We start from the raw sequence: 452,161 nt of genomic DNA on the forward strand, positions 1-452,161 counted from the left end.
GTCCCCCGTCGCCCACGCGGCGCAGACCCCGGTCGGGGACCGTCTCTCCGTGACCGTCCGGCACGCCGGTGCCGGGTTCGACGGGACGTTCGAGCTGTACTGCCATCCCGGTGGCGGCAGCCACCCCGACTCCGGCGCCGCCTGCGACCGGCTCGACCGCATCACCCAGTGGGGGCGGGACACCTTCGCGCCCGTTCCCGACGACAGCGTCTGCACCTTGCAGTACGGCGGTCCCGCCACCGCGCACGTCACCGGTACCTGGGCCGGGCGGCCCGTCGACGCCTCGTTCGACCGTCGCGACGGCTGCCACATCGGGCAGTGGGACCGGCTCGTGCCGCTGCTGCCCGATCTGAGCCCCCGTCCCCAGGGCAGCTCCTGACCCGCCGCGGCCGTCTTTCTCAATCCCCCGTGGGCCTGAGCTGGCGGTCACATGTTCTGCGTCACTTCGACGTGCGACCTCCCTCTCATTGAGCGCCCCCGGCGGTACCCGGGGTCGTAGACTCCCTCGCGTGACACGTCGCGGGTCGGTTGGCAAGATGGCCCGAGCGGTCGGCAAGGTGCGGTAACAGGGAGGAAGCGTCTCGTGAGCAGCAGGCCATCCCGAGGCGCTGCTCGCCTCGCAGCGATACTCGACGCACTGCCCGACGCGTTGGTCCTGGTCAACGCCAACGGGACGGTCGTCAACGCGAACACCATCGCCCTTGAGGCCTTCGAGGCTCCGGGCACCGCGCTCGTCGGGCGCGGACTGCTCGATCTGCTGCCGCAGTTCGACTCCAAGCTGATCCCCGGTTCCATGCGCAGGCCCGACCACATGGACCCGCGCGGGCAGACCAAACCGACCCGGATGGTCGCGCGGCGCACCGACGGGACGGAGTTCCCGGTCGAGGTCACCAGCGCCAACCTGGAGAACGGGCAGCAGGCGTACGACAGTTACGGCTACAGCGGCGACGAGCTGCTGATGCTGGTCGTCAGGGACCTGACCGGCACCGTGGACACCGAGGCCGAACTGGCGCGCTCGCAGCGGCAGACCGAGATGATCCTGCGGGCCGCGAGCGAGGGCGTCGTCGGCACGGACACCGACGGGCGGATCGTGCTCGTCAACCCGGCCGCCGCGCAGATCCTCGGCTACCGCGCCAGCGACCTCGGCGGCAAGGAGCTGCACACCCTCGTCCTGCACTCGCGGGCCGACGGCGGGCCGTTCCCGTACGGGGAGTCGCCGCTCGCCGACACCCTGCGCTCCGGGCGCAAGCACCGGGTGCGCGGGCAGGTCGTCTGGTCCAAGTCCGGTGACCAGGTCTCCGTCGACCTGACGACGGCTCCGGTGCGCGACGGCGACCAGCTCGTCGGCGCCGTCATGACCTTCACCGACCGGCGGCCGTACGACGTGCTCGCCGAGGAGAAGGAGGAGGCCGAGCGGCGTCACCACGAGGACCTGGAGCGCCTCGACGAGGAGCACGCCTCCGAACTGACCGCCCTGCGCCAGAAGCACGTCACCGAACTCGAGGAACTGGCCGAGCGGCACGCCGAGGAGCTGGCCGCGGGCGAGGAGCGCATCGCCGCGCTCGGCGAGCGCGAGAAGGACCGCTACGAGGCCCTCGCCGGGCGTCACGAGCAGTTGCTGACGCTGCTCGGACGGTCGTTGCGCGGCCCGCTCGACGAGCTGCGCCGGGAGCTGGCCGCGCTCGCCGCCGACGACGCCGGGCAGTTGTGGCCCGAGGCCAACCAGGTGCTGCACCACCTCTCGGCCGGCTACTCCCGCATCACCACCCTCATCGACAACGTGCTCGGCTACCAGCTCCTCGACACCGGCGGCGAGACGGTCAGCCGCACCAAGGTGATGCTGGACGCCGTCGTCGCCGCCGGTGTGGACGGCGCCGTCGAGCTGATCGGCCCCGGCCGGGTGCAGTTCGCCGTGCACGCCCCGCCCATCGAGGCCGAGGTCGACCCGCAGCGGCTCGCCACCGCCCTCGCGCACCTCATCGCGGACGTCGCGGGCGTCGACGCCACCGGCAACACCCCCGTCTCCGCGGGCGGTTACCTGGACAACACCGTCGTCGTCGCGGCGGCGCAGCGCGGCGAGGTCGTACGGATCGAGGTGCGCGGCCCGTACGCGGGCGGCGACCCGGTGCACGAGCCGATCGTGCGCGGGATCGTGCGCGCCCACGGCGGAGTGCTCCAGACCCACGAGGTCCCGGGCATGAGCGGCAACGCGTTCGTCCTCGAGGTGCCCATCGGCGGTGGCGCGGGCGCCGTCCCGGTCGTGGCGCAGGAGGCGCCGCCCGCCGAGGAGCAGACCTCGGGCGGCGGCAGGCGACGCGCCCGGCGGGCCTCCGTCGACGCCTTCCTGGAGAGCGACGTTCCCGGTGACGGCGGTGAACCGGCCGGCGAGGGCGGTGCGCCCACCGGGCGGCGGCGCAGGCGGGCCGCGGAGGGTGCCCCCGGCGCGGACGCCGTGGCAGGACCCGGGGCCGTGCCTGGTGCAGGCGCTGTGCCTGGCGCGGGGGCCGGTGTCGGGGGCGCGCTTCCCGCGCTTGCCTCCTCCGCCGGGTCAGCCCCTTCGGCCGGGCTGGACGGGGCCGATGAGTTCGACGGGTTCGATGGGTTCGATGGGTTCGACGGGGCCCGTGATTCCGGTGGGGACGGTGGTACCGGGCGGCGGCGTGGGCGGGCCGCCGAGGGTGCCGTGGATCGCGGGGTCGCCGACACGGGGGTGCCCGGGGTTCCCGGGGCTCCGGGCGGGCCGGGGGGTCCGGGGGGTCCGGGGGGTCCGGGGGTCTCCGAAGGTGCCGTCGTCATGGCCGGGGAGCACGCGGCGGGCGCCGCGGCCGTCGGGACGGGGCTGGGTGGCACCGTTCCGCCGCGCGGTGTGCCCGCGCCCGGCGGGGGTCGCCGGGCTCTGAACGAGCACGGTGAGCAGCACGCCCTGCCGCCCGCCCTGCCCGCCGCCTCCGCACCTCAGCCGACGCCCCCGGGACAGCCCGTTCCGGTCGACGACCCGGGTCAGCCGAGCGGGCGGCGCCGGCGTGCCCTGGCCGCGGCCAACGAGCGCGCCGCGGCTCAGGAAGCCGCCCCGCGCCCGGTGTTCGCCCTGCCCCCGGCGGAGGCGGACCGCACCCCCGAGACGGCGGCCCGGCAGCACCTCCCGCACCAGGCGCAGCCTCAAGCACCAGCACAGGCCCAGCCGCAGCCGCCGGCACCTCGTCAGGCGCAGCCGATGCCGGGTGCGGTCGCGCCCGCGCCCGTTCAGATGCCGGGGCAGGCGCAGGCGCCGGGGCTCGCGCCCGTGCAGGGCAGGGGTCAGGCCCAGGGGCCGGTGCCCGCGCAGGGCCAGCCACCGCGGCTCGCGCCGGTCCAGGCGCAGGGGCCCGTTCCGGCGCAGGGCCTCGGGCCGGTCCCCGCGCAGGCGCCCGCGCTCGGCCAGCCGCAGCCGGGACCCGCCCAGCCGCAGGCCCCGGTGCCCGGCCAGGCGCCGGGTCAGCTGCCCGGTCAGGCGCACGGTCCGGTACCCGCCCAGGCGCAGGCCCCCCGGCCCCAGAACGCCGGTCAGCCCCAGCTCCAGCCGCCTCCCGGCCTGCCGCAGGCGACCGGCCAGCCCCAGGTCCCCGGTCAGCCGCAGGCAACCGGCCTGCCGCCGACGACCAGCCAGCCCCAGGTTTCCGGTCAGCCGCAGCCCGTCGCGCGGCCGCAGCTTCCCGGGCAGAGCGGGCAGGACGCCTCCGGTGACGCCCTGATCGACGACGGTCGGCACGACGCCGTTCCGCTCGACCAGGACGACGACCACACCCCGCCGCAGCCCCACCCCACCGCCGCGCCCACCGGACGCCGTCGCCGTGCCGTCGCGCAGCCGGGCGGCCCGGCCGGGACGCCCGCGCAGGGGACCGCCGTCGGGTCCGAGCAGGCGCAGCCGGTCGCCGCGCAGCCGCTGCCGCCCGCGTCCGCCGCGCCCGGTGGCCCCGCCCAGAACACCTCGGGGCAGCCGCTGCCGCTGCCCGCCGAGGCGACCGCGGCCCCGCTGCCTCCTGAGGCCCCGGCGCAACCCCGGCCCCAGCCGCTGCCCGCGGAGGCCGCCGCGCCGCCCGCGCCGCTCGACCCCAACTCCACCCAGGGGCGGTCGATCAGCGTCCGGACGCTCGGGCAGGGGGTGCCCTTCACGCGGCAGGCCGCCCAGGTGCAGTTGCCGACGGCGACGCCCCCGCCGCACCAGCCGAACGGCGGCGGCAGGCGCCGCAAGCTCGGTACGCCGCCCGACCCCGCCGCGGGCCGCCCGCACCCGACGGGCGAGCAGCCCGCCGCGCAGGCCCAGCCGCAGGCGCAGCCGTCCTCGCAGGCCGGGCAGTCGCGGCTCGCGCAGGGGACCGAGGGCAGCGGACGGTCGTACGCGATAGGCGCCCCCGACGTGAACGCCGATGAGGGGCCCGAGCCGTTGGACGGTCCCGGCGGCGCCGTCGAGGTCGCGGATCCGCCGCGTGCGCAGCCGTTGGACGACGAACTGCCGCCCGAGCCGCTCGACAACCCGCGTCGGCTGCTGGTCTGGCCCGCCCCTGATGTGACGACCCAGCAGGCGTTGAGCGACCGCGGCTACCGGCCGGTGATCGTGCACTCGCGCGAGGAGGTCGACGCGCAGATAGCGGCGTTCCCGGCCGCGCTGTTCGTGGACCCGCTGACCGGGCCGATCACCAGGACCGCGCTCCAGTCGCTGCGGCAGGCCGCGGTGGCCGCCGAGGTGCCCGTGATGGTGACGGCCGGGCTCGGGCAGGCGACCCGCGAGGCCGCGTACGGCGCCGACCCCGCCGTGCTGCTGAAGGCGCTCGCGCCCCGGGACAGCGAGCAGCATCCGCCGCGGGTGCTGCTGATCGAGGAGCACGCGGAGATCGCGCTCGCGCTGACGTCGACGCTGGAGCGGCGCGGGATGCAGGTCGCGCGGGCGGCGAGTGACGCCGACGCGGTGGCGCTGGCCGGGCAGTTGCGGCCGAACCTGGTCGTGATGGACCTGATGCAGGTGCACAGGCGGCAGTCGGGGTTCGCCGGGATCATCGACTGGCTGCGGGCGAACGGCCAGCTCAACAGGACCCCGTTGGTCGTCTACACGGCCGCCGTCGACCAGGCCGACCTGCCCAGGCTGGCCTCGGGCGAGACGGTCCTGTTCCTCGCCGAACGGTCCACGAGCCCCGAGGCGCAGAGCCGGATCGTCGACCTGCTGGCCCGGATAGGCACCAACTGACCTCCGGGCAACCGGAGTCCGGCCCCGGTCTCGGTCGGGACAGCTCGACCGGCCCGCCGGGTGCTGCTCAGGGCGCCACGATGCGGCGGGCCGCCTCCTTGATCGACGCGCGGAGGCGGTCGCGGTCCGTCGGGTCGGCGCCCGCCAGGATGCGGCTCATCTGCGGGACGACCGTCGCCCAGTTGGCCAGGGCGATCAGCAGAAAGAGCAGGTCGCGGGCCGGGATCGCGTCGCTGATGACACCCCGGTCCTGGCCGTCCTGGACGGCGGCGACCTTGCCGGTGTAGTGCGCCTGGCGCTCGCCCTCGTCGGGGAGTTCGGCGCTGCCGTACTCGATGCCCTCCCAGTAGAGGAGGCGCAGCAGTCCGGGGTGGACGGCGTGGTAGTCCATGAGCCGGTCGAGCCAGCCCTCTATGTCGTCCGGGTCGACCGGGACCGCCGCGGCCAGGTCGACCATGGACCGGCCGAGGACCTGTGAGAACAGCTCCGCCTTGTTGCCGAAGTAGGCGTAGATCAACTGCTTGTTGGCCTTCGCCGCGGACGCGATCCGGTCGATCCGGGCGCCCGCGATGCCGTACCGGGCGAACTCGGTGACCGCCGCCTCGAAGATCCGGGCCTTCGTCGCCTCGGGGTCCCTGCTTGCTGCCATGAGGGCAGGGTACCGCCGCAAGTAACCAACCATTTGGTTGACGGGGAATGCGGGGGCGCCGCAGACTGTTGCCGCCTTCGTTCCAACCAACCGGTTGGTTGCCGTCCCGCCCCGTCCCGCCCCGTCCCTCACACTCGCTCCTCCTCGCACTCGCGCCCTCGGCACACTCACTCCCTCCGCAGCCTCACTCCCTCCGCACCCTCCGTAACCGCCGCACCCTCCGCACCCTCCGTCCCAAGGAGCGCCTCGCCATGCCGTCCGAAGCCACCGCCGCGCGCACGAGTCCTCGGCAGGTCCGACGACCCCCGTCCGCGCTCCGGGACCGGATACTCCTCCCGCTCATCGCCGTCTGCACGGCCGTCACGGCCGCCAACATCTATCTCGCGGCGCCGCTCCTGCCGCTGATCGCGCACGACTTCGGCTCCACGCCGTCCGCCGTGGCCTGGGTCGCCTCGGTCGCGCAGTTCGGCTACGCGGCCGGGCTGTTGTTTTTCGCCCCGCTCGGCGACAGCGTCAGCCGGCGCCGGCTGGTCGCCGTCCTCTCCCTGGTCACCACGGCCGCGCTGGCCGTCGGCGCGCTGGCGCCCGGGATCGCCGCGCTCGCCGCCGCGGTGCTGGTGGCGTCCGCCGCCACCGTCGTCCCGCAACTGCTGGTGCCGCTGGTCGCCGAACGCGCCCCCGTCGACCGGCGGGCCCGTCATGTCGCCGCGGTGATCTCCGGACTGTTCACCGGGGTCGTCGCCGCCCGGGTGCTGGGCGGGCTGGTCGGGCAGGCGTTCGGCTGGCGGGCCGCCTTCGTGGGCGCGGCCGCGCTGACCGCCGTCCTCGGCCTGGCCACCGCCGCCGTCCTGCCGGTCGAGAGGCGACGGCGCGAGGGGCCGGTCTTCGCCGGGCTGGCCGCGATGCCGTCGCTGGTGCGCCGCTCGCCCGACCTGTGGCGGGCGTGCGTGCGGCAGGCCGGGATGTACGGCGCGTGGAGCGCCCTGTGGACGACGCTCGCGCTGCTGCTGACCGAGCGGCCGTACGGCCTCTCCACCGCGACCGCCGGCCTCTTCGGCCTCTTCGGACTCACCGCGAGCGTGGTCGCGCCGCTGGCCGGCGGTCTGGTCGACCGGTTCGGCGCCGCCAAGGTCGTCCGGTACGCGTATCTCCTCGCGGCGGTGTCCGTGCCGCTGTTCTGGCTGGGCGGGCAGGTGATGGCGGCGCTGTTCGTGGCCGCGATCGTGATCCACGCGGCGCTGGTCGCCTCGCACGTCGCCAACCAGACGCTCGCCCTCACCACCACCCGCTCCCCGGCCGCCGCCAACAGCGCCTACGTCGTGGCGGGCTTCGCGGGCGGCGCCACCGCCTCCGCGCTGGCCGGTCTCGCCTTCACCCACTGGGGCTGGGGCGGGGTCTGCGCGGTGGCGGGGACCTGGCTGGTGGCGGGGTGGGGGAGCACGGCTGTAAGGCGGTGACCCCCGGGACCCACGCGGGGAGTGACCACAGTGGACACGGCGGTACGACCGTACGGCCGTGCGACCGTACGGCGGTCCGACGGCGACCCCGTCACCGCTCGCGGGGGACCACCACGGTGATCCCCCGCCCGGCCCGCGTCAGGACCGTCGTCCCGGCGACCGTCTCAGAGTCGCGTCACGTCCAGGTCGCCGTCCGCGTACCGCCTGCGCAGCACCTTCTTGTCGAACTTGCCGACGCTCGTCTTCGGGACCGACTCGATGATCGTCCAGCGCTCCGGGAGCTGCCACTTGGCGATCCCGCCCTCCTCGGCGAGGAAGGCGCGCAGCGTCGTGAAGTCGGCGGTGGCGCCCTCCTTGAGGACGACCGTGGCCAGCGGGCGTTCGCCCCACTTGTCGTCCGGGACGGCGACGACGGCGGCCTCGGCCACGTCGGGGTGGGCCATCAGCGCGTTCTCCAGCTCGACCGAGGAGATCCACTCGCCGCCCGACTTGATGACGTCCTTGGCGCGGTCGGTGAGGGTGAGGTAGCCGTCCGGCGAGATGGTGCCGACGTCGCCGGTCTTCAGCCAGCCGTCCTCGCTGAACTTGTCGGCGGGGCGCAGCGGTTCGGCGTCCGGGCCGTTGTAGTAGGCGCCCGCGATCCAGTTGCCGCGCACCTCCAGCTCGCCCGCCGACTCGCCGTCCCAGGGCAGCCGCTCGCCGTCGGGTCCGGTGAGCCTGGCCTCGACGCCGGCCGGGAAGCGGCCCTGGGTGAGCCGGTACGCGAACTCCTCCGGCGTGCCGATCGCCTGGGCCGGCGGCCTGGCGACCGTGCCGAGCGGTGACGTCTCCGTCATGCCCCAGGCGTGGCAGACCCGCATGCCCAGGCGGTCGAAGGCCTCCATGAGGGCCGGCGGACAGGCCGAGCCGCCGATGGTCACCTGGGTGAGCGAGGTGACGTCGCGCGGGTGGGCGGTCAGCTCGGCGAGCAGGCCCTGCCAGATGGTGGGGACGGCCGCCGCGTGCGTCGGGCGCTCGCGTTCGATCATCTCGGCGAGCGGCACGGGTTGCAGGAAGCGGTCCGGCATCAGCATGTTGACGCCGGTCATGAAGGTGGCGTGGGGCAGTCCCCAGGCGTTCACATGGAACTGCGGGACGACGACCAGGGAGGTGTCCTGGTCGGTGAGGCCCATCGACTGGGCCATGTTGACCTGCATCGAGTGCAGGTAGATCGAACGGTGGCTGTACACCACGCCCTTGGGGTCGCCGGTGGTCCCGGAGGTGTAGCAGAGGGCGGCGGCCTGCCGTTCGTCCAGCTCGGGCCAGTCGTACGAGGTCGGCCGGCCGGCGATCAGGTCCTCGTACTCGTGGACGCGCGCGGTGGCGTCGGCGAGCGGGGCGCGGTCGCCCGGACCGCTCACCACCACGTGCTCGACCGTCTTGAGGTGCGGGAGCAGCGGGGCCAGGAGCGGGATCAGGGAGCCGTTGACGATCACCACGCGGTCGGCGGCGTGGTTGATGATCCAGGCCAGCTGCGCGGCCGGGAGCCTGAGGTTGAGGGTGTGCAGGACCGCGCCCATCGCCGGGATCGCGAAGTACGCCTCGACGTGCTCCGCGTTGTTCCACATCAGGGTCGCGACCCGGTCGTCGTCCGCGACGGCCAGTTCGTCGCGCAGGGCGTGCGCCAGCTGGGCGGCTCGGTCGCCGATCTCGGCGAAGCCGCGCCGGTGCGGCTCTCCTCCGCCGGACGCGCCGTCCGTCCAGGTGGTCACCTGCGATGCCCCGTGGATCGTCGACCCGTGGGTCAGGATCCTGGAGATCAACAGTGGTACGTCCTGCATCGTGCTCTGCACGGCGTCCTCCCGGGGCGACATTGCCGACGGCGGTGGGGTTTGCGCCGATTCTGCGCACGTACCGCGCGGTATGTCACTAGGTGCCGGTGATCGATCACGTCACGTCCGGCGGACATCTGCCCAGGATTGGGCGTATTACCGTACAAGCCCCAGCTCGGTGTCCTCGCGCAGCTTGCCGAGCGCACGCGACACCGCCGACTTCACCGTGCCCACCGAGACACCGAGGACCTCGGCGGTCTGCGCCTCGCTGAGGTCCTCGTAGTACCTGAGAACGACCATCGCCCGCTGCCGGGCCGGAAGTCTCGTGATCGCCCGCCACATCGCGTCGCGCAGCGCCTGCTGCTCGGCCGGGTCGTCGCCGGCCGGCAGCGGCTCGGGCTCGGGCAGCTCCTCGCACGCGAACTCGTCGACCCGGCGCTTGCGCCACTGCGAGGTGCGGGTGTTCAGCAGCGCGCGGCGGACATAGCCGTCCAGCGCGCGGTGGTCCTCGATCCGCTCCCAGGCGACGTACGTCTTGGTCAGCGCCGTCTGCAACAGGTCCTCGGCGTCGCACGGGTTCGCGGTCAGCGACCGGGCGGTCCGCAGCAGCACCGGCTGGCGGGCCCGCACGTAGGACGCGAACGACGGGTACGAGGGGGCCCGCGACGCGGGTTCGGCAGCCGCGGACGCGCTGGTGCAGACGAGTGTGGTCATGGATTCCACGCTAGGAGCGGGGGTGCCTCCGGCGGATCGGCCGCAGGTCCCGAAGCGGGGTCCCCCTCAGGTTGTAGGGGTGGTGCGGGCCCCACCTCCTGAAGGTGGAGGAACGGGTCGGGGGTACTGCGGGATGACCCCCGGCCCGCCCCTGATGACAGACCCCTGGAGGGCGGGAGCGGCACGGGCTCCGGAGGACGGGAGCGGCACGGCTTCTGGAGGGACCGGAGGGAGAGGCACGGCCCCTGGAGGGACCGGAGGGAGGGGCGCGCCCCGCCGCCAGCCGGTCAGCCGTAAGCCACCCGCCGCCCGCCGTCCGCCGCTCAGCCGTCCGCCGCTCAGCCGTCCGCCCGCCGCCCGCCGCCCGCCGCTCAGCCGTCCCCCGTCAGGATCAGCCCCGACGTCGGCACGCCGGTGCCCGCCGTCACCAGGATCCGTTCCGCGTCCGGCACCGGGTTCGCCGCCGTGCCGCGCAGTTGGCGCACGGCCTCCGCGATGCCGTTCATCCCGTGCAGGTACGCCTCCCCCAGCTGCCCGCCGTGCGTGTTGAGCGGCAGCGTCCGCCCGGCGACGAAGTCCGCCGCCTCGCCCTTCCCGCAGAACCCGAACTCCTCCAGCTGCATCAGCACGAACGGCGTGAAGTGGTCGTAGAGGATCGCCACGTCGATGTCGGCGGGGGTGAGCCCGGAGGCGCGCCAGAGCCGGCGGGCGACGACCTCCGTCTCGGGCAGCCCGGTCAGGTCGTCGCGGTAGTAGCTGGTCATCTGCTCCTGGCCGCGCCCGGCGCCCTGGGCCGCCGCCGTGACGACGGCCGGCCGCCGGGCCAGGTCCCTGGCCCGCTCCACCGAGGTGACGACGATCGCCTGGCCGCCGTCGGTCTCCTGGCAGCAGTCGAGCAGCCGCAGCGGTTCGACGATCCAGCGGGAGGCCGCGTGGTCGGCGAGGGTGAGGGGGCGGCCGTAGAAGTAGGCCGCCGGGTTCGTCGCCGCGTACATCCGGTCGACGACGGCGACCTGGCCGAACGCCTCCGGGGTCAGCCCGTAGGCGTGCAGATACCTGCGCGCGGCCATCGCCACCCAGGAGGCGGGGGTGAGCAGCCCGAACGGCAGCGCCCAGCCGAGCGCCGCGCCCTCCGCCGACGGCTCCCGGTGCCGCACCCCCGAACCGAACCGGCGCCCCGAGCGCTCGTTGAACGCCCGGTAGCAGACGACGACTTCGGCGACGCCGGTCGCCACGGCGAGCGCCGCCTGCTGGACCGTCGCGCAGGCCGCGCCGCCGCCGTAGTGGACCCGGGAGAAGAAGGACAGCTCGCCGATCCCGCACGCCTGGGCGACGGTGATCTCCGGGCTGGTGTCCATCGTGAACGTCACCATGCCGTCGACGTCCGCCGCGGTGAGCCCGGCGTCGGCGAGCGCGGCCCGCACCGCCTCCGCCGCCAGCCGCAGCTCGCTGCGCCCCGAGTCCTTGGAGAACTCGGTGGCGCCGATCCCCACGATCGCCGCCCGCCCGCCGAGGCCGTCCCGCCCGCGCGCCCTCACCGACGGCCTCCCGACGACGGGACGACGACGGTGGCGGTGCCGGTGACGTGGTGCCCGAGGCCGTTGACCCCGACCACCCGGACGGTCACGACGTCCCGGGCACCGGTTCCGTCGCCTGACCTGCCGGCTCCCTCAGCGCCGTCGGTGTCGGGCGCGACCTCCTCCACCGTCCCGGTCAACACCAGTGTGTCACCGGGGTGGTTGGGGGCGCCGAGTCTGATCGCCAGCCGGCGCAGGACGGTCTCGGGGCCGAAGCGGTCGGTGAGGTAGCGTCCGACCAGGCCGTTGGTCGTGAGGATGTTCATGAAGATGTCCGGGGAGCCCTTGCTCCTCGCGGCCTCGGCGTCGTGGTGCACGTCCTGGAAGTCCCGGGAGGCCAGGGCCCCGGCGACGATCAGGGTGCGGGTCACGGGTATCTCCAGCGGCGCCAGCGTCTCCCCCGCGCGCACGGTCATACCCCCACCGCCTCTCGGACGCGGAACACGGGGAGCGTCAACTCATCGTCGTAGGAACGGAATTCGACGGCGACGGGCAGGCCGACACGCACCTCGTCGTGCGGCACCCCGACCACGTTGCTGATCATCCGCACGCCCTCCGCCAACTCGATCAGGGCGACCGCGTAGGGCGGTTCGAAGGCCGGGAACGGCGGATGGTGCATGACGACGTACGAGTAGACCGTGCCCGCGCCGCTCGCCTCGACCGGCGTCCACTCCGGGCTGCCGCAGCCACCGCAGCCGGGGAGCCAGGGGAAGCGGAGGGCGGCGCAGGCGGCACAGCGCTGGATGAGGAGGCGGTGGTCGCGGACGCCCTCCCAGAAACCGGCGTTGTCGCGGTTGACGACGGGCCGGGGCCTGCGGGTGTCCGCGCCGCCGCCCCGCTCCGGACTCGCTTCCCGCGGGGCGTACTTGAGGATGCGGAAGCGGTGGGTGCCGACCAGGCGGGGGCCGACCCGGACGTCCATCCGGGTCGTGACGAAGTAGCCGGTGCCCAGCTTGGTCGTCTTGCGCGCGGAGACGGACTCGATGACGGCGTCGAAGCTCACCTCGTCGCCCGGGTGCAGGGGGTGGAGGTACTCCTGCTCGCAGTCGGTGGCGACGACGGAGGCGCAGCCGGCGTCGTCGAGGGCGGCGAGCAGTTCGACGTAGGGCCCGGTGCGGCTGTTGCGGCCGTCGAGGCCGGCCATCGTCCAGGCCTGGAGCATGGTGGGCGGCGCGACGGCGTCCGGTCCCCGGTAGCCGGGGTGGGCGTCGCCCATCGCCTCGCACCAGTGCCTGATCATGGCCGGGTTGACGGGATCGCGCCCGCGCCCCGAGACGGCGGCAGGCTGCCCCTCGTACCGCTTGAGCAGCGCGCCGAACGGGTCGTCGACACTCTCGGTTCCTTCTTCGCTCCTCGCCACGGTTTCTGACTGTCCGTCAGATCTGATGACCTGTCAAGGCATGCCTTTGCGACCGGACATGGGGAGCGCCGCCGCATCTACCGGGGGCGGGGAAGGGGCGACGGCAGGGCAAGGAGAGGAGAGGGCGAGAGGGCGGCGGAAACGCCTGTGCGGCGGCGCCGAAGCACCGCCGCACAGACGTGTCACCACCCCACGAAGGACACCCCGGCCATCAGGGGCGGCTCACCACAGGCGGTTGAAGTGGACGAGCACGTTCTCGTTGCCCTGGTTGACGGCGGTGAAGGCGGAGCCCTTGACCTGGGCGGTGTTGCTCTGGTTCGAGGCCCCGGAGCCGACCGCGTTCTGCTGTGTGGTCGCCAGGTTGCCGGTGTTGTCGTGGCCGACGCCACTGCCGACGATGCTCGCGACACCGGCGTTCGATCCGTCGGCCGCGAAGCCACCGTTGTCCGCCGCCGCGACGCCGGTGAACAGGGCGGCTGCGAGCGGGAGGGCGGAGACGGCGGCGATGACGCGGGCGGTACGGATGCTTGCCATGTTTCTTCCTCCAGAACCCGGCTGTCGCCGGAAGTACGTCAAGTAAGGCTCTTTCCGAGGCAGTTGGCCGACCGTCTCGGTGTGTTGCACGACGTCGCGGAATCAGAGTTGCCCACCGCACCCCGATGAACCACCTCGGAAGAGACGATTCCCCCTCAAGTGCTACGACAAGTCGATAAACCCTTTTCGCTACCTCTTCCACAGAGACAGGACAGAGGCCGCGTTAACGACCCAAGCGGCACATAGGGTGAACCGTTTCGCCAGATCCTGACCGACCCCGGCGGAACCCGGCGCACCGAGACCGCCCCTCTTCCTTTTTTCGAACGTGAGTACGAAAATAAAATCATGGCCACCGACCGGCAGGCCACGAGGCCGGCCCTCGCGCACGCCCTGTCAGCCGCGGACCGCGGACTGGCGGTGATCCCCCTGTCCCGAACGAAGCTCCCGGCACTCCGCTCACCCCACCGGGAGGAGACCGGGGACGGAGGGGGAGGCGAAGGTGGAGACCGGGGCCGGGGCGAAGGTGGGGGTGGGCGCCGAGGCGAAAGTGGGGGCCATGGCCGGGGCGAAGGTGGGGGCCGGGGCGAGGGCGTCGCCCGGCCCGCCCGGCCCTGTCACGGTGAGTGCGGGCGTCCCGGGCACGGGGTGTACGACGCCTCGACCGACCCGGCCCGCATCCGGGCGCTGTTCGCCGCGGCGCCCTGGGCGACCGGCTACGGCATCGCGTGCGGGCTGCCCCCGCACCACCTCATCGGCGTCGACCTGGACACGAAGCCCGGCACGGACGCGTCGGCGAACCTGCGCGCGCTGGCGCGGCGCCACCTGTTCACGATCCCCGAGACGGTGGTCGTCCTGACCCCGAGCGGTGGCCGCCACCTCTGGCTCACCGGCCCAGCGGACGCCGTCGTCCCCAACTCGGCGGGCCGGCTGGCCCCCGGCATCGACATCAGGGGCGCGGGCGGCTACCTGGTGGGCCCAGGCTCCCGTACGGACCACGGCGTCTACAGCACGGCACCGGGCACGGACCGGCTGGCTCCCGCGCCCTGCCCGGTCCCCCTCCTGCGGCTCCTGCTGCCCCCGCCGCGCCCGCTCCACCCGAGGTCGGCACCGGCGGACGGCGGCTACCACGGGCAGGGCCTGGTCCAGTTCGTACGGTCGGCGCGGCCCGGCCAACGCAACACCCGCCTCTTCTGGGCGGCGTGCCGCGCCTACGAGAACGGCATCGGCCCGTCCCTGACCGGCCCCCTCCTGGACGCGGCCCGCGCGACGGGCCTGACCGAGCGGGAGGCCAGGGGGACGATCGCGTCGGCGGCACGGATGACGGGACACCGGGGGTAGGAGATCAGGACAGGGCCGGGGACAGGACTGAAGCCACGGACCCGGGGACAGCCCGGGTGAGGGGCTGTGCCGGAAGGCCGACCAGGCCGCCGCGGCACCTCCCACGGCCGACGGAACGCGCGTCGGCGTGCTCCGGCCGGTCGCCCCGGTCGCCCCCGGTGGTCACCCGGAGGTGCGGCGGAGGACGAGCGTGAGGAAGCCGAAGCTGTCGCGGTAGCCGCGCAGCCACTGGGAGCGGTGGGTGGTGGCGGCGTCGAGGACGTCGGCGCTGTCGGGGTCGTCGGGGTGGTCGAGCGCCCACGTCGCCAGGGAGCCGGTGTGGCACCACTCGAAGTCGTCGAGTTCCTGACGGGTGCTGATGTGCCCGAAGACCGGGGTCCAGCCGTGGGCGACGACGTGGTCCACGGTGGTCGCCAGGTCCTCGTACTCGCCCAGCACCTCGCGTGCCGCGGTGGTGGGTTCGCGCTCCCAGTAGGCGTCGCCGACCAGGACCAGGCCACCGGGGGCGAGATGGCCGCGGGCGGCGTCGAGGGTGGGCAGGAGTCCGCCGAAGGCATGGGCGGCACCGACGCTGAGCACGGCGTCGAAACGCCCGTCGGACGCGAACTCCGCGGCGTCCTGGTGGTGGAGGACGAGCCGCCGCTCGACGCCCAGAGCGGCCGCCTCCTTCCGGGCCTTCGCGAGAGCCTGGGCCGAGTTGTCGACGCCCACGGCGGTCACGTCGGGATGCTCGACCAGAGTCCGCAACAGCCAGGCCGCCTCACCGCAGCCGAGGTCGAGCACGTGTGCGTCGCCCCGGCCGACGGTCCGACGGAGCAGCCGGCGCACCGACTCGTCGTCGAGCGGGCTGTTGACGGGGTGGTCGGCGTGCGCCAGCTGAGAGATCTTGTCCCGGTCCATGGCGCGCAGCCTGACAGCGCCGCCCGCCCGCCGCACCCGCTTTACCCGCCACCGGACGGAGACCGGGCGACGGCACCCTGACCCTGTCCCGCGTGCGAGGCCCGGAGGCGGTGCGGATCGACGCCGGTCAACGTGACCGGGCGGAAGCGCACCGGTGATGACCTGGGGTGCGCACCTTCGAGCTGTCCTGGCTACATGTGCGGGACGTCCCACGACCGAGGTCGCACGTCCGGTGCCCACTCGGGCCGGTAGTCCGGATGGTCCGCGTAGGGCAGTGCGAGCAGTCTCAGCACCGCGTCGTTGCCGAAGGCCCCGTCCGGGCGCTCGTCGATGGCCCGTGCGTGGCGCTCGCAGATGACATCAGGGTCGTACTCATCCCCGTAGGGATCGAAGTGGACGCTGTTGGTGCAGGGGTGGCCCGGATGGGGATCAGTGGCGTCGGGCCGGTACTTGTCGAGGATGCCGAGCTTGGCCCGCACCTCGCGACGGACCCGAGCCGGGTTGTGGCGGGCTATGTGAAGGGCCTCCAGGTGGTCGGGGACGCCGGTGTCGGGGACCACGATCCAGCCGGTCGACTTCTCCTCGATCGGCCCCTCCTGCCCAAGCCGCCCGCGCATCAGCCACTCGCCTCCGCCGTGCGTAGCCACCGCCATCTCGGCGAAGGCGTCGTCCTCATCGAGTCGGGCACGCAGGAAATCGACCAAGTCGTCATTCACGTGCTACTCCCGGGCAGGCGTGCAGCGGCCCGGCAGAGTTTAGCCAGCGAGCCCCGCGGCCGGAGCCCTGTCGACAGGGAAGACGCGAAGGCCCGCCCGCCTGAAAGGCATCAACACCCTGCCCCCTGCCCCTGCCCCACTCAAGATCACGCCAGCCCTGCCGCGATGGCGCGGCGGACGGCGTCGGCGCGGTCCTGGATGCCGGTCTTGGCGAACAGGTTGTTGATGTGGGTCTTGACCGTGGCCTCGCTGATGAAGAGGTTCTCGGCGATGGCCCGGTTGGGCAGGCCCCGGCCGATGAGGGTGAGCACCTCGCGTTCGCGGCGGGTGAGGTCGGGCGGGAGCGGCTGCGCGTCGGCCGTGGGGCGGGTGCGGACGGTGGCCAGGAGGCGGTTCTGCACCTCGTGGTCGAGCACGGACTGTCCCGCTGCGGCGGCCCGGATCGCGCGGACGATGTCCTGACGTCCCGCGTTCTTCGTCAGATAGCCGCGGGCGCCGGCGCTCAGGGCGGCCAGGATCGAGTCGTCGTCGGCGAAGGTGGTCAGCACGACCACGGCCGTACCCGGGTGCTCCTCGCTCAGCCGGCGAGTGGTCTCGATCCCGTCCATCACCGGCATGCGCAGGTCCATCAGGACGACGTCGACCGGCGCGGCGGCCACGGCGGCGAGCACCTCGGTGCCGTCGGCGGCGGCGGCCACGACGTCGATGTCCGCGGTCATGTCGAGCACCGCGGCCAGCGGCTCGCGGACGGCGGCCTGGTCGTCGGCGACGACCACCCTCAGCGTGCGCTCGGCGGGCGGGTCCTGCGGGGCGGGTGGCTCCTGGGCCGGTTCGTTCGTCGTCATCCTCGGATCACTGCCTCCACCTGCCAGCCGCCCCGGTCCTCTCCCTCGGTGAGGGGACCCGCGGTGAGGGTGCCGCCCAGCAGGGCGACGCGTTCGCGCATTCCTATCAGCCCCATGCCGCTGCCGACGCCCGCGCTCGGCTCACCGGTCGGGGGTCCGTTGCGGACGGTGAGGGTCGTCGACGCGGTGTCGAACGTCAACTCCACCGCGATCTCGGCCCCGGGAGCGTGCCGGGCCGCGTTGGTCAGCGCCTCCTGCGCGATGCGCAGCACGTTCTGGGTGACCTGCGCCGGCAGTTCGCGGACGGTCCCGGTGACGGTCAGCGCCTCCCGGTGGCCGGACGACTCGATCATGGCGGTCAGGCTCTCGAGCAGTGGCAGAGAGTCCTCGCGCAACGCGTGCACGGTCCACTGGGCCTGCTTCAGGCTCTCCTTGACGAGGCTCTGCGCCGTGTTGTGCGCGGCGCGGACCTTCTCCAGGTCACCGGTGTCGATCAGGGCGTCCGCCAGCTCCAGGTGCATGTTGATCCCGGCCAGTGAGTGCGCCAGCACATCGTGGACGTCCCGGGCGATGCGGCCGCGTTCGGTGAGCACGGCCGTCCGCGCCTCGGCCCGCGCGGCCCGCTCGGCGGACTCGGCGGCCTGGAGCTTCGCCTCCACCGCCTGCTGCTTGCTGCGGCCCAGGATTCCGGCCACCACCGGGATACCCGTGCTGAGGCCGAAGGTCCACGTCATGACCTGGTGGTCGGGGCCGACGTAGAAGTAGAAGACAGCGCCGCACAGCAGGCTGGAGAGGGCCGCGACCGCCAGGGCCTGCTTGAGGGGGAGCCGGTAGCCGGCGTGGCCGACGAGGAAGTAGGCGAAGAGGTAGCCGGAGCCGGCGTCGCTCACTTCGAGCAGGGCGGCCGACGCCACGACACCGGCGGTCAGCCAGAGGAGCGCGGCCCGGGGCGGGAGGTCGGGCGGCAGATGCCTGGCGAGCAGGGCGGCGGAGTTGACCACCAGCAGGGCGACCACGGCCAGGCCCTGACCGCTGACGCCCACCGGCCGGACGGTGGCGACGGCGATGGCGACGATCAGCAGGGTGACGGCCCACTGGAGACCGGCGTCGTAGCGGAGCACGGCCCGAGGGCCGGGCTCCCGTTCGGAAGCCGGCCCGGGGAGTGAGGGGTTGTCGTAGGCGGACACGGCGCGACGATAACCCGGACTCAGACCGACCGGTCCGCGGCGACCGCGGCGCGCGGTCCGGCCGCGACCGGCTGCCGCTGCTCCCGGGTGGCCATGCGGCCACGGAGGAATATGGTGCCCAGCCGCGTGACCACCTCGGTGAGCGCCATCAGCACGAACGCGGCCACCCACGCGTCCCCCGTGGTGATCTGGTGGGCCAGGCTGAAGCGGGCCACGTCGTCGGCGCCACCGTGGTCGACCCACAGCTGGAACCCCATCCGCGCCCCCATGCCCAGCACCCACAGGGCCGCGGAGACGGCGCCCGCCTTGATGAACAGATGCGTGCCGACCTGGCGTACACGGGTGTACACGCCACCCGCGATGCCGAGGGCCGCCCCGACGGCGACGAGCGCGCCGATCAGCACCAGGTCGTTGCCGGCCGTGGGCACGCTGTCCAGATAACTGTGCGCGACGAACGCCACGATCCCCAGCGGGATCAGATACGTCTTGGCATCCAGCCGGTCCTCCCGCAACTGCCGGAAGACGACGAGGAGAAGGGCGATGTCAGTGATCCAGTCGGTCGTTGTCATGCAACAAGCCTGCTCGCCCGCCCCCGTCCACACCTGGACCCGTGGGTGGAACTACGGGTGGAGTTCGGGGGGGCGCTCGGGTGGACAGCGAGCGGGGGGGCGGGGGGCGGGGGGGCGGGCCGTCGGGGGGCTGATGACGTCGACGTCGTCGGCGGCGAGCGGGGGCGGCCGGGGGACGACCCGGGGGACGGCGGACGTCGATGGTGGCGAGCGGGGCGGGCCGGGGGACGACCCAGGGGGCCGCGGACGGCGTCGGCGGCGACCGGGGGCGGCCGGGGAGAGGGCGGACGTCGTCGCGCCTGCCGGTCGTGCGATGCCGGACGCCCAGAGACGGCGGTACACCTGGTCCGGGAGGCGCAGCGGCTCGGCGGACAGAAGAGTGTCCCCTCGCCCGCGGACGTGGCTGTACGCGGCGGAGGCGGAGATCTGCGCCCGAGCCGGGCTCGCGGACGACTGCGACCAGGCCCTCGATCGGGCGATGCGGCACCTGCCCGCCGGCGAAGACGCCCGCGATCCCGACATGCTGAGCATTTTCCTCAACGAGGGCCACCTCACCAGATGGCGCGGAAGCGCCCTGGCCCTGATCGGCGACGCCGAAGCGGTGAACAGCCTCTACACCGCGCTGGACACGACCGACCCCACGTTCATCAGAGCATCAGCGGGACTGCACTGCGACCTGGCCCAGGCGCACTGGGCCCGCGGCGAGTACGGCGAGGCGCAGAAGCACCTCCGCAAGGCCCGACTGGTGGCGAGCCGCACCGGATCGGTACGGCTCGCCACATCATCAGGACGCGATCCTGGTCGTCGATGACCGCGGCGATGGCCGCGTGGTGGAGCTTCACCACGTGGTGCTCGAAGACCCAAGCTCCGAGCTTCAGCCGGATGTCGGGTGACCCGTTGCTGCCCCGCCGTTCAGCGCGTTGCTGATCTCCGAAAGGCGGGGCGCGGGCAGAGCGAACGCGTTGCTGGGGTTCCGGTGCGAGTGCCCACCGGCATTGATGCGGACGCCGTCTTCCAGCCACCAGTGAGCGGGAGTCCATTGGCCCTGGTGCTCAAGGAGCATCCTCGCCACTTCGGCGGGCTCCTCGATCACGGTGAGAGCAGTGAGCGCGCTGGTGAGGGCGGCGGTTGCGTCGCCGGGAAGATGAGCGTCGCCAAGTGTGGGGAAGAGCAGCAGGAGACGGGCGTCGGGGTCGTCAACGCCCTCGGTCGCCGGCTGTCGAGCAGCAGACAGCAACTCCGACCAGGCCATACCAGGCCCCATGAAGTGACCGTCGTCCACGGCAAGGGTCTCCGCTGTGGACCACGCCGGGTGATGTATCAGGTAGTCCACCCCATGGTCGCCCTCGATGTTGCGGTAGACGACGTGGATGGTGTGCCCGGAGGACAGAGGCACGCTGAACACCGGCCACTCACGCTCGGCGGACAGCACCCGATACAGCTTCATGGCCGCGTCCCAATCCGCACCGAACGCAGCTCGCTGCGCGTCCTCACCGCGCAAACAGGTGCCGAGGTGCACGGGCCAGAAGAACGGATCGGCCAGGTAAGCAGTGCCCTGGACCAGAGGGCCGTCTTCGTATCCGGGGATCTTCAGCACGTGAGGATGATGGCACGAGGGACGGACACCCCCTCGGGGCTGGAGCTTCCGTCCCGTCTCAGTCTCCATCCCATTGCTTCCGGCACGCCGCCGTCTCGTTCTGGATCAGTGGCCTGGTGGACCCGGTGGAAGTCGCGTACCGAGCCGGCCACCGCGTCGCCGTGCTGTACCGCTTCTACGCCAAGATCCTCAAGGGTGCTTCGGCGCACGCCAACAGCCTCATCCAGCAGGGGGTGAAGGCGGAGGAAGCGGAGTGAGTCCGGCCCACGGCTGGCCCACACGCACTGGTCAGAGGCGGTACACCCCCGATCCAGAGTGAGACAGGGTGAGCAGAAAGGGCGCGATCCCCGACGGGGGTTCGCGCCCTCTGACCAGCTACTTCGATGACCTCTGCGCGGAGGCGGTGGGATTTGAACCCACGGTGACATCGCTGCCACGACGGTTTTCAAGACCGTTCCCTTAGGCCGCTCGGGCACGCCTCCCCGCGCCGGCCGGTGATCGGCGGCGCGGGGACAAGAGTAACGGGTCGGTACGCGCGCGTGCCGGTCAGCTGTCGCCGTCTCGGGTGGCCAGCGTGAGTTGCACCGTGTGGGTCTTGCCGCCCCGTTCGTAGGTGATCGTGACCTTGTCGCCGGGCTTGTGGGTCCAGATCTCGCCGATCAGGGTGGGGCCCGAGTCGATGACGTGGTCGTCGAGCTTGGTGATGACGTCGCCCGGCTTCAGTCCCGCCTCGGCCGCGGGGCCGCCCGCCTCGACCGCGTCCGAGCCGCTCGCGCCCTGCTCGGTGATCTTCGCGCCGCCCGCGGAGTCCTCCAGGGACACCGACGCGCCGATCTTCGCGTACACCGGCTTGCCGGTCTTGATCAGCTGCTGGGCCACGTACTTGGCCTGGTTGATCGGGATCGCGAAGCCCAGGCCGATCGAGCCGGACTGGCTGGAGCCGCCGAGGCCGCCGCTGCCGGTGGACTGGATCGCGGAGTTGATGCCGATCACGTTGCCCTGGGCGTCGAGGAGGGGGCCTCCCGAGTTGCCCGGGTTGATCGAGGCGTCCGTCTGGAGGGCGCTCATGTACGACGCGTTGGAGCCGCTGCCGTCGCTGGAGGCGACCGGGCGGTTCTTGGCGCTGATGATGCCCGTGGTGACCGTGTTGGACAGGCCGAACGGCGCGCCGATCGCGATCGTCGAGTCCCCGACGGCGACCTTGTCGGAGTCGCCGAGGGTCAGCGGCTTGAGGTCCGACGGCGCGTTCTTCAGCTTGATGACGGCGACGTCGTAGCCCTGCGCGTGGCCGACCACCTCGGCGTCGTACTTCTTGCCGTCGGGGAAGGTCGCCGACAGCTTGCCGCCGCCCACCGCGTCGGCGACGACGTGGTTGTTGGTGACGATGTGGCCCTGCTTGTCGAAGACGAAACCGGTGCCGGTGCCGCCCTCGCCGCTGCTGGACTCGGCCTCGATGGTGACCGTGCTGGGCAGCGACTTGGCCGCCACGCCCGCGATGGTGCCCGGGTCCCGCTTGACGGCGCCGCCGCTGGTGGACGCGGAGACGGTCGTCGAGCCGCCGCCGTCGTCGTTGTTCTTGGCCAGGGTGTAGCCGACCCCGCCGCCGAGACCGCCGGCCACCAGGGCGGCGATCAGGATCGCGACGGCCAGGCCACCGCGCCCGCGGCCGGACTTGGGGGCGGGCTGCTGGGGATACGCGGCGCCCCACACGTCGGTCCCACCGGTCCCGCCGGCTCCACCGGTACCGCCGGCACCGCCGGACCCGTCGATTCCGCCGGACCCGTCACCCGTGCCGGCCGCGCCCGCGCCCTGGTACGCGTACGCCGGTGTGGCGGGCGGCGGGGGCGGCCAGGACGCGTCGGGCGCCGAAGCGCCGTACGGCGGGCGGTGCGGGTCGCCGTGGGCGGCCTGCGGAGCCGTCGCGCCCTCGGCGCCCGGGTAGCCGGGCGCCGGCGCGGGGGCGCCCTGGGGCACCGGCGGGATCGGGGTCGTGGGGGCGCCGGCGGCCCCGTCGGCGGCCGTGCGCTCCTGGGGTGCGGGGGCAGCGGGAGCGTCCACCGGCACGGGGGGTGCGGACGGGGCCGGTGGTACCGCGGTGCCCTCGTTCTCGGTGCTCACAGCTTCTCTCCTCGATCCACGGCTGTTGTTCTCGGTCGCACTCGGTCACGCTCGTTCTCGTTGGTCGACGGCCCGGCGCGCTTCAGCTGTGCATGTCCTTTTGTATGCCGTCAGCTTTTCCCATGAGCCGTCAGGGCACCATAAGCTGGGCCTGTGGGTGTACGGCTATTCCTTATATAGGTCATGACGGTACAAAAGGCTGCAATTCGGATTCCGCCGATCGCCCACCAGGTCCTTTACGCGGACACACCCGCCACCGCCCCGCCCACGATGGCACCATGACGCGGTGACCCACGCACGGCAGCACCGGATCCAAGTCGTCGCCCACCGCGGAGCCTCCGAAGACGCTCCCGAGCACACCCTGGCCGCGTACAAGAAGGCGATCGAGGACGGTGCGGACGCCCTCGAATGCGATGTGCGGCTGACGGCCGACGGACACCTCGTCTGCGTCCACGACCGCCGCGTCAACCGTACGTCCAACGGCCGCGGCGCGGTCTCCGCGCTGGAGCTGGCCGACCTCGCCGCCCTGGACTTCGGCTCCTGGAAGGCGCGCGACGAGGCGCCCGACTGGGAGTTCGGCGCGGACGACCGCGCCGACACCTCCGTCCTCACCCTCGAGCGGCTGCTCGAACTGGTCGCGGACGCCGGGCGGCGGGTGGAGCTGGCGATCGAGACCAAGCACCCCACGCGCTGGGCGGGGCAGGTGGAGGAGCGGCTGCTGCTGCTCCTGAAGCGGTTCGGCCTCGACGCCCCCGCCTCCGCCGCCGACTCCCCGGTCCGCGTGATGAGCTTCTCGGCCCGCTCGCTGCACCGCGTGCGGGCCGCGTCGCCGACCCTGCCGACGGTCTATCTGACGCAGTTCCTCTCACCCCGGCTGCGGGACGGACGGCTCCCCGCGGGCATCCGGATCGCGGGCCCCTCGCTGCGGATCGTACGCAGCCACCCGGGATATGTGGAGCGGCTCAAAAGGGCCGGCCACCAGGTGCACGTGTGGACCGTCAACGAGCCCGAGGACGTCGACCTCTGCGTCGAACTGGGCATCGACGCCATCATCACCAACCGGCCAGGTCCGGTCCTGCGCCGCCTCGGCCGCTGAGGCGCCGCCGGCCGGAACCCGCCGACCGGTGAAGACCTGACGGCACACCGCGGCCCACGGCCCCCTCCGCCGTCATTCCCCGACCACACCCCAGGGCCCAAATCAGGCCAAACGGCTACAGGGTGTGCACCGGCGCGTTCGGTGCGTGTTCGAACGCGGTGAATGCGTCGTCGGACCCGATGCGGCCGGTTTCCGGCACAGGCGGGTGGGGCATCCACACCGTGGCGTGGGGCGAAGGAGGTGTCGGGGGTGGCGTTGGTGATGGCACAGGAAGTGCCCGCGTCGTCGAGCATGGCCGTTCCCCACGGTCCTGCGGGCGTGGGCGAGGCACGACACCGGATGCGGGAACAACTACGTGTCGGCGGGGTGTCGGACACGGTCATCGACGATGCCGTTCTGATCCTGTCCGAACTGCTGAGCAACGCGTGCAGACACGGCCGCCCGCTGGGCGACGCCCTCGCGGGGGACGGCGACGTCCGGGCCGCCTGGAACGTCGACCTCGGCGGCCGGCTCACCGTGGAGGTGACGGACGGCGGCGGCCCGACCCGCCCGGCTCCGGCCACCCCGTCGGTGACCGCGCACGGCGGCCGCGGCCTGAACATCATCACCGCGCTGGCCGACGACTGGGGCGTCAGGGACGACGCCCGCGGCGAGGTCACCGTCTGGGCGGTGGTCCACAAGGACGTCCACGATCCCGATGCCGGCTACCGCGGGGACGATTTCGCTACGCGCGTCACCGCCCCGTCGCCCCGCCCGCTGGCGACGACCCTGCCCGCGCTGGACTTCGCGGACGCCTTCGACGACCTCGACTGAACGACGTCACCGGCCCGGCGCCCGGAACGGCGCCCGGCACGGCGCCCGGCACGGCGCCCGGCACGACGGCGGCCCGGCACCCGGCACGACGGCCGGCACGACGGGCCGGGCCCTCGCCGCGCACCGGGCCCTCGCCGCAGGCCGGGCCCCCAGCACTGGTCGAGCCATCTCCACGGACCGGCCGGTGTCCACAGGCAGCCCCTGTCCACAGGCGGCCGTGTCCGCGGTCCTGGCGGTGTCCACAGGCAGGCCCCGCCCGCACGCAGGCCCTGTCCACATGCGGCCGGTGTCCACAGGCAAGCCGTGTCCACGGACCGGCCCCTGTCCACAAAGGGAGTGTTGTCCACAGGCTCCCGACGCTTTTGGCTCGAACGGCTAGGCTCCCGCCGTACCAGACGAGCCGTAATCGGGAGACACCCACGATGGCCAAGAAGCAACCCCAGACGAAGGCCAAGCGCCCGCAGCTGAAGGACGCGGAGATCCCGGTGGTCGGCGCGCGCGAGCCCTGCCCCTGCGGCAGCGGCCGGCGCTACAAGGCCTGCCACGGGCGGGCCGCCTCGCACGCCGTCACCGAGCTGGTGCACCGGCCCTTCGAAGGGCTCCCCGGCGAGTGCGACTGGGTGGCGCTGCGCGAGCTGGTCCCCGCCGCCACCGTCGAGCTGCCCCTGAAGGACGGCCTGCCCGAGGGCGTTCCCTCGGTCACCCTCGCCACCGTCCTGCCGATGGCGTGGCCCGCGCTGCGCCGGGAGGACGGCTCGGTCCTGCTCGGCCTCCAGAACGACACGGCGTCCGGCGACATCAGCCGCGACCTCGCCGACACCCTCGTGCGCGCGCTCGACGCTGCGCCCGGCTCGCCGGTGCAGGGCCGCCGGGCCCCCGCCGAGGGTCCCCGGTTGCAGGATCTGCTGGACCCCGCAGGCGCGTTCGAGCCAGTTGTGCACAGCGGCTTCGAGTTCTGGGTCCCGGACGCGGAGAACGCCACGCCGGAGGTCACCGCCTCCCTCGAGCGGGCCAACGCCGCCGCCATCCCCACGGTGCGCCTCGCGGGCGTCGACGCCGCCTACTGGTGCGAGACGCCGGACAAGAACCACCTGCGCTGGGTCATGCCGTACCCGGAGGAGCAGCTTCTGGACGCTCTCGCGCGGCTGCACGCGGCGGGCCGCTCCAGTCTCGGCGAAGGCACCCGTCTGGTGGGCTCCTTCCGCGCTCACGGGCTCACCGTGCCGGTCTGGGACCTGCCGAGCGGGGTCGGCGCGGAGGATGTCGAGAAGCCGGCCGCCGAGTTCGCCGACCGGCTCGCCGAGGCGCTCGCGGCGGACGCGCCGCTGACTGCCGACGAGCGTCGGGCACGTGGCGGACTGACCAACCGGCAGGTCACGCTGAGTTGACGGGCGGTGTCGGGACCGGCCTCGGCTGACTCGCCGGTCAGTCGCGGCCGGTCCCGCCCGATCGGTGACTCCGGTCACAAGTACCCGTCGTCAGCGGCGAATCCGTGACCGGAAAGCCCGGATCGAATTTGCGAACCGGCGATCTCTTGTTACCGTTCCAGTAGCCCGGTTGCTGGTGCATCCCCCGTCGCCAGCAACCGGGTCTTTTCATGCCCGCGTTCTCTTTACGGAACGCCGCCGTCCGTCAACTCCCGTCAGGTGCACCGGAGTTGCTGCCGGACCGCAGCAGCAGAGGCCCACGGCCCGCCCGCGCCGCGAACTCCGTGACGGCCGTGTAGCCGTCGAAGCCGCCCCTGCTGGACTCCCTCGGCGTCTCGCACGTCCTCGGGTCGTCGCCGGCCCCCACGGCGCAGCTCGTCCGCACGGTGCGGTCCTCGGGACCCATCAGGGTGAGGACGGCGTCGAGGGCGTCGCCGGTCGCGTTGCGGTAGTAGGTGCGGGCCCAGGTGTCGCCACCCTGTGTCAGCACGCACGTCTGTGCCTCGATGCCCTCGGGGGAGGTGAGTTCGGGGCCGCAGCGGGCGGCGGTGGCCAGGCCGAGGCCGAGCAGCAGCGGGGTGCGGGAGGGCCGGGCGGCGGGCGCCTTGGCGTCCTGACCGGCCGGACGGGCCTCCCCGAAGGAACCGGGGGAGCCGACGGAGCCGGGGGAGCCGACGGAGCCGGGGGAGCCGACGGAGCCGGGGGAGCCGACGGAGCCGGGGGAGCCGACGGAGCCGGGGGAGCCGACGGAGCCAGAGTGGCCGGAGTAGCCGGAAGGTGCGGGCGGGCCGGACGCGTCGGTGGGGTCCTGCGGTCCGACGAGCCCGGACGATCTCATGGGTCCGGTGGCGCCGGCGGACCCGGATGGGGGGCGCGCGGCGGCGTGGTCCCTGTCGCCGACCGGCCCCGCGGACGCCACGGCCAGCGGCAGCGCGAGCGCGCACACCACGGTGCCGGCGAGGCCCAGCAGACGAAGGTTCATGGGACGGAACATAACTTCCGCGCGCGGGCAGGCCGCCCCGCGCGCGCCGGACACCCCTACAAGTCGGGCGCGCTCACACCCGTACGAGTGAGAGCCTCCACCACGGCGTCCACCACGGCCTCGACGTCGGGCACCCAGGGGGTGGCGGAGCCGGGCAGCGGCGCGCGCTCCCAGCGCAGTTCGCCCTCGCCCGTCTCGGACGGCGGCAGGGCGAGATAGCCGCCCTCGCCGTGGAAGCGGAGCGAGTGCGGCACCCAGTCCTGGGCGTAGAGCAGCTCGCCCAACTGCTCCATGGAGTAGGGCTTGACGAGGATCGCCCACCGGCTGGGCGTGGCGACGACCGGGCCGAGCCGGATGCCCGCCAGGTCGAGCGCGGCGAGGGCCTGCGCGGCGGCGTCCGCCGGCAGGCTGACCGCGCAGGGTGCCCGGCCGCCGGTCGCCAGGATGATCGGCGCGGTGGGCCGGTTCGTCCACCACCAGCGGACCATGCGGGCGTCCGTGGTGGCCGCGAGCACCGCGGGGTCGAAGGGGTGGGCACCGGGAATCGTGCACTCGGGGTCGGGGCAGGCGCAGCGGGAACGACCCTCCGGGTCGGCCGGTACGCCAGGGAGTACGGGCCACTGCCATTCCGCCGCGAAGGTCAGGGCCGCGCTGATCAACTCAGCCCTCCCGTCGCCGCGCTGGGACAGGAGCCTGCGTCGCCTTCCGAGGATCTCGCGCATGAGCGCTCGTTCCTTTCCGTTGCACCGCTGGCAACACCGTGGGCCACATCACACCATGTGTCGATCACTGGACTGTGCGTACCTGTTGGCGCATCACACCCCTGTCCGAGACAGAGGGAACCCCTACGGGCCGGTCATCGGCCTCGTCCGTGGCGGTCGCTGCCGCCGTGCCGTGCGCGCCCTTGCTCTCGCACGAGCAGGGGCAGGGCGTGGGAGTGGCGAAGTCTGGCGTCGTGCCGTCCCGCGTCGGTGCGTGTTTCTCTTCGCCTCCGCCACGGGAGGGTGGGGCACGGTCGTCGGTGGCTAAGACGCTCGGGTCGGTCACCAGGTTCCGGGTGGCGGTCAACCACCCCTGGCCTTCTCCGAGTACGTACCCATCACGACCGGTGTGACGCTCTGTGGAGCAAGGCCAGTCGACCGCAATACCCCGTAACCCGAGGCAGTTTTAAGCCAACTTTGCCTTTCGGTAAGAGTTCGTCGGGAGTCCCGCGGACACCACGAATCCCGGCAGGACAATGCTGGACATCCCCTGACGACTGCGTGTACATGTGGAGACACTGCCAGCGGCGCAGAATGACATGGGGGTTTGCGATGCTTCTGAGCAATACGCACCGGTCGGAAAGCCGGACACCATGAACGCCCCTCACCCTCCGAAAGTGGCTGGAATCGATTCAGCAGTGCCCTCTCCCGCACAGACTGTCGCGCCGTCCCCGGCCTCCCCGATCGCCCCGGTCAGCTCGCCGACCCCGCCCGGCGCCCTGCTCCAGGACCGGCTCGCCGGCTGGGTCTCCGACCTCACCACGCTGCACGAACTCACCGAACGGCTGGCCCGCACCGCCTCGCTCGACGACGCGCTGCGCGAACTCCTGCGCGCCGGAGCCGCCCTGGTGGGCGCCCCGCGCGGGCTCATCGTCCTGGAGCCCGCCGACGGGCTCGGACCCGACACCACCGTGGGCCTCGGCCTGACCCGGGCCGACCTCGGTCATCTGGAGACGGTGCCGCGCGCCGCGACACCGCAGGGCCGCGTCCTCGACGGACTCGCGGACGCGGACGGCGACATCACGCAGCCCGACCTCCTCGCCGAGGCCGGCCTCGACCCCAGGCACCGCGAGGTGGCCGCCCGGCTCGGCTGGGCGGCCAGCTACGCCCTCCCGCTGACCGCGGGCGCGGGGCAGCGCGTCGGCGCCGCCGTCTGGCTGTACGACGAACCCGCCGAACCCTCCGAGCGGCGGCGGCATCTGGCCGGGCTGTACGCGCGCGGCGCGGGCGCCCATCTGGCCCGGCTGGTCGAGGTGGAACGCACCCGCGCGGCCATGGCGACGATCCACGAGGAGCTGCTGCCCTCGCGGCTGCCCCGGGTGGCGGGGGTCCAGTTGGCGGTCAGGCACCGCGGCGGGCCGCGCGGCGGCGGCGACTGGTACGACGCGCTGCCGCTGCCGGACGCGGCGCTCGGTCTCGCCGTCGGCTCGGTGACCGGGTCCGGGCCGAGCGCGGTCGCCGCGATGGGCCGGCTGCGGGCCTCGCTGCGGGCGTACGCCGTCATGGAGGGCGAGGACCCGGTCGCGGTCCTGTCCGACCTGGAGCTGCTGCTGCGGCTGACCGAGCCGGCCCGCTCCGCCACCGCCCTGTTCGCGTACTGCGAGCCCGCGCTGCGCAAGATCACCCTGGCGGGCGCGGGGCACTGCCCGCCGCTGCTGGTCGGCGAGCGGCGCACGGAGTTCGTGGAGACGACCGTCTCCGCGCCGCTCGGCATGCTGTCCTGCTGGGAGGCGCCGAGCGTGGAACTCGAGGTGCGGCCGGGCGAGACGGTGCTGCTGTACACCGACGGCCTGCTGCACCGCACCGGCGAGACCACCGACCAGGCGTTCGCCCGGCTGCACGCGGCGGCGGCGGGCGTGCCGCGGGCGGTGCGCCACGACCCCGACGCGGTCGCCGGGCACGTCCTGCGCACGATGCTGCCCGACGGCCTGGCCGAGGCGGACAGCGCGGAGGACGTGGTCCTGCTGGCGGCCCGCTTCGATCCGGCGGAGTGAGCCAGGGCCGGCCCCGGCCCGGCGGAGTGACCCGCCGGACACTCGGCCTGCCCCGGCCCGGTGGAGTGGGTCACAGGACACTCGTCCTGCCCCGCCCCCGTGGAGTGGGGCACAGGACACATCCGGCGAAAGGTCCGACCGGGTCGGCGGGCCCGACAGGGTCATAACCCCCTCTACCCCCTTACGCGCGACACGTGCGACCGTACGATGTACGGGGTATGGGGGTCCCCCTACCCGGGCGAAGCCGAGAACCCGAGGGCGGGTCCCGCGCCGTATCGAGGAGGATGACCGTGGCCGAGGAGCTCAACCCGGAGAACCCGGACGAGGCCGAGAAGCCGATCAAGCAGCGCAAGAACGGCCTGTACCCGGGCGTTTCCGACGAGCTGGCCGACAGCATGAAGTCCGGCTGGGCCGACACCGAGCTGCGGGACCTGCGGCCGATCGCGCAGGCCGCCGAGACCGCCGCCCGCCGCGCCGCGCTCTCCGCGCGCTTCCCCGGCGAGCGGCTGGTGATCCCCGCGGGCAACCTGAAGACCCGCTCCAACGACACGGAGTACGCCTTCCGCGCCTCCGTCGAGTACGCCTACCTCACCGGCAACCAGACCGAGGACGGCGTCCTCGTCCTGGAGCCCGTCGCGGGCGGCCACCGCGAGACGATCTACCTGCTGCCCCGCTCCGACCGGGAGAACGGCGAGTTCTGGCTCGCCGGGCAGGGCGAGCTGTGGGTCGGCCGCCGCCACTCCCTCACCGAGTCCGAGGCGCTGTACGGCATCCCCGCGTCCGACGTGCGCGAGCTGGCGGACGCGCTGCGCGAGGCCACCGGCCCCGTCCGCGTGGTGCGCGGGTACGACGCGGGCATCGAGGCCGCGCTGACCGACAAGGTCACCGCCGAGCGCGACGCCGAGCTGCGGACCTTCCTCTCCGAGGCGCGGCTCGTCAAGGACGACTTCGAGGTCGGCGAGTTGCAGAAGGCCGTCGACTCGACCGTGCGCGGCTTCGAGGACGTCGTGAAGGTCCTCGACAAGGCCGAGGCGACCAGCGAGCGCTACATCGAGGGAACGTTCTTCCTCCGTGCGCGCGTCGAGGGCAACGACGTCGGCTACGGCACCATCGCCGCCGCCGGGCCGCACGCCTGCACGCTGCACTGGGTGCGCAACGACGGCCCGGTGCGCTCCGGCGACCTGCTGCTGCTCGACGCGGGCGTCGAGACGCACACCTACTACACCGCCGACGTCACGCGGACGCTGCCGGTCAACGGCCGCTTCAGCGAGATCCAGCGGAAGATCTACGACGCGGTGTACGACGCCCAGGAGGCCGGCATCGCCGCCGTCCGCCCCGGCGCCAAGTACCGCGACTTCCACGACGCCGCCCAGCGGGTGCTCGCCGAGCGGCTCGTGACGTGGGGGCTCGTCGAGGGCCCGGTCGAGCGGGTGCTCGAACTCGGTCTCCAGCGCCGCTGGACCCTGCACGGCACCGGCCACATGCTCGGCATGGACGTGCACGACTGCGCCGCCGCGCGCGTCGAGTCGTACGTCGACGGGACGCTGGAGCCGGGCATGGTGCTCACCGTCGAGCCCGGTCTGTACTTCCAGGCCGACGACCTGACCGTGCCGCAGGAGTACCGCGGGATCGGGGTGCGGATCGAGGACGACATCCTCGTCACCGCCGACGGGAACCGGAACCTCTCCGACGGACTGCCCCGGGAGTCGGGCGAGGTCGAGAGCTGGATGGCCGGGCTGCTCAAGGGCTGACGCACGGGTCGACGGCCGGGCACGGGTGCGTGCCCGGCCGTCGTCGTACCCGGCCGTCGTCGTACCCGGCCGTCGTCGTACCCGGTGGTCGTCCTGCCCGGTGGTCGTCCTGCCCGGTGGTCGTCGCGCCCGGTGGTCGTCGTGCGCGGGTCGAGCGGGTCAGGCGGGCCACCGCGGTGCGGCGGGCCGTCCGATCGGCAGGGAGTCGAGGAACAGGGCGCCCGCCAGCAGTCCCGCGCTGCCGCGTGGGCTCCACGCGCGCGCGTGCAGGTCGGCGTCGAGGGCGAGCAGGGCCGCGCGGCCGGCCGGCGTCGCCGTACCGCCCGCCTCCAGGACGCCCCTGGCGCCCGCCTGGACGTGCCGCAGGCCGTGCGGGCCGGCCGTGTGCAGCAACTCGGTGTCCTGGAGCGTCGACATCACGGTGAGCAGGGCGTCGAGGCCCGCCTCGGTCTCGTCCGCGCCGGCCGCGCGGGCCGCCGTCAGCGCCGTCACGGCCCGCCGTACGTGCGGGAAGCCCGCGCGGGCCTCGCCGCGCGCGCCGGCCGCGCCGTACCTGACGGAGATCGTCGAGCCCCTGGACGGGCGGCGCGGGGCGCCCCGGTCGGTGAACGCGGCGAGCCTGCGCGCCGTCGCGGCCACCTCCGGCGCCTTCGCGCCCGGGGTGAGCGCGGCCGCCGCGACCAGGAACCCGAGCGCCCACAGGGCGCCCCGGTGGCCGCCGCCGGTCAGGCCGACCGTGTGTTCGGTCGACCGGCCGATCGCGCCCAGTTCGGCGCGCAGCCCCGCGGTGGGCTCACCGGTGCGGCGGGCGGCGGCGGCCATCGCCGCGAGGCCGGGCGCGAGCGCCTTGGCCGACCAGCGCAGCGCGCGGTGGTCCCGGTGGGTGACGCGGGCGCCGAGGTCGCGCGGGTCGGGCAGCCCCGGCTTGGGTGCCAGGGCGAGCTGCCCGGTGAGCGCGCCGACGGCGGTCTGTGCCAGCTTCTCGTCCTCGGGTCCTGCCATCCGTCAGGAACCCGTCGGGGATGCCGATGACGCGGCCGACGACGTTGCCGACGGCGAGGCGTCGTCGGTGGGCCGGGGGCATCCGGTCACCGCCATCGCGCGGCGCCCGGTGCTGATCGGATCGCTGTGCTTTCTCGTCATGAACATGGAAACTAGGGCGTCCGGCCGTCAGCCGGATGGGGTGAACCCAAGAACCAGCTGTGAATGCCAGGGAAGCCGAAGTCTGTCCGAAAACCCCTCAGCGGGCGGGGCGTCGGGCGCCGGTCAGACCGCCATCAGCGGGGCGTCGTCGCGCCACTTCAGCAGCTTGTCGAAGCTCACCACCGTGCCGCCGCGGCCCGGCTTGTCGCCGATGTGGACGTGGTCGGCCAGTTCGCGGATGAGACACAGGCCCCGGCCGTGCTCGTCGTCGGGGCGGGCCTGGCGGACCGGGACGGCGGCGGTGAACCCCGGGCCGGAGTCCGCGACCTCGATCCGGCACTTCTCGCCGTCGAGGTAGGCGGTCACCCGGTACGCCTCCGACGGAGTGCCCCGGCCGCCGTCACCGCCGTGCTCGACGGCGTTCGCGCACGCCTCGGTGAGGGCGAGCGAGAGGTCGAAGGAGATGTCGGGGTCGACGCCCGCGGTCTCCATGGTGCCGAGCAGCAGACGCCGGGCCAGCGGGACGCTCGCCGCCTCGCGCCTGAGATGGAGTGACCACCAGATGCTCATGTTCCAGCCTCCTGGCCGCGGCTCGACATACCGTTACCTATTGCCGCGCACGGCCATCGGTAAGCGCACAGCGGACGTGATGCCGCCCATACAGCCGATGCGGGGGTCCCGGGAATCGGTGTATGTGCGGGCGGCCGGTGCCAGAACGTGATGTTCCGGGGCGCTGCCGACCTTGTGGACCTGCCGTGTGGGGGTGGTGGGCCCAGTGCGATGATGAGCCCGCCATGACTGCCCCCCGCACCCGCACGGCGCGCTCCGGGAGAGACCTCCGGATACTGAGGGCCGCGGTGTTCGCCGCGGTCTGCGTCGTGCTGGCCGCCGCCGGGCACACCCTGGCCTCCTGCGCCACCGTCCCCGCGTGGACGCTCGGCGCGGGGTTCCTCGGCGTCTTCCTGATCGCCGCGCCGCTCGCCGGACGCGCCCGCTCGCTGCCCGCGGTCGCCGCCCTGCTCGCGGTCGGACAGACCTCGCTGCACACGCTGTTCGGCCTGGGGCAGCACACGGCCGGGCCGACCGGCATGGCCGGGATGCCGGGGATGGCCGCGGCGCCCGCTGGCTCATCGGTGGCGGACACCTCGCTGGTCGCGCACGCCGCGCGGCTGGTGTGCGGGAGCGCCGCCGCGGCGATCAGTCCCGCGCAGGCCCGCAGGATCCTCACCGACGCGCGGCTCGACCCGGACACCCTGACCGCGGGGCACCACACCACGGACGCGCTCTCCGCCGGCGCGTCGGGTCCCGCCGCGCTGCTGCCGTCCCTGCCGATGCTGCTCGGCCACGTCCTCGCGGCGATCGCGGCCGGCTGGCTGCTGCGCCGCGGTGACCTCGCGCTGCTGCGGATCGTCGCCCTGTCGACGGTGTCCGCGCACGCGGTCGCCGAGGGCGCGCTCGTCCGCTCCCTGCGCGCGGCCCTCGCGCTGGTGCGCGCCCTCTGCGCGGGGCTCGTCGCGCTGCCCGAGGCGGGTCCGCGTCCGCCGCGCGCCGACACCGGCGCGTCCCGCACCCCGCGGGAGGCGGCGCTCCAGCACACGGTCGTCAGGCGCGGGCCGCCCGCGTCCCGCGCCCTCCTCACGCTCGCCGCCTGAGCGACGCGACCTCCACCGCCGGTGCGGAAGGGGCCGCCGTCGTGCGGCACACACGCGTGCCCGCGTTCTCGCGTCCCGCGCGCGTATCCCCCTCCAGCATCTGAACCCACTCGAAGTGGAGTGCATCCGTCCATGAAGGCTTCTCGTCGTCTCGCCGCCGCCTGCGCCCTCGCAGGCACCGCCGTCCTGGCCCTCTCCGCCCCCGCGTTCGCGCATGTCAGCGTGGCCGCCGAGGGCACCGCCGCCAAGGGCGGTTACGCGGTCGTCGACTTCAAGGTCCCCAACGAGCGCGACAACGCCTCGACCACCAAGGTCGAGGTCACCTTCCCCACCGACCACCCGCTGGCGTCCGTGATGCCGGAGCGGATCGCCGGGTGGACCGCCGAGGTCACCAAGTCCAAGCTGGCCAAGCCGCTGGAGATGCACGGGCAGAAGATCAGCGAGGCGGTCTCCAAGGTCACCTGGACCGCCGACGCCAAGGGCGGCATCCAGCCCGGCTTCTTCCAGAAGTTCCCCGTCTCCCTCGGCACCCTGCCCGAGGACACCGACGAACTGGTCTTCAAGGCCGTCCAGACGTACGACAACAAGGAGGTCGTGCGCTGGATCGAGGTCCAGGAGGACGGCCAGGAGGAGCCGGAGAACCCCGCCCCGGTCCTCGCCCTGTCCGCCGCGTCCGAGGACGGCCACCACGGTTCCTCCGCCACCGGGAAGACCTCGGACAAGGACGCCGACACCGCCAAGACCACCGAGACCGCGGCCGCCGACACCGGCGGCTCGGGCACCGACACCACTGCGCGCGTGCTGGGCGTCGTGGGCATCGTCGTCGGCGCCCTTGGCGTGGCCTACGGCGTTCTGGCCGGCCGTCGGCGTACCAACGTCTGAGGTCCGATCACCGCCGTTCCGCACCGGGGTCCGCCGGACCCCGGTGCGGGCCGGAGCACTCACATCTGGGACATTTTCCTATGCGCAAGAAGACGTTCGCCGCGGCCGCGCTGCTCGCCGCCGCCACCCTGACCCTCTCCGCCTGCGGCAGCGGCGACGACAGCAACTCGCCCGTCGCCGTGGTCTCCGAGGAGACCACGCAGCAGGCCGCCACCCTCCTCGACCAGCCGTTCGAGAAGCCCGACCTCGTCCTGACCGACACCCAGGGCGAGAAGTACGACCTCCGCAAGGAGACCAAGGGCCGGCCCACCCTCGTCTACTTCGGCTACACCCACTGCCCCGACGTGTGCCCGCTGACGATGAACAACCTCGCGGTCGCCAAGAAGCAGCTCTCCAAGGCCGAACAGGACCAGCTGCGGATCGTGTTCGTCACCACCGACCCCGACCGTGACACCCCGTCCGAACTCGGCACCTGGCTCAAGGGCATCGACCCCCAGATCGTCGGCCTGACCGGCGACTTCGCCACCATCCAGGCCGGCGCCCGCACCCTGGGCATCTCCATCGAGCCGACCCAGAAGGACAAGAAGACCGGCAAGACCGTCTCCATGCACGGCACCCAGGTCATCGCCTTCTCCCCGAAGACGGACGGCGGTTACGTCCTCTACGGCGAGGACGCCACCGTCGACGACTACACCAAGGACCTCCCCAAGATCGTCAAGGGGGAGAACCCGTGAGGCGGCCCGGCCGGTCCAGCGCGGTGCTGGCCTGCGCGCTGGCCGGGGCGTTCGCTCTGACCGCGTGCGGCGGCTCGGGCGACGACAGCAAGGCCGCACTGTCCGTCAGCTCCGCCTACATGCCGCAGCCCGTCTCCGAGATGGCGGCCGGTTTCCTCACCGTCGCCAACAAGGGCGGTACCGCCGACCGGCTGACCTCCGTCACCAGCGACGTCGGCCCGGTCAGCGTGCACGAGACGGTCGGCCAGTCGATGCGCGAGGTCAAGGACCTCGACGTGCCCGCGCACGGCCGGCTCGTCTTCGAGAGCGGCGGCAACCACCTGATGTTCGACAAGCTGAAGCGGACGGTGCGGCAGGGCGACACGATCGACGTCGAACTGCACTTCGCCACGTCCGGTGCCGTGAAGGTCGAGATGCCGGTGAAGCCCGCCACCTACCGGCCGGCGACCGGCCACTGAGGGAGGGACCACCTTGACGCAGACCATCACCCCCCGCGTGCGGACCCTGATGCTGCTGATCCTGGCCGTCACCGGCATGCTCCTCGCCGGTGCCGGACCGGCTTCCGCGCACGCCGCGCTGACCGGCAGCGACCCCGCCCAGGGGGTGGTGGTCGACAAGGCGCCGACCCAGGTCTCGCTCACCTTCTCCGAGCAGGTCGCGCTCTCCGACGCCTCACTGCGGGTCCTCGACCCCAAGGGCGCCCGCGTCGACACCGGGAAGCCCACCAACGTCAGCGGCACCACCTATGCCGTGCCGCTGCACAGCGGGCTCGCCGACGGCACCTACACCGTCACCTACCAGGTGGTGTCCGCCGACAGCCACCCCGTCGCCGGCGCCTACACGTTCTCCGTCGGCGCCCCCTCGCAGACCACCGTCACGGCCGTCGGACAGGAGGTCGGCGGCGGGGTCGTCGGCTGGCTGTACGGCCTCGGACGGTATCTGTCGTACGCCGGCTTCATCGTCCTGGTCGGCGGCGCCACCTTCGTGCTCGCCTGCTGGCAGCGCGGCTCCGGGGCCCGTCCGGTGCAGCGTCTGGTCGTCTCCGGCTGGCTCTCGCTCACCGTCGCCACCCTTCTGCTGCTGCTCCTGCGCGGCTCCTACACCAGCTCGGGCAAGGTCTCCGACGTCTTCGACCTGACCCTGCTCGGCCAGGTGCTCCAGACCAAGACGGGCGCCGCGCTCGTCTCCCGGCTGCTGCTGCTCGCCGCCGCCGCGCTGTTCGTCGCCGTGCTGTTCGGCGCCTACGACAAGCGCGAGGACCAGGAGAAGCGCGACCTGACGTTCGGGCTGGCGATCGGCGGGGCCGTCGTCTCCGCCGGGCTCGCGGCGACCTGGGCGATGGCCGAACACGCCTCGACCGGACTCCAGGCGGGCATCGCCATGCCGGTCGACGTGATCCATCTGCTGGCGGTCGCCGCCTGGCTCGGCGGGCTGTGCGCGCTGCTGGTCGCGCTGTACCGCTCGGACACGCCGATAGAGGCGTCCGCGGTGCACCGCTTCTCGCGGCTCGCGTTCGGCAGCGTCGTCGCGCTCGTCGCGACCGGCGTCTACCAGTCGTGGCGCCAGCTCGGCTCCTGGTCGGCCTTCACCGACACCCGGTACGGGCAGTTGCTGCTCGCCAAGATCGCCCTGGTCGCCGTCCTCGTCGGCATCGCCTTCTTCTCCCGCCGGTGGACGGGACGACTGGCAGAGACGGCCACGGGGGCGAAGGTGACTACGGAATCCGAGGCCGCCGCGTCCAAGGCCACCGCATCCAAGACCGGCGCCTCCAAAGCCACCGCATCCAAGACCGGCGCGCCCAAGACCGGCGCGCCCAAAGTCACCGCCTCCAAGACCACCGCATCCAAAGCCGGTGGCTCCGAGGTCGCCGGGTCGGCGCGGGCCGCTCAGCTCGCCCGGCAGCGGGTCGCCGTGGACACCGCGCGGCAGAAGCGGCAGCGGGACGCCGACCCCGACCGGTTCGGGCTGCGCCGCTCCGTGCTGGCCGAGGCCGCGGTCGCCGTGGTGCTGCTCGCCGTGACGACCGTCCTGACCCAGACCGAGCCGGGACGCACCGAGGAGGACGCGAAGGCGGCCAAGGCGTCGGCATCGTCGTCCCAGTCGTCGTCGGCGTCGGGCTCCGACCCCTCGGCCGGGGCGCTGACCCTGACGATGCCGTTCGACACCGGCGGCAAGGACGGCAAGGGCGTCCTCTCCGTCGACCTCGACCCCGCGCGCGTGGGCGGCAACGAGATGCACGTCTACGTCCAACGGCCCAACGGCCGCGCCTTCGACGTCCCCGAGGTCAAGGTCGCCTTCACCCTCACCGCCAAGAAGATCGGTCCGCTGCCCGTGGTACCCGACCACATCACCACCGGGCACTGGTCCGCCAACGGGGTACAGATCCCGATGGCCGGTGACTGGAAGGTCGCCGTGACCGTGCGGACCTCGGACATCGACCAGGTGACCGTCTCCAAGAACGCGCAGATCGGCTGACACGCACCATGCCCGACCAGTCCCTCCCGCAGACCCGCACCCCTGCGGAGCAGACGACCCCGGCCGAGCCGCCCGCCCCCGGCGGACGGCTCTCCCGGCGCACCCTCCTCGGCACCGCGGGCGCCACCGGGCTCGTGCTCGGCGCGGCCGGCGGGGCCGTGGGGTACGCGGCCAGGCCCGCCGAGGCCACCCCGCTGACCTCGCTCGGCTCAGGGCGCGCGATGTTTCACGGGAAACATCAGCCCGGCATCACCGAGGGCCTCCAGGCCCGCGGCCACCTCGTCGCCTTCGACCTCACGGCGGGCGCGGGCCGCAAGGAGGCCGCCGCGCTGCTGCGCCGCTGGTCGGCGACGGCCGCGCGGCTGATGGCGGGCGAGACGGCGGCCCACGACGACACGGGCGTGGCGCGGGACGCGGGACCGTCCTCGCTGACCGTCACCTTCGGTTTCGGGCACAGCTTCTTCGCCAGGACCGGCCTCCAGAAGCAGCGCCCGGTGGCGCTCGACCCGCTGCCCGACTTCTCCTCCGACCGGCTCGACAGGAAGCGCAGCGACGGCGACCTGTGGGTGCAGATCGGCGCGGACGACGCCCTGGTCGCCTTCCACGCGCTGCGCGCGCTCCAGAAGGACGCCGGGAGCGCGGCCCGGGTGCGGTGGCAGATGAACGGCTTCAACCGCTCGCCCGGCGCCACCGCCCACCCCATGACCGCCAGGAACCTGATGGGCCAGCTCGACGGCACCCGCAACCCGAAGCCGGCCGAGCCCGACTTCGACCAGCGGATCTTCGTGCCGTCGTCCGGCGAACCGTCCTGGATGGCGGACGGCTCCTACGCCGTCGTCCGCCGCATCCGGATGCTCCTGGACGACTGGGAGAAGCTCTCCCTCGCCGCCCAGGAAGGGGTCGTCGGGCGCCGCAAGGCGGACGGGGCCGCGCTGTCGGGCGGGTCGGAGACGACGGCGATGGACCTGGAGAAGACCGACGCCTCGGGCGATCTGGTCGTCCCGATCAACGCCCACGCGCGGATCACCCGGCCCGACCAGAACGGCGGGGCCGCGATGCTGCGCCGGCCGTTCTCCTTCCACGACGGCTTCGACGACGACGGCACCCCGGACGCGGGTCTGCTGTTCATCTGCTGGCAGGCCGACCCGCTGCGCGGTTTCGTCCCCGTGCAGCGCAAGCTCGACCGCGGTGACGCCCTCTCGAAGTACCTCCGCCACGAGGCCAGCGGCCTCTTCGCGGTGCCGGGCGGGGCGGCGCGGGGCGAGTACGTGGGGCAGCGGTTGCTGGAGGGGTAGGGGCCGGAGGGCCAGAAGGTCGGGGGCGGGTGCCGGGGTGCCAGGGGGTGCGCCGGGCGGACGGGACTGCGGCGGGGCGACGGCCTGGGGCGGCCGGGTGGGTTCACTCGGGGGAGGGGCGCTCGTGAGACCGGTGAGCCGTGGGGGCGTGCGCCCATTAGGGTGAGCCCATGCCAGCGAGCTACGCGTATCTCGGCCCCGAGGGCACCTTCACCGAAGTCGCCCTGCGCACGCTTCCCGAAGCGGCCACCCGGGCGCTGGTCCCGTACGTGTCCGTGCAGTCCGCGCTGGACGCGGTCCGCGTCGGGGACGCCGAGGCCGCCTTCGTGCCGATCGAGAACTCCGTCGAGGGCGGCATCACCACCACCCTCGACGAACTGGTCGCGGGCACCCCGCTGATGATCTACCGGGAGGTGCTGCTGTCGATCACCTTCGCGCTGCTGGTGCGGCCCGGCACCGAGCTGTCCGCGATCAAGACGGTCACCGCGCACCCGGCGGCCCAGCCCCAGGTCCGCAACTGGCTGAAGGCCAACCTCCCGGACGCCCTGTGGGAGTCGTCGGCCTCGAACGCGGACGGCGCCCGGCTGGTCCAGGAGGGCCGCTACGACGCCGCCTTCGCGGGCGAGTTCGCCGCCGCCCGGTACGGCCTGACGGCCCTGGAGACCGGCATCCACGACGCCGAGAACGCCCAGACGCGGTTCGTGCTGGTCGGCCGCCCGGCCAGGCCCGCCGCCCCGACCGGCGCCGACAAGACGTCCGTCGTGCTGTGGCAGCGCGACGACCACCCCGGCACCCTGCGCGACCTGCTCGGCGAGTTCGCCACCCGGGGCATCAACCTGATGCTGCTCCAGTCCCGGCCGACCGGCGCCGGCATCGGCAACTACTGCTTCTGCGTCGACGCCGAGGGCCACATCTCCGACCGTCGGGTCGCCGACGCGCTGATGGGGCTGAAGCGGATCTGCCTGGAGGTGCGTTACCTCGGCTCGTACCCGCGCGCGGACATCGGCGTGGACGGCGCGCGGCCGCTGCGCCCGGGGACGTCGGACGCCGAGTTCACCAAGGCGTCGGACTGGGTGGCCCGCTGCCAGGACGGGCGTTTCTAGCTCGTTTCCCGCCGGTCACACCTGTCCTACCTGTAGATTTTCGTTATCCACAGGAGTTATCCACAGGTTGGCTTCTCGACCTGGGGACAAGTCGACAACAAAGTGCCACTCGGTCGACAAATCGGCTCCCGGTGCCCACAGGGCCCCACCTTCACGTCACTCACCCTTCGTCCACTCGTTTCCCCCTCGCCATCCTTTGGGGCGACCCATTTCCACCCGAAAGTGGGGGTGAATCCGGTTTGTGAGGGGAATTACACGGCACGCGACCTCGATTCGGAATGATCAATTCGAGTGTCCACAGATCTTCCACACACCCTGTGGATAACTTTTCCGGAGAGCGGTATCCCTGTGGACAACGAGGAGCCAAGTCCCTTTCTTCACAAGGGATTCGGGTCGATCGCAGTCAACCGGGGGTCCGGTCGGTTACCCGTCCAGGGAGTCGGACGGCTTTTATTGACACGTTGCGCAATTCGCCCAAAACGTAACGTAAGCCATAGTTCGGAATGGCTGTCGTACAGCGTCAGTGCGCACCGGTAGCCTGGACCGTGTGATTGACCTTCGCCTGCTCCGTGAGGACCCCGACCGTGTGCGCGCCTCCCAGCGCGCCCGTGGAGAGGACGTCGCGCTCGTCGACGCCCTCCTCTCCGCCGACGAGCGGCGCAGGTCGTCCGGCGTCCGCTTCGACGAGCTGCGCGCCGAGCAGCGGTCGCTCGGCAAGCTCATCCCCAAGGCCGACGCCGAGGAGAAGGCCGAGCTGCTGAAGCGGGCGAGCCAGCTCGCCGCCGACGTCAAGGCCGCCGACGCCGAGCGCGACGCGGCCGACACCGAGACCCAGCAGCTCCTGCTCCAGCTCGGCAACCTCGTCCACCCGGCCGTCCCGGTCGGCGGCGAGGAGGACTTCGTCACGCTTCAGACGCACGGCACCATCCGCGACTTCGGCGCCGAGGGCTTCGAGCCCAAGGACCACCTGGAGCTGGGCAAGCTGCTCGGCGCGATCGACGTCGAGCGCGGCGCGAAGGTCTCCGGCTCGCGCTTCTACTTCCTCACCGGCGTCGGCGCCCTGCTGGAGCTCGCCCTGGTGAACGCGGCGATCGCGCAGGCGACGGCGGCCGGCTTCACGCCGATGCTGACGCCGGCGCTGGTGCGCCCGCAGTCGATGGCGGGCACCGGCTTCCTCGGCCAGGCCGCGCAGGACGTCTACCACCTCGACAAGGACGACCTCTACCTGGTCGGCACCTCCGAGGTGGCCCTCGCCGCGTACCACATGGACGAGATCATCGACGCGGACCGGCTGCCGCTGCGCTACGCGGGCTTCTCGCCCTGCTTCCGCCGCGAGGCCGGCTCGCACGGCAAGGACACCCGGGGCATCTTCCGCGTCCACCAGTTCGACAAGGTCGAGATGTTCTCCTACGTCTCCCCCGACGACTCCGAGGCCGAGCACCAGCGCCTGCTGGAGTGGGAGAAGCAGTGGCTGACCTCGCTGGAGCTGCCGTTCCGCGTGATCGACGTCGCCAGCGGTGACCTCGGCTCCTCGGCGGCCCGCAAGTTCGACTGCGAGGCGTGGATCCCGACCCAGGGCAAGTACCGCGAGCTGACCTCGACGTCGGACTGCACCGAGTACCAGTCCCGCCGCCTGTCGATCCGGGTCCGCGACGGCAAGCAGACCAAGCCGCTGGCCACGCTGAACGGCACGCTGTGCGCCGTCCCGCGGACGATCGTCGCCCTCCTGGAGAACCACCAGCAGGCCGACGGCTCCGTGCGCGTGCCCGAGGTGCTGCGCCCCTACCTGGGCGGCCGCGAGGTACTGGAGCCGGTGGCCAAGTGAGCACGACCGGGCTCGCCTACCGGCTGATCGCGACGGACCTCGACGGCACGCTGCTGCGCTCCGACGACACGGTCTCCGGGCGCACCCGTGACGCCCTCGCGGCGGCGACCGAGGCCGGCGCGGCGCACATCGTCGTCACCGGCCGCGCCGTCCCGTGGACCCGGCACGTCCTGGACGACCTCGGCTACGAGGGCCTGGCCGTCTGCGGTCAGGGCGCGCAGGTGTACCACGCGGGGGAGCACCGGCTGCTGACGTCGGTGACGCTCGACCGGCAGCTCGCGGGCGTCGCGCTGGCCAAGATCGAGGCCGAGGTCGGCCCGCTGCACCTGGCGGCGAGCCGGGACGGCCTGGACGGCGAGGTCCTGGTCGGCCCCGGATACGCGCTGGTCGGGAAGCTGCCGGTGCGGCCCCTCACCGACGTGGGCGACCTGTGGTCGGCCCCGCTGAACAAGATCTACATACAGCATCCGACGCTCTCCGACGACGAGTTGGCCGAGGCCGCCCGGCAGGCCGCGGGCGGCTTCGTGACCGTCGCGATGGCCGGCGCGGGCGTGGTGGAACTGCTGCCGCTCGGCCTGTCCAAGGCGACCGGCCTCTCCCTCGCGGCCCGCCGCCTGGGCCTGAAGGCCACGGACACCATCGCCTTCGGCGACATGCCCAACGACATCCCGATGTTCGCCTGGGCCGCCCGGGGCGTGGCCATGGCCAACGCCCACGCCGAACTCCGCGCCGTCGCCGACGAGGTGACGACGTCGAACGACGAGGACGGCATCGCGAAGGTACTGGAGCACCTGCTGGCAGAGGCGGGCCGCTAGCCCGCAGGGCCCAGCCCGCAGGGCGAGTGGCCCGCGGGGTGTCCCCCCGTGTCCCTCGTGTCGTCCTGCGTCCCCCGTGTTCGTGCGGGCGGGAGCGTGTCGCGCGGGACGGGGACGCTACCGGCGCCGCCACTTGCGGCGCCGGGCCTTGCTGAAGAACCAGCCCGCGGGCGGCTCGTCCGAGCGCCACGGCTGCGGTTCGGGTTGCTCGGTGCGCCAGCGCGCCGCGAGCATCCGGGCTCGGGCGGACGGCTCGGTCGTCCCGGCGGAGCGTATGAAGTCCTCGTCCAGCACGACATCGTCCGGAGACTCGTCGTCGCGCCGGCCCGCCTCGTCTGCCATCCCCGTCCTCCCAGCCCGTTCTCCGCCGCCGTCCGCCCGTGTCGTCCCCTACGCCCAGTGTGCCCGCGCAGGGGTGAAGAACCCGTCAAGAACGGTCGTCACGGACATCTCACTCCTCGCCCGCCAGTGTCAGCGAGCGCAGCTTGTGGCCGGCGAACCAGGTGGCCAGGACGGTGACGACGACCAGCAGGACCGTTCCCGTGGTGAGTCCGACGTCCGAGGTCACCAGGTTGCCGCCGGCCACCTTGTGGGCGACCGCGAGCGACCACTGCTGGACGCTGAGGGTGCGCGCGCCGGGCACCAGGGAGCCGAACAGCGCCTCCCAGACCAGCGCGTAGACCAGGCCGAAGACGACCGCGTGCCGGGAGACCGTGCCAAGCAGCAGGAACAGCGCCGCGTAGGCGATGGAGGAGACCAGCGCGGCCACCGTGTAGGCGACGGCGATCTGCTGGCCGTTGCCGTTGAGGATGAACCCGGCGATCAGGGTCGGCAGGGCCGAGAAGACCATCGTCACGCCGATCGCCACGATCAGCTTGGTGAAGATGATCGTGGGCCGCTTCAGCGGCTTGGACAGCAGGTAGACGACGGAGCCGTCGTCGATCTCGGGGCCGATCGCGCCGGTGCCCGCGATGACGCCGATGATCGGCACCATCGTGGCGAGCGCGAGCCCGCCGAGGAGGTCGGCGGCGGTCTGGTCGTCGGCCCCGGCGAGGGCGCGCACCACCAGGGAGAGCGCGATGAGCAGCAGGGGCAGGGCGCCCAGGATGAGGGCCCGGCGGCGGCCGAGCAGGGCCCGGTAGGTGAGGCGGGCGACTGTGGGGTCGTACATCGTGGCCTCCTACGCCGTGACCAGGTAAGAGAAGACGGATTCGAGGGACTCGTCGGACGGCGACACCGTGAGCAGCCGGATGCCGTGGTCCTTGGCCACCCGGGGCAGCAGCGCGGTGAAGCGGCCGAAGTCGACGGCCTGGACGCGCAGCGCGCCCTCCGCGAGGTCGACCTCGATGCCGGCCGTCGACGGGTCGGCGATCAGCGCGGCGGCCAGCGCCCGGTCGTCGCTGGAACGCACCAGGTAGCGGTGCGGCCGGTCGGTCATCAGGCGGCGGATCTTGCGGAAGTCGCCGCTGGCCGCGTGCCGTCCGGCGACCATGACCTCGATGTGCCAGGCGAGTTGCTCGACCTCTTCGAGGATGTGCGACGAGAACAGCACGGTGCGGCCCTCGTCGCCCATCCGCCGCAGCAGTTCCATGAGCTGCATGCGCTGGCGCGGGTCCATGCCGTTGAAGGGCTCGTCGAGCAGCAGCAGCGACGGCTCGTGGACCAGGGCGCTGGCCATCTTCACGCGCTGGCGCATGCCCTTGGAGTACGTGGAGATCTTGCGGTCCTGCGCGTGCTCCATCTCGACGGTCGCGAGCGCCCGCTGGGCCTCCTTGTCGCCGAGGCCGTGGAGTTCGGCGTTGGCGACGACGAACTCGCGTCCGGTGAGGAAGTCGTACATCGCCTCGCGTTCGGGGACGACGCCGATGTGCCGGTAGATCTGCTCGTTGCGCCAGACCTGCCGGCCGTCGAGGGTGACGGAGCCGGTGGAGGGGGCGAGGAAGCCGCCCATCATGTTGAGGAGGGTGGACTTCCCGGCGCCGTTGGGGCCGAGCAGTCCGGTGACGCCGGGTCCGACGGTCATGGTGACGTCGTTGACGGCGACCACGTTGCCGAACCAGCGGGAGACGTGGTCGATGGAGAGGGTGGTCACAGTCCGACCTTCCGGTAGCGGCGCATCAGGAGGCCGTAGCAGGCGGCGATGAGGCCCAGCACGGCCAGGACGTAGACGACGCCCTCACCGTGGCTCGGGCCCACCCCGCCGGGGAACGACGAGGTCGCGCCGAGGAAGGCGGACTGGAGGCCGTCGATGAGGGTGACGGGCGAGAAGAGGCCGATCCAGGGCACGGCGCCGGCGGCGTCCTGGCCGTCGGCGATGGCCTGGAGGGTGGAGACGGCGCCGTAGGAGATCGTCATCACGGCGATGACGGCCGCGATGCCGAAGCCGCGGCGCGGTGTCACCGACGCGATGACCAGGCCGATGCCGGCGAACAGGAGGGAGAGCAGTGTCACGGAGACCAGTCCCTGGCCGAGTCCCTTGGTCTGGTCGGCGAAGTCGAGTTTGGCCAGCAGCGCGCCCACGTAGAGGACGAGCAGCGGCATCGCGGTGAGGACGAACAGCGCGGAGGCCAGCGCCGCGTACTTCGCGCGCACGTAGTCCGCGGTCTCGATCGGCCGCGAGAAGTACAGCGGCACGGTCTTGAAGCGCAGGTCGCGGGAGACGGACTGGGGTGCCTGCGAGGCGATGTACAGGCTGATCACGGCCTGGAGGAAGATCGCGTACCGGGTGTAGTCGACCGGCAGCTCCTTCAGCTTGGTGGCGACGGTGACGGCGACCATGATGGCCGCGGGCACGCACATCACCACGAACAGCAGCATCGGCAGCACCTTGGACTTCGCGGAGCGGCCGAGGCCGTAGGCGCCGCGCAGGGACTGCGAGTACAGCGACCGGGTGGCGTAGGCGCGGCCCAGGCGGGGGCCGTCGTAGCTGCGGTAGCCGATGTTGTGGATGCGGGTCTGGTCACCCTGGGCCGGTACCGGTGCGTGCGTGGGCTGCTCAACCGCCATGGCCGACCGCCTCCTTCGACTGCTCGTCGCTGTCCCGGAAGACCTCCGCGATGTGGTGCCTGCGCTGCTCCATGCGCACCAGGCCGAGACCGAGGTCCGCGACGACGTCGCGCACCAGGTCGTACGTCTCCTCGCCCGGCGCGGTGAGCAGCAGGATGTGCCCGGCGCCCGGCAGGCCGCTGTTGTCGTGGGTGTCGACCCCGCGCGCGTGGAGCGCGTCCCGCACCGCCTGGGTGCCGTCCGGGTGGTCGTCGGTGTCGGTGACCTCGATCGCGAGGGTGGTGGTGATCTGCGTGAAGTCCGTGGTGGAGCTGGAGCGCAGGAGTTTCCCGCCGTCGACGACGATGACGTGGTCGCAGGTGCGTTCCAACTCGCCCAGCAGGTGCGAGGTGACCAGCACGGAGATGCCGAAGTCGGTGTGGATGCGGCGGATGAGGCCGAGCATCTCGTCGCGGCCGACCGGGTCGAGGCCGTTGGTCGGCTCGTCGAGGAAGACCAGCTGCGGGTCGTGGACCAGGGCCTGGGCCAGTTTCACGCGCTGCTTCATGCCCGTCGAGTAGCCGCCGATGGGCCGGTAGCGCTCCTCGTAGAGGCCGACATGGCGCAGCGTGTCGGCGGTGCGCTCGCGGGCCGCGGTCGGCGGCAGTCCGGACATCCGGGCCATGTGCACGACGAACTCGGTGGCCGAGACGTCGGGCGGCAGGCAGTCGTGCTCGGGCATGTAGCCGACCCGCTCGCGGATGGCGGCACCCTTGCTGGCGACGTCGAGACCGAGCACTTCGGCGCGGCCCTCCGTGGCGGGGGACAGACCCAGCAGGATCTTGATCAATGTGGACTTGCCGGCTCCGTTGGCTCCGACGAGCCCGGTCACACCGGGTCCGACGTCCACGGAGAGCCGGTCAAGCGCGGTCACCCGGGGGAACCGCTTGCTCAGGCTTTCGGTCGCGATCACAGTCACGTGGTCGACGGTAGTGACGGGCGCCACCCCGGTCGTCCCCCCGGAGGGCCGTCTTCGTCTCACACCTCAGATGTACGGGGACCCCTAGGGACCCCTTCCTGAGAGTTATCCACAGGCCAAAACCGCGCTATTGACGCCACCTCCAACAACTGTCACATTCACCGGTGTCACGTTACTGACACGTAGGGCCGACGACGATCCGCCGCACCCGCGGCGCTGGGCGGAGGAGAAGTGACGGTGCTGAGAGGCGCGCGGGAGCGCTGGGTGCGGACGGGCGGCATCGAGCTGTGCGTGGCGGAGCTGGGCGAGCCGGGGCGTCCCGTGGTCGTGCTGGTGCACGGCTATCCGGACAGCAAGGAGGTCTGGTCGGAGGTGGCCGCGCGGCTGGCCGACCGCTTCCATGTGGTGCTGTACGACGTCCGGGGCCACGGCCGCTCCTCCGCGCCGAAGCCGCTGCGCGGCGGGTTCACCCTGGAGAAGCTGACGGACGACTTCCTGGCGGTGGCCGACGCGGTCAGCCCGGACCGTCCGGTGCACCTGGTGGGGCACGACTGGGGCTCGGTGCAGTCCTGGGAGTTCGTCACCGTCGAGCGCACCCGGGGCCGGATCGCGTCCTTCACCTCGATGTCGGGTCCGTCCCTCGACCACTTCGGGCACTGGATCGACCGGCGGCTGCGCAAGCCGACCCCGCGCCGGGTCGGCCAACTCCTCAACCAGGGCGCCAAGTCCTGGTACGTGTACCTGCTGCACACGCCCACGCTGCCCGAGCTGGCCTGGCGCGGCCCCCTCGGCAAGCGGTGGCCCGGCATCCTGGAGCGCGTCGAGAAGGTGCCCGGCGGCGCCTACCCGACCTCCTCGCTGCCCGAGGACGCGGCGCACGGCGCCTGGCTGTACCGGGACAACGTCCGCGCCCGGCTGCGCAGGCCCCGCGCCGACGCCTACGCGCACGCGCCCGTGCAGCTCATCACGCCCCTGGGGGACGCGTTCCTGTCCGAGCGCCTCTACGACGAACTGGAGCAGTGGGCACCGGGGGTGGTCCGCCGCACCCTGCCGGCCAAGCACTGGGTGCCGCGCACCCGGCCCGACCAGGTGTCCGCGTGGATCGCGGAGTTCGTCACCTCGGTGGACAACGGCCGCCCCGGGACGCGGCCCACCGGGAAGCACGCCGAGCGGTTCGGCGGCCGGCTGGTGCTGGTGACCGGCGCGGGCAGCGGCATCGGGCGGGCCACCGCGGTCGCGTTCGCGGAGGCGGGCGCGCGCGTGGTCGCCGTCGACCGGGACGCTGAGTCCGCCGCCCGCACCGCCGAGCTGTCCCGGCTGGTCGGCGCCGGGGCGGCCTGGGCGGAGACCGTGGACGTCTCCGACGAGCAGGCCATGGAGAAGCTCGCCGAGAAGGTCCGCGCCGAGTACGGCGTGGTGGACGTGCTGGTGAACAACGCGGGGATCGGCCTCTCCGGTTCCTTCCTCGACACCAGCGCGGAGGACTGGCGGAAGGTCCTCGACGTCAATCTGTGGGGCGTCATCCACGGCTGCCGCCTCTTCGGGAGGCAGATGGCCGAGCGCGGGCAGGGCGGCCACATCGTCAACACCGCGTCGGCGGCGGCGTTCCAGCCGTCCAGGCTGCTGCCCGCGTACAGCACCTCCAAGGCGGCGGTCCTGATGCTCAGCGAGTGCCTGCGCGCGGAGCTGGCGGGGCGGGGCATCGGCGTCAGCGCGATCTGCCCGGGTCTGGTCAACACCAACATCACCGCCACCACCCGGTTCGCCGGTGTGGACGCGGCGGAGGAGAAGCGGCGCCAGAAGCGCTCGACGCGGCTGTACGGGCTGCGCAACTACCCGCCGGAGAAGGTCGCCGAGGCGATCATGCGGGCGGTGGTGCGCGACGAGGCGGTCGTGCCGGTGACCCCGGAGGCACGCGTCTCGAAGCTGATGGCGCGCTTCACACCGGGTGTGCTGCGGGCGATCGCGAGGCTGGAACCACCGCTGTGAACAGCCCTCCAGGGGAGCGCGAGTCCGCGACCACCGCCGGGGGCGGCCTTCCAGGGGCACGCGGCACCGGAACCACCGCCGGGAGCGGCCCCGCCGGCGGTCGCGGGAGTGGAACCACCGACGGGAGCGGCGAAGTCGGGCGGCCCGTCGACGCGCCGCTCCGCCCCGGGCCCGTCTACCGGATCGAGGACCTGGCCCGTCTCGGCGGGGCCTCGGTGCGTACCGTCCGCGCCTACCAGGACCGCGGCCTGCTCCCCCGTCCCGAGCGGCGGGGCCGCGCCAACGTCTACACCGACGCGCATCTCGCGCGGCTCGGGCAGATCGGTGATCTGCTCGAACGCGGCTACACCCTGGCGTCCATCAAGGAGTTGCTGGCGGCGTGGGACACCGGCCGGGGGCTCGGCGGGGTGCTGGGCCTGGTGGCCGAGGTCGAAGGACCGTGGAGCGACGAGCGGGCGGGACGGATCTCCCGGGCCGAACTGGTCGAGCGGTTCGGCGGGTCCCCCGACGACGCCGCGGTGGCCGACGCCGTCGAGCTGGGCATCCTGGAGCCGGTCGCCGGCGACCCGGACTCCTTCCTGGTGCCCAGTCCCCAAGAGCTGTCCGTGGCGGTCGAGTTGCACGGCGCGGGGGTGCCGCTGTCCGCGATCACAGGCCATCTGCGGGAGTTGAGAGGGCAGGTCGAGCACATCGCCTCCCGTTTCGTGGAGTTCACCGCCGAGCACGTGTTCGCCCGCTACCTGGCCGGAACGCACCGCCCGACCGACGCCGAGACCGCCGAGGCGGCCTCCCTGGTCCGCCGGCTGCGCCCGCTCGCACAGCACACGGTCGACGCCGAACTGGCGCGGGCGATGCGCCTGTTGGCGGTCAGACAGCTACGTGGGCGGCTCGGCGGCGGGGAGGAGCAGCCGGAGGGTTCCGAGGCCCGTTCGGTGGCGGTGCCCGCCGGGACAATGCGGGCCGTGGAGGCGCTCGTCGGCCGGGAGCAGGCCGCCGAGTTCATCGCGCTCGCCGCCGAACGCGAGGTGCGGGCGCGCGCGTTGGACCGGCTCACCGCAACTCACGCCAGAACAGATGATCTTGACGAAATCCCCTGAATCGACCGGCCAGTTGTCCACAGTTTCGTCAATTCCTCTGTGGATAACCGCACTTGGCTGTGGATCAAACCTCCGAAGCAAAATCGATCGCGTGACGCCCGTCTCTCCCGCCACCCTGGTGGCCATGGACGAGAGACGCACCGTGAAGGTGTCGAAGTACCTGTCGAAGCACCTGCGGCACCAGCCGGAACGGATCGGGCTCACGCTCGACGAGGGCGGCTGGGTCGAGATCGACGCGCTCCTCGCGGCGGCGACGGCACACGGGTTCCACATCACCCGGGACGACCTCGACCACGTCGTCGAGGCGAACGACAAGAAGCGCTTCGCCGTCGAGGGCACCCGCGTCCGCGCCAGCCAGGGCCACAGCGTCGAGGTCGACCTCGGGCTCGCCCCGGCGACCCCGCCGCCGTACCTCTACCACGGCACCGTGGGCCGGCACCTGGACGCGATCCGGGCCGAGGGGCTGCGGCCGATGAACCGGCACGACGTCCACCTCTCACCCGACCGCGAGACGGCGACCCGGGTGGGCGCCCGCCGCGGCCGTCCCGTGGTGCTCCCCGTGGACGCGGGCGCCATGCACCGCGACGACCATGTCTTCCGGGTCAGCGCCAATGGCGTCTGGCTCACCCAGGCCGTTCCCCCGCACTACCTGCGGTTTCCCGCCTCGCACTGACCGTCGTGACCGTCGAGGGGTGGAGGGCGGTGCCGGGGGTAGGGGTCCGGGGCGCGGTGGCTGTTTCACGTGAAACACGTCCGGCCGCATAGTCTCGGACCATGAGCCTGCGTCTGAGCACCGTGATCCTCCCGTACCGCCGCTGGCAGGAGGGATCCCGAGCGGCCTGGCAGCGCGCGGAGCAGCTCGGTTTCCACACCGGCTACACCTACGACCATCTCTCCTGGCGCACCTTCCGGGACGGCCCCTGGTTCGGTGCCGTGCCGACGCTGACCGCCGCCGCGGCCGTCACCGAGCGACTGCGCCTGGGCACGCTGGTGACCTCGCCGAACTTCCGCCACCCGGTGACCCTCGCCAAGGAGCTGATCTCCCTGGACGACATCTCCGGCGGCCGCGTCACCCTCGGCATCGGGGCGGGCGGGACCGGCTTCGACGCCACCGTGCTCGGCCAGGACCCCTGGACCCCGCGGGAGCGGGCCGACCGGTTCGCCGAGTTCGTGCCGCTCCTCGACCGGCTGCTGACCGAGGACTCGGTGACGTACACGGGCGACCACTACGCGGCGGACGAGGCCCGGAACATCCCCGGCTGCGTGCAGCGGCCCCGGCTGCCCTTCGCGGTGGCGGCGACCGGGCCGCGCGGGATGCGGCTCGCCGCCCGGTACGGGCAGGCGTGGGTGACCACCGGGGACCCCAAGCTGTACGAGGACGGCACGCCCGAGGAGTCGGATCAGGCCATTCGCGGGCAGATCGAGAGGCTCGCCGACGCGTGCGCCGAGATCGGGCGGGACGCGGCCGAGCAGGAGCGGATCCTGCTCACCGGGTTCACCCCGGACCGCGCCAGGCCGCTGGAGTCGGTCGACGCGTTCGTGGACTTCGCCGGGCGTCAGCGGGAGCTGGGGATCACCGAGATCGTCGTCCACTGGCCCATCCCCGACTCGGACTTCGCCACCGACGAGAAGGTCTTCGAGCGGATCGCCGAGGAGGCCCCGGCACAGCTCGGCTGAGGCCGGGCGGTGCATGTCACCGGGTCACCGGGTCGCTGACTCCCAGGGCCACCAGGTCGCCGGCGGGCCGGTGCGGTGGCGGGCCAAGGGCTTCGCCGAGGTCGGGAATCACTCACCTGTGCGGGCTCCCGCACGGTCGTGCGGGGATATGCGGGAGAATGACCGGGTGACCTCAGCGACTCGACAGCCCGAGAGCCCCGCCGCCGCCCTGCCGCCGCGGCTGATCGCCACCGATCTGGACGGCACCCTGCTGCGGGACGACAAGTCGGTCTCCCCGCGCACGGTCGCCGCCCTCGCCGCCGCCGAGGAGGCGGGCATCGAGGTCTTCTTCGTCACCGGCCGCCCCGCCCGCTGGATGGACGTCGTCAGCGACCACGTCCACGGGCACGGCCTGGCGATCTGCGGCAACGGCGCCGCCGTCGTCGACCTGCACGGCGGACCCGGCGCCCACCGCTTCGTGAAGGTGCGCGAGCTGGCCAGGGACAACGCCCTGGACGCCGTCCGGCTGCTGCGGGACGCGGCGCCCGGCACCGTCTACGCCGTGGAGCAGACCTACGGCTTCTACCAGGAGCCCGCGTACCCGAAGATGCACCTGGAGGTCCCCGACACCCTCGCCCCGGCCGAGGAGCTGCTCGCGCCGGACGCGCCCGGGGCCGATGAGCCGGTGCTGAAGATCCTCGCCTTCCACCCGACGCTCGACCCGGACGGCTTCCTCGCCCTGGCCCGCCTCGCCATCGGCGACCGCGCCAACGTCACCCGTTCGAGCCCCAGCGCCCTGCTGGAGATCAGCGGCCCCGGCGTCTCCAAGGCCAGCACCCTCGCCCTCAGCTGCGCCGAGCGCGGCATCTCGCACAGCGAGGTCGTCGCCTTCGGGGACATGCCGAACGATGTCGAGATGCTGACCTGGGCCGGCCGTTCGTACGCGATGGGCAACGCCCACCCCGACGTGATCGCCGCCGCCTCGGGCCGGACCGTCGCCAACAACGAGGACGGCGTGGCCGTGGTCATCGAGCGGATGCTCGCCGAACGCGCCTGACGGCGGCTCATCCGCGCTCGGCGCCGGGCTGTCCGAGCGGCACCCCGCGCTCCTCGAGCCACGGCACCGGGTCCACCGCGGAGCCGTACTCAGGGGTGGACCGCACCTCGAAGTGCAGATGCGGTCCCGTGGAGTTGCCGGTGGTGCCCGACTGGCCGATCCACTGCCCGGCGGCGACCCGCTCGCCCTCGTCGACGGTGACGGCGGCGAGGTGCGCGTACTGCGTGCAGGAGCCGCCCTCGTGCCGGACGACGACCTCGATCCCGAAGGCGCCCCCGCAGGACACCCGCACCACCCGGCCCGCGCCGACCGCCCGCACCGGCGTCCCGATCGGCACCGCGAAGTCCTGCCCGGTGTGCCGCCTCGCCCACCGGGCACCGCCGCTGCCGAACCCCGCCGACAGGTCGTAGGACTCCACCGGCGCCACCCACCCGCCCGTGGACCGGGTCCCGGGCTGGTCGAGCCTGACCGCGCCCCGGCAGGCACCGGCCGCCACCGACGCGTCGGCCCTGCTCTGCAACTGGTCGCGGGCCGCGTCGAGTTCGCGGCGGACCGTCTCCTGCCGCCCCCGGTCGTCGTGGCGCGCGGCCACGGCGGACTCCGCGTAGAGCCGGGCCACCCGCGCGCTGACGTCCGAGCCGCCGCCTCCCGCGTCGCCGTCGCCTGGGCGGGCCGCGAGGACCACACACGCGCAGATCAGGACCGGAACGAGCAGCGGGTAACGGCGAGATGAGCGCATGTCAGCGATCCTGACCCGGCCCCGCGCACCGGTCCTGTTCAAGGGGTGCGCCCGGGGGACACGTTGCTGCGGACGGGTCACGGCGGGCCCCTCGACCTCCCGCTCAGTACGGTGCCTGCCACACCACCGTCGTGCCACCGCCGTCGCCCGGCCCGTACCCGCTCTCGCCACCGAGGGACTCCGCGCGCCGGCGAAGGTTCTCCAGGCCGCTGCGCCGGCCGCCCTCCGGGATGCCGACGCCGTCGTCCACGACCGTCAGCCGCACACCGGGGCGCCCGTCGGGCAGCGTCACGCCCGCGTCGACGACGACCTCGGCGCGGGAGGCACCGGCGTGCCGGAAGACGTTGGAGAGGGCCTCGCGCAGCGCGGCGATGAGGTTCTTTCCGGTGAGATCGCCGACGGCGGTGTCGAGCGGCCCGGCGAAACGGTGGCCCGGCGTGAAGCCGAGCGGCACCGCGGCGGTGGTGATCTCCCGAAGCACCCGGTCGCGCAGCCCCGACGGCGCCTCGGCAGGCCCCTGTTGGAGCGCGAAGATCGCGGTGCGGATCTCCTGGATGGTGATGTCCAGCTCCCCGACGGCCCGGCCGACCCCGTCGCGCACCTCGGGCGCCACCGCCCCGCGCTGGGCGCGCTCCAGCATCAGCCCGGTGCCGAACAACCGCTGGATCACCAGGTCGTGCAGGTCACGGGCGATCCGGTCGCGGTCCTCGAACACCGCGAGCCGCTCCCGGTCCCGTTGCGCCTCCGCCATCATCAGCGCCAGCGCCGCCTGCGAGGCGAACTGCGTCCCGAGCGTGCGCTCCGCCGCCGTGAACGGGCGCTGCCCGCGCGCTCTCGGGGTGACGAGACCGCCCAGGACCCGGCCGCCGCTGCACAGCGGCAACAGCATCATCGGACCGTACCCGCGGGCCGGTCCTGTCCTGGTGCGCGGGTCGGCGGCCGGGTCGTCCACGAACACGGCCCGTCCCGCGAGGAGTTCGGAGACGAACCCGTTGTCGGGCGGCACCACGGTGCCCAGGGTGCCCGCGGGCCGCTCGCCCGCCACCGCGACGATCTCCAGGCCGCCCTCGGCCGCGGGCAGCACCACGATCCCGGCCGCGGCCCGGGACAGCCTGCGGGTCTGCTCGGCGACGACCTGGAGCGCCTCGTCCGCGTCCCCGCCGGAGAGCAGGGCGGTGGTGACGGCGACCGAGCCGTCGATCCACCGCTCGCGCTGCTGGGCGGCCTCGTAGAGCCGGGCGTTGCCGACGGCGATCCCGGCCTCGGCGGCGAGCACCCGCACCAGGTCGAGATCGTCGTCGTCGAACGGCTCACCGCCGCGTTTCTCCGCCAGGTACAGGTTGCCGAAGACCTCGCCCTGGACGCGCACGGGCAGGCCGAGGAAGGTGCCCATCGGGGGGTGGTGGGCGGGGAAGCCGCAGGACCGCGGGTCCCCCGCGAGGTCGTCGAGCCGGACCGGCTCCGGGTCCCGGATCAGGGCGCCGAGCAGGCCCCTGCGGCCGTCGGGCAGCCGCCCGATCCGCCGGGCGGTGTCCGGGTCGACGCCGTGGTGGACGAAGTCGCCGAGTCCGTCGCCGTCCTCGTCGACGACGCCGATGGCCGCGTACCGGGCGCCGGTCAGCTGCGCCGCCGTCGCGCAGATCCGCTCCAGCGTGGCGTGCAGTTCGAGCCCGCTGCCGACGGACCGCATCGCGTCCAGCAACCGCGGCAACCGCCCGGCCGCTCCGGCGGCCGACGCCCCGGACGGCGGAACGGGCGACGACCCGGACGGCGGCCCAGCCGGAGGCCCGGACGGCGGCCCGGACGGCGGGGGCGGAGACGGGGGCGGGTCCGGGGACATGACCTGAGCCTAGTAACTCCCCTTTGCCCCGGAAAGTCGGGCGCCTGCCGCTCGCTACCCGGCCGCGACCAGCAGCTCCGTCTCCGCCTCCCGCTCGGCCATCGCCCGCAGCGGCCCCGGTACGGCGGCCAGCTCCCGGTAGGTGCCGCGCTGCGCGACCCGCCCCCGGTCCAGGACGACGACCTCGTCCACCGCGTCGAGTCCGGCCAGCCGGTGGGTGATGAGCAAGGTCGTGCGGCCCTCGGTCGCGGCCAGCAGATCGGCGGTGAGGGCGTCGGCGGTCGGCAGGTCGAGGTGTTCGGCGGGCTCGTCGAGGACCAGCACGGGGAAGTCGGCGAGCAGCGCGCGGGCCAGCGCCAGCCGCTGCCGCTGGCCGCCCGACAGCCGGGCCCCGTGCTCGCCGATCAGCGTGTCGAGGCCGTCGGGCAGCCCGTCGGCCCAGTCGAGCAGCCGGGCCCGGCCGAGCGCGTGACGGAGTTCGTCCTCGGTGGCGTCCTTCCTGGCGAGCAGCAGGTTCTCCCGGACCGAGCTGTCGAAGAGGTGCGCGTCCTGTGCGCACAGCCCCACCAGCCGCCGCACGTCGTCCCCTTCGAGCCCGTACGCGTCGACGCCGGCCAGCGTGTAGGAGCCGGCGCGGGCGTCGAGGAACCGCAGCAGCGTCTGCGCCAGCGTCGTCTTGCCCGAGCCGGACGGCCCGACCACGGCGATCCTGCGGCCCTGCTCCAGGGTGAGGTCGAGGCCCGTGAGGGCGTCCCGGTGCTGCCCGGTGTGGCGGGCGGCGAGGCCCTTGAGGACCAGCGGGAACGGTGTCGCGGGCGCCTGCCTGGGCCGCTGCGGCTCCCGCACCGGGTCGGGCGCGTCCAGAACCTCGTTGACGCGCTCCGCGCTCCTGCGCACCCGCTGCCGGTACTGCACGGCGAGCGGCAGTCCGAGGACGGCCTCGAAGGCGGCCAGCGGGGTGAGGACGACGACGGCCAGGGCGACGCCGTCGAGCCGGCCGGCCGCGACGCCCTGGGCGCCGACGAGGGCGGTGGCGGCGACCGTCAGACCGGAGATCAGGGCGGTGAGCCCGTCGCCGAGGGCGGTGGCGGTGGCGGCGCGTGAGGCGATCCCGGTGAGCGTGCGGTCGGCCCGCCGCGTCTCGGCGGTCCGGGCGGGCAGGACGCCCGCGACGGTCAACTCGGCGGTGCCGGTGAGCAGATCGGTCACCCGGGTGGCCAGGAGACCGCGGGCGGGGGCCAGCCGCCGCTCGGCGCGGCGGGAGACGGCGCCGGTGAGCACCGGCACCCCGGCACCGGCCGCCAGCAGTCCGACGGCGAGGACGGCACCGGCCTCGGGCAGCAGCCAGGCGGTGAAGCCGACGGCGGCGGCGGAGACGGCCACCGCGGCGCCGGCCGGCAGCAGCCAGCGCAGCCAGTAGTCCTGGAGGGCGTCCACGTCGGCGACGAGCCGGGACAGCAGGTCGCCCCTGCGGGTGCGGCGCAGTCCGGCGGGCGCGAGGCGTTCGAGGCGCCGGTAGACGGCGACCCGGGTGTCGGCCAGCATCCGCAGCACCGCGTCGTGGGAGACGAGCCGCTCCGCGTACCGGAAGACGGCCCGCCCGATCCCGAAGGCACGCGTGGCCGTCACGGCGACCATCAGATAGAGCACGGGCGGCTGTTGCGAGGCCCGTGAGATCAGCCACCCGGAGGTGGCCATGAGCCCGACGGCGCTGCCGAGCGCGAGCGCGCCGAGCAGGAGGGCGAGGGCCAGCCGTCCCTTGCGGGGTCCCGACATGGCACGCACCCGGGCGAGGACCCGGCGGGGAGCGGCGCCGGGCGCGACACCGCCGGGACCGCCGGAATCCCCAGAACCCGCAGAACCCCCAGAATCCGCAGCGGGCTCGGCGTCCGCCGCGGGCCCGGAGAACAGCGCCTCGATGTCGTCGCCACACCGCGCGTCGATGTCCCGGCCACCTCGCGCGTCGACGTCACGGCCACCCCGCGTCGCGTCCCTGGCGGCGGCCCGTGTGCTGTCTCCGCGCCCCGCCCGCTCAGCGGGTGCCCGGCTCGCGGCCGTTCCGCGCGTGTCCGTGCCGGGTTCCCGGCTCCCAGCCGTCCCGCGCGCCCCCGTGCCGGTCCCCGGTCCGTCCGGTCCGGGGACCGCGGCCGTGCCTGCCGACCGGGTCACCGCATCGGCCGACGCTTCCGTCCCGGTGACGGCCCGCACCGACGCCGTCGGCCCGGCGAGCGCGTCCACCGGACCGCTCGACCGGATGGCGGACTCCAGCGGCCCTTCCGCCCCGGCAGCCGCCCCCGCCGTTCCGTCATCGTGCGGCTCCGCCAGCCGTACCACCCGGTCCGCCGCGCTCAGCAGCGCGGGGCGGTGGACGACCAGCAGGACGGTCCTGCCCTCGGTCAGCCGCCGCACCGCCGCGACGACCTCCGCCTCGGTGGCGCCGTCGAGCGCCGCCGTCGGCTCGTCGAGCAGCAGGACCGGACGGTCCGCGAGGAACGCCCGTGCCAGCGCCAGCCGTTGCCGCTGCCCGGCGGAGAGTCCCGCGCCGTCCTCACCGAGCACGGTCCGCGCCCCCTCGGGCAGCGCGTCGACGAACTCCACCGCCCCGGCGTCCATGAGCGCCCGTCGCAGGGCGGTGTCGTCGGCGTCGGGGCGGGCCAGCCGGACGTTGTCGGCGATGGACCCGGCGAACAGCTGGGGCCGCTGGGGCACCCAGGCGATCCGGGACCGCCACTGCTCCAGGTCGATGTCGGCGAGGTCGGTGCCGCCCGCGCTGACCCGCCCCTCGGTCGGGCGCACGAAGCCGAGCAGTACGTTGAGCAGCGTCGACTTGCCCACGCCGCTCGGTCCGACCAGCGCGACCGTCTCCCCCGGCGCCACCGTGAAGGACACGTCCGCGACGGCGTCCCTGGCCCGGCCCGGGTAGCGGACCGAGACGCCCTCGAAGGCCAGGGCGCCCGCGGGCACGGGAGCCGTCCCGGACACCGGGACGGGTGTCTCCAGGACGGCGAAGATCTCCTCGGCGGCGGCCAGCCCCTCGGCCGCCGCGTGGTACTGCGCGCCCACCTGGCGCAACGGCAGATACGCCTCGGGCGCGAGGACGAGGACGAGCAGGCCGATGTAGAGATCCATGTCGCCGTGGACGAGCCGCATGCCGATCGTGACGGCGACCAGCGCCACCGAGAGCGTCGCCAGCAGTTCCAGCGCGAAGGACGAGATGAAGGCGATCCGCAGGGTGCGCATCGTGGCCTGCCGGTACTCGCCGGTGATCCGCCGGATCGAGTCGGCCTGCGCCTTGGCCCGGCCGAACACCTTCAGGGTGGGCAGCCCCGCGACGACGTCCAGGAAGTGCCCGGAGAGCCGGGACAGCAGCCGCCACTGACGGTCCATCCGGGACTGGGTGGCCCAGCCGATCAGCACCATGAAGACGGGGATGAGCGGGAGGGTGCCCACGATGATCGCGGCGGAGACCCAGTCCTCGGTGACGATCCTGGCCAGCACCGCCACCGGGACGACCACCGCGAGGCCCAACTGCGGCAGATAGCGGGAGAAGTAGTCGTCGAGGGCGTCGATCCCGCGGGTGGCGAGGGCGACGAGCGATCCGGTGCGCTGGCCGCTCAGCCAGCCGGGACCCAGCTGGACGGCCCGTTCCAGCAGCCGTCCCCGCAGCTCCGACTTGACCTCCGCGCTGGCCCGGTGGGCGGCGAGTTCGGTGAGCCAGGAGACCAGGGCGCGGCCACCGGCGACGGCCGCCAACAGCAGCAGGGGAGTGCGCAGTTCACCGACGGACAGGCCGTGCTGGAAGGCGCCGACCACCACTTCGGCGATGAGCATCGCCTGCGCGATGACCAGCCCGGCTCCGACGGCTCCCAGAGCGACCACGGCCAGCAGGAAGCGGCGGGTCGCACGGGCGTGGCGCAACAGACGCGGATCGATCGGTTTCACGTGAAACATGCCCTTCGGGCCGAGAGGGGTGTTTCACGTGAAACATCGCGTCGCACGCGAAACGCCCCTCTTCCAGACTCAGTGCGCGGCTTCGGCGGCGATGTGCTGCGTGCCGATCCGCTTGCGGAACACCCAGTAGGTCCAGCTCTGGTAGAGCAGCACGATCGGTGTGGCGATCCCCGCGCACCAGGTCATGATCTTCAGGGTGTACGGGCTCGACGAGGCGTTGGTGACCGTGAGGCTCCACTCCGCGTTGAGCGACGACGGCATGACGTCCGGGAAGAGCGTCAGGAACAGCATCGCCACGGCGGCCACGATGGTGACGCCGGACAGTGCGAACGACCAGCCCTCCCGGCCGATCTGGTTGGCCGCCAGCGCGGCGACCAGTGCGGCCACGGCGACCACGAGCGCGACGAGGCTCGCGCCGTCACCGCCGTGGATCTGTGTCCAGACCAGGAAGACCACCGCCAGCAGGGCGGTGACGAGACCGACCTTGAGCGCCAGCTTCCGCGCCCGCTCCCGGATGTCCCCGACCGTTTTGAGGGCCGTGAACACCGTGCCGTGGAAGGTGAACAGCGTCAGGGTCACCAGCCCGCCCAGCAGGGCGTACGGGTTGAGCAGGTCCCAGACGTTGCCGACGTACTCGAAGTTCCGGTCGATCTTCACGCCCCGGACGATGTTGCCGAAGGCCACCCCCCACAGGAACGCGGGGAGCAGGGAGGTCCAGAAGATCGCGGTCTCCCAGTTGCGCTGCCACGTGTCCTCGGGCCGCTTGGCCCGGTACTCGAAGGCGACACCGCGCACGATCAGGCAGACCAGGATGACGAGCAGGGGCAGGTAGAAGCCGGAGAAGAGGGTGGCGTACCACTCGGGGAAGGCGGCGAAGGTCGCGCCGCCCGCGGTGAGCAGCCACACCTCGTTGCCGTCCCAGACGGGCCCGATCGTGTTGATCAGGACCCGCTTCTCCAGCCGGTCGCGGGCCAGCAGCTTGGTGAGGACGCCGACCCCGAAGTCGAACCCCTCCAGGAAGAAGTAGCCGGTCCACAGGACGGCGATGAGAACGAACCAGACATCGTGTAGGTGCATGACGTGATCTCCCTGGGCCTAGTACGAGAAGGCCATCGGCTTGTCGGCGTCCCGGGAGTCGCCGCCGATCTTCGTGGGCGGGTTGAGGTCGGCCTCGGTCAGCTCGGGCGGGCCGGCCTTGATGTACTTCACCAGCAGCTTGACCTCGATGACCGCGAGGACGGCGTAGAGGGCGGTGAAGACGATCATCGAGGTGAGGATCTCGCCCTGGGAGACGCCGGGGGAGACGGCGTGCCGGGTCTCCAGGACGCCGTAGACGACCCAGGGCTGGCGGCCCATCTCGGTGAAGATCCAGCCCCAGGAGTTGGCGATCAGCGGGAAGCCCAGGGTCCAGATGGCGACCAGCCAGTACAGCTTGGAGAGTTTCGGGCTGAGGGCCTTGTTGCGGAACAGCACCAGACGCGGCACCTCGTCCTCGCCGACCCGCAGATGCTGGGGCAGCAGGAACTTCTTGCGGGTCAGCCAGAGTCCGAGCAGGCCGATGGCGAAGGACGCCATGCCGAAGCCGATCATCCAGCGGAACGCCCAGAACGTGACCGGGATGATGGGCCGGTAGTCGCCGGGTCCGTACTTCGCCTGCTCGGCCTTGTTGGTGTCGTTGATGCCGGGCACGTACGAGCTGAAGTCGTCGTTGGCGAGGAACGACAGTATGCCGGGGATGGACAGCTCGACGCTGTTGTGGCCCTTGCTGACGTCGCCGTAGGCGAAGATCGAGAACGGCGCGGCGTCCTGGCCGTCCCACAGGGCCTCGGCGGCGGCCATCTTCATCGGCTGCTGCTTGAACATGACCTTGCCGAGGGTGTCGCCGCTGACCGCGGTGAGCAGTCCAGCGACGACCACGGTCACCAGGCCGAGCCGCAGCGAGGTCTTCATCACCCGGATGTCCTTCTTGCGGAACAGGTGGAAGGCCGCGATGCCGACCATGAACGCCCCGCCGGTCAGGAAGGACGCGGTGAGCGTGTGGAAGGCCTGGGCCAGCGCGGTGTTCTGGGTGAGGACCTGCCAGAAGTCGGTCAGCTCGGCGCGGCCCTTGGCCTCGTTGATCCGGTAGCCGACGGGGTGCTGCATCCAGGAGTTGGCCGCGAGGATGAAGTACGCCGACAGGATCGTGCCGATCGAGACCATCCAGATGCAGGCCAGATGGATCTTCTTGGGCAGCTTGTCCCAGCCGAAGATCCACAGTCCGATGAAGGTGGACTCGAAGAAGAAGGCGATCAGCGCCTCGAAGGCGAGCGGAGCGCCGAAGATGTCGCCGACGAAGCGGGAGTAGTCGGACCAGTTCATGCCGAACTGGAACTCCTGCACGATGCCGGTGACCACGCCCATGGCGATGTTGATCAGGAAGAGCTTCCCCCAGAACTTGGTGGCTCGGAGGTACTTCTCGTTCTCCGTGCGCACCCATGCGGTCTGCAACCCGGCCGTGAGGGCGGCGAGCGAGATCGTCAGGGGGACGAACAGGAAGTGGTAGACGGTGGTGATACCGAACTGCCATCGCGCCAGGGTCTCCGGCGCCAGAGCCATTTCCACGTCGTCAGTCTCCTTACGTCGCCGTGGTCAGCGGCAGTTTGCCCCTCTTGTCACGCACATCACGGGAGCAACCGGGACACGCTTGTGAACGCGTTCACATTCACAAGCCATTATGACCTACCGATTTTCGCCACCGCGCAGGGGGGTCCCACGGGACGGTGCGGAGGCCTGACCGGGGCTTCCCCGGGACCGTGCGGGGGCCTGACCGGGGGTCCCACGGGGGCGCGGGAGCCTGACCGGGGTTCCACGAGGTCGGGCAGGAGCCTCACGGCCGGGGCAGCGTCTCGCGGACACGGCCCCGGAGACACGAAAATCGCGAGGCGGCTCAAGGGCCGCCTCGCGATGTCCGGTACCGCGCCAGAGGTGCCGGCGCCCCAGTGGGCCCGGCAGCCCCGGGCTAGATCTCCTTGCGGAACTCCGCCGCCGCCTTCAGGAAGATGTCGTTCGCCTCGGTCTCCCCGACCGTCACCCGCACGCCCTCCCCGGCGAACGGGCGGACCACCACGCCGTGCCGCTCGCACACCTCCGCGAAGGCGGCCGTGCGCTCCCCCAGCCGCAGCCAGACGAAGTTGGCCTGGGTCTCGGGCACCGTCCAGCCCTGGGCCCGCAGCCCGTCCACCACCCGGGTGCGCTCGCCCACCAGGGAGCCGACCCGGCCGAGGAGCGCGTCCTCGGCGCGCAGCGAGGCGATGGCCGCCTCCTGTGCGATCTGGCTCACACCGAAGGGCACCGCCGTCTTGCGCAGCGCCGCCGCCACCGGCTCATGGGCGATCGCGAAGCCGACCCGCAGCCCGGCGAGCCCGTACGCCTTGGAGAAGGTGCGCAGGACGCAGACGTTGGGCCGGTCCCGGTACAGCTCCACGCCGTCCGGCACCTCGGCGTCCCGGATGAACTCCCGGTACGCCTCGTCGAGGACCACCAGCACATCGCCCGGCACCCGGTCGAGGAATCGTTCCAGCTCGGCCCGGCGCACCACCGTGCCGGTCGGGTTGTTGGGGTTGCAGACGAAGATCAGCCGGGTCCTGTCGGTGATGGCGTCGGCCATCGCGTCCAGGTCGTGCGTCTCGCCCTCGGTCAGCGGCACCCGGACCGACGTCGCGCCGCTGATCTGCGTGATGATCGGGTACGCCTCGAAGGAGCGCCAGGCGTAGACGACCTCGTCGCCCGGTCCCGAGGTCGCCTGGAGCAGCTGCTGGGCGACGCCGACCGAGCCGGTGCCGGTGGCCAGATGGGCGGCGGGGACGCCGAAGCGGTCGGACAGCTCGGCGGTCAGGCCGGCGCAGGCCATGTCCGGGTAGCGGTTGAAGGACGCGGCCGCCGCCGTCACACTCTCCATCACGCCGGGCAGCGGCGGGTAGGGGTTCTCGTTGGAGGACAGCTTGTAGGCCACCGGGCCGCCGGCCGCCGCGGGCCTGCCCGGCCTGTAGGTGGGGATGCCCTCCATCTCGGCGCGCAGCTTGGGGCTCGTCTCGCTCACCGCAGTCCTCCTCGCGACCACCGGCGGACGTCAGTACCGCCGGCTACCAATGCTCCTCACCTTATGAGGATTCGACGCGTCTGCGAACAGCCGGGCACCGACCTGGTCCGTCACACCCGCATCACGGGCATCGCCGTACGAAGAGGCATGAAACGAGGGGCGCAGCCACATATATCTATGCGCCGGTGGCTCGCGCCGTGGCGCGCATCACCCGTGCAGGTGAGTTGAGACCTCTTCGAAACATCGGACAGTTGGCAGGCTCATGCGTGCCGACGAGTCACGTAGCATTATTGAACCGGCCAACTACCTGTGCTTCACAGGCAGTTGACCCAAAATGACCATGCAGAAACGTGCCTGTCAACGCGTGCATATGCGTCCGCCCTACCCGGCCGCATGAGCCCTACTATCGGCTCGCCATGACAGCAGCAGGGAAGCACCAGGTGAGCCGCGCGGAAACCTCACGTCGAGGCAGCCGGCCGGGTCGGGCGGGCATCAGAGACGTCGCCGCCGCCGCCGGAGTCTCCATCACGACCGTCTCCGATGCCCTCAACGGCAAGGGCCGGCTCCCGGACGCCACCCGGCGCCACGTCCGCGAGGTCGCCGACCGGCTGGGCTACCGCCCGTCGGCCGCCGCCCGCACGCTCCGCACGGGCAAGTCGGGACTGATCGGCCTGACCGTGACGACCTACGGGGATGAACCTTTCACCTTCACCGAGTTCGCGTACTTCGCCGAGATGGCGCGCGCCGCGACCTCGGCAGCGCTGGCGCGCGGCTACGCGCTCGTCATCCTGCCCGCGACCTCGCGCCACGACGTCTGGTCGAACGTCGCCCTGGACGGCACGGTCGTCATCGACCCCTCCGACCAGGACCCCGTCGTCAGCGAACTGGTCAGACAGGGCTTACCCGTGGTCTCCGACGGGCGCCCGGCCGGCGCGCTCCCGGTGACCGCCTGGGTCGACAACGACCACGAGGCCGCCGTCCTCGGCATCCTCGACCACCTGGCCGCCGCCGGCGCCCGCCGCATCGGCCTGCTGACCGGGACCACCACGGACACGTACACCCACCTGTCGACCACGGCGTACCTGCGCTGGTGCGAACGTGTCGGCCAGGACCCCGTCTACGAGGCGTACCCGGCACACGACCCGTGCGCGGGCGCGGTGGCCGCCGACCGGCTGCTCGCCCGGCCCGACCGTCCGGACGCCGTCTACGGGCTGTTCGACCCCAACGGCACCGATCTGCTCGCCGCGGCGCGCCGCTACGGCCTGCGGGTACCTGAGGACCTGCTGCTGGTCTGCTGCAGCGAGTCGACCGTGTACGCCGCCACCGAACCGCCCATCACCACGCTCTCCCTCAAGCCGCGCCGCATCGGCACGGCGGTGGTTCAGCTCCTCATCGACGCCATCGAGGGGGTCGAATCGGACCAGCCGGTCGAGCAGGTGATACCGACCGAACTGATCGTGCGCACCTCGTCCCAGCGGCGTCCGCCGCGCACGACCGTCAGCCCGCCGCGTTCGCCCGAGGGCGCGTAGCGACACCCCCACGGGGGCGCGACGTGGGGGCGGGAGGCGGGCGACAGCCGGTCGAAGCCCGCCCCAATCGGGGCGAAAGCCACGCCTCGGTGGACTCTCGCTCCGATTCACCACCCCTGGGTCGTCACATGGCGCGATCGGCATTCCTATGATGGGCGCACGACACCGCGGGCCGCTGCGACCAGGCAGTCCGAAGCGGTGCAGACGCGGCGGGATGGTGGAGGGGTCTGATGACTCAGGGGGCCGGTCAGGGACCCGAGGTGGAGCGGACGGCGACGTTGCGCGACTTCCGGGTGCCTGCGTACGTCCATGAGACCGGTCCGTACGACCAGAGCACGCACCCCGGGGACGTCGTCCCACCGCACGAGCAGGGCTACCCCGACGGGTACACGCCCACCGAGCGGGACCTCCCCGTGATCCAGCGCGGTGACACGCTCCAGGTGTCCCTCGACCCGGACTCGGTGTCGGCGCCGCTCCCCGTCTCGGACGACGGCGCGGGCCCGCTGTACGTCGTCGGCGACGTCCACGGCTATCTCGACGAACTGCTCGCCGCGCTCGCCGAGAAGGGCCTCGTCGACGACGCGGGCCAGTGGTGCGCGGGCACCGCCAGGCTCTGGTTCCTCGGCGACTTCACCGACCGCGGCCCGGACGGCATCGGCGTCATCGACCTGGTGATGCGGCTGTCCGCCGAGGCGGCGGCCGCGGGCGGCTACTGCAAGGCCCTGATGGGCAACCACGAACTGCTGCTGCTCGGCGCCAAGCGGTTCGGCGACACCCCCGTCAACTCCGGTGCGGGCACCGCCACCTTCCAGGCGGGCTGGCTGCTCAACGGCGGCCAGAAGACCGACATGGACCGCCTCCAGGACCACCACCTCCAGTGGATGGCCCGCCTCGACGCCGTCGAGGAGGTCGACGGCTATCTGCTCGTCCACTCCGACACCACCGCCTACCTCGACTACGGCGACTCGATCGAGGCGGTCAACGACACCGTCCGCGAGACCCTCACCCGCAACGACGCCGACGAGTGCTGGGATCTCTTCCGCAAGTTCACCAAGCGCTTCTCCTTCCGTGACGAGGGCGGCGCGGACGCCGTCCGCTCGCTGTTGGATACGTACGGCGGCACCCGCGTCGTTCACGGCCACAGCCCCATTCCGTACCTGCTCGGCGAAGTGGGCTCCGAGGACGGCGAGGACGATTCGGGTCCCGTGGTCGACGGACCGCACGTCTACGCCGAAGGACTGGCCATCGCGATGGACGGTGGCGTGACCATGGCCGGAAAGCTGCTGGTCCAGCAACTGCCTCTGGAAAACTGAGCGTTCACCGGGCAGGCCGACCCGCGCGCTGAGGCCGCGCGGGACGGCGCAGGCCAGGGGCCAATTTCCGCAAACCCCCTGTCACCGTGTGCCGTCCCCGCTCTACCATCGGCTTATCCGTAGCAGGCTCCCCTCCGTTTCTGCCCGACGGCTCGTTGGCATGCGAGCCCCAAGCCCTACGGAGCATCGGGGGATGCACATGAACAGCGTTCCGCAGTACCTGTTGAACGAGGACCGCCAAGACTTCGAGCGGATCCTCGACGAGGCGCTGCGCTCCGCCCCACACCGCCAGGATCAAGCCGCTCTCGGCCACAGGTTCAACCCGGAACAACTGCGCACCAAGGCGCTCAACGCCACCGAATCGATCACGTCGGCCGCCGCCACCGAGTACCAGCACTACGTCAAGGTCCGCGAGGAACAGCGCCGACCCGCTCCGGCCACCGCGTCGGCCGGCCCGTCCTCCGCCCATGACTCCGACCTCTCGGAGCCGGGCGCGACGGGGCTCGCCGCCTCCCTCGACGACCCGGCCGAGACCTCGGGCGCGGGCGCCGTCGCCGTCGTCGCCGTGCTCGCGCCCGTCCTCGCCGGGACCGCCGCGCTGATATTCCTGCTCGTCGGCTACCTCCTCAAGATGGTCAGCCCCGGACTGGGGTTCGCCCGGACGATGATCACCGCGGGCTGGGTCTTCGGCGCCGTGACGGCGGCGGCGATCCTGGGCGCCGCCGTCGGACTGCTGCTCACCGCGCTGCGCAACCAGCCCAAGGTCGAGGCCGGTGCGCCCCACGGATCGAGCGAGGAGGTGGACCGGGCCAGGGACGCCTGGCGGGACGCCCTGCTGGAACGCGGCATCCTGCCGTTCCTGCGGGACACGCTCGCCGACCCCGGCACGCCCGCGCCGACGGCCGTGCGCCCGCCGAGGACGACACCCGCGCCGGCCGGCCGGATGCCGCAACTCGGCTACGGCCGCCCCGGCTTCAGCAGCCGGGACGACGACCAGGACAGCGGCCACCGCCCGCGCTTCTCCAGCCCGGACTACAGCAGCCCGGACTTCGGCGGCCCCGAGAACCAGCCCGACTGACCCCGGGCCCGCGCCCTCCCCGACGGCCGATCGGCCGTGCGGGAGAGCGCCTGCCGCGAGGCCACCGGGCTGGGCGAGCCGCCGCACCAGGGCACCCCACCGCCCGAACTTGCCTCTGGCACAGCAGAGTTGACGACTTCTCAGTCGGCGATCGGCAGATACACCCGACTCCCGCTCGCGGCGAACTCCCGCGACTTCTGAGCCATGCCGTCCTCGATCTCCGCCCGGCTCCCCCCGTGTTCGCGGCGGATGTCGTGGGAGATCTTCATCGGGGACGACTTCCGTCCGGAGTTGGCCTCGCCCGTACGACTGCGAAGACCTGCAGGCGCCGTGAGAACTGTGCGATGTGCCCGGCACAGCCCCGTTGTCAGACCGGGATGGCACAGTGCAGCACCATGAACATAGACCGGTTCTGGCACCTCATCGAATCCGCGCGTTCATCCGCCACCGTCTCCGGATCCCCCTTCGACGAGACACTGGTGGACGTCCTCGCCGAGTGCCCTCGGCGAGAGATCCTTGAATACGCCGAGCGATTCGACGAGGTACACGACGCCCTGTACCGCTGGGACATCTGGGCTGCGGCCTATCTCATCGGCGGTGGCTGTTCCGACGACAGTTTCATGGACTTCCGTGCAGGGGTGATCGCACTGGGCCGGGACTGGTACGAGTGCACGGCTCTGAGCCCGGACAGCCTCGCCGGGCACCCCGCTGTCGTCGAAGCCGCAAGCGCCCACCATGACGAGGCTCTGTTCCACGAGAACGTGAACTACGCAGCCAGTGAGGCTTTTGAACGCCTCACCGGTGACCGGGAAGCCTTCTATAAGGCTCAGGCCGAGCACCGGTCCGCCGGCCGGCAGCACGGCAGCGCGACGGACATGGGTGAAGACTTCGACTTCGACGACGCGGATGAGATGCATCGACGACTGCCCCGCCTGGCGGCGCTCTACCTCTGAGCGTCCGGCCGGCCCACGGCTCCTCCGAGAGACGTGAGCCGACCTATAGGACCAAGGGCTACTCCGCCAGCGGCAGGTACACCCTGTTCCCGCTCGCCGCGAACTCCTTCGACTTCTGGAGCATCCCCTCAGCGACCTCCTCGGCCGACGCCCCCGCAGCCGCCGTACCACCGAACTGCTTTGTGATGGATTGGCTGATCTTCATCGAGCAGAACTTCGGCCCGCACATCGAGCAGAAGTGCGCCGTCTTGGCGGGCTCCGCCGGAAGTGTCTCGTCGTGGAACTCTCGCGCCGTGTCCGGGTCGAGCGCCAGATTGAACTGGTCCTCCCAGCGGAACTCGAACCGGGCGTCGGAGAGCGCGTCGTCCCACTCCTGCGCACCCGGATGCCCCTTGGCGAGGTCGGCGGCATGGGCGGCGATCTTGTAGGTGATGACACCGGTCTTGACGTCGTCCCGGTCGGGCAGGCCCAGGTGCTCCTTGGGGGTGACGTAGCAGAGCATCGCCGTACCCCACCAGGCGATCATCGCGGCACCGATACCGGAGGTGATGTGGTCGTACGCCGGCGCGATGTCCGTGGTCAGCGGGCCGAGCGTATAGAACGGAGCTTCATCGCAGATCTCCTGCTGAAGGTCGATGTTCTCCTTGATCTTGTGCATCGGGACGTGTCCCGGGCCCTCGATCATCGTCTGCACCTGAAAACGCTTGGCGATCGTGTTGAGTTCCCCGAGCGTGCGCAACTCCGCGAACTGCGCCTCGTCGTTGGCGTCCGCGATCGAGCCGGGCCGCAGACCGTCGCCCAGCGAGTAGGTGACGTCGTAGGCGGCGAGGATCTCGCAGAGCTCCTCGAAGTTCTCGTACAGGAACGACTCCCGGTGGTGCGCGAGGCACCAGGCGGCCATGATCGAGCCGCCGCGCGAGACGATGCCCGTCTTGCGGTTCGCGGTGAGCGGCACGTACGGGAGGCGGACGCCCGCGTGCACCGTCATGTAGTCCACGCCCTGCTCGGCCTGTTCGATCACCGTGTCCTTGTAGATCTCCCAGGTCAGCTCCTCGGCCCGGCCGTCGACCTTCTCCAGCGCCTGGTACAGCGGCACCGTGCCGATGGGGACGGGGGAGTTGCGCAGCACCCACTCGCGGGTGGTGTGGATATTGCGCCCGGTGGACAGGTCCATGACCGTGTCGGCGCCCCAGTGCGTCGCCCAGGTCATCTTCTCCACCTCCTCCTCGATGGAGGAAGTCACCGCGGAATTGCCGATGTTGGCGTTCACCTTCACCAGGAACCGCTTGCCGATGATCATCGGCTCGATCTCCGGATGGTTGACGTTGGCCGGCAGGACCGCGCGGCCGGCCGCGATCTCCTCGCGGACCACCTCGGGCGAGACGTTCTCCCGCAACGCCACGTACTCCATCTCCGGAGTGACCTCGCCCCGGCGCGCGTAGGCGAGTTGGGTCACCGCGGTGCCGTCCCTGCCGCGACGCGGCTGACGCGGGCGGCCGGGGAAGACCGCGTCGAGGTTGCGCAGACCGCCCCTCGGTGAGGTGTGCTTGATGCCGTCGTCCTCGGGGCGGACCGGGCGACCCGGGTACTCGGCGGTGTCGCCGCGGGCGATGATCCAGTTCTCCCGCAGCGGCGGCAGCCCCCTGCGGACATCGGTGTCGACGGACGGGTCGGTGTACGGGCCCGAGGTGTCGTACAGCGCGACCGACCGCCCGTTGGTGAGATGCACCTGACGGACCGGCACCCGGAGGTCGGGGCGCGATCCCTCGACGTACCCCTTGTGCCAGCCGATGGACTTCCCGGTCTCCTGCGACGGTTCGCCCGTGGCGGGCTGCTCGTCCTGGCTGGAGGCAGGCGTGCGTGCGTCCTTGATGGTCATGAGACCTACTCCCTACGCCGGCATTACCCGGTAACAGGTTCAGCGGTCGACGCAGCGGCTTCCGTCTGCCGACGCTCCGTGTGGAACATCACTCAACTGGCGTGATGTTCCACGTGAAACATCGCTGGGACGGAGGTCAGCGCCCTCTCAGCCCGGTGCTCCGAGCTCCCGCGTGTACAAAGGTGACTCCACGCTAGCGTCAATTCGGGCGCGGTGAACAGGGGGCCCCTGCCGTTCTTGCGATGATCTGGCGGTGACCACGACACATCAGCCTCCGTACCCCCCGCCCGAGCCGCCGCACGGGAACGACCAGGGCGGACGCGGGGCGGGTCCCGAACCCGGACACGGGGCAACTCCGGGGCCCGGACGCGGCCCAGGAGCGGGACAGGGTGCCGGGCAGGGACAGGGTGCCGGACGGGGGCGAGGTCCCGAACAGGCGCGAGGCCCCCGACAGGGGCAAGGGTCCGTGCAAGCGCCGGACCCCCGACAAGGGCGAGGTCCCGGCCCCGGACCGGGGCAACGGCCCACGCAGGGACAGGGGCAGGGGCTTAGGCAGGGGCAACGGCCCGTGCAGAGGCAGGGTCTCGGCCAGGACCAGGAGTACAGACAAGGGCAAGGTCCCGGGCAGGGGCAACGGCCTGGGCAGGCGCAGCGTCCAGGGCCGGGCTCGAGGCCGGACGCCTGGCCGGGTGCCGGTCCCGGTTCCGCGCCGGGGACCGGCGGGCAGGGGCCGGGGGCGTTCCCCGGGTACGGTCCTGGTCCCGGGCAGGGCGGGCCTGGCGGCGGATACGGCAGCGGACACGGTCCAGGACCGGGCGCCGGTGGCGACGGACCACGCCCTGGCGACGGCGGTGGCGGACCGGGGGGCGGCCAGGGACCCGGCGACGAGCACGGTCACGGCGGCGGGCACAGTCATGGCGGCGGCCATGGGCCGGGAGGCGGACACGGTCACGGCGGCGGTCACGGTCCCGGCGGTGGTCACGGGCACGGGCCCGGTGGCGGGCACGGCCCGGACGGCGGGAGTGGGCACTCGCACGGGCACAGTCACAGCCACGGCCCCGCAGCCCCGGTCTCCAAGCATCTGCGCAAGGTCATCGCCGCCGTCCTCATCCCGTTCGCGGCGGCCGTGGTGGTCGGGCTCGCGGTGCTGTGGCCAGGCGGCGCACCAGCGCACGAGCGCACCGGTGTCGGCTTCGACCGGCAGAGCCAGCAGGCGACGGTCACCAAGGTCGTGAAGCTCAGCTGCACGTCCGTCAACGCCTCGGGCGGGTCACCGACCGGCGAAGCCCCGGCCACCGGGAGCGCCGCGGCCGACGGGTCCGCCGCCAAGGAGGAGGACGGCGACTGCAAGAAGGCGACGATCCGCGTCGACACCGGCCAGGACAAGGGCCGGACGTTCACCGAGATCGTGCAGCCCGACCAGTCGCGGCAGTTGCACGAGGGCGAGAAGGTCGTGGTCGCCTACGAGCCCTCGGCGCCCAGGAACCTCCAGTACTCGGTGACCGACGTCAACCGCCGGATCCCGATGACGGTGCTGGCCGGCATCTTCGCGGTCGTCGTCGTCCTGGTGGGCCGTATCCGGGGCGTGATGGCGCTGGTCGCGCTGGCGATCAGCTTCCTGATCCTCAACTTCTTCATCCTGCCCGCGATCCTCCAGGGTTCGAACCCGCTGATCGTGGCGGTGGTCGGGGCGAGCGCCATCATGCTGATCGCCCTGTACATGTGTCACGGGCTGTCGGCCAGAACCTCGGTCGCGGTGCTCGGCACACTGATCTCGCTGGTGCTGATCGGCATCCTCGGCTCGGTGTTCATCGGGTGGGCGGCGCTCACCGGCAACACGGACGACAACACCGGTCTCATCCACGGTCTGTACCCGCACATCGACATGAGCGGTCTGCTCCTCGCGGGTGTCATCATCGGCTCGCTCGGCGTCCTTGACGACGTGACGGTCACCCAGACCTCGGCGGTCTGGGAGCTGCACGAGGCGAACCCGTCGATGGGCTGGCGCGGGCTGTACCGGGCGGGCATCCGCATCGGACGCGACCACATCGCGTCCGTCGTCAACACCCTCGTCCTCGCGTACGCGGGTGCCGCGCTGCCGCTGCTGCTGCTGTTCTCCATCGCGCAGAGCAGCGTGGGCACGGTCGCCAACAGCGAGTTGGTGGCCGAGGAGATCGTGCGGACGCTGGTGGGCTCGATCGGCCTGGTCGCCTCGGTGCCGGTGACGACGGCGCTGGCGGCCCTGGTGGTCGCGGCGGACCGGCCAGGACAGGACGCGCCCGTGGGGGCGGGCGCGGGCCCCGGCTCCGGGAACGGCTCGGTCGCCGTCGCGACGGCCGGGGCGCAGAGCGGGACGGCGGTGGGGCAGCCGCGCACGGGGCGGGGCCGGCGCCGGAAGCGGTGAGGGGAGCCGCCCGCCGCACGGCCGGAAGCGGTGAGAGCAGCCGCCCGCCGCACGAGCGGACGCGGCGAGAGCAGCCGCCCGCGCCGCACGGGCGAGAGCCCCAGGCGGCTGAGAGAAGCCCCGGGCTCTCGGCCTGGGCAACCGCCCGCCGCTCGGGCCGGGAGCCCCAGACGCTGAGGGAAGCCGCCGAGCGCTCGGGCGACGCGGTTTCCCTCCACACCAGCGCCCCCGTTTCCGGGAGCCTCCGCAGAAGCGTTACTGCACAACTTCTTCACACGGAACAAGCCACTGCGCCCGCCTCCGGCCACCCGCACCGGAACTCGCCGCCGCCCCCGCGCCCGGCCGTCACCCGGCGCTCTGCTCCTCCGCCAGGATCCGGTCGAGGGCCTCGTCGAGGTGGGTGTCGAAGTCGGCGAGGGCACCCTCCTGACCGAGCGGCACCAGTTTGTCGGTGCGGTCGAGGAACGCGATGACCGGCGCCGTCGAGGACCGGAACAACGCCTGGTCGCGGCCGACCTGAAGGCGGATCAGCACCTCGACGAGGGAGTCGCAGTCGGCGGGCTCGACCCGCACATCGCCTTCCCCGCAGGGCCTGCCCACTCCGTCGATCAGCAGTTCACGGCCGAACGTCCAGGTCACCGGGGCGTCGCCCGGCAAGTGGAAGGTCAGCCGCACGGCATAGGGATCGCCGGTCTCGTACCGCAGCTCGACCGGGATGCGGAACGAGAGCTCCTCGGAGACGAGAAAGCTCATCATGACCTCTGCCTGTACGGACTCGCGCATCGCCTACCCCGTCGTATGAAGCCGGTTGGCTGGGAATGATCCCCCCTGACACTCCAGGCATCTTGCTTAACGTGCACGACAGATCACAAGGAGTGATTTTTCAGATACTGATAGAGATCGACAGTGACCCCAGCAAACGCCCCACTTCGGCCTGCAACTGACGTGCCGCGGCGGGCAGCCGGTCGGCCTGGTGAGCGGGCAGAGACAGGGCCACAGCTGCGGCTGTGCTGCCCGCGGTGACGGGAATTGCCGCACAAACCGTGCCGAGCGCATATTCCTGTCGCTCGAGCACCGGATCCATCCGACCCACCCGTTCGAGGCGCCGGAGCAGGCTGTGACCGTCACGCACCGTGTACGGCGTGATGGTGCGGACCGGGTAGCGGGCGAGATGGTCGCGGCGGGAGGCGTCGTCGAGCTGGGAGAGCAGACACTGCCCGATGGCGTGCGCGTGCGCCGTCTCGCGGAAGTCGGCCCACTCGGCGACCGCCGGGGTGGCGGGGGTGTCGGAGACGATCTGGACCTCGACCTCGCCGTCGACGTAGACGGCGTAGTAGATGGGCGCCCCGAGGGCGTCCCGCCAGCGGGCGAGGATGTCGGCGACCGTGCTGCGACGTTTCTGCCGTGCGCCGCCGCTGCTGAGGCGCTCCGCCGCGTCGCCGAGGAAGAACAGGCCGCGGTCCCGGCTGAGATAGCCCTCGTGCACGAGGGTGCGCAGCAGGTGGTAGGCGGTGGGCAGGGCGAGCCCGGTCTCGCGGGCGAGCTGTTTGGCGGGGGCGCCGTGCTGGTGCTCGGCGACCCGCTCCAGCAGCCGCATGGCCCGCTGCACCGACCCGATGAGCGTGCCGGGCGGCGCGGCTTCGGCGTGGTGGGGCTGCGCGGGGGCGGTGGCCGGTGTGGGCCGGGGCCGCGCGGCGGGGGCGTCGGGGGGTGCGGGGTGGGGGTGGGACGAGGGCGGCGGCGGGGGCGGTGCGGGTGTCCGGGGCGCGGAGGTGCCGGCAGGCGTCGCCTGGGTCTGCCGGGCCGCGGGAGCGGCACGAGGCGCCGGGGGTCGGCGGGTCTCGGGGGGTGACGGCGGTGTGGCCGGCACCCGGGACGATGGGGCGCCGGGGAGCGACGGTGGCGTCGCGAGCGCCCGGGACGGCGGGGTGCCGGACCGCGCCGGACGGGGTGGCCCTGCCGCCGGGGCGGGAGGGGGCACCGGGTGGGCCGCCGGGGACGTCCGCGCCGAGGAGTCAGCCGAAGAGGCAGAGGAGGTGGCCGAGGAGGGCGTCCTCCAGGGTGGTCGGTCCGGCGGAGCGGCCGGCGGCGCGGCGGGCGGTGCCGCACGGTCCTGGGTCGACGGACCCGGCTGTTCCGGGGGTCTGGCCGGGCGGGCGGCCACCGGGACGACCGGACGGCGTGAGGTGGGTCCCGGCGGTGCGTGGGGGGTGGTGGATGCGGTGTCTGCCGTCGCCAAGGGTCACTCCCGATGCGCGCGGGGACGGCCCGTGCGGAGCGACACGGGAGGGGGTGTGCCCCTCGCGGGGTGGTCCCCGCGTCGATTTCCGGACTCTAACCGCCCGTCGTCGCCCGTGGACCGCCCGTCAGGAAACTTCCCCCGCGCGAGGGAACCGGTGATTCCCCTTGGCCGCCCGGCCGCCCGCGGGCGTCACCAGTCGCTGCGCGACGACGAGCTGGAGGTGAACTTCCGCACCACGTAGATCAGTCCGGCGACCAGCGCCACGAACACCAGCACCTTGAACAGCACCCAGATGACGAATCCGAGGACGCTCACGATCAGGCTGCCGAACACGACCAGCGCGATCACGGGCACCGCGACCCACTTCACCCACCAGGGAAGTCCCGCGAAGATCTCACCCATTGCTCTCGTCCTTACCTCTCCGCCCGTACTCGCACCGGGTCCCTTTGATGTCTGTGTCCGATGCTAGGACCGGCCGGGGCCCAGCGGGGGCCCCGCACCCCCTGTCCTGCCCTGACTGATCCCCTAGGGAACCCGGAGGCCGCGCCTCAGCTCTCCGGGGGAGAGAACACCACGAGAACCCGGAGATCCTCGCTGATGTGATGGAACTTGTGCGCGACACCGGCCGGCACGTAGACGACGCTGCCGCGCGCGACCTGGGTGGTCTCCATGCCGACGGTGATCGCGGCCCGGCCGCTGACGACGAAGTACACCTCGTCCTGTTGGTGCGGACGCTGCGGGTCCTGGCTCCCGGCGTCGAGCGCGTAGAGGCCCACGGACATGTTCCGCTCACGCAGGAACTGGAGGTAGGCGCCGTCGTTGGCGGCGCGTTCCGCCTCCAGTTCGTCCAGCCGGAAAGCCTTCATCGTCCTGTAGTCCTCGTCCCGATGCTCGTGCCCGATCCCGTCTGCAACGATCAGACACATGAAGAATTTCCTAGTCAAGACGATCGCCAACGCGGGTGCCCTGGCGGTTGCCGTCTGGCTCCTCGACAAGATCACCCTGACCGGTGACAGCACCGGCAAGAAGGCCGGCACGCTGATCGTCGTCGCGCTGCTGTTCGGCCTGGTGAACTTCCTGGTCAAGCCCATTGTGAAGGTCCTGACGTTCCCGCTGTTCATCCTGACGCTCGGGCTGATCACCCTGGTGGTCAACGCGCTGATGCTGCTGCTGACCTCGTGGCTGGCCGACAAGCTCGACCTCAGTTTCCACGTCGACGGATTCTGGACAGCGGTCCTGGGCGGCCTGATCATCTCTGTCGTTTCCTGGGCGCTGAACGTCGTTCTGCCTGACTCGGACTGAGCGCACGATGACCTATCACGTCTGTTTCGTCTGTACGGGCAACATCTGCCGCTCCCCGATGGCCGAGTCCGTCTTCCGGGCCCGCACCGTCGAGGCCGGTCTCGCGGACCTCGTCGAGGTCGACAGCGCCGGCACCGACGGCTGGCACGAGGGCGACGGCGCCGACCCGCGCACCGTCTCCGTCCTGGAGGACCACGGCTACGGGACCGAGCACACCGCACGCAGGTTCGACCGGTCCTGGTTCGACCGTCTCGATCTCGTCATCGCCCTCGACACCGGCCACCTCGCGTCCCTCCGCCGCCTCGCGCCGACCGCGCGGGACGCGGAGAAGGTGCGGCTGCTGCGCTCGTACGACCCGGCGGCGGGCTCGGACCTCGACGTTCCCGACCCTTACTACGGGGGCCTGGACGGCTTCGAGGAGTGCCTTGAGATGGTGGAGGCGGCGAGCGACGGCCTGCTCGCCGCGGTACGCGAGCAAGTGGAGGGACGAGCGGTATGAGTGATTCCGCCAGAGAAACGCCGGTGGACGACGGCAAGGGCGACGGCACGCGCGCGGTGCGGGCGGGGCTGCCCGAGCCGGTCAAGCACGAGCCGACACTGCCGGGACCGGTGTTCGCCGCCCACTTCCACCTGCCGGGGGAGCCGACCGGGGCGTACACCTACGGCCGGGACGAGAACCCCACCTGGACGCTCCTGGAGCGCGCCATCGGCGAGCTGGAGGCGCCCGGCAGGGACGACGTCGAGACGCTCGTGTTCGCCTCAGGGATGGCCGCCATCTCGGCCGTCCTCTTCTCCCAGCTGAGCGCGGGCGACACGGTGGTCCTCCCGAACGACGGCTACCAGGTGCTGCCCCTGGTGCGGGCGCAGCTGGAGGCGTACGGCGTCCAGGTGCGCACCGCGCCGACCGGCGGCGACGCCCAGCTCGACGTGCTGGACGGCGCGAAGCTGCTGTGGATCGAGTCGCCGTCCAACCCCGGGCTCGACGTCTGCGACATCCGCCGGCTGGTCGAGGCGGCGCACGCGCGGGGCGTCCTGGTCGCCGTCGACAACACGCTGGCAACGCCGCTCGGGCAGCGCCCGCTTGAGCTGGGCGCCGACTTCGCCGTGGCCAGCGGAACCAAGCAGCTCACCGGGCACGGGGACGTGCTGCTCGGATACGTCGTCGGCGGCGACGCCGGGGCCATGACCGCCGTCCGCCGCTGGCGCAAGATCGTCGGCGCGATCCCGGGGCCGATGGAGGCGTGGCTCGCCCACCGTTCGGTCGCCACGCTCCAACTGCGCGTGGACCGGCAGTGCGCGAGCGCCCTGCTGGTCGCCCAGGCGCTGCGGGAGCGGCCCGAGGTGACCGGACTGCGCTACCCGGGGCTGCCCGACGACCCGTCGCACGAGGTCGCCTCGCGGCAGATGCGGCGCTACGGGTGCGTGGTGTCGTTCACGCTACCCACGCGCGCGCGTGCCGAGGCGTTCCTGGACGCCCTGCGGCTGGTGGACGACGCGACCAGCTTCGGCGGGGTGCGCTCCACGGCCGAGCGGCGCGGGCGCTGGGGCGGGGACGCGGTCGCTGAGGGTTTCGTCCGGCTGTCGGTCGGCGCCGAGGACCCCGAGGATCTGGTGGCGGATCTGCTCCGGGCGCTGGACGCGTCCGCACGGTGACCGGTTTACGCCCCTCCGCCCGACTGTCCCGGGAGGATGGCGGACGGTCCGAACCTCCCCCCTCGTGGCTCGGACCGTCCTCGGCTCCGCGCACGCGAAGAACCGTGCGTACGAGGCTAGTTGACTCTCTGTCAGTGTCCAATCACAGTAGCGACAGAGACCTATCGACTTATTTATAGTTGGCCCCTGCCCAACGGCTGGAGGACGGGCGGGGAAAGGGAAGGCGCACTATGGATCTGGCCCTGCTGCGCACGTTCGTGACCGTGCACCGGGCTGGTTCCTTCACCCGCGCCGCCGCGCTGCTCGGCCTCTCCCAGCCGGCCGTGACCTCCCAGATAAGGACGCTGGAACGGCAGCTGGGACGCCCCCTGTTCCTGCGCCAGCCGCGGGGTGTGACCCCGACGACCATCGGGGACGAACTCGCGCACAAGGCCGCCCCGCATCTCGACGCGCTGGTGGAGATCACCGAGACCGGCCTCGACGAGGACTCCGCCCTGCGCACCCTGCACCTCGCGGGCCCGCCGGAGTTCACCGCGGAACGGGCGCTGCCCGCGCTCACCGAGCTGACGGGCGAGGACGGCCGGGGCTTCGCGCTGCGCGCCTCCTTCGGGACCGCCGAGGAGACCTTGGAGGGGCTGGGCGCCGGGCACCATGATCTGGCCATCGGAACGGCCCGTCCGCGCGGCTCCCTGTTCACGGCGACCCCGCTCTGCGACGAGGAGCACGTCCTGGTCGCCGCCCCCGGGTACGCCGAGCTGATCGGCCCGGCGGACGGCGGGCGGGACGGCCACCGTCCGGGGGCGGCGGAGCTGGCGGGCGTCCCGGTGATCGAGGTGCACGAGACGCTGCCCTTCGTCTCCCGCTACTGGGCCTCCGTCTTCGACTGCCGGCCGACCGCGCCGGGCACCGTGATCGTGCCGGACCTGCGCGCGGTGCTCGCCTGCGCGGTCGCGGGCGCCGGGCTCGCCGTGCTGCCGCGCTATCTGTGCGCGTCCGCTCTGGAGCGCGGTGCCGTGGTGGCGCTGCACGAGCCTCCGGTGCCGCCCCTGCGCACGTACTTCCTGGTGGTCCGCTCGGGCACGCTGGCCCTTCCGCACATCGCGCGGGCGCACGACTGGCTGCTGAGGGCCGCGGCGGGCTGGACCTGACCGGAGAGCCCCCGGCGGCGACCGAGGGTTCGGCCGATGACGTCCCGCGATGTTTCACGTGGAACCAGCGGGGCCACATTTCTCCCATGACCGTCCGACCCGTGGTCAAGCGCACCGCACGTGCCGTCCTGCTGGACGGCGACGACCTGATCCTGATCAAGCGCACCAAGCCAGGTGTCGATCCCTACTGGGTGACCCCCGGTGGCGGGGTCGAGGCCGAGGACACGACCGTCGTCGACGCCCTGCACCGCGAGGTGCACGAGGAACTCGGCGCCAAGATCATCGACGTGGTCCCCTGCTTCGTCGACACCGTCGAACACATCGGCGCGGACGCCGCGACGACCGGCGTGAAGGTGCAGCACTTCTTCGTCTGCCGCCTGGAGTCCATGGACATCTCGCAGCGCCACGGCCCCGAGATGGACGAGCCGGCCGGGGAGTACGAGATCGTCCGGGTGCCCTTCACCCGCGTCGGGATCGCCTCGGTCCACCTGGTGCCGCTGTCGCTGCGCCACTACCTGGACGGCAACATCGAGGGCGTCCGCGCGATGCACGCCCCCGACCTGGGCTGAGGCGGGGCGACGGATCAGCCGTCGACGGTGAGGAGTTCCTCCACCTCGTCGTGGCGTATGCGCTCCTGCGGGAACCCCGCGCTGCGCAGGACGTGGACTCCGCTGCGGATCATGCCGGGCGGCCCTGAGAGATAGGCGTCGTAGCCGTTCCACGGGCCGAACTCGCGCACGGCGTCGGGAAGTCCGATGTGCCCCTGCTGGTCGATGATCGCGCGGACCGAGAGCCACGAGTGGGCCTGCTGGAGCCTGAGCATGGTGTTGATGTCGTACAGGTCGACGTCGGTGCGGGCGCCGTAGAACACCTCGACCGGCCGCCGCTCGCCGTGTTCGGCGACGTCCTCGACCAGGGCCTTGATCGGCGCTATGCCGGTGCCGCCGCCCAGGCAGAGCAGCCCGCTGTCGCTGGTGTGGTCCACGGTCATCGCGCCGCCCGGCGGACCGAGCCTGATGACGTCGCCGAGCCGGGCGCGGTGCACCAGGGCGTTGGAGACCCAGCCCGCCGGGACGGCCTTCACGTGGAAGGAGAGCAGTCCGTCGGAGCGGGGCGCCGAGGCGAAGGAGTAGTGCCGCCAGACGCGCGGCCACCACGGCGTCTCGACGCTCGTGTACTGCCCGGCGAGGAACGGGTACGGCTGGTCGGGGCGGACCGTGACGACGGCTATGTCAGGCGTCCTGCGGTCGTGCGCGACCACCTCGGCGTGCCACCAGGCGGGCGCCCGCATCTGGTCCACGGCGGCCGCGTCGATCATGACCTGCGAGATCGTCGTGTACGCCCGGACCCAGGCCGCTTCCATGGCCTGGTCCCAGATGTGCGACGCGTACTTGCTCAGCGCGCCGATGAGGCACTCGCCGACGGCCGGGTAGTGCTCGGGGAGGGTGCCGTACTTGCGGTGGCCGCGGCCCAGGTTCTGGAGGTAGGCGACCAGCACCTCGGTGTTGTCGATGTGCTCGGCCGCGGTGAGCAGCGCCTTGAGCAGCCGGTCGCGCTGGGTGTCCATCGCGGCCGGGAACAGCGGCCTGAGTTGCGGGTGGCGGACGAACAGCAGGGCGTAGAAGTACGAGGTGACCTTGTCGGCCACCGGCTCGACCTCCGCCATGGTCCGGCGGATCAGGAGCGCGTCGGGTGACGCCTGTTGGGCCGGGGGCGGCGGCGGGGTGTGGTCCTGGGCTGCCGGGCCGGGCGGGGCGGTCTGGGCGCGCTGCGGGGGGACGCGTGGGCGCTCACCGAACATCCCGATGTTCTCGGCGAGTCGTCGGTCGGCCTGGCCGCCGTCGCTCGGGGGCCGTGCGCCGTTCGGGGTCGTCTCGGGCTGGGGCGGCGTGCCGAACCAGCCGCCTCCGCCGCCCGAAGTGCCGTTGTCGGCCGACGCGGTGGTCGGAGCGTCCATCGTGAGCCTCGCCTCGAACATCTTTCGGTCGGTCTCCGCACTTCCTCGATCGGAAGATGCCCGCTTTCCCCCGTAGACGGCTTTCCTAACCCGTTTCGTTCCCTTGGCCGACGCGGCCTCATTCAACCTTCGTCGACAATACGTACCGGCGGGTAAGGCGAGAGTGTGAGATGTACCGCAGCACGGTCGACCACCACACCCCCGTCGAACCGGAGTCGACCATACCGGTCGTCGCTCCGATCACAAGTCTGTGCTCCCGTCACCTCGGTTTTTCCTCCCGAAAAAGGCGGCGCGAAACGGCAGTTATCCCAACTACCGGACGTCCCGGCCCCCTTCGGGGACTGCCCGCCGATTCGGCGCGGGACGGATTGCGCCCTCCATCCAAGTCGGCCGTTCTGCGTTCGCCCATGTTTCACGTGAAACACCCCCCGGAGAGCCTTGGTTGTGCATCGGATCACGGCATGGCCAAAAGCTCGTGCGTCTCCCCGCAAAGAGGTGGACGACGGGGGTACCCGTCAGACAGCCTGACCTGCGTGCCGACTCCTTCCGTCAACACTCTTTCCATTCGCCGTCTGACGCTCCGGGATCTCACCGCCTGCGCCGACTTGTCCGAGGACCGGGGGTGGCCGCGCGAGGAGCACAAGTGGGGCTTCCTCCTCGCCTCCGGGAAGGCCTACGGCATCGACGACCCCGACGGCGGTCTCGTCAGCGCCTGCGTCCTCACGGAGTACGGACCCCGCGAGCGACCGGACCTGGGCGCCGTCGGCATGGTGCTGGTCGCCGAACGGCACGCCCGCCGGGGCATCGGGCGCCACCTGATGCGCCATGTCGTCGCGACGGCGGGCACCACCCCGCTGACCCTGTACGCGACCCCCGACGGCCGCCCGCTCTACGAGGAACTGGGCTTCAAGGTCACCGGCCGGGCCGAGATGCTGCGCGGGCGCTTCACGCCCGGTGGCTCCGCCCCGACGGTCGCCACCCGCCCGGCCACCGCCGAGGACCTGACCCGGATCGTCCGGCTCGACGAGGAGGTGTTCGGGGTCGACCGCACCCACCTCATCACCCGGCTGCCCGCCTTCGCCGACCGGCTGCGCGTCGCCGAGGAGAGTGGCCGGCTCATCGGGTACGCGGCCGCCTGGCCCAACATGGACACCCACGTCGTCGGCCCGCTGATCGCCCGGGACACGGAGACGGCCAAGGCGTTGATCGGCGCGCTCGCCGAGCAGAGCGACCGCCCGCTGCGCACCGACATCGACGTGCGCCACGAGGCACTGCTGGCCTGGGCCAAGGAGCGCGGGCTGGCGTCCGTCGCCTTCAACTCGGTGATGACGTACGGCATCAACGATCTGCCCGGCGACTGGACCCGGAGGTTCGCTCCCCTGACGGTCGCGGCCGGCTGAGGCGCCGCGGGGGCGGATGCCGAGGGCGGGACGGAGGGGGGAGGGCCGAAGAGGGAGGGCCGGAAGGCAAGGCAGAGCGCGGAGCACGGAACACCTGTCACCGGTCACCTGTCACCGGTCCTGTCACCTGTCACCTGTCACCTGTCACAGGGAACGGAGCGCGGACAGGGTCCGTGAGGAGCGGACAGGGTCCGGTGCGTAGGGTGCGGGCATGGGAGACCTCGACATCCGCCCCGTCACGCCCGACGACGTACCGGCCGTCGTCGCGATGCTCGCCGACGACCCCCTTGGGGCGCGGCGCGAGTCGCCGGACGACCTGACGCCGTATCTGGCAGCCTTGGAGCGCCTCTCGGCCGACCCGAACCAGCACCTGGTCGTCGCCGTCCGGGAGGGCCGTGTCGTGGGCACGCTCCAGCTCACGATCATTCCCGGGCTCTCCCGGCGCGGCGCCGTCCGCTCCATCATCGAGGCCGTCCGCATCCACGCCGACGAGCGTGGCAGCGGTCTGGGCACCCGGCTCATGGAGTGGGCGGTCGACGAATCCCGGCGCCAGGGATGCCAGTTGGTGCAGCTGACCTCTGACGCGTCCCGCACCGACGCCCACCGCTTCTACGAGCGGCTCGGATTCACGGCCTCCCATGTGGGGTTCAAGCTCCAGCTGTGACGGGTGGGGCCAGGCGGGGGCGCCGCCGGGCCCGCCCGGTGAGTGTCGTGTTTCACGTGAAACAGGACACTCACCGCGTATCGATGGCTAGCCGATCCCCCGCCACCCGTCCGGATCGACCCCGCCCGGCACGGAAGCCCCCTCCTCGTACGGCTGGCGCGTGAAAACGAAGGACCCGAGGTCCAGATGGTCCACGGTCCCGTCCGGCCGCCGTACGGCCCGCAGAAGCTCTCCGGCGTAGTAGCCCTCAAGGCCGGTCCAGGTCCCGTCGCCGTTGGCGCGGAAGCGCGAGCGGCGTCCGCCGCCCGTGAGCGGACCCAGCGAGACCATGCCGTCGGCCGTGAGGCGCAGCGCGAAGGCGTTCGTCCCCCAGTACCAGGGCCCCGCCAACTCCAGCACGGAGGGATCCACTGCGGGCAGCGGCCGCCACGGCGCGGGAAGGCGCGGTTCGGCCTCGGCGACGATCCGGACGAGGTCGGCGCCGATGGTGGCGATCGGCGGGCCCGACGTGCAGTTGGCGAGGACGACGGAAGCGAGGTCGTCCTCGACGCTGACGGTGAGGTTCGCCAGGAAGCCCGGCAGCGATCCGGAGTGCCCGATCAGCAGCCGTCCGCCGCGCCGCTGGATCTGCACGCCGAGCCCGTAGGAGGTGCCGTCCGCGACATCCGCGGCCTCGACCACCGTCGCCGGTGTCCGCATCTCACGCACCGACGCGGCGCTCAGCACCCGGTCGTCGCCGTGCGCGAGGAAGACCGCGAAGCGGGCCAGGTCCGTGGTGGTGGACCAGAGCTGGCCCGCCGGGGCCATCAGACCGAGGTCCTCGACGGGTTCGGGCATGAGGGTGTCGGCCCACGGGTGCACGGCCCAGCCGTCCGCGTAGGGGGCCAGCGGCTGGGCGCTCGTGCGGTCAAGGCCCAGGGGTTCGAGCACTTCACGCCGAAGTACCTCCGCCCAGGGGGCACCGCGCAGTTCCTCGACGAGGGCGCCGAGCACGGTGTAGCCGGGGTTGGAGTAGTGGAAGCGCCGGCCGGCCGGGTGGAGCAGCGGCCTCTCGCCCAGGACGTCGGCGAGCCCCGGGCGCAGCGACCCGGGGGTCCGCTCCCACCAGGGCGCCGGTGACTCCGCGGCGAGACCACCCGCGTGGGCGAGCAGCTCACCGACGGTGGCCTCCCCCACGCCGGTGCCCGGCAGGTGCCGCTCCAGCGGGTCGTCGAGTCCGAGGGCGCCTTCGTCGCGCAGCCGCATCACCAGGACGGCGGTGAACGTCTTGGTGAGGGAGCCGATCCGGTACTGCACCCGCTCACCCGGGTCGGGTCCGTGCCCGGCGGTCCTGGACCCGTGCCACACGGCCTGCCCGTCCCGCACGACGGCCGCGACCATCGACGGCGCCCGCCCCTCGGCCTGCCCCACGGCGATCCGGTGCAGCAGCGCACGGCGGGTACCGGGCAGCAACGCCCCCGGCGACTCGTCCTGATGAGGTGTCGTCATGCTCCCAGTCCACCCCGCGGACACCCCGGGAGTCGAACCGGCGGGACGTCCGGGCGCGAGGCCCACACGCGAGCCCGCACCGCGCACCGATGAGTCTCCCGTGCCGCGCCGGTCTGTACGCGTGAGACCGACTCACGGAAGGCTGGCGCCATGCGGAAACTGATCTACGGCATGAACCTGTCCCTGGACGGCTACATCGCCGCGCCCGGCGACGACATCGGCTGGAGCACGCCGAGCGACGAGCTGTTCCAGTTCTGGTCCGACCGGTTGCAGGCGACCGAGCTGTCGCTGTACGGGCGCAAGCTGTGGGAGTCGATGAGCTCCTACTGGCCGACCGGCGACCAGCAGCCCGACGCGACCCCGGCGGAGATCGAGTTCGCGCGCCGTTGGCGGGACATGTCGAAGGTGGTGTTCTCCTCGACGGTCGACGCGGTCGACTGGAACACCCGGCTGGTCACCGGCGACGCGGTCGCCGAGATCACCCGGCTCAAGGCCGAGGACGGCGGCCCGATGGACATCGCCGGCGCGACGCTCGCCGGGGCGGCCATGCGGGCCGGGCTGATCGACGAGTACGTGCTGGCCACCGCGCCGGTCCTGGTGGGCGGCGGCACACCGTTCTTCACCGCGCTGGACAACTGGGTGAACCTGAACCTGGTGGAGACCCGGACGCTTCCCGGCGGCGTGACCCTGACCAGGTACGAGACGAGACGCTGAGGAGCGGCGCCCACGCGCGGCCCGTGCAGGGGAGCCACGAATCTCGGCACTCTTCGTCGCGCTGTGCGGGTGGTTGAGCAGTCTCGTCAGCCGATGGATTGGCGTAGTTGAGCACGTTCACGGTGATGCGACACCCACCGGCTCGCCCGACGGGGCACCGCTATCGTCCGCAGGGTGACTCGCCATGAGGAAGTCCTGGACTCGATCCGTCGGGACTCCGATCTTGCCGAGGTGCTCTGGCGTCTCTGCGAGTTCGATCTCTCGCGCAGCGATCCCGGTGAGCCTGTCCGCCTCTCGTCCGGCGTGGCACTGGAGGGCATCGCAGGCGATTACACCGGCGGGACCTTCTTCCTCTGCGGCAACGGCAAGGTCCGTCCCGTGCTCTATGCGAGCTCCGAAGGACAGGCCGGCCTGATCGGCAACAGCTTGACCGAAGCGTTGGAGATCGTGGTTGGGCTGCCTTCCTGGTGGGACTGCCTGAAGTTCTCCGGGGCGGGTGATCTGGCGGTCATGCGCGCGACCGCTGATCACCTGCGCGATGACGAGCTTCGGGATGAGCCTGGGAAGGACGCGGATCGAGCAACAGTCGCTCAAGCACTGGGCTTGGGATCCGCGCCCGTCTCGACCCTGTTGGGCCGCCTGCATGCTGCGGTTTCCGCCACGGTTCCCGACTTCGTGCTGACCAGCGGGGCAACAGAGTACGAATCCCTGTTCGGCCCCTGGCTGCGGAGCCGAAACCCCTCCTGGCAGTAATCGGCAGGTTCGGAGCCGCTGCTGCCAACGCAGCCTCAGCACCACCGGTTTGAGCAACTCGGGCTCCCAGGTCGCCTGCGGTCGCAGAGCCAGCTCCCGGATCGTCGCCCCTCCGGCTGCCGCACCAAAGAACCTCGTCCAGCACCTCCGCCGCCACGAGCCCGTCGCGGCGCTGGCTCGCCAGGAACGGCACCTTCGCGAGGAAGACCGGGTCCTCGCCCGACCAGAGCTCGTGGGCCCACCCGTGTCCTCGATCAGCTTCGCCGGCCGGGTGAGGGCTTCGGGCAATCTCCGGCTTGGCCAGTTGGGAGGAGGGCTTGACGTTGACGACCGTCACCGACCGGTCAGCCCGCACGAGGAAGTAGTCCGGGACATGCCGCCTGGCCCGGCCAGCAACACTGGCCCGGATCCGGAACGGCTGGGACGCGATCTCCACCACCTGGGGATCGAAGTTACGCCACGGCTTCGCCCGCACCACCTGGCCGAGCGAAGCTGCCTCATCGGCTTCTCGACAGTGCTGTCGTCCATCTCCCGCAGCGAGACCAGCGCACCCCTGGCGCCACCACGCGCCGCCCGCGCGGCTGCGAGGCGGCACACAGTCCGGCCTCATCGTCTGGGTACCCACGACGAACTACCCGACATTGCTGATGTACCGCTGAGACACGGGCTCGACTGCTGAACTAAGTCGACCCCCTCCAACCTTGTAGGTTCTCACTTTCGGTGTCATGCGCCGACGCTATGACCTGGACGTTCCCCTCCAGTCGCACGACGTGTCGGCAGGCGGCTGTCTCAGATCGGTGTCTTTCCGCAGACTGCCCAGCCGGCTGCACCGCATGTCCGCGTCCCGTCTGAGTGCACCACCACGTACGGAGATACCTGCACCGGCAAGCAGTTCATGTCATCGCGCGGGCAGGACGGTGGCAGGGAGGCAAACCCCCAGGATGGCTGCGGTGCCAGCCACGGCTCGGTCCTCGTGCATGGTGATCTGCTGGCCGGGCTGGACGTGCGACCAGTGGGAGGGAGTGAGGGGCACAAGGCGAACCGTGGCTCGCCCGCCGGGCTCCAGCATGGGCATGTTCTCAACCCAGAGCCCAGCGATGCTGACCGCACGTCCGCCGGTGGGTGAGAGGAGACCGATGTCCCACATGGGCCGCAGAACACCCGCGCCGGAGATTGGCGTCGTGCGTCGCGCCTCGGCGGCAGGGCGGAGCGTCAAATCCGCCCTGATCAAGCCGTTGCGGAGCTCGGAGCATCGCCAATGGCACCAAGCCGCACTCCGCTCCAGCTGGAGTTGATCAGCCGCTTCGGCGAGCTTCTCCCAGAAAGCCAGAGGGAGCGAGTGAGCCTCCCCAAACTCCTCCAGCAGACCCAGGGCGATCTCCCACTCGTCGTGAACGAGGTAGTCCCAGACGTCTCCCACCGTGATGTCATTCCCGGTGGCGGTCTCTTCCGGAACCAACAGGAAAGCTGCTTCGAGCAACTCAGGGACGTCCATGCGCTCATTGTCGACCGCATGAACCTGCTGCCCGGTCCGGATGTCAGACCCTGCGCTTGGAGTACGGCGAGATGGGGCCGGTCCGAGGCCGCCAGCACCGGAAACGGCAGCCTCCCTGGCCTGCTCGGGGGTGGTTTCGGCCCAACCAGCGTCCAGGGATCGTTGAGGGCCACGAGTGCAGCCTGTCAGCCCGGCCCCTTCGAGTACCTGATCGGAGTCAGTATCGAGCGACCCGGTGCATCGCGCCCGCCCCGGGTACATTCACCGCGATCGGAGAGCATCGTGAAGAACAGCGCGTTGTGGCGAGTGGTGGACAATCAGAGTGGTACCCAGTCCATCGTCAGCACGCCCTCCGAGGCGGTCGCGTTCGTCAACAGCCGGTTCGACACCGATGACGACGACGAGCCGTTCAGCATCACCGAGGTCGGCCCTCTCCTTCCGAAGCCGCTCGGGGTCATCACCGCATGGGCCGCCGAGAAGGACGGCGAGCGAACCGACGGGCGTACTGCCCCGATCACCATCAGGCCGGTTGTGACGGACAACGCCAGCGAGTGCGATGACGTCGTGCTCTGGGGCGACGTGTACGTCTCCTGGGACCACGACATGTACACCGTCGAGGAGCCGGAGAGCTCCGAGTACAGCGAGGCCTACAGCGCAGCCGAGTTGAGCGCGATCCTCGACGAGTACGCCGACGACTACGAGTACGCGTCTGAAGGGCCTGAAGGGCCCGACAGCCACGGGTGGCCGAAACCGGAAGAGTTGATCACCTACGGCGCCCAGGAGTGTGCCAAGCGGTTCGGGCACCTCGACGACGACGCCCTGCTGTGGCTCGCTGCCACCCGCATCACGCTCGCGGTGTGGCGCAACACACCCGTCGAAAACTGGCATGCCGGGAAGAGTCCGCTCCACGACGGCACAATGATGCGGATCAACACGGCAACCACCCGACTCGTGCGCTCGATGCTGTCGTTCGACCATGTCGACTGGATCGGTCTCGGTCTCGCGATCGTCAACCCGTCCCGGGTTCTACCGACAGGGCAGTCCGTACTCGAGCTCGGGCTGGCCTGCCACAACCCTGACGACCCGGCGCACGAGGTTGATCCGCGAGAAGAACTCGCAGAGATGGCACAGGTCGCGATCTCATGGGGGCGAAGGTACTGCCTTCGCGAGAAGGAGTTCGGCCTGCGAACCCTGATCGAATCCTTCTGTGCGTCCGACAACGGCTGGTTCGGAGCACCGAGTTGGTGGCGCATCGTCGATCGGTTCCTTACGGCTGTCGACGACCGGGAGAACGCGCACTGGCGCGTACACCAGGACAAGCCTTGGTTCGACGAGTGGTTCACCAACCGGCCGGCCGACATCGCGGACACCACGGAATTTCGTCGGCTGCTCCTCGCCGGGCCCGACCTGCTGTCCGAGGAGGCCGCCGAATGGTGCGTGGATGGTGCCATCGGCTACGTCTGCCAGGACGACCACGCGACCGACTGCTGGCGGTGCGGTATCCCACCGGCAACGGAGTCCCCCAACGAGTGAACGTGGGCACCAGCATAGAAAGCATCCTGATTGGCCTCCAGCGGCTCCGCCAGCGCGTACTCGTCACGCGGCTCGGCGTCGGCCGCCAACTCCGGGCTGCCCGACCGGAATCCCATCAGTACCTCCCGCATGTGTCCGGCCCGCTCGGCCGTCGCCTCACGCCCGTCGTCGCCGAGCTGGTCCAGGACCACCGAGGCGAGCTCGTCGGCGGCTGCTCCTGACGGACCAGGACCATCGGGAATCACGCGAGCCCGGTCGGAGAACAGCAGTTCCTTCAGCGACAGTCGCTGGACTCGGCCTCGGACATCCTTCAGGGCGACTTCGTTACCAGCTGTCGTCGCAACCAGCTCGATCACCTCGACGGCCTCGCCGTCGTAGACGAAGCGCGTCCCGACATCGACCCGCGTGCCGGCTCCGCTCACGCCAGCCTCATCCGAAGGAGCTCAGGATCGAGCAACCACTCCCGGCGGAAACCCGCCAGAAAACGGATGTTCTCCAGCTCCGCAGGCGGCGGCTCGCTCCAGACCTCGTAGCGCCACCCGCGCTCCTCCACCGCACGCCTGGTCCAGGCGAAAGTGGAGTCCACCACCGGATCGTCCAACCGCCACCGCGGCTTCACGTCCACGACGATCGGGCCATCCTCGGTCACCAGGAAGCAATCCGGGATGTGCTTGCCGACCTTCCCCTCCACCACCTTCTTCAGGAGGAACGGCTGGGCCACGATGCCGCGTACCGAAGCGTCGAAGTCGGCGAACAACAGCCGGGCGAGCTCCAGTCACGACTCGTAGATCACGAGATCCCCGACCGTCGCCGACCAGTACGTGCCGGAGTAGTGCTGCCCCATGTACCAGCGGAACGTCCGCCGCGGAGGAGCCGACTCGATCGACCGCGCTGTCGTGGACGCCCACGCCCGGTCTTCAGCCGTACCGTCCTGCCGGCTGATGCTGGCCGCAGCCTCCATGCCCCCACCCCCACTCCGGTGCCGTCGACAGCACTGCCGCTTACGCCACACCGGGCGGGATCACCCGCTCAGGACTTCACCCAAACCCAGGACGACATGACCGGCGAGTCTCAAGACGGTGGCACATCCGACTCTGACCCGACATCAGCCATGAGAGTCCGACATGAAATCTGAGACCCTACAAGCCCGAGGTCAGGTCTGTGCCATGTCCACGAAGCGTGAGTAGTGGCCCTGGAACGCCACCGTGATCGTCGCCGTCGGGCCGTTACGGTGCTTGCCGACGATGATGTCCGCCTCGCCCGCGCGCGGGGACTCCTTCTCGTAGGCGTCCTCACGGTGCAGCAGGATCACCATGTCCGCGTCCTGCTCGATGGAGCCGGACTCACGCAGGTCGGAGACCATCGGCTTCTTGTCGGTGCGCTGCTCGGGGCCTCGGTTCAGCTGCGAGAGCGCGATCACCGGGACCTCGAGCTCCTTGGCCAGCAGCTTGAGGTTTCGGGACATGTCCGAGACCTCCTGCTGACGGCTCTCCTGCCGCTTGGAACCACCGGCCTGCATCAGCTGGAGGTAGTCGATGATCACGAGCTTGATGTCGTTGCGCTGCTTCAGCCGGCGGCACTTGGCGCGGATCTCCATCATCGACAGGTTCGGGGAGTCGTCGATGTAGAGCGGCGCGGAGGACACCTCGGGCATCCTGCGCGCCAGCCGCGTCCAGTCCTCGTCCGTCATGGTGCCGGAGCGCATGTGGTGCAGCGCGACCCGCGCCTCGGCGGACAGCAGACGCATCGCGATCTCGTTGCGGCCCATCTCCAGGGAGAAGATGACGCTGGGCAGGTTGTTCTTGATCGACGCGGCGCGGGCGAAGTCCAGCGCGAGGGTGGACTTACCCATGGCGGGGCGGGCCGCGATGACGATCATCTGGCCCGGGTGCAGGCCGTTGGTGAGGGAGTCGAGGTCGGTGAAGCCGGTCGGCACGCCCGTCATCTCGCCGCTGCGTGAGCCGATCGCCTCGATCTCGTCGAGCGCGCCCTCCATGATGTCGCCGAGCGGGAGGTAGTCCTCGCTGGTGCGCTGCTCGGTGACCGCGTAGATCTCGGCCTGGGCGCGGTTGACGATCTCGTCGACGTCGTCGTCGCCGGCGTATCCCATCTGGGTGATGCGGGTGCCGGCCTCGACCAGGCGGCGCAGGACCGCGCGTTCGTGGACGATCTCGGCGTAGTACTCGGCGTTGGCCGCCGTCGGCACCGTCTGGACGAGGGTGTGCAGATACGACGCCCCGCCGACCTTGTTGATCTCGCCGCGCTTGGTGAGTTCGGCGGCGATCGTGATGGGGTCGGCCGGCTCGCCCTTGGCGTAGATGTCGAGGATCGCCTGGAAGATCGTCTCGTGCGCCGGTTTGTAGAAGTCGTGGCCCTTGAGGACCTCGACGACGTCGGCGATGGCGTCCTTCGACAGGAGCATGCCACCGAGGACAGACTGCTCGGCGTCGAGATCCTGGGGAGGCACCCGCTCGAACGCGGTGCCGCCGCTCTCCCACTCGCCGCTCTCCCGGCCGCGGTCGTGCTGGTCGTCACGGCTGCGGCCGCCGCCCTCGCCGCGACGGCGGGAAGCAGGCAGACGATCACTCGGACCGCTGTCGGCCCACGGGTCGTCCAAGGGCTCGGAAATGCTCACCGAGCCACCTCCTCCCGTCCGCCGAGCGGACCTAGGGCCTGTCGTTTGGATCATGCGGCGAGTCGCAGGTCAGGCCACGCACATCTGCCGCGTTGTCGTCACTCGCCGACGTCCCCCAGCCTTCGGCCGGGGGTACCCCCACCGCGTCGACTCCCTCCTCCGCCTTGCAGCTGCACGCGTCCTGACCCGCTCGGGTAGGCCGACGAGGCACCGCACCCCGATGCCGCCTGATCCAAACGACAGACCCTAGCCATGCCCCACATTTCTACGGCACGGCACTGACAAATAAGAGGCCCAACTCCGCTTCGGGCGCGTCGGTTTTGTGACGGTTTCCCGGTCGGCGAAAGGAGTGTGCGCCGGACCACGTTAGGCCCGTGGGCACCGTCAGCCAATCTGGTTATCCACAGGCCATGTGGACGACGGCCCCGATGCTGTGGAGAACTCCGCAAAACCTGTGCACGACCCGGTGGACAGCCCTGTGAACAAGCTCGCTTTGCCTCCCACCTCACCCCTCTGACCAGGCACTTCACCGTCCACCGGCTGTGCAGAAGAAAAACTTTCGCCCTCAGCCCGAGATCGCTTCGAACGCTGCGCGAAACTGTGCCCGACGGGAGCCGATGTAAGGGTCACAAGCGACTTGTATCTCTTACCTGTGGATGATTACATTGCTGCTCATGACCCAGGCTCCCGCGACACCCAAGGCCACCCGGCGGCAGCACGACCGTGAGATCGTCGCGCTGGCCGTGCCGGCCTTCGGCGCGCTCGTCGCCGAGCCACTCTTCGTCATGGCCGACAGCGCCATCGTCGGCCATCTCGGCACCGCCCAGCTCGCCGGGCTCGGCGTCGCCTCGGCCCTTCTCACCACCGCCGTCAGCGTCTTCGTCTTCCTCGCCTACGCCACCACCGCGGCCGTGGCCCGCCGCGTCGGCGCCGGTGATCTCCCGGCCGCGATCCGCCAGGGCATGGACGGCATCTGGCTGGCGCTCCTGATCGGCGCCGCCGTGATCGCCGTCGCCCTGCCCACGGCGCCCTCTCTGGTGGCACTCTTCGGCGCCTCCGACACGGCGGCACCCTACGCGACCACCTATCTGCGCATCTCGGTCCTCGGCATCCCAGCCATGCTCGTCGTGCTCGCCGCGACCGGCGTCCTGCGTGGCCTCCAGAACACCAGGACCCCCCTCTACGTCGCCGGCGCCGGCTTCATCGCCAACGGTCTCCTCAACGTGCTCCTCGTCTACGGCGCCGGTCTCGGCATCGCCGGTTCCGCGTGGGGCACCGTCATCGCCCAGTGCGGCATGGCCGCCGTCTATCTCGTCGTGGTCGTCAGGGGCGCCCGCCGGCACGGCGCCTCCCTCCGTCCCGACCTCGCCGGGATACGCAACTCCGCCCAGGCCGGTGTGCCCCTGCTGATCCGCACCCTGTCGCTGCGGGCGGTCCTGATGATCGCCACGGCCATCGCCGCCCGGCTCGGCGACGCCGACATCGCCGCCCACCAGATCATCCTGTCCCTGTGGAGCCTGCTGGCCTTCGCCCTCGACGCCATCGCCATCGCCGGGCAGGCCATCATCGGGCGCTACCTCGGCGCCGACGATCCCGCGGGCGCCCGTGCCGCCTGCCGCCGCATGGTGCAGTGGGGCACCGCGGTCGGTGTCGTCCTCGGACTGCTGGTGGTGGCGACCCGGCCCGCCTTCCTGGCGATGTTCACCGGCGACCAGATCGTGAAGGACGCCGCGCTCCCCGCACTCGTGATCGTGGCGCTCGCCCAGCCGGTCTGCGGCATCGTCTACGTCCTGGACGGCGTCCTGATGGGCGCGGGCGACGGCCCGTATCTGGCCTGGGCCATGCTGCTCACCCTGGCGGCCTTCACCCCCGTCGCCCTGCTGGTCCCGGCTTTCGGCGGCGGGCTCACCGCGCTCTGGGCGGCCATGACGCTGATGATGACCGTGCGCCTGGTGACCCTCTGGCTGCGCACCCGCTCCGGCCGCTGGATCGTGACCGGCGCGACCCGCTGACCTCAGCGCCCCAGCCCCTCAACCCAGCTCCCAGCCCCCAGCCGCACCGCCGAACCTGCGCGCGAGCCGCCGCAACCCTGCCCGGGTCCGCACGCTCACCCGCGCGCCGTTTCACGTGAAACATCGGCTCCCGCCCCCGTACGCCTCCCGTCCACCCCTCGTCAGAACACGAAGAAGGGCCGCACCCGGTGGGGTGCGGCCCTTCTCTCAGCTGTTCAGCCGAGCACGGCGATCAGGCCGCGACGACCTCGATGGTGACCTTGGCGGCCACCTCGGGGTGCAGACGCACGGACGTCTCGTGCCCGCCCAGGGTCTTGATGGGCGAGCCAAGCTCGATGCGGCGCTTGTCGACCTCGGGGCCGCCGGCAGCCTTGATCGCCGAAGCGACGTCGGCCGGGGTGACGGAACCGAAGAGACGACCGGCGTCGCCGGAGCGGACGGCCAGACGGACCTTCACGCCTTCGAGCTGGGCCTTCACGGAGTTGGCCTGCTCGATGGTCTGGATCTCGTGGATCTTGCGAGCGCGACGGATCTGCTCGACGTCCTTCTCGCCACCCTTGGTCCAGCGGATAGCGAACTTCCGCGGGATCAGGTAGTTGCGAGCGTAACCGTCCTTGACGTCGACGACGTCGCCCGCGGCACCGAGGCCGGAGACCTCGTGGGTGAGGATGATCTTCATTTGTCGGTCACCCTTCCCTTATCGCGCGGTGGAGGTGTAGGGCAGCAGCGCCATCTCACGGCTGTTCTTCACGGCCGTGGCGACGTCACGCTGGTGCTGCGTGCAGTTGCCGGTCACGCGGCGGGCACGGATCTTGCCGCGGTCGGAAATGAACTTCCGCAGCATGTTCGTGTCCTTGTAGTCCACGTACGTGACCTTGTCCTTGCAGAAAGCGCAGACCTTCTTCTTAGGCTTGCGCACAGGCGGCTTCGCCATGGTGTTTCTCCTGTGTGATCAAGAAGTGGGGATGCGAGCCCTAGAAGGGGGGCTCGTCCGAGTAGCCACCGCCGCCGCCGGAGTTTCCACCCCAGCCGCCGCCACCGCCGCCGCCCTGGTTGCCACCGGCGGGAGCACCGCCGGTCGCCCACGGGTCGTCCGCGGGAGCGCCGCCGCCCTGCTGGCCGCCGCCGGAGTTTCCACCCCAGCCGCCGCCACCCTGGCCGCCGCCGCCACCGCTGCCGCTGCCGCCGCCGTAACCACCCTGGCCACCGCGACCGCCACCGGCCGTCTTGGTGACCTTCGCCGTGGCACTGCGGAGGCTGGCGCCGACTTCCTCGACGTCCAGCTCGTAGACCGTGCGCTTGACGCCCTCACGGTCCTCGTAGGACCGCTGCTTCAGCCGGCCCTGCACGATGACGCGCATGCCTCGCTGGAGGGACTCGGCGACGTTCTCAGCCGCCTGACGCCAGACCGAGCAGGTCAGGAACAGGCTCTCGCCGTCCTTCCACTCGTTGGTCTGACGGTCGAAGGTCCGGGGCGTGGACGCGACACGGAACTTCGCGACGGCCGCACCGGAAGGGGTGAAGCGCAGCTCGGGGTCGTCGACAAGATTGCCGACGACCGTGATGACGGTCTCGCCTGCCATGGGGGAACCTCTCGGCGGGTTTGCTGCTGGGCTGCTGGTGCTGCTACTCGAATCCCGAGATCAACTGAGCCGGTGGCTCAGTGCATCTCGGGGCGGAGGACCTTGGTCCGGAGGACCGACTCGTTCAGGTTCATCTGGCGGTCGAGCTCCTTGACGACCGCAGGCTCGGCCTGCAGGTCGATGACCGAGTAGATGCCCTCGGGCTTCTTCTTGATCTCGTACGAGAGACGACGACGGCCCCAGGTGTCGACCTTCTCGACCTTTCCGTTGCCCTCACGGACGACGGAGAGGAAGTTCTCGATCAGCGGGGAGACAGAGCGCTCCTCGAGATCGGGGTCGAGGATGACCATCACCTCGTAGTGACGCATGTGGAACCCACCTCCTTTGGACTCAGCGGCCACGGTCGTTCCGTGGCAGGAGGGTTGTGATGCGTACGCAACGGTATCGGCCGCCACTGACAATCGGGGGTCGACGAGCGACATCCCCGAGCGGCCCGGACGAATCCTGGGCACTGCCTGGGCAGACACCGGTGCAGAGGGTACAGACTACCCGCACGGCGGCTTCCGGTTGAAATCCGGCCCCTCGGGCAGTCAACTTGTACACATCGGGTGTGTATGGCGCTACGATGCGCCGCCTTCCGCAGGAGGTGCCTCATGGCACAGGCAATGCGACCCAACACCGTCGGCGGACTCTTCGCCACGGACGGAAAGTCCCATCCCCTCCAGGACACGCTGCTCGCGGTGACGCTGGTGCTCGGCTTCACGGCGGCCATCACAGCGATCTTCCACAGTCTGCACCTGGTCAGCTCCTGGGCCGGCCTGATCGGCATCTTCACCGGGGCGTACGGCCAGTGGATCTCGGTGACGACGCGCGAGCGGTTCGGGCTCATCCTGGGTCTCGGCGCCTCGGCGATCGGCTTCTTCCTCGGCATGGCCCACGGCGGGCTGTTCGGCGGGATCGTCGGCTAGCGCCCCGGTCCTCCGCTCCGGTCCTCCGACCCCGCGGACGGCCCCCGGCGGGCGGCCGGAACCGGGACCGCCGGTCCGCACCCGGAGACGGGAGTACCCCGCCACCCGCCGGGAAGCCGTACAAAACAGGGTGGAACGCCCCGGCCGCGTGTGGGTCGGGGCGCCGCTTCCGTACGCCCATCCGGGGCGCTCGCACGGCGCAGTAGGCTTCGGCGCGAGAGCCGGAGCCCCTGTACCCATGGGGACACCCCAGCCCGAGGAGCGCCCCGAATGAGCCTGACCCTGAGGACGATCAGCCGCGAGCAGCATCTGGCGTACATCCAGAGCCTGCCGTCGGCGAGCCACATGCAGGTTCCCGCCTGGGCCGACGTCAAGGCGGAGTGGCGCGCGGAGAGCCTCGGCTGGTTCGACGACCGGACCGGTGAACTGGTCGGCGCGGGGCTCGTCCTCTACCGTCAGCTGCCCAAGATCAAGCGCTACCTCGCCTATCTGCCCGAGGGCCCGGTCATCAACTGGTTCGCGCCGAACCTGACCGAGTGGCTCGAGCCGATGCTCGCCCACCTCAAGCACCAGGGCGCCTTCTCGGTGAAGATGGGCCCGCCGGTGATCATCCGGCGCTGGGACGCGAACTCGATCAAGCAGGGCATCCAGAACCCGGACGTGAAGCGGCTGCGGGACATCGAGGCCGACTTCATCGAACCGCGCGCCTTCGAGGTCTCCGACAAGCTGCGCCGGATGGGCTGGCAGCAGGGCGAGGACGGCGGCGCCGGCTTCGGCGACGTGCAGCCGCGCTACGTCTTCCAGGTGCCGCTGGCCAACCGTTCCCTCGAAGAGGTCCACAAGAACTTCAACCAGCTGTGGCGGCGCAACATCAAGAAGGCCGAGAAGGCCGGCGTCGAGGTCGTCCAGGGCGGCTACCAGGACCTGGAGGAGTGGCAGCGGCTGTACGAGATCACGGCCGTGCGCGACCACTTCAGGCCTCGCCCGCTCTCGTACTTCCAGCGCATGTGGACGGCCCTCAACACCGAGGACCCCAACCGGATGCGGCTGTACTTCGCCCGCCACAACGGGGTCAACCTGTCGGCGGCGACGATGCTGATCGTCGGCGGGCACGTCTGGTACTCCTACGGCGCCTCCGACAACATCGGGCGCGAGGTGCGGCCGTCGAACGCGATGCAGTGGCGGATGCTGCGGGACGCCTACGCGCTCGGCGCGACCGCCTACGACCTGCGCGGCATCTCCGACTCGCTGGACGAGACCGACCACCTCTTCGGCCTGATCCAGTTCAAGGTGGGCACCGGCGGCCAGGCCGCGGAGTACCTCGGCGAGTGGGACTTCCCGCTCAACAAGCTGCTCCACAAGGCGCTCGACATCTACATGTCGCGCCGCTGACGTCACGTTCAGTGATTCGATACCTCTGACACACCGCTGCCACGAGAAAGGTCCCAGGTCCGGCCATGGCGCTCACGCTCTACGTCGACACCGCGCGCTGGCGTGCGCACCACAAGCACGTGCAGGAGCAGTTCCCGGGGCTCGTCCCGGTCTGCAAGGGCAACGGCTACGGCTTCGGGCACGAGCGGCTGGCGGAGGAGGCCACCCGGCTCGGCTCGGACGTGCTGGCCGTCGGGACGACGTACGAGGCGGCGCGGATCAAGGACTGGTTCGGCGGTGACCTGCTGGTGCTGACGCCGTACCGGCGCGGCGAGGAGCCGGTCCCGCTGCCCGACCGGGTGATCCGCTCGGTGTCGTCGGTGGACGGGGTGTACGGCCTGGTCGGCGCCCGGGTGGTGATCGAGGTGATGTCCTCGATGAAGCGGCACGGGATCAGTGAGCAGGACCTTCCGCAGTTGCACTCGGCCATAGAGAACATCCGGCTGGAGGGCTTCGCGATCCACCTGCCGCTGGACCGTACCGACGGCTCGGACGCCGTCGAGGAGGTCATCGGCTGGATGGACCGGCTGCGCGCGGCCCGGCTGCCGTTGCACACCATGTTCGTCAGCCACCTCAAGGCCGACGAACTGGCGCGGCTGCGGCAGCAGTTCCCGCAGACCCAGTTCCGCGCCCGGATCGGCACCCGGCTGTGGCTGGGGGACCACGAGGCGACGGAGTACCGCGGCGCGGTCCTGGACGTGACGCGGGTCGCCAAGGGGGACCGGTTCGGCTACCGCCAGCAGAAGGCGGCCTCCGACGGCTATCTGGTGGTCGTGGCGGGCGGTACCTCGCACGGGGTGGGCCTTGAGGCCCCCAAGGCGCTGCACGGCGTCATGCCGCGCGCCAAGGGCGTGGCGCGGGCCGGTCTCGCGACGGTCAACCGGAACCTGGCGCCGTTCGTCTGGGGCGGCAAGCAGCGCTGGTTCGCCGAGCCGCCGCACATGCAGGTGTCGATCCTGTTCGTGCCGTCGGACGCGCCGGAGCCGCAGGTCGGCGAGGAACTGGTGGCCCATCTGCGGCACACCACCACGCAGTTCGACCGCATCATGGACCGCTGACGAGCGCTGCTTCCCGCGTGGGACGCGCGCACGCACGCGTGAAGGGCCGTACCCGAGCTGTTCGGGTACGGCCCTTCGTCGTGCGCCGCGCGCGCGGCCGACCGGAGTCGGCGGTTCCGGTCGCGTTCCGGTCGTGTTCGCTCAGAGCGAACGGTCCGCCGGGGACGGTCCTGGCCCGCCCGCGGCGCCGCTGCCCCAGTCCACCGACGGCCCCTCCACGGGCGCCTCCTGACGCACCGGGCGGGCCGCGGCGCCGAGCACGAAGACGTCCCGGGCCCCGTCGAGCACGCCGCCCGACGGATCGTCGTCGCCCGACCTGCGCACCGGGTCCCGTTCCGGCAGCAGGATGTCGCGCACCACGACGGCGCACAGGTAGAGCGTGCCGAGCAGGTGGGCGGCGATCGCCCAGTGGTAGCCGTCCTGCGGCAGTCCCTTGTGGGCGTCTCCGCTGGTCGTGTAGGCGAGGTACATCCAGATGCCCAGGAAGTACAGGACCTCGCAGGCCTGCCAGATCAGGAAGTCGCGCCACTTGGGCCGGGCCAGGACGGCCAGCGGCACCAGCCACAGCACGTACTGCGGCGAGTAGACCTTGTTGGTGAGGATGAACACCGCGACGACCAGGAAGGCGAGTTGCGCGAACCGCGGCCGGCGCGGCGCCGTCAGCGTGAGGGCGGCGATGCCCGCGCAGCCGAGCAGCACCAGCAGCGTGGCCAGGGTGTTGACGGTGTCGGTGGTCAGCGGGTCGGTCGAGTTCTGGGCCAGGATCAGCCAGAACGAGCCGAAGTCGACGCCCCGGTCGTGGCTGAAGCGGTAGAACTGCGCCCAGCCGTCCCAGGCGAGCACCATCACCGGCAGGTTGACCACGATCCAGGCGACGGCGGTGCCGCCGAGGGCCTTGCCGAACTCCCGCCACCTGCCCGCCCGCCAGCACAGCACGAACAGCGGGCCGAGCAGGAAGAGGGGATAGAGCTTGGCGGCCGTGGCGAGCCCCAGGAGGACGCCGAAGGCGATCGGGCGGCTCCGGGACCACATCAGCATCGCCGCGGCCGTCAGAGCGACCGCCAGCAGGTCCCAGTTGATGGTCGCGGTGAGCGCGAAGGCGGGCGCGAGGGCGACCAGCAGGCCGTCCCAGGGGCGCCTGGCGTGCGTACGGGTCACGCAGACGGCGATGATGGCCGCGCACACCATCAGCATCCCGGCGTTGACCATCCAGTACCACTGCTCCTGGTGCTGGATGGTGCCGCTGCCCGGCGTGAGCCAGCCGGCCACTTCCATGAACACGCCGGTGAGCACCGGGTACTCGAGGTAGGGCATGTCGCCGGGGAGCCTGTCGAAGTACGGCACGAGCCCGTCGGCGAAACCGCGCCCCTGGTACAGGTGCGGGATGTCCGAGTAGCAGGCCTTGGTGTACTGCGAACTGGCGCCGAAGAACCAGGCGCCGTTGTAGCAGGGCGCCTTCTGGACCAGGCCGAGGGCGAACATGCCGATCGCCAGGAGCGCGATGACCCGCACCGGGGTCCACCAGGACGTGCCGGTCAGGGCGAACCGCCCGAGCGGGCCGCCGATCAGCTCGCTGCCTGACCGGGCGACCGGGTCCTCCCTGGTGGGCAGTACCGGCTCGGGCTCGTGCGCGCTCGCTTGCGTCGATTCTGCACTGGGCATGGCGCACATCCTGCCGTATGCGCCTGAGCGCGACGACGGCGGTCGCCGGGCCCGGACCGCCGCCGGGGCAAATCAATGGGGAAGTCCGCCGAAGTCCGGAAGGCGCCATGGAATTCTTTTGTCGGCCTGATCCTCCATAATTACCGACCGCGACGGCGATGGAAACCGGGCAGGCGTGGCGGATTCACGCCAGTTTTTTGTACCGATACACCCCGGAAAGCGCCCATCGTCGATCTTGCCGCGGCCAGATGCGTGACAGTAAAGTGAAGACCAAGTTGGAAATTAAGATCGAAAGCAGATGGCAATTCCGACCAATGGGGGAACGGGAGTGATCGACCGCCTATGCGCCGATAACCTGGATCTGGAAATACTGCGCCTGATGCGCAAAGGCCTACCGGACCAAGCGATCGCCCAGCATCTCGCGCTGGGCCACCGCACCGTCCAACGCAGGGTGAACCGCCTGATGGAGCACCTGCAAGCGCGCGGACGGTTCGCGCTCGGCCTCCGTGTGAGCGAGCTGGGGCTGCTCGACGAAGCCGCCTGAAGCCCGCCCTCCACGCCCCGGGGGAATCTGACGATGGAGGTTCAATGAGAAGAAACATGTCCGTCCGGGTGTCCGCGGTCGTCACGGCGGCCATGGCCGCCGTCCTGATACCGCTGGCCGGCACCTCGTACGCCGCTTCCTGTTCCGGCACCGGCTGCGACAACAAGGGTCCGGTCGGCTACGGATGCGACGCCGACGCCGTGACGAAGAAGACCGTTTCCGACGGGATCAGAAAGGCCGAGCTGCGCTGGTCCGCCAAGTGCGCGGCCGGATGGGTCCGCGGGAGCGACCCGGTCGGCAAGGACGACTACTGGGCGCACTACGCCTACATCGAGAAGCACAGCACGGAGAGCGGCGCCCCGCTGCTCAAGTCGCTCTCGGTGGCGATCCCCGACGGGGGTTCGGACTGGTCCAACATGCTCGGCGGGTCCAACTACTACTACCGCGTCTGCCAGAAGGACGCCGGCACGCTCGAGGTGTGGTGCAGCGGCTACTGGTAGAGCGACCGCGGCACCGGATGTGACGAGGGCCCCGGAGCAGTCGCTCCGGGGCCCTCGTTCTGGTGCCGCGCTATCCGTTGGGGCCTCCGAAGATGCCCCCGTTCTCGGTGCCTCTGGTGGTCCCGCCGGCGCTCTCCGACTCCGAGGTGGTCGGCGACGGCGAGGTGCCGCCGTCCGTGCCGCCGTCGTCGGTGCCGCCGGTGTCCTCGTTGCACTGCCAGCTGAACCGGCAGGACTCGGTCGGCGACGGCGGCGCCGACGGAGTGGTCTCCGTCTTGCTCGGCGTCGGGCTCGGCGTCGGCGACTCCTCCTCGGTCTCGGAGGGGGTCGGGGTCGGCGTCGGCGTCGGGTCGGCGTTGACGACCTCGCCGATCGGCTCCGGGGTGGGGAACTTCTCCACCGGGAGGCCCTTCATCGCCTGTGCCATGTAGTCGTGCCAGATCTCGGACGGGAACGACGCACCGTGGATCTTCGCCTGGTTACCCGTTCCGAACATCTTCAGGAACGTCCGGTTCTTCTGCGACTCGTCGTCGTCGTAGCGGAACATCGTGATCGACGTCGACAGCTGCGGGGTGTAGCCCACGAACCAGGCGGACTTGTTGCCGTCGGTGGTACCGGTCTTGCCGGCCACCTCGCGGCCGGGGAGCTGGGCGTTGCTGCCGGTGCCCTTCTCCACCACGGTCTTCAGCACGTCGGTGACGTTGTCCGCGACCTGCGAGGTGAACGCCTGCGCGGTCTTGACCTTGTGGGTGTAGACCGTGCCGTCCTTGTCGGTCACGCTCTTGACCGAGTACGGGTCGCGCCGCTCGCCGCTGGCGGCGAAGGTGGCGTAGGCGCCCGCCATGCGGATCGCGCTGGGGTCGGAGATGCCGATGGAGAACGACGGGAAGCTGGTGCCCGCCAGGCTGTCCTCCTTGAGGCCGGCGTCGATGGCCGCCTCCTTGACCTTGTCCAGGCCGACGTCCATGCCGAGCTGCACGAACGCGGAGTTCACCGACTCCCGCATCGCCTCACGGAGGTCGATCTTGTAGTCGGGCGGAGTGCCGTAGTCCTTGTTGCCGTCATTGGTCTGGAGCCACTCCTTGCCCTTCTCGTTCTGCCAGACCGTCCCGTCGTACTTCTTGATCTTCAGCTGGTCCTTGCCGCTGAACAGGCTCTTCGGGGAGACCTGGGTGCGCTCGTCCTGCGCCTGCTCCTCGCCGAGGCTCTTGTCGCGCACGCCCCACTTCATCGCGGCGGCGAGCACGAACGGCTTGAACGTCGAGCCGACCTGGGCGCCGGTGACGTCGGCGTTGTTGGTGAAGTGCTTGGTCGCGTCGGTGCCGCCGTAGATGGCGCGGATGGCACCGGTCGCCGGATCCACCGAGGCACCGCCGAACTGCACGTGGGTGTCCGTCTTCGGGCGCAGCTCGGGCTTGATGTTGGCCTTCTGCACCTTCGTGACGGCGGCCTCCAGCTCCTTGACCTTGTTCTTGTCGAAGGTCGTGTGGATCGAGAAGCCGCCCTGCTGAAGGCGTTCGGAGGTGATGTCGGTGTTGTTGACCAGGTAGCCCTTGGCGAGGTCGACGAGGTAGCCGATCTGGCCGCTCAGGGCGAAGTTGGAGCGCGGGTTCTCCAGCTTGGGGAGCTTGGTGTACTTGGCCCGCTCGGCCGCCGGCAGGTGCCCGTACTCGACCATCTTGTCGAGGGTGTCCTGCATCTGCGACAGGGCCCGCCTGGTGTTGGCCTGCCGGGTGGCGTTCACCGAGTCGATCGAGGGGTTGCCCGCCGGGTCGTAGTAGGTGGCGCCCTTGAGGGTCGCCGCCAGGAAGGCGCACTCGCCCGCGTTGAGGTTCTTGGCCTCCTTGTTGAAGTACGCGCGCGACGCGGCCTGGAGGCCGTAGGCGCTGCGGCCGTAGTACGCGGAGTTCAGGTAGCCCGCCATGATCTGGTCCTTGGGCACCTTGGCGCCCACCTTGATCGAGACGAGGATCTCCTTGAACTTCCGGGAGACGGTCTGCGACTGGTCGTTCAGCATCGCGTTCTTCACGTACTGCTGGGTGATCGTGGAACCACCCTGGGTCTGGCCGCCCCGCGCCATGTTGAAGAACGCGCGCGCGATGCCCTTGGGGTCGACGCCGCCGTCGGTCTCGAAGGTCTTGTTCTCCTGGGAGATGACCGCGTACTGCATCTCCTTGGGGATCTGCGAGATGTTGATGTTCTGGCGGTTGACCTCACCGCCGGTGGACACCATCTGCGAGCCGTCGCTCCAGTAGAAGACGTTGTTCTGCGCGCTGGCGGTCTTGTCTATGTCCGGGACGACAACGAAGGCGTAGCCGACGCCCGCGACGGCGATCATGCCGCCGAAGAAGGCGATGAAGGCGCCGGTCACCAGCTTCCACGACGGCAGCCAGCGGCCGGCGCCGTACTTGCCCGCCCGCGGATAGTCGATGAAACGCTTCTTGCCGGGCTCGTCAGGGCGTCCTCTGCCCCGCCCCGGCCCGCTCGGACCGCCCGGTGGTGCGCCTCGGCGCCCCCCACGGGCGGGCTCGGCCGCCCTGCGGCGGCCCCCTCCACTCTTCTGCGACGCGCGCCTCGACTCGGCCCGGCCGCCGTACGACCGCTCCTCGTCCATCGGCTCCTGGCCCAGCCCGTACTCGGACGCGGACCCGGTGGCGCCTCGCGGTGCCGCCCGGCGGCCGGAGGACGGGCCGGACTGACCGCGTCGGGCCGCGGCACGTCCGCCTCCCTGCGGCTGCGGCGGTTTGCGACGGTGCTCGCTCATCGAACGACTACTCCTCGGGCAGGCGCACCCGTGCGCGCCTGGAAACGGCGGCTGGTTTCCGGTCCCCCCGAAGTACGGATGGGGTCGTTTTCTCATTCACCCGTACTGCACCGAGGAGCATGACGCCCCCTCGCGTCACGCGGTTCCCGGTGGTCTGCATGGCGGACAGACTACGCACCGCCAAAACCTCCCGAGGCCATAACTTCAGCCCAAATCAGGCAACTTGCAGGGGATGAACAGGTGATGTGATCCCGTTCACCATCTCACCTCTTGTCGCATCCGCAGCACCGTTCTATCGTCTAGATGTATCGAGTCGATACATCAGCGCGAGATAAAGACGAGGAGGCGAGAGGATGAGCCGACGGTCCGGCATCCTTGAGTTCGCCGTACTCGGCCTGCTCCGCGAGTCCCCGATGCACGGCTACGAGCTGCGCAAGCGGCTCAACACGTCGCTCGGCGTGTTCCGTGCGTTCAGCTACGGGACGCTCTATCCCTGCCTCAAGACGCTGCTCGCCAGCGGCTGGTTGATAGAGGAACCGGGCAACACCTCCGAGGACGCCCTGGCGGCACCGCTCTCCGGGCGACGGGCCAAGATCGTCTACCGCCTGACCGCACAGGGCAAGGAGCACTTCGAGGAGCTGCTCTCGCAGACGGGCCCCGACGCCTACGAGGACGAGACCTTCGCCGCCCGGTTCGCCTTCTTCGGGCAGACCTCGCGCGACGTGCGCATGCGCGTGCTGGAGGGCCGCCGCAGCCGGCTGGAGGAGCGGCTGGAGAAGATGAGCGCCTCGCTGGCCCGCACGCGTGAGCGCCTCGACGACTACACACTCGAGCTCCAGCGCCACGGAATGGAGTCCGTGGAGCGCGAAGTGCGCTGGCTGAACGAGCTCATCGAGAGCGAGCGGGCCGGACGCGACCTCAAGGGGTTCGCGGCCGGCGGGTCCGCTCAGCAGAACACCACATCTGGAGCGTCGGGCGCCCTGCCCCGGCCCGGGGACCTCCCCGGACCGGATGCGTCCGACGACACCGCAACGTGACGGTCCGTTCGGACGTCACTCGTACACAGGGAGCAACCGGAATGGGTTCGATTCGTGTGGCCATCGTCGGCGTGGGCAACTGTGCCGCGTCGCTGGTGCAGGGAGTCGAGTACTACAAGGACGCCGACCCGGCGTCGAAGGTCCCCGGTCTGATGCACGTCCGGTTCGGCGACTACCACGTCGGTGACGTCGAGTTCGTCGCCGCGTTCGACGTCGACGCGAAGAAGGTCGGCCTCGACCTCTCGGACGCGATCGGCGCCAGCGAGAACAACACCATCAAGATCTGCGACGTCCCGAACAAGGGCGTCACGGTCCAGCGCGGGCACACCCTCGACGGGCTCGGCAAGTACTACCGGATGACGATCGAGGAGTCCGAGGAGACCCCGGTCGACGTCGTCCAGGTCCTCAAGGACCAGCGCGTCGACGTCCTCGTCTGCTACCTGCCCGTCGGTTCCGAGGACGCGGCGAAGTTCTACGCCCAGGCCGCCATCGACGCCAAGGTCGCCTTCGTCAACGCCCTCCCGGTCTTCATCGCCGGCACCAAGGAGTGGGCGGACAAGTTCACCGAGGCGGGCGTCCCGATCGTCGGCGACGACATCAAGTCGCAGGTCGGCGCCACCATCACGCACCGCGTGATGGCGAAGCTGTTCGAGGACCGCGGTGTCCGGCTCGAGCGCACCATGCAGCTCAACGTCGGCGGCAACATGGACTTCAAGAACATGCTGGAGCGCGACCGCCTGGAGTCGAAGAAGATCTCCAAGACGCAGGCCGTCACCTCGCAGATCCCCGACCGCGAGCTGGGCGAGAAGAACGTCCACATCGGCCCGTCGGACTACGTCCAGTGGCTCGACGACCGCAAGTGGGCCTACGTCCGCCTCGAGGGCCGCGCCTTCGGCGACGTCCCGCTGAATCTGGAGTACAAGCTCGAGGTCTGGGACTCCCCGAACTCCGCCGGTGTCATCATCGACGCGCTGCGCGCCGCGAAGATCGCCAAGGACCGCGGCATCGGCGGCCCGATCCTCTCGGCCTCCTCGTACTTCATGAAGTCCCCGCCGGTCCAGTACTTCGACGACGAGGCGTACGCGAACGTCGAGAAGTTCATCAAGGGAGAGGTCGAGCGCTGAGCGACGCGCGCTGATCACCGGTTGATCGGCCGCCCACGCTCCACGCTGTCGCAAAATCGCTCCTGCCAGGGCTGTCGAAGGTCCCCGGGTCACTGATCCGGGGACTTTCGGCGTATGTGAGGCTGGGCCGTATGGCTGTCGTCCGTGACCTGCGCGTCCTGCTGCGCCTCGGGGGCTTCCGGCGGCTGCTCGCCGTGCGGCTGCTGTCCCAGGGCGCCGACGGCGTCTACCAGGTCGCGCTCGCCGCGTACGTGGTCTTCTCCCCGGAGAAGCAGACCTCGGCCGCCGCGATCGCCTCCGCGATGGCCGTCCTGCTGCTCCCGTACTCGCTGGTGGGCCCGTTCGCGGGGGTCCTGCTCGACCGCTGGCGCCGCCGCCAGGTCTTCCTGTACGGCAATCTGCTGCGCGCGCTGCTGGCGTGCGCGACGGCCGCCCTGATCGTCGCCCAGGTGCCCGACTGGCTCTTCTACGCCTCCGCGCTCTGCGTCACCGCCGTCAACCGGTTCGTGCTGGCGGGTCTGTCCGCCGCGCTGCCCCGCGTCGTCGACGACGAGCGCCTGGTGATGGCCAACTCCCTCTCCCCGACCGCGGGCACGCTCGCCGCGACCGCGGGCGGCGGCCTCGCCTTCCTGGTCCGGCTGCTGGCCGCCGACTCCGACGCCGCGGTGGTGCTGCTCGGCGCCGCCCTGTACCTGGGCGCGGCGCTCGCCTCCCTGCGTCTCGGCCGCGAGCAACTGGGGCCCGACCGCGCCCTGGTACGCCCCAGCCTCTCGACGGCGCTTTCCGGCACCGCACGCGACCTGGCGGCCGCGGTACGGCACCTGGCGGCGCCCGCGCGCCGGGAGGCCGCCTGGGCGCTGGGCACGATGACGCTGATGCGGTTCTGCTACGGCGCCCTGCTCGTCCTGGTGCTGATGCTGTGCCGGTACGCCCTCTCGGCGACGCCCGAAGCGGGACTCGCCCTGCTGGGGCTCGCGTTGGGGGTCTCGGGCGCCGGCTTCTTCGTGGCGGCCGTGGTGACGCCGTGGGCCGCGGGGCGGTTCGGGGCGGTGCGCTGGATCGCCCTGTGCGCCGCTGCCGCCGCCGTCCTCGAACTCGCCCTCGGCCTCCCGTTCGCGACGGTCCCCCTGCTGGTCGCGGCGTTCGTGCTGGGCCTCACCACGCAGGGCGCGAAGATCGCGACGGACACCATCGTCCAGTCCTCCGTCGACGACGGGTTCCGCGGCCGGGTGTTCTCGCTCTACGACGTGCTGTTCAACCTCGCCTTCGTGGGCGCCGCCGGACTGGCCGCCCTGCTGCTCCCGCCGGACGGCCGCTCGTCGGTGCTGGTGGTGACGGTCGCGTGCGTCTACGGGGCGGTTGCGGTGACTATGGCCCGCTTTGAGCGCTGGTAAGTGTCACATCAATGACACAGAGACCGCTGGGGGCTGGGGCGTTGTCAGTGGCGCCCGTTAACTTACGTGGGTCTTACCCGGGCCTTATGTCCGGCACATACTCATGTTCTAGGGGGAACCCCAAGTGACCACTCCGCCGCCCCAGGGCCAGAACCCGTCCGCGCCGAGCGAGCCGCCCGCCCCGCAGGGCCCGCCAGCTCCCCAGGGCCCGCCCGCCCCCGAAGGCTCGGCGGCCCCTCAGGGCCAGGCGCCCTACCCGCAGCACGCGGGCCAGGCGCCCTACCCGCCCCACCCCGGGTTCCCCCAGCAGGGCGCGCCGGTCCCGCCGCCCCGGGGCCGGCGCGTGAGCAAGACGCTGATACGCGTCGGCGCGTTCGTCGTCCTCGCGATCGTCCTCGCCGTGGTGAAGTTCTACGTCTTCCAGTCCGACGCGGAGACCACCTCGGTGGGCAGCTGCATGCACAACGACGGCAGCCAGACCAAGCCGGACCTCAAGACGGTCGACTGCTCCTCCAGCGAGGCGCAGTTCAAGGTCGTCGAGAAGTTCGACGGCACCAGCGACGACAGCCGGTGCGAGACCGTGCAGGGCGCGACGATCTCCTACTACCAGTCGGGCAACAACCACGACGTGGTGCTCTGCCTCAACGAGGTGAAGTAGGGCGCGCCTCCGTACGGGGGCGCGGGATCGGCGCCGAGGGGCGGTGTTTCACGTGAAACACCGCCCCTCGGCGGATCCGGGACCATCCGGCCGACGACAGCGGGCGGGGTCATGTTTCACGTGAAACATGACCCCGCCCGCTGTCGTTCCGCTCCGCAGGGGACGCGCTCAGCTCTGCTCGGCCCACCACTCCTTGAGCGCGGCCACCGCCGCGTCGCGCTCCATCGGCCCGTTCTCCAGCCGCAGCTCCAGCAGGAACTTGTAGGCGCCGCCGATCGCCGGCCCGGGGCCGATGTCCAGGATCTGCATGATCTCGTTGCCGTCGAGGTCCGGGCGGATCGCGTCCAGCTCCTCCTGCTCCTGGAGCTGCGCGATCCGCTCCTCCAGGCCGTCGTACGCCCGGGAGAGGGTCGTCGCCTTGCGCTTGTTGCGGGTCGTGCAGTCCGAGCGGGTCAGCTGGTGGAGGCGGCCGAGGAGCGGGCCCGCGTCACGGACGTAGCGGCGCACCGCCGAGTCCGTCCACTCGCCGGTGCCGTAGCCGTGGAAGCGCAGATGCAGTTCGACCAGCCGGGAGACGTCCCGCACCAGATCGTTGGAGTACTTCAGCTCCGTCATGCGCTTCTTGGTCATCTTCGCGCCGACCACCTCGTGGTGGTGGAACGAGACCCGCCCGTCCTCCTCGAAGCGCCGGGTGCGGGGCTTGCCGATGTCGTGCAGCAGCGCGGCCAGCCGCAGGACGAGGTCGGGGCCGTTCTCCTCCAGCGCGATCGCCTGCTCCAGGACGATCAGGGTGTGCTCGTAGACGTCCTTGTGCCGGTGGTGCTCGTCGCTCTCCAGCCGCAGGGCGGGCAGCTCGGGCAGGACGTGGTCGGCGATCCCGGAGTCGACGAGCAGCGTCAGGCCCTTGCGGGGGTGCGCGGAGACGATCAGCTTGTTCAGCTCGTCCCGGACCCGCTCGGCCGAGACGATCTCGATCCGGCCGGCCATGTCCTTCATCGCGGCGACGACCTCGGGGGCCACCTCGAAGTCGAGCTGCGCGGCGAAGCGGGCCGCCCGCATCATCCGCAGCGGGTCGTCCGAGAAGGACGCCTCGGGGGTGCCAGGGGTACGCAGCACCCGCGCGGCGAGGTCCTCGCGGCCGCCGTGCGGGTCGATGAACGTCCGCTCGGGCAGCGCCAGGGCCATGGCGTTCACGGTGAAGTCGCGCCGGACGAGGTCCTCGTCGATGGAGTCGCCGTAGGACACCTCGGGCTTGCGCGAGGTGCGGTCGTAGGCCTCCGACCGGTAGGTGGTCACCTCGATCTGGTAGCCGTCCTTCTGCGCGCCGACCGTGCCGAAGGCGATCCCGACCTCCCACACGGCGTCCGCCCAGGGCCGCACGATCGCGAGGACGTCGTCGGGGCGCGCGTCCGTCGTGAAGTCGAGGTCGTTGCCGAGCCGGCCCAGCAGCGCGTCCCGCACCGAACCGCCGACCAGGGCGAGAGAGAACCCGGCCTCCTGGAAGCGGCGGGCGAGGTCGTCGGCGACGGGGGCGACACTCAGTGGCTCGCTCACCGCGTGCTGTCGCTCCTGGCTCGGGACGGCGGGATTTTCTTCGTTGGCGTTCGGCACAACAGAAGAGGGTACGTGGCCCACGGACCACGGGGCGCCTCCATAAATCGTTCACGGACACCTCCCCCGATACCTCCGCAAGGCCCGCCCTTCAGACACAGCACCGCTCTCCTCTTGATACGCGGATATAGGGGACGCGCCTGATCCTCCGGGCGATCTTGTGGAGCAGACCGCGGCACTTCAGCTCAGCTCGCATCGTTACCATGCGTGGACGCACAATCCGACGACCACTGACGACGAGGGACGGGCAGCGCGTGGCCGACGCGGCAGACTTTCCGAGGACGAGTCCCTCACCTGCCCGCCGCTGGCTGCGGCGCACCGGGGCACTGCTCACCGGTGCGCCCCTGCTGGCCGGTCTCCTCCAGCTGCCCTCAGCGCCTCCGGCGCAGGCCGCCGAGCAGTCGTCCGCGCGGGAGGCCGCCGGTTCCGGCGCGGTCTCCGTCGCCCTGGACACGCTCACCCCGGCCGCGCCGACGGACGGGGACACGCTGACCGTGTCGGGCACGGTGACCAACAACGGCAAGCAGGCGGTGACCGACGCGCATGTGGGGCTGCGGGTGGGGTCCGCGCTCAGCACCCGCTCGGCGATCGACGACCTCACCGACGACAGCACGGACGTCCGTACCGCCGCGGGGACGGAGGTCGGCGGCAAGTACGTCGAGAGGTTCGCGAAGCTCACCCCTGGCGTCTCCGAGCACTTCAGCATCCAGGTGCCGGTCGACAAGCTCGACCTCGGCGACGACGGCGTCTACGCGTTCGCCGTCTCGCTCTCCGGCATGACCTCCGCGCAGCCCTGGGACCAGCTCCTGGGCATCCAGCGGACGTTCCTGCCGTACCAGTCGGAGGAGGCCGACCCGACGACGCGGACGACGTATCTGTGGCCGCTGATCTCCACCGTGCACATGACGGCGGAGACCGGCGCCAACGACCAGCAGACGCCGGTCTTCCTCAACGACGACCTGGCCAAGGAGATCGCCCCCGGCGGGCGCCTCGACCAGATGCTGTCGCTGGGCGCCGGTCTGGACGTCACCTGGGTGGTCGACCCCGATCTGCTGGCCTCCGTCGACGCGATGACCCGCGGCTACCGGGTACGCACCGGCGACGGCGGCACCACGGCCGGCACCCACCAGGCGGTCGCCAAGTCGTGGCTGGCGCAGGTCCAGAAGGCGGTGGCCGACAAGGAGGTCGTCGCGCTCCCCTTCGCCGACCCCGACCTGGCCTCGCTCGCGCACAACGGGACGGGCGTCGCGGGCTCGCTGAGCCGCCTCAAGGACGCCACCGACGTCGTCGCCAACACCGTCGAGCCGATCCTGCACGTGAAGCCGGTCACCGACTTCGCGTGGCCGGTGAACGGCGCGGTCGACCCGTCGATCGTCAAGGTCGCCACCTCGGCCGGCGCCGACAAGATCATCACCCGTAGCGACAGCCTCCAGGAGACCGGCGGCCTCACCTACACGCCCTCCGCCGCCCGCCCGATCGGCGGCGGCACCACGGCGGTGGTCGCGGACGCCCGGCTCTCCACGGAGTTCCAGGGCGACCTGACGTCCGCCTCGGCGTCCACGCTCGCGGTGCAGGAGTTCCTCGCCCAGAGCCTGTCGCTGAACGGCCAGACGGACACCGCGCGCAGCGTCGTCGTCGCCCCGCAGCGGATGCCCACGGCGAGCCAGGCGCAGGCGATGGCTCAGGCGCTGACGGCCCTGCAGAGCGGCAACTGGTCCACCTCCCAGGAGCTGACGGCGGCGGCGAAGGCCAAGCCCACCCTCGGCGCCACCACGCGGATCCCGTCGGCGTCCGCCTACCCGGCCGCGCTGCGCAAGCAGCAGCTGCCGCGGTCGGCGTTCCAGCAGATCGCGGCCACCGAGGCGAAGCTCGACAGCTTCCAGGTGATCCTCTCCGACCGGTCCCGGGTGGTGACCCCCTTCGGGCGGGCCATGAACCGCGAGATGTCCGCCTCCTGGCGCGGCAGGCCGGCCGAGGCGGAGAGCTTCCGCAGCGCGGTGGCGGCCCATCTGGAGGAGCTGGCCGACCAGGTCAAGCTGATCGACAAGTCGGACACCAAGCTGTCGGGGCGCAGCGCCACGATCCCGGTGACCGTGCAGAACAACCTGGTGCAGAACGTCGACCACCTGGTGCTGCGGCTCAGCTCGACCAACCCGACCCGCCTCCAGATCGGCGGGCACGACTACTACGAGCAGCCCGTCTCGGTCTCGGGCGGCCACGCGCAGACGGTGAAGTTCACCACCTCGGCCAAGGCGAACGGCCAGGCCACGGTGGTCGCCCAGCTGTACACGCAGGACGGCCAGGCCTACGGCGCGCCCGTCACCTTCGACGTCAAGGTCACCGAGTTCACGGCCACCGTGATGCTGGTGATCGGCGGCGGCTTCCTGCTGCTCGTCCTGGCCGGCTTCCGGATGTACACCCAGCGCAAGCGGGCGGCGGCACGTGACGCGGAGGGCGGCGGCCCCGACGCGGCGGGCGGTCCCGGCGACGGGCCGCGGGGCCCGGAGGAGGGCCCCGGGGACCGGCTCAAGGAGGAGCCCGGCGCCGACGCCCGGGTGGACGACCCGGGGCAGCCGAGTGACCCTGCGCCGGACACCCCAGCGGAAAGCGCGGACCCGTCCGGCGTGGGTGAGAGAGTGGACCGTTGACATGTCGTGGCCGGTGGGCCGGGGACGATGAGGTGGGGTAGCGATGAACGCGCCGTACGACGGTGACCGCGGTCAGGGCGCGGGCGGCTCGGGTCACCCCGAGGGCCCGCCGCCCGCGGACGGCCAGGTTCCGCCGCAGCAGCCCGCCGACATGTACCTCCAGGACGCCTACGCGCCTGATCCGTACCGGGCCCAGGACCTCTCCGCGCAGGACCCGGTCGCCGAGGCGCTCTACGACCGGGCCGCGCACCCGCCGCCGCCCCCGGGCACCCAGCAGCCGCAGCAGCCGCTGTACGGGCGGCCCCCGCAGACCCCGTACGCGCCCGACCCCCGGGTGTGGGCGCAGACGCCGCCGCCCGAGCCGGGCGCGGCCACCCAGTACCTGCCGCACGGCGACGACCCGCGCACGACGCAGTTCGTCGGCGTCGACGACCTCGTCACCCAGGCCGGCGACGAGCGCCCCGGGCAGGACGCCTTCGCCCATCTCTTCCGTGACCAGCAGCAGGGCGGCGGCTACGGCGGCTCCCCGCAGGGCGGCGGTTACGGCGGCCCGCCGCAGGGCTCCGCGCAGCCGTCCTACGGTCGGCCCGGGGTTCCCGGCCCGTCCCCCGCGCCCGCCCAGGCCGCCGCCGGGTACGGCGCCGCGGCACCGGCCGCCGAGGCGCCCGCCCCGGCCCCGGCTCCCGCCGCGCCCGCCAAGAAGGGCGGCAAGGCGGCCGGGCTGCTGAAGTCGAGCGCCGTGATGGCGGCCGGCACGATGGTCTCCCGCCTCACCGGCTTCATCCGCTCCGCGCTGATCGTGTCGGCGCTGGGCATCGGCCTGCTCGGCGACACCTTCCAGGTCGCCTACCAGCTGCCGACCATGATCTACATCCTCACCGTCGGCGGCGGCCTCAACTCGGTGTTCGTGCCGCAGCTCGTCCGCGCCATGAAGGACGACGAGGACGGCGGCGAGGCGTACGCCAACCGGCTGCTGACGCTGGTGATGGTGGCGCTCGGCGCCCTCACCGCGCTCGCCATGTTCGCGGCACCGCTCCTGGTGCGGATGCTGTCGGTGCCGGTCGCCGACGACCCCGCCGCCAACCACGTCGCCGTCACCTTCACCCGCTACTTCCTGCCCTCGATCTTCTTCATGGGCGTCCATGTGGTGATGGGCCAGATCCTCAACGCGCGCGGCAAGTTCGGCGCGATGATGTGGACCCCGGTCCTGAACAACATCGTCATCATCGTGACGCTCGGGACGTTCATCTGGGTCTACGGCAGCGCGGGCAGCTCCGGCATGACGGCCGGCAGCATCCCGCCCGAGGGCCAGCGGCTGCTGGGCGTCGGTGTACTGCTCGGCCTGGTCGTGCAGGCCCTCGCGATGATCCCCTACCTGCGCGAGACCGGGTTCCGGATGCGGCTGCGCTTCGACTGGAAGGGCCACGGCCTCGGCAAGGCCGCGATGCTCGCCAAGTGGACCGTCCTGTTCGTCCTCGCCAACCAGGCGGGCGCCATGGTCGTCACCCAGCTCTCCACCGCCGCCGGCAAGGACTCCCCGGTCGAGGGCACCGGCTTCGCCGCCTACGCCAACGCCCAGCTGATCTGGGGCCTGCCGCAGGCCATCATCACCGTCTCCCTGATGGCCGCCCTGCTGCCGCGCATCTCACGCTCGGCGGCGGAGAACGACGGCGGCGCGGTCCGCGACGACATCTCGCAGGGTCTGCGCACCACGGCCGTCGCGATCGTGCCCATCGCCTTCGGGTTCCTCTCCCTCGGCATCCCGATGTGCACGCTGATCTTCGGATCCTCCGGCACCCGCGAGGCCACCAACATGGGCTTCATGCTGATGGCCTTCGCCCTCGGCCTGATCCCGTACTCGGTCCAGTACGTCGTCCTGCGCGCGTTCTACGCCTACGAGGACACCCGGACGCCGTTCTACAACACGGTCATCGTGGCCGCGGTCAACGCCACCGCCTCCGTGGCCTGCTTCTTCGTCCTGCCGGCCCGCTGGGCCGTGGTCGGCATGGCGGCCTCCTACGGCCTCGCCTACGCGATCGGCGTCGGCATCGCCTGGAGCCGGCTGCGCAAGCGGCTTCAGGGGGACCTGGACGGCGCCCGCGTCCTGCGCACCTATGCTCGGCTCTGTATCGCCTCGGTACCGGCGGCACTGCTCAGCGGCGCCGCCTGCTACGGGATCGGCCACACGCTCGGCCAGGGGGTCCTCGGCTCCTTCGCCGCGCTGCTGGCCGGCGGTGCGGTGCTGCTCGTCGTCTTCTACGTCGCGGCCCGCCGGATGCGCATCGAGGAGCTCAACTCCCTCGTGGGCATGGTGCGCGGGCGTCTGGGGCGTTGATATAGGGGTAGGCGCGCAACCATCGTCCCTCGCTGCGTGTCGTGCATTGCGGCGGACTGTGGGCACAATTGGTTTCGGCGTCGGACGGCCCGCACGGATACCGGTCGGCGCGCGACGAGTGGGGAGGCAGGGACGACGGTGGCGGAACGGAGCACAGCTGCCGTCGACGTGGCAGACAACAGTGGCGACCAGCCGCTGACCGCACAGGCGGACCAGTCCACGGCCGACGGGGTGGCCCAGAACCGGGAGCGGGACACGGAGAGCGACGAGGCACAGGGGAGTGGCGGTACCGGCGGTGCCGGGATGGCCTCGCCGCCCGAGCTGCACAGCGGCCACAAACTCGCCAGGCGGTACCGGCTGGAGGAGTGCGTCACCCGTCTGGACGGGTTCAGCAGCTGGCGTGCGGTGGACGAGAAACTCCGCCGCGCGGTCGGCGTCCACACACTGCCCGCGGACCACGCACGGGCACGGTCCGTCCTGGCCGCGGCCCGCTCGTCGGCGCTGCTCGGCGATCCGCGGTTCGTCCAGGTCCTCGACGCCGTCGAGGAGAACGACCTCGTCTACGTCGTCCACGAATGGCTGCCCGACGCGATCGAGCTGACCGCGCTGCTCGCGACCGGCCCGCTGGAGCCGCACGACGCGTACCAGATGGTCAGTCAGGTCGCCTCGGCGATGGCCGCCGCGCACCGCGAGGGCCTCGCCCACCTCCGGCTCAACCCGAACGCCGTGCTGCGCACTTCAAGCGGCCAGTGGCGCATCCGCGGCCTCGCGGTGAACGCGGCCCTGCGCGGTGTCACCTCGGAGACCCCGCAGCGCGCCGACACCGAGGCGATCGGTGCCCTGCTGTACGCGTCGCTCACCCAGCGCTGGCCGTACGAGGAGGACGCCTACGGCCTCTCCGGGCTACCCAAGGACATCGGTCTCATCGCACCCGACCAGGTGCGGGCCGGGGTCCACCGCGGGCTCTCCGAGCTGTCGATGCGGGCGCTCGCCAACGACGGGGCGACCGCGTCCCGGCACGAGGCGGCCTGCACCACGCCGGAGGAGCTGGTGAAGGCGATCGGCGAGATGCCGCGCATCCGGCCGCCCGAGCCGACGTTCACCGCCCCGCCCGAGTACCAGCGCACGACGTACCAGCAGGGCAACTACGGCCGCCCCGCGCCGCACCCCGGGGTGACCGCGCCGGTGCCGACCCTGCCCGCCCCGCTGCAGAGCCGGACCGGCAAGGCACTGAAGTGGGGCGTCTCCGCCCTCCTCATCGCCGCCCTCGGCCTCGGCAGTTGGCAACTCGCGGACGCCCTGATGGACAGCGGCAACCAGTCCGACGACCAGAACAAGACCCAGACGACGGACGACGGCGACAAGAACAGCGCCGTGCCCAAGCCGACCAAGCCGCTGAAGATCACCGGCGCGCAGGAGTACATCGCCAAGGGGGACCCCCAGCACCCGGCCGATGTCGGCAAGACTTACGACGGCAACAGCTCCACGTACTGGCGCACGTCCAGCTACAAGGACGGCCCGGACATGAACCCCGCGTTCAAGCCAGGCGTCGGCATCGTCTACGACTTCGGGTCGGCCAAGGCGGTCTCGACCGCCTCGATAGGGCTGCTGTTCGGCGGCGACCACACCACGGTGACGCTCTACGCGACCGACTCCATGAGTTCCGCCGTCCCTCTCACCTCCATGAAGAAGCTGGGGTCGGTGACGACGACCGGCACCACGGCGAACGTGAAGGTCACCAAGCCGGTCGAGAGCCGCTACGTGCTGGTGTGGTTCACCGCGCTGCCGTACGCGCCGAGCGACGGCTACAGCGGCACCGGCTACAAGCAGGCGATCACGGACCTGAAGTTCACCGGCTGACCGTCACGTCCCAGGGGAGGGGGTCCGATGGCGGGTGAGACCGCGTACGGCGACACCAGTGATCAGGACCTCCTGGCCCGCCACGTGGACGGCGACCAGGACGCCTTCGGCGAGATAGTCCGACGCCACCGCGACCGGCTCTGGGCGGTGGCCCTGCGGACGCTCGGCGACCGTGAGGAGGCCGCCGACGCCGTCCAGGACGCCCTGGTCTCCGCCTACCGGGCCGCGCACACCTTCCGCGGCCACTCGGCCGTCACGACCTGGCTGCACCGCATCACGGTCAACGCCTGCCTGGACCGGGTCCGCAAGGCGGCCTCCCGCAGGACCTCCCCGGTCGACGACACCGAACGCCTCGAGCAGCTGCTTGAGCCGCACGAGTCGGCCTCGGCGCCTGCCGAGCGCAACGACCTGCACCGCCAGCTCCTGGAAGCCCTCGGCACCCTGCCGCCGGACCAGCGCGCGGCTCTGGTCCTGGTGGACATGCAGGGGTACCCCGTCGCCGAGGCGGCCCGGATGCTCGACGTCCCCACCGGCACGGTCAAGAGCCGCTGCGCCCGGGGCAGAGCGAGACTGCTGCCCCTGCTCACCCATCTGCGCCCCGGGAACTCGGGCGGCGACGACGAACCCGGCACGGGACGGAACCACTCGCGGGGGACATCCGTCCCACCGGCAGCGGGGCCACCGGCCATCGGTTCCCGCGACACCGGGCCGAACGATCAAGCTGCTGTGAAGGGCGGAGGTGGGCGAGCGTGACATTCACGGAGGACATGACCGGGCACCCGGACATCGACGAGCTCTCCGACCTCACCGAGGGCCTGCTCACCCCGTCCAGGACGGCCGAGGTGCGCCGGCACCTGGACGGCTGCGAGCCGTGCGCGGATGTCCGCGCGTCACTGGAGGAGATCAGGTCGCTGCTCGGCACGGTGCAGGAGGAGCCGGTCGCCATGCCCGACGACGTGGCCGACCGCATCGACGCGGCCCTCGCCGCGGAAGCCCTTCTCGACGCGGCAGCCCCCACCGACTCCCCGGCGCCCGGAGTCCCGGACCCGTCCGGACCCGACGGCGGCGGCGCGCATGTTTCACGTGAAACATCGCCGTCGGCGACGGCATCGGCCGCGTCCACACCGGCACCGGCTGCCGCCGCGGCCCGTCCCGCCGGACGCGCCCGTACCTCCACCACCGGACCGGGGCGCAAGGACCGCAGGCCCGGCGGACGCCGTCGGGTCGCCGTGCTCGGCACCGTCTTCACGGTCGCCGCGCTGGGCATCGGCTCCGTCCTGCTGACGAACCTGCACGACGACAAGCCGACCACGCAGAGCCAGGCCCAGGAGACGTCCAAGGACACCTTCTCCCAGGCGAAGCTGGAGAGCCAGGTCTCCGCCCTCCTCCAGGACCGGCCCGCGAGCACCGCCTCCGAGGCCCCGCGCAGCATGGGGATCGAGGGCAGCAGCAACCAGCCCAAGGTCTTCAAGGAGCCCACGGTGCCCGCGTGCGTCCGTGAGGGCATCGGCCGCACCGAACCGGCGCTGGCCGCCCAGACAGGCACCTACCAGGGCACCGGAGCGCTGCTCGTGGTGCTGCCCGACGTCTCCGACGGCACGAAGGTGACGGCGTACCTGGTGGACGCGAGCTGCGTCACCCACCCCTCGTCCACCCGGGCGAAGGTTCTGCTGACGCGGACCTACACCCACCCCTGAGCTGCGGCTGTCCCCCCACCCTCGCCGGGCCTCCGTGTGCCCGGACACAGTGGGAATGCGCGCCCCTTAGTATCCGTTGGGTGGGATGAGAGTTCCGAGAGGTGCTCCCCCCCGGTCCGCGACGCAGTCCAGAGACGAGGAACCAAGCCGTGAGCGACGTCCGAAACGTGATCATCATCGGCTCCGGGCCCGCCGGCTACACGGCGGCGCTCTACACCGCGCGCGCCTCGCTGAAGCCGCTGGTCTTCGAGGGTGCCGTCACCGCGGGCGGCGCGCTCATGAACACCACCGACGTGGAGAACTTCCCCGGCTTCCGCGACGGCATCATGGGCCCCGACCTCATGGACAACATGCGCGGCCAGGCCGAGCGCTTCGGTGCCGAGCTGATCCCGGACGACATCGTCTCCGTCGACCTGTCCGGTGACATCAAGACCGTCACCGACACCGCGGGCACCGTCCACCGGGCCAAGGCCGTCATCGTCACCACCGGCTCCCAGCACCGCAAGCTGGGCCTGCCGAACGAGGACGCGCTCTCCGGGCGCGGAGTCTCCTGGTGCGCCACCTGTGACGGTTTCTTCTTCAAGGACCAGGACATCGCCGTGATCGGCGGCGGTGACACGGCCATGGAGGAGGCGACCTTCCTCTCCCGGTTCGCCAAGTCCGTGACGATCGTCCACCGCCGGGACACCCTGCGCGCCTCCAAGGCGATGCAGGAGCGCGCCTTCGCCGACCCGAAGATCAAGTTCGTCTGGGACAGCGAGGTCGCCGAGATCGAGGGCGACCCGAAGCTGTCCGGCCTCAAGCTGCGCAACCTCAAGACCGGCGAGCTGTCGGACCTGGCGGTCACCGGCCTCTTCATCGCGATCGGCCACGACCCGCGCACCGAGCTGTTCAAGGGCCAGCTGGACCTGGACGAGGAGGGCTACCTGAAGGTCGCCGCGCCCTCGACGCGCACGAACCTCACGGGTGTCTTCGGCGCCGGTGACGTGGTGGACCACACCTACCGCCAGGCCATCACCGCCGCCGGCACCGGCTGCTCGGCCGCCCTCGACGCCGAGCGCTACCTCTCCTTCCTCGCGGACGGCGAGAACGCCGAGCCCGAGAAGACCACTGTCTGACCTCCCGCCCCGCCCCCACCGCACAACCCAGTAGAGGAGCACCCGCCGTGTCCGACCTGAAGAACGTGACCGACGCTTCCTTCGACGAGGACGTCCTCAAGAGCGACAAGCCCGTTCTCGTGGACTTCTGGGCCGCCTGGTGCGGCCCGTGCCGTCAGATCGCCCCGTCCCTCGAGGCGATCGCCAAGGAGCACGGCGACAAGATCGAGATCGTGAAGCTGAACATCGACGAGAACCCGGGTACGGCCGCCAAGTACGGCGTCATGTCGATCCCGACGCTGAACGTCTACCAGGGTGGCGAGGTCGCCAAGACCATCGTCGGCGCGAAGCCGAAGGCCGCGCTCCTGCGCGACCTCGAGGACTTCATCGCCTGATGTTTCACGTGAAACATTGAAGGGGCCGACTCGCCTGAGAGTCGGCCCCTTCCGCGTGCACGGCCTCCGCGTGACGGCCACGGTCCGGGCGGCATCCGCGAACGCCGTGCACCGAGCGGGCCACCTCAGCCCGCCCCACAGCCGCCTCGGTCCACCTCAGCCCGTCCCGCCCCGCCTCACAGCGGTCGCAGCACAGGTTCCTTCTGGACGGCGCCCAGGAGCCGGTCCAACGCCATCTCCACGTCTTCCTTCCAGGAGAGCGTCGTCCGCAGCTCCAGCCGCAGCCGGGGGTGCGTGGGGTGCGGACGGACCGTCTTGAAGCCGACCGCGAGGAGATGGTCGGCGGGCAGCAGACACGCGGGCTCGGTCCACCGGGCGTCCCCGAACGCCTCGATCGCCTTGAAGTTGCGTCGCAGCAGGTCCTTCGCCACCGTCTGCACCATGACCCGGCCCAGCCCCTGCCCCTGGTACTCGGGCAGGATGAACGCGGTGATCAACTGCACGGCGTCCGGTGAGATCGGGCTGGTGGGGAACGCCGTCGAGCGGGGGACGTAGTCCGGCGGGGCGTAGAGCACGAAGCCCACCGGCACGTCGTCGACCTGGACGACACGGCCGCAGGAGCCCCAGTCCAGCAGGACGGCGGAGAGCCAGCCCTCCTTCTCCCCGGCGGACGTGCCCGCCTTCACCGCGGCTTCGCCCCGGACGGGGTCCAACTCCCAGAAGACGCACGACCGGCAGCGCTGGGGGAGGTCTTCGAGGTTGTCCAGCGTGAGTGGTACGAGCCGGCGCCCCATGAAGGCTGTTCCTCGCTTTTCTCGCCCGCTGCGTCGCGGGCGGCTGTCAGAGCGCTCCGTTCCCTGAGCGGGCCGCCGACGAATCCGCCGACCGCGCCGAGTCCCAGGGCCGCCCCCGTCAGTCCGGTGCGGCTCATCGTTCGCAGGGCACCCACTTCCCTCTCCGAGGTGCCGCCAGGTGGATGCGCCATACCGAACGCATCGTATCCACGAAGCGATGGCATCGATACGGAATGAAAGCAAAGAGCGGGCCGTGTCCGGCACACACCGGACACGGCCCGCTCGGACGGCCCACCGGGCGGCGAGACCCGGCCGGCCGACGGCCCGCTACTCCTCGCCGTCCTCGTCGTCACCGTCGAGGAGGCTCCTCTGCAGGACCGGTCCCTCGCCGGGGGCGAGGGAGCCGAGGATGCGCTCCAGGTCCTCCATGGAGGCGAACTCCACGGTGATCTTGCCCTTCTTCTGTCCCAGGTCGACCTTCACCCGCGTCTCGAAGCGGTCCGAGAGCCGGGTCGCGAGGTCGGAGAGCGCCGGGGAGACCAGGGCTCCGGCCCGCGGCCCCTTGGAGCGCTGGACGGCCTGCGGGCGCGATCCCATGAGGGTCACGATCTCCTCGACCGCCCGGACCGAGAGACCCTCCGCGACGATCCGGTGGGCCAGCCGGTCCTGTTCCTCCGAGTCGTCCACGGAGAGCAGCGCCCGCGCGTGACCGGCGGAGAGCACCCCGGCGGCCACCCGGCGCTGGACGGCCGGAGACAGCTTCAGCAGGCGCAGGGTGTTGGAGACCTGCGGCCGTGAACGGCCGATGCGGTCGGCCAGCTGGTCGTGCGTGCAGCTGAAGTCCTTCAGCAACTGGTCGTAGGCGAAGGCCTCTTCCAGCGGGTTCAGCTGCGCGCGGTGCAGGTTCTCCAGCAGGGCGTCGAGAAGGAGCTTCTCGTCGTCCGTGGCCCGCACGATCGCCGGGATCGCCTCAAGGCCGGCCTCACGGCAGGCCCGCCAGCGCCGCTCACCCATGATCAGTTCGTAGCGCCCGGGACCTGCCTGACGCACGACGACCGGCTGGAGGAGACCGACCTCCCTGATGGAGGTGACGAGTTCCTGCAGCGCGTCGTCGTCGAAGACCTCACGCGGCTGGCGCGGGTTCGGCGTGATGGAGTCGAGGGGCAGCTCCGCGAAGTGCGCGCCCACCGGGGACGCGGGCAGCTCCGCACCGCCGCTCGACGGCAGTTCGCCGTCTTCCTCGTAGACGGGCGGCAGCGTGGCCACCTTCGCCGCGGCCACACCGCGGTCGGTCATCAGCACCGGCACCGCCGCCGGGGACGCGGAACCCGCGCCGCCGACCGCGGACTGCGCCGGTGTCCTCTCCGTCGGGGCAGCGGGGATCAGTGCGCCTAGACCACGACCCAGACCCCTCCGTCGCTCGCTCACTGGATACCCTCCACCATGCTCGGGTCACTCTGGGCGCCGATATGGGCGTGCTGCGCGTCGTAACTGACGCCGACACCCCTCAGCGCGATTTCACGTGCCGCCTCAAGATAGGACAGGGCACCGCTCGATCCTGGATCGTAGGTCAGCACCGTCTGTCCGTAGCTCGGTGCCTCGGAGATACGGACCGAGCGGGGAATGCTCGTCCGCAGGACCTCGGCGCCGAAGTGGCTGCGCACCTCGTCCGCGACCTGGGAGGCGAGACGCGTCCGGCCGTCGTACATGGTGAGCAGGATCGTCGAGACGTGCAGGGCGGGGTTGAGGTGCCCCCGCACCAGATCGACGTTGCGCAGGAGTTGGCCCAGGCCCTCCAGCGCGTAGTACTCGCACTGGATGGGGATGAGCACCTCGGCCCCGGCGACCATGGCGTTGACCGTCAGGAGACCGAGGGACGGCGGGCAGTCGATGAGGATGTAGTCCAGCGGCTGCTCATAGGCCTGGATGGCCCGCTGAAGGCGGCTCTCGCGTGCCACCAGGGACACCAACTCGATCTCCGCACCGGCGAGATCGATGGTGGCGGGGGCACAGAAAAGACCTTCGACATCGGGGACCGGCTGAACGACCTCGGACAGTGGTCTGCTGTCGACCAGGACGTCGTAGATGGAAGGGACTTCGGCGTGGTGGTCGATCCCCAGCGCGGTGGACGCGTTGCCCTGGGGGTCGAGGTCGACCACCAGCACCCGTCCGCCGTGCAGGGCCAGGGAGGCGGCAAGGTTGACGGTCGTCGTCGTCTTGCCGACACCGCCCTTCTGGTTGGCGACCACCATGACACGGGTCTGCTCGGGCCGCGGCAGGCCCTCACCGGCACGGCCCAGAGCCTCTACCGCCAGTTGGGCAGCACGACCGATCGGTGTGTCGTCCATGGGGGGCGGTGTTTCACGTGAAACATCCTCCCCCATCGACTCGGTACGGGGACCGGGGACCGGATCGGTCATCGGTCCCGCGATGTTGGCGTCGGACCGCAAGGATTCACTCTCCTCGACTTCAAGCTCGCAATGAACAGAGCCTGCCATGCCTTCGGGGTCATGAACCAGTGAGGCCTGGTGTTCTGTGGAGAAATCCACCTCTGTGGACAACTCCACACCCTCTCTGAGTGAACCAAGGGGCTTTCGGTCACGGGGTTCGGCCGCGGCGCGGCCCCGGCTGATGATGCCGTGCAGCAGTGAGCGACGTTTCACGTGAAACACGATGCGCCCACGCCGAGGCCGAACTGTCGCGACACTCCGGCATGTCGAGCTGTGACAGCTTGGGTGGAGTACGGCCGGTCCGCTCACCGACGCCGGCGAGTCCGCCCTGTCCGGGCCGCCTTCGCGCGCTTGGCGGCGAAGCGGACACCTCCCGGGCTCTCTCCGACCTCGACCCGTACCACCGTCGACAGCGGGTCCACGATGCCCTCGCCGACCTGGAGGACGGACGTCTCCACCGCGCCGAGCTTGCTGAGCGCTGCGCCCGCGGCCTTCAGCTCCTCCTCGGCGGTGTCGCCCTTGAGGGCCAGCATCTCGCCGTAGGGACGCAGCAGCGGGATGCCCCAGGTCGCCAACCGGTCCAGCGGCGCCACGGCCCGTGCCGTCACCACATGGACGGGCGGCAGCTGGCCCATGACCTCCTCGGCCCGGCCGCGCACGACCGTCACATGGTCGAGGCCCAGGAGTTCGACGACCTCGGTGAGGAAGTTCGTCCGGCGCAGCAGCGGCTCCAGGAGCGTGATCTTCAGGTCGTCCCGGACGAGTGCCAGGGGGATGCCGGGCAGTCCGGCGCCCGAGCCGACATCGCAGACGGTCACGCCGTCGGGCACGACCTCGGAGAGCACCGCGCAGTTCAGCAGGTGCCGTTCCCAGAGCCGGGGCACCTCGCGCGGGCCGATCAGGCCGCGCTGCACACCGGCCTCGGCGAGCAGCTCCGCGTACCGCACCGCGTCCGCGTACCGATCGCCGAACACCTCATGTGCCACCTCGGGCACAGGGGGAAGCTCCGCTGCCTCCGTCACGGGGGACCGTCCTTCCGAACCGCGTGGGCGCACCGGGCGCCGGTATCAGAACTATCAGGCTGACAAAGTTCGGCCCCGCCTGCGCTACAGACGGGGCCGGGGGAACGTGGGAACCGATCAGGCGGGCAGTACGACGACGAAGCGCTCGGGCTCCTCGCCCTCGGACTCGCTGCGCAGGCCCGCGGCCTTGACCGCGTCGTGCACGACCTTGCGCTCGAACGGGGTCATCGGGTCCATCTTCACGGGCTCGCCGCTGCTCTTGACCTCGGCCGCGGCCTTGGCGCCCAGCTCGGACAGCTCGGCGCGCTTCTTGGCCCGGTAGCCGCCGATGTCCAGCATCAGCCGGCTGCGGTCGCCGGTCTCCCGGTGCACGGCCAGGCGCGTCAGCTCCTGAAGCGCCTCAAGCACCTCGCCGTCACGGCCGACCAGCTTGTTCAGATCACGGCCGCCGGAGTCGCTGATGATCGACACGGCTGCGCGGTCGGCCTCGACGTCCATGTCGATGTCGCCGTCGAGGTCGGCGATGTCCAGCAGACCCTCGAGGTAGTCCGCCGCGATCTCGCCCTCCTGCTCCAGGCGGGACAGGGTGTCTGCACCCTCGGCAGCGGCGGAGGTGGTGCCTTCCGTCACGGGATGGACTCCTTCTTACTTCTTGGACGGGGACTTGGGGCGCTGCGGGCCCTTGCGCTGACCGGACTGGGCCTTGCTGCGGCCACCGCCGCCCGACTGCGGCTGGGCCTTCTTGGCACCGGCGGCGGGCTTGCCGCCCTGCTCGTCGGACGCCTTGCTCAGCGAGGGGGAGGACGACGAGGAGGAGTCCGCGGCCTCGGTGGACGTGCCGCTCTCACCGGCCGACCTGGGGCCGCCCTGCCGCTGCGACTTGCTCTGCCGCTTGGGCTGCTGGCGCTTGGGGGCGGCGCCGGTGCCCGGCGTGCCGTCCTCGTTCTCCAGGACGGCGGTGTCGCTCTTGAGGACGGTGCCGTCGGTCTGCGCCGCGAGGCCGGCCTTGCTGAGGGAGTTGATGAACTTGCGCTCGAACTCGTTGCGCTCGCGTCCCTTGGCGACGATCGCCTTGACGATGGTCTTCTCGCTGCGCCTGCGGGTCTTGCCGTGGTGCGTGACGTGCTTGGTCAGTCGCTCCAGGTAGGCGGCCTGCGCCTTGGAACCCGGGGTCGGGTTGTTGCGGATGACGTACATCTGCTGGCCCATGGTCCACACGTTGGTGGTCAGCCAGTAGACGAGGACACCGACCGGGAAGTTGATGCCGAAGACGGCGAACATGACCGGGAAGACGTACATCAGCATCTTCTGCTGCTGCATGAACGGCGTCTTCACCGTGGTGTCGACGTTCTTCGTCATCAGCTGGCGCTGCGTGTAGAACTGCGACGCCGACATCATGACGATCATGATCGCGGTGACGACCCGGACGTCCATGAGGGAGGCGCCGAGCGCCTCCACCGTCGACGAGCTGTCGGTGAACTTCGCCGCGAGCGGGGCGCCGACGATGTGTGCCTTACGGGCGCTGGCGAGCAGCGACTCGTTGATGACGCCGATCGTCGAGCCCGTCGCGATGGCGTTGAGCACGTGGTACAGCGCGAAGAAGAACGGGGACTGCGCCAGGATGGGAAGGCACGAGGAGAGCGGGTTGGTGCCCGTCTCCTTGTACAGCTTCATCATCTCTTCGGACTGACGCTGCTTGTCCGTCTTGTAGCGCTCCTGGATCTTCTTCATCTCGGGCTGGAGCGTCTGCATCGCCCGGGTCGCCTTGATCTGCTTCACGAACAGCGGGATCAGGCAGATGCGGATCAGGATCACCAAGGACACGATCGACAGGCCCCAGGCCCACCCGGTGTCCGCGCCGAAGATGGCGCCGTACACCGTGTGGAACTGGACGATGACCCAGGAGACGGGTGTCGTGATGAAGCTGAACAGGCTGGCAATCGTGTCCACTAATCATGCTCCTTGGGCATGGGACGGGCTCTCTGCGGCCGGGCCCGGGGGACGCTGTCCCTCGGTGGCCGGTTCTGCGGCGGAGGTCCCGCCCCTGCGTTTGCGCCACGCGTCACGCAGCATTTCGTGCCACCGCGGACGCTTGCGCGGCGGGACATGGTCCACACCGCCCAGCGACCACGGATTGCAGCGCAGGATGCGCCAGGCGGTCAGTGCCGTGCCCTTGATGGCACCGTGCCGGTCGATGGCCGTGTAGCCGTAGTGGGAGCACGACGGGTAGTACTTGCAGACCGGTCCGAGCAGCGGACTGATCGTCCACTGGTACAGCTTGATCAGAACCAGCAGCGGGTACTTCATCGCGCGCCCCCTCCCAGCAGCCGCTCGAGGGCGGCATCCAGGTCTCGGGCCAGCTGTGCATGGTCGGCGTCGCCCGCTGGGGGCAGCGCTCGTACGACTACCAGGCTACCGGGGGGCAGCAGCGGCACTCGGTCACGCATCAGATGGCGAAGTCTGCGCTTCACCTTGTTGCGGACGACCGCGCCGCCCACGGCCTTGCTGACGACGAAACCCGCACGCGTCGGGGGAGCGCTCTCCCCAGGCGCGTGCGGGTCCGTGGCACCGCTACGAAAGTGGACGACGAGGGACGGGCGGCCGGCCCGGCGCCCTCGTCGTACTGCGGTCGCGAAGTCCTCGCGCCGCCTCAGCCGGTTCTCGGTGGGCAGCACGACGGCATGACCTGACCGGGATCAGGCGGAAAGGCTGGCGCGACCCTTGCTACGGCGGGACGCGAGAATCGCGCGGCCGGCACGGGTACGCATACGCAGCCGGAAGCCGTGGGTCTTGGCGCGACGACGGTTGTTCGGCTGGAAGGTGCGCTTGCTCACTCGGGGGCTCCAGAGATAAATCGGTGGTGGCGGGTGCCGTCCTGGCTGTCACCGTGCGCCCACGAGTAGCTCGCGTCACGCCCGAGTGCACCGCTTCCCGATCACCTTGAGCGATCTGTGCCCATCGGAGGCAGGCGGCAGCAGCCATCGACAACTCGACCTGGTTACGGTACGCGCGGCTGCGCCATCCGGTCAAACCAGAGGCGCGGGGGAGACACTGTCCACAGCCTGGGGACAACAACTTGAACCGTAGCCGTCGCCCTGACTACCTTGGCTGAACTCCGATTCGTTCCCTTGTCCCCGATGCCACCCGATGTAGATCCCGATCCGTCCCGCAACCACACGTTCGTGGGACCCGCGAGAGAGCGTGCCCTGTGGCTGACGTACCTGCCGATCTTGCCGCAGTGTGGCCACGAGTACTGGAGCAGCTCCTCGGGGAGGGCCGCGGTCAGGGCGTCGAGTCCAAGGACGAGCACTGGATCCGGCGCTGCCAGCCGCTCGCGCTGGTCGCGGACACCGCGCTGCTGGCCGTGCCGAACGAGTTCGCGAAGGGCGTGCTCGAGGGCCGGCTCGCCCCCGTCGTCAGCGAGACGCTGAGCCGGGAGTGCGGCCGTCCGATCCGGATCGCGATCACCGTCGACGACTCCGCGGGCGAGCCCGCGCCGCCGCCCGTCCAGCCGTCGCGTCCCCAGCAGCGCTACGAGGAGCCCGAGCTGCCGTCCTACGAGGGCGGCGGCTACGGCCGGCACCGCGCCGACGACCGCCCGCCCGGCCGCGGCGACCAGCTGCCCGGCGACTCGCTGCCCAGCGCGCGGCCCGCCTATCCGTCGGAGTACCAGCGTCCTGAGCCCGGCGCCTGGCCGCGTCCGCAGCAGGACGAGTACAGCTGGCAGCAGCCCCGCCTCGGCTTCCCCGAGCGCGACCCGTACGCCTCGCCGCAGGAGACCTACGGCCAGCAGGACACGTACGGCTCCCCGGGGCAGGACGGCTACGGGCAGAAGAACTCCGGCGGCCAGGACGGCTACGGGCCGCCCGCGCAGGACGGGTACGGGCCCCGCGACTACCGCGTGCAGCCGATGGACCGCTCGCCCTACGACAACCAGCGGCCCGACTACGACCAGGGCCGCTCGGACTACGACCAGGGCCGGGGCGACTACGAGCGGGGGCGCGACGCGCGCCGCGACCGGTCCGAGCCGCCGTCGGGTTCCGGACACGTCCACCGCGGCGGTCCCGTGGGTTCGTCCGCCTCCAGCGGCGCCCCCGGCCCGCTGGCCGCGCAGCCCGCGCCGGCCGCGGGTCCCGGTGAGCCCACCGCGCGGCTGAACCCGAAGTACCTCTTCGACACGTTCGTCATCGGCGCCTCCAACCGGTTCGCGCACGCGGCGGCGGTCGCCGTCGCCGAGGCGCCCGCGAAGGCGTACAACCCCCTGTTCATCTATGGGGAGTCGGGGCTCGGCAAGACCCACCTGCTGCACGCGATCGGGCACTACGCGCGCAGCCTGTACCCCGGCACGCGGGTGCGGTACGTCAGCTCCGAGGAGTTCACCAACGAGTTCATCAACTCCATCCGCGACGGCAAGGGCGACAGCTTCCGCAAGCGCTACCGCGAGATGGACATCCTGCTCGTCGACGACATCCAGTTCCTCGCGGACAAGGAGTCGACGCAGGAGGAGTTCTTCCACACCTTCAACACGCTCCACAACGCGAACAAGCAGATCGTGCTCTCCAGCGACCGGCCGCCCAAGCAGCTGGTGACGCTGGAGGACCGGCTGCGCAACCGCTTCGAGTGGGGTCTGATCACCGACGTCCAGCCGCCCGAGCTGGAGACACGGATCGCGATCCTGCGCAAGAAGGCGGTGCAGGAGCAGCTGAACGCCCCGCCGGAGGTGCTGGAGTTCATCGCGTCCCGGATCTCGCGGAACATCCGGGAGCTGGAGGGCGCGCTGATCCGGGTGACGGCGTTCGCCTCGCTCAACCGGCAGCCGGTGGACCTGGGCCTGACGGAGATCGTCCTCAAGGACCTGATCCCCGGCGGCGACGACTCCGCGCCCGAGATCACCTCGACGGCCATCATGAGCGCCACCGCCGACTACTTCGGGCTGACCGTCGAGGACCTGTGCGGCACCTCGCGCGGGCGGGCCCTGGTGACCGCCCGGCAGATCGCCATGTACCTGTGCCGGGAGCTGACGGACCTCTCGCTGCCGAAGATCGGCGCCCTGTTCGGCGGCCGCGACCACACCACCGTCATGCACGCGGACCGCAAGATCCGCAATCTGATGGCCGAGCGGCGCTCCATCTACAACCAGGTGACGGAGCTGACGAACCGCATCAAGAACGGCTGAGGGCCGCGCGCAGAGGTCCCGTCGAGGGCGCTCCCGGAGAGATCCGGTGGGCGCCCTTCTTCGTTCCCCCGTCCCCAGCTGTTCGATTACCTGTGGGGTTACGGCCGTCCTCCACAGATTGGGCGACTTTCTCGTGTCCACATCCTGGGGACCGCGAAGTTGTCCAGATCGTGTCCACAGGCGCCGCGGGTGAGGGACCATCGGACCAGGTCAGGTGCCTGTGGATTGGTGGACAAAAGATTTCCACAGCCTGTGGACAGAGTTTTGGTCCACAGGCTGTGCACGGAGTTGTCCACCGGTGACCCACAGGTTCGGGCGCGTTGTCCCCAACGATCTCGCGCTTCTCCACAGTCCTGTCCACTGTTCGGCAACGCGACGCGCCTGCTCACCGGGTCGAGTGAAAGGCGTCACACGAAGGTGCCGGGTTGGGCTGTGGGAAAGCCGGGTAAACCTGGGGACGCACCTGGGGAGAACCCGCCCTCGCCTGTGCATGGAGTGTGCAGAACTTTCCGTTCTCCACAGAGAGGCCCGGTTTTCCACCGCCTCCGCCCACAGGACCAGTGGACAAAATTTCCGGTCTGACCTGCGAAAACGCGGTTATCCACCGTTTCCACAGCCCCTACTACTACTCCCAACTAGAGAGAGCTGGGAAGACGTTTCGAAGGGGGTCCTGTGCACAACTCGCTCTCCGGCCGCCGACCGCCCCTCGTCACGACTTGACCCCGAGAGGCACCTACTGTCAGTGCCGTGCGTCAGACTGTTCCCCGGTGTCCTTCCCCCACCAGGGGCCGACGACACCGAGACAGACGACGAAGCCAGGCAGGCCGAGCAGCGCCGGCAACAGCAGGAGGCGGCAACAGTGAAGATCCGGGTGGAACGCGACGTACTCGCGGAGGCAGTCGCCTGGGCGGCGCGCAGCCTCCCGGCCCGTCCGCCGGCGCCGGTCCTCGCGGGCCTGCTGCTGAAGGCCGAGGAGGGCCAGCTGAGCCTCTCCAGCTTCGACTACGAGGTCTCCGCCCGGGTGTCGGTGGAGACCGAGGTCGAGGAGGAGGGCACCGTCCTGGTCTCGGGCCGGCTGCTGGCCGACATCTGCCGCGCCCTGCCCAACCGCCCGGTGGAGATCTCCACCGACGGCGTCCGGGCCACCGTGGTCTGCGGCTCCTCGCGCTTCACCCTCCACACCCTGCCGGTGGAGGAGTACCCGGCCCTGCCCCAGATGCCGAACGCGACCGGCACGGTCCCCGGCGAGGTCTTCGCCTCCGCCGCCGCCCAGGTCGCCATCGCGGCCGGACGTGACGACACGCTGCCGGTGCTGACCGGTGTCCGCATCGAGATCGAGGGCGACACCGTCACCCTCGCCTCCACCGACCGCTACCGCTTCGCGGTCCGCGAGTTCCTGTGGAAGCCGGAGAACCCGGAGGCGTCCGCGGTCGCCCTGGTGCCCGCCAAGACGCTCCTGGACACCGCCAAGGCCCTCACGAGCGGCGACAGCGTGATCCTGGCGCTCTCCGGCTCCGGCTCGGGCGAGGGCCTGATCGGCTTCGAGGGCGCGGGCCGCCGCACCACCACCCGGCTCCTGGAGGGCGACCTCCCGAAGTACCGCACGCTCTTCCCGACGGAGTTCAACAGCGTCGCCGTGATCGAGACCGCCCCCTTCGTGGAGGCCGTCAAGCGCGTGGCCCTGGTCGCCGAGCGCAACACCCCGGTGCGGCTCAGCTTCGAGCAGGGCGTGCTCATCCTGGAGGCCGGCTCCAGCGACGACGCACAGGCTGTGGAGCGCGTCGACGCCCAGCTGGAGGGCGACGACATCTCGATCGCCTTCAACCCGACGTTCCTGCTGGACGGCCTGAGCGCCATCGACTCCCCGGTCGCCCAGCTGTCGTTCACGACGTCCACGAAGCCCGCGCTGCTCAGCGGCAAGCCGGCGCTGGACGCCGAGGCGGACGAGGCCTACAAGTACCTGATCATGCCGGTGCGGCTGAGCGGCTGACCCGCTCGGCACGAACCCCCAGGTGAGGGCGTACGTATGAGCGCGTATGCCCACAGGTGTGCGGGAGCGTCCGGGTCTAGGCTCGGACGCGGGTACGCACGTGCCTCACACGCCACACCGCAACCTAAAGGAACCAACTGATGGAGCTCGGTCTCGTCGGCCTCGGCAAGATGGGCGGCAACATGCGCGAGCGGATCCGCCGCGCGGGCCACACCGTCCACGGATTCGACCGCAACCCTGACCTCGCCGACGTCCACAGCCTGGACGAGCTCGTGGGCAAGCTCGAGAGCCCGCGCGTCGTCTGGGTGATGGTCCCGGCCGGCGGTCCGACCCAGTCCACCATCGACGAGCTGGGCGAGCTCCTGGAGCCCGGCGACGTCGTCGTGGACGGCGGCAACTCCCGCTGGACGGACGACGAGAAGCACGCCGAGGAGCTGGCGGCCAAGGGCATCGGCTTCGTCGACTGCGGCGTATCCGGCGGCGTCTGGGGCCTGGAGAACGGCTACGCGCTCATGTACGGCGGCGACGCGGAGAACGTCGCCAAGGTGCAGCCCGTCTTCGACGCCCTCAAGCCCGAGGGCAAGTACGGCTCGGTGCACGCCGGCAAGGTCGGCGCGGGCCACTTCGCGAAGATGGTCCACAACGGCATCGAGTACGCCATGATGCAGGCCTACGCCGAGGGCTGGGAGCTGCTGGAGAAGGTCGACTCGGTCACCGACGTGCGCGAGGTCTTCCGCTCCTGGCAGGAGGGCACCGTGATCCGCTCCTGGCTGCTCGACCTCGCCGTCAACGCCCTCGACGACGACGAGCACCTGGACCGGCTCAAGGGCTTCGCGCAGGACTCGGGCGAGGGCCGCTGGACCGTCGAGGCGGCCATCGACAACGCCGTGCCGCTGCCCGCGATCACGGCCTCGCTGTTCGCGCGGTTCGCCTCACGCCAGGACGACTCGCCGCAGATGAAGATGATCGCCGCGCTGCGCAACCAGTTCGGCGGGCACGCCGTCGAGGCGAAGTAGTCCACACCCTGGGGATGCCGGGCGGCACCCTCGGGGGTGACCCGGTTGTCCACAGGCCGTGGAAGGACCGGGGACAACCGGAAGCGCAGCGCACCACGTTGGGGGAGGTCGGCGAACGACCATGCACGTCACGCACCTTTCGCTGGCCGACTTCCGCTCGTACGCCCGGGTCGAGGTCCCGCTCGACCCGGGCGTCACCGCTTTCGTCGGACCGAACGGCCAGGGCAAGACCAACCTCGTCGAGGCCGTCGGCTACCTCGCCACCCTCGGCAGCCACCGGGTCGCCTCGGACGCGCCCCTGGTCAGGGTCGGCGCCGACCGCGCGGTGATCCGGGCGCAGGTCCGCCAGGGCGACCGGCAGCAACTCATCGAGCTTGAACTGAACCCGGGCAAGGCCAACCGCGCCCGCATCAACCGGTCCTCGCAGGTCAGACCGCGTGACGTGCTGGGCATCGTACGGACCGTGCTGTTCGCGCCCGAGGATCTCGCGCTGATCAAGGGCGATCCCGGCGAGCGGCGCCGGTTCCTCGACGAACTGGTCACCGCCCGCTCCCCGCGGATGGCCGGCGTCCGCTCCGACTACGAGCGGGTCCTCAAGCAGCGCAACACCCTCCTGAAGTCGGCCGCGCTCGCCCGCAGGCACGGCGGCCGCTCCCTCGACCTGTCGACGCTCGACGTCTGGGACCAGCACCTCGCGCGCGCGGGCGCCGAACTCCTCGCCCGGCGCCTTGACCTCATCGCCGCGCTCCAGCCGCTCGCCGACAAGGCGTACGAACAGCTGGCGCCCGCGGGCGGGCCCGTCGCCCTGGAGTACAAGCCGTCGGCCCCCGGCGACGCGCACACCCGCGAGGACCTCGCCGAGCAGCTCCTCGGGGCGCTCGGCGAGGCGCGCAAGCAGGAGATCGAGCGGGGCGTCACCCTCGTCGGCCCGCACCGCGACGACCTGCTGCTGAAACTCGGCGAGCTGCCCGCCAAGGGCTACGCCTCGCACGGCGAGTCCTGGTCCTACGCGCTGGCGCTGCGGCTGGCCTCCTACGACCTGCTGCGGGCCGAGGGCAACGAGCCGGTGCTGGTCCTCGACGACGTCTTCGCCGAGCTGGACGCCCGCCGCCGCGAACGCCTGGCCGAACTGGTCGCGCCCGGCGAGCAGGTCCTGGTGACGGCCGCGGTCGACGATGACGTGCCCGACGTCCTCGCGGGCACCAGGTACGCGGTCGCGGACGGGACGGTGGAGCGGGTATGAGCGCCCCCGACCACTCCGACCGCTCCGAGCCCTCCCAGGCGGCCGCGAAGGCCGCCGAGCCGTCCGGTGTCGACCTCGCGCGCGTGGCGCTGCGCGCGGCCAAGGAGGCGGCCCGCGCGCGCGGTGACGCGGCGCAGCAGCGCAAGCAGGCCAGGCGCGGTGGACTGCGCTCCGGCGCGCGCGCCGACGGCCGCGATCCGATGGCGTTCGGGGCGGCCATCAACCGCCTGATCAACGAACGTGGTTGGGAGGCGCCGGCCGCGGTCGGCGGGGTCATGGGGCGCTGGCCTGAGATCGTCGGCGAGGACGTGGCCAACCACTGCGATCCTGAGAAGTACGACGAGGAGGAGCGCGTGCTGACCGTGCGCTGCGACTCCACGGCCTGGGCGACCAACCTGCGGCTGCTCGCGCCGACCCTGGTGGCCCGGCTGAACCAGGATCTCGGCCACGGCACGATCACGCTGATCAAGGTGTTGGGGCCGCAGGGTCCCGTGCGCCGCTACGGTCCGCTGCGGGCCCCCGGCAGCACCGGACCCGGTGACACCTACGGGTGACGGACATCACGTCACGAGCGCCCGCGCGTGCGCCGCGCGCCGCTCCTCGCGCGACCCCGCGCGGTCGCGCGTCCCGACCTGACTCCCAAGTAGCCATGGGTTGACAGCCGGAAGCGCTGAGTGCCGCTGTGAGCCTCTTGGAGCCCTGCTCCCCATATGGGGACCCGGAAGAGACCGGTTGAGGGCGGCACATGAGGACTCAGGTACCCGCAAACCCCCATCACTGTCGGCGCTACCGGTAGACTGGAAGCCAATCCCGCCCCACTCGTGGGGATCGTCCGGGACACGCTGAGCAACGCTGAGCAACGCTGATCAAGGCTTACCAACGCAACATGCCGCAGCCGCTCCGGCAACCCGCCGACGAGCCCGGCTCGTGCTGTGCCAGAAAGGGCGCTTCGTGGCCGATTCCGGCAACCCCAACGAGAACATCCCGTCCACCGATGACGCCGGCGCGAGCGCCGCGGTCACCCCGCCGACCGGTGAGGTCACCGCTTCGTACGACGCCAGCGCCATCACCGTCCTCGAAGGGCTGGACGCGGTCCGCAAGCGACCCGGTATGTACATCGGCTCGACCGGCGAGCGCGGTCTGCACCACCTGGTGTACGAGGTCGTGGACAACTCCGTCGACGAGGCGCTTGCCGGGCACGCGGACACCATCGACGTGACGATCCTGCCCGACGGCGGCGTCCGCGTGATCGACAACGGCCGCGGCATCCCGGTGGGCATCGTGCCGTCCGAGGGCAAGCCGGCCCTCGAGGTCGTGCTGACCGTGCTGCACGCGGGCGGCAAGTTCGGGGGCGGCGGCTACGCGGTCTCCGGCGGCCTGCACGGCGTCGGCGTCTCGGTGGTGAACGCCCTGTCCTCCAAGGTCGCCGTCGAGGTACGGACCGACGGCCACCGCTGGACGCAGGAGTACAAGCTGGGCGTCCCGACCGCCCCGCTGGCCAAGCACGAGGCCATCGACCGGACCGGCACCTCGGTGACCTTCTGGGCCGACAGCGACATCTTCGAGACCACCGAGTACTCGTTCGAGACCCTGTCGCGCCGCTTCCAGGAGATGGCGTTCCTCAACAAGGGCCTGACGATCAAGCTCACCGACGAGCGCGACTCGGCGAAGGCCACGACGGGCGCGGACGAGGCGGGCACCGACGTCAAGGACGAGGTCAAGACCGTCACGTACCACTACGAGGGCGGCATCGTCGACTTCGTGAAGTACCTCAACTCCCGCAAGGGCGAGGCGGTACACCCGACGATCATCGACCTGGAGGCCGAGGACAAGGACAAGAGCCTGTCCCTCGAGGTCGCCATGCAGTGGAACAGCGGTTACAGCGAGGGCGTGTACTCCTTCGCCAACATCATCCACACGCATGAGGGCGGCACCCACGAGGAGGGCTTCCGCGCGGCGCTCACCAACCTGATCAACAAGTACGCGCGCGACAAGAAGCTGCTGCGCGAGAAGGACGACAACCTCACGGGCGACGACATCCGCGAGGGTCTGACGGCGATCATCTCGGTGAAGCTGAGCGAACCCCAGTTCGAGGGCCAGACCAAGACCAAGCTGGGCAACACGGAGGCCAAGACCTTCGTCCAGAAGGCGGTCTACGAGCACCTCAACGACTGGCTCGACCGCAACCCGGTCGAGGCCGCCGACATCGTCCGCAAGGGCATCCAGGCGGCCACCGCGCGCGTGGCGGCCCGCAAGGCGCGCGACCTGACCCGCCGCAAGGGCCTCCTGGAGTCGGCCTCGCTGCCGGGCAAGCTCTCCGACTGCCAGTCGAACGACCCCATCAAGTGCGAGATCTTCATCGTCGAGGGCGACTCCGCCGGCGGTTCGGCCAAGTCCGGCCGCAACCCGCAGTACCAGGCGATCCTCCCGATCCGCGGCAAGATCCTCAACGTCGAGAAGGCGAGGATCGACAAGATCCTCCAGAACCAGGAGATCCAGGCGCTGATCTCCGCCTTCGGCACCGGCGTGCACGAGGACTTCGACATCGAGAAGCTCCGCTATCACAAGATCATCCTGATGGCGGACGCCGACGTCGACGGCCAGCACATCAACACGCTGCTGCTGACCTTCCTCTTCCGCTTCATGCGGCCGCTGGTCGAGGCCGGGCACGTGTTCCTGTCCCGCCCCCCGCTGTACAAGATCAAGTGGGGCCGTGACGACGTCGAGTACGCCTACTCGGACCGCGAGCGCGACGCCCTCATCGAGATGGGCCGCCAGCGCGGCAAGCGCATCCGCGAGGACTCGATCCAGCGCTTCAAGGGCCTCGGCGAGATGAACGCGGAGGAGCTGCGCGTGACGACCATGGACCAGGAGCACCGCGTCCTCGGCCAGGTCACCCTCGACGACGCCGCGCAGGCCGACGACCTGTTCTCGGTCCTGATGGGCGAGGACGTCGAGGCCCGCCGCCAGTTCATCCAGCGCAACGCCAAGGACGTCCGTTTCCTCGACATCTGAGTCGGTCTCAGCTGACCGCATCAGGAAGGATCTTCACCAGCAATGGCCGACGAGAACACCCCTGTCACCCCTGAAGAGGGCGGCGACGTCGTGATGCGCATCGAGCCCGTCGGGCTCGAGACGGAGATGCAGCGCTCGTACCTGGACTACGCGATGTCCGTCATCGTGTCCCGCGCGCTGCCCGACGTCAGGGACGGACTCAAGCCCGTCCACCGCCGCGTCCTGTACGCGATGTACGACGGCGGCTACCGCCCCGAGCGCGGCTTCTACAAGTGCGCCCGCGTGGTCGGCGACGTCATGGGCAACTACCACCCGCACGGCGACTCCTCCATCTACGACGCCCTGGTGCGGCTCGCCCAGCCGTGGTCGATGCGGATGCCGCTGGTCGACTCCAACGGCAACTTCGGCTCCCCGGGCAACGACCCGGCCGCCGCCATGCGCTACACCGAGTGCAAGATGGCGCCGCTGTCGATGGAGATGGTCCGCGACATCGACGAGGAGACCGTCGACTTCACGGACAACTACGACGGCCGCTCCCAGGAGCCGACCGTCCTGCCGTCCCGCTTCCCCAACCTGCTGATCAACGGCTCGGCCGGCATCGCGGTCGGCATGGCGACCAACATCCCGCCGCACAACCTCCGCGAGGTCGCGGCCGGCGCCCAGTGGTACCTGGAGAACCCCGAGGCCAGCCCCGAGGACCTGCTCGACGCCCTGATCGAGCGGATCAAGGGCCCCGACTTCCCGACCGGCGCGCTCGTCGTCGGCCGCAAGGGCATCGAGGAGGCCTACCGCACCGGCCGCGGCTCGATCACCATGCGCGCGGTGGTCGAGGTCGAGGAGATCCAGAACCGCCAGTGCCTGGTCGTCACCGAGCTGCCCTACCAGGTCAACCCGGACAACCTCGCGCAGAAGATCGCCGACCTGGTCAAGGACAGCAAGATCGGCGGCATCGCCGACGTCCGCGACGAGACGTCGTCGCGCACCGGCCAGCGCCTCGTCATCGTCCTGAAGCGGGACGCGGTCGCCAAGGTCGTCCTGAACAACCTCTACAAGCACACGGACCTCCAGACGAACTTCGGCGCCAACATGCTGGCGCTCGTCGACGGCGTCCCGCGCACCCTCTCCCTCGACGCGTTCATCCGGCACTGGGTGACGCACCAGATCGAGGTCATCGTCCGCCGGACGAAGTTCCGCCTGCGCAAGGCCGAGGAGCGGGCGCACATCCTGCGCGGCCTGCTGAAGGCCCTGGACGCCATCGACGAGGTCATCGCGCTCATCCGGCGCAGCGACACCGTCGACATCGCCCGCCAGGGCCTGATGGGCCTCCTGGAGATCGACGAGATCCAGGCCAACGCCATCCTGGAGATGCAGCTGCGCCGGCTGGCCGCCCTGGAGCGCCAGAAGATCGTCCAGGAGCACGACGAACTCCAGGCGAAGATCCGCGAGTACAACGCGATCCTCGCCTCGCCCGAGCGCCAGCGGTCCATCGTCAGCGACGAGCTGGCGGCGATCGTCGACAAGTACGGCGACGACCGCAAGACGATGCTGGTGCCCTACGACGGCGACATGTCCATCGAGGACCTGATCGCCGAGGAGGACATCGTCGTCACCGTCTCGCGCGGCGGCTACGTCAAGCGGACCAAGACGGTCGACTACCGCGCCCAGAAGCGCGGCGGCAAGGGCGTGCGCGGGACGAAGCTCAAGGAAGACGACATCGTCGACCACTTCTTCGTCTCCACCACCCACCACTGGCTGCTGTTCTTCACCAACAAGGGCCGCGTCTACCGCGCCAAGGCGTACGAACTGCCGGACGCCGGACGGGACGCGCGCGGCCAGCACGTCGCGAACCTGCTCGCCTTCCAGCCCGACGAGGCCATCGCCGAGATCCTCGCGATCCGCGACTACGAGGCGGCGCCCTACCTGGTGCTCGCCACCAAGGCCGGTCTGGTCAAGAAGACGCCTCTGAAGGATTACGATTCACCGCGCTCGGGCGGCGTCATCGCGATCAACCTGCGCGAGGGCCAGGACGGCTCCGACGACGAACTGATCGGCGCCGAACTCGTCTCCTCCGACGACGATCTGCTCCTGATCAGCAAGAAGGCGCAGTCGATCAGGTTCACCGCCACGGACGACGCGCTGCGCCCCATGGGCCGCGCCACCTCCGGTGTCAAGGGCATGAGTTTCCGCGAGGGCGACGAACTGCTGTCGATGAATGTTGTTCGACCCGGTACGTTCGTGTTCACTGCCACAGACGGCGGGTACGCGAAGCGCACCGGCGTCGACGACTACCGCGTCCAGGGCCGTGGCGGCCTCGGCATCAAGGCCGCCAAGATCGTGGAGGACCGCGGGTCGCTCGTCGGCGCGCTGGTCGTCGAGGAGACCGACGAGATCCTCGCGATCACGCTGTCCGGCGGTGTGATTCGTACGCGAGTCAACGAGGTCAGGGAGACGGGCCGTGACACCATGGGCGTCCAACTGATCAACCTGGGCAAGCGCGACGCCGTCGTCGGCATCGCGCGCAACGCCGAGGCGGGGCGCGAGGCGGAGGAGGTCGACGGTGACATCACCGTCGACGACACCGCCGAGGACGTCATCACAACCGGCACGGACGAGGGTGAGGCACCCTCGGTCGAGTAGCACGAGGAGAGAGTCATCGTGAGCGGAGCCACGGGCGCCGGATCGGCCGGAAGTACCTCCACGGGTACGGGAACGGACGGTGGCGGCCGTGGCTCCGCCGCGCGTCCGGCGGACTCCCACACCACGCAGCTGCGCAAGATCGAGGTAGGCACGACCGATTCGCGCTCGCCCGACACACATGGATCCCAGGGGGGGAACGTGCCGGACACCCGCGGCCAGCAGGCCGCACACAAGGCAGGCGCGGGCAAGGCGGCGGGCGCCAAGGGGGCGGGCGCCAAGGGGGCCGCGTCCGGCGCCCAGGCGTCGCCGCTGCCCGGCGAACGCCAGCCGCAGCAGCCGTCGGGGCCCTACCACCCGCCGCAGGCCTACGAGGCGCAGAGCGGGGCGGCCGCCGGCGCGACGCGCCGGCCGCGGACCGGGGCGCGGACCACGCCCCGCATCCGCAAGGCACGACTGCGGGTGGCGAAGGCCGACCCGTGGTCGGTCATGAAGGTGAGCTTCCTGCTCTCCATCGCGCTCGGCGTCTGCACGATCGTGGCGTCCGCGGTGCTGTGGATGGTCATGGACGCGATGGGCGTGTTCTCGACGGTCGGCGGCACGATCTCGGAGGCCACCGGCTCGAACGAGTCGAACGGCTTCGACCTCCAGTCGTTCCTGTCGCTTCCGCACGTCCTGACGTTCGCGTCGATCATCGCCGTCATCGACGTCGTCCTCGCGACCGCTCTCGCGACCCTCGGGGCGTTCATCTACAACCTCTCCGCGGGCTTCGTGGGCGGCGTCGAGCTGACGCTCGCCGAGGACGAGTGACGTCGCCAGGAACCGATTTTGGGACTGCCCTGGTCGTGCGCTAATCTTCAGGAGTCAGCGCGCGGCACACACCGCAGAGCGCGGCGGGGCTATAGCTCAGTTGGTTAGAGCGCATCCCTGATAAGGATGAGGCCACAGGTTCAAATCCTGTTAGCCCCACCGAGGCGTAACGCCTGATCAGACGGCCGGTAGATCACTACGATCTACCGGCCGTCTACGTTTGATGATCTTGGTATCCCACTACTCTCCCGTAACAACAAGCTGCACCGCGGCCGGGCCTGGGGGCGGAAATGTTGCAACAACCTGCTGTTGCGGGCAGATGCGAAAGATGTGACCGGGCCTCTACTGTGAACGCAGAGACGCCCCCTGCTGATTCAAGCGGCAGGGGGCGTCTCGTCTTTCCAGTCAGGGCCTCCCGAGCACCAGACTGGAAGTCATTGCGGTGGGTGGTCAGCCCCAGCCGATGTCTCCGACCGTCGCCGCCGGCGAGGCGAGTGTCTCGCCCGCCGATGGCTCGATGCCGTCCGCCTCGGGTCCGGTGATGTCCGGTACAGCGGCGCCCCAGCCGATGTCCGCCGATAGGGCCGGCTGGGCGGTGCGATGGGGAACGCTGGCCGCTGCCGGGATTGCCAGGGCGGCCAGCGTAAGCAGGGCGGACGCGGCGGCGAGACGCACTCTAGCTCTGGTCACAGGCCCCCCTTTATCGAACATGCTTGCGAAACATGGTCTGGACCGACAGAGTGACACGTGCCGCCTATGTGGTCCAAGGTGCACGGTGTGCGGAAAACTGCACATGCAGGAATCCGCACACGCAACTGGGGGCGAAAATGGGTGACTTGGACAGATCGAGAGGCGAACCGCCGCTCACCGACGACGACTTCGAGACATACCGTCAGATCGCTACAGGGCCGTCGCCCCCGGACGGCCACGACGTCAGCAGGCTCCTCGCCCTGCGACTGATCGGCCGCGACCCCTATGCCCCCAGCGGCTACATCCCGGCGACCCGCGCATGGCTGTCCAAAGCCTCACCGGGGGTCTCCTGGGCGACCTGGAGGCGATCGTCGCCCGGGTCTCCCAGATCCCTGCCCTGGAGCGCCTGGCCGAGCACTTCGACCCGCAACGCCTCTACGGCGGCCCCGGAAGCGAGTACCTCGCCACCACCGCCCAGATGAACGCCCGCCTCGGCGAGATCAGTGCCGCTGCTCACTCCGACTTCTGCGCCGTCCAACCTGGCGAGCCGGCCGACCGAGACCCCGCAATCCTCCGCCTGGGTGTCGAGCGCACCCGCGCCGCGCTCCAGCGCGGGGTGCAGGTCCGCTCGATCTATCACCGCAGTGCGCACGAGCACTACCAGACCCGCGACTACATCCACGCGATGATCGCCGACGGGGCGAGGTGCGGGCATCCACTCTTCCCGGCCCCAGACTTGTGATCATCGATCGCCAGCACGCCTTCGTCGACAACCACGTCATAAAGGGCGAGGGCAACAGCGGCTGGCACCTCTTCGACCGCGCCGCCGTCGCCTGGGCCCGCAGCATCTTTGAGATGTTCTGGGACCACGCCACCCGGTGGCAGGACATCGGCCCGGCCACGTGCGACCCGCTGAGCGAACGGCAGTGGCGCATCCTTCGCGAGCTGGACGCCGGGTACTCCCAGCAGCAGGTCGGAGGACGGATCGGTCTCAGTCGCCGGGCTGTCGACAAGGAGCTGGCGACGGTCCGCGAAGCGCTGGGCTTCAAGACCATGTACCAGGTAATGAGCTGGTACGGCCGAGCGCAGTGTCCCCCGGTCGGGTGACGGGCCCGCGCTTGCCGTCTACTCGCTGTAGATGGCACGGACCAGTGAGTAAAGTGCAGGCGGGGAGGCGGAGCGGCTCGCTCCACCTGACGCATAACCCCAGACGAGCCCGGCCGGGATGCTCGGGAGGCACCCGGTCGGAAGGGCGTCGTCCCTCTCCGCTTGGATCGGGGAGGGGCGGCGTCAATAGGCGAACCGCCCCGCCCTCCGTACATACGTAGGGCGGGGCGGTCGTGCTCAGGCATGACGCCGAGCACTCGGGCCGGCGGACGCATATCACGCCAGACCCGCTCCGACAGCTACGAGAGCCGCCGAAGTTTGGCGGGCAGCCGCCCCCGACGGGGGGGCAGGGACGGCCGCCGATCCGGTGCCGCCGGAAACTCTCGTCGTCACCGGTAGATGCGCGTCGGCGTCGTCGGCCGCTCCGGCATCGGCCGGCACCCGCGGTCGTGAACCACGACATCGGGCGCCGCTCCGGTCGCGGAGTCCACGGGGAACGTCCTGACCGGCTCGCCGGGGCGATCGGCTGGGAGCAGTGGTCGCAGATCACCCGCCGCCTCCCGCTCGCTGGGCTCGCATCCACGCGCGGCGCAGTTCCCCGGCCGTCTGGCAGGCGACCGCCGTGGCGGTGCGGCATCGTCGGCAGGTGTGGCAGTGGTCGAGCAGCGCCCGGTACTTGGCGTCGGCGTCGCGCGGGTGGACGCTTTCCGGCGTGGCCGTCACCGCCGCCTCTGTGGGCACGCGGTGTGCGTGGTGGCTCCGCCCGCTGCGGACGGTGACTGCGACCGGTGCGTCTCGTACTCCTCGCCTGGTCCGATCTGGCGGGAGCAGGCGCAGCAGTAGCGGACCGGGGTGTGGGCGGCGACGAGGTGGCGCAGTGCGGCGCCGAGGGGGCAGTCGGTGGCGTCCTCGGCGCGGCAGGCCGGGCACATCGGGGCGTGCGCGACGAGGGCCTGGTGCGCGCGCTGCGCCGTGCAGGTGCGGCAGGCGCGCGGGAACCACGTCCGGCCGTCGACGAGTTGGACGCCGAGGTCGACCGCGGTCGGGTTCTCCAGCGGCTCGCCGCCCCAGACGCAGGAACGGCCGGCCGCACGCGCCTCGTCCAGCCTCGCCAGGGCAGGCAGGGCGAGGGCGGCCAGCACCTCCAGTCCGGTCGCCGTCGTTCTGGTCATCGGATCACTCCTGGACGTGGCGGAGCGGTAGCGTGCGGCACGTCGACTCCTCAGCAGTCGGCCATGCCCCGGGGCCGGTCGCGCGGTCGCCGGGGTTTCCTTCCCACCACGGTTTCAGTTGGAGCGGGCGCCGTCACGGGCGCTCATGACCAAATCTGGTGGACATCGCGCACTCCCCTGACCAGGGAAGATGCTGAATTTTGGGCGCGGATTTGGCTGCGACGGTGCCCCAGCTCTTGGGCATGCCAGGTGATGTGGGCCACACCGCGGCTACCGTGAGCACATCGCCACCGCATCGGGAGCCCGTCATGACCGACCGCTCGAAGCCCGGATCGAAAGGTGACCGAGACGGTCTCCGTCACCAGATGCTCGCCGTCGGGTGCACGACTGCCGAGATCGCCACCGAGATGCGCGTCCGGTACCGGATGCGCCCCCGCGAGGCATGGCGGCATGCCCACGGCTGGAGCCTCCAAGTCGCAGCCGACCGCATCACGCAGGCCAGCGCGAGCAGCACTCCCGTTGCCGCTGACGCGAGTCTCACCGCGAAGTGGGAGAAGTGGCCAAGCAACCCATCCGCCCGTCGTCCAAGCGTCCCGGTGATTCTCGCGATCGCCGCCGCGTACGGCTGTGAGCCCGGCGACCTCCTCGACATCGACGACCGGCGCGCCCTACCTGACACGGACCTGCGAGCCCTCACCCGTCCGGCGCCCCCGACAGTCGACCCTCAGCCCGTACCTGCTCAGTCGCCCAGCTTGCCCACGACCGACCTCGTCCACCTGGCCGCCGACGAGTCCGCCACATGGGCCCAGTGGGCAGAGGCTTCCAACGTGGGCGACCTCGGCCTGGAGCAGATGCTCGCCGAAATCCGAACCCTGGCTGGCGACTACCTCGTCTCCGACCCCGTGGTCCTATTCGGCCGCACCCGCCGCCTCCGCGACCGCGTGTTTGGCCTCCTCGAAGGTCATCAATACCCGCGGCATTCGCGCGAGTTGTACGCCGCGTCCGGATACCTCTGCGCCCTCCTCGCCTGGATGTCGTCCGATCTGGGCCAGCTACGCGATGCTGACACTCAGGGCCGCACAGCCTGGCTGTGCGCCGAACTTGCTGATCACGACGACCTACGGGCCTGGGTTCTGTCGACCCGGAGCAAGGTGGCGTTCTGGGACGGCCGCCTGCGAGACGCCGTGGCCTACGCCCGCCGCGGTGCCAGCTGCCGGCCGTCGGGCACGGTGTCCGTCCTCCTCGCCTGCCAGGAGGCTGACGCGTGGTCCGTGATCGGGGCGCATGACGAATCGCTCGCCGCCCTACACCGAGCTGAGGACGCCCGCGCCGCGCTGACGGGCACCGATGAGGTCGGAGGCATCCTGTCCTGCCAGCCGTCTCGGCAGGACAACTACGCGGCCGCCGTACACCTCCGCGGCGGCCGTCCCGCAGACGCCCTGCGCGCCACCACAAGCGCCCTCGCACTCCTCGCCGTTCAGCCAGTACGCGCCTACGGAACAGAGGCCCAGATCCACATCAGCCAGGCATCCGCCCACCTCGCCACCGGCGACGTCGACGGCGCCCGCGAAGCCCTGGCACCGGTCCTGGCAATGCCTCCGGACCACCGCCTCGCACCTGTCGCCCGGCGTCTCTCCGAGCTGTCCGCCGTCATAGATCATCGAGCACCTGGCGCCGGGGTAATCGGGCTGCGCGCGGCCATCACGGACTGGTGCGCGGACTCCGCACCGCGGCATCTTGCCCTCTCGCCAGGTAGCGGGGCCTCCTGATTGGATCTCGGGATGAGCACTCATCCTGAGAGCATGCGGACCCACTGGTGGTGGCGGCCCGGCTGGCGGGAGGGCCGCCGCTTCTACACCTGGCACCTCGTCTTCGACGGCCAGGACGACGTCCACCGCCTGGCCGCCGACTACCGGACCGCACTCGCCCCGCTCGGACCCGACAGCTTCACCCTGATCCCCGACCAGTGGCTCCACCTCACCATGCAGGGCGTTGGTTTCGTGGACGAGACCGACGCGCAGACGGTCGACGCCATCGTCACCACCGCCCGCCACCGGCTGGCGGGGATAGCCGCGTTCGACGTGACCCTCGGGCCCGACGCCGTCGTCGACCAGGAGGCGATCCTCCTGCCCGCACAGCCTGCCGAGCCAGTGCACGCGGTGAGGGACGCGATCCGCGCGGCGATCGGCGACGTGGTGGAGGAGGTTCCCGAGCAGGCCGACGGGTTTCGACCGCACGTGTCGGTCGCGTACAGCGCAGCAGCAGGGCCAGCCGACCCTGTCGTCCACGCCCTCGCGCGAGCCACATTCACCTCCGCTCGGGCCCGCATCACCAGCGCGGAGCTGATCGTCCTCGGCCGTGACGCCCAGATGTACGAGTGGACGTCCTACGCCACGGTGCCTCTCGGGAAGTGACCCAGGGCATGACGAAGGCCCCCTTCCGCCCGAAGGCGGAAGCGGGGCAGTGCCAGCGGGAGTCGCGCGTCCTGCGGATCACCCCCGCGCGTGCGGGGACCAGCCCTGCTACCACGAGCTGCTGGACGAACCGGGAGGATCACCCCCGCGCGTGCGGAGACCAGATCTCCGCGAATCCGGCGGCCAGCTCTCGCTTGGGATCACCCCCGCGCGTGCAAGGACCAGTCTTCCTGACCAGCGACGCTACCGTGCACAGTGCGCGGCTGCGGCAACTTTGCCAGAGACAGAAAAAGCCCCCTCCCGCCCGTAGGCGGAAGGGGGCAAGGGGCAGTTCAGCGCGAGTCACGCGCGGCGACCAGCTCGGGGTCCATCGGTATCAGCGGCAGCCCCGCCGCCCGGAGCTGCTCGTGCTGCGCGCTGATGTGATCGAGCGCCAAGCCGAGCAGTCGGTCCGTTCGGTCCGCGCGCGACCGCGATCTACTACCGGCAGTGGATCAAGGCGATCCAGACGGCAGGCGTCGCGCGCGTCCGGAAGAAGAAGATCAAGGTGGAAGTGACCAACCCGGAGACCGGGCGACCGATGATGCAGGAGAAAGTCAAGAAGCAGTGGTGGCCCGCCTTTCATGATCAGCGGCACACGTACGCCTCTCGGTTGCACGCCAGCGGTGTGCCCGAGGCGGTGGCTCAGGAAGTGCTCGGCCATGAGCGCGCGGGTAAGGTCACCTGGCAGTACACGCACGCGGCGGCCGACTACGCGGGTCAGGTCCTGGCGGCCCTTGAAGATCGCCGGGTAGACGGGCGACGCCTGCGGCTGGTGGCCTGACCTGGGTGCGGGGACTACCCCGTGGCTACCCCGGAACCACCCCAGGAAGCGGTGGAGTTCGACAGGGTTCTGGGGACGTCGCAGGCTGTAGATGGATGTAGACGCCCCCGGGACCTCCCTCGTTCTTGACCTGGGAAGATCGAAAATTGTGAGTCGGGTCCTGATGAGGATGAGGCCACAGGTTCAAATCCTATTAGCCCCACCGAGGCATAACGCCTGATCAGACGGCTGGTAGATCACTACGATCTACCGGCCGTCTACATTTGATGATCTTGGTACCCCAGTACTCCCCCGTAACAACAAGCTGCACCGCGGCCGGGCCGGGGGCGGCAATGCTGCGACCACACAGGACGACGTACACCTCCGTCGGCATGGTCGTGGAGTTCGCCATCGGAGTGCACGCGGCATCGCGCTTCGCCTGGGAATACGAGTTCCAGGTACCCGACTCGGCGAAGGACAAGGAAGACTCGCAGTGATCTCTGCACAGGACTGGGCCGACGCACGGCGCATCTGGAGCTACCACCAGATGGGCCACACTCTCCGACCCTGCTCCGTCGCTGTCGGACTCGGCAGCCACGACCTGGGGGTGGCCGACACGGCGGTAGATCTGTACAAGCGCGGGATGGCACCGCTCCTGGTCTTCACCGGAGCCACGAGCCCCACGACCCGGGATCGGATGCCCCGCGGGGAAGCAGTCCACTACCGGGAGCGGGCACTCGAACTGGGTGTCCCCAGCGCGGCCGTTCTCGTGGAGCCGAGGGCGCGCAACACGGGTGAGAACATCCGCTTCTCGCGGGACGTGCTTGAGGAGGCGGGCGTCGAGGTGTCCTCCGTCCTGCTGATCAGCAAGCCCTACGAGGAGCGGCGGGCGTACGCCACTGCCCGCAAACTGTGGCCCGAGGTGGAGATCGTCAGCGCCTCGACACCGATGACGCTCGATGAGTACGTAGACTCCATCGGGGACGCACGTCTGGTGATCGACATGCTTGTCGGTGCGCTGCAACGACTGATGGTCTACCCGGATCAGGGATTCATGATCAGCCAGCCCGTACCGGCCGACGTGACCGAGGCATACCAGCGACTCCGCCAAGCCGGTTTCACCAGCCGACTCCTGGCGACCGAATCACCCTCTGCCTGACTGGTGGCGAGAGCTGTTACAGGTTTCTCCACCTCATCAAGCCCCGGCTGCGCTCCGCTCCGCCGGGTGCGCTCCCGGCTCCGCTCCGCCGCCGCTCCTGCCTGCGGCCCGCTCCGGCGGGCTGCGCCAACGCGCGCCCAGGTGAGGGCCCGGGGTGATGGGTGATCACCCGTACTCATCCGACGGTCAAGACGATGCCTCCGGCGGGGGATCGGCCGGCACCGGGTGGGAGGGGGCACCGTTGCCGACCGCAGGCCCGTAGGGGTGCGCGTGGGGTGCTCCCATCCCGACCACCGTCGCCCCAGGCAGAGCCGAGCAGACGCGGCCCAGGGGCGTCAAGGTCGTTCGTACAGTGGCGCGCTCCACCTTGACGCCCCTGAACCACGCCCGCTCCACGGTGTGTGGGTCGACGGCGGACGGGATGGGAGCTGGGGAGAGTGGTGGGTTAGGGGCGTTTGAACACCTGCGGGAGTGATGGTCGTGCAACATACGACTATGCACCTTGCCTCCATAGCCACCGTCGCGCCGTTGCTCACGGCCGGCGCCGCGCTCATCGTTGGAGGAGTGACGAGGTGGACCCAACGGGGAGTAGCCCGAGATCGAATCCGTTGGGAAGGCAAGCTAGAGATCGCGAAGTTCGATGCGGCTCGGTTCGAGACGACCCTTCAGCACTTCATGGACGCAGCCGATGCCGGAAACCGGTATATGGCAGCGCTGCCGGACATCGACGCCACGGACTTCAAGCAGCGTGAAGAGTACGTATTCGCGATCTTGGTTCCGATTGGTCGGGCACGAGTCGAAGCCCACGCCCTACCCCAGTTCCTGGGCATCGACGAGGTGAAGGCGTCGATCAAGAGGCTTGAGAAGTTGGTGGCCATCCCCGAGAGCAACGATGCGCTCCTGGAGATCTGGGACGCGAAGGGCATCGGTGATGCCGTCGCTCTCCTTAGCAAGGGGCGGAGCTCGTACATGCGCGAAGTGACGCAGCTTGAAGTCCCGAATTGGCGGCGCTTCGTACCAAGCCGTCGCCACCGGGCGATCCCTGCACAGGAACCGGCTACACCGTCAAGCGGTGCCCTCTTGTCTGACACCAGTGGCTGACACCAACAGGCGCGAACAGGGACGGATGACGCCGAACCTCAGCGAACGACCGGCCCAGGACAGCAGCCGGTTGCGCGATGTCGCCAACCTCTCGTGATCGACCTGATAAGGATGAGGCCACAGGTTCAAATCCTGTTAGCCCCACCAGCTAGAAGGCCCCCAATCCCTTACGGGTTGGGGGCCTTTGCTGTGTCGGGGTGCCGGTGCGGTGTGCTGGGTGAGGCGCGCTGTGTGTGTGGAGGTGCGGTGCCGGGCGTGCCGTGCTGTGTGTGAGGCGCGGTGCCGGCCCTGCGGCGCTGGGCTGGGCCCTGCTGGGCTGGGCGTCACGTGTCGTGCGGTGCGCGAGGTGCCCTGTCGTGCGTGAGGTGCTTGGCGGGTGGGTCGTCTTCTCTCTTCGCCTTCCCATGACGAAGACCCCCGGCCGGGATGGCCAGGGGTCCTCGTGCAGGCGGTTGTGTACGCAAGGTCGCCTTGACGTCGGGAAGGTCTGGTCTGACGTCGGGGTGGAGCGGGGAAGGCCGCTAGTGCGGGCGGAGCGCCTGGTTCAGCGTTGGAGCGGGGCCGGTGCGCAGTCCGGGGGCGGGGGCGTCTGGTCCTGGGTGTCAGGCTCCGTCGGCATCGCGTCGGTGCGCGGGCGCTGGCGGCAGCCGGGGGAGTTGCCGTGGGCCTCGGCCCTGATGCGCTGCTTCATCGTGGGGGGCAGTGACTTCGCCGTGGACCAGGAGGACCAGGGGGGCGGTGCCGGGACCGTCGTCGTGCGGGGAGCGCTGTGGCGCGGCTGCTCGGTGGGCGGTACCGCCGCGGCGGCGGTCGTCGTGATGAGTCCGAGCGTCGTGCACAGCGCGAGGAACGCGGTGACGATGGCGGTCCACAGCTTCATGACCTGGTTCTGGGCCATGGCCCCTCACTTTCGGGTCGGGCGATTTGCGTACTTTCCTCATGATGTGTATGGCGACGCGGAAGCGGTGGACCGACGCTCGTGGCGCGTCGATCTTCTGATGAACACCACCCGTTTAGCGGCAAGAGGTCGGAAAAGTGCCGAAGAGGGGGCAAAGTCACCGTCCGTGGGGGTGTGATCACCCTCCGATCAGAGCGGCGGCTCCCCTCCTACTGCGTTCCGGGGGTGGGGAGTTGAGCGGTCCCGGCAGGTCACTGATCGGTCTCGGTCGGTGTGTATAGTCGGGCGCCATAGGTCCCCTCACGTCAAAGAAAGACGAGGTCGCGCGGTGAAGAAGCTTCTCCTGGTCGCCCTGGCCGCCATCGGCGGGCTCCTCGTGTACCGCCAGATCCAGGCGGATCGCGCCGAGCAGGACCTGTGGACGGAGGCGACCGACTCCGTGCCCACGGGTTCCTGAAGAACGACAACCGATACCGAACAGACCCCGGCCGCCCCGCGGTCGGGGTTTTGTGTTTTCCGGGGGCGCGCGCCGAGTGCCCCGGCGCGTGCCGAGGGCCTGCCGGCCATACGTTTCGGACGCTCCCGCCGATTGCGCGGATGACGTCCCGCCCCGCGGGGCAGGATGGGCCACGGCCTTGCGGACAGCGCGGGACGACGGTATCGGGGGCGTGGGATGGGGCGGGGACGTACGGCACGCGCGCGGGGTGCGGCCGTGAGGGTGGCCGCGGGAGGGGCGGTCGTGCGGGCGGTTGCCGGAGGGGCAGTCGTGCGGGCGGCCGCCGTGCTGGTGGGTGTTGTGGCTCTGGTCGGTGCGGGGCCTGCGGCTGGCGTCGGGAACGCCGTGTCCTCCGTTCGGTCCGGTGAGTCCGGTCAGTCTGTTCAGTTCGCTCAGTCCTATGACTACGCCTTCGCCTCCGACGCGCGGTCCGTCGACGGCGCTTCCGGTACCTCCGACGCGCCGCTCCTCGCGCCCGGCGGGACCTATCGCGGCACCCTCCCCCGCGCCGCCAAGCTCTACTACCGCCTGGATCTCGACGCCTCCTCGAACGCGTACGTCTCCGTCACCGCCGTCCCCCGCGCGGGCAGCGCGCTGACCGTCTCCGAGGGCATCCGGGTGGCGGTGCAGAGCGCCCAAGGCCACTCCTGTTCCTACGAGAACGCCACCTTCGGCGCGGCCCGCAGCCCCCACCCCGTCACGGCGTGGGGCGCCAGGACCACGTCACCGGTCAGCCGCGCCTGCGAGGGCGCCGGCTCCTACTACGTCGTCGTCGAACGGGTCGGGACGGCTGGTGCGTCGGCCGGTGCCTGGGATCTGGAGCTGACCTCCGTCACCGAACCGGCCCTGGAGTCGACCGGGGCGACCAAGGCGCCCGAGGTCTGGGACTCCGCCTCGCCCGCGCCCGCCGCCGGTGAGGCCGTGCGGCGCGCGGGCGGCGCCGGGTTCGCGGGGGCCGCGCCGGTCGGCCAGGGCGTGTGGCGCACCGACATCGCGCCCGGCCAGACCCTCTTCTACAAGGTGCCGGTCGGCTGGGGCCAGCAGCCGCACGCCACCGTCGAGTTGGGCAGTTCGGGCTCCGACTCCGGCTACACGCTCGGCGCGCTCGACCTGACCCTCTACAACCCGGTGCGCGCGGACGTCGAGGACATCGACGTCGGATACAACGGCAGGCAGACGACGGCCGCGCTGCCCGCCGTCCCGCCGGTCGACCACACCAACCGGTACTCCGGCAGCGACCAGGTCAGCGGGATGCGGTTCGCCGGGGCCTACTACCTCGTCGTCCATCTCGCGGCCCGGGTCGCCGACGAGTTCGGGGACGGGCCGTACGGGCTGACCCTGCGAGTGAGCGTCAAGGGCGCGGAGCGGGCCGGGCCCGGGTACGCGGGGCAGCCCGTGCCGCGGGACCTCTTCCAGGTCACGGCCCGGGACCGGCAGACCGCCGCCGACGGGACCGACGCGACGGGCGGCACCGCGATGCGGGCGCTCGCGGTGGGCGGGATCGGCGCCGGGACCGCCGTCCTGGTGGCGCTGGGCGCGTGGACACTGCTGGCGAGGCGGCGGGCCGGAGCGGTGTGACGCCCTCGACGCGGGGAGAGGCCCCGCGTCGGACTCGGGGCCGGACGCGACAAACCCGTCGGACCTATCGGACCCGTCGGACCTATCGGACCCGTCGGACCTATCGGGTCCATCGGACTCATGGGATTCGTCCGGCCCGTCAGATACGTGTCAGGGCCCAGAAGCCGATCGCGTAGCAGGCCAGCGCCAGCAGCAGGAGCGGGACGGCCACCTTGGCGGGCGGTCCCGGGCGGCGGGCCCGGTGACTTCCGCGGCCGACGTCGTGCGCGGGGGGCGTGCGGACCTCGGTGGTGTACGCGGCGGTCGCGGACTCGGCACGCTGGTACGGCGTCGGCGGGACGGGCCGCGCCGGGGGGAGGGGCTGCGCCGGGTGGTGGTGCGCCGGGGCGCGCTGGGAGTCCGGCAGGGGGTGCGTGGGGTCGTGCGGGGAGACGTACGGCGCCGGCGGGGGGAGCGTGGGGTCCTGCCGGGGGATGTACGGCGGTGCGGACGCCACCGGTGCCGCGGGCTGCGGGGGAGGCAGCGGGAAACTGCCCGTGTCCGACACGCCGTCGAACGGCTGCGGGGGGCGCGCGACGGGTGTCTGGCGGGGAGGGTCCGATGTCGGGGCCGGGGTCGAGGTGGAGGCGGGAGTGGGTGTCGGCGACGGGGCCGGGGCCAGGGTGTCCGTCGGGGGGCGTTCCAGGCCCGGTGGTCGCCTGAGGGGGCCCTGTGGGGTGAACCCGGGTGGGAGTGGGCCGAGTTGGTCGAAGATCTCGATCAGCTCGTCGTCGGGGCCCGGTGCCGGGAGCAGCTCCACGGCCGTGGCGAGCGCCTTGCGCGCTCCCGTGGCGGTACGGAACCGTGCCTGCGGATCGGGCTGGAGGAGCGACGCCACGACCTGCCACAGCGGCTCGGGGATGCTCTTGGGGGCGCTCGGTGTGCCGTGCGCCGCGAAGTGCTCCACGAGCGCCTTGGCGTCCGGTTTCGCGCCCTCCAGGAGGTACAGGGCGACGAGGCCGACCGCGAACAGGTCGGCGGGGAAGTCGGGTTCGGCGCCCAGGATCTGTTCGGGCGCGAGGTAACCGGGCGTTCCGACCACGAGATTGGTCTCGGTCAGCCGCGGCTCGCCCATCCGCATGGAGATGCCGAAGTCGGACAGCCGCAGCCGGGGCCGGCCGGTGCCGGTGGCTTCGAGGAGGACGTTGGCGGGTTTGACGTCCCGGTGCACGACACCTTCCGCGTGCACCGCGGACAGGCCCGCGAGGAGCTGGTCGAGGAGCGTGCACACGAAGACGGGCGGCAACGGACCGTAGTCCCCGATCAGATGGACCAGCGAGCCGCCCGCGACCAGGTCCATGGTGAACAGGACCTTGTCGTCGTCGGCGGCCCAGCTGGCGGGCGCGAGCACATGAGGGTGGTCGATGCGCAGCGCCTGTTCGCGGACGAACCGCAGCAGGGAGTGCGCGTCGCGCTGCTGGAGCACCTTGGCCGCCACATAGCGGCGACGGCGGTGGTCCCAGGCACGCCAGACGGCGCCGACCCCGCCGCGTCCGATCGGGTCGACCAGTTCGTACCGGCCGGCGAAGACCTCACCCATGACCCTGTGTCGCTCCTCCCCCTTCGGCTACCCCCTTGCTTCCCCCGTGACGAGCGGTACGACTCCCTTCGTCTCCCCGTGCGCCCCGCGCGTGCGCCGTGCGGCCTCGGATCCCGGGCCGGACGGCAGGTGCGGACCGCTACGTGCTGAGTGGCGGTGTACTGAGTGGCTACGAGCTGAGTGGTGATGCGCTGCGTAGCTGTGTGATGAGTGGCGGTGTGATGAGTGATACGTCCCGGTGGGCGCCCCCGCGCCCGTGCTCGACCGTGGCCCGGCCGCCGAACCCCCTTCGGCGACCGGCCCCCGGACTCAGCTCTGGTGGGACTGGTAGTGCGTGACGGCGTCGGAGGTGCGTCCGGCGCCGTAGACCCGGAGGAACTCTGCCAGTTCCGGGTGGGTCGGGGCGAGGGTGTCGGCCGCGTCGATGATGTCGCCCGCCGCGGCCACCGACCGCAGCAGCGACTGGATCTCGCGGACCACCCTCTTGACCGTCGGAGCACCTGAACTGCTCGTCGTGGTCGTGGTGTTGCTCAGCACCGAGCCTCCTTGCGACTTCTTGATCTCGTCCATGCGCTCGGTTGCCTCGGCCGCGCTGACACTGCCGTCCGCGACCTGCCCCGCCAGGTCCTGGAGCAGCTGCACCCGCTGTACGACGGCCGGATTGCCGATTTTCGCGCGCTGACCGCTCATCAGCTGTGACAGCATCGGAGCGGACAGGCCAAGCACCCCCGCGAGACGAGCCTGGTTGAGGCCAAGATCGTCGATGAGCTTACGGAAGAGCGCCCCCAGTGGCTCTCCGTACCAGTTCCGCTGCAGTTCCCGCGCTCTTGCGGTCGCTTCCTGCTGTGCGGCGTCCATTGCGTCTCCCCATCGCTTCCCCAAGTACTGTGGTTCGCTGCCGCGAACCACGCCGAGCATCTTACGGAGCGTGGTCGTGCGCGGGGACCCCCAATCTTTTTGCGAGATCCCGGGGGTGACCCGGTACTCTGGTCTCCGGTGTTCGTCGGGGGTGATCTCCGGGCGGACGCTTTTTCTCGGGGCCTTAGCTCAGTTGGTAGAGCGCTGTCTTTGCATGGCAGATGTCAGGGGTTCGACTCCCCTAGGCTCCACCCCTTGAACGCCCTCCGAGCTGCGGAAACGCGGTTCCGGAGGGCGTTTTGCGTGCCCGTCGACGGGTGCGGCCGCGTTCCTCGGCGATGAGTGGGTCGCTGTCGTTCGCGGGGTGTTCAGGGGCCGCGCGGGCTGCGGCCTGGCTCGCTCCTCGTCGAGCTCCTGGAAGCGGTGGATTGCGCAGGGTGATGCGCGCTGTTCTGGGCCGCCCTGGTCGGGTTCGCTCGTCGCCGTCACCCCCGTCTCACCCTCATCGGCAGGCCGGGACGGAGTGGCCGGAATCTGGTCCCCTCACCCTGCGTCGCATAACGATGCGGTAACGCACGCCGTGTATGGCCGGTAGGGTTCAGCCCGGGAAACGCCTTCCGTCGCATGTCTTCCGTCGCGCGCTCCATGACCTGACCTGTCCAGGAAGAAGGCGTCGCCCGTGAAGCAGAACGTGTCGTCCGCGAGGAACAGGCACAGGAGACAGAGCGCCGCCCAAGTCTCCGCGAGGTCTCCGACGCATGAACTGACGCCTGGTCGAACGGCCGGCGGACCCTTGAGGTGGCCCACAGCGTCGTCTACGAATCGATCACGACCCTTGCCGAGTCGGTCGCCCGCGCGGCGGAGGAGCTGACCTTCGAGTGGGTCCTGCCCGGCCCCGCCCCACCCGCTCAGGGGAGGCCGGGCCGGACTCGTCTCACATGTTCCAGAGGGGGCCGCGCGGTGGGGGAGCCGTCCGGCGGTTGACCGGGGGAATCCACCTGCCGGTCTCGAAGAACCGCTCCACGGCGGGCAGCCAGGGCCTGAACTCGATGCCCTGCTGATCGAGCCAGGCGTCGTTGTAGTACGTGGTGAGATACCGCTCGCCCGGATCGCAGAGAACGGTGACGACCGTGCCCCTCCGGCCGCTCTCGCGCATGCCGTGCAGGATCTTCAGCGCGCCGTACAGGCCCGTGCCCGTCGAACCGCCGGGCTTGATGCCCAGCCGGTCGGCGGCCACCCGCATGGTGGCGATCGACGCCGCGTCCGGCACCTGGATCATGCGGTTGACGAGGGGGAAAAGGAACGAGGGCTCGACGACGGGCCGGCCGATGCCCTCGATCCGTGAACCCGCCGCCTTCGCGTCGCGGTCGGTGTCACGCCAGCCCGGGAAGTACGCCGAGTTCTCCGGATCGGTCACGCACACTCGCACCTTGTGGTCGGTGTAGCGCGCGTAGCGGGCGAGCGAGGTCGCTGTCCCGCCGGTCCCGGCGCCCATGACGAACCAGTCGGGGTCCACCGCCCCGATGACCTCGCCCGCGATCCCCTGGTCGCTGCGCCAGTCGTAGGCACGCTCCGCGTAGGTGAACTGGTCCATGAAGTGGCCGCTGCGCTGCTGTGCCTCCCACCGGGCCCGCTCGGAGATCTCCGCACCGGAGGTCTCCACGATCTCGCCGCCGAGGTCGCGGACCGCTTGTTTCTTCTCCGCGTCCGTACCGGCGGGCATCACGGCGACGAAGGGCAGCCCCAGCTTCTGGCAGAACCACGCCTCGGAGATGGCGGTCGACCCGCTGGACGCCTCCACCACTGGCCCGCCCTTGCGCAGCCATCCGTTGGCCAACGCGTTCAGAAACAGCGCCTCGGCCAGCCGGTGTTTGTGACTGCCCGACGGATGGACGGACTCGTTCTTGACGTAGAGCCGAAGCCCGCGCAAGGCATTCGGCAGCTCCATCTCCAGCAGGGGTGTCCCGTGCGAGGACATCGCCCTGATCTGCTGGATCCGGTCGTTCACCCAGGCGCGTTCATCGAGGTAGACGTCCGACAGGTCGTCACCGGCGTCAGCCGCCCTCGCCCGTACGGAACCGGCGGCGGGACCTCGTTCCGCGCCTGCGTCGGCCGCGGCACGGCCCGCTGCCAAGGTCGAACCGACCGCCGTCCCCGCCCCTGCCAGCAGGACCGCACGCCGTGACACACCCATCCGACACCCTCCACACGCCTGTCCGTTCGATGTCCCCGCGGACACCGATGGCGTCTGTCTAACAGCCGGAAACCGCGCGAAGCGCTCGTAAGGGGGCGGCCAGCCGCAGATCACCTTGACGGCGCAGCGCGCCACCCTGCCCGCCGCGCGGCCGTCGGTCCTGTCCCGAGGAGGTCGCAGGGGTCCGCCCGGGACGTCGCTTGGTCCGGATGCGTGTCGGTGCCCGTCCTTCGTGGTGAACCTCTGGCGGTGGATGTTTCACGTGAAACATGGCGAAGGGGCGGGAGGCTCAGAGCCTCCCGCCCCTTCGGGTGTGGCCTCTCGGCCGGTGCCGGGTCAGCGGTGGTCGTCGCCGTCCTTCGCCTCGTCCTCGGCCTGCTTGGCCTCGACCTCGGGGTCGAGGGCCGCCGGGCTACCGTCGACCGACGTCAGATGCGTCGGCTCGTGGATCTCCGTCGGGGCGGGCGGCTCGACCAGCCAGTCCGGGTTGGCCTGCTTGTCCCACCACTTCCAGGCGGCGAACGCGCCACCCGCGACGGCGCCGGCGATCAGCACCACCTTGGCCGCGCGGCCCGCCTTGGCCCGGCGCTCGTGCTTGCGGACCAGCTTGCGGATCTCCTTCGCCGTCACCCCGCCGCGCAGGGCGGCGACGGCGGCCGTGGTGCGGGCCGCTGCCTCGTCCTTGACGGGTCCGGCGACGGCCGCGGCCTGTTCGAGGCGCGGCCGGGAGTAGTCGGCGGCCAGCTTGGCCGCCTGCCGGGTGCGGACCGCCGCGTCATGGGCGGCCTGGTCGACCTTCGGTGGCACATGCGTCCTGGCCTGCTTGAGCTGCGGGGCCACGTAGGCGCCGTACTGGACACGGGCCTGGTCTGCGGCCTGCGACACCTTCGGCGCGATGCGCACGCGGGCTTCGTGCGCGTAGAACGCGGCCTTGTCCTTGGCTGTGTCGGCGTAAGGCGCCACCGCTTCCGCGGCGTGCAGCACGCTGTCCTTCGCCGAACCGGTCGCGGCGCGCACGCTGTCGATGCGGGTCACGGGATCCTCCTCCTCGGTGGCGTACGTTATTTCGACTTTCCACCCTTTAACGGATCATGCCTGTCGACGACGCCGGGAGCATGCAGAGGGCGGGCATCCGGGTCATGCGGCTGCATATGGGGCATCAGTCCCCTGTCGTCGACAATGCCACGGATCGTCGCCGGGCGCCCCCGACCCGGGGGCACTCGACCGGTTTTCAGCAACCGACTTCCCCGGATCGCGCCGTGAAACCCGACGACGTGCTGTGACCCTGTCGGGCCGTGCGAGGATCGACGGGTCACGGACGACACACGGATGGAAGGCGGATCGTGGCCGAGCAGCTTTACGCCACCCTCAGAACGAGCCACGGCGACATCGAGATCCGGCTTCTGCCGAACCACGCGCCCCTCACCGTCAGGAACTTCGTCGAACTCGCGACCGGCGAGCGGGAGTGGACCAACCCGGAGTCGGGTGCGAAGTCCAAGGACCGGCTCTACGACGGCACCGTCTTCCACCGGGTGATCAGCGGGTTCATGATCCAGGGCGGAGACCCGCTCGGCAACGGCACCGGCGGCCCCGGCTACCAGTTCAAGGACGAGTTCCACCCCGACCTCGCCTTCACCAAGCCGTATCTGCTGGCCATGGCCAACGCGGGCCCCGGCACCAACGGCTCGCAGTTCTTCGTGACCGTCTCCCCTACGGCCTGGCTGAACCGCAAGCACACCATCTTCGGCGAGGTCGTCGACCCGGCCAGCCAGAAGGTCGTGGACGCCATCGCCGCGCTGCCGACCGCTCCGCACACCGAGCGCCCGCTCACCGACGTGGTCATCGAGACCGTCGTCGTCGAGAAGCGCCAGGGCTGAGACCCCGGGGGAACCAATCGTCCCGCCCGTCCGTAAAGATGGGCGGGGCGGTGTATTTCGCGTACGACGATCTAGGGGATGTCATGGAGCAAGCGGCAGGCGGTACGCCGGACGCCCAGAGCCTGCCGGGCTGCTACCGCCACCCGGACCGCGAGACGGGCATCCGCTGCACCCGCTGCGACCGTCCGATCTGCCCGGAGTGCATGGTCGACGCCTCGGTCGGTTTCCAGTGCCCGCAGTGCGCGCGCGGCGACGCGGGAACCGGCCACACGCCGGCCGCCTCCCGCCCCCGCACCCTGGCGGGCGGCACCGTCGCGGCTGACCCCCGGCTGCTCACCAAGGTGCTGATCGGCCTCAACCTCGCGCTCTTCCTGGTGCAGCAGGCCGTCGGCGACCGGTTCACCGACCGGCTCGACCTGATCGGTCAGGCGTATGTGCCGCTGCTCGGCTCGGTCGAGGGCGTCGCGCAGGGCCAGTGGTACCGGCTGCTGACCGCGATGTTCCTGCACGGCAGCATCCTCCACATCCTGTTCAACATGCTCAGCCTCTGGTGGATCGGCGGCCCGCTGGAGGCGGCGCTCGGCCGGGCCCGCTACCTCGCCCTCTACTTCGTCTCGGGCCTCGCGGGCAGCGCGCTCACCTATCTGATCGCCGCGCCGAACCAGCCGTCGCTGGGCGCGTCCGGCGCGATCTTCGGTCTCTTCGGCGCCACGGCGATCCTGATGCGTCGCCTCAACTACGACCTGCGCCCGGTGATCGCCCTGCTGGTGATCAACCTGATCTTCACCTTCGGCTGGTCGGGCATCGCCTGGGAGGCGCACATCGGCGGGCTCGTCGCCGGTGTCGTCACGGGGTACGCGATGGTGCACGCCCCGCGTCGGCGGCGGGCGCTGGTGCAGTACGGGACCTGCGCGGCGTTCCTGGTGGTCGTGGTCGTCGTCACTCTGATCAGGACCGCACAGCTCAGCTGATACCGAACCGTTGTCCACAGCGTGTGCCGGATCTTGTGCACACGGTGCGGGAACGCCTTCGCCCCCTGGATCCGACCTGTGTTCATGCAGGTCAGGCAGGGGGCGAACGAGTTTTCGGATGCCGGTAGGTCTGTCACACCGGCGTCAACCTCGGAGAGGTTATCCACAGATCGTCTTTCTTTTCCCCATGTGGAAAAGGGCTGTGGATAACTCAGTGGACAGTCCTGGCCAGAGCTGGCGCCCCGGCCCCGCGACCGCTACGGCGACCCCGGTCCGCGACCGCTACGGCAGCCGCGGCCGCCCTGCCGGACGGCCACCGCTCCCGCACCGGGCGAGGGCCGCTACTTCCACTGCGTGGAGACGCCGAACCCGGCGGCGATGAAGCCGAAACCGACGACGATGTTCCAGTTGTCCAGCTTGTCGATGGGCAGCGAACCGTCGGTCACGTAGAACACGACGATCCAGGCCAGCCCGATGAGGAACATGGCCAGCATGACCGGCGCGACCCAGGCCCGGCTGTTCAGCTTGATGGCGGTCGTCTGCTTCGCAGGCGGCGGCGTGTAGTCGGCCTTCTTGCGGATACGTGACTTCGGCACGAGGGTCTCTCCTGTCGATGCGCTGCGTGGCCGCGCAGGTAACTGGATCGGGCTCGGGGCAGCGTACAAGGGGACACTGAGTGCTCCCCCGGGCGTCCGTTAGCGTAGTGCTTCCGCGGCGCCGAAGGAGATAAGGGTACGTTGAGCAATTCTGCCGACTCCCCCGGGACGGAATCCACCCCTCCCCGCGATCGCCGTTTCCGGCCGGTGCGGGTGCTGACGGCCGGGGTCTTCGCGCTCGCCGGGCTCATCTTCTTCACCAGCTTCGACACCGCCAAGGGCACGAACATCCGTACGGACACGTCCCTGCTCAAACTCTCCGACCTGGTCCAGGAGCGCAGCCACAAGAACGGCACGCTGGACGAGTCGAACGCCACCCTGCGCCACGACATCGAGACGCTCGCCGAGCGCGACGACGGCCGCAGCGAGGCGGAGGACAAGAAGCTCGCCGGCCTCGAGGAGAGCGCCGGCACCCAGAAGCTGACCGGCCGCGCCCTCACCGTCACCCTGAACGACGCCCCGCCGAACGCCACCGCCAAGCTGCCCGGCTACCCCGAGCCGCAGCCCGACTACCTGGTCATCCACCAGCAGGACCTGCAGGCCGTGGTGAACGCCCTCTGGGAGGGCGGCGCGAAGGGCATCAAGGTCATGGACCAGCGGCTGATCTCCACCAGCGCGGTGCGCTGCGTCGGCAACACCCTGATCCTCCAGGGCCGCGTCTACTCGCCGCCCTACAAGATCACCGCCGTCGGCGACCCCGAGAAGCTGAACAAGGCGATGTCGGCGTCCAAGGCGATCCAGAACTACATGGTCTACGTGAACGTCTACGGCCTGGGCTGGAAAGTCACCCAGGACGGGACGGTGACTCTGCCCGGCTACTCGGGCACAGTGGATCTGCACTACGCCGAGCCCGTGGGGTGAACTGATCCGTTCAGGAGCTGCCGGTGCGCGTTGTCGTCAGGACCGTCAGCGAACTGTGCCTCACCGTCGGCGCCCTCATCGTCCTCTTCGTCGTCTACGTGCTGTTCTGGACCGGCGTCCGGGCCGACGGCGCGATGGACGACCAGATCGACGTCCTGCACCACGCCTGGGTGCGACAGCCGGCGCCCGCCGCCTCCCCGAGCGCCCCAGCGCGGCCGGCGCCGCCCGCGCCGTACAGGGCCGGACGGCCCTTCGCGATCATGTACATCCCGCGGCTCGGTTTCACGTGGAACAAACCCGTGCTCCAGGGCACCGCCGTGGACACCCTCAAGAAGGGCCTCGGCCACTACGCGGGCACCGCCCGGCTCGGTCAGCGGGGCAACTTCGCGGTCGCCGGGCACCGGCGCACCTACGGCGACCCGTTCAAGGACTTCCCGCGGCTCAGGGCCGGGGACGCGGTGGTGCTGACCGACGGCACGACCTGGTTCACGTATCGGATCGACAAAGGCCCCTACAAAACCGTGCCCTCGGACGTTGAGGTGATCGATCCTGTGCCACGTAAGTCGGGGTATGCGGACACGGGCCGTTATCTCACGCTGACCACGTGCGATCCGGAATGGGGCCACAGCCACCGCCTGATCGTCTGGGCGCACCTCGACTCCACCCAGCCCGTGGAGGCCGGGAAACCAGCGGCCCTGCGCCGTTAGTCTGGTGCGGTACGGCGTGAATCCGGTGCCGTGGTGGAACGGAAGGGACGGCATGTACGGCTGGATCTGGCGGCATCTGCCGGGGAACGCGTGGCTGAAGGCCCTGATCTCACTGGTCCTCGCCCTGGTCGTGGTCTACGTCCTGTTCCAGTACGTGTTCCCGTGGGCCGAACCGCTGCTTCCCTTCAACGATGTGACGGTGGACAACCAGTGAGCGCGCGGATTCTCGTCGTCGACAACTACGACAGCTTCGTCTTCAACCTGGTCCAGTACCTGTACCAGCTCGGCGCCGAGTGCGAGGTGCTGCGCAACGACGAGGTGACGACGGCACACGCCCAGGACGGCTTCGACGGCGTCCTCCTGTCGCCCGGACCCGGCACCCCCGAGGAGGCCGGGGTCTGCGTCGAGATGGTGCGCCACTGCGCCGCCACCGGCGTCCCGGTCTTCGGTGTCTGCCTGGGCATGCAGTCGATGCAGGTCGCCTACGGCGGGGTGGTGGACCGCGCGCCCGAGCTGCTGCACGGCAAGACCTCGCCGGTCGAGCACGGCGGCAAGGGCGTCTTCGCGGGACTGCCCAGCCCCTTCATCGCGACCAGGTACCACTCGCTGGCCGCCGAGCCGGCCACCGTCCCGGCCGAGCTGGAGGTCACCGCGCGCACCCAGGACGGCATCGTCATGGGCCTGCGCCACCGTGAACTGCCGGTCGAGGGCGTCCAGTTCCACCCCGAGTCGGTGCTCACCGAGCACGGCCACCTGATGCTGGCCAACTGGCTCGCGGAGTGCGGCGACACCGGCGCGGTCGCGAGGTCGGCGGGGCTCGCCCCGGTGGTGGGCAGGGCCACGGCGTGACCGCGCTGCGCCCCGAGCGCGAGTCAGGCGCCGCGTACGGGCAGCAGCCGTACGGGGCGTCCGACGCGTTCGAGGAGCACACCCGCGGCCGCGACGGCACCGACGGGCCCGCGACGGTGTTCCTCCCCCCGATCGACGAGGAGACGGTGGCGCTGCGGCTGCCGGATCCGCCGCCCGACGACCCGCTCGGCGCCATGTCCGCCTCTGCCGCCTCCGTGGCCCCATCCGCACCCGGAACCGCCCCGGGCGGCCGGGCGGCCCGCAGAAAGGCCGCCAAGCGCCGTCACGGGCGTCACGGCGGCTCTCCCGCGCCCGCGGCCGGCCCCGAGGGTGTGGACGGCGCGGGCACGGGCGGGTCGGGGGCGCCGCTGTCCCGGGTCGAGGCCCGGCGGCGGGCCCGCGCGCAGAAGGTCAACCCCGCCGTGGTGGTCAGCCGGGTGATCGGCGAGGTGTTCATCACCACCGGGGTGGTGATGCTGCTGTTCGTCTCCTACCAGCTGTGGTGGACGAACGTCCGGGCGCACGCGCAGGCCGACAAGGAGACCAGCAGCCTCCAGGACGACTGGGCGAGCGGGAAACGCGCGCCCGGCGAGTTCGAGCCGGGGCAGGGTTTCGCGATCCTGCACATCCCGAAGCTCGACGTGGTCGTGCCGATCGCCGAGGGCGTCAGCAACAAGAAGGTGCTGGACCGCGGCATGGTCGGGCACTACGGCGAGGGCAAGCTGAAGACGGCCATGCCCGACGCCAAGACCGGCAACTTCTCGCTCGCCGGGCACCGCAACACGCACGGCGAACCGTTCAGGTACATCAACCGGTTGACGGCGGGCGACGACGTCGTCGTCGAGACCCAGAGCGAGTACTTCGTCTACAAGATGACGTCCATGCTGCCGGTGACCCCGCCGAGCAACACCAGCGTGATCGACCCCATCCCCAAGGGCTCGGGGTTCACGACGGCCGGCCGCTACATCACCCTGACGACCTGTACACCCGAGTTCACCAGCAAGTACCGCTTGATCGTCTGGGGCAAGATGGTCGAGGAACGGCCGCGCAGCAAGGGGAAGCCGGATGCGCTCGTCGAGTAGGGGCAAGGGAACGTGGCAGCGACCACCGACGGCACACAGCACGAGGACCAGCACACCACCGCGCCCGGTCCGCCTCCTGGGCGGCGCCGGCCGGGACCGGTCGCCCTGGCGGTCGGATTCCTCGGCGAACTCCTCATCACCGCGGGCCTGGTGCTCGGACTCTTCGTCGTCTACTCGCTGTGGTGGACGAACGTCCTCGCCGACCGCAAGGCGGACCGGGAGGCCGACAAGGTCCGCGACACCTGGAGCCACCAGAACCCCGGCCCCGGCGGACCCGGCGCCCTCGACACCAAGAACGGCATCGGCTTCCTGCACGTCCCGGCCATGAGGAACGGCGAGGTCCTGGTCGAGAAGGGCACCTCGGAGAAGGTCCTCAACGACGGTGTCGCCGGCTACTACACCGACCCGGTGAAGGCGACCCTGCCCACCTCGGACAAGACCGGCAACTTCACCCTCGCCGCCCACCGCGACGGCCACGGCGCGAAGTTCCACAACATCGACAAGCTCCGCGAGGGCGACCCGATCGTCTTCGAGACCAAGGACACGTGGTACGTCTACAAGGTCTACTCGATCCTCCCGGAGACCTCGAAGTACAACGTGCAGGTCCTCACCCCGGTACCGAAGGAGTCCGGCAGGAAGAAGGCCGGCCACTACATCACCCTGACGACCTGCACCCCGGTCTTCACCAGCCGCTACCGGTACGTCGTGTGGGGCGAACTGGTCAGGACCGAGCCGGTGGACAACGGGCGGACACTGCCGAAGGAACTGCGCTGAGCGCGTCCTCCCGGGCCGACGACGGAGCCCCGGCACCCTGGGACAGGGGGCCGGGGCTCCGTCGTTCACGAGGGAGGGCGCACTCAGTCGTCCCCGCGGCCTCCGGTGAGGCCGCCGAAGAAGTTGGTGCCGCCGTTGTTCCCGCCGTTGTTGTTGCCGTTCTTGACGGCGATCAGGTTGACGGCGGTGCCCTTGTCGACGGTGTTGCCCTGGCCCGGGTCCGACGACACCACGATCGCGTCGTCGTCGTTGGAGCCCTGGATGTTGCCGACCTGGAGGCCCGCGTTCTGCAGCGCCTGCTTGACCGTCCCGAGGTTCTGGCCCTGGATGCCGGGCACCTGGACCTTCTCGTTCTCCTTGGCCTTGCCGATCTGGATGGTCACCGTCGAGTTCTTGTCGACCTGGGTGCCCGCCGCCGGATCGGTGCTGATGACCTTGCCGACCTTGGACTGGTCGTCGGTCTCCACCTCGGTGCAGTTGCCGGTCAGGTTGTTGGCCGTCATCTGGCCCTTGGCCGCGTCACAGGACTGGTTGCTGACGTCCGGGACCGTGGACTTCGCCACCGCCTTGGCGACGGTGAGGGTGATCGTGGAGCCCTTCTGGACTTCCTTGCCGAGCGGCGGGTCCTGGTCGAGGACCTTGTTCGGGTCCTCCGTGGACTCCCGGGTCTTCGTCTCGACGACGAACTTGTAGTCGTCGCCCTCCAGGATGTCCTTGGCCTCGTCGAGGCTCTTGCCCAGCACGCTGGGGACCGCGACCTTCGGAGCGCCCGTCGACACGACGAGGTTGACGGTCTCGCCCTTCTTCACCTTGGTGTTCTTGGCCGGGTCCGAGGCGCAGACCGAGCCCTTGGGCTGGTCCTCGCACGGCTTCTTGGTGACGGTGCCGAGGGTCAGATCGCTGTTGGTCAGCTGTTTCGTCGCGTCGCTCAGCGACAGGCTCACCAGGTTCGGGACCGACACCGGGTCACCGGCGGAGTCCTTGCCGGAGAACGCCCACTTGCCGATCAGGATCGCCCCGATCAGCACCAGGACACCCGCCACGACCAGCAGGATCGTCGAAGTGTTCGCCTTCTTCTGGCGGCGGCGGTCGGGGCGGTCGTCGTAGCCGTAGCCGCCGTCGTCCGGGTTCATCGGCGGCAGCATCGACGTGGCGCCGCCGTCCGCGCGCATCGCCGTGGTCGCCTGGTCGTCGCCGTAGCCGCCGTAACCGACCGAGCCCATCGCGGCGGTGGCGCCGACCGGCTGGCCGTCGAGGCACGCCTCGATGTCCTGGCGCATCTCGTCGGCCGACTGGTAGCGGTAGTCCGGGTCCTTGACCAGCGCCTTGAGGACGATCGCGTCCATCTCGGGGGTGATCTCGGTGTCGAAGACGGACGGCGCCTGCGGTTCCTCGCGGACGTGCTGGTAGGCCACGGCCACCGGGGAGTCGCCCACGAACGGCGGCCGGACCGTGAGGAGTTCGTAGAGCAGACAGCCCGTCGAGTAGAGGTCGGACCGGGCGTCCACCTGCTCGCCCTTGGCCTGCTCGGGGGAGAGGTACTGGGCGGTGCCGATGACCGCCGAGGTCTGTGTCATCGTCATGCCGGAGTCGCCCATGGCGCGGGCGATGCCGAAGTCCATCACCTTGACCTGGCCGTTGCGCGTGAGCATCACGTTCGCCGGCTTGATGTCACGGTGCACGATGCCGCTGCGGTGCGCGTACTCCAGGCCCTGGAGGATGCCGATGGTCATCTCCATGGCCCGCTCCGGCAGCAACTTGCGGCCGCTGTGCAGCAGTTCACGGAGTGTGGAGCCGTCGACGTACTCCATCACGATGTACGGGATCGAGACCCCGTCGATGTAGTCCTCGCCCGTGTCGTAGACCGCGACGATCGCGGGATGGTTGAGCGAGGCGGCCGACTGGGCCTCCCGGCGGAACCGGGCCTGGAAGGACGGGTCGCGCGCGAGGTCCGCGCGCAGCGTCTTCACCGCCACGGTGCGGCCGAGGCGGGTGTCATGGGCGAGGTAGACCTCCGCCATGCCACCGCGCCCGAGCACGTGGCCCAGTTCGTACCGGCCGCCGAGGCGACGCGGCTCTTCCATAGCTTCCTACCAGCCCTCTCCGTCGGTCCCGATCCGCACGGGTGTGCGGTCGGAGGCTGCCGTCCGGGCCTACCGTACCCGGCTCGCTCTGTGTGACCTGGCCAAGCCCGTCACCCGATACAGGACCGGTATCGCAACGTGCACCGATGTGAAGGGGACGTGAGCGGTGTCACTTCTTGGAGTCGATGACCGCCTCCATCACGGACTTCGCGATGGGTGCCGCGAGGCCGCCGCCGGAGATGTCGTCACGGCTGGCCTGGTCGTCCTCGACCACCACGGCCACCGCGACCGGCGAGCTGCCGTCGGCGAGCTTGGCGTAGGAGATGAACCAGGCGTACGGGTTCTTGCTGTTGGCGACGCCGTGCTGCGCGGTACCGGTCTTGCCGCCCACCGTGACGCCCGGGATCTGGGCGTTCTTGCCGGTGCCCTCCTTGATGACGGTCTCCATCATCGACTGGAGGATCTGCGCGTTCTTCGCCGACAGCGGCTGGCTCAGCTTCTCCGGGTCGGTCTGCGCGATGGTGTCGACGTTCGACGACTGGAGCTTGTCCACCATGTACGGCTTCATCAGCGAGCCGTTGTTGGCGATCGCCGAGGCGACCATGGCCATCTGCAACGGCGTCGCGGCGGTGTTGAACTGGCCGATGGAGGAGAGCGCGGTCTGCGACACGTTCATGTCGTCGGAGAACACCGAGGCGCTGGAGCGGACCGGCGTGAAGTGCTCGGCGTCGAAGCCGAACTTCTTCGCCTCCTCCAGCATCTTGTCCTTGCCCAGGTCCGCGCCGATCTTGCCGAACACGGTGTTGCAGGAGTACTGGAGCGCGACCCGCATGGTCGCGTTCTTGCACGGGATGTTGCCCTCGTTGGGGAGCGGGGTGGTGGTGCCCGGCATGATCCACGGCAGCGGGGTGTCGGTCTTCTCCTCGGCCGAGGAGTACAGCCCGTTCTCCAGCGCCGCCGCGGCCGTGACGACCTTGAAGGTCGAGCCCGGCGGGTACGTCTCGCGCAGGGCGCGGTTGAGCATCGGGTCGTTCGGGTCGTTCGTCTTCTGGAGCTTGGTCCAGTTCTTGGAGTCGGTGTCCGTGGAGTTCCCGGCGAACGACCCCGGGTCGTACGACGGGTAGGAGGCCAGCGCCAGGATCTTGCCGGTGGACGGGTCGATCGCGGCGACCGCTCCCTTGCCGCGCGCCTTCAGCCCGTTGTACGCGGCCTTCTGCGCGGCGGAGTTGAGGGTGGTGACGACGTTGCCGCCCTGCTTCGGCTTGCCCGTGACCATGTCCAGGGTGTTGCGGAAGAAGAGGCGGTCGTCGTTGCCGGTGAGGATGCCGTCCTCGATCGACTCCAGCTGGTTGGCGCCGAACGCCTGCGACGCGTACCCGGTGACCGGCGCCCACATCGGCCCGTTCTTGTAGGTGCGCTTGTACTCCAGGTCGTTCAGCCCGCTCTTGCTCGTCTTCGTCGAGCCGGTGATCGGGTCGCCGTCGACGATGATGTCGCCGCGTGGGGTGGAGTAGCGGGCGATGGTGACCCGGCGGTTCAGCGTGTCGTCCTTGAGGCTGTCCGCCTTGACGTACTGGAGCCAGTTGTCCCGCAGCAGCAGCGTGAGGACGAGCAGACCGCAGAAGATCGCGATCCGGCGCAGGGGCTTGTTCACGGGCGGACCACCTGGGTCATCTCGGCGTCGGGGTTGCCGGCGGGGGTGGGCGCGGGCCGGCGCGCGGTATCGCTGATGCGGATGAGGATGCCGATCAGCGCCCAGTTGGCCAACACGGACGAACCTCCGTACGCGAGGAACGGCATCGTCATACCGGTCAGCGGGATGAGCCCCATGACACCGCCGGCCACCACGAAGACCTGGAGCGCGAAGGCGCCGGAGAGGCCGATGGCGAGCAGCTTGCCGAACGGGTCGCGGGCGGCCAGCGCGGTGCGCACACCGCGTTCCACGATCAGCCCGTAGAGCAGCAGGATCGCCATCAGGCCGGCCAGGCCGAGCTCCTCGCCGAAGGTGGCGAGGATGAAGTCGGAGTTGGCGGCGAACCTGATGAGGTCGGAGTGGCCCTGGCCGAGACCCGAGCCGAGGGTGCCGCCCGAGCCGAACGCCCACAGCGCCTGCATGGACTGCTCGGAGTGGCCGTAGACGCCCTTCTGGCTGAGCTTGTACTCGGCCAGCGGGTTGAGCCACGCCTGGACGCGCTGCTGGACGTGCGGTTCGAAGCTGGCCACGCCGACCGCGCCGACCGCGGACATCAGCAGACCGAAGACGATCCAGCTGGTCCGCTCGGTGGCGACGTACAGCATGATGACGAACATGCCGAAGAACAGCAGCGACGTTCCGAGGTCGGTCTCGAAGACCAGGATGAGGATCGAGATGCCCCAGACGACGATGATCGGGCCCAGGTCCCGGCCGCGCGGCAGGTAGAGGCCCATCACCCGGCGGCTGGCGAGCGCGAGGGCGTCGCGCTTCACCATCAGGTAGCCGGCGAAGAAGATCGCCAGGATGATCTTCGCGAACTCACCGGGCTGGAGCGAGCCGAGGCCCGGGACGCGGATCCAGATCTTGGCGCCGTAGATGTTCGCGCCGAGGCCGGGCACCAGCGGCAGCAGCAGCAGCACCAGGGCGGCGAACATCGAGATGTACGTGTAGCGCTGGAGGACGCGGTGGTCCTTCAGGAAGATCAGCACCGCCGAGAACATGGCGATGCCGAGCGCGGTGTACAGCAGCTGGCGGGGCGCGGCCTGGACGTAGTTGGGCAGCGACTGGAGCAGCTTCGACTGGTCGAGGCGCCAGATGAGGACGAGCCCGAGGCCGTTGAGGAGGGTGGCGAGGGGCAGCAGCAGCGGGTCCGCGTACGGCGCGAACTTCCGCACCACGAGATGGCCGATGGCGGCCAGCAGACCGAGCCCGCAGCCGTAGCTGAGCAGGCCCGGCGGTACCGAGTCGTTGATGGCCAGGCCCACGTTGGCGTAGGCGAACACCGGAATGACGACGGCGAACACGAGCATCGCCAGTTCGGTGTTGCGTCTGCTCGGGGCGCCGATGGCGCCGATCGTGGACGTGTGGTGCGTCGGCGAGTTGGTAGTACTGCTCATCGTGTGACGGGGCCTCTCACGGCTTGCCTACTGCTTACCGCACAGCGAGACGACCTTCTGCTCCTCCTCCGAGAGGCTGGGGCCGGGGCTCGGGGTCGGGGCGGTCGCGGACGGGGACGGGGTCGGGGAGGTCGAGGGGCTCGGCGATGCCTTTGACGCGAGGGAGGCCGGGGTGGTTCCCGTGGTCCCGCCCGCCTCTCCCGTGCCGGTCTTCGCGCTGTTCCGGCTCTCGACCGCCTGCCGCTCGGACTCCTTCTTGCAGGCGGACGCCTGCACGGAGAGTTCGTCGATCTTCGACTGGGCGTCCTTCAGGCCGCCTTCGGCGATGGTGGCCTTCACCTGCTTCTGCTGGTACGGCGGCAGGTACTTGAGTTCGATCTCGGGGTGGTCCTTCTCGACCTTCGAGAGCGAGACCCAGGCCAGGTCCTGGCTGATGCCCTGGTAGAGGGCGAGGTGCTCGCCGTTGGTGCCGACGTAGTACTGCGTCTGCGTCCAGCGGTAGCCGCCGTACAGACCGCCGCCGATCACGGCCAGCGCCAGCACGGTGTAGAACGATCTCTTCAGCCAGCGCCTGCCCTTGCCGGGCTTGACGAAGTCCTGGTCGTCGTAGTCGCCGAAGGAGCCGGACGGCGCGTAGCCGCCGTCGTCGCCCGAGCCCGGCGGGCCGAACTCGCCGCCCTGGCCGGGGACTTGGCGGCCGAGCCCGGAGGCGCGGCCGGCCGGGGTCTGCATGATCGTGCCGTCGTGCTGCTGGTGCTGGTTCTCGGCGACCGCGCCGACCACCACCGGGGTGTCGGAGAGCTGCCCGGCGAGGGTGTCCCCGGTGTCCAGGTCGAGGACGTCGGCGATGATCACCGTGATGTTGTCGGGGCCGCCGCCGCGCAGCGCGAGCTGGATCAGCTCCTGCACGGTCTCCTGGGGGCCCTGGTAGCTGGCGAGGGTGTCCTCGAGGGTCTGGTGGGACACCACGCCCGAGAGGCCGTCGGAGCAGATCAGGTAGCGGTCGCCGGCCCGGACCTCGCGGATCGACAGGTCGGGCTCGACGTGGTCGCCGCTGCCCAGCGCCCGCATCAGCAGGGAGCGCTGCGGGTGGGTGGTGGCCTCTTCCTCGGTGATGCGGCCCTCGTCGACCAGCCGCTGCACCCAGGTGTGGTCCTGGGTGATCTGGGTCAGCACGCCGTCGCGCAGCAGGTACGCGCGCGAGTCGCCGACGTGCACGAGCCCGAGCCGCTGGCCGGTCCAGAGCAGGGCGGTGAGCGTGGTGCCCATGCCCTCCAGCTGGGGGTCGTCCTCGACCATCGAGCGCAGCTGGTCGTTGGCGCGCTGCACGGCGGCGCCGAGGGAGGTGAGGAGGTCGGAGCCGGGTACGTCGTCGTCGAGGGCGACGATGGTGGAGATCGCCTCGGAGGAGGCGACCTCGCCGGCGGCGGCGCCGCCCATGCCGTCGGCGATGGCAAGCAGGCGGGGTCCGGCGTATCCGGAGTCCTCGTTGCCCTCCCGGATCATGCCTTTGTGCGATCCGGCGGCGAAGCGCAGTGACAGACTCATGCGCACCTCGCCCGTCGGCTCCGGGTACATCCGCACGGTGCCCACCCTCCGGTCGGGAGCGCGCGGGGGACCTGCGTACCGGCCACCGCCGCGTGCTCGCTCCGCTCGCGCTCATTCATGACGTGGTACTACTTCCGCAGCTCGATGACGGTCTTGCCGATGCGGATCGGCGCGCCCAGCGGGATCGGCGTGGGGGTCGTCAGCCGGCTCCGGTCGAGATACGTGCCGTTGGTGGACCCCAGGTCCTCGACGATCCACTGGCCGTCGCGGTCCGGGTAGATCCTGGCATGGCGGCTGGAGGCGTAGTCGTCGTCCAGCACGATGGTGCTGTCGTGCGCCCGGCCAAGGCTGATGGTCTGGCCCTGGAGGGCGACCGTCGTGCCGGTGAGGGTGCCCTCCGACACGACCAGCTTGGTGGGCGCGTTGCGCCGCTGGCGGCCCGCGGCGGGCTGCTGCCGCTGCTGCGGTGGGGCCTGCTGGCGCTGGCTCTGCTGGGCCCGCCCCGCGTCCCGTCGCCCGCCGCGCTGCGTGACGCGCGTTCCGAACAGGTCGCTGCGGATGACCTGCACGGCCACGATCACGAACAGCCACAGTACGGCCAGGAAACCCAGCCGCATGACCGTGAGGGTCAGCTCTGACATTGCCCCCGCTTCACCCTTCGGCTTGCCGGTAAATGATGGTGGTGCTGCCCACGACGATCCGCGAGCCGTCGCGGAGCGTAGCGCGGGTGGTGTGCTGCCCGTCCACCACGATGCCGTTGGTGGACCCGAGATCCTGGATCGTCGAGGGCGTTCCGGTCCGGATCTCACAGTGCCGGCGCGAGACGCCGGGGTCGTCGATCCGTACGTCGGCCTCGGTGCTGCGGCCGAGCACGAGCGTGGGTCCCGAGATCTGGTGGCGGTTGCCGTTGATCTCCACCCAGTAGCGGGTGCGGGAGCCGGGCGCGGACGCGCCGACCGGACCCGAGGGTCCCGTGGGGCGCTGCGCGGGCTGGGCGGGCTGCGGGTAGCCGTAGCCGCCGGGGCGTCCGCCGGGGGGCGGAGCGGCGGGCATCGGCGGGGCGCCGGGGGATCCGGCGGCCGGCGGGTAGCCGTACCCGCCCGCGCCCGGTCCGCGACCGCCCGCGGGCGGGCCCGCCGGGGCCGCGGGGCCCGCGCCCTGCTGGTCGGTGGTGGAGGCGAGGGTGCGGCTGCGGACCCGGTAGAGGCCGGTGTCGAGATCGTCCGCCTTCTCCAGGTTGACCTTGATCGGTCCCATGAAGGTGTACCGCTGCTGCTTCGCGTAGTCCCTGACCATGCCGGCCAGCTCGTCGCTCAGCTGGCCCGAGTACGGGCTGAGCCGCTCGAAGTCGGGGGTGCTCAGCTCGACGATGAAGTCGTTGGGCACGACGATCCGGTCGCGGTTCCAGATCGTCGCGTTGTTGTCGCACTCGCGCTGGAGCGCTCCCGCGATCTCCACGGGCTGGACCTCGGACTTGAAGACTTTGGCGAAGGTGCCGTTGACCAAGCCTTCGAGACGCTGCTCGAACTTCTTCAGGACTCCCATGGGGCACCTCCTCCATAGCTGCTGACGTACTTGTTCTGCCCGCTCCGCGGGCGATGCACTGCTTGATACTGCTTACTGATCGTATCCACGCGCCGGTCGATCGGCTGGTTCCCCCTGTCGGCCCCGTCGTGCTCCCGCGCACTCCGGGTGGTCCGGCGTTCCCGTGGTGCGCTGCTTCTGCCCAGGATCGTAGAGGTGGCCGCAGACCAGTGTCCCGCACCGGACTGTGCGCCCGGACCTGCTCCTGGGGAGACGGCCGGTTCCGGTACGAGGTTGATACGTGAACGGATCCTTGTCCGTTCCGTGTCCCCCGTCGATACGGAGCGGACGACCCGGTGCGTTCGACGGCCGCGCGGGACGGTGCGCGCGACCTCCCTGGTCGCCGGTTGCCCGCCGTCGAGCGATGTGAATCCACCCCTGTCAGCGTGCTAATGTTCTGCGTGTCGGAAGGCGCCGCACCGCAAGGCACGGAGGCCCAGGACACACCCAATGCGCGGGTGGCGGAATAGGCAGACGCGCTGGATTCAGGTTCCAGTGCCCGAAAGGGCGTGGGGGTTCAACTCCCCCCTCGCGCACCAGTCGGAAGCCCCCCGGTCTCAGGACCGGGGGGCTTCCGCGTTCTCCGGGGACGGGTGCGTCGCGCCGGTCACGGGTGCGGGGCCGGGCGTCTCCGCGCCGGCCCCGTGGCCGTGTGATGTCCCTGCGGTGTGAGGTGTCTCACGGAGACCGGCCCGCCCTGGTGCCCCGGGAGCGGGCCGGTGGGAGCGGGTCAGGCCGCCAGGCGGTCCGCCAGGGACTTGGCCTTGGTGGCGGCGTCCTCCAGGGCACGCTCGCGCGACGCCTCGTAGAGCGGGACCAGGTCGGCCATCGCCGGATTGTGCGGGGCCATGGTCAGCTCCGGGACGATGAACTCCAGATCAGCGCCGAGCGCGTCGGCGAAGACCGCGCGCAGGTAGTTCTGGACGTACTCGAAGCCCTCGCGCGGGGTGCCGGGCGCGTAGGAGCCGCCCCGGCTGGCGACCACGGTGACCGGGGTGCCCTTCACCTTGGACTCCTCGGCGCCCGCGGTGCGGCCCATCAGGATCACGTTGTCCAGCCACGCCTTCAGGGTCGACGGGATCGAGAAGTTGTACATCGGGGCGCCGATCAGGACGGCGTCCGCGTTCTCCAGCTCCTCGATCAGCTTCAGGCGTTCGGCGAAGGCCGCGGCCTGCCCCGGGGTGTGCGTGGCCGGGTCCGCGAAGCCTGCGGTGTGCGCGTCGGCGCTGATGTGCGGCACCGGGTGCGCGGACAGGTCGCGGTGGATCACCGTGCCCTCGGGGTGCTGTTCCTGCCACGCCGTGCGGAAGGCGTCGGTGACGTCACGGGACGCGGAGGCGCCGGCCGGGAAGACGGAGGAGTCGATGTGCAGGAGCGTCGGCATGGGGGTCTCCAGGGAGTGGGGATGTCTGTGCGCCGTGCTGAGAATTAGTACTCGACTATGGATAACACAGTCACTTACTTTTTTTCATCCCCGTACGGGCGGGCAGTACCCTGGTCGGCATGACGGTCGAGGAGACACACGACCCCGCGGCGTGCAAGCGGGTCGACGCCGGGATCACCCGGGTCTTCCAGCTGCTCGGCAAGCGCTGGACCGGCCCGATCGTGGCCGTGCTGACCGGCGGTCCCGCGTACTTCGTCGACCTGCGCCGGGCGGTGCCCGGCATCAGCGAGCGGATGCTCTCCGACCGGCTCAGCGAACTGGGCGGCGCCGGGCTGCTGGTGCGGGAGGTCGACGAGGGGCCGCCGCTACGGGTCTCCTACCGGCTCACCGAGGCGGGCGAGGCCCTCGAACCGGCGCTGCGGAAGCTCGGCGAGTGGGCGAGCACGCATCTGCCGGAGGAGCGCGACGGCGGGATCTGCTGAGAGCTGGTGAGAGCGGGCTGCTGGGCGCGAGCTGCTGGGCGCGGCTGCGAGTTGCTGCGATCTGCTGCGAGCTGTTGCGGGCGTCTGCTGCGAGCTGTTGCGGGCTATCGGCTGCGAGCTGCTGGGGTCTGCTGAGGAGTTCGCGCCACGCGTAGGTCGCGTGTGGGCCGCGTGAGCCGGGGCGTGGAGAGCGTTCAGATGGGCGCGCCTTGCCGGACGTGGGTGGCGGCGATGGGTGGCGGCTGTGGGCCACTGGTGGCGGGTGCGCTGGGCCGTTCACGGGCGGTGATCGCGGGAGCCGGTGAGTTGTCCACAGGTCGTCATGGCGGGGTGCGCCGAGTTTTCCACAGGGTCTGACGCGTTTTCGTCACCGGCGGTACCGTCGGCACGAGTTGATGTTCGTGCGGGTACGGGGGAGGCGGTCGTGGTGGCCGGATTGGTGGGGTCGAGCGAAGTCGCCGGCGAGGGCGTCGGTGGGGGCGCGAGTGCGAGTGCGGGCGCGGGCCGGACGGGGCTCCGGAGGCCCTTCCGGGTGCGTGGGCTCGCCACGTTCCCCGCTCCCGCCTCGCCCAAGCGCGAAGGGAAGGCGCTGCGCGCGGTCCTGCCGAGGTCCGCGCACGCCACGCTCGACCTGGACGGCTCACGGCCGGACGCCGTCACCGCCGTCGAGGAGTCCAACCTCGGCCGGATACCGGCCCTCACGCCGATCCGGGCGGGCCGGATGGCGGCCACCCCCTTCGCCTTCCTGCGCGGCTCCGCCGGGCTGATGGCGTACGACCTGGCCCGCACCCCGACCACCCGGATCCGCGCCCAGCTCTGCGGTGACGCCCACGCCGCCAACTTCGGCCTCTACGGGGACGCCCGCGGCGGTCTGGTGATCGACCTGAACGACTTCGACGAGACCGTCGAAGGACCCTGGGAGTGGGACCTGAAGCGGCTCGCCGCCTCCCTGGTGCTCGCGGGCCGCGAGGCCGGTGCCGACGAGGACCAGTGCCGCGAGGCGGCGGGTGACGCGGCCGGCGCCTACCGTCGCACCATGCGGCTGCTGGCCAGGCTCCCGGCGCTGGACGCGTGGAACGCCGTCGCGGACGAGGAGCTGGTCTCGCACGCCGACGCCCACGATCTGCTCGGCACCCTGGAGCGGGTCTCCGAGAAGGCGCGGGCCAACACCAGCGGGCGGTTCGCGGCGAAGTCCACGGAGGCGACCGGGGACGGCGGCCGGCGCTTCGTCGAGGCCCGTCCGGTGCTGCGCCGGATACCGGACGCCGAGGCGGAGGCGGTCGCCGCGTCCCTCGAGTCCTACCTGGAGACGCTCTCCGAGGACCGGCTGCCGCTGCTGGCCCGGCACGCGGTGCACGACGTGGCCTTCCGGGTCGTCGGCACCGGCAGCGTCGGGACCAGGTCCTATGTGGTGCTGCTCCTCGACCACCGGGGCGAGCCGCTCGTCCTCCAGGTGAAGGAGGCGCGCGCCTCGTCGCTGGTGCCGCACCTGGCGACGGCCGGCTTCGAGACGCCCGCCGTCGCCCACGAGGGGCGCCGGGTGGTCCTCGGGCAGAAGCGGATGCAGGTCGTCAGCGACAACCTGCTGGGCTGGACGACGGTCGACGGACGGCCTTTCCAGGTACGGCAGTTCCGCAACCGCAAGGGCAGCGTCGACCCCGCCGCGCTCGCCGCCGACCAGATCGACGACTACGCGCGGATGACCGGCGCGCTGCTGGCCCGCGCCCACGCGCACAGCGCCGACCCGTCCCTGATCGCCGGGTACTGCGGCAAGAACGAGGAGCTCGACGAGGCGCTCGCCGACTTCGCCGTCGCCTACGCCGACCGTACCGAGGCCGACCACGCCGACCTGGTCGCTGCGGTGCGATCGGGGCGGGTCGCGGCCGAGCTGGGGGTGTGACGGGGGGCGGGTGGCCCGGTGGGCGGGCTGCGCGGTGTGCGGGCGGCTCCGTGGGTGGACGGTGGCGGAGGTCGGGCGGCTCGGAGGTCGGGGGTGGTGCGGTGGGGGCGGCGGCTGCGGCGGTCGGTCGGTCGGGGCGGGGGCCCGTGGGGCCGTGGGTCCGTGAGGGGCTCGCGGGGGTCTCCTGGTGACCTCGGTGGGCCGTTGGTGGCCTAGGCTGAGCGGGTGACGAGCTCCGGATCTGATGGTGAGGCGCAGGCGGCGGCCGAAGGCGGTGCGGCGCGGCCCGAGGAGCGGCTCGAACGGGCTGTGCGGGCCGCCGAGCAGGCGCTGATCGAGTACGAGATCGCGGTGGAGACGTTCCGCGTCGAGGTGGAGAACTTCTCCCGCCTGCACCACCAGAAGCTCGGCCCCATGTACACCAGGCTCGACGAGCTGGACGCCCGGATCGCCGAGGTCACCGCCGACCGCACCGGTGACCCGGAGGACCGGCGCAAGGCGGACGAGGCGCGGGCCCGGGTGATGCCGATGCCGGGCGTCGAGGAGCTGTTCAACGGCTGGATGGACGGCGACGGACTGTTCCCCGAGGCCGTCGCGATGCTCACCGACCAGCCGGTGCGGCCCCCTCAGCGGGTCCGCCCGAGCGACGAGGCGCGCAAGCTCTACCGCGACCTCGCCCGCAAGGCCCACCCCGACCTGGCGCCCGACGAGAGCGAACGTCAGCGGCGCGAGGAGTTCATCACCCGCGTCAACGCGGCCTACGCGCGCGGTGACGAGGCGCTGCTGCGCGAGCTGGCCGAGGAGTGGGCCAAGGGCCCCGCCCCCAAGGAGCGCGGCCCGAGCCACAGCGAGGAGCTGTACGCCCGTCTCGAATGGCTGTCCCAGCGCAAGGAGCTGCTCACGCTGGTCGCCAAGGAGATGGAGGAGAGCGCGATCGGCTCGATGCTGCGGCTCGCCCCCGACGACCCCGACCGGCTTCTTGAGGAGATCGCCGAGCAACTGCTCGCGCAGGTCGCCGCGCGCGAGGAGGAGCTGGCCGCGCTGCTCGGGTAGCCGGTGAGCCCGGGGGCCTGGCCCGGTGGCCCGGTGAGCCCAGTGGCCCGGTGGTCGGGTGGACGAGTGGGTCGACGGCTCGATCCGACTGATCCAACTGGTCCGACTGGTCCGGCGCGATGCGGCGCGATCCGGTTCGGGTAGCGTCGGGGCATGCAATTCGGAGCTGGTGTGCCCACGGTCGAGGTCGCGGACCTCAAGGACGGCGACTTCCTGCTGGACGTCCGCGAGGACGACGAGTGGCAGGCGGGCCATGCCGAAGGGGCCCTGCACATCCCCCTCAGCGAGTTCGTGGCCCGCTACGGCGAGCTGACCGAGGCCGCCCCGCAGGACGGCCGGGTCAACGTCATCTGCCGCTCCGGCGGCCGGTCCGCCCAGGTCACCATGTACCTGGCGCAGCAGGGCGTGGACGCCGTGAACGTCGACGGCGGGATGCAGGTGTGGGCCGCGGCGGGCCGCCCCGTCGTGACGGACGCGGGGCAGGACGGGTTCGTCCTCTAGCGGCTGCGGCTGCTGCCGCTGCGGGGCAGGGCGGGCGGAAGGCGTCGGCCTCTGCCCGTAGGGGCTGGTGGGCGCTGCGTGCTCGGGCGGTCAGCTCAGGGGGTGCGCGGCCAGCAGGTCGCCGAGGGCCTCCTCGTGTGCGGCGGCCGGGCCGAGCGACAGCTCCAGCTGCTTGGCCCACGCGTGGTAGCGGTGCAGCGGGTACTCGACGTCCGCCCCGAACCCGCCGTGCAGATGCTGAGCCGTCTGCACGACCCTGCGCACGCCCTCCGCGGCCCAGATCTTCGCCACCGCCACGTCGCCCGCGGCGGGCAGTGCGCCGGGCGCCCTGGTGGCGATCCGCCAGGCTGCCTGCCAGAGGGTGACCTCCATCGCGCGCAGGTCGATGTAGCGGTCGGCGGCCTGCATCGCGACGGCCTGGAAGGTGGCGACCGGGAACCCGAACTGCTCCCGCTTGCCGGTGTATTCGCCGCTCATCCGCAGCACCCGCTCACCGAGGCCGAGCGCCAGCGCGCAGGTCCCGGTGGTCAGCAGGTCCCGCAGCTCCTCCCAGGCGCCGTCGGAGTCGATGACGGACGCCGCCGGTACCCGCGCCGACTCCAGGCGCAGTTCGCCGAGCCGCTCACCGGTGGTGGAGATCTGCTCGGCGATGTCGGTCCCCTCCTGGCCCCGGGGGACGACGGCGAGGAGGGTGCGGCTGTCGCCCGTGGTGCTGCGGGCCGGGACGACGATGTGGTCGGCGGTCTGCGCCCACGGCACCGCCGTCTGGACGCCGTCCAGCAGCCACGCGTCGCCGTCCTGCCGTGCGGTCACGGCGAGTTCGGCCGGGTCGTGGCCGGTGCGGCCGCTCGCGGCGACCGTCAGCACCAGCTCGCCCCGGCCCGCGCGGGCCACCAGCGCCGACCTCGGCTCCGGGCCGCCGTGGGCCTGGATCGTCGCCACCGCCGCGCTGTGTTCGAGCAGCGGCACCCGGGCCAAGACCTTCGCGGACTCGCGCAGCACCAGGCAGAGCGCGATGGCGTCGAGGCCCGCGCCGCCCTCTTCCGGGTCGAGCAGCAGGCTCAGCAGGTCCGCCTCGGCGAGCCTGGCCCACAGGGCGCGGTCGAAGTCGTCGGCGACGGCGCCCACGACCATCGAGGGACTGGGCACCGAGTCGGGCGCGACGTCGGCGAAGACCCCCCGCGCCGCCTCCGCCGCCGCCTGCTGCTCCTCGCTGAAGGTGAAGTCCACGGTCCTGTCCTCCCGGCGGCTCCGCTGATCTGACGGAGCGTCAAGATAGAACAGGTTCTAGAAGAAGGGAACGGGCGGTCACCTCTTCGACCGACGACCGACGACCGACGGCTGACGGGCGACTGGCGACTGGCGGGTGCTGTCTGCCGACGGGCGTCCGGCCGTCTGGCGTTTGCCGTCTGGCGTTTGCCGACTGGCGACGAAGGACAGCGTGCCGCTGACGGCCGGCGGCAGCGCGGCAACAGGTGGGGTGTCGCCGTGAGCCGTTGTCAGCGGTCGAAGTCCACCTCCACCTCCTCCGTCACCGCGTGCGACTGGCAGGCCAGGACGTAGCCCGCCGCCGTCTCCTCCGGTTCCAGGGCGAAGTTGCGGTTCATGCGGACCTCGCCGGAGACCAGGAAGGCCCGGCAGGTGCCGCAGACTCCGCCCTTGCAGGCGTAGGGGGCGTCCGGGCGGTTGCGCAGGACCGTCTCCAGCACGGATTCGCCGTCCTCGACCGGCCAGGTCCCGCCGCGGCCGTCGAGGCGTGCGGTCACCGTGCTGTGCGCGGGGGCCGGGGCGGACGGCGCGGGAGCGGTGGTGTCCACGTGGAAGATCTCCTCGTGGACGAGGGCGCGCGGGACGCCGATCTCGCGCAGCGCCCGCTCGGCGCCCTCCACCAGACCCAGCGGGCCGCACAGGAACCAGCCCGCCACCCGCTCCACCGGGAGCAGCGCGGGCAGCAGCCCGGCCAGCCGCGCGTCGTCGAGCCGCCCGGACGGCAGCCCCGCCTGCTGCTCCTCCCGGGAGAGAACCGTGACCAGCTGGAACCGGCGCGGATACCGGTCCTTCAGGTCGGCGACCTCTTCCAGGAACATCGTGGACGCCGAGGTGCGGTCGCTGCGGATCAGACAGAACCGTGCCCGCGGTTCGCGCGCCAGCAGCGTCGAGGCGATCGACAGCACCGGGGTGATGCCGCTGCCGCCGACGATCGCCGCGTACAGGCCCGGCGCCGGGTCCAGGGTGAAGCGGCCCGCCGGGGTCATCACCTCCAGTTCGTCACCGGTGGTGATCTCCTTCAGGGCGTGTGTCGAGAACGCGCCGCCCTCGACCAGCCGCACCCCGATCCGCAGGGTGAGCGGGCCGCCGCCGTCGGGGTCGGGGGCGGGGGAGCAGATCGAGTAGGTGCGCCTGACCTCGGCGCCGTCGAGCGTGCGCCGGACGGCGAGGTGCTGGCCCGGTGCGTGCCGGTACCGCTCGCGCAGCTCCTCGGGGATGGTGAGGGTGAGGGCGACGGAGTCGTCGGTGAGCCGGTCGACCGCCGCCACCTGGAGCGCGTGGAAGCGGGCCATCACAGCTCCTTGAAGTGGTCGAAGGGTTCACGGCAGGCCAGGCAGCGGCGCAGCGCCTTGCAGGCGGTGGAGGAGAAGCGGCTGAGCAGCTCGGTGTCGGCGGAGCCGCAGTGCGGGCAGCGCACCGGCTCGGGAGCCGCGGTGCGGGTGGCGCCGAGGGTGACGGGGACCGGTCCTGACGCGGCGTGGACGCGCGGCGGCGCGATGCCGAACTCCCGTAGTTTGCGGCGGCCTTCGTCGGTGATGTCGTCGGTCGACCAGGCCGGTGTCAGCACCGTGCGGACGGTGACCTCGGCCATCCCGTGCTCGTGCAGCAGCCGTTCGATGTCCGCCGACATCGCCTCGATCGCCGGGCAGCCGGTGTAGGTCGGGGTCAGCTCGACCTCGGCCGCGCCGGTGCCGTGCAGCCGCACCGCGCGCACCACGCCCAGCTCGGCGAGGGTGAGCACCGGCAACTCCGGGTCGGGGACCGAGCCGGCGAGCGCGAGCAGCTCCGCCTCCAGGGCGGTGGGCGTCACCATGACGCCCCCGGGTGGCTGCGGTGCAGGTGCTGCATCTCGGCGAGCATCCGCCCGAACGACTCGGTGTGCAGGCCCTGCCGTCCGGCGCCCGCCGCCCAGCCGCCGGACGCCGGGCCCTCGGGGAGCGTCAGCGTGGCCCGGCGCAGCACCGCGCCCACCGACGCGTGCCACTGCGAGCGCAGCGCCTCGGTGTCCACGTCGAGCCCGGCCACCGGCTCGAACATCTCGCCGGTGAAGCGCCACAGGGCGTCGCACCCGGCCCGCATCCGCGCGTGGCTGACCTCCGTGCCGTCCCCGAGCCGCAGGGTCCACTGCTCGGCGTGGTCGCGGTGGTAGGCGACCTCCTTGACGGCCTTCGCGGCGAGCCCGGCGAACTCGCCCCCTCCGGCGGCCAGTTGCCCGTACAGCAGGTGCTGGTAGGTGGAGAAGTACAGCTGGCGGGCGATGGTGTGGGCGAAGTCGCCGTTGGGCTGCTCGACCAGCTGGAGGTTGGTGAAGGCGCGTTCCTCGCGCAGATACGCCAGGTCGTCCTCGTCGCCCGCGCTCGACAGCAGCACCCGGGCCTGGCCGAGCAGGTCGAGGGCGATGTTGGCGAGGGCGACCTCCTCCTCCAGGACGGGTGCGTGGCCCGCCCATTCGCCCAGGCGGTGGGAGAGCACCAAGGCGTCGTCCCCGAGGGCGAGGGCGGCCGTCGTCGCGGTGGTGGCGGTCACAGGTGCTTCACCCCGTCCGGGATCTCGTAGAAGGTCGGGTGCCGGTAGGGCTTGTCGGCGGACGGCTCGAAGAACGGGTCCTTCTCGTCGGGCGAGGAGGCGGTGACCGCGGCCGACGGGACGACCCAGATCGAGACGCCCTCGCCGCGCCTGGTGTAGAGGTCGCGCGCGTTGCGCAGGGCGAACGCGGCGTCCGGCGCGTGCAGGCTGCCGGCGTGGGTGTGCGCGAGGCCCCGGCGCGAGCGCACGAAGACCTCCCACAGGGGCCAGTCGGTGTCCGTCATGCCCGCTCTCCTTCTGCCCCGCCGGTCGTCTGCTTGGCCGCGTACGCGGCGGCCGCCTCCCGTACCCAGGCGCCTTCCTCGTGGGCCCGCCTGCGCTGGGTGAGCCGTTGTTCGTTGCAGGGGCCGTTGCCCTTGAGGACCTCGCGGAACTCCGACCAGTCGATCGGGCCGAAGTCGTGCCGGCCCCGCTCCTCGTTCCACCGCAGCTCGGGGTCGGGCAGGGTGAGGCCGAGGGACGCGGCCTGCGGGACGCAGATGTCGACGAAGCGCTGGCGCAGCTCGTCGTTGGAGTGGCGCTTGATCTTCCACGTCATGGACTGCGCGGAGTGCGCCGACTCGTCGTCCGGCGGGCCGAACATCATCAGGGACGGCCACCACCAGCGGTCGACCGCGTCCTGCGCCATCGCGTGCTGCTCGGGGGTGCCCCGGCTGAGGGCGAGGAGCAGCTCGTACCCCTGGCGCTGGTGGAAGGACTCCTCCTTGCAGATCCGCACCATCGCGCGCGCGTACGGGCCGTAGGAGCAGCGGCACAGCGGTACCTGGTTGGTGATCGCGGCGCCGTCCACGAGCCAGCCGATCGCGCCCACGTCGGCCCAGGTCAGCGTCGGGTAGTTGAAGATCGAGGAGTACTTCTGGCGGCCGGAGTGGAGCTTGTCGAGCAGTTCGTCGCGGCCGGTGCCGAGGGTCTCGGCGGCGCTGTACAGGTAGAGGCCGTGGCCCGCCTCGTCCTGGACCTTGGCCATCAGGATGGCCTTACGGCGCAGGGAGGGCGCGCGCGTGATCCAGTTGGCCTCCGGCTGCATGCCGATGATCTCCGAGTGGGCGTGCTGTGCCATCTGCCGCACGAGGGTGGCGCGGTAGGCGTCCGGCATCCAGTCACGCGGTTCGATGCGCTCCTCGGCGGCCACGGCGGCATCGAAAGCGTGTTCGTAGGCGCCGGTGGCGGTGTCCTCCTCGGCGGTCCGTGTCTCGTGCGCCGCTGCTGTCGCCATGCGGTCCCCCTCGACCTGGGCTGGGTCCGGGAGCCTGCTCCCGACCGATCGTTCGGTTCGTGTGATTCCATCGTCGGTCGCGCGCCGTAAGGTGTCAACCGCTGTGGATAACCCGCGGGCGGACCGCGGGGCTGTGAAGCACGGCTCGGCCTGAGTACCGTTCCCGGTGCGCGCGGCGGGCCTCCGGGCACGCGGCCGTGCGGACAAGCGGCCGGACGACGGACCGGGATCGGGAGACGGGGCGGAATGGACGCGTACGACCAGGGGGCGGGGGCGGACCGGACACGCGCCCCCGAACCCGAACCGGCCCCCGAACCCGACGAGCCCATAGACCCCATAGATCCCGCAGATCCCGCAGATTCCGCAGATCGCGCAGATTCCGCAGATCCCATAGATCCCTCAGACGTCACAGACATCACAGACGGCACAGGCCGTGCAGACCGCGCAGACCGTCCCGAAGGCTCCCGAGAAGCAGCCGCCGCACCCGGCGCCGAGCCCTCCGGCTGGCCCCGGCCGTCTCAGCCGTCCCCGTCGTCCCAGCCGCCTCCGTCGCCCCTGCCGTCCCAGTCCCTCTCCCCGTCTCCCTCGCCTCAGGCGTCTCAGTCGTCTCAGCCGTCCCAACCGCCGCTCTCCGGGGTCGCCGCGCTCTCGCTCCGCTATCAGCTGGTCGCCGCGCTCGCGCTCGCCGTCGTCGCCGTCACCGTCTGCACGCATCTCGGGATGGTCTTCCTGCATGTCGCGCCCTCGAACACGCTGAGCAAGCAGCACGGCAAGGCCGTCGACGACTGGGTGTACCCCGAGTTCGAGCAGAACTGGAAGCTCTTCGCGCCCAACCCGCTCCAGCAGAACATCGCCGTCCAGGTCCGCGCCGACATCGGCACGGCGGACGGCGGGGTGCGCACCACCGGCTGGTACGACCTGTCGGCCGAGGACGGCCGGGCCATCGACGGCAATCCGCTGCCCAGCCACACCGACCAGAACGAACTGCGCCGCGCCTGGGACTTCTTCGTCTCGACCCACGACACGGACAACCGTCCGAACGGCCAGCGCGGGGCGCTCTCCCAGACCTATCTGACCCGCATCGTGCTGCTGCGCCTGGCGCGCGAGGGCGCGGCGGGCGACGGCGGCACCGTGCAGCGCGTCCAGCTGCGCTCCCGCACCACCAACGTGCCGCCGCCCCGGTGGAGCGGCGAGAAGGTCTCGGACCAGCCGACGTACCGCGTGCTGCCGTGGTGGCCGGTGCCTGACGCGCGCCCCGCCCGCGACGCGAAGACCGCCGGAGCCGTCCAGTGAACCGATTCGCCCCGGCGGTCTCCGCCGCCCTCGCGCGGCTCACCGGATCCGCGCTCGGCCCCTACCAGAGCGCCGTCATCCGGATCGGATTCAGCGCGACCTGGCTGCTGTTCCTGCTCCGCGAGTTCCCGCACCGGCAGGAGATGTACGGCCCCGACGGGCCCTGGAGCTGGGACCTGGCGCAGCAGCTGATCGCGACCAACCACGCCTTCACCGCGCTGATGTGGTCGGACGGCCAGGGCTGGTTCGAGGCGGTGTACGCGCTCGCCGTGGTCAGCTCCGTCCTGCTGCTGCTCGGCTGGCGCACCCGCACGCTGTCCGTGCTGTTCATGGTCGGTGTGCTGTCGTTGCAGAACCGCAGTGTCTTCATGGGCGACGGCGGCGACAACGTCCTGCACCTGATGGCGATCTACCTGGTGTTCACGCGCTGCGGTCAGGTCTGGTCGCTGGACGCCAGGCGGGCGCGGCTGACGGCCGCGGCACGCGCGCGGGGGGAGCACGTCGTCGACCGGGTCGGTCCCGCGCTGTGGGGTGTCCTCGGGTTCACGCTGGTCGCGGTGACCGCCGGGGGGCGGCTCGACGCCGTCGACCCGACCGCTCCGACGGTCCTGTACGTGGTCTGGGTGGGCGTGGCGGTGCGGTGGGCCGTGGAGCGGTGGGCGCGCGGGCGCGAGCCGCGGGTGCTGCTCGACGTGGTCGCCGCCGTCGCGCACAACGGCGCGCTCTTCGTGATCATGGCGGAGGCGTGTCTGATCTACGCGACGGCCGGCTGGTACAAGATCCAGGGTTCGCGCTGGCAGGACGGCACCGCCGTGCACTACCCGCTGCACCTGGACTACTTCTCACCCTGGCCGGCCCTCGCCGATCTGCTCGCCGCCAGCGGCACCATGGTCATGCTGGTCACCTACGGGACGGTGATCGTGCAGGTCGCCTTCCCCTTCACGCTCTTCAACCGGCGGGTCAAGAACGTCCTGCTCGCGCTGATGATGGTCGAGCACGCGGTGATCGCCGTCGTCCTCGGGCTGCCGTTCTTCTCGCTCGCGATGATCGCCGCCGACGCGGTCTTCCTGCCGACGTCCTTCCTGCGCCGGCTCGGCGGCTGGGCGGCACGCGCGCGGGGCCGCCTCCAGGGCCGCGGCGGCCGGGCGACGGTCCCGGGGCCGCGGGGAGCGGGTGACGACGCGGCGGTCGGTGCCGAGGCCGGCCGCACGTAGGCTGCACGGCATGACCGCCGCCCCCCTGACCGACTGGCACAGGCTCGCCGCCGACGCCGTCCTGCTCGACGGGTTCCACGCCCTCAAGCACGCCGTGCGGTTCGGGGCCGACGTGCCGGTCGCGGTCGCCACCGACCGGGCGGCGGCCCTCGCCCTCGCCGACGACCTCGCCCCCGACGTCCGCGACGCCCTGGCCGCGCTCCTCACCGAGGTGCCGCGGGCGACGTACACGGCGCTCGTGCCGCGCCCGCACCCGACCGGTGTGGCCGCCCTCGCCGTACGCCCCGAGCGGGCCGGGCAGCTCGCGGTGCTGGCCAGGCTGCCGAGGACGGCGCCGGTCGTGGTCCTCGACCAGCCGCGCAACCTCGGCAACGCGGGCGCGGTCATCCGGCTCGCCGCCGGGTTCGGCGCGACCGGCGTCGTCACCACCGGCACCCTCGACCCCTGGCACCCGACCGTCGTGCGGGCCGGGGCCGGGCTGCACTTCGCGACCGCCGTGGAGCGGCTCGAAGCCGCGCAGCTGCCCGCAGGGCCGGTCTTCGCGCTCGACCCGGAGGGCGACGACCTCCGGGACGTGACGCTCCCGGACGACGCCGTCCTCGCCTTCGGCTCCGAGCGCAGCGGCCTCTCCGCGGAGCTGCGCGCGCGGGCCGGCCAACTGCTGTCGCTGCCGATGCGCCCCCAGGTCTCCAGCTACAACCTGGCCACCAGCGTGGCCATGACGCTGTACCACTGGAGCGCGACGGCCCGCTGAGCGGCGGGCCGGCCCGCCGGCCGCTACGCCGGGCGGCGCACCTCCACCGTCCGGAAGCGGTTGGCGACGAACGCGGTGTCCGTGAGGGCCGCGTTGGCCGCCGGGTTGCCGCCCGAGCCGTGGAAGTCCGAGAAGGCGGCCGTCTGGTTGACGTAGACCCCGCCCGTCAGGTTCAGCGAGAGCTGCGCCGACTCCTCCAGGCAGACCTCCTCCACCGACCGCTCCACGTCCTGGTCCGTGGTGTAGGCGCCGACCGTCATCGCGCCCCGTTCGCGGACCGTGCGGCGCAGCAGCTCCACCGCGTGCGCCGCCGAGTCGACCGCGACGGCGAAGGAGACCGGGCCGAAGCACTCGCTGGTCCAGGCGGCCTCGTCGTCCGGCTTGGTGCCGTCCAGCTTCACGATCAGCGGGGTGCGCACGACCGCGCCGGGGAAGTCGGGGTTGACGATCTCCCGTGAGGCGAGGGCGACTTCGCCGAGCCCGGCGGCTGCCTCGAGGCGGGCCTTCACCTCGGGGTTGACGAGGGCGCCCAGCAGCCCGTTGGCGCGCGCGTCGTCACCGAGGAGGCCGTCGACCGCGCGCGCGAGGTCGGCCACCACCTCGTCGAAGGTGCGCGGTCCGGCGTCGGTGCGGATGCCGTCCCGGGGGATCAGCAGGTTCTGCGGGGTGGTGCACATCTGGCCGCTGTAGAGGGAGAGCGAGAACGCGAGGTTGCCGAGCATCCCGCGGTAGTCGTCGGTGGACTCGACGACGACCGTGTTGACGCCCGCCTTCTCCGTGTAGACCTGCGCCTGGCGGGCGTTGGCCTCCAGCCAGTCGCCGAAGGCGGTCGAGCCCGTGTAGTCGACGATCCGGATCTCCGGGCGCGTCGCGAGGGTCTTGGCGATGCCCTCGCCGGGCCGCTCGGCGGCCAGCGCCACCAGGTTGGGGTCGAAGCCCGCGTCGGCGAGCGCCTCGCGCGCGATCCGCACGGTGAGCGCGAGCGGCAGCACCGCGCGCGGGTGGGGCTTCACCAGCACCGCGTTGCCGGTGGCGAGGGAGGCGAACAGGCCGGGGAAGCCGTTCCAGGTGGGGAAGGTGTTGCAGCCGATGACCAGCGCGACGCCGCGCGGGACCGGTGTGAACGTCTTGGTGAGGGCGAGCGGGTCGCGCTTGCCCTGCGGCTTGGTCCACTCGGCGGCGGCGGGGGTGCGGACCTGCTCCGCGTACGCGTACGCCACCGCCTCGAGGCCGCGGTCCTGGGCGTGCGGGCCGCCCGCCTGGAACGCCATCATGAACGCCTGGCCGCTGGTGTGCATGACGGCGTGCGCGAACTCGTGCGTGCGGTCGCTGATCCGCTTGAGGATCTCCAGGCAGACCATCGCGCGCAGTTCGGGGCCGGCGTCCCGCCAGGCCGGCTGTCCGGCCCGCATGGCGGGCAGCAGGACGTCCGGGTCGGCGTGCGGGTAGGTGACACCGAGGGCGATGCCGTACGGCGACTCCTCCGCGCCCGTCCAGTCGTCCGTGCCGGGCTGGCCGAGGTCGAGGCGGGTGCCGAGGAGGGCGTCGAAGGCGGCCTTGCCCGCCGCCGCATCCAGGCTGCCGTTCTCGCCGTAGGCCTTGGGGTGCTCGGGGTGCGGGGAACAGTAGGCGCGGGTGCGGATCGCTTCCAGTGCCTGGTCCAGGGTGGGCCGGTGGGCGGCGATCAGCGCGTGGGCGGACGGTTCGGCGGCCATGCGGGACCAACTCCTCGTCTGGAGAACTCTTCTTCGAGCTCATGACCTGGGCAGAAACAGCCGGACAGAGTTAGAGTAACCGAACGATCGGTCGGGACAAGGGGGACCGCCGCATCTGTGGAAAACCCCGTGCGGGAGGATCGCGCCCATGACAGCACTGGACCTCAGCAGCCCCGTGGCCGTGGTAGGCACCGGAACCATGGGACAGGGCATCGCCCAGGTGGCGCTGGTCGCGGGCCACTCCGTTCGGCTGTACGACTCGGTCGCCGGGCAGGCGGCCAGGGCCGCCGACGCGATCGTCGCCCGGCTCGACCGGCTGGTCGCCAAGGACCGGCTCACCGCCGCCGAACGGGACGCCGCGCGCGAGCGGCTGCTGCCCGCCGCCCACCTGTCCGACCTCGCGGACTGCACGCTGGTCGTCGAGGCCGTCCTGGAGCGGCTCGACGTCAAACAGGAGCTGTTCAGGCAGCTGGAGGACGTGGTCGGCGAGGACTGCCTGCTGGCCACCAACACCTCCTCCCTGTCGGTGACCGCGATCGGCGGCGCGCTGCGCAACCCCGGCCGCTTCGTCGGCCTGCACTTCTTCAACCCCGCCCCGCTGCTGCCGCTGGTGGAGGTCGTCTCCGGGTACGCCAGTGACGTCACGTCCGCCACGCGCGCGTACGAGACGGCGCGCGCCTGGGGCAAGACGCCGGTCGCCTGCGCGGACACCCCGGGCTTCATCGTCAACCGCATCGCGCGGCCCTTCTACGCCGAGGCCTTCGCGGTCCACGAGGCGCAGGGCGCCGACCCTGCCACCATCGACGCCGTGCTGCGCGAGTGCGGCGGCTTCCGGATGGGCGCGTTCGAACTGACCGACCTCATCGGCCAGGACGTCAACGAATCCGTCACCCACTCCGTGTGGACGTCCTTCTTCCAGGACGTGCGCTTCACCCCGTCGCTCGCCCAGCGCCGCCTGGTCGAGTCGGGGCGCCTCGGCCGCAAGAGCGGGCAGGGCTGGTACGCGTACGGCGACGACGCCGAGCCCGTCGAGCCGCACACCGCGGAACCGGGCAGGCGGCCCGCCCACGTCGTCGTCGAGGGCGACCTGGGGCCCGCGGCCGACCTGCTCGCGCTGATCCGCGAGGCGGGCATCCAGGTCCGCGAGGAGGACGAGGACCAGGGCAGCCGCCTGGTGCTGCCCGGCGGCGGCCATCTGGCGCTCGCCGACGGCCAGACGTCCGTGGAGTTCCGCGACGTCGTCTACTTCGACCTCGCCCTCGACTACCGCAGGGCCACCCGTATCGCCCTCTCCGCCTCCCAGGACACCTCGCCCCGCACCCTCGCCGAGGCCACCGGCCTCTTCCAGGCGCTCGGCAAGGACGTCAGCGTCATCGGGGACGTCCCCGGCATGATCGTCGCCCGCACGGTCGCCCGGATCGTCGACCTGGCGCACGACGCCGTCGCCAAGGGCGTGGCCACCGAGGAGGACATCGACACCGCGATGCGGCTGGGCGTCAACTACCCGCTCGGCCCCTTCGAATGGAGCCGCAGGCTCGGCCGCAACTGGGCCTACGCCCTCCTCGACGACCTCCATCTGCGCGACCCGTCCGGCCGCTACACGCCGTCCCTGGCGCTCTACCGGCACGCGTACGCCACCGACAAGCGGGAGGGCGGCACCCCATGACCACCGCCAAGCGCGACACGTACACCCCCGAGACGCTGCTGTCCGTCGCCGTCCAGGTCTTCAACGAACGCGGCTACGACGGCACCTCCATGGAGCACCTCTCCAAGGCGGCCGGCATCTCCAAGTCGTCGATCTACCACCACGTGGCCGGCAAGGAGGAGCTGCTGCACCGGGCCGTCAGCCGCGCGCTCGACGGCCTCTTCGGCATCCTCGACGAGGAGCACGCGCGCGTGGGGAGCGCCGCGGCCCGCCTGGAGTACGTCGTTCGGCGCATGGTCGAGGTACTTCTCGCGGAGCTGCCGTACGTGACGCTCCTGCTGCGGGTGCGGGGCAACACCGACACCGAGCGGTGGGCGCTGGAGCGGCGCCGCGACTTCGACCACCGGGTCGCCGACCTGCTGCGGGCCGCCGCCGCCGAGGGCGAGGTGCGCACCGACGTGGAGGTGCGGCTCGCGACCAGGCTGGTCTTCGGGATGATCAACTCGATCGTCGAGTGGTACCGGCCCGAGGGCCGGGGCGCGGGCGAGCGCGAGGTGGCCGACGCGGTCGCGCGGCTGGTCTTCGGAGGGCTGCGCGCGGCCGGCTGAGTCAGCCCTGCGGCTCCAGGTCCTCCTCCTCGAAGACCAGCAGGGTGCGGGTGCTGAGCACCTCGGGCATCGCCTGGAGCCGGGTCAGCACCAGCTCGCGCAGCGCCCGGTTGTCGGGCGTGTGCACCAGCAGCAGCACATCGAAATCGCCCCCCACCAGCGCGATGTGCGAGGCCCCCGGCAGCTGTCTCAGCTGCTCGCGCACGGTCCGCCAGGAGTTCTGCACGATCTTCAGGGTGATGTACGCCGAGGTGCCCTGACCGGCCCGTTCATGGTCGACCCGGGCACCGAACCCCCGGATGACGCCGTCGTCGATGAGGCGGTTGATGCGCGCGTACGCGTTGGCCCGCGAGACATGGACCCGTTCGGCCACCGACCGTATCGACGCCCGGCCGTCCGCCTGGAGCATCTGGAGGATGTCCAGGTCGATGGCGTCGGGCGGGCGCGGCGGTGGCACGGTGCCGCCGGCCTCCGACCGGTCGGCCATTTGTTCAGGTGCCATGTCCCCCCGCCTCCCTACCATGGACGTAGTGCGTTCATTCCAGGTTGTGGAGAACCGTTTGTCCACAGCCGTGAGGTGCCTGTAGCCAAAATGTGCCGACGACCGAACAATCGGTAGGTGAGGCGCATCACACCCGTGACGCGCCTGAAGCCTCTCCCACGAGGAGGTGCCGTCATGACGGTCCTGGAGCAGCGCGGCGCGTACCACCCGTCGCCGCCGCCCGCCTGGCAACCCCGCACGGACCCCGCGCCGCTGCTGCCCGACGCCGAGCCCCACCGCGTCCTCGGCACCGACGCGGCCGAGAGCGCCGACCCGGCCCTGATGCGCCGCCTCTACGCCGAGCTGGTGCGCGGCCGCCGCTACAACGCGCAGGCCACCGCCCTCACCAAGCAGGGCCGCCTCGCCGTCTACCCGTCCAGCACAGGACAGGAGGCCTGCGAGGTCGCCGCCGCGCTCGTCCTCCAGGAGCGCGACTGGCTCTTCCCCAGCTACCGCGACACCCTCGCCGCCGTCGCCCGCGGGCTCGACCCCGTGCAGGCGCTCACCCTGCTGCGCGGCGACTGGCACACCGGCTACGACCCGCGCGAACACCGGGTGGCGCCGCTCTCCACCCCGCTCGCCACCCAGCTCCCGCACGCCGTCGGCCTCGCCCACGCCGCCCGCCTGAAGGGCGACGACGTGGTCGCGCTCGCGCTCGTCGGCGACGGCGGCACCAGCGAGGGCGACTTCCACGAGGCGCTGAACTTCGCGGCCGTCTGGCAGGCGCCGGTCGTCTTCCTCGTCCAGAACAACGGCTTCGCCATCTCCGTCCCGCTCGCCAAGCAGACCGCGGCACCGTCGCTGGCCCACAAGGCCGTCGGCTACGGCATGCCGGGCCGCCTGGTCGACGGCAACGACGCGGTCGCCGTCCACCAGGTACTCACCGACGCGGTGCGACGCGCGCGTGAGGGCGGCGGACCCACCCTCGTCGAGGCGATCACCTACCGGCTCGACGCGCACACCAACGCCGACGACGCGACCCGCTACCGCGCGGCCGACGAGGTCGACGCCTGGCGGGCGCACGACCCGATCACCCTCCTCGAACGCGAGCTGACCGGACGCGGCCTGCTCGACGAGGCCGGCATCGAGGCCGCCCGCGCGGACGCCGAGGCGATGGCCGCCGACCTGCGCGCGCGGATGAACCAGGACCCGGCGCTCGACCCGATGGACCTCTTCACCCACGTCTACGCCGAACCCACCCCGCAACTGCGCGAACAGCGCGACCAGTTGCGCGCCGAGCTGGCGGCGGAGCGGGAGGGCGACAGCCGATGACGACCGTCGCCGTCAAGCCGGCCACCATGGCGCAGGCCCTCACGCGCGCGATGCGCGACGCCATGGCGTCCGACCCCACCGTGCACGTCCTGGGCGAGGACGTCGGCACCCTCGGCGGTGTCTTCCGGGTCACCGACGGGCTCGCGAAGGAGTTCGGCGAGGACCGCTGCACCGACACCCCGCTCGCGGAGGCCGGCATTCTCGGCGCCGCCGTCGGCATGGCCATGTACGGACTGCGCCCGGTGGTGGAGATGCAGTTCGACGCCTTCGCCTACCCGGCGTTCGAGCAACTCGTCAGCCATGTCGCCAAGATGCGCAACCGCACGCGCGGCGCGATGCCGCTGCCGATCACCGTGCGCGTGCCCTACGGCGGCGGCATCGGCGGTGTCGAGCACCACAGCGACTCCTCCGAGGCGTACTACATGGCCACCCCCGGCCTGCACGTCGTCACCCCGGCCACGGTCGCCGACGCGTACGGTCTGCTGCGGGCCGCCATCGCCTCCGACGACCCGGTGGTCGTCCTGGAGCCCAAGCGGCTGTACTGGTCGAAGGAGAGCTGGAACCCCGAGGAGCCCGCGCCCGTCGAGCCGCTGGGCCGGGCGGTGGTGCGCCGACCGGGGCGCAGCGCCACCCTCATCACCTACGGGCCCTCCCTGCCCGTCTGCCTCGAAGCCGCCGAGGCGGCCCGCGCGGAGGGCTGGGACCTCGAAGTCGTCGATCTGCGCTCCCTGACGCCGTTCGACGACGAGACGGTCTGCGCGTCGGTGCGGCGGACCGGGCGCGCGGTCGTCGTGCACGAGTCGGGCGGCTTCGGCGGTCCCGGCGGGGAGATCGCGGCCCGGGTCACCGAGCGCTGCTTCCACCATCTGGAGGCGCCGGTGCTGCGGGTCGCCGGGTTCGACATCCCCTACCCGCCGCCGATGCTGGAACGGCACCATCTGCCCGGTGTCGACCGCATCCTGGACGCCGTGGGGCGCTTGCAGTGGGAGGCCGAGGGCTGATGGCACAGGTGCTTGAGTTCAGGCTGCCCGACCTCGGCGAGGGGCTCACCGAGGCGGAGATCGTGCGCTGGCTGGTCCAGGTCGGGGACGTGGTGGCGATCGACCAGCCGGTGGTCGAGGTCGAGACGGCCAAGGCGATGGTCGAGGTGCCCTGCCCCTACGGCGGTGTCGTCACGGCCCGCTTCGGCGAGCAGGGCACCGAGCTGCCCGTCGGCGCACCGCTGCTGACGGTCGCGGTGGGCACCCCGGCCACCCCGGCCACCGCGGTGACCGCGCCGCCGCCGGCCCCTGAGCCGGAGGGATCGGAGCCGGAGGGCTCGGGCAACGTCCTGGTGGGCTACGGCACGACGGCCCCACCGGCCAGACGCCGACGGGTACGGCCGGGAGAGCCGGCCAAGGGCGCGGCGACCCACGGCGGTGCGGGAGCCGACGCCGGGGCGGTGAGCGCCGGGGGACCGGGATCGGTACCAGTACCGGGATCGGGCGACGGGAGCGCGGTGCCGGTCCAGGGGAGCGTCGCGGTCGCCGCCGCGCCGGTGCTCGGGAGTGCCTCGGTCGCTGCCGCGCAGTTGCACGGGAGCCCCGCTGTCGCCGCCCCGCCGGTGGGTTCCGGTGGACCCGTCGCCGTCATCTCGCCGCTCGTGCGGCGGCTCGCCCGGGAGAACGGGCTCGATCTGCGCGGCCTCGCCGGGTCCGGGCCCGACGGGCTGATCCTGCGGGCCGACGTGGAACGGGCGCTGGTCGGCACGGCCCCGCCCACACCAGGCGCGCCCACCTCCGCCGCGCCGCCCGCCACCGCGACGCGCGGCACCGGGACGGCTGTCCCCACCGGGACGCCCGGTTCCGGGACGGCTGTTCCCGTGCCGACCGCCCCTGCCGTCGCCTCGGCCGCGCCCGGCGAGACCCGGGTACCGCTCAAGGGCGTTCGGGGCGCCGTCGCCGACAAGCTGGCGCGGAGCCGGCGGGAGATCCCGGACGCGACCTGCTGGGTGGACGCCGACGCGACGGAGCTGCTGCGCGCCCGGACCGCCATGAACGCGGCGGGCGGGCCGAAGATATCGCTCCTCGCGGTGCTCGCCCGCATCTGCACGGCCGCCCTCGCCCGGTTCCCCGAGCTGAACTCGACGGTGGACACGCAGGCCAGGGAGGTCGTCCTGCTGCCCCAGGTGCACCTGGGGTTCGCCGCGCAGACCGAGCGCGGACTGGTCGTGCCGGTCGTCAGGGACGCCCACACCCGGGACGCCGAGTCGCTGTCGGCGGAGTTCGCCCGGCTCACCGAGGCGGGCCGGGCCGGACGGCTGACGCCGGGTGAACTCACCGGCGGTACCTTCACGTTGAACAACTACGGGGTGTTCGGCGTCGACGGCTCCACCCCGATCGTCAACCACCCCGAGGCCGCGATGCTCGGCGTCGGCCGGATCGTGCCCAAGCCGTGGGTGCACGAGGGCGCGCTGGCGGTGCGGCAGGTCGTGCAGCTGTCGCTCACCTTCGACCACCGGGTCTGCGACGGCGGTACGGCGGGCGGCTTCCTCCGGTACGTCGCTGACTGCGTGGAACAGCCGGCCGTCCTGCTGCGCACCCTGTGATCACGGTGGCGGGCGCGCGTTCCGCGGGCCCCTGACGGCCCGCATACTCGGGGGATGACCTCGCACGAGTCCCCCGGGGCACCCGCGTCCCCCGGGGCACCCTGGGCACCCCGGGCCCCCTGGTTCACAGGGTCCCCCGGTTACGACGCGGTCGTGCTCGCCGGCGGCGCCGCCCGGCGGCTCGGCGGCGCGGACAAGCCCGGTGTCCTGGTGGGCGGCCGTCCGCTGCTCGACCGGGTGCTCGCCGCCTGCGCCAGCGCCCGCACGACCGTCGTCGTCGCCGACCCGCGCCCCACCGCCAGGCCGGTGCGGTGGGCCAGGGAGGACCCGCCGGGCGCGGGCCCGCTCGCCGCGCTCGACGCCGGGCTGCGGCACCTCACCGCCGCCGAGGTCGTCGTCCTCTCCGCCGACCTGCCGTTCCTCGAACCTGCCACGGTGGCAACCCTGTTGGCGGCCCTGCGCACCCCCGGCACGGGCGCCCCCGGCCTCGACGGCGTCCTCCTCACCGATGCCGAAGGGCGGGACCAGCCCCTGGTGGCCGCCTACCGCACGGCGGCCCTGCGGCGCGGCCTCGCCGCCCTCACGGAGGCGGCGCCGCCCGGCGCCCCCGCGCCCCTCGCCGGGCTCCCGCTCCGTAAGCTGATCTCCACGCTCCACCTCACCCGCGTCCCGGACGCCGTCGCGGCCTTCGACTGCGACACCTGGGACGACATCGCCACCGCCAGGGCACGCATCAGGGAGCATGGGCACGTGTTGGATGAATGGATTTCCGCAGCCAAGGACGAGCTGGGGCTCGATCTCGACGTCGACACCGGCGTCCTGCTCGACCTCGCCCGCGACGCCGCCCACGGGGTCGCGCGGCCCGCGGCGCCGCTGACCACCTTCCTCGTCGGTTACGCCGCCGCGCGGGCGGGCGGCGGCCCCGAGGCGGTCGCCGAGGCCGCCCGCAAGGCAGCGGCCCTCGCCCTGCGCTGGGCCGCCGAGGACACCCCGGACACCGCACCGACTTCCGGCACCACACCGGCCACCGGCACCCCACAAACCCCCGGCACAGCACCAGCCACTGGCACCACACCAGCCCCTGGCACCACACCGGCCCCGAGCAGCGAGCAGGCACCCACCGCCGAGCCCGCACCCAGCCCCGCCGAGCCCGCGCCCAATCCCGCCGAGCCCGCGCCCGACCCCGCCAAGCCCGCTCCGGACGCCGGATGACCGCCCGGTCCGCCAGGGCCGGCGAGGGACCGGGGGACCTCGACGTCGAGGAGGTGCTCGCGCTCGTGAACGACAACGCCCGCACACCCGCGCCCGGCGGCGACCGCGCCCGCGGGCCGCAGGCCACCCCGCGGCCGGCGCCCGCACCCCGCGGGGACGACGGCCAGCACCGCGCCACCCCCTGGCCCGAGGCCCGCGCCCGCGCCGCGCGGGCCGGTGCCGGCCGCGGCAGCGGTCTCGTGTCGGTGCCGCTCGCCGACGCCCTCGGCCTCACCCTGGCCGCCCCGCTCGCCGCCCTCACCGACCTGCCCTCCTTCGACACCTCTGCGATGGACGGCTGGGCGGTCGCGGGACCAGGGCCCTGGGACGTCCGGGACGAGGGCCTGCTCGCCGGGCACGCCGAGCCGCCGCGGCTCACCGACGGCGAGGCCGTCAGGATCGCCACCGGCGCCCGGATCCCGCAGGACACCACCGCCGTCCTGCGCGCCGAGCACGGCCGCGGTGACGACAAGGGACGCCTCTTCGCCGCCCGCGACCTCCAGCACGGCCAGGACATCCGCCCGCGCGGCCAGGAGTGCCGCTCGGGCGACCACCTGCTCCCGCCCGGCAGCCTCGTCACCCCCGCGGTGCTCGGGCTCGCCGCGGCGGCCGGGTACGACACCCTCACCGTCGTCCCCCGCCCCCGGGTCGACGTGCTCATCCTGGGCGACGAGCTGCTCACCTCGGGGCTGCCGCACGACGGGCTGATCCGCGACGCGCTCGGCCCGCTGCTGCCGCCCTGGCTGCGCGCGCTCGGCGCCGACGTCGTCGCCGTCCGCCGGCTCGGCGACGACGCCAAGGCGCTGCTGAAGGCCGTCAAGGGCTCCCGCGCCGACGTCATCGTCACCACCGGCGGCACCGCGGCAGGGCCCGTCGACCATGTCCACCCCACCCTGGAGCGGGTCGGCGCCGAACTCCTCGTCGACAGCGTCAAGGTGCGCCCCGGCCACCCCATGCTGCTGGCCCGCGTCACGGAGAACCAGCACCTCGTCGGGTTGCCGGGCAATCCGCTGGCCGCCGTCTCCGGCCTGCTCACGCTCGCCGAACCCCTGCTGCGCGCGCTCGCCGCCCGCCCGGCCCCCGAGCCGTACACGGTCGCCCTCCAGGAGCCGGCGCACGGGCACCCCCATGACACCCGGCTGGTGCCCGTCCTGCTGCGCGGGGAGAGCGCCGTGCCGCTGCACTACACCGGACCGGCCATGCTGCGCGGGATCGCGGCGGCCGACGGACTTGTCGTCGTACCACCGGGGGGCGCCCGCGCCGGTCAGGAGCTGGAACTCCTCGACCTGCCCTGGGCGTCGGCCGGGACGGGGGAGTGTTTCACGTGAAACTTCCGGGCCATGACGCGATCGCCCGGCAGGCGGACGAGCACCTGGTGACCCATCGGGTGAAGCTGCCGAGGAAGGTGGTCGACCGGCCGATACGGCAGGTGGGCAAGCGGCTGATGATGGCGCTGCTGGTGCTGGTCGCCACGGCCTTCATCGTCTACTTCGACCGCGACGGCTACACCGACAACTCGGACCGGTCGGTCGACCTGCTCGACTCCTTCTACTACGCCACCGTCACCCTCTCCACCACCGGATACGGCGACATCACCCCGGTCAGCGACGGGGCGCGGCTCACCAACATCTTCGTCATCACGCCGCTGCGCGTGATCTTCCTGATCATCCTGGTCGGCACCACGCTGGAAGTCCTCACCGAACGCACCCGGGAGGAATGGCGTCTCAACCGCTGGAGGTCCGTCTTGCGGGACCACACCGTCGTCATCGGCTTCGGCACGAAGGGGCGTTCGGCGATCCAGACCGTCTGCGCGACCGGGCTGAAGAAAGAGCAGGTGGTCGTGGTCGACCCCAGCTCCAAGGTGATCGACGTCGCCACCGCCGAGGGGTACGCGGGGGTGGTCGGGGACGCGACCCGCAGCGATGTGCTCAAGCGCGCCGAGCTCCAGCGGGCCCGGCAGATCATCATCGCGACCCAGCGCGACGACACGGCCGTCCTGGTGACGCTGACCGCCCGCCAGCTCAACCGGAACGCGAAGATCGTGGCCGCCGTCCGCGAGGAGGAGAACGCGCCGCTGCTGAAGCAGTCCGGCGCCGACGCCGTCATCACCAGCGCCAGCGCGGCGGGCCGGCTGCTCGGCCTGTCCGTGCTCAGCCCCGCCGCCGGCATGGTGATGGAGGACCTGATCCAGCAGGGCAGCGGCCTCGACATGGTCGAACGCCCGGTCATAAAGGCCGAGGTGGGCCGCAGGCCGAAGGAGACGGACGACCTGGTGGTGAGCGTGGTGCGCGGCCACCGGGTGCTCGGCTACGACGATCCCGACGTCGGCACCATCCAGTTGACGGACCGGCTGATCACCATCGTGCGCGCCTCGCCCGGCGCCCAGGTCGCCCCGGACATCCGGCCGCTCCCCCGGGACTGACGCGGCCGGACGGTGCCCCGCGGCCGGCCGGGCCGCCCGGCTCGGGCGTCCGGCGGGGCCCGAGGGGTAGCGTCCCCTCCATGTATGCGATCACGATTCCCGATCCTGGTGGGCCCGAGGCGTTGGTCCGGGACGAGGTCCAGGACCCGGTGCCCGGCGAGGGCGAGGTACTGGTCGAGGTGGCGGCGAGCGCCGTCAACCGCGCCGACATCCTCCAGCGGCAGGGCTTCTACGACCCGCCCCCCGGCTCGTCCCCCTACCCCGGCCTCGAATGCTCGGGCCGGATCAGCGAACTCGGCCCCGGTGTCTCCGGCTGGGCCGTCGGCGACGAGGTGTGCGCGCTGCTCGCGGGCGGCGGGTACGCCGAGAAGGTCGCCGTGCCGGTCGGCCAGCTGCTGCCGGTGCCCCGGGGCGTCGACCTGGTCACCGCGGCGGCGCTGCCCGAGGTGACCGCGACGGTCTGGTCCAACGTCTTCCAGATCTGCCATCTGCGTCCGGCCGAGACCCTGCTGGTGCACGGCGGTTCGTCGGGCATCGGGACGATGGCGATCCAGCTCGGCAAGGCGATCGGGGCGCGGGTGGTGGTCACCGCCGGGTCGGCGGAGAAGCTGGCGGCCTGCCGGGAGCTGGGCGCGGACGTCCTGGTCAACTACCGCGAGCAGGACTTCGTCGAGGCCGTGCGGGAGTTCGGCGGCGCGGACGTGATCCTGGACGTCATCGGCGCCAAGTACCTGGACCGCAACGTCGACGCCCTCGCCGTGAACGGGCGGCTGGTCATCATCGGCATGCAGGGCGGGGTGAAGGGCGAGCTGAACATCGCCAAGCTGATGGCGAAGCGGGCCGCCGTCGCCTCCACGTCGCTGCGGGCCCGCCCGCTGGAGGAGAAGGCGGCGGTGGTCGCGTCGGTGCGCGAGCACGTCTGGCCGCTGATCGAGTCCGGCACGGTGAAGCCGATCGTCGACCGGGTCCTGACCCTGCCCGAGGCGGCCGAGGCGCACCGGCTGATGGAGTCGAGCACGCACATCGGCAAGATCCTGCTCCGGGTCGAGCCGACGGGTCGGTAGCGGCTGCGGGCCGGGACGCACCCGGGCGGCACCCGGGCGGCACCCGGACCGCACCCGGACCGCACCCGGTTCGGACGGCAGGCCCTAGCTCCGTCGAAGCCGCAGTCCGAGGAAGGCCAGGCCCAGGCCGAGGCCGATCAGTATGAGGCCGCTGCCCAGCGGCAGGATGCTCAGGACGGGCTCGCCCGTCTCGTTCCGGCCGGCGGTGCGGCCGACGGCCCCGGGCGGCACGGACGCCTCGGCCGAGGCCGTCGCGTCCGGGTCCTCGGGCGGGTCGGCGGCCTGGTCGGACGCGGTGGCGTTCGGGGCGGTGTCGCTCTCGGCCGGGACCGCCGCGTCGTCGTCCTGGTCGTCGGGCCGGTCCCGCGGCTCCGGTCTCCCCGGCCGCTCACGCCCCTCCCCGGCCCTGCTGCCGGCCCGGGAGGGCTCGGCGGCCGGGGTGACGGTCGCGTCGGCCGCCCCGGCGTGACCGGTGGGCGTGGAGTGACCCGAGGCGGGCGAGTGGCCGCCTGCCGCGGAGGGCCCGGGGCGTTCGGGGGGCGGAGCGGGCTCCGGCCGCTCGACGTGATCCGAGTGACCTGTGTGATCCGACTGGCCCGAGTGGCTGGAATGGTCGGAGTGACCAGAGTGGCCCGGCGGGTCCCGCGGGTCCCGCGGGTCCCGCGGGTCCTGCGGATCGGCGGGACCCTTCGTGTCCGTACCGTCGCTCCGCGCGGTCGGCGGGGTGGGCGCACCCTCCGGGGCCGGGCCGGCACCCGCCGCGGCTGCCGTCAGCGCCGCCCCGACCGTCGTCACCGCCCCGACCGTCGTCACCGCCGTCACCGTCGTCACCGCCGTCAGGCCGTGGCGCGCCGTCGCCGTGGCCGCCGTCGGCGCCCGTTGCGGGACCCCGGTGGCCGCCCGTGCCGCCGCGCTCCCGTCCGGCAGGCCGATCGCGGTCGAGCCGACCGCCACCAGCACTCCCGCCGTCCGCATCGCGCGCAGCCAAGGCATCACCCCACCAGGCTCGCCGCCCGCCCGGATTTCGGCACGTCGGGATCGGCCAGAGGGTCGAACCGGGGGCCGCCACGATGATGAAATACCTGGGTGCGAGACAATGAGGGTATGGAGATGCCGAGCAACGACAGGTCGCCGGAGAACCCCCAGATTCTGGTCGTGGGCCAGGACGGCATGGCCGTCGGGGGCGGTGACGCGGACTCTCGCGAGACTCCGGTGACGGAGATGGTCGAGCAGCCGGCCAAGGTGATGCGGATCGGCAGCATGATCAAGCAGCTCCTGGAGGAGGTGCGTGCGGCTCCGCTGGACGAGGCGAGCCGGGTCCGGCTGAAGGAGATCCACGCCAGCTCGGTCAAGGAGCTGGAGGACGGCCTCGCGCCTGAGCTGGTGGAGGAGCTAGAGCGGCTCTCGCTGCCGTTCACGGACGAGGGGACCCCCAGCGACGCGGAGCTGCGGATCGCGCAGGCGCAGCTGGTGGGGTGGCTCGAAGGACTCTTCCACGGGATCCAGACGACGCTGTTCGCGCAGCAGATGGCCGCGCGGGCGCAGCTGGAGCAGATGCGGCGCGCGCTGCCGCCCGGCGTCGGCCACGAGATGGGCGACGAGGGTCCGGCGGCGGGCCGCGTGGGCGGACCGTACCTGTAGGCCCTCGTGCGGGCGGTCACCCGGGCCGTGAGCGGCCTCGGGGACGGAGAACGGGCGGGGCCCGGCAGCTACCCACGGCTGCCGGGCCCCGCCCGTTCCTGCCTGTTCCCGAGGCCGCTCACGGCTCTTTCCCGACCCGGTGCGGACTGTCCGGGTCCCTTCGGGCTCGGGTCCCTTCGGGCCCGGGTTCGTTCGGTCCCCGGTCAGGAGGCCGGGTCGCCCGTCGACACGTCGAGCTGGATGTCGGGCATGTTCTTCGGGTCGACGTCCGTGCCCGCGGCCGGGAACTGGTTGATGACCGCGCCCTCGCCGTAGGTGTTCTCGTCGTAGTCCTTCACGTCCAGGTGCCATCCCGCGGCCTGGAGGCACTCACGGACCGACGTGATGTATTTGTAGCGGAAGTTCGGGACCTGGATCTTGCCGACCTCGTCGTAGGAGTCCCGCGGCTCCGTGCACTCGGTCTTGTCGATCGTCTTCGAGGTGTCGGGGCCGCGGTGGCCCACCTCGGCGGTCGGTGACGTGCTGGTGCCGGCGCTCGCCCCGCCGCTGCCCGACTCCTCGCCGCTGCCGCTGCCCTCGAACGACAGGGCCGCGACCAGACCGCCGACCGCGATCAGCGCGACCGCTATCGCGCCGATGACCACCGGCCGGTTGCTCCTGCCGCCCGCGCCGGTCGCCGCCGTGGTGGTCGGGTGCTGCGGGGCGAGCTGGTAGGGCGGCGGGGTCTGCGGCGGGCCGTACGGCGACGGCGACGGCGTCTGATAGCCGCCCTGCTGGGGGTAGCCGTAGCCGGGGGACGGGGTGGGGCCACCGTACGAGTGCTGCGCGGACTGCGGGTGCTGGTACGGCGTCTGGACCGGTCCCGGCGGTGTCTGGGCCGCCTGGTCGACCGGCGGGAACACCGCCGAGCCGACGCCCGCGCCGCTCGTGGCCGGGGTGCCGGGCACGATGCTGGGCGCGGCGGCCTGGAAGGAGGCGGCCACCCGCAGGCACTCGTCGCGCATGGCGACCGCGCTCGGGAAGCGTTCGTTCGGGTTCTTCTTCAGCGCGCGGGCGACCAGCGCGTCCACCGCGGGCGGCAGCGACCGGTTGACCGAGGAGGGCGCCACCGCCTCCTCCTGCACATGCGCGTACGCGATGGCCAGCGGCGAGTCGGCGTCGAACGGCAGCCGCCCGGTGACCAGTTGGAACAGCATGATGCCGACCGAGTACAGGTCGGAGCGCGCGTCGACGCCGCGGCCGAGCGCCTGCTCGGGGGAGAGGTACTGCGGGGTGCCCACGACCATGCCGGTCTGGGTCATCGAGGTGACCCCCGACTGCATGGCGCGCGCGATGCCGAAGTCCATCACCTTGACGACACCGCGCCTGGTCACCATGACGTTGCCCGGCTTGATGTCCCGGTGGACCAGGCCCATCTCGTGGCTGATGTCCAGCGCGGCCAGCACGTCGGCGGTCACCTGGAACGCCCGGTCGGCGGGCATGGCGCCCGACCGCCTGATGTCGTCGGCGAGCACCGAGCCCAGCGGGCTGCCCTCGACGTACTCCATGACGATGTACGGGGTCGTCGTCCCGTCGACGACGTCCTCGCCGGTGTCGAAGACCGAGACGATGTTCGTGTGCGTGAGTTTGGCCACCGCCTGCGCCTCGCGGCGGAACCGCTCACGGAAGGCCGGTTCGCGGCCCAGCTCGGTGTGGAGCGTCTTGACCGCGACCTGCCGGTCGAGCACGGTGTCGTACGCGAGGTGTACCGAGGCCATACCGCCCTCGCCGAGCAGGTCGCGCAGCTGATACCGGCCACCGGCGAGCGCCTTCCCACTGAACCGGCCGTGCGCGCCGTCCTGACTCATGTTCCGCGTCCCCCATAAGCCCTCGGGTCTGAGGCCCTCGGGCACCGCTGTCGTCGACCGGCCGACCGCCGTGATCGACCCGGCCGTTCCCGGCCAAGTCTGCCCCAGGGCACGGACACGTCAAGCGCGGTGCCCGTTCCGTGACCGTACGCGCGGGAAGCGTCGCGGGAGCGTTACAGACGCCCTACGGGCACCGCGCGGAACTTGCGTCGGGAGCGGGGATAACGATTTGATGGCCGGTCCGTCCTGTGCGGTTCGCGGCTCCCGTCCCGGACCGGCGGCGTGCGCCGAGGCTGTAGCGTGGCCGACGGAGACCGTGACAACACCGCGCGTACCGCGGGCAGAAACGACGGCGAGGACTGATGGCACAGCAGCAGCGCGCTCAGGGCCCGTCCGACCCCGAGGCGACTGGCGGCGGTATGTCAGATGCGCCGGAGATGTGGGGTAACGGCGGGCTGGTCGGGGACGGCCGGTACCGGCTGACCCGCAGACTCGGCCGGGGCGGCATGGCCGAGGTGTTCGCGGCCGAGGACGTGCGCCTCGGGCGGACGGTGGCGGTCAAGCTGCTGCGCGCCGATCTCGCCGAAGACCCCACGTCCAAGGCCCGGTTCACCCGCGAGGCCCAGTCGGTGGCCGGCCTCAACCACCACTCGATCGTCGCCGTGTACGACTCGGGCGAGGACTTCGTGGGCGGCCAGAGCGTGCCGTACATCGTCATGGAGATCGTCGAGGGGCGCACCATTCGCGACCTGCTCCTCAACGCCGAGGCGCCGGGTCCCGAGCAGGCGCTGATCATCGTCTCCGGGGTCCTGGAGGCGCTGGCCTACTCGCACCAGCACGGCATCGTGCACCGCGACATCAAACCGGCGAACGTGATCATCACGCACAACGGCGCCGTCAAGGTCATGGACTTCGGCATCGCCCGCGCGCTGCACGGCGCGTCCACCACGATGACGCAGACCGGCATGGTCATGGGCACGCCCCAGTACCTCTCCCCCGAGCAGGCGCTCGGCAAGGCCGTCGACCACCGCTCCGACCTGTACGCGACCGGCTGCCTGCTCTACGAACTCCTCGCGCTGCGGCCCCCGTTCACCGGTGAGACCCCGCTGTCGGTGGTCTACCAGCACGTCCAGGACATCCCGACGCCGCCGTCCGAGGTCTCCGACGCCTCGCCGCCCGAGCTGGACGGGCTCGTCATGCGCTCGCTGGCCAAGGAGCCCGACGACCGCTTCCAGACCGCCGAGGAGATGCGCGGGCTGGTCCAGTACGGCCTGCAGATGCTCTACGACCAGGGCGGCCACACCGGCACCTGGAACACCGGCCCCGTCGGCCTGCACGACGGCAGGCACACCCCGGCGGCCGGGTTCGCCGGCACCCAGATGATGTCCCACCCCGGCGACCACGCGGGCACCACGCAGATCCCGCAGCCGATCCTGCCGTCCGGCTACGGCGGCGGGGACGACGGCGGTTTCGAGGGGCACGGCAACCAGGGCAGCGGCCGCGGCAAGCTGTGGATCCTCGCGGTCCTCGCGGTGATCGCCGTCGCGGCGGGCGTCGCGCTGGCCCTGAACAACGCGGGCTCGGGCACCGGCGGCCCCGACACCACCAAGTCGCCGTCCGCCTCGGCGACGAAGGACGACGACACCGCCTCCGAGACGCCCAGCGACGAGGCGACCGACGACTCCACCGAGAAGGGCACGGACACCGGCAGCGGCAGCAGCTCGGGCACCGGCTACTCGCCGTCGTACCGGCCGTCGTGGACGCCGTCGGAGACCGCGAGCGAGGAGCCGACGAACGAGCCGAGCGAGGACCCGACCTCGCAGCAGCCGTCGACCAACCCCACCCCGACGCAGTCCCAGACCGTCCCGAGCGACCCGCCGGACGGCGGTGACGACGCCGGCGGCACCGAGGGCAACGTCACCACCGGTGTCGGCGGCCTCGGCTGACCCGCCGCTACCCGACGAACGCCTCGCGCACCGCGTCGTACTCCCTGGTCCACCACACCGCGAGCGCGGAGGCGGCTGGGAACTGGGGGTCGGCGCGGGTGTCGGCGCGCTCGTAGTGCCAGCGCAGCATCCAGAAGTCGTTCAGGCGCTCCCACCACACCCGGTGGACGGCCGCCGTGAGCTGGGCGGGCGTGGCGCCCGCGGCGCGCCGGTACGCGCGGGCGTACGCCCGCACCCGGGGCAGGTCGAGGGCGCCCGTGGGGCGCACGAAGAAGATCGCGGCGGCCCGCACCGCCTCCTCCGCGCGGGGCCGCAGCCCCAGCCGGTCCCAGTCGACGATCGCGGCGGGCGCGTCCCCCCGGTAGAGCAGGTTGTACGGGTGGAAGTCGCCGTGCACCCACCCCACCGACGAGCCGCTCGGCGGGCGCAGGTCGGCGTGGCGTTCCAGGAGCGCGCGGCGCTCCAGGAGGCGGTGGCGGGCCAGTTCGTCGAAGGAGTCGGCGGGGCGGTGCCCGCGGACCCGGCCGAGCAGGTCGTCGATGAGCGCGAACGTGTCGGCGGGGTCGGCGCTGGCGGCCGGCTCGGCGCCCGCGCGCGTGGGCGCCGGCATCACCCGCTCCAGGCTGGCGTGCACGACCCCGAGCAGGCGGCCGAGGCGCCCGCACTGCCCGGTGCTGAGCTGCCCGCCGTGCCGGTGCCTGCCCTCGACCCACGGGTGCAGGGCGTACGCGTGCCCGCCGACCTCGGCGACCGTGCGGCCGTCCCGGCGCGGCAGCGGCGGCGCCACCGGGACGCCGAGGCCCGCGAGCCGCTCGGTGGCGCGGTGCTGGCGGGCGATGGCCGCCGGGTGCGCCGTCTCGGGGTCGAAGTGGTGTTTGAGGAAGTAGCGGCCCCGCGTGGTGCGCAGCCGGTAGCCGCGGTTGAGCAGCCCCTGGTCGACCGGCTCGCAGGCGAGCGCGGTACCGGCGCGGTACTGGCGAAGCAAGACGTTCAGCGGGGGCGCGTGAGGCGCCGAAGGGGGTACGAGGGAGCGCGGCACGCGCCCGATGCTAGGTGCGAAACCGCCCCTGTGAGCTGGGGTTTCTCACACTCGGTCACCTTCGATCACGGAATGTGCGCGAAGGGGTGTTCCAGGGCGACGTCGTCGGACCGAACCGACCAGAACTGCGGCTCGATGAGCAGATGGACGACGTCCCAGGGCTCTCCGTCGGTCCGGGTGGGCACCGGGCCGAACCGCTCCCACTGGGCGGCCGTCGGTTCGTGCTCCGCGCACGCCCCCACGATCTGCACGGACCACCTGCGCTCGCCCGGCCTGGCCGTGTCCAGGTTGTCCGCCCCGTACGCGACGACGCTCCCGGCGCACGCCCGGTGGTGGCCGTGGCCGCGGGACATGCGCAGCAGGACCCGCCCGTCGTCCACGATGTGCCGGGCGGACGCGAGCAGCGGGAGGGCGCGCATGCTGGTGGCCACCCGTCCGTACTCGGCGCGGGCGAGCAGGTCGGCGGCGAGCTGATCGTCGGAGGCCATGCTTCCCACTCTCGGCCGACGGACCCCCCGGGCACAGAGGCGACGGCCCCGCATCGACCGGGACCTAAGACCCGGAACGCGCGTCTGCCGCTGCCGTCGCTGCCGTCGCTGCCGTCGCTCCCGCTCCCGTCACTGCCGTTGCCGTTCCGCCTGCACGCGGGCCACGTAGGCCGCCGCCTGGGAGCGGCGCTCCATGCCCAGCTTGGAGAGCAGGCTCGACACATAGTTCTTGATCGTCTTCTCGGCCAGGTGCAGCCGCTCGCCGATCACCCGGTTGGTGAGGCCCTCGCCGATCAGGTCGAGGATTTTGCGCTCCTGCTCGGTCAGGTCGGCGAGCCTGGCGTCCCCGCGCGCGGTGCCGCCCTCGCGCAGCCGCTCCAGCACGCGCGCGGTGGCGACCGGGTCGAGCAGGGACCGGCCCTCCGCGACGTCCCGGACGGCCGTCAGCAGCTCGTTGCCCCGGATCGCCTTCAGGACGTAACCCGAAGCGCCCGCCATGATCGCGTCGAAGAGGGCCTCGTCGTCGGCGAACGACGTCAGCATCAGACACCGCACCGACTCGTCCGCCGAGCGCACCTCCCGGCACACCTCGACCCCGCTGCCGTCCGGGAGCCTGACGTCCAGGACCGCCACATCGGGCCGCACCGCCGGGATCCTGGCCAGCGCGTCGGCCGCCGTGCCGGCCTCGCCGACCACCTCGATGTCGTCCTCGACGGTCAGCAGCTCGTACACACCGCGCCGCACCACTTCATGGTCGTCGAGGAGGAATACCTTGATTTTTCCGTCTTCGCGCACGAAACGCAGTCTCACACAGCGGCCCGCGCCCCGCCCGCGGCGAGACTCTTCCCGTGACCTGGGTCACCGGGATAACGTGCCGTTGTTCCGGCCCCCTGCGACGCTGTGACCAGGAACTGTTCCCGACTTTCGCGATTTACTTGGATATCCAAGCAAAAACGCAGGTCAGGAGGGGTTTCCCAGAAATGTGGAGCACTGGGTAACGTGCGTGTTGCAGGGCGCTCGCCGGGGCACCTTGTCACGCCTGTGCCGCACGGGCCCACCCACCCTGTGGGTCCGCGGGACGCAGGTGAGCCGCCTCCCCGAGCTCCTAAAAGGAGCGGGGAACCCCCTGCACCCGGCGAACCCGGGATGCCGGACCGACGGAGGAGCACACGTGACCGTGGAGAGCACTGCCGCGCGCAAGCCGCGACGCAGCGCCGGGACCAAGAGCACGGCCGGCAAGCGCACGACCGCCAAGAAGGCGGCGGGCGCCGACCCCGACCTCGTCCAGCTGCTGACGCCCGAAGGCGCCCGCGTCAAGAACGCCGAGTTCGACCCGTACGTCGCCGGCATCACCCCCGAGGACATGCGCGGCCTCTACCGCGACATGGTGCTCACCCGCCGCTTCGACGCCGAGGCCACCGCCCTCCAGCGCCAGGGCGAGCTGGGCCTGTGGGCCTCGCTGCTCGGCCAGGAGGCCGCCCAGATCGGCTCGGGCCGGGCCCTGCGCGACGACGACTACGTCTTCCCGACCTACCGCGAGCACGGCGTCGCCTGGTGCCGCGGCGTCGACCCGACCAACCTGCTCGGCATGTTCCGCGGCGTGAACCACGGCGGCTGGGACCCGAACACCAACAACTTCCACCTGTACACGATCGTCATCGGCTCCCAGACGCTGCACGCCACCGGCTACGCGATGGGCATCACCAAGGACGGCGCCGACAGCGCGGTCATCGCCTACTTCGGCGACGGCGCCTCCAGCCAGGGCGACGTGGCGGAGTCGTTCACCTTCTCGGCCGTCTACAACGCGCCCGTGGTGTTCTTCTGCCAGAACAACCAGTGGGCGATCTCCGAGCCCACCGAGAAGCAGACCCGGGTGCCGCTCTACCAGCGCGCCCAGGGCTTCGGCTTCCCCGGCGTACGGGTCGACGGCAACGACGTCCTGGCCACCCTCGCGGTCACCCGCTGGGCGCTGGAGCGGGCCCGCAACGGCGAGGGCCCGACCCTCGTCGAGGCGTACACCTACCGGATGGGCGCCCACACCACCTCCGACGACCCGACCAAGTACCGGGCCGACGAGGAGCGCGAGGCGTGGGAGGCGAAGGACCCGATCCTGCGGCTGCGCGCCCACCTGGAGTCGGCCCACCACGCGGACGACGCGTTCTTCGCGGAACTCGAGGCCGAGAGCGAGACGTTGGGAAGGCGGGTGCGTGAGGCGGTCCGCGCCATGCCCGACCCGGACCACTTCGCCATCTTCGAGAACGTGTACGCGGACGGGCACGCGCTCGTCGACGAGGAGCGCGCCCAGTTCGCCGCCTACCAGGCGTCGTTCGCGGACGCAGAAGGGGGCAAGTGACATGGCGGCGGAGAAGATGGCCCTGGCCAAGGCGCTCAACGAGTCGCTGCGCCACGCCCTTGAGTCCGACCCGAAGGTCCTCGTCATGGGCGAGGACGTCGGCAAGCTCGGCGGTGTCTTCCGGGTCACCGACGGCCTCCAGAAGGACTTCGGCGAGAGCCGCGTCATCGACACCCCGCTCGCCGAGTCGGGCATCGTCGGCACGGCCATCGGCCTGGCCCTGCGCGGCTACCGCCCGGTGGTGGAGATCCAGTTCGACGGTTTCGTCTTCCCGGCCTACGACCAGATCGTCACCCAGCTCGCCAAGATGCACGCCCGCTCGCTGGGCAAGGTGAAGCTGCCCGTCGTGGTCCGCATCCCCTACGGCGGCGGCATCGGCGCCGTCGAGCACCACTCGGAGTCCCCCGAGTCGCTGTTCGCGCACGTCTCCGGGCTCAAGGTGGTCTCGCCCTCGGACGCGTCGGACGCGTACTGGATGATGCAGCAGGCCATCCAGAGCGACGACCCGGTGATCTTCTTCGAGCCGAAGCGGCGCTACTGGGACAAGACCGAGGTCAACCCGCAGGCCATCCCGGGGCCGCTGCACAAGGCGCGGGTCGTGCGCGAAGGCACCGACCTCACGCTGGCCGCCTACGGCCCGATGGTGAAGCTCTGCCGGGAGGTCGCCGACGCGGCGGCCGAGGAGGGCAAGTCCCTCGAGGTCGTGGACCTGCGGTCGGTCTCCCCGATGGACTTCGACACGATCCAGACGTCGGTGGAGAAGACCCGCCGGCTGGTCGTGGTGCACGAGGCGCCGGTCTTCTTCGGCTCCGGCGCGGAGATCGCCGCCCGGATCACCGAGCGCTGCTTCTACCACCTGGAGGCCCCGGTGCTCCGGGTCGGCGGCTACCACGCCCCGTACCCGCCGGCGCGTCTGGAGGAGGAGTACCTGCCGGGTCTCGACCGGGTGCTCGACGCCGTCGACCGTGCCCTGGCGTACTGAGGAGAGGGTCGTGACGACGATGACGGAAGCGTCCGTACGCGAGTTCAAGATGCCGGACGTGGGCGAGGGGCTCACCGAGGCCGAGATCCTCAAGTGGTACGTGCAGGTCGGGGACACGGTCACCGACGGCCAGGTGGTCTGCGAGGTCGAGACGGCGAAGGCGGCCGTCGAACTGCCCATCCCCTACGACGGGGTGGTGCGCGAGCTGCGCTTCCCCGAGGGCACCACGGTCGACGTGGGCACGTCGATCATCGCGGTGGACGTGTCGGGCGGCGCCGCCCCCGCCGACGCCCCCGCCGCCCCGGCCGAGGCACCACAGCCCGCGCGGGCGTCCGCGAGCGCCCAGGCGCCCGCCGTCGAGGAGGAGAAGCCGGCCGCCCGCCAGCCCGTGCTGGTGGGCTACGGAGTCGCCGTGTCCTCGACGAAGCGGCGCCCGCGCAAGGGCCCCGAGGTGGTCGTCCCGCAGGCGCAGGCCGCGGTCCAGGCGGAGCTGAACGGCCACGGCCCCGCCGCCGCGGCTCCGGTCGCGGGCGGGCGGTCCAGGCCGCTGGCCAAGCCGCCGGTCCGCAAGCTGGCCAAGGATCTCGGCGTGGACCTCGCCGCGATCGTGCCGTCGGGAGCGGACGGCGTCATCACCCGCGAGGACGTGCACGCGGCGGTGGCCCCGGCCGCCCCCGCCGCCGCCCCGCAGGTCGCGGCGCCCGCGCCGGCAGCGCCGGCAGCGCCGTCAGCGCCGTCAGGCAGGCCCGCGACCGTCGTCGCCCCGCCGGTCGCGTCGTTCGACGGCGCCCGGGAGACCCGCGTCCCGGTCAAGGGCGTGCGCAAGGCGACCGCCCAGGCGATGGTCGGCTCCGCCTTCACCGCGCCGCACGTCACCGAGTTCGTCACGGTGGACGTCACCCGCACGATGAAGCTCGTCGAGGAGCTGAAGGAGTCCCCCGACACGTACGGCACCCGCGGGCTGCGGATCAACCCGCTGCTGCTGATCGCGAAGGCGTTCCTGGTCGCCGTCAGGCGCCACCCGGACATCAACGCGTCGTGGGACGAGGCGGCTCAGGAGATCGTCCTCAAGCACTATGTGAACCTCGGCATCGCCGCGGCCACCCCGCGCGGTCTGATCGTCCCGAACATCAAGGACGCGCACACCAAGACGCTGCCGGAACTCGCCGAGTCGCTCAGTGAGTTGGTGGCGACGGCACGGGAGGGCAAGACGTCGCCCGCGGCCATGCAGGGCGGCACGCTCACCATCACCAACGTCGGCGTCTTCGGCATCGACACCGGTACCCCGATCCTGAACCCCGGCGAGTCCGCGATCCTCGCGGTCGGCGCGATCAAGCTCCAGCCGTGGGTCCACAAGGGCAAGGTGAAGCCGCGTCAGGTCACCACCCTGGCGCTCAGCTTCGACCACCGGCTGGTGGACGGCGAGTTGGGCTCCAAGGTGCTGGCCGACGTGGCGGCGGTCCTGGAGCAGCCCAAGCGCCTGATCACCTGGAACTGACGGACCGGGCGCGGCGAACGGCAGCACGACGAAGGGGGCCTCCGCGGTCGCGGAGGCCCCCTTCCGTGCGCTGTGCGGTCGTCAGCCGGCCGTCGCGAAGCCGTAGTTGAGGAGCTTCGTCGCGTCCGTCGAGCGCACGGTGGCGCTCGTGGAGGCGAGCACCGTGCCGATGACGGTCTTGCCGTTGCGGGTGGCGGCGAAGACGAGGCAGTACTTCGCCTCCGGGCCCGAGCCCGTCTTCACGCCGATGGTGCCGCTGTAACTGCCGAGCAGGGTGTTGGTGTTGGTCCACGCGGCCATCGTGCGGGTGCCGCCGGTCTTGGTGACCGTCTTCGCCGTGTACGACTTGGCCTTCACGACCGTGCGGAACGTGGAGTTCTTCATCGCGTTGCTGGCGAGCTTCGTCAGGTCGCGCGGCGTCGAGTAGTTGGAGCCGCTGCCGATGCCGTCGAAGGAGTCGAAGTGGGTGTTCTTCAGACCCAGCGACTTGGCGGTGGTGTTCATCTTGCCGATGAAGTTCGCCACGCGCTTGGCGCGCGTCGTGCCGGTGCCGAACTTGTCGGCGAGCGCGTAGGCGGCGTCACAGCCCGACGGGAGCATGAGCCCGTACAGGAGCTGACGGACGGTCACCTTGTCGCCGACGATCAGCCGCGCCGACGAGGCGTTCTTGGAGACGATGTAGTCGCTGTAGGCCATCTGGATCGTGACCTTGGAGTCCAGGTTCAGATTGGCCTGCGAGAGCACGACCTTGGCGGTCATGATCTTGGTGGTGGAGCCGGTGGAACGCTTGGTGTCGGCTGCCTTCGAGTACAGGGACTTGCCGGTCGCGTTGTTCATCACGTAGCCGCCCTTGGCGGCGATCGTGGGCGTGGCGACGGCCTGCGCGGGTGCCGCGGTGAGGGCTCCGGTGGCGAGCATCGCGCCGGCCGTGACGGCGACGGCTGCGGCTCTGCGGATACGGATGCCCTTGATGCCGTTTATCAACTGAGATACCCCGATTGTGTTGAATGCGCCTGCGGTGCGGCCGAGTTGGAGGGGAAACAGATGGGCCGCACATGTAAGACACGTATCTAGCACGGATGGTTGTGCAACGACTGGGGCGGGTCGGGGTTCTGTGACGGCGTTGATACACGCCGCGTCCGTATGCTGGACCGTCTCGCTCATGCGTACGTGATGTATCTATCCTGTCGGCATGCCCGCAGCCCCGCCCGCGCCCGTCAAACAGCCCCCCGCCGCCGACCGCGTCTACACCCACGTCAAACAGGGCGTCCTGGAACGCCACTACGAGGGCGGAACGCTCCTCACCGAAGGCGAACTGGCCGACGCCGTCGGGGTCTCCCGCACCCCGGTGCGCGAGGCCCTGCTCCGCCTGGAGGTGGAGGGGCTGATTCGGCTGTACCCGAAGAAGGGCGCGCTGGTGCTGCCGGTCTCCGCGCAGGAGATCGCGGACGTCGTCGAGACCCGGCTCCTGGTCGAGGTGCACGCGGCCCGCAAGGCCGTCCCGGCGCCCGCGGGCCTCGTCGAGCGCCTGGAGCGGCTGCTGGCCGAGCAGAAGGCGCAGGCCGCCGCGGGCGACCTGGCGGGCGCCGCCGTCACCGACCGTTGCTTCCACGCCGAGATCGTCCGCAGCGGCGGCAACGAGATCCTCTCCCGGCTCTACGACCAGCTCCGCGACCGGCAGCTGCGGATGGGCGTCGCCGTCATGTACTCGCACCCGGACCGGATCGCCAAGACCCTCACCGAGCACGAGGAGATCCTCGACGCGCTGCGCTCGGGGGACGCGGAGGCGGCCGTGGCCGTCGTCCACCGGCACGTCGGCTGGTTCTCGCACCTGGCCAGGGGTGAGGTGCGATGAGCGGCTCCTCCTCGGTGTCCCTGCCGGGCGACCCGCCGGGCGGCCGACGCGCGGTCGCCGTCTGGTGCATAGGCGTCTCGGTCTACTTCGTCGCGGTCATCTTCCGCACCTCGCTCGGGGTGGCGGGACTCGACGCGGTGGACCGCTTCCACGTCAACGCCTCGGCGCTCTCCACGTTCTCGATCCTCCAACTGCTGGTCTACGCGGGCATGCAGATACCCGTCGGCCTGCTCGTCGACCGGCTCGGCACCAAGAAGGTGCTGACCATCGGGGTGGTCCTGTTCACCGCGGGCCAGCTCGGCTTCGCCTTCTCCCCCTCCTACGGCACCGCCCTCGCCTCGCGCGCGCTGCTCGGCTGCGGCGACGCGATGACGTTCATCAGCGTGCTGCGGCTCGGCACCCGCTGGTTCCCGGCCCGCCGCGGCCCGATGGTCGCCCAGCTCGCCGGACTGGTCGGCATGGCGGGCAACCTCGTCTCCACCCTCGTCCTGGCCCGGCTGCTGCACGGCGTCGGCTGGACCGCGGCCTTCGCGGGCAGCGCGGTCGCCGGTGTCGTCGTCCTCGTCCTGCTGCTGCTCTTCCTCAAGGACCACCCGGAGGGGCACGAGCCGCAGCCGTTCCCGCACCAGGGCGCGGCCTATGTGCGGCGGCAGATCGCCGCGTCCTGGCGGGAGCCCGGCACCCGGCTCGGCCTGTGGGTGCACTTCACCACGCAGTTCCCGGCGATGGTGTTCCTGCTGCTGTGGGGCCTGCCGTTCCTGGTCCAGGCGCAGGGCCTGTCCCGCGCGACCGCCGGTGAACTGCTCACCCTCGTCGTCCTGTCCAACATGCTGATCGGCCTGGTCTACGGGCAGGTGGTGGCCCGGCACCACGCGGCCAGGCTGCCGCTGGCGCTCGGCACGGTCGCGGCGACCGCCGTGGTGTGGGCGACGACGCTCGTCTACCCGGGCGAACACGCGCCGATGTGGCTGTTGGTGACGCTCTGCGCGGTCCTCGGCGCCTGCGGGCCCGCCTCGATGATCGGCTTCGACTTCGCCCGCCCGGCCAATCCGCCGGACCGTCAGGGCACCGCCTCCGGCATCACCAACATGGGTGGTTTCGTCGCCTCGATGACGACGCTGTTCGCGATCGGCGTGCTCCTGGACGCCACCGGCGACAACTACTCCGTCGCCTTCTCGGTGGTCTTCGTCCTCCAGGCCCTCGGCATCACCCAGATACTGCGGCTGCGCACCCGGGCCGCGCGGCTGGAGCGGGAGCGGCTGGTGGCCAGCCGGGTGGAGACGGTGCACGTACCGGCCTGAACGGCGGACGCGGGGGAGCGCCGGGAGGAGAGTGGGGCTGGCGGGGCTGGCGGGGCTGGCGGGGCAGGCGAGACGGGGGGAGACAGCGGCGGCGGGCCGAGATCCCCCGGCCCCGTGCGCCGGCCCCCGTGCTCACGCCCCCGAGCCCGGTGCTCCGTGCCCGGTGTCCCGTCCTTCGTGTCCCGCGCTCCGTGCCCCGGTCCGCTACCGCGTCACCGGAGCGCCGCCCACCGCTACTGCGTCACCGCGAAGTTGCGCAGGACGGCCGCCGTCAGCCGGGGGTCGCCGTCCGCCTTCACCCGGTCCGCCACCGCCTCGGCGGTCACCCGGCCGCAGGCGAGCCGGACGTACGTCTCCCAGTCCATCGCGAAGCTGGCGGCCGGGCCGAGCGCCGGGGCCGTCTCCAGGGTGCCGCGGCCCTGGATGTCGATGCGGATCGTGCGCAGGAACTCGATCGGGCCGTGCACGTCGAAGACGACCGCCGAGCTGCGGGGCGCGTCGGAGTCCTCAGCGACGACCTTCGGCAGCGCGGCCAGCAGCACGTCCCGCGCGACGTGCGCGCCGGGGGAGTCGAGGTTTCCGGGGACACCGAGGGCGGCCCGCAGATCCTGCTCGTGCACCCACACGTTGAACGCGTGGGTGCGCATCGACTCCTCCAGGGTGAGGTCGGTGCCGAAGGGGCTGCGCACCTTGGTGCCCGGGTCCCGTGACTCGTTGCGCAGCTGCCGGTTGCGCCGGATGATCGTGTACTCCAGCTCGGAGGTCATCTCCGGGGAGGTGTGGTGACGGCGGACGTCGACCTGCATCTCCATGTAGCGCTGGCTCTCGTTGGTCACGTGGAAGAGGTCGCGCGGCAGGGTGTGGATGGGGCGCGGGTCGCCGAGCATCTCGCAGTCCAGGCCGATGAGATGGGAGATCAGATCCCGCACCGACCAGCCTGGGCACGGCGTCCGACGGTTCCACTCGCCCTCGACAAGCGGCTGCACCAGCTCGGTTATCGCGTCGATGGAGTGGGTCCAGGCGTCGGCGTAGTGCTGGAGAGTGGGATGCAGACTCACGGAACGGGACCCCTCGGCGGTCGGTACACGGGCTGGTGACGGCGGCGTTGCCAGTGGGAGGTGGCTCTCGGCGGGTGTCTTGCAACTCCCCCAAGTTCTCGACCGAGCTCGAACAGGGGGGACCCCCAAGTTACGCTGCTGTGAGGCACCCCGGCAGTGCTTTCGTGTGACGATCGTAGGCCCGTGCGGGCGGGCCGAATGCCAGGACGGTGGTAGTGTGCGCGCCTTCCATCTCCAGATCGCCGTAGACGAGGGCGAATCGGTCGCCCCGCCTCAGTCGTCCTCGCGCTCCTTGTCCGCCAGGTGGATCACGCACACCGCGACCGCGATCAGCAGCGCCGGATCGGCGTCGTCGCGCACGACGTCGATGCCGTAGGTCTCGCGCAGGTGCAGCCAGCGGCGGGAGATCACGGCGAGGAGTTCGCCGTCGAACTCGATGGCGAACTCGCGGTCCAGGATCTTGCCGCTGACGTCGAGTTCGGAGCCGTCGGCGAGGGCGACCCGGTAGTGGTTGCGCAGCAGGGAGAGGCGCTTGCGCCTGATGGTCGCGAGGGCGGCGCCGTCCCGCTCGACGACCATCGTGTCGCGCAGCGCGAACATCTTCTGGTGGATGTCGATCAGGACGCGCCCGCGGGTGTCCTTCACCTCGAAGGTGTCCCGCAGCCGCATCGCCTTGCCGTCGACGAGGAACACCTTGTTGCCGTGGTCGTCCTCGATCCAGTAGTCGTCACCGATGCCGAGGAGCCGGTCGCGCACGAGGAATCTCATGTCTGACGGCTTCCCCGTCGAGGGCCCCGGGACGCAGCCCGTAGCCCGTCGGGCGGATCGGGCCGCCCGCGGGCGCTGTCAGAGGGGCGTGGCACCCTGGAACCATGAACGACTCCACTCCCCGGCGCGTGCGCGTACGCGCCCCCGAGCTGGTCGGCAAGGGCGGCTGGCTGAACACGGGTGATCAGCAGTACACCCTCGCCGACCTGCGAGGACGCATCGTCATCCTGGATTTCTGGACGTTCTGCTGCATCAACTGCCTGCATGTCCTCGACGAGCTGCGGGAGTTGGAGGAGAAGCACGCCGACACGGTGGTGGTGATCGGGGTGCACTCGCCGAAGTTCGTCCATGAGGCCGAGCATGCGGCCGTGGTCGACGCCGTCGAGCGGTACGGCGTGGAGCACCCGGTGCTCGACGACCCGGAGCTGGCCACCTGGAAGCAGTACGCGGTCCGCGCGTGGCCGACGCTGGTGGTGATCGACCCCGAGGGGTACGTCGTCGCCCAGCACGCGGGCGAGGGGCATGTACACGCCATCGAGCGGCTGGTCGCCGAGCTGGAGGGCGAGCACGCCGCCAAGGGCACCCTGCGGCGCGGCGACGGCCCCTACGTGGCGCCCGAACCCGAGCCGACCGTGCTGCGCTTCCCCGGCAAGGCGGTCGCGCTGCCCGGCGGCACGTTCCTGGTCAGCGACACCACCCGGCACCAGCTCGTGGAGCTTGCGGCGGACGGCGAGAGCGTGCTGCGCCGGATCGGCTCGGGCAGCCGCGGACTCGCCGACGGCCCGGCCGCGTACGCCGCGTTCAGCGAGCCGCAGGGCCTCGCCGCGCTCGACGACACCTCGGTGGTCGTCGCCGACACCGTCAACCACGCCCTGCGCCGGGTGGACCTCGCGACCGGCGAGGTCACCACGGTGGCCGGCACCGGCCGGCAGTGGATGCAGGGCGACCCGGCCTCGGGCGCGGCCCGCGAGGTCAGCCTCTCGTCGCCGTGGGACGTGGCGGTGTGGCAGGGCCGGGTGTGGATCGCCATGGCGGGCGTGCACCAACTGTGGGCGTACGACCCCGGAGGCGGCACCGTCGAGGTCACCGCGGGCACGACCAACGAGGGCCTGGTCGACGGCCCCGGCGCGGACGCCTGGTTCGCGCAGCCGTCCGGGCTCGCCGTCTCGGCCGACGGGGAGCGGCTCTGGCTCGCCGACTCCGAGACCAGCGCGCTGCGCTGGGTGGACCGCGAGGGCGCCGTCCACACCGCCGTCGGCACCGGCCTCTTCGACTTCGGGCACCGGGACGGCGCGGCCGGGCAGGCGCTGCTCCAGCACCCGCTGGGCGTCACCGCCCTGCCGGACGGCTCGGTCGCCGTCGCCGACACCTACAACCACGCCCTGCGCCGCTACGACCCGGCGACCGGCGAGGTCACCACCCTGGCGACGGAGCTGCGGGAGCCGAGCGACGCCGTGCTGGCCGGCCAGGACATCGTCGTCGTGGAGTCGGCGGGGCATCGGCTGACCCGGCTGCGGCTGCCCGAGGAGGCAGTGCGGGTGGAGTCGGTCGCCCACCGCACCCGGCGCGCCGCCACCGAGGTCGGCCCCGGCGGGCTGCGGTTGGACGTGATCTTCCAGGCCCCGGCGGGGCAGAAGCTCGACACCCGCTACGGGCCCTCGACCCGGCTCCTGGTGTCGGCCACCCCGCCCGCGCTGCTGCGCGCGGGCGAGGGGGCGGGCACCGAGCTGTCCCGGGCTGTGGAGCTGGACCCGGCGGTCACCGAGGGCGTCCTGCATGTGTCGGCGATGGCCGCGTCCTGCGACGACGACCCCGCCAACCCCTATCCGGCCTGCCATGTCCACCAGCAGGACTGGGGTGTGCCGGTGCGGCTCGTCGAGGGCGGCACCGGCCGGCTCGCGCTGGTCCTCGCGGGCATGGACACGGCGGGTGAGGCGCCCGGCACGGAGCCGGGCGCGGTCGATCAGACGCCGTAGCCGTCGCTGTAGCCGTCGCGGCGGTGGTGCCGCTCCTCCTCGACCACCGGAGCGGCGGACGGCACCACCACGCGCCGGCGCCTGGCGATGCTGCTGAAGGTGGTCACGCCGATCAGGCCCACGATCATCAGGATCACGCCGACCAGATGCAGGTTGACGCCCTGCATGTGCCAGTCGGTCGCGAACGTGAGAATGGCTCCCGCAGCGATGAGGATGATGCATCCACCGAGGCCCATGAGTGTCGCCTCTCTGTCCGGCCGAGTCAGGGCCGGTCCCTCCGGCCCGCAACCCGGGTACCCCGGCCGCCAACACCCATGCGCCCCACGCCCACTTGACGCACCGTCGTGCGCCGGGCCGGCTACCCCTCCAGGAACGCCACCAGCGCGTTCGCCAGCAGATGCGGGTCGTCGGCACCGCACAGTTCGCGGGCGCTGTGCATGGAGAGGATCGCGACGCCGATGTCGACGGTCTTGATGCCGTGCCGGGCCGCGGTGATCGGGCCGATCGTGGTGCCGCAGGGCATCGAGTTGTTGGAGACGAACGACTGGAACGGCACGCCCGCCCGCTCGCAGGCGGCGGCGAACACCGCGCGCCCCGAACCGTCGGTGGCGTAGCGGTTGTTGACGTTCACCTTGAGGATCGGGCCGCCGTTGACCCGCGGGTGGTGCGTCGGGTCGTGGCGCTCCGCGTAGTTGGGGTGCACGGCGTGACCGGTGTCGGAGGAGAGGCAGACGGTGCCCGCGAAGGCCCGCGCCCGGTCCTCGTACGATCCGCCGCGGGCGAAGACCGAACGCTCCAGCACCCCGCCGAGGAGGGGGCCGTCCGCGCCGGTGTCGGACTGCGAGCCGTTCTCCTCGTGGTCGAAGGCGGCCAGCACCGGGATGTACGGCGGCTCCCCGCCGGCCACCGCGGTCAGCGCCGCGACCCCGGCGTGCACGGACAGCAGGTTGTCCATCCGGGGCCCGGCGACCAGCTCCTTGTCGCGGCCCAGGTAGGCGGCCGGCTCCACGGAGTGGGTCATCAGGTCCCAGCCGGTGACGTCGCCCGGGGTGAGTCCCGCGGACTCCTCGAGGAAGGCGATGAGGTCGCCGTCGCGGACGGTGTCGCCCAGGCCCCAGATCGGCTGGAGGTGGCGCTGCTTGTCGAGCTTGAGGCCGTCGGCGGTGACGGAGCGGTCGAGGTGGATGGCGAGCTGCGGGACGCGCAGCAGCGGCCGGTCGATGTTGACGAGGCGGGTCGAGCCGTCTCTCAGGGTGAGCCGGCCGGCCAGGCCGAGGTCCCGGTCGAGCCAGGAGTTCAGCAGCGGGCCGCCGTAGATCTCCACGGCCACCTGGCGCCAGCCGTGCGCGCCGGTGTCGGGCAGCGGCTTGACCCGCAGGTTCGGGGAGTCGGTGTGCGCGCCGACGATACGGAACGGCGTGTGGGGCGCCGCGTTCTCGGGGACGTACCAGGCCACCAGCGCGCCGCCGCGCAGCACGTACCTGCCGCCGCTCGTGCTGTCCCAGGCGTCCGTCTCCGCGACCTGCCGGAAGCCTGCCTTCTCCAGCCGCTCGGCGGCACTCGCGACCGCGTGGTACGGCGACGGGCTGGCCGTCAGGAAGGACATGAGGTCGTCGGTGTGGCCGCGGTCGAAGCGGTGGGGTTCGCTCATGGGTTCACCTTAACGACGTACGAGGGCCCACTCCGCGTGACCGGAGCGGGCCCTCGTGAGGGCGATGTGGAATTCTGGCTACCCCGAACGGGTGCCGCCTGAACGCCTGCCCGGCGGGGCTCCTCGCACCCGCCGCGCCGTCTCGCTAGAAGGCGGCCTCGTCCAGCTCCATCAGGTCCAGGTCGACACCCTCGGCGAGCTTGCGGGCGCCGGTGACGCCGGGCAGGACGGTGGCCGCGAAGTACTTCGCCGCCGCGATCTTGCCGGTGTAGAAGGCCCGGTCCTTGCTGGACGCGGTCTCCAGCTTCTCGGCGGCGACCGCGGCGCCCTTGAGGAGCAGGTAGCCGACGACGACGTCGCCCGAGGCCAGCAGCAGCCGGCTGGTGTTCAGGCCCACCTTGTAGATGTTCTTGACGTCCTGCTCGGTGGCGGCGAGGTCGGTCAGCATCAGGCCGACGATCGCCTCCAGCTCCACGGCGGCCTTCGCGAGGTGCTCGCGGGAGCCGGCCAGCTCCTCGCCGCCGGTGGCCAGCGCCAGGAACTTCTTGATGTCCTCGGCCAGCGAGTTCAGCGCGGCGCCCTGGTTGCGGACGATCTTCCGGAAGAAGAAGTCCTGGCCCTGGATGGCGGTGGTGCCCTCGTAGAGGGTGTCGATCTTGGCGTCGCGGATGTACTGCTCGATCGGGTACTCCTGGAGGAACCCGGAGCCGCCGAAGGTCTGGAGCGACTGCGCGAGCTGCTCGTAGCCCTTCTCGGAGCCGTAGCCCTTCACGATCGGCAGCAGCAGGTCGTTGAGCGCGTGCTCGGTCTTCGCGTCCTCGCCGTTGGCCTCCTTGACGGCGATGGCGTCCTGGACGGAGGCGGTGTAGAGCACCAGCGCCCGCATGCCCTCGGCGTACGCCTTCTGCGTCATGAGCGAGCGGCGGACGTCGGGGTGGTGGGTGATGGTGACCTTGGGCGCGGTCTTGTCCATGAAGTTCGCGAGGTCCGGGCCCTGGACGCGCTCCTTGGCGTACTCCAGCGCGTTCAGGTAGCCGGTCGAGAGCGTCGAGATGGCCTTCGTGCCGACCATCATGCGGGCGAACTCGATGATCCGGAACATCTGCCGGATGCCGTCGTGCCGGTCGCCGATCAGGTAGCCGACGGCGGGGTGGCGGTCGCCGAAGGTCATCTCGCAGGTGTTGGACGCCTTGAGGCCCATCTTGTGCTCGACGTTGGTGGCGTAGACCCCGTTGCGCTCGCCCAGCTCACCGGTCTCGAAGTCGAAGAGGAACTTGGGCACCAGGAAGAGGGAGAGGCCCTTGGTGCCGGGTCCCGCGCCCTCGGGGCGGGCCAGGACGTAGTGGAGGATGTTCTCCTCCATGTCGTGCTCGCCCGAGGTGATGAACCGCTTCACGCCCTCGATGTGCCAGGAGCCGTCCTCCTGCCGGACGGCCTTGGTGCGGCCCGCGCCGACGTCCGAGCCCGCGTCGGGCTCGGTGAGGACCATGGTGGAGCCCCAGGTCTTCTCCACGGCGACGGCCGCGGCCTTCTTCTGCTCCTCGGTGCCCTCCTCGAAGAGGATGCGCGCGAAGGCGGGGCCCGAGGAGTACATCCAGACCGCCGGGTTGGCGCCCAGGACCAGCTCGGCATAGGCCCAGATCAGGGACGGCGGTGCGGTGGTGCCGCCGATCTCCTCGGGCAGCCCGAGCCGCCAGTACTCCGACTCCATGAAGGCTTTGTAGCTCTTCTTGAAGGAGGCGGGGACCGGGGCGGTGTGGGTCTCGGGGTCGTAGACCGGCGGGTTGCGGTCGGCGTCCGCGAAGGACTCCGCCAGCTCGTTCTCCGAGAGGCGGGTCAGTTCCGCGAGGACGCTCTTGGCGGTCTCGGTGTCCATCTCCTCGAACGGTCCGGTGCCGTACAGCTTGTCCCGACCGAGCACCTCGAAGAGGTTGAACTCGATGTCGCGGAGATTCGACTTGTAGTGCCCCATGGCGACAGCTCCGTAGAGAGATCGGCGAGGCACTGGGATCCTCGCGCCCGTTCACATACCAGCAAGTAGCTACGATGATGCTACCCGTCGGTAATAAGAAGCAAGCCCGATCCGGCCATCTGTGACTGAGTACTCTTTCGCACATGTACGGCTACGACCAGAACGTGGGCGCCCAGCAGCAGTACACCCCGCCGCAGCAGCAGATGCCCGGCGGCTACGGGCAGCAGCCGCCGCTGTACCCCGAGCCGTCGCCGCCCTCGCTCGCGGACGCGGTGCGGGCCTTCACCACGGGGCAGCTTGCGGCCGAGGACTTCCAGCAGGTCTTCGCGACGTCCAAGGTGTACTGCCCGCGCGGTGACAACCCCGGCTTCCTCGCCCTGCACAACACCCAGCAGCCGGTGATCCCGATGTTCAGCTCGCTCAAGGAGCTGCGCCGGTACGCGGGCAAGGAGTCCAAGTACTTCGTGATCACCGGCGCCGAGGTGATCGACCTGCTGCCGACCGGATACGGGTTCGTCGTCGACATGGAGGGGGAGCACCGGATGGTCTTCGACGCCAAGGCCGTCGAACAGATGGTCGATTTCGCGATGCGCCGCATGTACGGCTGACGGACCGCCCCCGTCGTCGGAGCCCGGAGGGAATGCCCTCCGGGCTCCTCGTGTTGTGGGGTGGCAGAAAGTTCAACGCTCAACTAAAGTGGCCGTACAAGGAGGTACCGACATGCCTGCAGTGACCGTCGAGAACCCGCTGACGCTTCCGCGCGTGACCGCGCCGGCCGACGCCGTGGCACGCCCCGTGCTCACCGTCACCACCGCGCCGAGCGGTTTCGAGGGTGAGGGCTTCCCGGTGCGCCGGGCGTTCGCCGGGATCAACTACCGCCACCTCGACCCGTTCATCATGATGGACCAGATGGGAGAGGTGGAGTACGCGCCGGGCGAGCCCAAGGGCACCCCCTGGCACCCGCACCGCGGCTTCGAGACCGTCACCTACATCATCGACGGCGTCTTCGACCACCAGGACAGCCACGGCGGCGGCGGCACCATCACCAACGGCGACACCCAGTGGATGACGGCGGGCTCCGGCCTGCTGCACATCGAGGCGCCGCCCGAGTCCCTCGTCGTCTCCGGCGGCCTCTTCCACGGCCTCCAGCTGTGGGTGAACCTCCCGGCCAAGGACAAGATGATGGCCCCGAAGTACCAGGACCTGCGCAGCGGCGAGGTCGGGCTCCTCACCACCCCCGACGGCGGCGCCCTGATCCGCGTCATCGCCGGTGACCTGGACGGCCACCAGGGACCGGGCGCCACCCACACCCCGATCACGATGATCCACGCGACGGTGGCACCGGGCGCCGAGCTGACCCTGCCGTGGCGCGAGGACTTCAACGGCCTCGCCTACGTCATGGCGGGCAAGGGCTCGGTCGGCGCCGAGCGCCGCCCCGTCCACCTCGGCCAGACCGCCGTCTTCGGCGCCGGCTCCTCGCTGACCGTCCGCGCGGACGAGAAGCAGGACGGGAACACGCCCGACCTGGAGATCGTGCTCCTCGGCGGACAGCCCATCCGCGAGCCGATGGCGCACTACGGACCGTTCGTCATGAACACCCGCGACGAACTCCAGCAGGCGTTCGAGGACTTCCAGAAGGGCCGCCTCGGCACGGTCCCCGCGGTCCACGGCATGACCCCCGGCGGCCCGCAGTAGCGACAACGGCCCACCGACGGCCCGCACGTCCCCCGGCCCCGTCTCCCCGCACCCGCGGGGAGGCGGGGCCGACCGCTGCCCGGGGCGGCCGTCAGGCGGCGAGGGCGACGGTGAAGGTGACGACGGTGAAGGCGCCGACGGTGCCGGCGATGGCCACAGCGCCGGAACGCCGCCGGTGGTGATGCCGCCGGCGGCGTTCCCCCGTTAGGGGTCAGCGCCGGCGAATCCGCCGATGTCGGCCACCGCACGGCCGCCCGACGTGTTCGGGTGGGGGGATGTCCCTGCTTCCGGAACCCGTACGGCGGTTCGCCGCCTGGTGCGGTGTGATCCTGCTGGTCTCCGGGGTCGGATACGTCGCGGTCCGGCTCTGCGCGGAGCTGCGGGCCGCCGTCACACCCGTGCTGCTCGCCCTCCTCGGCTCGGCGCTGCTCGGGCCGCTGTACCGGCGGCTGGTGAAGGCCAAGGTCAACCCGTCGATCGCGGCCGGACTCACCTGCGTCGCCGTGGTCGCCGTCGTCGGCGGCGCCGTGTACATCGTCGTCGCCGCGCTCATCGACACCGGCGACCAGATCGTCACCTCACTGAAGACCGCCGCGACCTCGCTCGCCCAGCACTTCGGGGCGGCCGGCACCTCGCTCGGCGACCTCGCGGGCAACTCCAAGGAACTGCTCGCCAAGTTCGGGGGCACCGCCGCCTCCAACGTGATCAGCGGCGTCAGCGTGGTCGCCGAGGTCATCGCCATGGCCGTCCTCGCGCTGCTCCTGGTCTTCTTCTTCCTGCGGGACTCGGAGCGGGCCGCGGGCGCCCTGCGCTCCCTCGCCCCGAGCGGCACCGCCGACCTCGTCGAGGCCATGGCCCGCCGGGCCTTCGGGGCCGTCGAGGGATTCATGCGGGGCACCACCCTCATCGCGTTCATCGACGCCGTCTGCATCACCGTCGGACTGCTGGTGCTGCGCGTCCCCGGGGCCGTCGGACTCGGCGCGCTGGTCTTCGTCGGGGCGTACATCCCCTACCTCGGCGCCTTCATCTCCGGCGCCGTCGCCGTGCTGGTCGCGCTCGCCGACCGCGGCTTCGTGATCGCGCTGTGGGCGCTCGGGGTGGTGCTCGCCGTGCAGGTGCTCGAAGGGCATGTGCTCCAGCCCATGATCCAGAGCCGGACCGTGCAGATGCATCCGGCGGTGGTCATGCTCGCCATCACCGCGGGCGCGGCCGTCGCGGGCATCCTCGGGATGCTGCTGGCCGTACCGCTCACGGCGGCGTTCTTCGGCGTCATCCACGAACTGCGCTCCCGCTATGGGGTCATCGACCCGCCGGGGGGTTCTCAGGGACGGGAGTCCTGACCCCAGGGCGACCGGGCTGCCCGTTCGCGGGACACAAGTGTCCCGGCGGCACGGACTCTAGGACACCGACGGACCGTCCGACTCGGCGGGCTCGGCGGGCTCAGCGGGCTCAGCCGACTCGGCCGGCTCACGTGTTTCCTGTGCCTCGGGTGATTCGTGCGGCCCCGGTGGCTCAGGTGGTCCAGGTGATTCATGCGGCCCCAGTGATTCATGCGGCCCCAGTGGTTCAGGTGGCACGAGTGGCTCAGGTGGCTCGTGGAGTTCGAACCAGATGCTCTTGCCCTCGCCCCTCGGGTCCACCCCCCAGGTGTCCGCGAGGAGTTCGATGAGGACCAGGCCGCGGCCCGAGGACGCCAGTTCGCCCGGGTGGCGTCGGTGCGGGAGGTCGTCGCCGGTGTCCGTCACCTCGACCCGCAGCCTGCGCCCGCCCGGCTCGCCGTGCACCTCCGCGAGCAGCAGCGCGTCGGCGTCGGTGTGCACGAGGACGTTGGTCAGCGTCTCGGACAGCAGCAGCACCGCCGAGTCGATCTGGTCGGCCGATGGCCAGTCGTGCAGCAGCTCCCGCACCTGCTGCCTGGCCACCGCCACCCGCTCCGGCTCCGCCTGGGCCACCGACAGCAGCGTGCGGCGCACCGCGGCCGGGCCCGCCGCCGGTGCGCCGGGGTCGCTGTCCGGGCCCGCGCGGCTCAGCAGCAGGACCGCGATGTCGTCCTCGCGGCGGTCGGCCAGCGGACCCGTGCTGTGGTGCGACGAAGGACCGTGCACGCCCTGGACCAGCGCGTCGGCCAGCTCCTCCAGATCCCCCTGGTGCTCCTCCAGGATCGCCCGGATGCGCTGCCAGCCGCTGTCCAGGTCGTGGCCGCCGGTCTCGATCAGACCGTCGGTGCAGATCAGCATCGTTTCGCCGGGTTCCAGGACGATCCGGGTGGTCGGGTAGTCGGCGTCCGGGTCGATGCCGAGCGGCAGCCCGCCCGCCGTCGCCCGCGCCAGCACCGTGCCGTCCGTCATCCGGATCGCCGGGTCGGGGTGCCCGGCGCGGGCGATGTCGAGGGTGCCGGTCGCCGGGTCCGCCTCGACGTACAGACAGGTGGCGAACCGCAGGTCGGACTCGTCGTCGTCGGGCGTGCCGTACGTCATGCCGTGCAGGAACCGGGAGGCGCGCGACAGCACCGCGTCGGGCCTGTGCCCCTCGGAGGCGTACGCGCGCAGCGCGATCCGCAGCTGGCCCATCAGACCGGCCGCCCGCACGTCATGGCCCTGGACGTCCCCGATCACCAGCGCGACCCGCCCGCCGCCCGCCTCGGTCCTGGTGGCGCCGCCGGGCAGCGGGATCACGTCGTACCAGTCCCCGCCGACCTGGAGGCCGCCCCCGGTCGGGACATAGCGGGCGGCGACCTTCAGCCCCGGTGTCCGCGGCCCGAGCCTCGGCATCATGGAGCGCTGGAGGCCGTCGGTGAGGGCACGCTCCGACTCCGCGGTGCCGGCCCGGGAGAGGGCCTGGGCGAGCATCCGGGCCACCGTGGTCAGCACCGACCGCTCGTCGGGCGTGAACGCGACCGGATAGGCGAAGCCCGCCATCCAGGCGCCCATGGTGCGCCCGGCCACCGTCAGCGGCAGGAACGCCCAGGAGTGACGGGCGAAGGGGGCGGCGATCGGCCAGGTCAGCGGGTAGCGAGACCGGTACTGCTGCGGCGAGGAGAGGTAGACGGCCCGGCCGGTGCGGACCACCTCGGCGGCGGGATAGTCGGTGCTCAGCGCCAACTGGGTGAACGGGCTCACGGCGCCCGGCTGCTGCCCGTGGTAGCCGATGAGGGTGAGGCGGTCGCCCTCGACGCCGAAGACGGCGAGCCCGTCAGGACTGAAACCCGGCATCGACAGCCCGGCCGCGACCCGCAGCACCTCCTCCGTGGACCGCGCCTCGGCCAGCGCCCGCCCGGCGTCCAGCAGGAACGCCTCCCGGGAGCGCCGCCAGTCGCCGGTGACCGCGCTGCGGCCCGCGGGGGTGCCGGGCGTCGGCTCGGTGACCTCCTGGAGGGTGCCGATCAGCCGGAAGGCCCGCCGCACCGGGTCGAACGACGGCTTGGAGCGGGAGCGGACGACCCGGACGATCCGGCCCAGCTCGTCCATGACCCGGATCCGCACCTCGGCGAGCGTGTTCTCGGCGACGGCGAGGCCGACCACCCCGGTGATCTCGTTCCAGTCGACGGGGTGCAGCCTGGCCCGGGTCTGCGCCTCCGTGAGGGTGGTCGCGCGGGCGGGCAGCCCGAGCAGCCGCGCGGCCTCCGCGTCGACCGCGACCAGCCCCGTGGCGGTGTCCCACTGCCACAGGCCGGTCGCGAGGGCGGCCAGGACCTCCCCCACGGCGGGCAAGGGCTCACCAGTGCGCATTGCCCCACTTTAGGAAGGAGGGATCGCGGCCTGCCACCGATCGGCGCCGCGATCACCCGATCCCGTGGCTGATCCCGTGGGCGGGCCCGGCGCGCGGGCCCGGCGCGCGGCCCCGCCCACGCCCCGGGCCCGCAGGCCCCCTCCCGGCGCTGACGGTGGGGAGCCGATCATGGGGTCCCCGGTAGGCTTGGGGAAGTTTCACGTGAAACACAACCCCGATCCGCGAAGGCTGGATGAACGACGATGCATCGGTACAGGTCCCACACCTGCGGCGAGCTCCGCGCCTCTGACGTCGGCACCGACGTCCGGCTCAGTGGCTGGCTGCACAATCGGCGCGACCTGGGCGGCATCCTCTTCATCGATCTGCGTGACCACTACGGCATCACGCAGCTCGTGGCCCGTCCCGGCACCCCCGCCTACGAGGCGCTCGACAAGGTGACCAAGGAGTCGACCGTCCGCATCGACGGCCAGGTCGTCTCGCGCGGCGCCGACAACGTCAACCCGGAGCTGCCGACCGGCGAGATCGAGGTCGAGGTCGGCGAGGTCGAGCTGCTCGGCGCCGCCCAGCCGCTCCCCTTCACCATCAACGCCGAGGACGGTGTCAACGAGGAGCGCCGCCTGGAGTACCGCTTCCTCGACCTGCGCCGCGAGCGCATGCACCGCAACATCATGCTGCGCACGGCCGTCATCTCGGCCATCCGCCACAAGATGACGGCGCTGGGCTTCAACGAGATGGCGACGCCGATCCTCTCCGCGACCTCCCCCGAGGGCGCCCGCGACTTCGTCGTCCCCTCCCGCCTCAACCCGGGCCGGTTCTACGCGCTGCCGCAGGCGCCGCAGCAGTTCAAGCAGCTGCTGATGATCTCCGGCTTCGACCGCTACTTCCAGATCGCGCCCTGCTTCCGCGACGAGGACGCCCGCGCGGACCGTTCGCCGGGCGAGTTCTACCAGCTCGACGTCGAGATGAGCTTCGTCGAGCAGGAGGACGTGTTCCAGCCCATCGAGCGGCTGATGACGGAGCTGTTCACCGAGTTCGGCGGCGACCGCGAGGTCACCTCCCCGTTCCCGCGCATCCCGTTCCGCGAGGCGATGCTCAAGTACGGCTCCGACAAGCCGGACCTGCGCGCCAAGCTGGAGCTTGTGGACCTCACCGACGTCTTCTCCGGCTCGGAGTTCAAGGCGTTCGCCGGCAAGCACGTGCGCGCCCTCGCGGTGCCTGACGTCTCCGGCCAGCCCCGCAAGTTCTTCGACCAGCTCGGTGACTACGCGGTCTCGCAGGGCGCCAAGGGCCTGGCCTGGGTGCGTGTCGCCGAGGACGGGTCGCTCTCCGGTCCGATCGCGAAGTTCCTCACCGAGGAGAACGTCTCCGAGCTGACCAAGCGCCTGTCGCTGGCCGCCGGGCACGCGGTCTTCTTCGGCGCGGGCGAGTTCGACGAGGTCTCCAAGATCATGGGCGCGGTCCGCGTCGAGGCCGCCAAGCGGGCCGGGCAGTTCGAGGAGAACGTCTTCCGGTTCTGCTGGATCGTCGACTTCCCGATGTACGAGAAGGACGAGGAGACCGGCGCGATCGACTTCTCGCACAACCCGTTCTCCATGCCGCAGGGCGGCCTGGAGGCCCTGGAGACCCAGGACCCGCTGGACATCCTGGGCTGGCAGTACGACATCGTCTGCAACGGCGTCGAGCTGTCCTCCGGCGCGATCCGCAACCACGAGCCCGAGATCATGCTCAAGGCGTTCGAGATCGCGGGCTACGACCGGGAGACCGTCGAGGAGAAGTTCGCGGGCATGCTCCGCGCCTTCCGCTTCGGCGCCCCGCCGCACGGCGGGATCGCCCCCGGCGTCGACCGCATCGTCATGCTCCTCGCGGACGAGCCCAACATCCGCGAGACGATCTCCTTCCCGCTCAACGGCAACGCCCAGGACCTGATGATGGGCGCCCCGACGGAGCTGGAGGAGGCCCGGCTGAAGGAGCTGCACCTGTCGGTGCGCACGCCGCAGCCGAAGTAGCCGCGACCAGGGCAGGCAAAGCGTAGGCAAAGGGCTCGAAACCGGCGTCGGTTTCGAGCCCTTTCCCGTGCGCACCCGATTCACAGCTCCCTCCGATGTTTTCGCCCACCTCGCCGCCCCTACCGTCCCGGTCCATGACAGATCATCAAGAAGCACCCGGGAAGAAGCAGTTGGACCGCCGGACGGTGCTGGTCGCCACCGGCGCGACCGTGACCGCGCTCGGCGCTGGCGGCGCGCTCGCCGTCTCCGCCTCCGCCCAGGACAACCGGGCCACGCCCGGCACCGGCCAGGGCGCGGGGGACGGTGAACCCTGCTACGCCCTCACCTCCGAGACCACCGAGGGCCCCTACTACATCGACGCGGACAAGATCCGCCGGGACGTCACCGAGGACCAGGAGGGCATCCCGCTGCGGCTGCGCCTGAAGGTGATCGACGCGGAGAGCTGCCGCCCGGTGCGGAACGCGGCCGTCGACATCTGGCACTGCAACGCGGCGGGCGTCTACTCGGGCTACGAGGACCAGGGCAGCGGGGGCGGCGGCCCGGCCCCCACCGGCGAACCGCCCACCGGCGAGCCCCCGACCGACGGCCCCGGCGGTCCCGGCGGCCCGGGTGGCGGTGGCGGCCACCAGGAGCCGACCGACGACGAGCGCTACCTGCGCGGCACCTGGCGCACCGACCGGCACGGGTACGTGACCTTCGAGACCGTCTTCCCCGGCTGGTACCGGGGCCGGTGCGTGCACATCCACGTCAAGGTGCACGTGGACGGCGAGTGGACGGACGCCGGGTACGAGGGCGGCCACACCTGCCACACCGGCCAGCTGTTCTTCGACGAGCGGTCGGTGCTGCTGACCGCCGACGTGCAGCCGTACGCGGCCAACACGACCGAGCGCACCACCCTCGACGAGGACACCATCTACCCGGGCAACGGCCATGAGGGCGGCCTGCTGGTCCTGGACTACGACCACCGGCACATCGCCCGAGGCGTCCGGGCCGCGCTGACCCTGGGGGTCGCGCCGGACGAGACGCACGACAGCACGGACACCCCGCCGGGTGCGACGGCGTCGCCCAGCGCGAGCTGACCTGCGGCTCAGCCCCTCGCTGTTCACATACATAGTCGTAGGAACAACCCATTGACCAGGGGGTTCTGCCTCCATATCGTGCTCAAGCACGTGATGGGTATTCCTGTATGTGAACAGCGTGGGAGACAACGATGTCAGATCCGTCCGCGACGCACCCGGGGGCCGGGGCCGGGGCCGAGAACGCGGGGAACCTTGGACACCCCAAGAACCCTGGGAACCCCGAGAGCCCCCAGAACGCAGCCCAGCGCCGGGCGGTCGGCAAGTTCCTGCGCCGCATGATGCCGCTGCTGGTCCTGATGCTGCTGATCAACAATCTGGACCGGACGAACGTGGGCTTCGTCCAGGACGAGCTGCGGGCGGACGTCGGCATCGGCGCCACCGCCTACGGCCTCGGGGCCGGCCTGTTCTTCATCGGGTACGCCCTCTTCGAGGTGCCAAGCAACATGTTGCTGGAACGATTCGGCGCCCGGGTGTGGCTGACCCGCATCATGATCACCTGGGGCGTGGTGATCATCGCGATGTGCTTCATCCACAACGTCACCATGTTCTACAGCCTGCGCTTCCTGCTGGGTGTCGCCGAGGCCGGGTTCTTCCCCGGCGCGATGCTCTACATGACGCAGTGGCTGCCGGACTCCGACCGCGGCCGGGCCAGCGCCATCTTCCTCGGCGGCTCGGCCGCCGCCGGCGTCATCACCGGGCCGATCACCGGCGCCCTGCTCGAACTGCACGGCCTGGGCGGCTTCGCGGGCTGGCGCTGGATGTTCGCGCTGGAGGGAACGTTCTCGGTGCTCGTCGGGATCGCCGCCGGGTTCTTCCTGGTCTCCCGCATCGAGGACGCCCGCTGGCTCACCCGCGAGGAGAAGGACGCGCTCGGCGCGGCCGTCGCCCAGGACCAGGAGGCCCGCAGCCGGGCCCCGAGGACCGCGCGCTGGCGGCTCGTCCTGCACCCGCAGGTCGCCCTGCTCACCGGCGCGTTCTTCGCGATGACGCTCACCGGGTACGCGATCACGTTCTGGCTGCCCAGCCTGATCGAGGAGATCGGCGGCCTGTCGTCCTTCCAGGTCGGCCTGCTCTCGGCGATCCCCGCGATCTGCTCCATGATCGCCATGTACTCGATGAGCCGGTTCACCGACCGGGCGCCTGACCGCCGCCCGTTCCTCGCGATCACGCTGGTCCTGTCGGCGATCGGCACGTACCTCGCCACCCTCGGCTCGCCCTGGTTCGGACTCGCCGCGATCACCCTGGCCGGGGTCGGCTCCAAGTGCGCGGCGACCCTGTTCTGGCCGATGGCGCAGTCAGGACTCGACCTGCGGATCGCCGCGCCGGGCCTCGCGCTCATCAACTCCGTGGGAAACCTCGGCGGTTTCGTCTCCCCCACCCTCTTCGGCTACCTCAAGGACACCACCGGCTCCACCAACGGCGGCATGTACACCCTGACCGCGGCGTCGCTCCTCGCGGTGATCGCGGCCCGGTACATTCGCGCGGCGCGGCCGGTGGGGTTGGGGGCGCCTGGAGGGACGGCCGAGGCTGCGGTGACCGAGGTGACCGAGGTGACCGAGGTGACCGGCGAGGCTGACCGGTCGGGAGTGACCGGTGGAGTCCGGAAAACCGGCTGATCCGGGGAAATCTGGCGGAACCTCACCGCAGGGCCACAGGAATCCTGGGGGAGACCCACAGCGGCCTGTCGTGTCATAGAGGACGACAGCCGCGACAGGCGGACAAGCCGGACCGCGCACGGGCCGGGGCGGCGGACGGGCCGGACGGGCGTCGGGCGGGGTCCGGCCGGGTTCGGTGGGCAAGGGGAGGCAGCCATGGGGTTCGCGATCGGGTTCGCGGCACTGCTGATCGCGGGAGCGTTGGGCACGGCGGTCGCGCGACGACGTGAGCGACGGCCCCGGACGGCGGCCGACCCGGACCAGACGAACGTCACGCACCCCGCGCGTCAGCGGTGCCTGTCGGGGCTGTCCGGCGGGACGGGGCGTTCCGTCGGGTCGGGCCGGTCGGGCCGGTCGGGCCGTTCCGGCAGGTCCGGTCTGTCCGGCCGGACGGGGCTCTCCGATCTGGACGCCGAGGCCGAGGCCAACCGGTGGCTGATCCGGTTGGGCGCGAGCCTCGTCCCGCCGGACGCGCCGACCTGGTCGACGGCGGCGGGGGAGACGGCGGGCCGGGAGCTGACCGAGGCGTCGGAGTGCCACCGGGAGGCCCGCGTCCGGCTGGCCGGGGCGCACACAGCGGCGGAGTACGCGGAGGTCACGCGGACGGCGCGGGAGGGACTCGCGCATGTGCGGGCGGCGCGGGAGGCGCTGGGTGTGGGTGCGTCGGACGGGGGACGATCCGAGGGCTCCCGACCTGATCGTGGTCCGGCCGACGGCCGGTCCGAGGATCGCGGACCCGCTCCAGATCCCGCCGAGGGACGGTCCGAGGTTTCCGGGCGTCCCGGACCCGGTTCCGTCGAGGGGGTGTCCGAAGGTCCCGCCGCGCCGCGTCCGCGGGTCGGTCCTTCGGCCGTCTCGACGTAGGACGGGGGCCGCGGCCGGCGGCCGGGGCGGGGGTGGCGCACCGCGGCTTTCCGCCTCTCTGTGGGGCGCGGGGAACGCGCCAGCGTCCGGCAACCTTTCGGCGGGGTGGTGGCGACAGAGGGACGTGAGGCCCGCGAACGGGCGCTCACCGCTGGTCAGTTCCCCCTGTACGTAAGGACTCCCCGTGCCCGCTCCCTCCCACCGCCGGTCCCTCCGCAAGCGCCGCGCCCTCGTCGTCTCCGCCGCCGCGGTGGCCGCGGGTGCCGCCGCGGGCGCGCTCGTGATGAACGCCAACGCCGGGACCGTCGACCTGTACCACCAGACGCTCGCCGCGAAGGACGGCTGGGCGTCGTCGGGGACGGGCACGACGGGTGGCGCGAAGGCCGACGCGGCGCACACCTTCACCGTCTCCACCCGCGCGCAGCTGGTGAAGGCGCTGGGTTCCGCGTCCGACACCACGCCCCGGATCATCAAGGTGAAGGGCACGATCGACGCCAACACCGACGACTCGGGCAAGAAGCTGACCTGCGCGGACTACTCCGCGGGCACCGGCTACTCGCTCCCGGCCTATCTGAAGGCGTTCGACCCGGCGAGCTACGGCCGCGCCAAGCTGCCGTCCGGCACGCAGGAGACGGCGCGGGACGCGGCGCAGGACAAGCAGGCGAAGAACATCGTCTTCAAGGTGCCGTCCAGCACGAGCGTCGTCGGCGTCCCGGGCACCAAGGCGGGGATCACCGGGGGCATGCTCCAGATCCAGAACGTCGACAACGTCATCGTGCGCGACCTGACGTTCTCGGCCACCGAGGACTGCTTCCCGCAGTGGGACCCGACGGACGGGGACGACGGCAACTGGAACTCCGAGTACGACGCGGTGACTCTGCGGGGCGCGAGCCATGTCTGGGCGGACCACAACACGTTCACCGACGCGCCGCGCTTCGACAGCGCCAACCCGGCGTACTTCGGCCGCGAGTACCAGGTCCACGACGGACTGCTGGACATCACCAAGGGGTCGGACCTGGTGACGGTGTCGTACAACCAGTTCACCGCCCACGACAAGACGATGCTGATCGGCAGCAGTGACACCGACAGCACGGGCAAGCTGCGGGTGTCCATTCACCACAACGTGTGGAGGGGCATCACCCAGCGCGCGCCGCTGGCCCGGCTGGGCCAGATCCACGTCTACAACAACCTGTACGACACGACGAAGCTGAACGGCTACGCGCCGCAGTACAGCATCAACTCCCGGGCGAAGGCGCAGGTCGTCGCCGAGAACAACTACTGGACCGTCCCGAGCGGCGGCAAGACCGCGAAGCTCCTGAGCGGCGACGGCACGGGGTCGATCGCGGGCACCGGCAACCTCGTCAACGGGACGACGACCGACCTGGTGGCCGCGTACAACGCGGCGGCGTCGAAGAAGATCAAGACGACGGTGAACTGGACACCGACGTTGACGGCGGGCCTGGAGAAGTCGGCGAAGAACCTCCCGACGACGCTGGGAACGACGACGGGAGCGGAGGTCCTGAAGGAGTCCTGACCACCCAACCCGCCCCCGAACGGCCGGCGGCCCGGTGAGGTGATTCCCGGGCCGTCGGCGGAGACGGCGGGTACGCGCCGGGGAACGGGACGAGCGGTCCCTTCCGCCCCGAGGACGTACCCACGTCCAGCTCAGCCGCGCATGGCCACCATCGCTTCGTCCCGGACGGCGCGCAGTTCCCGCAGTGCCTTCCTCGCGACGGCGGGATCCTCGTGCTCCAGGAGCCCCCGCGCGCGGACCTGGCGGGCGGAGAGCCCCGGACGGCGAGCGATCTCGATGTCCCTGGCCCAGGCGAGGACCCAGCTTCCCACCGGGCTCATCGACTGCCGCTCGACGGCTTCGGCGAAGGCCTCGTCCCTCGTCCGCCGCATCTCGTCCAGACGATCGGGGTCGACGGCGGCGAGGGCCGCGAGCAGGGCACCAGGTGTCCGACGGGGGCGGGGGATCAACGCGGCCTCCTGGTCGGCCTGGATACCTGTGCCGTCCCCGATGTCCGCCTTGGATGCCGTGTTGGACGTGGGCTCGTCCGCGAAGAGGTCGTCGACGGAGGCGACGGTCATACCGCGATCCAGCCAGTGAGTGAGGAGCGTGTGGTCGTCACAGGCGGTGATGCGGGTGCGGGCGGCTTCGGGGATGTCGAGACCACGACACTCCAGAAGGAGCACGACGCTCTTTCGAAGGCCCTTGGCATAGCCCTCGGCGTAGCCCTTCGCATAGCCCTTCGCGAAGCCCTCGGCATAGCCCTCCAGATAGGCATCGAGGTAGTCGTGGATGTAGGCGTCGTCGTCGAGTCGCTCGAAGACGAGTGACTTGTAGAACGAGAGGTTCATGGGCGCCTGCTACTCGTCGGTGAAGAGGTCGTTGACGGTGACGGCGTTCGGGGTGCGGGTGATCCAGCGGCGGAGGAGGTCCGGGTCGTCGCACGTGGTGATGCGTTCACGGGCGTCGTCAGGGATGTCGAGGCCGCGTGCTTCGAGGAAGGTCAGGATGGCTTTGACTTGGCCAATGGCTTCACCCTCGGCGCGGATTTCTTGGGAGATCGGTGACCTGTAGAACGAGAGATCCACGGGCGCCTGCTACTCGTCGGTGAAGAGGTCGTTGACGGTGACGGCGGTCGGGGTGCGGGTGATCCAGTGGTGGAGGAGGTCGGGGTCGTCGCAGGTGGTGATGCGTTCACGGGCGTCGTCAGGGATGTCGATGCCGCGTGCTTCGAGGAGCACGAGGATGTCCTGTGCACGCGTCTTGACCAGGGTCTCGTCCCGGATCTCCTGGAAGATGGGCGACTTGTAGAACGAGAGGTTCATGGGCGCCCGCTACTCGTCGGTGAAGAGGTCGTTGACGGTGACGGCGGTCGGGGTGCGGGTGATCCAGAGGCGGAGGAGGTCCGGGTCGTCGCAGGTGGTGATGCGTTCACGGGCGTCGTCAGGGATGGCGATGCCGCGTGCTTCGAGGAAGGTCAGGATGGCCTTGGCTTGGCCCTTGGCTTCGCCTCTGGCTTCTCCCCGAGCCTCGCCCCTGGCCTCGCCTCGGGCCTCGCCCCGGGCTTCGCCTTTTGCCTCGGCCTCGGCGCGGATTTCTTGGGAGATCGGTGACTTGTAGAAAGAGAGGTCCACAGCCATCAGTTTCCTCCAGATCTCTGCGGCTGGGTGCTTTCCCATGCCCTGTGCGATGAGTTCGACGATGGGGTCGGACAGGGTGTGCGGGGTCTCGCGCAGCACCGTTGTCATTGCCTTCAGTATGGTGCCTACGTCCGGGTTCGTGACGTGTGTGATCGCGGACAGGGTGGCCAGCGCCAGGTCCTTGCGGACCTCCGCCGGGTCGGTGATCACTGGCATGTTGTGCGGGCCCGCCACCAGCGGACGCAGTGTCAGCAGGGGCCACTGAGGTGGGCCGAAGCGGACCGGTCGTGACGCCCATTCCGCCGTCGCGCGGTCCTGGCAGACCACCAACAGCATCGGCTGCAACCGGTACTTCGTGAGCAGGTACGACGCGTAGTACGCCCAACTCGCCAGCTTGTCAGGGTCCTTCTTGCCCTGTGCCTCGATCGCCAGCAGAAACGGCTCCTCGTCCTCCGTCTCCAGGCGTAACAGCGTGTCGACCCGGCGTTCGAGCGGGCTGGTCTCCGTGAGGTCCGTGGGCATGATGCTCACGGCTGTCGGGCGGGTGAATCTCACGCCCAGCGCCTCCGAGACCCCCGAGAAGAGGCCCGGGTGGTCCTGGAAGATGCGGTGCATCGCCTCGTGGGGCGAACTGACCATGTGCGTTCCTGAGTCGTAGGTGGCAGTTCGGGCAGTGGCCCGGGGTGTGGGCGCGGAAGGCCTTCTCGCAGCCCTCGCAGTTCTGTAGCGGAGGTCTGGGCGGAGGCCGGGTGGCCGATGTCGCGGGGGCGAAGCTCGGGAGCGGCGGGAGACCCGTCGTCAGGCGGTGGGCCACCAGGGCCGCCGGGCGGCGGAGGGGTTCCGGTGGCAGGTCGTGGGCCAGGGCTCTGCGGACGGCCGTGGGGGTCAGGCCCCGTTCCAGCCAGGCCACCACGCCGGGTGCGAGGTGGTCCGCGTCCGTCGCCGAGATCAGCAGGCGGGGGTCCTCCCGGCGCAGGGCCGCCAGCGTGTCGATCGCCGTGTGCAGGAGGTCGGGGGGCGCGTAGGCCGGCTGCGGTACGGGAGGCAGCGCTCGGCGGGGTTCACGCCTCGGGGGCGGGGCTGTTGCCGGGCGGTGCGGCATCGGTGGGCGAGGCGCCGGGCGGTCCGGTGGCGGAGGGTGCGGCGGCGGGGAGTCCGGGGGCTCCGCCTTCGGGACGGTGGCGGCGGCTGCCGTCGGCTGGTTGCAGGACGTCGTGCGGGTCACCATCCGGCCCGACTCCACCCGTAATCGGGTGCGGCGCACGTAGCCGTGCGTCTCCAACTCCCGCAACGCGCCCGCGATGCGGGTCGCGCCCTCCGGGAAGCGGGACGCCAAGGTCTTGATGTCGATCGGCGCGCCCGTCGGCAGCGACTGGATGTGCACGGCCAAGCCGATGGCCAGCAAGGAGAGTTCGGCGTGCTGGGCCAGGTGGTTGCCGACGACCGTGAAGCGGGTCCGGTGGGGCGTGTTGTCGTGGATCAGGCCCCGGGCCTCCGCCGTGGTGCGGTTGACCCGGCGAGGGTGGTTCTTCGCGGCGAAACGGGCCTGGGGACGCGGGTCGTTGCTAGAATTCTGGATGTCCATCGGGAATGGCTAGGTTCCTAGGTGGGTAGGCCCTCGCGTGGGATGCCAGTCCCTGCGAGGGCCGTCGTATGTTCGGACGTCGTGCTGACGCCGCTGAAGGTAGCGCAGGCAATAGGGCGCAAACCAAACTGAGTTGGCTATGTTCACTCGGGAGAGTGAGCACGCTCCGTGGGCGGGAGGGGTGGGGTTTGGTGGGGTTCCTTTTCCCTTAGTGGTCCTTTTAAAGACCGCCCGCGGCACCGGCGCACGGGTTCCCATGCTTCGGTGCGAGGTCCAGTTCCGCCCATACGGTTTTGCGGGGCACCGGACCTGTTTCCACGCCCCACCGGTCCGCGAGCGCCTCGACGATCAGCAGGCCCCGACCCGACTCCGCGTCCGGTGAGGGTGGTTGAGGGGACCGGGGGATGTCCGTCCCGTCGCCGCGGGTGTCCGTCACCTCGATGCGGAGGGTGTTGTCCCGCAGAGTGAGCGCGAGGTGCGCGTCGCGGCCGGGGACTCGGCCGTGCGTCGCCGCGTTCGCGAGGAGTTCGGCCACGAGGTGCCTCGCGGACTGGGTCTTGTAGGCCGGCAGACCCCAGAGGCTCAGCCACGCCGTCGCGAGCAGTCGGGCGCCGCGGGCACCGCGTGGGGTGGCCGACAGCCGGATCGCGAAGTGGTGGGCCGCGGGGTGGAGTTGGGTGGAGATTTCCTGATTCATGTCACTCAGCGTGGCTGCCTGTGGTTGCCGTGAACAGTGACATGAGCGATACGTAGAGTGACTGTCCGGGGTTTGTCGGCATGCGTCTGAGCTGTCTTCCCCGGCCTGCGACCAGGTGACGGAGGGGCGCGGATGTCTGTGGACGGTGACGCGGGGCGACTCAAGGACGAGACCGACGAGCCGGGGTGGGAGGTGGACCCCGACGACGAGTGGGGACTCGCCGTAGTCACCACGGTGGGACGGCAGTTGAGGCTGCGACGGGAGGCGGTGGGGATGCGCGCCCCGGACTTCGGGGTGGCGGTCGGATACGGCGAGGACATGGTCTACAAGCTGGAGGGAGGCAAGCGGATCCCCCGCCCCGAGTTCCTGGACAGGGCGGACGAGGTGTTGGAGGCGGGTGGCTTGCTGGCCGCGATGAAGGAGGACGTGGCCAAGGTTCGGTATCCGAAGAAGGTTCGGGATCTGGCGCAGATGGAAGCGAAGGCGGTGGAACTCCAGCTCTATGATCCGCTGAACATCCATGGGCTGTTGCAGACGCCGGAGTATGCGCGGGCGCTGCTTCTGATGCGGCGGCCCGCGTACAACGAGGATGAGGTGGAGCGTTTCATCGCGGCGCGGGTGGCTCGGAAGGCGGTGTTCGAGAGGGAGTTGGCGCCGGAACTCAGCTTTGTTCTGGAGGAGTGGACGCTTCGACGCCCTCTGGGAGGGAAGGCTCGGCTGCGTGGCCAACTTGAACACCTTGCGCACATTGGCCAGTTGCGCAATGTTGAGCTTCAGGTGATGCCGATGGAGCGCGAGGAGCATGCCGGGCTGGCAGGTGGAATCGAAGTGCTGAAGTTCGAGGACGGCTCTGCGGTCGGGCGTTCGCCGGCTGTGGCCGGTGGCCGACCGGTTAGCGAGCTGAAGCAGCTCAGGATCCTTGAACTGCGGTATGGGATCATCCGGGCTCAGGCCCTCACGCCGCGTGAGTCGAACGCCTTCATTGAGCAACTGCTGGGGGAGACATGATCTGCGAAGCCTCGACTCGGGATGCATCGGGTCTGGTGTGGTTCAAGAGCAGCTACAGCAGCAGCAGCGAAGGCGACTCCTGTGTCGAGGTCGCCGCATCCAGCAGCACGGTGCACATCCGGGACTCCAAGGTCATAGGTGGGCCGCAGCTCGCTGTCGCGCCCGGCGCCTGGGCCGGGCTCGTGGCCTACGCCTTGAGTGGAGCCGTGTGATGGGCGGCTCTGTATTGGTGTGGTTCAAGAGCACTTACAGCAGCAGTGGGGACGGCAATGACTGCGTCGAGGTCGCCGTCGCGGCCCGTGTCGTGCACGTCCGGGACTCCAAGAACATAGGCGGACCCCAACTCGTCGTCGCCGGCGATGTCTGGGGCGGGTTCGTCGCCGGTCTGTGAGACGGGGAGGGCCCGGGAAGTCTTGCCTCCCGGGCCCTCACCCTGATCTACGGCGTCACGCCGCCGGCTCGCCGCCGAAGCGCTCCTTGTACGCCGCCAGGTCGTCGTCCGTCAGCTTCGCGAACAGGACCGGCGGGACCGTGAACGGGATGCCCGGCGTCAGCGTCGTCAAGGTCTTCGCCTCCTCCCGCGTCACCCACGTCGCCTCGTCCTCGGGGAGCGCGAACGCCGCGCGCATCGCCTTCGACGACGTCGGGATCAGCGGCTCGGAGACCACCGCGTACAGGTGGATCAGGTTCATCGCCGTCCGCAGCGTCAGCGCCGCCGCGTCCTTGTCCGTCTTGATCTCCAGCCACGGCGCCTTCTCCTCCAGGTAGGAGTTGCCCGCCGACCACAGCGCCCGCAGCGCCGACGCCGCCTTGCGGAACTGGAGCGCCGCCATCTGCTCCTCGTACTCCGCGAGCAGCCGCGCGATCTCCTCGCCGAGGCGTGTCTCCGCCTCGCCCGCCGTGCCGCCCGCCGGGACCTCGTCGCCGAAGCGCTTCTTCGAGAACGACAGCACCCGGTTCACGAAGTTGCCCAGCGTGTCCGCCAGGTCCTTGTTCACCGTCGCCGTGAAGTGCTCCCACGTGAACGACGAGTCGTCCGACTCCGGCGCGTTCGCGATCAGGAAGTACCGCCAGTAGTCCGCGGGCAGCACGTCGAGCGCCTGGTCGGTGAAGACGCCCCGCTTCTGCGACGTCGAGAACTTGCCGCCGTAGTACGTCAGCCAGTTGAACGCCTTGACGTAGTCGACCATCTTCCACGGCTCACGCACCCCCAGCTCCGTCGCCGGGAACATCACCGTGTGGAACGGGACGTTGTCCTTCGCCATGAACTCCGTGTACCGGACGTCCCCGGCCGCCTCGCCGTACCACCACGACTTCCAGTCACGGTTCTCCGGGTCCTCGTCCGACCACTCCTTCGTCGCCGCGATGTACTCGATCGGGGCGTCGAACCAGACGTAGAACACCTTGCCCTCGGCCGCCAGCTCCGGCCAGGTGTCCGCCGGGACCGGCACACCCCAGTCCAGGTCGCGGGTGATGGCGCGGTCGTGCAGGCCCTCCGTCAGCCACTTGCGGGCGATCGACGACGCGAGCTGCGGCCAGTCCGCCTCGTGCCTCGCCACCCACTCCTCGACCTCGACCTGAAGCTTCGACTGGAGCAGGAACAGGTGCTTCGTCTCCCTGACCTCCAGGTCCGTCGAGCCGGAGATCGCCGAACGCGGGTTGATCAGGTCCGTCGGGTCGAGCACCCGCGTGCAGTTCTCGCACTGGTCGCCGCGCGCCTTGTCGTAGCCGCAGTGCGGGCAGGTGCCCTCGACGTAGCGGTCCGGGAGGAAACGGCCGTCCGCCGGGGAGTACACCTGGCGGATCGCCCGCTCCTCGATGAACCCGTTCTCGTGCAGCCGGCGCGCGAAGTGCTGCGTGATGTCGACGTTCTGCGGGGACGAGCTGCGACCGAAATAATCGAACGCCAGAGCGAAGCCGTCGTAGACCGCCTTCTGCGCGCCGTGCGCGGTGGCGCAGAACTCCGCCACCGGCACGCCATGCTCCTTCGCGGCCAGCTCCGCGGGGGTGCCGTGCTCGTCCGTCGCGCAGATGTAGAGGACGTCGTGGCCGCGCTGGCGGAGGTACCTGGCGTACACGTCCGCCGGGAGCATGGACCCCACCATGTTGCCCAGGTGCTTGATTCCGTTGATGTACGGAAGGGCGCTGGTGATGAGGTGTCGAGCCATCGTGGCTGCTCCCAGGTCGGTCGTTCGGCGCACGTCGTGGACGTGAGAGACGGCGAACGGAGACTAGATACGAACCTTGAAATCGTATCCGACACGGCTGAGCCGCCCGCCTCCCCTTTTAGCGGGTGGGACGCGGGCGGCTCAGGCGGGACGGGGAGGGTTACGGGCGCCAGCCCGCCAGGATGCCCTCGTACAGCTCCGCGTCGGTCAGCTCCCGCGGGGTCGGGCCCGCGTGGAAGAACGACGTGTTCGGCGTCTTCAGCCTGCGGAGGTAGTCGAACGCCTTGTTGTCGTGCTCGCCGAACCCGACGAACGAGAAGAACAGCGCCGGGTGGTTCTTCGCCGCCTCCGTGAGCGACTGGGTCGCCGGGGTCTTCGCGTCCGGTGCGCCGTCCGTCTGGAACACCACGAGCGCGGGGGTTTCGGGGGTCGGGCGGTGCTTCTCGTGGTGCGCGACGACCGCCTCGACGGCCGAGTGGTAGCTCGTGCGGCCCATCCTCCCGAGGGAGGCGTGCAGAACGTCGATCTTGTTGTCGTGGTCCGTCAGGCTGAGGTCGGCGGTGCCGTCCAGCTCGGTGGAGAAGAAGACGACGTGGACGGGGGTGTCGTTGCCCGGGTCGAGGTGGGCGGCGAGGGCGAGGGTCTGCTCGGCGAGGGCCTGGGCGGAGCCGTCCCTGTAGTACGGGCGCATGGACGCGGAGCGGTCCAGGACGAGGTAGACGGTGGCGCGGGCGGCGGGGCGCGCGGCGAGCGCGGCCCCGGCGGCGGTGTAGGCGGTGAGGAGGGTGGGGGGCACCGCCCCGACGGCTCCACCTTCGGCGACCGGGGGCGCGGCCGGGGCGACAGGGGGCGCGGCCGGGGGTGCGACGGGGGGTGCGGCCAGGGTGGCGGTGGGGGCGGTCTCGGTCGCGGGCACGGGTGAGACCGGCTCGGGCGCGACCTCGGTTGCGATCGGCTCGGGCTCCGCCGCGACCGGCTCCGCCTCGACGGCCGGTTCGGCCACCGGCGCGGGCGCGGGCTCTGCGACGACGGGCTCGGGCTCCGCCTCCGCGACGACGGGCTCGGCGGGCGTCTCGCTCACCGGCTCGGGCGTCACCTCGGCCTCGGGGGCCGATTCCGTGACCGTCTCGACGGGGGCTTCCGCCACCGGCTCGGCCGCCACCTCGGGCTCGGCCTCGACGACCGGAGCGGCCGCCGTCTCCGTCTCGGCGACGGGCTCGGCCTCGACCTTCTCCTCCGCGACCGGCTCGGTCTCGGGCTCCGCGATGGGCTCCGCGACGGGCTCCGCCTGAGCCTCGGACACCGGCTCAGCCTCGACGACCGGCTCGGCAGCCTCCTTCTCGACGACCGGCGCGGCCTCGGCCACCGGCTCCTCGACGACCGGCTCAGCCGCAGCGTCCGCCGCGACGACCGGCTCAGCCTCGATCACAGGCTCCGTCTCGACGACCGGCTCAGCCGCAACCGTCGTCGGCTCGACCGTCACCGGCTCCTCGACCTCGGTCTCCGCGACCTCAGCCACCGGCGTCTCAGTCACCGGCGCCTCAGCCACCGGGCCGGCAGCCTCGGCCACCGGCTCCTCAGCCACCGGCGTCTCAACCACCGGGCCGGCAGCCTCGGCCACCGGCTCCTCAGCCACCGGCGTCTCAACCACCGGGCCGGCAGCCTCGGCCACCGGTTCCTCAGCCACCGGCTCCTCAGCCACCGGCTCCTCAGCCACCGGCTCCTCGGCCTCGGTCCTGGCCTCGACCGCAGTCTCGGGTGTCTCCGCCCGGGCCTCCGTTACCTCTTCCCCCGTGGCCGGTGACGTGTCCGTGCCCCCCGTCCCCTCCTCCGACGTCGTCGGCCTCGGGACCGTCACGTTGGCGAAGGCCGCCGTGACCAGGTCGTGTTCGTCGTCCCGTTGTTCCGGGACCGTCGGTGAGGTCGGGGCCTCCGCCTGGGTGGCCGGATTCGGTTCCTTGGACGGGGCGGGGACTGTCGGAGTCGCCGGGGACTCTGAGGCCGGCGTCTGCGAAGAGGTACGGTCCGCACCCTCCGCCTCGGCGTCACGCCCCTTGCGTGACCTGCCGAACGCGTTCCGCAGGAGAGTGAGAATGCCCATGTGCGCAACCCTTCGCGTGAGTTGAAGCCCGTCGATCGCAGGCCAGGCGCGTGCGTGGAAGCACGTCAATCGCTGGCCAGGACGGATACGTAAGGTTAGCGGCCCGAGATGGGGATCTTGGGTAGGGGCGGGAAGCCCATGCGGCTGATCTGTCAACACCTCCACAGATCCCCGGGGTTCACCCCTCGTTCATCCTGGCGCCGCGCCCCCGCTCCTGCGCCCCCTTACCGTCACGCCCATACCAAGGGATCGCAAGGGGAGAGTAAAGTGCGCAAGCCGCTGCCGCTGATCGGAACGCCGTCCGCTTCCCACCCGGGCGGGCGCTCCGCGCTGACCTGCCGTTTCCGGTGTGGTGACGCCTGTTTCCAGGAGGTGCCCAACACCACGTCCAACGCCTACGTCGGCGATGTCATCGCCGGTGCCATCGGCCGCCGTTCGATGATGCGGGCCGCCGCCGCGGTCACCGTCGTCGCCGCGGCCGGGTCCGCGACGGTCGCCGGGGCGCGGCCCGCCACCGCCGCCACCGCCGACTCCGTGGCCGGTTCCGGCGCCCGGAAGAAACCCGGGCACGGGTCCAGGGCCGCCCGCGGGCTGCGGTTCGACGCCGTCGCCCCCAACACCGCCGACGCCGTCACCGTCCCGGACGGGTACCGGCAGAACGTCGTCGTCCGCTGGGGCGACCCCATCCTGCGCGGGGCGCCCGCCTTCGACCCGGAGAAGCAGACCGCCGCCTCCCAGGCCGGGCAGTTCGGGTACAACAACGACTTCCTCGCGCTGCTGCCGGTTCCCGGCGAGCGGCACCGGCAGCTCCTCGTCGCCAACCACGAGTACACCGACGAGGTCCTGATGTTCCGCGGCTACGACCCCGAGAACCCGACCCGGCAGCAGGTCGAGGTCGGCTGGGCCGCGCACGGTCTCGGTGTCGTGGTGGTGGAGGAGGACCGCAGGACCGGCGCGCTCACCGCCGTCCCCCGGCACCACCTCAACCGGCGGGTCACCGCCACCACCGAGTTCCGGCTGACCGGGCCCGCCGCCGGGTCCCCGCTGCTGCGCACCTCCGCCGACCCGACCGGGCGCAAGGTCCTCGGCACCCTCAACAACTGCTCGGGCGGCACCACCCCGTGGGGCACCACCCTGCACGGCGAGGAGAACTTCAACCAGTACTTCGCCCACGGCACCCGGGCCACCGACAAGCGGTACGGGCTCGGCACCGGCGCCACCGAGCGGAAGTGGGAGCGGTTCGACAAGCGGTTCGACGTCGGCCAGGAGCCCAACGAGTCGCACCGGTTCGGGTACGTCGTCGAACTCGACCCCTACGACCCGCACTCCACGCCCCGCAAGCGCACCGCGCTGGGCCGCTTCAAGCACGAGGGCGCGACCGTGCGGCTCACCGACGACGGCCGGCCCGTCGTCTACACCGGTGACGACGAGCGCTTCGACTACTTCTACAAGTTCGTCGGCAGCAAGCGGATGAAGAAGGGCTCGTCACGGGCCGTCCGCGAGCACAACCTCTCGCTGCTCGACGAGGGCACCCTCTATGTGGCCCGCCTCACCGGCGACTCCCCCGCCATCGAGATCGACGGGAGCGGGAAGCTGCCCGCCGACGGCGAGTTCGACGGGAGCGGCGAGTGGATCCCGCTCGCCACCGCGACCTCGCGCGGGGCCGTCTCGCACGTCGCCGGGATGTCCGCCGACGAGGTCTTCGTCTTCACCCGGCTCGCCGGTGACAAGGTCGGCGCCACCAAGATGGACCGGCCCGAGGACATCGAGCCGTCGCCCGTCACCGGCAAGGTCTACGTCGCCCTCACCAACAACACCAACCGCGGGGTCGGCGCCAACGCCCCCGCCGACGAGGCCAACCCGCGCAACGCCAACAAGCACGGGCACATCCTGGAGCTGACCGAGCACCGGGGCCGCGCCGACAGCACCCGGTTCGGCTGGTCCCTCTTCCTCGTCGCGGGCGACCCCGACGACCCGTCCACCTACTTCGCCGGGTTCCCGAAGGACGCCGTCAGCCCCATCTCCTGCCCCGACAACGTCGCCTTCGACCCGCACGGCAACCTGTGGATCTCCACCGACGGCAACCAACTCGGCTCCCACGACGGCCTGTTCGGCGTCGCCACCCGGGGCGAGCGGCGCGGCGAGCTGAAGCAGTTCCTGACCGTGCCGACCGGCGCCGAGACCTGCGGTCCGCTGGTCCAAGGCCGGCGGGTGCTGGTGGCCGTGCAGCACCCGGGGGAGATCGCCGGGGCCACCGTCGAGAAGCCCGCGAGCGCCTGGCCCGACGGCCCCGGCAAGATCGTCCGCCCCGCCGTCGTCGCCGTCTGGCGCAAGGACGGGGAGGACATCGGGGTCTGAAACGGCTGAGCGGTCACCCGGCCGACTCCCCGCCCCGGGCTCCCCGGGGCTCCCCCCGGGGGGCTCCTTCCCCGGCCGCCCCCGGTCGGCACCCGGCCGCCCCCCGGCCATCCCCCGGCCGTCCCCCCTGCGTCCCCCCGGCGTCCCCGATCCTCTCCCGCGGCGCGTGCGTGCCTGCGCCCGTCCTACGAGAGGACCGGGGTCGGGGCGGGTGCCGGGGTCGGTCTTCCCTCTCTTTCCAGCCACTCGCGGTACGCGGGAGCCAGCCGTGCCGCCTCCCAGTACGCCTCCTCCAGGGCCGGCAGCGCGCCCTCCAGGTCCGTCTCCGTGCGGGCCGCGAGCAGCAGCCGCACGCCCAGCGGGTCGCCGTGCAGCCGGCGGACGGCCATGTCCGCGCGCGGCAGGCACGACGGCTGGCAGACGGTGACCACCTCGCCGGTCGCGACCAGCGCGGCGGCGGTGTGGTAATCGCCGTGCAGCACCGGCGGGTTGATGCCGGCCGCGCGGAACATCCGCTGCACCGCGTCCCACTCGCCGTCCACCGTCGGGTCGATCATCCAGCGGTCCCCGGCCAGGTCACGGACGTCGACCACCGGGGCGGCCGTCGTCGGGTGGTCGGCCGGCAGGGACACGAACTGCGGCTCCCGGCCGACCAGCACCCGCAGCCGCAGCCCCTCGGGGACGCGCAGCGGCGTGCCCTCGACCTCGTGCACGAACGCCACGTCGAGCTGGCCGTCGGCGACCATGTGGAGCAGGACGTTCGGAGAAACGTTCATGTGCAGGTTCGGTTCCTGGCCGCGGGCGCGCAGCCGGCGCAGCCAGCCCGCCAGCGCGCGGCTCGCGGTGGAGCCCACGCGCAGCTCGGTCCCGCCGGTCGCGCACGCCCTCGCCTCGCTCACCAGGGCGCGCATTTCGGCCACCAGCGGGCGGGCCCGGCTCAGCACCAGGCGGCCCAGCGGGGTGGGGCGGCAGCCGGTGCGGGCGCGGGCGAACAGGGTGCCGCCAAGCTCCTGTTCGATACGGCGCAACTGGGTGCTCAACGACGGCTGGGCCACGCCCAGTTGGCGGGCCGCCCGGTGCAGACTCCCGGTGTCGGCGATGGCGCACAGCGCGCGAAGGTGCCTCACCTCAAGCTCCATACGGCCGGAGCGTAAAGCGGAATCACAGGTTTCACCAGATGGGCAAAACCCCTTCAGCGGGGGCGAATCGGGGTGCGGGTCACCGGCGGGCCCGGCGGTGATACGCCCGTGCTATCGCCGGTTGCCATCATCACAGCCGCCCGCCTGGCGCCGAAACTCCTCGGTGACGACTCACCCCCCACCCTAGGAGTCATCGATGCGTACGTCCGTCTCCCGCAGCGCCCTCGCTCTCGGCGTCAGCCTCGGACTCGCCGCTCTCGGCGCCGCCGTTCCCGCCTCCGCCGCCCCCGCGCCGCAGGCCGCCTCCGCCGTCAGCGGGTACACCGGTTCCGCCGCCGAGTCCAAGGACAACCAGGCGTTCTTCGAGGCCGTCCTGAAGTCGGTCGCCGAGAAGCGCGCCGCCAACCCGACCTCGGCCGCCGCCGTGACCGTCGTCTACAACGCTTCGAGCGCGCCGTCGTTCAGCGCGGTGATAGCCCGTTCCACGCAGATCTGGAACAGCGCGGTCACCAACGTGAAGCTCCAGGCCGGCACCGCGTCCAACGCCGACTTCAGCTACCGCGAGGGCAACGACTCCCGCGGCTCGTACGCGTCCACCAACGGGCACGGCAGCGGCTACGTCTTCCTCGACTACGCGCAGAACCAGCAGTACGACTCGACCCGCGTGACCGCCCACGAGACCGGGCACGTGCTCGGTCTTCCCGACCACTACTCGGGTCCGTGCAGCGAGCTGATGTCCGGTGGCGGCCCCGGCACCTCCTGCACCAACTCGAGCCCGAACGCCGCCGAGCGGGCCCGCGTCAACCAGCTGTGGGCCAACGGTCTCGCGGCGGCGATGGAGAAGGCGCTCGCGAAGTAGCCACCTCGTCCGTGCGCCGGGCCCGCTGAGCGACCGCGGCCCGCACACGCCACCACCCCCCACACGGTGCGGCCCGCCCTCCTGCACAGGGCGGGCCGCACCCGTGCGCGCGGCTCCGGGCTCGGGGCGGCGCGGTGGCCGGTCAGCGCGGGGACGCCACCGCCCGCGCCGCGGCCACCTCCTGGCGCAGCGGTTCGAGGACGCTGTCGGCAGGACCCGTGAGGTCGGCGCGGACCCCGACGAGCACCGCCGACCTGCGGATGCCCTCGGTCAACTCCCTGATGTGCGCGATCACGTGCTCGACCTCCGCCGGGTCGGGCGGCGGCGCGCCGTGCCCGACCCGTACCCGGGCCGCGGTCGTCGCGTCCACGATCCGCTCCACCGCCACCACCAGCGGCCACCAGGCCGCCGCCCGGCGCCCGGTGGGCGGCGGTTCGGTCAGGGCGCGCTGGAACTCCGTGCGGACGACGGAGAGATCGCGGTAGATGCGGCGCCGCATCCGGGCGCGGGCGGCCGGTTCGGTGCCGTCGCCGAACGCCGAGGCGACATAGCGCGCGGTGTCCTCGACGGCGTCCGCGAGCCGGGTGCCGACCCGGGTGTGCCAGCTCTCCGGCCACAGCAGGTACCCGGCGACCAGCGCGATGGCGCACCCCGTCAGGGAGTCCAGCAGTCGGGGCAGGATCAGCCCGGTGCCCTGGTGGTTGAGGTTGTCCGACAGGAGCAGGATCACCGGGGTGATCGCGGCCGTCTGGTAGCCGTATCCGCGCGGGGTGAGCGCCGGGATCAGCGGGGCGAGCACCAGCAGCACCGCCAGGTCCCACCAGCCGCGCTGCACCTGGGAGAGGACGGCGGCCGCGACCACGAGCCCGGCGACCGTGCCCACGGCGCGCAGCAGGGCGCGGGAGAAGACCGAGCCGAGGTCGGGCTTCAGGACGAACGTGATGGTGAGCGCCACCCAGTAGGAGCGCGGCACCGGGACCGTCGACACCAGCACCTGCGCGATGCCCACGCAGAGCGCGAGCCGCAGCCCGTAGCGCCAGGACGCCCCGGACAGGGCGACGTCGCGGGCGGCGCGGGCGGCGCGGACACCGAGCGCGGCGGGGCGGCCGAGCCGGTCGTCGATGGCCTGCGGGTCGATGTCGGGGGTGGCGACCACCTCGGCGGCGTGCCGCAGCGCGTGGTCGACGGCCCGGGTGGCCTCCGAGGTGGGCGCGGGCAGCCGCAGTTCCACGGCTGCGACGGCGGCGACGGCCGCGGTGGGGCCCGCGGCGACCGCGTCGGCGAGTCCGCGCACCGCCGCCGGGATCGCCTCGGGCAGCGGACGGCCGCTGAGCCGGGCGGCGGGCGCGGCCTCCACGACCGGCGTGATCGCGTTCAACTGGGCGAGCAGGCGCGTCAGTTCGGGGCTGCGGCCGTGGTGGCGCGCACGCCTGGCCAGGATCAGGTCGTAGGACTGGTTCAGGGAGCGGGTGACGGCGTGCCGGGCGGCGTCGTAGGCGTCGGGGGCGTCCGGGGCGTCGGGAAGGTCCCGGCCGCCGGGACTCCCGGTGCTTCCGGCGTTCCCGGTGCTCCCGGAGCCGTCCGGACCGCCGGGGCTGGCGCTGTCGTGGGCCGCGAGCAGGTCGGCGACCGCCCGGTAGGTGTCGGCGACCGCCGCCCGTTCCGGCACCCCTGACCGCAGCGGCCAGGCCAGCAGCGCGAGCAGCAGCACCAGCAGCCCGCCGCCCGCCATCAGGACCGGCGCCGCCCACCAGGCCCCCGGCAGCGGCAGGCCCGCGCCGATCACCGCGTTGAGCAGGAGCAGCAGCCCGGAGACGGAGGCGACGGCGCCGATCGACGAGATCATCCCGGAGACGAGCGCGACGGCGGTGAGCGTGCCGACGGTGACCCAGCCGTGCCCGTACGTCAGCGCGCCGAGCGTCACGCCGACCGCGCCGAGAAGTTGCGGGACGGCGATGTTCAGGATGCGCATCCGGTACGCGTCGGCGGTGTCGCTGATGACCCCGGAGAGGGCTCCCATGGACGCCAGCGCCCCGTAGGCGGGCTCCCCGACGGCGAGTCCGACGGCCAGCGGCAGCGTCATCGCCACGGCGGCCCGTACGACGGCGGCCCGGTTGACGGCGGCCCGCTGCGGCCGAAGGGTGCGCAGCAGCCAGGCGGGCGGCGCGAGACCGGCGAACTCGGGGGGCATGCGGTGCGCCGGCGGCGGTCAGGTGGCCGTCGGCGGCTCGCCCGGGGGCGCGACCGTCATCTGCGGGGACGACGGCGGTGCGGACGAGGAAGGGGAGGCCATCGACGACGACGGCGATGACGATGGCGCCGGCGATGGCGATGTCGACGGCGAGAGGGGAGGGGCTGCCATCGGGTCGACGAGACCGGTGGGGGTGGTGGGAGCGGTGGGGTGAGCGGGAGCGGGGGAGGGAGTGGGAGCAGGGGAAGGGGTGGGGGCGGTCGCGACGGCGGGGCCTGGCGGGGCGGCCGGGCCGGGCGGGGTGGGGGGGACCCGGCGTCTGGTCAGCCAGGTGGTGAGGGCCGCCAGCAGGCCCAGGGCGACCAGGATCCAGGACGCCTGGCGCAGCGTCGTCGTGAGGGCGTCGTAGACGGCTCCCGCCGCCGGGCGGTGGGTCTCCTCCGGGAGGTCGGCCAGGGTCAGGCTGCGGCCGACCGCCACCGCCACGCCGAGGAACGCGCCGCCGAGCGCCGTGCCCAGCGCGGTCGCGGTGACCGCCCGGCGCCGGCAGGCGGCGACCGCGATCCCGGCGGCGGCGAGGACGACCGCCGCGAGCGGCAGCCAGAAACCCGCGACCTCCAGGAGCCTGAAGCCCTTGCGGAACCGGTCGAGCCGGTCGGCGGGCAGCACCGCGACCGCCGTGTGCTGCACCGGGATGCGGTTGGCCAACGGCATGTGGTCGTCGGTGAGTTGGCGTTTGACCTGGGCGGTGACCGGCGCCAGGTCCACCGTCACGTCCCGCTCGCGTCCGTCGCGCAGGGCGGTCAGCACCGCGTCGTGGACGGCCCGGTTGGCGGCGTCCCAGGCGGCCCGGAACGCGGCGGTCCTGGTGAAGGAGGCGACCGCGTCGTGGACGAAGGGCCGCACGGTGCCCCGTATCGGGCGGACGTCGGCCCGGTCGTCGACCTCGTCCATGATGCCGTCACCGACCGTGTCCGCGACGACGGCCCGGACCGCCGGGTCCCCGGCCAGCGGCGCCATCGCCGTGACGTAGCTGCCGGTGTCGGCGAGCCCGTACGCGGCCCACGCGGCGAGCGCGCCGCAGGGCGCGAGGAGACACGCGACGGCGATCAGCGTCGCCGAGAGGGCGCCGCGCACTCGGGTGGAGCCGGCGGGACGTGGGGGCACCCTCCCAGGCAAGACCCCCCGGGCGGTCCGTGCGAGCGGGATGACTGCATCTGGCCGCACAGGTCGGCCCGAACGGGGGCACGGTCGGTGCCGCCCGTGCCCCCGAACCGGCCCCGAGCTGCGGGTTCTTCGCCACGATCGGCCTTCGGGTGGAGGGTTGCCCCGAACGGGTGTTTCCTTGTGCTGGGAGAAGGAGGCTGATCATGCGCACCACTCCAGCCCTGCGGATTCTGACCGCGGCCCTGCTCACGGGCGGCGCCTTCGCCGCCGCCGCGGCGGGCACCACGGCATCGGCGGCGCCCGCGCCGGCCCACGCCGACGGACACGACTCTTCCTATCGGGACGACGACCACGGGGACCGTTGGGACCGCGGTGACCGCGGTGACGGGAACGACCGGGGTGATCGCGGCGGGCGCGGCGGCCCGGTCTGGGGCACCGTCGTCTCCCGCGCGGGCGGCGAGGTGCGGACCGGGCCCTCCGTCCACTCCCGGGTCGTCGACCGGCTCTCGCCCGGCAGCGAGGACCGGATCCAGTGCACCTCCAGGGGCCAGAGCCTGAACGGGAACTCCTCCTGGTACTGGATGGTCGGCGCGCGGGGCTGGGTGAACGCCGGCTCCATCGACACGCACGGCCGGTGGGTGTCGAGCTGCGACGACCCGTGTCCGCGGTGGCGGGACGGGGACGGCGGCCGGGACCGCGGCACCGACCGGGGCGACCGGGGCGACCAGGGCCGGCGGGACGGCTCCTGGGCCGGGTCGGGCTCCGGCTCCTGGAGCGCCTCCGCCTCGGGATCGTGGAGCTGGAGCGACGCGGGCGGCTCGTCGTCCTGGTGAGCGCACCGGGCGCCACCGCACGGGGAAGGGCCCCGGCGATCCGTCGCCGGGGCCCCTCCATGTGCGCGGGACGGTCAGCGGACGCGGTTGCCGACGGCGTCCTCGCGCGTGTAGTAGCGGTAGAAGAAGACGCCGAAGACGGCCGCGGTGACCGCGACGCCCAGGCCCGCGCTGCTCAGCACCGACGCGCCGGTCTGGCTGTAGAGGAAGCCCACCGAGGCGCCCGCGAACGCCGACTTCACCAGCGAGTGCAGTTCGCGCTTGAGCAGCGGCGCGAACCTCGCCACCGCGAGGCAGAGCACGATGAACGCGATCGCCGTCACGAAGCCGAACAGGACGTTCCAGCCGGTGATGGGACCGCCGTCACGGCGGTTGGCCGCCGCCCAGAGGCCGTAGACGAGGCCGAGGACGACGGGGATGCCGTACCGGGCCGCCCGGTGGACCTGACCGTTGAACACGTCGGGCAGTCCGTTCACGCCGACGCCGGTGCCGAAACCGCGCCGTCCACCGGGTGCGGGTGCCGCATGAGCCATGAGAGCTCTCCTCTCGCTCCTTCGCCCCCGTCTACCAGAGCACACCTGGTGACCGGCTCAGGCAAGTCGGCACCCGAACCTGTGAGGTCGGAAACGGAAGTGCCGTGGACGGCGCGCGACGGCCCGGCCGGTCGCATACTGAGGCCGTGAGCGGTACGGGCACCGGCCGGGAGGTCGCGGACGCCGACGAAGGACGGCCGACGACCCACGACGGGCGTGCCGGGCACGCGCTGCGCCCCGTGGCCGGCCGGCGCCGTACGGTCATCGACCGGCTGCCCGGCGGCGCGGAGGAGAACGAGCTGACCCGGCACCGCCCGCTGCGGGTGCGCGGCCGCAGCCTCGCCTGGGTGCCGCCGGTCCTGCTGCTGACGCTGATCGCGCTGATCGACTGGAACACCACGGGCGAGTTCCGGATCATCTCCTGGATCGTGCTGGTGCCCGGCATCGCCGCCGCGATCTGCGGGGTCCTCGGCACCGCCGTCATCGCCGTCCTCTCCCTCTGCGTCTACTTCCTCGTCGACAACGCCTGGCCCGGCCAGTACCAGGCCGGCTGGCCCGACTTCGTGCTGGTCGCCCTCGGCGGCATCCTCGCCTGCCTGGCCTGCGCGGTCCGGGTGCGCGGCGAACGCCGGATGCTGCACATGCGGGACATCGCCGAGACCACCCGCCGCACCGTGCTGCGCCCCATCCCGCCGGGGCTCGGCGGCCTCGACCACGCGGCCGTCTACCTCGCCGCCGACAGCGAGGCCCGGGTCGGCGGCGACTTCTACGACATCCAGCCGAGCCCGCACGGCACCCGGGTCCTGCTCGGCGACGTCCAGGGCAAGGGCCTGGCCGCCGTCGAGGCCGCCGCCGCGCTGCTCGGCACGTTCCGGGAGGCCGGCTACCACGAGAAGGACCTCGCGACGGTCGCCGCCCGGCTGGAACTGCGCATGCTGCGCCACCGCGGCCACACCGCCGCCCTCGGCCGCGAGGACGGCGACCGGTTCGCCACCGCCGTCCTCCTCGACTTCCCGCGCGGCGAGCCCGACGTCGTCGACGTGATGGTGTTCGGACACGATCCGCCGCTGCTGGTCGGCCCGGACGGGGTACGGCCGCTCGCGCCGGGCGACGGGCTCCCGCTCGGCCTCGGCGAACTCACCCGTGACGGGCTGCCCTCGGTGCGCCGGGTGCGCCTCGGGCCGGGCGAGACCCTGCTGCTGACCACCGACGGGGTGACCGAGGCGCGGGACGCCGAGGGCCGGTTCTATCCGCTCACCGCCGAGGTCGCGGGCGCCGTCGCCGCCGACCCGCGGGCCGCGGAACCGCGCCGGCTGGTGGCCTGGGTCAGGGACCGCACCCTGCGGCACTGCCGGGGGCGGCTGGCCGACGACACCACGGTCTTCGCGGTCCGCAGAGGTGATGAACCGTTCCTCGGGGAGGGACGTTTGCAGTCCTGAGACCCACCTTTGCAGCAGCAGCGGTTACGGTGCTGCCGTACGTGATCGACGGGGGATGGGGAGGGAACATGCCCGGAACCGTGCTGCTGCTCGCCGCCGCACCGGTCGGCAGGGGCTGTCTGGTGGACGCCGCGTCCGTGCTTCCCGTCCTGGCGGCGGTGGAGCCCGCCGTGCTGTCGGGGACCGAGACCGCGAACGTCGTGGAGCTGGCCGACCCGCTGGAGCCGCAGGCCGTCCTGACCCGGCTGCGGGCCGCCGCGACCGCGCCGGGGCCGCTCACCGTGTTCGTCGCGGGACAGCTCCAGCTCGACCGCAGACAACGGCTCCCGCATCTCGCGCTAGCCCGCACCACGCCCGCCACCGTCCGCTACACCGCCCTGCCCTGGCACTGGATCCGCGAGGAGCTGCGGCTGCGCCCGCCCGGCGCCACCAGCCTCGTCCTCGACCTGCACGCCGACGCCGAGACCTGGCAGTGGCTGCGCTCGCACCCGCTCGACAGCGGGCACCACCACACCGTCCACGGGCGGATCGCGCCGCCGCCCGGCCGCCGCGCCGTCGCCGCGCCCACCTACCTGAAGGCCGTCGCGACGATCCTGCGCAGCGGTCACCGGCCGCCGCTCGACGAGCTGCACCAGCAGGCGCTGCTGCGGATCGCGGACGAGCCGCCCGGTCTTGTGCTGGCCGGCGGCGGGCCCGCGGCTGACGACCCGCACGCCGTGATCTCCGCCGCCGTCCAGGCCGGCCGGCACGGCGAGGCGGAGTCGCTCGCCGCCCGGTACGAGCAGGCCGCCGCGCGCACCCACGGGCCGGGTTCCGAGCCGGTCCTGCACTGGAGCGAGGTCCGCGCGGACCTCGCGATGCTCGCGGGCGACCCGGCGCGCAGCTGCCGGGTCTGGCTCTCGGTGGCCGACGCCAGGCTCGCGGCGGGGCAGCCGGTGGACGCGCCGGCCGTGGAGGCGGCCGTCGACCGCGCCCACCACCAGTGGGGCCAGGTCGGGGAACCGGCCGCCGCCCGCGAACTCGGCCTCGCGCTCGCCGCGCTGCGCTCCCGGGTGCCGGGCCGCCGGGAGGGCGCCCTCGACCACGTCCAGCGCCAGTTGCGGCAGTTGCAGACGCAGGGGTGACGCCCGGCGGGCCGCGCGAGCGTCCCCGTACGGGTGGTGCGACCCGCCCTCCCGGCCGTCAACCCCGGCCGCCGGTGCCCCCGTCCGTCACCGGGCGTGGTGTGTCTGCTGTACGTTGCTGGTCCGCCGCTCGTCCACGGCTCTCGCCGGGACGGCGTTGGCGGCCAGGATCAGCGTGACCACGGCGACGACGGCCGCGCAGAGTCCTCGGGCGTAACGCTCGGAGATGTGTCGGAGCACGGCAACCTCTCAACAGCGTTGTATTAAACCCACTTAAGACGCCGTTTAACCTAAAGGCAGTCGAGGGTCAACAGCAAGAGGGCCAGGGGGAGTTGGGGATGTCCGAGCGTGACGACCCGGGAACCATCGGGCGAAGGGTCCAGCAACTGCGCGCGGAACGGGGGCTGACCCAACGCCAGTTGGCCGAGCCCGCCTACACGCCCGCCTACATCTCCACCCTGGAGGCCGGCCGGGTCCGCGCCTCCGAGGACGCGCTGCGGCACATCGCCGAACGGCTCGGCGTCGCCTACGAGGAACTGGCCACAGGGCGCCCCGCCCACCTCGCCACCGGCCTGCGGCTGCGACTGACCGAGGCGCAGCGCACCCTCGCCGCCGGGGAGACCGCGCAGGCCACCGAGCAGTACACCGCCCTGCTCGCGGAGGCCAGGGAGCACGCGCTGCCCGAGGCCGAGGCCGCCGCGCTGCTCGGACTCGGCGAGTGCGCCCTCGACACCGGGGAACTCGCCGCCGCCCGCCAGTACTTCGAGCGCACCGAGGACGCCCTCGCCGACGCGCCGCTGCCCGCCCGGGTACCCGCCCTGCGCGGCCGGGCCGTCTCCCACTACCTCGCGGGTGAACTCCGGTACGCCGTCTACCTGCTGGAGTCCACCCTCGACGAGCTGAACCGCGCCGGGCTGCACGACCCGGACGCGCTGCTGCTGCTCTACGCCAGCATCATCGGCCCCTACATGGACATGGGCGCGCACGCCCGCGCCGCCCAGGCGGCCGAGTTCGCGCTCACCCTCGCCCCGCAGGCGGGCGACCCCGCGCTGGTCGCCCGGATGCACCGCTCGGTCGCCCGCACCCTGCTCGCCGAGGGCCGGGTCGCCGAGGCCGACGCCTCCCTCGCGAAGGCCGCCGAGCTGTACCGCACCCTCCAACTGCGCACCGAACTCGCCAACTGCCACTGGATGCGCGGCTACGTGTACGCCCAGAACGGCGAACTGAAGCGCGCCGAGGAGGAGTTGCGCAAGGCCCTGGCCATGCTGGCGGCCGGCCGCGCCGCCCTCTACGGCAGCCAGGCCGCCGTCGAACTCGCCGACGTGCTGCACCGGCGCGGCAAGTCGGAGGAGGCCGCGGAGCTGCTGCGCGACGTGCTCAGCGACCTCAGCCCCGAGCGCGGCGCCCTGCACGCCGCCGCCGCGCACCGGCTGCTCGGCATCATCGCCGAGGACGCCCGGGACACCGAGTCCGCCGAGGAGCACTACGTCCGCGCGCTCAGCCTGCTGGAACGGGCGGGCGCGGTCGGTGACCTGGCCGACCTGTGCCGCCTCCTCGGCGACCTGCTGCGCCGCACCGGCCGGGTGGAGGCGGCCCTCGACGCCTACCGCACGGGCCTGCGCCACCGCACGGCCCCCGGCACCACCACCCTCGGCCCGGCCCCCGCCCAGCCACCCCTGTGACGGCCCGCCCGACGGTCACCGGGACCGGCGCGCCGGGGACCGGCCCGCCCCCGGACCAGGGGCCCGGCCCCGGTGCGGGCCTGCTCCGGGCCCGTCGCGGATCCGCCCAGCCTCCTCAGAGGCGGATCACGATCTTCCCTCGGGTGCGCCCGCGCTCGGCGTCCGCGTGGGCGTCGGCGATCCGCTCCAGCGGGTAGGTCCGCTCGATACGGGGTGTGTAGCGGCCCTGCCCGCCCAGGTCCGCCGCCGCGGCCAGGAGCGCCGAGTCGTTGACCGCGTTGGCCACCCGGGTGCCGAGGCGCTGCCCGCCCGCGTGGTCGGCGACCGTCGCGACGCGCTCCGGGTCGCCCGCGATGGCGACCAGGTCGTCGAGCGAGCCGGAGGCCGCGGTGTCGAGCACGAGGTCGACGCCGTGCGGAGCGAGCGTGGTGAGGCGCTCCGCGAGGCCGGGGCCGTAGGTGGTGGGAACGGCGCCGAGAGAGGCGAGGAACGCGTGGTTGCGTTCACTGGCCGTCCCGATCACGGCGGCGGCGCCGCGGGCCACGGCGATCTCGACCGCCGCGCTGCCCACGCCCCCGGCGGCGCCCTCGACGAGGAGGGTGCGCCCCGCGAGGGGGCCGAGCGCGGCGAGCCCGCCCAGCGCCGTCACGGAGGCGAGACCCGCGCCCGCGGCCTGCTCGTCGCTCCACGTCGCCGGGGTGTGCGCCCAGGCCGAGAGGACGAACAGCTCGGCGCTCGCGCCGGTGACACCGCCGAGGCCGAAGACCCGGTCGCCGACGCTCACGCCCCGCACCCCGTCGCCGATCTCGTCGACCACCCCGGCGGCGTCGCGGCCGGGGATGCCGGGCAGATCCACCGGGAAGACCTGCCGCAGGGCGCCGGAGCGCAGCTTCCAGTCGATGGGATTGACGCCGGCCGCCGCGACCCTGACCCGGATCTCACCGGGTCCCGGGTGCGGTTCCGGGGCCTGCTCGATCACCAGGTTCTCCGCTCCGCCGTAGGCGTGGAAACGGGCTGCGCGCATGATGGTCTGCCTCACGTCGATGGGCCGGAATGACCTGTTCGTCCCGGCGCTCGCCACTGTAGAACCTGACGTCGACGTGAGATGCAAGCCGCAACCGCCGCTCGCCGGGCCGCCGTGGCCGCCCCGGAGCCCGGGTTGCTAGCCTGAACCTGACGTGAACGTGAGGTATGAGCGGCAAGGGAGTGACCTGCGGCATGCGCATCGGACAGCTCGCCAGGCGGTCGGGGGTCAGCGTGCGGGCCCTGCGCTACTACGAGGAACAGCGGCTCCTGGAGTCGGCGCGGACGCCCGGTGGGCAGCGTGACTACCCCGACGAGGCACTCGAACGGGTCCAGCTCATCCAGGACCTCTACGCGGCCGGCCTCTCCAGCCGTACCGTCGTCGAACTCCTGCCGTGCGTGAGCACCGGAGTCGCCACCCCCGCCATGCTCGATCGGCTCATCGTCGAACGCGACCGCATCGCCGCCCGCATCCAGGACCTGACCCGGGCCGAGACCAGACTCGCCCGCGTCATCGAGAACGTGACCGCGGCGAAGGTGGTGCGGGACTGACCGACCCGTACCGGACGCGGTGGTGGGGCGCCTGTTTCGGCCTCGGGGGCACGGGTACCCGCGTGCGGTCCGGCCGCCCCGAGCACCCGGTGAGGAGGCGGTGGCCGTGCGACCCAGGCACGACCATGGCGAACCCGGCGGCGGGAGGGATCCCGCCGCCGAGGCGATCGCCGGGTGGCTGTGGGGCGCCGCGCCCGCCGAGGTCCCCGAGCGGCTGTGCCTGGCGGCCGTCGGACTGCTGCCGGTGACCGGCGCGAGCGTGTCGCTGTACTCCCGCGGGCTGCCGGTACGCCTCGGCGCGAGCAGCCGGCAGGCCGCCCGGCTCGGCGACCTCCAGGCCACCCTGGGCGACGGCCCCTGCCACACCGCGGCCGCCACCCGCGGGACGGTCCTCGCCGACGATCTGACCCGCGCCCCTGACGCCGCCCGCTGGCCGGTCTTCGCCCAGCAGGCCGTCGACGCGGGCGTGCGGGCCGTCTTCGCGCTGCCGCTCGGGACGGCCGCGGTCTGCGTCGGCACCCTCGACCTCCACCGCGCCGAACCCGGCCGTCTCGACGCGGCCGAACTGCGCACCGCGCGGGTCCTGGCCCAGGTCACGACGGCGGCCCTGACCGGGCTCGCCCGCGACGGCGAGCCCTGGCCGGGCGGCACGCACGTCGAGATCCACCAGGCGACCGGCGTGGTCATGGCGCAGCTCGGCATCTCCGCCGCCCCGGCCCTGGCCAGGCTGCGCGCCCACGCCTTCGCCGAGGACCGCACGATCCTCGACCTGGCCCACGAGGTGATGCGCGGCCGGGTGCGGTTCGACGGGGAGGGGTGAGGGGCGAGCAGGGGCGGGAGCCGGTGAGCGGGCGGAAAGGCGGGCGGAAGAGGCGCCCTCGCGACCACGGGCGCGGGGCGCGGGCAGACGCCGTCACCGCGCCCGCTGTCGTCGTGTCTCGCGCCCGCTGTCGTCGTGTCTCGCGCGCCGGCTGGAACGCCCTGCCGGGCCCGCGCCCCCCCGCTCCCGCTCCCGCGCCCGCGCCCACTCCCGCCGCCCCGCCCGCTCTCAGATCTGCACCCGTCCCTGCTTGCGTACCTCCGCCAGCCGTTGGGCGCCCAGTTGGGCCACCGCGCCCGTCACGTCGGCGGAGACGTCGCCGAGGCCGCCGTCCGTGACGGTGATCGTGTCGTCGCCGACCCGGACCGCGGCGACGTCCAGGGTGAGGACCTGCGCGTCGTCCTGGCCGGCCGGTCCCGTCAGGGTGACGCGCAGGCCCTGGCGGGCGTCGCCGACGTCGGGCAGCTTCGCTTCGGTGACCTCGACGGTGTGGGTGGCGCCGCCCGCGCCCTTGGCGGTGAAGTGGCGGCACCTGCCGGGCAGCGCCTTCAGCCAGGCCAGTGTCCGGTCCACGTCGGCGCGGGGCAGCGCGAGCACCTGGTAGCGGAGCTGGGCCTCGTCCATGGAGTCGTCGAGGCCGATCACCGCGCGGGTGCCGGGCGCCGCGCCGAACAGGTCGTCCGTGTAGAGCGCGTCGAGCAGCCGCCGGCAGTCGGGCGCGTCGGCGGTGGCCTTCAGCATGCTGTCCCGCCAGGTCGCCGCGCCCTGGGTCGGCGTCCAGGGGTCGCCCAGGTCGGCCGGGGTGACGAGGGCGGCGTGCGCCTGCGCGTCGGTGAGGGCGCCCGCGGCCGGGGCGGCGGGCGCCGACGAGCGGGCCGAGGGCGCGGGCGAGGCGTGCGCGCGGCCCTCGCGCGCCGGTCCGCCCGCGGGCGGACCGGCGGAGCAGCCGGCCGTGGTCGGCAGCGCGGTCGCGGCCAGTACGGCGAGCGCGGCGGAGGAGAGAACGCGGGCCGGGGTTCGGGGCATCGGGGTCTCCTGGGAACCATGAGCGGCGACGACGGGACGGACGGCGACCGCGCGGCCGGTCCGGGTTCCCAAGGGATCACCGCGCCGGTGGCTCCACCACCGAGCCGACCCGTCCGGGTTACCCCGGCCCGTCCGGGTTGCCGGGAAGGCCCGCTCCCGCCCCCGCTCCCGCCCCCCGCTCACCCTCGCCCCCGTCCCCCGCGCACCCCGTAAGGTCGCCTTCAGCAGGGCCTTCCCGGGCCCGTGAGAGGAGTTCCGCCGTGCCGACCGGTCAGCCCATCCCGGTGATCATCGACTGCGACACCGGTGTCGACGATGCCCTGGCCCTGCTGTTCGCGGTCCGGCACCCCGGGATCGATCTGCGGGCCGTCACCTGTGTCGCCGGGAACACCGACGTCGACGGTGTCGTCCGCAACACCCTGACCGTCCTGGAGATCGCGGGCGCCGCTGACGTCCCGGTCGCGCGGGGGGCCGCGCGTCCGCTGATCGAGCCCGCCAGGTCGGCCCAGCACGTGCACGGCGCCGACGGCATGGGCGACCTCGGGCTGCCCGCGCCCACCCGGCGGCCCGCCGACGTCGACGCGGTGACGCTGCTGCGCCGCGAGATCCTCGCGTCCCCGCGCCCGGTGACGCTGGTGCCCACCGCGCCGCTCACCAACATCGCCCTGCTGCTGCGCACCCACCCGGAGGTGACGCGCAACATCGAGCGGATCGTCTTCATGGGCGGCGCGGTGGCCACCGGGAACGCCACCCCGGTCGCGGAGTTCAACGTGTGGCACGACCCGGAGGCGGCGGCCGTGCTGCTCACCGCGGGGGTGCCGATCACGATGTACGGGCTCGACGTGTTCGAGCGGGTCGTGGTGCCGGGTGAGCAGGTGCGGCGGCTGCGCGGGAGCGCGGAGCCGGGCGCGCGGCTCGCGGGGGCGCTCCTCTCGCACCGCCCGGCGGGACCTGGCACGGTCGCAAGCGCGGACCCCGCCCGCGACGCCGACCCGGCCGGCGGGATCGGGGACGCGGGCGCGGTCTGCGCGGTCGTCGACCCGGCGGGGATCACCACCCGCCTGCTGCCGGTCGAGGTCTCCCTCGCCCCGGGGCCCGCCCGCGGTCAGACCGTCGTCGACCGCCGCGCGCGTCCCGGCGAGGCCGAGATCCACGAGGGCACCCGCGAACAGGCCCTGGTGGACGTCGCCCTCGACGTGGACGTCGACCGGTTCGTGCGGCTCTACCTCGACACGGTCGCCGGGTAGGGCTCAGGCGGCCGAGCGGTCCGCCGACGGCCTGCGGCGCAGCGCGGGCTCGGTGATCGGCGGGGTGTCGTAGGCCATGTCGAGCCTGCTGACGTCGGTGCCGGGGGCGACGACCCCGTCGATGCGGTCGAGCGTCTCGTCGTCGAGGGTGAGGCCGGCGCCCGCGAGCAGGTCGTCGAGCTGCTCCATGGTGCGCGGGCCGATGAGCGCCGAGGTGACGCCCGGGTGGGCGACGGCGAACGCCATGGCGAGGTGGGTGAGGGACATCCCGGCCTCCTCGGCGATCGGGATCAGCTGTTCGACGGCGTCGAGCCTGGCCTCGTCGGAGAAGTGCCGGAAGCCGCGGGCGGCCCGGCGGCTGTCGGTCGGCAGGCCCTTGCGGAAGCGGCCGGTCAGCATGCCCTGGGCGAGCGGGCTCCAGACCAGGGTGCCCATGCCGTACCGCTCGCAGACGGGCAGCACCTCGCGCTCGACGGAGCGGTCGAGGATCGAGTACGGGGGCTGCTCGGTGCGGAACCGCTGGAGGCCGCGCCGCTCGGCCGTCCACTGCGCCTCGACGATCTCCGAGGCCGGGAAGGTCGAGGTGCCGATGGCCCGCACCTTGCCCGCGCGCACCAGGTCGGTGAGGGCGGAGAGGGTCTCCTCCACGTCGGTGTCGGGCGCGGGCCTGTGCAGTTGGTACAGGTCGACGTGGTCGGTGCCGAGCCTGCGCAGCGAGTCGTCGAGCGCCCGGACCAGCCAGCGCCGCGAGTTGCCGCGCTGGTTGGGGTCGTCGCCCATCGGCAGATGCGCCTTGGTGGCCAGGACGACGTGGTCGCGCCTGCCGCCCTTGAGCGCCTTGCCGACGATCTCCTCGGACTCGCCGCCCGAGTAGACGTCGGCGGTGTCGATGAAGTTGACGCCCGCGTCCAGCGCCTTGTGGATGATCCGGGCGCAGTCGTCGTGGTCGGTGTTGCCGAAGGCGCCGAACATCATCGCGCCCAGGCAGTAGGGGCTGACCTTGATTCCGGTGCGGCCCAGCGTGCGGTACTTCATGGCTCTCCTCGGGGACGGCGGCCCTCCGCGGGCGCCCCGGTCGCGGGGCGCGGGAGAACGGCCCGCCGAAAAACGGGACATCGTTCCGTTACGACGATACGGAACGACGTACCGTTTATCAAGCTCCTGCCGTGGCCGCCCGGCCACCCGCACCGGGACAGACGAACGCCCCGGAACGGGGGAGGTCCGGGGCGTTCGGTTCAGGGGTGACGGCTCGGTCAGGCGCGGGTCGCCCCGCGCCGCCGCTTCGACATCACGAGGAACGCGGCGCCGCCCGCGACCAGCACCGCGGCGCCCGCCGCGAGCAGGCCGGAGTTGCCGCCGCCACCGGTCTCGGCGAGGTCGCCACCGCCGCCGTTCGGCGTGGCCGCGGGGGCGGCCGACTCCTTCGGCGAGTCCGACGCCTCCGGGGTGGTGGACGGCGCGTCGCTCGGGCTCGGGGTGCCGGCCGACGGCGTCGAGGAGGCCGGCGGGGTGGACTCCGCGGCCGGCGTCGACGGCTCCTGCGAGGCGGGGGCAGACGGTGAAGGCGAGGCGGGCGGCTGGGACTCCTCGGCCGTCGTGCAGTCCTTCGTGCCGCCGTTCCAGGCCGCGATCAGCTTGTCCTTGATGACCGGGCGGTCCGGGCCCTTGGGCAGGTCGCCGTGGTGGAAGCCGTCCTTCGCGTCCTGCTCGCCGTCGAACTTCACGGCACCCCGGTACAGGTCGATCTGCGCGAAGCAGCCCGCGTCCGGCACCGCGATGTCGAGCGAGTCGGTCTGGCCCGACTTCACCGTCACGGTGTCGAAGTCGACGAAGACCTGCTCGCCCGAGGTGGCGAAGGAGGCGCCGTGCGCCAGGTAGGAGGCGAGCGAGGCGGTGCAGGTGGTGGCGTCGCCGGCGGCGCGCACCTTGATGTGCGCCTTGCCGTCGTCGGTGGGCTTCAGGTTCTGGTCGTCGACCCGCACGGAGTCGGAGAACCCGGCGCCGTCGAGCGAGAACTGGCAGCGGTCGGTCTCGGTGACCGTGCCCGCGCCGGAGCCGGGGCGGTAGCCGCCGCCGTGCTTCCAGCCGTCACCGCCGGGGGTTCCGTGGGCCCAGGCGCCGGAGGCGGAGGCGACGGTGGCGGCGCACAGGACGAGCGACGCGGCGCCCGTTCCCAGCAGACGGCGCGCGGTGACACGACTCACTTTGGACATGCGTTCCCCATGATGCGTGTGCGGAACCCCGGCGGCGGGCGGCGCGGGACGGCGCGCGGCGGCCGGCCGCGGGGGCGAATGGTCTCGGGAGCACCGGGCTCATCGGTCGGCTCATCGCTCACATGCGCCACAGTGCCTTCACATCCTGGATCGCCCGGAGACAGGTGTCAACCTGCGGTGACTGAAAGGGAGTTCAACAAGTCGACGCATTTCCGTCACATGGGGAACGGGTGGCTCCGGTCCGTGCCGGGTTCCGCGACGGACGATATGGACAGAGATCCCCTTACCGACTCCACCGCCGACCGCACCGACCGACCCGGCACCGAGTCCACCGCCGACCTCAGCACCGAGTCCACCGCCGAACGCTCGTCGCCGACAAGGGGAGCACGTGACCGACCCCAAGCCCGACCTCTCGTCCAAGGACCCCGACTGGTGGCGGCAGGCCGTCGTCTACCAGGTCTACCCGCGCAGCTTCGCCGACGCCGACGGCGACGGACTCGGTGACCTCAAGGGCGTCACCGAACGCCTCGGCCACCTGGCCGCGCTCGGCGTCGACGCCCTCTGGCTCAGCCCGTTCTACCCCTCCGAACTCGCCGACGGCGGCTACGACGTCGCCGACTACCGCGACGTCGACCCGCGCCTGGGCACCCTCGACGACTTCGACGCGCTGGCCGCCGAGGCGCACCGGCTCGGCCTCAAGGTGATCGTCGACCTGGTGCCCAACCACACCTCCCACCGGCACCCGTGGTTCCGCGAGGCCCTCGCCGCCGGGCCCGGGTCCGACGCCAGGAACCGCTACGTCTTCCGCGACGGACGCGGCACGGCAGGCGAACTCCCGCCCACCGACTGGCAGTCCGTGTTCGGCGGCAGCGCCTGGCGTCGGGTGCCCGACGGGCAGTGGTACCTGCATCTGTTCACCCCCGAACAGCCCGACCTCAACTGGGACCGCGAGGAGGTCCGCGACGACTTCCGCACCACCCTGCGGTTCTGGTCCGACCGGGGCGTGGACGGCTTCCGGGTGGACGTCGCCCACGCCCTCACCAAGGAGCTGGGCGAACCGCTGCGCGACCTCGGCGGCCCCGAGTCGAGCCATGAGAGCGCCCTGCTCACCCTCCCGCCCGGCACCCACCCCTTCTACGACCGCGACGAGGTGCACGCGATCTACCGCGACTGGCGGACGGTCTTCGACACCTACACCCCGCCCCGCATGGCCGTCGCCGAAGCCTGGGTGCCGGGCGCGCGGCGGGCCCTGTACGCCCGCCCCGACGAACTCGGCCAGGCCTTCAACTTCGAGTACCTCCAGGCGGGTTGGGACGCCACCGAACTGCGCGCCGTCATCACCGAGTCCCTGGAGACGGCCCGCGCCGCCGGGGCGTCGGCCACCTGGGTGCTCTCCAACCACGACGTCGTGCGGCACGCCTCCCGGCTGATGCTGCCGCCCGGCACCGACACCGGCGCCTGGCTGCTCTCCGACGGGCTTGAACCCCCCGTCGACCTGGCGGCCGGGCTGCGCAGGGCGCGCGCGGCGACCCTGCTGATGCTGGCGCTGCCCGGCTCCTCGTACCTCTACCAGGGCGAGGAACTCGGCCTGCCCGAGGTCGCCGACCTGCCGCGGGAGGCGCTCCAGGACCCGGTGTGGGAGCAGACGGGCCGCACCTCCAAGGGGCGGGACGGCTGCCGGGTGCCGCTGCCGTGGACGCCGGAAGGACCCTCGTACGGCTTCGGCGCCGGCGGTGCCTGGCTGCCGCAGCCCGCCTGGTTCGGGCGGTACGCGGTCGCCGCGCAGGACGGCGCCGAGGGCTCCACCCTGGAGCTGTACCGGGCCGCCCTGAAGCTGCGCCGCAAGCTGCTCCAGGGCGAGTCGCTGACCTGGGCGCCCGACGCCCCGGACGGAGTGCTGCACTTCGCCCGCACGGACGGCTGGCGGTGCGTCGCCAACCTGTCCGCGAGGGACGTGCGACTCCCCACGGGCGAGGTGCTGTTGAGCAGCGCCCCGGTGGCGGACGGCAGGCTGGGCCCGGACACCGCGGTCTGGCTGGCCTGACCGGGCCTATCCGACGGTCGGGCCGGGGTTCGCGTTCACCGCGCCGCTGATGTCGACGGGGGTGGAGGTGGCGGTCGGCGGCGGGGTGAGGACCACCTCGGGCTGACCGGCGGACGGGGGCGGCGGCGTCAGGTCGCTCTTGGGCAGCTTGGGCGGGGTGGTCTGGGTGAACAGCGCGGTGTCGAAGTCGACCAGGCCGGTCTTCTCCATCACCGTGATGTGGTCGAGGACCGTGTTGTTGGCCTGGTCGGCGAGCGCCCGCACCAGGCTGTTCTTGGTCGTGGAGCGGACCTTCGCGATGGTGTTGAAGATCGAACCGTGGGTGATGCGCAGGATGTTGGCGAAGTCGCTGTCGAACTTCTCGCCGCTCTCCGCGTTCAGCGTGTTCACGAAGCCGATCTGCTGCGGGCTGGCCACGTTGGGCAGCGTGATGTTGAGCATCGGGGCGATCTTGCGGCAGGTGGTGTCGAGCGCCGCGTGCCCGTCGATGAGGTGCTCGGACGCGGTGAGCACCGCCTTGCTCGTGCCCTTCTTCAGGCCGATCTGCCCGACCGGGTACTCCCACAGCCCCGCCGCCCGCACCTTGACCACGAAGTCCCGGTCGAGCTCGGTCAGCGGCCCCCACTGGGTGGTGGCGATGACCCGGTCCTGCGCGGTCGTCACGTTGCTCACGCCCAGCATCGACGGGTAGGCGAGAGCGGCGAGGGTCAAGGTCAGGGCGCCACCCACGAAGAGAGTTCCCACCGCGTTCCGCGAAAAGCGCACCGTGCCTCCTGCCCGATCGTGGACCCCGCCGGCGTGCGGCAAGGGGCGAACGCAGGGGAGTACGGATCAGAGGCCGCCACGACTCTGTCGTTTCGGCAAAATCCCCGGGATGTGAGCCACGTCTCCCCGAACTCCCCCGCCGGCCACCTCACCTGGCCGGTCCCGTTGGCGCAGTGTTGACCAACTCGCGGGCGATTCAAGACGCGTTGGCGGGAGAGTCGTTAGAGGGACCCGACCTAGATTCGGCTCATGCCCCCACACCTGCCGCAGCGGCACCCCGGGTCGACGGCGCGCGCGGCCCTGCCGGTGCTGCCCTACCGCAAGCCCACCAGGGGACGCGACTACTGGGTCCTCGACGACGTCCTGCCCGACGCGGACGCCGTGCGGGAGCGCTGCCTCGCCAGGGACGACTGGGTCGAGGGCCACCCGTACACCGCGGAGAGCTGGCCGGGACTGCGCACCATGCCCGGCCTCGACGCCGGTGAACTCGCCCGCGTGGAGCGGCTGGTGCGCGCGGCGACCGGAGCGGAGAGGCTGTGGGTGCAGCGGGCGCCGGGCGGCGGCACCCTCAACCACAACTGCGTCCAGGTGGTCGGCGCGGGCGAGAGCGAGCCGCGCCCGCACACCGACTCGCGCGCCCTGTGCCGGTACGCGGCCGTGCTGTACCTCAATCCGGCGGTGCCGAAGGACTGCGGCACCAGCTTCTACCGCCAGTCCATGCCGGGCGGCCGGCTCGGCGGCAACACCGTGCGGGCACCGCACCACAATCTCGTCGAGGCGCTCGGCACCCGGTTCGTCGCCCCCGACGCCTTCGAGGAGGACGTGCGCGTCCCGCACCGCCACAACCGGCTGCTCCTCTACCACGCCAACCTCGTGCACAGCGCGACCGGTTACTGCGGCAGCACGATGGAGGACAAGAGGATGACGGCGGTGTTCTTCTGGATGGCGGGGTGAACGGGGCTCCTCCGGACGGCGGTTGAACCGGCCGCCCGGCGCAGCCGTCCTCTCCCCGGACGGGACCGACCGGAGGGAACAGCGGCATGGCGGAGCGGACACCGCGCGACGACACGGGCACCGACACCGACACCGACGCGGGCACAGGCACCGACGCCGCGACCGGAGCCGGGGCCGGTGACCGTGTCGGGGGCGGGCCCGACGGCGGCCCCGAGGCGCCGCGGTGGCGTCCGGCCGGTCCGCTCTCCTGGCGGCGCGGCCGGGTGCTCGCCGCGCTCGCGGTGCTGACGGCGGCCCTGCTGGCGTTCCACCGGCAGGTCCCGCAGACCCCCGGCAGGCTCGGCAGCCTGCTGGAGTCGTTCCTGCCCTGGCTCGGGGCGCCGGTGCTGCTCCTGCTCGCCCTGGCCCTGCTGCGCCGGGCGCCCCTGGCGCTGGCCGCCCTGGTCCTGCCGACGGCGGCCTGGGCGTACGTCTTCGGCGCCCTGCTGCTGCCTGGCTCCGCGCCCGGCGCGCGCGACCTGGTCGTGGCGCAGCACAACGTCAGCGACGAGAACACCGACCCGCAGGCCACCGCCCGCGTGCTGGCCGCCGCCGACCCGGACCTGATCGCCCTGGAGGAACTGGTCCCGCCGGCGCTCGCGGCCTACGAGCAGACCCTCGCGCCCGACTATCCGTACCACGAGGTCCGCGGCACCGTCGGCCTCTGGTCGAAGCACCCGCTCTCCGGCACCCGGCAACCGGACATCAGGCCGAGGGGGTTCGGGGACGACTGGAGCCGCGCCCTGCGCACGGTCGTCCGCACGCCCCGCGGTGACGTCGCCGTGTACGTCGCGCACCTGCCGTCGGTCAGGGTCTTTCCGCGCGGCCTCGCGTCGGCCGGCCGCGACGAGAGCGCCGTCCTGCTGGGGAGGGCGGTGGCCGCCGAGCCGGTGCGGCGGGTGATCCTGCTGGGCGACCTCAACGGCACCGTCGACGACCGCGGCCTGGCCCCGCTGACCTCGCGCCTGAACACCCCGGAACGCGGCTTCGCCCTCAGCTTCCCGAGGGCCTTCCCGCTGGTCCGCGTCGACCAGGTGATGGCCCGCGCGGCGAGAGTGCCCCGTATCGGCACCCTCCCGGGCACGAGTGGCGACCATCTGCCGGTGCTGGCCAGGGTCAGCCTGGGCTGAGCCAGGACTCGCCCGGCCGGGGCCGTGCCGCCGCCCGGGTCGGTGAGGCCGACCCGGGCGGCGGTGGTCCCGCTCAGCGCCGGCCCAGGCCGCCGCTGCCGAAGGAGCCGCTCGACCCGGGGAGCCAGCGTTTGCGCTTCTGGTCCTCGCCGGTCCTGCTGCCCGTGTGATGGATCTCGTGCGGGGTCAGCCGTTCCCGGCCCGTCGTGACGGGCATCTCGTCCGGCTCCCGCATCTCGCGGATCTCGTGGACCGCTCCGGTGTCGGGGAGGTGGGGCTGCTCGTCGGGGCGGGGACGCGGCGACTCCCGGTCCCGCACCCGCATGCCGAACTGCACGGCCCAGATCAGGGCTCCCACGATGATCAGGCCGCCGACCAACGCGGCGGTCACCTTGAGCCATCCGTTCGACCCGGCCGCCAGAAGTACATACGTCGCGGTACTCATGCACCTATTGTCCCGCAATATGACGGAATGTATATTCGAGGGCCCGGTGAACCCGCGTTCACCCGGCTCGCACCGGGTCTCCTCCGGGTTACGTATCGCTCAATCCCTGGTGGCCGGGCGGTGAGCGGCCCACCATGAGGGCATGACACCGGCCGAGACCGCCCTTCAGCAGCTGGAGACATGGCCCGACCTCAGCCGCTGTCCCGCCGCGTGCGGAACGGGCCTCGCGCTGCGCTCGGACCGGGACGAGATCGTCCACTTCCACTCCGCCCGGGACGTCGACCTGCACCTCACCGGCCAGGCCATCGCCCGCCTGCACCACGACATCGCCGGCTCGACGGCCCTGCGCATGGTCCCCGGCTCCCGCTGGGTCACCGTCCACCTCGACTGCGCCACCGACGTCGACCTGCTGCTCAGCCTGGTCAGCGTCGCCCTCAAGGCCCACCAGAGCGGGCCGGCGCCGCTCGGGCCCGTCGTCACGGCGATGTGCAACTTCCACCGGGTCACCGTGCTGCCGCGCGAGCACGGCGCCGACGTGTGAGCGACCGGTGAAAACGCGTTCACAACTGTCACAGCCATGACATAGGCTCCCGAACAGCAGCCGCGCCCCACGCGCCACCGTGAAAGAACGGTCGCGAGGGTGCCGCGCGGCGCTCTCAACCGCCCGGTTCCGTACCGGGTTTCCTCGTGGGGGTATCACACCTGTGCGTACGCGCAGCATCTCGGCCGCGACAGCGCTCGCGGTCCTCTTCGGCTCGGCGGCGCTGAGCGTCACCGTGGCCGGCACCGCGACGGCGGCCACCACCGCGTCGGTCGCCACACCCGGCGGGCTCGTCGCCAACGGCACCCTGAGGCGGGTGTACGTCGGCGACCGGTCGAGCGGCGCGATCACCGCCGCCGACTACGCCGGCACCGTCATCGGGTCGGTGCGCGGCATCGGCGGGGTCAGCGACCTCGCCCTCTCCGCCGACGGCGGCACCCTCTGGGCCGCGGCCTCGACCAGCCACGAGATCGTCGCGATCGACGCGGCCACCCTCGCCGTCACGGCCCGCTACCCCGTCGACACCGACACCGGACCGCGCCACCTCGCGGTCACCGCCGACCGGGTGTGGTTCACCTACGGCGCCCAGTGGGACGGCGACCTCGGCTCCGTCGACCCGGCCGCGGACCCCGCCACCGGCACCGGCCAGGTGACGCTGGGCCGCCTCTCGCAGGTGCACTCCACCATCTCGGGTCCCGGACTGCTCGACACCGACCCGGCGCGGCCCGGCGTGCTCGCCGTCGCCCAGACCGGCCTCTCCACCGACTCGATGGCCGTCCTCGACGTCACGGGCCCCGACCCGCGGCTCACCGCCTGGCACACCGGCGACTACAGCCTCAACTACGGCATCTCCGACATCGACCTGGTGCCCGGCGCCCAGGAAGTCCTGGTCGGCGGCTCGGCGCGGAACTCCTACGCGGACGGCGGCTTCAAGAAGGCCGGCGCCTACCCGGCGGGCCAGAGCGCCGACATCGGCCCCGGCGGCCTCGTCGCGCAGGTCGACGGCGGCACGATCGCGACCTACCGCGCCAACGCCGCCAAGCCGCTGCGCACCTGGAACAACGGCGTCGCCCACACCTCCGACCTGGCCTGGGCACCGGACGGCTCGCGGGTCTTCGCTCTGGTCGCGGGCGCGGGCGGCCGCTACACCCTGAAGGCGCTCACCGACCCGACGAAGAACAACCCGACCCTCACGGTCAACGCCCCGACGTCGGCGCCCCGCGCCAAGAAGCTCACCGTCACCGGCAAGCTCACCGCCACGGTCGCGCTGCCGGCCGGCGCGAAGCTGACCGTCACCCGCACCGACCTGGACAGCCCGAACGGCAAGGCGCTGCCCGCGGTCACCGTGAAGTCCGACGGCACCTACTCCTTCTCCGACACCCCGCCGGCCGGCGGCACCGTCACCTACACCGCGCGGTACGCGGGCGACAGCGCGCACACCGCGGTCAGCGCGAGCGACAAGGTCGCGGTCTCCCGGGCGAAGCCGACGCTGAGCCTGAACAACAACGGCAAGCTCTACGACTACAGCGCGGACGTGAAGTTCACCGCGCACCTCGGCACCACGTACAAGAACCGCACGGTCGAGATCTGGGCCAACCCCTTCGGCGCCGACAAGCCCAACAAACTCATCAAGAGCGCCAAGGTCAACTCCAGCGGCAACATCAGCGCGACCGTCGACATGACCCGCGACACCGACGTCACCGCCGTCTTCAAGGGCGACGCCCGCTACGCGCCCAGGACCGTCAAGTCCACCGCGTACGCCAGGGTGAAGGTCTCCACGGCCGTCTCCAGGCACTACAAGACGGCCAAGATCGGGTCGACGTCGTACTACTGGTTCCACAAGAAGACCGACCCGATGCTCACCACGAGCATGACCTACTACCCGGGCCGCCAGCAGCGGTTCGACCTCCAGGTCTACTACCAGGGCCAGTGGTACGCGCTGGACTCCGAGTACTTCCCGGTCGGCAGCAACGGCAAGTCCGCCGTCAGCCTGGAGGCCCCGGGCGAGTCCGGCATCCGGGTCAGGATGCGCTCCGCCTACCTCAACGGCGGCTCGGGCGACACCGTCAACTCGACGACGTACGGCTCCTGGAAGTACCTGTACTTCTCCAACTGACCCGTCAGCGCGGCGTCAGCGTCGGGGCCCCCGCCGTCAGCGTCGCGTCATGAACCGAGGGCAAGTACCCGCCTCCGGGCATAGCGTCCTGCGTGACCCACGAACCGACGCTTCCCGGAGGCACCTCCATGACCGCGACCCCGCACGACGAGGACCCCGACCCCGCTGAACAGGACCCGGCTCCGGCCGGACTCCTGTACGTGCCGGTCAGGCCGGGCCCCGCGGGCCTGGCGGCGCGGATGTTCCGCACCCCGCTCGGCCCGCGGACCGCCGTCGCCTTCACCTCCGCGCACCGGCTGACCGCGACGCTCGGCACGGGACAGCCCTGGATCAGGCTCGCGGAACCGGCCCTGCGGAGGCTCACCGCACCGCTCGGCGTGGCCCGCCTCACCGTCGACCCCACCCTCTGCGCACCCGCTCCCGCCCCGACACCGCCGTCCCCTCCGCGGGCGGCGCCGCTCAAGGACCCGGCCGCCGTGACCGCGACCGCCGCCCCGGTCGGCTGAGCACGGAACGGGAGACCAGCGATGACCACCCTGCCCAGGCCCGCGCACCCCGCCCCCGCCGCACCCCCCGACCTGACGGTCTGGCCCGCCTCCACCGAGGAACCCCGGCCGGGCTCCCTCACCGTCGCCGGAGTGCCGCTCCAGGAGATCGCCGAACGCTTCGGCACCCCCGCCTACGTCCTCGACGAGGACGAGGTCAGGACCCGCTGCCGCACCTACCTGAGCGCCTTCCCCGACACCGAGGTCCTCTACGCGGCCAAGGCGTTCCTGTGCCGCGCGATGATCCGCTGGATCGACGAGGAGGGCCTCGGCCTCGACGTCTGCTCGGCGGGCGAACTGGAACTCGCCGTCACCGGCGGCTTCCCGCCGCACCGGATCGTCCTGCACGGCAACGCCAAGTCGCCCCAGGACCTGGCCCTCGCCCTGCGGCTCGGCGTCGGCCGGATCGTCATCGACAGCCCCTCGGAGATCGCCAGGCTCGCCGCGGCCGTCGGACCCGCGGGACGGCAGCGGGTGATGGTCCGCGTGGTGCCGGGCGTCAGCGCGGGCGGCCACGACAAGATCCGCACCGGCACCGAGGACCAGAAGTTCGGCCTGTCGATCAGGGACGGCCACGCGCAGCACGCGATCACCCGCGTCCTCGGCCAGAAGCAGCTCGAACTGACCGGCCTGCACTGCCATGTGGGCTCCCAGATCACGGACGTCAGGCCGTACCTCGCGGCGGTCCGCCGGATGGTCGGCCTGATGGCGGCCGTGCACCGGCGGCACGGGGTCGTGCTGCCCGAACTCGACCTGGGCGGCGGCCACGGCATCGCCTACCGCCCCGGCGAACAGGCCCTGGACATCACGGAGTTGTCCCGCGCGGTGCGCGCCGAACTCGCCTCGGCGTGCGCGACGGCGGGCCTGCCGGTACCGCGCCTGATCATCGAACCGGGACGCGCGCTGGTCGGCCCCGCGGGCGTCGCGCTCTACCACGTGCTGGCCGTGAAGCACACCGGCGACCGCGTCTTCGTGGCCGTCGACGGCGGCATGAGCGACAACCCGCGCCCGGCCCTGTACGGCGTCCGCTACGCGCCCCGCCTGATCGGCCGGGCCACCGAGGCGCCCGCGGCCAGGATGACCGTGGTGGGCCGGCACTGCGAGGCGGGCGACATCCTCTCCCCCGACGCCACTCTCCCCTCGGACCTGCGGCCGGGCGACCTCCTCGCGGTGCCGGTGGCGGGCGCCTACCACCTGTCGATGGCGTCGGCGTACAACCTGGTGGGCCGGCCCCCGGTGGTGGCGGTGCGCGAGGGCAGGGCCCGCCTGCTGGTCAGACGGGAGTCCCTGGCGGACCTCACCGCGCGGGACGTGGGAGTGTGACGGACCCGCGGGTGTGAGCGCGGGGTGCGGCGAGGAGATGACGCCGCAGTCCGAGCGAGCGTGAGGTGACGCGGGCGTCCGCCGGGACGGCCGCGTCATCCGGCGCGGCGCCCGCCGTCGCGCGGGGCCGTGCCCACCAGCTCCGACGCCCGCTCCACCCCTCTGACCGCCTCCCCGTCCATCTCCTCGGACAGGCGTTCGATTATCTGTTCGCCCTCGACCAAGGTGCCCGCGCGCACCGACCGGTGCACCCCGGTCTCCAGCGCGTGCCAGAGGAACGGGGACGCCGTCAGGGCGCGCGGGTCCACCTGGACGTGGCGGCCGTCCACGTCGTGGAGCGTCAGCTGGGCCGAGACGCCGTCCTGCTGCCGTACCGACACCAGCGCGTCCGTGCGGACCGCGCGGACGCGGAGCCCGCAGCGCACCGTGAGCCGCCCCGGCGCCACCCTGATCCCTGGCGGCACCAGGACGGCCAGGAACACCGCCGCCAGGGCCGTCCACAGCAGGGCCCGCGGGACGGTCAGCGTGCCCGCGGCCCAGTCGGTCAGCAGGATCAGCGCCAGGAACAGCAGGGCGCAGCCCGCCCCGAACCCCGCCTGGCTCCGCCGACGGCGGTCACGGCATCGCACACCTTCGACGGTAGCCGCCCAGGCCCGTCCCGGCAGGGGCGCTGACGGGACCCTGACGCCCGGGGCGCGGTCGCTCGTTCGGCCGCACCGGGGGCCGTCGATCCGCACCGACCGGAATCGGCCCCCACCCCCGTAAGAGTCCCGTCAAGGCGGTGGCACGCGCCGTAAGAGAGGCGTCAACGGAGGGCGGGAGTGTTCGAACCCGGGTTTTCCTCGAACCGTCCGAGCCGTTCCCGTTCCCGAACCTCACCCAGGAGTCAGCGATGGCCGATCTGGCCTTCGTCCTCGTCACCCTCGCGGTCTTCGCGCTGGTGGCCCTCGTCGCCAAGGGGGTGACCAAGCTGTGACCGTCGAGAACATCGTCGGCCTGGTCGTGGCCGTCTCCCTGTTGGGTTACCTCGTCCTCGCCCTGATCTTCCCGGAGAGGTTCTGAACCGGACATGGGTCCCGTCCTCGCCGGAGTGCTCCAGCTGCTCGCTCTGACAGCGGCCCTCGCACTCGTCTACGTCCCCCTCGGCACCTACATGGCCAGGGTGTACACCTCCGACCGGCACTGGCGTGTCGAGAAGTGGATCTACAAGGGCATCGGTGCCGACCCCGACACCCAGATGCGCTGGCCCGCCTATCTGCGCGGGGTCCTCGGCTTCTCGCTCGTCGGCGTCCTCTTCCTCTACCTGCTCCAGCGGCTCCAGGGCGTGCTGCCCGGGTCGCTCGGGTTCTCCTCGATCGAGCCCGCGCAGGCGTTCAACACCGCCGCCTCCTTCGTGACGAACACCAACTGGCAGTCGTACGCGGGCGAGCAGGCCATGGGCCCGCTCGTGCAGACCGGCGGCCTCGCCGTGCAGAACTTCGTCTCCGCGGCCGTCGGCATGGCCGTCGCGGTGGCGCTGGTGCGCGGCTTCGCCCGCTCCCGCACCGGTGACCTCGGCAACTTCTGGGCCGACCTGGTGCGCGGCACCGTCCGGGTGCTGCTGCCGCTGGCGTTCGTCGCCGCGATCGTGCTGGTCGCCTGCGGGGTCCTGCAGAACTTCTCCGGCATCCACGAGGTCGGCCAGTTCCTCGGCGGCGGCCAGCAGTGGAACGGCGGCGCGGTCGCCTCCCAGGAGGCCATCAAGGAGCTGGGCACCAACGGCGGCGGCTACTTCAACGCCAACTCCGCCCACCCCTTCGAGAACCCGACGCCGTTCTCCAACCTGTTCGAGATCTTCCTGATCCTGGTCATCCCGTTCTCGCTGACCCGCACCTTCGGCGTGCTGGTCGGCTCGGTCCGCCAGGGCTGGGCGATCCTCGCCACGATGGCCACCATCTGGGTCGGCTTCGTCGCCCTGATGATGTGGACCGAGTTCGCCCACCACGAGGGCGCCCTGCGGATCGCGGGCGGCGCCCTCGAAGGCAAGGAACTGCGCTTCGGCGTCGGCGCCTCGTCGATCTTCGCGGTCTCCACGACCCTGACCTCGACCGGCGCCGTCGACTCCTTCCACTCCTCCTACACCGGCTTCGGCGGCGGCCTCACCATGCTGTCGATGATGCTCGGCGAGATCGCGCCTGGCGGCACCGGCTCCGGCCTCTACGGCATGCTGATGCTCGCGGTCATCGCGGTCTTCATCGCCGGTCTGATGGTCGGCCGCACCCCGGAGTACCTGGGCAAGAAGATCGGCTCCCGCGAGATCAAACTGGCCGCCGTCTACATCCTGATCACCCCCGCCCTCGTGCTGGTCTTCGCGGCCCTCTCGATGGCCCTGCCGACCCCGCCGCACTCGATCCTCAACCCGGGCGCGCACGGCTTCTCCGAGGTCCTGTACGCGTTCACGTCCGCGTCCAACAACAACGGCTCGGCCTTCGCGGGCCTCAACGCGAACACCGACTGGTACAACACGACGACCGCGCTCGCGATGCTCCTCGGCCGGTTCCTGCCGATGGTGTTCGTCCTCGCCCTGGCCGGCTCGCTCGCCCGGCAGCAGCCGGTCCCGGTCACCGCGGGCACCCTGCGCACCGACAAGCCCCTCTTCGCCGGACTGCTGCTCGGCGCCATCCTGATCATCGTCGGTCTGACGTACTTCCCGGCCCTGGCGCTCGGACCGCTGGCCGAGGGGCTGGCGTCATGACCGCCCGTAGCGAAAGCCGAGAGAGCGAGATGTCCACCCCCACCCGGGCCCCGCACAGCGACCTGCCCACCGGGCACCGGACGGCCGACAGCCGGGTCGGCGCCGGACTCTTCGACGTCAGGCAGCTCCTCGCCGCGCTGCCCGACGCCGTCCGCAAGCTCGACCCGCGGGTGATGGTCACCTCGCCCGTGATGTTCGTGGTGTGGGTGGGGTCCCTGCTGACCACCGTCTTCGCCTGCACCGACCCGGGCGACTGGTTCGGCTGGGCGATCAGCGCCTGGCTCTGGCTGACCGTCGTCTTCGCCAACCTCGCCGAGGCCGTCGCCGAGGGCCGCGGCAAGGCACAGGCCGAGACGCTGCGCAGGGCCAAGACGGACACCGTCGCGCGCCGCCTGACCGACGGCAGCGAGGAGCCGGTGCCCGGCACCGCGCTGCGCATCGGCGACCTGGTGGTCTGCGAGGCGGGCGACGTCATACCGGGCGACGGCGACGTCGTCGAGGGCGTCGCCTCCGTCGACGAGTCGGCGATCACCGGGGAGTCCGCGCCGGTCATCCGGGAGTCGGGCGGCGACCGCTCGGCCGTCACCGGCGGCACCAAGGTGCTCTCCGACCGGATCGTCGTCCGCATCACGACCAAGCCCGGCGAGACCTTCATCGACCGCATGATCAGCCTGGTCGAGGGCGCGGCCCGGCAGAAGACCCCCAACGAGATCGCCCTCAACATCCTGCTGGCCGCCCTCACCCTGGTCTTCCTGCTGGCCTGCGCCACGCTGCCGCCGTTCGCCGACTACGCGGGCACCCGGCTCACGATGGTGGTGCTGGTGGCCCTCCTGGTCTGCCTCATCCCGACCACCATCGGCGCCCTGCTCTCCGCCATCGGCATCGCCGGCATGGACCGGCTGGTGCAGCGCAACGTGCTCGCCATGTCCGGCCGCGCGGTCGAGGCCGCGGGCGACGTCTCCACGCTGCTCCTCGACAAGACCGGCACCATCACGCTCGGCAACCGGCAGGCCGCCGAGTTCGTGCCGGTGCGCGGCACCACCGAGGCCGAGGTCGCCGACGCCGCCCAGCTGTCGTCGCTGGCCGACGAGACCCCCGAGGGCCGCTCCATCGTCGTCCTCGCGAAGGACGGGTACGGGCTGCGCGAGCGGCACCAGGGCGAGATCGTCGGCGCCGAGTGGATCGCGTTCACCGCGCAGACCCGGATGTCGGGCGTCGACGTCGACGGACGCAGCATCCGCAAGGGCGCCGCGGGGTCCGTCGTCGCCTGGGTGCGCGAGCGCGGCGGCGAGATCGCCGACGACGCCGACGACGCCGTCACGGCCATCTCCGAGTCCGGCGGCACCCCGCTGCTGGTGGCCGTCGCCGACGAGCGCGGACCGCGCGTCCTGGGCGTCATCCACCTCAAGGACGTCGTCAAGGACGGCATGCGGGAGCGGTTCGCCGAGCTGCGCCGGATGGGCATCAGAACCGTCATGATCACCGGCGACAACCCGCGCACCGCGAAGGCCATCGCCGACGAGGCCGGCGTGGACGACTTCCTCGCCGAGGCCACCCCCGAGGACAAGATGGCCCTCATCAAGCGGGAGCAGGCGGGCGGCAAACTGGTCGCGATGACCGGCGACGGCACCAACGACGCCCCGGCGCTCGCCCAGGCCGACGTCGGCGTGGCGATGAACACGGGCACGTCGGCCGCGAAGGAGGCCGGCAACATGGTCGACCTCGACTCGAACCCGACCAAGCTCATCGAGATCGTCGAGATCGGCAAGCAACTCCTCATCACCCGGGGCGCGTTGACGACATTCTCGATCGCCAACGACGTCGCGAAGTACTTCGCGATCATCCCGGCGCTGTTCGCGGCGGTCTACCCGGGCCTCGACCGGCTGAACATCATGGCGCTCTCCTCGCCCGACTCCGCGATCCTCTCCGCCGTCATCTTCAACGCGCTGATCATCGTCGCGCTGGTGCCGCTCTCCCTGCGGGGCGTGCGGTACCGGCCGATGAGCGCCGACCGGATGCTCCGCCGCAACCTCGCGATCTACGGACTCGGCGGCCTGGTCGCCCCGTTCGTCGGCATCAAGATCATCGACCTGCTCATCTCCCTCATCCCCGGAATCGGCTGATCGCCATGAACAACTCGGTATCCCACACGGCCCGGTTGCTCGGCGCGGGACTGCGCGCCCTGCTCGTCCTGACCCTGCTGACCGGCGTCGCCTACCCGCTCGTCGTCACCGGCATCGCGCAGGCCGCGTTCAGCGGCAAGGCCAACGGCTCCCAGGTGAGCGCGGACGGCCGGGTCGTCGGCTCGTCCCTGATCGGGCAGTCCTACCGACTCCCGCTGGGCGAGGGCCGGCAGACACCCGAGGCGGACCTCAAGTGGTTCCAGGGCCGCCCCGCGAACGGCCTCGGCACCAACACCGTCAACACCCGGTACAAGCTGCTGCTGTCCGGCGCGACCAACCTCGCCGCCGACAACAAGGTCCTCATCGAGCAGGTCGAGGCCGCCAGGTCCGCCGTCATCAAGGACAATTCGGTGCCCGGCTACACCGTGCGGCCGGAGCAGGTCCCGGCCGACGCGGTCACCTCCTCCGGCTCCGGGCTCGACCCCGACATCTCCCCGCAGTACGCGGACCTCCAGGTCCACCGGGTCGCCGCGAAGAACGGCCTGCCGGTCGCGCGGGTGGCACACCTGGTCGAGGAGCACACCGAGGGCCGCACCCTCGGCTTCATGGGCGAGCCCCGGGTCAACGTCCTCGAACTCAACATCGCCCTCAAGGCGTTGGAGGCGAGCCACTGACGGGACACTGGGACGGACGGGGGGAGAAGGGACACCGCCGGCGCCCGCCGGAAGCCCCTCCCCCCTCCCATCGACGGGTGACGACACGAAAGGCACGCCCATGACCCGGGTGCTCGTGGTGGAGGACGACCCGCAACTCGTACGGGCCCTCGTGATCAACCTCCAGGCCCGCCAGTACGGTGTCGACTCGGCGCCCGACGGCGCCACCGCGCTCCGCCTCGCCGCCGACCGGCGGCCCGACGTCGTGCTCCTCGACCTCGGACTGCCCGACATGGACGGCGTCCGCGTCATCCGGGGGCTGCGCGGCTGGTCCCGGATGCCGATCCTGGTCCTCTCGGCCCGGCAGACGTCCGAGGAGAAGGTGGCCGCGCTCGACGCGGGCGCCGACGATTTCGTCACCAAGCCGTTCAGCATGAACGAACTCCTCGCCCGGCTGCGGGCCGCCGTCCGCCGCACCGAACAGCAGCCGGTGCCGCCCGCGACGACCCGGGTCGGGACGGCGGACTTCACCATCGACCTGCTGGCGAAGAAGCTGGTCCGCGACGGCCACGACGTACGCCTGACACCGACCGAGTGGCAGCTCCTGGAGATCCTCGTCACCCACCCGGGCAAGCTGGTCACCCAGCGGCAACTGCTCCAGGAGGTGTGGGGCGTCTCCCAGAGCGGCAAGACGAACTATCTGCGGGTGTACATGGCACAACTGCGCAGAAAACTGGAGAGGGACCCGTCGAGCCCGCGCTACCTGATCACGGAGGCAGGCATGGGCTACCGCTTCGAACCGTGACCCTGCCGGACCGCGGGTGCCGTACGGCGTGTGCCCTGCGGCCTGTACCGGCCTGTACCGGCCTGTACCGGCCTGTACCGGCCTGTACCGGCCTGTACCGGCCTGTACCGGCCTGTACCGGCCTGTACCGGCCTGTACCGGCCTGTACCGGCCTGTACCGGCCTGTACAGGCCTGCCCGCTGTGCCGGGGGCGCGGGGCTGTGCCGCCCGACCGCCGGGTCCCCGCCTCACCGGCCGTCGCTCAACTGCCGTATCTCCGAGCGGAGTCGGCGTCCGCCGCCCAGGCCGCGGATCGCGGTCATCTCGGCGGCCAGCGGTGACGGCGGGACCGCGAGGACCGGGCAGGTGGCGTGGGCCAGGCAGTAGCGGCTCACGGACGGCCCGCACATCCGGCGCAGCCGTCCCCGCCGCCCGGTGCCGATCACCAGCAAGTCGCTCTCGTCCGAGGCGAGTTCGACCAGCGCCCGGCCGGCCGAGCCACGGGAGGTGATCGCCGACAGCGGCACCCCCGGGCCCTCGGCGGCCGGGAACGCGTCCGCGAGGACGCCGAGCAGCCGCCCCTCGGCCAGGTCCCGCCACTCCCGCAGCAGCGACTCGGGCGCGGCCGACCGGCTCATCGGACCGTCGCCGCCCGGCGGCTCCCAGGCCAGCACCGCCCACAACTCCGCACGCCTGCACCGGGCCTCCTCGGCGGCGCGGGCCAGCGCGGTGAGCCCGCCCAGCGAGCCGCTCACCCCGACCACCACCCGGCGGGTCCCGGTGCCTTCCCCTCGCGCCCTGCCCATGCCCATGCCGCTCCCCACGTCACGGTTGCCGGGCCCGGCACACCTCCGACGGGCCCTCGCCCCATCAGACTCCCGTACGACGCCCCCGACCACCCCGCGCGCAGCTTTTTGCCGCCCTTCTGACAGCGCGGGACCGCGCGGCCACGCGATCCATCAACGTCCCGTCAGGACGGGGTGCATATGCCGTCGACGCGCTTAGGATCGTTCCCGAGCCCCGGCCGCCTCCCCGCGTACCGGGGCTCTGGCCATGGAAGGAACCCGGTCGGCGGGGCGCGGCCCCGCGCCGGTTTCCACCGGGAGCGACGCCCGCTCCGACGACGCACCAGCCACCACCGGAGCGGGCGCTCGCACCGCGGGGGAGCCCGGCTACCGCCGCAACGCCCGGTAGCGCCTCAGGAGTTCGGTGATGCGGGCCGGGTCGGCGGCGCCGTTCAGCTCGGTGAGGAGATCGTCCGGGCACAGCTCGTAGAGGTCGCCCCAGGTCCGTCGCCCCCGGTTGTCCCAGATGCGGTAGCCGCCCGGCACCCCGCGCGCCACGTAGCGTCGTCTGCTCACCGGCCGAACCCTACGCGGCTGCCGACGGCTGAGCCACGGGTTTCGACCGGAACCCCGCGAGAATTCCGCGAGAATTCCGCGCGAAAGCGAAAACCCCGGAAAGGGGGGGCGAATTCCGTGCGGATTCTCCTGTGAATTAACGGCAGGGCGGCGAGTCGAATGGGTCGGTCGGCGGTGGGTCGGTGGGGCAGCAGGTCAGAGTGGGTGTGAGGAAGCTGACTGCTAGCATGGCGGGCAGCCCTGCCGGGAGCGGCGGCGGGCCAGGAAAGGAAAACCTCGTGGAATATGCTGCGTTCGCGGACCGGACGCCGGATTCGCAATACCGTACGATCCTGGAGAACATCCTCGATCACGGAGAACCGGTGCCCACCCGACAGGGCCCGGACGCGTTGACGCTTATGCAGCAGACCATGAGCTTCGACCTCGCGAACGGATTCCCGGTCATCACCGACCGGAGCATGGCCCGATTCTGGCGCAAGCCGATCGGGGAACTCTGCGCTTTCATCAACGGCGCCACCACCCTCGACGAATTCGCCGAGTTCGGCTGCGACTGGTGGGGCCCCTGGGCGAGCGAGAGCAAGACGTCCAAGCGCGGGCTGCCGCCCGGCGACATCGGGCCGGGCTCGTACGGCGGGGCGTTCCACGACTTCCCCACGGCGGAGGGCGGCGGCTTCGACCAGTTCAGGCATCTGGTCGAGCAGATCTCCGAACTCCCCGCCGACCGCACGCACTTCGTCAGCCCGTGGATCCCGCAGTACCAGGTCCGCGGCGCGGGGAAGACCCCGAGGACGACCATCGCGCCCTGCCACGGCTGGGTGCACGTCCGGGTCATCGGCGGCCGTCTGCACCTGCACATGTTCCAGCGCTCCGGTGACGTCCCGGTCGGCGTCCCGTCGAACATGGTCCAGTACGCGGCGCTGCTGCTGATGCTGGAGCACCTCACCGGCTTCCCCGCCGCCCGCTACTACCACACGATCTCGGACGCCCACATCTACGCCGACCAGGTCGGCGGCGTGAAGCTGCTGCTCGACCGCGAGCCGCGCCGGCTGCCCACCGTCACCCTCAACGACGCCGGGCGCGCGGTCACCGACATCCACGACTTCCGCGGCGAGCACTTCGACATCGCCGACTACGAGCCCCACCCGGGCATCGGCTCCATCCCGGTGTCGACATGATCAGGTCCCTGATCGTCGCGGCGGCCGAGGACGACGTCATCGGCGTGGACGGCGACCTGCCCTGGTACATCCCGGGCGACCTGCGGTACTTCAAGGAGGTCACGCAGGGCCACGCGGTGGTCCTCGGCCGCCGTACCCACGAGTCGATCGTCGCCCGTCTGGGCCGCCCGCTGCCGCGCCGCGCCAACGTCGTCGTCAGCCGGTCCCCGGCGCCCGAGACGGCACCGGAGGCGGCACCGGCGGGCGAGGTGCACTGGCGCACGTCGGTCGAGGCCGCGTTGGAGACCGCCGTCGCGCTGGAGCGGGCGGCCGGGCTCGGCGAGGTGTTCGTGATCGGCGGGGCGTCCGTCTACCGCCAGGCCCTCGCCTCCGTCGACCGGATCTACCTGACCCGGGTGCACACCGTCGTCGCGGGCGACACCCGGATGCCCGCGGGCTGGCTCGACGGCTTCGCCCCGACGTCCCGCACGGACGTCCCGGCGCAGGGCGAGACCCCCGCCCACTCGTTCCTGGTCCTGGAGCGGGAGCGGCCGGCGTGAGCCTCTACTACTTCGGCAACTGCCGTACGGAGGAGCAGCGCGCGGAGATGGAGCGGCTCGACCGCGCCGGGGTCTGCCTGTTCTGCCCTGACGTCATCAGGGCCCACGAGAAGCAGCAGATCGTGGCGGAGACCGGCCACTGGATCGTCACGCCCAACGAATTCCCTTACGCCGGGGCCCGGTTGCATCTGCTGCTCATCCCGAAGGAGCACGTCACCGACCTGGTCGAGCTGTCGGTCCCGGCCCGCGCCGACCTCTTCGAGGCGCTGCGGTGGGTGAAGGACACGTACGGCCTCGACCACTACGGCCTCGGCGCCCGCAACGGCGACAGCCGCTTCACGGGCGGCACGATCCGCCATCTGCACCTGCATGTGCTGGTCGGTGAGGGTGACGAACAGCCGGGCGGCGCGGGGGACTTCACCCCGGTCAGGATGAAGTTCAGCTCCCGCCCGAAGGACCGCTGAGGGCGCTGCCGGCTCCGTCGGTGCCGTCGGTGCCGTCGGTTCCGTCGGGGCCGTCGGGGCCATTGGTGCCGTCGGTTCCGTCGGCGCTTCCGGGTCCTCCGCGTTCCCTTCCGGGCCCTCCGGGTTCCGGGGCGGGCTCCGGGTCCATGTCCACCCACACCAGCTCGACCCCGCCTGCCCGCAGGACGCCCTCCCCGTCGAGCATCGAGTACGGTCCGGCGAAGTAGCAGCGCAGGAAGCCGGATTCGACGACCAGCCGGGCGCAGGCCGGGCACGGGAACGTACTGACGAACAGCTCGGCGCCCGCCAACTCCAGCCCCTGGCGGGCCGCTCGGGCGATCAGGGACGCCTCGGCGTGGATGGCGGTGGACAGGTCGGGGCGCAGCCCGCGGCTGAAGTCGTTGCGGGGATCGCCGTCGACGTAGGGCGCGTACTCGGTCGGGTGGTGGTGGTTGAACGCGGTCGCCAGCACCCGTCCGTCGCGCGCGGCGACCGCGCCGACCTGCCGCCACCAGTCCGAGCTGCGCCGCGCCTCGCCCTGCGCGCGCGCCATGAGCCGGCGGTCGAGGGCCGTGCGGGAGATCCGGCCGTCGAAGCGGGCGGGCCGGGTGGCCCGGCTCCACTCGCGGTCCCACCGCAGGAACGTCGGTTCGAAGCGCACCTCGGCCCGGCCGGGGGAGCCGGGCAGCTCGACCAGCCGGTGCATGATCTCCTCGTCGGGCAGCACGACGAGGTCGGCGTCGAGGGCGGCGGGCAGCTCGCCTGGCTCCACGACCCGCACCGGCGTGCCGGGCACGACGAGACGGGCGTGCGCGGCGGCCCGCTCGGGGCTCAGGGCGCGGATCTCCTTGGCGAGCTTGGGGAAGACGGTGTGGAAGCCCGACCCGAGGACGAGGATCTCGTCGGAGTCGGCGTGCCGGGTCAGCAGGGCCTCGTACCCGGAGTGCAGGACGGGCAGGTAGAGCAGGGTGCGCTTGGTCACGGAGTGCCCTGGTCGTCGTTGAGCCCGAGCTGGATGCGGCGCAGCCGGGCCGAGGTGCTGACGGTCGCCATCCGGTCCAGGACCTCGACCCGGGTGCAGTACTTCGACTCCAGCTCGGCGATCTCCTCCGGGCTGTACGTGTCGGCGGTCGCGACCAGCACATCCGGGCGGACGGCCTCGATCAGGCTCCACCGGGGGTGATCAGGCTGCTTGAGGGTGACGAGTCCGACGCCCCGCTGGTGGGTGACCATCCGCAGCCGTTCCATCTCGGGCACGGCCGGACGGTTGGGGCCCTTGCGCTGCCTGATCTTCTCGTCGCTGTCGAGGCCGACGATCAGGAAGTCGCCGAACTTGCGGGCCGCCTCCAGATACATCGAGTGGCCCTCGTGGATGATGTCGAACGACCCGCTCGTCAGCACGACCTGCATGCCGAGGACCCGCAGCGCCTCCACGATCTCGGTGATGCGCCGGTAATCCGCGATGAACCGCAAGTCGAAGTTCGACTCGTCAGCGAAGAGCCCCTTGGCGTACATGGACCCTTCGTGGATCAAGTCATTGGCCCACCGGGCTTTTCCGAGCTTGCTGGTCATTTCCCTCTTGGCCTCGCTCCGGGTGTGGTAACGCCTCGATGGTAGCGGGGCCGCGGTGCCGCCGGGGGTGACGGCGGGGCGGCGGGGCGGGCGGCGGCGCCCGGTGACCCTGTGCGAGGAGGTCACCACTCCCGCCGCCCCGCCCCCGCCCGCCCCGCCCCCGCCCGCCCCGCCTCCCTCCGGGAGAGGGCCGGGCCGCGATCCGTCACCGGCCTCCGAGCGACGCGAGGCGCGAGGCGAGGCCCGGAGCCGTCGGGGTCTCCACCGACTCGACGACCTTGCCGCCCGCCATCACCAGCGCCCGGTGCGCGCGGGAGGCCGCCGCCGGGTCGTGGGTGACCATCACGACGGTCTGGCCGAGGTCGTCGACGAGGGTGCGCAGCAGGTCGAGGACCTGGTGGGCGCTGGACGGATCGAGCGCGCCGGTCGGCTCGTCGGCGAAGACCACCACCGGCCGTCCCGCCAACGCCCGCACCACGGCGACCCGTTGCTGTTCGGCGTCGGTGAGTTCGGCGGGCCTCGCGGCCAACCGGCCGGTGAGGCCGACGCGTTCGACGAGCGTGGCGAGCCACTCCCGGTCCGGGTCGCGGCCGGCCAGCCGCAGCGGCAGCGTGATGTTCTCCTCGGCGGAGAGGGACGGGATCAGCTCGTAGGTGCGGAACACGAACCCCACGCGCTCCCGCCGCAGTTCGCCGCGCCGGGACTCGCTCAGACCGGACATCTCCTGCCCGTCCACCCGCACACTGCCCGACGTCGGCGCGTCGAGGCCCGCCGCGCAGTGCATGAGGGTGCTGGTGCCCGACCCGGGCGGCCCGGTCACGGCCACGAACGTGCCGTGCTCCACGGTCAGCGACACATCGTCGAGGGCCCGGACACCGCCCGCGTAGACCCGGCCGACACCGGTCAGCGTGACGGCGGGCGCGCGGTGGCCGCGCCCGAGGACGGCCGTGCTCATCGGCGTCCCCCGCGGGCGCGCAGGGCGCGGACGGCCAGCGCGGTCGCGCTCAGCGCCGTCACCGCGCCGCACGCCAGGTGGGTCCAGGTGCCGGCGCCGGTGGCCGAGGCGACCGCGTTGGCGAGCCCGCTGATCACCAGCAGTGACCAGAGCAGGAAGGCCGCGAGGTCGGCGCGGCCGGACCGTTCGGCCGTTCCGGTGCGCCGGTGACTGTCGTCGTGAGGGACGGTGTTCGCCATGGGGGACCTCCTGCGGTGGCCGCTGGGTTCGTCGGACACTGACGCTACGGATCTCGGCCCCAGGTGGCCCATCCCGGCTGCTGCCGTTCCCCGGTACGGCAGGCTGTACCGCCGCCAGGCCACGGGCGCGGGGTCCTTCCGGGCGGTGCGATCGGCCGGTCGGCCTGACCCGACACGGTCCAGTGACGTTTCTTCGGTGAACCGGTTGCGCCATTGAGGTGAGTAAAGCGCGCGTAGAGGGAGGGTCACGTGATCACCTAGACATTCTCTTGTTCCGGTAAAGGAACCCCCCTTCGGAGGTATCGCTCCATGAACGCGACCCACGGCACGAAGCTGCGCGAACAGATCGCCGCGCCCGGCACGACGCCCCTCATCGGCGTCTACGACATGTACTCGGCGTCGATCGCCGCCCAGCACTACGACGGCATGTTCGTCTCCGGGTTCGGATTCGCGGCCTCGCACTACGGGCTGCCCGACATCGGGTTCATCGCCTGGCCCGACATGGTGGCCTTCGTCCAGCGGCTGCGCGGCGCCTTCCCGCACCACCACCTGCTGGTGGACATCGACGACGGCTACGTCGACCCGGAGGTCGCCTGCCACGTCGTCGAGGGCCTCGAACGGATCGGCGCCTCCGGAGTGATCCTGGAGGACCAGAAGCGGCCCCGCCGCTGCGGGCACGCCGACGGCAAGCAGGTGCTGCCCCTCGAGGAGTACCTGGAGAAGCTGGAGCAGGTCCTCGCGACCCGCCGCGACCTGGTGGTGGTGGCCCGCACCGACGCCACGGACGAGCGCGACATCCTGCACCGGGCCGAGCGGCTGGCCGCCACCGACGCCGACGTCGTGCTCGTCGACGGGGTCCGCAGCGTGGAGTGGATCCGCCGCATCCGCGAGGTCGTCGGCGGCAAGCCGCTGCTGTTCAACCAGATCGCGGGCGGCAAGTCGCCCCGGCTCTCCCTGGGCGAGCTGTCCGACCTCGGCGTGGACGTGGCGATCTACAGCACGCCCTGCCTGTTCGCCGCCCACGAGGCGATGGACTCCGCGCTCACCGGGCTGAAGGAGCGCGACGGCCGGCTGCCCGAGGTGGACGCGGCGAGCGGGGTCGGGGTGCAGGTCTCCACCCGGCTCCTTGAGCGGAACATCGCCCGCCAGCTGAGCCGGCCCGAGGGCGTGGGCGTGTGAGCCGTGTCGTGCCCCGGCTGCGGCTGGCCACGACGGTCGCGGCGGCGCTCCTCGGCGCCGCCGCGGCGCCCGCCGCCGCGAACGGCAGCCTCATCACCGTCATCGACAACTCGCAGGCCGACTCGATCCTGGAGATCGACCGCACGGCGAACGTCGAGACCGGCGGCGGCACCGCGGGCAGCGACCACGACGGCAGCGCCGTCGACGCCATCCAGGCCCTCATGGGCGACCTCGAACCGGACGGTGACGACTGACGGGACGCCGACGACCACTTCCTTCGCGAACGGCGGACAGCGGACGGCGAACGGCGGAGCCTCCCGGGCCTGCGGCGGAGCCTCCCGGGCCTGCGGCCGAGTCTCCCGGGCCTGCGGTCGAGTCTCCCGGGCCCGCGGTCGAGCCTTCCGGGCCCGCGGTCGAGTCTCCCGGGCCCGCGGTCGAGCCTCCCGGGCCTGCGGCCGAGTCTCCCGGGCCTGCGGCCGAGTCTCCCGGGCCTGCGGCCGAGTCTCCCGGGCCTGCGGTCGAGTCTCCCGGGCCTGCGGTCGAGTCTCCCGGGCCCGCGGTCGAGCCTTCCGGGCCCGCGGTCGAGCCTTCCGGGCCCGCGGTCGAGCCGTCGCCGCCCGGCCCCGCGACCGCCGCGGCCCGTACCGGCGTCCGGAACCGGGGCCCGTGCCGCGGGCGTCCCCCGCCCATGAGATCGTCCACGGCGACGGCATGGTGCCGCGGGCCTGACAGTCCCGACAGGCCGAGCGGTCACGGGACCACAGGGGAGACGACGATGGTGACGGCCCGACCGGGCACGACCGGGGCGCGCGAGACCGCGCCGACCGCCCGCCCCGACACCCCCCAGACCCCCCAGGCCGCGCTGCCGTACATCCTGGGCGCCGCCCGCGCCGCCCTCTCCGCCCTGCGGGAGCTGCTCGGCGGGCTCGCCACGGCCCTCGGCGCGCTCCTCGTCCTGGCCCTGGTCGCGGTGACCGCACTCACCGCGCCCCTCGGCGCGGGACTGCTCCTGGCCCCCCTCACCCTGCGCGCCCTGCACGCGCTGGCCCGCAGGGAACGCGCCCGCCTCACCCGGACAGGACCCGAGGTGATCCCCCCGCCCACGCCCCCGAACCGGCTCCGCGCCGCCCTCGGCGACCCCACCACCCGCCGCGAACTGCGCTGGCTGCCCAGACACGCCGCGACCGGCCTGCCGCTCGGGCTGCTCGGCCTGCTGCTGGCGATGTCCGCCGTCCGCGACACGACGTTCCCGCTGTACTGGCGGCTCGCGCCCAAGGACGCGACGGCGACGTCCGTCGGGATCGGCGTCGCGCACTCCTGGCCCGACGCGCTCGCCGTGGCGCTGCTCGGGGTGGGCGCGCTCGCCGTCCTCGTCGGGCTCGGGCCCGCCATGGCCCGGCTCCAGGCCCGCCCGGGACGCGCCCTCCTCGCGGCCGGCCCCGACCAGGACCTGTCGCTGCGGGTCGCCGAGCTGACCGCGACCCGGGCCGCCGCACTGGACGCCCACGCCACCGAACTGCGCCGTATCGAGCGGGCGTTGCACGACGGCACCCAGAACCGGCTGGTCTCCGTCACCGTCCTGCTCGGCGCGGCCCGCCGCCAGGTGGCCAGGGACCCGTCCCGCGCGGACGAGATCCTGGAGCGCGCCCAGTCCGCCGCCGAGCAGGCGCTGGCCGAGCTGCGCACCGTCGCGCGCGGCATCCTGCCGCCCGTCCTCGACGACCGCGGGCTGTCCGGCGCGCTGTCCGGCCTCGCCGCCGAGAGCCCCGTGCCGTGCCGGATCGACGTCGACGTGCCGCAGCGGTGCGCCGCCTCCGTCGAGGCCACCGCCTACTTCGTGGCCGCCGAGGCGCTCACCAACGTCGCCAGGCACAGCGGCGCCGGCCAGGTCACCGTCACCGTCCGCGGGCGCGGCGACCGGCTGCTCCTGACGGTCGCCGACGACGGCCGCGGCGGCGCCGACGAGGGCGCGGGATCGGGCCTGACCGGCATCCGCCGCCGGGTGGCGGCCCACGACGGCACCCTCCGCCTGACCAGCCCGGCCGGCGGCCCGACGACACTTGAGGTGGACCTTCCCCGTGGAGCCTGACGCACGACGCCGACAGCCGTCCCCGGCACCGGAGCCCGGTGCCCTGCGGGTCGTGATCGCCGAGGACGACCCGCTGCTGCGCGAAGGGCTCGCCCTGCTGCTGCGTGCCGAGTCCCTCGACGTGGCGGCCACCGCGGGCACCCCGCAGGAGGCCCTCGACGCCATCGACGCGCACCGCCCCGACGTCGCCATCCTCGACGTGCGGATGCCGCCGACCCACACCGACGAAGGCATCCGCGCGGCCGTGGCGGCCCGCGACCGGCACCCGGGACTCGCCGTCCTGGTGCTCTCCGCGTACGTCGAGCAGAGCTTCGCCACCCAGCTGCTCACCGGCGGCGTCGGCGGACTCGGCTATCTGCTCAAGGAACGGGTGGGCCGGGTCGAGGAGTTCCTCGACGCGCTGCACCGGGTGGCGTCGGGCGGCACCGCCATCGACCCCGAGGTGGTCGCCCAACTCTTCACCCGCACCCGCAAGGACAGCCGTCTCGAGCGCCTGAGCCCGCGTGAGCGCGAGGTGCTCGCGCTGATGGCCGAGGGGCTCGGCAACACCGCGATAGCGGGGCGGCTCGTGGTCACCGACGGTGCCGTCCACAAACACATCCGCAGCATCTTCGCGAAGCTGGACCTGTCCCCCGCCGACCAGTCGGACCGCAGGGTCGCGGCGGTCCTGCGCTACCTGGAGGACGCCCGCCGCGCGACGCCGTAGCCCCGGGGGAGGGGCAAGTGCGGTCCGCTGTGCGGGATTCGGGGGCGCGGTGCGCGAAGTGCGGTCCCTTGCCCGGGAGTCGGTGGCCGGCGTCCGTCAGGTGGCGTGAAGTACAGCCTGCTGTACCTGAGTCGGGGTGTGCGCGGCAATGACCCGGGCCTGCCGCGCTGATGTGCTGGTCGCACCCCGTCAGCCCCGTCCGGAGGAACCCGACGTGACCACGCACACCCCCGTCGACCACGACCCCCACCAGCCCCGCCCCACCGAGCAGGCCCCGGGCGGGAAGCCCCCCGGCGGCCCGGGACCGCGCCGCGTCCTCGCCCGCCACCCGGTCACCTGGTTCTTCACCCTGGCGTTCGCCCTGAGCTGGCTGGCCTGGACGCCGTACATCCTCTCCGGCAACGGCCTCGGCCTCTGGCACTTCACCTTCCCCGGCGGCGCCCTGGGCAGCCAGCTCCTCGGCGTCCTGCCCGGCGCCTACCTCGGCCCGATCGGCTCGGCCCTCCTGGTGACCTGGTGCGCCGAGGGCCGGGCGGGACTGCGTGCCTGGCGGCGCCGGATGACCAGGTTCCGGGTCGGCGCCCGCTGGTACGCGCTCGTCCTGGTCTCGGTCCCCGCCGCGCTGATCGTCTGCACGGCGGCGGTGTCGGGCCAGGACCCCGTGCTGCCGCCCGCCGCCGTCCTCCTCGCGTATCTGCCCGCCCTCGCCCTCCAGATGGTCACCACCGGCCTCGCCGAGGAGCCCGGCTGGCGGGAGTTCGCGATGCCGCGCCTCCAGGACCGGTACGGACCGCTGGGCGCCACCCTGGTCGTCGGCCCGCTGTGGGGCGCCTGGCACCTGCCGCTGTTCCTCACCGAGTGGGGCGGCGGGCCGCACGTGGACCCCGTCAAGCCGGTGGAGTTCATGGCGACCACGCTCGCCTTCAGCGCCGTGCTGACCTGGCTGTTCAACCGCTCGGGGGAGAGCATGCCGCTGGTGATGCTGGCGCACACCAGCGTGAACAACTACTTCTCGACGGCGTGGACGGACATGTTCCCTTCCGTCCCCGACGCGGTGACCGGCCACGCCTTCCTGCTCGCCTCGGTGACCGCGGCCCTGATCCTGCTGGTGGTCACGAGGGGCAGGCTCGGGCTGCGCCCGGCACCGGTCACAGGGTGACCGCGCGGCCCCCGAAGGTCACCGCGAGCTTCCCGTCGGACGCGAACGACCAGCCGAGGGCGCCCGCGTAGGTGGCGCAGCGGGCGCCGTTGGTACCGGTCCAGAACTGGTTGGTGCCGTCGGCGTCGCCCACCGTCTTGTCGTTGGAGCCGTCGACGGCGAACCGGCACGAGGTGTCGGTGCGGAACACCGAAGTCCCGCGGTCGAAGGAGAAGTTGCGCTCCGCGTTGTCGATGCCGACGTTGTCCGAGACGGTCAGCGTGCCGGGGTTGCTGTTGTAGGTGAACCCGTGGTGCCCGTTGCCGTAGGCGAGGTCGTGCCGCACGACGTGGTTGACGGCGATGTCGTCGCCGCCGAGCTTGTAGCCGTTGCGGTCGCCGTTGTCGTTGACGGTGCCGTCGCTGAGCGTGCCGTTGCTGTAGGAGAGCGAGTACTCGATGGTCACCGGGCCGATGGCACCCGTGGCGGTCTTGGTGTACAGGTCCCAGCCGTCGTCGATGTTGTGGTGGGAGACGTCGTAGCGGAACACGTTCCCGGTGCCGGTGGTCAGCTTGGCGGCGAAGCCGTCGGCGTCCTCGCCGTCGGAGTCGGCGTTGTCGTGCGACTCGGAGCTGATGACGAGGTTGTCGGAGGGCCACTGGCTGCTCGGTGTGGTGGAGGCGATCCGGCCGAGCTGGAGCCCGGTGTCGTGGTTGTACGCCGTCACGGTCCGCTCGATGACGTTGTGGCTGCCGCCGACGTAGATGCCGTTGTCGCCCGCGTGCTGCACGGTGAGGCCGTACAGGTGCCAGTACGAGGCGTAGAGCTGGATGCCGCGGTTGGTCGAACTCTCCGTCTGGGCGCCGAAGTCGAGGACCGGCTTCTCGCCCGGGTAGGCGGAGAGGGTGGTCGGGGCGGCGGAGGTGCCGTCGGTGCCGGCCGGGACCGTGATCGTCGAACCGTAGGCGTAGGTGCCGCCGCGCAGATAGATCGTGCCGCCGGACGTGACCCGGCTGATCGCCGAGGCGAGGGTGGTGGGCGCGGACTGGGTGCCCGCGGCGGCGTCGGTGCCGCCGGGTGCCACGTAGAGCACGGTCGCGGCGGCCTGCGGTGCGGCGCCCGCGCCGGTGCCCGACAGTCCGACGAGCGCGCCGGTCAGCAGTCCTGCGGACGCGAGAAAGAGCCTCAAGTGCATCGTTCGTCTCCAGAGGTGCGGGTCGGCTCGTTCGCATGGATGAACAAGCCCCAGGTGTCTGTGCGAGCGTGCGGATGCGCATGCAGTGCAGTAAGCGCTTTCGGTGCGACGCTAAAGGGGCTTGTTCGACCCGTCAACTGTCATGGACACGTTTTTAGTTCATCTATGTGATCGGATGGGCCGCTGATGATGCGGCAGCCGCCGTGCGGACCGGCCCTGTCGGCCGGCCGGCCAGCCGGTCGCCCCCGTCGGCCCGTCAGCCCGTCAGTCAGCCGGTCAGCCCTCGGCCCTTCAGCCCTCGGCCCTTCAGCCCTCGGCCCTTCAGCCCTCAGTCCGTCCGCCCTCAGCCCGTCCGCCGCAGCCCCGCCACCAGGACCCCCACCAGCCGCCGGGCGTCGTAGTCGACGCTCCTCTCCGCGCCGATGCAGAGGTTCCCGACCCCGCGCATGAGTTCGAGGGCGCTCAGCGGGGTGCTGATCTCGCCCGCCGCCTTCGCCGCGTCGAGGAGCTGGGTGCAGACCGGCACCAGGCGGTCGATGAAGTACGCGTGCAGGTTCTCGAACCCCGCGTTGTCCGACTGGAGCACGCCCGCGAGGCCGTGCTTGGTGACCAGGAAGTCCACGAACAGGTCGATCCAGCGCCCCAGGGCCGCGTACGGGCTCGGGCAGCTCGCCAGCAGTGCGGGGCCCGCGTCCGCGCACGCCTCCACCTGGTGCCGGTAGACGGCGATGATCAGGTCGGCGCGGGTCGGGAAGTGGCGGTAGATCGTAGCCGTCCCGACGCCCGCCTCGGCCGCGATGTCCCGCACCGGGGCCTCCACGCCGGACGCGACGAAGACCGTGGCGGCGGCGTCCAGGAGGGCGCCCTCGTTGCGCCGGGCGTCCGCCCGCCGGGGTCGCCGCGCGCTCTGGTCGCCGTCGCTCATCGCCGTGTTCCTCCGGTCTCGGCTTGCCAAGCGGAACAACGTTCCGTACGGTCAAACGGGACGGGGTTCCGTTTGACGATGATGCCAGAGCGGCGCACCGCCCGCCAAGCCACCCCCTCCGCCACCGCCCCGGCGGCGACGGCGGCACCGAAAGGACCACCGCGATGCCCCCCACCCCAGAACCGGCCACCCGAGCCGACTCGCCAGTCCGGCGCGGGAGTTCACGCCCGAGCTTCGGCATCATGACCGCCCCGATGAACGTCGGCTACGACGACGTCCTGCGGGTCTGGCAGGAGGCGGACGCGATCCCGGAGATCGAGCACGCCTGGCTCTTCGACCACCTCATGCCGATCGCCGGCGACCCGGACGGACCCGCCTTCGAGGGCTGGACCCTGCTCTCCGCGCTCGCCGCGCAGACCCGGCGGCTGCGGCTCGGCCTGCTGGTGACCAGCAACCGGTTCCGGCCGCCCGCGATGCTGGCGAAGATCGCCACGACCGTCGACGTCGTCTCCGGCGGCCGGCTCGACTTCGGTATCGGCGTCGGCTCCCGGCCGCACCCGCCGGCCGCCCGGCGCGAGTACGCGGCGCACGGCCTGCCCTTCCAGGACACCGCCGACGCCGTGGCGAGCCTCGCCGAGGCGTGCACGGTGATCCGGAGGCTGTGGACCGAACCGGAGCCCTTCGACCACGACGGCACGTACACCAAGCTGACCGGGGCGTTCGGCAACCCCAAGCCCCTCCAGCGGCCGCATCCGCCGCTGCTGATCGGCGGGCGCTCGGCGGCGACCCTGCGGGTGGCCGCCGAACACGCCGACCTGTGGAACATCCCGGGCGGCGACCTCGAGGACGCGATCGGCCGCAGCGCCCTGCTCGACCGGTACTGCGCACAGATCGGCCGCGACCCCGCGTCGATCGTCCGCTCGATGCACCTGGGGATCTCCTACGAGGATCCCGCCGGTGCCCGTGCGGCGATCGCGGCGGCGACCGCGGCCGGTTTCAGCCATATCGTCCTGGGCCTGCCCGCCCCGTACCCGGCGGGCGTCGCCCGCTGGGCCGCGGACGAACTGATCGGCGCCGCGCGCCCGGGGCGCTGAACGCCCGGGTCACCGACGGGTCAGTTGTCCCAGATGATGGCGCCCTGGTGCTGCTCCGCGGACGGCTGCGAGGGGCTCGGGAACAGCGGGTCGGGGGCGGGTTCGGGCGCGGGCCGGCTGTGGCAGGTGAAGCCCAGCCGCTCCATGGCCCTGATGACCTCACCGCTGTTGAAGTCGCGGCGGTCCTGGCGGGTGATGACCTCGCCGACCTGCATCACGGGGTAGCGGCGACGGCCGATGGTCACCGAGAACCCGGTGATCAGCTCGGGAGTGACGCCGGACATCGCGGCCAGCACCCCCTCCTTGGTCAGTTCGAACGGATACCGGGCGATGACACAGCGCATGATGCCTCACAGGGGAGAGGGGACGGATCCGAACCCCGGCGGGAACGGATCAACCGGAAACGGCGGCGACGGCGGTGCCGGGCGCCGGGAACGGGACGTCGAGGACGTCCCGCAGCCGGTCCCGGTCCGGGTGGCCGGAGTTGCCACGGTGGACGGCGAGTCCGGCCCGGGTGACCGAGCCCGTCCGCTCGTCGTCCCCGTCGCACAGGAGCGGCTGCTCCACGCGGGCCCCGGCCGTCACGGACAGGGCCACCTCGACAGTCGTGTCGTCACACACCCGCGGCGCGGACGCGTCCCGGCGGTCGCCGCCGGTCGCGGGGCCGGCCGGGTGGCGTCGTATCTGAACCGGGGTCACGGCTACCTCCTGCGGGGTGTGCGAACGGTCTGCTCGTGCCGGTTCCGGGCGGGCCACCGGGTCGCGGCGGCCCGCCGTCAGGTCACGCGGCGCGGCGCTTCGCGGCGGCGGGCCTGCCCTGGCCGCCACCGGCACCGCCGCCACGGCCGCCGCGGCGTCCCCTGGACGAACCGGAGCCGCCGCCCGGGGCGCGGCGCGGCCGCTCGGCGGCCGGGGAGGAGATGACGACCGGGACGCCGGAGGGCGCCTGCGCGCCGGTGATGCGGCTCAGCTCCTCCTCGCCCGAGCGGACCGCGGTGATCGTCGGGATGATGCCGGCCGACTCCATGAGCCGGCTGACCGCGCGCCGCTGGCCGGGCGTCACCAGGGTGACGACGCTGCCCGACTCACCCGCGCGGGCGGTACGGCCGCCGCGGTGCAGGTAGTCCTTGTGGTCGCTGGGCGGGTCGACGTTGACGACCAGGTCGAGGTTGTCGACGTGGATGCCGCGGGCGGCGACGTTGGTGGCGACCAGGACGGTGACATGGCCGTCCTTGAACTGCGCCAGCGTCCGGGTGCGCTGCGGCTGGGACCTGCCGCCGTGCAGGGCGGCGGCGCGGACGCCGTTGCCGAGCAGGTGCTTGGTCAGCTTGTCCACCGCGTGCTTGGTGTCGAGGAACATGATCACGCGGCCGTCGCGGGCGGCGATCTCCGTCGTCGTCCGGTACTTGTCCGTGTCGTGGACGTGCAGCACGTGGTGCTCCATCGTCGTGACGGCGCTGGCCGACGGGTCGACGGAGTGCACCACCGGGTCGCTGAGGTAGCGGCGGACCAGCAGGTCGACGTTGCGGTCGAGGGTGGCCGAGAACAGCATCCGCTGCCCGCCCGGACGCACCTGGTCGAGGAGCGCGGTGACCTGCGGCATGAAGCCCATGTCGGTCATCTGGTCGGCCTCGTCGAGGACGGTGATCTCGACGGTGTCCAGTCGGCAGTCGCCCCGGTCCACGAGGTCCTTGAGGCGTCCGGGCGTCGCGACGACGACCTCGACACCGGCGCGCAGCGCGCTGGTCTGCCGGCCGATCGACATGCCGCCGACGACGGTGGCGAGCCGCAGCCGCACGGCGCGCGCGTACGGCGTGAGCGCGTCGGTGACCTGCTGGGCCAGCTCACGGGTGGGGACCAGGACGAGGGCCAGGGGCTGTCCCGGCTCGGCGCGGCGGCCGGAGATGCGGGCCAGCGTGGCGAGGCCGAACGCGAGGGTCTTGCCGGAGCCGGTGCGGCCGCGGCCGAGCACGTCACGGCCTGCCAGGGAGTTCGGCAGGGTGGCGGCCTGGATCGGGAACGGGTCGGTGACGCCCTGCTGGCCGAGCGCGGTCAGCAGCGGCGTGGGCATCCCGAGGTCGGCGAACGCCTCGACCGCGGGGAGCGCGGGAGTGATCGTCTTCGGCAGGGCGAACTCGCCCTGCGGCGCGGACGGCCTAGAGCCGCCGCCGCCGCGCGAGGAGCGCCGGGGCGCCGGGGGACGGCCCATCGTGGAGCCGGAGCGGCGGTCGTGCTGGCGGGCGGGGCGGGGCGTGCGTGCGCGGTTCAAGCGGCACCTTCCTTGATGCTGGCGCGTATCAAGGAATTTCCGCAGCAAAATGAACGACGCAGAGAATCGCGAGAACGGGCCGAGTTCGATGGGGGCGGAAAAACGCCCCGAAAATTCCACGAGCTGGGGCCCGCACCCCTAGGTGCGGGCCCCAGCTGCGAAGTATGCGTCAGAGCCGAGATCAGGCGGGAACGATGTTCTCAGCCGTCGGGCCCTTCTGGCCCTGGCCGATGTCGAACGTCACCTTCTGGCCCTCCTGGAGCTCGCGGAAGCCCTGGGTGGCGATGTTCGAGTAGTGGGCGAAGACGTCGGGGCCGCCGCCGTCCTGCTCGATGAAGCCGAAGCCCTTTTCCGCGTTGAACCACTTCACAGTGCCGTTAGCCATGTTTTTTCCCCTTCGAGGACGGAGCTCGGAGAACGCCCTGTGCGGACTCCGCGTCGCCGCGATGATCAGCCCGTCGGAAAAAAAACCTTTTGGCAACCACAACTGCAACCTGCTTCGACAGTAGCACGCCGTGGTGGGCGACGCCCGGTGAAAAAGATCAGGTCACCCCTGCGGGTACGGGAATATCCGGCGTCCCGGCATGTCGACTTTTGGCCCGGGTCAGTCGCGGGGCTCCCGCGCCGCCGGGCGTGGCCCCGGGATCGTGGCGGTGTCGAAGGAGCCGTCGATGATGCGGCTCGCGAAGTCCGCGAGCCGCAGGTGGTGGGCGCGGGCGTAGGCGCGGAAGGCGGCGAACGCCTCGTCCACCCCGCTGTTCCAGCGCTCCGCCAGGATGCCCTTGACCTGCTCGATGCGGACGCGGCTGGCGAGCGCGTGCTCGACCTGGCTCTTGTCGACGTAGGCCTGTTCCAGGGTGCGCTGCTGGAGAATCGTGATCGTCGCCACGTCGGCGAGTGCCTGGGCGAGGGCGATGTCGTCGTCGCCGAGCGGGACGGGCCCCGTCTGGAACAGGTTGAGGGCGCCGACGACCCGGTGGCGCAGCCGCAGCGGCACGGCGTGCGTGGTCAGGTAGCCGGTGGCGCGGGCCCGGGGGGCGAAGCTCGGCCAGGCGGCGGCCGCCTCGGGCCCGGTCAGGTCGATGTTGGAGCGGGCGGCGCCCGAGCGGTAGCACTCGACGCACGGGCCCTGGTCGTGCTGGAGCGCGAACAGCTCCAGGAGGTGGGTGTGCTCGTCGGAGGCGGCGATGGTCTGCAACTCGCCGTGCGCGTCGGCGAGCATGATGCCCGCGGCGGCGACGTCGAGGAGTTCCACGCACCGGGCGGACAGCCGTTGCAGCAGGTCGATGACGTCGAAGTCGTCGATGAGGGAGTCAGCCACCTCAACGAAGACTTCCGCGAGGCGTCGTTCGCGGGCCATGACGATCATCCCTTTCCACGGTCGGGCGAGTTCGGCCCGGTTCCATCGTCGTCGAAACGGAGGGTGCGGGTCACCACCTCGGCGGCCACCTCTCCGATGTCCAGTCCGCTGCCGTAGGCGTGGGCGCGCAGCCGCAGCAGCGCTTCCGCCAGCGGTACGCCGAGCTGGACGCTGATCATTCCGGTCGCCTGGTGCACGGCCGCCCGGTTCAGTCCGACGGGCCCCGGCAGGGCGCCCGGGGTGCTGGGGGCCCCGGTGAGGCCGCCGTTGAGGACGGCGCAGGTGAGGGCAGCCGCCAGGGCCTGCGCGTCGTCGAACTGCTGGTCGGAGAAGTGGCGCTTCTCGTCGCACAGGACGGTGAGCACCCCGAGCCGGATGGCGCCCACCCCGAGCGGGAAGCAGCACACGCCGTGCACGCCCAGCTCTCGCGCCCCGGGCAGCAGCGCGGGCCACCTCTCGGGCCGCACCCGGTCGAGGTCGGGCTCGACGACGGGCACCCCGGCCCGCAGCGCGTCGGGCCCCGGGCCCTCGCCCACGGTGAACTGGAGGTTCTCGAAGCGTTCGCTCGCCGCGGGGTGGGACCAGAGGAGTTCGGCGACGCGGTCCTCGCCGACGAGTACCGACACCGCGACACCCGCCGCGCCCAGGGCCCGCGCGCACGCGGCGGCCGGCGCGTCGCCGCCGCCGTCTTCGAGGCGCAGCGAGCGCAGCAGGTCGGCCATGCCGTCGCTGATCACCTGGCTCCGTTCCGCCACGATCGAGAAGCTCTGGGTGCCGTACCCACGATCACCCGCGAACCCTACGCGCCCTCCGGGTACCCGCCCCGTCGTCCGTGAGACCGCGCGGGGCCCGACGGTGGTCTCACCGCGGGCCCGACGGTGGTCTCACCGCGGCGGCCTGCGGACCCACACCTCGCGCCCGGAGCCGGGACCCGCGGCCCCGCCGGTGCCGACGTCCGTGCCATAGTGCGCGCCGATGTCGGCCGCGCCGGGGGCCGGGCGCGGCGGCAGCTCGCCGAGTTTCGACCACCCCCAGGAGTGCAGGGTCTCGGCCGCCGCGTTCACCCGGACCGGTGCGTCGGGCCGGTCGACGGCCGCGACCACCAGGTCGGTCCTGAGGCGGGCCAGCAGCAGTTCGGTCATCCGGGTCGCGACGCCGGTGCGCCGGTGCGCGGGCCGCACCATCAGCTCGGCCAGCAGGAACGCCCGCCCGGACGCGGTGAGTTCCTCGATCTCCGACGGCAGCCCGCCGCGCAGCCCCGACCACCAGTCGTCGCCGCGTTCGAGCCGGAATCCGTAGGCGGCGCCGACCAGGCTGCCGCCGTCGGCGACCACCATGTCGAAGCCGGTGCGCTGCACCTGCCGTTCGAAGCGGTCGAGGAAGCCCCGCCGGTCCCGGTGGTCGTCGCCCGTGGCGCCCTGGTAGGCCGCCATGTGGACGTCGGCGACGGCGTCCCTCTGCTGCTCGGCCTGCCAGCGGGACAGTCTGCGCAAGTACGCCTCAGCCATAGCCCTGTGAACCTCCCCCGACGGCGGGGCGAACACCCCGGAACCGGCATGGTGCCAGGTGGAACGGGTGCGGTAAACCGCGCGAAGCGGCGCACGCGCCGTTCAGGCGCCCCCGTCGGCGGGCGCGGTGCCGTGGGGCGGCGGATCGGGGGAGGCGGCCGGGGCCCGCGGGTCCCGCGCCAGCACCAGCGCGCGCCGCACGACGGGCCCGGGGTACCGGACGACGTCCCCGATGTCCTGCCAGCCCCAGGACCTGAAGGCTGAGCGGACGGCCCGGTCGGCTGGGTCGACGAGGGTGAGCCCGAGGGCGGCGCCGTGCACGGCGAGCAGCCGGTCCTGGAGGCGCTGGGCGACGGCGCGGCTCTGGCCGCGCGGGTCGGCCACGACCTGGGTGACGGCGAGGACCAGGCCCCCGGTGGTGAGCCGCGCCGCGTCGTGCCGTCTGCCCGGGTCGACGCCGCGCCACCACAGGTCGCCGCGGCCCACGGGGACGCCGAAGGCGCAGCCGACCACGGTCGTCGTCTCGGCGACGAGCAGGGCGAAGCCGGGCCGTCTGATGTCGTCGTCGAGCCGGTCGAGGAAGTGCTGCCGGTCGTGGCAGCCACCGCCGGCCGCCGGGGCGGACACCTTGGGCTGGACGGCTTGGACGGCCGGGTCGGCGAGGTCGGCGAGGTCGTCGCGGAGGTCCTGGGTCTGCCAGCGGCTGAGCCTGCGCACCCGTATGCCGTCCCGGTGGGCCGCCGCCCGCGGGCCGCCCGCGGCGGGTAGCGGCTCGGTCACGGCCGCGGGGGTGTGGCGCGGTCGTCGGGGCGGCCGGTGGCCCTGGAGCGGCGCAGCCTGCGCAGCCCGTGCAGGAAGCCGGCGGAGCGGTGCGCGACGACCCGCCCGGACTCCTGGGCGTTGAGCCGGTGGATCACGTAGACGCCCACGGTGACGAGCACCAGGAACGCCGCGACGGTGTAGTAGGGGGCCATGGCGCTGACCTGTCTCCCGGCGGGGCGCGCGGGCGCGGTCCGGGGTACGTCGCTCACCGAGGACGACCCGGCACGGCAGCCGGTGTCGAAGTGCCCTCGGTGCTGTCCACGGTACTCCCGGCGGCGCGCCGGGACCGGGGGCACGAAGCCCGTGGGGGCCCGTGGGACAAGGGGTGCGGGGGCGGCCGGGAGTAGGGTGGGGGTGTCGAGGGCACCTCGTACACCGGCTGCCGTGCCGGTCTCGTCCTCGACGCGCACCGATACGGGCCGTTCGGTCCGGGGCAGGTTCGGTCCTATGACGTTCGAGACCATCGAGCCCCCGGAGTCTGACAAGGCGCGGGTCGAGCCGGGCGAGCCGGACGGCCTCGGCCGGGTCGAGGTGCGGATCGTCTCCGCCGACGCGGAGGCCGCGAGGAACGTCGCGGACGCGCTGCGGCTGCTGTTCGCCGGCGGTGAGCAGCGCAGTTATCCCGCGGGCCCCTCGGGTCACGGCACCCGGCTCCACCTCACGCTCGACGCCGCACAGGCCGCGCGGGCGGCGGGTCCGCTCCGCTCGTGGCTCGACAGCAGCAGGCCGACGACGGACCGCACCCACGCGGACGAGACGGCCTGAGCCGCACGGCGCTCCCGCCGGTCCCTTCCGTCCCGCGGTCTCTTCCGTCGCACTACGGCCGCCGTCCCGTCCGCGGGTTCCCGCGCGGGCGGGACGGCGGCCGTACCCGCAGCGCACCCGCCCACCACCCAGGAGTCGTCATGACGCTTGCCCCGCCGCCGTCAGGACCGGTCCCGACCGGGGTCAGACTGCGGCTCGCCGCGCAGCCCCCGCACGGTCGGCAGGCCCGCCGCATCGACGGCGCCTGGTGGCCGCGCTCGCACGATCTGATGGCCGAACTGACCGCCCTGCTGGGCGGGTTGCCGCGCGACTGGGGCCACATCAGCAGCGTCGTCGTGAACGGCGGGGGCTGGTCCGACTCCCCCGGCCGGATGTTCGTCGCCGGTCAGGTGGTGCGCCTGCGCCGGACGGAGTCGCCGCGGGCCGCCGACTCGGTCTGCCTCCTCGCCCCCGGCCTCGGCCGCTGGGACCTGCTGGTGGTGTCCCCCGACGCGGGCGCCGCGGAGGCCGGGGAGCTGATGGCCGCCGGGGTCTGAGCCGGGGCGAGGCGGCCTGCGGCCCGCTGCGGGGAGCGTTGTTGACATTCTTCCCTGCCCTCCACCATGCTTGTGCTAATTCATTAATACAAGCATGGTGGAACCGTGGAAGGTGACGTGGTCGCGTACCGGATCGACCGGGGCAGTGGCGTACCCGCCTACGTGCAGATCGTCGAGCAGACCGAACGGGCGCTGCGGATGGGCACGTTGAAGGTCGGGGACAAGCTGCCCACGGCCAGGGAAGTGGTGGCGGCCACCGCCATCAACCCCAACACCGTGCTCCGCGCCTACCGCGACATGGAGCAGGCCGGACTGGTCGAACTCCGGCGCGGGCTCGGGACCTTCGTGACCAGGTCGCTCGCGCGGCCGGGCGCGGAGGACGACTCCCCGCTGCGCGCGGAGCTGACCGACTGGACGGCACGCGCGCGGACGGCGGGACTCGAACGGGCCGACATCCTCGCGCTCGTCACCGCCGTCCTCGACGCCCAGGACAACGAAGAAACACAGCACAGCACAGAGGAGGACGCATGACCGGGCCTGACGCGCCGGCCGCGTTGCGCGCCACCGGACTCGGATTCCGGTACCGCACCCGGGGCGCCCCGCCCCTGCGGGACTGCGGGTTCACCGTGCCCGCGGGACACATCACCGCACTCGTGGGCCGCAACGGCGCGGGCAAGAGCACCCTGCTGCACCTCGCGGGCGGCCTGCTGCGCCCCCGCACCGGGGAGATACGCGTCCTGGGCGACCTCCCCGGATCGCCCAGGGCACGCGCCCGGGTCGCGCTGCTCACCCAGGACAAGCCGCTCTACCCCCGCTTCACCGTCGCGGACACCCTCCGCATGGGCGCGAAGCTCAACCCGGCCTGGGACCAGCCGGCCGCCGCCCGGATCGTCGAGGAGGGCGACATCGCGCCGGACGCCCGGGTCGGCGAGCTGTCGCCCGGCCTGCGCACCCGCGTCGCCCTCGCCCTCGCCCTCGGCAAGCGCCCCGAACTGCTGCTGCTCGACGAGCCGTTGGCCGACCTCGACCCGGTCGCGCGCGGCGACCTGATGGCCACCCTCATGGCCGAGGCCGCCGAGCACGGCACCAGCATCGTGCTCTCCTCGCACGTCCTGCCCGAACTGGAGCAGACCTGCGACTGGGTGCTGCTGCTGCGCGACGGCCGGATCGCACTGAGCGAGGACGCCGACGCGCTGCGCGACAGCCATGTCGTCGTCACCGGCCATCTCGACCAGGCCGACTCGCTCGACGGACCACCGGGACCCGAGGGGGCCGCCCGGCGGCACACCGTCGTCCACCGGCGGGTCAGCGGCCGGCAGCTCACCGCCCTGGTGCGGCGGCGCGGTTTGCTGCGCGGGGAGTGGCACGTCGAGCCCGCCAAGCTGGAGGACATCCTCGTCGGACACCTCCAGGCCGACGCCACCGCCGGGCCCACGACGGCCGGCGCCCGTGCGGAGGCCGCCGCGTGAAGGGCTCCCTCTGGCTCGCCTGGCGCCAGCAGCGGCTGGCCGCCGCGTCGGCCGCCGCCGTCCTCGCCGTCGTCGCCGGGCTCGCCGTGTACTTCCGCTCGGCCATGGTCGACGACCTGGCCACCGGCAGGTTCGACGCGTGCGACCCAGGACCGCTGTACTGCTCGCAGCCGGGCACCGGCCTGCCGATGCTGCTCGACGTCCAGCCGCTCCAGTACCTCGGCTGGCTGAACATCGTCCTGCCCGTGCTGATCGGCGTCTTCTGGGGCGCCCCGCTCCTCGGCCGCGACCGCGAACTCGGCACCCACCGCATGGTCCTCGCCCAGGGCGTCAGCCGCGGCCAGTGGTTCGTGGCCAGGTTCGGCCTCGCCGCCGTCACCACGGTCGCCCTCTCCGGGCTGCTCGCCTGGTTGTTCGCCTGGTGGCGGCACCCGGCCGCCGACCGCAGCTACGGCCTGTTCTGGTACGAGAGCCCGGCCCTCAGCGGATCGGGACCCCGGGTCGTCGCCGCCGCCCTGTTCGGGCTCGCCGCCGGCACCCTGCTGGGGCTCCTGGCCCGCCGGGTGCTCGCCGCGATGGGCCTGACCCTGCTGGTCACCGGCGCGCTGACGCTCGCCGTCGAGTGGGCGCACCGGGCGCGGTGGCTGGTCCCGCCGCACACCTACGTCAGCGCGGGCAGCGTCCCCAAGGCGCCCATGGGCGAGAAGTGGTCGACCGGCGACTACGGCCTGATCACCGCGTCCGGCCACCACGACACCGTGCTGACCTGCCCGTTCCCCTCCGGCGCCGAACTCCGCGGGTGCATGGCCCAGCACGGCTACGTCTCCCGCTTCTACCGCGCCAACCCGGCCGGCGACTACTGGAACTTCCAGTGGACCGACACCGCCGTCCTCGGCGGCCTCGCCGTCCTGCTCACCGTCGTCACGGTGCTGCTGCTGCGCCGCCGCGTCTGACCCGTCCGGCACCGGCACAGCACACCTCAGCACCGCACGGCGGTCACCACCCGGGCCCTCGGCCCACCCCCGGCCGGCCCACGCGCCGGTCCCGACCCCGGTCCCGTCCCGGGCATCCCCATGCCCGGGACGAGACCCTCGCCGATTCCCTCGATTCCCTCGATTCCCTGAGCACGGAGGTCACTTCGTCATGCCCGCAGACGCCGGATCGCCCGAGAAGCTGCGCAACAACCGCGCCGCCCTCACCCACAAGATCGGCTACGCGCTGAGCCACCCCGGCCGCGTCACCCCCTACCTCCGCCGGGCGGGACGGGACGCCTGGCTGCGGCTCAAGCACCCCGACCACGTCGGCTACTACCGCGCCGTGATGGCCTCGGACACCCGCCGCGACCCCGAGGCCGCCGTCGGCAGCCGCACCCACGACCGCTGGCTCGCCCTCGGGCAGATGCAGTTCGACTACCTCGTCGAGCACGGGCTGCGCCCCGAGCACCGGATGCTCGACATCGGCTGCGGCAACCTGCGCGGCGGCTGGCGCTTCATCAGCCACCTCGACGCCGGCAACTACTACGGCATCGACATCTCGCCAGACATCCTGATGGCCGCCAAGAAGACCCTCAGCGAGCGCGAACTCCAGGACAAACTGCCGCACTTGACCATCACGGGCGACCTCACCCTGGAGTTCCTGCCGAGCGACCACTTCGACGTCGTCCACGCCCACAGCGTCTTCTCCCACTCGCCCCTGCACGTCATCGACGAGTGCCTCGCGCACGTCGGACGGGTGCTGACCGACACCGGGTTCTTCGACTTCACCTTCGACCGCACCGAGGGCACCGAACACCAGGTGCTGCGCGAGGACTTCTACTACCGCACCGAGACCCTCCTCGCCGTCGCGCGCGCCCACGGGCTGCACGCCGCGTTCATGGCGGACTGGGAGGAGCGCCCGCACGGCCAGTCGAAGATACGGGTCAGCCGCTCACCCCTGCCGGCCGGCTGAGCCGTGGCCGCCACCGCCGTCGCGCGGGCCCGGGTCGGGGAGCGGGACCTGACGGACGGCACCGGCCGGCCCCCGACGACGCCGGCGCCCGCCCCGCCCCCGCCACGGGTGCGGACGGTCGTCGCCGCGGTGCCCGCCGGGCTCGCTCTCGGGCTCGGCGTGTGGGGGATCGGACGGCAGCACAGCATGTGGCGCGACGAGGCCGCCACCTGGCAGGTCGCCCACCGGAGCCTGCCCGAGGTGGAGCGGCTGCTCGGGCAGGCGGACGTCGTCCACGGGCTCTACTACGCGCTCATGCACGGGGTGTTCGCGGTCTTCGGCGACGGACTCACCACCCTGCGGATGCCGTCCGTCCTCGCCACGGCCCTGACCGCCGCGCTCACCGCCGATCTCGCCGGCCGCCTCGCCGGCCGGTGGAGCGGGCTCGGCGCCGGGACCGCCGTCGCGCTGCTGCCCCCGCTCCAGGTGTACGCGCAGGAGGGCCGCCCGTACGCGCTGGTGACGGCCGCCGTCACCCTCGCCTGCCTGCTGCTCGTGGCCGGGACGCGTCGGCCGCGCACCGCCGGGACCTGGGCCGCCTACACGGCCGCCGTCCTGGTCGGCGCGCTGCTCAACTGGTTCTCGCTGCTCGCGCTGCCCGCGCACGCCGTCGCCCTCGCGCTCGCCCGCGCGCCCCGCGCCACCTGGACGCGCTGGCTGCCGGCCGCGGCCACCGCCGTGCTCGGCGCGCTCCCGCTGATCCTCGCCAGCCGCGGCCAGTCGGGACAGGTCTCCTGGATCCGCCCGCCAGGCCTCGGCACGGTGGCCGCGGTCGCACTCACGGCCACCGCGGCCATCGCCTTGACGGCGGGCGGCCGGGCTCTGACGGCGGGCGGCCGGGCTCTGACGGTGGGCGGCGGGGCCTTGGCGGGCGGCCGGGCTCTGACGGCGGGCGGCCGGGCTTTGACGGTGGGCGGCCGGGCCCTGGCGGGCGGCCGGGCCTCGGCGGGCGGACGGCGTGGGAGCGGGCGTGGGGACGTGAGCGGTGGCCGACGCGAGCGGGCCGCTCCCGCCGCCCCTCTGCCCGCTCCCCCTCCCGCCCTGTCCCTCCCGGCTCTCGCGCTCCCTCTCGTCGTCGTGCCCCAGGCGCTGCTCCTCGCCGTCTCCTTCGTCTGGCGGCCCCTCTACGTGGAGCGGTACGTGCTGTTCTCGTACGTCGGTCTCGCGCTGCTGCTCGGGCCTGTGGTCGGCGCGCTGGTCACGCGGTGGCGGGCCCGCCCGGCCGCCGTCCTCGCCGCCGTCACCGCACTCGCCCTCCTCGCCCTGCTCCCGCTGGAACTGCGCGGCCGGAGCGCGGACGGCCGGATCGACGACGTCCTGGCCGCAGCCGACGCCGTCGACCGGGCACCCCGGCGGGACGGCGCCGTCCTCTTCGTGCCCGCCGCCCGGCGGGACACCGCCCTGGTCTCGCCCGGCGCGTTCCACGGGCTGCGGGACATCGCGCTCGCCCGCGGCCCCGCCGCCTCCGGAACCCTGCACGGCGTCGAGACCGACCCGCGCACCCTCGCCCGCGCCCTGCTGCGCGAACGGCACGTCGTGCTCGTCGGCGACCCGGAGGTGCACGCCCGCAACGCGCGCGACCGCGCCAAACTCCGCGTCCTGCGGGACCGTTTCGTCGTCCGCTCCCGCACGGTGCTGCGCGGTCGGAGCGTCACCTTCTACGCGCGGGCCGACCGGCCGCGCCCCCGGTCACGGGCGGTCGGCTCAGCGGTCGTCGAGCATGCCCGCGTCATGGGCCAGGACGGCGGCCTGGACGCGGTTGGCGCAGCCGGTGCGGGTCAGGATGCGGCTGATGTGCGCCTTGACCGTGCCCGCGCTGAGACGCAGGTGGTCGGCGATCTCCGCGTTGGACAGTCCCGTACCGAGCAGCCGCAGGATGTCCCGTTCGGCCGGGGTCAGTTCGTCGATCCGGCGCCGGGCGGCCTCGGCGCGCTGCTCCGACCTGACGTGCCGGTCGAGGAGCCCGCGGGTGATCCGGGGGGCCAGCACCGGTTCGCCCTTCGCGGCGAGCCGCACGGCGTGGATCAGTTCGGCGGGACCGGTGTCCTTGAGGAGGTAGCCGCTCGCCCCGGCCCGCAGGGCGCGCGCGACGCTCGTCTCCTCGCCGAAGGCCGTCAGCATCACGACGCAGGTGCGGGGTGAGAGGCGGCTGATGTCCTCGGCGGCCGTGACGCCGTCGGCGACCGGCATCTGGAGGTCGAGGAGGGCGACGTCGATCTGCTGGGAGCGGCAGGCGGCCGCGGCCTCCCGGCCGTCGCCCGCCTCGGCGACGACCTCGATGTCCTCGGCGTTCTCCAGGATCAGCCGGATGCCGACGCGCATCAGCGCCTCGTCGTCGGCGATGAGGACTCGGATCATCAGCTCATCCTAGGACGCCGGTCGGACGGCTCACTTCACGAGCGACATCACCAGCAGGACGACGAGGAAGCCGACGGTGGGCAGCACGACCAGCGCCGCCACGCACCCGGCGCCCAGAACCCGCGGCCAGGTCAGAACATCGGCGGACATCGGCGGGCGGACGCCACCGGGGTAGGAGAGGGAGGAGGAGGGGGGAGCCGGGGGAGGGGAGGGGGTGGCGAGGGCGGAGTGCGGGCCGGCCGTCTCGACGCCAGGCGGCTCGATGCCAGGCGGCTCGATGCCAGGCGGCTCGACGCCAAGCGGCTCGGCCGGCCACTCGACCTCGGGCGCCAGGGAACGGCCGGCCTCGACCGGCGTGGACCTGTTGCCGTCGACTGGTGCTTGCCGGTTGCCGTCGACCGGCGTCGGCCTGCCGCCGTCAACCCGCGTCGGCCTGCCGCCGTCAACCCGCGTCGGCCTGCCGCCGTCAACCCGCGTCGGCTCACGGTGCTCCGCCGACGACGGCCCGCCCTGCTCCGCAAGCGATGGCCCGCCGTGCTCCGCCGACGACGCCCCGCCGTGCTCCCTCGACGACGCCCCGCCGCCCCCGACCGGCAGCCAGGCCCCCATCCGGAAGCCGCCGTTCGGCAGGGCGGACGCCTCGAACGTGCCGCCGAGGAGGGAGACGCGTTCCTGAAGTCCCGCCAGTCCGCTGCGCGTTCCCCCCTGTGAGCGCCCCGGCCCGCGCGGCACCCCGTTGCTGACGGCGACCTCGATCCCGGTGGCCGTGCCGCGCACCTCCACCCGGGCGGGCGCCCCGGCGGCGTGTTTGAGGACGTTCGTCAGCCCCTCCCGCACCACGCGGTGGATCGCCTGCCTGGCCCGCACGCCGACCTCGACGGTGTCGTCGACCGCCCACTCCAGCTCGACGTCGCCGCCGCCCGCCCGCGCGGACTGCGTCACCAGGGCCGTGATGTCCGCCCTGGTGCCCCGCTCGCCCCCGGCCGTGTCCGCGTCCGCGAGGTCGGCGTGGCGCAGGACGCCGAGGATCTCGCGCAGTTCCTCCATGGCCGTCCCCGCGGTGGTCCGCAGGAACTCCACCTGCCCGGCGAGCGGCGGCGCCTGCCGGGCCGCGGCCAGTTCCAACGCCCCCGCGTGCACCGAGATCAGGCTCAGCCGGTGGCCCAGCAGATCGTGCATCTCGCCCGCGATCCGGGTCCGCTCCTCCAGCCGGGCCGCCTCGGCGGTGAGCGTCCTGGTCCGCTCCAGATAGGCGTTGCGCTCCCGCAGCAGATCGGCGAGTGGCCGCCGCTGCCCGAGCAGGGTTCCGGAGAGGGTGGGGAGCAGCAGCAGGAGCACCACCGAGATCGCGTTGCCGCCCACCGCCTCCAGCGGGTCCTGCGCTCCGGTCAGCAGCAGGACGCCGGTCAGCAGCGCGACGAGGCCGCAGGCCACGCCCGTCACCCGCCATGCGCGGCGGGCCGGCGCGATCAGCCGGGTGGCCGTCAGCACGATCAGCGGCGCGACGGCCAGCGTCCACAGGTTGCCGCCCACGAGCAGCACCGAGGCGCCCAGCACCGCGAAGACCGGCCGCCCGCGCCGCACCCCGACGAGCAGCGCCGCCCACAGCGCCTCAAGGACGGCGAGGACCGGGCGGTGCGGATGCGCGAGGAGCAGCGGCAGCAGCCCGAGGGCGGCGGTGAGCGCGCTGAGCAGCAGCTCGGTGGCGACGGTACGGCGGGCGGCGGCCCGCACATCGCCCCAGACCGCGAGAGCCTCGCGCCGCGCCCACCGCACCGCGCTGCCCGACCTGCCCTGTCCGTACCGCACCTGACGCACCCTCATCTCATCGTGTACCGCTAGCGCTTGGCCGGAGTGGCGCTCAACTCGGCCCGCAGCGCCTCGACATCGACGCCCTCGGCTTCGAGCAGCCGCGCGACCTCCCCGGAGTCGCCCTCCAGCACGGCGGCCAGCAGATGGACGGTACCGACCGTGGCCGATCCCCCTTCGGCGGCCCGGAGTTGGGCGACCGACTTGGCCCGCTCAGCGGCGTCGGAGAACCTCATCTCGTCGCCGGTGCCGTGGGCCGCGGGGGAGGTGATCGACGAGCGGGTGAGGGAGTCCTGCCGCACTCCGTGCCGACGCAGCAGCCCGGCGGCCGAGTTGACGTCCGCGAGGCTGTCGGGAAGCGCCAGGCCCGCGACGTCGAGCGCCCGCTCCAGCGCCAGCGCCCCCAGCAGCAGATCGATGGGCTCGGCCGCCGGACGCCCGCACCGCACCGCCTGCCGCCTGGCCTCGATGGACACGGCGAACACGACGGGTGAGCCGTACGGCTGGGAACCGGAGAGCCACGATGTCAGCGCCCTGGAGAGGGCGTTGCCGCTCCTGCCGAGCGTCCCGGCGCGGCGCAGCAGGGCGACGGAGGGGGCCTCGGCCGGGTCCTCGGCGGCGGTCGCGGCGAGCGCGGTGGCCGCCGCGGCCAGGTCGGTGCGGCGCAGTAGGAGAGCCTCCCGCGCCCTGCTCTCCGGGAGGTCGAGCAGGGCCTGTGCCACCTGCCGGCACCGCACGGAGACGGTGCCCTCGGCGCGGGCCGTGTCGAGGGCCAGCCGCAGACACCGGCGCAGCGCACCGGACATCGCGGCCGGGAGCTTCCCGGCCTCCTTCGGGTGGGAGAGGGCGAACCGCCACCGGGTCTCGCGCCAGACGTACCCGATCTCGTCGTCGTCGGGGACGGGCGGCTGCCCCTCGTCGTCGTCGGCGCTCACCCAGCCCTCGCCGCCCCGCCCGGCGATGAGACCGCTGAGCGCCCCGGCCTTCCGCATCCCGGGCGCGAGCGCCGCACCGGCGTCCGAGTCGCCCATGACGAGGGCGGACAGCAGGTGTTCGCTGCCCACCACCGGGGCGTCCTGCCTGCTGGCGCTCCGGGTGGCCGCCACCAGCAGCTGCACGACGTCCGTCTCGAACTCGACGGTCGTCCCGTCGCCGCCCGTGGTGCCGCCGGCTGCCGTCCTCGTCCGCTGCTCCATCGCCTGTTCCCCTCACCCCGTGCTGTGCTGCCGTCCCTCCCGACTCTAGGAGCGACCCGCGCGCCCCCGCGTCGGCCGACCGTCCAGACCCTCGGTCCGACCGGCCAGGTCCGGTGGCCGACCGGCCCGCGGGACCTCCCCGCCCGGCCTCCGTCGGCCCGTCCCTGGCCGTCCCGCGTCCCGTCCCGCGTCCCAGAAGCAGGGCGTTTCGGCTGGTCAGAGTGGGTTCCGGCGGTTCGGCGTCCCTAACTCGCCGTGGAGCATGGTCCCCGGCACGGATCACCCTGCAAGCTTCGGTCATCGCGGCACACCGCCACCCGACGCCGAAGGGGCACCGTCACATGTCCAGCACCCGCACCTCCCGTACCCGTCTTCTCGCCGCCGCCGCTACCGTCGTCGTCGCGGGGCTCTCACTGACCGCCTGCGGTGGCGGAACGGGCGTCCACGACGAGGGCGCGGCGAAGGTCTCCTCCGGCAGCGAACTGGCCGCGGCCGGCATCTCCGCGAGGCCCACCTCCGACGCCGGATCGGAGTCGGAGCCGGGTGCGAAGACGGAGCCGGACGCGAAGACGGGCGCCGGGTCCTCGGCCGTCGAGACCGCCTCCCTCACCGGGCGGCCCGCCGCCAAGGCCCCCGCGAAGGGGACGGCGACGAAGGCGAAGGCGCCCGCCGCCGCCAAGTCGGTCACCTGCGAGGGCTCCACCACCAAGACGGTCGCCGCGCCGCTCTCCCGGCCCCTGAACCACCTGCTGCTCACGGTCACCAACACCGGCAGCAAGAACTGCGACCTCTACTACTACCCGGCGGTCCAGTTCGGGCAGTCGCAGTCGGTGCCGCCGGCCATCGAGGACTCGATGCCGCAGGCCGTCGTCACCCTCGCGCCGGGCGAGTCCGGCTACGCCGCGGTGATCCTGTCCGCCGCCGACGGCAGCGGCAAGCACGGCTACACCTCGAAGTCCCTCGACGTCTACTTCATGGGCCGCGACAACGCCGGGAGCGTGGGCAAGGGCGCCCACCCGGCGCTGCCCGCCAAGGGGGTCTACGTCGACGACTCGGTCAAGGTGACCTACTGGCAGCAGAAGATGGAGGACGCCATCAACTGGTGACGTCCGCCAAGCGGCTCACGCGCGGGCGCCCGACGAGGTTTCGGCCACGGCGGGTGCCCGACGAGGTTTCGGGCGCGGCGGGTGCCTGACGAGGCTTCGGAGGCGGCGGGCGTCGTCCGGATCGAGCGCGCGCCCTCCCCCCGTCCCCGCCGTCTCCCCCCCGTCCCCGCCGCCCCCGTCCCCCCGTCTCCCCCGTCCCCGCCGTATCGCCGTCCGCTCAGAACAGTCCCTTGTACCCCTGCCACCCCGTGGCGATCTTCGTGCGGCCGCCGAAGGAGCCCTTCCCGTTGCCGTTGTTGCGCCACAGGGTGCCCGAGGTGTCGCGGGAGACGAGGTCGGGCCTGCCGTCGCCGGTGATGTCGCCGACGCCCACGACCACGTTGTACGACGAGCCCCAGCCGGAGAAGACCTTCACGCGGCTCTTGAACGTGCCCTTCCCGGTGCCGTCGTAGCGCCACAGCGTGTTCGACCTGTCCTGTACCAGCAGGTCGCCGTGGCCGTCGCCGTTGAGGTCACCCGCGCCCACGATCTTCTTGTAGCCCGTCCACTTGGACGCGATCTTCACCCGGGCGGAGAGCTTGCCGGTGCTCGTCGCCTTGAAGAGGTAGACGTCGCCGGTCGACGCCCGGCGGGCGATCAGGTCGGCGCGGCCGTCACCCGTGACGTCGCCGGGCGAGGTCAGCACGTCGTACTGGTTCCAGCCGGTGCCGAGCGAGGTGTACGGCGTCGACGGTGTCACCGCCGCCCCGCACGCGGGCCGGTAGGCGCGCAGCGCGCCGCTCGTGAACCGCACCAGCATGTCGTTGCAGCGGTCGCCGTTCAGGTCGCCGAAGGGCACCGCCTTCACCGTCGTCGGCCACTTCGAGCCGGTCCGCTTCCCGGTGAACGTGCCTTTCCCCGCGCCGTACTGGTACGTCAGGCCGCCCGAGCCGTTCAGGGTCACCAGCTCGCCGAAGCCGTCGGACCCGACGAAGTCGCGGCGGCCCGCCGCGGCTCCGGTCACCTTGACCGTGCCCGACCTGGTCAGGGCCGCGCCCCGCCCGTCCGCCGGGGTGGCGGTCAGCTTCCAGGTGTACGCGCCGTCGGGCACCAGCCGTCCCGCGCCGTCCTTGCCGTTCCAGGCGGCGGCCACCGCGCCCCGCGCCTGGCCGCCGGTGAGGGTGCGCACGGTCGCGCCCGCCCGGTCGCCGAGCACGAGCTTCCAGGAGGCCGCCGGCTTGTTCAGCCACCACTTCGGACTCCACGGCGCGGCACCGCCCTTGACGTCCGCGGCGGCGGCGACGGTCGCGTCCTGCTGGGCGAGCGCGGAGACGGGCACCTCGCTCGGGGTCAGCCGGACGGAGTGGTCGGAGCGGCGCTGGGCGATCACGCCGGTGTACGGATCGACGTCCCACTCGCCCCACTCGAACGCCCCGGCGGTGTGCGCCACCGGCGTCCCGCCGCGCACGTCGATCACCTTGAGCCGTCCCGCGTCGACCGTCGCGACGAACCCGTCGCCGAGCCGCGCCTGCTCCCAGTCGGACCCGGCGATGGTCACGTGCCGCCCGGTCACGGTGTCATGGACGCCCATCCCCTCGGAGCCGAGGACGCAGTTCCACAGCAGCCAACGGCCCACCGCCTGGAAGTCGTTGAGCAGACAGCCGCGCCCGAACCACACCGACTCGCCGCGCTGCCCGGTCAGCAGGTCCACCGGGACGACGCCGTCGTTGCCCGACATCACCCACAGGGTGGTGCCCCAGATCGCCCGCACCCGCTCCGTCGTCGTCAGCACCGTCCGCCCGGAGTCGAGATCGACGACCCGGGTCTCCGCCTTCCCGGTGCTGTCCTCCGGCCTGGTCAGCGCGGCGAACCGGCCCCGCGCCGCGGCGACGGACCGGTAGACGCGGGAGGCGTCGATCCGGGTGCCGGGCAGCGACTGGCCCGCGGCCAGGACCCGGGGCTGCTGCGCGAGCCCGGTGCCGTAGCCGGAGACGACCGTCCGGCCGTCGCCGGTGTCCACGAGCCGCGGGCCGCCCGCGCCCAGAAGCTCCGGCGCGAGCTGCCCCCGGGTGGTGCGCGCGCCCACCGTCGAAGAGCCGGTCGCACCGGTCTCGCGGGTGTGCAGATACGTCGAGCCGCCCACCGGGTCCTCCTCCACGGTCGTCAACCGCCCCTGGGACAAGAGGAGTCGGGAGACCGGGTGGACACCGCGCGGCTGGTCGGCGGCCACGATCCGGCGCACGGTGACCTTGCCGCCCGCGCCCGCCGCGCCCGCTTCGATCAGCGAGACGCCCCAGTGGTCGGTGTCGGTGCCACCGGCCACCAGCAGCCCGCCGTCCGGGGTCGCCACGGCCTGCCGCGCCGTCCTGGCCAGCAGCGTCCGCGGCGCGGAGCCGTCGAGCGGGACGGCTTCGAGCCGGGAGACCGCGCGGTCGCTGCTGTACGGGCCGAGGGCCGGGTCGTTGCGGGAGACGACGACGGTGTCACCGACCAGGCCGAGCACCTGCGTGACGTCGCCGATCGGCACGGTCCGCGGCGCGGCGGCCGGGTCCGCGCGGGAGGCGACGTGCAGGACGCCGTCGTAGCACCACACCAGGTGGGTGGGGCTCAGCGCGACCAGGTCGTACCACGGCAGCAGCGCGTACGGCAGCGCGGTGAAGCGCCCCCGCTCGACGTCGAGCCACCCGGTGACCTCGTCGTCGCCCGCCCGGTACCGCACGACCTGGCCGCGCGCGTCACCCAGCCCGGCGGCGGCCCACAGCCGGGCGCCGGCGGGGACGCCGGTCACCGCGCGGTCGGTGACGGAGCCGTCGGCCCCGACGTCGAGCAGATGCCACGTCGAGTCGGTGCCCGGGGTCCCGGCCGTCGTGACGACCGTCGAGCCGAGCGTGCTGAAGTACGTCTGCCCTGCCGGCAGCGTGACCGTGCTGACCTGCCCCGACGCCATGTTCCGCAGCGTCACGGTGCCGGCCGCGCGGTCGTGGCGGGCGACGACGTCCGAGCCCGCGCCCGCGCTCGTGACGCCGTACGCGTCCGTGCCCGACGCGTCGACGACGGTCTCGGCGCCCGCGTACGTGGTCCACACCTGGCCGCGCCCCGCCTCGTAGCGGAGGAACCCCGAGGGCCCCGCGCTCAGCAGGCCCGTGCGCGGGACCGCGGACGTGGTGGCCGGTACGGTCACCTCGCCGGCGACCGGCTCGGCGTACGCGTCGCCCGCGGTGAGCGGGCCGAGCCCGACGGCGAGCGTGAGGGAGACGGCGGCGGCGGTGGCGCCTCGTACGTGGGCGCGTCTGCCCATGGGGGACCTCTCCGGAGACGGTGCGAAGCCTCGGAGAGACATCTGGAGACGTCTGGAGTCGTCTGGACGTCGGGAGACGTCTGGACGTCGGGACGTCTGCGGACGCCGTCGAGCCGCACGTCAACGACGCGCGGCGAAGACGACGTTCACCCCCCCGGGCAAGTGGCCGGATCGTAGCAGTTGCCCTGTGTATGACCTGTGGGGTGGGTTTCGCCCACGCACCCGGGCTGACCTGGGGACGGGAGGAACAGCGGCCGGAGAGCGGGAGTTCGGCGCACGGGAGCGGCAAGTCGGCGTCCCGTGCGGGGGAGTTCAGCGCACCGGGAAGCCGAAGGAGTACCCCTGCCCCTTGAGCCAGGGCAGCAGCCGGCGCAGCGCCTCGACGGTCTGCGAGCGGTCGCCGCCCGCGTCGTGGAAGAGGAGCGTCGGACCGCCCGACAGCTCCCGCTCGGCGGTGGCGACGATGGCGTCCGTGCCCGGCCGCTCGAAGTCCTTGGTGTCCACGTTCCAGCCCAGCGGACGCATGCCGTGGGAGGCGGCCAGCTTCCGGCTGTAGGGGGTGAACGCGCCGCCGGGCGCCCGGTAGTACATCGGCCGGACGCCACCGGACGCCTCGATGATCATGCGTTCGGCGTCGAGGATCTCCCGCGACTGGTACGCCTCGGACTTCTTGTCCATGCCGGTGTCGTGCGACACCGAGTGGTCGCACAGCCGGTGCCCGGCCGCGACGACCTTCTTCACCAGGTCCGGGTAGGTCCGCGCCTGCGTGCCCGTCATGCAGAACGTGGCCTTCACCCCGGACTCCCGCAGCAGGTCGAGCACTTGGGGCGTCCAGGTGGGGTCGGGGCCGTCGTCGATGGTGATGTTGACGCCCCGCGCCCCCTGGTCGGAGGCGTGCGCGATGGTCTCCGCGACCGGCTTGACGTCGCCGCCGCGCGAGGCCGCCGCGTTCGCCTTCGGCGCGCGGTGCACGGCGTCGGCCTGCGCGGTCCACATCGAGGCGCCGGTGGCGAGCAGGGTCACCCCGAGCGCCGCCCCGACGACCTTGCCGTACCAGCCACGTCCGTTGCCGTGCCGTGCCATGTCCGCCCCGCCTCCACGCAGTTCCTCGCCGACCTTCGGTCTCCGTGCGACCACCTGACAGGACGAGCGAACCCGACGGCGGGCTGCCTCCGTTACCGATCACGGACAATTCCGGGGAAGTTCGCGGACAACCCGAGCGGACGTCGGCGTCCCGGAGGGGCGTTGAGGGCTCCGCCGATCCGAGGCGCCGGGGGGAGCTGCCCGTGCGGGCGCGCTCCGCACGCGGCGCTATCCGCGCGGGGTGCGCGGCACGCAGGGGTCGCAGCAGGAGGGCGCCGGTTCGACGCAGACGACGGTCGAGTCGCTGTTGTCGGCCGGGTCGGGATCCTTCTCGTTGGCGCTCGCCGTCGCGGTGTTGGTGACCCGGCCGGTCGCGGTGGCCTTGGCCCGCAGCACCAGGTCGGCGGTGGCGCCCACGGCGAGGTCGCCCACCGTCCACTGCCCGGTGGCGGGGTCGTAGCGCCCGGGGGAGCCGTCGGCGGACAGGAACGTGAGGCCGGCGGGGAGCCGGTCGGCGACCGTGACGCCGGTCGCCGCGTTCGGGCCCGCGTTGTGGACGGCGATCCGGTAGGTCACCGTCTGCCCGACGGTGACGCCGGTCGCGTCGGCCGCCTTCGCCACCGTCAGGTCGGCGGCCGGTCTGACCACGGTGACCTGCTCGTTCGAGGTGGCCGTCAGCGGTTCGGGGGTCTCGCCGAGGCGGTTCTCGTAGGACGCGGTCGCGGTGTTGCTGATCCGCCGGCCGCCCGCGGCACGGTCGATGACGACCCGGTACTCGACGGTCGTCCCCGCGGGCAGGGTCTCGGTGCTCGGCAGGCTGCCGCCCTCCGTACCGGAGGCGCCCGCGCCGAGCCGGAAGACGACCTTGCGCGCGGCGGCGTCGAAGTACGCCTGGTCGTCGCCGTCGGCGTCGGTCTTCGCCCCGGCGTTCGGGCCGTCGACGATGTGCAGCGACCCGGGCAGATACGTGGTGCCGTCCGGGACGGTGTCGCTCAGCACGAGGTTCTCGGCCGCGCCGCCGCCCTCGTTGCGCGCGGTGATCCGGTAGGTGATCACGTCACCCACCTCCAACGGGCCCTCGGGGACACCGATCTTGCCGAGCACCACAGAGGGGGCGGTGCCGAAGAAGATGCCGTCGAGGAAGTTGCCGATGCTGCGGTTGCCGCCCGCCGCGGAGACGGAACGGAAGGCGAACCGCGTCGTCGTCTGGTCCACCGGGACGGTGTAGACGCCCGTGTAGTAGCCCCAGGCGGTGTTGCCGTCGGTGAAGCTCCGCTGCTCCACCACGGCGCCCGGCGCCCCGATGTCCAGCGCCATGGTGTCCTCGCCCTGGCGCCCGCGGTGGTAGAGCCGCCAGTACAGCTTCGTGCCGGGGGTGGTCGGCAGATCCTGGTAGAGCGTGGAGACCTCGCGCGCGTTGAGTTCGGCGAACTGGAGGCCCTCGGCGGACGGCACCCCGTTGAACCCGGAGTGCCACAGCTCGATCAGGTGGTCGGACGCGGTGGTGAGCCAGCCGGGGACCCGCTTGGACGCCTGCGTCTGCGAGGAGTCGGGCAGGATCTCCACCCCGGTCACGGCGGGTTCCTCGAAGCTGCCGTTGGCCAGGGCGACGCGGAGCGGAGCGGTGGGAGGCGTCGGAGGTGTGGTCATCGCAGTTCCCCTTACGTCGACGTTCCGGTACGGCGCCGTCGACCGGCCGCGCAGCAGCGGGCCGGGGCGGAGCCGGGACATCCCGTAGCGCAACGCATCGGAAGGGGCGCGTAAAGCGGCGGACGCGAGGGTCAGGCCAACCCGGCGCGGCGGGTTTGCGCGCCCCTCCGGGGACCGATCCCGGTGACGGCGCCGTCCGCGCCACCGGCTCCGCGTCACAGCCGTCGCACCCGTCCCGCGCCACCCATCCGCCCGGCCCGTCCTGTCCGAAAGCCCCCGCGAACCCGCTCCTGACCAGGGTGATTAACGGAACGTGAGATTGACGCCGCCGAACCGGCCGCGCGCCGGAGCGCACGACCGGGAGCGGACCGGACGGCCGTACCGGAGCGCGTGCGTGGGTACGGGCCGCGGGGAGCCGGGGTGCGCTCCCTCGCCGGGCTACCCGAGAACCTGACGGAGCCGGGCGACGGCCCGGCGCAGATCCTCGAAGGAGCGTTCCTCCTCGCGCGGGCCGACACGAGAGGCGGACAGAAGACTGTCCCGCGCCCCACGGACCCGCTCGTAGCTGTCGAAGCGAATGAGGACCTCTTGAACGACGTCCTCGGGCGACATAGAGGAACCGTGCGGAGGAGAAGCGTTCTGAGGCGACATCGTCGAACTCTCGTCTCGGTGAGCGCGCGGGGGACGCGGGAGGGGAAGGGGCGGGGGATGCGGGAGGGCAAGGGGGACGCGGGAAGAGGCGGGGGAGGGGGCGGGGGCGGGTCGCAGACGAACACGGGGATCACAGGGCCCACGTGGACAACGCGAACAACGCGAACAACGCGAACAACGCGAACAACGCGAACAACGCGGACCATGAGGTTCACGTGGACCACGAGGTCCACGGGATTCACGCGGACAACGGAGAACTTCGGGAATCACAGAGATCCCGGGGACACCACGGGGGCCACCAGGGTCATGGGGACCACGGGGACGACCACGGGCGTGGCGAGGGTCGCGGCGGTCACCAGGATCGCAGGGGTCACGGGAAGCCTTCCGGGCACGACGGACACGTCGCCGACCAGACTTCCCGGCACACCACCCGCCTCGGAACGAGGACGGGCTGCCCTCACTGTACGGCCGGACGCCCCCGGCACCAGCCCAGAGCCCGGCAGTCTCCAGCCCACCCTCCCTGCTGGCCTCTCACACCTCGCGGGGCGGCGATGCCCGAGGCGGGGCGGTGGGTGCGGAGGCTGAGGAGATCGCCCTGACATCCGGCGCGACGGTGTTCCACGCCCCGGACGTCACGGAGGGCCCCCTCAGCCTCACCCGCCGCACGATCCCGCTCGCGGAGCTGCGCCGCCCGCTGCTGCCGTCGAGGATCTCCCGCGCGACGGTCGCGGCCTTCCTCTTGGACGAGGCGGAGGCAGCCGGCGCGGTGGCGGGATCGTCGTACCGCTGGGCTGAAGGCGACGACGGAGCGAAGCAGCGGGCGACTCACCCGACCCCCGTCTCAGACGAGGTTCTTCTCCAGCGCGGTGACGTAGTTCGTGACGAAGTGGTCGCGTACGCCGTCGCTCGCCGGGGCGAACGGGTCGGCGGTCAGGCCCTTGCCGCGGTCGAGGAGTCCGCCGGTGAGCGTCATGGACTCGCGCAGCCGGCCGGCCGAGTCGATGTACCTGAGCCTGTCGACGTGCGTGTACGCGGGCTCGGGCGGCAACTGCGGGACGATGTCGTTGTTGTTGACGAAGCGGTGCATGCGGTCGGCGAAGCCCTTGTTGTAGGCGGCGGCCAGGAGCCGGTCGCAGGTGCGGGGCTGGCCGTAGGTGAAGACGCCGTCGGCCTGGAGCCGCGGCTCCTCCAGATACATGCGGGCCCCCGCGAGCATCGCGAGCGCGCCACCGAGGCTGTGCCCGGTGAACCACACGCTCTGCCCCTCCGTCCGCAGCTCCGCGAGGGTGTCACGGACGGGCGGGAAGATCGCGTCCAGGGCCTCGGCGAAGCCGTAGTGGACGTACCCCGTGCGGGCGGGACCCGGCCAGGGAGGCGTACCCGCGTCGGAGAGCCAGTCCCGGATCTCGGCCGGCTGGGTACCGCGGAACGCGGTGACGATCATGTGGTCGCTGGCCGCGGTGAACCCCTGTGTGTCGGTCAGCGGGAACGGCGGGGTGAACGAGGTCCGGTGGTGCCGCACCTCGTCGAACCCCCAGGACCTGGCCTGCTCGTCGATGACGGCCTCGTCCTGGTAGGCCAGTTCGGCGGCGCGGGCCATCCAGTAGGCGTGCGGGAGGCTGTAGGCGGTGACGTGGTGATCGACCGTGGCGGGGACGGGCATCGGGACTCCCTTGTCGTGCGGATCCGGCGCGCGGCCCCGCCAGGCGACGGCACCAGCGCTCGCCCCTGTCGTATCGGCCACCGCCCGGAGCCGGGTCTCACCGCGCCGGTCGGTCACTCGTACGGGCACCACCGGCACACGGGTACGCGGGCACCACCGGCACACGGGCAGGAGCGGCGCACCGGCCGCGAAGATCGGACCCGCCGGGGAGGTGGACTCGCCAGGGAGCCCGGATCAGCAGCCGGGGATTCGGATCAGCCAGGGACCCCGGATCGGACGGTTCCGACCAGATCGGACGGTTCCGACCGGATCAGACGGTCACAACCAGATCGACCGGATCAGTCCGGATCAGCCGGGTCCGTCCGGTCTCCGGGAGAAGGCCGTGTCGCCGGCCGTCGCCACGATCGCGTCCTTGACGAACAGCACGTGCGGCGCGTAGCTCTGCGTCTTGTCACCCGGGCTGTCCAGCGCGGAGGTGCGCCAGACCTCCGCGCCGGTGCGGGTGTCCAGTGCCAGCAGACGGCCGAAGCGGTTGGAGAAGTAGACCCGTTTCTGCGCCACCGACACCGCGGGCGCGGAGAGGCTCTCCACGTCCGTCACCTTCTGCCAGAGCTGTCGGCCGCTGTGCGCCGACACCGCCGTGACGGTCCCGTCGGACCGGACGAAGTAGACGACGTCGTCCACCAGGGTGGCCGCGCCGGTCAACGGGTACGCGAGCGGCGTCCGTCGGACCTTCCCGGACTCCGGGTCAACCCGCAGCAGCGCGTTGTACGGCCGTTCGTACCCCTCCTGGTAGACGTCCTCCGCGGTCTGGGGGCCGAGGAACAGGGGCTGCCCGCCGATCGCGCCGAGCGCCTCCGCCTTCTTGGGCAGGGTGGCGGTCGAGGTCAGGCTGTCGGGCCCGATCTTCATCAGGTCGACGGGGGCCTTGCCGGGTTCGCTGCCCTCCGAGCACAGCGCGTAGGGGGCGCCGCCCAGCACCGAGGGCTTGCAGTAGACGCGGTCGAGGGAGGGCGCACGCCACAGCGCCTTGCCCGAGGGCCCGTAGACGACGAACGACGAGTAGTCGGGGGAGAGGGTCAGCAGCCCGCCGTCGTAGAGGACCGGGTCCGCGGACCCGTTGATGTCGCGTCGCCACTTCTGCCTCCCGGTGGCGGCGTCGAGGGCCACCACCCGCCGGGTCTTGTCGTCCGGGTCCGCGTAGACGTAGACGGTGCCGTCGCGCACGCCGATCGGAGGCGCCCCCTGCGGACGGGTGCCGACCCGCCACAGGACCCGCCCGGAGGCCGCGTCGACCCGGGCGACCGTGAAGCCGGTGCCGCCGCAGAACAGCGCGTCCTGGTCGGTGACGCATCCGGGGCGGCCGTAGTCGAGGGGGACACCCTTCAGGTCGTACCGCAGCTTCGTCTGCCACGGCCGCCAGCCGGCGGGCAGCGAGACGGCGCGGGTGGTGGGGCGCGAGACGGCGGCCTCGGCGGCGGTGTCGACGTCCCGGTCGGACGTCACGTAGACGCCCACCCCGACCCCCAGCCCGGTGAGAGCCAGCACCCCGCTGAGACCGGTGAGCAGCAACCGGGTGCGACGTCGTGTGCCGCCGCCGGCGCCTGTTCCGGTGAGGGCATCCGTGCCGGACCCGCTGCCGGTGCCGGGGTCGGTCGCTCCGACGCCGCCTGGGGCGCCCCCGGAGGTGGTGGCCGCGCTCCGGGAGGCGGGACGGAGCCGGGGCGCGGCGGACCGGGCCGGCGGGGTCCCGTCGTCGCCCGACTCGGGCAGCGCCTCCAGCAGGCGGTGCAGGTCGGTCAACTCGGGCCGTGCGGTGGGCACTTTGTCCAGGCAGCGCTGGACGACGTCGAGGAGCGGCTCGGGCACCCCGCCGAGGTCGGGGGCGCCGAAGACGACCTGGTAGCCGGTGATGTAGGGGCTCTCGGCGTCGAACGGGCCGGTGCCGACGGCCGCGAACACCAGCAGCGACCCGAGCGAGAACACGTCCGAGGCCGGGGTGACGTCCCGCGGCGAGGCCAGCTGCTCCGGCGACATGAAGGGCGGGGTGCCGATCATCCGCCCTGTGGTGGTGAGGAGTTGACTGTCGGCGGCACGCGATATGCCGAAGTCGATGACGCGCGGCCCGTCGTCCGTCATCAGGACGTTGCCGGGCTTGAGGTCCCGGTGGACCAGGCCGGCCCGGTGGATGTCGCGCAGCGCCTCGGCGAGCCCGAGCCCCAGCGCGCGCAGCTCCCGCAGCCCCAACGGGCCGTTCTTCTCGACGACTTCGGCGAGGGTGAGCCCCGGCACGTAGAGGGTCGCCATCCAGGGCCGGTCGGCGTCCGGATCGGCGTCGACGACCGGAGCGGTGAAGGCGCCGCTGACTCTGCGGGCCGCCACGATCTCCTGCCGGAAACGCGTCCGGAACTCCTCTTCCTGCGCGTACGGGCCGTGCACGAGCTTGACCGCGACCTGCCGTCCGGAGGCGGAGACTCCGAGATAGACGACGCCCATGCCGCCGGCCCCGAGCCGCCCGAGGAGGGTGTACCCGCCTATGGACTCCGGATCCCCGGTGCTCAGGGGCGTCATCGCCGATCACCCTTCCCAGCGCCTGCCTGCGTCACGGGGATCAGCGTAGGGCCTGCGGCGCGGGATGGAAGCGGCGGACGTCGGGCGGCGGCGTTCCCGTGCCCCGGCCGGCCCGAACTCAGGGGGCCCGCCCCGGCCGCACCCTCCGGGCTAAAGGCACCCCCGCGTATCCGACATACACCACTTCGGTACATGAACTGCGGTTGGTACATGTCCATGAAGCGCACGAACGTCTACGCCGACCCCGAGGACCTGGCGATCATCAAGGAGGCCGCCAGACGGCGGGGCGTAAGCGAGGCCGAGATCATCCGCCAGGGGATCCACCTCGCGGCGATGGCGAACCGGGTCTGGGACGAGCCGTTGTTCTCGCGGACCTTCGAGGGACCGGGCCGTACGCCGTCCAGGACCGACGTCCGTGACGCGGTCGTCGACGCGGTCCGACGCGAGACGGACCCCGGAACCGCCGCGTGATCATCGTCATCGCGGACCCGTCCGGCCTCCTGGCCGCTCTCGACTCGACCCACCCGGAACACGGGGGAGCGAACGAGGCGATCATGGCGGCCGGCCTCCTGATCATGTCTCCGCTCCTGCTGGCGGAGCTGGACCATGTGGCCACGCGTGGGCTCGGCCGGGAGGCCGCCGTGAGCGCGGTCGACGACCTCAGACGCTGGGTGGGGCGGGGCAGGGTCGTCCTGCCGGAGATCACGGAGGACCACCTGGGCGCCGCTCAGTCCGTCCGCGCCCGCTACCGCGCGCTGGACCTCGACCTCGCCGACGCGCTGAACGTGGCCCTGGCCGCGGACTACGACACCGACGCGATCCTCACCCTCGACCGACGCGACTTCCGCGCGGTGCGACCGCTGGGCCGCCACAAGACGTTCCGAGTCCTGCCGGACGACCTGCCGCTGTGACGGGGGTGCGCGAGACGTCGAAGTCGCTTCGGCGGAGAGGCACTTCGGTACGTACCGTCAGGCAGAACGAAACCCCGCGTTTCGGCATGCCCGCTCCTCGGCGTACCCGCTCCTCCTCCACGAGGCGCCAGTGCGCGGCGGCCAAGACGACGAGGACGCCGACGCCCACGACCAAACCGGTGCAGTAGTCCCGCAGTTCCCCGTCCGGTGGGCGAACCGCACGCCCGACGGAGCGGCTTCAGTCGCCGGCGAACCACACATAGCTGCCCGGGGTGTCCCCGCAGTCCTTCAGGATCACCGCGAGATCGTCCAGGGCGGCGCGCTGCTTCTCGTCCGTGCACCGCTCTTTGAGGCCGGGCACTTCGGTGAGGGCGACCGCTGCCTCCTGCTCGTTCATCACGGTGTCCCCGTAGAGGTCGACGGATGTGAGCCGGCCGGGGACACCGAGGTAGTAGAGCGACCCGAGCGCGTCGGCCAAGGCCTTTTGATGCCCGTAGCACCCCCGCAGGAACGTCGCGCGCGACTCCTTCCAACTGAGCGCGGGCCGAGCGGAATGCAGTTCCACGTCCATCCCCATGCACGCCATCATGCACAGTGCTGAGGGTTCTGGACAGGGCGGGGTCGGTGGACCGGGCGCCTTCCCGCCCGCCGGTCCTCGGCCCGCCCGATGACGACGACGAGTCCGGGCGCGGCCTGCTCCTCATCGGGGCCCTGTCCGACCGCTGGGGCTACGACCTGTGTGGCCCAGGGCGGCGCCCGTGGGGCAGACAGGTCTGGGCCGAACTCCTCGTCGGGGCCGACGAGTGAGCGTCCCCGGCGCGACGCCCCTGCCCCTCCCGGACGTCACCGGCCTCCGGCCCCGCCAGCAGATGGCGATGGAATGCGCCCTCCGCGCCCGCTGCCTGGGAGCGAGCGGCCCTTCGCCAGTCGATCAGAGCCGCGCGGCGCACTGGCCGCCCGCTGTGCCATTTCAAATGGCATAATCGGAGTGTGACTGACGACGACGTTGACTTCCCGCCCGGCGACGGCCCCACCAGCGGTATCTCCGTCACCTTGACCGCCGGAACCCTCCAGGCCATCCGTGAGCGGGTCGGCAAGCGAGGCGTCTCGGCTTATCTGGAGAAGGCGGCCCAGCGGCAGATCGAGCGCGATAATCTGGACGAGCTGATCGCGGACTTCGACCAGGTGCACGGTCCGGCCGACCCCGAGGCCGTGGCGGCCAAGCGTGCCCGGCTGACGGGCGGCGCCACGAACGCCGGAGCGGCCGCGTGAGCGGTGTCCTGGTTCTGGACAGCGAGGGCCTGGCAAAGGCCGTCCAGCGGGATCGGGAGATCCACGAATGGCTGACGGCGGCTCGCGACGCGGACCTGCCAGTGATCACCTCGGCCGCCGTGCTGGTGGAGGTGATCCACCCGAAGGTCAACGACGCCGCACTGAAGTGGACCCTGTCCCGCCTGACCGTCGAGCCCGTGACCCAAGCCGTCGCGCAGTCCGCCGCCGCGTTGCTGCGGGCGGCGGGGTTGCACGGCCACAAGTACGCCATCGACGCCATGCTGTGCGCGACCGCCTTGCAGCATCCCGGCCGGGTGACGATTCTGACGCCGGACGTGGAAGACATCGGGCTGCTCACCGCCGAGCACCCGCGCCTGAGCGCCGAGAAGGTCTGAGGCGCGACGCCTGGGAGAACGCGACGCCTTGGAGAACGCGGCGCCTTGGGGAAGCGGTGCGCGCCGCGCTGGTCCATCAGGTCCCGGAGCGGACGGGCCCGGCAGGGAGCCACGGCCAGTCCGGTGGACAGCAAAAAGGCCCGGGTCATTGACCTGGGCCTTCTCCGTGGAGCGGGTGACGAGAATCGAACTCGCACTCTCAGCTTGGGAAGCTGATGTTCTACCACTAAACTACACCCGCGCGTGACGCCGACCGAAGGTGGTGTCAGAACGCGTCGTCACTCTACCTCATGCATGGCCCCCGGCGCTGAAGCGGCGGGGGCCATGGTGTTGCCGGGGGGTGGATCCTGGTGCGGGTGGCCCGAGTTGGGGCGTAGCGTGAGGGCGTGGGAGAGGGGCCGGGCGTGGCCGGAGTGCCGCCTGGAGAGTCGCTCCTTTGATCCCGTAATGTGGCATTTGCCGTCGGGCGACCGGCAGCCCGGCGCGGCTCTTGGGGAAGGGACTCTTGGACTTGTTGGATCGCACCGTCGTCCGTTGTGCCGAGGGGCACGTGTTCAGCACCGCTTCGTTCCCGCTTCAGCAGGCCGAGCGGCTCGGCCCCGGGCGGCTCGTCCGGTGCCCACGGTGCGCCCGGCTCCGCAGCGTGGTACCGGTCGGGTTGGAGCGGCAGCAGCAGTAGGCAAGCAGTGAGCGGGGTGGCCCCCGGCCGTGACAGCCGACGCAGGCAGGACGGTCGTCACGGCCACGGTGGGCCTCGTCGGCGGTGCTCGGAGCGCGGGTGGGGTCTGTGGGCCCTCCGCGCTCCTTGCGTATTCTGGGGCCGTGAGTGAGACACCTGTTCGGGAGAATCTGTCCTACGAGCGGTTCGGGGACGCCGTGCGCGAACTCGCGCAGGTCATCGCCGACGACGGCTACGAGCCCGACGTCGTGCTCAGCATCGCCCGCGGCGGTGTCTTCGTCGCCGGCGGGCTCGCCTACGCCCTCGACTGCAAGAACATCCATCTGGTCAACGTCGAGTTCTACACGGGCGTCGGGACGACGCTCGAGATGCCCGTCATGCTCGCCCCCGTGCCGAACGTGATCGACTTCTCCGACAAGAAGGTCCTGATCACCGACGACGTCGCCGACACCGGCAAGACCCTCAAGCTGGTCCGCGACTTCTGCCTCGACACCGTCGCCGAGGTGCGCTCCGCCGTCATCTACGAGAAGTCGCACTCACTCGTGAAGTGCGAGTACGTCTGGAAGCGCACCGAGGACTGGATCAACTTCCCGTGGTCCGTGCAGCCGCCCGTCGTGCGGCGGGGCGGGCAGGTGCTCGACGCCTGAGCCCGCCCCTGAGCCCGCCCTTGGGGCGCCCCGGGGCCCCGGCCCCCGGCCCCCGGCCCCCGGCCCCTGGGCCCTGGGCCCTGGCCCCTCGGATCGTGGTCCCTGGGGCCCGCCGTGCTCTAGAACGTTCCCAGCTTCACGATCGACAGCAGCGCGATCAACTGGATCGCCGACGCGCCGAGCGCCTTCGGCCACGGCAGGTCGTGGGAGCGGCTGACCATGATCGTCAGCAGCGCGCCCGCCCCTACCCAGGTCGCCCAGCCGAGGGCCTGGACGAGCGTCGCGTCGCCGCTGAAGAACATCGCGAAGACCAGGCGCGGCGCGTCCGTGAGGGACGCGATCAGCATGGAGAGGCCGACCGTCGGCTGCCACGCGCCGTCGCCGCCCAGCTGGCGGGCGAGGGTGTGGGTGACCACGCCCAGCACGAAGAACGACAGCACCATCGCCACCGCCGTCGTCAGGACGATCGGCACCGCGTTGGCGAGGGTCGCGCTGATGGCGTCGGCGCGGGCGCCGTCGAAGCCGAAGACGGCCAGCAGGCCGTAGAGGAACGTCACGATCAGGGCCGGGCCCCACATCGTGTAGTCCCGCATCCGCAGGAACGTCGGGGCGGGGGAGAGGACGATCCCCTTCAGCAGGTCCTTCCACGGCAGCCGCGGGCCGGTCGGGCCCGCCGGGGCCGCGGAGCCCGCCTGGTAGGTGCCGCCCTGCGTGTAGTCCTGGTGGTAGCCGCCCTGCTGGCCCTGCCCACCCTCATTGCCCTGGCCGCCCTGGTGGTAGGCGTGGTCGTCCACCGAGAAGGACTGGGTGTGGCCCGGGTTGTTCGCCGCGTACGGGTCGGGGCCCGCCTGCGGCCCGTAGCCGCCGTCCCCGAAGTACTCCGGCTCGCCCTGGCCCGGGTAGCCGCCGCCGGGGCGTCCGTACTGCTGCTGCCCCGGGTACGGCTGGGGTGCCGGGGGATAGCCGTACGACTGTCCCTGCGGCGCCTGCTGCCCGTATCCGGGGTTCTGCGGTCGCGTCTGCGGGGTGCCGTTGTTCCGCTCGCCCCGTCCCATCCTGAATCCAGCCACCCGTCGAACGTACCTGGTCCCGCTCCGTCCCGCCCCGGGCCCGGCCTCCCCCGCCCGCCTTTGCTGCCGAGCTGTGACATCCCCTAGGGAGCGGATCAGGGGTCCGTCAGGGGGAGTTCGGGGGTCGGCCGGGGGGAGTTCAGGGGGCGGTCAGGGGGCGGTCGAGGGTTGAACCGTCAGAACCGTCAGAACCGTCAGGAACGCGGACGTCGAGAAGGTCAGCGACGGCTCCGCCGCCACCAGGCCCTTCTTCCGCCCCGGGTAGACGGCGACCGTGTCCTCGGTCTCGCCGCGGTACGTCCGTACGACGAGGTCGGCGCGGCCGTCGCCGTCGAAGTCGCCGACCGCGACCACCCGGGTGGTGCCCCGGGCCGGCGGTTCCACGGTGACCGTGCCGGACGTCGAGAGGCCCGTCGCGCGGCCCGGGAAGATCCGCAGCCGGGAGCCGCTGGAGACCAGGTCGCTCAGGCCGTCGCCGTCGAAGTCGGCCGAGTCGAGGGCCGAGCCGGGGACGGGCAGGGTGGCGCGGGTGGGCGCGGGCAGGTCGTAGCGGAGCGCGGTGCCGCCCATCGCGCCGACCGCCGCGTCCAGGTTCCCGCCCTTGCCGAACCGGCCGAGCGCGACGTCGAGACCGGCCGGCAGGGTGACGCCCGCGCGGGTCGGGCCGTCGGGGCCGCCGAGGAGGACCGTGCTGGTGGCGGCGCCGTCGGCGGTGCGCACCAGCAGGTCGTCGTATCCGTCCCGGTCGACGTCGACGGCCGGTGCGGTGGGGATCTCGCCCGGCGACGGGAGGGGGTCGCCGGCCGCGCGCGGGGCGCCCTTGCGGCTGAACGGGCCGCGCAGATACGTGAGTCGGCCCGCGGAGGCGTGCAGGATGAGGTCGGCGGCGCCGTCGCCGTCGAAGTCGCCGCAGACGGGCTGGTCGGGCCAGTCGTTGCCGAAGCGCGCCCGGTCGGGGACGGTGAGCTGGACGGCGCGGCCGGTCAGCCCGGCGGGTGAGCCGAAGAGGATCTGCAACGGCACCGGCGGGCGGCCCTGGCCGTCGTAGGGCGGGTCGGTGGAGACGACGAGGTCGGTGAAGCCGTCGCCGTCGAGGTCGCAGCTCGCCTCCGCGTCGAGGACGGCGGGCAGCACGCCCTTGGTCGGCGCGCCCTGCCCGGCAGGGGTGATCAACTGCCGGGCGCCGGGCAGGAGTCCGCGCGGACCGCCGTAGACGATCCCGATGCCCGGGTCGTCGGCGTGCTCCTGCTCCTTGACGAGGTCGTTGAGGACGAGGTCGCGGTGGCCGTCGCCGTTGAAGTCGTCGACGGTCTCGCTGCCGTCACCCCGGGGGATCGGCCGCAGGGCGGGCGCGTCGGCGACGGCGACGGGGGACTTCCGGGCGGGCCCGGCGTCCGCGCCGGGCCCGCAGGCGGTGACGAGCAGCATCCCGCCGGCCACGGCCGCCCCCACCAAACCGCTTCGCCCGCGCACCGCTCACCCCGTCAGCATCATCGACAACGACCTCGCAATCATGCACGCGTTCGAGCGAGGGCGACAGGGGCGACAGCGGCAACTGGGGCGACAGGGGCGACGGTGGCGACGGTGGCGGGCGGGCCTGCGCGGTGGCTGGGTCCTGGCCGTCCGAGCCCCCGCCCCGGCCTGGCCTTGAGCCCCCGCCCGGCCTGTCCCGCCGCGGCTGACCTGCGGGTCTCGCCGCCTGGGCGCACAGTGGAGTGATGGACACCAACGGCGTGAGCCTTCTGGCAAGGGGACGGGTGACGACGAGGCTGCCCGCCCAGGACCTCGACCGGGCCCGGCGCTTCTACGCCGAGACCCTGGGGCTCGACCCGGTCGACGAACGCCCCGGCGGGCTGCTGTACCGGTGCGGGGTGACCGACTTCGTGGTGTTCGCGTCGACCGGCGCGTCACCCGGCACGTTCACGCAGATGGCCTGGGAGGTCGAGGACCTCGACACGGTCGTCTCCGAACTCCGGTCCCGTGGCGTGGAGTTCGAGTCGGTGGACGCCCCCGCCATCCGGACCGACGACCACGGCATCGCGGAGATCGAGGGCAACTACGCGACCAAGGGCGCGCACGGCGAGCGAGGCGCCTGGTTCCGCGACAGCGAGGGCAACCTGATCGGGATCGGGGAGCCCGTTCGATGACGACGACCCCGATGACCGCGGCAACGGTGATCGCGGGGTAGTCGGTTGAACGGGCAACGGGCAACGGGCAGAGGGCAGAGGGCAGCGGGCAAGGCAAAGGGGCCTGATCCTGGTGATCAGGCCCCTTTGCCGCTCGCCACTCGCCACTCGCCGCTCGCCGCCCGGCCGCCCGGCTACTTCGCCGGTTCCGGCTCCGGTGCGTTCTCCGGGTCCGTCTCGCCCGCCGGGGGCGGGTCGTCGGTCGGTGTCTTCACCGATTCGAGGAGGAGCTGGGAGACGTCGACGACCTGGATCGACTCCTTCGCCTTGCCGTCGTTCTTCTTGCCGTTGACCGAGTCGGTCAGCATGACCAGGCAGAACGGGCAGGCCGTGGAGACGATGTCGGGGTTGAGGGAGAGGGCCTCGTCGACGCGCTCGTTGTTGATGCGCTTGCCGATCCGCTCCTCCATCCACATCCGCGCGCCGCCCGCGCCGCAGCAGAAGCCGCGCTCCTTGTGGCGGTGCATCTCCTCGTTGCGCAGACCCGGGACGCTCGCGATGATCTCCCGCGGCGGGGTGTAGATCTTGTTGTGGCGGCCCAGGTAGCAGGGGTCGTGGTAGGTGATGAGGCCCTCGACCGGGGTGACCGGGACCAGCTTGCCCTCGTCGACGAGGTGCTGGAGGAGCTGGGTGTGGTGGATGACCTCGTAGTCGCCGCCGAGCTGCGGGTACTCGTTGCCGAGGGTGTTGAGGCAGTGCGGGCAGGTCGCGACGATCTTCTTCGCCGACCTGGGCTTCGCGGACTCGGGCAGGACCTTGCCCTCGTCGTCCGTCTCCTCGCCGAAGGCCATGTTGAGCGCGGCCACGTTCTCCATGCCCAGTTCCTGGAACAGGGGCTCGTTGCCGAGGCGGCGGGCGGAGTCGCCGGTGCACTTCTCGTCGCCGCCCATGATCGCGAACTTGACGCCCGCGATGTGCAGCAGCTCGGCGAAGGCCTTCGTGGTCTTCTTGGCGCGGTCCTCCAGAGCGCCGGCGCAGCCGACCCAGTAGAGGTACTCGACCTCGGTGAGGTCCTCGATGTCGCGGCCGACGACTGGGATCTCGAAGTCGACCTCCTTGGTCCACTCAAGGCGCTGCTTCTTGGCCAGCCCCCAGGGGTTGCCCTTCTTCTCCAGGTTCTTGAGCATCGTGCCCGCCTCGGACGGGAACGCGGACTCGATCATCACCTGGTAGCGGCGCATGTCGACGATGTGGTCGACGTGCTCGATGTCCACCGGGCACTGCTCGACGCAGGCGCCGCAGGTGGTGCAGGACCACAGGACGTCCGGGTCGATGACGCCGTTCTCCTCGGCGGTGCCGATCAGCGGGCGCTCCGCCTCGCCGAGGGCCGCCGCGGGGACGTCCTTCAGCTGCTCGGCGGACGCCTTCTCCTCGCCCTCCATGGTCTTGCCGCCGCCCGCGAGCAGGTAGGGCGCCTTGGCGTGGGCGTGGTCGCGCAGCGACATGATGAGGAGCTTCGGGGAGAGCGGCTTGCCGGTGTTCCAGGCCGGGCACTGCGACTGGCAGCGGCCGCACTCGGTGCAGGTGGAGAAGTCCAGCAGGCCCTTCCAGGAGAACTGCTCGACCTGGGAGACGCCGAAGACGTCGTCGTCGCCCGGGTCGGTGAAGTCGATGGGCTCGCCGCCCGAGGTCATCGGCAGCAGCGCGCCGAGCGCCGTGCCGCCCTGCGCGTCCCGCTTGAACCAGATGTTCGGGAAGGCCAGGAAGCGGTGCCAGGCGACGCCCATGTTGATGTTCAGGGAGACCACGATCATCCACACGAAGGACGTGCCGATCTTGATCATCGCGGTGAGGTAGATCAGGTTCTGGAGCGTGCCGACGCCGAGTCCCTTGAAGGCGAGGACCAGCGGGTACGACGCGAAGTACGACGCCTCGTAGCCGTCGACGTGGTGGATCGCGCCCTCCAGGCCGCGCAGCACGTAGATGGCGAGGCCGATGGTGAGGATGACGTACTCGACGAAGTACGCCTGGCCGGACTTGGAGCCCGCGAAGCGGGACTTGCGGCCGGGGCGCGACGGCAGGCTCAGTAGCCGGACGGTGATCAGCACCAGGATGCCGAGGACCGTCATGACGCCGATGAACTCGGTGTACATCTCGAACGGCGGGAAGTCGCCGATGACCGGCAGCACCCAGTCGGCCTTGAAGAGTTGGCCGAACGCCTGTGCGAGGGTGGGCGGCAGCGTGAGGAAGCCGACGGCGACGAACCAGTGGGCGAATCCGACGATGCCCCAGCGGTTCATCCGGGTGTGGCCGAGGAACTCCTTCACCAGCGTCACGCTGCGCTGGTAGGGGTTGTCGGTCCGGCTGCCCGCGGGGAGTGGCTGGCCGAGCTTGAAATACCGGACGAACTGGCCGATCGCGCGTGCGATGAGCGCGACGCCGACCACGGTCAGAACCAGCGACACGATGATCGCGGCGAGTTGCATGGGGGCTCCTCGGGCCTGCGAGGGGGAGATCCGTCGTTCGGTGACGTCTCTCAACGCCATTACTAAGCGGTAACTTATGGGTTCGGTCCGAGACTACCCCCATCCCCGGTCCGCACTGTAGCGGGGCGCGGGGTGATCTCGGTCGCTGAGGGTTGCCTTAAGATCCGAAAAGATCTGAACGTGTTATTCGTACCAAATCGATGGATTCACGCCTAATTTAGTTCCGTGCTCTACGGGATCGCCGCCGCCACCGCCGCCCTGCTCCTCGCCGCCGTCCTCACCGCCCTGCTCCGGCTGCCCGCCCGCCGCCTCGGCATGCTCGACCGCCGCAGGCAGCGCCCCGTGCCGCTGGCCGGCGGCACCGCCGTCGTCCTCGCCTGCTGTCTTGTCGCGGGCGCGGGTGCCTGGACCGGTGTGGCGCCCCTGGGCGCCGGGATCGGCCGGCTCCTGGTCGCGGGCGCCGCCGTCGCCGCGCTCGGCCTGGTCGCCGACGTGCGCCGGATCAAGGCCAGGCTGCTGGTCGGCGGGACGGCGGTGGCGGCGGCCTGTGTGGTGCCCTACCAGGCGACCGGGGTGGCCGGCGGGCTGCTTGCCGTCGGCTGGATCGTCTTCGTGACCGTCTCCTTCAGGGCCCTCGACCACGCCGACGCGCTGGCCGGCACCACCGGCGTGGTGACCGCCTTCGCGGTCGGCGCCTGTGCCGCCGCCGAGGCGCTCGACGGGCTCGCGGTGCTGCTGAGCGTGCTGGCCGCCGCGCTGACCGGGTTCCTGATGCACAACTGGCACCCCGCGCGCGTGGCGCTCGGCGCCGGCGGCTCGCTGTTCACCGGGTTCGTGCTGGCCGCCGCCGCCGTGCACAGCCGCGCCGGGCACGGGCTCGTGGCCAGCGCGGGCGTGCTGTTCGCGCTCACCGCGCTCGGCTCGGCCGACGTGCTGCTCGTGGTGCTGTCCAGGCGGCTGGCCGGACGGCCGCTGCTGCGCGGCGGCCCCGACCATCTCGCGCACCGGCTGCGGCGGCTCGGGCTGACCCCGCAGGGGGTGACCGTGCTCCTCGGGCTCGGCGGGTTCGCGGGTGTGTTCGTCGGGGTGCTCGCGCACCTCGGCTGGATCGCCGGGTCCGGGGGGTTCTGGGCGGTCGCCGGGCTCCTGCTGCTCGCCGCGGTCGTCTTCGCGTTGCTGCGGATTCCGGTGTACGGGCCGCGACGCTCGGTGTCGACGCAGGTCAGAGGCCAGTTGCGTGTAAGGAACGGATAAGAGTTGAGTGGGGTTGACTCAGCTCTGTTGACCGCATGGCGGACGTCGTGCACACTTGAGTCCGTTCCACTCAAGTCAGCTGGAGGAATTCACCATGGCACGTGCGGTCGGCATCGACCTGGGCACGACTAACTCCGTCGTCAGCGTTCTCGAAGGCGGCGAGCCCACCGTCATCACCAACGCAGAGGGCGCCAGGACCACGCCGTCCGTCGTCGCCTTCGCCAAGAACGGCGAGGTCCTCGTCGGTGAGGTCGCCAAGCGGCAGGCCGTCACCAACGTCGACCGGACCATCCGCTCCGTGAAGCGCCACATGGGCACGGACTGGAAGATCGAGCTGGACGGCAAGAGCTTCAACCCGCAGCAGATGAGCGCCTTCATCCTGCAGAAGCTCAAGCGCGACGCGGAGGCCTACCTGGGCGAGAAGGTGGCCGACGCGGTCATCACCGTCCCGGCGTACTTCAACGACTCCGAGCGCCAGGCCACCAAGGAGGCCGGCGAGATCGCGGGCCTCAACGTCCTGCGGATCGTCAACGAGCCGACCGCGGCGGCGCTGGCCTACGGCCTCGACAAGGACGAGCAGATCATCCTCGTCTTCGACCTCGGTGGCGGCACCTTCGACGTGTCCCTCCTGGAGATCGGCGACGGCGTCGTCGAGGTGAAGGCCACCAACGGCGACAACCACCTCGGTGGTGACGACTGGGACCAGCGCGTCGTCGACTACCTGGTGCAGCAGTTCAAGTCGGGCCACGGCGTGGACCTCGGCAAGGACAAGATGGCGCTCCAGCGCCTGCGCGAGGCCGCCGAGAAGGCGAAGATCGAGCTGTCCTCGTCCTCCGAGACGTCGATCAACCTGCCCTACATCACCGCCTCCGCCGAGGGCCCCCTGCACCTCGACGAGAAGCTCACCCGCGCCCAGTTCCAGCAGCTGACCGCGGACCTCCTGGAGCGCTGCAAGACGCCGTTCCACAACGTCATCAAGGACGCCGGCATCTCGCTCAGCGAGATCGACCACGTCGTCCTCGTCGGCGGCTCCACCCGCATGCCGGCCGTCGCCGAGCTCGTCAAGGAGCTGACCGGCGGCAAGGAGGCCAACAAGGGTGTGAACCCGGACGAGGTCGTCGCCATCGGCGCCTCGCTCCAGGCCGGTGTCCTCAAGGGCGAGGTCAAGGACGTCCTGCTCCTCGACGTGACCCCGCTGTCCCTCGGCATCGAGACCAAGGGCGGCATCATGACCAAGCTGATCGAGCGCAACACGACGATCCCGACGAAGCGTTCGGAGATCTTCACGACGGCCGAGGACAACCAGCCGTCGGTGCAGATCCAGGTCTACCAGGGCGAGCGCGAGATCGCGGCCTACAACAAGAAGCTCGGTATGTTCGAGCTGACCGGTCTGCCCCCGGCGCCGCGCGGCGTCCCGCAGATCGAGGTGTCGTTCGACATCGACGCCAACGGCATCATGCACGTGACCGCCAAGGACCTGGGCACGGGCAAGGAGCAGAAGATGACCGTCACCGGCGGCTCCTCGCTGCCGAAGGACGAGGTCGACCGGATGCGCCAGGAGGCCGAGCAGTACGCGGAGGAGGACCACCGCCGCCGCGAGGCCGCCGAGACCCGCAACCAGGGCGAGCAGCTCGTCTACCAGACCGAGAAGTTCCTCAAGGACAACGAGGACAAGGTCCCCGGCGAGATCAAGACCGAGGTCGAGGGTGCGATCGCCGAGCTGAAGGAGACGCTCAAGGGCGAGGACACCGCCGAGATCCGCACCGCCACCGAGAAGGTCGCGGCCGTCTCGCAGAAGCTCGGCCAGGCCATGTACGCCGACGCGCAGGCCGCCCAGGCGGCCGGTGCCGAGGGCGGCGCCGAGCAGCCCAAGGCCGACGACGACGTCGTCGACGCGGAGATCGTGGACGACGAGCGTCCCCGTAAGGACGGTGCCGCGTGACCGAGGAGACCCCGGGCTTCGAGGAGAAGCCCGACGTCCCCTCCGGCGCCACCTCTGACGACGCCGAGCCGGCGGCCGCACCCGAGGAGGGTGCGGCCCCGGCCGGGGACGCGAACGACGCACAGCTGGCCGGTCTGACCGCCCAGCTCGACCAGGTGCGCACGGCGCTCGGTGAGCGCACGGCGGACCTCCAGCGGCTTCAGGCCGAGTACCAGAACTACCGACGCCGGGTCGAGCGGGACCGGGTCACGGTCAAGGAGATCGCCGTCGCGAACCTCCTGACCGAGCTGCTGCCCGTCCTCGACGACATCGGCAGGGCCCGGGAGCACGGCGAACTGCTCGGCGGCTTCAAGTCCGTCGCGGAGTCGCTGGAGACCGTCGCGGCCAAGCTCGGGCTCCAGCAGTTCGGCAAGGAGGGCGAGCCCTTCGACCCGACGATCCACGAGGCGCTGATGCACAGCTACGCGCCGGACGTCACCGAGACGACCTGCGTGGCGATCCTCCAGCCCGGGTATCGCATCGGCGAGCGCACCATCCGCCCCGCGCGGGTGGCCGTCGCCGAACCCCAGCCGGGGGCGCAGCCCGCCAAGGCCGAGGAAGGCTCCGAGGCCGGCGACGACAAGGACGACAGCCCTGAGAAGGGCTGACACGGACACCGAGCGGAAGGAGGGGCGTCGAGGATGAGCACCAAGGACTTCATCGAGAAGGACTACTACAAGGTCCTCGGCGTCCCCAAGGACGCCACCGAGGCGGAGATCAAGAAGGCGTACCGGAAGCTCGCCCGCGAGTTCCACCCGGACGCCAACAAGGGAAACGCCAGGGCCGAGGAGCGCTTCAAGGAGATCTCCGAGGCGAACGACGTCCTCGGAGACGCCAAGAAGCGCAAGGAGTACGACGAGGCGCGCGCCCTCTTCGGCAACGGCGGATACCGCGCCGGGCCCGGCGGGGCGAACGGCGGCAGCTACAACTTCGACTTCGGTGACCTCTTCGGAGGCGGACCCCAGCCGGGCGGCCAGGGTTCGGGGGCCGGCGGCTTCGGCGGCGGGCTCGGTGACGTCTTCGGGGGCCTGTTCAACCGGGGTGGCGGCGGCGGTCCGCGCACCCAGCCGCGGCGCGGCCAGGACATCGAGTCCGAGGTGACCCTCAGCTTCACCGAGGCGATCGAGGGCGCGACGGTCCCGCTGCGGATGTCCTCCCAGGCCGCGTGCAAGGCCTGTTCGGGCACCGGCGACAAGAACGGCAACCCGCGGGTCTGCCCGACCTGTGTCGGCACCGGCCAGGTGGCGCGCGGTTCGGGCGGCGGCTTCTCGCTCACCGACCCGTGCCCCGACTGCAAGGGCCGCGGCCTGATCGCCGAGGAACCCTGCGAGGTCTGCCACGGCAGCGGCCGGGCCAAGTCGTCGCGCACCATGCAGGTCCGCATCCCCGCCGGGGTGTCGGACGGGCAGCGCATCCGGCTGCGCGGCAAGGGCGCTCCGGGCGAGCGCGGCGGTCCCGGTGGCGATCTGTACGTCACCGTGCACGTCGGCGCGCACCCGGTCTTCGGCCGCAAGGACGACAACCTGACGGTGACGGTCCCGGTGACGTTCGCCGAGGCCGCGCTCGGCGGCGAGGTCAGGGTGCCCACCCTGGGCGGGCCGCCGGTCACCCTGAAGCTGCCGCCCGGCACGCCCAACGGCCGCACCATGCGGGCCCGCGGGAAGGGCGCCTTCCGCAAGGACGGCACCCGGGGCGATCTGCTGGTCACCGTCGAGGTGAGTGTTCCGACCGGCCTGACGGGGAAGGCTCGTGACGCGCTGGAGGCGTATCGCGAGGCGACCGCGGGCGAGGATCCGCGGGCCGATCTGTTCCAGGCCGCGAAGGGAGCTTGATCGAGATGGACGGCCGTCGACGTAATCCGTATGAACTGACGGAGGAGACCCCGGTCTACGTCATCTCGGTGGCGGCCCAGCTCTCCGGACTGCACCCGCAGACCTTGCGCCAGTACGACCGTCTGGGTCTGGTCTCCCCCGACCGCACCCCCGGGCGGGGCCGGCGCTACTCGGCCCGTGACATCGAACTGCTCCGCCAGGTGCAGCAGTTGTCGCAGGACGAGGGCATCAACCTGGCCGGCATCAAGCGGATCATCGAACTGGAGAACCAGGTGATCGCGCTTCAGCAGCGCGTCGCCGAACTCCAGTCGGCGGTGGACGGCGCGGCGACGGCCATGCGGCAGCGCGAGGCCGCGGTGCACGCCTCCTACCGGCGGGACCTGGTCCCGTACCAGGAGGTGCACCAGTCGAGCGCGCTGGTGGTGTGGCGGCCGAAGCGCCAGCAGTCCACGGACTGACGCCGACGCGAGGGAAGGGCCCGGAGGTTCACGCGAACCCCCGGGCCCTTCGTCGTGCGGTGCGGAATCGCGGCGCGCACGGGGTGTGGCTGAATTCGTTCGGTATATCGATCGACTGCTGAAACGATTTCGCGCTGTTGTATGGAGAGTCAGTAAAGGCAGTGCGCAGATGGTTACTTGAGTGCTTCACATCCGCACGGACCGTGGTGTTGCCCACTCGTTAAGTGATTCCGCTTGACGCCCAGGGGCGTATCCGCGTTGTCTTTTCAGTCATCTGGGCCGCACAGCTGCGCCCGCGTCCGGAAGGCACCAGAAGTGATCACCCCCATGCGCCGTACCGCCATAGCCGTGGCCGCGTCCACGCTGACCTTCTCGCTGACCGCCTGCGGAGCGCTGAACGTCTCGGGGGACAGCAGCTCGGCGAGCCCGACCAAGGGCGACGACGTCACCATCGGCCTGCTCCTGCCGGAGAAGGCCAACACCCGGTACGAGAACTTCGACTACCCGATCATCAAGGAGAAGGTCGCCTCCCTCACCGACGACAAGGGCAAGGTCGACTACGCCAACGCCGACCAGGACGCGGACAAGCAGGCGACCCAGATGCAGCGGATGATCGACGACAAGGTCGACATCATCCTGCTCGACGCGGTCGACTCGCACGCCATCGCCGCCCAGGTCACCAAGGCCAAGGAGGCCGGCATCCCGGTCATCGCCTACGACCGGCTCGCCGAGGGCCCCATCGACGCCTACATCTCCTTCGACAACGAACTCGTCGGCGAGGTGCAGGGCCGCACCCTGATGGACGCGCTCGGCCAGGACTCCGACAGCTCCGCCAAGATCGTCATGATGAACGGCTCGCCGACCGACCCGAACGCCAAGCAGTTCAAGGCGGGCGCGATGTCCGAGCTGAACGGCAAGGTGACGATCGCCAGGTCCTACGACACCAAGGACTGGAAGCCGGAGAACGCCGAGGCCAACATGACGGCCGCGATCGACGCGATCGGCAAGGACAACATCGCCGGCGTCTACTCCGCCAACGACGGCATGGCCGGCGGCATCCTCAAGGCCCTCCAGAACGCCGGTGTGACCGACCTGCCGCCCATCACCGGCCAGGACGCGGAGCTGGACGCGGTGCGCCGGATCGTCGCCGGTGAGCAGTACATGAGCGTCTACAAGTCGTACCCGCAGGAGGCCGAGGCCGCCGCGCAGATGGCCGTCGCCAAGGTCCGCGGCCACGACATCCAGTTCGACGCGCTCACCCAGGACACCGTCGACAGCCCCACCGCCAAGGAGATCCCGGCCCAGCTCGTCACCGTGACCGCGCTGACGAAGAAGAACATCAAGTCGACGGTCGTCTCGGACGGCATCTACAAGGTCGCCGACATCTGCGCCGGCAAGTACAAGCCGGCCTGCGCCGCCATCGGCCTCAACTGACCTGCTCGGCAAGGGGGTTCGCGCCGTCGACGGGCGGGCCCGCCGAGGTCGTTACGTCCCGTTCCGGGGGCCGGGATCCAGCCACAGGAGCCGGCCCCCGGCGCCGTTCCCGCCCGCGCACGCGCCGGGGCGCGCGACACCCACCCACGCGCCCGGAAACGGGCGCCGACCCCCATCAGGTTGTTGCAAGTCGGCCGACGGAGGCCCGTACATACCCGTACACACCAGTGGATTGCGCTGCCCGCCCCGGGCCGGCCCGTGTTGCGGAGCCGGGTGTGTCCGCGCATAGTTGCGCTGCGGAAGACGCGGGAACCGGGGGTGAAATGGGCGATGGCCGGGCACGGGACGGAGGAACATCCGCACGGTGCCGACCGACTCTGCGACGCCGGGGACCGCGTGTACTCCCGGGCCGTACGGCGGGGTCGGCTGCCGCGCCGCGACGCCGAGCCGGTGCCGTGCCTGCTCGACCTCGCGCTGCTGCACCCCGACCCCGACGACATGGACTGGCTGGTGCCGACCTCCCCGCAGGAGGTCATGACCCGGCTGCTGCGCGGGGTGCACGACGAGGTCAGCGCCAGCCAGCGCCGGGTGGGTTCGGCGGTGGCCGCCTTCGAGTGGTACGCCGCGCTCGGCCCGACCGAACGCCCGGGGGCCGGTGAGGGCGCCGCCATCCGCGTCCTCGACGGACTCGCGCGCATCCAGGCCGCGATGGACGAGGCGACCGAGGCGTGCACCCGCGAGGTGCTCACCGTGCAGCCGGGCGGCATCCGCCCCGAGCACGAACTGACCGAGGGACTGCACCGGGCGCTGGCCCTGCGCGCCCGGGGCGTGCGCATGAAGGACCTCTACACCCATGTGGCCCGGCACGGGCACGGCCTGCTCAACTACCTGGAGCTGATGGGCGACGCCGTGGAGGCAAGGAGCCTCGACGAGGTCATCGACCGGCTCATCCTGTTCGACCGCACGGTGGCGTTCATCCCCGCCAACGCCGACCGCACCCTCGCCCTCGAACTGCGCCACCCGGCCCTCGTCGGCTATCTCGCCACCACCTTCGACCGGCTGTGGCGGCTGGCGATCCCGCTGACCGCGCCGCTGCCCGACACCGGCATCGAGGGCATCTCGCACCGCGAGCAGTCCATCGCCGCGCTGCTCGCCGAGGGCCACCAGGACGCGGTGATCGCCGAGCGGCTCGGGATCAGCGTGCGCACCTGCCGGGCCCACATCGCCCGGCTGTCGGAGACCCTCGGCGCGGCCAGCCGCACCCAACTGGGCGTCAGGATCGCCCAGGTGGGCCTGGAGGGGCCGCGCGACCCGGCGGACCGCGTCAGTCTTCCTGATCAAGGATCCCCGACCGTCCGATGAGGTAGCCGAGCTGCGCCCGGCTCTCGCTGCCCAGCGTCGCCGCGAGCTTGGCGATGTGCACCCGGGCGGTCCTGACGTTCATCCCGAGCCGGTCCGCGATCACCGCGTCGGTGTGGCCCTCCACCAGCAGCACCGCTATCGCCCGCTGGCGGGCCGTCACCCCGCCGCGGGCGGGCGGCGCCGCGGCCCGCGGGTACATCGGCACGGCCAGCGGCCACAGCCGCTCGAAGGTGGTCGTCAGATAGTCGACCAGCGGACGGTGGCGCAGTTCGAGGGCGAGGGTGCGCTCCGGGTTGGCGGGGATGAACGCCACCGTGCGGTCGAGGACGATGAGCCGGTCGGGCACCTCGTCGAGGGTGCGCACCTCGACGTCGCCGTCGAGCAGCTCGTAGTGGGCGAGGACGGCCGGGTCGTGGCGGGTGGTGTGCTGGTAGAGGGTCCGCATCCGGCCACCCCGGTCGAGGAGTTCCTGCTCCTTCGGCAGGACCACGGCCAGGATCGACGGCGGCCGCTTGCCGCCCGGCTGGATGGTGAGGACCTCCTCGGCGGCGCGGAGCATGGCGTGCCCGATCGCGTCGTTGATCCGGTCGGCGCCGCTGAGCAGGGTGATGCCCGGGGCGTCGGCCGCGCCCGAGGTGCCCGCGCCCAGTTCGAGGAGGGGTTCGAACGCCTCCGCGAGCCGGGTCTCCGCCCGGCGTCTGCGGGCGATGTCCTCGGCGGCGGTGCGCAGCAGCCGGGGCAGCGCCAGGGCGGGCGGTACCGGACGCAGCCGGTGCGGGGCGTCCAGGTCGGGGCGGAGCAGCCCGGCGTGCAGCACGCACGGCACCGCGGCGGCCTCGGGCTCGGGGACCCCGCCCTCCCGCAGGGCGCGGGCGTACAGGGCAAGGCCCGCCGCGCACGGTTCGTCCGTGCCGTGCGGGTGCGCCGGTGTCGTCACGGCCGTCTCACTCCGTCTCCCGGGGTCAGGGCTCCTGCCTCAGAATCCCCGACTGGGCTATCAGGTAGCCGAGTTGGGCGCGGCTGCCGCTGCCGAGGGCGCTGGCGAGCTTGGCGATGTGGGCGCGGCAGGTGCGCACGTTCATGCCGAGCCGGCGGGCGATGGCCTCGTCGACATGGCCCTCGATCAGGAGCTTGGCGATGGAGTGCTGGATCTCGGTGATGCCGTCGGGGGCGGTCTCGTAGGGGGCGCCGGCGCTGAGCGGGACGGCGCGGTCCCACATGAACTCGAAGAACTTGACGAGGTAGCGCACCAGCCCCGGGTGGCGCAGTTCCAGGGCGACCTGGCCGTCGTCGCTGATCGGGATGAAGGCGACCGTCTCGTCGCAGATGATGAGCCGTCCGACCAGTTCGTCGATGGTGCGGTACTCGACCTTGCCGCTGGCGAACTGGGCGACGTAGGCGAGGGTCTCGGGGCTGTGCCGTGCGGTGTGCTGGTAGAGGGTGCGGATGCGGCAGCCGCGTTCGATCAGCGGCCGGTCCCGCTCCAGGCCCTGGACCAGGGTGTGTTCGAGGCGGCGGCGGCTCGGCTGGACGGTGAGCATCTCCGACTGGCACTGGGCGGTGGCCAGATCGAGCGCCGCGTTGATCCGGTCGATGCCCTCCAGGACGGTGATCGAGTGGGTGGTGGCCGAGACCTGGGCGCTCAGTGCCATGAATGGCTCGAAAGCCTCGGCCAGCTCCATCGACAGCCGGCGGTGCTGCGTGATCTCGTGCTCGATCGGGTTGACGCGCTGGGCCAGCGCGATCGACGGCGGCACAGGGCGGAGCCATTTGTCGTCGTCAGGGTCGGGGTGCAGGAGCGCGAACTCCATCAGGCAGGGCGCCGATTCCACGTCATCCCGGGCAATGCGCCCCGTGCGGAGAGCGTTTCCGTAGAGACGGCGGCCCTCGTCGCACATGGCGGTCAGCGCATGAGGATGTGTCCGCTTAGTCTCGCTTGTGGCCAAATCTCCACCCCCCAGGGTCCTGAACGTGCAGGAACATGATGCATCGATTGTGTGGCCATGACGTGCCGGAATGGGCCATCGTCGTAGTCGACGGGGGAGAGGTGACCTTCAAATGAGGACGAAGCCGACTATGCATAAGAGAATGCTTCGCTCGGCGCTTGTCGCCGCCTTCTCCGTAGCCGTGGCCCTCGGCACGCTGACCGGCCTGGCGGGAACGAAGGACGACGTCCGAGCGGACAGTACCTGGCGCAGCACCGTGGCCGCGGGGGTGCCGGGAGACAGCACCTGGCTCGCGTCGGCCGCCGCGGTGCCCGGAGACAGCACCTGGTTCGCGTCGGCCGCCGGCGTACCGGGAGACAGCACCTGGGTGGTGCGGGCGTCCGACGGCACCCCCGGCGACAGTACGTGGGTGGTGACGGCGTCCGACCGGACGCAGGACGACAGCACCTGGAGCGTGGACGACAGCACCTGGGCCGTCGAGTCATGACCACGCCTCCCGACGACCGGTCCTTCCGTCGCGAAATGGCCACGGCCTACCGCTCCGGCTGGCACTTCATCGACCTGGTCACCGCGATCCCCCACCCGGGTGACTCGCTGATGGTGACGGTGTTCGGCGAGCCGGTGGTCGTGACGCGTGACGAGGACGAGGACGTACGGGCGTACCGGTGTCTGCGGCGGCCTCGGGGGGCGCCGCAGCCGGTGAGGTGTGCCATCCGGTACGGAATGATTTTTGTGAACCTTGATCAACGAGACCACAGGCTGGTGGAGTCGGAGGCCCCCACCCCGCGAACCATCTCAGCCACCCCCCGCAGTGCCTGACGCGATTCCCCCGTCGTAACAGATCGCTCAGGCGCTTCCCCCCGCAGCGGCGTCACCGTGACCTGAACACGGTGACGCCGCTGCAGTTTTGGGCGGGTTCGGCCCACTGTCGACCGGAACGCCCCGCGCGCGTGAGTGGCTGAAAGCAATCAGCCGTGGCCCATGGTCCGGGTCAGCCGGATCTCGATGACCACGCGCGCCGGATTGGGCGAGGGCGTCCGCCGGTAACGCTCCGCGTACCGCCGTTCCGCCTCCGCGACCGCGTCCGGGTCGGTCCGCACCACCGCCACGCCTTCGAGCGTCGCCCACCGCCGCCCGTCCACCTGGCACACCGCCACCCGCGCCCCGCCGGGTCCGGCCGCCAGGACGTTGCGCACCTTCCGGCTCGTCGAACTGGCGATGACCCGCGCCAGCCCCGCCTCCGGTTCGTAGGTGACGCCGACCGGGACGACGTGCGGGGTGCCGTCCGGGCGCGGGGTGGTCAGCGTGCAGAGATGCCGTTCACGCCAGAAGCCGAGGTACGCGGGGTCGAGAGCGCCGGGGTGTCGCGCGGGGGTCGCCATGGCCGGAACCTAGCGGATGGGCGGGGGCGGACGGGGCGGGGAATCACCGGGAGGGGGTCAAGGGGTGCCGGCGTGGCGAATCACCGGGAGGGGGTCAGGGGGGTCCGGGTCGGCGAATCACCGGGAGGGGGTCAGGGGGGCCCGGGGCGGCGAATCACCGGTAACGGAGTCCCCCGCTGCCTTGAGTGGAATAGACTCAACTTTGTGTACGCTGACTGAGTCAGCAAGGGACCAGCAGGAGCGGCAGCGGAGGAGAGAACGAACGTGGACGCGGAGCTGACCAACCGGAGCCGGGACGCGATCAACGCGGCGAGCAGCCGGGCCGTGACCGAGGGACACCCCGACCTCACCCCCGCTCATCTGCTTCTTGCCCTGCTCCAGGGACAGGACAACGAGAACGTCACCGACCTGCTCGCCGCCGTCGACGCCGACCAGGCGGCCGTCCGGGCGGGCGCCGAGCAGATCCTCGCCGGGCTGCCCAGCGTCACCGGCTCCACCGTGGCGCCCCCGCAGCCCAACCGGGAACTGCTCGCCGTGCTCGCGGACGCCGCCGAGCGGGCCAGGGAGCTGGGCGACGAGTTCCTCTCCACCGAGCACCTGCTCATCGGCACCGCGGCGAAGGGCGGCGCCGCCGGGGACGTACTCTCCGGGCAGGGGGCCGGGGCGAAGAAGCTGCTCGAGGCCTTCCAGCAGGCGAGGGGAGGACGCCGGGTGACCACACCCGATCCGGAGGGCCAGTACAAGGCCCTGGAGAAGTTCGGCACCGACTTCACGGCCGCCGCGCGCGAGGGCCGGCTCGACCCGGTCATCGGCCGCGACCAGGAGATCCGCCGTGTCGTGCAGGTGCTGTCGCGCCGCACCAAGAACAACCCGGTGCTCATCGGCGAGCCCGGCGTCGGCAAGACCGCCGTCGTCGAGGGCCTCGCCCAGCGCATCGTGAAGGGGGACGTGCCCGAGTCGCTCAAGAACAAGCGGCTCGTCTCGCTCGACCTCGGCGCGATGGTCGCGGGCGCCAAGTACCGCGGCGAGTTCGAGGAGCGGCTGAAGACGGTGCTGGCCGAGATCAAGGACTCGGACGGCCAGATCGTCACCTTCATCGACGAGCTGCACACCGTGGTGGGCGCGGGCGCGGGCGGCGACTCCGCGATGGACGCCGGCAACATGCTCAAGCCCATGCTGGCCCGCGGCGAGCTGCGGATGGTCGGCGCGACCACCCTCGACGAGTACCGCGAGCGCATCGAGAAGGACCCGGCCCTCGAACGGCGCTTCCAGCAGGTGCTGGTCGCCGAGCCGACCGTCGAGGACACCATCGCCATCCTGCGCGGGCTCAAGGGGCGGTACGAGGCCCACCACAAGGTGGTGATCGCGGACAGCGCGCTGGTCGCCGCCGCCACCCTCTCCGACCGCTACATCACCTCGCGCTTCCTGCCCGACAAGGCCATCGACCTGGTCGACGAGGCCGCCTCCCGGCTCCGCATGGAGATCGACTCCTCGCCCGTCGAGATCGACGAACTCCAGCGCTCCGTCGACCGGTTGAAGATGGAGGAGCTGGCGATCGGCAAGGAGACCGACCCCGCCTCGCGGGAGCGCCTGGAGCGGCTGCGCCGCGACCTCGCCGACCGCGAGGAGGAGCTGCGCGGGCTGACCGCGCGCTGGGAGAAGGAGAAGGAGTCCCTGAACCGGGTCGGCGAGCTGAAGGAGAAGCTCGACGAACTGCGCGGCCAGGCCGAACGGGCCCAGCGCGACGGCGACTTCGACACCGCCTCCAAGCTCCTCTACGGCGAGATCCCCACCCTGGAGCGGGACTTGGAGGCCGCCAGCGAGGCCGAGGAGGAGGCCGCCAGGGACACCATGGTCAAGGAGGAGGTCGGCCCCGACGACATCGCGGACGTCGTCGGCTCCTGGACCGGCATCCCGGCCGGCCGCCTCCTGGAGGGCGAGTCGCAGAAACTGCTGCGCATGGAGGAGGAGTTGGGCCGCAGGCTGATCGGCCAGCACGAGGCCGTGCAGGCGGTCGCCGACGCCGTACGGCGCACCAGGGCCGGGATCGCCGACCCGGACCGGCCCACCGGATCGTTCCTCTTCCTCGGCCCGACCGGCGTCGGCAAGACCGAACTCGCCAAGGCCCTCGCCGACTTCCTCTTCGACGACGAGCGGGCCATGGTCCGCATCGACATGTCGGAGTACGGCGAGAAGCACAGCGTGGCCCGCCTGGTCGGCGCCCCGCCCGGATACGTCGGCTACGAGGAGGGCGGCCAGCTCACCGAGGCGGTGCGCAGGCGCCCCTACTCGGTCGTGCTCCTCGACGAGGTGGAGAAGGCCCACCCCGAGGTCTTCGACATCCTGCTCCAGGTGCTGGACGACGGCCGCCTGACGGACGGTCAGGGCCGCACGGTCGACTTCCGCAACACCATCCTGATCCTCACCTCCAACCTGGGCAGCCAGTTCCTCGTCGACCCGCTCACCGGCGCCGAGGAGAAGAAGGCACGGGTCCTGGACGTCGTCAGGGCGTCCTTCAAGCCGGAGTTCCTCAACCGGCTCGACGACCTGGTCGTCTTCTCGGCCCTCTCGGAGAGCGAGCTGGCCCGGATCGCGCGCCTGCAGATCGACCGGCTCGCCGGGCGGCTCGCCGAGCGCAGGCTCACCCTGGAGATCACCGACGCGGCCCTGGACTGGCTGGCGTCCGAGGGCAACGATCCGGCCTACGGCGCCCGGCCGCTGCGCCGCCTGGTCCAGACGGCGATCGGCGACCGGCTCGCCAAGGAGATCCTCTCCGGCGAGATCAAGGACGGCGACACGGTCCGGGTGGACACGTTCGGTGACGGTCTGCTGGTGGGGCCCGCCACGGGCAAGACGCTGTAGCCGGTGGGTCGGCCGTGCGGAAGCGGGTACTCGGCCCCCGGCCGTCCCGGGCGCCGGGGAGGCCGGCCGGGGCCGACACGGTCCGGCCGCCCGACCGGATCGTGTCAGCCCACGGCTGACAGGCTCGGCGGGGCTTGCCACGCACCTCCCCGGATGGGGGAGGATGACGGAATCCGTATGAAGGGAAAAACACGGTGACCATCGACCCGTCCTCGATTCCTCACTTCGGGGGCCAGCCCGAGCCGCAGCCCCAAGGGCCGGCGGGCCCCGTAGTCCCGGATCAGGACCTCGTGAAGCAGCTCCTCGACCAGATGGAGCTCAAGTACGTCGTCGACGACGAGGGAGACCTCGCGGCGCCGTGGGAGCAGTTCCGTACGTACTTCATGTTCCGCGGCGAGGGCGACCAGCAGGTCTTCTCGGTGCGGACGTTCTACGACCGGCCCCACCAGATCGACGAGAAGCCCACGCTCCTCGAATCGATCGACGACTGGAACCGGCGCACCCTGTGGCCCAAGGTGTACACCCACACCCACGACGACGGGACCGTCCGGCTGATCGGTGAGGCGCAGATGCTCATCGGCACCGGCGTCAGCCTGGAGCACTTCGTGTCCTCCACGGTCAGCTGGGTGCGCGCCGCCATCGAGTTCGACAAGTGGCTGGTCGAGCAGCTCGGCCTGGAGGAGGACGTCAACGACGCCGACGAGAAGCCCGGCGACGACGAGGCGTAGTCCGCCGCCGGCTCCGGCCTCCCCCGGGTCGTCCGCCCGCCGCTACAGAGGCGTGCGGGCGACGACCAGCAGATAGGCCCCGTAGCAGAACGAGAGCCCGGCCAGGGCGCAGACCACCACGGTCGCGTGCCAGGGCCGGGCTCTGGCCGTCCGGGTCAGCGCCCGCGCCAGCGGCAGCAGCAGCGGGAACGCCGGCAGCAGGAACCGCGGCTTGCACTCGAAGAACCCCGAACCGCCCAGCGCGACCAGCAGCAGCACCCCGCTGTGGACGACCAGCGGCAGCGGCGCCCGGTCGGCGATCAGCAGCGCGAACAGCACCATCGCCGCCGCCACGATCACCATCGTCATCGGGAAGACCAGCCGGTCGCCGTGGAGCAGCAGGTGGCGGACGAAGCGCAGCGAGCCGCGCCCCAGGTCGAAGCGGGAGCCCCACAGGCGCTGCACCTCGAAGTAGCCGCCCGGCAGATCGCCCTCCCGGTGGCCCACCCACAGCACGTACCCGGCCCAGCCGGTGGGCGCGAGCGCCGCGCCCGTCCACAGCCTGTGGGTAACTTTTCCGCCCGCCCGCCACACCCCGCGGGCCTCCCACGCCGCCGCGGCCAGCACCGCCGCCGCGACCGCGAACCCGTTCGGCCGGGAGAGGCCCGCGAGTGCCGCCAGCGCCCCCGCCCACAGCCAGTGCCTGGCCAGCACCGCGTACAGCGACCACGCGGCGAACGCGGTGAGCACCGGCTCGGTGTACGCCATCGACAGCACGATCGAGTGCGGCAGCAGCCCCCACAGCAGCACCAGCGCCGTCGCCGTCGCCCGCCCGTACAGCCGGGCGCCCAGCGCGTACAGACCGCACGCGGCGACCGAGGCGGCCAGCCACGACACCACGAGCCCGGCCACGCCCGCGCTCCACGGTCCCGCCTCCGTGGCCACCCGCACCAGCGCCGGGTAGAGCGGGAAGAACGCCAGGTCGCTGTGGGCCGTCCCGGGCCCGTAGACCTCGGTGAGCCCGTATCCGTGGGCGGCGATGCCCAGGTACCACAGGGAGTCCCAGGACCGGCTCAGCAGCGTGAGCGGATGCCGTCCGGTCGCCCAGGCGGCCGCCGCCAGCGCGACGACGCCCAGCAGTCTGACGACGGTGAAGAGTCCGAGGGCCCGCGCCGCGTCGCCGGCCACGGACAGCCGCGCCCGCCCGGCGGCGCCCGGCCGCTCCCTGCGGGACGGGGGGACGAGGGTGCTCGCATGGGTCACACCGGAACAGTGCCGGGTGAACGGGCCGAACACGGGTGTTCCGCGCCCGGAGGACGGCGGATTCGACCCGTCCGGCACGGCACGGCGCCGGGCCGCCGCCCGGACGACGCCCGGGTCACCCCCGACCGGAGGCTCAGACGCCCGCCTTCAGCCGCGTGACCGCCTCCTGGAGGACCGACGTGCGCTTGCGGAAAGGTCACGGTGCGCACCGGGCCGTCGGGGAGTCTCCTTGAAATCAGATCGTGATCTGAGTAAGCTCTGATTATGTCTACCGCGCGTCTGGAAGCAGAAACGGAATCCGTCTCCTTCACCGATCTGTCCCGCAACCCCAAAGGCGTCGCGGCCAGAGCTGCTGCTCTCGGGCGGCTTCGGGTCACCCATCGGGACGCGCCGGACATGGTGCTGACCACGGCCGTACGCGCGGAGGGCGCGGAGGAGAACCTGACCACCGCCTCCCGGCTTTTCCTCGCACTGATGAAGCAGGACGACGGTGCCAGGGCGCTCCTCCTCGCACTGCCCGAGGTGTTCCCCTGGGCGCGGCACCTGGACGCGGAAGAGGTTCGGGCCTTCACTGTCGAGCTTCTTGGAGCGCTGTCGGACGCCGCCGAACTGGGGGCGGGAGAGGCCGTGCACCGCGCGATCGTCTCCTGGCGCGCCACGGCTCGCATCAATGCCGATCCCGAGCAGCTCGGGGAATCGCTGCGTCCGCTCGACGGTGATGACCTCGGTCAGGTCGAGGTGCGTGGGTGAGCCCGAAGAAAGGAGACCGAGTCAGCGTTCCGCCCCTCAACGGGTGGAACGTCGTCTTCGGCACCACGGAGGCGGTGACGGGCTGGGAAGAGCTGTGTCGTGTGGCCCTGCCGAGCGCGCATCGCTGCCTGGACGCTCTCCGAAGTGACCCTCTGACCCGGGCCAACTGGAATCGCCAGCACCAGTTGCGCGGCAGGCACGCCACCAAAGTGTGGAAAGGCTCCGACCTGGAGCAGTGGGAGTACGAGGTCACCAGTGGTGGTCGAGTGCGCTACCTGGTCAGCGCGGAGACCTCCACCGTGATCCTCGTGTACGCCTCCCCGCGGCATCCCAAAGACACCGAGTGAACCGTGGCCGCTTCGGGAGCGGGCCTTGAGCAGGCCCCGCGCCCGGAAGCACACCGGCGGCGCTCCTTTCGCGCCCCCTGTCAGACCGCCAGTCGCCGGAGGCGGGCGACCGCTTCTTCCAACACGTCCTTCCGCTTGCAGAACGCGAAGCGTACGAACGGTGCTCCCTCCTCGCGGTGGTCGTAGAACACCGCGTTGGGGATGGCCACCACGCCCGCCCGTTCCGGCAGGGCGCGGCAGAACGCGAAGCCGTCGCTCTCGCCCAGGGGCCGGATGTCGGTGGTGACGAAGTAGGTGCCGGCCGGTTTGAAGACCCCGAACCCGGCGTCCGCGAGACCCTCGGCGAGCAGATCGCGCTTGGCCAGCATGTCCGCGCGGAAGTCGGCGAAGTAGCTGTCGGGCAGCGCCAGCGCCTCGGCGACCGCGTACTGGAACGGGCCGGACGCCACGTAGGTCAGGAACTGCTTCGCGGAGCGCACCGCCGTCACCAGCGGGGGCGCGGCCGTCACCCAGCCCACCTTCCAGCCGGTGAACGAGAACGTCTTGCCGGCCGAGCCGATCGTCACCGTCCGCTCCCGCATCCCGGGGAAGGCCGCGAGCGGCAGGTGTTCGGCGTCGTCGAAGACCAGGTGTTCGTACACCTCGTCCGTCACCACCAGCAGGTCCCGCTCGACGGCCAGCTCCGCGATCGCCGTCAGCTCCTCGCGGGTGAGGACCGTGCCGGTCGGGTTGTGCGGGGTGTTGATCAGCAGCAGCCGGGTGCGGTCGGTGACGGCGGCCCGCAGCTCGTCCAGGTCGAGCCGGAACGCCCCCTCGTGCGGGCGCAGCGTGACCGGCACCCGGGTGCCGCCCGCCATCGCGACACTGGCCGCGTAGGAGTCGTAGTACGGCTCGAACGCAATCACCTCGTCGCCCGGCTCCACCAGCGCGAGCAGCGTCGCCGCGATGGCCTCGGTGGCGCCCGCCGTGACCAGGACCTCGGTGTCGGGGTCGTGGCTCAGGCCGTAGCGGCGCCGCTGGTGCGCGGCGATCGCGGTCCGCAGCTCCGGGACGCCGGGGCCCGGCGGGTACTGGTTGCCGCGACCCTCGCGCAGCGCGCGGACCGCCGCCTCGCGCACGGCCTCGGGGCCGTCCGTGTCGGGGAAGCCCTGGCCCAGGTTGATCGCGCCGGTGCGGGTGGCCAGCGCGGACATCTCCGCGAAGATCGTCGTCCCGAACTCGGCGAGACGGCGGTTGAGCAGCGGGCGGGTGCTGGAGGTCATGCCCGTCATCCTGCGCCGAAGCTCTGGAGTTCCTCAACTCTGCTTTGGCCCGTGAGACGACCGGGCATCTGCCGGGCACGCACGGAACCAGGCACCCACGGGGGGTTGCTTCGGGGGACTCGGAAGGACGGTGGCGCCATGGGTGTCATTCTGATCTTCATAGTGATCGGCGTGCTCCTGCTGACGGTCATCCTGTCGGCGGCGCGCAGGCGGGGGAAGGGTCGCCGCACGGCCTACCGCGGGGGCGCGGCGGGCGGCGGCAGCGGGGCCAGCTGGTGGGCGGGCGACGGCGGCTCGTCGTCCTCGGACGGCGGCCATCACTCCGGTGGGCACCACTCCTGCGGGGGTGGCGGGCACTCGTCCTGCGGGGGCGGCGGACACTCCTCGTGCGGCGGCGGCTCGTCCTGCGGCGGCGGAGGCGGCTGCGGCGGCGGAGGCAACTGACCACGCCCGCAGGCCCGTACGCTCCGGCGTGCGCCACCGGCCGGTGGCGCACGCCTGGTTGAACAGTTGAGCAGTGGAGCCCTCTGAGGGATGGAAACCCCACGAAGTTGGGTAAAAACACTGTGGCGGCGCCACAGTTCATGATTCCCTCTAAACCACCAAAGCGGCCGGAACGGACGTCCAGCGCACTCCCCCACGACGGATCGACCGGAGCCGGCCGGACCGTCCAGGTGCCGACCCGGGTGCCGCCGGACCACACCTCCCCCCTTTGCGCGCTAGCGGAGCCCACCCATGCTCACGACCCTGAACACCGTTTACACCGACACGCGTGCTGCCGACCTCGCCTGGGCGCTGGGCGGCGAACCGCTTCCCGCACTGGCCACGCTCGACCTCGAACTGTCCCGGGCCAAGCTCCAGTTGAGACTTCTCGGCGCCTCCCACCAGGTGCTCCTCGACGAGGAGCGCGGCAACTGCTCGGAGACGGTGGCGTGCATCCCCGGCAGCAGCACCCCGCTGCCGCTGGGCGTCGCCAAACGCGTCGGCGACTGGGAGTACGAGTTCGCGGCCCGCGTCGAGGTCCTCTCGCCCGGCTCGTTCGCGGGGCGCGCGCAGGAGCTGCTCGCCCTCGTCTCCGACCATCCGCACGGACTCGCGGGCGTCTTCCCCGGCAGTCCGCACGCCTTCACCGCCATGCTGGCCCAGTGCCACGAGGGCCAGGTGCACTGGCGGACCTGGCACGCCTACCCGCAGGACGGCCAACTGGTCGCCACCCGCACCCGGGTGGGCGTCCGCGTCCCGGCCGGGCCGCTCAGCCCGTCGGGCGTCTGAGCCGGTCGGGCGTCTGAGCCGGTCGGGTGGCTGAGCCCGTCGGGCGTCTGAGCCGGTCGGCCGTCCGTGCGCGTGCTCGGCGATCCGGCGCGATCCGGCGCGGTGCGGTGTGATCCGGCGCGGTGCGTGGCGGGTGCGTGGGGCCGGCGCGGCCGGTGCGGCGGGGGCGCGCGGTCCTGACACGGGTCGCACGAGGGGGCGGGTGCGGGCGGGCGTCAAACGTCCCGGGGCCCGACTGACCGTTTTTTCCACACGTGTGGGTGACGAAGCGTGACGTTCATGTGACGTAACGTCGCAGTCGTGATCGATCCGCACGCGCCGGCCCCGCCCGGCCCCCCGCCTTCCTGGCCCGGACCGGCGCGGCTGCCGGTGCGGCCGGGCACGGGCCGGTTCCTGGTCCTGGCGTGCGTCTTCGTCTGCGCGGCCTGCGGGCTCGTCTACGAACTGGAACTGGTCGCCCTCGCCTCGTACCTCATCGGCGACTCCGTCACCCAGGCGTCCGTCGTCCTGTCCGTCATGGTCTTCGCCATGGGTATCGGCTCCCTCGCCGCGAAACGGCTGCGCTGGCGCGCCGCCGCCGGGTTCGGCGCGATCGAGGCGACGCTCGCCCTGGTCGGCGGTTGCAGCGCGATGGCCCTCTACGCGGTCTTCGCCTGGACCGGCGGCTGGGGCGGCCTGTGGGCGAGCGGCTCGCGCTGGCTGCTGGTCGCCTTCTCGCTCGCCATCGGCCTGCTCATCGGCGCCGAGGTGCCGCTCCTGATGGAGCTGATCCAGCGCATCCGCCGCCAGGACGCGGGCGGCGCGGTCGCCGACCTCTTCGCCGCCGACTACGTCGGCGCCCTGGTCGGCGGCCTCGCCTTCCCCTTCCTGCTGCTGCCGCTGCTCGGCCAGCTGACCGGCGCCCTGATCACCGGCACCGTCAACGCGGTGGCGGGCGGCGCCCTCGTCCTCGGCCTCTTCCGCCGCGACCTCAGCCGCCGCGCCCGCTGGCTGCTGCTGATCGCCAACCTCCTCGTCCTCGGCGTCCTCGCCGCCGCCGCCGTCCTCGTCGACGACTTCGAGCGGGCCGCCCGGCACGCCGTCTACGGCACCGACGTCCGGGTGGCCCTCCAGACCGGTGTCCAGGAGGTCGTCCTCACCGGCGGCACCCACGGCAGGCCCCTCGACCTGTTCCTCGACGGCCGGCTCCGGGTCAGCGGCCGGGACGAACTCCCGTACCACGAGGCGCTGGTGCACCCCGCGATGAACGGCCCGCACGCGCGCGTGCTGGTCCTCGGCGGCGGTGACGGACTCGCCGTCCGCGAGGTGCTCCGCCACCCGGGCGTCCACCGGATCGACGTCGTCGACGTGGACGCCGGACTGGTCAGGCTCGCCCGCACCGACCCGGCCCTGTCCCGGCTGAACGGCCACGCGTACGCCGACCCGCGCGTCCACGTGACCGCCGAGGACGCCTTCGGCTGGCTGCGCGGGGCGCCCCCCGCCTCGTACGACGTGCTGGTCTGCGATCTGCCCGACCCCGGCATCACCGCGAGCACCAAGCTGTACTCCCAGGAGTTCTACGGCCTCGCCCGCCGCGCCCTCGCCCCCGGCGGCCGTCTCGTGGTGCACGCGGGCCCGCTCGCCAGCAGGCCGCGCGTCTTCTGGACGGTCGACGCGACGCTCCGCGCGGCCGGCCTGCGCACCGTCCCGTACCGGATCTCGGGCCGCGCCGCCGGGTTCGCGGGCGGCCCCGACCGCACGACGGAGGCGTCCCGCGCCGCCCGCGACTGGGGGTTCGTCCTCGCCGCCACCACACCCCCGCGCCTGAGCCTCGCCCCCGGCGCGCCCCGCCCCCGCACCCTCACCCGCGCGGCCCTGACGGCGGACGCCGGGGAGGCGACCCGCACCCGCGTCCCCGGACTGCCGCCCTCGACCCTGGTGCACCCCCGCTACACCGACTGATCCACCGGAAACGGGCCGCCACTTTCCGGCAAGGGCGGTGCGGGAGCCGGTGTCGTGGGTAGGCTCGCCCGACATGGAGCATGAGGTGTTCGTTCCGGTTCCGGCCGCGCGGCTGCGCGACGCGCTCGCCGACCCCGCGCGGGTCGCCCGCGCGATCCCCGGACTCCACCAGGACGCGGGCGCCGAGCCGGGCACCGGGCGGCTGAAGGTGCGCGTCGGCGGTCACTCCGTCACCTGCCGCGGCACCCTGCGGGTCAGCGCGGGCGAGGACGGGACCCACCTCGTGACGGGCGACGCCACGGAGGCCCGCGGCTCAGGCACCGTCCGGCTCACGCTGACCGTGCGGGTGCGGGACACGGACGGCGGCGCCACGGTCTCCTTCACCGGAACGGCGAGCGCCGACGGCCGCCTGGCCGACCTCCCCCAGGACGCGGTGGCCTCGGCGGCGACCCGCCTGCTCGACCGCTTCGCGGCGAACCTGGGCGCGACACCGGACGAGGCGACACCGGACGAGGCGGTACGGGACGAGGAGACACCCGTCGAGGCGGCTGAGGAGGAGCCGGGCGTGGCGCCGGGGGAGGAGCCGGGCGCGGCGCCGGGAGAGGCGCCGGGGGAGCCGGGCTCCGACGCGGACGCCTCCAACGAGGACGCCTCCGACGTCTCGGACGCACCTGACGCCTCCGACGTCTCGGACGCACCTGACGCCTCCGACGTCTCGGACGCACCTGACGCCTCCGACGCCTCCGACGTCTTGGACGCCTCCGACGCCTCGGATGCCTCGGACGCACCTGACGCCTCCGACGCGCCTGACGCCTCCGACGCACCTGACGCCCCCGACGCGCCTGACGGCTCGGACGCACCTGACGCCCCCGACGCCTCCGACGCCTCCGACGCCCCAGCGGACAGCGACCCCGTCGACGCGATCGAAGATGCCGACGCCGTTCCGCCCGTCGTGCCTCTCGTGCCCGTCGAGCCCATCGCCCCCGAGGAACCGCCCGCCGAGGCCGCCCACGCGCGGCGGACGATGATCGGGCGCAGCGCCGAAGAGGTCGATCACGCGCCGCCGCGCGGCCGGTACGCGCCGGTGCCCGCGCCCCAGACCATCGCCCCCGGCTCACCGCTGCGCTGGGCGGCGCCGGCCGCCGCCGTCGCGCTGGCGTCGGCGATCGTCGTCACCCGGGCGCTGCGCAGACGCCGTTGACCGCCCGGGTACGCGCGCGTGCCCTTCGATCACCCCAGTAGGGTCGTCCCGTGAGCGACGACGAGATCACGCTGACCGCGGGCGACGCGGAGGTGACCGTCCAGCCGGGCAACGGCGGACGGATCGGTGGACTGCGGGTCGACGGCACCGAGTTGCTGCGGCAGGGCGAGCGGTTCGGCTGCTTCCCGATGGTGCCGTGGTGCGGCCGGACCAGGGACGGCCGGTTCCGGGACGGCGCGACCGTCAGGCAACTCCCGCTGAACTCCCCGCCGCACGCCATCCACGGCACCGCCCGCGACGGCGCGTGGAGCACCGCGCGCGTGGGTGAGGGCGAGGCGGTCATCACCTACGACCTGGTCGAGCCGTGGCCCTACCCGGGCCGCGTCACCCAGCAGATCGCCCTGACCCCCGACTCCCTCACCCTGACGATGTCCGTGGAGGCGCTCGACTCGTCGTTCCCGGCGCAGATCGGCTGGCACCCGTGGTTCCACCGCAACCTCGGCGGCGAGGACGTCCGGGTGGACTTCACGCCCGCCTGGCAGGAGGAGCGCGGCGACGACCATCTGCCGACCGGCGTGCGCGTCGACCCGAGGCCGGGACCGTGGGACGACTGCTTCGGGATGCCGGGCGGTGTCGACGTCACCCTCACCTGGCCCGGCCAGCTGGAGCTGAACGTCGCCAGCCGCGAGAAGTGGGTGGTGGTCTACGACGAGCAGGAGGCCGCCGTCTGCGTGGAGCCGCAGACCGGGCCGCCCAACGGCCTGAACACGGCGCCCCGGCAGGTCACCCCCATCGAGCCCCTCGAAGCCGCCACGACCTGGAGCTGGCGCCGCCTCTAAGCTGACCGCATGAGTGACGTGCGCGCAGCGCTGCTTCAGCAGATCAAGGACAAGGCCGTGGTGCACGGCAAGGTGACCCTCTCCTCGGGCCTGGAGGCCGACTACTACGTCGACCTGCGGCGCGTCACCCTCGACGGTGAGGCCGCCCCGCTGGTGGGCGAGGTGCTCCTCGACCTGGTGGCCGACCTGGAGTTCGACGCGGCCGGCGGTCTGACCATGGGCGCCGACCCGGTCGCGGGCGCGATCCTGCACGCCGCCGCCGCGCGCGGCCGCCGGGTCGACGCCTTCGTCGTCCGCAAGGCGGCCAAGGCGCACGGCATGCAGCGCCGGGTCGAGGGTCCCGACATCGCGGGCCGCCGGGTGCTGGTCGTCGAGGACACCTCCACCACCGGCGGCTCCCCGCTGGCCGCCGTCGAGGCGGTGCGTGAGGCGGGCGCCGAGGTCGTCGCCGTCGTCACCATCGTGGACCGCGCGACCGGCGCCGCGGAGAAGATCCGCGAGGGCGCCGGAGTGCCCTACCTGTACGCGTACTCCAAGGACGACCTGGCCCTCGACTGAGCCGCCCGCCCGGTCTGGAAAGATGGGGGCGCCGGTGACGACGTCGTCGCCCCAAGGTCTAGGTCAGGGCCGCAGGACGCAGCAACACAGAACGCCCACCCGCACATACAAGGAGCGGACAGATGCCCATCGCAACCCCCGAGGTCTACAACGAGATGCTCGACCGGGCGAAGGCAGGCAAGTTCGCCTACCCGGCGATCAACGTCACCTCGACGCAGACCCTGCACGCGGCGCTGCGCGGCTTCGCGGAGGCGGAGAGCGACGGCATCATCCAGATCTCCACGGGCGGCGCCGAGTTCCTTGGCGGCCAGTACCAGAAGGAGATGGTGACCGGCGCCGTCGCGCTGGCCGAGTTCGCGCACATCGTCGCCGAGAAGTACCCGGTCACCGTCGCGCTGCACACGGACCACTGCCCCAAGGACAAGCTCGACGGGTACGTGCGCCCGCTGCTCGCGGTCTCCGAGGAGCGCGTCAAGGCCGGCGGCAACCCGCTGTTCCAGTCGCACATGTGGGACGGCTCGGCGGAGACCCTCGCCGACAACCTCGCCATCGGCCAGGAACTGCTGGAGCGCGCCCGCGCCGCCAAGATCATCCTTGAGGTCGAGATCACCCCGACCGGCGGCGAGGAGGACGGCGTCTCGCACGAGATCAACGACTCGCTGTACACCACCGTCGACGACGCGATCCGCACCGCCGAGGCGCTCGGCCTCGGTGAGAAGGGCCGCTACCTGCTGGCCGCCTCCTTCGGCAACGTGCACGGCGTCTACAAGCCGGGCAACGTCGTGCTCCGCCCCGACCTCCTGAAGGAGCTGAACGACGGCGTCGCCGCGAAGTTCGGCAAGGCGTCGCCGTTCGACTTCGTCTTCCACGGCGGCTCCGGCTCCACCGCGGAGGAGATCGCCACCGCGCTGGAGAACGGCGTCGTGAAGATGAACCTCGACACCGACACCCAGTACGCGTTCACCCGCCCGGTCGCGGACCACATGTTCCGCAACTACGACGGTGTCCTGAAGGTCGACGGCGAGGTCGGCTCCAAGAAGACCTACGACCCGCGCACCTGGGGCAAGCTGGCCGAGGCCGGCATGGCCCGGCGCGTGACCGAGGCCTGCGGGAACCTGCGTTCCACCGGCACCCGGATCAAGTAACCCCGTGCGGTGAGCCCGGCGCCTGTCCGTGGCGCCGGGCTCGCTGTATATCTGGGGCATGCCCGATGTCCGGCTCGCCTCGTCCCAGGGCAAGTGGATCGTCCTGACCACCGTGCTCGGCTCCAGCATGGCCCTGCTGGACTCGACGGTCGTCAACGTCGCGCTGCCCCGCATCGGCCGTGACCTGGACGCCGGCCTGGCCGCGCTCCAGTGGACGGTCAACGCCTACATGCTGACGCTGGCCGGGCTGATCCTGCTCGGCGGCTCCCTCGGCGACCGCTACGGGCGCCGCAAGGTCTTCGTCATCGGCGTCGTCTGGTTCGCCGTCGCGTCCCTGCTGTGCGGGATCGCCCCCAACATCTGGGTGCTGGTCGCCTCCCGCGCCCTCCAGGGCATCGGCGGCGCCCTCCTCACCCCCGGCTCGCTCGCCCTCATCCAGGCGTCCTTCCACCCCGACGACCGGGCCAGGGCCGTCGGCCTGTGGTCCGGGTTCGGCGGGGTCGGCGCCGCGATCGGGCCGTTCCTCGGCGGCTGGCTCGTGGACGGCCCCGGCTGGCGCTGGGTCTTCCTGCTGAACGTCCCGCTGGCGCTGCTGTGCGTCCCCGTCGCGCTGCGCCATGTCCCCGAGTCGTCCGGCGGGGCCCGCGCGCCCGGCCGGTTCGACGTCACCGGCGCCGCCCTCGGCGCCGTCGCGCTCGCCCTGGTCACCTACGCCCTGATCGACGGCAGCCAGGGCTCCCTCGCCGTGGTGCTGACGGCCGCCGCCGTGGGCGTGGCGGCCGCCGTCGCCTTCGTGCGGGTGGAGCGGCGCGGCAGCGACCCGATGATGCCGCTCGACATCTTCTCCTCGCGCCAGTTCACCGCCGTCAACCTGGTCACGCTCTGTGTCTACGCGGCGTTCGGCGGGTTCTTCTTCCTGGCCTCGCTCCAGCTCCAGGTCGCCGTCGGCTGGTCCGCGCTCGCCGCCGGGACGGCGCTGCTGCCGACGACCGTGCTGATGCTGCTGTTCTCGGCCCGCTCGGGCGCGCTGGCCGGCCGGATCGGGCCGCGCATCCCGCTCACCGTGGGCCCGCTGCTCTGCGCGGCCGGCATGCTGCTGATGCTGCGGGTCGGGCCGGGCGCGTCCTACGCCGCCGATGTGCTGCCCGCGCTGCTGGTCCTCGGCTGCGGCATGGTCACCCTGGTCGCCCCGCTGACGGCGACGGTGCTGGCGTCCGTCGAGACCGCGCGGGCGGGGCTTGCCAGCGGCGTCAACAACGCGGCGGCCCGCGCGGCCGGCCTGATCGCGGTGGCCGCGCTGCCGCTGCTCGCCGGGATGGGCCCGGACGCGTACCGCACCCCCGACGCCTTCGACAGCGCCTTCCACCGCGCGATGCTCTGGTGCGCGGGGGTGCTGGTGGTGGGCTCGGGGGTGGCCTTCGCGACGGTCCGCACGCCGGCCCCCGACTGCACCCGCCCGGAGTGCCTGACCCACGGCTCGGTGACGGCACCCCCGCTGGAGGGCAGACGGGCGGGGCGCCGGCTCGGGGGCTGACGGGGGGGCGAGGTGTGACGGGGGCGACCGGCCACCGTCGGGCGTCGGGCCGGGTCCGTGGCGGTGGGGTGTGGGGTGTCGGGCCGGGTCCGTGGCGGTGGGGTGTGGGGTGTCGGGCCGGGTCCGTGGCGGTGGGGTGTGGGGTGTCGGGCCGGGTCCGTGGCGGTGGGGTGTGGGGCGTCGGGCCGGGTCCGTGGCGGTGGGGCGTGGGGCTCCGGGGGGATGGCGCAGACTTGGGGCATGACGATTCACGAGAACCTCCTCGGGGGGCCGCCCCCGACCCACCTCCCCGACGACCCGGAACCCCGCGAGCTGCTGGCCACCGGCACGGCCCCGGCCGACGTCGCCGCGAAGTACCCGAAGTCCTCGCTCGCCTGGGCACGCCTCGCCGACGAGGCGTTCGAGCGGGGCGGCGTCGTCGAGTCGTACGCCTACGCCCGCACCGGCTACCACCGCGGCCTCGACGCGCTGCGCCGGGCCGGCTGGAAGGGCCACGGCCCGGTGCCCTGGGAGCACGAGCCGAACCGCGGCTTCCTGCGCGCCCTGCACGCGTTGGCGCGCGCCGCCCAGGCGATCGACGAGCAGGACGAGTACCAGCGGTGCGCGCAGTTCCTGAAGGACTCCTCGCCCGCCGCCGCCCAGACCCTGGGCTGATCGGGCACTCCCCGTGACGGGGGCTCCGGTGTGGCCCGTCTGGCGGCAGACGGGCCTTGCCGGAACCAGGGGGATATTGAAGGATGCGAGTGGGGACCGGGGCCCCCGTGCCGGCATCGGCAGGGGCGGACCGCTACCCTCAGCAACAACAGGAGACAGCGATGTCCCAGCAGGCTCGCTCCCCTCAGGAACCCGCGGAGCCGTCGACCCCGCATCTCGACTTCGCCGGCACCACCCCGTACGAGGACTACGTCCGCGCGGACGTGCTCACCCACCTCCAGCACACCCTCTCCGACGATCCCGGAGAGATGGTCTTCCTGGTCACGACCCAGGTCATGGAGTTGTGGTTCACGGTGATCGTCCACGAGTGGGAGACCGCGGCGCACGCCCTGCGCGAGGACCGGGTGCCGGTCGCGGTCGACGCGCTGAAGCGCTCGGTGCGTGAGCTGGAGGCGCTGAACGCCTCCTGGCGGCCGCTCGGCCAGCTCACCCCGGCCCAGTTCAACTCCTACCGCTCCGCCCTCGGCGAGGGCTCGGGGTTCCAGTCGGCGATGTACCGGCGGATGGAGTTCCTGCTCGGCGAGAAGTCCGCGTCGATGCTCGTCCCGCACCGGGGGGCGCCGCGCGTCCACGCCGAGCTGGAGAAGGCGCTCCAGGAGCCCAGCCTCTACGACGAGGTGGTGCGGCTGCTCGCCCGCCGCGGTCACGCCGTCCCCGAGGAGGTGCTGCGCCGTGACGTCTCCCGGCGCTACGAGCCGTCGGACGCCGTCGAGGAGGCGTGGACGGCCGTCTACGCGGGCGACGAGCACGCCGAACTCGCCCGTCTGGGCGAGGCGTTGACGGACGTCGCCGAACTGGTGTGGCGCTGGCGCAACGACCATCTGGTCGCCACCCGCCGGGCGATGGGCGCGAAGTCCGGCACCGGCGGCTCCGCCGGGGTGGCCTGGCTGGAGAAGCGCGCCCAGAAGAACGTGTTCCCCGAGCTGTGGACGGCCCGCTCCCATGTCTGAACCCACCACCACCGACCGACTCGCCCTGCGCGCCCGGGAGTTGGACGCCGGCGACGAACTGACCCGGCTGCGCGAGCGGTTCGTCCTCGACGGCCCCGACGACCTGGACGGCCGTGATGACCTCGACGGCGTCGACGGCGTCGGCGGGACGGTCTATCTCGACGGCAACTCGCTCGGCGCGCTGCCGGTCACCGTTGCCGACCGGGTCGACGACGTCGTGCGGCGCCAGTGGGGCCGGCTGCGCATCCGCTCCTGGGAGGAGAGCGGCTGGTGGACCGCGCCCGAGCGGATCGGCGACCGGATCGCTCGGCTGGTCGGCGCCGCGGCCGGCCAGATCGTCGTCGGCGACTCGACAAGTGTCAACATCTTCAAGGCACTTGTGGCGGCCGTGCGGATGGCCAGGGGCGCGGACGGTGACGCGCGGGACGAGATCGTCGTCGACGCGACCACCTTCCCCACCGACGGCTACATCGCCGAGTCCGCCGCCAGGATGACCGGTTGCTCCCTCAGGCCCGTCGAGCCGGGCGAGGTGCCGGGGGCGCTCGGCGCCCGCACCGCGGCCGTGCTCCTCAACCATGTCGACTACCGCAGCGGACGCCTGCACGACCTGCCGGGTCTGACCGCCGCCGTGCACGCGGCCGGCGCGGTCGTGGTCTGGGACCTGTGCCACAGCGCGGGCGCGCTGCCCGTCGGCCTGGACGCGCACGGCGTCGACCTCGCGGTCGGCTGCACCTACAAGTACCTGAACGGCGGCCCCGGTTCGCCGGCCTACCTGTATGTGCGCCGTGACCTCCAGGACCGGTTCGACTCGCCGCTGCCCGGCTGGAACTCGCACGTCGAGCCGTTCGGGATGCGGTCCGCCTACGAGGCGGCGCCGGGTGCCGTGCGCGGCCGGGTCGGCACCCCCGACATCCTCTCGATGCTCGCCCTCGACGCGGCCCTCGACGTCTGGGACGGGGTCGGGATCGACGCCGTGCGCGCCAAGTCCCTCGCCCTGACCGACTTCTTCCTCCAGTGCGTCGAGGCGTACGCCGATCCCGGCCGGGTCACGTGTGTGACTCCGCGGCGGCCCGAGGAGCGCGGCAGCCAGATCGCGCTGCGCTGCCCGGACGCGGGGGACGTGATGAAGCACCTGATCGGACGAGGCGTCGTCGGCGACTTCCGGCATCCCGACGTACTCCGGTTCGGTTTCACGCCGTTGTACACCGGGTTCACCGACGCGTGGCGGGCGGCGCGGGTGCTGGGCGAGGTGCTCGACGAGGTGGCGGGCCAGAGCCGTGGCGAGGCTCGGGCTTAGGGCGCGGGCCGGGTCCACGGCGGGAGCGGCGCGGGTCCGTGCCGCTCCCGGCGCCTGCCGGGGATGAACGGCCTCCCGGGGACGAACGGACGCCACCGGGGCCGGTGGCGAACCGTTTCCCCTCACCGAGCGTCACCTCCGCGTGTAGACCCACGTCATGGGCCTGATACGGTCCCCGCCAACGGCCGATGTCCCACCTGGTCCGCCACACCCGCCCCCGCGCGCGCAGGCCCGGGAGGCACCCCATCGTCGCTGAGAGGTTGGAGCATGCCGGACGACGCCGCCGCATCCCGCGCCGCCGCCGAGGAGAAGTCGGCCCTGTCGCACCCGGTGGTCGACGCCGACGTCACCGTCGCGTACGGCGACCACCCCGACCAGGTGATCGGCCTGCACGCCCCGCACGGCGACGACCGTCCCGGCCTGCTCGCGCCCCTGGTCGTCGTCGTGCACGGCGGCGCGTGGCGCGCCCCCTACGACCGGCACCATCTCTCCCCGTTCGCCGACTACTTGGCCCGCCGCGGGTTCGCGGTGGCGAACGTCGGCTACCGGCGCGGCGCGCTGATCCCCGGCCAGGGCGGCGAGGGCGACGGCGGTCCGGTCGCCGGGCGGTGGCCCGACACCTTCGACGACATCGCCGCCGCGCTCGACGCGCTGCCCGCGCTGGTCCGCGAGGCGCTGCCGCGGGCCGACCCCCGGCGCATGGTGCTCACCGGCCACTCGGCGGGCGGCCACCTCGCGCTGTGGGCCGCGGCCCGCCATGTGCTGCCCGCCGACGCCCCCTGGCGCACCGCCGGCCCCCCGGAGCTGCGGGGCGTGGTCGCGCTGGCGCCGATCGCCGACTTCGCCGTCGCCGAGGAACTCGCCGTCTGCGGCGGGGCAGCCAGGCAACTCCTGGGCGGCGACGCCCTGTTCGAGCAGCGGCGGCGGTACGCCGACCCGGCCCTGCTGCTGCCGACCGGGATCGCGACGACGCTGGTGCAGGGCCGCACGGACGACGTCGTCCCGCAGGCCGTCGCCGAGGCGTACGCGGACGCGGCGGCGAGGGCGGGCGAGGTGGTCGGGCTGACCCTCCTGGAGGACGTCGGCCACTTCCCGCTCATCGACCCGGCGGCGGACGCCTGCGCGGTGGTGGCCGAGGAGATCGCCCAACTGGCCTGGTGAACGCCGGTACCTGGCCGTCCGGCCGAGGCGCCCCGCCCTCGATCGAGGGCGCCCCTCGGCCGGCGTCCGCTCCCCCTCGTAGTACCTGAGACGGACCCCGCGGGACCCCTCTCACTGGTGACGACGGCCACGCCCCCGGCACCTACCGTCTTACCTGTGAATGACATGAGCCAGACGCAGCAGTACCAGCCGCGCAGTCCCGAGGGCAGGGCCGCCGCCGAGGCCCTGCGCGGGCTGCGCGGAGACCTGTTCCACGAGGCCTTCGCCTACCGTCCGCTGCCGCCCATGCGCACCGACGGCCCGATCGTGCGCCTGCTGCCGGGCGGGCTGCGCGAGCGGGCGGCCCATCTGCCGCACGCCGTCATCGTCGCGGCCGCCCTCTTCACGCTGCTGCTCGGGAGCGCGCCGGGGGAGGACGCCTTCGTCTCGCTGGTCCTCGGCACCTTCGCGGCGGCGCCCGTCCTGCTGACCCTGGTGCGGCCGATCGGCGCCTTCTGGCTGTCGATGCTGGCCACCCCGGTCTGCGCGGTCCTGGCCGGCGAGTGGAGCGACTGGCCGTGGCTGCCGGGCAACTTCCTCGCCCACTTCCTGGTCCTCACGATCGTGGCGGTGCGCACCCGCCCCCGCACCGCCGGCTGGATGTGGCTGGTGACGGCGGGCTACGGCCTGCTCTACGGCAGCTCGTTCGGCGGCGGACGCACCCTCGGCTCGAACACCGCGCCGCTGCTGTTCCTCTCGGCGCTCGCCCTCCTCGTCGTCACGATCCGGCACACCCGCAGGCAGGCCCAGCAGGAGGTGACCGCGCAGCAGACGGTGACCGCCCACGAGCGGTCGCGGCGCACCCTCCTGGAGGAGCGCACCACCATCGCCCGCGAGCTGCACGACGTCGTCGCCCACCACATGTCGGTCGTCGCGATCCAGGCCGAGGCCGCCCCCTACCGGGTGGAGAACCCGCCGCCCGAGCTGGAGAAGGCGTTCGCCACCATCCGGGAGAACGCGGTGGCGGCCCTCACCGAGCTGCGCCGCGTCCTGGGAGTGGTGCGCGCCGAGGACTACGAGGTCCCGGAGGCCCCGCAGCCCACCCTCGCCGATCTGGACGGCCTGCTCGCCAATGTGCGCGAGGCCGGGCTGAGCGTCGACAAGACGGTCACCGGGGCGGTGCGGGAACTCCCGCAGGGCGTCGAGCTGTCGGCGTACCGGATCGCGCAGGAGGCGCTCAGCAACACCCTGCGGCACGCGCCGGGCGCGCGGGCGGCCGTCGACATCGGGTACGTGCTCGGCGGCCTCGGCCTGCGCATAGTCAACGGTCCGCCGCCGGAGCCGTCGCTGGTCAAGCCGTCGCCGGGCGCGGGGCACGGCGTCACCGGGATGCGGGAGCGGGTCACCATGCTGGACGGGGAGATGACCGCGGGCCCCACCGCGGACGGCGGCTACGAGGTGACGGTGTTCCTGCCGGTCCCGCGGACGCCCGAGGACGCCTCATGACGGGCGACGGCGGCCCGCGGCGGCCCCCTGCCGAGGGCGCGGGCACCATCCGGGTGCTGATCGCGGACGACCAGATGATGGTCCGTGAGGGGTTCTCGGTGCTGCTGAACGCGATGCCGGACATCGAGGTGGTCGGCGAGGCGGTCAACGGACGGGAGGCGGTGCGGCGGGTGCGGGAGCTGGCACCCGACGTCGTGCTGATGGACATCCGGATGCCCGAGCTGAACGGCATCGAGGCGACCCGGGAGATCGTGGCCGCCGAGGGCGTCTCCAAGGTGCTGGTCCTGACCACCTTCGACCTGGACGAGTACGTGTACCAGGCGCTGCGCGCGGGCGCCTCCGGGTTCCTGCTCAAGGACGCCTCGGCACGCCAACTGGCGGACGGGGTGCGGGTGGTGGCGTCCGGGGAGGCGCTGCTCGCGCCCTCGGTGACGCGCCGGCTGATCACCGAGTTCTCGAAGCTGTCGCAGACCGCCCGGCCGACGGCGCAGACGTACGGGGAGCTGACCGACCGGGAGACGGAGGTGCTGGTGCTGATCGCGCAGGGCCTGTCGAACGCGGAGATCGCGGAGCGTCTGGTGGTCGCGGAGTCCACGATTAAGACGCATGTCAGCCGGATCCTGGTGAAGCTGGGGCTCAGGGACCGCACCCAGGCCGCCGTCTTCGCCTACGAGGCGCGGCTGGTCACGCCGGGCTGAGGAACGGGCCGGGGAGCGGGCGGGGAACGGGCGGGGGACGGGCCGGGGAACGGGTGAGAAGGGCGACACCCCTGGTCAGACCAGGGGGTACCGGGCTAGCGTCCGGGCATGGGAGCCTTCGATCCGTGGGACCCGGCGTTCGTCGCCGACCCGTACCCCGCCTATGCCGAGCTGCGCGCCCGTGGGCGGGTGGAGTACTACGAGCCGAGCGATCAGTGGCTGGTTCCGCACCACGCGGACGTCTCGGCGCTGCTGCGGGAGCGCCGGCTCGGGCGGAGCTACCGGCACCGCTTCACGCACGAGGAGTTCGGGCGGTCGGCGCCGCCCGCCGAGCACGAGCCGTTCCACGTGCTCAACGACCACGGGATGCTCGACCTGGAGCCGCCCGACCACACCCGGATCAGGCGCCTGGTGTCGAAGGCGTTCACGCCCCGCACGGTGGAGCGGCTGAAGCCGTACGTGCGGGAGCTGGCCGGGAAGCTGGTGGACGACCTGGTCGAGGCGGGCGGCGGTGACCTGCTGAAGGACGTCGCCGAGCCGCTGCCGGTCGCGGTGATCGCCGAGATGCTGGGCGTGCCCGAGGCGGACCGGGCACCCCTGAGGCCCTGGTCGGCGGAGATCTGCGGGATGTACGAGCTGAACCCGTCGCAGGAGACGGCGCGGCGGGCGGTGCGGGCGTCGGTGGAGTTCTCGGAGTATCTGCGGGGGCTGATCGCCGAGCGGCGCGAGCGGCCGGGCGACGACCTGATCTCGGGCCTGATAGCGGCTCACGACGAGGGCGACCGGCTCTCCGAGCAGGAGATGATCTCTACCTGTGTGCTGCTCCTGAACGCCGGTCACGAGGCCACGGTGAACGCCACGGTCAACGGCTGGTGGGCGCTGTTCCGCAACCCCGACCAGCTGGCGGCGCTGCGCGCCGACCACTCGCTGGTGCCGGCGGCGGTGGAGGAGCTGATGCGGTACGACACCCCGTTGCAGATGTTCGAGCGGTGGGTCCTCGACGACATCGAGATCGACGGCACGGTGATCCCCCGGGGCGCGGAGATCGCCCTGCTGTTCGGGTCGGCCAACCACGACCCGGAGGTCTTCGACCGTCCCGAGCGGCTGTCGCTGGAGCGGGCGGAGAATCCGCACATCAGTTTCTCGGCCGGAATTCATTACTGCATCGGCGCCCCGCTCGCCCGGATCGAACTGGCCGCGTCCATGGGGGCCCTTCTGGAGAAGGCTCCGGGGCTGGCGCCGACGGCGGAACCGGAACGCAACCAGAATTTCGTCATCCGCGGCCTGAAAGGGCTCGACGTGCAGGTGGGGTGAGGTGCTGAGGCCCCCGGCCGGCCCCCGCAGAACTCATATGGGATGACTATTTATTTTCTTATATCGGCGTGCGGGCGTGCGCCCCTACCGTGGTTCCCGCAGACCTCCCGCCAGGGTGCGGGAGGGAGGGAAGGGGAAATTCATGCGCGCATTACGCACGTTCGTCGTCGCGGCGGCGGCGTCCGTCCTCCTGGCGGGCGCCGGGGCCGGCACCGCCTCCGCGGCCAGCCGGTTCGACGACGGCAGCTTCGAGTACCCGACCGCCCCGCAGGGCTCGTTCACGACGCTCTCGGCGGGACAGACCATCGGCCCGTGGCGGGTCGTCAGCGGCACCGTGGACCACATGGGCGCCGGATCCTGGCAGGCGGCCGAGGGCGACCAGTCCGTCGACCTCAGCGGCACCGGCGCGGGCTCGGTGGCCCAGACCTTCACCACCGTCCCCGGCACCAAGTACACCGTGAGCTACGCGCTGGCCGGGAACAGCGCGGGGGCGCCCGCCGTCAAGACGGGCAAGGTCCTCGTCGACGGGCAGAACTTCCAGGACTTCACCTTCGACGTGACGGGCAAATCCCCCACCGCCATGGGATACGTCTACCGGCAGCTGACGTTCGTCGCGACCGGTGCCACCACGACGCTGACCTTCGCCAGCACCACCGCGGGCGCCTACGGTCCCGTCCTGGACGACGTGACGGTCGTCGCGTGTCCGCCGTGCCCGGTCTGCTGACCACCGTCTGAACGCCCGAGGGGCGGGCCGCTTCCGTGGCGGTCCGCCCCGCCGCCGTGTCACGAGCCGGTCAGGTCGCGGCGGCGCAGGCCCGCGAGTCCCGCCGCCGTCAGCAGGACCGCGAGGGCCGTCAGGACCAGCACCGGCGGCCACTCCATGGGGGCGCCGGGGAGCTTGGGGAGACGGCCGAAGGGGGAGAGGCCCAGGACCGCGCGCGGGGCGTCCAGGGCCGGACCCACCCAGCCGATCAGCAGGAACGCCACCGCCACCGCCCAGGCCGCCGGGGCGGCCCGGGGCACCAGCCCGTGGAGCAGCACCGCGAGCGCGCCCACCACCCAGACCGCGGGCAACTGGACCAGACAGGCGCCGATGAGCGCGGCCGGCCGGCCGCCGTGGCCGAGGGAGAGGCCGAGGCCGGCGAGCAGCATCAGCAGGGCGGAACCGGCGAAGGCCACCGTCAGATGCCCGGCCGCCCAGCGCAGCCGCCCCAGGGGCGCGGCGAGGAGCGGCTCCGCCCGCCCCGACGTCTCCTCGCCGTGCAGCCGCAGCACCGAGGCGACGACGTACAGCGCGGCGAGCATGCCGAGCATGGAGGTCATCGAGGCGAGGAACGCGTCGGTCAGCCCGCTCCGCCCGCCCATCCGCCGGATGATCTCGCGGGCGCCCGCGTTCTCCCCGACGAGCCCGGCCACCCCGCCGGTGAGGCCGCCGAAGACGACACCGGCCAGCAGGAACCCGGCCGACCAGCCGAGCAGAGCGCCGCGTTGCAGCCGCCTGGCCAGCGCGCCCGCCGTGCCGAGGCGCCCGGTGGCCGGTCCCGGCCTGGTGGGCAGGAAGCTCATGCCGAGGTCCCGGCGCCCGGCCAACACGTAGGCGGCGCACGCCTGGAGGGCGACGGCCGCCGCGAACAGGCCGAGCACCCACCAGCGTTCACCGGCGTAGGGGCGCAGGTTCTCCAGCCAGCCCAGCGGGGAGAGCCAGGTCAGCACCGAGGAGCCGTCGTCCGCCGCGGAGTCGCCCGCCGCGCGCAGCACGAACGCGGCGCCCAGCACCGCCCCCGTCAGCCCGCGGGCCAGCCGGGCGCTCTCGGTCAGCTGGGCGACGACCGCGGCCGTCGTCGCGAAGACGAGGCCGACCGCGCCGAGTCCGAGCCCGAGGGCGAGCGCGCCCGCCGCGCCCCGGGCGGCCAGCCCCGCCGTGACCAGCGCGGTGAGCGCCGCGTCCGCGACGGCCGCGGCCAGCAGCGCGGAGGTCAGAGCGGCCCTGCGGCCCACCGCCCCGGACGCGATCAGCTCCTGACGGCCGCTCTCCTCCTCGTCCCTGGTGTGCCGTACGACGACGAGCAGGCTGGTCACGGCGGCGAGCCCGGCCGCGTAGACGCCGACCCGCCAGGCCGTCAGCGCGCCGATCGAGGTGCCGTGGAGCGGGCCGATCAGCGAGCGGTAGGAGGCGTTGACGGCGACCTGGTGCAGCAGGGCGGCGCGTTGGGAGGCGGTGCCGTAGAGCCCTTCGAGGGTGCTCGGCATGGAGAGCACGATCAGCGCGGTCACCGCGACCCAGACCGGGACCAGCACCCGGTCGCGACGGAGCGCGAAGCGCGACAGGGTGGCCGTGCGGGCGAGTTGACGGGAGAGATCGAGGCGGCGGCGGGCCGCGGGCGGGGTCATGGCGCGACCGCCTCGGAGGTGTCGCTGCCGTCGCTGCTGTCGGGGCCGTCGGTGGCGTCGGTGGCGTCGTCCTTCCGGTAGTGGCGCAGGAAGAGTTCCTCCAGGGTCGGCGGGGTCGAGGTCAGTGACCGGACGCCGATCGCCGTCAACGACCGCAGCGCCGCGCCGAGTTGGTCGGTGTCCACCTGGAACCGCACCCGGTCGCCGCGCACGTCGAGAGCGTGGATGCCGGGCAGCCGGTCCAACCCGTCGGGCGGGCCAGCGAGTTCGGCGTGGACGCTGGTGCGGGTGAGGTGGCGCAGCTCGGTGAGCGACCCGCTCTCCACGGTGCGTCCCGACCGGACGATGCTGACCCGGTCGCAGAGTTCCTCGACCTCGCTGAGGAGGTGCGACGACAGGAGCACCGTGCGGCCGCGGTCGCGCTCCTGGCGCACACAGCTCCGGAAGACCTCCTCCATCAACGGGTCGAGCCCTGACGTCGGTTCGTCCAGGATGAGCAGGTCGACGTCGGAGGCGAAGGCGGCGACCAGGGCGACCTTCTGCCGGTTGCCCTTGGAGTAGGTGCGGCACTTGCGGGTGGGGTCGAGCGCGAAGCGTTCGACGAGGTCGGCGCGGCGGCGGGCGTCGAGACCGCCGCGCAGCCGCCCGTAGAGGTCGATGACCTCGCCGCCGGACAGATCGCGCCACAGGGCGACGTCACCGGGGACGTAGCCGATGCGCCGGTGCACCTGGACCGCGTCCCGCCACGGGTCGCGGCCGAGCACCCGGACGGTGCCCGCGTCGGCGCGCAGCAGGCCGAGCAGGACGCGCAGGGTGGTGGACTTGCCGGCGCCGTTGGGGCCGAGGAAACCGTGCACCTCACCGGTGCGGACGTCCAGGTCGAGGCCGTCCAGGGCGTGGGTGCGGCCGAAGGACTTGTGCAGTCCCGCGGCCGTGATGGCCGTCGTCATGCTTCAGAACGTACGCTTGATTCAGAAATTTGTGAAGTTAAGGAAACGTATGAAGGCTGGCTAGGATGGATTCCATGAGCGCATCAGACGGGGTCGCACCGGAGCCGGCGCCCGAGCGGGACCGTGCGGCCGTCTCGAAGTTCGTGGAGTCGTTCGCGGCGCAGCTGGTCGAGGCCGGGATGCCGCGCATGCCGGCGCGGGTCTTCGCCGCGCTGCTCTCCGCGGACGCGGGCTCGCTCACCTCCGCCGAGCTGGGCGAACAGCTGCGGATCAGCCCCGCCGCCGTCTCCGGCGCGGTGCGCTACCTGGCCCAGGCGCACATGGTGTCCAGGGAGCGCGAGCCCGGTTCGCGCCGCGAGCGCTACCGGGTGCGGGGCGACCAGTGGTACGAGGCCCTGACCAGCCGCGAGCCGATCATCAACCGGTGGGCGGTGGCCCTGCGCGAGGGCGTCAGCAGCCTCGGCCCCGAGACCCCGGCGGGGCGCCGGATGGCCGAGACGCTGGCGTTCTTCGAGTTCATCGAGGGCGAGGTCGCGCAGATGATGGAACGGTGGCGGGTGCACCGGGAGCGGACGTTCGGCACGCGGTAGCGCGCCGCGCGGAGACCGGCCCGCCCGGCCGCCGCCGCGCCTCCCGATGCCCCCGGGCGGCCCGGCCGTCCCCTGGACAGCCCCGCCCTCCCCGGGCCGGTCACCGGCGTCCCCGTGGTCACTCCTGTTGCGGGACCGTCAGTCCCCAGGCCCCCGCCCACACCGTCCACGTCCGTCTGCGGACCGGGCCCGACACCGCCGCGTCCGCCCGGTAGTGGAAGTCCGCGCCGGAGACCGAGACCGTGCGGCCGGTCGTCAGCAGCGGTGCCGCCGCCGCGCCCACCGAGGCCGGGTGCACCTCGACGGTCGCCGTGCCCGACCGGCCAGGCACCACCCGTACCGCCTCCACCGGCTGGTCGAGGTCGACGAGGGTGACGCCGTCGACCTCCACCCGCAGCCGGGCGGGACCGCCGGTGACGGCCGCCCTGGCGGGCCGGGACGGCGCCAGCGTGCGGACCAGCGTCTGGCAGGTGCGCAGCCACGGGTGGGCGGCCGGGTCCAGGCTCCGTTCCTGCGGCGCGTCCGGCTCCGCCGGCGGTATCCGCAGCGCGCCCAGGACGACGCCGTCGCTCTCGTCCACGAGCAGGTCGAGCCGCCGTTCCACCCCGTCGAGCACCGCCCGAGCCGCCGCCACCGTGCCGGTGGGGACCCCCAGCGAACCGGCCACCGACAGCAGGCCACCCACCGGGACCACGGACAGCACACATTCGGCCAGCTCCCGCCGCCGGTGCAGCAGCGACACGGTGCGGACCAGCGCCCGGTCGTCGCCGATCAGGACGGGCCGCCTCGACCCCCGCCTGGCCAGCGCCCGCGCGAATTCCTCGGGGTCGGCCGGCAGGCACACCTTCGTCGTCGCACCCGCGCTGAGCACGTCTTTCGCGATCCGTACGGACTCGCCCTCGGTCCTCCGGGCGACCGGGTCGATGACCACAAGGAGCTGGTCGGAAGTCGCCACCTCGGTCCTGCCTCGCTTCCTCGGGTAGCATCTTTGTGCAAGAGCCCCTTGCGCTATTGCGCCAGGGGCTTCGTCTATTCCGGGGCATCCGGTCCGAAGGTATGCGGCCAACGACGGTCGCGGCGCACATGGCGGTGGACCCTCCGTGTCCGCCCCTGACCTTGGACATGCCCCGCCCGGAAGGGGTGTACGCGCGTGCCCGCACTTGTGCTGCTCGGTGCTCAGTGGGGTGACGAAGGCAAGGGGAAGGCGACGGACCTGCTTGGCGGTTCCGTCGACTACGTGGTCCGTTACCAGGGTGGTAACAACGCAGGCCACACGGTGGTCGTGGGCGATCAGAAGTACGCCCTGCACCTGCTCCCCTCCGGAATCCTCTCGCCCGGATGTACTCCTGTCATCGGCAACGGCGTCGTCGTCGACCCGTCGGTCCTGCTCTCCGAGCTGAGCGGTCTGAACGAGCGTGGCGTCGACACGTCCAAGCTCCTGCTCAGCGGTAACGCGCACATCATCACGCCGTACAACGTCACCGTGGACAAGGTGACGGAACGCTTCCTCGGAAAGCGGAAGATCGGCACCACCGGGCGCGGTATCGGACCGACCTACGCGGACAAGATCAACCGCGTCGGCATCCGGGTGCAGGACCTCTACGACGAGTCGATCCTCACCCAGAAGGTCGAAGCGGCCCTGGACGTGAAGAACCAGGTCCTCACCAAGCTCTACAACCGGCGCGCCATCGCCGTGGACCAGGTCGTCGAGGAGCTGCTCGGCTACGCGGACAAGCTCGCGCCGTTCGTCGCCGACACCGTCCTGGTGATCAACAAGGCGCTGGAGAACGACCAGGTCGTCCTCTTCGAGGGCGGCCAGGGCACGCTCCTCGACATCGACCACGGCACGTACCCCTTCGTCACGTCCAGCAACCCGACGGCCGGCGGCGCCTGCACCGGCGCGGGCGTGGGCCCGACGAAGATCAGCCGGGTCATCGGCATCCTCAAGGCGTACACGACCCGCGTCGGCGCGGGCCCGTTCCCGACGGAGCTGTTCGACGCCGACGGCGAGGCGCTGCGGCGGATCGGCGGCGAGCGGGGTGTCACCACCGGCCGCGACCGGCGCTGCGGCTGGTTCGACGCGGTCATCGCCCGCTACGCGACCCGCGTCAACGGCCTGACCGACTTCTTCCTCACCAAGCTCGACGTGCTCACCGGCTGGGAGGAGATCCCGGTCTGCGTGGCGTACGAGATCGACGGCAAGCGCGTCGAGGAACTCCCGTACTCGCAGAGCGACTTCCACCACGCGAAGCCGATCTACGAGACGCTGCCCGGCTGGTCCGAGGACATCACCAAGGCGAAGTCCTTCTCCGACCTGCCGAAGAACGCACGGGACTACGTGAAGGCGCTGGAGGAGATGTCGGGCGCCCCGATCTCCGCGATCGGCGTGGGACCGGGCCGCGACGAGACGATCCAGATCAACTCGTTCCTGTAGACGGGCCGTTCGCGGACAGCGCCCCCGGTACGGCTTCGGCCGGCCGGGGGCGCTGCCGCGTCCGCGGCCGGGTCCGCGTCAACGGCCCCTGCGGGCGGCCCACTTCACCACTTCGGCCGCCGCGTCACGCGCGCCGCCGTGGCCGAAGCGGTCGGTCAGGGCGCGGGCCAGGCCCGGGACGGTGCCGTCGAGGGCGGCCGACGCCGTCGTGACCAGGCCGGTCAGCAGGTCCCGCAGCCGGCGGTCGTCGCCGGTCTCCCGGACGGCCGCCGCGAGGCCCGCCATCGCCACCGCCTCCGGTGCCCGGTAGTCGACGGCGTGCCCGAGGCCGGCCCAGTCCATCCGGGCGTCGCAGCAGCCGTGGGCGTGCAGCAGCCCGGACTGGAGGCCCTGGGTGTTGTTGGCGGGCGGCAGCCACACCGTGGGGACGCCGGTCGCCGCCGCGTCGTACACGTTGCCGAGGCCCGGGGTCATGAAGGCGTACGCGGCCTCGCTCATCAGCCGCAGCACCTCGGCACGGCGGTAGGTGCCGACGGTCGTGCCTGGCCCGCACTCCGTCGGCCCGGTCGGCTCGCGCGCGGGTCCGGCCAGCTCGCCCGCGGTGAGCCTGCTCGCCGCCACGGTCACCCGCAGCCCGGCGGGGGTCCCGGCCCGCACCGCCGCGACCATCAGGCGGGCGTACGCGGCGGTCTCACGCGGGTGCCAGAACGGATTGTGCAGCCCGGCGAGGTTGACGAGGACGTGCCCGCCGCCGCCCCGCCAGGGCGGGCCGGGGGCGATCAGGGGCGCCACGACGACCGCGCGTCCGGTCGACGGTGTCTCCAGCGCGACCCGTTCGCGGACACCGAAGAAGTCCTGCGCGAGGTAGAGCACCGACGGGTCCCGGACGACGGCGGGGAGGTCGGGCCAGTACCAGGTCAGCGCGTCGTAGACGGCCACCCGCAGCCCGGCCCTGCGGGCGAGCGCGGCCATCGGGAAGTCCATGGCGGTGAGCAACAGGTCGTAGTCCTCGCCCAGTTGGCGCAGCCGGTCGAGCCGGGCGGGTTCCGGGAGCCCGGTGATGTCGTGGACGGCCGTGTACGGCGGGCGGCGCTGGAGGTCGAGGGTGTGCCCGGCGCCGATGTACGCTAACCGGTCGCAGTGCGGGGCGAGTTCGTCGGCGAGGACCGCTGCCGCGGCGGCGGGCCCGAACCCGAACGGCTGCGCGTTGACCAGGACCCGGGGCCCGACACCACCCCCGCCGACGGCTCCGCCGCCCGACCGCCCACCGGCGCGGGTACCCGAGGTCCCCCCGGCCGCCCCACCGCCCGCACCTTCGCCACGGTTCCGTTCCGTCCCCGGGCCGGTGCCGGCACCTTCGCCACCGCTCTGTCCCGCCCCCGGACCGGTGCCGGCACCTTCGCCACCGCTCTGTCCCGCCCCCGGACCGGTGCCGGCACCTTCGCCGCCGTCCCGTCCCGCCCCCGGACCGGTGCCCGTACCTTCGCCGCCGTCCCGTCCCGCCCCCGGACCGGTGCCCGTACCTTCGCCGCCGCCCTGTTCCGCCAGCGGACCGGTGCCCGTACCTTCGCCGCCGCCCTGTTCCGCCAGCGGACCGGTGCCCGTACCTTCGCCGCCGCCCTGTTCCGCCAGCGGACCGGTGCCCGCGCCTTCGCCGCCGTTCCGTTCCGCCCCCGGACCGCCGCCCGCACCCCCGCCGTTCCGTTCCGTCAGCGGGCCGGTGCCCGCACCTTCGCCACCGCTCTGTCCCGCCCCCGGACCGGTGCCCGCACCTCCGCCGCCGCTCCGTTCCGCCGTCGGACCGCCGCCCGCGCCTTCGCCGCCGCTCCGTTCCGCCCCCGCCCCGCCGCCCGCACCCCCGCCACCGCTCCGTCCCGCCCCCGTCCCGGTCCGCGCTTGCGCGTCCCCGTTCATGGCGCCTCCCCCTTCTTCCCTTCCGGCCCTTCCGGCCCTCTTCACCCTGCCGTTCCGGGGCCGCCCCGCACGTCCCCGTCCGCTCCGTCCGGCTTGTGTATCGGTCATATCGCCCCGGCGCCGGCCTCCGGTCGGTACGCTGGGTCGCGACCTCGTGACGTTACGTCGTCGCTTCTCGTCACGACGGGGGAGCGTCATGAATTCACCCGCGAGTGCCACCGTCACCGGACGGCTGCCCGTGCCCGGTGCGACCCTTCACCACGAGGTCCACGGCTGCGCCGGGCCGCCCCTCCTCCTGCTGGCCGGGGGCAACTCCGACGCCGCCGTCTTCGCGGGCCTCGCCGCCCGGCTCGCCACCGACCACCGGGTGATCTCCTACGATCCGCGCGGCAACTCCCGCAGCACCCTCGACGGTCCGCCCGTCGACCAGCGCGTCGAGGAGCACGCCGACGACATCCGGCTGCTGCTCGACCACCTGGTCCCGGCGGGCGAGCCGGTGCGGGTGTTCGCGAGCTGCTCGGGCGGCCTGGCCGCGCTGCACTTCGCGGGCCTGCACCCGGAGCGGGTCGAGGCGCTCGTCGTCCACGAACCGCCCGCGTTCCGGCTGCTCCCGGACGCCGACGAGCAACTGCGTCTCGTGGAGTCCGTCGAGGAGACCCGGCGCCGGGAGGGCACCGCGGCGGCCATGGCCGTCCTCGCCGCCCTGTTCGGCGGCCGGCCCGCGCCCCTGCTGCCCGAGGAGCGCGACAACACGGAGTTCTTCCTCGCGCACGTGCTGCGGCCGACCGCCCACCACCTGCCCGACCTCACCACGATCGCCGCCGTGGCCGCCCGGATCGCGGTGGCGGGCGGACGCGGGTCGAGGGAGCACACCGTGCACCGGCCCGCCCGCGCCCTCGCGGCCTATCTGGACCAGCAGTTGGTGGAGTTCCCGGGCGGCCATGTCGGGTACGTGAAGTGGCCGCGGGAGTTCGCCGAGGTGCTGCGCGTGACGCTGGGAGCGCTGCCGCGGGGCCGCCGGGAGAGCTGACGGGCCCCGCCGCGGACCCGCCGTCCGCCCGCTCCGGCGTTATCGTCGGATCAGGGGATCTGAACGGCGGGAGGCAGTCGTCGATGGCACAGGACGAGGCCGTGATCGGCTGTACGGGGGAACTGCTCCTCGGCACGCGCGGATCCGAGGGTCCCGGTGAGATCCTCGTGCGGGTCAGAGGCGGCTCCGAGACCTTCCTCGCCTGGTCGGAGACGCCCCTGCCGACAGGCGCCACGGTCCTCGTGGTGGAGTCGCGCGGGCTCCGTGAGGTCGACGTCATCGAGTGGGTCGATCCGTTGGACGCGTTGGACGGCCTCGCCGTCGACGCAGGCTGAGGAGAAGAAGATGTTCGGTTATCGCGTTCCCGCTCCCGACCAGGCGATGCTGATCTCGGGAGGCAGGCGAGGGCTCGGCGGGGCGCCGTTCCGGGTGGTGACGGGGCACGGCAAGTTCGTTCTGCCCGTCTTCCGCAAGACCCGTTTCCTCACCCTGTCGATGTGCGAGGCGGAGGTCACCGAGACTTGTGTGACCCGGCAGGGCATCGCGCTGCACGTCCGCGCGGTGATCGCGTTCAAGGTCGGCAACGACACCGAGAGCATCATCAACGCCGGTCAGCGCTTCCTCTCCGACCAGGGCCAGATGTCCGTCCTGACCGGTCGCATCTTCGCAGGTCACCTGCGGTCGATCATCGGCTCGATGACCGTCGAGGAGATCGTCACCGAACGGCAGAAGCTGGCCGCCGAGGTCCTCGACACGTCGAAGGTCGAGATGGCGAAGATCGGCCTGATCGTCGACTCGCTCCAGATCCAGTCCATCGACGACGGCGAGGTCGGCTACATCGAGGCCATGTCGGCCCCGCACAAGGCGGCCATCCAGCGCCAGGCCCAGATCGCGCAGGCGCAGGCCACCCAGGCGTCGGTGGAGGCGGAGCAGGTCGCGGCCCGCAACCAGGCCGAGTACGCCCGGCAGACCGCCGTCGTGCGGGCCGAGTACTCGGCGCAGGTGGACCGCGCCGAGGCGCAGGCGGCCCAGGCGGGACCGCTGGCGCAGGCGCACGCCCAGCAGGAGGTGCTCGCCGCGCAGACCGAACTCGCCGAGCGCGCGGCCAAGCTCCGCCAGCAGCAGTTGGTGGGGGAGATCGTGAAGCCGGCCGAGGCGGAGGCCGAGCGGATCAGGGTGCTCGCCGTCGCGGAGGCCGAGCGGATGAGGATCCAGGCCGCGGCCGCCGCCTCCTACGACCGGGTGGCCCTCGACCGGATGCTCATCGACCAGCTCCCGCAGATCGTGAAGGAAGCGGCGGGCGGCCTCGCGGGCGCCAACGTCAACGTCCTGAACGGCGCGGACGGCCTCGGCGAGATCGCCGCGGGCCTGGTCGCCCAGGGCCTGACGATCCTGGACTCGGTCCGCCAGAACCTGGACGGCCGGCACCCGGGGAGCGACGGCGACCGTGACGGCGACGGCGGTGACCGTGACGGTGACGGCGGTGACCGCACGGACAACCGGGGCCTGGAACCCGGCCGCGAGGTGACCCCCTGACCGGTCGTCCCGGCCGGGGCTACTTGGAGTCGATGCGGCCGACGGACCCCGTGGGGGCGGCCGCCAGGTCGGACCAGGCGCTCTCGTCGACACCCAGTGCCGTGCGCAGGAACGCCGTGGTGGCGCGCCGCACCAGGTCGACCCGCTCGGGGCTCTCGTCGGTGGTCTCGGTCGACCGGTAGTCCTGGATGCCGCCGAGCGAGTGCTCGCCGCCGTGCAGGGTGACGAGGTGCCGGGCGCCGGGGCTGTGGTGGTAGACGTCGGTGAACCAGTCGGGGCCGCGGGTGGAGAGCAGTGACTGGTCCTGGTCGCCCGCGACGACGATCGAGGGCGTCGTGAGGCCGCTGAAGTCCGGGATCATGAACGCGAAGTGCTCCTGCGCGAAGGGGCTGAGGTCCCCGCGGGAGAGCCCCGTCGTGGCCAGCAGGACCCCGGCCTTCACGCGGGGGTCGGTGCGGTCCTCGCCGGGGAGCCCGTCCGCGCCGACGACGCGCGCCCCGAGGAGCATCCCGATCGACTGGCCGCCCCAGGAGTGCCCGGCGAGCGCGAGCCGGTCCGTGTCGACGCGGCCGGTCAGCCCGGGGACCGCGGCGACGAGGGTGTCCAGCTCGTCGATGACCCGCACGAGGTCGTCGACCCGGGTCCGCCAGATCGTCGGATAGCGGGGATCGTCGGGTGTCAGTCCGAGGGTCGTGGAGTCGAGGAACGTCGGCTGCACCACGACGAACCCGTGGGCGGTCCAGTGGTCGACCAACGGGTCGCCCGCGGTCATCGAACCACCGAAGCCATGGGCGAAGACGATGACGGGCAGGCCGGCGCCCGCCGACGGAGCCGTGACGCGCACCTGGAGGTCGTCGCCGCGGGCCGGGGCGGGGAGGATCACGGGCCGCACGCTCAGTACCTGAGCGGCGGGGGGAGCTGCGAGGGAAGACATGGCTGTCCTTGGGGTCTCGGGCAAGGACGATCTGAAACGGATCGCTGATCCGGAAGATACGGAACGGCGATCCGTTCCGCAAGTCGAAACGGATCAGCGTTCCGTGAGATGGGTGGGCGTGCGATGATGAGGCGGTGACCACCTCCAGGAACCCATCCCCCGCGACCGACGCGCCCCGGCGACGGCGGGACGTGGAGCGCAACCAGCAGTCACTGCTGGAGGCCGCCGCCGAGGTGTTCGCCGTGTCGGGGGTCGGCGCGCCGGTCCGCGAGGTCGCCGCGGCGGCCGGAGTGGGCGTGGCCACGCTGTACCGGCACTTCCCGACCCGCTCGGATCTGGTGGTCGCCGTCTACCGTCAGCAGGTCGAGGAGTGCGCGCAGGCCGGGCCGCGGCTTCTGGCGTCCGCGCCGAGCCCGTTCGAGGCGACCCTGCGCTGGGTCCACCTGTTCGTCGACTTCCTCGGGACGAAGCACGGGCTGGCGCGGGTCTGGGAGGGGGACGCCGACGAGTTCACCGCCCTGCACGTCCTGTTCCTCGAACGCCTTCTGCCGGTCCTGGCCGACCTGCTCGACGCGGCCCGCGCGTCGGGTGAGGTGGTCGCCCCCATCTCCGCCTACCGCCTCCTGCGGGCGGTAGGCGACCTCGTCGCGTGGAGCCCGCACGACCCGGACTACGACGTGCGGGAGGTCGTGACCCTGCTCGTCAGCGGTCTCAGGCAGCCGCAGCCGGCGGTACCGGCCGCGTCCTGAGAGGGCCGCCGGTCAGGCGCCGGCGAGAAACGCGGACCAGGCGCCGCCGGAGACCGTGAGGTGCGGGGCGTCCGGGGTCTTGGAGTCGCGGATGTGGATGGCGGCGAGGCAAGGGCTGACTTCGACGCAGTCGCCGCCTCCGCCGTCGCTGTGGGAGGACTTGTGCCAGGTGTAGGCGGTCTCGACGCACTGGCCGCCGCTGGCGTCGCTGTACGAGGACTTGTGCCAGCTGAAGGCGGCCTCGACGCAGTCGCCGCCGCCACTGTCGCTGTAGCTGGACTTGAACCACCGAAGGGTTTCGGTGCCGGTCATTGCTTCTCCCCTGCCAACCGTTCGATGAGGCTCAGTGAGTCGTTCGGACTCAGGGCCTGTGCACGGATCTTCGCATAGCGGTGGGCGAGTTGGGCCACTTCCGCCGCATCGCTGATCAAGATGCCCTGGTCCTCGACTTCCAGGTAGACCACGTGATCGTGGTCCTTGGTCACGACGAGTTTCATGGCGCCGCGGTCGCCCGCGTAGGTGCCCCGCAGGCCGCGGTCGAGCGGCAGCACCTGGACGCAGACGTTGTCGCGTTGCGCGTCCTCCACAAGCGAGCGTAGCTGGCCGCGCAGCACTTCCCAAGAGCCGAACGGCCGCCGCAGGACGGCCTCTTCGAGGATCAGCTCGACCATCGGAGCCGGTTCCCGGTCGAACAGGACGCGCCGCGCGAGCCGTGCCTCGACCAGTTCCTCGCGCTTCTGCTCGCTGGCCGGGGGATACCCACCGCTGATCAGCGCCCGTGCATAGTCCTCCGTCTGGAACAATCCGTCGATCACCAGCGTCGCGTAGGAGCTGATCGTGACCGCCCCGGCCTCCAGCTTCGAGAAGTCCCTGAAGCGCGCGGGGTACTTGTCCAGCAGCACGAACTTCCGGGCCTTCTCGAACACTCCGAGCCCGCCCCCGATCACCTCCTCCAGCTTCACCAGCATCGTGTCGCTGGCGGGCTGCGCGCACGTCTCCATCGCGCTGATCGCCGACCCGGTGTAACCGATCTGCTTGCCCAACTGGTCCTGCGTAAGCTTCTGTTGCTCGCGCAGGGCCTTCGCGAGGGCGGCCACCAGATGCGCCGTACCGCCCGCTTCCACCTTGTTCACGGATCGCGCCATCGCGCTCACTCCCGGGCTCAACCGAACTCAACCGGCCATCAAACGCTCAGCCCGATGCCTGACCGTAGTCATTGGTCGACGCTGAGTCATGGAAACGCTAGCCCGGGTTACGGAAACTGTCCCCATGAATGCGAAAAGTGACGACCTGTGCATCGACTGGCTCCCGACCTTCGGGGTGCAACTCCGCAAGGCCGGGGTCCAGTTCGACGCCGTTCGGATGGACGAGGAACCGGGGCGGGCGCTGGCCGACCGGCTGGCGCGGATGACCGGGGGCGACCCGGGACCGGTGATCGACGTCGCGGGGAGCCGCCCGTGCGTCTACTTCCTGGTGGCCGCGGGAAGCACCGCGTTCCACCTGTGGCCCGCCGAGGTGAGGAGGCTGACGTCGGGGCCCGACCGGGAGTCGTTCATCCCCGTGCCCGCGCTCCACGACATGACCTGGCCGCTCTCGTGGCGCTACCCGCCGACCGCCCCCGACCGGTTCGTCCACACGATGTTGCTGCGGGCGGCGCTGGAGACATGGGCGCAGGCGGCGCCTAGCTGAAGACGATCATCGACCCCTGGGCCAGGCTGCGCGTGGCCGCCGCGTGCAGGCCGAGCCACACATGGCGTTCGCGGGCGAAGGGGCTCGGGTCGTAGGGCAGCGGCGCCGCCGGTTCCTCCAGGCCCGTCGGGGCCGCCGGGGGCTGCGGGGGCGCCGGGGGGTTGGCCGGGTCGATGCCGATCGACGGTGCCACGTACTCCAGTTCGCGCAGCAGCGCCTGCGAGGAGCCCAACGGGCCGCCACCGGCGAGGAGTTCGTCGTTGGAGAGGGGGTGGGCGAAGTCGACGGGGACGTAGGCGCCCGCGTGGTCGTAGTGCCAGACCAGGTGCGACTGCTGCGCCGTCGACTCGAACATCTCGAGCAGCTGCTCGTAGTCGCCGCCCAGTTCGTCCACCGGCGTCACCGGGAGGCCGCACACCTGCAACAGGTAGGTCCGGCGCAGGAAATGCAGCGCGTCGTAGTCGAAACCGGCGACCGGCGCCACGTCACCCGAGAGGCCGGGCATGTACTGGTACACCGGCACCGGTGGCAGCCCGGCCTCGGCCAGCGCCTTGTTGTATTGCGCGAGTTCCTCGGCGAACGGGTTGTCCGGGGTGTGGCACAACACGTCGACGAGCGGGACCAGCCACAGGTCACAGGCCAAAGGACAGCTCCTAGCGTGGGTCGGACGCCGACCGCCCGTGCTGGGGCGGTCAGGGAAGGTTAGTCCGTGTCGGGCACGGACCGAGACCCCCGTACCCGTTCTGCCCATTCCGGTGGCCGGATCCCCCTCGCGGTCAGCCCTCGGCGCGGCCCTCGACGAGCGCGAGCGAGTGCGCGTTGTACGCGTCGACGATGGCCCGCGCCGTCTCCGTGTCGCGGACCGCGAGCGCGTCGACGAGTTCCGTGTGCGCGGACCAGAGCCGGCCGCGCAGGTCGGTGAGGCGGCGCAGATGCTGCACCGCGCACACCCAGGACTGCACCCGCAGCCGGTTGAGGAAGTCGGCCAGATAGGTGTTGCCGAACAGGGCGCTCAACTCGCGCCAGAATCTGAGGTCGTAGCCGATCAGCACGGTCAGGTCACCGGCGAGCGCGGCCCGCTGCGCCTCCTCGCCGCGCCGTCGCACCGCGGTGAGGGCGCCGATCGCGCGGGCGTCGTCGAACAGCGAGAAGCGGGCCTGGCCCTCGTCGAGGAACTGGAACATCCCGTCGGTGACCAGGCTGCGGGCCTCCACGATCCCCCGGTAGTCGGCGACCGAGTACTCGTGCACATGGAAGCCGCGGTGGTGGTCGGCGTCGAGGAGCCCTTGCGCGGACAGGTCGACGAGGGCCTCGCGCACCGGCGTCGCGGAGACCCCGTACTGCTCGGCGATCTCCTTGACGGTGAACTCCTGCCCCGGCTGGAGCCGGCCGCCCAGCACTTCGTCACGCAGCGCATCGGCGATCTGTTGCCGCAGGGTGCTGCGGGTCACGGCGGCGTTGCCGGGCATCGTAGGGGCCCCTCATCGCTTCGGTTGGCGTGCTCGTACATGTGGGTGAGGCCCGCACCGGCTCAAGCGCCGGTCAACGACCTCGTACATGTCTACGAACAGGCCACCTTACGCGTTCGATCTCCCGCCGAATCGGCACGCGACGGTGGACGGCCGCCGGCGTCGCCGAGCGGCCGTCCGGCCCCTATGTCGTCACTCCGTGTACTCGTCGGCGACGCTGAGTGCGGCGTCCAGGCCGGCGAGGCCCTCCTTCAGCTCGGCCTCCGACACATTGCACGGCGGCACCACATGGGTGCGGTTCATGTTCACGAACGGCCACACGCCGTGCCGCTTCGCGGCGGCGGCGAACGCGGTCATCGGGGCGTTCGCCTCACCGGCCGCGTTGTAGGGCACCAGCGGCTCCCTCGTCTCCCGGTTCTTCACCAGTTCGAGCGCCCAGAACATGCCGGTCCCGCGCACCTCGCCGATGCTCGGGTGCCGGGCCGCCAGCTCCCGCAGCGCGGGCTCGACGACGCTCGCGCCGAGCCGCTTCGCGTTGTCGACGACGCCCTCCTCCGCCATCACGTTGATCGTCGCGACGGCGGCGGCACAGGCCAGCGGGTGCCCCGAGTACGTCAGACCGCCCGGGTAGGGCCGCTTGCCGAAGGTCTCCGCGATGGCGCCCGAGATGGCCACACCGCCGAGCGGCACATAGCCCGAGTTCACGCCCTTGGCGAAGGTCATCAGGTCGGGGACGACGTCGAAGAGGTCGGCGGCGAACCAGTCACCGGTGCGGCCGAACCCGGCCATCACCTCGTCCAGCACGAAGACGATCCCGTGCCGGTCGCAGATCTCCCGCACCCCGGCCAGGTAGCCGGGCGGCGGGATCATGATCCCGGCGGTGCCGGGGATCGTCTCCAGGACGATCGCGGCGACCGTCGCGGGCCCCTCGAAGGCGATCGTCGTCTCCAGGTGCTCCAGCGCCCGCGCGCACTCCTGCTCCTCGGTCTCCGCGTAGAAGCGGGAGCGGTACAGGAACGGCGCCCAGAAGTGCACGACGCCGTTGGTCGCGGTGTCGGAGGCCCAGCGGCGCGGGTCGCCCGTGAGGTTCACGGCCTGCTGGGTGCCGCCGTGGTACGAGCGGTACGCGGAGAGCACCTTGGCCCGCCCGGTGTGCAGCCTGGCCATCCGGACGGCGTGCTCGACGGCGTCCGCGCCGCCGTTGGTGAAGAAGATCTTGTCCAGGTCGCCGGGGGTGCGCTCGGCGATCAGCCGGGCCGCCTCCGACCTGGCCTCGATCGCGAAGGCGGGCGCGAAGGTGGTCAGGTGTGCGGCCTGCTCCTGGATCGCGGCGACGACCTTCGGGTGCTGGTAGCCGATGTTGGTGTAGACGAGCCCGCTGGTGAAGTCCAGGTACCGCTTGCCGTCGTAGTCCCAGAAGTAGGACCCCTCGGCGCCTGCGACGGCGAGCGGGTCGATGAGCTCCTGCGCGGACCAGGAATGGAACACGTGCGCGCGGTCCGCCGCCTTCACTGCGGCGCCGACCTCGGGGTGTGGCTGAGGGGTCATGGGCCCGAGGGTAAATGTCCGGGACCGGGACGCGACATCGGCGTCCTGTCTGCCCCTGCGGCCCGAACGCGACAGGTTGTCGCGCGTGCGGCGGCCCCGGCCGGGATCGGCCGTCCGGCGGCCGTGGACACCGGCCCGCCCGCCCTCCGGCTCATCCGATTATCGTGTGCCCTGGCGTACGGGTGCCGTTCGGGGGAGGGCCTGCGATGGAGAAGCTGAGGGCCGGGGACCCGCCCCGGATCGGGGCGTACCGGCTGCTGGGGCGGCTGGGCGGCGGGGGCATGGGCCAGGTGTATCTGGCCAGGTCGGACCGTGGCCGCACGGTCGCCGTGAAGCTGGTGCGCGGGGACCTGGCCGCGCGCGAGGAGTTCCGCGCCAGGTTCCGGCAGGAGGTGCGGGCCGCCCGGCAGGTCGGCGGCTGCTGGACGGCGCCCGTCCTGGACGCCGACACGGAGGCGCCGGTGCCGTGGGTGGCGACCGGGTACGTGGCGGGGCCGAGCCTCCAGCAGGTCGTGGGGCGCGACCACGGGGCGCTGCCCGAACGGTCGGTGCGCATCCTCGCGGCCGGGCTCGCGCAGGCGCTCATGGACATCCACGCGGCCGGGATCGTGCACCGGGACCTCAAGCCGTCCAACGTGCTGGTGACCATCGACGGGCCGCGCGTCATCGACTTCGGGATCGCCCGCGCCCTGGAGACGGTCACGGACGGCGGCCTCACCAGGACCGGCGCGCTCGTCGGCTCGCCCGGGTTCATGGCGCCCGAGCAGGTGCGCGGCGACCCGATCACGCCCGCCTGCGACATCTTCTGCCTCGGCTCGGTGCTGGCGTTCGCGGCGACCGGACGGCTGCCGTTCGGCTCGGCGAGCAGCGGCGCGCACGCCCTGATGTTCCGCATAGCCCAGGAGGAGCCCGATCTGACGGGCGTCCCCGAGACCCTCGCCGACCTCGTCCGCGCGTGTCTGCGCAAGGACCCGGCGGCCCGGCCCGTCCTGCACCGGGTCCTGGAGCGCACGGGCGCCGAGGACACGGTGGAGGGCGGCAGACTGCGGGACCCCTGGCTGCCGGCCGCCCTGGTGGCCCAACTGGGCCGCCACGCCGTCCGGTTGCTGGACACGGAGGACCCGACGGGCGCGGAGGAAGACGGAACGGGGGAGCACGGGGGCAACGAGGGCAAGGGGGACGGCGGGGGCAACGGGGAGGGCCGGGGACCGGGTTCCGGCACGGGCTCGGGCTCGGGTGCGGGTTCCGGCTCGGGTGCGGGTGCGGGTGCGGGTGCGGGTGCGGGCTCGGGTGCGGGTTCCGGCTCCGGCTCGGGTGCGGGCGTCGGCGGCGGCTCGGGTTCCGGCGCGGGCGGTGAGGTTCCGCCCGAGCACGGCTCCGCCCCCGACTCCGCGCCGCCCCCGCAGGGCGACGGCACCCCCTCGGGCCCGCCCCCCGCGGCCGGGTGGAGCGGGACCGCACCCGCGCCGGCCGCGCACCCGGCCTACGGCATCCCGCACCAGCACCCCCAGCAGCCGCAGCCGAACGGCTACGGCCACGGACCGGGCGGCTACGGCGACGGCAGCGGCAACGGATACGCGTCCGGCCAGGGCGCCACCGCTCAGGCGAACGGTTTCGGCACTCCCACGGCCCCCGGCGCCCCGGGTGTCCCCCCGGCCCACGCCACCCCCGTGAACGGCTACGGCTACCCGCACGGCCACGGCTCCCTCGGCGCCACCCCTGCCGACAGCTCGGCCGGGTACACCGGGCCGCTCCCGTCCAGCGCCCCCGCCGAGCCGCCGCGCCGCGACGGGCGGTCCACGGCCGCGCTCCTCGCCGTCGCCCTCGTCGTCGCGATCGGCGCGGGCGGCTCGGTGTACGCGCTCCTGAACGGCGGTGGCGCGACCGGCGGCACCGCACCGTCCCCGTCCGCCAGCGCGCCCGCGACCCCGGGCGGACGCTCCCCGCAGCCCTCGGCCGCCGCGTCCTCCTCGCCGTCGGGCGCGACCGACGGCGCCGTCCCCTCCGGCTACCTGGGCACCTGGACGGCCACGATCACCAACGCGGACGGCGAGAACACCCGCACGCTCACCCTCAGACAGGGCAAGGTGGGCGACACGGTCCTCTCCCTCGTCGCCGAGGGTCCCACCGCCGCCGGCGGCTACCGCTGCGTGTTCGAGGCCGAGCTGACCCGGAGACCGGGCGCCCAGGGCCCGCTGGAGATAGGCCCCTCCCTGGTCCGGTCGGGCGACTCGGGCGCCTGCACCCCGGGCGCCCCCACCGAGATCCGATTGCTGCCCGACGGCAGGCTGGAGCGGGTGAACACCAAAAGCGGCGAGAAACTGGCGTACAGCCGGGGCTGAGCGGGGCGACCCCGCCGAGGCCCCGCCCCCCCGCTCCTGCCCTCCCCGCGCTCGCCCTCCCCGCGCTCGCCCTCCCCGCGCTCCGACCGGACCGCCGTGACGTCGTCCTAGCGGGGCTCGGGCGGCCGCTGGCGGGGCATGTTGGGGCGGCCCTGCGGGGGCGGGGGCATCGGGAAGCGGTAGGGGGCGCCGGCCAGCTCCTGACGGGCGCCGGGGGCCAGCGCCGTCTGGATGCCCATCGGGGCCGAGCCGGTGCGGAACTCCACCATCCAGTCGGCCGTCTCCACCCGCACCAGCTCCGTGACGTCCTCCGAGAACCTGCGCAGCACCGCCAGGCACCGCTCCGCCGCCTCGCTCGCCGTGCCCTCGGTCGGGCCGAGCATCTCCCGCACGCTCTCCGACGCCCAGTCGAACTGGAGCACCTGGAGCCTGCGCTGCACGGCCTGCGCCGTCGCCACGTCCCGCATCCAGCCGGACGTCAGCCCGAAGAACCGGTCCACGGCCACCGACGCCACCGCCGCGAGCAGCGCCAGATAGCCCCAGGCGGCCACGCCGTCGACCACCCCGGACAGATCGAGGAGCGGCAGCGCCGCGCCCGTCACGGCGCCCGCCGAGGCCCCGGCGCGCAGCACCCGGGCGCAGCGCCGCTTCCAGACCCGGTCCGCCAGATACCAGGACGCCGTCTCCAGCGCTCCGTGCTCCACCCACCGGTACAGCTCGTGCAGCCGGTCGGCGGGCTCGCCCCAGTCGCCGAGCGGGAACGCCCGCCCGGTCAGATCGCCCGGCCGCGGCGCGGCGGTGTTCTCGTCCCGCCCGTCCTGGTGCGGCGGCCCCTCGGGCTGCATCTCCGGCTGACCCACCCGGCACTCCCAACTGGCCGATCACTCCTGGTCGGCCACCCACTGATCGGTCACCCTCTGTGACACACGATGCTCCTGTGCCGGAACCTTCCTACCGCTCAACGGGTGGCTGAGGGATCACTTTGACTGCTTTTCCGCCCAGAAGTGGGCCTTGATCAGGTATAGGCGCCGCGACCGGCTCACTCGAAAGAGTGACGGGGCGAGGCCCGCGTGGACCACGTAGGCTCGTGCCGAGCGGCAGAACGTACCGAACCCTCGCGCGCAAGGAGCTCGCATCGTGATCCCCGGTGGTGGCCAGCCCAACATGCAGCAGCTGTTGCAGCAGGCGCAGAAGATGCAGGAAGACCTGGCGCGCGCCCAGGAGGAACTGGCGCGCACCGAGGTCGAGGGCCAGGCGGGCGGCGGTCTGGTGACCGCGACCGTCAACGGCTCCGGTGAGCTGCGCGGCCTGCGGATCGACCCGAAGGCGGTCGACCCGGAGGACACCGAGACCCTCGCCGACCTGGTGGTGGCGGCCGTCCAGGCGGCCAACGAGAACGCGCAGACGCTCCAGCAGCAGAAGCTCGGCCCGCTGGCCCAGGGGCTCGGCGGCGGCAGCGGCATTCCCGGCCTGCCTTTCTAAGCAGGCCGCGGCGAACTACGGTACGTACCGTAGTTCCGTGAGGAACCCCCAGAAAGGGCGGCAGTCCGTTGTACGAAGGCGTGGTCCAGGACCTCATCGACGAGCTGGGGCGGCTGCCCGGCGTCGGTCCCAAGAGCGCGCAGCGGATCGCCTTCCACATCCTCCAGGCGGAGCCCACGGACGTACGGCGGCTCGCGCACGCCCTGCTCGAGGTCAAGGCGAAGGTCAGGTTCTGCGCGACCTGCGGGAACGTCGCGCAGGAGGAGCTGTGCAACATCTGCCGCGACAGCCGCCGCGACCGCACGGTGATCTGCGTGGTCGAGGAGCCGAAGGACGTCGTCGCGATCGAGCGGACCCGTGAGTTCCGCGGCCGCTACCACGTGCTCGGCGGCGCGATCAGCCCGATCGAGGGCGTCGGCCCCGACGACCTGCGGATACGGGAACTTCTCGCGCGGTTGGCCGACGGTTCGGTCACGGAGCTGATCCTGGCCACGGACCCCAACCTGGAGGGCGAGGCGACAGCGACGTACCTCGCCCGCATGATCAAGCCCATGGGCCTCAGGGTCACCCGCCTGGCCAGCGGCCTCCCGGTGGGTGGCGACCTGGAGTACGCGGACGAGGTGACCCTCGGACGCGCCTTCGAGGGGAGACGACTCCTAGATGTCTGACGCCACGCTGCACGCCACGACGCGGGACCCGGACGACTTCGCGGTCCAGATCGCGGACCAGGTCGAGAGTTTCCTGGTGGCCGTGACGGAGGTCGCGAAGGGGGACGAGCCCGGTTCCGCGGTTCCCTTCCTCCTGCTGGAGGTCTCCCAGCTGCTGCTGGCCGGCGGCCGTCTTGGCGCCCACGAGGACATCCTCCCGGACGAGCGCTACGAGCCCGACCTCGGTCCCGAGCAGGACGTGGACGAACTGCGCGAGAACCTCGCCAGGCTCCTCGAACCCATCGACGTCTACAGCGAGGTCTTCGACCCCTACGAGCCCCGCAAGGCGCCGGTGCCCGCCCGGATCTCCGACGACCTCGCCGACGTCATGGCCGATCTGCGCCACGGCATGGCCCACTACCGGGCGGGCCGGGTGACCGAGGCCCTGTGGTGGTGGCAGTTCTCCTACTTCTCCAACTGGGGCTCGACGGCCTCCGCGACGCTGCGCGCCCTGCACTCGATCCTGGCCCACATCCGCCTCGACCAGCCGCTGGCCGAACTGGACGGCCTGGACACCGACCAGAGCCTCGCGGACGACGCGCTCGAGGTGGAGGCGGGCCGGGTCATGGCCGAGGAGATCGCGGGCCCGCTGGGGCTGCGGCCGGTCAAGTAGCGGCCGGGCGGGCCGGTCGGGCGGGTCCCGGCGGCCCGCCGCCGACGGGTGCGTGACGCAGGTCACGTCAAGTTCTTCGCCGAATGGCGTAATTACGAGGGCCCTACCGTGCTCCAACTGGCATGCACATAACCCTGGAACAGCCCACCGGCGCCCACCTGGTCATCCGTGACGGCCAGGAGATGCCCATCCCGCTCACCCTGCGCTTCACCTCCGACGACCCGCTCGCCGTCCACGTCGACTTCCCCGCGCACGTCGCGGTCGGCGCGGAGAAGGTGACGTGGACGTTCGCCCGCGCGCTCCTCGAAGAGGGCCTCGACGCCCGCGCGGGCGTCGGCAACGTACGCATCAGGCCACGCGGCCCGCAGCGCACGGTCGTCGAACTGCACGCCCCCGAGGGCGTCGCGATGATCTGCTTCGACACGCCCGTCCTGCGCCGCTTCCTGCTGCGCTCCTACACCGTCGTCGAACCGGGCGGCGAGGCGATCGGCGCCGTCCTCGACGACGGTCTGACGGCCATGTTCGGCGCGGTGTGAGCCCGCGCCGCGGCGGCCCGGGGGGAGTGAGGTGGCCCACTTTCCGGAGTGGGCGCGTGCGCGACGGGCAGGTACCCCGGCGAGCGGGCGGGTCTCACCATGTGGCATCACAGGGGGCGATTCCGGACGCTCGGTAAACTGAGCCGACACCAACGGGACTGAGCGAGGAGCGCACGTGGGCCTTGTCGTGCAGAAGTACGGAGGCTCCTCCGTAGCCGATGCCGAGGGCATCAAGCGGGTCGCCAAGCGGATCGTGGAAGCGAAGAAGAACGGCAACCAGGTGGTTGTCGTCGTTTCCGCGATGGGCGACACGACGGACGAGCTGATCGATCTCGCCGGGCAGGTGTCACCGATGCCCGCGGGGCGCGAGTTCGACATGCTGCTGACCGCGGGGGAGCGCATCTCCATGGCGCTGCTGGCGATGGCGATCAAGAACCTGGGCCACGAGGCCCAGTCGTTCACCGGCAGCCAGGCGGGCGTGATCACCGACTCGGTCCACAACAAAGCCCGCATCATCGACGTCACGCCGGGCCGCATCCGCACGGCGCTCGACGAGGGCAACATCGCGATCGTCGCCGGGTTCCAGGGCGTGAGCCAGGACAAGAAGGACATCACCACCCTCGGCCGCGGCGGCAGCGACACCACCGCCGTCGCGCTCGCCGCCGCCCTCGACGCCGAGGTGTGCGAGATCTACACCGACGTCGACGGCGTGTTCACCGCCGACCCGCGCGTGGTGAAGAAGGCCAGGAAGATCGACTGGATCTCCTTCGAGGACATGCTGGAACTGGCCAGTTCCGGTTCCAAGGTGCTGCTCCACCGCTGTGTGGAGTACGCGCGCCGCTACAACATCCCGATCCACGTCCGCTCCTCGTTCAGCGGGTTGCAGGGCACGTGGGTCAGCAGCGAGTCGACCGAACAAGGGGACCAGAAGGTGGAGCAGGCCATCATCTCCGGTGTCGCGCACGACACCTCCGAGGCCAAGATCACGGTCGTCGGGGTGCCCGACAAGCCGGGCGAGGCCGCCGCGATCTTCCGGACCATCGCCAACGCCGAGATCAACCTCGACATGGTCGTGCAGAACGTGTCGGCGGCCGCCACCGGCCTCACCGACATCTCCTTCACCCTCCCGAAGACCGAGGGCCGCAAGGCCATCGACGCCCTGGAGCGCAACCGCCCCGGCATCGGCTTCGACTCGCTGCGCTACGACGACCAGATCGGCAAGATCTCCCTCGTCGGCGCCGGCATGAAGACCAACCCGGGCGTCACCGCGACCTTCTTCGAGGCGCTCAGCGACGCCGGGGTGAACATCGAGCTGATCTCGACCTCCGAGATCCGCATCTCGGTCGTCACCCGCGCCGACGACGTGCCCGAGGCGGTCCGCGTCGTGCACACCGCCTTCGGCCTCGACTCCGACTCGGCCGAGGCCGTCGTCTACGGAGGCACCGGACGCTGATGGAGCGGACCGGACGGCCGACGCTCGCGGTCGTGGGAGCGACCGGGGCCGTCGGCACGGTCATGCTCGAAATCCTGTCCCAGCACGCCGACATCTGGGGCGAGATCCGCCTGGTCGCCTCACCGCGTTCGGCCGGCCGCAAGCTGGCCGTGCGCGGCGAACAGGTCGAGGTGAGCGCCCTCGCCGAAGAGGTCTTCGACGGCGTCGACATCGCGATGTTCGACGTGCCCGACGAGGTCGCCGCCGTGTGGGCGCCGATCGCCGTCGCCAAGGGCGCCGTGGTGGTCGACAACTCCGGCGCCTTCCGGATGGACCCGGACGTCCCGCTGGTGGTCCCCGAGGTCAACGCCCATGCCGCCAGGCGCCGTCCGCGCGGCATCGTCGCCACCCCCAACTGCACCACGCTGTCGATGATCGTCGCCCTGGGCGCGCTGCACGCCGAGTTCGGGCTGCGCGAACTCGTCGTCTCCTCCTACCAGGCGGTGAGCGGCGCGGGCCGGGCCGGCGTCGACGCGCTGCGCCGGCAGCTGTCCCTGGTCGCGGGCACCGACCTCGGCACCAGGCCGGGCGACGTGCGGCGGGCCGTCGGCGACGACACCGGGCCGTTCCCCGAGCCGGTCGCCCTCAACGTCGTCCCGTGGGCCGGGTCGCTCCGCGAGGACGGCTGGTCGTCGGAGGAGATGAAGGTGCGGGACGAGTCCCGCAAGATCCTCGGCCTGCCGAAGCTGCCGGTCGCCGTGACCTGCGTGCGGGTCCCGGTCCTCACCACGCACTCGCTCACCGTGCACGCCCGCTTCGAGGACGAGGTCACCGTCGAGGGGGCCCGCGAGATCCTCGCCACCGCCCCCGGGGTCGTCCTCTTCGACAACCCGGCCGCCGGTGAGTTCCCCACCCCGGCCGACGTGACGGGCACCGACCCGACCTGGGTCGGCCGGGTCCGCCGGGCGCTCGACGATCCGACCGCCCTCGAACTCTTCGTGTGCGGCGACAACCTGCGCAAGGGCTCCGCCCTCAACACCACCCAGATCGCGGAGTCGTTGGCGGCCGAGACCCGCTGACGCACGGGGCGCCCGGACCGCCGTCCGGGGCGCCCCCGCACCGTAAATGCCCTGGCCAGTCATGCGATCATTTGTAGGATCCATGTGAAGTGTGAGCCGGAAGATGGTCCGGACCACTTGTGACGGACTGTCCGGGCAACCGAAGATTTCCTTCCCCGCTCTCGCAACCGCGCGAAGGCCGGGAGCGTCTTTGCGGTCGTCCTTCACGGGGGCGCGCGGATGCGCGGTCACGGGGCGTGGGGACGCCCCGTTTTCAGGACACAGGGGAAAGAACGGGTGGCCATGAGGGCGTTCGACGCACGGTCGATTCTGCTGCCTGACAGAAGAGGGCGGGTGAACGCGCACCGGACGAGAGTGACGCTCGGCACGTACAACCCTCACGGGGGGAAGCGCGTCCAACTGGCGTGGCTGAGGTTCTCGACTTTCCAGCGGGCGCACGCGGCACGGCCCTCCGGCCGCCGCGGCGGCCCCTCCGACCCCGTGTGCCCGGTGCGCCCGGCGGCATGCCGGTGATCGCGCCGATGCCCGCAGCGCGCCCCGCCCCCATCCCAGGCCAGCGTGACGGCGCCGACGACACCGTCGCGGCCGGCACCACCGTCGACCACCTCACCGAGACGTACCGGGCGCACTACCGCTCGCTGCTCGGTCTGGCGGCCCTCCTCCTCGACGACACCGCGTCCTGCGAGGACGTCGTCCAGGAGGCGTTCATCCGCGTGCACTCCGCGCGCAAACGCGTCCGCGACCCCGAGAAGACCCTCGCCTACCTGCGCCAGACGGTCGTCAACCTCTCCCGCTCCGCGCTGCGCCGCCGCATCCTCGGCCTGAAGCTGCTCTCCAAGCCGATGCCGGACATGGCGAGCGCGGAGGAGGGCGCCTACGACCTGCTGGAGCGCGACTCCCTGATCAAGGCGATGAAGGGCCTCCAGCGCCGGCAGCGCGAGGTCCTCGTCCTGCGCTACTTCGCGGACATGACGGAGGCCCAGGTCGCCGAGACGCTCGGCCTCTCGCTCGGCTCCGTGAAGGCGTACGGCTCGCGCGGCATAGCCGCCCTCCGGATAGCCATGGAGGCACCGGTATGAGCGGCGGGACCTCCCCCGACCACGACGACGACAGCCCATCGCAGGCAGGGAACCCCACCGTGAACGACAGCGCCGACGAACAGAGCCCGGACGGGCTCGGCTCGGACGAGCTGGCACTGCGCAGGATGCTCCACGAGGCGGTGCGGACGGTCGAACCGGCCGACGGCACCCTCGACCACCTCAGGCGCGCGGTGCCCGCCCGGCGGACCCGCAAGCGGCACGCCGCCATCGGCATGGCCGCCGCCGCCCTCTTCGTCGGCACCGCCGTCCCGGCCCTGCTGCACGTCTCCGGGGTGACCGACTCCGACGTCGACCCGTCCGTCGCCGGACAGGCCTCCCGCACCCCGGGCGAACAGGACCGCGGCAAGGACAAGGACGGCGAGGGCCGCAAGGGCGGCGCCGACTCCGAGAAGGCCGAGAGCGGCGGCGACCAGGGCGACAAGGCCGGAGACAAGGGCAAGGACACCGGCACGGGCAAGGGCGGCACCGGGGGCACCGGATCCGGCACGGCCGGCACGGCGAGCGCCGCTCAGTGCACGGCCGACCAGCTCGGCTCGGCGACCCAGAACACCGAGGCGCCCGACTCCGTGGGCACCGTGTACGGCACGTTCCGCGTCTACAACGTCTCCGCCACCACCTGCACGGTCAGCGGCGCGGGCACCGTCAGCACCCTCGCGCAGGGCGCGGCGGACGGCGCCAAGGTGACGACGGCCAGGCACACGGCGGGCGACGCGGCGGCCGGCCTGCCCGACCCGGCGGGCGAGGTCACCTTCGTGTCGCTGAAGCCGGGCGACGCGTACGCCGTCCGGTTCGCCTGGGTGCCCTCCGAGACCTGTCCGACCACGGGCGGCAGCGGCGGCACCGACACCGGCGGCTCCTCACCCGAGCCCACCCCGAGCGAGGGCGCGGGCGGCGGTCCGGGCACCACGGCCGGCGGCACCGACAGCAGCGGCCTCAGCGGCCAGTTCCTCACCGAGGACGGCACCGCCGACGGCAGCGTCGTCGTCTCGCACACCGCGCCGACCGGATCGCCGACGGTCTCGGTGACGGTGGGCAACGCGTGCGCGGGCACCGTCTACTACACGGGACTGCTCACCGGGGTCTGAGCCGCGGGCTCCGCCCCGTCGTCCGGCTGCTGCCCCTCGGCGATGCCCATCTCGGCGTCCCGCAGGAACTCCACCTCGCGGCGCAGCAGCCGGAACCACATGAAGACGACGAACCCGGCGAAGACGAACCACTCGCCGGTGTAGCCGAGGTTCTGGAACGCCTTCAGGTCGAGGCCGGTGTTCTGCGGGGCCGCCGCCGGGACGGCCGTCATCCCGGAGTCGGCGGTGGTGAGAGTGATCCAGGCGTCGTACACGTGGTACGGCACCAGGTTGATCAGGGAGCCCGAGCTGATCGCCGCGGTCTGCCCGGCCGGCAGCCCGCCCGCCGCGCTCACCCCGTTGTCGCCCGGCGTCTCGGACGCCTGGAGGGCACCGGTGACCGTCACCTCCCCGGTGGGGGCGGCCGGGGCCTTCGCCGCGTCGGCCCGGCCCGGCAGCCAGCCCCTGACGACCGGCAGGGCACGGCCGTCGTCGGTGCGCAGCAGCGTCAGCACGTAGAAGCCCTTGCGGCCGGCCAGCTCGCGGTCGGGGACCAGGAGCTGCTCGCCGTAGCGGCCGGTCGCGGTGGCGGTCGCGCCGGACGTCGCCTGGTCGACGGGGAGCAGGTCCCGCAGCGGCCTCGCGGGGCTCCGCGCGGCCTCGGAGACCTGCGCGTCGGCCCGGTCGTGGGCCTGCACCCGGTCCTCGAACCGGCTCAGCTGCCAGGACCCCATGAAGACGCAGAAGGGGATGGCGAGCAGCACGAAGACGTTGATTCCCCACCAGCGCGGTGTCAGCAGAAACCGGTACACACCCCCAAAGGTACGGGGCCGCCGCCCGGCGCCGGGGCGCGGGGTCCCGGGCCGGGAGCGCCGATCAGGTAAGCGACCGGTAGAAGTTGTCCACAGGCTGGGGACCTGACCAGTGAATTGTCCGTGCGGGCGGGCAAGATGGGGCCATGACTGACAGCAACGGGCCGGCAGCACCGGATGAGCGGGACCAGCACGACGAGCACGACCAGCGGGTGGGGCACGAGGTGGTGCCGGACTGGGAGAAGCGCTTCCGCGCCCCCCGGGTGTCGCTGCCCGACTGGGCGGAGGACGCGCCGGACCACGCCCTGTTCGTGTCGAACGCGACGGGCACCTACGAGCTGTACGCCTGGGACCGGGCGACGGGCGGCCAGCGCCAGGTGACCGACCGCCCGAACGGCACCACGGACGGCCTGCTGTCCCCCGACGGCGCCTGGATCTGGTGGTTCGACGACAAGGACGGCGACGAGTTCGGCGTCTGGCGCCGCCAGCCCTTCACCGGCGGCCCCGACGACCTCGCGGCACCGGGCCTCGACGCCTCGTACCCGGCCGGCCTCGCCCTCGGCCGTGACGGCCGCACCGCCGTCGTCGGCCGCTCGACCGACGAGGACGGGACGACGATCCACCTCGTCCGCGACGGCGAGGACCCGGTGGAGATCTACCGCCACCGCGAGTCGGCGGGCGTCGGCGACCTCTCCCACGACGGCACCCTGATCGCCATCGAGCACACCGAGCACGGCGACGCCATGCACTCCGCGCTGCGCGTCCTGCGCCCCGACGGCACCGCCGTCGCCGACCTGGACGACACCCGCGGCGGCACCGAGGAACTGGGCCTGGAGATCCTCGGCTTCGCACCGGTCGCAGGCGACACCAGGCTGCTCATCGGCCACCAGCGGCGCGGCCGCTGGGAACCCCTGGTGTGGGACGTCGCGACGGGCGAGCAGACCGACCTGGCCCTCGAACTGCCGGGCGACGTGAGCGCCGAGTGGTACCCGGACGGCTCGGGCCTGCTGATCGTGCACGGCTTCGAGGCCCGCAGCGAGATGTTCCGCTACGACCTCGCGTCCGGCGTCCCCGAGCGGATCGCCACCCCGCCCGGCACGGTGTCGGGGGCGACGGCCCGCCCCGACGGCAGCGTGGAGTACCTGTGGTCGTCGGCCGAGCGGCCCTCCGCGGTCCGCTCGACCAACGGCGGGACCGTCCTCGACCCGCCGGGCCTGAAGTCCCCGGGATCGGTGCCCGTCGAGGACGTGTGGGTGGAGGGACCGGGCGGCCGCATCCACGCCCTGGTCCAGAAGCCGGCCGGCGCGACGGGCCCGCTCCCGACCGTCTTCGACATCCACGGCGGCCCGACCTGGCACGACAGCGACGCGTTCGCGGCCAACCCGGCGGCCTGGGTCGACCACGGCTACGCGGTGGTCCGCGTCAACTACCGCGGCTCCACCGGGTACGGCCGCGCCTGGACGGACGCCCTGAAGCACCGGGTCGGCCTGATCGAGCTGGAGGACATCGAGGCGGTGCGCGCCTGGGCGGTCTCCTCGGGCCTCGCCGACCCCGCCCGGCTGATCCTCACCGGCGGCTCCTGGGGCGGCTACCTCACCCTGCTCGGCCTCGGCGTCCAGCCGGACGCGTGGGCGCTGGGCATCGCGGTGGTGCCGGTGGCGGACTACGTCACGGCCTACCACGACGAGATGGAGGCGCTGAAGGCGATGGACCGCACCCTCCTCGGCGGCACCCCCGAGGAGGTGCCCGACCGCTTCGAGGCGTCGTCACCGCTGACGTACGTGGACCAGGTGAAGGCGCCGGTCTACATCTCGGCGGGCGTCAACGACCCGCGCTGCCCGATCCGCCAGATCGAGAACTACGTCGACCGCCTGGAGGCGAGGGACGCGGTGCACGAGGTGTACCGGTACGACGCGGGCCACGGCTCCCTGGTGGTCGACGAACGGATCAAGCAGGTCCGACTTGAACTGGAGTTCGCGGAGCGGCACTTGGGGGCGGGGGAGTGAGGGTGGGGGAGTGAGGGGGGAGTGAGGGGGGTGGGGGAGTGACGGGGGTGGGGTGAGCGGGGGAGTGGCCTGGTCAGGGGGTCCGGCGGGGGTGCGGCTGGTCAGGGGGTGCCGGTGGGGGAGTGGCCTTGGCGGGGTGAGTGGGCGGGGGCGCGGCCTGGTCAGGGGTGTCGGTGGGGGCGGGGGGAGTGGCCTTGGCGGGGTGAGCGGGCGGGGCGCGGCCTGGTCAGGGGGTGCCAGCGGAGGCCGGGTCTGCGGGACGGCGGTGCGGGGTGCCCGGTGGGCCCGGGGGCGCCGGGTGCGAGGGATGCGGGGTGCGAGGGATGCGGGGTGCGAGGGATGCGGGGTGCGAGGGCGCGGGGGTTGAGCACGGGCGTGGGGGCGTGAGCAGGGGTGGGGGCGTGGGTGCCGGGGTGGGGGTGGCCGCCGCTCGGGGCCGCTGCCTGAGCTGGGCCGGGTGGTGCGGGCACGGGGGAGGCCGGTTCAGAGGCGGAACGGGGGTCTGGGGGCGGGCGCACCCGGGACGTCCCTGCGGCGCCGTCCGAGCAGCTCCGCGAGCCCGCGCCGGGTGGCGGCGAGCACCACCCGGTCGGTGCTCCGCAGGACATAGGTGTCCGGCAGATCCCACACCAGCCCGGACGCCCCCGCGCCACCGTCCCGGGACGGGCTCCGACCGGCCGTCCGACCACCGGGACCGGTCCCGTCCCGCCGCCGGTCCTGGCCGCCGCGGACTCCCGACCCCGCCGGGCTCCCCGAGCCTCCAGATCCCCCGGCACCCCCGGTTCCCCCGGCACCCCCGGTCCCCCCGGCGTCTCCCGCACCCCCCGCGCCGCCGTGGCCGCCCGCGCCCCGTGCGTCTCCTGAACCCCCCGGGTCCCCCGCACCCCCCTGACCGTCCGCCGCGTCGGTGTCCGACACCCTCGTGTCGAGCGCCAGCACCCGCCAGGCGCCCGCCCGGAACGCCTCGGCGACGGTCCTGCCCTCCAGCTGCGGATGCCCGCCCACCTCCACCGCGGCGAACAGCAGCACCCGCCGCTCCACCGGGATCGCGCCCAGGATCTGCCGCCCCATCATCGCCCCGGCGAACGCGGGGGCGGCCAGATGGGAGACGCTTCGGCTGCGCGTGGACGCGCCGGGATGGGCGGCCCGCAGGGTGCGGTACACGGCCGTCGCGAAGTCGTCGTCGTAGAGCCGCAGCACCACCCGCAGATCGGGCCGCACGGACCGCCCGTACAGCACCGCCTCCAGGTTCGTGGTGTCGGAACTGGTCACGGCGAGCAGCCCGTGCGCCCGCTGGATCTTCGCCGCCTCCAGTACCCCCTCCTGCGTGACGTCCCCGAGCACGACCGGCACCCGCAGCCGCCGCGCGGTGGCCATCCCGCGCGCCTCCGGGTCGGACTCGACGCACACGACGGGGATGTCCAGCTCCCGCAGCCGGGTCAGCACCCGGGTGCCGATCTTCCCGAGCCCGAGCAGCACGACATGCCCGCTGAGCCCGCGCGGCGGCTTCCGCAGCGTGGAGGCGGTCCTGAAGGTGCCGAGCGCCTCGAGGACGGCGGCGAGCAACACCGGCAGCAGCAGCAACCCCATGAGCCCGGACAGGAGTTGGAGGATCTGCCGGCCCAGCGAGTCGCCGATCGCGGGGTCGTCGATGGCGAAGAGGTCGAGGAGGGTGAGGTAGAAGGCGCTCACCGGGTGCATGTCGGTGACCAGCGACAGGGAGACGGCGAGCGCGACCACGCAGGCCACGAGCCCGGCCAGCGACCAGCGCAGCCGCCGCGAGAAGAGGGAGGCCAGCGGCGGCACCGAGGCCACCCGGGGCGCGGGCGACGAGGCCCCCGAGTAGGACACGTGCTCCAGCACCAGCGCCCCGCGCCCGGCGCCCGCCCGCACGGTCGCCGCGTCGGGCAGCAGCAACGGCCCCTGGTCGCCGTCGCTGACGCCGTTGTCGTTACCGGCCGCGGACAGCAGCGCGAGGGTGGCGGTGCCGGGGTGCACGGCGTGCCCGTGGCTGCCCGGCTGCCGTTCGACGGCCCGCAGCAGCAGCCCGTCGGTCTGGACGATCTTGCTGGTCCCGGCGACGGCGGTGGCGGCCAGCGCGGGGGCCGCCGTGTCGGCGTCGGAGAGGACGGTGGTGGAGGCGTCGACCCCGAGATCGGCCCCGGCGTCGGGCCCGCCGATCGCCAACGTGGAGGCCTGGTCGAGGAGTTCCTCGATGTGCTGGCCCAACCGCCGGTTGTAGAGCCGCAGGACGAGACGGAGCCGGGGGTTGAGCCGACGGGCGGTGAGCGCGGCCCGGATGTTGGTCTCGTCGTCCTCGTAGACGAGGGCCAGCGCGGCGGCCCGCTCCACACCCGCCTCGGCGAGCGTGACCTCCGTCAACTCGGCGATCTCCAGGACCCGTTCACCGGTCCCGGCGGACGGCTCGGGGGCGCCGACTCCGGTACCGCCCCGGTTGACGGCGGCGTTGACCACCCGGTCGAGCAGCGCGGCGGTGGTGGCACGGGCCCGCCCGACCACGGGAGGGCCCGCCGCGCGCTCGGAGGGCGGTACGACGAGCGTGACCTGTTCGCCGTACACACCCCGGAGTTCGGCGGCGAGCCGGCGCGCGAGACCGTCGTCGCCGCACACCACCATGTGCGCGGACATGTCGCCACCGGGCGCGGTCTGATTCGGAAGGGTCGCCACGAGGGAAAAGACTGCCGCACGGTGACGAGTGGTTCCAGACGCTGAGACATCACCCCGTGCCCGACGTAATGCAGAGGAGGCGGACGAACCCACGAAAGAGCCCGGCCGGAGGTACCGCAGGAGTGGCGAGGACGACGAGTTCGATGACGCGGACGCCGGACGCGGACGCGGGTGCGGGTGCGGCGGATGAGGGGAGGGAGGGGCCGGCGGGTGCGGGTGCGGCGAGCGCGACGGGTGCGGCGGGTGCGGCGGGTGCGACGGACGTGGCGGATAGGTCGCATGGATCGGATAGGTCGCACGGGTCGCACGGGTCGCACGGGTCGCATGAGTCGCACGGGTCGCACGGGTCGCATGAGTCGCACGGGTCGGATGGGTCGGGGGCGACGGGATCGTCCCCGCTGATCCTGACGATGCTGCTGCTCACCCTGGTCCTGCTCCAGGGCCCGATCCGGGGGCTGCTGTCCGCGCCGGTGATGCAGAGCTGGATGACGGTGTTCGTGGCCGTGCTGGTCCAGGCGCTCCCGTTCCTGGTGCTCGGCGTGCTGCTGTCGGCGGCGATAGCGGTGTTCGTGCCGCCGTCGTTCTTCGCGAGGGCGCTGCCCGCCCGCCCGGCGCTGGCCGTCCCGGTGGCGGGACTCGCGGGCGCCGTCCTGCCGGGCTGCGAGTGCGCGTCGGTCCCGGTGGCGGGCGCGCTGGTGCGCAGGGGCGTCACCCCGGCCGCCGCGCTGGCCTTCCTGCTGTCGGCCCCGGCGATCAACCCGATCGTCCTGACGGCGACGGCGGTGGCGTTCCCGCGCGAGCCCGGGATGGTCGTGGCCCGGTTCGTGGCCAGCCTGCTGGTGGCGTGCGCGATGGGCTGGCTGTGGCAGCGCCTCGGCCGCACCGACTGGCTGCGCACACCGCGCCGTTCACCTCACGAGGGGCAGGGCAGGGGCGCGGCGTTCTGGGGCTCGGTGCGGCACGACGTGGTGCACGCGGGCGGGTTCCTGGTGGTGGGCGCGATGGCGGCGGCGACGCTGAAGGCGGTGGTCCCGGCGAGCTGGCTGCGCACGGCCGCGGGGAACCCGCTGGTGGCGATCCTGGCGCTGGCGGTGCTCGCGGTGCTGCTGTCGATCTGCTCGGAGGCGGACGCGTTCGTGGCCGCGTCGCTCACGGAGTTCTCGCTGACGGCGAAGCTGGCGTTCCTGGTGGTGGGCCCGATGATCGACCTGAAGCTGTTCGCGATGCAGGCGGGGACGTTCGGCAGGGGGTTCGCGCTGCGGTTCGCGCCGGCGACGTTCGTGGTGGCGATCGCGGGCGCGCTGCTGACCGGGGCGGTGCTGCTGTGAACCGCCAGGCCCAGGCGGCGGTCCTGTTCCTGACGGGCGCGGCGCTGCTGCACGCGGGCTGTACGGACCTGTACCTGCGCTATGTGAAGGCGGGCCTGCGCCCGATGCTGCTGCTGTCGGGGGCGGTACTGATCGCGACGGCGCTGGCGACGGCGTGGTACGAGTACCGGGCGGGAAAGGGAGCGGGAACGGAGGCGGGAGAGGGATCGGGAACGGAGGGGGGAGAGGGAGCGGGGAAGGAGGCGAGGAGCGAGAGGCCGACTCCGCACCGCGAGCCCCGGATCTCCTGGCTCCTGACCCTCCCCCTCTTCGCGCTGATCCTGGTGGCGCCACCGGCGCTGGGTTCGTACAGCGCGATGCGGACGGGAACGGCGCTCCAGCAGCCGTACGGCTACAACTCCCTTCCGGCGAAGGGCACGTTGGACCTCTCGGTGGTCGACTACGCGACGCGGGCGGTCTACGGGCGCGGCCGGACGATCGAGGGACGCCGACTGCGGATCGAGGGCTTCGTGGCCCTGGACCAGGCGGGCAGGCCGTACCTGGTGAGGATGGCTCTCAACTGCTGTGCCGCGGACGCCCAGCCGGTGAAGATCGCCCTGACCGGGACGATCCCGCCGGTGCTGCGACCCGACAAGTGGCTGAAGGTGACGGGCACTTACACCCCGCGCACGACGAAGGACCCGGTGAACGGCGGCCCGATCCCGTACTTCGAGGTCACGGACGCGAAGCCGATTCCGACGCCGTCCGACCCGTACGACGAGACGTGGAACACCTGAGGATGTTCGAGAACGGGTGAAATCTTCCGCACGGAAGGCCGTGACCTGCCAGGCTCTGACCTGTGACGTACGTAGTGACCGTGGACATCTGCCTGCCGCAGGGCACTCCGGAGATGGACCCGCTTCAGCGTGCCGGTGCCGTGGCGCTCATCGAGGACGGCTTCGACTCGGTCGAGGCGGTCGAGGGCCCCGACGGCATGGAGGCCGACCTGTTCGACAGCATCGTCGCCGTGCACCCGGCGGGGGCGCTCCTGAAGGTGTTCGTGGACGCGCCGGTCCTGGAGTCGGCGGAGGAGGCGGTGCGCTCGGTGGTGGCCGACCTGCTGGAGCGCTCGCAACTGCTGGCCGACTGGCGGATAGACCGCTGCGAGGTCGAACTCCACCCGAAACTGGCGCAGGAGAGCCTGGACGCGGCCGACGGCCCCGACGCCCCACCCGCGGACCCGGCGGCCCGCAAGGCCCACCACGCCCAACGCCCCACGGAGGACGAGGACGAGGAACCGTACGACCCCGAGGCAAAGGCGGCGACGGTGAAGGCCCAGATGCTGACCCTGTCCCAGAACCTGAAGGCGTTCCCACCAGAGGTGTTCGGAGCCCCGAACAACGGGGAGGCCGGGGAGACGGGGGAGACGGGGGGAGGGAGCGACGGGGGAGCGGGGCCGGAGGCCGGCCGGAAAGCGGGAGGTCCGGAGGCCGGCCGGGAAGCGGGCGACCCGGATGCCGGCCAGGGAGGCGCACAGGCGCTCCAGCCCGAAGAGGTAGCACCTGCGGCAGTAGCACCCGCGGCAATAGCCCTGGCTGCGGGCGCGCTCCTCTACGCGACGGACATCCTGGTGGACGAACTCTTCCAGGACGTGCAGACGTTGACGCAGGAGGACACGACGGCCGCCAACTGCGACGGCCCGCTCTGGCACTTCGAGGATCTCCCCGAGCGCTACGCCCTCCAGTACGACGCCCGCTTCGCCCGCCGCTTCCTGGTGACGGTGATCGCGATGACGACCCGCTTCACGGACGGCAGCTTCCAACGCCCGAGCTGCGTGGCCGAGGAACTGGCACTGAAACTCCTGCTGACCGAGACCCACGTGACCCTGGAGACGTTCGGCCTCCTGACGACGGACGTGGCGAAGGCCCTGGACGCCTTCGCCGACCACGTCTACGAGGACAGCGACCACGACTGGCTCTACGACGGCGCGATGGACGACCTGACGACGGCCCCACTGCCAGGAGCGACGTCGGAGGCCTTCAAGGCGTGGTTCACCCCGTTCGAGGAGAACGGCTACATCCACCCATCAGCGACGGGCGAACCGGAACAGGCGGCGTGAGCCTCCGCCCCCGCGTGCTCGGTTGCGGGCCCCGAAAGGGAGGGAACTGACTAGTCTGGATGGCAGGTCAGGTGAGGTCAGGTCAGCCATGTGGTGGGAGGGGACGGCTTCGTGGATCCGGAGATGGCCGCCTTGGCGGGGGCAGCGGGATCGACTCTGGTCACCTTGTTGACGACGGAGGCGTGGCAACGCGCGAGGGACGGCGTGGTCGCCCTGTGGCGCCGCGCCCAGCCGGAACGGGCGGACGCGATCTCCGCCGAGCTGGATGTGACCCGCGACGACCTGCTCACCCCGCAGGCCGCGGCCGACGCCGGCACCAGGGAGGAACTCGCGGCGGAGTGGCAGGGCCGCATCCGCCGACTGCTGGCGGCCCACCCCGAGGAGACCCAGACGCTGCGCACACTCCTCGACGAACTGGCCCCGAACGCGCCGACCCCGTCCATCACCCAACACGCCACGGCCTCCGGCCACTCCCGGGTGTACCAGGCGGGACGCGACCAGAACTTCGGACCTCGGTGAACGCCCGCAACGACGCGTGGGCGGGCGGCCAGGGCCGCGTCTACCAAGCCTCCGGTGACCAGCACATCACCGAGCACCACCATCACGCGCCGGACGCGACGGGCCCCGACTCGGTACGCCACCCGGCGGTCAGCCGCGCGCCCGCGGTGCTCCGCGACCGGGTCGGGGAAATGGACCGTCTACGCCAGGCCGTCGAGCCCGGCGTCGGCAACGGCGTCTACGTCCTGCACGGTCTGGGCGGCTGCGGCAAGACCGCCGTCGCCCTCACCCTCTTCCAGTACGCGACCCGTGAGGCCGGGCGTATCGGGCTGTGGGTCAACACGTCGGACTCCGTGTCCCTGCGCGCTGGCATGCTCGCCGTCGCGGCCGACCGCGGTGCCACCGACGGCGAACTCGTCGGAGCACGCAGCGGATTGCGCCCGGCGGCCGATCTCGTCTGGCAGTACCTGGACCGCTCCGAGCAGCCCTGGCTGCTGGTCCTCGACAACGCGGACAACCCCGGCATCCTCCGCGAGGGCGGCTGGCTGCGCACCAGCCCCACCGGCACCGTCGTCGTCACGACCCGTCAGGCGGCGCCGCACTGGTGGCCCGGCGCCGAACTCCTCCAGTTCGGCGTGCTGCCTCGGGAGGACGCCGCTCTCGTTCTGCGGGATCTGGCACCCCACGCGGGCTCGGCAGAGGAGGCCGCCGATGTCGCCGACCGCCTGGGACGACTTCCCCTGGCACTCACCCTGGCGGGTGGATTCCTCTCCCACCAGGTGATCGACCCGTGGACCCTCGCCGACTACCGCCGTCGGCTCGACGGAGGCGTGGCAGGCCTCGACGCCATCGACCTCATCGATCAGGGCGACACGACCTTCGGCGCCGACTCACGTCATCTGCTCAGCAGCACCTGGCAGCTCTCCTTGGACGCCCTCGCGGCCCAAGGACTCCAGGAGGCAGGCGACTTGCTGCGGCTGCTCGCCTGCTGGTCCAGCGATCCGCTGCCCCTGTCGATCCTCTCCGGGGCCGAACTGAGCCCCGAACTCCCCTCCTTCAAGGTCGAGTCGGCGCTGCGCGGACTTCTCGACCACTCCCTCACCGGGATCGTGTCTGCCGATGAGACGCGTTGCCTGCGTACCCACGGCGTGGTCCTCGAGAGCGTCGCCCGCACCGCGTCCGCGGAACAGCGCGAGCAACTCGCGGACACGGCGTCCCGTCTCCTCCTCGCCGCACTGCCGGAGATCCCCGACCGGGGCCCGCAGGGACCGCTCGTGAACCTGCTCGCCCCGCATGTGACCGCTCTGTTGAGCAGGACGGCCCACTGGGCGGCGCGCCGCACGACGGTGGAGTCCGCGGCGGAGTGCGCCCTTCGCCTCGCCACCGCCGTCCACAGATCCGGCGACTACGTCTCGGCACTCGCGCTGGCCGAGGAAGCCGTGGAAACCGCCCGACCGGCACTGGGCGAGGATCACGCCCTCCTCACCCGGCTCCGCCAACGGGTGGCCCGCTCCCTGTTCCGCCTCGGGCGCTTCGAGGAGTCCGAGGCCCTGTACCTGCGGGTGCTGGAGATCTGCGAACGCACGCTGGGCCCCAAGGCATCGGACACCCTGACGACGCGCCTGAAACTGGCCAGCCCACTCATCAACACCGGCCGGGAGGAGGAGGGCCAAGCGCTGATCCAGCAGATCGTGCAGGAACGGACAACCCTGCTCGGCCCCACGCACCCGCTCACACTCCTCGCGAGGGCGTCCTTCCTGGAAAGTGCGACGCGGCCGGCCGAACTGGACGCGGGGTCGACCCTGATCGCGGACTGCCGCCGCGAGGCCGGCGACGACCACTCCATCACCTTGGACGCACAACTCAACTACGCGTGCGCGCTGCAACGCGCCGGACGGTCGGCGGACGCGCTGCCCCACGTCGACTCGGCCCTCGAGGGCTACGTACGGCGCTTCGGCTCCGACTACCCCATCGCCCTGAACGCGAGACTGACGCTGAGCAGAGTCCTCAACGCCCTGGCCCGCACCCCAGAAGCGATCGAGCACGCGGAACAACTGGTGACCGGCCGAACCCGAGTCCTCGGCCCGACCCACCCCTGGACCATCAGCGCCCAGGGACTCCTGAACCACTACCGAGAAACCCGGCGAGAGGACTGAGCCACCACGACGGGGTTCACCGGATGGCGAATGCGTACGCGGAGCCGTGCTGGCAACGCATGCGTGAGGAGAGACGAAACGCCCTACGCGACTGGCTCGCCACGTGGGCACAATCCGTCCGCCATCTGACCGACGGAGTGTTTCCGGATTGGCCCGAGGGCATCAGCGACCGGTCGGAGGACGTGTGGGAGGCCCCACTCGACACATGTGGGCGGAGCGGGCTCGCGCCGCGTGTATCGAGCTGGTGACGAGGCCCGAGACCAGCAATCCGCATGGACCTGCCGCCGCGGTGCCTCAGTTCCCCGGCAGCAGTTCGAGGATCAGGGCTGGGACCGGCTCGCCGCTGACGACGCCTGCGAGGAACGAGGGCTCGTCTTGTCCTTGGCCATCGGCAAGCCGCTCGTTGCCGCCGACGGCCGGCGGGCTTCCCGCGAGGCGCTCAGGGGTATCGAGGGGATCACCGGCGACGAGTGGACGCCTCGGGAGCTTGGACACAGCTTCGTGTCGCTGCTTTCAGACAGGGGCGTGCCGCCGGATGAGGTCTCCTGGCTCGTTCGGCCACTCCGGAACGGCCGTGACCGAGGAGGTCTACCGGAAGCAGATCCGGCCTGTGATCCAGACCGGCGCCGTCGTCATGGACGGCATTTTTGGGTCCGATCCGAGGAAGCCGTAGACGCCAAGGCGCTCAGGAAGCGATAGTCACGCAGGACACACAACAACGCCAGAGGGCCCTCACCGATCCGGTGAGGGCCCTCTGATCTGCTATTTCACTGTCGGGGTGGCGGGATTTGAACCCACGACCCTCTTCGTCCCGAAGCAACTTGGGTCGGGGTGGTGCCTTGGGCTGGTGCGGCTCTCACCTGCGTTGACGATCCGTAGACGTTCGTGGTCGTCCGCTGGTGTTCGTTGGCGTTGTCACGCAGTTAGACACTCACTCGAGGTGTTCCCGGTGCGCAGCAGTAGCGCGACTCGACTACAGCCCATGGACAGTACGCCTGCTCACGTCACCCCCGTCGGCGCGCGATTCATCAGCGGGCCTGCGGTGCACACGGCTCCGTAGGCCCCTTGGCTCCTGGGTAACGCAGCAGGTCACCGCCCTGCAGGCGGCAGATCAGGCAGGACGAGTCCACGGATAGGCCACGGCTGGCTGAGCACCGCTTTAGGAGTTCGATCCGAGCCCGGCGTGGTGGGGACTCGCCTCGCGCACTGGCGCCGTACATGGCGGCCGGTTGTCGCCGCCGTCCGTGCTCGTTAATGTCAACGTTGGATGTCAGCGGAACAGTTGCGGGACCGGGCAGACCTCCAATGGTTCGTCCGGCCGGTCTGCCCAGCTCCATCAGACGTGCCGATCGGTACACCGCCACAGTGCCCGGCAGGACCGCCGACCATCGTCGTCCCGTTTGACGAGGACGAGGCCGCCGGACTTCATGGACTGGCTGCACTCGGGACAGGAGCGACCGCTTCGACCCGAATAAGGTCAGGGCAAGATCCAGACATGGGGTCGAAGCTGTTTAAGCAGGTCAAGACCTTGGACTGAATAGGTCTCGCCGGGTCTCTGTGAGACGTCGGGAGAAGATCTTCTCCCAGGTTTCTCCCAACGTGCTTCCGATCCGTCAGGAGGCGCCGCCGGTAGCCTCACAACAACTGCTCGCCCCCGGCTTGGCTTCCGGCCCGTCCTCTACCTCTGTCTGCTGGGGACGCCTGAGTGTCCCGTTGCGCGAATCTTGCGCGAGGTTTGGCATATACAGAAGGAAGTCCTCCCGCAACACTGATTAGCTCAGAACCTAGGTATGTAACCTCGGATAACTCAGGGACACTAGGCAGTGTCGCGCAACTTTGGGAAATCCGCCGAGTCGGCATTCAAGTCTTTAAGGGCATATTCCTTCAATCTTCCAAATAGCCCATATTGCTCAAGGTCCACTACTTCCAGACTCGACATCATGCAAATCTCCATGGCTGTTGCTTGCGCGAAGTGTCGCCGGTCCTCCCGCAGAAGGTTCGGATGCATCGATGCAATGTATTTGATAAATACAGCAGCTATGTCATGTCCTCTGATGTAGTGGCGAGGATCCAAATTCTCAGGAACTTCAAACCTTGAAAAAGCTTCGCTTAGCTCCTTGCGTGAGTATCCTTTTACGGAACGCGCTAGGGCATCTTCAGCATCCAGATCGCTCCCAGCAGGTTTAAAATGTAGCTGCTCCATTACCTTTCCCGCCAATTTTTGCGGCTCAGGCAGGGATCGTACTGTCGCCCGAATCCTGAACAAGGTCACAAGCGTTGGAATGAGTGCATCGATGACGCCTTGCGCGTCGATGCGATCGGGGGCACGGAGAGCGACAGACAGCACCTTCCCGATGGTCTTAGGGGACAGGCAGTAGAGTTCCATTGCGGCGAAGTCCGTGTAGAGGATGTTTCCCAATTCTGGACAGGCATCTAACCCGAGTGAATTACAGTCTCGATCCGCTACAAAAATCACTCTGCTGCTGCGTGGAGCCCGCTCGCTTACGATCTCCGCCGTCGCCACGACTGCCCCGCGTTGGCCCGCACTGTGGCCGCGGCCTGTAATTATATCGGAATCAATTAGCACGCGATCCGTCACTGCAAAAAACGCGATGTCCGAGTCTGGCGCTACCTGGGAAAAGAACCATCGGAGCAGGCCCGCGTCGCCCCGGCCTTCAACGATTACTTCTTTCATTCCCGGCTCTACGAGGTCGAGCGTGGAAAGCTCTTCAGGCGTTCTGCGATTCTCATCTACATTCGGCATGCGTGTACCCCCACCAGGCACCTAGATATCAGCTCTGCGCCACAAGTCGCGACAGGGAATCAGTGTTTCCAGTGATTACCTCAATCGAGTGAGTGGCCACAACGAACTGCATGCCACTACCTTGGGTGCATGCCAAAAGAGCTGCCATTAGTTTCCTCTGCCACTTCACATTCAAGCTGAGTTCAGGTTCGTCGATCAGAAACAGACGAGTGTTTCCACGAGCTTGAACAGTGTTTAGCAGAAGCAGCAGGATTTGGCGCTCGCCGGACGAGAGTTGGTGCGGCTGTAGTTCCTCTTCGTGTCCCTCATGAGACAGAACTCGAATTCCTCGAGAAAGATCGAAAACAAGTTGCTTCGTCTGCAGGAATCCATTCGCCTGTTCCACCAATGTGCGAATTAGTCGCTCGGCTCCTTGCAATGCATCGAGCCTAGCTTCTTGCGCCTCCAGATACGGGTGGATAACCTCCTCAGCCATAGCCACTCGGTCGTGTGGGATGCTCTTCAAGATGGAGGCGAAAGGCTGTGATTGCAGCGCTGGCATTAGGCCAAATTCGCTGTACTTCTGCGTCCTGAAGGCGACCTGGTTTAGCCTTTCCAGGAGTTGGTCGACTGACGATGCTCCTTCGTCCGAAAACTGTTTTTGGGTAATCCTCTCCAGGAGGTCAAGGTAAATTTTGTTCGTGCCGCTGGATCCCCGCTGGTTCCCTGCAAGCGCCTGCTGCTGCAATTGGTTATGAATGCGCCTCATTGCAAGTGCCAGCTCCCAAGCAAGGAAAGACTTGGTATCGTTGGGCCCATCCTCCTCGGTCGGGCGTTTGGGGCCATGTCTGATGTCATCACCGTAAATCTGCCTGTCATCGGCAAGGAAATACGGATTAGCGTGCAGTTGAGTCAGATAGTTGACAAATGCGTCCTCTTGAGAGTGGGCAAACAATGCCAATTGCTCACGCTGACGCCTTCTGGAGGTAGAGGAGACTCCTATTCCTGCCCTCGTTTCGCGCTGCCGACGCATCTCGAAATCAAGCCTGACAGCGTCCGGCATGGGCAAACCATCTTCACCTACGGGGAGGAATGTTCCATCTCCGACTGGCATATAGGCCTGTTGAAGCTCAACGCTCTGCCCCATAACTGTGACGTCGTAAGGGCCTTGCAGGTCGTTGCGTTTCGTGATCCTGATGGTGTCGCCGTCGTTGAGTTCGATTTCTAGCGACTCGAATGGGCAATTACCGATATAGGATCTATGGCCAAGCTGGCGCGATGCGCTCAGTGCATTCCATAGCAGGTTCAGAATGGTAGTCTTGCCGCTTCCGTTGTCTCCATATAGAAGGGTGAGTCGGCGATCGGCTACTTCCTCTGGCCCGTCGAAAAAGTCAATCCGATAGTTGAACTTACCGAACAATTGTTTCAATCGAAGTGACTTGATGAGGCGTGGTGCAGTATCTGCTGCCGGCTTTGTGTCGTCGAGGTCCTCTGACCTGGTCGAGGGTTCCATGCACGCAGAATACGTGCCGGCACCGAGTCTTTCAGGCGTTCTGCGCGCAGAGTCCAATGGTGGTGCGTACGGAGTTCGATCATTGGGCCGTGCGGCCTGCTCCGCGCCCACGACGCTGAGGGTTGGTGGTGCCTCTGTGACCGCTCCAGTCCGTTGCCGTCCAGGGGCCTCAATGTCACTTCGCGGAGCACCGGCGCGCTGCCAGTCGCCGCAGCCTATGGCGGCGCTGTCCCGCTGCGCACTGCGTTGTTGTCCTGGGTGAGCAGGCATCGCAACGTGTCGATGTGACGCTCAGGGCTGGTGAGTAACCGCTTCGACTCCAGCCAGGGCCAGACCACCATCGTCTTCCAGTACGGAACCACCGTAGTCAGCTGGCCCGGCGTCGTCATGCCAGTCTCCGGGCTTCGGTATCACCCTTCCAGTGTCGCAGATCATCTGCGGGAGCCCAGGCCAGAGCCGGGTGGGGGTGGTCACCCGTGGGCGCCGACTGTCAGCGTTGGTCGGCCTCGCACGGCCCAGGGACGACCCAGGGACGGCCCAGCGGACTCAGATTTCGCACTCAATGCTCTATAAAGACGAGCCAACTGGATTCCGTGCCCTGAGGTTGTCACAGCCGACAAGGAGAGCGAATGGGGACGTTTTACCTCAGCGCAAGTTGGACCGGTGGACGCCCATCTGGGCCCCGGCAGATCGCTTCACCTTTTCAGCCACAGACAGCTCGTGCGGTCGGTAGGCTCGGCATATGAATCCGGAGGGGATCGCCAACGCAGTGGTCTCGGTACTCGCTGCCGCAGGAACACTCGCTGGCGTAACGAGCCGCACTAGGCGACGACGCAATGAGATCAAAGAAAATCTCGCCTTGGCAGAAGAGCTCCAAAAGAACACAATCCTACGCGACCACACTCCTGCCGTTGCTTGGCTGCATGGGAAAATCGCCTTAGACGTGGCCAAACTATCCGGCCAACCTATCGGGGCCCCGAAGAAGCCGATTCCCAAAGGTTCCGTAATTTTTGCTACTGTCCTCCTCCTCGGGTTCGGCGGATGGACCTACTGGCTCAATCGTGACGGCTTCGTCTGGTATTCATTGGTGACGGGCGCCCTGGCCGCCTCCATGCTTATTTCAATCCTAGGAATGACAACTAACAGGGAGATTCCCCCTGAGGGTGAGATGCCAGAGGGCGCTCACCCTCTCGGGTCTGGATCTGAATCGCAGAATGTAGTTGCATCTGTAGCCATGGCCGCCATGAGTTCCGACGGCAGGTATGAAGACGATGGCCAGCTCGGGGTGGCGTTTCGCTTCGTGCGCCACATGACGGCCGGTGAGTTCGACGAGGCCTTGAGCCTCGCAGACGAAAACTGGCTCAGGTGTCGCATCCAGGCCTGGCTTTGGAACGCGAGAGCCGTCGTCGGAGATGACGAGACTCAACTCCAAGAAACAGCAGATGCCATGATGACTTCACGCGGGCAGCATGACCTGTGGGAAGCTTTCTCCTCCGCCGAAGTTGACGCCTTCCATAATGCATGGGGGGACATTGACCCGGAGCAATTGGGTGGAGCAAGCAGGCGCCGCCGAGTGGGCCCTGATTACGAGTTGGTAGTCTTAGTGCCGCTTGGCGAAAGTGGCGGTTACTTCGTCAACTCGCCCACTCCGGTACCCGGTGGCATGACCTTCCTCATGCACAAACTTAATGGAAAGTGGCTGCTGGCTAATCATCTGGGCATTGCACCACCGCTGCCGGGCTTTCCTCCGACTTGGTGGGTTGTTGGAGACCCCAGTATTGAGGAGCTTCCAGATTAGATGCTGGGGCCTGTGTAGCTTGCCTGTGGACGATCGTGCGCGAGTGCCAGTAGGGCGATTTGGCCTTGTTCAACGGGCATGCAGTCGCGCCCGCCAGCGCTGATCTAGCTCTCGTCATCTGATCCTTCGTCTCCGCCCTGGTTTCCCGGATAGCTGTAGCCGGGAGGTGGAAGAGCCAGGTCAGCCTCCGGGATTGACAGGCTCTGTCGCATGAGTAGCAGCATCTCAAGCTCGGCCTCGTCGAACCTCTGCTGCCGCTCATGGAAACTTGGGTCGTCGGGTGCGTCGTGTACCCCGTACTGGCCCCATGACCAGGCGGCGCTGTACGCAGCGGACGCGGCAGCGGCCACAGCTCGATCGGCGTAGAACTGCAACTGTGTGAGCTTGGCAAAGGCGTCGGACTGCCAGCCCTCTTTCAGCTCAGGCTCTTCTGTGAAGCCGTAGCAATGGTCGTAAGCGGTCCTGGCCAGAGCTTTTACCGCTTCATAGAACTCCACGTACGCCTGTCTGCGGTGCTCGAACGTACGGGCCTCGTCCTCGCGAGCCCAACTTTCACGCTCGCGCTGTCGCTCACGCTCCCAGGCGACTGTTTCCCGACGGTCCGACCAGCGCTGAGTGATCAAAGCGCCAACGGTTCCTGCGACCAGCGTTGCGACGACGCCGACACCGGCGACTACTAGCGGTACCCATAAGGGAGTTGAAGTCACTGCCCAATGGTGGCAGTCATGACCTGGCCAAGTGCAACATGCCCGACGGTGATAGGTGGCTCGATGCCTCAGCCCACTCCCCCCGCTCCCATCCCGTCCGCCGTCGACCCACACACCGTGGAGCGGGCGTGGTTCATGGCGTCCAGGTGGAGCGCGCCACTGTACGAACGACCTGGACGCCATGGGCCGCGTCTGCTCGGCTCTGCCTGGGTCGACGGTGGGCGGGATGGGAGCCCACCACGCTCACCACGATGTGCCCGAGGCCGGGAACGGCGCCCCCTCCATCCCGGTGCCGGCCGATCCCCCGCCGGAGGCAGCGTCCTTGACCTGCAGGGAATTCCCGCCCTTGCCCGCATGCACGCAGCGCGCCGCCGGGCGCGGCCAGCCGGGGCGCAGACAGGAGGCAGGCCGCGCCGCAGAGGCGGCGCGCGCCCGCGCCGTGCGCGGGCCTTGAACCCGTGAAGAAGGTTGTTACTCAGTTGGCGCTTGTGGCGTCTGTGATGTTGCGGGACTGGGCTGCTGCTCGTCGAAGAGCATCCGCCACTTGTTCGGCAGCATCGGCCGACAAGAGGATCTCTTGGGTCCAGAGAATCGAGAGCCTGATGTCGCCGTTCAGCAGGTTGGTGGCAACGTCGACTTCTGTGCCGTTGCCGGTGACGTCGTACACGTTGAGCTCTGGATCACTGCCGTAGGCACTCATAGTGTCCGGCTTGTGTGGCCGCTGTTGTTGCCCGTGAGGCTCCACAACGGTGCTGCGTACTGCTCAGGGCGGCTGTTGATGAGCAGCCGGCGCAGGTCATCGCGCTGCGAGCCGTCGAGGTTCAGGATCTCGGTGAGATGGCGGAACGTCGTGTGTGTGACTCCGCGGCCTTGGGCCTCTGCCTCGAACTGGGTGAGCTGATGGAGTACTGCTTGGGCGTCGAGCGTCGCTGGCTGTTGTTCCTTCAACCAGAGGGCCTTGTTGCGCTCGTAGTCGATCTCGGAGAAGCCGCAGACCTCGCGGCTCAGTGCCTCTGCCTGGTCCCGGGTGGTCGTCGACATGATGGCGCGGGCCAACTCGTTGCGGCTCAGCGCCTCATCTAGATCGACCTCGTGGACTGTCGGGCTCTCGTCGGTGAGGGGGATGGGAAGGCCTGCGTCCCGGACCTCGCACGTGCCGCGTACGCCTCGGGCGGTTGCCGCGAGCATGCCGGTTGCTTCTGAGGGGTGCCACTCCAGGACTGCGCTGGTCGGCTCCGCGTCTCTCGCCGTGAAGGTGTGGACGAGTGCGCCGAGCATGCCTTGCAGGTCCTCGTGCGAAAGCTCGCCGTCCAGGCCGGGGCCCGCGACCAACAGGCGGATGGGCGCGTTCACTTGGCCGCACGCTGCCAGCGTCAGGGAGTCGGCCAGAGGGCTCTTCAAGGTCGGTTCGTCGCCTCGGGCCAATACGTCGCCGCCGACGTCCAGGAGATCAATTGAGGTCGGTTGGAGCCGAGTGACCAGGTCTTTGAGCTGGCGTGTGACGCCCTCGGCGCCGTGCCTCGGGTCGATCAGTGCGAAGGTGTGCGGGAGCTCTGCCGCCAGGCGGGGGAGTGTGGAGCCTGTCGGTGCGATGGGGCGGGCCTCCGCCGGCACCTTCCATACGGTCGGGGTGAGCGGTTCGAGGCCGGTGAAGTCGTCGGGGCCTCGGGGTCCCGGTACCGGGTCGATCAGCAAGCGGTCCCACGCGTATGTGAGGATCACCGCCTGGTCCTCGTCGCCGTAGAGGGCGGCGTTGAGCATTGCGGCGGCGACTGCGTCGCCCCCTCCTCCTGCTGCGACGATCAACCGCGTCATGGCCCCAAGACTACGGGGTTGCTCATTGACCACTCACCCTATAGTGGCCAGAGGCTATAGCCACTTGGGCGAGGAGGGGACATGCCTCAGATCGAGGAGACGCAGCCGAAGTATCTCCAGATCGCGCACTTCATCCGTGATCAGATCCTGCGGGGTGATCTGCGGCCGGGGGACGAGGTTCCATCGGAGCGGCAGTTGGCGGCTGACTGGAAGGTGTCCCGGCCTACGGCGGCGCGGTCGCTGGAGGCGCTGAGCAATCAGGGGCTCGTCGAGAAGCGGCAGGGGTCCGGGACGTATGTCCGGAGCCTCGAAGTTAACCGGCGGGCAAGAGAGTTGTACGGGCGGGCTCGGCAGACCGGGAAGATCTACACGCCCGGTGAGTATGCGGTCATCACGTCCGCCGGGTGGCTCGAAGCGCCGGATCATGTCGCTGAGGCGTTGGGCTTGGTGAAGGATCGGCGGGCCGTGCATCGTCGGCGGGTGACCAACAACCAGGACGGGCCCATCGCGCTGTCCACTTCGTGGTTCGCGCCGGAGATCGGGCAGCGGGCGCCCAAGCTCCTGGAGCCTGAGCGGATCCAGGAGGGAACTCTGATGTACGTCGAGAACATGACGGGGCGGCAGGGGAGTTACGCGGAAGACCGTATGTGCGCTCGGCAGGCTACCGACGAGGAAGCGGCCGACCTCCAGCTTGAGGTCGGGTCTGCTGTGCTGATCGTGCATCACGTCGTCTTCGACCTCCAGGACCGGCCGCTGGAGTACGCCGAAGCCACCTACCCGCCGAACCGTTGGGCGTTCGAGCAGGGGTATCCGCTCACCTGATGGGTCCTCACTTAGGGGAACCGCTTGCGCGCTTCGAGTGGACAATGCCACTATCCAGTAAGTGGCTAAGGCCACTTGATCGGAAGGCGGCCCGGAGTGACGAGTCGGCGGCAGGATCAGGGAGCGCACTTACCTTGCCGGAGTTGTCGGGGGCGCGGCTGGAAGCGCGTCGGCTCCCGTACGGCTCTCGCACTTGCTGCTGTTGCTGACCGCACCCGTGCCACATCGAAGCGGCGCTGCCTCGACTGCGACGGCAGCGGCAAGGAGTGAGCGCGCATGGTGGCTTACACGATCGACCGCTATCCCTCTGAGGGCTCACTGCGGCTCGGAGCCATGACCCTGCATCCGACGCCGGAATCGGTTCCCCGGGCCCGGCGCTGGTTCCGGAAGTTCATCGCCCCGTACAACCCGGCCTGTTCGGTCGAGGACTGCGCGCTGATGATCTCGGAGCTGGTGACCAACGCCATCCGCTACGGGCAGGCTGACGAACCGTGGCTGGTGCGGGTGGAGTGGTTTCGGGACGACACCTCGCTACGCATCGAGGTGCACAACCCTGGCTTCCCGGCCAATGTGCGGCTTCGGCGGCCTGACGCCAATGACGCGCACGGGCGGGGGCTCCTGCTGGTCGACTCGATCGCCGAGTCCTGGCATTCCGGGCCCAGTCGCTTCGGCGGAACCGTGGTTGCCTTCGTCGTCGCCGATGCCTGGCCGTCGTGAGGGCAATACCCTCAGTTGGTTCTGCGCCGCCGGATTCGTCGCTGGTCTGGTTGATCAGTTGACTTGGCCAATCTCGACAGGCGGCGGCGTTCATGGCGTATGAAGTGGAGGCACCGAAATACGTACGCCTCGCGCAGACCATTCAGCAACGCATTGAGGATGGCACGTATCCGCCCGGCACTCGCGTACCCAGTGAGAATCAGCTTGTGCAGGCCTTTGGGATGTCCCGTCCGACCGTCGTCCGGGCGCTGGAACTGCTGAAGCGTGACGGCTGGCTGGAATCGCGGCAGGGCTTCGGCACGATCGTGCGCGGTCGTCCGGCCGTGGTCGAGCATGAGGATCGCCGAGGGAGCGAAGCGCTGGCGCGTGATGAGACTCAGGCATCGGGCCGTTTGGTCGAGGTAGGCCAGGTTCCTGTTCCGGCGCGGGTCGCCTCGGTGCTTGGGCTGCCGAAGCGGGCTGAGGTTCTCGTCCGTCGGTTCCTTGTCGTGGAGGATGGTGAACCTGTGGAGCTGGTGTCTTCGTACTTCCCGGCCAGCCTGGTTGACGGTACCGAACTGCGGAGCGCCGAACCGCTGAGCGGGGGCACCCGTGCGCATCTGGAAGCGCGTAAGAAGGTTCGCTTCGATCATGTGACGGAGTGGGTCTCTGCTCGCCTGCCTGAACCTGGTGAGGCCGAGCTGCTGGAGCTTCCCGACGGTGTGCCCGTGCTGAGTGTCCTGGTTGTGGCGTCCGACGCTGCTGGCCAAGCCTTGCAAGTGTCTGACGTGCTGCTTCCTGCCGACCGGCAGGAACTCGAAGACACCTATCGGCTGGGCTGAACTCGCGGGCCGCCGGCTCAGCTGCGTCGGCCGGCGAGCCGTTAGATCACGTAGGTGAAACCCAGGGTGAAATCGGCAGTCACCCAGAAGCCGACGACAATACCCACGCCGATGGTGGTTCCGATGTCGCTGGCGTCGTTGCACGCATCAAGGTCATCGCCAGTCAGGCCCTGGCACCCTTCGGGTGTGCCGCTGCCGCTGGCGGCACCCGCGATCCCCCAGGTTAGGAACAAGATCTGGACGGCCAAGAAGACCCACAGTAAGACTTTGCGGCGCTTCTTCAGCTGAGGACTTGGTTCGGCCTGGTGGTAGTCGGTCGGCGGGACGCCGTGAGCGGTGAGGCGCTGATGACCATCGGCGTCGTCTACATCGACGAGGGTGAGTCGTCGCTGATCCAGATCGCCATCCCCGAGGCCGGAGTGACGGACGGTCTGACCGTTGGCGCCCCGGTCTCGCTGCCTGGGCTCGTTGCCCGGCCCTGGCAGAGCGTGTTCAACGGGCATGAGCGGCACGGCATCGCCTACCGCGCCACGGCCGTCATGCCCGGCGCCTTCCAGATGGCTCAGGCGCGCTGATCGACGTGACCGACCTGGCGACGTTGGCCGAGCTGGGCGGACCGCTTGCCGTGATAGGCGGCGCGGCCTACGCCCGGCACGCCCAGTCGGCGGCGTACTGGTCCACGGTCGGGCTGCCGCTCTCGCTGGCCCGGCTGCTGGCCTCGTACTCTGCGACCATGGACGCCTGCGGGCTGACCGTCGAGCCGTCCCGGTGGCGGGCCCTGGCGGTCCGGGCGACTACCCGGCGGGAGGTGCGGCCGGGTCCCCCGCATCGCGGAGTGATCCGACCCAACGAGACCGGCCTGCGTGTACGGCTGCGACTCGCTCCCCGGCAGGAACCCGCGGACCTCGTTGCTTCGGCCGAACGGCTGCGGCACGCCTGGGGTGTTCACGCCGTGTACGTGCGGGATGCGAAGCCTGGCGTCGTCGAACTTCGGCTCGTCGGCTACGACGTCCTACGCAAGGTGCGCGGGCCTCGTCGAGTCGACAGCGGGCTTCTGCGGGTGCCGGTGGCTCTGCGGGAGGACGCGACCGCTTTCGTCCGCGACTATCGCGCCGTACCCCATGAACTCGTTCTCGGCGCCACGCTGTCCGGCAAGTCCATGTACCTGCGACATCTCGTCTCCCGCCTGGCGACTCGGCCTGTCGCCCTCGTCGGCATCGACTGCAAGCGCGGCGTAGAGCTGGCACCCTTCGCCTCCCGGCTCTCCGCGCTGGCGACCGACCCGGACGAAGCGGCCGAGCTGCTGCCGGTCCTGGTCAAGGAAATGGGGGATCGATACGACCTGATCAGGGCCCGGCAGGGCATCGCCCCCGGCACCGCAGACGAGGAGATCACTTCGGACATCTGGGGCCTGCCCGAGAGCGAACGGCTCGTGCCTGTTGTCCTGTTCGTGGGCGAGGTGGCGGAACTCGTACCTGAACCGCGCTGTCAAGCGAGCCATGGCGCGGGACAAGGTGAAGCGCAGCGTCGTCGAGCTGTGCTCGGTCCCTCAAGGGCAGGCAGGGCGGCCGTCCAAGGCGCTCACCTTCGCCCAGGCTGAGGCGGTGCTCAAGGGCGCCGAGGGAACTTCGATGCACGCGTATATCGTGCTCGCGCTGCTGACCGGGGCCCGGACTGAAGAACTGTGCGCCCTCACCTGGGACCACGTCTTCCTGAAAGGCCGTCCCGACATGGACCCGCCGCAGCCTCCCCACATCGCCGTCTGGCGCTCTGTCCGGCGCACCGGGGGCACCAAGACCCGGAAGTCCCGGCGCACGCTCGCCCTGCCGGCGCGCTGCGTCGAAGCCCTCTGGCAGCAATTCGGAGATCAGGGCTGGGATCGGCTTGCCGCTGACGACAAGTGGGAGGAACACGGCCTCGTCTTCTCCTCCGCCGTCGGCAAGCCGCTCGACGCTGCCAACGTCCGCCGTGCCTTTCGCGCGGCGCTCAAGGACGTCGACGGGGTCGACGAGGCCGAGTGGACACCTCGGGAGTTGCGGCACAGTTTCGTGTCCCTGCTCTCCGACCGAGGTGTGCCCCTGGAGGAGATCTCCCGACTTGTCGGCCACTCCGGAACGGCCGTGACCGAGGAGGTCTACCGGAAGCAGATCCGGCCTGTGATCCAGACCGGCGCCGTCGTCATGGACGGCATTTTTGGGGCCGATCCGAGGAAGCCGTAGACGCCAAGACGCTCAGGAAGCGATAGTCACGCAGTCAGACACACAACAACGCCAGAGGGCCCTCACCGATCCGGTGAGGGCCCTCTGATCTGCTACTTAACTGTCGGGGTGGCGGGATTTGAACCCACGACCTCTTCGTCCCGAACGAAGCGCGCTACCAAGCTGCGCCACACCCCGATGTCGCGGTGTCTCTCTGCGACGTCGTTTACTTTAGCCCACCGGTGGCTAGAGACGAAATCCGGTTTTGCCGCGGTGGCGCAGGGGCTTCGGGCGGGCGTGGTCGATGGCGATCAGCAGGACCGCGAGGGCGTAGAAGGCCAGCCCCAGGAGGAGGGCGTTGGCCAGGACGCTCTTGTATCCGTGCAGGTCGACGTCCAGGAACGGGTAGAGGTAGCGGCCCCGCGTCCCCGGCAGGATCAGCTCTCCTCGAGTGAGCGACACGATCAGGTACGCCAGCGGATACAGCATCCACGGCGCCGCCTGCCGGATCCGTAGCCGGCCCGGTGGGGTCAGCAGCAGCCAGTCCAGCGCCACCGCCACTGGCGTCACCGTGTGCAGGAGCTGGTTCGCCACGGTCGCCCACCCGGTCGAGCCCGTCGGTCCCGGTGTCATCGTGAACGGGATCGTGCCGTCCGCCAGCACCAGGTGGTACACGGCGCCCGCGATCACGACGTAGAGCAGCATCGCACCCGTCAGGGCCGACGGGAGTGGACGGCGTGCCGACCAGGCCCTGCGGGCCGCCGCCGCGAACACCAGCGCCAGCAGGATGTTCGACTGGACCTCGAAGTAGGTGAGCACCCGGACCGGACTGCCGAGCACCAGCTCGATCGTCACTCCCGCCACTGCCGCCAAGGCGATCAGCGCGCGGAAGACGGCGGCCAGGGGGCGTCGTACGGGCGCCATCACCGCGGACGCGGGAACCGGCAGGGGCAGCAGCGCGGGGATGCCCGGAACTGCGGGAATATCCGGGATGTCCCTCGGTATCGGGGCGGTCATGCCCTCACGCTAAGCAGGAGGGGTGAAATGGGCGATATGGGTGGGCTGTGTGGGTTACTCCGTGCCCCGGCTTCCCTGTGCCCTGGTTGCCTCGGGGCACACCCTTCCGGTGCTCCTGCCTTCGTGCGGCGGCTTCCTCGTGCCGCGACCTTTCGGTGCTCCGGCTCTGTGCCCAGGGCCCCCTGACCCCTTGACCCCCGGGCCGGGAGGCTGAGCCCGACAGACCCACGGACCCACGGACCCATGGAGCCCGGGCCTCTGAGCCGCTCGGGCCCCGCACTCCTGGACCCCGGGGGTTCAGGAACCTCTGTCCCCTCGGCGCCTGGGGCCCCTGCTCCAACCCCCAGATCGTGAGCCCGCCGGCCCCTGGGCCTCCGAGCCCCGGCCCCCAGCCCTCAGACCCCCGCCCCGCCCCCTACCCCCGCTCCACCAACGTCAGCAACGTCGCCTCCGGGGGGCATGCGAAGCGGACCGGGGTGTATCTGTTGGTGCCGCAGCCCGCCGACACGTGGAGGTACGCCGTTCGGCCCTCCGCGCTGTGCGACGACAGGCCCTTCACGCGGTCCGTGTCCAGGTCGCAGTTGGTGACCAGTGCGCCGTAGAAGGGGATGCACAGCTGCCCGCCGTGCGTGTGGCCGGCCAGCACCAGGGGATAGCCGTCGGACGTGAAGGAATCCAGGACCCGCAGGTACGGCGCGTGCACCACGCCCATCGAGAAGTCCGCCGCGCCGGACGGGCCGCCGGCCACCTGCGCGTACCGGTCCCGCTTGATGTGCGGGTCGTCGAGTCCCGTCAGCTCCAGCGACACACCCTCGATCTTCAGCGTCCCCCGGGTGTTCGTGAGGTTGAGCCAGCCCGCCGCGTCGAAACCGTCCCGCAGGTCCTCCCACGGGTTGTGGATCACGCCGGTGGCCGGCGGGTTGCCGTTCAGGCCGAAGCGGCCGTTCGATCGTTCCAGCAGGTAGCGGGCGGGATTGCGCAGCTTCGGCCCGTAGTAGTCGTTCGAACCGAAGACGTACGCGCCCGGGAACTCCATCAGCGGGCCGAGCGCGTCCAGGACCTCGGGGACGCCCTCCGGGTCCGACAGGTTGTCGCCGGTGTTGATCACGAAGTCGGGACGCAGCCCGGCCAGCGAACGCAGCCAGCGCTGCTTCTTGCGCTGGCCGCCGACCATGTGGATGTCGGAGACCTGGAGCACACGCAACGGGCGCATCCCGGTCGGCAGAACGGGGATCGTCACCCGCCTCAAGCGGAAGGAGCGGGCCTCGAAGCCCGCCGCGTACAACACACCGGCGGCGCCAGCCGCCGCGATGGACAGAGGTACTCCGTATCGCGCGCGCATCCTTCCATCGTGTCAGATCCACCGGATGAGCCACGCCCCAGCGCCCCTTGGACGTCGACGCCCCACCGACCGTCTGGTGCGTCCTGCCCGTCCCCTTTAAATGAAGGGGCACCCGCGGCGCGGCACCTGCGACAATCGGGGTCATGACCACCACGCTCAAGTCGAAGCTGCACGCAGACCTCAACGTCGCGATCAAGGAGCGTGACGAGCTCCGCTCCTCCACGCTCCGGCTGACGCTCACCGCGATCACCAAGGAGGAGGTCGCGGGCAAGGAGAAGCGCGAGCTCTCCGACGACGAGGTGCTGAAGGTGATCACCAAGGAGGCGAAGAAGCGCCGTGAGGCCGCCGAGGCCTTCGCCCAGGGCGGCCGTACCGAGCAGGCCGAGCGCGAGAAGGCGGAGGGCGAGCTGCTTGCCGAGTACCTGCCCAAGCCGCTCGGCGACGACGAGCTGGACGCGATCGTCGCCCAGGCCGTGGCGGAGGCCAGGTCGGCCGGTGCCGAGGGGCCGCGGGCCATGGGCGCCGTCATGAAGATCGTGAACCCGAAGGTGGCCGGCCTGGCGGAGGGCGGCCGGGTCGCCGCGGCGGTCAAGAAGCACCTCGCCGGCTGACCCGTTCTGGCCGGTTCTGACCTGCTCTGAACGGCTCCCGCCGGGGACCCGCCCCACCACAGGCCCGGCCCCGGCGGCGGGTCTCCGTCGACAGCGGTACGGCATCACCCCGCGAGACGCCACCGGCAGCCGACGCCATCCACTCCAAGTCGTCGTCGATACGACGGCGATACGACGGCGATGACGACCGACGGCACGGCGGCGCCCGCCGCTCCATCCTCAACCGGAGCCACGGCCAACGCCGTTGCTGCCGTTGCTGCCGCTGCCGTCGCCGTCAGCCTCGAATCGCCCTCGAATTGCCCCCCGTTGAGCCGCCCCCGTCGGATCGCACCGCCCCGCCCGCCCCCGCCTCCCCGCCGTCCAGCAACCCCAGTTCCTGCGCGCGGGCGCCCAGTGCCACTCTCCCGTTGGCCTGGAGGCGTTCCATCAGTCGCTGTACCTTGCGCTGGACCGTGCGGTGTCCCACGCCCAGGTGTCGGGCGACGGACGCGTCGTCCAGGCCCCGGTACAGCAGGTGCAGGATCCTCTGGTCGCTCGCTTCGAGCTGTGCCCGTCCCGTCTCGATTCCCGGCGTCAACTCGCCCTCCCCCGCGGTCTCTCACCTGTTCTTCACCCGACATCCTAGAAATCGGTTGCCGAAGCGAACAGGCAAATAAAGCTCGTCAAACGACAGCAAAGGGGCGGATGGGGTGACCGATCACGTCACCCCGTCCGCCCCTTGCGCGCTGCGGGCCCCGGTCGTCTAGTACCAGGCCGTGCACTGCTCGTTGCCCGACGGGTCCTCCACGCACGCCCTGACCTCGTACGTCGAGGGGTTGTAGTACATCGGAGTGCGGGTCACGTAGGTGTTGGCCGTGCCCGCCACCTTCGCCGTCCAGGCCGCCGCGCCGCCCTTCGTCGCGCCGAGACGCCAGTAGCAGGTGGAGTGGTCCTTGGTGCAACGCTGCACGTAGAGCGTCCAGTTGGACGCGCCCGAGCCGCTGATGTACTGCAGCCGCGTCCAGCCGTACTGGTCACCGTCCGTCTTGCCCCAACGCAGCTCGGAGTAGAAGGAGTTGCCGAGGTCCTTGCCGTAGGTGGTGACCGGGCCCGACTGCCAGGTCTGGATGTTCGGGTCGTGGCCGTCGCAGCCGAAGCCGGAGCAGGCGAGCGCGGTCGCACTGGCCGGGTTCGGGGCGGCCACGGCGAGTGCGAGGGAACTGAACAACGCGCCGAGCGTGACAGCGAATCGGGACCTGAGTCGCATTTCTTCTCCAAGGGCGGTGACGGCGAAAGCAAGAGCGGTGACAACGAAAAAAGGGGCTCCCCGGCGAAAGTGCCGGACGTGAATATGTCACGCCCTTCGCCGGGGGAATGCCCCTTCTCGTCATGCTGGCGCTTTTACGCCGAAAGCCCGCTCAGCTGCATGAATGACGGCAACCGCGACGGCAACCGCTGGGCTGCGGGGCCCCTGGCCGTTGGCCGTTGGCCGCTGGCCCCTGGGTCACTCGCGGGTCGGCCGCACCGGCCGCTCCGCGGAGGCGACCCCACCGACCCTTAACCCCACCGTCCCTCAACCCAGTCGACCCTCAACCTCGCCGACCTTCAACACCGCCGACCCTCAACCCCGCCTCCCCCCATGCCCGTTCCCATTTCCGTTGCCGTTGCCGTTGCCCTGGAAAAGGCCCTCCGGGAGGGAGAACGACGGGGTCGGGAAAGTGTTCCCGCCGTCCGTGCCGCCGCCGTTGTTGCCGCCGCCGTTGTCGTTGCCCCCGGTGCCGGTGCCGCCGGTGAGCAGGCCGCCGAGGAAGCCGCCGTTGTCGTCACCGTTGCCGCCGTTGTCACCGTTGTTGCCGTCGTCGTTCCCGCGGCCCTTGTTCCTGTCGCCGTCCGGGATGTTGACGAGGTTGAAGTCGGGCGCCGGCTTGCCCTGGAGGGCGCCGTTCATCATGTCGCGCCAGATCGGGCCCGGCACCTCGCCGCCGTACACCTTGTCGTAGCCGATGCCGCCGATGTTGATGCCGATCATGCGGCGCTTGTGGGTCGGGTCGCCGACCCAGACCGCGCCCGCCATGTTGGGCGTGTAGCCGACGAACCAGGCCGCGTAACGGTTGTCCGTGGTACCTGTCTTACCGGCGCTCGGCCGGCTGCCGAGACCCGCCTGCTGGCCGGTACCGTCCTCGACCACGCCCTTCAGGAGGGTGCTGACGGTGTCGGCGGTGGTCGGCGACATCGCCCGCGAGCAGGTCGACTTGGGCACCTGGAGGGACTTCTTCTGGCTGCCGACGGTCTGCGAGATCGACTCGATGGCGATCGGCGTGCAGTACATGCCGCGCGAGGCGAAGGTCGCGTACGCGTTCGCCATCGTCAACGGGGACATCTCCTGGGTGCCGAGCGCGATCGACGGCGCCTGGACGATCTTGTTGCCGTCCGCCCGGCTCACGCCCATCTTCTTGGCCAGCTCGACGACCGGGCAGATGCCGATGTCGCTGATCATCTGCACGTAGTAGGTGTTGACCGACTTCGCGGTCGCTTCCTTCATCGAGTACGGGCCGTGCTCCGACTCGTCCTCGTTGGTCAGCTTGGCCGGGTTGTTCGGGTCGTTGCGCCAGCTCTTGCCCGCGCAGATCGAGACCGGGCTCGGGTAGTCCATCTCGTAAGGCGACGAGTACGACTGGCTCGCCGGGGTGCCGCCCTCCAGGGCTGCGGCGGCCACGATCGGCTTGAACGTCGAACCGGGCTGGTAGCCGGCGCCGCCGCCCATGCTCTGGTTGACCGAGAGGTTGATCGTGGTCTGGTGGTCCTTGATGTCGATGCCGTACGGCCGCGACTGGCCCATCGCCAGGATCTTGCCGGTGCCCGGCTGCACGATGGTCGCCGCGGTCGCCACGTCGTCGCTCTTGTAGACGTGGCTCTTGATCGACTCCTGGGCCGACTCCTGCGCCTGCGGGTCCATCGTCGTACGGATCGTCAGACCGCCCTGGTTCCAGACCTTCGCGCGGGCCTCGGCGGTCTTGCCGAAGACCGGGTCGGTCAGGAACACCTGGCGCACGTAGTCGCAGAAGAACCCGGCGCCCTTGACGGCGGTGATGCAGCCGTTCTTCGGACGGCTCGGCTTCAGGCCGAGCGGCGCCTTCATCGCCTTGTCGGCCTCCGCCTTGGAGACGTCACCGACCTCCGTCATCCGCTGGAGGACGGTGTTGCGGCGCTTGGTGGCCTCCTCCTCGTCGTTGACCGGGTCGTACCGGCTCGGCGACTGGACGATGCCGGCCAGCAGCGCCGACTCCTGGAGGTTCAGGTCCTTGGCGTGCTTGGAGAAGTAGCGCTGGGCCGCGGCCTCGACGCCGTACGCCTGCTCACCGAAGAACGTGATGTTCAGGTAGTTCTCGAGGATCTTCTTCTTGCCCAGCTCCTCCTCGACCTGGATCGCGAACTTCAGCTCCTTGATCTTCCGGCCGAGGGTCTGCTGGGTGGCCTGCGCGACCTTCGTCGGGTCGTCGCCCGCCTCCTCCACGAAGACGTTCTTCACGTACTGCTGGGTGAGCGTCGAGGCGCCCTGGGCGACCCCGCTGCTCTGCACGTTCTTGTTGAGGGCGCGCAGCACGCCCTTCATGTCGACCGCGCCGTGCTGGTAGAAGCGCGAGTCCTCGATCGCGACGATCGCCTTCTGCACGTACGGCGACATGTCCTTCAGCGACACCACGGTCCGGTCGCGCGAGTAGACGGTGGCGATCTGGCCGCCGTCCGCGTCGAGGATCGTGGTGCGCTGGCTCAACGGCGGGGTCTTGAGGTTGGCGGGCAGCTCGTCGAAGCTCTCCACCGACCCCTTGGCCGCGAGCCCGAGCGCGCCGAAGGCGGGCAGGGCGATACCGGCGAGGACGGCACCGGCGAGCACACTGACACCGAGGAACTTGGCGGCCTGCTGCGTGGGAGACAGACCACCGCCCGAACGCTTCTTTGGCATGGGGGCAGCCTACGTTCTCATTCGCCGGACACGCGTATATGCCTTGGCCTAAGCTGCTCTCAACTGTCACAGAAGTAGGACCACGTATCCATACGTCCGGCGACCCCGAATCGTTCCGGGCGTACCTCATTTTCTGGGGAAGGCGTGTCCGAATCCGCCTTGTGTGTCACCTGACGTCCGTTGCGACTCATGAGAAACGTCCCGGTATGCCGGGATGATCACGCATGTCGCCAGCTCACTCCCCCGGGTGATCTGCCGCTTACCCATAGTCCGTTCGGGCCATTCAAGATTGGGCCCGACGGGGGTGTTGCCGTGTCCCCGGCTTCCGTAACGTCCTCAACTGGCGGCGGTGAATATGCCGCTGCCGCCGTGGGGGAGCCTCGATTCGGGAGAGGACGGCGCCGGTATGGGCTGGGTAAGCGACTGGAGTGCGCAGGCCGCCTGCCGCACTACCGATCCGGATGAACTGTTCGTTCAAGGAGCGGCGCAGAACAGGGCCAAGGCAGTGTGCACCGGATGTCCGGTACGCACCGAGTGCCTGGCCGACGCGCTGGACAACCGCGTCGAGTTCGGCGTGTGGGGAGGCATGACGGAGCGGGAACGCCGCGCGTTGCTGCGCCGGCGGCCCACGGTGACCTCGTGGCGTCGACTCCTGGAGACGGCGCGTACGGAGTACGAGCGCGGCGCGGGCATCATCGCCCTCGACGACGACGAGATCTACGAGAACTACGCGGCGGTCGGCTGAGGTCACCCCTCGGACCGGCCACCCACCACAGCTCCCGGCTCAGCCGTCGGCGGCGTCGAACCGCTCCGACCGGTTGGCCGCGAGCCGGTCACCGATGTCCCGCAGCCCCGCGAGGTCGTGCACATCACCGGGGAGCGCGGCCACTTCCGCCACGGCCACCTCGGGGTGGCGGGCGGTGAAGCGGCCACGCGTGCGCAGCTCGCGGGAGAGCAGCCGCATCCGCTCGGCGTGCAGCCTCAGCAGCCCTGCGGTGAGCCGGTCGACACCCTGGCCCGCATCGTCGTCCACGGGGTGCGTGGAACCGGCGGACGGTTCTGATCTGGTGGAGGGGTCCGAACCGGCGGCGGAGTCTGAACCGGCGGTGGAGTCCGAACCGGCGGACGGTCCTGGTCCGGTGGAGGGGTCCGAACCGGCGGCGGAGTCTGAACCGTCGTACGGATCGGGACCGTTATCGGGAGCATTATCGGGAGCGTTACGAAGTCCAGCTTTCCCGTCGTCCTGATCCACAATGCCGGACTCCACAAGATTTTCCGCGGCGGCGAGCGCCCGCTCGGCCGACAGCCGGTCGGCGCCACTGCCGTGCACGCGGTTGAGCACCAGACCGGCGAACGGCATGCGCTCGGCGGCCAGCCGCTCCACGAAGTACGCGGCCTCCCGCAGCGCGTCCCGCTCCGGGGCCGCGACCACGAGGAACGCCGTGCCGGGCGCCTGGAGCAGCTTGTAGGTGGCGTCGGCGCGGGTGCGGAAGCCGCCGAACATCGAGTCCATCGCCGCGATGAACGTCTGCACGTCCTTCAGCAACTGCCCGCCGAGCACCTTGCCGAGCGCGCCGGTCATCATCGACATCCCGACGTTCAGGAACTTCATCCCGGCCCGGCCGCCGACCTTCGCGGGCGCGAGCAGCACCCGGATCAACTTGCCGTCCAGGAACGACCCGAGCCGCTTGGGCGCGTCCAGGAAGTCGAGCGCCGAGCGGGACGGCGGTGTGTCGACGACGATCAGGTCCCACGCGTCGCGGGCCCGCAGCTGCCCCAGCTTCTCCATCGCCATGTACTCCTGCGTGCCCGCGAAGCCCGCCGAGAGCGACTGGTAGAAGGGGTTCGACAGGATCGCCGCGGCCCGCTCCTGATCCGCGTGCGCCTCGACGATCTCGTCGAACGTGCGCTTCATGTCGAGCATCATGGCGTGCAGTTCGCCGCCGGCCGTGTCGTCGATGCCCTTCACCCGGCGCGGGATGTTGTCCAGCGAGTCGATGCCCATGGACTGCGCGAGTCTGCGGGCCGGGTCGATGGTCAGGACGACCACCTTGCGGCCCCGCTCCGCCGCCCGCAGCCCCAGCGCCGCCGCCGTCGTCGTCTTGCCGACCCCGCCCGAGCCGCAGCAGACCACGATCCGCGTCTGGGGGTCGTCGATCAGCGGATCGACGTCGAGCACGCGCGCGGGGGCGATACGGTGGCGCGCGCTGTCGTCGGGTTGCGCCGGCTGTGGACTCATGACTTCCCCTGGTTGCGCAGCTCGGTGGCGAGTTCGTACAGGCCCGCGAGGTCCAACCCCTCGGCGAGCAGCGGCAGTTCGCGCAGCGGAAGACCCAGCTCGGCCAGGGCCGCGCGCTGCTCGTGCTCCAGCGCGTGCCGCTCCGCGTACTCGGCCGCCTGTTCGAGGAGCGGGTCCACCAGCTGCTCCGCCTTGCCGCCGCGCCTGGCCCCGCCGAGACCCGCGGCGGAGAGCGCCTGGGCGACGGCGGTGCGCGGCACCTCCCGTACGAGTTCCAGGTCTGCCGCGTCCAACACCTGCGGGCGGACCATGTTCACGATGATCTCGCCCACCGGCAGCCGCGCGGCCCGCAGCTCGGCGATGCCGTCGGAGGTCTCCTGGACGGGCATCTCCTCCAGCAGCGTCACCAGGTGCACGGCCGTCTCGGGCGACTTCAGCACCCGCATCACGGCCTGCGCCTGATTGTGTATCGGGCCGATCTTCGCGAGGCCCGCCACCTCGTCGTTCACGTTCAGGAAGCGGGTGACGCGGCCGGTCGGGGGCGCGTCCATCACGACGTAGTCGTAGACGAACCGTCCGCCTCTGTCCTTGCGCCTGACCGCCTCGCACGCCTTGCCGGTCAGCAGGACGTCCCGCACGCCCGGCGCGATGGTGGTCGCGAAGTCGATCGCGCCGAGCTTCTTCAGGGCCCGCCCCGCGCTGCCCAGCTTGTAGAACATCTGGAGGTAGTCGAGGAGCGCCAGCTCGGGGTCGATGGCGAGCGCGAACACCTCCCCGCCCCCCGGCGCGACGGCGATCTTCCTCTCCTCATAAGGCAACGCCTCCGTCTCGAATAGCTGCGCGATGCCCTGGCGGCCCTCGACCTCGACGAGAAGCGTCCGCTTCCCCTCCGTCGCGAGAGCCAACGCGAGAGCCGCGGCGACCGTGGTCTTTCCGGTCCCGCCCTTGCCGCTGACGACCTGGAGCCTGCTCACGCCTTCGAGCCTAACCAGTCCGTGTGCCAACCACGCGTCAGGCTGTGGATAACCTCCCCGCGGGCGCTGCCCCGGCCCGCGGGGACAGCGGCGCCCGAGCCCTCGCCGGCAGCGGCTAGAGTCGCCCGTATGACCAAGTGGGAATACTCGACCGTGCCGCTGCTCGTCCACGCCACGAAGCAGATCCTGGACACCTGGGGCGAGGACGGCTGGGAGCTGGTGCAGGTCGTGCCCGGCCCCAACCCCGAGCAGTTGGTGGCCTACCTGAAGCGGGCCAAGGCGTGAGCGCCGTCGAGGAGCGGCTCGTCGAGCTGGGGCTGACCCTGCCCGACGTGGTGCCGCCGCTGGCGTCCTACCAGCCGGCCGTGCGCTCCGGCGGCTATGTGTACACCTCGGGCCAGCTGCCCATGGTGGACGGCAAACTGCCCGTCACCGGGAAGGTCGGCGCCGAGGTCACCGCCGAGGAGGCCAAGGACCTCGCCCGTGTCTGCGCGCTGAACGCGCTGGCCGCCGTCAAGTCCGTGGCCGGCGACCTGGACCGCGTCGCGCGCGTGGTGAAGGTCGTGGGCTTCGTCGCCTCCGCCGCCGACTTCACCGGCCAGCCGGGTGTCGTCAACGGCGCGAGCGAACTGCTCGGCGAGGTCCTCGGCGAGAAGGGCGTGCACGCGCGCAGCGCGGTGGGCGTCGCGGTGCTGCCGCTGGACGCGCCGGTCGAGATCGAGATCCAGGTGGAACTGGTTCCGTAACGGAGCCGACCGCGTCGACGGAGCCGACCGCGTCGACGGAGCCGACCGCGTCGACGGAGCCGACCGTGTCGACGGGCCGCGGCCGTGAACGGGTCGCGGCCGTGGGCTGGGCCGGGCCGCGGCCATGGGCTGGGCCGGAACCGACCCAGCGCCCTGGACAGGGCGGCGCCCGCCCGTGCCACCGGCAGGACCGCGCCCGCACGCGCCGCGGACAGGGCCACAACCGGCACCGGACCCGCGTCGGACCCGTACCGGACCCGCGTCGGACCCGTACCGGACCCGCGTCGGACCCGTACCGGACCCGCGCCGGACTCGCACCGGAGACGGCGCGGGAACCCGTCGGGGAGAAGGGCGCGGCGGCTGCTCAGGTCGCCCCGCTCCTGCCACCTCTCGAACATTCGCGCGCCACGGGATAGCCTCCGCCCATGGCGAATGGGCAGTGGTTCCCGCAGGACTGGCCGGAACGTATCCGCGCGCTCGCGCGGGGCACGCTCACCCCGGTCGTCCCCAAGCGGGCCGCCACCGTCATGCTCCTCAAGGACGCCGGCCAGGCCGCCACCGACCCGGCCGCCGGACCCGCCGTCCACATGCTGCGCAGACGCGCCTCCATGGCCTTCGCCGGAGGCGCGTACGCGTATCCGGGCGGCGGCGTCGACCCGCGCGACGAGGAGCGCGGCATCCGCTGGGCGGGCCCCACGCGCGCGTGGTGGGCGCGACGGCTCGACGTCGACGAGGTCGCCGCCCAGGCGATCGTCTGCGCCGCCGTGCGCGAGACGTACGAGGAGGCCGGCGTCCTGCTCGCGGGGGAGACCCCCGACACCGTGGTCGGCGACACCACCGGCGCCGGCTGGGAGGAGGACCGCGCGGCCCTGGTCGACCGGGAGCTGTCCTTCGCGGAGTTCCTCGACCGGCGCGGGCTGGTGCTCCGCTCGGACCTGCTGGGCGCCTGGACCCGCTGGATCACCCCGGAGTTCGAGTCCCGCCGCTACGACACGTTCTTCTTCGTGGCCGCCCTCCCGCCCGGACAGCGCACCCGCAACGCCTCCACGGAGGCCGACCGCACCGTGTGGATCCGCCCCGAGGAGGCCGCCGCCGGGTACGAGCGCGGCGAGCTGCTGATGATGCCGCCCACCATCGCCACCCTGCGCCAGCTGATCCCCTACGGCTGTGCGGCCGACGCCCTCGCCGCGGCGCCCGCCCGCGACCTCACGCCGGTCCTCGCGCGGGCACGCATCGAAGACGCGGCCGGCGGCGCGGGCGGCGGCATCGTGCTGACCTGGCCGGGACACGACGAGTTCACCCGGCGCATCCCGACCGACCTGCCCACCGGTGGAGCCTCCGCATGACCGACGCAAGCGCCCTTCCCGGCCGGCCCCGCGGCACAGTCCTCTCGGGGCCCGCCACCGCGCGCGCGGTCAACGTCCTGGCGCCGAACCCGTCGCCGATGACCCTGGACGGCACCAACACCTGGCTGCTCGCCGAGCCGGACTCCGACCTCGCCGTCGTCGTCGACCCCGGCCCGCTGGACGAGGGCCACCTGCGGGCCGTCCTGGACACCGCGGAGCGGGCCGGCCGGCGGGTCGCGCTCACCCTGCTCACCCACGGCCACCCCGACCACGCGGAGGGCGCCGCCCGCTTCGCCGAACTGACCGGCACGAAGGTGCGGGCCCTCGACCCGGCGCTGCGGCTCGGGGACGAGGGACTCGCCGCCGGGGACGTGGTCACCGTCGGCGGCCTCGAACTGCGGGTCGTGCCCACCCCCGGCCACACCTCGGACTCCCTCTGCTTCCACCTCCCGGCCGACGGCGCGGTCCTCACCGGCGACACCGTCCTCGGGCGCGGCACGACGGTCGTGGCGCACCCGGACGGCCGTCTGGGCGACTACCTGGACTCGCTGCGCAGGCTGCGCTCCCTCACGGTCGACGACGGCGTCCACACCGTCCTGCCGGGCCACGGGCCCGTCCTGGAGGACGCCCAGGGCGTCGTGGAGTTCTACCTCGCCCACCGCGCGCACCGGCTCGCCCAGGTGGAGACGGCGGTCGAGGACGGCCACGGCAGCCCGGCGGAGGTCGTCGCGCACGTCTACGCGGACGTCGACCGCGCCCTGTGGCCCGCGGCGGAACTGTCGGTACGGGCCCAACTGGACTACCTGCGCGAGCACGGCATCATCTAGGGCCCGTCGCCCGTCGCCCGTCGCCCGTCGCCCGTCGCCCGTCGCCCGTCGCCCGTCGCCCGTCGCCCGTCAGCCGTCAGCCGTCAGGACGGACCCTGGGGTGTCCCGGTTCCGTGCACGCGCGCGTACTCGGCGGCGAGCCAGGGGCCGAGGTCGTCGACGTAGTGCCGCAGCACGGCGGGATCGCCGTCCGGCTCGGCGCCGAGCAGGGCCGCCGCGCGCATCTCCCCGGCCCGGTCCTCGTAGTACGTCCCAAAGACCTCGGCCATCTCGGAGAGGTCGCTCGTCCAGCCGTTCCAGCGGGGCATGACGAGCGTGAACCCGGTGCGCACCAGACGGCGGGACAGGGACCGCACCAGGGCCCGTCGCGCCCGGTCCGTGTCCTCGGGTTCCTCGGGCTTCCCGGATTTCCCGGGCTCCCCTGTCTCCCCGGTGGCCGCGGCGGTTTCGAGGGCCTCGACGCGGCTCCGCCAGCCCGGCAGCAGGGTCGCCAGGTCGCTGTTGGTCCCGCGGGCCAGGCGGCTGTCGGGGCGGTAGCGCGGAAGGTACTCGGCGAGGTCGTCGCCGAGCAGCGGCGTGCACAGGCAGGCCACGAACCAGCCGAGGTCGTACGTCTCGTCGTCGCTCAGCAGCCGCGCCCTGCTGTGGACGAGCGTGTCGACGCCGTCGACCTGCGGGAACTCCCGGTCGACGGCCGCGTCCACGGCACGCGCGGTCTCCCGGTCGGCGTCCGTGGGCTCCTCGCGCAGGGCGACGAGCAGATCCAGGTCGGAGCGGCCCACGCGGGCGGTGCCGCGCGGCACCGAGCCGTACAGGTAGGCGCTGTGCAGCCGGGTCCCGAAGGCGTCCAGGATCCGGTCCCGCGCGCTCGCGACGGCCGGCCTGAACGCGTCCGGCACGCGCGCGAGGGAGCCCTCACGGGCGATGTACCCCTGGGCGTCGAGCCCTCTGACGCCCCCTCGGACGCCTTCCGGGGCGCCACGCCGGGCATCGAGCCCTCCGGAGGGGGCCCTTTCGGCCGGGGGCCGCGGTGATTCAGCCATGGGGCCACTCTGCCAAGCCGGGCCCGCCCGGCGCCCGCGGGGCGGGTCCGGGCGAGTTCCCGGACACGATCCGGGGTGATCAGGTGGTGGTGATCAAGTGATCAGGTGATCGAGTGATCAGGGGCGCGGGTCAGCGAGTCAGCTGGTCAGCGGGAGCGCTTGGCGAGCCGCTCCACGTCGAGCAGGATCACGGCCCGCGCCTCCAGGCGCAGCCAGCCGCGCTGTGCGAAGTCGGCCAGCGCCTTGTTCACCGTCTCGCGGGAGGCGCCGACCAGCTGGGCCAGCTCCTCCTGGGTGAGGTCGTGGACGACGTGGATGCCCTCCTCGGACTGCACACCGAACCGGCGCGACAGGTCGAGCAGGGCGCGCGCGACCCGGCCGGGCACGTCGGAGAAGACCAGGTCGGACATCTGGTCGTTGGTCTTGCGCAGCCGCCGGGCGACGGCGCGCAGCAGGGCGCCCGCGACCTCGGGGCGAACGTTGAGCCAGGGCTGGAGGTCGCCGTGGCCGAGGCCGAGCAGCTTCACCTCGGTCAGCGCGGTGGCGGTCGCGGTGCGCGGGCCCGGGTCGAACAGCGACAGCTCGCCGATCAGCTCGCCGGGACCGACGACGGCGAGCATGTTCTCGCGGCCGTCGGGGGACGTGCGGTGCAGCTTCACCTTGCCCTCGGTGACGACGTAGAGCCGGTCACCGGGGTCGCCCTCGTGGAAAAGCGAGTCGCCACGCGCGAGGGTCACCTCACTCATGGAGGCGCGGAGATCCGCGGCCTGCTCGTCGTCGAGCGCCGCGAAAAGCGGGTTGCGCCGCAGAACGTCGTCCACGAGTACTCTCCTTGTCGTCCTGCTCAGGGGATGTTTTCCCCCACTTGCCAAGGGACCGTGCTCCTTATTTTGCCGGACGGTCCAAACAGTGTGATCTGTCACAAGGATGCCGCACTGGTGTGCTGAGGTACGCGGCAGGGGTCCAATCGGGGTCCGATCTCCCGGCTCAGGAGCGGATGTCAGTGCCGGGCTCTAGGCTGGCCGGGTGTCCAAATCGCGGTGAGAGCACAGGCCAAGGGGGCTGCGCGGGTGGTTGTACGTCGTGATTCCGCCGTGGGCGAACAAGCGCCCGACGGAGGAAGGAAACCGGCAAAAGCAGCAAGGACGGCGGCGGCCGGGAAGGGGCCCGCCGAGGAGAAGCCGACGGCCGGGAAGGCGCCCGTCAAGAAGACGGCGTCGGCCGAGAAGACACCGGCCGAGAAGCCCGCGGCCAAGACGGCGGCGGCCAAGAAGCCCGCTGCTAACGCGGCGTCGGCCGAGAAGCCCGCTGCCGAGAAGACCGCCGTCAAGAAGGCACCGGCGAAGAAGTCCGCCGTCAAGAAGGCGGCTCCGGCGCGGAAGGCGGTCGCGGAGGCGGCGCCCGCGGCAGCCGTCGCGCCCCCCGGCGGCGAGTCGCACGCCGCGCTGGTGCGCCGGGCCCGGCGGATCGACCGCGAGCTGGCCGAGGTCTACCCGTACGCCCACCCCGAGCTGGACTTCGAGAACCCCTTCCAACTGGTCGTCGCCACCGTCCTGTCCGCGCAGACGACCGACCTGAGGGTCAACCAGACCACCCCGGCGCTGTTCGCCAAGTACCCCACCCCCGAGGACCTGGCCGCCGCCGTCCCGGAGGAGGTCGAGGAGATCCTCCGGCCCACCGGGTTCTTCCGGGCGAAGACGAAGTCCGTCATAGGGCTGTCCAAGGCCCTCGCCGAGCAGTTCGGCGGTGAGGTGCCCGGCCGCCTCGAAGACCTCGTCAAGTTGCCCGGCGTCGGCCGCAAGACCGCGTTCGTCGTGCTCGGCAACGCCTTCGGGCGGCCCGGCATCACCGTGGACACGCACTTCCAGCGGCTGGTGCGGCGCTGGCAGTGGACGGCCGAGACCGAGCCCGACAAGATCGAGGCCGCCGTCGGCGCGCTGTTCCCCAAGAGCGACTGGACGATGCTCTCGCACCACGTGATCTTCCACGGCCGCCGCATCTGCCACGCCCGCAAGCCCGCCTGCGGCGCCTGCCCCATCGCCCCGCTCTGCCCGGCCTACGGCGAGGGCGAGACGGACCCCGAGAAGGCGAAGAAGCTGCTCAAGTACGAGAAGGGCGGCTTCCCCGGCCAGCGCCTCAACCCGCCGCAGTCCTACCTCGACGCGGGCGGCAGGCCGGCCCCGCCGGCGGCGGCCGGATGACGGCACGGGCTGCACGGCGAACAGCGGAGCGACCGGCGGCCGGGCCGGCGGAGCGATCGGGGGGCGGTCACGCGTGGGACACGTCGGAACGGGGGCGGCGATGAGGCGGGCGGGTCACGCACGGGCCGGATCGGCGGAGATCAGCAGGGACGGCCTGCCCGACTGGCTCGACCCGGTGGTGCGGGCCGCCGACACGGTCGAGCCGGCGCAGCTCAGCCGCTTCCTGCCGCCCGAGGACGGAGCGGGCAGGCAGTCGGCGGTGCTGATCCTCTTCGGCGACGGAGCGCGCGGCCCCGAACTGCTCCTCATGGAGCGTTCCAGCTCGCTGCGCTCGCACGCGGGCCAACCCTCCTTCCCCGGCGGCTCCCTCGACCCCGAGGACGGCGATCCCGGGGCGGACGGGCCGCTGTGGGCCGCGCTGCGCGAGGCCGAGGAGGAGACCGGCCTCGACCCGTCGGGCGTCCAGATCTTCGGTGTGCTGCCCCGCCTCTACATCCCCGTCAGCGGCTTCGTGGTGACGCCGGTGCTCGGCTGGTGGCGGACCCCGAGCCCGGTCGGCGTGGTCGATCCGGCCGAGACGGCACGGGTGTTCACGGTTCCCGTGGCGGATCTCACGGATCCGGCCAACCGTGCGACGGCCGAGCACCCCAGCGGCCACCGAGGCCCGGCATTCCTGGTCGAATCGGCCCTGGTGTGGGGCTTCACGGCCGGAATCATCGACCGTCTGCTGCACTACGCGGGCTGGGAGAGGCCCTGGGACCACACGAAGCGGGTGCCACTCGACTGGCGGTCGTGACAGGGTGTCTGCCGTGCTCTGTTCGGTGGCGAGGCGAGGCAAATAGCGGTGAACGTGCTGGACATCCTGTTGCTGCTCGCCGCTGTGTGGTTCGCGGTCGTCGGCTACCGGCAGGGATTCGTGGTCGGCATCCTGTCGGTGACCGGTTTCCTGGGCGGCGGCCTCGTGGCCGTGTACCTCCTCCCGGTCCTCTGGGACGTGCTGACGGACGGCGCGGAGGTGAGCACGACCGCCGCCGTCGCCGCGGTCGTCATCGTCATCGTCTGCGCCTCCGTCGGCCAGGCCCTGACCACCCACCTCGGCAACAAGCTGCGCCGCTACATCACCTGGTCCCCGGCGCGCGCGCTGGACGCGACCGGCGGCGCCCTGGTCAACGTGGTGGCGATGCTGCTCGTCGCCTGGCTGATCGGCTCCGCACTCGCCGGGACGACGCTGCCGACGCTCGGCAAGGAGGTGCGCAGCTCCAAGGTGCTCCTCGGGGTCTCCCGGGCGCTGCCCACCCAGGCCGACAACTGGTTCGCCGACTTCTCCTCGGTCCTCGCCCAGAACGGCTTCCCGCAGGTCTTCAGCCCGTTCTCCAACGAGCCCATCACCGACGTCCAGCCGCCCGACCCGGCCCTGGCCGGCAGCAAGGTGGCCGCCGCCGCGAAGAACTCCATTGTCAAGGTGACCGGCACCGCGCAGAGCTGCGGCAAGGTCCTCGAAGGCTCCGGGTTCGTCTTCGCCGACCGGCGCGTGATGACCAACGCGCACGTGGTCGGCGGGGTCGACGAGCCCGTCGTCCAGATCGGCGGTGAGGGCCGGCGCTACGACGCGAGGGTCGTCCTCTACGACTGGCGCCGCGACATCGCCGTCCTCGACGTGCCCGATCTGGACGCGCCCGCGCTGAAGTTCGCGTCGTCGGACGCGCGCAGCAGCGACAGCGCGATCGTGGCCGGCTTCCCGGAGAACGGCGCGTACGACGTCCGCTCGGCCCGGGTGCGCGGCCGGGTGATGGCCAACGGCCCCGACATCTACCACCGCGGCACCGTGCGCCGCGACGTGTACTCGCTGTACGCGATGGTCCGTCAGGGCAACTCGGGCGGCCCGCTGCTCACCCCGGAAGGACGGGTGTACGGCGTGGTCTTCGCCAAGTCCCGGGACGACGCCGACACCGGATACGCCCTGACCGCGGACGAGATCCAGGACGACATCACCCAGGGGCGCACGGCGAACCAGCAGGTGGACAGCGACAGCTGCGCACTCTGACCTCGCTGACGGGTCGGTGGGTGAAGGTCCGACGGCCCCTTGACGGGCCGTCGGACGGGGTGCGCGGGCCGCCGGCGGACCCTTCTGAGGATCCTCGGCGGGTCAGCCGCGCGGGTGGCGCAGCCGTACCGAGACCCAGCGGGCCCGGCGGCGCAGAATGCGCGGAATCCCCACGCGCGGATCGGTCTCCGTCGCCTGCGGGGAGCCGTCTCGTTGGTGGGGGCTCAGGCCGCCCACTGTGCGGCGATTGCGTGCTACGTCACTGTAGTCGTGCGTCCAGCCCATACCCGGACGTCTGCCCCCGGCCCAAGGTCGATAACCTCCCCGCGGGGCCCCAATTGGCCTATGCACGAGGCAAGCCGTGTCCGTGGAACAGGTGTTCAGATCCGGATAGCGGGCGGGTCCCGGCCGGTCAGCGGTCGGGCTCCGGGTCTTTCAGCCAGTTGACCAGTTCGGTGGAGAAGGCGACCGGGTCCTCCTCGTGCGGGAAGTGCCCGAGCCCGTCGAACAGCCGCCAGCGGTACGGCGCTTCGACGTACTCTCCCGACCCGGCCGCGCTGCGGATGCGCATCACCGGGTCGAGCGAGCCGTGCAGATGGAGCGTCGGCACCCGCAGCGGCCGCTTCATCCGCCGGTTGAACTGGATGCCGTCGGGACGCGCCATCGACCGCACCATCCAGCGGTACGGCTCGATCGCGCAGTGCGCGGTCGACGGGATGCACATGGCCCGGCGGTAGACGTCCACCGTCTCCTCGTCGGGCAGCCGCGGGCCCGACCAGTCCCGGATCAGCTTCCCGACCAGTTCGCCGCCGTCCGCGGTCAGCTGCCGCTCGGGGATCCAGGGCCGCTGGAACCCCCAGATGTATGAACCGGCGCTCGACTGCTTGACGTCCGAGACCATCGCCGAGCGCCAGCGCCGCGGATGCGGCATGGACGCGACCGCCAGCCGGCGCACCAGCTTGGGCCGCATCACGGCCGCCGTCCAGGCCAGATAGCCGCCCAGGTCGTGTCCGACGAGGGCGGCGTCCGGCTCGCCGAGGGAGCGGATCACGCCGGTGATGTCGAGCGCCAGGTTGGCCGGGTCGTAGCCGCGCGGGGTGCGGTCGCTGCCGCCCACGCCCCGCAGGTCCATGGCGACGGCCCGGAAGCCGGCGTCGGCGAGCGCGCCGAGCTGGTGCCGCCAGCTCCACCAGAACTGCGGGAAGCCGTGCAGCAGCAGGACCAGGGGGCCGTCGCCCAGCTCCGCGATGTGGAAGCGGGCGCCGTTGGCGGCGACATCGCGGTGGGTCACCCTGGTTCCGTCGGGAAGGGTGTCCGGCCGGACGACCGAGGAGGGCTGCGCCGAAGGTGTGGCGGGGTCGGTCATGAGGACGAGCGTGCCACAGCCTCGATGGCGGTGGGGGACCGGTCCTCGATGACCAGGGTCTCCGGGCGCGGGTGCGGCTTCGCGTTCTGCAGCACGCCGGCCGTCTCCTTCACGGACGCGGCCACCTTCTGCGGGCCCTTGCCCTTCTTCGCCTTCTTGAAGAAGGCGAAGGCGATCAGCCCGAGCACGAGCGCGATCAGGACGTTCGCCCCGAAGGACGTCAGGAAGCAGAGCGCCAGGTTCCACTTGGTCCAGGTGCGGATGCCGTAGGCCAGCGCGAAGTTGAGCATCGGCAGGGAGAACACCAGCACGAGGAGGGCGGCCATGGCCACGACGGTGCCCAGCCCGCCGCGCTTGACGTCCTGCTTCAGCTGCGCCTTGGCCAGCGCGATCTCGTCGTGCACCAGCGCCGACATCTCGGTCGTCGCCGAGGCGAACAGCTGGCCGATGCTGCGTTCGGCGCCGACCGGGCTGCTGTCGGGTGAGCTCATCGCCGTCTCCCTCGTATCTCTTTTGTACCGTCCCGTCAGATCATGCCGGACGGTCGTCCCGATCGCCTGCCCCGCCCGCCACTTCCGCACTCCCGTGGCGCGCGGCGGCGGCGGTCTCCTCGGCGAGCCTGCGGTGCTCGGCGGCCTTGTGTTCGAGCAGCTCCGCCATCCGCAGGTGGTACGCCGGGTCGTCCTGCTCGTAGATGTCGGGGATGCCGTCGAGGTCCTCGTCGCGCTCCTCCGCCTCGCACATCCGGCGGTACTTGGCGTTGCGGATCTTCAGCAGCACGGTCGCCAGCAGGGCCGCGATCAGCGAGCCGGTCAGGACGGCGGCCTTGACCTCGTCGGTCAGCGCCGCGTCGCCCGCGAAGGCCAGTTCGCCGATGAGCAGCGACACGGTGAAGCCGATCCCGGCGAGGGTGGCCACCGCGAAGACGTCCGCCCACTCGAGGTCGTCGCTGAGCGAGGCCCGGGTGAAACGGGCCGTCAGCCAGGTGCCGCCGAAGATGCCGACCGCCTTGCCGACGACGAGGCCCAGCACCACGCCGAGCGTCTCCGGCCGGGTGAAGACGTCGCCCAGCGCACCGCCCGAGAGCGTCACCCCGGCGCTGAACAGCGCGAACAGCGGCACGGCGAGCCCCGCCGACAGGGGGCGCACCAGGTGTTCGACGTGTTCGCCCGGGGAGTGCGGCTCACCCTCCCGGGTGGTGCAGCGCAGCATCAGGCCCATGGCGACGCCCGCGATGGTGGCGTGGACGCCGCTGTTGTACATCAGCCCCCAGATGACCAGCGCGAGCGGCACGTACACGTACCAGCCGCGCACGCCCTTCCTGAGCAGCAGCCAGAAGACGGCCAGCCCGACCACCGCGCCCGCCAGCGCCACGAGGTTGATGCTGCTGGTGAAGAAGACCGCGATGATCAGGATCGCGAAGAGGTCGTCGACGACGGCGAGGGTGAGCAGGAAGGCGCGCAGAGCGCTCGGCAGCGAGGTGCCGATGACCGCGAGCACCGCGAGCGCGAACGCGATGTCGGTCGCGGTGGGCACCGCCCAGCCGCCGAGCCCGCCGCCGCCGACGGCGTTGGTGAGGGCGTAGACGATCGCCGGCACGGCCATCCCGCACAGCGCCGCGACCACCGGCAGCGCCGCCGCCTTCGGGTCGCGCAGATCACCGGCGACCAGTTCGCGCTTGAGTTCGACGCCGGCGACGAAGAAGAAGACGGCGAGCAGCCCGTCGGCCGCCCAGTGCGCCACGGACAGGTGCAGGCCGAGCGCCGAGGGCCCGAAGTGGAAGTCGCTGACGCGCAGATAGCTGCCGCCGAGTGCCGGGATGTTCGCCCAGATCAGCGCGGCGACCGCGGCGCAGAGCAGGAGGACTCCGCCGACCGTCTCGGTGCGCAGCGCGTCGGCCACATAGGTCCGCTCGGGCAGCGAGAGCCGGCCGAGGAACCTGCGGGCGGGGGTGGGGCGGGGCGTTGGCACGGTGGGGGGCCTCCGGTCGGTGGGCAGCACTGAACGCATGCCGACCAGACTTCCCGGCGCACCTTTTCCCTCACTTTACCCAACGTGCCGCCGGAGTGGTCAGGTGATCCCACAGTAAGGACGAAAGGGGCACCCGGCGCGTTCGGCCGGGTGCCCCTGGTACGCCTGCCGGTGCTCAGTCGTCGCTGGACGAGGCGGGCAGCTTCGCCTGGATGAAGTCCATCACCGTCGAGTCGGTCAGCGTGGTGACGTCACCGAGCTGCCGGTTCTCCGCGACGTCCCGCAGCAGTCGGCGCATGATCTTCCCGGAGCGGGTCTTGGGCAGCTCCGCCACCGGCAGGATCCGCTTCGGCTTGGCGATCGGGCCGAGCGCCGAGCCGACGTGGTCGCGCAGCCGCCCGACCAGCGCCTCGTCCTCGAGCGCGGTGCCGCGCAGGATCACGAACGCCACGATGGCCTGGCCGGTCGTCTCGTCCGCCGCGCCCACCACGGCCGCCTCGGCGACCGACGGGTGCGAGACGAGCGCGGACTCCACCTCGGTGGTGGAGATGTTGTGGCCCGAGACGAGCATGACGTCGTCGACCCGGCCCAGCAGCCAGATGTCGCCGTCGTCGTCCTTCTTGGCGCCGTCGCCCGCGAAGTACTTGCCCTCGAAGCGCGCCCAGTAGGTGTCGAGGAACCGCTGGTCGTCGCCCCAGATGGTGCGCAGCATCGACGGCCACGGCTCGGTCAGGACCAGATAGCCTCCGCCGCCGTCGGGCACCTCCCGCGCCTCGTCGTCGACGACCGTCGCGGAGATGCCGGGCAGCGGCGTCTGCGCGGAACCGGGCTTGGTCGCGGTGACGCCGGGCAGCGGCGAGATCATCATCGCGCCGGTCTCGGTCTGCCACCAGGTGTCGACGATCGGCGTGCGGTCGGCGCCGATGTGCTTGCGGTACCAGACCCACGCCTCGGGGTTGATCGGCTCGCCCACCGAGCCCAGCACCCGCAGGCTCGACAGGTCGAACTTGGCGGGGATGTCGTCGCCCCACTTCATGAACGTGCGGATCGCGGTCGGCGCCGTGTACAGGATCGTCACCCCGTACTTCTGCACGATCTCCCAGAACCGGCCCTGGTGCGGGGTGTCCGGGGTGCCCTCGTACATCACCTGGGTGGCGCCGTTCGCCAGCGGCCCGTAGACGATGTACGAGTGCCCGGTGACCCAGCCGACGTCGGCCGTGCACCAGTAGACGTCCGTCTCCGGCTTGAGGTCGAAGACCGCGTGGTGCGTGTACGACGTCTGGGTGAGGTAGCCGCCCGAGGTGTGCAGGATGCCCTTCGGCTTCCCCGTCGTACCGGAGGTGTAGAGGATGAACAGCGGGTGCTCCGCGTCGAACGCCTCCGGGGTGTGCTCGGTCGACTGCCGCTCGACGACCTCGTGCCACCACACGTCCCGGGTGTCGTCCCAGGCCACGTCCTGGCCGGTGCGGCGGACCACGAGGACGTGCTCGACGATGCCCGCCTTGGCGGCGGCCTCGTCGACGGCCGGCTTCAGGGCCGACGGCTTGCCGCGCCGGTAGCCGCCGTCGGAGGTGATGACGACCCTGGCGTCGGCGTCCTGGATACGGGTCGCCAGCGCGTCGGCCGAGAAGCCGCCGAACACCACGGAGTGCGCGGCGCCGATCCGGGCACAGGCCAGCATCGCGATCGCCGTCTCCGGGATCATCGGCATGTAGACGGCGACCCGGTCGCCCTTGCGCACGCCCAGCTCGGTCAGTGCGTTGGCCGCCTTGGAGACCTCGTCCTTCAGTTCGGCGTAGGTGATCGCGCGGCTGTCGCCGGGCTCGCCCTCGAAGTGGATGGCGACCCGGTCACCGTGTCCGGCCTCCACATGGCGGTCGACGCAGTTGTACGCGACGTTCAGCTCGCCGTCCTTGAACCACTTGGCGAACGGCGGGTTCGACCAGTCAAGCGTCTCGGTCGGCTCCTTGGCCCAGGTCAGCCTGCGCGCCTGCGCGGCCCAGAACCCGAGCCGGTCAGCCTTGGCCTGCTCGTACGCCTCTGCCGTGACGTTGGCGTGTGCGGCCAGGTCAGCGGGCGGCGCGAAGCGACGCTCCTCCTTCAAGAGGTTGGCCAGGCTTTCGTTGCTCACGACATCTCCCTTTCCCAGGGTGTCCGTTGTGTCCCAGGCCACAGCTCATCAGACCCAGGGGTCCGCTGACAAGGGTCGACCTCACATTGGTTTAGACCTGTTCGAATGCAGGTCCACACCTGGTCAACCCGCTCATGGGTACTCACGGACCCCACCAGGAACCAGTTCAGCCGCGCGGCACCTTCCTCGCCCCGGGTCCTCGCCGCCAGGACGGGACGGCGGCGCCCGCCGCTCACCGCGGGCGCTCGGCGGCCTCCACATGGTCGAACACCTCCGAGCCACCCGCCCCCGCGAGCAGATACGCCTGTGCCTCGCCGACGTGGAAGTACATCCCGTGCAGCTCCAGCGCGCCGTCCCGCAGGGCGCGGGCCACCGACTCATGGGCCCGCAGATGCTCCAACTGCTGCACCACGTTGGTCAGGCACAGCTGCTCGACCGCGTCGGCCGGCGCCCGCCCTGACAGCCGGGCCCACGGCCGCCCCTCGTCGGCCATCCGCGCCACGCTCGGCCGCCCGTGCCGCAGCCACCGCGTCAACGGCGTCCGCGCGCCGCCCGGTTCGGAGCTGAGCAGGGCCTGCATGGCTCCGCACCCGGAGTGCCCGCAGACCGTGATCGACCGCACCTTCAGCACCTCCACCGCGTACTCGATCGCCGCGGCCACCGAGTCGTCGCCGCTCTCCCGGCCGGGCGGCGGGACGAGATTGCCGACGTTGCGCACCACGAACAGGTCGCCCGGACCACTGGAGGTGATCATCGACGTCACCAGCCGGGAGTCGGCGCAGGTGAGAAAGAGCTGCGAGGGCCGCTGCCCCTCCCGCGCCAGCCGGGCCAGCTCCCCACGCACCAGGGGCGCGGTGTCACGCTGGAACGCGCTGATGCCACGGGCCAGTTGCTGAACGCTCGATGGTTCGGAGGCGGGGGAGCGGGGGGTGCTGGGAGCGGTGGGGTCGGTGGGGGTGTCGGTGGTCTCGGCCCCTGCGCCTGCCCCTGTGCCTGTCCCGGTCGTGGTTCCCGTGTCGGCCGGGTGGGTCGTCGGTCGTGCGGACGGTGGATGGGCGCAGTGGTGGTTGCGCCACGGGGTCCAGGGGCGGCAACGGCAGGCGGTCGGGGGCGTGTTCGGGGCGGCGTCGGGCCCCGGGACGGTGGGCCGGGCGGGGGCTGTGGTCCCGGCGTGGCTGGTGGTGTCGGGGTCGGGGCCGGTTCTGGTGCTGGTGCCGTTGGGGGTGGTGATGCCTTCGGCGGTCCGACTCCCGTCGTCGTGGGCGCTGTCGCGGACTCCGGTGCGGCGGTCCGTCAGCTCCACGGTTCCGCCCTGCGCGGTGTGGGTCTTCTGCCAGTCCTGGAGGGACTCGTACGCCGCGTGGTCCATGAAGGAGCCGTCCAGCCGGACGACGGCGCGGGTGCCGTGCGGTACGAGGTGCAGGGCGCGGCTGAGGCGGGGCACCGCGAGGAACGTCAACTGGCCCCGGACGTGTACGTGGTGGGCTCCTTCCTTCTCCTCATGGGTGATGCGGGTGCGGGCGAGGCGGTGCATGGCGACGGCGACCGCGACGGCGACTCCGAGGATCACGCCCTGCAGGACACCGAAGAGGACGACGCCGAGGGTGGTCACGACGTAGACGAGCACTTCTCGGTGGCGGGTCACCGTGCGGATGTGGTGCAGGGACACCATCTGGATGCCGACGGACATCACCAGGGCGGCGAGCGCGGCCAGCGGGATCAGTTCGAGCAGGGGGACCATCAACAGCGCGGCCGCCACTACGAGAACGCCGTGCAGCAGCGTGGAGTTCCGGCTGACGGCCCCCGCGTTCACATTCGCCGAACTCCGTACGGCGACCCCCGCGACGGGCAGCCCGCCGAGGGCGCCGGAGACGACGTTGGCCGTGCCCTGGCCGAGCAGTTCGCGGTCGAGGTCGGAGCGGCCGACGCGGGTGGACAGGCCGGGGCGGGCGGAGACCAGCTTGTCGACGGCGACCGCGCCGAGCAGCGACTGCACACTGCACACCAGCGTGGTGGTGAGGACGGCGGCGGCGATGCCGAGCACCGGGCCCTCGGGCAGCCCGGCCAGGGCGTGGCTGCTCCACGAGGGCAGTTCGACCCTGGGCACGGTGAGACCGGTGAGCGAGGCGACGGCGGTGGCACCGGCGACGGCGACCAGCGCCGCGGGGACGGTCCGCAGCAGCCGCCCGGCCCGGCCGGGGACGCGCGGCCAGAGCAGCAGCAGGGTCAGGGTGAGCACGCCCACCGACACGGCCGCGGGGTGCGGCCCGGCCACCTGGGCGGGCAGCGCGCGGAGGTTGTCGAGGACGGAGCTCTCCGGGGTGCCGCCGAGCACGATGTGCAGTTGGGCGACGGCGATGGTGACGCCGATGCCGGCGAGCATGCCGTGCACGATGGCGGGGCTGACGGCGAGCGCGGTCCGGGCCACCCGCAGGCAGCCCAGGCCCAGTTGGGCGACACCGGCGAGGACCGTGATGGCGCAGGTGGTGCGCCAGCCGTAGCGGTGGATGAGGTCGGCGGTCACCACGGTGAGGCCGGCGGCCGGGCCGCTGACCTGGAGCGGGCTGCCGCCGAGCCGGCCGGCGACGAGCCCGCCGACGGCCGCGGCGACCAGGCCCGCCTGGAGCGGGGCGCCGGTGGCGAGGGCGATGCCGAGGGAGAGCGGGAGCGCGATCAGGAAGACCGCGATCGAGGCGGACAGGTCGGCGCCCGCGATCCGGAAACGGCCGTTCGGGGGCGGTGGGGGGCTCGGTGACTGGTGGATGTTCTTCGTCCGGGTCGGGTCGGTGGCACGAGCGGTGGCGCAGGCTGACATGGTTCCCGTCTCCTCCGGGGCGGCGCGGTCGCGGAACAGGTGGTCCCCCGGTGATGGCGGGGGGCGGGTCGCGGCCGTGGGTCACGGCGTGCAGCGGCGGGATGAATCAACGCTTGGTAAACGAATAGTAATTCAGAGTAAAGGCCAGGCATAGATTTTGCTGGCACATAGCGCAATATGTCACCTCCTGGAGTGAACCAGGTATTTCATCGGCTTGTCGTATTAATTCCTTCTCGGCCCCATGCGACCTTGGCGGCGCTGTCGGCACAGCCCGGCACATCACCCGAGAACGCCGTAGTCGGCGTTGGCCTCAGAGAAGGAAGAAGGTGGGCGGAAGATGGCCGCCACCCAGAGAATCGCGGCCGGCGCCGTGACCGTCGCGGCCTGCGCGGCGTCGCTCGCCGGCTGCGGACTCGGCTCAGGCACCACGTCGGGTGCCTCCGGTCCGCAGAAGGCCGGGCAGGCACCCCAGAACGCGGTCCGCCTCATCGGCGACGGCTCCACCGCGTACACCGGGGCGCAGCCGCACCTGCCCAGGGCCGAGCGGCTCAAGCCCGGTGAGAAGCCCCCGCAGTTCGTCGTCTTCTCGTGGGACGGCGCGGGGGAGGACAGCCAGAAGCTGTTCTCCCACTTCCGCCAGGTCTCCAAGGACAACCACGCGACGATGACGTACTTCCTGAGCGGCGTGTACCTGCTGCCCGAGGACAAGCGCGACGAGTACAAGCCGCCGCAGCACTCGCCGGGACGCTCCGACATCGGCTTCAACGACGAGCAGGGCATCTCCGACACCGTCAAGCAGCTCCGCCTGGCGTGGCAGGAGGGCAACGAGATCGGCACCCACTTCAACGGTCACTTCTGCGGCGCCGATGGCGGCGTCGGACAGTGGTCGGTGGAGGACTGGAAGAGCGAGATCTCGCAGGCGAAACGGTTCGTCAAGTCCTGGAAGACCAACACCGGGATGAAGAAGGCGGCCCCGCTGCCCTTCGACTACGACAAGGAACTCGTCGGGGCCCGCACGCCCTGCCTCGAAGGCCAGAAGAACTTCATGAAGGCCGCGAGCCAACTGGGCTTCCGCTACGACACCAGCGGCGTCAACAACCAGGTCTGGCCCGGCAAGAAGGAGAACCTCTGGGACCTGTCGATGCAGCTCGTGCCGTTCCCCGGGCACTCCTACGAGCAGCTCACCATGGACTACAACTTCATGGTCAACCAGTCCGGCACCCAGACCCAGGGCGACCCCGACAAGCACGCCTACTGGGGCGACCAGATGCGCGACGGCCTCCTCCAGGGCTTCCAGCGCGCCTATGACGGCAACCGCGCGCCGCTGATCATCGGCAACCACTTCGAGTCCTGGAACGGTGGCACCTACATGAAGGCCATCCAGGAGGTCGTCGAGAACGTCTGCAACAAGCCCGACGTGCGCTGTGTCTCCTTCCGGCAGCTCGCCGACTGGCTGGACGCCCAGGACCCGCAGACCGTGGCCAAGCTGCGGAGCCTCCAGGTCGGCCAGGCCCCGAAGCAGGGCTGGGCGTCCTTCCTGTCGGCCAACCCGGCCCCCGCCCCGAAGGGCGTGCCCGGGGCACCGGCCGTCAAGCAGTGAGCACCGAGGGCGGCCGGGATGAGGGGACAGCCCCTAGACGTCGGCCGTGACGCCCTCGCGGAGCACGAAGCCGGGGTCGACCTGCGCCGCCAGGTCGGCCCCGGTGCGCGCGTTGCCCCAGGATTCGGCGTTCTTCAGGTGGAAGTGCACCGTCTGCCGGGTGTAGCGGTCCCAGTCGCGCAGCTCGTAGGTGGTGTCCGCGGCGTTCTGGAGGGTGCGCAGGGCGGCGCGGTTGGTGTCCTCCAGGAACTCGAACCGGGGCGGGCGGCCCTTCTCCATGGCGCGCACCCAGTCCGAGTGCCCGACCGTCACCAGCAGGTCGTCCCCGACCTCGGCGCGGAGGAAGTCGAGGTCGTCCTCGCCCTGCACCTTGTTGCCGACGACCTTGAGGGCGACCCCGAAGTCGCGGGCGTACTCCTTGTACTGGCGGTAGACGGAGACCCCCTTCCGGGTCGGCTCGGCGACGAGGAACGTGATGTCGAAGCGGGTGAACATGCCGGAGGCGAAGGAGTCGGAGCCGGCCGTCATGTCGACCACCACGTACTCGTCGCGCCCGTCCACCAGGTGGTTCAGGCACAGCTCCACCGCTCCGGTCTTGGAGTGGTAGCAGGCGACCCCGAGGTCGGCGTCGGTGAAGGGGCCGGTGACCATCAAACGGACGGCGCCGCCGTCGAGTTCCACCGGCCGGGCGCAGGCGTCGTAGACCGGGTTGTTCTCGTTCACCCGCAGCAGCCGGGAGCCCTCGCCCGGCGGAGTCGTCTTGATCATCGTCTCGGCGGAGGCGATGCGCGGGTTGGAGCCGCGGAGGTAGTCCTTGATCAGCGGCAGCCGGTCGCCCATCGCGGGCAGCGCGGCGGCGGCCGCCTCGTCCAGGCCGAGCGCCGGGCCCAGGTGCTGGTTGATGTCCGCGTCGACGGCGACGACCGGGGCGCCGGTGGCCGCGAGGTGGCGGATGAACAGGGAGGACAGCGTGGTCTTGCCGCTGCCGCCCTTCCCGACGAAAGCAATTTTCATGTTCACAAAGGGTAGTGGCTCGATAGCTGTGGGTGGCATGCGATCGTGAAGAACACCACTCCTTCGGGGAGCGGCGGCACGGTGTGCGTAGGGTCGTACTCATGAGTACGCCAGGCGCGACCGCCGATCCGCTCGCGACCCTGGGCTCGCTGCCCGGTGTGGCCGAGTCCGTGGAGTCCGTACGCAAGGCCGTGGACCGGGTCTACGGACACCGGGTGATGCGACGGCGCAGCACCGAGATCACCGCGGAGGCGGCGCTGCGCGGCGCGCGCGGTTCCGCCGCGCTCTCCGGCTCCGACTGGGCCCTCGAAGAGGTGCGCAGACGCACCGACTTCAGCGGCGACGACGACGCGCGCGTGGTGGGCGCCGCGCTGCGGCTGACCGCCGAGGCGGGTCAACTGCTGTCCATCTGGCGGCAGTCGCCGCTGCGGGTGCTGGCCCGGCTGCACCTGGTGGCCGCGGCGGGCGGCAGCGCCGACGACATCGGCCGGCCGCGTCAGGAGGGCGAACAGGTCGACGAGCCGCTCGTGGAACTGCCGCTGCCCGGCGCCGCCGAGGTGCACGGACGCCTGGAGGGCCTCGCCGGGCTGGTCATCGCCGGAAGCGCCGCGCCCGCCCTGGTGACGGCCGCCATCGTGCACGGCGAACTGCTCGCGTTGCGCCCCTTCACGTCGCGCAACGGCCTGGTCGCGCGGACCGCCGAACGGGTCGTCCTGGTGGGCAGCGGCCTCGACCCGAAGTCCGTCTGCCCGGCCGAGGTCGGCCACGCCGAACTGGGGCGCGCGGCCTATCTGGCGGCCCTCGACGGCTACGTCTCCGGTACCCCCGAGGGGATGGCCGCCTGGATCGCGCACTGCGCGCGGGCGGTGGAACTGGGCGCCCGCGAGTCGACGGCCGTCTGCGAGGCGCTCCAGCGCGGCGCGGCCTGACGGGGGGCGTGGGAACGAGGTTCGGGGCGGCGTGAAGCCGAGGAACCGGAACCCGGGGAACCGGCAGGCCGGAAAGCGGGGAACTGGCAAGCCGGGAAACCGGCGGACCGGAAAGCGGGGAACCGGCAGGCCCGGGATACCGTCGGACCGGAAAGCGGGGAACTGGCGGGCCGGGAAACCGGCGAACCGGGAAACCAGGTAAACGGCCCCGAACAGAGTTGCGGCGGTACGAGTTCTCGTACCGCCGCCGACATGTCCACCCGGGTTACCAAGCGTCCTCGAAGTGTTGCCCATCAGGTCGGGAACTCTGCCCGTCCCTGGTGCGGCTGGCCCGTAATCGACGGGTCGACGTCGCGTGGGTGCCCGGTGTCCATGCCCGGTCCGTGGGGCCGTATGCGTCGGGTGAAGGTGATCCTCTCGGATGGCCTTGGTCTCGCGGGCCGTTGAATCCTTTGTACTCCAGGACCGCGGAGAGCGGAACCCCCACCTGCAGTTCTTTACTTTTACGCTCAATCAGGTACGAAACGGGCGGGTTTCGGACAGGTGCGGTGGAGGGGGTGGACAACGGTGCCTCAGACGGCCGTCGCGCGTCGGCGGCTCGAGTACCAGACCAGGCCCGCGGTGGCCGCGGCGGCGCCTATCGCGGCGGCTGCCACCAGCGCCGGACGGGGCGGCACGGAGAAGGCCGGGATGCGCTGCTTGAGACGCACGGGACGGTGGAAGTCGAGTATCGGCCACTCGCGGGCGACGGCCTCCCGGCGCAGCGACCTGTCCGGGTTCACGGCGTGCGGATGGCCGACGCTCTCCAGCATCGGCAGATCGGTCACCGAGTCGCTGTACGCGTAGCAGCGCTCCAGGTCGTACCCCTCGGACTCGGCCAGCTCCCGTATCGCCTCGGCCTTCGTCGGGCCGTACGCGTAGTACTCCACCTCCCCGGTGAAGCAGCCGTCGTCGCCGACCACCATGCGGGTCGCCACCACGCGGTCCGCGCCGAGCAGCTCGCCGATCGGCTCGACCACCTCGGCACCCGACGTCGAGACGATGACGACGTCCCGGCCGGCCGTGTGGTGCTCCTCGATGAGGGAGGCGGCCTCGTCGTAGATGATCGGGTCGATCAGGTCGTGGAGCGTCTCGGCGACGATCTCCTTGACCTGTCGGACGTTCCAGCCGCGCACCATCCCGGAGAGGTACTCGCGGGTGCGTTCCATCTGGTCGTGGTCCATACCGCCGACGAGGAACACGAACTGCGCGTAGGCGGCCCGCAAGGCCGCCCTGCGGTTGATCAGACCGCCTTGGTAGAAGGACTTGCTGAACGTGAGCGTGCTCGACTTGGCAATGACCGTCTTGTCCAGATCGAAGAAGGCGGCTGTGCGAGGCAAGGACCGGTTATCCACGCCCCTGAGCATAGGGGCAGCCCATTCGGCGTAAGGTGTGGCGCGTGGGTTTGCCTGAGAAGGCTCTCGGGTACACCATGGAAGTCACGGATCGTTCGCGACCGTGCTAACCCGGCCCGACTCCTCCCCCCCGAGTCGGCCGTGGGGACGACCCCCGCTCTCCCCCCCGGCGGGGGTCGTCGCATGTCCGGGTGGGTTTTCCAGGTCTTCTGCGCGGCTGTGAAGCCGGTACATGGCGGCTGCGGCCGCCTTTTTCATGACCACCTTTTATCACTCTCCGTAATGGTCAGGCTGCTCTGTGGAGGGTGTAGGGGGTCGCGCGAGGGGCTGTGGGGCGCGATACGGGCCGTGGTGCCGTGGTCACCGGTATGGGTGATGAAGTTATTCACAGGCTCTGAGTCGTCCACAGATTTCGACCAAGATCCACAACATTTCCGCGATCCCCGCATCGTGATTCCCGAGGCGCGACGCTCGCACCGACTTCACGACCGGAGCCGGTTTGTCGGGCGGGTTCGGCCGTTTCTATGGGCCGTGCATATGAGGGACCCCTTTCCGGTTCCTCGCGCCTTTCGGAATCGCCCGGCCGCGCGTACGGCGCGGCCGGCACAGCGAAGGGGGACGCGGACCGTGTCAGGAGCCGTCACACACGAACCACCACCCGCCGCCTCCGGGCGGCAGGCCGGACCACTGATCGTCACGGAGGACGCCCAACTGCTCGACGACCTGCTGCGGTTGTGCGCGGCCGCCGGGGCCACACCCGAGGTCCACCACTCGGTGCCCGAGCCCGCCGGACGCTGGGAGGCGGCACCGCTCGTACTGGTCGGCGACGACGCCGCCCGCCGGGTGCGCGGGGCCGGCCGCAGAAGAGGAGTGGTGCTCGTCGGCCGCGACCAGGACGACTCGGGCGTCTGGCGGCGGGCCGTCGAGATCGGCGCCGACCACGTCCTGATGCTGCCCGACGGCGAACAGTGGCTCGTCGACCGGATCGCCGACGTCGCCGAGGGCGTCGGCAGGCCCGCTCTCACCGTCGGCGTGATCGGCGGACGCGGCGGGGCCGGGGCCTCCACGCTCGCCTGCGCCCTCGCCGTCACCTCCGCGCGTGAGGGGCTGCGCACGCTGCTCGTGGACGCCGATCCGCTCGGCGGCGGCCTCGACGTCCTCCTGGGCGGCGAGACCGCCGACGGACTGCGCTGGCCCGCCTTCGCGGCCTCCCGGGGCCGGGTCGGCGGCGGCGCCCTGGAGGAGTCCCTCCCCCGCCTCCACTCC

At 71.7% G+C, this 452,161-nt stretch carries 410 protein-coding genes, 6 tRNA genes and 10 pseudogenes (2 of these 426 only partly in view); 237 read left to right on the forward strand and 189 right to left on the reverse strand.

Annotation, left to right across the window (positions count from 1 at the left end; genetic code table 11):
- Nucleotides 1-379, forward strand: the 3' portion of a protein-coding gene (locus DDJ31_RS19085) for an SSI family serine proteinase inhibitor (protein ID WP_127179095.1). 122 nt of this gene lie to the left of the window's left edge; the window shows 379 of its 501 coding nt (coding positions 123-501); its start codon lies off the left edge, out of view; it ends in the stop codon at nucleotides 377-379.
- Nucleotides 380-583: 204 nt separating this feature from the next.
- Nucleotides 584-5,221 carry a PAS domain-containing protein gene (locus tag DDJ31_RS19090; protein WP_127179094.1) on the forward strand — a complete coding sequence of 1,546 codons (4,638 nt, stop codon included), beginning with the start codon at nucleotides 584-586 and terminating at the stop codon, nucleotides 5,219-5,221.
- Nucleotides 5,222-5,288: 67 nt separating this feature from the next.
- Here DDJ31_RS19090 and DDJ31_RS19095 read toward each other — a convergent pair whose 3' ends face one another.
- Nucleotides 5,289-5,870, reverse strand: a complete 582-nt coding sequence (locus DDJ31_RS19095) for a TetR family transcriptional regulator (protein WP_127179093.1) — start codon at nucleotides 5,868-5,870, stop codon at nucleotides 5,289-5,291.
- A 251-nt stretch (nucleotides 5,871-6,121) separates the two neighbouring features.
- Between DDJ31_RS19095 and DDJ31_RS19100 the strand changes: the two genes are divergently transcribed.
- Nucleotides 6,122-7,327, forward strand: a complete 1,206-nt coding sequence (locus DDJ31_RS19100; RefSeq protein ID WP_127179092.1) for an MFS transporter — start codon at nucleotides 6,122-6,124, stop codon at nucleotides 7,325-7,327.
- 164 nt (nucleotides 7,328-7,491) lie between these two features.
- Here DDJ31_RS19100 and DDJ31_RS19105 read toward each other — a convergent pair whose 3' ends face one another.
- From DDJ31_RS19105 to DDJ31_RS19130, 6 genes are all read right to left on the reverse strand, one after another.
- Complete coding sequence (locus tag DDJ31_RS19105) at nucleotides 7,492-9,180, reverse strand: long-chain fatty acid--CoA ligase (RefSeq protein ID WP_127179091.1); 1,689 nt, start codon at nucleotides 9,178-9,180, stop codon at nucleotides 7,492-7,494.
- Between the two features lie 114 nt (nucleotides 9,181-9,294).
- On the reverse strand, nucleotides 9,295-9,852 hold the full coding sequence (locus DDJ31_RS19110) for a SigE family RNA polymerase sigma factor (protein ID WP_127179090.1): 558 nt from the start codon (nucleotides 9,850-9,852) through the stop codon (nucleotides 9,295-9,297).
- Nucleotides 9,853-10,223: 371 nt separating this feature from the next.
- Nucleotides 10,224-11,390 carry a lipid-transfer protein gene (locus DDJ31_RS19115; protein WP_127179089.1) on the reverse strand — a complete coding sequence of 389 codons (1,167 nt, stop codon included), beginning with the start codon at nucleotides 11,388-11,390 and terminating at the stop codon, nucleotides 10,224-10,226.
- Nucleotides 11,387-11,839, reverse strand: coding sequence for a MaoC/PaaZ C-terminal domain-containing protein (locus DDJ31_RS19120; RefSeq protein WP_431029201.1), 453 nt, complete (start codon nucleotides 11,837-11,839; stop codon nucleotides 11,387-11,389). The genes DDJ31_RS19115 and DDJ31_RS19120 overlap by 4 nt, the downstream gene beginning before the upstream one ends.
- A gap of 2 nt (nucleotides 11,840-11,841) precedes the next feature.
- Nucleotides 11,842-12,789, reverse strand: a complete 948-nt coding sequence (locus DDJ31_RS19125; protein ID WP_127179087.1) for a bifunctional MaoC family dehydratase N-terminal/OB-fold nucleic acid binding domain-containing protein — start codon at nucleotides 12,787-12,789, stop codon at nucleotides 11,842-11,844.
- Nucleotides 12,790-13,011: 222 nt separating this feature from the next.
- Nucleotides 13,012-13,323: a hypothetical protein gene (locus DDJ31_RS19130; RefSeq protein ID WP_127179086.1), complete on the reverse strand. Its 312-nt coding sequence runs from the start codon at nucleotides 13,321-13,323 to the stop codon at nucleotides 13,012-13,014.
- A 345-nt stretch (nucleotides 13,324-13,668) separates the two neighbouring features.
- Between DDJ31_RS19130 and DDJ31_RS19135 the strand changes: the two genes are divergently transcribed.
- Complete coding sequence (locus DDJ31_RS19135; RefSeq protein WP_206280679.1) at nucleotides 13,669-14,661, forward strand: bifunctional DNA primase/polymerase; 993 nt, start codon at nucleotides 13,669-13,671, stop codon at nucleotides 14,659-14,661.
- 162 nt (nucleotides 14,662-14,823) lie between these two features.
- On the opposite strand, the gene DDJ31_RS19140 is transcribed toward DDJ31_RS19135, so the two are convergent.
- From DDJ31_RS19140 to DDJ31_RS19160, 5 genes are all read right to left on the reverse strand, one after another.
- Nucleotides 14,824-15,561, reverse strand: a complete 738-nt coding sequence (locus DDJ31_RS19140; protein WP_127179084.1) for an SAM-dependent methyltransferase — start codon at nucleotides 15,559-15,561, stop codon at nucleotides 14,824-14,826.
- Nucleotides 15,562-15,752: 191 nt separating this feature from the next.
- Nucleotides 15,753-16,277 carry a DUF6221 family protein gene (locus DDJ31_RS19145; RefSeq protein ID WP_127179083.1) on the reverse strand — a complete coding sequence of 175 codons (525 nt, stop codon included), beginning with the start codon at nucleotides 16,275-16,277 and terminating at the stop codon, nucleotides 15,753-15,755.
- A 146-nt stretch (nucleotides 16,278-16,423) separates the two neighbouring features.
- On the reverse strand, nucleotides 16,424-17,122 hold the full coding sequence (locus DDJ31_RS19150; protein WP_127179082.1) for a response regulator: 699 nt from the start codon (nucleotides 17,120-17,122) through the stop codon (nucleotides 16,424-16,426).
- A complete protein-coding gene (locus DDJ31_RS19155) occupies nucleotides 17,119-18,309 on the reverse strand; it encodes a sensor histidine kinase (protein WP_127179081.1) in 1,191 nt (396 codons plus the stop codon). The genes DDJ31_RS19150 and DDJ31_RS19155 overlap by 4 nt, the downstream gene beginning before the upstream one ends.
- 20 nt (nucleotides 18,310-18,329) lie before the next feature.
- On the reverse strand, nucleotides 18,330-18,878 hold the full coding sequence (locus tag DDJ31_RS19160) for a hypothetical protein (protein ID WP_127179080.1): 549 nt from the start codon (nucleotides 18,876-18,878) through the stop codon (nucleotides 18,330-18,332).
- Nucleotides 18,879-19,187: 309 nt separating this feature from the next.
- Here DDJ31_RS19160 and DDJ31_RS19165 point away from each other — a divergent pair.
- Nucleotides 19,188-19,689, forward strand: a pseudogene (locus tag DDJ31_RS19165) (XRE family transcriptional regulator); the annotation flags it as partial.
- Here DDJ31_RS19165 and DDJ31_RS39235 read toward each other — a convergent pair.
- Both DDJ31_RS39235 and DDJ31_RS19170 read right to left on the reverse strand, forming a co-directional pair.
- Nucleotides 19,652-19,735: pseudogene (locus DDJ31_RS39235) on the reverse strand (NUDIX hydrolase); the annotation flags it as partial. The pseudogenes DDJ31_RS19165 and DDJ31_RS39235 sit on opposite strands and share 38 nt — an antisense overlap.
- A gap of 17 nt (nucleotides 19,736-19,752) precedes the next feature.
- Nucleotides 19,753-20,475, reverse strand: a complete 723-nt coding sequence (locus DDJ31_RS19170) for a hypothetical protein (protein WP_127179079.1) — start codon at nucleotides 20,473-20,475, stop codon at nucleotides 19,753-19,755.
- Nucleotides 20,476-20,600: 125 nt separating this feature from the next.
- On the opposite strand from DDJ31_RS19170, the gene DDJ31_RS39695 reads away from it, so the two are divergent.
- Nucleotides 20,601-20,732, forward strand: a complete 132-nt coding sequence (locus DDJ31_RS39695; RefSeq protein WP_276319306.1) for a hypothetical protein — start codon at nucleotides 20,601-20,603, stop codon at nucleotides 20,730-20,732.
- A 138-nt stretch (nucleotides 20,733-20,870) separates the two neighbouring features.
- Here the strand turns inward: DDJ31_RS39695 and DDJ31_RS19175 are convergent.
- Both DDJ31_RS19175 and DDJ31_RS19180 read right to left on the reverse strand, forming a co-directional pair.
- Nucleotides 20,871-20,957 (reverse strand) — tRNA-Ser (locus DDJ31_RS19175).
- Nucleotides 20,958-21,021: 64 nt separating this feature from the next.
- Nucleotides 21,022-22,593, reverse strand: a complete 1,572-nt coding sequence (locus tag DDJ31_RS19180; RefSeq protein ID WP_127179077.1) for a S1C family serine protease — start codon at nucleotides 22,591-22,593, stop codon at nucleotides 21,022-21,024.
- Nucleotides 22,594-22,879: 286 nt separating this feature from the next.
- Between DDJ31_RS19180 and DDJ31_RS19185 the strand changes: the two genes are divergently transcribed.
- The 3 genes from DDJ31_RS19185 to DDJ31_RS19195 all read left to right on the forward strand — a co-directional run bounded on the left by DDJ31_RS19185 (nucleotide 22,880) and on the right by DDJ31_RS19195 (nucleotide 25,890).
- A complete protein-coding gene (locus tag DDJ31_RS19185; protein WP_127179076.1) occupies nucleotides 22,880-23,689 on the forward strand; it encodes a glycerophosphodiester phosphodiesterase in 810 nt (269 codons plus the stop codon).
- Nucleotides 23,690-23,851: 162 nt separating this feature from the next.
- Nucleotides 23,852-24,502, forward strand: coding sequence for an ATP-binding protein (locus DDJ31_RS19190; RefSeq protein WP_127179075.1), 651 nt, complete (start codon nucleotides 23,852-23,854; stop codon nucleotides 24,500-24,502).
- A gap of 422 nt (nucleotides 24,503-24,924) precedes the next feature.
- Nucleotides 24,925-25,890: a DUF5926 family protein gene (locus tag DDJ31_RS19195; protein ID WP_127179074.1), complete on the forward strand. Its 966-nt coding sequence runs from the start codon at nucleotides 24,925-24,927 to the stop codon at nucleotides 25,888-25,890.
- A 244-nt stretch (nucleotides 25,891-26,134) separates the two neighbouring features.
- On the opposite strand, the gene DDJ31_RS19200 is transcribed toward DDJ31_RS19195, so the two are convergent.
- Nucleotides 26,135-26,911 (reverse strand): collagen-like protein, encoded by a 777-nt coding sequence (locus tag DDJ31_RS19200; RefSeq protein WP_127179073.1) that lies wholly within the window; start codon nucleotides 26,909-26,911, stop codon nucleotides 26,135-26,137.
- A 56-nt stretch (nucleotides 26,912-26,967) separates the two neighbouring features.
- Nucleotides 26,968-27,633, reverse strand: coding sequence for a bifunctional DNA primase/polymerase (locus DDJ31_RS19205; protein ID WP_127179072.1), 666 nt, complete (start codon nucleotides 27,631-27,633; stop codon nucleotides 26,968-26,970).
- A gap of 578 nt (nucleotides 27,634-28,211) precedes the next feature.
- On the opposite strand from DDJ31_RS19205, the gene DDJ31_RS19210 reads away from it, so the two are divergent.
- Together DDJ31_RS19210 and DDJ31_RS19215 are read left to right on the forward strand one after the other, a co-directional pair.
- Nucleotides 28,212-29,666 (forward strand): PP2C family protein-serine/threonine phosphatase, encoded by a 1,455-nt coding sequence (locus tag DDJ31_RS19210; protein WP_171480852.1) that lies wholly within the window; start codon nucleotides 28,212-28,214, stop codon nucleotides 29,664-29,666.
- Between the two features lie 284 nt (nucleotides 29,667-29,950).
- Entirely contained in the window at nucleotides 29,951-31,417 is a 1,467-nt protein-coding gene (locus DDJ31_RS19215; RefSeq protein ID WP_127179070.1) for an aminopeptidase P family protein, read from the forward strand.
- A gap of 159 nt (nucleotides 31,418-31,576) precedes the next feature.
- On the opposite strand, the gene DDJ31_RS19220 is transcribed toward DDJ31_RS19215, so the two are convergent.
- Both DDJ31_RS19220 and DDJ31_RS19225 read right to left on the reverse strand, forming a co-directional pair.
- Nucleotides 31,577-32,419 (reverse strand): triphosphoribosyl-dephospho-CoA synthase, encoded by an 843-nt coding sequence (locus DDJ31_RS19220; RefSeq protein ID WP_127179069.1) that lies wholly within the window; start codon nucleotides 32,417-32,419, stop codon nucleotides 31,577-31,579.
- 264 nt (nucleotides 32,420-32,683) lie between these two features.
- Nucleotides 32,684-33,130: an ATP-binding protein gene (locus DDJ31_RS19225; RefSeq protein ID WP_127179068.1), complete on the reverse strand. Its 447-nt coding sequence runs from the start codon at nucleotides 33,128-33,130 to the stop codon at nucleotides 32,684-32,686.
- 224 nt (nucleotides 33,131-33,354) lie between these two features.
- Here DDJ31_RS19225 and DDJ31_RS19230 point away from each other — a divergent pair, with 224 nt between their 5' ends.
- The 9 genes from DDJ31_RS19230 to DDJ31_RS19270 all read left to right on the forward strand — a co-directional run bounded on the left by DDJ31_RS19230 (nucleotide 33,355) and on the right by DDJ31_RS19270 (nucleotide 43,341).
- Nucleotides 33,355-34,212, forward strand: a complete 858-nt coding sequence (locus DDJ31_RS19230) for a hypothetical protein (protein WP_127179067.1) — start codon at nucleotides 33,355-33,357, stop codon at nucleotides 34,210-34,212.
- A 132-nt stretch (nucleotides 34,213-34,344) separates the two neighbouring features.
- Nucleotides 34,345-35,094, forward strand: coding sequence for a YcnI family copper-binding membrane protein (locus tag DDJ31_RS19235; protein WP_127179066.1), 750 nt, complete (start codon nucleotides 34,345-34,347; stop codon nucleotides 35,092-35,094).
- An 80-nt stretch (nucleotides 35,095-35,174) separates the two neighbouring features.
- Complete coding sequence (locus tag DDJ31_RS19240) at nucleotides 35,175-35,828, forward strand: SCO family protein (protein ID WP_127179065.1); 654 nt, start codon at nucleotides 35,175-35,177, stop codon at nucleotides 35,826-35,828.
- The gene (locus DDJ31_RS19245) at nucleotides 35,825-36,286 is read left to right on the forward strand and encodes a copper chaperone PCu(A)C (RefSeq protein ID WP_164784934.1); all 462 of its coding nucleotides are present in this window, start codon (nucleotides 35,825-35,827) and stop codon (nucleotides 36,284-36,286) included. Before DDJ31_RS19240 ends, DDJ31_RS19245 begins: the two co-directional genes overlap by 4 nt.
- A gap of 13 nt (nucleotides 36,287-36,299) precedes the next feature.
- Nucleotides 36,300-38,303, forward strand: coding sequence for a copper resistance CopC/CopD family protein (locus DDJ31_RS19250; RefSeq protein ID WP_127179064.1), 2,004 nt, complete (start codon nucleotides 36,300-36,302; stop codon nucleotides 38,301-38,303).
- A gap of 8 nt (nucleotides 38,304-38,311) precedes the next feature.
- Nucleotides 38,312-39,598 (forward strand): iron uptake transporter deferrochelatase/peroxidase subunit, encoded by a 1,287-nt coding sequence (efeB, locus tag DDJ31_RS19255; protein ID WP_127179063.1) that lies wholly within the window; start codon nucleotides 38,312-38,314, stop codon nucleotides 39,596-39,598.
- Between the two features lie 170 nt (nucleotides 39,599-39,768).
- Nucleotides 39,769-40,701: a prephenate dehydratase gene (gene pheA / locus DDJ31_RS19260; RefSeq protein WP_127179062.1), complete on the forward strand. Its 933-nt coding sequence runs from the start codon at nucleotides 39,769-39,771 to the stop codon at nucleotides 40,699-40,701.
- 547 nt (nucleotides 40,702-41,248) lie between these two features.
- Complete coding sequence (gene serS / locus DDJ31_RS19265) at nucleotides 41,249-42,526, forward strand: serine--tRNA ligase (protein ID WP_127179061.1); 1,278 nt, start codon at nucleotides 41,249-41,251, stop codon at nucleotides 42,524-42,526.
- A complete protein-coding gene (locus tag DDJ31_RS19270; RefSeq protein ID WP_127179060.1) occupies nucleotides 42,523-43,341 on the forward strand; it encodes an HAD family hydrolase in 819 nt (272 codons plus the stop codon). The genes serS and DDJ31_RS19270 overlap by 4 nt, the downstream gene beginning before the upstream one ends.
- Nucleotides 43,342-43,458: 117 nt before the next feature.
- Here the strand turns inward: DDJ31_RS19270 and DDJ31_RS19275 are convergent, their stop codons facing one another.
- From DDJ31_RS19275 to DDJ31_RS19295, 5 genes are all read right to left on the reverse strand, one after another.
- Complete coding sequence (locus tag DDJ31_RS19275) at nucleotides 43,459-43,683, reverse strand: hypothetical protein (protein WP_127179059.1); 225 nt, start codon at nucleotides 43,681-43,683, stop codon at nucleotides 43,459-43,461.
- Between the two features lie 109 nt (nucleotides 43,684-43,792).
- Nucleotides 43,793-44,512 carry an ABC transporter permease subunit gene (locus DDJ31_RS19280; RefSeq protein ID WP_127179058.1) on the reverse strand — a complete coding sequence of 240 codons (720 nt, stop codon included), beginning with the start codon at nucleotides 44,510-44,512 and terminating at the stop codon, nucleotides 43,793-43,795.
- A 9-nt stretch (nucleotides 44,513-44,521) separates the two neighbouring features.
- On the reverse strand, nucleotides 44,522-45,433 hold the full coding sequence (locus DDJ31_RS19285) for an ABC transporter ATP-binding protein (protein WP_127179057.1): 912 nt from the start codon (nucleotides 45,431-45,433) through the stop codon (nucleotides 44,522-44,524).
- Complete coding sequence (locus DDJ31_RS19290) at nucleotides 45,430-46,347, reverse strand: ABC transporter permease subunit (protein ID WP_127179056.1); 918 nt, start codon at nucleotides 46,345-46,347, stop codon at nucleotides 45,430-45,432. Before DDJ31_RS19290 ends, DDJ31_RS19285 begins: the two co-directional genes overlap by 4 nt.
- On the reverse strand, nucleotides 46,337-47,299 hold the full coding sequence (locus tag DDJ31_RS19295) for an ABC transporter ATP-binding protein (protein WP_127182707.1): 963 nt from the start codon (nucleotides 47,297-47,299) through the stop codon (nucleotides 46,337-46,339). Before DDJ31_RS19295 ends, DDJ31_RS19290 begins: the two co-directional genes overlap by 11 nt.
- Nucleotides 47,300-47,536: 237 nt before the next feature.
- Here DDJ31_RS19295 and DDJ31_RS19300 point away from each other — a divergent pair, with 237 nt between their 5' ends.
- From DDJ31_RS19300 to DDJ31_RS19320, 5 genes are all read left to right on the forward strand, one after another.
- Nucleotides 47,537-49,294: an SDR family oxidoreductase gene (locus DDJ31_RS19300; protein ID WP_127179055.1), complete on the forward strand. Its 1,758-nt coding sequence runs from the start codon at nucleotides 47,537-47,539 to the stop codon at nucleotides 49,292-49,294.
- Between the two features lie 182 nt (nucleotides 49,295-49,476).
- On the forward strand, nucleotides 49,477-50,391 hold the full coding sequence (locus tag DDJ31_RS19305; RefSeq protein WP_127182706.1) for a MerR family transcriptional regulator: 915 nt from the start codon (nucleotides 49,477-49,479) through the stop codon (nucleotides 50,389-50,391).
- Nucleotides 50,392-50,515: 124 nt separating this feature from the next.
- On the forward strand, nucleotides 50,516-51,064 hold the full coding sequence (locus DDJ31_RS19310) for an RNA 2'-phosphotransferase (RefSeq protein WP_127182705.1): 549 nt from the start codon (nucleotides 50,516-50,518) through the stop codon (nucleotides 51,062-51,064).
- A 101-nt stretch (nucleotides 51,065-51,165) separates the two neighbouring features.
- A complete protein-coding gene (locus tag DDJ31_RS19315; RefSeq protein ID WP_127179054.1) occupies nucleotides 51,166-52,068 on the forward strand; it encodes an LLM class flavin-dependent oxidoreductase in 903 nt (300 codons plus the stop codon).
- Nucleotides 52,069-52,216: 148 nt separating this feature from the next.
- Nucleotides 52,217-53,104: a Cof-type HAD-IIB family hydrolase gene (locus DDJ31_RS19320; protein WP_171480854.1), complete on the forward strand. Its 888-nt coding sequence runs from the start codon at nucleotides 52,217-52,219 to the stop codon at nucleotides 53,102-53,104.
- Between the two features lie 7 nt (nucleotides 53,105-53,111).
- Here the strand turns inward: DDJ31_RS19320 and DDJ31_RS19325 are convergent, their stop codons facing one another.
- The 6 genes from DDJ31_RS19325 to hisC all read right to left on the reverse strand — a co-directional run bounded on the left by DDJ31_RS19325 (nucleotide 53,112) and on the right by hisC (nucleotide 63,715).
- Entirely contained in the window at nucleotides 53,112-53,843 is a 732-nt protein-coding gene (locus DDJ31_RS19325; protein ID WP_127179053.1) for a M23 family metallopeptidase, read from the reverse strand.
- 103 nt (nucleotides 53,844-53,946) lie between these two features.
- The gene (locus DDJ31_RS19330; protein WP_127179052.1) at nucleotides 53,947-55,683 is read right to left on the reverse strand and encodes a GAF domain-containing sensor histidine kinase; all 1,737 of its coding nucleotides are present in this window, start codon (nucleotides 55,681-55,683) and stop codon (nucleotides 53,947-53,949) included.
- Between the two features lie 54 nt (nucleotides 55,684-55,737).
- Nucleotides 55,738-59,625 carry a thiol reductant ABC exporter subunit CydD gene (gene cydD, locus DDJ31_RS19335; protein WP_127179051.1) on the reverse strand — a complete coding sequence of 1,296 codons (3,888 nt, stop codon included), beginning with the start codon at nucleotides 59,623-59,625 and terminating at the stop codon, nucleotides 55,738-55,740.
- A 78-nt stretch (nucleotides 59,626-59,703) separates the two neighbouring features.
- Nucleotides 59,704-60,711, reverse strand: coding sequence for a cytochrome d ubiquinol oxidase subunit II (gene cydB, locus DDJ31_RS19340; RefSeq protein ID WP_127179050.1), 1,008 nt, complete (start codon nucleotides 60,709-60,711; stop codon nucleotides 59,704-59,706).
- An 18-nt stretch (nucleotides 60,712-60,729) separates the two neighbouring features.
- On the reverse strand, nucleotides 60,730-62,238 hold the full coding sequence (locus DDJ31_RS19345) for a cytochrome ubiquinol oxidase subunit I (protein ID WP_127179049.1): 1,509 nt from the start codon (nucleotides 62,236-62,238) through the stop codon (nucleotides 60,730-60,732).
- A 397-nt stretch (nucleotides 62,239-62,635) separates the two neighbouring features.
- Nucleotides 62,636-63,715, reverse strand: coding sequence for a histidinol-phosphate transaminase (gene hisC, locus DDJ31_RS19350; protein WP_127179048.1), 1,080 nt, complete (start codon nucleotides 63,713-63,715; stop codon nucleotides 62,636-62,638).
- A 416-nt stretch (nucleotides 63,716-64,131) separates the two neighbouring features.
- Here hisC and DDJ31_RS19355 point away from each other — a divergent pair, with 416 nt between their 5' ends.
- From DDJ31_RS19355 to DDJ31_RS19365, 3 genes are all read left to right on the forward strand, one after another.
- A complete protein-coding gene (locus DDJ31_RS19355; RefSeq protein WP_127179047.1) occupies nucleotides 64,132-65,244 on the forward strand; it encodes a LacI family DNA-binding transcriptional regulator in 1,113 nt (370 codons plus the stop codon).
- 230 nt (nucleotides 65,245-65,474) lie between these two features.
- Nucleotides 65,475-66,557, forward strand: a complete 1,083-nt coding sequence (locus DDJ31_RS19360; protein WP_127179046.1) for a metallophosphoesterase — start codon at nucleotides 65,475-65,477, stop codon at nucleotides 66,555-66,557.
- A gap of 193 nt (nucleotides 66,558-66,750) precedes the next feature.
- Nucleotides 66,751-67,635, forward strand: coding sequence for a hypothetical protein (locus DDJ31_RS19365; RefSeq protein WP_127179045.1), 885 nt, complete (start codon nucleotides 66,751-66,753; stop codon nucleotides 67,633-67,635).
- A gap of 140 nt (nucleotides 67,636-67,775) precedes the next feature.
- On the opposite strand, the pseudogene DDJ31_RS19370 reads toward DDJ31_RS19365, so the two are convergent.
- A pseudogene (locus tag DDJ31_RS19370) lies at nucleotides 67,776-67,922 on the reverse strand (thiamine biosynthesis protein ThiC); the annotation flags it as partial.
- 108 nt (nucleotides 67,923-68,030) lie between these two features.
- Between DDJ31_RS19370 and DDJ31_RS19375 the strand changes: the two are divergent.
- On the forward strand, nucleotides 68,031-68,588 hold the full coding sequence (locus tag DDJ31_RS19375; protein WP_127179044.1) for a DUF4240 domain-containing protein: 558 nt from the start codon (nucleotides 68,031-68,033) through the stop codon (nucleotides 68,586-68,588).
- A gap of 58 nt (nucleotides 68,589-68,646) precedes the next feature.
- On the opposite strand, the gene thiC is transcribed toward DDJ31_RS19375, so the two are convergent.
- On the reverse strand, nucleotides 68,647-70,467 hold the full coding sequence (thiC, locus tag DDJ31_RS19380) for a phosphomethylpyrimidine synthase ThiC (RefSeq protein WP_127179043.1): 1,821 nt from the start codon (nucleotides 70,465-70,467) through the stop codon (nucleotides 68,647-68,649).
- A 1,126-nt stretch (nucleotides 70,468-71,593) separates the two neighbouring features.
- On the opposite strand from thiC, the gene DDJ31_RS19385 reads away from it, so the two are divergent.
- Entirely contained in the window at nucleotides 71,594-72,871 is a 1,278-nt protein-coding gene (locus DDJ31_RS19385; protein WP_240678149.1) for a YibE/F family protein, read from the forward strand.
- A 345-nt stretch (nucleotides 72,872-73,216) separates the two neighbouring features.
- Here the strand turns inward: DDJ31_RS19385 and DDJ31_RS19390 are convergent, their stop codons facing one another.
- From DDJ31_RS19390 to DDJ31_RS19405, 4 genes are all read right to left on the reverse strand, one after another.
- Nucleotides 73,217-73,654: an SsgA family sporulation/cell division regulator gene (locus tag DDJ31_RS19390; RefSeq protein WP_127179042.1), complete on the reverse strand. Its 438-nt coding sequence runs from the start codon at nucleotides 73,652-73,654 to the stop codon at nucleotides 73,217-73,219.
- Nucleotides 73,655-73,754: 100 nt separating this feature from the next.
- Nucleotides 73,755-74,480: an IclR family transcriptional regulator gene (locus tag DDJ31_RS19395; protein WP_431027704.1), complete on the reverse strand. Its 726-nt coding sequence runs from the start codon at nucleotides 74,478-74,480 to the stop codon at nucleotides 73,755-73,757.
- Nucleotides 74,481-75,302: 822 nt separating this feature from the next.
- On the reverse strand, nucleotides 75,303-75,515 hold the full coding sequence (locus DDJ31_RS19400; RefSeq protein ID WP_127179041.1) for a DUF5326 family protein: 213 nt from the start codon (nucleotides 75,513-75,515) through the stop codon (nucleotides 75,303-75,305).
- A 146-nt stretch (nucleotides 75,516-75,661) separates the two neighbouring features.
- Nucleotides 75,662-75,979 carry a cupin domain-containing protein gene (locus DDJ31_RS19405; RefSeq protein WP_127182702.1) on the reverse strand — a complete coding sequence of 106 codons (318 nt, stop codon included), beginning with the start codon at nucleotides 75,977-75,979 and terminating at the stop codon, nucleotides 75,662-75,664.
- Nucleotides 75,980-76,037: 58 nt separating this feature from the next.
- Between DDJ31_RS19405 and DDJ31_RS19410 the strand changes: the two genes are divergently transcribed.
- The 5 genes from DDJ31_RS19410 (at nucleotide 76,038) to DDJ31_RS19430 (ending at nucleotide 79,785) form a co-directional block, all read left to right on the forward strand.
- Nucleotides 76,038-76,415, forward strand: a complete 378-nt coding sequence (locus DDJ31_RS19410; protein ID WP_127179040.1) for a phage holin family protein — start codon at nucleotides 76,038-76,040, stop codon at nucleotides 76,413-76,415.
- A gap of 7 nt (nucleotides 76,416-76,422) precedes the next feature.
- Entirely contained in the window at nucleotides 76,423-76,914 is a 492-nt protein-coding gene (locus DDJ31_RS19415) for a low molecular weight protein-tyrosine-phosphatase (protein ID WP_127179039.1), read from the forward strand.
- The gene (locus tag DDJ31_RS19420) at nucleotides 76,911-78,068 is read left to right on the forward strand and encodes a cystathionine gamma-lyase (protein ID WP_127179038.1); all 1,158 of its coding nucleotides are present in this window, start codon (nucleotides 76,911-76,913) and stop codon (nucleotides 78,066-78,068) included. The genes DDJ31_RS19415 and DDJ31_RS19420 overlap by 4 nt, the downstream gene beginning before the upstream one ends.
- A 230-nt stretch (nucleotides 78,069-78,298) precedes the next feature.
- Complete coding sequence (locus DDJ31_RS19425; protein ID WP_127179037.1) at nucleotides 78,299-79,216, forward strand: LysR family transcriptional regulator; 918 nt, start codon at nucleotides 78,299-78,301, stop codon at nucleotides 79,214-79,216.
- 86 nt (nucleotides 79,217-79,302) lie between these two features.
- A complete protein-coding gene (locus tag DDJ31_RS19430; RefSeq protein WP_127179036.1) occupies nucleotides 79,303-79,785 on the forward strand; it encodes an NUDIX domain-containing protein in 483 nt (160 codons plus the stop codon).
- Nucleotides 79,786-79,799: 14 nt separating this feature from the next.
- On the opposite strand, the gene DDJ31_RS19435 is transcribed toward DDJ31_RS19430, so the two are convergent.
- Nucleotides 79,800-81,173, reverse strand: a complete 1,374-nt coding sequence (locus tag DDJ31_RS19435) for a globin domain-containing protein (RefSeq protein ID WP_240678148.1) — start codon at nucleotides 81,171-81,173, stop codon at nucleotides 79,800-79,802.
- Nucleotides 81,174-81,706: 533 nt separating this feature from the next.
- On the opposite strand from DDJ31_RS19435, the gene DDJ31_RS19440 reads away from it, so the two are divergent.
- On the forward strand, nucleotides 81,707-82,573 hold the full coding sequence (locus DDJ31_RS19440; protein ID WP_127179034.1) for a GNAT family N-acetyltransferase: 867 nt from the start codon (nucleotides 81,707-81,709) through the stop codon (nucleotides 82,571-82,573).
- Nucleotides 82,574-82,784: 211 nt separating this feature from the next.
- Nucleotides 82,785-83,237, forward strand: coding sequence for a GNAT family N-acetyltransferase (locus DDJ31_RS19445; RefSeq protein WP_127179033.1), 453 nt, complete (start codon nucleotides 82,785-82,787; stop codon nucleotides 83,235-83,237).
- A gap of 87 nt (nucleotides 83,238-83,324) precedes the next feature.
- Here DDJ31_RS19445 and DDJ31_RS19450 read toward each other — a convergent pair whose 3' ends face one another.
- Entirely contained in the window at nucleotides 83,325-84,725 is a 1,401-nt protein-coding gene (locus DDJ31_RS19450) for a serine hydrolase domain-containing protein (RefSeq protein WP_127179032.1), read from the reverse strand.
- A 150-nt stretch (nucleotides 84,726-84,875) separates the two neighbouring features.
- Between DDJ31_RS19450 and DDJ31_RS19455 the strand changes: the two genes are divergently transcribed.
- Complete coding sequence (locus tag DDJ31_RS19455) at nucleotides 84,876-85,439, forward strand: dihydrofolate reductase family protein (RefSeq protein WP_127179031.1); 564 nt, start codon at nucleotides 84,876-84,878, stop codon at nucleotides 85,437-85,439.
- Nucleotides 85,440-85,613: 174 nt separating this feature from the next.
- Nucleotides 85,614-86,192, forward strand: coding sequence for a hypothetical protein (locus DDJ31_RS19460; RefSeq protein WP_127179030.1), 579 nt, complete (start codon nucleotides 85,614-85,616; stop codon nucleotides 86,190-86,192).
- A 298-nt stretch (nucleotides 86,193-86,490) separates the two neighbouring features.
- Here DDJ31_RS19460 and DDJ31_RS39885 read toward each other — a convergent pair.
- Both DDJ31_RS39885 and DDJ31_RS19465 read right to left on the reverse strand, forming a co-directional pair.
- Nucleotides 86,491-86,802, reverse strand: a pseudogene (locus tag DDJ31_RS39885) (TnsA endonuclease N-terminal domain-containing protein); the annotation flags it as partial.
- A gap of 288 nt (nucleotides 86,803-87,090) precedes the next feature.
- Nucleotides 87,091-87,687 carry a hypothetical protein gene (locus DDJ31_RS19465; RefSeq protein ID WP_127179029.1) on the reverse strand — a complete coding sequence of 199 codons (597 nt, stop codon included), beginning with the start codon at nucleotides 87,685-87,687 and terminating at the stop codon, nucleotides 87,091-87,093.
- 282 nt (nucleotides 87,688-87,969) lie between these two features.
- Here DDJ31_RS19465 and DDJ31_RS19470 point away from each other — a divergent pair, with 282 nt between their 5' ends.
- On the forward strand, nucleotides 87,970-89,220 hold the full coding sequence (locus DDJ31_RS19470) for a hypothetical protein (RefSeq protein WP_240678147.1): 1,251 nt from the start codon (nucleotides 87,970-87,972) through the stop codon (nucleotides 89,218-89,220).
- Here DDJ31_RS19470 and DDJ31_RS19475 read toward each other — a convergent pair.
- The 4 genes from DDJ31_RS19475 to dnaB all read right to left on the reverse strand — a co-directional run bounded on the left by DDJ31_RS19475 (nucleotide 89,142) and on the right by dnaB (nucleotide 91,855).
- A complete protein-coding gene (locus tag DDJ31_RS19475) occupies nucleotides 89,142-89,642 on the reverse strand; it encodes a hypothetical protein (protein ID WP_127179028.1) in 501 nt (166 codons plus the stop codon). The two genes, DDJ31_RS19470 and DDJ31_RS19475, sit on opposite strands and share 79 nt — an antisense overlap.
- Entirely contained in the window at nucleotides 89,639-89,995 is a 357-nt protein-coding gene (locus tag DDJ31_RS19480; RefSeq protein ID WP_276319331.1) for a TnsA-like heteromeric transposase endonuclease subunit, read from the reverse strand. The genes DDJ31_RS19475 and DDJ31_RS19480 overlap by 4 nt, the downstream gene beginning before the upstream one ends.
- Nucleotides 89,996-90,181, reverse strand: a complete 186-nt coding sequence (locus tag DDJ31_RS39240; protein ID WP_240678145.1) for a hypothetical protein — start codon at nucleotides 90,179-90,181, stop codon at nucleotides 89,996-89,998. It abuts the gene before it with no gap.
- A 192-nt stretch (nucleotides 90,182-90,373) separates the two neighbouring features.
- Entirely contained in the window at nucleotides 90,374-91,855 is a 1,482-nt protein-coding gene (dnaB, locus tag DDJ31_RS19485; RefSeq protein ID WP_127179027.1) for a replicative DNA helicase, read from the reverse strand.
- Nucleotides 91,856-92,529: 674 nt separating this feature from the next.
- On the opposite strand from dnaB, the gene DDJ31_RS19490 reads away from it, so the two are divergent.
- Complete coding sequence (locus tag DDJ31_RS19490; RefSeq protein ID WP_127179026.1) at nucleotides 92,530-93,867, forward strand: MATE family efflux transporter; 1,338 nt, start codon at nucleotides 92,530-92,532, stop codon at nucleotides 93,865-93,867.
- A 232-nt stretch (nucleotides 93,868-94,099) separates the two neighbouring features.
- Here DDJ31_RS19490 and rplI read toward each other — a convergent pair whose 3' ends face one another.
- The 4 genes from rplI to rpsF form a co-directional block, all read right to left on the reverse strand.
- Nucleotides 94,100-94,546 (reverse strand): 50S ribosomal protein L9, encoded by a 447-nt coding sequence (rplI, locus tag DDJ31_RS19495; RefSeq protein ID WP_127179025.1) that lies wholly within the window; start codon nucleotides 94,544-94,546, stop codon nucleotides 94,100-94,102.
- An 18-nt stretch (nucleotides 94,547-94,564) separates the two neighbouring features.
- The gene (rpsR, locus tag DDJ31_RS19500) at nucleotides 94,565-94,801 is read right to left on the reverse strand and encodes a 30S ribosomal protein S18 (protein ID WP_003949403.1); all 237 of its coding nucleotides are present in this window, start codon (nucleotides 94,799-94,801) and stop codon (nucleotides 94,565-94,567) included.
- A gap of 40 nt (nucleotides 94,802-94,841) precedes the next feature.
- The gene (locus tag DDJ31_RS19505; RefSeq protein WP_127179024.1) at nucleotides 94,842-95,450 is read right to left on the reverse strand and encodes a single-stranded DNA-binding protein; all 609 of its coding nucleotides are present in this window, start codon (nucleotides 95,448-95,450) and stop codon (nucleotides 94,842-94,844) included.
- Nucleotides 95,451-95,527: 77 nt separating this feature from the next.
- Nucleotides 95,528-95,818: a 30S ribosomal protein S6 gene (rpsF, locus tag DDJ31_RS19510; protein ID WP_093825641.1), complete on the reverse strand. Its 291-nt coding sequence runs from the start codon at nucleotides 95,816-95,818 to the stop codon at nucleotides 95,528-95,530.
- A gap of 285 nt (nucleotides 95,819-96,103) precedes the next feature.
- On the opposite strand from rpsF, the gene DDJ31_RS19515 reads away from it, so the two are divergent.
- From DDJ31_RS19515 to DDJ31_RS19525, 3 genes are all read left to right on the forward strand, one after another.
- On the forward strand, nucleotides 96,104-96,418 hold the full coding sequence (locus DDJ31_RS19515; protein ID WP_127179023.1) for a hypothetical protein: 315 nt from the start codon (nucleotides 96,104-96,106) through the stop codon (nucleotides 96,416-96,418).
- Between the two features lie 270 nt (nucleotides 96,419-96,688).
- Nucleotides 96,689-97,810 (forward strand): peptidoglycan bridge formation glycyltransferase FemX, encoded by a 1,122-nt coding sequence (gene femX / locus DDJ31_RS19520; protein WP_127179022.1) that lies wholly within the window; start codon nucleotides 96,689-96,691, stop codon nucleotides 97,808-97,810.
- 65 nt (nucleotides 97,811-97,875) lie between these two features.
- Nucleotides 97,876-98,907 (forward strand): alanine racemase, encoded by a 1,032-nt coding sequence (locus DDJ31_RS19525; RefSeq protein WP_127179021.1) that lies wholly within the window; start codon nucleotides 97,876-97,878, stop codon nucleotides 98,905-98,907.
- 141 nt (nucleotides 98,908-99,048) lie between these two features.
- Here the strand turns inward: DDJ31_RS19525 and DDJ31_RS19530 are convergent, their stop codons facing one another.
- Nucleotides 99,049-100,569, reverse strand: coding sequence for a glycosyltransferase family 87 protein (locus tag DDJ31_RS19530; protein WP_171480856.1), 1,521 nt, complete (start codon nucleotides 100,567-100,569; stop codon nucleotides 99,049-99,051).
- 298 nt (nucleotides 100,570-100,867) lie between these two features.
- Between DDJ31_RS19530 and DDJ31_RS19535 the strand changes: the two genes are divergently transcribed.
- Nucleotides 100,868-101,113, forward strand: a complete 246-nt coding sequence (locus tag DDJ31_RS19535) for a LuxR C-terminal-related transcriptional regulator (protein ID WP_127179019.1) — start codon at nucleotides 100,868-100,870, stop codon at nucleotides 101,111-101,113.
- 56 nt (nucleotides 101,114-101,169) lie between these two features.
- Nucleotides 101,170-101,613, forward strand: coding sequence for a DUF2690 domain-containing protein (locus tag DDJ31_RS19540; RefSeq protein WP_164784932.1), 444 nt, complete (start codon nucleotides 101,170-101,172; stop codon nucleotides 101,611-101,613).
- A 70-nt stretch (nucleotides 101,614-101,683) separates the two neighbouring features.
- Here the strand turns inward: DDJ31_RS19540 and DDJ31_RS19545 are convergent, their stop codons facing one another.
- Nucleotides 101,684-104,377, reverse strand: coding sequence for a transglycosylase domain-containing protein (locus DDJ31_RS19545; RefSeq protein ID WP_127179017.1), 2,694 nt, complete (start codon nucleotides 104,375-104,377; stop codon nucleotides 101,684-101,686).
- 353 nt (nucleotides 104,378-104,730) lie between these two features.
- On the opposite strand from DDJ31_RS19545, the gene DDJ31_RS19550 reads away from it, so the two are divergent.
- The 4 genes from DDJ31_RS19550 to DDJ31_RS19565 all read left to right on the forward strand — a co-directional run bounded on the left by DDJ31_RS19550 (nucleotide 104,731) and on the right by DDJ31_RS19565 (nucleotide 108,590).
- Nucleotides 104,731-105,414, forward strand: a complete 684-nt coding sequence (locus tag DDJ31_RS19550) for a PadR family transcriptional regulator (protein ID WP_127179016.1) — start codon at nucleotides 104,731-104,733, stop codon at nucleotides 105,412-105,414.
- 41 nt (nucleotides 105,415-105,455) lie between these two features.
- The gene (locus tag DDJ31_RS19555; RefSeq protein WP_127179015.1) at nucleotides 105,456-106,538 is read left to right on the forward strand and encodes an inositol-3-phosphate synthase; all 1,083 of its coding nucleotides are present in this window, start codon (nucleotides 105,456-105,458) and stop codon (nucleotides 106,536-106,538) included.
- A 131-nt stretch (nucleotides 106,539-106,669) separates the two neighbouring features.
- Complete coding sequence (locus tag DDJ31_RS19560; protein ID WP_127179014.1) at nucleotides 106,670-107,932, forward strand: MFS transporter; 1,263 nt, start codon at nucleotides 106,670-106,672, stop codon at nucleotides 107,930-107,932.
- Between the two features lie 124 nt (nucleotides 107,933-108,056).
- Nucleotides 108,057-108,590: an LppU/SCO3897 family protein gene (locus DDJ31_RS19565; protein ID WP_127179013.1), complete on the forward strand. Its 534-nt coding sequence runs from the start codon at nucleotides 108,057-108,059 to the stop codon at nucleotides 108,588-108,590.
- A gap of 168 nt (nucleotides 108,591-108,758) precedes the next feature.
- On the opposite strand, the gene DDJ31_RS19570 is transcribed toward DDJ31_RS19565, so the two are convergent.
- Nucleotides 108,759-110,201, reverse strand: a complete 1,443-nt coding sequence (locus DDJ31_RS19570) for a CCA tRNA nucleotidyltransferase (protein ID WP_127179012.1) — start codon at nucleotides 110,199-110,201, stop codon at nucleotides 108,759-108,761.
- A 254-nt stretch (nucleotides 110,202-110,455) separates the two neighbouring features.
- Here DDJ31_RS19570 and DDJ31_RS19575 point away from each other — a divergent pair, with 254 nt between their 5' ends.
- From DDJ31_RS19575 to trxA, 7 genes are all read left to right on the forward strand, one after another.
- The gene (locus DDJ31_RS19575) at nucleotides 110,456-112,849 is read left to right on the forward strand and encodes a DUF6049 family protein (protein WP_127179011.1); all 2,394 of its coding nucleotides are present in this window, start codon (nucleotides 110,456-110,458) and stop codon (nucleotides 112,847-112,849) included.
- 43 nt (nucleotides 112,850-112,892) lie between these two features.
- Entirely contained in the window at nucleotides 112,893-115,184 is a 2,292-nt protein-coding gene (gene murJ, locus DDJ31_RS19580) for a murein biosynthesis integral membrane protein MurJ (protein WP_127179010.1), read from the forward strand.
- A 138-nt stretch (nucleotides 115,185-115,322) separates the two neighbouring features.
- Nucleotides 115,323-117,044 carry a protein kinase family protein gene (locus DDJ31_RS19585; protein ID WP_127179009.1) on the forward strand — a complete coding sequence of 574 codons (1,722 nt, stop codon included), beginning with the start codon at nucleotides 115,323-115,325 and terminating at the stop codon, nucleotides 117,042-117,044.
- 27 nt (nucleotides 117,045-117,071) lie between these two features.
- Nucleotides 117,072-117,797, forward strand: a complete 726-nt coding sequence (gene sigM, locus DDJ31_RS19590) for an RNA polymerase sigma factor SigM (RefSeq protein ID WP_127179008.1) — start codon at nucleotides 117,072-117,074, stop codon at nucleotides 117,795-117,797.
- Nucleotides 117,794-118,741, forward strand: a complete 948-nt coding sequence (locus DDJ31_RS19595) for an anti-sigma factor family protein (RefSeq protein ID WP_127179007.1) — start codon at nucleotides 117,794-117,796, stop codon at nucleotides 118,739-118,741. The genes sigM and DDJ31_RS19595 overlap by 4 nt, the downstream gene beginning before the upstream one ends.
- A 149-nt stretch (nucleotides 118,742-118,890) precedes the next feature.
- Nucleotides 118,891-119,859, forward strand: a complete 969-nt coding sequence (gene trxB / locus DDJ31_RS19600; RefSeq protein ID WP_127179006.1) for a thioredoxin-disulfide reductase — start codon at nucleotides 118,891-118,893, stop codon at nucleotides 119,857-119,859.
- Between the two features lie 47 nt (nucleotides 119,860-119,906).
- Nucleotides 119,907-120,233: a thioredoxin gene (gene trxA / locus DDJ31_RS19605; protein ID WP_127179005.1), complete on the forward strand. Its 327-nt coding sequence runs from the start codon at nucleotides 119,907-119,909 to the stop codon at nucleotides 120,231-120,233.
- Between the two features lie 176 nt (nucleotides 120,234-120,409).
- On the opposite strand, the gene DDJ31_RS19610 is transcribed toward trxA, so the two are convergent.
- The 9 genes from DDJ31_RS19610 to rpmH all read right to left on the reverse strand — a co-directional run bounded on the left by DDJ31_RS19610 (nucleotide 120,410) and on the right by rpmH (nucleotide 127,333).
- Complete coding sequence (locus DDJ31_RS19610; RefSeq protein ID WP_127179004.1) at nucleotides 120,410-121,027, reverse strand: GNAT family N-acetyltransferase; 618 nt, start codon at nucleotides 121,025-121,027, stop codon at nucleotides 120,410-120,412.
- 327 nt (nucleotides 121,028-121,354) lie between these two features.
- Nucleotides 121,355-122,455: a ParB/RepB/Spo0J family partition protein gene (locus DDJ31_RS19615; RefSeq protein ID WP_127179003.1), complete on the reverse strand. Its 1,101-nt coding sequence runs from the start codon at nucleotides 122,453-122,455 to the stop codon at nucleotides 121,355-121,357.
- The gene (locus DDJ31_RS19620) at nucleotides 122,452-123,525 is read right to left on the reverse strand and encodes a ParA family protein (RefSeq protein WP_127182700.1); all 1,074 of its coding nucleotides are present in this window, start codon (nucleotides 123,523-123,525) and stop codon (nucleotides 122,452-122,454) included. The genes DDJ31_RS19615 and DDJ31_RS19620 overlap by 4 nt, the downstream gene beginning before the upstream one ends.
- Before the next feature lie 257 nt (nucleotides 123,526-123,782).
- Nucleotides 123,783-124,499 carry a 16S rRNA (guanine(527)-N(7))-methyltransferase RsmG gene (gene rsmG / locus DDJ31_RS19625; RefSeq protein WP_127179002.1) on the reverse strand — a complete coding sequence of 239 codons (717 nt, stop codon included), beginning with the start codon at nucleotides 124,497-124,499 and terminating at the stop codon, nucleotides 123,783-123,785.
- Nucleotides 124,500-124,616: 117 nt separating this feature from the next.
- Nucleotides 124,617-125,129 carry a protein jag gene (locus DDJ31_RS19630; RefSeq protein ID WP_127179001.1) on the reverse strand — a complete coding sequence of 171 codons (513 nt, stop codon included), beginning with the start codon at nucleotides 125,127-125,129 and terminating at the stop codon, nucleotides 124,617-124,619.
- Between the two features lie 15 nt (nucleotides 125,130-125,144).
- The gene (gene yidC, locus DDJ31_RS19635; RefSeq protein ID WP_127179000.1) at nucleotides 125,145-126,449 is read right to left on the reverse strand and encodes a membrane protein insertase YidC; all 1,305 of its coding nucleotides are present in this window, start codon (nucleotides 126,447-126,449) and stop codon (nucleotides 125,145-125,147) included.
- 3 nt (nucleotides 126,450-126,452) lie between these two features.
- Nucleotides 126,453-126,806: a membrane protein insertion efficiency factor YidD gene (gene yidD, locus DDJ31_RS19640; RefSeq protein WP_127178999.1), complete on the reverse strand. Its 354-nt coding sequence runs from the start codon at nucleotides 126,804-126,806 to the stop codon at nucleotides 126,453-126,455.
- The gene (rnpA, locus tag DDJ31_RS19645) at nucleotides 126,803-127,174 is read right to left on the reverse strand and encodes a ribonuclease P protein component (protein WP_127178998.1); all 372 of its coding nucleotides are present in this window, start codon (nucleotides 127,172-127,174) and stop codon (nucleotides 126,803-126,805) included. Before rnpA ends, yidD begins: the two co-directional genes overlap by 4 nt.
- Nucleotides 127,175-127,195: 21 nt before the next feature.
- Complete coding sequence (gene rpmH, locus DDJ31_RS19650) at nucleotides 127,196-127,333, reverse strand: 50S ribosomal protein L34 (RefSeq protein WP_006348049.1); 138 nt, start codon at nucleotides 127,331-127,333, stop codon at nucleotides 127,196-127,198.
- A 374-nt stretch (nucleotides 127,334-127,707) separates the two neighbouring features.
- On the opposite strand from rpmH, the gene dnaA reads away from it, so the two are divergent.
- The 9 genes from dnaA (at nucleotide 127,708) to DDJ31_RS19695 (ending at nucleotide 140,542) form a co-directional block, all read left to right on the forward strand.
- Nucleotides 127,708-129,675, forward strand: coding sequence for a chromosomal replication initiator protein DnaA (gene dnaA, locus DDJ31_RS19655; protein WP_127178997.1), 1,968 nt, complete (start codon nucleotides 127,708-127,710; stop codon nucleotides 129,673-129,675).
- Between the two features lie 859 nt (nucleotides 129,676-130,534).
- Nucleotides 130,535-131,665: a DNA polymerase III subunit beta gene (gene dnaN / locus DDJ31_RS19660; RefSeq protein WP_093831526.1), complete on the forward strand. Its 1,131-nt coding sequence runs from the start codon at nucleotides 130,535-130,537 to the stop codon at nucleotides 131,663-131,665.
- Between the two features lie 140 nt (nucleotides 131,666-131,805).
- Entirely contained in the window at nucleotides 131,806-132,681 is an 876-nt protein-coding gene (gene gnd / locus DDJ31_RS19665; protein WP_127178995.1) for a phosphogluconate dehydrogenase (NAD(+)-dependent, decarboxylating), read from the forward strand.
- 121 nt (nucleotides 132,682-132,802) lie between these two features.
- Nucleotides 132,803-133,924 carry a DNA replication/repair protein RecF gene (gene recF / locus DDJ31_RS19670; RefSeq protein ID WP_127178994.1) on the forward strand — a complete coding sequence of 374 codons (1,122 nt, stop codon included), beginning with the start codon at nucleotides 132,803-132,805 and terminating at the stop codon, nucleotides 133,922-133,924.
- On the forward strand, nucleotides 133,921-134,478 hold the full coding sequence (locus DDJ31_RS19675) for a DUF721 domain-containing protein (RefSeq protein ID WP_127178993.1): 558 nt from the start codon (nucleotides 133,921-133,923) through the stop codon (nucleotides 134,476-134,478). The genes recF and DDJ31_RS19675 overlap by 4 nt, the downstream gene beginning before the upstream one ends.
- Nucleotides 134,479-134,851: 373 nt before the next feature.
- The gene (gene gyrB, locus DDJ31_RS19680; protein ID WP_127178992.1) at nucleotides 134,852-136,939 is read left to right on the forward strand and encodes a DNA topoisomerase (ATP-hydrolyzing) subunit B; all 2,088 of its coding nucleotides are present in this window, start codon (nucleotides 134,852-134,854) and stop codon (nucleotides 136,937-136,939) included.
- 42 nt (nucleotides 136,940-136,981) lie between these two features.
- Nucleotides 136,982-139,576 (forward strand): DNA gyrase subunit A, encoded by a 2,595-nt coding sequence (gene gyrA, locus DDJ31_RS19685; protein WP_127178991.1) that lies wholly within the window; start codon nucleotides 136,982-136,984, stop codon nucleotides 139,574-139,576.
- Nucleotides 139,577-139,594: 18 nt separating this feature from the next.
- Complete coding sequence (locus DDJ31_RS19690) at nucleotides 139,595-140,383, forward strand: DUF3566 domain-containing protein (protein WP_127178990.1); 789 nt, start codon at nucleotides 139,595-139,597, stop codon at nucleotides 140,381-140,383.
- 85 nt (nucleotides 140,384-140,468) lie between these two features.
- Nucleotides 140,469-140,542, forward strand: a tRNA-Ile gene (locus DDJ31_RS19695).
- Nucleotides 140,543-140,833: 291 nt separating this feature from the next.
- Here the strand turns inward: DDJ31_RS19695 and DDJ31_RS19700 are convergent.
- Complete coding sequence (locus DDJ31_RS19700) at nucleotides 140,834-141,073, reverse strand: hypothetical protein (protein ID WP_127178989.1); 240 nt, start codon at nucleotides 141,071-141,073, stop codon at nucleotides 140,834-140,836.
- Nucleotides 141,074-141,392: 319 nt separating this feature from the next.
- Between DDJ31_RS19700 and DDJ31_RS19705 the strand changes: the two genes are divergently transcribed.
- The gene (locus tag DDJ31_RS19705) at nucleotides 141,393-141,815 is read left to right on the forward strand and encodes a hypothetical protein (protein WP_127178988.1); all 423 of its coding nucleotides are present in this window, start codon (nucleotides 141,393-141,395) and stop codon (nucleotides 141,813-141,815) included.
- The gene (locus DDJ31_RS19710; protein WP_127178987.1) at nucleotides 141,812-142,180 is read left to right on the forward strand and encodes a helix-turn-helix transcriptional regulator; all 369 of its coding nucleotides are present in this window, start codon (nucleotides 141,812-141,814) and stop codon (nucleotides 142,178-142,180) included. Before DDJ31_RS19705 ends, DDJ31_RS19710 begins: the two co-directional genes overlap by 4 nt.
- A 546-nt stretch (nucleotides 142,181-142,726) precedes the next feature.
- Here the strand turns inward: DDJ31_RS19710 and DDJ31_RS19715 are convergent.
- Nucleotides 142,727-142,903, reverse strand: coding sequence for a hypothetical protein (locus DDJ31_RS19715; protein ID WP_164784931.1), 177 nt, complete (start codon nucleotides 142,901-142,903; stop codon nucleotides 142,727-142,729).
- On the reverse strand, nucleotides 142,900-143,352 hold the full coding sequence (locus DDJ31_RS38760; protein ID WP_206280678.1) for a hypothetical protein: 453 nt from the start codon (nucleotides 143,350-143,352) through the stop codon (nucleotides 142,900-142,902). The genes DDJ31_RS19715 and DDJ31_RS38760 overlap by 4 nt, the downstream gene beginning before the upstream one ends.
- Nucleotides 143,353-143,660: 308 nt before the next feature.
- On the opposite strand from DDJ31_RS38760, the gene DDJ31_RS19725 reads away from it, so the two are divergent.
- From DDJ31_RS19725 to DDJ31_RS19750, 6 genes and pseudogenes are all read left to right on the forward strand, one after another.
- The gene (locus DDJ31_RS19725; protein WP_240678143.1) at nucleotides 143,661-145,121 is read left to right on the forward strand and encodes an XRE family transcriptional regulator; all 1,461 of its coding nucleotides are present in this window, start codon (nucleotides 143,661-143,663) and stop codon (nucleotides 145,119-145,121) included.
- Between the two features lie 33 nt (nucleotides 145,122-145,154).
- Nucleotides 145,155-145,766 carry a 2'-5' RNA ligase family protein gene (locus tag DDJ31_RS19730; RefSeq protein ID WP_127178986.1) on the forward strand — a complete coding sequence of 204 codons (612 nt, stop codon included), beginning with the start codon at nucleotides 145,155-145,157 and terminating at the stop codon, nucleotides 145,764-145,766.
- Between the two features lie 547 nt (nucleotides 145,767-146,313).
- Nucleotides 146,314-146,589: a tyrosine-type recombinase/integrase gene (locus DDJ31_RS19735; RefSeq protein ID WP_240678142.1), complete on the forward strand. Its 276-nt coding sequence runs from the start codon at nucleotides 146,314-146,316 to the stop codon at nucleotides 146,587-146,589.
- 341 nt (nucleotides 146,590-146,930) lie between these two features.
- Nucleotides 146,931-147,065 (forward strand): annotated as a pseudogene (locus DDJ31_RS19740) (GntR family transcriptional regulator); the annotation flags it as partial.
- Nucleotides 147,062-147,727, forward strand: coding sequence for a YdcF family protein (locus DDJ31_RS19745; RefSeq protein ID WP_127178984.1), 666 nt, complete (start codon nucleotides 147,062-147,064; stop codon nucleotides 147,725-147,727). The pseudogene DDJ31_RS19740 and the gene DDJ31_RS19745, both read left to right, overlap by 4 nt.
- A gap of 495 nt (nucleotides 147,728-148,222) precedes the next feature.
- Nucleotides 148,223-148,828 carry a hypothetical protein gene (locus DDJ31_RS19750; protein ID WP_127178983.1) on the forward strand — a complete coding sequence of 202 codons (606 nt, stop codon included), beginning with the start codon at nucleotides 148,223-148,225 and terminating at the stop codon, nucleotides 148,826-148,828.
- A 544-nt stretch (nucleotides 148,829-149,372) separates the two neighbouring features.
- Here DDJ31_RS19750 and DDJ31_RS19755 read toward each other — a convergent pair.
- Nucleotides 149,373-149,726 (reverse strand): DUF6344 domain-containing protein, encoded by a 354-nt coding sequence (locus tag DDJ31_RS19755; protein WP_127178982.1) that lies wholly within the window; start codon nucleotides 149,724-149,726, stop codon nucleotides 149,373-149,375.
- Nucleotides 149,727-150,054: 328 nt separating this feature from the next.
- On the opposite strand from DDJ31_RS19755, the gene DDJ31_RS19760 reads away from it, so the two are divergent.
- Both DDJ31_RS19760 and DDJ31_RS19765 read left to right on the forward strand, forming a co-directional pair.
- Nucleotides 150,055-150,183, forward strand: a complete 129-nt coding sequence (locus tag DDJ31_RS19760) for a DLW-39 family protein (RefSeq protein ID WP_003999697.1) — start codon at nucleotides 150,055-150,057, stop codon at nucleotides 150,181-150,183.
- Between the two features lie 384 nt (nucleotides 150,184-150,567).
- Entirely contained in the window at nucleotides 150,568-151,800 is a 1,233-nt protein-coding gene (locus tag DDJ31_RS19765) for a hypothetical protein (RefSeq protein WP_240678141.1), read from the forward strand.
- A 139-nt stretch (nucleotides 151,801-151,939) separates the two neighbouring features.
- Here DDJ31_RS19765 and DDJ31_RS19770 read toward each other — a convergent pair whose 3' ends face one another.
- Nucleotides 151,940-153,379 (reverse strand): serine/threonine-protein kinase, encoded by a 1,440-nt coding sequence (locus tag DDJ31_RS19770; RefSeq protein WP_127178980.1) that lies wholly within the window; start codon nucleotides 153,377-153,379, stop codon nucleotides 151,940-151,942.
- A 309-nt stretch (nucleotides 153,380-153,688) separates the two neighbouring features.
- A complete protein-coding gene (locus DDJ31_RS19775; protein WP_093825278.1) occupies nucleotides 153,689-154,237 on the reverse strand; it encodes a helix-turn-helix domain-containing protein in 549 nt (182 codons plus the stop codon).
- 178 nt (nucleotides 154,238-154,415) lie between these two features.
- Between DDJ31_RS19775 and DDJ31_RS19780 the strand changes: the two genes are divergently transcribed.
- Nucleotides 154,416-154,488, forward strand: a tRNA-Ala gene (locus DDJ31_RS19780).
- Between the two features lie 683 nt (nucleotides 154,489-155,171).
- Here DDJ31_RS19780 and DDJ31_RS19785 read toward each other — a convergent pair.
- Both DDJ31_RS19785 and DDJ31_RS19790 read right to left on the reverse strand, forming a co-directional pair.
- On the reverse strand, nucleotides 155,172-156,431 hold the full coding sequence (locus DDJ31_RS19785) for a PLP-dependent cysteine synthase family protein (RefSeq protein ID WP_127178979.1): 1,260 nt from the start codon (nucleotides 156,429-156,431) through the stop codon (nucleotides 155,172-155,174).
- 336 nt (nucleotides 156,432-156,767) lie between these two features.
- The gene (locus DDJ31_RS19790; protein WP_127178978.1) at nucleotides 156,768-157,466 is read right to left on the reverse strand and encodes a DUF5324 family protein; all 699 of its coding nucleotides are present in this window, start codon (nucleotides 157,464-157,466) and stop codon (nucleotides 156,768-156,770) included.
- Between the two features lie 308 nt (nucleotides 157,467-157,774).
- Here DDJ31_RS19790 and DDJ31_RS19795 point away from each other — a divergent pair, with 308 nt between their 5' ends.
- Nucleotides 157,775-158,308 (forward strand): peptidylprolyl isomerase, encoded by a 534-nt coding sequence (locus DDJ31_RS19795; RefSeq protein WP_127178977.1) that lies wholly within the window; start codon nucleotides 157,775-157,777, stop codon nucleotides 158,306-158,308.
- 83 nt (nucleotides 158,309-158,391) lie between these two features.
- Nucleotides 158,392-159,279 carry a rhomboid family intramembrane serine protease gene (locus DDJ31_RS19800; RefSeq protein ID WP_127178976.1) on the forward strand — a complete coding sequence of 296 codons (888 nt, stop codon included), beginning with the start codon at nucleotides 158,392-158,394 and terminating at the stop codon, nucleotides 159,277-159,279.
- Nucleotides 159,280-159,620: 341 nt separating this feature from the next.
- Here DDJ31_RS19800 and crgA read toward each other — a convergent pair whose 3' ends face one another.
- Nucleotides 159,621-159,875, reverse strand: coding sequence for a cell division protein CrgA (gene crgA, locus DDJ31_RS19805; RefSeq protein WP_127178975.1), 255 nt, complete (start codon nucleotides 159,873-159,875; stop codon nucleotides 159,621-159,623).
- A gap of 141 nt (nucleotides 159,876-160,016) precedes the next feature.
- On the opposite strand from crgA, the gene DDJ31_RS19810 reads away from it, so the two are divergent.
- From DDJ31_RS19810 to DDJ31_RS19835, 6 genes are read left to right on the forward strand one after another with little or no spacing between them, the layout of a single operon-like run.
- Nucleotides 160,017-160,796 (forward strand): DUF881 domain-containing protein, encoded by a 780-nt coding sequence (locus DDJ31_RS19810; RefSeq protein WP_127178974.1) that lies wholly within the window; start codon nucleotides 160,017-160,019, stop codon nucleotides 160,794-160,796.
- A 23-nt stretch (nucleotides 160,797-160,819) separates the two neighbouring features.
- Entirely contained in the window at nucleotides 160,820-161,503 is a 684-nt protein-coding gene (locus DDJ31_RS19815; RefSeq protein WP_127178973.1) for a class E sortase, read from the forward strand.
- A 52-nt stretch (nucleotides 161,504-161,555) separates the two neighbouring features.
- Nucleotides 161,556-161,717, forward strand: coding sequence for a hypothetical protein (locus DDJ31_RS19820; RefSeq protein ID WP_171480857.1), 162 nt, complete (start codon nucleotides 161,556-161,558; stop codon nucleotides 161,715-161,717).
- The gene (locus DDJ31_RS19825; protein WP_127178971.1) at nucleotides 161,714-162,352 is read left to right on the forward strand and encodes an aminodeoxychorismate/anthranilate synthase component II; all 639 of its coding nucleotides are present in this window, start codon (nucleotides 161,714-161,716) and stop codon (nucleotides 162,350-162,352) included. Before DDJ31_RS19820 ends, DDJ31_RS19825 begins: the two co-directional genes overlap by 4 nt.
- Nucleotides 162,349-163,434 carry a class E sortase gene (locus DDJ31_RS19830; RefSeq protein ID WP_127178970.1) on the forward strand — a complete coding sequence of 362 codons (1,086 nt, stop codon included), beginning with the start codon at nucleotides 162,349-162,351 and terminating at the stop codon, nucleotides 163,432-163,434. The genes DDJ31_RS19825 and DDJ31_RS19830 overlap by 4 nt, the downstream gene beginning before the upstream one ends.
- Before the next feature lie 12 nt (nucleotides 163,435-163,446).
- Complete coding sequence (locus tag DDJ31_RS19835; RefSeq protein WP_127178969.1) at nucleotides 163,447-164,208, forward strand: class E sortase; 762 nt, start codon at nucleotides 163,447-163,449, stop codon at nucleotides 164,206-164,208.
- 83 nt (nucleotides 164,209-164,291) lie between these two features.
- On the opposite strand, the gene pknB is transcribed toward DDJ31_RS19835, so the two are convergent.
- From pknB to DDJ31_RS19865, 6 genes are all read right to left on the reverse strand, one after another.
- Entirely contained in the window at nucleotides 164,292-166,292 is a 2,001-nt protein-coding gene (gene pknB / locus DDJ31_RS19840) for a Stk1 family PASTA domain-containing Ser/Thr kinase (protein WP_127178968.1), read from the reverse strand.
- A gap of 169 nt (nucleotides 166,293-166,461) precedes the next feature.
- A complete protein-coding gene (locus DDJ31_RS19845; RefSeq protein WP_127178967.1) occupies nucleotides 166,462-167,946 on the reverse strand; it encodes a peptidoglycan D,D-transpeptidase FtsI family protein in 1,485 nt (494 codons plus the stop codon).
- A complete protein-coding gene (locus tag DDJ31_RS19850; protein ID WP_127178966.1) occupies nucleotides 167,943-169,382 on the reverse strand; it encodes an FtsW/RodA/SpoVE family cell cycle protein in 1,440 nt (479 codons plus the stop codon). Before DDJ31_RS19850 ends, DDJ31_RS19845 begins: the two co-directional genes overlap by 4 nt.
- A 27-nt stretch (nucleotides 169,383-169,409) precedes the next feature.
- Nucleotides 169,410-170,960: a Stp1/IreP family PP2C-type Ser/Thr phosphatase gene (locus DDJ31_RS19855; RefSeq protein ID WP_127182698.1), complete on the reverse strand. Its 1,551-nt coding sequence runs from the start codon at nucleotides 170,958-170,960 to the stop codon at nucleotides 169,410-169,412.
- Nucleotides 170,961-171,058: 98 nt separating this feature from the next.
- Nucleotides 171,059-171,571 (reverse strand): FHA domain-containing protein FhaB/FipA, encoded by a 513-nt coding sequence (locus DDJ31_RS19860; RefSeq protein WP_127178965.1) that lies wholly within the window; start codon nucleotides 171,569-171,571, stop codon nucleotides 171,059-171,061.
- A 10-nt stretch (nucleotides 171,572-171,581) separates the two neighbouring features.
- Complete coding sequence (locus DDJ31_RS19865) at nucleotides 171,582-172,475, reverse strand: FhaA domain-containing protein (protein WP_127178964.1); 894 nt, start codon at nucleotides 172,473-172,475, stop codon at nucleotides 171,582-171,584.
- 491 nt (nucleotides 172,476-172,966) lie between these two features.
- On the opposite strand from DDJ31_RS19865, the gene DDJ31_RS19870 reads away from it, so the two are divergent.
- Nucleotides 172,967-173,053, forward strand: a tRNA-Leu gene (locus DDJ31_RS19870).
- 191 nt (nucleotides 173,054-173,244) lie between these two features.
- On the opposite strand, the gene DDJ31_RS19875 is transcribed toward DDJ31_RS19870, so the two are convergent.
- Nucleotides 173,245-173,898 (reverse strand): FMN-dependent NADH-azoreductase, encoded by a 654-nt coding sequence (locus tag DDJ31_RS19875; RefSeq protein WP_127178963.1) that lies wholly within the window; start codon nucleotides 173,896-173,898, stop codon nucleotides 173,245-173,247.
- A 119-nt stretch (nucleotides 173,899-174,017) separates the two neighbouring features.
- On the opposite strand from DDJ31_RS19875, the gene DDJ31_RS19880 reads away from it, so the two are divergent.
- The 4 genes from DDJ31_RS19880 (at nucleotide 174,018) to DDJ31_RS19895 (ending at nucleotide 177,834) form a co-directional block, all read left to right on the forward strand.
- Nucleotides 174,018-174,380, forward strand: coding sequence for a winged helix-turn-helix transcriptional regulator (locus DDJ31_RS19880; RefSeq protein WP_127178962.1), 363 nt, complete (start codon nucleotides 174,018-174,020; stop codon nucleotides 174,378-174,380).
- Nucleotides 174,381-174,816: 436 nt separating this feature from the next.
- Nucleotides 174,817-176,280: a DUF2252 domain-containing protein gene (locus DDJ31_RS19885; protein ID WP_164785122.1), complete on the forward strand. Its 1,464-nt coding sequence runs from the start codon at nucleotides 174,817-174,819 to the stop codon at nucleotides 176,278-176,280.
- Between the two features lie 225 nt (nucleotides 176,281-176,505).
- On the forward strand, nucleotides 176,506-177,333 hold the full coding sequence (locus tag DDJ31_RS19890; protein ID WP_127178961.1) for a J domain-containing protein: 828 nt from the start codon (nucleotides 176,506-176,508) through the stop codon (nucleotides 177,331-177,333).
- Nucleotides 177,334-177,504: 171 nt separating this feature from the next.
- Entirely contained in the window at nucleotides 177,505-177,834 is a 330-nt protein-coding gene (locus DDJ31_RS19895) for a rhodanese-like domain-containing protein (protein WP_127182696.1), read from the forward strand.
- 90 nt (nucleotides 177,835-177,924) lie between these two features.
- On the opposite strand, the gene DDJ31_RS19900 is transcribed toward DDJ31_RS19895, so the two are convergent.
- From DDJ31_RS19900 to paaA, 6 genes are all read right to left on the reverse strand, one after another.
- Nucleotides 177,925-179,064 carry an acyl-CoA dehydrogenase family protein gene (locus DDJ31_RS19900; RefSeq protein ID WP_127178960.1) on the reverse strand — a complete coding sequence of 380 codons (1,140 nt, stop codon included), beginning with the start codon at nucleotides 179,062-179,064 and terminating at the stop codon, nucleotides 177,925-177,927.
- A 269-nt stretch (nucleotides 179,065-179,333) separates the two neighbouring features.
- Nucleotides 179,334-180,395, reverse strand: a complete 1,062-nt coding sequence (locus DDJ31_RS19905; RefSeq protein ID WP_127178959.1) for a 2Fe-2S iron-sulfur cluster-binding protein — start codon at nucleotides 180,393-180,395, stop codon at nucleotides 179,334-179,336.
- Entirely contained in the window at nucleotides 180,395-180,916 is a 522-nt protein-coding gene (paaD, locus tag DDJ31_RS19910) for a 1,2-phenylacetyl-CoA epoxidase subunit PaaD (RefSeq protein ID WP_127178958.1), read from the reverse strand. The genes DDJ31_RS19905 and paaD overlap by 1 nt, the downstream gene beginning before the upstream one ends.
- Nucleotides 180,910-181,629: a 1,2-phenylacetyl-CoA epoxidase subunit PaaC gene (gene paaC / locus DDJ31_RS19915; protein ID WP_127178957.1), complete on the reverse strand. Its 720-nt coding sequence runs from the start codon at nucleotides 181,627-181,629 to the stop codon at nucleotides 180,910-180,912. Before paaC ends, paaD begins: the two co-directional genes overlap by 7 nt.
- Nucleotides 181,626-181,913 (reverse strand): 1,2-phenylacetyl-CoA epoxidase subunit PaaB, encoded by a 288-nt coding sequence (gene paaB, locus DDJ31_RS19920; RefSeq protein WP_127178956.1) that lies wholly within the window; start codon nucleotides 181,911-181,913, stop codon nucleotides 181,626-181,628. The genes paaC and paaB overlap by 4 nt, the downstream gene beginning before the upstream one ends.
- On the reverse strand, nucleotides 181,910-182,905 hold the full coding sequence (paaA, locus tag DDJ31_RS19925) for a 1,2-phenylacetyl-CoA epoxidase subunit PaaA (RefSeq protein WP_127178955.1): 996 nt from the start codon (nucleotides 182,903-182,905) through the stop codon (nucleotides 181,910-181,912). The genes paaB and paaA overlap by 4 nt, the downstream gene beginning before the upstream one ends.
- A gap of 720 nt (nucleotides 182,906-183,625) precedes the next feature.
- On the opposite strand from paaA, the gene DDJ31_RS40060 reads away from it, so the two are divergent.
- The 3 genes from DDJ31_RS40060 to DDJ31_RS19940 are packed head-to-tail and all read left to right on the forward strand — an operon-like array spanning nucleotide 183,626 to nucleotide 186,166.
- Complete coding sequence (locus tag DDJ31_RS40060) at nucleotides 183,626-184,198, forward strand: DUF5819 family protein (RefSeq protein ID WP_431027668.1); 573 nt, start codon at nucleotides 183,626-183,628, stop codon at nucleotides 184,196-184,198.
- On the forward strand, nucleotides 184,195-185,412 hold the full coding sequence (locus DDJ31_RS19935) for an HTTM domain-containing protein (protein ID WP_127178953.1): 1,218 nt from the start codon (nucleotides 184,195-184,197) through the stop codon (nucleotides 185,410-185,412). Before DDJ31_RS40060 ends, DDJ31_RS19935 begins: the two co-directional genes overlap by 4 nt.
- A gap of 10 nt (nucleotides 185,413-185,422) precedes the next feature.
- Entirely contained in the window at nucleotides 185,423-186,166 is a 744-nt protein-coding gene (locus DDJ31_RS19940; RefSeq protein ID WP_127178952.1) for a TrmH family RNA methyltransferase, read from the forward strand.
- A gap of 23 nt (nucleotides 186,167-186,189) precedes the next feature.
- Here DDJ31_RS19940 and paaN read toward each other — a convergent pair whose 3' ends face one another.
- Entirely contained in the window at nucleotides 186,190-187,881 is a 1,692-nt protein-coding gene (gene paaN, locus DDJ31_RS19945; RefSeq protein WP_127178951.1) for a phenylacetic acid degradation protein PaaN, read from the reverse strand.
- 148 nt (nucleotides 187,882-188,029) lie between these two features.
- On the opposite strand from paaN, the gene DDJ31_RS19950 reads away from it, so the two are divergent.
- The gene (locus DDJ31_RS19950) at nucleotides 188,030-189,547 is read left to right on the forward strand and encodes a 3-hydroxyacyl-CoA dehydrogenase (protein ID WP_127178950.1); all 1,518 of its coding nucleotides are present in this window, start codon (nucleotides 188,030-188,032) and stop codon (nucleotides 189,545-189,547) included.
- Nucleotides 189,544-190,134, forward strand: coding sequence for a TetR/AcrR family transcriptional regulator (locus DDJ31_RS19955; RefSeq protein ID WP_127178949.1), 591 nt, complete (start codon nucleotides 189,544-189,546; stop codon nucleotides 190,132-190,134). The genes DDJ31_RS19950 and DDJ31_RS19955 overlap by 4 nt, the downstream gene beginning before the upstream one ends.
- Before the next feature lies 1 nt (nucleotide 190,135).
- On the opposite strand, the gene DDJ31_RS19960 is transcribed toward DDJ31_RS19955, so the two are convergent.
- A complete protein-coding gene (locus DDJ31_RS19960) occupies nucleotides 190,136-190,636 on the reverse strand; it encodes an Lrp/AsnC family transcriptional regulator (RefSeq protein WP_171480858.1) in 501 nt (166 codons plus the stop codon).
- Between the two features lie 174 nt (nucleotides 190,637-190,810).
- Between DDJ31_RS19960 and pdhA (DDJ31_RS19965) the strand changes: the two genes are divergently transcribed.
- From pdhA (DDJ31_RS19965) to DDJ31_RS19995, 7 genes are all read left to right on the forward strand, one after another.
- Nucleotides 190,811-191,947, forward strand: coding sequence for a pyruvate dehydrogenase (acetyl-transferring) E1 component subunit alpha (pdhA, locus tag DDJ31_RS19965; protein ID WP_127178948.1), 1,137 nt, complete (start codon nucleotides 190,811-190,813; stop codon nucleotides 191,945-191,947).
- Nucleotides 191,944-192,948, forward strand: coding sequence for an alpha-ketoacid dehydrogenase subunit beta (locus DDJ31_RS19970; protein ID WP_127178947.1), 1,005 nt, complete (start codon nucleotides 191,944-191,946; stop codon nucleotides 192,946-192,948). The genes pdhA (DDJ31_RS19965) and DDJ31_RS19970 overlap by 4 nt, the downstream gene beginning before the upstream one ends.
- A complete protein-coding gene (locus DDJ31_RS19975) occupies nucleotides 192,948-194,534 on the forward strand; it encodes a dihydrolipoamide acetyltransferase family protein (protein WP_127178946.1) in 1,587 nt (528 codons plus the stop codon). The genes DDJ31_RS19970 and DDJ31_RS19975 overlap by 1 nt, the downstream gene beginning before the upstream one ends.
- A 54-nt stretch (nucleotides 194,535-194,588) precedes the next feature.
- The gene (locus DDJ31_RS19980; RefSeq protein ID WP_240678138.1) at nucleotides 194,589-195,746 is read left to right on the forward strand and encodes an NTP transferase domain-containing protein; all 1,158 of its coding nucleotides are present in this window, start codon (nucleotides 194,589-194,591) and stop codon (nucleotides 195,744-195,746) included.
- Nucleotides 195,743-197,113 carry a molybdopterin molybdotransferase MoeA gene (locus tag DDJ31_RS19985; protein ID WP_127178945.1) on the forward strand — a complete coding sequence of 457 codons (1,371 nt, stop codon included), beginning with the start codon at nucleotides 195,743-195,745 and terminating at the stop codon, nucleotides 197,111-197,113. The genes DDJ31_RS19980 and DDJ31_RS19985 overlap by 4 nt, the downstream gene beginning before the upstream one ends.
- Entirely contained in the window at nucleotides 197,110-198,207 is a 1,098-nt protein-coding gene (locus DDJ31_RS19990; RefSeq protein ID WP_127178944.1) for a potassium channel family protein, read from the forward strand. Before DDJ31_RS19985 ends, DDJ31_RS19990 begins: the two co-directional genes overlap by 4 nt.
- Before the next feature lie 80 nt (nucleotides 198,208-198,287).
- On the forward strand, nucleotides 198,288-199,271 hold the full coding sequence (locus tag DDJ31_RS19995; protein ID WP_127178943.1) for an NAD(P)H-quinone oxidoreductase: 984 nt from the start codon (nucleotides 198,288-198,290) through the stop codon (nucleotides 199,269-199,271).
- Nucleotides 199,272-199,355: 84 nt separating this feature from the next.
- Here DDJ31_RS19995 and DDJ31_RS20000 read toward each other — a convergent pair whose 3' ends face one another.
- Complete coding sequence (locus tag DDJ31_RS20000; protein WP_127178942.1) at nucleotides 199,356-200,264, reverse strand: hypothetical protein; 909 nt, start codon at nucleotides 200,262-200,264, stop codon at nucleotides 199,356-199,358.
- Nucleotides 200,265-200,375: 111 nt separating this feature from the next.
- On the opposite strand from DDJ31_RS20000, the gene DDJ31_RS20005 reads away from it, so the two are divergent.
- On the forward strand, nucleotides 200,376-200,912 hold the full coding sequence (locus DDJ31_RS20005) for a bacterial proteasome activator family protein (RefSeq protein ID WP_127178941.1): 537 nt from the start codon (nucleotides 200,376-200,378) through the stop codon (nucleotides 200,910-200,912).
- A gap of 203 nt (nucleotides 200,913-201,115) precedes the next feature.
- On the opposite strand, the gene DDJ31_RS20010 is transcribed toward DDJ31_RS20005, so the two are convergent.
- A complete protein-coding gene (locus DDJ31_RS20010) occupies nucleotides 201,116-202,759 on the reverse strand; it encodes a protein kinase domain-containing protein (protein ID WP_127178940.1) in 1,644 nt (547 codons plus the stop codon).
- Between the two features lie 362 nt (nucleotides 202,760-203,121).
- Here DDJ31_RS20010 and DDJ31_RS20015 point away from each other — a divergent pair, with 362 nt between their 5' ends.
- Nucleotides 203,122-204,705: a protein kinase domain-containing protein gene (locus DDJ31_RS20015; protein ID WP_127178939.1), complete on the forward strand. Its 1,584-nt coding sequence runs from the start codon at nucleotides 203,122-203,124 to the stop codon at nucleotides 204,703-204,705.
- Nucleotides 204,706-204,712: 7 nt separating this feature from the next.
- Here DDJ31_RS20015 and DDJ31_RS20020 read toward each other — a convergent pair whose 3' ends face one another.
- From DDJ31_RS20020 to DDJ31_RS20030, 3 genes are all read right to left on the reverse strand, one after another.
- A complete protein-coding gene (locus DDJ31_RS20020; protein ID WP_127178938.1) occupies nucleotides 204,713-205,744 on the reverse strand; it encodes a phosphotransferase in 1,032 nt (343 codons plus the stop codon).
- Nucleotides 205,745-205,809: 65 nt separating this feature from the next.
- On the reverse strand, nucleotides 205,810-206,232 hold the full coding sequence (locus tag DDJ31_RS20025) for a pyridoxamine 5'-phosphate oxidase family protein (RefSeq protein WP_127178937.1): 423 nt from the start codon (nucleotides 206,230-206,232) through the stop codon (nucleotides 205,810-205,812).
- Nucleotides 206,233-206,361: 129 nt separating this feature from the next.
- Entirely contained in the window at nucleotides 206,362-207,027 is a 666-nt protein-coding gene (locus DDJ31_RS20030) for a response regulator (RefSeq protein ID WP_127178936.1), read from the reverse strand.
- Nucleotides 207,028-207,403: 376 nt separating this feature from the next.
- On the opposite strand from DDJ31_RS20030, the gene pdhA (DDJ31_RS20035) reads away from it, so the two are divergent.
- The 3 genes from pdhA (DDJ31_RS20035) to DDJ31_RS20045 are packed head-to-tail and all read left to right on the forward strand — an operon-like array spanning nucleotide 207,404 to nucleotide 211,065.
- Nucleotides 207,404-208,585: a pyruvate dehydrogenase (acetyl-transferring) E1 component subunit alpha gene (gene pdhA, locus DDJ31_RS20035; protein WP_127178935.1), complete on the forward strand. Its 1,182-nt coding sequence runs from the start codon at nucleotides 207,404-207,406 to the stop codon at nucleotides 208,583-208,585.
- A gap of 1 nt (nucleotide 208,586) precedes the next feature.
- Entirely contained in the window at nucleotides 208,587-209,567 is a 981-nt protein-coding gene (locus DDJ31_RS20040) for an alpha-ketoacid dehydrogenase subunit beta (protein WP_127178934.1), read from the forward strand.
- 10 nt (nucleotides 209,568-209,577) lie between these two features.
- A complete protein-coding gene (locus DDJ31_RS20045; protein WP_127178933.1) occupies nucleotides 209,578-211,065 on the forward strand; it encodes a dihydrolipoamide acetyltransferase family protein in 1,488 nt (495 codons plus the stop codon).
- Nucleotides 211,066-211,146: 81 nt separating this feature from the next.
- Here DDJ31_RS20045 and DDJ31_RS20050 read toward each other — a convergent pair whose 3' ends face one another.
- Nucleotides 211,147-212,049, reverse strand: a complete 903-nt coding sequence (locus DDJ31_RS20050; RefSeq protein WP_127178932.1) for a D-alanyl-D-alanine carboxypeptidase family protein — start codon at nucleotides 212,047-212,049, stop codon at nucleotides 211,147-211,149.
- Between the two features lie 208 nt (nucleotides 212,050-212,257).
- Here DDJ31_RS20050 and DDJ31_RS20055 point away from each other — a divergent pair, with 208 nt between their 5' ends.
- On the forward strand, nucleotides 212,258-212,920 hold the full coding sequence (locus DDJ31_RS20055) for a GntR family transcriptional regulator (RefSeq protein ID WP_127178931.1): 663 nt from the start codon (nucleotides 212,258-212,260) through the stop codon (nucleotides 212,918-212,920).
- Nucleotides 212,917-214,221 (forward strand): MFS transporter, encoded by a 1,305-nt coding sequence (locus tag DDJ31_RS20060; RefSeq protein WP_127178930.1) that lies wholly within the window; start codon nucleotides 212,917-212,919, stop codon nucleotides 214,219-214,221. The genes DDJ31_RS20055 and DDJ31_RS20060 overlap by 4 nt, the downstream gene beginning before the upstream one ends.
- A gap of 233 nt (nucleotides 214,222-214,454) precedes the next feature.
- Here the strand turns inward: DDJ31_RS20060 and DDJ31_RS20065 are convergent, their stop codons facing one another.
- Both DDJ31_RS20065 and DDJ31_RS20070 read right to left on the reverse strand, forming a co-directional pair.
- Nucleotides 214,455-215,279 carry a maleylpyruvate isomerase family mycothiol-dependent enzyme gene (locus DDJ31_RS20065; RefSeq protein WP_127178929.1) on the reverse strand — a complete coding sequence of 275 codons (825 nt, stop codon included), beginning with the start codon at nucleotides 215,277-215,279 and terminating at the stop codon, nucleotides 214,455-214,457.
- Between the two features lie 273 nt (nucleotides 215,280-215,552).
- The gene (locus DDJ31_RS20070; protein ID WP_127178928.1) at nucleotides 215,553-216,047 is read right to left on the reverse strand and encodes an LURP-one-related/scramblase family protein; all 495 of its coding nucleotides are present in this window, start codon (nucleotides 216,045-216,047) and stop codon (nucleotides 215,553-215,555) included.
- Between the two features lie 104 nt (nucleotides 216,048-216,151).
- Here DDJ31_RS20070 and DDJ31_RS20075 point away from each other — a divergent pair, with 104 nt between their 5' ends.
- The gene (locus DDJ31_RS20075) at nucleotides 216,152-218,023 is read left to right on the forward strand and encodes a thioredoxin-like domain-containing protein (RefSeq protein ID WP_127178927.1); all 1,872 of its coding nucleotides are present in this window, start codon (nucleotides 216,152-216,154) and stop codon (nucleotides 218,021-218,023) included.
- Here the strand turns inward: DDJ31_RS20075 and DDJ31_RS20080 are convergent.
- The 3 genes from DDJ31_RS20080 to DDJ31_RS20090 all read right to left on the reverse strand — a co-directional run bounded on the left by DDJ31_RS20080 (nucleotide 218,011) and on the right by DDJ31_RS20090 (nucleotide 221,646).
- Nucleotides 218,011-218,259 carry a DUF6458 family protein gene (locus DDJ31_RS20080; protein ID WP_127178926.1) on the reverse strand — a complete coding sequence of 83 codons (249 nt, stop codon included), beginning with the start codon at nucleotides 218,257-218,259 and terminating at the stop codon, nucleotides 218,011-218,013. The two genes, DDJ31_RS20075 and DDJ31_RS20080, sit on opposite strands and share 13 nt — an antisense overlap.
- Nucleotides 218,260-218,381: 122 nt before the next feature.
- Nucleotides 218,382-219,674, reverse strand: coding sequence for a M18 family aminopeptidase (locus DDJ31_RS20085; protein ID WP_171480859.1), 1,293 nt, complete (start codon nucleotides 219,672-219,674; stop codon nucleotides 218,382-218,384).
- Between the two features lie 145 nt (nucleotides 219,675-219,819).
- A complete protein-coding gene (locus DDJ31_RS20090; RefSeq protein ID WP_127178924.1) occupies nucleotides 219,820-221,646 on the reverse strand; it encodes an acyl-CoA dehydrogenase in 1,827 nt (608 codons plus the stop codon).
- Between the two features lie 143 nt (nucleotides 221,647-221,789).
- Here DDJ31_RS20090 and DDJ31_RS20095 point away from each other — a divergent pair, with 143 nt between their 5' ends.
- The 3 genes from DDJ31_RS20095 to DDJ31_RS20105 all read left to right on the forward strand — a co-directional run bounded on the left by DDJ31_RS20095 (nucleotide 221,790) and on the right by DDJ31_RS20105 (nucleotide 224,681).
- A complete protein-coding gene (locus DDJ31_RS20095) occupies nucleotides 221,790-222,254 on the forward strand; it encodes an SseB family protein (protein ID WP_127178923.1) in 465 nt (154 codons plus the stop codon).
- Nucleotides 222,255-222,366: 112 nt separating this feature from the next.
- Entirely contained in the window at nucleotides 222,367-223,341 is a 975-nt protein-coding gene (locus DDJ31_RS20100; RefSeq protein WP_127178922.1) for a pirin family protein, read from the forward strand.
- Between the two features lie 275 nt (nucleotides 223,342-223,616).
- Nucleotides 223,617-224,681, forward strand: coding sequence for an AI-2E family transporter (locus DDJ31_RS20105; RefSeq protein ID WP_127178921.1), 1,065 nt, complete (start codon nucleotides 223,617-223,619; stop codon nucleotides 224,679-224,681).
- A 57-nt stretch (nucleotides 224,682-224,738) separates the two neighbouring features.
- On the opposite strand, the gene DDJ31_RS20110 is transcribed toward DDJ31_RS20105, so the two are convergent.
- Nucleotides 224,739-227,069, reverse strand: coding sequence for an ATP-binding SpoIIE family protein phosphatase (locus DDJ31_RS20110; RefSeq protein WP_240678137.1), 2,331 nt, complete (start codon nucleotides 227,067-227,069; stop codon nucleotides 224,739-224,741).
- Nucleotides 227,070-227,312: 243 nt separating this feature from the next.
- Here DDJ31_RS20110 and aspS point away from each other — a divergent pair, with 243 nt between their 5' ends.
- The 5 genes from aspS to DDJ31_RS20135 all read left to right on the forward strand — a co-directional run bounded on the left by aspS (nucleotide 227,313) and on the right by DDJ31_RS20135 (nucleotide 234,208).
- Nucleotides 227,313-229,076 (forward strand): aspartate--tRNA ligase, encoded by a 1,764-nt coding sequence (gene aspS, locus DDJ31_RS20115; protein ID WP_127178920.1) that lies wholly within the window; start codon nucleotides 227,313-227,315, stop codon nucleotides 229,074-229,076.
- Between the two features lie 134 nt (nucleotides 229,077-229,210).
- A complete protein-coding gene (locus DDJ31_RS20120) occupies nucleotides 229,211-230,155 on the forward strand; it encodes an intradiol ring-cleavage dioxygenase (RefSeq protein WP_127178919.1) in 945 nt (314 codons plus the stop codon).
- Between the two features lie 275 nt (nucleotides 230,156-230,430).
- The gene (locus tag DDJ31_RS20125; protein WP_431029196.1) at nucleotides 230,431-231,771 is read left to right on the forward strand and encodes an MFS transporter; all 1,341 of its coding nucleotides are present in this window, start codon (nucleotides 230,431-230,433) and stop codon (nucleotides 231,769-231,771) included.
- A 195-nt stretch (nucleotides 231,772-231,966) separates the two neighbouring features.
- Complete coding sequence (locus DDJ31_RS38765; protein ID WP_206280677.1) at nucleotides 231,967-232,674, forward strand: hypothetical protein; 708 nt, start codon at nucleotides 231,967-231,969, stop codon at nucleotides 232,672-232,674.
- Between the two features lie 184 nt (nucleotides 232,675-232,858).
- Nucleotides 232,859-234,208, forward strand: coding sequence for a pectate lyase family protein (locus DDJ31_RS20135; protein ID WP_127178917.1), 1,350 nt, complete (start codon nucleotides 232,859-232,861; stop codon nucleotides 234,206-234,208).
- 131 nt (nucleotides 234,209-234,339) lie between these two features.
- On the opposite strand, the gene DDJ31_RS39890 is transcribed toward DDJ31_RS20135, so the two are convergent.
- The 5 genes from DDJ31_RS39890 to DDJ31_RS20160 all read right to left on the reverse strand — a co-directional run bounded on the left by DDJ31_RS39890 (nucleotide 234,340) and on the right by DDJ31_RS20160 (nucleotide 238,109).
- On the reverse strand, nucleotides 234,340-235,038 hold the full coding sequence (locus tag DDJ31_RS39890; protein WP_346656279.1) for a hypothetical protein: 699 nt from the start codon (nucleotides 235,036-235,038) through the stop codon (nucleotides 234,340-234,342).
- Nucleotides 235,039-235,047: 9 nt separating this feature from the next.
- On the reverse strand, nucleotides 235,048-235,275 hold the full coding sequence (locus tag DDJ31_RS20145; protein WP_127178916.1) for a hypothetical protein: 228 nt from the start codon (nucleotides 235,273-235,275) through the stop codon (nucleotides 235,048-235,050).
- Between the two features lie 9 nt (nucleotides 235,276-235,284).
- A complete protein-coding gene (locus tag DDJ31_RS20150) occupies nucleotides 235,285-235,512 on the reverse strand; it encodes a hypothetical protein (RefSeq protein ID WP_127178915.1) in 228 nt (75 codons plus the stop codon).
- A 9-nt stretch (nucleotides 235,513-235,521) separates the two neighbouring features.
- Nucleotides 235,522-236,466: a hypothetical protein gene (locus DDJ31_RS20155; RefSeq protein ID WP_171480860.1), complete on the reverse strand. Its 945-nt coding sequence runs from the start codon at nucleotides 236,464-236,466 to the stop codon at nucleotides 235,522-235,524.
- Between the two features lie 1,166 nt (nucleotides 236,467-237,632).
- Nucleotides 237,633-238,109 (reverse strand): ATP-binding protein, encoded by a 477-nt coding sequence (locus DDJ31_RS20160; RefSeq protein ID WP_127178913.1) that lies wholly within the window; start codon nucleotides 238,107-238,109, stop codon nucleotides 237,633-237,635.
- A gap of 132 nt (nucleotides 238,110-238,241) precedes the next feature.
- Here DDJ31_RS20160 and DDJ31_RS20165 point away from each other — a divergent pair, with 132 nt between their 5' ends.
- From DDJ31_RS20165 to DDJ31_RS20175, 3 genes are read left to right on the forward strand one after another with little or no spacing between them, the layout of a single operon-like run.
- Nucleotides 238,242-239,117, forward strand: coding sequence for a helix-turn-helix domain-containing protein (locus DDJ31_RS20165; protein ID WP_127178912.1), 876 nt, complete (start codon nucleotides 238,242-238,244; stop codon nucleotides 239,115-239,117).
- Complete coding sequence (locus tag DDJ31_RS20170; RefSeq protein ID WP_127178911.1) at nucleotides 239,114-239,329, forward strand: DUF397 domain-containing protein; 216 nt, start codon at nucleotides 239,114-239,116, stop codon at nucleotides 239,327-239,329. The genes DDJ31_RS20165 and DDJ31_RS20170 overlap by 4 nt, the downstream gene beginning before the upstream one ends.
- Nucleotides 239,329-239,508 (forward strand): DUF397 domain-containing protein, encoded by a 180-nt coding sequence (locus DDJ31_RS20175; protein WP_127178910.1) that lies wholly within the window; start codon nucleotides 239,329-239,331, stop codon nucleotides 239,506-239,508. The genes DDJ31_RS20170 and DDJ31_RS20175 overlap by 1 nt, the downstream gene beginning before the upstream one ends.
- Nucleotides 239,509-239,563: 55 nt before the next feature.
- Here DDJ31_RS20175 and metG read toward each other — a convergent pair whose 3' ends face one another.
- Together metG and DDJ31_RS20185 are read right to left on the reverse strand one after the other, a co-directional pair.
- Nucleotides 239,564-241,285 (reverse strand): methionine--tRNA ligase, encoded by a 1,722-nt coding sequence (gene metG / locus DDJ31_RS20180; protein WP_127178909.1) that lies wholly within the window; start codon nucleotides 241,283-241,285, stop codon nucleotides 239,564-239,566.
- Nucleotides 241,286-241,445: 160 nt separating this feature from the next.
- The gene (locus DDJ31_RS20185; RefSeq protein ID WP_346656278.1) at nucleotides 241,446-242,804 is read right to left on the reverse strand and encodes a VWA domain-containing protein; all 1,359 of its coding nucleotides are present in this window, start codon (nucleotides 242,802-242,804) and stop codon (nucleotides 241,446-241,448) included.
- Nucleotides 242,805-243,653: 849 nt separating this feature from the next.
- Between DDJ31_RS20185 and DDJ31_RS20190 the strand changes: the two genes are divergently transcribed.
- Nucleotides 243,654-245,744 (forward strand): PhoX family protein, encoded by a 2,091-nt coding sequence (locus DDJ31_RS20190; protein WP_127178907.1) that lies wholly within the window; start codon nucleotides 243,654-243,656, stop codon nucleotides 245,742-245,744.
- Between the two features lie 185 nt (nucleotides 245,745-245,929).
- Here DDJ31_RS20190 and DDJ31_RS20195 read toward each other — a convergent pair whose 3' ends face one another.
- Nucleotides 245,930-246,883, reverse strand: coding sequence for a LysR family transcriptional regulator (locus DDJ31_RS20195; protein ID WP_127178906.1), 954 nt, complete (start codon nucleotides 246,881-246,883; stop codon nucleotides 245,930-245,932).
- Between the two features lie 196 nt (nucleotides 246,884-247,079).
- Here DDJ31_RS20195 and snpA point away from each other — a divergent pair, with 196 nt between their 5' ends.
- Nucleotides 247,080-247,742, forward strand: coding sequence for a snapalysin (snpA, locus tag DDJ31_RS20200; protein ID WP_127178905.1), 663 nt, complete (start codon nucleotides 247,080-247,082; stop codon nucleotides 247,740-247,742).
- 142 nt (nucleotides 247,743-247,884) lie between these two features.
- Here snpA and DDJ31_RS20205 read toward each other — a convergent pair whose 3' ends face one another.
- Nucleotides 247,885-249,933: an FUSC family protein gene (locus DDJ31_RS20205; protein WP_127178904.1), complete on the reverse strand. Its 2,049-nt coding sequence runs from the start codon at nucleotides 249,931-249,933 to the stop codon at nucleotides 247,885-247,887.
- Between the two features lie 261 nt (nucleotides 249,934-250,194).
- Nucleotides 250,195-251,070 (reverse strand): annotated as a pseudogene (locus DDJ31_RS20210) (hypothetical protein); the annotation flags it as partial.
- 233 nt (nucleotides 251,071-251,303) lie between these two features.
- Here DDJ31_RS20210 and DDJ31_RS20215 point away from each other — a divergent pair.
- Nucleotides 251,304-251,933, forward strand: coding sequence for an SH3 domain-containing protein (locus DDJ31_RS20215; protein ID WP_127178903.1), 630 nt, complete (start codon nucleotides 251,304-251,306; stop codon nucleotides 251,931-251,933).
- Nucleotides 251,934-252,007: 74 nt separating this feature from the next.
- Here the strand turns inward: DDJ31_RS20215 and DDJ31_RS20220 are convergent, their stop codons facing one another.
- A complete protein-coding gene (locus DDJ31_RS20220) occupies nucleotides 252,008-252,466 on the reverse strand; it encodes a hypothetical protein (protein WP_240678136.1) in 459 nt (152 codons plus the stop codon).
- Between the two features lie 263 nt (nucleotides 252,467-252,729).
- On the opposite strand from DDJ31_RS20220, the gene DDJ31_RS20225 reads away from it, so the two are divergent.
- Complete coding sequence (locus tag DDJ31_RS20225) at nucleotides 252,730-253,905, forward strand: PP2C family protein-serine/threonine phosphatase (RefSeq protein WP_240678413.1); 1,176 nt, start codon at nucleotides 252,730-252,732, stop codon at nucleotides 253,903-253,905.
- A 68-nt stretch (nucleotides 253,906-253,973) separates the two neighbouring features.
- Nucleotides 253,974-255,029 (forward strand): hypothetical protein, encoded by a 1,056-nt coding sequence (locus tag DDJ31_RS20230; protein WP_127178902.1) that lies wholly within the window; start codon nucleotides 253,974-253,976, stop codon nucleotides 255,027-255,029.
- A gap of 87 nt (nucleotides 255,030-255,116) precedes the next feature.
- Here DDJ31_RS20230 and DDJ31_RS20235 read toward each other — a convergent pair whose 3' ends face one another.
- The gene (locus DDJ31_RS20235; protein ID WP_164784930.1) at nucleotides 255,117-255,269 is read right to left on the reverse strand and encodes a hypothetical protein; all 153 of its coding nucleotides are present in this window, start codon (nucleotides 255,267-255,269) and stop codon (nucleotides 255,117-255,119) included.
- Nucleotides 255,270-255,367: 98 nt separating this feature from the next.
- Between DDJ31_RS20235 and DDJ31_RS20240 the strand changes: the two genes are divergently transcribed.
- Nucleotides 255,368-256,711 (forward strand): helix-turn-helix domain-containing protein, encoded by a 1,344-nt coding sequence (locus DDJ31_RS20240; protein ID WP_127178901.1) that lies wholly within the window; start codon nucleotides 255,368-255,370, stop codon nucleotides 256,709-256,711.
- A 115-nt stretch (nucleotides 256,712-256,826) separates the two neighbouring features.
- Here DDJ31_RS20240 and DDJ31_RS20245 read toward each other — a convergent pair whose 3' ends face one another.
- On the reverse strand, nucleotides 256,827-257,735 hold the full coding sequence (locus DDJ31_RS20245) for an NADP-dependent oxidoreductase (protein WP_127178900.1): 909 nt from the start codon (nucleotides 257,733-257,735) through the stop codon (nucleotides 256,827-256,829).
- A gap of 194 nt (nucleotides 257,736-257,929) precedes the next feature.
- Between DDJ31_RS20245 and DDJ31_RS20250 the strand changes: the two genes are divergently transcribed.
- Together DDJ31_RS20250 and DDJ31_RS20255 are read left to right on the forward strand one after the other, a co-directional pair.
- Entirely contained in the window at nucleotides 257,930-258,286 is a 357-nt protein-coding gene (locus DDJ31_RS20250) for a MerR family transcriptional regulator (protein ID WP_127178899.1), read from the forward strand.
- Nucleotides 258,287-258,392: 106 nt separating this feature from the next.
- Nucleotides 258,393-259,106: a GAF domain-containing protein gene (locus DDJ31_RS20255; RefSeq protein ID WP_346656277.1), complete on the forward strand. Its 714-nt coding sequence runs from the start codon at nucleotides 258,393-258,395 to the stop codon at nucleotides 259,104-259,106.
- 228 nt (nucleotides 259,107-259,334) lie between these two features.
- Here the strand turns inward: DDJ31_RS20255 and DDJ31_RS20260 are convergent, their stop codons facing one another.
- Nucleotides 259,335-260,132, reverse strand: coding sequence for a hypothetical protein (locus DDJ31_RS20260; protein ID WP_127178897.1), 798 nt, complete (start codon nucleotides 260,130-260,132; stop codon nucleotides 259,335-259,337).
- Between the two features lie 260 nt (nucleotides 260,133-260,392).
- On the opposite strand from DDJ31_RS20260, the gene DDJ31_RS20265 reads away from it, so the two are divergent.
- The gene (locus DDJ31_RS20265; protein WP_127178896.1) at nucleotides 260,393-261,379 is read left to right on the forward strand and encodes a nucleoside hydrolase; all 987 of its coding nucleotides are present in this window, start codon (nucleotides 260,393-260,395) and stop codon (nucleotides 261,377-261,379) included.
- 3 nt (nucleotides 261,380-261,382) lie between these two features.
- Here the strand turns inward: DDJ31_RS20265 and DDJ31_RS20270 are convergent, their stop codons facing one another.
- Together DDJ31_RS20270 and DDJ31_RS20275 are read right to left on the reverse strand one after the other, a co-directional pair.
- Nucleotides 261,383-262,414 carry an aldo/keto reductase gene (locus DDJ31_RS20270; RefSeq protein ID WP_127178895.1) on the reverse strand — a complete coding sequence of 344 codons (1,032 nt, stop codon included), beginning with the start codon at nucleotides 262,412-262,414 and terminating at the stop codon, nucleotides 261,383-261,385.
- Nucleotides 262,415-262,632: 218 nt separating this feature from the next.
- Entirely contained in the window at nucleotides 262,633-263,592 is a 960-nt protein-coding gene (locus tag DDJ31_RS20275; protein WP_127178894.1) for an LAETG motif-containing sortase-dependent surface protein, read from the reverse strand.
- Between the two features lie 388 nt (nucleotides 263,593-263,980).
- Between DDJ31_RS20275 and DDJ31_RS20280 the strand changes: the two genes are divergently transcribed.
- Nucleotides 263,981-265,636 carry a glycoside hydrolase family 13 protein gene (locus tag DDJ31_RS20280; protein WP_127178893.1) on the forward strand — a complete coding sequence of 552 codons (1,656 nt, stop codon included), beginning with the start codon at nucleotides 263,981-263,983 and terminating at the stop codon, nucleotides 265,634-265,636.
- A gap of 6 nt (nucleotides 265,637-265,642) precedes the next feature.
- Here the strand turns inward: DDJ31_RS20280 and DDJ31_RS20285 are convergent, their stop codons facing one another.
- Entirely contained in the window at nucleotides 265,643-266,365 is a 723-nt protein-coding gene (locus DDJ31_RS20285; RefSeq protein ID WP_127182691.1) for a DUF4142 domain-containing protein, read from the reverse strand.
- Nucleotides 266,366-266,650: 285 nt separating this feature from the next.
- Here DDJ31_RS20285 and DDJ31_RS20290 point away from each other — a divergent pair, with 285 nt between their 5' ends.
- A complete protein-coding gene (locus tag DDJ31_RS20290) occupies nucleotides 266,651-267,355 on the forward strand; it encodes a DUF6445 family protein (RefSeq protein WP_127178892.1) in 705 nt (234 codons plus the stop codon).
- 86 nt (nucleotides 267,356-267,441) lie between these two features.
- Nucleotides 267,442-268,524, forward strand: coding sequence for an endonuclease/exonuclease/phosphatase family protein (locus tag DDJ31_RS20295; protein WP_127178891.1), 1,083 nt, complete (start codon nucleotides 267,442-267,444; stop codon nucleotides 268,522-268,524).
- A gap of 73 nt (nucleotides 268,525-268,597) precedes the next feature.
- On the opposite strand, the gene DDJ31_RS20300 is transcribed toward DDJ31_RS20295, so the two are convergent.
- Nucleotides 268,598-268,969: a DUF6479 family protein gene (locus DDJ31_RS20300; RefSeq protein ID WP_127178890.1), complete on the reverse strand. Its 372-nt coding sequence runs from the start codon at nucleotides 268,967-268,969 to the stop codon at nucleotides 268,598-268,600.
- 142 nt (nucleotides 268,970-269,111) lie between these two features.
- Between DDJ31_RS20300 and DDJ31_RS20305 the strand changes: the two genes are divergently transcribed.
- From DDJ31_RS20305 to lysA, 4 genes are all read left to right on the forward strand, one after another.
- Nucleotides 269,112-269,510 carry a luciferase domain-containing protein gene (locus tag DDJ31_RS20305; protein ID WP_127178889.1) on the forward strand — a complete coding sequence of 133 codons (399 nt, stop codon included), beginning with the start codon at nucleotides 269,112-269,114 and terminating at the stop codon, nucleotides 269,508-269,510.
- Between the two features lie 163 nt (nucleotides 269,511-269,673).
- Nucleotides 269,674-271,626: a YncE family protein gene (locus DDJ31_RS20310; RefSeq protein ID WP_127178888.1), complete on the forward strand. Its 1,953-nt coding sequence runs from the start codon at nucleotides 269,674-269,676 to the stop codon at nucleotides 271,624-271,626.
- 128 nt (nucleotides 271,627-271,754) lie between these two features.
- Nucleotides 271,755-272,132: an SAV_915 family protein gene (locus DDJ31_RS20315; protein WP_127178887.1), complete on the forward strand. Its 378-nt coding sequence runs from the start codon at nucleotides 271,755-271,757 to the stop codon at nucleotides 272,130-272,132.
- A gap of 21 nt (nucleotides 272,133-272,153) precedes the next feature.
- Nucleotides 272,154-273,494, forward strand: a complete 1,341-nt coding sequence (gene lysA / locus DDJ31_RS20320; protein WP_127178886.1) for a diaminopimelate decarboxylase — start codon at nucleotides 272,154-272,156, stop codon at nucleotides 273,492-273,494.
- A 95-nt stretch (nucleotides 273,495-273,589) separates the two neighbouring features.
- Here the strand turns inward: lysA and DDJ31_RS20325 are convergent, their stop codons facing one another.
- Nucleotides 273,590-274,123 (reverse strand): hypothetical protein, encoded by a 534-nt coding sequence (locus DDJ31_RS20325; RefSeq protein ID WP_206280676.1) that lies wholly within the window; start codon nucleotides 274,121-274,123, stop codon nucleotides 273,590-273,592.
- 152 nt (nucleotides 274,124-274,275) lie between these two features.
- Between DDJ31_RS20325 and DDJ31_RS20330 the strand changes: the two genes are divergently transcribed.
- The 6 genes from DDJ31_RS20330 to DDJ31_RS20355 all read left to right on the forward strand — a co-directional run bounded on the left by DDJ31_RS20330 (nucleotide 274,276) and on the right by DDJ31_RS20355 (nucleotide 279,809).
- Complete coding sequence (locus DDJ31_RS20330; RefSeq protein WP_127178885.1) at nucleotides 274,276-274,470, forward strand: hypothetical protein; 195 nt, start codon at nucleotides 274,276-274,278, stop codon at nucleotides 274,468-274,470.
- Nucleotides 274,467-274,556: a K(+)-transporting ATPase subunit F gene (kdpF, locus tag DDJ31_RS20335; RefSeq protein WP_037690246.1), complete on the forward strand. Its 90-nt coding sequence runs from the start codon at nucleotides 274,467-274,469 to the stop codon at nucleotides 274,554-274,556. Before DDJ31_RS20330 ends, kdpF begins: the two co-directional genes overlap by 4 nt.
- Before the next feature lie 7 nt (nucleotides 274,557-274,563).
- Complete coding sequence (gene kdpA / locus DDJ31_RS20340; protein WP_127178884.1) at nucleotides 274,564-276,228, forward strand: potassium-transporting ATPase subunit KdpA; 1,665 nt, start codon at nucleotides 274,564-274,566, stop codon at nucleotides 276,226-276,228.
- Nucleotides 276,225-278,351, forward strand: a complete 2,127-nt coding sequence (gene kdpB, locus DDJ31_RS20345) for a potassium-transporting ATPase subunit KdpB (RefSeq protein ID WP_171480861.1) — start codon at nucleotides 276,225-276,227, stop codon at nucleotides 278,349-278,351. The genes kdpA and kdpB overlap by 4 nt, the downstream gene beginning before the upstream one ends.
- A gap of 5 nt (nucleotides 278,352-278,356) precedes the next feature.
- On the forward strand, nucleotides 278,357-279,025 hold the full coding sequence (locus tag DDJ31_RS20350) for a potassium-transporting ATPase subunit C (RefSeq protein WP_127178883.1): 669 nt from the start codon (nucleotides 278,357-278,359) through the stop codon (nucleotides 279,023-279,025).
- Between the two features lie 100 nt (nucleotides 279,026-279,125).
- Nucleotides 279,126-279,809, forward strand: a complete 684-nt coding sequence (locus DDJ31_RS20355; RefSeq protein ID WP_127178882.1) for a response regulator — start codon at nucleotides 279,126-279,128, stop codon at nucleotides 279,807-279,809.
- A 227-nt stretch (nucleotides 279,810-280,036) separates the two neighbouring features.
- Here the strand turns inward: DDJ31_RS20355 and DDJ31_RS20360 are convergent, their stop codons facing one another.
- Together DDJ31_RS20360 and DDJ31_RS20365 are read right to left on the reverse strand one after the other, a co-directional pair.
- The gene (locus DDJ31_RS20360; RefSeq protein WP_127178881.1) at nucleotides 280,037-280,594 is read right to left on the reverse strand and encodes a universal stress protein; all 558 of its coding nucleotides are present in this window, start codon (nucleotides 280,592-280,594) and stop codon (nucleotides 280,037-280,039) included.
- A gap of 366 nt (nucleotides 280,595-280,960) precedes the next feature.
- Nucleotides 280,961-281,149, reverse strand: a complete 189-nt coding sequence (locus tag DDJ31_RS20365) for a hypothetical protein (protein WP_164784929.1) — start codon at nucleotides 281,147-281,149, stop codon at nucleotides 280,961-280,963.
- Between the two features lie 227 nt (nucleotides 281,150-281,376).
- Between DDJ31_RS20365 and thyA the strand changes: the two genes are divergently transcribed.
- From thyA to DDJ31_RS20380, 3 genes are read left to right on the forward strand one after another with little or no spacing between them, the layout of a single operon-like run.
- Entirely contained in the window at nucleotides 281,377-282,324 is a 948-nt protein-coding gene (gene thyA, locus DDJ31_RS20370) for a thymidylate synthase (protein WP_240678135.1), read from the forward strand.
- Nucleotides 282,321-282,863 (forward strand): dihydrofolate reductase, encoded by a 543-nt coding sequence (locus DDJ31_RS20375; protein WP_127178879.1) that lies wholly within the window; start codon nucleotides 282,321-282,323, stop codon nucleotides 282,861-282,863. The genes thyA and DDJ31_RS20375 overlap by 4 nt, the downstream gene beginning before the upstream one ends.
- Nucleotides 282,860-283,327: an HIT family protein gene (locus DDJ31_RS20380; RefSeq protein ID WP_127178878.1), complete on the forward strand. Its 468-nt coding sequence runs from the start codon at nucleotides 282,860-282,862 to the stop codon at nucleotides 283,325-283,327. The genes DDJ31_RS20375 and DDJ31_RS20380 overlap by 4 nt, the downstream gene beginning before the upstream one ends.
- Here the strand turns inward: DDJ31_RS20380 and DDJ31_RS20385 are convergent.
- The 4 genes from DDJ31_RS20385 to DDJ31_RS20400 all read right to left on the reverse strand — a co-directional run bounded on the left by DDJ31_RS20385 (nucleotide 283,302) and on the right by DDJ31_RS20400 (nucleotide 286,093).
- Nucleotides 283,302-284,309 carry a deoxycytidylate deaminase gene (locus tag DDJ31_RS20385; protein WP_127178877.1) on the reverse strand — a complete coding sequence of 336 codons (1,008 nt, stop codon included), beginning with the start codon at nucleotides 284,307-284,309 and terminating at the stop codon, nucleotides 283,302-283,304. The genes DDJ31_RS20380 and DDJ31_RS20385 overlap by 26 nt on opposite strands.
- Nucleotides 284,306-284,842 carry an adenylyltransferase/cytidyltransferase family protein gene (locus DDJ31_RS20390; protein WP_164784928.1) on the reverse strand — a complete coding sequence of 179 codons (537 nt, stop codon included), beginning with the start codon at nucleotides 284,840-284,842 and terminating at the stop codon, nucleotides 284,306-284,308. The genes DDJ31_RS20385 and DDJ31_RS20390 overlap by 4 nt, the downstream gene beginning before the upstream one ends.
- Before the next feature lie 262 nt (nucleotides 284,843-285,104).
- Nucleotides 285,105-285,854, reverse strand: a complete 750-nt coding sequence (locus DDJ31_RS20395; RefSeq protein WP_127178875.1) for an ABC transporter ATP-binding protein — start codon at nucleotides 285,852-285,854, stop codon at nucleotides 285,105-285,107.
- Nucleotides 285,851-286,093, reverse strand: coding sequence for a hypothetical protein (locus DDJ31_RS20400; protein ID WP_127178874.1), 243 nt, complete (start codon nucleotides 286,091-286,093; stop codon nucleotides 285,851-285,853). The genes DDJ31_RS20395 and DDJ31_RS20400 overlap by 4 nt, the downstream gene beginning before the upstream one ends.
- 309 nt (nucleotides 286,094-286,402) lie before the next feature.
- Here DDJ31_RS20400 and DDJ31_RS20405 point away from each other — a divergent pair, with 309 nt between their 5' ends.
- The 5 genes from DDJ31_RS20405 to DDJ31_RS20425 all read left to right on the forward strand — a co-directional run bounded on the left by DDJ31_RS20405 (nucleotide 286,403) and on the right by DDJ31_RS20425 (nucleotide 291,226).
- On the forward strand, nucleotides 286,403-287,272 hold the full coding sequence (locus tag DDJ31_RS20405) for an isocitrate lyase/PEP mutase family protein (protein WP_127178873.1): 870 nt from the start codon (nucleotides 286,403-286,405) through the stop codon (nucleotides 287,270-287,272).
- Complete coding sequence (locus tag DDJ31_RS20410) at nucleotides 287,269-287,526, forward strand: hypothetical protein (protein WP_171480862.1); 258 nt, start codon at nucleotides 287,269-287,271, stop codon at nucleotides 287,524-287,526. The genes DDJ31_RS20405 and DDJ31_RS20410 overlap by 4 nt, the downstream gene beginning before the upstream one ends.
- Before the next feature lie 521 nt (nucleotides 287,527-288,047).
- Nucleotides 288,048-289,361, forward strand: a complete 1,314-nt coding sequence (locus tag DDJ31_RS20415) for a sensor histidine kinase (protein ID WP_127178872.1) — start codon at nucleotides 288,048-288,050, stop codon at nucleotides 289,359-289,361.
- 43 nt (nucleotides 289,362-289,404) lie between these two features.
- The gene (locus DDJ31_RS20420; RefSeq protein WP_127182687.1) at nucleotides 289,405-290,067 is read left to right on the forward strand and encodes a response regulator transcription factor; all 663 of its coding nucleotides are present in this window, start codon (nucleotides 289,405-289,407) and stop codon (nucleotides 290,065-290,067) included.
- 214 nt (nucleotides 290,068-290,281) lie between these two features.
- Complete coding sequence (locus DDJ31_RS20425; RefSeq protein ID WP_240678134.1) at nucleotides 290,282-291,226, forward strand: CPBP family intramembrane glutamic endopeptidase; 945 nt, start codon at nucleotides 290,282-290,284, stop codon at nucleotides 291,224-291,226.
- Here the strand turns inward: DDJ31_RS20425 and DDJ31_RS20430 are convergent.
- Nucleotides 291,216-292,400: a right-handed parallel beta-helix repeat-containing protein gene (locus tag DDJ31_RS20430; protein ID WP_127178870.1), complete on the reverse strand. Its 1,185-nt coding sequence runs from the start codon at nucleotides 292,398-292,400 to the stop codon at nucleotides 291,216-291,218. The genes DDJ31_RS20425 and DDJ31_RS20430 overlap by 11 nt on opposite strands.
- Nucleotides 292,401-292,743: 343 nt before the next feature.
- Nucleotides 292,744-293,325 carry a TetR/AcrR family transcriptional regulator gene (locus tag DDJ31_RS20435; protein ID WP_127178869.1) on the reverse strand — a complete coding sequence of 194 codons (582 nt, stop codon included), beginning with the start codon at nucleotides 293,323-293,325 and terminating at the stop codon, nucleotides 292,744-292,746.
- Nucleotides 293,326-293,567: 242 nt separating this feature from the next.
- On the opposite strand from DDJ31_RS20435, the gene DDJ31_RS20440 reads away from it, so the two are divergent.
- Complete coding sequence (locus DDJ31_RS20440; RefSeq protein WP_240678133.1) at nucleotides 293,568-294,419, forward strand: LLM class flavin-dependent oxidoreductase; 852 nt, start codon at nucleotides 293,568-293,570, stop codon at nucleotides 294,417-294,419.
- A 20-nt stretch (nucleotides 294,420-294,439) separates the two neighbouring features.
- Here DDJ31_RS20440 and DDJ31_RS20445 read toward each other — a convergent pair whose 3' ends face one another.
- From DDJ31_RS20445 to DDJ31_RS20485, 9 genes are all read right to left on the reverse strand, one after another.
- Nucleotides 294,440-294,763, reverse strand: a complete 324-nt coding sequence (locus DDJ31_RS20445) for an SCO5918 family protein (RefSeq protein WP_127178867.1) — start codon at nucleotides 294,761-294,763, stop codon at nucleotides 294,440-294,442.
- 49 nt (nucleotides 294,764-294,812) lie between these two features.
- Nucleotides 294,813-295,118: a hypothetical protein gene (locus tag DDJ31_RS20450; RefSeq protein ID WP_240678132.1), complete on the reverse strand. Its 306-nt coding sequence runs from the start codon at nucleotides 295,116-295,118 to the stop codon at nucleotides 294,813-294,815.
- A gap of 82 nt (nucleotides 295,119-295,200) precedes the next feature.
- Nucleotides 295,201-296,688 carry a DEAD/DEAH box helicase gene (locus DDJ31_RS20455; RefSeq protein WP_431027631.1) on the reverse strand — a complete coding sequence of 496 codons (1,488 nt, stop codon included), beginning with the start codon at nucleotides 296,686-296,688 and terminating at the stop codon, nucleotides 295,201-295,203.
- A 181-nt stretch (nucleotides 296,689-296,869) separates the two neighbouring features.
- Nucleotides 296,870-297,073 carry a cold-shock protein gene (locus tag DDJ31_RS20460; protein ID WP_127178866.1) on the reverse strand — a complete coding sequence of 68 codons (204 nt, stop codon included), beginning with the start codon at nucleotides 297,071-297,073 and terminating at the stop codon, nucleotides 296,870-296,872.
- Nucleotides 297,074-297,292: 219 nt separating this feature from the next.
- Nucleotides 297,293-298,057, reverse strand: coding sequence for a GAF domain-containing protein (locus tag DDJ31_RS20465; protein ID WP_127178865.1), 765 nt, complete (start codon nucleotides 298,055-298,057; stop codon nucleotides 297,293-297,295).
- Nucleotides 298,054-298,803, reverse strand: a complete 750-nt coding sequence (locus tag DDJ31_RS20470; protein WP_240678131.1) for an ANTAR domain-containing protein — start codon at nucleotides 298,801-298,803, stop codon at nucleotides 298,054-298,056. The genes DDJ31_RS20465 and DDJ31_RS20470 overlap by 4 nt, the downstream gene beginning before the upstream one ends.
- 129 nt (nucleotides 298,804-298,932) lie before the next feature.
- On the reverse strand, nucleotides 298,933-299,556 hold the full coding sequence (locus DDJ31_RS20475) for a GNAT family N-acetyltransferase (RefSeq protein ID WP_206280675.1): 624 nt from the start codon (nucleotides 299,554-299,556) through the stop codon (nucleotides 298,933-298,935).
- A gap of 102 nt (nucleotides 299,557-299,658) precedes the next feature.
- Complete coding sequence (locus tag DDJ31_RS20480) at nucleotides 299,659-300,336, reverse strand: hypothetical protein (protein WP_127178864.1); 678 nt, start codon at nucleotides 300,334-300,336, stop codon at nucleotides 299,659-299,661.
- The gene (locus DDJ31_RS20485) at nucleotides 300,333-300,587 is read right to left on the reverse strand and encodes a hypothetical protein (protein WP_127178863.1); all 255 of its coding nucleotides are present in this window, start codon (nucleotides 300,585-300,587) and stop codon (nucleotides 300,333-300,335) included. The genes DDJ31_RS20480 and DDJ31_RS20485 overlap by 4 nt, the downstream gene beginning before the upstream one ends.
- A 238-nt stretch (nucleotides 300,588-300,825) precedes the next feature.
- Between DDJ31_RS20485 and DDJ31_RS20490 the strand changes: the two genes are divergently transcribed.
- The 7 genes and pseudogenes from DDJ31_RS20490 to DDJ31_RS39250 all read left to right on the forward strand — a co-directional run.
- The gene (locus DDJ31_RS20490) at nucleotides 300,826-301,143 is read left to right on the forward strand and encodes a hypothetical protein (protein WP_240678130.1); all 318 of its coding nucleotides are present in this window, start codon (nucleotides 300,826-300,828) and stop codon (nucleotides 301,141-301,143) included.
- 140 nt (nucleotides 301,144-301,283) lie between these two features.
- Complete coding sequence (locus DDJ31_RS20495) at nucleotides 301,284-301,679, forward strand: DUF5994 family protein (RefSeq protein ID WP_127178862.1); 396 nt, start codon at nucleotides 301,284-301,286, stop codon at nucleotides 301,677-301,679.
- A gap of 105 nt (nucleotides 301,680-301,784) precedes the next feature.
- Entirely contained in the window at nucleotides 301,785-302,210 is a 426-nt protein-coding gene (locus DDJ31_RS20500) for a GntR family transcriptional regulator (RefSeq protein ID WP_127178861.1), read from the forward strand.
- Complete coding sequence (locus DDJ31_RS20505; protein ID WP_127178860.1) at nucleotides 302,207-303,148, forward strand: ATP-binding cassette domain-containing protein; 942 nt, start codon at nucleotides 302,207-302,209, stop codon at nucleotides 303,146-303,148. The genes DDJ31_RS20500 and DDJ31_RS20505 overlap by 4 nt, the downstream gene beginning before the upstream one ends.
- A complete protein-coding gene (locus tag DDJ31_RS20510) occupies nucleotides 303,145-304,101 on the forward strand; it encodes a transporter (protein ID WP_127178859.1) in 957 nt (318 codons plus the stop codon). Before DDJ31_RS20505 ends, DDJ31_RS20510 begins: the two co-directional genes overlap by 4 nt.
- A 190-nt stretch (nucleotides 304,102-304,291) precedes the next feature.
- Nucleotides 304,292-305,095, forward strand: coding sequence for a class I SAM-dependent methyltransferase (locus DDJ31_RS20515; protein WP_127178858.1), 804 nt, complete (start codon nucleotides 304,292-304,294; stop codon nucleotides 305,093-305,095).
- 294 nt (nucleotides 305,096-305,389) lie between these two features.
- A pseudogene (locus DDJ31_RS39250) lies at nucleotides 305,390-305,815 on the forward strand (glycosyltransferase family 39 protein); the annotation flags it as partial.
- 1,023 nt (nucleotides 305,816-306,838) lie between these two features.
- Here DDJ31_RS39250 and DDJ31_RS20525 read toward each other — a convergent pair.
- The 3 genes from DDJ31_RS20525 to DDJ31_RS20535 are packed head-to-tail and all read right to left on the reverse strand — an operon-like array spanning nucleotide 306,839 to nucleotide 310,497.
- A complete protein-coding gene (locus DDJ31_RS20525) occupies nucleotides 306,839-307,492 on the reverse strand; it encodes a response regulator (RefSeq protein WP_127178857.1) in 654 nt (217 codons plus the stop codon).
- A 30-nt stretch (nucleotides 307,493-307,522) separates the two neighbouring features.
- Complete coding sequence (locus tag DDJ31_RS20530; protein WP_164784927.1) at nucleotides 307,523-309,301, reverse strand: sensor histidine kinase; 1,779 nt, start codon at nucleotides 309,299-309,301, stop codon at nucleotides 307,523-307,525.
- Between the two features lie 29 nt (nucleotides 309,302-309,330).
- Nucleotides 309,331-310,497: a Clp protease N-terminal domain-containing protein gene (locus DDJ31_RS20535; protein WP_127178855.1), complete on the reverse strand. Its 1,167-nt coding sequence runs from the start codon at nucleotides 310,495-310,497 to the stop codon at nucleotides 309,331-309,333.
- 341 nt (nucleotides 310,498-310,838) lie between these two features.
- Here DDJ31_RS20535 and DDJ31_RS20540 point away from each other — a divergent pair, with 341 nt between their 5' ends.
- Nucleotides 310,839-311,603: a DUF4232 domain-containing protein gene (locus tag DDJ31_RS20540; protein ID WP_127178854.1), complete on the forward strand. Its 765-nt coding sequence runs from the start codon at nucleotides 310,839-310,841 to the stop codon at nucleotides 311,601-311,603.
- Between the two features lie 217 nt (nucleotides 311,604-311,820).
- Here DDJ31_RS20540 and DDJ31_RS20545 read toward each other — a convergent pair whose 3' ends face one another.
- The 6 genes from DDJ31_RS20545 to DDJ31_RS20570 all read right to left on the reverse strand — a co-directional run bounded on the left by DDJ31_RS20545 (nucleotide 311,821) and on the right by DDJ31_RS20570 (nucleotide 322,498).
- The gene (locus DDJ31_RS20545) at nucleotides 311,821-314,880 is read right to left on the reverse strand and encodes an FG-GAP-like repeat-containing protein (protein WP_127178853.1); all 3,060 of its coding nucleotides are present in this window, start codon (nucleotides 314,878-314,880) and stop codon (nucleotides 311,821-311,823) included.
- A 312-nt stretch (nucleotides 314,881-315,192) separates the two neighbouring features.
- Complete coding sequence (locus DDJ31_RS20550; RefSeq protein ID WP_127178852.1) at nucleotides 315,193-315,963, reverse strand: polysaccharide deacetylase family protein; 771 nt, start codon at nucleotides 315,961-315,963, stop codon at nucleotides 315,193-315,195.
- Nucleotides 315,964-316,191: 228 nt separating this feature from the next.
- Complete coding sequence (locus DDJ31_RS20555) at nucleotides 316,192-317,613, reverse strand: DUF7507 domain-containing protein (RefSeq protein ID WP_171480863.1); 1,422 nt, start codon at nucleotides 317,611-317,613, stop codon at nucleotides 316,192-316,194.
- 438 nt (nucleotides 317,614-318,051) lie between these two features.
- A complete protein-coding gene (locus tag DDJ31_RS20560) occupies nucleotides 318,052-318,225 on the reverse strand; it encodes a hypothetical protein (RefSeq protein WP_164784926.1) in 174 nt (57 codons plus the stop codon).
- An 880-nt stretch (nucleotides 318,226-319,105) separates the two neighbouring features.
- Nucleotides 319,106-319,927: a lipase family protein gene (locus tag DDJ31_RS20565; RefSeq protein WP_127178851.1), complete on the reverse strand. Its 822-nt coding sequence runs from the start codon at nucleotides 319,925-319,927 to the stop codon at nucleotides 319,106-319,108.
- 348 nt (nucleotides 319,928-320,275) lie between these two features.
- Entirely contained in the window at nucleotides 320,276-322,498 is a 2,223-nt protein-coding gene (locus DDJ31_RS20570) for a serine/threonine-protein kinase (RefSeq protein ID WP_127178850.1), read from the reverse strand.
- Nucleotides 322,499-322,708: 210 nt separating this feature from the next.
- Here DDJ31_RS20570 and DDJ31_RS20575 point away from each other — a divergent pair, with 210 nt between their 5' ends.
- Together DDJ31_RS20575 and DDJ31_RS20580 are read left to right on the forward strand one after the other, a co-directional pair.
- On the forward strand, nucleotides 322,709-322,969 hold the full coding sequence (locus DDJ31_RS20575) for a CopG family transcriptional regulator (protein ID WP_127178849.1): 261 nt from the start codon (nucleotides 322,709-322,711) through the stop codon (nucleotides 322,967-322,969).
- Nucleotides 322,966-323,409, forward strand: coding sequence for a PIN domain-containing protein (locus tag DDJ31_RS20580; RefSeq protein ID WP_127178848.1), 444 nt, complete (start codon nucleotides 322,966-322,968; stop codon nucleotides 323,407-323,409). The genes DDJ31_RS20575 and DDJ31_RS20580 overlap by 4 nt, the downstream gene beginning before the upstream one ends.
- Nucleotides 323,410-323,647: 238 nt before the next feature.
- Here DDJ31_RS20580 and DDJ31_RS20585 read toward each other — a convergent pair whose 3' ends face one another.
- Nucleotides 323,648-323,986 (reverse strand): hypothetical protein, encoded by a 339-nt coding sequence (locus tag DDJ31_RS20585; protein ID WP_127178847.1) that lies wholly within the window; start codon nucleotides 323,984-323,986, stop codon nucleotides 323,648-323,650.
- A gap of 47 nt (nucleotides 323,987-324,033) precedes the next feature.
- Here DDJ31_RS20585 and DDJ31_RS20590 point away from each other — a divergent pair, with 47 nt between their 5' ends.
- From DDJ31_RS20590 to DDJ31_RS20600, 3 genes are all read left to right on the forward strand, one after another.
- Nucleotides 324,034-324,216 carry an ATP-binding protein gene (locus DDJ31_RS20590; RefSeq protein WP_346656276.1) on the forward strand — a complete coding sequence of 61 codons (183 nt, stop codon included), beginning with the start codon at nucleotides 324,034-324,036 and terminating at the stop codon, nucleotides 324,214-324,216.
- A gap of 183 nt (nucleotides 324,217-324,399) precedes the next feature.
- Nucleotides 324,400-324,681 carry a hypothetical protein gene (locus DDJ31_RS20595; protein ID WP_127178846.1) on the forward strand — a complete coding sequence of 94 codons (282 nt, stop codon included), beginning with the start codon at nucleotides 324,400-324,402 and terminating at the stop codon, nucleotides 324,679-324,681.
- On the forward strand, nucleotides 324,678-325,076 hold the full coding sequence (locus tag DDJ31_RS20600) for a PIN domain-containing protein (RefSeq protein ID WP_127178845.1): 399 nt from the start codon (nucleotides 324,678-324,680) through the stop codon (nucleotides 325,074-325,076). Before DDJ31_RS20595 ends, DDJ31_RS20600 begins: the two co-directional genes overlap by 4 nt.
- A gap of 167 nt (nucleotides 325,077-325,243) precedes the next feature.
- Here DDJ31_RS20600 and DDJ31_RS20605 read toward each other — a convergent pair.
- Nucleotides 325,244-325,317, reverse strand: a tRNA-Gly gene (locus DDJ31_RS20605).
- Nucleotides 325,318-325,898: 581 nt separating this feature from the next.
- On the opposite strand from DDJ31_RS20605, the gene DDJ31_RS20610 reads away from it, so the two are divergent.
- The gene (locus tag DDJ31_RS20610; RefSeq protein WP_127178844.1) at nucleotides 325,899-326,402 is read left to right on the forward strand and encodes a phosphoribosyltransferase; all 504 of its coding nucleotides are present in this window, start codon (nucleotides 325,899-325,901) and stop codon (nucleotides 326,400-326,402) included.
- A gap of 119 nt (nucleotides 326,403-326,521) precedes the next feature.
- Here DDJ31_RS20610 and DDJ31_RS20615 read toward each other — a convergent pair whose 3' ends face one another.
- On the reverse strand, nucleotides 326,522-327,472 hold the full coding sequence (locus tag DDJ31_RS20615; protein WP_127178842.1) for a Yip1 family protein: 951 nt from the start codon (nucleotides 327,470-327,472) through the stop codon (nucleotides 326,522-326,524).
- 150 nt (nucleotides 327,473-327,622) lie between these two features.
- On the reverse strand, nucleotides 327,623-328,900 hold the full coding sequence (locus DDJ31_RS20620; RefSeq protein WP_127182681.1) for an FG-GAP repeat domain-containing protein: 1,278 nt from the start codon (nucleotides 328,898-328,900) through the stop codon (nucleotides 327,623-327,625).
- Between the two features lie 290 nt (nucleotides 328,901-329,190).
- On the opposite strand from DDJ31_RS20620, the gene DDJ31_RS20625 reads away from it, so the two are divergent.
- Nucleotides 329,191-329,619, forward strand: coding sequence for a VOC family protein (locus tag DDJ31_RS20625; protein ID WP_127178841.1), 429 nt, complete (start codon nucleotides 329,191-329,193; stop codon nucleotides 329,617-329,619).
- 173 nt (nucleotides 329,620-329,792) lie between these two features.
- Here DDJ31_RS20625 and DDJ31_RS20630 read toward each other — a convergent pair whose 3' ends face one another.
- Nucleotides 329,793-332,084: a (Fe-S)-binding protein gene (locus DDJ31_RS20630; protein ID WP_127178840.1), complete on the reverse strand. Its 2,292-nt coding sequence runs from the start codon at nucleotides 332,082-332,084 to the stop codon at nucleotides 329,793-329,795.
- 225 nt (nucleotides 332,085-332,309) lie between these two features.
- Here DDJ31_RS20630 and DDJ31_RS20635 point away from each other — a divergent pair, with 225 nt between their 5' ends.
- The 7 genes from DDJ31_RS20635 (at nucleotide 332,310) to DDJ31_RS20665 (ending at nucleotide 340,405) form a co-directional block, all read left to right on the forward strand.
- Complete coding sequence (locus DDJ31_RS20635) at nucleotides 332,310-333,338, forward strand: MraY family glycosyltransferase (RefSeq protein ID WP_127178839.1); 1,029 nt, start codon at nucleotides 332,310-332,312, stop codon at nucleotides 333,336-333,338.
- 94 nt (nucleotides 333,339-333,432) lie between these two features.
- A complete protein-coding gene (gene dnaK, locus DDJ31_RS20640; protein ID WP_127178838.1) occupies nucleotides 333,433-335,280 on the forward strand; it encodes a molecular chaperone DnaK in 1,848 nt (615 codons plus the stop codon).
- Nucleotides 335,277-335,927, forward strand: a complete 651-nt coding sequence (gene grpE, locus DDJ31_RS20645; RefSeq protein ID WP_127178837.1) for a nucleotide exchange factor GrpE — start codon at nucleotides 335,277-335,279, stop codon at nucleotides 335,925-335,927. Before dnaK ends, grpE begins: the two co-directional genes overlap by 4 nt.
- 33 nt (nucleotides 335,928-335,960) lie before the next feature.
- Nucleotides 335,961-337,151 carry a molecular chaperone DnaJ gene (dnaJ, locus tag DDJ31_RS20650; RefSeq protein WP_127178836.1) on the forward strand — a complete coding sequence of 397 codons (1,191 nt, stop codon included), beginning with the start codon at nucleotides 335,961-335,963 and terminating at the stop codon, nucleotides 337,149-337,151.
- A gap of 5 nt (nucleotides 337,152-337,156) precedes the next feature.
- A complete protein-coding gene (locus DDJ31_RS20655; protein WP_127178835.1) occupies nucleotides 337,157-337,609 on the forward strand; it encodes a heat shock protein transcriptional repressor HspR in 453 nt (150 codons plus the stop codon).
- Between the two features lie 327 nt (nucleotides 337,610-337,936).
- A complete protein-coding gene (locus DDJ31_RS20660; protein ID WP_127178834.1) occupies nucleotides 337,937-339,043 on the forward strand; it encodes a sugar ABC transporter substrate-binding protein in 1,107 nt (368 codons plus the stop codon).
- Nucleotides 339,044-339,373: 330 nt separating this feature from the next.
- A complete protein-coding gene (locus DDJ31_RS20665; protein ID WP_127182680.1) occupies nucleotides 339,374-340,405 on the forward strand; it encodes a helix-turn-helix transcriptional regulator in 1,032 nt (343 codons plus the stop codon).
- Here the strand turns inward: DDJ31_RS20665 and DDJ31_RS20670 are convergent.
- Together DDJ31_RS20670 and DDJ31_RS20675 are read right to left on the reverse strand one after the other, a co-directional pair.
- The gene (locus DDJ31_RS20670; protein ID WP_127178833.1) at nucleotides 340,368-341,342 is read right to left on the reverse strand and encodes a helix-turn-helix transcriptional regulator; all 975 of its coding nucleotides are present in this window, start codon (nucleotides 341,340-341,342) and stop codon (nucleotides 340,368-340,370) included. The two genes, DDJ31_RS20665 and DDJ31_RS20670, sit on opposite strands and share 38 nt — an antisense overlap.
- A gap of 25 nt (nucleotides 341,343-341,367) precedes the next feature.
- Nucleotides 341,368-342,303, reverse strand: a complete 936-nt coding sequence (locus tag DDJ31_RS20675) for a helix-turn-helix transcriptional regulator (RefSeq protein WP_240678129.1) — start codon at nucleotides 342,301-342,303, stop codon at nucleotides 341,368-341,370.
- A 190-nt stretch (nucleotides 342,304-342,493) separates the two neighbouring features.
- Here DDJ31_RS20675 and DDJ31_RS20680 point away from each other — a divergent pair, with 190 nt between their 5' ends.
- On the forward strand, nucleotides 342,494-342,838 hold the full coding sequence (locus DDJ31_RS20680; protein ID WP_240678128.1) for a hypothetical protein: 345 nt from the start codon (nucleotides 342,494-342,496) through the stop codon (nucleotides 342,836-342,838).
- Nucleotides 342,835-343,170 carry a hypothetical protein gene (locus DDJ31_RS20685; protein WP_127178831.1) on the forward strand — a complete coding sequence of 112 codons (336 nt, stop codon included), beginning with the start codon at nucleotides 342,835-342,837 and terminating at the stop codon, nucleotides 343,168-343,170. The genes DDJ31_RS20680 and DDJ31_RS20685 overlap by 4 nt, the downstream gene beginning before the upstream one ends.
- A 149-nt stretch (nucleotides 343,171-343,319) precedes the next feature.
- Here the strand turns inward: DDJ31_RS20685 and DDJ31_RS20690 are convergent, their stop codons facing one another.
- Nucleotides 343,320-343,733 (reverse strand): pyridoxamine 5'-phosphate oxidase family protein, encoded by a 414-nt coding sequence (locus DDJ31_RS20690; protein ID WP_127178830.1) that lies wholly within the window; start codon nucleotides 343,731-343,733, stop codon nucleotides 343,320-343,322.
- A 264-nt stretch (nucleotides 343,734-343,997) separates the two neighbouring features.
- Here DDJ31_RS20690 and clpB point away from each other — a divergent pair, with 264 nt between their 5' ends.
- Both clpB and DDJ31_RS20700 read left to right on the forward strand, forming a co-directional pair.
- Nucleotides 343,998-346,595, forward strand: coding sequence for an ATP-dependent chaperone ClpB (gene clpB, locus DDJ31_RS20695; protein ID WP_127178829.1), 2,598 nt, complete (start codon nucleotides 343,998-344,000; stop codon nucleotides 346,593-346,595).
- Nucleotides 346,596-346,789: 194 nt separating this feature from the next.
- The gene (locus DDJ31_RS20700) at nucleotides 346,790-347,323 is read left to right on the forward strand and encodes a YbjN domain-containing protein (protein ID WP_127178828.1); all 534 of its coding nucleotides are present in this window, start codon (nucleotides 346,790-346,792) and stop codon (nucleotides 347,321-347,323) included.
- A 42-nt stretch (nucleotides 347,324-347,365) separates the two neighbouring features.
- Here the strand turns inward: DDJ31_RS20700 and DDJ31_RS20705 are convergent, their stop codons facing one another.
- Nucleotides 347,366-348,565 carry a hypothetical protein gene (locus tag DDJ31_RS20705; protein WP_431027612.1) on the reverse strand — a complete coding sequence of 400 codons (1,200 nt, stop codon included), beginning with the start codon at nucleotides 348,563-348,565 and terminating at the stop codon, nucleotides 347,366-347,368.
- A 264-nt stretch (nucleotides 348,566-348,829) separates the two neighbouring features.
- On the opposite strand from DDJ31_RS20705, the gene DDJ31_RS20710 reads away from it, so the two are divergent.
- A complete protein-coding gene (locus tag DDJ31_RS20710; protein WP_127178827.1) occupies nucleotides 348,830-349,315 on the forward strand; it encodes a prevent-host-death family protein in 486 nt (161 codons plus the stop codon).
- Nucleotides 349,312-349,662, forward strand: a complete 351-nt coding sequence (locus tag DDJ31_RS20715; RefSeq protein WP_127178826.1) for a hypothetical protein — start codon at nucleotides 349,312-349,314, stop codon at nucleotides 349,660-349,662. The genes DDJ31_RS20710 and DDJ31_RS20715 overlap by 4 nt, the downstream gene beginning before the upstream one ends.
- 80 nt (nucleotides 349,663-349,742) lie before the next feature.
- On the opposite strand, the gene DDJ31_RS20720 is transcribed toward DDJ31_RS20715, so the two are convergent.
- Entirely contained in the window at nucleotides 349,743-350,933 is a 1,191-nt protein-coding gene (locus tag DDJ31_RS20720; RefSeq protein WP_127178825.1) for a pyridoxal phosphate-dependent aminotransferase, read from the reverse strand.
- Nucleotides 350,934-351,062: 129 nt separating this feature from the next.
- Between DDJ31_RS20720 and DDJ31_RS20725 the strand changes: the two genes are divergently transcribed.
- The 16 genes from DDJ31_RS20725 (at nucleotide 351,063) to DDJ31_RS20800 (ending at nucleotide 367,757) form a co-directional block, all read left to right on the forward strand.
- Complete coding sequence (locus DDJ31_RS20725; protein ID WP_127178824.1) at nucleotides 351,063-351,368, forward strand: hypothetical protein; 306 nt, start codon at nucleotides 351,063-351,065, stop codon at nucleotides 351,366-351,368.
- A gap of 291 nt (nucleotides 351,369-351,659) precedes the next feature.
- Nucleotides 351,660-352,196 (forward strand): DUF2617 family protein, encoded by a 537-nt coding sequence (locus DDJ31_RS20730; RefSeq protein WP_127178823.1) that lies wholly within the window; start codon nucleotides 351,660-351,662, stop codon nucleotides 352,194-352,196.
- Nucleotides 352,197-352,496: 300 nt separating this feature from the next.
- On the forward strand, nucleotides 352,497-354,137 hold the full coding sequence (locus tag DDJ31_RS20735) for a polyamine aminopropyltransferase (RefSeq protein WP_127178822.1): 1,641 nt from the start codon (nucleotides 352,497-352,499) through the stop codon (nucleotides 354,135-354,137).
- A 73-nt stretch (nucleotides 354,138-354,210) separates the two neighbouring features.
- A complete protein-coding gene (locus DDJ31_RS20740; RefSeq protein WP_127178821.1) occupies nucleotides 354,211-355,338 on the forward strand; it encodes an SRPBCC family protein in 1,128 nt (375 codons plus the stop codon).
- A gap of 50 nt (nucleotides 355,339-355,388) precedes the next feature.
- On the forward strand, nucleotides 355,389-356,177 hold the full coding sequence (locus DDJ31_RS20745) for an aldose 1-epimerase (RefSeq protein WP_127178820.1): 789 nt from the start codon (nucleotides 355,389-355,391) through the stop codon (nucleotides 356,175-356,177).
- A gap of 9 nt (nucleotides 356,178-356,186) precedes the next feature.
- A complete protein-coding gene (gene pyrE / locus DDJ31_RS20750; protein ID WP_127178819.1) occupies nucleotides 356,187-356,735 on the forward strand; it encodes an orotate phosphoribosyltransferase in 549 nt (182 codons plus the stop codon).
- A 122-nt stretch (nucleotides 356,736-356,857) separates the two neighbouring features.
- The gene (gene fbaA / locus DDJ31_RS20755) at nucleotides 356,858-357,880 is read left to right on the forward strand and encodes a class II fructose-bisphosphate aldolase (protein ID WP_127178818.1); all 1,023 of its coding nucleotides are present in this window, start codon (nucleotides 356,858-356,860) and stop codon (nucleotides 357,878-357,880) included.
- A 58-nt stretch (nucleotides 357,881-357,938) separates the two neighbouring features.
- Nucleotides 357,939-359,414, forward strand: a complete 1,476-nt coding sequence (locus DDJ31_RS20760; RefSeq protein WP_127178817.1) for an MFS transporter — start codon at nucleotides 357,939-357,941, stop codon at nucleotides 359,412-359,414.
- A gap of 240 nt (nucleotides 359,415-359,654) precedes the next feature.
- Nucleotides 359,655-360,068 carry a DUF3151 domain-containing protein gene (locus DDJ31_RS20765; protein WP_127178816.1) on the forward strand — a complete coding sequence of 138 codons (414 nt, stop codon included), beginning with the start codon at nucleotides 359,655-359,657 and terminating at the stop codon, nucleotides 360,066-360,068.
- Between the two features lie 161 nt (nucleotides 360,069-360,229).
- Nucleotides 360,230-361,078, forward strand: a complete 849-nt coding sequence (locus tag DDJ31_RS20770) for a tryptophan 2,3-dioxygenase family protein (protein ID WP_127178815.1) — start codon at nucleotides 360,230-360,232, stop codon at nucleotides 361,076-361,078.
- Nucleotides 361,071-362,375 (forward strand): kynureninase, encoded by a 1,305-nt coding sequence (gene kynU, locus DDJ31_RS20775; RefSeq protein WP_127178814.1) that lies wholly within the window; start codon nucleotides 361,071-361,073, stop codon nucleotides 362,373-362,375. The genes DDJ31_RS20770 and kynU overlap by 8 nt, the downstream gene beginning before the upstream one ends.
- Nucleotides 362,376-362,642: 267 nt before the next feature.
- A complete protein-coding gene (locus DDJ31_RS20780; RefSeq protein ID WP_127178813.1) occupies nucleotides 362,643-363,536 on the forward strand; it encodes an alpha/beta hydrolase in 894 nt (297 codons plus the stop codon).
- A gap of 165 nt (nucleotides 363,537-363,701) precedes the next feature.
- Entirely contained in the window at nucleotides 363,702-365,021 is a 1,320-nt protein-coding gene (locus DDJ31_RS20785; protein WP_127182678.1) for a sensor histidine kinase, read from the forward strand.
- Nucleotides 365,018-365,719 (forward strand): response regulator, encoded by a 702-nt coding sequence (locus DDJ31_RS20790; RefSeq protein ID WP_127178812.1) that lies wholly within the window; start codon nucleotides 365,018-365,020, stop codon nucleotides 365,717-365,719. The genes DDJ31_RS20785 and DDJ31_RS20790 overlap by 4 nt, the downstream gene beginning before the upstream one ends.
- A 108-nt stretch (nucleotides 365,720-365,827) precedes the next feature.
- Nucleotides 365,828-367,033: a cytochrome P450 gene (locus DDJ31_RS20795; protein WP_127178811.1), complete on the forward strand. Its 1,206-nt coding sequence runs from the start codon at nucleotides 365,828-365,830 to the stop codon at nucleotides 367,031-367,033.
- 142 nt (nucleotides 367,034-367,175) lie between these two features.
- A complete protein-coding gene (locus DDJ31_RS20800; protein ID WP_127178810.1) occupies nucleotides 367,176-367,757 on the forward strand; it encodes a choice-of-anchor C family protein in 582 nt (193 codons plus the stop codon).
- 59 nt (nucleotides 367,758-367,816) lie between these two features.
- Here the strand turns inward: DDJ31_RS20800 and DDJ31_RS20805 are convergent, their stop codons facing one another.
- Both DDJ31_RS20805 and DDJ31_RS20810 read right to left on the reverse strand, forming a co-directional pair.
- On the reverse strand, nucleotides 367,817-369,424 hold the full coding sequence (locus tag DDJ31_RS20805; RefSeq protein WP_171480864.1) for an ABC transporter permease: 1,608 nt from the start codon (nucleotides 369,422-369,424) through the stop codon (nucleotides 367,817-367,819).
- Nucleotides 369,421-370,374 (reverse strand): ABC transporter ATP-binding protein, encoded by a 954-nt coding sequence (locus DDJ31_RS20810; RefSeq protein WP_127178809.1) that lies wholly within the window; start codon nucleotides 370,372-370,374, stop codon nucleotides 369,421-369,423. Before DDJ31_RS20810 ends, DDJ31_RS20805 begins: the two co-directional genes overlap by 4 nt.
- Before the next feature lie 74 nt (nucleotides 370,375-370,448).
- Between DDJ31_RS20810 and DDJ31_RS20815 the strand changes: the two genes are divergently transcribed.
- Entirely contained in the window at nucleotides 370,449-370,964 is a 516-nt protein-coding gene (locus DDJ31_RS20815) for a GbsR/MarR family transcriptional regulator (RefSeq protein WP_127178808.1), read from the forward strand.
- A 118-nt stretch (nucleotides 370,965-371,082) separates the two neighbouring features.
- Here the strand turns inward: DDJ31_RS20815 and DDJ31_RS20820 are convergent, their stop codons facing one another.
- Nucleotides 371,083-371,919, reverse strand: coding sequence for a diacylglycerol kinase (locus tag DDJ31_RS20820; RefSeq protein WP_127178807.1), 837 nt, complete (start codon nucleotides 371,917-371,919; stop codon nucleotides 371,083-371,085).
- A gap of 195 nt (nucleotides 371,920-372,114) precedes the next feature.
- Between DDJ31_RS20820 and DDJ31_RS20825 the strand changes: the two genes are divergently transcribed.
- Complete coding sequence (locus tag DDJ31_RS20825) at nucleotides 372,115-373,398, forward strand: adenylosuccinate synthase (RefSeq protein ID WP_127178806.1); 1,284 nt, start codon at nucleotides 372,115-372,117, stop codon at nucleotides 373,396-373,398.
- Between the two features lie 78 nt (nucleotides 373,399-373,476).
- On the opposite strand, the gene DDJ31_RS20830 is transcribed toward DDJ31_RS20825, so the two are convergent.
- Nucleotides 373,477-375,312, reverse strand: a complete 1,836-nt coding sequence (locus DDJ31_RS20830) for a hypothetical protein (protein ID WP_127178805.1) — start codon at nucleotides 375,310-375,312, stop codon at nucleotides 373,477-373,479.
- Nucleotides 375,313-375,508: 196 nt separating this feature from the next.
- On the opposite strand from DDJ31_RS20830, the gene DDJ31_RS20835 reads away from it, so the two are divergent.
- The 3 genes from DDJ31_RS20835 (at nucleotide 375,509) to DDJ31_RS20845 (ending at nucleotide 377,878) form a co-directional block, all read left to right on the forward strand.
- Nucleotides 375,509-376,342 (forward strand): alpha/beta fold hydrolase, encoded by an 834-nt coding sequence (locus DDJ31_RS20835; protein WP_127178804.1) that lies wholly within the window; start codon nucleotides 375,509-375,511, stop codon nucleotides 376,340-376,342.
- Between the two features lie 83 nt (nucleotides 376,343-376,425).
- Complete coding sequence (locus DDJ31_RS20840; RefSeq protein ID WP_127178803.1) at nucleotides 376,426-376,677, forward strand: hypothetical protein; 252 nt, start codon at nucleotides 376,426-376,428, stop codon at nucleotides 376,675-376,677.
- A 10-nt stretch (nucleotides 376,678-376,687) separates the two neighbouring features.
- Nucleotides 376,688-377,878, forward strand: coding sequence for an SPFH domain-containing protein (locus DDJ31_RS20845; protein ID WP_127178802.1), 1,191 nt, complete (start codon nucleotides 376,688-376,690; stop codon nucleotides 377,876-377,878).
- A 19-nt stretch (nucleotides 377,879-377,897) separates the two neighbouring features.
- Here DDJ31_RS20845 and DDJ31_RS20850 read toward each other — a convergent pair whose 3' ends face one another.
- Entirely contained in the window at nucleotides 377,898-378,761 is an 864-nt protein-coding gene (locus DDJ31_RS20850; RefSeq protein WP_431027602.1) for an alpha/beta hydrolase family protein, read from the reverse strand.
- 185 nt (nucleotides 378,762-378,946) lie between these two features.
- Between DDJ31_RS20850 and DDJ31_RS20855 the strand changes: the two genes are divergently transcribed.
- Nucleotides 378,947-379,561 carry a TetR/AcrR family transcriptional regulator gene (locus tag DDJ31_RS20855; RefSeq protein WP_127178800.1) on the forward strand — a complete coding sequence of 205 codons (615 nt, stop codon included), beginning with the start codon at nucleotides 378,947-378,949 and terminating at the stop codon, nucleotides 379,559-379,561.
- A 12-nt stretch (nucleotides 379,562-379,573) separates the two neighbouring features.
- On the opposite strand, the gene DDJ31_RS20860 is transcribed toward DDJ31_RS20855, so the two are convergent.
- Complete coding sequence (locus DDJ31_RS20860; protein ID WP_127178799.1) at nucleotides 379,574-379,873, reverse strand: DUF397 domain-containing protein; 300 nt, start codon at nucleotides 379,871-379,873, stop codon at nucleotides 379,574-379,576.
- Nucleotides 379,870-380,706, reverse strand: a complete 837-nt coding sequence (locus DDJ31_RS20865; protein WP_127178798.1) for a helix-turn-helix domain-containing protein — start codon at nucleotides 380,704-380,706, stop codon at nucleotides 379,870-379,872. Before DDJ31_RS20865 ends, DDJ31_RS20860 begins: the two co-directional genes overlap by 4 nt.
- Before the next feature lie 124 nt (nucleotides 380,707-380,830).
- On the opposite strand from DDJ31_RS20865, the gene DDJ31_RS20870 reads away from it, so the two are divergent.
- The gene (locus DDJ31_RS20870) at nucleotides 380,831-381,250 is read left to right on the forward strand and encodes a hypothetical protein (RefSeq protein WP_127178797.1); all 420 of its coding nucleotides are present in this window, start codon (nucleotides 380,831-380,833) and stop codon (nucleotides 381,248-381,250) included.
- On the opposite strand, the gene DDJ31_RS20875 is transcribed toward DDJ31_RS20870, so the two are convergent.
- The 3 genes from DDJ31_RS20875 to DDJ31_RS20885 form a co-directional block, all read right to left on the reverse strand.
- Nucleotides 381,243-381,893: a hypothetical protein gene (locus DDJ31_RS20875; protein WP_127178796.1), complete on the reverse strand. Its 651-nt coding sequence runs from the start codon at nucleotides 381,891-381,893 to the stop codon at nucleotides 381,243-381,245. The genes DDJ31_RS20870 and DDJ31_RS20875 overlap by 8 nt on opposite strands.
- A 133-nt stretch (nucleotides 381,894-382,026) precedes the next feature.
- A complete protein-coding gene (locus DDJ31_RS20880; RefSeq protein WP_127178795.1) occupies nucleotides 382,027-382,719 on the reverse strand; it encodes a GntR family transcriptional regulator in 693 nt (230 codons plus the stop codon).
- A 192-nt stretch (nucleotides 382,720-382,911) separates the two neighbouring features.
- Nucleotides 382,912-384,267, reverse strand: a complete 1,356-nt coding sequence (locus tag DDJ31_RS20885) for an aspartate aminotransferase family protein (RefSeq protein ID WP_127178794.1) — start codon at nucleotides 384,265-384,267, stop codon at nucleotides 382,912-382,914.
- Nucleotides 384,268-384,473: 206 nt separating this feature from the next.
- Between DDJ31_RS20885 and DDJ31_RS20890 the strand changes: the two genes are divergently transcribed.
- On the forward strand, nucleotides 384,474-386,609 hold the full coding sequence (locus DDJ31_RS20890) for a serine/threonine-protein kinase (protein ID WP_127178793.1): 2,136 nt from the start codon (nucleotides 384,474-384,476) through the stop codon (nucleotides 386,607-386,609).
- Nucleotides 386,610-386,716: 107 nt separating this feature from the next.
- Here DDJ31_RS20890 and DDJ31_RS20895 read toward each other — a convergent pair whose 3' ends face one another.
- Nucleotides 386,717-387,469: an SLATT domain-containing protein gene (locus tag DDJ31_RS20895; protein WP_127178792.1), complete on the reverse strand. Its 753-nt coding sequence runs from the start codon at nucleotides 387,467-387,469 to the stop codon at nucleotides 386,717-386,719.
- Nucleotides 387,470-387,746: 277 nt separating this feature from the next.
- Here DDJ31_RS20895 and DDJ31_RS20900 point away from each other — a divergent pair, with 277 nt between their 5' ends.
- The 8 genes from DDJ31_RS20900 to DDJ31_RS20935 all read left to right on the forward strand — a co-directional run bounded on the left by DDJ31_RS20900 (nucleotide 387,747) and on the right by DDJ31_RS20935 (nucleotide 394,643).
- Nucleotides 387,747-388,091 carry a YbaB/EbfC family nucleoid-associated protein gene (locus DDJ31_RS20900; protein WP_127178791.1) on the forward strand — a complete coding sequence of 115 codons (345 nt, stop codon included), beginning with the start codon at nucleotides 387,747-387,749 and terminating at the stop codon, nucleotides 388,089-388,091.
- Nucleotides 388,092-388,159: 68 nt separating this feature from the next.
- A complete protein-coding gene (recR, locus tag DDJ31_RS20905) occupies nucleotides 388,160-388,759 on the forward strand; it encodes a recombination mediator RecR (RefSeq protein ID WP_127178790.1) in 600 nt (199 codons plus the stop codon).
- On the forward strand, nucleotides 388,752-389,411 hold the full coding sequence (locus DDJ31_RS20910; RefSeq protein ID WP_127178789.1) for a DUF5063 domain-containing protein: 660 nt from the start codon (nucleotides 388,752-388,754) through the stop codon (nucleotides 389,409-389,411). The genes recR and DDJ31_RS20910 overlap by 8 nt, the downstream gene beginning before the upstream one ends.
- A gap of 122 nt (nucleotides 389,412-389,533) precedes the next feature.
- On the forward strand, nucleotides 389,534-389,947 hold the full coding sequence (locus DDJ31_RS20915; RefSeq protein WP_127178788.1) for an SsgA family sporulation/cell division regulator: 414 nt from the start codon (nucleotides 389,534-389,536) through the stop codon (nucleotides 389,945-389,947).
- A 175-nt stretch (nucleotides 389,948-390,122) separates the two neighbouring features.
- The gene (locus DDJ31_RS20920; protein WP_127178787.1) at nucleotides 390,123-391,400 is read left to right on the forward strand and encodes an aspartate kinase; all 1,278 of its coding nucleotides are present in this window, start codon (nucleotides 390,123-390,125) and stop codon (nucleotides 391,398-391,400) included.
- Complete coding sequence (locus DDJ31_RS20925; protein ID WP_127178786.1) at nucleotides 391,400-392,458, forward strand: aspartate-semialdehyde dehydrogenase; 1,059 nt, start codon at nucleotides 391,400-391,402, stop codon at nucleotides 392,456-392,458. The genes DDJ31_RS20920 and DDJ31_RS20925 overlap by 1 nt, the downstream gene beginning before the upstream one ends.
- Before the next feature lie 503 nt (nucleotides 392,459-392,961).
- Nucleotides 392,962-393,537, forward strand: coding sequence for a SigE family RNA polymerase sigma factor (locus DDJ31_RS20930; RefSeq protein WP_127178785.1), 576 nt, complete (start codon nucleotides 392,962-392,964; stop codon nucleotides 393,535-393,537).
- Nucleotides 393,534-394,643 (forward strand): hypothetical protein, encoded by a 1,110-nt coding sequence (locus DDJ31_RS20935; protein WP_240678127.1) that lies wholly within the window; start codon nucleotides 393,534-393,536, stop codon nucleotides 394,641-394,643. Before DDJ31_RS20930 ends, DDJ31_RS20935 begins: the two co-directional genes overlap by 4 nt.
- Here DDJ31_RS20935 and DDJ31_RS20940 read toward each other — a convergent pair.
- On the reverse strand, nucleotides 394,616-395,434 hold the full coding sequence (locus tag DDJ31_RS20940) for an SURF1 family protein (RefSeq protein WP_127178784.1): 819 nt from the start codon (nucleotides 395,432-395,434) through the stop codon (nucleotides 394,616-394,618). The genes DDJ31_RS20935 and DDJ31_RS20940 overlap by 28 nt on opposite strands.
- A 146-nt stretch (nucleotides 395,435-395,580) precedes the next feature.
- On the opposite strand from DDJ31_RS20940, the gene DDJ31_RS20945 reads away from it, so the two are divergent.
- Nucleotides 395,581-397,440: a S9 family peptidase gene (locus DDJ31_RS20945; RefSeq protein ID WP_127178783.1), complete on the forward strand. Its 1,860-nt coding sequence runs from the start codon at nucleotides 395,581-395,583 to the stop codon at nucleotides 397,438-397,440.
- A 483-nt stretch (nucleotides 397,441-397,923) separates the two neighbouring features.
- Here the strand turns inward: DDJ31_RS20945 and DDJ31_RS20950 are convergent, their stop codons facing one another.
- Entirely contained in the window at nucleotides 397,924-400,077 is a 2,154-nt protein-coding gene (locus DDJ31_RS20950; RefSeq protein ID WP_127182675.1) for an NAD-binding protein, read from the reverse strand.
- 194 nt (nucleotides 400,078-400,271) lie between these two features.
- Between DDJ31_RS20950 and DDJ31_RS20955 the strand changes: the two genes are divergently transcribed.
- The 5 genes from DDJ31_RS20955 to DDJ31_RS20980 all read left to right on the forward strand — a co-directional run bounded on the left by DDJ31_RS20955 (nucleotide 400,272) and on the right by DDJ31_RS20980 (nucleotide 406,208).
- Nucleotides 400,272-401,456: a permease gene (locus DDJ31_RS20955; RefSeq protein ID WP_431027593.1), complete on the forward strand. Its 1,185-nt coding sequence runs from the start codon at nucleotides 400,272-400,274 to the stop codon at nucleotides 401,454-401,456.
- On the forward strand, nucleotides 401,453-402,232 hold the full coding sequence (locus tag DDJ31_RS20960; protein ID WP_127178781.1) for a TIGR03943 family putative permease subunit: 780 nt from the start codon (nucleotides 401,453-401,455) through the stop codon (nucleotides 402,230-402,232). The genes DDJ31_RS20955 and DDJ31_RS20960 overlap by 4 nt, the downstream gene beginning before the upstream one ends.
- A 62-nt stretch (nucleotides 402,233-402,294) precedes the next feature.
- Nucleotides 402,295-403,554, forward strand: coding sequence for a hypothetical protein (locus DDJ31_RS39255; RefSeq protein WP_240678126.1), 1,260 nt, complete (start codon nucleotides 402,295-402,297; stop codon nucleotides 403,552-403,554).
- 111 nt (nucleotides 403,555-403,665) lie between these two features.
- Nucleotides 403,666-404,073, forward strand: coding sequence for a hypothetical protein (locus DDJ31_RS20975; protein WP_127178780.1), 408 nt, complete (start codon nucleotides 403,666-403,668; stop codon nucleotides 404,071-404,073).
- Nucleotides 404,070-406,208, forward strand: a complete 2,139-nt coding sequence (locus DDJ31_RS20980; protein WP_127178779.1) for a tetratricopeptide repeat protein — start codon at nucleotides 404,070-404,072, stop codon at nucleotides 406,206-406,208. The genes DDJ31_RS20975 and DDJ31_RS20980 overlap by 4 nt, the downstream gene beginning before the upstream one ends.
- Before the next feature lie 1,816 nt (nucleotides 406,209-408,024).
- Here DDJ31_RS20980 and DDJ31_RS20990 read toward each other — a convergent pair.
- Complete coding sequence (locus DDJ31_RS20990) at nucleotides 408,025-408,972, reverse strand: hypothetical protein (protein ID WP_127178778.1); 948 nt, start codon at nucleotides 408,970-408,972, stop codon at nucleotides 408,025-408,027.
- A 28-nt stretch (nucleotides 408,973-409,000) separates the two neighbouring features.
- A complete protein-coding gene (locus tag DDJ31_RS20995) occupies nucleotides 409,001-410,464 on the reverse strand; it encodes an AAA family ATPase (protein ID WP_164784924.1) in 1,464 nt (487 codons plus the stop codon).
- Between the two features lie 742 nt (nucleotides 410,465-411,206).
- On the opposite strand from DDJ31_RS20995, the gene DDJ31_RS38770 reads away from it, so the two are divergent.
- Entirely contained in the window at nucleotides 411,207-412,262 is a 1,056-nt protein-coding gene (locus tag DDJ31_RS38770; protein WP_206280666.1) for a hypothetical protein, read from the forward strand.
- Between the two features lie 104 nt (nucleotides 412,263-412,366).
- Here DDJ31_RS38770 and DDJ31_RS21005 read toward each other — a convergent pair whose 3' ends face one another.
- The 3 genes from DDJ31_RS21005 to DDJ31_RS21015 all read right to left on the reverse strand — a co-directional run bounded on the left by DDJ31_RS21005 (nucleotide 412,367) and on the right by DDJ31_RS21015 (nucleotide 414,784).
- Entirely contained in the window at nucleotides 412,367-412,759 is a 393-nt protein-coding gene (locus tag DDJ31_RS21005) for a hypothetical protein (RefSeq protein ID WP_171480866.1), read from the reverse strand.
- A gap of 685 nt (nucleotides 412,760-413,444) precedes the next feature.
- Nucleotides 413,445-413,669 (reverse strand): hypothetical protein, encoded by a 225-nt coding sequence (locus DDJ31_RS21010; RefSeq protein WP_127178775.1) that lies wholly within the window; start codon nucleotides 413,667-413,669, stop codon nucleotides 413,445-413,447.
- Nucleotides 413,666-414,784 carry a DUF1152 domain-containing protein gene (locus tag DDJ31_RS21015; RefSeq protein WP_127178774.1) on the reverse strand — a complete coding sequence of 373 codons (1,119 nt, stop codon included), beginning with the start codon at nucleotides 414,782-414,784 and terminating at the stop codon, nucleotides 413,666-413,668. Before DDJ31_RS21015 ends, DDJ31_RS21010 begins: the two co-directional genes overlap by 4 nt.
- 81 nt (nucleotides 414,785-414,865) lie before the next feature.
- Here DDJ31_RS21015 and DDJ31_RS21020 point away from each other — a divergent pair, with 81 nt between their 5' ends.
- The 3 genes from DDJ31_RS21020 to DDJ31_RS21030 all read left to right on the forward strand — a co-directional run bounded on the left by DDJ31_RS21020 (nucleotide 414,866) and on the right by DDJ31_RS21030 (nucleotide 417,144).
- On the forward strand, nucleotides 414,866-415,606 hold the full coding sequence (locus tag DDJ31_RS21020) for a GntR family transcriptional regulator (RefSeq protein ID WP_127178773.1): 741 nt from the start codon (nucleotides 414,866-414,868) through the stop codon (nucleotides 415,604-415,606).
- 279 nt (nucleotides 415,607-415,885) lie between these two features.
- Complete coding sequence (locus tag DDJ31_RS21025) at nucleotides 415,886-416,323, forward strand: ATP-binding protein (RefSeq protein ID WP_127182674.1); 438 nt, start codon at nucleotides 415,886-415,888, stop codon at nucleotides 416,321-416,323.
- Nucleotides 416,324-416,415: 92 nt separating this feature from the next.
- Nucleotides 416,416-417,144, forward strand: coding sequence for a GntR family transcriptional regulator (locus DDJ31_RS21030; RefSeq protein ID WP_127178772.1), 729 nt, complete (start codon nucleotides 416,416-416,418; stop codon nucleotides 417,142-417,144).
- Between the two features lie 41 nt (nucleotides 417,145-417,185).
- Here the strand turns inward: DDJ31_RS21030 and DDJ31_RS21035 are convergent, their stop codons facing one another.
- Nucleotides 417,186-417,392: a hypothetical protein gene (locus DDJ31_RS21035; RefSeq protein WP_127178771.1), complete on the reverse strand. Its 207-nt coding sequence runs from the start codon at nucleotides 417,390-417,392 to the stop codon at nucleotides 417,186-417,188.
- A gap of 72 nt (nucleotides 417,393-417,464) precedes the next feature.
- Between DDJ31_RS21035 and DDJ31_RS21040 the strand changes: the two are divergent.
- The 3 pseudogenes from DDJ31_RS21040 to DDJ31_RS21050 all read left to right on the forward strand — a co-directional run.
- Nucleotides 417,465-417,719 (forward strand): annotated as a pseudogene (locus DDJ31_RS21040) (SCO3933 family regulatory protein); the annotation flags it as partial.
- Nucleotides 417,720-417,724: 5 nt separating this feature from the next.
- Nucleotides 417,725-418,615, forward strand: a pseudogene (locus DDJ31_RS21045) (FtsK/SpoIIIE domain-containing protein); the annotation flags it as partial.
- A pseudogene (locus tag DDJ31_RS21050) lies at nucleotides 418,611-419,363 on the forward strand (site-specific integrase); the annotation flags it as partial. The pseudogenes DDJ31_RS21045 and DDJ31_RS21050, both read left to right, overlap by 5 nt.
- Nucleotides 419,364-419,466: 103 nt before the next feature.
- Here the strand turns inward: DDJ31_RS21050 and DDJ31_RS21055 are convergent.
- The 3 genes from DDJ31_RS21055 to DDJ31_RS21065 all read right to left on the reverse strand — a co-directional run bounded on the left by DDJ31_RS21055 (nucleotide 419,467) and on the right by DDJ31_RS21065 (nucleotide 421,701).
- A tRNA-Pro gene (locus tag DDJ31_RS21055) sits at nucleotides 419,467-419,540 on the reverse strand.
- A gap of 48 nt (nucleotides 419,541-419,588) precedes the next feature.
- Entirely contained in the window at nucleotides 419,589-420,359 is a 771-nt protein-coding gene (locus tag DDJ31_RS21060; protein ID WP_127178770.1) for a Pr6Pr family membrane protein, read from the reverse strand.
- A gap of 415 nt (nucleotides 420,360-420,774) precedes the next feature.
- Entirely contained in the window at nucleotides 420,775-421,701 is a 927-nt protein-coding gene (locus DDJ31_RS21065) for a metallophosphoesterase (protein WP_127178769.1), read from the reverse strand.
- Nucleotides 421,702-421,844: 143 nt separating this feature from the next.
- Here DDJ31_RS21065 and DDJ31_RS21070 point away from each other — a divergent pair, with 143 nt between their 5' ends.
- Nucleotides 421,845-422,312 carry a GatB/YqeY domain-containing protein gene (locus DDJ31_RS21070; protein ID WP_127178768.1) on the forward strand — a complete coding sequence of 156 codons (468 nt, stop codon included), beginning with the start codon at nucleotides 421,845-421,847 and terminating at the stop codon, nucleotides 422,310-422,312.
- Between the two features lie 274 nt (nucleotides 422,313-422,586).
- On the opposite strand, the gene DDJ31_RS21075 is transcribed toward DDJ31_RS21070, so the two are convergent.
- The 3 genes from DDJ31_RS21075 to DDJ31_RS21085 all read right to left on the reverse strand — a co-directional run bounded on the left by DDJ31_RS21075 (nucleotide 422,587) and on the right by DDJ31_RS21085 (nucleotide 426,255).
- Nucleotides 422,587-422,889, reverse strand: coding sequence for a LuxR C-terminal-related transcriptional regulator (locus tag DDJ31_RS21075; protein ID WP_240678125.1), 303 nt, complete (start codon nucleotides 422,887-422,889; stop codon nucleotides 422,587-422,589).
- Between the two features lie 165 nt (nucleotides 422,890-423,054).
- Complete coding sequence (locus tag DDJ31_RS21080; protein WP_240678124.1) at nucleotides 423,055-423,519, reverse strand: hypothetical protein; 465 nt, start codon at nucleotides 423,517-423,519, stop codon at nucleotides 423,055-423,057.
- A gap of 393 nt (nucleotides 423,520-423,912) precedes the next feature.
- Complete coding sequence (locus DDJ31_RS21085) at nucleotides 423,913-426,255, reverse strand: transglycosylase domain-containing protein (protein WP_127178766.1); 2,343 nt, start codon at nucleotides 426,253-426,255, stop codon at nucleotides 423,913-423,915.
- 406 nt (nucleotides 426,256-426,661) lie between these two features.
- Between DDJ31_RS21085 and wblA the strand changes: the two genes are divergently transcribed.
- The gene (gene wblA, locus DDJ31_RS21090; RefSeq protein WP_171481003.1) at nucleotides 426,662-427,000 is read left to right on the forward strand and encodes a transcriptional regulator WblA; all 339 of its coding nucleotides are present in this window, start codon (nucleotides 426,662-426,664) and stop codon (nucleotides 426,998-427,000) included.
- A gap of 39 nt (nucleotides 427,001-427,039) precedes the next feature.
- Here the strand turns inward: wblA and DDJ31_RS21095 are convergent, their stop codons facing one another.
- Together DDJ31_RS21095 and DDJ31_RS21100 are read right to left on the reverse strand one after the other, a co-directional pair.
- The gene (locus DDJ31_RS21095; RefSeq protein WP_127178764.1) at nucleotides 427,040-428,494 is read right to left on the reverse strand and encodes an ArsA family ATPase; all 1,455 of its coding nucleotides are present in this window, start codon (nucleotides 428,492-428,494) and stop codon (nucleotides 427,040-427,042) included.
- Nucleotides 428,491-429,468, reverse strand: coding sequence for an ArsA family ATPase (locus tag DDJ31_RS21100; protein WP_127178763.1), 978 nt, complete (start codon nucleotides 429,466-429,468; stop codon nucleotides 428,491-428,493). Before DDJ31_RS21100 ends, DDJ31_RS21095 begins: the two co-directional genes overlap by 4 nt.
- A 129-nt stretch (nucleotides 429,469-429,597) precedes the next feature.
- Here DDJ31_RS21100 and DDJ31_RS21105 point away from each other — a divergent pair, with 129 nt between their 5' ends.
- The 4 genes from DDJ31_RS21105 (at nucleotide 429,598) to DDJ31_RS21120 (ending at nucleotide 432,387) form a co-directional block, all read left to right on the forward strand.
- Nucleotides 429,598-429,753 (forward strand): DUF4177 domain-containing protein, encoded by a 156-nt coding sequence (locus tag DDJ31_RS21105; RefSeq protein WP_093836435.1) that lies wholly within the window; start codon nucleotides 429,598-429,600, stop codon nucleotides 429,751-429,753.
- Nucleotides 429,750-430,214, forward strand: a complete 465-nt coding sequence (locus DDJ31_RS21110) for a RidA family protein (protein ID WP_127178762.1) — start codon at nucleotides 429,750-429,752, stop codon at nucleotides 430,212-430,214. The genes DDJ31_RS21105 and DDJ31_RS21110 overlap by 4 nt, the downstream gene beginning before the upstream one ends.
- Nucleotides 430,215-430,639: 425 nt before the next feature.
- Nucleotides 430,640-431,560 carry an NUDIX hydrolase gene (locus DDJ31_RS21115; RefSeq protein WP_127178761.1) on the forward strand — a complete coding sequence of 307 codons (921 nt, stop codon included), beginning with the start codon at nucleotides 430,640-430,642 and terminating at the stop codon, nucleotides 431,558-431,560.
- A complete protein-coding gene (locus DDJ31_RS21120) occupies nucleotides 431,557-432,387 on the forward strand; it encodes an MBL fold metallo-hydrolase (protein ID WP_127178760.1) in 831 nt (276 codons plus the stop codon). The genes DDJ31_RS21115 and DDJ31_RS21120 overlap by 4 nt, the downstream gene beginning before the upstream one ends.
- An 83-nt stretch (nucleotides 432,388-432,470) precedes the next feature.
- Here DDJ31_RS21120 and DDJ31_RS21125 read toward each other — a convergent pair whose 3' ends face one another.
- Nucleotides 432,471-433,286 (reverse strand): nucleotidyltransferase domain-containing protein, encoded by an 816-nt coding sequence (locus tag DDJ31_RS21125; RefSeq protein ID WP_431027583.1) that lies wholly within the window; start codon nucleotides 433,284-433,286, stop codon nucleotides 432,471-432,473.
- Between the two features lie 290 nt (nucleotides 433,287-433,576).
- Nucleotides 433,577-434,251, reverse strand: coding sequence for a Crp/Fnr family transcriptional regulator (locus DDJ31_RS21130; protein WP_093836439.1), 675 nt, complete (start codon nucleotides 434,249-434,251; stop codon nucleotides 433,577-433,579).
- 273 nt (nucleotides 434,252-434,524) lie between these two features.
- Here DDJ31_RS21130 and nth point away from each other — a divergent pair, with 273 nt between their 5' ends.
- The 3 genes from nth (at nucleotide 434,525) to DDJ31_RS21145 (ending at nucleotide 437,675) form a co-directional block, all read left to right on the forward strand.
- Complete coding sequence (gene nth, locus DDJ31_RS21135) at nucleotides 434,525-435,631, forward strand: endonuclease III (RefSeq protein WP_127178758.1); 1,107 nt, start codon at nucleotides 434,525-434,527, stop codon at nucleotides 435,629-435,631.
- Nucleotides 435,632-435,731: 100 nt separating this feature from the next.
- Complete coding sequence (locus DDJ31_RS21140) at nucleotides 435,732-436,427, forward strand: NUDIX hydrolase (RefSeq protein ID WP_127178757.1); 696 nt, start codon at nucleotides 435,732-435,734, stop codon at nucleotides 436,425-436,427.
- Between the two features lie 48 nt (nucleotides 436,428-436,475).
- Nucleotides 436,476-437,675: a MarP family serine protease gene (locus DDJ31_RS21145; RefSeq protein WP_127178756.1), complete on the forward strand. Its 1,200-nt coding sequence runs from the start codon at nucleotides 436,476-436,478 to the stop codon at nucleotides 437,673-437,675.
- A 102-nt stretch (nucleotides 437,676-437,777) separates the two neighbouring features.
- On the opposite strand, the gene DDJ31_RS39265 is transcribed toward DDJ31_RS21145, so the two are convergent.
- The 6 genes from DDJ31_RS39265 to DDJ31_RS21170 all read right to left on the reverse strand — a co-directional run bounded on the left by DDJ31_RS39265 (nucleotide 437,778) and on the right by DDJ31_RS21170 (nucleotide 445,958).
- Nucleotides 437,778-437,960: a hypothetical protein gene (locus tag DDJ31_RS39265; RefSeq protein WP_127178755.1), complete on the reverse strand. Its 183-nt coding sequence runs from the start codon at nucleotides 437,958-437,960 to the stop codon at nucleotides 437,778-437,780.
- A gap of 127 nt (nucleotides 437,961-438,087) precedes the next feature.
- Entirely contained in the window at nucleotides 438,088-439,041 is a 954-nt protein-coding gene (locus DDJ31_RS21150; RefSeq protein WP_127178754.1) for an alpha/beta fold hydrolase, read from the reverse strand.
- The gene (locus DDJ31_RS21155) at nucleotides 439,038-439,532 is read right to left on the reverse strand and encodes a phage holin family protein (RefSeq protein ID WP_127178753.1); all 495 of its coding nucleotides are present in this window, start codon (nucleotides 439,530-439,532) and stop codon (nucleotides 439,038-439,040) included. The genes DDJ31_RS21150 and DDJ31_RS21155 overlap by 4 nt, the downstream gene beginning before the upstream one ends.
- Before the next feature lie 40 nt (nucleotides 439,533-439,572).
- The gene (gene nhaA, locus DDJ31_RS21160) at nucleotides 439,573-441,051 is read right to left on the reverse strand and encodes a Na+/H+ antiporter NhaA (RefSeq protein WP_127178752.1); all 1,479 of its coding nucleotides are present in this window, start codon (nucleotides 441,049-441,051) and stop codon (nucleotides 439,573-439,575) included.
- A 136-nt stretch (nucleotides 441,052-441,187) separates the two neighbouring features.
- Nucleotides 441,188-443,143, reverse strand: coding sequence for an acetate--CoA ligase (gene acs, locus DDJ31_RS21165; protein ID WP_127178751.1), 1,956 nt, complete (start codon nucleotides 443,141-443,143; stop codon nucleotides 441,188-441,190).
- A 232-nt stretch (nucleotides 443,144-443,375) separates the two neighbouring features.
- Nucleotides 443,376-445,958: a bifunctional SulP family inorganic anion transporter/carbonic anhydrase gene (locus DDJ31_RS21170; protein ID WP_127178750.1), complete on the reverse strand. Its 2,583-nt coding sequence runs from the start codon at nucleotides 445,956-445,958 to the stop codon at nucleotides 443,376-443,378.
- Nucleotides 445,959-446,295: 337 nt separating this feature from the next.
- On the opposite strand from DDJ31_RS21170, the gene DDJ31_RS21175 reads away from it, so the two are divergent.
- Nucleotides 446,296-447,558 (forward strand): hypothetical protein, encoded by a 1,263-nt coding sequence (locus DDJ31_RS21175; RefSeq protein WP_127178749.1) that lies wholly within the window; start codon nucleotides 446,296-446,298, stop codon nucleotides 447,556-447,558.
- Between the two features lie 33 nt (nucleotides 447,559-447,591).
- On the opposite strand, the gene DDJ31_RS21180 is transcribed toward DDJ31_RS21175, so the two are convergent.
- The gene (locus DDJ31_RS21180; protein ID WP_127178748.1) at nucleotides 447,592-448,572 is read right to left on the reverse strand and encodes an ATP-binding protein; all 981 of its coding nucleotides are present in this window, start codon (nucleotides 448,570-448,572) and stop codon (nucleotides 447,592-447,594) included.
- Between the two features lie 101 nt (nucleotides 448,573-448,673).
- Here DDJ31_RS21180 and DDJ31_RS21185 point away from each other — a divergent pair, with 101 nt between their 5' ends.
- Nucleotides 448,674-449,501 (forward strand): oxidoreductase, encoded by an 828-nt coding sequence (locus tag DDJ31_RS21185; protein WP_127178747.1) that lies wholly within the window; start codon nucleotides 448,674-448,676, stop codon nucleotides 449,499-449,501.
- 572 nt (nucleotides 449,502-450,073) lie between these two features.
- On the opposite strand, the gene DDJ31_RS21190 is transcribed toward DDJ31_RS21185, so the two are convergent.
- Nucleotides 450,074-450,907: an HAD family hydrolase gene (locus tag DDJ31_RS21190; protein ID WP_127178746.1), complete on the reverse strand. Its 834-nt coding sequence runs from the start codon at nucleotides 450,905-450,907 to the stop codon at nucleotides 450,074-450,076.
- Nucleotides 450,908-451,522: 615 nt separating this feature from the next.
- On the opposite strand from DDJ31_RS21190, the gene ssd reads away from it, so the two are divergent.
- Nucleotides 451,523-452,161 carry the 5' portion of a septum site-determining protein Ssd gene (gene ssd, locus DDJ31_RS21195; protein WP_127178745.1) on the forward strand. It continues 465 nt past the right edge of the window, so 639 of the gene's 1,104 nt are visible here — the first part of the coding sequence; it begins with the start codon at nucleotides 451,523-451,525; its stop codon lies off the right edge, out of view.

Source organism: Streptomyces griseoviridis (genome assembly GCF_005222485.1).
GTDB lineage: Bacteria > Actinomycetota > Actinomycetes > Streptomycetales > Streptomycetaceae > Streptomyces > Streptomyces hintoniae.

Bases quoted from the DNA above. Each gene is read 5' to 3' on its own strand.
- DDJ31_RS20540 (WP_127178854.1), top strand. From the start codon at position 310,839: ATGTCCAGCACCCGCACCTCCCGTACCCGTCTTCTCGCCGCCGCCGCT.
- DDJ31_RS19410 (WP_127179040.1), top strand. From the start codon at position 76,038: ATGAAGAATTTCCTAGTCAAGACGATCGCCAACGCGGGTGCCCTGGCG.
- DDJ31_RS21190 (WP_127178746.1), bottom strand. From the start codon at position 450,907: ATGCTCAGGGGCGTGGATAACCGGTCCTTGCCTCGCACAGCCGCCTTC.
- DDJ31_RS20015 (WP_127178939.1), top strand. From the start codon at position 203,122: ATGGCACAGCAGCAGCGCGCTCAGGGCCCGTCCGACCCCGAGGCGACT.
- DDJ31_RS19355 (WP_127179047.1), top strand. From the start codon at position 64,132: ATGACAGCAGCAGGGAAGCACCAGGTGAGCCGCGCGGAAACCTCACGT.
- DDJ31_RS38770 (WP_206280666.1), top strand. From the start codon at position 411,207: ATGAATCCGGAGGGGATCGCCAACGCAGTGGTCTCGGTACTCGCTGCC.
- DDJ31_RS20885 (WP_127178794.1), bottom strand. From the start codon at position 384,267: ATGACCCCTCAGCCACACCCCGAGGTCGGCGCCGCAGTGAAGGCGGCG.
- DDJ31_RS20785 (WP_127182678.1), top strand. From the start codon at position 363,702: ATGAGCCAGACGCAGCAGTACCAGCCGCGCAGTCCCGAGGGCAGGGCC.
- DDJ31_RS19960 (WP_171480858.1), bottom strand. From the start codon at position 190,636: ATGGCACCTGAACAAATGGCCGACCGGTCGGAGGCCGGCGGCACCGTG.
- DDJ31_RS20435 (WP_127178869.1), bottom strand. From the start codon at position 293,325: ATGAGCGACGGCGACCAGAGCGCGCGGCGACCCCGGCGGGCGGACGCC.
- DDJ31_RS19855 (WP_127182698.1), bottom strand. From the start codon at position 170,960: ATGTACCCGGAGCCGACGGGCGAGGTGCGCATGAGTCTGTCACTGCGC.
- DDJ31_RS20815 (WP_127178808.1), top strand. From the start codon at position 370,449: ATGAGCGCATCAGACGGGGTCGCACCGGAGCCGGCGCCCGAGCGGGAC.
- DDJ31_RS21060 (WP_127178770.1), bottom strand. From the start codon at position 420,359: ATGACCGCCCCGATACCGAGGGACATCCCGGATATTCCCGCAGTTCCG.
- DDJ31_RS19230 (WP_127179067.1), top strand. From the start codon at position 33,355: ATGACTGCCCCCCGCACCCGCACGGCGCGCTCCGGGAGAGACCTCCGG.
- rpsF (WP_093825641.1), bottom strand. From the start codon at position 95,818: ATGCGTCACTACGAGGTGATGGTCATCCTCGACCCCGATCTCGAGGAG.
- DDJ31_RS20835 (WP_127178804.1), top strand. From the start codon at position 375,509: ATGAATTCACCCGCGAGTGCCACCGTCACCGGACGGCTGCCCGTGCCC.
- paaB (WP_127178956.1), bottom strand. From the start codon at position 181,913: ATGACGGACACCGACTGGCCCCTGTGGGAGGTCTTCGTGCGCTCGCGC.
- DDJ31_RS20870 (WP_127178797.1), top strand. From the start codon at position 380,831: ATGAATGCGAAAAGTGACGACCTGTGCATCGACTGGCTCCCGACCTTC.
- DDJ31_RS20710 (WP_127178827.1), top strand. From the start codon at position 348,830: ATGTCTACCGCGCGTCTGGAAGCAGAAACGGAATCCGTCTCCTTCACC.
- nhaA (WP_127178752.1), bottom strand. From the start codon at position 441,051: ATGCGTTCAGTGCTGCCCACCGACCGGAGGCCCCCCACCGTGCCAACG.
- DDJ31_RS20680 (WP_240678128.1), top strand. From the start codon at position 342,494: ATGCTTCGCTCGGCGCTTGTCGCCGCCTTCTCCGTAGCCGTGGCCCTC.
- DDJ31_RS19325 (WP_127179053.1), bottom strand. From the start codon at position 53,843: ATGCGCTCATCTCGCCGTTACCCGCTGCTCGTTCCGGTCCTGATCTGC.
- DDJ31_RS21015 (WP_127178774.1), bottom strand. From the start codon at position 414,784: ATGACGCGGTTGATCGTCGCAGCAGGAGGAGGGGGCGACGCAGTCGCC.
- DDJ31_RS19150 (WP_127179082.1), bottom strand. From the start codon at position 17,122: ATGACGACGAACGAACCGGCCCAGGAGCCACCCGCCCCGCAGGACCCG.
- DDJ31_RS20105 (WP_127178921.1), top strand. From the start codon at position 223,617: ATGTCCCTGCTTCCGGAACCCGTACGGCGGTTCGCCGCCTGGTGCGGT.
- DDJ31_RS19875 (WP_127178963.1), bottom strand. From the start codon at position 173,898: ATGCCGACGCTCCTGCACATCGACTCCTCCGTCTTCCCGGCCGGCGCC.
- thiC (WP_127179043.1), bottom strand. From the start codon at position 70,467: ATGACCATCAAGGACGCACGCACGCCTGCCTCCAGCCAGGACGAGCAG.
- DDJ31_RS19100 (WP_127179092.1), top strand. From the start codon at position 6,122: ATGCCGTCCGAAGCCACCGCCGCGCGCACGAGTCCTCGGCAGGTCCGA.
- DDJ31_RS19770 (WP_127178980.1), bottom strand. From the start codon at position 153,379: ATGGGTGAGGTCTTCGCCGGCCGGTACGAACTGGTCGACCCGATCGGA.
- DDJ31_RS20565 (WP_127178851.1), bottom strand. From the start codon at position 319,927: ATGCCCGTCCCCGCCACGGTCGATCACCACGTCACCGCCTACAGCCTC.
- DDJ31_RS20300 (WP_127178890.1), bottom strand. From the start codon at position 268,969: ATGAGTACCGCGACGTATGTACTTCTGGCGGCCGGGTCGAACGGATGG.
- DDJ31_RS19095 (WP_127179093.1), bottom strand. From the start codon at position 5,870: ATGGCAGCAAGCAGGGACCCCGAGGCGACGAAGGCCCGGATCTTCGAG.
- DDJ31_RS20010 (WP_127178940.1), bottom strand. From the start codon at position 202,759: ATGAGTCAGGACGGCGCGCACGGCCGGTTCAGTGGGAAGGCGCTCGCC.
- DDJ31_RS19545 (WP_127179017.1), bottom strand. From the start codon at position 104,377: ATGAGCGAGCACCGTCGCAAACCGCCGCAGCCGCAGGGAGGCGGACGT.
- DDJ31_RS19505 (WP_127179024.1), bottom strand. From the start codon at position 95,450: ATGGCAGGCGAGACCGTCATCACGGTCGTCGGCAATCTTGTCGACGAC.
- DDJ31_RS21105 (WP_093836435.1), top strand. From the start codon at position 429,598: ATGACCAAGTGGGAATACTCGACCGTGCCGCTGCTCGTCCACGCCACG.
- DDJ31_RS19130 (WP_127179086.1), bottom strand. From the start codon at position 13,323: ATGGCAAGCATCCGTACCGCCCGCGTCATCGCCGCCGTCTCCGCCCTC.
- DDJ31_RS19135 (WP_206280679.1), top strand. From the start codon at position 13,669: ATGGCCACCGACCGGCAGGCCACGAGGCCGGCCCTCGCGCACGCCCTG.
- DDJ31_RS20620 (WP_127182681.1), bottom strand. From the start codon at position 328,900: ATGCTGCTCGTCACCGCCTGCGGGCCCGGCGCGGACGCCGGGCCCGCC.
- DDJ31_RS19210 (WP_171480852.1), top strand. From the start codon at position 28,212: ATGGGGGTTTGCGATGCTTCTGAGCAATACGCACCGGTCGGAAAGCCG.
- DDJ31_RS20160 (WP_127178913.1), bottom strand. From the start codon at position 238,109: ATGAATCAGGAAATCTCCACCCAACTCCACCCCGCGGCCCACCACTTC.
- DDJ31_RS21115 (WP_127178761.1), top strand. From the start codon at position 430,640: ATGGCGAATGGGCAGTGGTTCCCGCAGGACTGGCCGGAACGTATCCGC.
- DDJ31_RS20840 (WP_127178803.1), top strand. From the start codon at position 376,426: ATGGCACAGGACGAGGCCGTGATCGGCTGTACGGGGGAACTGCTCCTC.
- DDJ31_RS19465 (WP_127179029.1), bottom strand. From the start codon at position 87,687: ATGGACGTCCCTGAGTTGCTCGAAGCAGCTTTCCTGTTGGTTCCGGAA.
- DDJ31_RS20945 (WP_127178783.1), top strand. From the start codon at position 395,581: ATGACTGACAGCAACGGGCCGGCAGCACCGGATGAGCGGGACCAGCAC.
- DDJ31_RS20005 (WP_127178941.1), top strand. From the start codon at position 200,376: ATGGAGATGCCGAGCAACGACAGGTCGCCGGAGAACCCCCAGATTCTG.
- DDJ31_RS19530 (WP_171480856.1), bottom strand. From the start codon at position 100,569: ATGCCCAGTGCAGAATCGACGCAAGCGAGCGCGCACGAGCCCGAGCCG.
- DDJ31_RS19105 (WP_127179091.1), bottom strand. From the start codon at position 9,180: ATGTCGCCCCGGGAGGACGCCGTGCAGAGCACGATGCAGGACGTACCA.
- DDJ31_RS20080 (WP_127178926.1), bottom strand. From the start codon at position 218,259: ATGGGCCTCGGTGGATGCATCATCCTCATCGCTGCGGGAGCCATTCTC.
- DDJ31_RS19415 (WP_127179039.1), top strand. From the start codon at position 76,423: ATGACCTATCACGTCTGTTTCGTCTGTACGGGCAACATCTGCCGCTCC.
- DDJ31_RS20655 (WP_127178835.1), top strand. From the start codon at position 337,157: ATGGACGGCCGTCGACGTAATCCGTATGAACTGACGGAGGAGACCCCG.
- DDJ31_RS20630 (WP_127178840.1), bottom strand. From the start codon at position 332,084: ATGCAACTCGCCGCGATCATCGTGTCGCTGGTTCTGACCGTGGTCGGC.
- DDJ31_RS20165 (WP_127178912.1), top strand. From the start codon at position 238,242: ATGTCTGTGGACGGTGACGCGGGGCGACTCAAGGACGAGACCGACGAG.
- DDJ31_RS38760 (WP_206280678.1), bottom strand. From the start codon at position 143,352: ATGACCAGAACGACGGCGACCGGACTGGAGGTGCTGGCCGCCCTCGCC.
- DDJ31_RS20230 (WP_127178902.1), top strand. From the start codon at position 253,974: ATGCCCGGAACCGTGCTGCTGCTCGCCGCCGCACCGGTCGGCAGGGGC.
- DDJ31_RS20795 (WP_127178811.1), top strand. From the start codon at position 365,828: ATGGGAGCCTTCGATCCGTGGGACCCGGCGTTCGTCGCCGACCCGTAC.
- DDJ31_RS20445 (WP_127178867.1), bottom strand. From the start codon at position 294,763: ATGCGCTGTGTCATCGCCCGGTATCCGTTCGAACTGACCAAGGAGGGG.
- DDJ31_RS20770 (WP_127178815.1), top strand. From the start codon at position 360,230: ATGTCCCAGCAGGCTCGCTCCCCTCAGGAACCCGCGGAGCCGTCGACC.
- DDJ31_RS20315 (WP_127178887.1), top strand. From the start codon at position 271,755: ATGACCGCGACCCCGCACGACGAGGACCCCGACCCCGCTGAACAGGAC.
- DDJ31_RS19905 (WP_127178959.1), bottom strand. From the start codon at position 180,395: ATGGCCCGCTTCCACGCGCTCCAGGTGGCGGCGGTCGACCGGCTCACC.
- pheA (WP_127179062.1), top strand. From the start codon at position 39,769: ATGCCAGCGAGCTACGCGTATCTCGGCCCCGAGGGCACCTTCACCGAA.
- paaA (WP_127178955.1), bottom strand. From the start codon at position 182,905: ATGGCGACAGCAGCGGCGCACGAGACACGGACCGCCGAGGAGGACACC.
- DDJ31_RS20100 (WP_127178922.1), top strand. From the start codon at position 222,367: ATGCCTGCAGTGACCGTCGAGAACCCGCTGACGCTTCCGCGCGTGACC.
- DDJ31_RS20690 (WP_127178830.1), bottom strand. From the start codon at position 343,733: ATGGCGACCCCCGCGCGACACCCCGGCGCTCTCGACCCCGCGTACCTC.
- DDJ31_RS20095 (WP_127178923.1), top strand. From the start codon at position 221,790: ATGTACGGCTACGACCAGAACGTGGGCGCCCAGCAGCAGTACACCCCG.
- DDJ31_RS19235 (WP_127179066.1), top strand. From the start codon at position 34,345: ATGAAGGCTTCTCGTCGTCTCGCCGCCGCCTGCGCCCTCGCAGGCACC.
- DDJ31_RS20070 (WP_127178928.1), bottom strand. From the start codon at position 216,047: ATGAGATTCCTCGTGCGCGACCGGCTCCTCGGCATCGGTGACGACTAC.
- DDJ31_RS20515 (WP_127178858.1), top strand. From the start codon at position 304,292: ATGCCCGCAGACGCCGGATCGCCCGAGAAGCTGCGCAACAACCGCGCC.
- DDJ31_RS21140 (WP_127178757.1), top strand. From the start codon at position 435,732: ATGAGGCGGGCGGGTCACGCACGGGCCGGATCGGCGGAGATCAGCAGG.
- paaD (WP_127178958.1), bottom strand. From the start codon at position 180,916: ATGGTGACGCCCACCGCCCTGGAGGCGGAGCTGCTCGCGCTCGCCGGC.
- DDJ31_RS20025 (WP_127178937.1), bottom strand. From the start codon at position 206,232: ATGGCCTCCGACGATCAGCTCGCCGCCGACCTGCTCGCCCGCGCCGAG.
- DDJ31_RS19200 (WP_127179073.1), bottom strand. From the start codon at position 26,911: ATGAACCTTCGTCTGCTGGGCCTCGCCGGCACCGTGGTGTGCGCGCTC.
- DDJ31_RS19455 (WP_127179031.1), top strand. From the start codon at position 84,876: ATGCGGAAACTGATCTACGGCATGAACCTGTCCCTGGACGGCTACATC.
- DDJ31_RS20290 (WP_127178892.1), top strand. From the start codon at position 266,651: ATGCCCCCACACCTGCCGCAGCGGCACCCCGGGTCGACGGCGCGCGCG.
- DDJ31_RS19705 (WP_127178988.1), top strand. From the start codon at position 141,393: ATGGCTGTCCAAAGCCTCACCGGGGGTCTCCTGGGCGACCTGGAGGCG.
- DDJ31_RS21155 (WP_127178753.1), bottom strand. From the start codon at position 439,532: ATGAGCTCACCCGACAGCAGCCCGGTCGGCGCCGAACGCAGCATCGGC.
- DDJ31_RS20350 (WP_127178883.1), top strand. From the start codon at position 278,357: ATGAACAACTCGGTATCCCACACGGCCCGGTTGCTCGGCGCGGGACTG.
- DDJ31_RS19970 (WP_127178947.1), top strand. From the start codon at position 191,944: ATGACGACCGTCGCCGTCAAGCCGGCCACCATGGCGCAGGCCCTCACG.
- metG (WP_127178909.1), bottom strand. From the start codon at position 241,285: ATGGCTCGACACCTCATCACCAGCGCCCTTCCGTACATCAACGGAATC.
- DDJ31_RS20295 (WP_127178891.1), top strand. From the start codon at position 267,442: ATGGCGGAGCGGACACCGCGCGACGACACGGGCACCGACACCGACACC.
- DDJ31_RS21085 (WP_127178766.1), bottom strand. From the start codon at position 426,255: ATGCCAAAGAAGCGTTCGGGCGGTGGTCTGTCTCCCACGCAGCAGGCC.
- DDJ31_RS20575 (WP_127178849.1), top strand. From the start codon at position 322,709: ATGTCCATGAAGCGCACGAACGTCTACGCCGACCCCGAGGACCTGGCG.
- DDJ31_RS20000 (WP_127178942.1), bottom strand. From the start codon at position 200,264: ATGCCTTGGCTGCGCGCGATGCGGACGGCGGGAGTGCTGGTGGCGGTC.
- DDJ31_RS19725 (WP_240678143.1), top strand. From the start codon at position 143,661: ATGACCGACCGCTCGAAGCCCGGATCGAAAGGTGACCGAGACGGTCTC.
- murJ (WP_127179010.1), top strand. From the start codon at position 112,893: ATGAACGCGCCGTACGACGGTGACCGCGGTCAGGGCGCGGGCGGCTCG.
- DDJ31_RS20720 (WP_127178825.1), bottom strand. From the start codon at position 350,933: ATGACGGGCATGACCTCCAGCACCCGCCCGCTGCTCAACCGCCGTCTC.
- DDJ31_RS19985 (WP_127178945.1), top strand. From the start codon at position 195,743: ATGACCGCCCGGTCCGCCAGGGCCGGCGAGGGACCGGGGGACCTCGAC.
- DDJ31_RS20220 (WP_240678136.1), bottom strand. From the start codon at position 252,466: ATGGCTCATGCGGCACCCGCACCCGGTGGACGGCGCGGTTTCGGCACC.
- DDJ31_RS21010 (WP_127178775.1), bottom strand. From the start codon at position 413,669: ATGAGTGCCTACGGCAGTGATCCAGAGCTCAACGTGTACGACGTCACC.
- DDJ31_RS19240 (WP_127179065.1), top strand. From the start codon at position 35,175: ATGCGCAAGAAGACGTTCGCCGCGGCCGCGCTGCTCGCCGCCGCCACC.
- DDJ31_RS20545 (WP_127178853.1), bottom strand. From the start codon at position 314,880: ATGGGCAGACGCGCCCACGTACGAGGCGCCACCGCCGCCGCCGTCTCC.
- DDJ31_RS19820 (WP_171480857.1), top strand. From the start codon at position 161,556: ATGTACGGCTGGATCTGGCGGCATCTGCCGGGGAACGCGTGGCTGAAG.
- DDJ31_RS20215 (WP_127178903.1), top strand. From the start codon at position 251,304: ATGCGCACCACTCCAGCCCTGCGGATTCTGACCGCGGCCCTGCTCACG.
- DDJ31_RS20490 (WP_240678130.1), top strand. From the start codon at position 300,826: ATGACGTTCGAGACCATCGAGCCCCCGGAGTCTGACAAGGCGCGGGTC.
- DDJ31_RS19800 (WP_127178976.1), top strand. From the start codon at position 158,392: ATGGAGCAAGCGGCAGGCGGTACGCCGGACGCCCAGAGCCTGCCGGGC.
- DDJ31_RS20040 (WP_127178934.1), top strand. From the start codon at position 208,587: ATGGCGGCGGAGAAGATGGCCCTGGCCAAGGCGCTCAACGAGTCGCTG.
- DDJ31_RS19955 (WP_127178949.1), top strand. From the start codon at position 189,544: ATGACCACCGCCAAGCGCGACACGTACACCCCCGAGACGCTGCTGTCC.
- pdhA (WP_127178948.1), top strand. From the start codon at position 190,811: ATGACGGTCCTGGAGCAGCGCGGCGCGTACCACCCGTCGCCGCCGCCC.
- DDJ31_RS21095 (WP_127178764.1), bottom strand. From the start codon at position 428,494: ATGAGTCCACAGCCGGCGCAACCCGACGACAGCGCGCGCCACCGTATC.
- DDJ31_RS20415 (WP_127178872.1), top strand. From the start codon at position 288,048: ATGGTGACGGCCCGACCGGGCACGACCGGGGCGCGCGAGACCGCGCCG.
- DDJ31_RS19435 (WP_240678148.1), bottom strand. From the start codon at position 81,173: ATGGACGCTCCGACCACCGCGTCGGCCGACAACGGCACTTCGGGCGGC.
- DDJ31_RS19620 (WP_127182700.1), bottom strand. From the start codon at position 123,525: ATGGCAGGCTCTGTTCATTGCGAGCTTGAAGTCGAGGAGAGTGAATCC.
- DDJ31_RS20260 (WP_127178897.1), bottom strand. From the start codon at position 260,132: ATGCCCCGAACCCCGGCCCGCGTTCTCTCCTCCGCCGCGCTCGCCGTA.
- DDJ31_RS19225 (WP_127179068.1), bottom strand. From the start codon at position 33,130: ATGAGCATCTGGTGGTCACTCCATCTCAGGCGCGAGGCGGCGAGCGTC.
- DDJ31_RS20375 (WP_127178879.1), top strand. From the start codon at position 282,321: ATGATCAGGTCCCTGATCGTCGCGGCGGCCGAGGACGACGTCATCGGC.
- DDJ31_RS19540 (WP_164784932.1), top strand. From the start codon at position 101,170: ATGTCCGTCCGGGTGTCCGCGGTCGTCACGGCGGCCATGGCCGCCGTC.
- DDJ31_RS20845 (WP_127178802.1), top strand. From the start codon at position 376,688: ATGTTCGGTTATCGCGTTCCCGCTCCCGACCAGGCGATGCTGATCTCG.
- DDJ31_RS19360 (WP_127179046.1), top strand. From the start codon at position 65,475: ATGACTCAGGGGGCCGGTCAGGGACCCGAGGTGGAGCGGACGGCGACG.
- rplI (WP_127179025.1), bottom strand. From the start codon at position 94,546: ATGAAGATCATCCTCACCCACGAGGTCTCCGGCCTCGGTGCCGCGGGC.
- DDJ31_RS19995 (WP_127178943.1), top strand. From the start codon at position 198,288: ATGTATGCGATCACGATTCCCGATCCTGGTGGGCCCGAGGCGTTGGTC.
- DDJ31_RS20060 (WP_127178930.1), top strand. From the start codon at position 212,917: ATGAGCGGCTCCTCCTCGGTGTCCCTGCCGGGCGACCCGCCGGGCGGC.
- DDJ31_RS19430 (WP_127179036.1), top strand. From the start codon at position 79,303: ATGACCGTCCGACCCGTGGTCAAGCGCACCGCACGTGCCGTCCTGCTG.
- DDJ31_RS19860 (WP_127178965.1), bottom strand. From the start codon at position 171,571: ATGTCAGAGCTGACCCTCACGGTCATGCGGCTGGGTTTCCTGGCCGTA.
- DDJ31_RS21170 (WP_127178750.1), bottom strand. From the start codon at position 445,958: ATGTCAGCCTGCGCCACCGCTCGTGCCACCGACCCGACCCGGACGAAG.
- DDJ31_RS20360 (WP_127178881.1), bottom strand. From the start codon at position 280,594: ATGGGCAGGGCGCGAGGGGAAGGCACCGGGACCCGCCGGGTGGTGGTC.
- DDJ31_RS20780 (WP_127178813.1), top strand. From the start codon at position 362,643: ATGCCGGACGACGCCGCCGCATCCCGCGCCGCCGCCGAGGAGAAGTCG.
- gyrA (WP_127178991.1), top strand. From the start codon at position 136,982: ATGGCCGACGAGAACACCCCTGTCACCCCTGAAGAGGGCGGCGACGTC.
- DDJ31_RS20395 (WP_127178875.1), bottom strand. From the start codon at position 285,854: ATGAGCACGGCCGTCCTCGGGCGCGGCCACCGCGCGCCCGCCGTCACG.
- DDJ31_RS20075 (WP_127178927.1), top strand. From the start codon at position 216,152: ATGAACGACTCCACTCCCCGGCGCGTGCGCGTACGCGCCCCCGAGCTG.
- DDJ31_RS20400 (WP_127178874.1), bottom strand. From the start codon at position 286,093: ATGGCGAACACCGTCCCTCACGACGACAGTCACCGGCGCACCGGAACG.
- DDJ31_RS19450 (WP_127179032.1), bottom strand. From the start codon at position 84,725: ATGACGACACCTCATCAGGACGAGTCGCCGGGGGCGTTGCTGCCCGGT.
- dnaJ (WP_127178836.1), top strand. From the start codon at position 335,961: ATGAGCACCAAGGACTTCATCGAGAAGGACTACTACAAGGTCCTCGGC.
- DDJ31_RS19785 (WP_127178979.1), bottom strand. From the start codon at position 156,431: ATGGGTGTGTCACGGCGTGCGGTCCTGCTGGCAGGGGCGGGGACGGCG.
- cydB (WP_127179050.1), bottom strand. From the start codon at position 60,711: ATGCACCTACACGATGTCTGGTTCGTTCTCATCGCCGTCCTGTGGACC.
- DDJ31_RS20085 (WP_171480859.1), bottom strand. From the start codon at position 219,674: ATGAGCGAACCCCACCGCTTCGACCGCGGCCACACCGACGACCTCATG.
- dnaK (WP_127178838.1), top strand. From the start codon at position 333,433: ATGGCACGTGCGGTCGGCATCGACCTGGGCACGACTAACTCCGTCGTC.
- thyA (WP_240678135.1), top strand. From the start codon at position 281,377: ATGGCGGGCAGCCCTGCCGGGAGCGGCGGCGGGCCAGGAAAGGAAAAC.
- DDJ31_RS19400 (WP_127179041.1), bottom strand. From the start codon at position 75,515: ATGGGTGAGATCTTCGCGGGACTTCCCTGGTGGGTGAAGTGGGTCGCG.
- DDJ31_RS20110 (WP_240678137.1), bottom strand. From the start codon at position 227,069: ATGCGCACTGGTGAGCCCTTGCCCGCCGTGGGGGAGGTCCTGGCCGCC.
- DDJ31_RS20830 (WP_127178805.1), bottom strand. From the start codon at position 375,312: ATGAACGGGGACGCGCAAGCGCGGACCGGGACGGGGGCGGGACGGAGC.
- kdpA (WP_127178884.1), top strand. From the start codon at position 274,564: ATGGGTCCCGTCCTCGCCGGAGTGCTCCAGCTGCTCGCTCTGACAGCG.
- pyrE (WP_127178819.1), top strand. From the start codon at position 356,187: ATGAGTGACGTGCGCGCAGCGCTGCTTCAGCAGATCAAGGACAAGGCC.
- DDJ31_RS20570 (WP_127178850.1), bottom strand. From the start codon at position 322,498: ATGACGCCCCTGAGCACCGGGGATCCGGAGTCCATAGGCGGGTACACC.
- DDJ31_RS20890 (WP_127178793.1), top strand. From the start codon at position 384,474: ATGGAGAAGCTGAGGGCCGGGGACCCGCCCCGGATCGGGGCGTACCGG.
- DDJ31_RS19405 (WP_127182702.1), bottom strand. From the start codon at position 75,979: ATGAAGGCTTTCCGGCTGGACGAACTGGAGGCGGAACGCGCCGCCAAC.
- DDJ31_RS19110 (WP_127179090.1), bottom strand. From the start codon at position 9,852: ATGACCACACTCGTCTGCACCAGCGCGTCCGCGGCTGCCGAACCCGCG.
- DDJ31_RS19375 (WP_127179044.1), top strand. From the start codon at position 68,031: ATGAACATAGACCGGTTCTGGCACCTCATCGAATCCGCGCGTTCATCC.
- DDJ31_RS19280 (WP_127179058.1), bottom strand. From the start codon at position 44,512: ATGTACGACCCCACAGTCGCCCGCCTCACCTACCGGGCCCTGCTCGGC.
- DDJ31_RS38765 (WP_206280677.1), top strand. From the start codon at position 231,967: ATGGGGTTCGCGATCGGGTTCGCGGCACTGCTGATCGCGGGAGCGTTG.
- DDJ31_RS39240 (WP_240678145.1), bottom strand. From the start codon at position 90,181: ATGGAGGCTGCGGCCAGCATCAGCCGGCAGGACGGTACGGCTGAAGAC.
- DDJ31_RS20355 (WP_127178882.1), top strand. From the start codon at position 279,126: ATGACCCGGGTGCTCGTGGTGGAGGACGACCCGCAACTCGTACGGGCC.
- DDJ31_RS20055 (WP_127178931.1), top strand. From the start codon at position 212,258: ATGCCCGCAGCCCCGCCCGCGCCCGTCAAACAGCCCCCCGCCGCCGAC.
- DDJ31_RS19750 (WP_127178983.1), top strand. From the start codon at position 148,223: ATGCACCTTGCCTCCATAGCCACCGTCGCGCCGTTGCTCACGGCCGGC.
- lysA (WP_127178886.1), top strand. From the start codon at position 272,154: ATGACCACCCTGCCCAGGCCCGCGCACCCCGCCCCCGCCGCACCCCCC.
- DDJ31_RS19525 (WP_127179021.1), top strand. From the start codon at position 97,876: ATGGCGCTCACGCTCTACGTCGACACCGCGCGCTGGCGTGCGCACCAC.
- DDJ31_RS19205 (WP_127179072.1), bottom strand. From the start codon at position 27,633: ATGCGCGAGATCCTCGGAAGGCGACGCAGGCTCCTGTCCCAGCGCGGC.
- kynU (WP_127178814.1), top strand. From the start codon at position 361,071: ATGTCTGAACCCACCACCACCGACCGACTCGCCCTGCGCGCCCGGGAG.
- DDJ31_RS20625 (WP_127178841.1), top strand. From the start codon at position 329,191: ATGGACACCAACGGCGTGAGCCTTCTGGCAAGGGGACGGGTGACGACG.
- DDJ31_RS20175 (WP_127178910.1), top strand. From the start codon at position 239,329: ATGGGCGGCTCTGTATTGGTGTGGTTCAAGAGCACTTACAGCAGCAGT.
- DDJ31_RS20910 (WP_127178789.1), top strand. From the start codon at position 388,752: ATGTCTGACGCCACGCTGCACGCCACGACGCGGGACCCGGACGACTTC.
- femX (WP_127179022.1), top strand. From the start codon at position 96,689: ATGAGCCTGACCCTGAGGACGATCAGCCGCGAGCAGCATCTGGCGTAC.
- DDJ31_RS20560 (WP_164784926.1), bottom strand. From the start codon at position 318,225: ATGTCGCCCGAGGACGTCGTTCAAGAGGTCCTCATTCGCTTCGACAGC.
- DDJ31_RS19420 (WP_127179038.1), top strand. From the start codon at position 76,911: ATGAGTGATTCCGCCAGAGAAACGCCGGTGGACGACGGCAAGGGCGAC.
- DDJ31_RS19310 (WP_127182705.1), top strand. From the start codon at position 50,516: ATGGACGAGAGACGCACCGTGAAGGTGTCGAAGTACCTGTCGAAGCAC.
- wblA (WP_171481003.1), top strand. From the start codon at position 426,662: ATGGGCTGGGTAAGCGACTGGAGTGCGCAGGCCGCCTGCCGCACTACC.
- DDJ31_RS20155 (WP_171480860.1), bottom strand. From the start codon at position 236,466: ATGGTCAGTTCGCCCCACGAGGCGATGCACCGCATCTTCCAGGACCAC.
- DDJ31_RS20585 (WP_127178847.1), bottom strand. From the start codon at position 323,986: ATGGGGATGGACGTGGAACTGCATTCCGCTCGGCCCGCGCTCAGTTGG.
- DDJ31_RS19515 (WP_127179023.1), top strand. From the start codon at position 96,104: ATGGCACAGGCAATGCGACCCAACACCGTCGGCGGACTCTTCGCCACG.
- DDJ31_RS19160 (WP_127179080.1), bottom strand. From the start codon at position 18,878: ATGACAACGACCGACTGGATCACTGACATCGCCCTTCTCCTCGTCGTC.
- DDJ31_RS20555 (WP_171480863.1), bottom strand. From the start codon at position 317,613: ATGACCACACCTCCGACGCCTCCCACCGCTCCGCTCCGCGTCGCCCTG.
- DDJ31_RS19390 (WP_127179042.1), bottom strand. From the start codon at position 73,654: ATGCGCGAGTCCGTACAGGCAGAGGTCATGATGAGCTTTCTCGTCTCC.
- DDJ31_RS19555 (WP_127179015.1), top strand. From the start codon at position 105,456: ATGGGTTCGATTCGTGTGGCCATCGTCGGCGTGGGCAACTGTGCCGCG.
- DDJ31_RS40060 (WP_431027668.1), top strand. From the start codon at position 183,626: ATGGTCTTCCTGCATGTCGCGCCCTCGAACACGCTGAGCAAGCAGCAC.
- DDJ31_RS21065 (WP_127178769.1), bottom strand. From the start codon at position 421,701: ATGCGCGCGCGATACGGAGTACCTCTGTCCATCGCGGCGGCTGGCGCC.
- DDJ31_RS20935 (WP_240678127.1), top strand. From the start codon at position 393,534: ATGAGCGGCGGGACCTCCCCCGACCACGACGACGACAGCCCATCGCAG.
- DDJ31_RS20245 (WP_127178900.1), bottom strand. From the start codon at position 257,735: ATGCGCGCAGCCCGTTTCCACGCCTACGGCGGAGCGGAGAACCTGGTG.
- DDJ31_RS20240 (WP_127178901.1), top strand. From the start codon at position 255,368: ATGTCCGAGCGTGACGACCCGGGAACCATCGGGCGAAGGGTCCAGCAA.
- pknB (WP_127178968.1), bottom strand. From the start codon at position 166,292: ATGGAAGAGCCGCGTCGCCTCGGCGGCCGGTACGAACTGGGCCACGTG.
- DDJ31_RS39890 (WP_346656279.1), bottom strand. From the start codon at position 235,038: ATGAACCTCTCGTTCTACAAGTCACTCGTCTTCGAGCGACTCGACGAC.
- DDJ31_RS20535 (WP_127178855.1), bottom strand. From the start codon at position 310,497: ATGGAGCAGCGGACGAGGACGGCAGCCGGCGGCACCACGGGCGGCGAC.
- DDJ31_RS20275 (WP_127178894.1), bottom strand. From the start codon at position 263,592: ATGTCCAAAGTGAGTCGTGTCACCGCGCGCCGTCTGCTGGGAACGGGC.
- DDJ31_RS19550 (WP_127179016.1), top strand. From the start codon at position 104,731: ATGAGCCGACGGTCCGGCATCCTTGAGTTCGCCGTACTCGGCCTGCTC.
- DDJ31_RS20475 (WP_206280675.1), bottom strand. From the start codon at position 299,556: ATGGCTGAGGCGTACTTGCGCAGACTGTCCCGCTGGCAGGCCGAGCAG.
- DDJ31_RS20305 (WP_127178889.1), top strand. From the start codon at position 269,112: ATGACACCGGCCGAGACCGCCCTTCAGCAGCTGGAGACATGGCCCGAC.
- DDJ31_RS20120 (WP_127178919.1), top strand. From the start codon at position 229,211: ATGACAGATCATCAAGAAGCACCCGGGAAGAAGCAGTTGGACCGCCGG.
- DDJ31_RS19940 (WP_127178952.1), top strand. From the start codon at position 185,423: ATGACCGCCGCCCCCCTGACCGACTGGCACAGGCTCGCCGCCGACGCC.
- DDJ31_RS20550 (WP_127178852.1), bottom strand. From the start codon at position 315,963: ATGGCACGGCACGGCAACGGACGTGGCTGGTACGGCAAGGTCGTCGGG.
- DDJ31_RS20925 (WP_127178786.1), top strand. From the start codon at position 391,400: ATGGAGCGGACCGGACGGCCGACGCTCGCGGTCGTGGGAGCGACCGGG.
- DDJ31_RS20955 (WP_431027593.1), top strand. From the start codon at position 400,272: ATGACGCGGACGCCGGACGCGGACGCGGGTGCGGGTGCGGCGGATGAG.
- DDJ31_RS19365 (WP_127179045.1), top strand. From the start codon at position 66,751: ATGCACATGAACAGCGTTCCGCAGTACCTGTTGAACGAGGACCGCCAA.
- aspS (WP_127178920.1), top strand. From the start codon at position 227,313: ATGCATCGGTACAGGTCCCACACCTGCGGCGAGCTCCGCGCCTCTGAC.
- DDJ31_RS19775 (WP_093825278.1), bottom strand. From the start codon at position 154,237: ATGGACGCCGCACAGCAGGAAGCGACCGCAAGAGCGCGGGAACTGCAG.
- DDJ31_RS20730 (WP_127178823.1), top strand. From the start codon at position 351,660: ATGCTCACGACCCTGAACACCGTTTACACCGACACGCGTGCTGCCGAC.
- DDJ31_RS19215 (WP_127179070.1), top strand. From the start codon at position 29,951: ATGACCGTGGCCGAGGAGCTCAACCCGGAGAACCCGGACGAGGCCGAG.
- DDJ31_RS20800 (WP_127178810.1), top strand. From the start codon at position 367,176: ATGCGCGCATTACGCACGTTCGTCGTCGCGGCGGCGGCGTCCGTCCTC.
- DDJ31_RS19865 (WP_127178964.1), bottom strand. From the start codon at position 172,475: ATGGGAGTCCTGAAGAAGTTCGAGCAGCGTCTCGAAGGCTTGGTCAAC.
- DDJ31_RS19320 (WP_171480854.1), top strand. From the start codon at position 52,217: ATGCGGGAGAATGACCGGGTGACCTCAGCGACTCGACAGCCCGAGAGC.
- DDJ31_RS20090 (WP_127178924.1), bottom strand. From the start codon at position 221,646: ATGGGGCACTACAAGTCGAATCTCCGCGACATCGAGTTCAACCTCTTC.
- DDJ31_RS20675 (WP_240678129.1), bottom strand. From the start codon at position 342,303: ATGTGCGACGAGGGCCGCCGTCTCTACGGAAACGCTCTCCGCACGGGG.
- DDJ31_RS20440 (WP_240678133.1), top strand. From the start codon at position 293,568: ATGACCGCCCCGATGAACGTCGGCTACGACGACGTCCTGCGGGTCTGG.
- DDJ31_RS20860 (WP_127178799.1), bottom strand. From the start codon at position 379,873: ATGACCGGCACCGAAACCCTTCGGTGGTTCAAGTCCAGCTACAGCGAC.
- DDJ31_RS20725 (WP_127178824.1), top strand. From the start codon at position 351,063: ATGGGTGTCATTCTGATCTTCATAGTGATCGGCGTGCTCCTGCTGACG.
- DDJ31_RS21030 (WP_127178772.1), top strand. From the start codon at position 416,416: ATGGCGTATGAAGTGGAGGCACCGAAATACGTACGCCTCGCGCAGACC.
- DDJ31_RS20930 (WP_127178785.1), top strand. From the start codon at position 392,962: ATGCCGGTGATCGCGCCGATGCCCGCAGCGCGCCCCGCCCCCATCCCA.
- DDJ31_RS20125 (WP_431029196.1), top strand. From the start codon at position 230,431: ATGATGCCGCTGCTGGTCCTGATGCTGCTGATCAACAATCTGGACCGG.
- DDJ31_RS20685 (WP_127178831.1), top strand. From the start codon at position 342,835: ATGACCACGCCTCCCGACGACCGGTCCTTCCGTCGCGAAATGGCCACG.
- DDJ31_RS19220 (WP_127179069.1), bottom strand. From the start codon at position 32,419: ATGGCAGGACCCGAGGACGAGAAGCTGGCACAGACCGCCGTCGGCGCG.
- DDJ31_RS21150 (WP_127178754.1), bottom strand. From the start codon at position 439,041: ATGACCGACCCCGCCACACCTTCGGCGCAGCCCTCCTCGGTCGTCCGG.
- DDJ31_RS19850 (WP_127178966.1), bottom strand. From the start codon at position 169,382: ATGAGCAGTACTACCAACTCGCCGACGCACCACACGTCCACGATCGGC.
- DDJ31_RS20405 (WP_127178873.1), top strand. From the start codon at position 286,403: ATGAACGCGACCCACGGCACGAAGCTGCGCGAACAGATCGCCGCGCCC.
- DDJ31_RS20460 (WP_127178866.1), bottom strand. From the start codon at position 297,073: ATGGCTAACGGCACTGTGAAGTGGTTCAACGCGGAAAAGGGCTTCGGC.
- DDJ31_RS20195 (WP_127178906.1), bottom strand. From the start codon at position 246,883: ATGGAGCTTGAGGTGAGGCACCTTCGCGCGCTGTGCGCCATCGCCGAC.
- paaN (WP_127178951.1), bottom strand. From the start codon at position 187,881: ATGGCCGCCGAACCGTCCGCCCACGCGCTGATCGCCGCCCACCGGCCC.
- DDJ31_RS19755 (WP_127178982.1), bottom strand. From the start codon at position 149,726: ATGGCCCAGAACCAGGTCATGAAGCTGTGGACCGCCATCGTCACCGCG.
- DDJ31_RS19275 (WP_127179059.1), bottom strand. From the start codon at position 43,683: ATGGCAGACGAGGCGGGCCGGCGCGACGACGAGTCTCCGGACGATGTC.
- DDJ31_RS21020 (WP_127178773.1), top strand. From the start codon at position 414,866: ATGCCTCAGATCGAGGAGACGCAGCCGAAGTATCTCCAGATCGCGCAC.
- DDJ31_RS19315 (WP_127179054.1), top strand. From the start codon at position 51,166: ATGAGCCTGCGTCTGAGCACCGTGATCCTCCCGTACCGCCGCTGGCAG.
- DDJ31_RS19190 (WP_127179075.1), top strand. From the start codon at position 23,852: ATGCGTCGTCGGACCCGATGCGGCCGGTTTCCGGCACAGGCGGGTGGG.
- DDJ31_RS20865 (WP_127178798.1), bottom strand. From the start codon at position 380,706: ATGGCGCGATCCGTGAACAAGGTGGAAGCGGGCGGTACGGCGCATCTG.
- fbaA (WP_127178818.1), top strand. From the start codon at position 356,858: ATGCCCATCGCAACCCCCGAGGTCTACAACGAGATGCTCGACCGGGCG.
- DDJ31_RS20505 (WP_127178860.1), top strand. From the start codon at position 302,207: ATGACCGGGCCTGACGCGCCGGCCGCGTTGCGCGCCACCGGACTCGGA.
- DDJ31_RS20495 (WP_127178862.1), top strand. From the start codon at position 301,284: ATGACGCTTGCCCCGCCGCCGTCAGGACCGGTCCCGACCGGGGTCAGA.
- DDJ31_RS20810 (WP_127178809.1), bottom strand. From the start codon at position 370,374: ATGACGACGGCCATCACGGCCGCGGGACTGCACAAGTCCTTCGGCCGC.
- DDJ31_RS20740 (WP_127178821.1), top strand. From the start codon at position 354,211: ATGGAGCATGAGGTGTTCGTTCCGGTTCCGGCCGCGCGGCTGCGCGAC.
- DDJ31_RS20915 (WP_127178788.1), top strand. From the start codon at position 389,534: ATGCACATAACCCTGGAACAGCCCACCGGCGCCCACCTGGTCATCCGT.
- DDJ31_RS19490 (WP_127179026.1), top strand. From the start codon at position 92,530: ATGACCCAGGCTCCCGCGACACCCAAGGCCACCCGGCGGCAGCACGAC.
- DDJ31_RS19950 (WP_127178950.1), top strand. From the start codon at position 188,030: ATGACAGCACTGGACCTCAGCAGCCCCGTGGCCGTGGTAGGCACCGGA.
- DDJ31_RS21175 (WP_127178749.1), top strand. From the start codon at position 446,296: ATGGCCGCCACCCAGAGAATCGCGGCCGGCGCCGTGACCGTCGCGGCC.
- DDJ31_RS20150 (WP_127178915.1), bottom strand. From the start codon at position 235,512: ATGAACCTCTCGTTCTACAAGTCGCCCATCTTCCAGGAGATCCGGGAC.
- DDJ31_RS20465 (WP_127178865.1), bottom strand. From the start codon at position 298,057: ATGATCGTCATGGCCCGCGAACGACGCCTCGCGGAAGTCTTCGTTGAG.
- rpsR (WP_003949403.1), bottom strand. From the start codon at position 94,801: ATGGCGAAGCCGCCTGTGCGCAAGCCTAAGAAGAAGGTCTGCGCTTTC.
- DDJ31_RS21185 (WP_127178747.1), top strand. From the start codon at position 448,674: ATGAGTACGCCAGGCGCGACCGCCGATCCGCTCGCGACCCTGGGCTCG.
- DDJ31_RS20430 (WP_127178870.1), bottom strand. From the start codon at position 292,400: ATGCACTTGAGGCTCTTTCTCGCGTCCGCAGGACTGCTGACCGGCGCG.
- DDJ31_RS20760 (WP_127178817.1), top strand. From the start codon at position 357,939: ATGCCCGATGTCCGGCTCGCCTCGTCCCAGGGCAAGTGGATCGTCCTG.
- DDJ31_RS19140 (WP_127179084.1), bottom strand. From the start codon at position 15,561: ATGGACCGGGACAAGATCTCTCAGCTGGCGCACGCCGACCACCCCGTC.
- DDJ31_RS20950 (WP_127182675.1), bottom strand. From the start codon at position 400,077: ATGGTGGTGTGCGGCGACGACGGTCTCGCGCGCCGGCTCGCCGCCGAA.
- DDJ31_RS19290 (WP_127179056.1), bottom strand. From the start codon at position 46,347: ATGGCGGTTGAGCAGCCCACGCACGCACCGGTACCGGCCCAGGGTGAC.
- DDJ31_RS19975 (WP_127178946.1), top strand. From the start codon at position 192,948: ATGGCACAGGTGCTTGAGTTCAGGCTGCCCGACCTCGGCGAGGGGCTC.
- DDJ31_RS21120 (WP_127178760.1), top strand. From the start codon at position 431,557: ATGACCGACGCAAGCGCCCTTCCCGGCCGGCCCCGCGGCACAGTCCTC.
- snpA (WP_127178905.1), top strand. From the start codon at position 247,080: ATGCGTACGTCCGTCTCCCGCAGCGCCCTCGCTCTCGGCGTCAGCCTC.
- DDJ31_RS19610 (WP_127179004.1), bottom strand. From the start codon at position 121,027: ATGGGGCGCCGGCTCGTACCACTCACGCTGGACAACCTCGAAGACCTC.
- DDJ31_RS20990 (WP_127178778.1), bottom strand. From the start codon at position 408,972: ATGCCGAATGTAGATGAGAATCGCAGAACGCCTGAAGAGCTTTCCACG.
- DDJ31_RS20250 (WP_127178899.1), top strand. From the start codon at position 257,930: ATGCGCATCGGACAGCTCGCCAGGCGGTCGGGGGTCAGCGTGCGGGCC.
- yidD (WP_127178999.1), bottom strand. From the start codon at position 126,806: ATGAAGTACCCGCTGCTGGTTCTGATCAAGCTGTACCAGTGGACGATC.
- DDJ31_RS19195 (WP_127179074.1), top strand. From the start codon at position 24,925: ATGGCCAAGAAGCAACCCCAGACGAAGGCCAAGCGCCCGCAGCTGAAG.
- DDJ31_RS19560 (WP_127179014.1), top strand. From the start codon at position 106,670: ATGGCTGTCGTCCGTGACCTGCGCGTCCTGCTGCGCCTCGGGGGCTTC.
- DDJ31_RS19675 (WP_127178993.1), top strand. From the start codon at position 133,921: ATGAGCGCCCCCGACCACTCCGACCGCTCCGAGCCCTCCCAGGCGGCC.
- DDJ31_RS20665 (WP_127182680.1), top strand. From the start codon at position 339,374: ATGGCCGGGCACGGGACGGAGGAACATCCGCACGGTGCCGACCGACTC.
- recF (WP_127178994.1), top strand. From the start codon at position 132,803: ATGCACGTCACGCACCTTTCGCTGGCCGACTTCCGCTCGTACGCCCGG.
- sigM (WP_127179008.1), top strand. From the start codon at position 117,072: ATGGCGGGTGAGACCGCGTACGGCGACACCAGTGATCAGGACCTCCTG.
- DDJ31_RS20525 (WP_127178857.1), bottom strand. From the start codon at position 307,492: ATGATCCGAGTCCTCATCGCCGACGACGAGGCGCTGATGCGCGTCGGC.
- DDJ31_RS20995 (WP_164784924.1), bottom strand. From the start codon at position 410,464: ATGGAACCCTCGACCAGGTCAGAGGACCTCGACGACACAAAGCCGGCA.
- DDJ31_RS19730 (WP_127178986.1), top strand. From the start codon at position 145,155: ATGCGGACCCACTGGTGGTGGCGGCCCGGCTGGCGGGAGGGCCGCCGC.
- kdpB (WP_171480861.1), top strand. From the start codon at position 276,225: ATGACCGCCCGTAGCGAAAGCCGAGAGAGCGAGATGTCCACCCCCACC.
- DDJ31_RS20660 (WP_127178834.1), top strand. From the start codon at position 337,937: ATGCGCCGTACCGCCATAGCCGTGGCCGCGTCCACGCTGACCTTCTCG.
- DDJ31_RS20765 (WP_127178816.1), top strand. From the start codon at position 359,655: ATGACGATTCACGAGAACCTCCTCGGGGGGCCGCCCCCGACCCACCTC.
- DDJ31_RS19330 (WP_127179052.1), bottom strand. From the start codon at position 55,683: ATGTCCCCGGACCCGCCCCCGTCTCCGCCCCCGCCGTCCGGGCCGCCG.
- DDJ31_RS20270 (WP_127178895.1), bottom strand. From the start codon at position 262,414: ATGAAGTACCGCACGCTGGGCCGCACCGGAATCAAGGTCAGCCCCTAC.
- DDJ31_RS20390 (WP_164784928.1), bottom strand. From the start codon at position 284,842: ATGTACGCCAAGGGGCTCTTCGCTGACGAGTCGAACTTCGACTTGCGG.
- DDJ31_RS19880 (WP_127178962.1), top strand. From the start codon at position 174,018: ATGACGGTCGAGGAGACACACGACCCCGCGGCGTGCAAGCGGGTCGAC.
- DDJ31_RS20790 (WP_127178812.1), top strand. From the start codon at position 365,018: ATGACGGGCGACGGCGGCCCGCGGCGGCCCCCTGCCGAGGGCGCGGGC.
- DDJ31_RS39265 (WP_127178755.1), bottom strand. From the start codon at position 437,960: ATGGGCTGGACGCACGACTACAGTGACGTAGCACGCAATCGCCGCACA.
- gnd (WP_127178995.1), top strand. From the start codon at position 131,806: ATGGAGCTCGGTCTCGTCGGCCTCGGCAAGATGGGCGGCAACATGCGC.
- efeB (WP_127179063.1), top strand. From the start codon at position 38,312: ATGCCCGACCAGTCCCTCCCGCAGACCCGCACCCCTGCGGAGCAGACG.
- DDJ31_RS20205 (WP_127178904.1), bottom strand. From the start codon at position 249,933: ATGCCCCCCGAGTTCGCCGGTCTCGCGCCGCCCGCCTGGCTGCTGCGC.
- DDJ31_RS21180 (WP_127178748.1), bottom strand. From the start codon at position 448,572: ATGAAAATTGCTTTCGTCGGGAAGGGCGGCAGCGGCAAGACCACGCTG.
- DDJ31_RS19980 (WP_240678138.1), top strand. From the start codon at position 194,589: ATGACCTCGCACGAGTCCCCCGGGGCACCCGCGTCCCCCGGGGCACCC.
- DDJ31_RS19535 (WP_127179019.1), top strand. From the start codon at position 100,868: ATGGCAATTCCGACCAATGGGGGAACGGGAGTGATCGACCGCCTATGC.
- DDJ31_RS20880 (WP_127178795.1), bottom strand. From the start codon at position 382,719: ATGCCCGGCAACGCCGCCGTGACCCGCAGCACCCTGCGGCAACAGATC.
- DDJ31_RS19445 (WP_127179033.1), top strand. From the start codon at position 82,785: ATGGGAGACCTCGACATCCGCCCCGTCACGCCCGACGACGTACCGGCC.
- DDJ31_RS21070 (WP_127178768.1), top strand. From the start codon at position 421,845: ATGACCACCACGCTCAAGTCGAAGCTGCACGCAGACCTCAACGTCGCG.
- DDJ31_RS20805 (WP_171480864.1), bottom strand. From the start codon at position 369,424: ATGACCCCGCCCGCGGCCCGCCGCCGCCTCGATCTCTCCCGTCAACTC.
- DDJ31_RS20170 (WP_127178911.1), top strand. From the start codon at position 239,114: ATGATCTGCGAAGCCTCGACTCGGGATGCATCGGGTCTGGTGTGGTTC.
- DDJ31_RS19425 (WP_127179037.1), top strand. From the start codon at position 78,299: ATGGATCTGGCCCTGCTGCGCACGTTCGTGACCGTGCACCGGGCTGGT.